The organism is Sorangium sp. So ce117, assembly GCF_051524395.1.
GTDB lineage: Bacteria > Myxococcota_A > Polyangia > Polyangiales > Polyangiaceae > Sorangium > Sorangium cellulosum_B.
In genome coordinates, this window is the sequence record NZ_CP150309.1 from 5,384,972 (window position 1) to 5,800,000 (window position 415,029).

At 71.7% G+C, this 415,029-nt stretch carries 329 protein-coding genes, 4 tRNA genes and 3 riboswitches (1 of these 336 running past the window's edge); of the genes, 177 read left to right on the top strand and 156 right to left on the bottom strand.

Annotated elements, in window-relative coordinates:
* The 10 genes from WMF46_RS20010 to WMF46_RS20055 all read left to right on the top strand — a co-directional run.
* Nucleotides 1-673 carry the 3' portion of a FecR domain-containing protein gene (locus WMF46_RS20010; RefSeq protein WP_437987065.1) on the top strand. It extends 599 nt beyond the left edge of the window, so only the last 673 of its 1,272 coding nucleotides appear in the window; its start codon lies off the left edge, out of view; the stop codon is at nucleotides 671-673.
* Between the two features lie 162 nt (nucleotides 674-835).
* Nucleotides 836-1,816, top strand: a complete 981-nt coding sequence (locus WMF46_RS20015; protein ID WP_437987066.1) for a hypothetical protein — start codon at nucleotides 836-838, stop codon at nucleotides 1,814-1,816.
* A 79-nt stretch (nucleotides 1,817-1,895) separates the two neighbouring features.
* Nucleotides 1,896-2,396: a hypothetical protein gene (locus WMF46_RS20020; RefSeq protein WP_437987067.1), complete on the top strand. Its 501-nt coding sequence runs from the start codon at nucleotides 1,896-1,898 to the stop codon at nucleotides 2,394-2,396.
* A gap of 314 nt (nucleotides 2,397-2,710) precedes the next feature.
* Entirely contained in the window at nucleotides 2,711-6,691 is a 3,981-nt protein-coding gene (locus tag WMF46_RS20025) for an EB domain-containing protein (RefSeq protein WP_437987068.1), read from the top strand.
* Nucleotides 6,692-7,091: 400 nt separating this feature from the next.
* Nucleotides 7,092-9,110, top strand: coding sequence for a potassium transporter Kup (locus WMF46_RS20030; RefSeq protein ID WP_437987069.1), 2,019 nt, complete (start codon nucleotides 7,092-7,094; stop codon nucleotides 9,108-9,110).
* 83 nt (nucleotides 9,111-9,193) lie between these two features.
* Entirely contained in the window at nucleotides 9,194-10,597 is a 1,404-nt protein-coding gene (locus tag WMF46_RS20035; RefSeq protein ID WP_437987070.1) for a hypothetical protein, read from the top strand.
* A gap of 285 nt (nucleotides 10,598-10,882) precedes the next feature.
* Nucleotides 10,883-12,541 (top strand): CotH kinase family protein, encoded by a 1,659-nt coding sequence (locus WMF46_RS20040; RefSeq protein ID WP_437987071.1) that lies wholly within the window; start codon nucleotides 10,883-10,885, stop codon nucleotides 12,539-12,541.
* A 46-nt stretch (nucleotides 12,542-12,587) separates the two neighbouring features.
* Nucleotides 12,588-13,271, top strand: a complete 684-nt coding sequence (locus WMF46_RS20045) for a DUF4956 domain-containing protein (protein ID WP_437987072.1) — start codon at nucleotides 12,588-12,590, stop codon at nucleotides 13,269-13,271.
* A gap of 156 nt (nucleotides 13,272-13,427) precedes the next feature.
* Entirely contained in the window at nucleotides 13,428-15,512 is a 2,085-nt protein-coding gene (locus tag WMF46_RS20050; RefSeq protein WP_437987073.1) for an HlyD family efflux transporter periplasmic adaptor subunit, read from the top strand.
* Nucleotides 15,500-16,906, top strand: a complete 1,407-nt coding sequence (locus WMF46_RS20055) for a TolC family protein (RefSeq protein WP_437987074.1) — start codon at nucleotides 15,500-15,502, stop codon at nucleotides 16,904-16,906. The genes WMF46_RS20050 and WMF46_RS20055 overlap by 13 nt, the downstream gene beginning before the upstream one ends.
* Nucleotides 16,907-16,931: 25 nt before the next feature.
* Here the strand turns inward: WMF46_RS20055 and WMF46_RS20060 are convergent, their stop codons facing one another.
* Nucleotides 16,932-17,705, bottom strand: a complete 774-nt coding sequence (locus WMF46_RS20060) for a polyphosphate polymerase domain-containing protein (RefSeq protein ID WP_437987075.1) — start codon at nucleotides 17,703-17,705, stop codon at nucleotides 16,932-16,934.
* A gap of 141 nt (nucleotides 17,706-17,846) precedes the next feature.
* Here WMF46_RS20060 and WMF46_RS20065 point away from each other — a divergent pair, with 141 nt between their 5' ends.
* The 3 genes from WMF46_RS20065 to WMF46_RS20075 all read left to right on the top strand — a co-directional run bounded on the left by WMF46_RS20065 (nucleotide 17,847) and on the right by WMF46_RS20075 (nucleotide 20,047).
* Nucleotides 17,847-18,485 carry a DUF47 domain-containing protein gene (locus WMF46_RS20065; protein ID WP_437987076.1) on the top strand — a complete coding sequence of 213 codons (639 nt, stop codon included), beginning with the start codon at nucleotides 17,847-17,849 and terminating at the stop codon, nucleotides 18,483-18,485.
* Complete coding sequence (locus tag WMF46_RS20070) at nucleotides 18,482-19,489, top strand: anion permease (protein ID WP_437987077.1); 1,008 nt, start codon at nucleotides 18,482-18,484, stop codon at nucleotides 19,487-19,489. Before WMF46_RS20065 ends, WMF46_RS20070 begins: the two co-directional genes overlap by 4 nt.
* A 120-nt stretch (nucleotides 19,490-19,609) precedes the next feature.
* Entirely contained in the window at nucleotides 19,610-20,047 is a 438-nt protein-coding gene (locus tag WMF46_RS20075) for a hypothetical protein (protein ID WP_437987078.1), read from the top strand.
* 79 nt (nucleotides 20,048-20,126) lie between these two features.
* Here WMF46_RS20075 and WMF46_RS20080 read toward each other — a convergent pair whose 3' ends face one another.
* Both WMF46_RS20080 and WMF46_RS20085 read right to left on the bottom strand, forming a co-directional pair.
* A complete protein-coding gene (locus WMF46_RS20080; RefSeq protein WP_437987079.1) occupies nucleotides 20,127-21,563 on the bottom strand; it encodes a HAMP domain-containing sensor histidine kinase in 1,437 nt (478 codons plus the stop codon).
* A gap of 3 nt (nucleotides 21,564-21,566) precedes the next feature.
* Nucleotides 21,567-22,274, bottom strand: coding sequence for a response regulator transcription factor (locus tag WMF46_RS20085; RefSeq protein WP_437987080.1), 708 nt, complete (start codon nucleotides 22,272-22,274; stop codon nucleotides 21,567-21,569).
* Nucleotides 22,275-22,631: 357 nt separating this feature from the next.
* On the opposite strand from WMF46_RS20085, the gene WMF46_RS20090 reads away from it, so the two are divergent.
* From WMF46_RS20090 to WMF46_RS20100, 3 genes are all read left to right on the top strand, one after another.
* Nucleotides 22,632-22,892 (top strand): putative quinol monooxygenase, encoded by a 261-nt coding sequence (locus WMF46_RS20090; RefSeq protein ID WP_437987081.1) that lies wholly within the window; start codon nucleotides 22,632-22,634, stop codon nucleotides 22,890-22,892.
* Entirely contained in the window at nucleotides 22,862-23,308 is a 447-nt protein-coding gene (locus WMF46_RS20095) for a hypothetical protein (RefSeq protein ID WP_437987082.1), read from the top strand. The genes WMF46_RS20090 and WMF46_RS20095 overlap by 31 nt, the downstream gene beginning before the upstream one ends.
* A 105-nt stretch (nucleotides 23,309-23,413) precedes the next feature.
* Nucleotides 23,414-24,802 carry an IS1380 family transposase gene (locus tag WMF46_RS20100; protein WP_437980858.1) on the top strand — a complete coding sequence of 463 codons (1,389 nt, stop codon included), beginning with the start codon at nucleotides 23,414-23,416 and terminating at the stop codon, nucleotides 24,800-24,802.
* 324 nt (nucleotides 24,803-25,126) lie between these two features.
* Here WMF46_RS20100 and WMF46_RS20105 read toward each other — a convergent pair whose 3' ends face one another.
* Nucleotides 25,127-27,574, bottom strand: coding sequence for an SUMF1/EgtB/PvdO family nonheme iron enzyme (locus tag WMF46_RS20105; RefSeq protein WP_437987083.1), 2,448 nt, complete (start codon nucleotides 27,572-27,574; stop codon nucleotides 25,127-25,129).
* 854 nt (nucleotides 27,575-28,428) lie between these two features.
* Between WMF46_RS20105 and WMF46_RS20110 the strand changes: the two genes are divergently transcribed.
* A complete protein-coding gene (locus WMF46_RS20110; RefSeq protein WP_437987084.1) occupies nucleotides 28,429-31,773 on the top strand; it encodes a DNRLRE domain-containing protein in 3,345 nt (1,114 codons plus the stop codon).
* Nucleotides 31,774-31,807: 34 nt separating this feature from the next.
* On the opposite strand, the gene WMF46_RS20115 is transcribed toward WMF46_RS20110, so the two are convergent.
* Entirely contained in the window at nucleotides 31,808-32,818 is a 1,011-nt protein-coding gene (locus WMF46_RS20115) for a helix-turn-helix transcriptional regulator (RefSeq protein ID WP_437987085.1), read from the bottom strand.
* A gap of 186 nt (nucleotides 32,819-33,004) precedes the next feature.
* Between WMF46_RS20115 and WMF46_RS20120 the strand changes: the two genes are divergently transcribed.
* Nucleotides 33,005-33,958 (top strand): SDR family oxidoreductase, encoded by a 954-nt coding sequence (locus WMF46_RS20120; RefSeq protein ID WP_437987086.1) that lies wholly within the window; start codon nucleotides 33,005-33,007, stop codon nucleotides 33,956-33,958.
* Nucleotides 33,959-33,992: 34 nt separating this feature from the next.
* Here WMF46_RS20120 and WMF46_RS20125 read toward each other — a convergent pair whose 3' ends face one another.
* The 3 genes from WMF46_RS20125 to WMF46_RS20135 are packed head-to-tail and all read right to left on the bottom strand — an operon-like array spanning nucleotide 33,993 to nucleotide 36,668.
* Complete coding sequence (locus WMF46_RS20125; protein ID WP_437987087.1) at nucleotides 33,993-34,430, bottom strand: 23S rRNA (pseudouridine(1915)-N(3))-methyltransferase RlmH; 438 nt, start codon at nucleotides 34,428-34,430, stop codon at nucleotides 33,993-33,995.
* Between the two features lie 7 nt (nucleotides 34,431-34,437).
* The gene (rsfS, locus tag WMF46_RS20130) at nucleotides 34,438-35,331 is read right to left on the bottom strand and encodes a ribosome silencing factor (protein WP_437987088.1); all 894 of its coding nucleotides are present in this window, start codon (nucleotides 35,329-35,331) and stop codon (nucleotides 34,438-34,440) included.
* A gap of 56 nt (nucleotides 35,332-35,387) precedes the next feature.
* Complete coding sequence (locus WMF46_RS20135; RefSeq protein ID WP_437987089.1) at nucleotides 35,388-36,668, bottom strand: glutamate-5-semialdehyde dehydrogenase; 1,281 nt, start codon at nucleotides 36,666-36,668, stop codon at nucleotides 35,388-35,390.
* A gap of 70 nt (nucleotides 36,669-36,738) precedes the next feature.
* On the opposite strand from WMF46_RS20135, the gene WMF46_RS20140 reads away from it, so the two are divergent.
* The 14 genes from WMF46_RS20140 to WMF46_RS20205 all read left to right on the top strand — a co-directional run bounded on the left by WMF46_RS20140 (nucleotide 36,739) and on the right by WMF46_RS20205 (nucleotide 49,138).
* On the top strand, nucleotides 36,739-37,128 hold the full coding sequence (locus WMF46_RS20140; RefSeq protein ID WP_437987090.1) for a hypothetical protein: 390 nt from the start codon (nucleotides 36,739-36,741) through the stop codon (nucleotides 37,126-37,128).
* On the top strand, nucleotides 37,125-37,433 hold the full coding sequence (locus WMF46_RS20145; protein WP_437987091.1) for a hypothetical protein: 309 nt from the start codon (nucleotides 37,125-37,127) through the stop codon (nucleotides 37,431-37,433). The genes WMF46_RS20140 and WMF46_RS20145 overlap by 4 nt, the downstream gene beginning before the upstream one ends.
* A 68-nt stretch (nucleotides 37,434-37,501) precedes the next feature.
* Nucleotides 37,502-39,076, top strand: a complete 1,575-nt coding sequence (guaA, locus tag WMF46_RS20150; RefSeq protein WP_437987092.1) for a glutamine-hydrolyzing GMP synthase — start codon at nucleotides 37,502-37,504, stop codon at nucleotides 39,074-39,076.
* Between the two features lie 2 nt (nucleotides 39,077-39,078).
* Nucleotides 39,079-39,396, top strand: a complete 318-nt coding sequence (locus tag WMF46_RS20155) for a PEGA domain-containing protein (RefSeq protein WP_437300722.1) — start codon at nucleotides 39,079-39,081, stop codon at nucleotides 39,394-39,396.
* A gap of 218 nt (nucleotides 39,397-39,614) precedes the next feature.
* Nucleotides 39,615-39,992 carry a hypothetical protein gene (locus WMF46_RS20160; protein ID WP_437987093.1) on the top strand — a complete coding sequence of 126 codons (378 nt, stop codon included), beginning with the start codon at nucleotides 39,615-39,617 and terminating at the stop codon, nucleotides 39,990-39,992.
* On the top strand, nucleotides 39,989-40,807 hold the full coding sequence (locus tag WMF46_RS20165) for an RNA polymerase sigma factor (protein WP_437987094.1): 819 nt from the start codon (nucleotides 39,989-39,991) through the stop codon (nucleotides 40,805-40,807). The genes WMF46_RS20160 and WMF46_RS20165 overlap by 4 nt, the downstream gene beginning before the upstream one ends.
* A gap of 226 nt (nucleotides 40,808-41,033) precedes the next feature.
* Nucleotides 41,034-41,204 (top strand): hypothetical protein, encoded by a 171-nt coding sequence (locus WMF46_RS20170; protein ID WP_012236312.1) that lies wholly within the window; start codon nucleotides 41,034-41,036, stop codon nucleotides 41,202-41,204.
* 317 nt (nucleotides 41,205-41,521) lie between these two features.
* Complete coding sequence (locus tag WMF46_RS20175) at nucleotides 41,522-43,207, top strand: serine/threonine-protein kinase (RefSeq protein ID WP_437987095.1); 1,686 nt, start codon at nucleotides 41,522-41,524, stop codon at nucleotides 43,205-43,207.
* A gap of 149 nt (nucleotides 43,208-43,356) precedes the next feature.
* On the top strand, nucleotides 43,357-44,259 hold the full coding sequence (locus WMF46_RS20180; protein ID WP_437987096.1) for a hypothetical protein: 903 nt from the start codon (nucleotides 43,357-43,359) through the stop codon (nucleotides 44,257-44,259).
* Nucleotides 44,260-44,411: 152 nt separating this feature from the next.
* Nucleotides 44,412-45,785: a 3-deoxy-7-phosphoheptulonate synthase class II gene (locus WMF46_RS20185; RefSeq protein WP_437987097.1), complete on the top strand. Its 1,374-nt coding sequence runs from the start codon at nucleotides 44,412-44,414 to the stop codon at nucleotides 45,783-45,785.
* A 72-nt stretch (nucleotides 45,786-45,857) separates the two neighbouring features.
* Nucleotides 45,858-46,571 carry a hypothetical protein gene (locus WMF46_RS20190; RefSeq protein WP_437987098.1) on the top strand — a complete coding sequence of 238 codons (714 nt, stop codon included), beginning with the start codon at nucleotides 45,858-45,860 and terminating at the stop codon, nucleotides 46,569-46,571.
* Between the two features lie 114 nt (nucleotides 46,572-46,685).
* Nucleotides 46,686-47,336, top strand: coding sequence for a hypothetical protein (locus WMF46_RS20195; protein ID WP_437987099.1), 651 nt, complete (start codon nucleotides 46,686-46,688; stop codon nucleotides 47,334-47,336).
* Between the two features lie 354 nt (nucleotides 47,337-47,690).
* The gene (locus tag WMF46_RS20200) at nucleotides 47,691-48,014 is read left to right on the top strand and encodes a ribosome-binding factor A (RefSeq protein WP_231864927.1); all 324 of its coding nucleotides are present in this window, start codon (nucleotides 47,691-47,693) and stop codon (nucleotides 48,012-48,014) included.
* Nucleotides 48,011-49,138, top strand: coding sequence for an RtcB family protein (locus WMF46_RS20205; protein ID WP_437987100.1), 1,128 nt, complete (start codon nucleotides 48,011-48,013; stop codon nucleotides 49,136-49,138). The genes WMF46_RS20200 and WMF46_RS20205 overlap by 4 nt, the downstream gene beginning before the upstream one ends.
* Nucleotides 49,139-49,147: 9 nt before the next feature.
* Here WMF46_RS20205 and WMF46_RS20210 read toward each other — a convergent pair whose 3' ends face one another.
* Nucleotides 49,148-51,784 (bottom strand): S8 family serine peptidase, encoded by a 2,637-nt coding sequence (locus WMF46_RS20210; RefSeq protein ID WP_437987101.1) that lies wholly within the window; start codon nucleotides 51,782-51,784, stop codon nucleotides 49,148-49,150.
* 425 nt (nucleotides 51,785-52,209) lie between these two features.
* Here WMF46_RS20210 and WMF46_RS20215 point away from each other — a divergent pair, with 425 nt between their 5' ends.
* The 4 genes from WMF46_RS20215 (at nucleotide 52,210) to WMF46_RS20230 (ending at nucleotide 56,414) form a co-directional block, all read left to right on the top strand.
* Entirely contained in the window at nucleotides 52,210-52,860 is a 651-nt protein-coding gene (locus WMF46_RS20215) for a class I SAM-dependent methyltransferase (protein WP_437987102.1), read from the top strand.
* Nucleotides 52,857-53,828 carry an NAD-dependent epimerase/dehydratase family protein gene (locus tag WMF46_RS20220; RefSeq protein WP_437987103.1) on the top strand — a complete coding sequence of 324 codons (972 nt, stop codon included), beginning with the start codon at nucleotides 52,857-52,859 and terminating at the stop codon, nucleotides 53,826-53,828. The genes WMF46_RS20215 and WMF46_RS20220 overlap by 4 nt, the downstream gene beginning before the upstream one ends.
* Before the next feature lie 57 nt (nucleotides 53,829-53,885).
* Nucleotides 53,886-54,560 (top strand): glutathione S-transferase family protein, encoded by a 675-nt coding sequence (locus tag WMF46_RS20225; RefSeq protein ID WP_437987104.1) that lies wholly within the window; start codon nucleotides 53,886-53,888, stop codon nucleotides 54,558-54,560.
* A gap of 108 nt (nucleotides 54,561-54,668) precedes the next feature.
* Nucleotides 54,669-56,414, top strand: coding sequence for a cation:proton antiporter (locus WMF46_RS20230; protein ID WP_437987105.1), 1,746 nt, complete (start codon nucleotides 54,669-54,671; stop codon nucleotides 56,412-56,414).
* Nucleotides 56,415-56,473: 59 nt separating this feature from the next.
* Here the strand turns inward: WMF46_RS20230 and WMF46_RS20235 are convergent, their stop codons facing one another.
* On the bottom strand, nucleotides 56,474-57,412 hold the full coding sequence (locus tag WMF46_RS20235) for a DMT family transporter (RefSeq protein ID WP_437987106.1): 939 nt from the start codon (nucleotides 57,410-57,412) through the stop codon (nucleotides 56,474-56,476).
* Between the two features lie 291 nt (nucleotides 57,413-57,703).
* On the opposite strand from WMF46_RS20235, the gene WMF46_RS20240 reads away from it, so the two are divergent.
* Entirely contained in the window at nucleotides 57,704-58,594 is an 891-nt protein-coding gene (locus tag WMF46_RS20240; protein WP_437910183.1) for an MlaE family ABC transporter permease, read from the top strand.
* 15 nt (nucleotides 58,595-58,609) lie between these two features.
* Complete coding sequence (locus WMF46_RS20245) at nucleotides 58,610-59,467, top strand: MlaE family ABC transporter permease (RefSeq protein ID WP_437554072.1); 858 nt, start codon at nucleotides 58,610-58,612, stop codon at nucleotides 59,465-59,467.
* A gap of 31 nt (nucleotides 59,468-59,498) precedes the next feature.
* Here WMF46_RS20245 and WMF46_RS20250 read toward each other — a convergent pair whose 3' ends face one another.
* Entirely contained in the window at nucleotides 59,499-60,239 is a 741-nt protein-coding gene (locus WMF46_RS20250; protein WP_272099386.1) for an ABC transporter ATP-binding protein, read from the bottom strand.
* Between the two features lie 173 nt (nucleotides 60,240-60,412).
* Between WMF46_RS20250 and WMF46_RS20255 the strand changes: the two genes are divergently transcribed.
* Nucleotides 60,413-61,435, top strand: a complete 1,023-nt coding sequence (locus WMF46_RS20255; RefSeq protein ID WP_437554075.1) for an MlaD family protein — start codon at nucleotides 60,413-60,415, stop codon at nucleotides 61,433-61,435.
* Nucleotides 61,436-61,556: 121 nt separating this feature from the next.
* On the opposite strand, the gene WMF46_RS20260 is transcribed toward WMF46_RS20255, so the two are convergent.
* Nucleotides 61,557-61,772 (bottom strand): acetyl-CoA carboxylase biotin carboxyl carrier protein subunit, encoded by a 216-nt coding sequence (locus WMF46_RS20260; protein WP_437987107.1) that lies wholly within the window; start codon nucleotides 61,770-61,772, stop codon nucleotides 61,557-61,559.
* Between the two features lie 498 nt (nucleotides 61,773-62,270).
* Between WMF46_RS20260 and WMF46_RS20265 the strand changes: the two genes are divergently transcribed.
* The 3 genes from WMF46_RS20265 to rlmB are packed head-to-tail and all read left to right on the top strand — an operon-like array spanning nucleotide 62,271 to nucleotide 64,580.
* Nucleotides 62,271-63,035 (top strand): hypothetical protein, encoded by a 765-nt coding sequence (locus WMF46_RS20265; RefSeq protein WP_437554078.1) that lies wholly within the window; start codon nucleotides 62,271-62,273, stop codon nucleotides 63,033-63,035.
* A 19-nt stretch (nucleotides 63,036-63,054) separates the two neighbouring features.
* Nucleotides 63,055-63,837, top strand: a complete 783-nt coding sequence (gene pyrF / locus WMF46_RS20270; RefSeq protein WP_437987108.1) for an orotidine-5'-phosphate decarboxylase — start codon at nucleotides 63,055-63,057, stop codon at nucleotides 63,835-63,837.
* Nucleotides 63,834-64,580 carry a 23S rRNA (guanosine(2251)-2'-O)-methyltransferase RlmB gene (rlmB, locus tag WMF46_RS20275; RefSeq protein WP_437554082.1) on the top strand — a complete coding sequence of 249 codons (747 nt, stop codon included), beginning with the start codon at nucleotides 63,834-63,836 and terminating at the stop codon, nucleotides 64,578-64,580. Before pyrF ends, rlmB begins: the two co-directional genes overlap by 4 nt.
* A gap of 476 nt (nucleotides 64,581-65,056) precedes the next feature.
* Here rlmB and WMF46_RS20280 read toward each other — a convergent pair whose 3' ends face one another.
* Nucleotides 65,057-66,229: a cysteine desulfurase family protein gene (locus WMF46_RS20280; RefSeq protein ID WP_437987109.1), complete on the bottom strand. Its 1,173-nt coding sequence runs from the start codon at nucleotides 66,227-66,229 to the stop codon at nucleotides 65,057-65,059.
* Nucleotides 66,229-67,500, bottom strand: coding sequence for a hybrid sensor histidine kinase/response regulator (locus WMF46_RS20285; RefSeq protein ID WP_437554086.1), 1,272 nt, complete (start codon nucleotides 67,498-67,500; stop codon nucleotides 66,229-66,231). The genes WMF46_RS20280 and WMF46_RS20285 overlap by 1 nt, the downstream gene beginning before the upstream one ends.
* Before the next feature lie 456 nt (nucleotides 67,501-67,956).
* On the opposite strand from WMF46_RS20285, the gene lnt reads away from it, so the two are divergent.
* Nucleotides 67,957-69,672, top strand: a complete 1,716-nt coding sequence (gene lnt, locus WMF46_RS20290; RefSeq protein WP_437987110.1) for an apolipoprotein N-acyltransferase — start codon at nucleotides 67,957-67,959, stop codon at nucleotides 69,670-69,672.
* Nucleotides 69,673-69,717: 45 nt separating this feature from the next.
* Here the strand turns inward: lnt and WMF46_RS20295 are convergent, their stop codons facing one another.
* The 5 genes from WMF46_RS20295 to coaE form a co-directional block, all read right to left on the bottom strand.
* Nucleotides 69,718-70,020 carry a type II toxin-antitoxin system RelE/ParE family toxin gene (locus WMF46_RS20295; RefSeq protein ID WP_437987111.1) on the bottom strand — a complete coding sequence of 101 codons (303 nt, stop codon included), beginning with the start codon at nucleotides 70,018-70,020 and terminating at the stop codon, nucleotides 69,718-69,720.
* A 1-nt stretch (nucleotide 70,021) separates the two neighbouring features.
* Complete coding sequence (locus tag WMF46_RS20300) at nucleotides 70,022-70,249, bottom strand: addiction module protein (RefSeq protein ID WP_437987112.1); 228 nt, start codon at nucleotides 70,247-70,249, stop codon at nucleotides 70,022-70,024.
* A 169-nt stretch (nucleotides 70,250-70,418) separates the two neighbouring features.
* Nucleotides 70,419-71,069 carry a DUF72 domain-containing protein gene (locus WMF46_RS20305; protein ID WP_437987113.1) on the bottom strand — a complete coding sequence of 217 codons (651 nt, stop codon included), beginning with the start codon at nucleotides 71,067-71,069 and terminating at the stop codon, nucleotides 70,419-70,421.
* Nucleotides 71,070-71,193: 124 nt separating this feature from the next.
* Complete coding sequence (locus WMF46_RS20310) at nucleotides 71,194-72,768, bottom strand: ribonuclease H-like domain-containing protein (protein WP_437987114.1); 1,575 nt, start codon at nucleotides 72,766-72,768, stop codon at nucleotides 71,194-71,196.
* Between the two features lie 41 nt (nucleotides 72,769-72,809).
* A complete protein-coding gene (coaE, locus tag WMF46_RS20315) occupies nucleotides 72,810-73,460 on the bottom strand; it encodes a dephospho-CoA kinase (RefSeq protein ID WP_437987115.1) in 651 nt (216 codons plus the stop codon).
* Between the two features lie 298 nt (nucleotides 73,461-73,758).
* Between coaE and WMF46_RS20320 the strand changes: the two genes are divergently transcribed.
* Nucleotides 73,759-75,762, top strand: coding sequence for a putative bifunctional diguanylate cyclase/phosphodiesterase (locus WMF46_RS20320; protein WP_437987116.1), 2,004 nt, complete (start codon nucleotides 73,759-73,761; stop codon nucleotides 75,760-75,762).
* A gap of 54 nt (nucleotides 75,763-75,816) precedes the next feature.
* Here WMF46_RS20320 and WMF46_RS20325 read toward each other — a convergent pair whose 3' ends face one another.
* Both WMF46_RS20325 and WMF46_RS20330 read right to left on the bottom strand, forming a co-directional pair.
* Nucleotides 75,817-76,500 carry a cysteine hydrolase family protein gene (locus WMF46_RS20325; protein WP_437987117.1) on the bottom strand — a complete coding sequence of 228 codons (684 nt, stop codon included), beginning with the start codon at nucleotides 76,498-76,500 and terminating at the stop codon, nucleotides 75,817-75,819.
* 66 nt (nucleotides 76,501-76,566) lie between these two features.
* Entirely contained in the window at nucleotides 76,567-77,949 is a 1,383-nt protein-coding gene (locus tag WMF46_RS20330; protein WP_437987118.1) for a nicotinate phosphoribosyltransferase, read from the bottom strand.
* 145 nt (nucleotides 77,950-78,094) lie between these two features.
* Here WMF46_RS20330 and folD point away from each other — a divergent pair, with 145 nt between their 5' ends.
* Both folD and WMF46_RS20340 read left to right on the top strand, forming a co-directional pair.
* Entirely contained in the window at nucleotides 78,095-78,958 is an 864-nt protein-coding gene (gene folD / locus WMF46_RS20335; RefSeq protein ID WP_437987119.1) for a bifunctional methylenetetrahydrofolate dehydrogenase/methenyltetrahydrofolate cyclohydrolase FolD, read from the top strand.
* Between the two features lie 2 nt (nucleotides 78,959-78,960).
* Nucleotides 78,961-79,713, top strand: a complete 753-nt coding sequence (locus WMF46_RS20340) for a class I SAM-dependent methyltransferase (RefSeq protein WP_437987120.1) — start codon at nucleotides 78,961-78,963, stop codon at nucleotides 79,711-79,713.
* Nucleotides 79,714-79,755: 42 nt separating this feature from the next.
* Here WMF46_RS20340 and WMF46_RS20345 read toward each other — a convergent pair whose 3' ends face one another.
* The gene (locus WMF46_RS20345; RefSeq protein WP_437987121.1) at nucleotides 79,756-80,394 is read right to left on the bottom strand and encodes an ATP-binding cassette domain-containing protein; all 639 of its coding nucleotides are present in this window, start codon (nucleotides 80,392-80,394) and stop codon (nucleotides 79,756-79,758) included.
* Complete coding sequence (locus WMF46_RS20350) at nucleotides 80,391-81,671, bottom strand: hypothetical protein (RefSeq protein WP_437987122.1); 1,281 nt, start codon at nucleotides 81,669-81,671, stop codon at nucleotides 80,391-80,393. Before WMF46_RS20350 ends, WMF46_RS20345 begins: the two co-directional genes overlap by 4 nt.
* A 123-nt stretch (nucleotides 81,672-81,794) precedes the next feature.
* Between WMF46_RS20350 and WMF46_RS20355 the strand changes: the two genes are divergently transcribed.
* From WMF46_RS20355 to WMF46_RS20365, 3 genes are all read left to right on the top strand, one after another.
* Nucleotides 81,795-82,889, top strand: a complete 1,095-nt coding sequence (locus WMF46_RS20355) for a DUF72 domain-containing protein (protein ID WP_437987123.1) — start codon at nucleotides 81,795-81,797, stop codon at nucleotides 82,887-82,889.
* 241 nt (nucleotides 82,890-83,130) lie between these two features.
* Nucleotides 83,131-84,696, top strand: a complete 1,566-nt coding sequence (locus tag WMF46_RS20360) for a phytoene desaturase family protein (protein WP_437987124.1) — start codon at nucleotides 83,131-83,133, stop codon at nucleotides 84,694-84,696.
* Entirely contained in the window at nucleotides 84,693-84,989 is a 297-nt protein-coding gene (locus WMF46_RS20365) for a hypothetical protein (RefSeq protein ID WP_437987125.1), read from the top strand. Before WMF46_RS20360 ends, WMF46_RS20365 begins: the two co-directional genes overlap by 4 nt.
* Before the next feature lie 43 nt (nucleotides 84,990-85,032).
* Here the strand turns inward: WMF46_RS20365 and WMF46_RS20370 are convergent, their stop codons facing one another.
* Nucleotides 85,033-85,923 (bottom strand): nucleotidyltransferase family protein, encoded by an 891-nt coding sequence (locus WMF46_RS20370; RefSeq protein ID WP_437987126.1) that lies wholly within the window; start codon nucleotides 85,921-85,923, stop codon nucleotides 85,033-85,035.
* A gap of 138 nt (nucleotides 85,924-86,061) precedes the next feature.
* Complete coding sequence (locus WMF46_RS20375; RefSeq protein WP_437987127.1) at nucleotides 86,062-87,612, bottom strand: protein kinase domain-containing protein; 1,551 nt, start codon at nucleotides 87,610-87,612, stop codon at nucleotides 86,062-86,064.
* Nucleotides 87,613-87,746: 134 nt separating this feature from the next.
* Here WMF46_RS20375 and WMF46_RS20380 point away from each other — a divergent pair, with 134 nt between their 5' ends.
* The 5 genes from WMF46_RS20380 (at nucleotide 87,747) to gyrA (ending at nucleotide 92,983) form a co-directional block, all read left to right on the top strand.
* Nucleotides 87,747-88,391 (top strand): hypothetical protein, encoded by a 645-nt coding sequence (locus WMF46_RS20380; protein ID WP_437987128.1) that lies wholly within the window; start codon nucleotides 87,747-87,749, stop codon nucleotides 88,389-88,391.
* Between the two features lie 79 nt (nucleotides 88,392-88,470).
* Nucleotides 88,471-88,704, top strand: a complete 234-nt coding sequence (locus tag WMF46_RS20385; protein WP_044965251.1) for a hypothetical protein — start codon at nucleotides 88,471-88,473, stop codon at nucleotides 88,702-88,704.
* On the top strand, nucleotides 88,701-89,117 hold the full coding sequence (locus WMF46_RS20390) for an HNH endonuclease (protein ID WP_437987129.1): 417 nt from the start codon (nucleotides 88,701-88,703) through the stop codon (nucleotides 89,115-89,117). Before WMF46_RS20385 ends, WMF46_RS20390 begins: the two co-directional genes overlap by 4 nt.
* Before the next feature lie 222 nt (nucleotides 89,118-89,339).
* On the top strand, nucleotides 89,340-89,915 hold the full coding sequence (locus tag WMF46_RS20395; RefSeq protein ID WP_437987130.1) for a hypothetical protein: 576 nt from the start codon (nucleotides 89,340-89,342) through the stop codon (nucleotides 89,913-89,915).
* A 437-nt stretch (nucleotides 89,916-90,352) separates the two neighbouring features.
* Complete coding sequence (gene gyrA, locus WMF46_RS20400; RefSeq protein WP_437987131.1) at nucleotides 90,353-92,983, top strand: DNA gyrase subunit A; 2,631 nt, start codon at nucleotides 90,353-90,355, stop codon at nucleotides 92,981-92,983.
* A gap of 19 nt (nucleotides 92,984-93,002) precedes the next feature.
* Here gyrA and WMF46_RS20405 read toward each other — a convergent pair whose 3' ends face one another.
* The 4 genes from WMF46_RS20405 to WMF46_RS20420 all read right to left on the bottom strand — a co-directional run bounded on the left by WMF46_RS20405 (nucleotide 93,003) and on the right by WMF46_RS20420 (nucleotide 97,489).
* On the bottom strand, nucleotides 93,003-93,587 hold the full coding sequence (locus tag WMF46_RS20405; RefSeq protein WP_437987132.1) for a gamma-glutamylcyclotransferase: 585 nt from the start codon (nucleotides 93,585-93,587) through the stop codon (nucleotides 93,003-93,005).
* A 43-nt stretch (nucleotides 93,588-93,630) separates the two neighbouring features.
* Nucleotides 93,631-94,827 carry a saccharopine dehydrogenase family protein gene (locus tag WMF46_RS20410; protein WP_437987133.1) on the bottom strand — a complete coding sequence of 399 codons (1,197 nt, stop codon included), beginning with the start codon at nucleotides 94,825-94,827 and terminating at the stop codon, nucleotides 93,631-93,633.
* 37 nt (nucleotides 94,828-94,864) lie between these two features.
* Nucleotides 94,865-96,325 carry an amidase gene (locus tag WMF46_RS20415; protein ID WP_437987134.1) on the bottom strand — a complete coding sequence of 487 codons (1,461 nt, stop codon included), beginning with the start codon at nucleotides 96,323-96,325 and terminating at the stop codon, nucleotides 94,865-94,867.
* Nucleotides 96,326-96,472: 147 nt separating this feature from the next.
* Entirely contained in the window at nucleotides 96,473-97,489 is a 1,017-nt protein-coding gene (locus WMF46_RS20420) for a hypothetical protein (protein WP_437987135.1), read from the bottom strand.
* Between the two features lie 412 nt (nucleotides 97,490-97,901).
* Here WMF46_RS20420 and WMF46_RS20425 point away from each other — a divergent pair, with 412 nt between their 5' ends.
* The 9 genes from WMF46_RS20425 to WMF46_RS20465 all read left to right on the top strand — a co-directional run bounded on the left by WMF46_RS20425 (nucleotide 97,902) and on the right by WMF46_RS20465 (nucleotide 108,238).
* Complete coding sequence (locus WMF46_RS20425; protein WP_437554133.1) at nucleotides 97,902-98,132, top strand: hypothetical protein; 231 nt, start codon at nucleotides 97,902-97,904, stop codon at nucleotides 98,130-98,132.
* A 106-nt stretch (nucleotides 98,133-98,238) separates the two neighbouring features.
* Nucleotides 98,239-98,691, top strand: a complete 453-nt coding sequence (locus tag WMF46_RS20430; protein ID WP_437987136.1) for a hypothetical protein — start codon at nucleotides 98,239-98,241, stop codon at nucleotides 98,689-98,691.
* 93 nt (nucleotides 98,692-98,784) lie between these two features.
* Nucleotides 98,785-100,494 carry a biosynthetic-type acetolactate synthase large subunit gene (gene ilvB / locus WMF46_RS20435; RefSeq protein WP_437554136.1) on the top strand — a complete coding sequence of 570 codons (1,710 nt, stop codon included), beginning with the start codon at nucleotides 98,785-98,787 and terminating at the stop codon, nucleotides 100,492-100,494.
* A gap of 137 nt (nucleotides 100,495-100,631) precedes the next feature.
* Nucleotides 100,632-101,180, top strand: coding sequence for an acetolactate synthase small subunit (gene ilvN / locus WMF46_RS20440; protein ID WP_437282635.1), 549 nt, complete (start codon nucleotides 100,632-100,634; stop codon nucleotides 101,178-101,180).
* A 93-nt stretch (nucleotides 101,181-101,273) separates the two neighbouring features.
* On the top strand, nucleotides 101,274-102,287 hold the full coding sequence (ilvC, locus tag WMF46_RS20445; RefSeq protein WP_012236362.1) for a ketol-acid reductoisomerase: 1,014 nt from the start codon (nucleotides 101,274-101,276) through the stop codon (nucleotides 102,285-102,287).
* 34 nt (nucleotides 102,288-102,321) lie between these two features.
* Nucleotides 102,322-104,016 carry a 2-isopropylmalate synthase gene (locus tag WMF46_RS20450; protein WP_437987137.1) on the top strand — a complete coding sequence of 565 codons (1,695 nt, stop codon included), beginning with the start codon at nucleotides 102,322-102,324 and terminating at the stop codon, nucleotides 104,014-104,016.
* A gap of 83 nt (nucleotides 104,017-104,099) precedes the next feature.
* On the top strand, nucleotides 104,100-105,746 hold the full coding sequence (gene cimA / locus WMF46_RS20455) for a citramalate synthase (protein WP_437987138.1): 1,647 nt from the start codon (nucleotides 104,100-104,102) through the stop codon (nucleotides 105,744-105,746).
* Nucleotides 105,743-106,807 carry a 3-isopropylmalate dehydrogenase gene (gene leuB / locus WMF46_RS20460; RefSeq protein WP_437554146.1) on the top strand — a complete coding sequence of 355 codons (1,065 nt, stop codon included), beginning with the start codon at nucleotides 105,743-105,745 and terminating at the stop codon, nucleotides 106,805-106,807. Before cimA ends, leuB begins: the two co-directional genes overlap by 4 nt.
* Nucleotides 106,808-107,731: 924 nt before the next feature.
* Nucleotides 107,732-108,238, top strand: coding sequence for a hypothetical protein (locus WMF46_RS20465; protein WP_437987139.1), 507 nt, complete (start codon nucleotides 107,732-107,734; stop codon nucleotides 108,236-108,238).
* A 448-nt stretch (nucleotides 108,239-108,686) separates the two neighbouring features.
* Here the strand turns inward: WMF46_RS20465 and WMF46_RS20470 are convergent, their stop codons facing one another.
* Nucleotides 108,687-110,342 (bottom strand): serine/threonine-protein kinase, encoded by a 1,656-nt coding sequence (locus tag WMF46_RS20470; protein ID WP_437987140.1) that lies wholly within the window; start codon nucleotides 110,340-110,342, stop codon nucleotides 108,687-108,689.
* Between the two features lie 438 nt (nucleotides 110,343-110,780).
* Here WMF46_RS20470 and dusB point away from each other — a divergent pair, with 438 nt between their 5' ends.
* Complete coding sequence (gene dusB / locus WMF46_RS20475; RefSeq protein WP_437987141.1) at nucleotides 110,781-111,767, top strand: tRNA dihydrouridine synthase DusB; 987 nt, start codon at nucleotides 110,781-110,783, stop codon at nucleotides 111,765-111,767.
* A 42-nt stretch (nucleotides 111,768-111,809) separates the two neighbouring features.
* Here the strand turns inward: dusB and WMF46_RS20480 are convergent, their stop codons facing one another.
* The 6 genes from WMF46_RS20480 to WMF46_RS20505 form a co-directional block, all read right to left on the bottom strand.
* Entirely contained in the window at nucleotides 111,810-113,315 is a 1,506-nt protein-coding gene (locus WMF46_RS20480; RefSeq protein WP_437554154.1) for an HAD-IG family 5'-nucleotidase, read from the bottom strand.
* A gap of 146 nt (nucleotides 113,316-113,461) precedes the next feature.
* A complete protein-coding gene (locus WMF46_RS20485) occupies nucleotides 113,462-114,025 on the bottom strand; it encodes an STAS domain-containing protein (RefSeq protein ID WP_437987142.1) in 564 nt (187 codons plus the stop codon).
* Nucleotides 114,026-114,032: 7 nt separating this feature from the next.
* On the bottom strand, nucleotides 114,033-114,599 hold the full coding sequence (locus WMF46_RS20490) for a SpoIIE family protein phosphatase (protein ID WP_437554158.1): 567 nt from the start codon (nucleotides 114,597-114,599) through the stop codon (nucleotides 114,033-114,035).
* Nucleotides 114,596-115,225, bottom strand: a complete 630-nt coding sequence (locus WMF46_RS20495; protein WP_437910250.1) for an ATP-binding protein — start codon at nucleotides 115,223-115,225, stop codon at nucleotides 114,596-114,598. The genes WMF46_RS20490 and WMF46_RS20495 overlap by 4 nt, the downstream gene beginning before the upstream one ends.
* Before the next feature lie 251 nt (nucleotides 115,226-115,476).
* Nucleotides 115,477-116,064 (bottom strand): hypothetical protein, encoded by a 588-nt coding sequence (locus WMF46_RS20500; protein ID WP_437987143.1) that lies wholly within the window; start codon nucleotides 116,062-116,064, stop codon nucleotides 115,477-115,479.
* Nucleotides 116,065-116,408: 344 nt separating this feature from the next.
* Complete coding sequence (locus WMF46_RS20505) at nucleotides 116,409-116,681, bottom strand: hypothetical protein (protein ID WP_437554164.1); 273 nt, start codon at nucleotides 116,679-116,681, stop codon at nucleotides 116,409-116,411.
* A gap of 124 nt (nucleotides 116,682-116,805) precedes the next feature.
* Between WMF46_RS20505 and WMF46_RS20510 the strand changes: the two genes are divergently transcribed.
* The 5 genes from WMF46_RS20510 to WMF46_RS20530 all read left to right on the top strand — a co-directional run bounded on the left by WMF46_RS20510 (nucleotide 116,806) and on the right by WMF46_RS20530 (nucleotide 120,939).
* Nucleotides 116,806-117,552 (top strand): nucleotidyltransferase family protein, encoded by a 747-nt coding sequence (locus tag WMF46_RS20510; RefSeq protein WP_437987144.1) that lies wholly within the window; start codon nucleotides 116,806-116,808, stop codon nucleotides 117,550-117,552.
* Nucleotides 117,549-118,544 carry a GHMP family kinase ATP-binding protein gene (locus tag WMF46_RS20515; RefSeq protein ID WP_437987145.1) on the top strand — a complete coding sequence of 332 codons (996 nt, stop codon included), beginning with the start codon at nucleotides 117,549-117,551 and terminating at the stop codon, nucleotides 118,542-118,544. Before WMF46_RS20510 ends, WMF46_RS20515 begins: the two co-directional genes overlap by 4 nt.
* Before the next feature lie 65 nt (nucleotides 118,545-118,609).
* The gene (locus WMF46_RS20520; protein ID WP_437987146.1) at nucleotides 118,610-119,230 is read left to right on the top strand and encodes a D-sedoheptulose-7-phosphate isomerase; all 621 of its coding nucleotides are present in this window, start codon (nucleotides 118,610-118,612) and stop codon (nucleotides 119,228-119,230) included.
* A 7-nt stretch (nucleotides 119,231-119,237) separates the two neighbouring features.
* Nucleotides 119,238-119,849 carry a D-glycero-alpha-D-manno-heptose-1,7-bisphosphate 7-phosphatase gene (locus WMF46_RS20525; RefSeq protein WP_437987147.1) on the top strand — a complete coding sequence of 204 codons (612 nt, stop codon included), beginning with the start codon at nucleotides 119,238-119,240 and terminating at the stop codon, nucleotides 119,847-119,849.
* Nucleotides 119,850-119,937: 88 nt separating this feature from the next.
* Nucleotides 119,938-120,939: an AAA family ATPase gene (locus WMF46_RS20530; RefSeq protein WP_437978691.1), complete on the top strand. Its 1,002-nt coding sequence runs from the start codon at nucleotides 119,938-119,940 to the stop codon at nucleotides 120,937-120,939.
* On the opposite strand, the gene dnaE is transcribed toward WMF46_RS20530, so the two are convergent.
* Complete coding sequence (gene dnaE, locus WMF46_RS20535; protein WP_437987148.1) at nucleotides 120,932-124,570, bottom strand: DNA polymerase III subunit alpha; 3,639 nt, start codon at nucleotides 124,568-124,570, stop codon at nucleotides 120,932-120,934. The two genes, WMF46_RS20530 and dnaE, sit on opposite strands and share 8 nt — an antisense overlap.
* 244 nt (nucleotides 124,571-124,814) lie before the next feature.
* On the opposite strand from dnaE, the gene WMF46_RS20540 reads away from it, so the two are divergent.
* From WMF46_RS20540 to WMF46_RS20565, 6 genes are all read left to right on the top strand, one after another.
* A complete protein-coding gene (locus WMF46_RS20540) occupies nucleotides 124,815-125,888 on the top strand; it encodes a hypothetical protein (RefSeq protein ID WP_437987149.1) in 1,074 nt (357 codons plus the stop codon).
* A 464-nt stretch (nucleotides 125,889-126,352) separates the two neighbouring features.
* Entirely contained in the window at nucleotides 126,353-126,976 is a 624-nt protein-coding gene (locus WMF46_RS20545; RefSeq protein WP_437554177.1) for an OmpA family protein, read from the top strand.
* A 218-nt stretch (nucleotides 126,977-127,194) separates the two neighbouring features.
* Complete coding sequence (locus WMF46_RS20550; protein WP_437987150.1) at nucleotides 127,195-127,644, top strand: c-type cytochrome; 450 nt, start codon at nucleotides 127,195-127,197, stop codon at nucleotides 127,642-127,644.
* A 6-nt stretch (nucleotides 127,645-127,650) separates the two neighbouring features.
* Nucleotides 127,651-128,094, top strand: a complete 444-nt coding sequence (locus tag WMF46_RS20555) for a hypothetical protein (RefSeq protein WP_437987151.1) — start codon at nucleotides 127,651-127,653, stop codon at nucleotides 128,092-128,094.
* Nucleotides 128,095-128,613: 519 nt separating this feature from the next.
* Nucleotides 128,614-128,793 carry a hypothetical protein gene (locus tag WMF46_RS20560; RefSeq protein WP_012236385.1) on the top strand — a complete coding sequence of 60 codons (180 nt, stop codon included), beginning with the start codon at nucleotides 128,614-128,616 and terminating at the stop codon, nucleotides 128,791-128,793.
* A 93-nt stretch (nucleotides 128,794-128,886) separates the two neighbouring features.
* Nucleotides 128,887-129,978 carry a TIGR04552 family protein gene (locus tag WMF46_RS20565; RefSeq protein WP_012236386.1) on the top strand — a complete coding sequence of 364 codons (1,092 nt, stop codon included), beginning with the start codon at nucleotides 128,887-128,889 and terminating at the stop codon, nucleotides 129,976-129,978.
* 253 nt (nucleotides 129,979-130,231) lie between these two features.
* Here the strand turns inward: WMF46_RS20565 and WMF46_RS20570 are convergent, their stop codons facing one another.
* Nucleotides 130,232-130,972 carry a Crp/Fnr family transcriptional regulator gene (locus tag WMF46_RS20570; RefSeq protein WP_437987152.1) on the bottom strand — a complete coding sequence of 247 codons (741 nt, stop codon included), beginning with the start codon at nucleotides 130,970-130,972 and terminating at the stop codon, nucleotides 130,232-130,234.
* 232 nt (nucleotides 130,973-131,204) lie between these two features.
* Here WMF46_RS20570 and WMF46_RS20575 point away from each other — a divergent pair, with 232 nt between their 5' ends.
* The 10 genes from WMF46_RS20575 (at nucleotide 131,205) to WMF46_RS20620 (ending at nucleotide 140,413) form a co-directional block, all read left to right on the top strand.
* Nucleotides 131,205-131,717 carry a DUF507 family protein gene (locus tag WMF46_RS20575; RefSeq protein WP_012236388.1) on the top strand — a complete coding sequence of 171 codons (513 nt, stop codon included), beginning with the start codon at nucleotides 131,205-131,207 and terminating at the stop codon, nucleotides 131,715-131,717.
* 208 nt (nucleotides 131,718-131,925) lie between these two features.
* Complete coding sequence (locus tag WMF46_RS20580; protein WP_437987153.1) at nucleotides 131,926-132,243, top strand: hypothetical protein; 318 nt, start codon at nucleotides 131,926-131,928, stop codon at nucleotides 132,241-132,243.
* Between the two features lie 23 nt (nucleotides 132,244-132,266).
* Nucleotides 132,267-133,313: an SDR family oxidoreductase gene (locus tag WMF46_RS20585; protein WP_437987154.1), complete on the top strand. Its 1,047-nt coding sequence runs from the start codon at nucleotides 132,267-132,269 to the stop codon at nucleotides 133,311-133,313.
* Nucleotides 133,314-133,339: 26 nt separating this feature from the next.
* Nucleotides 133,340-134,209 (top strand): YicC/YloC family endoribonuclease, encoded by an 870-nt coding sequence (locus WMF46_RS20590; protein ID WP_437555443.1) that lies wholly within the window; start codon nucleotides 133,340-133,342, stop codon nucleotides 134,207-134,209.
* Nucleotides 134,210-134,218: 9 nt separating this feature from the next.
* Nucleotides 134,219-134,857: a guanylate kinase gene (gmk, locus tag WMF46_RS20595; protein ID WP_012236392.1), complete on the top strand. Its 639-nt coding sequence runs from the start codon at nucleotides 134,219-134,221 to the stop codon at nucleotides 134,855-134,857.
* A complete protein-coding gene (gene mtnP / locus WMF46_RS20600) occupies nucleotides 134,854-135,741 on the top strand; it encodes an S-methyl-5'-thioadenosine phosphorylase (RefSeq protein WP_437554186.1) in 888 nt (295 codons plus the stop codon). The genes gmk and mtnP overlap by 4 nt, the downstream gene beginning before the upstream one ends.
* 202 nt (nucleotides 135,742-135,943) lie before the next feature.
* Entirely contained in the window at nucleotides 135,944-136,870 is a 927-nt protein-coding gene (locus WMF46_RS20605; RefSeq protein ID WP_437987155.1) for a PfkB family carbohydrate kinase, read from the top strand.
* Between the two features lie 97 nt (nucleotides 136,871-136,967).
* Nucleotides 136,968-137,615, top strand: coding sequence for a hypothetical protein (locus WMF46_RS20610; protein WP_437987156.1), 648 nt, complete (start codon nucleotides 136,968-136,970; stop codon nucleotides 137,613-137,615).
* Nucleotides 137,616-137,753: 138 nt separating this feature from the next.
* Nucleotides 137,754-139,373 (top strand): serine/threonine protein kinase, encoded by a 1,620-nt coding sequence (locus WMF46_RS20615; RefSeq protein WP_437987157.1) that lies wholly within the window; start codon nucleotides 137,754-137,756, stop codon nucleotides 139,371-139,373.
* Between the two features lie 359 nt (nucleotides 139,374-139,732).
* Nucleotides 139,733-140,413: a hypothetical protein gene (locus tag WMF46_RS20620; protein WP_437987158.1), complete on the top strand. Its 681-nt coding sequence runs from the start codon at nucleotides 139,733-139,735 to the stop codon at nucleotides 140,411-140,413.
* Between the two features lie 88 nt (nucleotides 140,414-140,501).
* Here the strand turns inward: WMF46_RS20620 and proS are convergent, their stop codons facing one another.
* Nucleotides 140,502-142,058: a proline--tRNA ligase gene (proS, locus tag WMF46_RS20625; RefSeq protein ID WP_437910279.1), complete on the bottom strand. Its 1,557-nt coding sequence runs from the start codon at nucleotides 142,056-142,058 to the stop codon at nucleotides 140,502-140,504.
* A gap of 269 nt (nucleotides 142,059-142,327) precedes the next feature.
* Here proS and WMF46_RS20630 point away from each other — a divergent pair, with 269 nt between their 5' ends.
* Nucleotides 142,328-143,224 (top strand): isoaspartyl peptidase/L-asparaginase, encoded by an 897-nt coding sequence (locus WMF46_RS20630; RefSeq protein ID WP_437987159.1) that lies wholly within the window; start codon nucleotides 142,328-142,330, stop codon nucleotides 143,222-143,224.
* A gap of 16 nt (nucleotides 143,225-143,240) precedes the next feature.
* Nucleotides 143,241-144,755, top strand: coding sequence for a phytoene desaturase family protein (locus tag WMF46_RS20635; RefSeq protein WP_437987160.1), 1,515 nt, complete (start codon nucleotides 143,241-143,243; stop codon nucleotides 144,753-144,755).
* A 9-nt stretch (nucleotides 144,756-144,764) separates the two neighbouring features.
* On the opposite strand, the gene WMF46_RS20640 is transcribed toward WMF46_RS20635, so the two are convergent.
* From WMF46_RS20640 to WMF46_RS20650, 3 genes are all read right to left on the bottom strand, one after another.
* A complete protein-coding gene (locus tag WMF46_RS20640) occupies nucleotides 144,765-146,339 on the bottom strand; it encodes a sigma 54-interacting transcriptional regulator (RefSeq protein ID WP_437987161.1) in 1,575 nt (524 codons plus the stop codon).
* 440 nt (nucleotides 146,340-146,779) lie between these two features.
* On the bottom strand, nucleotides 146,780-147,703 hold the full coding sequence (locus WMF46_RS20645; RefSeq protein WP_437987162.1) for a hypothetical protein: 924 nt from the start codon (nucleotides 147,701-147,703) through the stop codon (nucleotides 146,780-146,782).
* A gap of 123 nt (nucleotides 147,704-147,826) precedes the next feature.
* Nucleotides 147,827-148,087, bottom strand: coding sequence for a hypothetical protein (locus WMF46_RS20650; protein ID WP_437987163.1), 261 nt, complete (start codon nucleotides 148,085-148,087; stop codon nucleotides 147,827-147,829).
* Between the two features lie 78 nt (nucleotides 148,088-148,165).
* On the opposite strand from WMF46_RS20650, the gene WMF46_RS20655 reads away from it, so the two are divergent.
* Both WMF46_RS20655 and murJ read left to right on the top strand, forming a co-directional pair.
* Complete coding sequence (locus WMF46_RS20655; RefSeq protein WP_437987164.1) at nucleotides 148,166-149,680, top strand: alkaline phosphatase family protein; 1,515 nt, start codon at nucleotides 148,166-148,168, stop codon at nucleotides 149,678-149,680.
* A 60-nt stretch (nucleotides 149,681-149,740) separates the two neighbouring features.
* The gene (gene murJ, locus WMF46_RS20660) at nucleotides 149,741-151,396 is read left to right on the top strand and encodes a murein biosynthesis integral membrane protein MurJ (RefSeq protein ID WP_437987165.1); all 1,656 of its coding nucleotides are present in this window, start codon (nucleotides 149,741-149,743) and stop codon (nucleotides 151,394-151,396) included.
* On the opposite strand, the gene WMF46_RS20665 is transcribed toward murJ, so the two are convergent.
* Nucleotides 151,365-151,979 (bottom strand): protein-tyrosine phosphatase family protein, encoded by a 615-nt coding sequence (locus WMF46_RS20665; protein WP_437987166.1) that lies wholly within the window; start codon nucleotides 151,977-151,979, stop codon nucleotides 151,365-151,367. The genes murJ and WMF46_RS20665 overlap by 32 nt on opposite strands.
* 158 nt (nucleotides 151,980-152,137) lie before the next feature.
* On the opposite strand from WMF46_RS20665, the gene WMF46_RS20670 reads away from it, so the two are divergent.
* Nucleotides 152,138-153,832, top strand: a complete 1,695-nt coding sequence (locus WMF46_RS20670; RefSeq protein ID WP_437987167.1) for a L,D-transpeptidase — start codon at nucleotides 152,138-152,140, stop codon at nucleotides 153,830-153,832.
* A 59-nt stretch (nucleotides 153,833-153,891) separates the two neighbouring features.
* On the opposite strand, the gene WMF46_RS20675 is transcribed toward WMF46_RS20670, so the two are convergent.
* The 10 genes from WMF46_RS20675 to WMF46_RS20720 all read right to left on the bottom strand — a co-directional run bounded on the left by WMF46_RS20675 (nucleotide 153,892) and on the right by WMF46_RS20720 (nucleotide 163,913).
* A tRNA-Met gene (locus WMF46_RS20675) sits at nucleotides 153,892-153,968 on the bottom strand.
* 85 nt (nucleotides 153,969-154,053) lie between these two features.
* Nucleotides 154,054-155,442, bottom strand: coding sequence for a TonB family protein (locus tag WMF46_RS20680; RefSeq protein ID WP_437987168.1), 1,389 nt, complete (start codon nucleotides 155,440-155,442; stop codon nucleotides 154,054-154,056).
* Nucleotides 155,443-155,509: 67 nt separating this feature from the next.
* Complete coding sequence (locus WMF46_RS20685) at nucleotides 155,510-156,304, bottom strand: TatD family hydrolase (RefSeq protein WP_437987169.1); 795 nt, start codon at nucleotides 156,302-156,304, stop codon at nucleotides 155,510-155,512.
* Nucleotides 156,305-156,312: 8 nt separating this feature from the next.
* A complete protein-coding gene (locus WMF46_RS20690; RefSeq protein ID WP_437987170.1) occupies nucleotides 156,313-158,715 on the bottom strand; it encodes a PrkA family serine protein kinase in 2,403 nt (800 codons plus the stop codon).
* A 24-nt stretch (nucleotides 158,716-158,739) separates the two neighbouring features.
* Nucleotides 158,740-159,261: a hypothetical protein gene (locus WMF46_RS20695; RefSeq protein ID WP_437987171.1), complete on the bottom strand. Its 522-nt coding sequence runs from the start codon at nucleotides 159,259-159,261 to the stop codon at nucleotides 158,740-158,742.
* A gap of 162 nt (nucleotides 159,262-159,423) precedes the next feature.
* Nucleotides 159,424-160,695 (bottom strand): serine/threonine-protein kinase, encoded by a 1,272-nt coding sequence (locus WMF46_RS20700; RefSeq protein WP_437987172.1) that lies wholly within the window; start codon nucleotides 160,693-160,695, stop codon nucleotides 159,424-159,426.
* Nucleotides 160,696-160,708: 13 nt separating this feature from the next.
* On the bottom strand, nucleotides 160,709-161,464 hold the full coding sequence (locus WMF46_RS20705; RefSeq protein ID WP_437554222.1) for a zinc ribbon domain-containing protein: 756 nt from the start codon (nucleotides 161,462-161,464) through the stop codon (nucleotides 160,709-160,711).
* A gap of 35 nt (nucleotides 161,465-161,499) precedes the next feature.
* A tRNA-Ile gene (locus WMF46_RS20710) sits at nucleotides 161,500-161,573 on the bottom strand.
* Nucleotides 161,574-161,863: 290 nt separating this feature from the next.
* Nucleotides 161,864-162,853, bottom strand: coding sequence for a formylglycine-generating enzyme family protein (locus tag WMF46_RS20715; RefSeq protein WP_437987173.1), 990 nt, complete (start codon nucleotides 162,851-162,853; stop codon nucleotides 161,864-161,866).
* 1 nt (nucleotide 162,854) lies between these two features.
* Complete coding sequence (locus WMF46_RS20720; protein WP_437987174.1) at nucleotides 162,855-163,913, bottom strand: SUMF1/EgtB/PvdO family nonheme iron enzyme; 1,059 nt, start codon at nucleotides 163,911-163,913, stop codon at nucleotides 162,855-162,857.
* Between the two features lie 251 nt (nucleotides 163,914-164,164).
* Between WMF46_RS20720 and uvrA the strand changes: the two genes are divergently transcribed.
* Nucleotides 164,165-167,158, top strand: coding sequence for an excinuclease ABC subunit UvrA (uvrA, locus tag WMF46_RS20725; protein WP_437987175.1), 2,994 nt, complete (start codon nucleotides 164,165-164,167; stop codon nucleotides 167,156-167,158).
* A 126-nt stretch (nucleotides 167,159-167,284) separates the two neighbouring features.
* On the opposite strand, the gene WMF46_RS20730 is transcribed toward uvrA, so the two are convergent.
* A complete protein-coding gene (locus WMF46_RS20730) occupies nucleotides 167,285-167,647 on the bottom strand; it encodes a TraR/DksA family transcriptional regulator (protein WP_012236416.1) in 363 nt (120 codons plus the stop codon).
* A gap of 453 nt (nucleotides 167,648-168,100) precedes the next feature.
* Here WMF46_RS20730 and WMF46_RS20735 point away from each other — a divergent pair, with 453 nt between their 5' ends.
* Entirely contained in the window at nucleotides 168,101-169,093 is a 993-nt protein-coding gene (locus WMF46_RS20735; protein ID WP_437987176.1) for an NUDIX hydrolase, read from the top strand.
* A gap of 3 nt (nucleotides 169,094-169,096) precedes the next feature.
* Nucleotides 169,097-169,684, top strand: coding sequence for a response regulator (locus WMF46_RS20740; RefSeq protein WP_012236418.1), 588 nt, complete (start codon nucleotides 169,097-169,099; stop codon nucleotides 169,682-169,684).
* Between the two features lie 40 nt (nucleotides 169,685-169,724).
* Here the strand turns inward: WMF46_RS20740 and WMF46_RS20745 are convergent, their stop codons facing one another.
* Nucleotides 169,725-171,536 (bottom strand): N-acetylmuramoyl-L-alanine amidase, encoded by a 1,812-nt coding sequence (locus tag WMF46_RS20745; protein ID WP_437987177.1) that lies wholly within the window; start codon nucleotides 171,534-171,536, stop codon nucleotides 169,725-169,727.
* 213 nt (nucleotides 171,537-171,749) lie between these two features.
* Here WMF46_RS20745 and WMF46_RS20750 point away from each other — a divergent pair, with 213 nt between their 5' ends.
* From WMF46_RS20750 to WMF46_RS20760, 3 genes are all read left to right on the top strand, one after another.
* On the top strand, nucleotides 171,750-172,166 hold the full coding sequence (locus WMF46_RS20750) for a YbjN domain-containing protein (RefSeq protein ID WP_437987178.1): 417 nt from the start codon (nucleotides 171,750-171,752) through the stop codon (nucleotides 172,164-172,166).
* A 338-nt stretch (nucleotides 172,167-172,504) separates the two neighbouring features.
* The gene (locus tag WMF46_RS20755; protein ID WP_437987179.1) at nucleotides 172,505-173,551 is read left to right on the top strand and encodes a hypothetical protein; all 1,047 of its coding nucleotides are present in this window, start codon (nucleotides 172,505-172,507) and stop codon (nucleotides 173,549-173,551) included.
* Between the two features lie 90 nt (nucleotides 173,552-173,641).
* Nucleotides 173,642-175,009 carry a hypothetical protein gene (locus WMF46_RS20760; RefSeq protein WP_437987180.1) on the top strand — a complete coding sequence of 456 codons (1,368 nt, stop codon included), beginning with the start codon at nucleotides 173,642-173,644 and terminating at the stop codon, nucleotides 175,007-175,009.
* Nucleotides 175,010-175,045: 36 nt separating this feature from the next.
* Here WMF46_RS20760 and WMF46_RS20765 read toward each other — a convergent pair whose 3' ends face one another.
* On the bottom strand, nucleotides 175,046-176,497 hold the full coding sequence (locus tag WMF46_RS20765; RefSeq protein WP_437987181.1) for a sigma 54-interacting transcriptional regulator: 1,452 nt from the start codon (nucleotides 176,495-176,497) through the stop codon (nucleotides 175,046-175,048).
* Between the two features lie 148 nt (nucleotides 176,498-176,645).
* Between WMF46_RS20765 and WMF46_RS20770 the strand changes: the two genes are divergently transcribed.
* Both WMF46_RS20770 and WMF46_RS20775 read left to right on the top strand, forming a co-directional pair.
* The gene (locus WMF46_RS20770) at nucleotides 176,646-177,446 is read left to right on the top strand and encodes a hypothetical protein (RefSeq protein ID WP_437987182.1); all 801 of its coding nucleotides are present in this window, start codon (nucleotides 176,646-176,648) and stop codon (nucleotides 177,444-177,446) included.
* Nucleotides 177,447-177,499: 53 nt separating this feature from the next.
* Entirely contained in the window at nucleotides 177,500-178,735 is a 1,236-nt protein-coding gene (locus tag WMF46_RS20775) for a Stp1/IreP family PP2C-type Ser/Thr phosphatase (protein WP_437987183.1), read from the top strand.
* A 115-nt stretch (nucleotides 178,736-178,850) separates the two neighbouring features.
* On the opposite strand, the gene WMF46_RS20780 is transcribed toward WMF46_RS20775, so the two are convergent.
* Complete coding sequence (locus tag WMF46_RS20780) at nucleotides 178,851-179,180, bottom strand: FKBP-type peptidyl-prolyl cis-trans isomerase (RefSeq protein ID WP_012236426.1); 330 nt, start codon at nucleotides 179,178-179,180, stop codon at nucleotides 178,851-178,853.
* Between the two features lie 116 nt (nucleotides 179,181-179,296).
* Complete coding sequence (locus WMF46_RS20785) at nucleotides 179,297-180,394, bottom strand: M48 family metalloprotease (RefSeq protein ID WP_437987184.1); 1,098 nt, start codon at nucleotides 180,392-180,394, stop codon at nucleotides 179,297-179,299.
* A gap of 144 nt (nucleotides 180,395-180,538) precedes the next feature.
* On the opposite strand from WMF46_RS20785, the gene WMF46_RS20790 reads away from it, so the two are divergent.
* Nucleotides 180,539-181,111, top strand: a complete 573-nt coding sequence (locus tag WMF46_RS20790; RefSeq protein WP_437987185.1) for a hypothetical protein — start codon at nucleotides 180,539-180,541, stop codon at nucleotides 181,109-181,111.
* 117 nt (nucleotides 181,112-181,228) lie between these two features.
* Here WMF46_RS20790 and WMF46_RS20795 read toward each other — a convergent pair whose 3' ends face one another.
* Nucleotides 181,229-182,284, bottom strand: coding sequence for a hypothetical protein (locus WMF46_RS20795; RefSeq protein ID WP_437987186.1), 1,056 nt, complete (start codon nucleotides 182,282-182,284; stop codon nucleotides 181,229-181,231).
* 179 nt (nucleotides 182,285-182,463) lie between these two features.
* Here WMF46_RS20795 and WMF46_RS20800 point away from each other — a divergent pair, with 179 nt between their 5' ends.
* The 4 genes from WMF46_RS20800 (at nucleotide 182,464) to WMF46_RS20815 (ending at nucleotide 187,402) form a co-directional block, all read left to right on the top strand.
* Nucleotides 182,464-183,885, top strand: a complete 1,422-nt coding sequence (locus tag WMF46_RS20800; protein WP_437987187.1) for a protein kinase domain-containing protein — start codon at nucleotides 182,464-182,466, stop codon at nucleotides 183,883-183,885.
* A gap of 200 nt (nucleotides 183,886-184,085) precedes the next feature.
* Nucleotides 184,086-185,063 (top strand): pyruvate dehydrogenase (acetyl-transferring) E1 component subunit alpha, encoded by a 978-nt coding sequence (pdhA, locus tag WMF46_RS20805; RefSeq protein WP_437987188.1) that lies wholly within the window; start codon nucleotides 184,086-184,088, stop codon nucleotides 185,061-185,063.
* Nucleotides 185,060-186,043 carry a pyruvate dehydrogenase complex E1 component subunit beta gene (locus WMF46_RS20810; protein WP_437747272.1) on the top strand — a complete coding sequence of 328 codons (984 nt, stop codon included), beginning with the start codon at nucleotides 185,060-185,062 and terminating at the stop codon, nucleotides 186,041-186,043. The genes pdhA and WMF46_RS20810 overlap by 4 nt, the downstream gene beginning before the upstream one ends.
* Before the next feature lie 39 nt (nucleotides 186,044-186,082).
* Nucleotides 186,083-187,402 carry a pyruvate dehydrogenase complex dihydrolipoamide acetyltransferase gene (locus tag WMF46_RS20815; protein WP_437987189.1) on the top strand — a complete coding sequence of 440 codons (1,320 nt, stop codon included), beginning with the start codon at nucleotides 186,083-186,085 and terminating at the stop codon, nucleotides 187,400-187,402.
* Nucleotide 187,403: 1 nt separating this feature from the next.
* On the opposite strand, the gene fxsT is transcribed toward WMF46_RS20815, so the two are convergent.
* The 3 genes from fxsT to WMF46_RS20830 form a co-directional block, all read right to left on the bottom strand.
* Nucleotides 187,404-190,274 carry an FxSxx-COOH system tetratricopeptide repeat protein gene (gene fxsT / locus WMF46_RS20820; RefSeq protein WP_437987190.1) on the bottom strand — a complete coding sequence of 957 codons (2,871 nt, stop codon included), beginning with the start codon at nucleotides 190,272-190,274 and terminating at the stop codon, nucleotides 187,404-187,406.
* A 147-nt stretch (nucleotides 190,275-190,421) separates the two neighbouring features.
* Nucleotides 190,422-191,498 carry an ATP/GTP-binding protein gene (locus WMF46_RS20825; RefSeq protein ID WP_437987191.1) on the bottom strand — a complete coding sequence of 359 codons (1,077 nt, stop codon included), beginning with the start codon at nucleotides 191,496-191,498 and terminating at the stop codon, nucleotides 190,422-190,424.
* Between the two features lie 26 nt (nucleotides 191,499-191,524).
* The gene (locus tag WMF46_RS20830; protein ID WP_437987192.1) at nucleotides 191,525-193,024 is read right to left on the bottom strand and encodes an SIR2 family protein; all 1,500 of its coding nucleotides are present in this window, start codon (nucleotides 193,022-193,024) and stop codon (nucleotides 191,525-191,527) included.
* A 213-nt stretch (nucleotides 193,025-193,237) separates the two neighbouring features.
* Here WMF46_RS20830 and WMF46_RS20835 point away from each other — a divergent pair, with 213 nt between their 5' ends.
* Both WMF46_RS20835 and WMF46_RS20840 read left to right on the top strand, forming a co-directional pair.
* On the top strand, nucleotides 193,238-194,203 hold the full coding sequence (locus tag WMF46_RS20835; RefSeq protein WP_437987193.1) for a formylglycine-generating enzyme family protein: 966 nt from the start codon (nucleotides 193,238-193,240) through the stop codon (nucleotides 194,201-194,203).
* 117 nt (nucleotides 194,204-194,320) lie between these two features.
* Nucleotides 194,321-195,265 (top strand): metallophosphoesterase family protein, encoded by a 945-nt coding sequence (locus WMF46_RS20840; protein ID WP_437987194.1) that lies wholly within the window; start codon nucleotides 194,321-194,323, stop codon nucleotides 195,263-195,265.
* Between the two features lie 169 nt (nucleotides 195,266-195,434).
* On the opposite strand, the gene WMF46_RS20845 is transcribed toward WMF46_RS20840, so the two are convergent.
* On the bottom strand, nucleotides 195,435-195,641 hold the full coding sequence (locus WMF46_RS20845) for a cold-shock protein (protein ID WP_012236438.1): 207 nt from the start codon (nucleotides 195,639-195,641) through the stop codon (nucleotides 195,435-195,437).
* A gap of 995 nt (nucleotides 195,642-196,636) precedes the next feature.
* Between WMF46_RS20845 and WMF46_RS20850 the strand changes: the two genes are divergently transcribed.
* Entirely contained in the window at nucleotides 196,637-198,769 is a 2,133-nt protein-coding gene (locus WMF46_RS20850) for an ATPase, T2SS/T4P/T4SS family (RefSeq protein WP_437987195.1), read from the top strand.
* Between the two features lie 125 nt (nucleotides 198,770-198,894).
* Nucleotides 198,895-199,407, top strand: a complete 513-nt coding sequence (def, locus tag WMF46_RS20855) for a peptide deformylase (RefSeq protein ID WP_437300843.1) — start codon at nucleotides 198,895-198,897, stop codon at nucleotides 199,405-199,407.
* 18 nt (nucleotides 199,408-199,425) lie between these two features.
* Here def and ribD read toward each other — a convergent pair whose 3' ends face one another.
* The 9 genes from ribD to WMF46_RS20900 form a co-directional block, all read right to left on the bottom strand.
* Entirely contained in the window at nucleotides 199,426-200,571 is a 1,146-nt protein-coding gene (ribD, locus tag WMF46_RS20860; RefSeq protein ID WP_437987196.1) for a bifunctional diaminohydroxyphosphoribosylaminopyrimidine deaminase/5-amino-6-(5-phosphoribosylamino)uracil reductase RibD, read from the bottom strand.
* 16 nt (nucleotides 200,572-200,587) lie between these two features.
* A complete protein-coding gene (nrdR, locus tag WMF46_RS20865) occupies nucleotides 200,588-201,049 on the bottom strand; it encodes a transcriptional regulator NrdR (protein WP_012236442.1) in 462 nt (153 codons plus the stop codon).
* Nucleotides 201,050-201,073: 24 nt separating this feature from the next.
* Nucleotides 201,074-202,318 (bottom strand): beta-ketoacyl-ACP synthase II, encoded by a 1,245-nt coding sequence (gene fabF, locus WMF46_RS20870; protein WP_437987197.1) that lies wholly within the window; start codon nucleotides 202,316-202,318, stop codon nucleotides 201,074-201,076.
* Between the two features lie 127 nt (nucleotides 202,319-202,445).
* Nucleotides 202,446-202,700: an acyl carrier protein gene (gene acpP, locus WMF46_RS20875; protein WP_012236444.1), complete on the bottom strand. Its 255-nt coding sequence runs from the start codon at nucleotides 202,698-202,700 to the stop codon at nucleotides 202,446-202,448.
* A 146-nt stretch (nucleotides 202,701-202,846) separates the two neighbouring features.
* Nucleotides 202,847-203,593: a 3-oxoacyl-ACP reductase FabG gene (gene fabG, locus WMF46_RS20880; RefSeq protein WP_437987198.1), complete on the bottom strand. Its 747-nt coding sequence runs from the start codon at nucleotides 203,591-203,593 to the stop codon at nucleotides 202,847-202,849.
* A gap of 6 nt (nucleotides 203,594-203,599) precedes the next feature.
* On the bottom strand, nucleotides 203,600-204,541 hold the full coding sequence (gene fabD / locus WMF46_RS20885; RefSeq protein ID WP_437987199.1) for an ACP S-malonyltransferase: 942 nt from the start codon (nucleotides 204,539-204,541) through the stop codon (nucleotides 203,600-203,602).
* A gap of 159 nt (nucleotides 204,542-204,700) precedes the next feature.
* Nucleotides 204,701-205,696 carry a beta-ketoacyl-ACP synthase III gene (locus WMF46_RS20890; protein ID WP_437554284.1) on the bottom strand — a complete coding sequence of 332 codons (996 nt, stop codon included), beginning with the start codon at nucleotides 205,694-205,696 and terminating at the stop codon, nucleotides 204,701-204,703.
* A gap of 88 nt (nucleotides 205,697-205,784) precedes the next feature.
* Nucleotides 205,785-205,979 carry a 50S ribosomal protein L32 gene (gene rpmF, locus WMF46_RS20895; RefSeq protein ID WP_012236448.1) on the bottom strand — a complete coding sequence of 65 codons (195 nt, stop codon included), beginning with the start codon at nucleotides 205,977-205,979 and terminating at the stop codon, nucleotides 205,785-205,787.
* Between the two features lie 4 nt (nucleotides 205,980-205,983).
* Nucleotides 205,984-206,727, bottom strand: coding sequence for a YceD family protein (locus tag WMF46_RS20900; protein ID WP_437987200.1), 744 nt, complete (start codon nucleotides 206,725-206,727; stop codon nucleotides 205,984-205,986).
* A gap of 107 nt (nucleotides 206,728-206,834) precedes the next feature.
* Here WMF46_RS20900 and WMF46_RS20905 point away from each other — a divergent pair, with 107 nt between their 5' ends.
* The 7 genes from WMF46_RS20905 to asnB all read left to right on the top strand — a co-directional run bounded on the left by WMF46_RS20905 (nucleotide 206,835) and on the right by asnB (nucleotide 215,294).
* Entirely contained in the window at nucleotides 206,835-208,178 is a 1,344-nt protein-coding gene (locus WMF46_RS20905) for a hypothetical protein (RefSeq protein ID WP_437987201.1), read from the top strand.
* 155 nt (nucleotides 208,179-208,333) lie between these two features.
* Nucleotides 208,334-208,897: a bifunctional pyr operon transcriptional regulator/uracil phosphoribosyltransferase PyrR gene (pyrR, locus tag WMF46_RS20910; protein WP_437554289.1), complete on the top strand. Its 564-nt coding sequence runs from the start codon at nucleotides 208,334-208,336 to the stop codon at nucleotides 208,895-208,897.
* 8 nt (nucleotides 208,898-208,905) lie between these two features.
* Nucleotides 208,906-209,871, top strand: a complete 966-nt coding sequence (locus WMF46_RS20915; protein WP_272099608.1) for an aspartate carbamoyltransferase catalytic subunit — start codon at nucleotides 208,906-208,908, stop codon at nucleotides 209,869-209,871.
* 196 nt (nucleotides 209,872-210,067) lie between these two features.
* Complete coding sequence (gene nadE, locus WMF46_RS20920) at nucleotides 210,068-211,042, top strand: NAD(+) synthase (RefSeq protein ID WP_437987202.1); 975 nt, start codon at nucleotides 210,068-210,070, stop codon at nucleotides 211,040-211,042.
* A gap of 368 nt (nucleotides 211,043-211,410) precedes the next feature.
* Nucleotides 211,411-211,671 (top strand): acyl carrier protein, encoded by a 261-nt coding sequence (locus WMF46_RS20925; RefSeq protein WP_012236454.1) that lies wholly within the window; start codon nucleotides 211,411-211,413, stop codon nucleotides 211,669-211,671.
* A gap of 19 nt (nucleotides 211,672-211,690) precedes the next feature.
* Nucleotides 211,691-213,280, top strand: coding sequence for a class I adenylate-forming enzyme family protein (locus WMF46_RS20930; protein WP_437987203.1), 1,590 nt, complete (start codon nucleotides 211,691-211,693; stop codon nucleotides 213,278-213,280).
* A gap of 1 nt (nucleotide 213,281) precedes the next feature.
* Entirely contained in the window at nucleotides 213,282-215,294 is a 2,013-nt protein-coding gene (asnB, locus tag WMF46_RS20935; protein WP_437987204.1) for an asparagine synthase (glutamine-hydrolyzing), read from the top strand.
* Nucleotides 215,295-215,348: 54 nt separating this feature from the next.
* Here the strand turns inward: asnB and WMF46_RS20940 are convergent, their stop codons facing one another.
* The 11 genes from WMF46_RS20940 to WMF46_RS20990 form a co-directional block, all read right to left on the bottom strand.
* Nucleotides 215,349-216,554, bottom strand: a complete 1,206-nt coding sequence (locus WMF46_RS20940) for a lipoprotein receptor (RefSeq protein WP_437987205.1) — start codon at nucleotides 216,552-216,554, stop codon at nucleotides 215,349-215,351.
* Entirely contained in the window at nucleotides 216,554-217,543 is a 990-nt protein-coding gene (locus WMF46_RS20945; protein WP_437987206.1) for a hypothetical protein, read from the bottom strand. Before WMF46_RS20945 ends, WMF46_RS20940 begins: the two co-directional genes overlap by 1 nt.
* Nucleotides 217,544-217,579: 36 nt before the next feature.
* Nucleotides 217,580-219,115 carry a protein kinase domain-containing protein gene (locus WMF46_RS20950; RefSeq protein ID WP_437987207.1) on the bottom strand — a complete coding sequence of 512 codons (1,536 nt, stop codon included), beginning with the start codon at nucleotides 219,113-219,115 and terminating at the stop codon, nucleotides 217,580-217,582.
* A 177-nt stretch (nucleotides 219,116-219,292) separates the two neighbouring features.
* Nucleotides 219,293-220,684, bottom strand: coding sequence for a tetratricopeptide repeat protein (locus WMF46_RS20955; RefSeq protein WP_437987208.1), 1,392 nt, complete (start codon nucleotides 220,682-220,684; stop codon nucleotides 219,293-219,295).
* 100 nt (nucleotides 220,685-220,784) lie between these two features.
* Nucleotides 220,785-221,309 (bottom strand): hypothetical protein, encoded by a 525-nt coding sequence (locus WMF46_RS20960; protein WP_437987209.1) that lies wholly within the window; start codon nucleotides 221,307-221,309, stop codon nucleotides 220,785-220,787.
* Between the two features lie 65 nt (nucleotides 221,310-221,374).
* Nucleotides 221,375-222,388 (bottom strand): collagen-like protein, encoded by a 1,014-nt coding sequence (locus WMF46_RS20965; protein WP_437987210.1) that lies wholly within the window; start codon nucleotides 222,386-222,388, stop codon nucleotides 221,375-221,377.
* A 334-nt stretch (nucleotides 222,389-222,722) separates the two neighbouring features.
* A complete protein-coding gene (locus WMF46_RS20970) occupies nucleotides 222,723-224,087 on the bottom strand; it encodes a M16 family metallopeptidase (RefSeq protein ID WP_437987211.1) in 1,365 nt (454 codons plus the stop codon).
* Entirely contained in the window at nucleotides 224,084-225,526 is a 1,443-nt protein-coding gene (locus WMF46_RS20975; RefSeq protein ID WP_437987212.1) for a M16 family metallopeptidase, read from the bottom strand. Before WMF46_RS20975 ends, WMF46_RS20970 begins: the two co-directional genes overlap by 4 nt.
* 23 nt (nucleotides 225,527-225,549) lie before the next feature.
* On the bottom strand, nucleotides 225,550-226,197 hold the full coding sequence (locus WMF46_RS20980) for a hypothetical protein (RefSeq protein ID WP_437987213.1): 648 nt from the start codon (nucleotides 226,195-226,197) through the stop codon (nucleotides 225,550-225,552).
* 80 nt (nucleotides 226,198-226,277) lie between these two features.
* Complete coding sequence (gene lepA, locus WMF46_RS20985) at nucleotides 226,278-228,080, bottom strand: translation elongation factor 4 (RefSeq protein WP_437987214.1); 1,803 nt, start codon at nucleotides 228,078-228,080, stop codon at nucleotides 226,278-226,280.
* A gap of 256 nt (nucleotides 228,081-228,336) precedes the next feature.
* The gene (locus tag WMF46_RS20990) at nucleotides 228,337-228,546 is read right to left on the bottom strand and encodes a ribbon-helix-helix domain-containing protein (RefSeq protein WP_012236467.1); all 210 of its coding nucleotides are present in this window, start codon (nucleotides 228,544-228,546) and stop codon (nucleotides 228,337-228,339) included.
* A gap of 316 nt (nucleotides 228,547-228,862) precedes the next feature.
* Here WMF46_RS20990 and WMF46_RS20995 point away from each other — a divergent pair, with 316 nt between their 5' ends.
* The 3 genes from WMF46_RS20995 to WMF46_RS21005 all read left to right on the top strand — a co-directional run bounded on the left by WMF46_RS20995 (nucleotide 228,863) and on the right by WMF46_RS21005 (nucleotide 231,870).
* Nucleotides 228,863-229,723 carry a hypothetical protein gene (locus WMF46_RS20995; RefSeq protein WP_437987215.1) on the top strand — a complete coding sequence of 287 codons (861 nt, stop codon included), beginning with the start codon at nucleotides 228,863-228,865 and terminating at the stop codon, nucleotides 229,721-229,723.
* A gap of 1 nt (nucleotide 229,724) precedes the next feature.
* Complete coding sequence (locus tag WMF46_RS21000; protein WP_437554318.1) at nucleotides 229,725-230,504, top strand: hypothetical protein; 780 nt, start codon at nucleotides 229,725-229,727, stop codon at nucleotides 230,502-230,504.
* Between the two features lie 226 nt (nucleotides 230,505-230,730).
* Complete coding sequence (locus WMF46_RS21005; protein ID WP_437987216.1) at nucleotides 230,731-231,870, top strand: pseudouridine synthase; 1,140 nt, start codon at nucleotides 230,731-230,733, stop codon at nucleotides 231,868-231,870.
* Here the strand turns inward: WMF46_RS21005 and WMF46_RS21010 are convergent.
* Nucleotides 231,782-232,945 (bottom strand): AAA family ATPase, encoded by a 1,164-nt coding sequence (locus WMF46_RS21010; RefSeq protein WP_012236471.1) that lies wholly within the window; start codon nucleotides 232,943-232,945, stop codon nucleotides 231,782-231,784. The two genes, WMF46_RS21005 and WMF46_RS21010, sit on opposite strands and share 89 nt — an antisense overlap.
* A gap of 175 nt (nucleotides 232,946-233,120) precedes the next feature.
* Nucleotides 233,121-233,195, bottom strand: a tRNA-Gly gene (locus tag WMF46_RS21015).
* 387 nt (nucleotides 233,196-233,582) lie between these two features.
* On the opposite strand from WMF46_RS21015, the gene WMF46_RS21020 reads away from it, so the two are divergent.
* Nucleotides 233,583-234,836, top strand: a complete 1,254-nt coding sequence (locus tag WMF46_RS21020; RefSeq protein WP_437987217.1) for an FHA domain-containing protein — start codon at nucleotides 233,583-233,585, stop codon at nucleotides 234,834-234,836.
* 112 nt (nucleotides 234,837-234,948) lie between these two features.
* Here WMF46_RS21020 and amrB read toward each other — a convergent pair whose 3' ends face one another.
* Complete coding sequence (amrB, locus tag WMF46_RS21025) at nucleotides 234,949-236,142, bottom strand: AmmeMemoRadiSam system protein B (protein ID WP_437987218.1); 1,194 nt, start codon at nucleotides 236,140-236,142, stop codon at nucleotides 234,949-234,951.
* 389 nt (nucleotides 236,143-236,531) lie between these two features.
* Here amrB and WMF46_RS21030 point away from each other — a divergent pair, with 389 nt between their 5' ends.
* Nucleotides 236,532-237,134 carry a YkgJ family cysteine cluster protein gene (locus WMF46_RS21030; protein WP_437987219.1) on the top strand — a complete coding sequence of 201 codons (603 nt, stop codon included), beginning with the start codon at nucleotides 236,532-236,534 and terminating at the stop codon, nucleotides 237,132-237,134.
* Between the two features lie 10 nt (nucleotides 237,135-237,144).
* Here the strand turns inward: WMF46_RS21030 and WMF46_RS21035 are convergent, their stop codons facing one another.
* Nucleotides 237,145-239,319: a RelA/SpoT family protein gene (locus tag WMF46_RS21035; RefSeq protein ID WP_437554329.1), complete on the bottom strand. Its 2,175-nt coding sequence runs from the start codon at nucleotides 239,317-239,319 to the stop codon at nucleotides 237,145-237,147.
* Between the two features lie 257 nt (nucleotides 239,320-239,576).
* On the opposite strand from WMF46_RS21035, the gene hemW reads away from it, so the two are divergent.
* Both hemW and WMF46_RS21045 read left to right on the top strand, forming a co-directional pair.
* The gene (gene hemW / locus WMF46_RS21040; protein ID WP_437987220.1) at nucleotides 239,577-240,824 is read left to right on the top strand and encodes a radical SAM family heme chaperone HemW; all 1,248 of its coding nucleotides are present in this window, start codon (nucleotides 239,577-239,579) and stop codon (nucleotides 240,822-240,824) included.
* Nucleotides 240,825-240,905: 81 nt separating this feature from the next.
* A complete protein-coding gene (locus WMF46_RS21045) occupies nucleotides 240,906-241,847 on the top strand; it encodes a pyridoxal-phosphate dependent enzyme (RefSeq protein WP_437987221.1) in 942 nt (313 codons plus the stop codon).
* Nucleotides 241,848-241,906: 59 nt separating this feature from the next.
* On the opposite strand, the gene WMF46_RS21050 is transcribed toward WMF46_RS21045, so the two are convergent.
* Complete coding sequence (locus WMF46_RS21050; protein ID WP_437554334.1) at nucleotides 241,907-242,677, bottom strand: carbon-nitrogen hydrolase family protein; 771 nt, start codon at nucleotides 242,675-242,677, stop codon at nucleotides 241,907-241,909.
* 103 nt (nucleotides 242,678-242,780) lie between these two features.
* Entirely contained in the window at nucleotides 242,781-243,227 is a 447-nt protein-coding gene (locus tag WMF46_RS21055) for a response regulator (protein ID WP_012236479.1), read from the bottom strand.
* A 258-nt stretch (nucleotides 243,228-243,485) separates the two neighbouring features.
* Between WMF46_RS21055 and WMF46_RS21060 the strand changes: the two genes are divergently transcribed.
* Entirely contained in the window at nucleotides 243,486-247,913 is a 4,428-nt protein-coding gene (locus WMF46_RS21060; protein ID WP_437987222.1) for a protein kinase domain-containing protein, read from the top strand.
* Between the two features lie 110 nt (nucleotides 247,914-248,023).
* On the opposite strand, the gene WMF46_RS21065 is transcribed toward WMF46_RS21060, so the two are convergent.
* Together WMF46_RS21065 and WMF46_RS21070 are read right to left on the bottom strand one after the other, a co-directional pair.
* Nucleotides 248,024-249,394, bottom strand: coding sequence for a hypothetical protein (locus WMF46_RS21065; protein WP_437987223.1), 1,371 nt, complete (start codon nucleotides 249,392-249,394; stop codon nucleotides 248,024-248,026).
* A 177-nt stretch (nucleotides 249,395-249,571) separates the two neighbouring features.
* A complete protein-coding gene (locus WMF46_RS21070) occupies nucleotides 249,572-252,319 on the bottom strand; it encodes a transglycosylase SLT domain-containing protein (protein WP_437987224.1) in 2,748 nt (915 codons plus the stop codon).
* A 319-nt stretch (nucleotides 252,320-252,638) separates the two neighbouring features.
* Here WMF46_RS21070 and WMF46_RS21075 point away from each other — a divergent pair, with 319 nt between their 5' ends.
* The 3 genes from WMF46_RS21075 (at nucleotide 252,639) to WMF46_RS21085 (ending at nucleotide 255,617) form a co-directional block, all read left to right on the top strand.
* Nucleotides 252,639-253,055, top strand: a complete 417-nt coding sequence (locus WMF46_RS21075; protein WP_437910379.1) for a MarR family winged helix-turn-helix transcriptional regulator — start codon at nucleotides 252,639-252,641, stop codon at nucleotides 253,053-253,055.
* A 356-nt stretch (nucleotides 253,056-253,411) separates the two neighbouring features.
* Nucleotides 253,412-254,578, top strand: coding sequence for a hypothetical protein (locus tag WMF46_RS21080; protein WP_437987225.1), 1,167 nt, complete (start codon nucleotides 253,412-253,414; stop codon nucleotides 254,576-254,578).
* A 241-nt stretch (nucleotides 254,579-254,819) separates the two neighbouring features.
* Nucleotides 254,820-255,617 carry a CDP-alcohol phosphatidyltransferase family protein gene (locus WMF46_RS21085; protein WP_437987226.1) on the top strand — a complete coding sequence of 266 codons (798 nt, stop codon included), beginning with the start codon at nucleotides 254,820-254,822 and terminating at the stop codon, nucleotides 255,615-255,617.
* Between the two features lie 21 nt (nucleotides 255,618-255,638).
* Here WMF46_RS21085 and WMF46_RS21090 read toward each other — a convergent pair whose 3' ends face one another.
* Nucleotides 255,639-256,352: a cob(I)yrinic acid a,c-diamide adenosyltransferase gene (locus WMF46_RS21090; protein WP_437987227.1), complete on the bottom strand. Its 714-nt coding sequence runs from the start codon at nucleotides 256,350-256,352 to the stop codon at nucleotides 255,639-255,641.
* 97 nt (nucleotides 256,353-256,449) lie between these two features.
* On the opposite strand from WMF46_RS21090, the gene WMF46_RS21095 reads away from it, so the two are divergent.
* Nucleotides 256,450-258,000 (top strand): hypothetical protein, encoded by a 1,551-nt coding sequence (locus WMF46_RS21095; protein WP_437987228.1) that lies wholly within the window; start codon nucleotides 256,450-256,452, stop codon nucleotides 257,998-258,000.
* 219 nt (nucleotides 258,001-258,219) lie between these two features.
* Nucleotides 258,220-259,383 (top strand): molybdopterin-synthase adenylyltransferase MoeB, encoded by a 1,164-nt coding sequence (gene moeB / locus WMF46_RS21100; RefSeq protein ID WP_437987229.1) that lies wholly within the window; start codon nucleotides 258,220-258,222, stop codon nucleotides 259,381-259,383.
* Between the two features lie 124 nt (nucleotides 259,384-259,507).
* Here moeB and WMF46_RS21105 read toward each other — a convergent pair whose 3' ends face one another.
* The gene (locus WMF46_RS21105; protein WP_437747315.1) at nucleotides 259,508-259,840 is read right to left on the bottom strand and encodes a hypothetical protein; all 333 of its coding nucleotides are present in this window, start codon (nucleotides 259,838-259,840) and stop codon (nucleotides 259,508-259,510) included.
* Nucleotides 259,841-260,023: 183 nt separating this feature from the next.
* Between WMF46_RS21105 and WMF46_RS21110 the strand changes: the two genes are divergently transcribed.
* From WMF46_RS21110 to WMF46_RS21125, 4 genes are all read left to right on the top strand, one after another.
* A complete protein-coding gene (locus tag WMF46_RS21110) occupies nucleotides 260,024-260,476 on the top strand; it encodes a hypothetical protein (RefSeq protein WP_437987230.1) in 453 nt (150 codons plus the stop codon).
* A gap of 163 nt (nucleotides 260,477-260,639) precedes the next feature.
* A complete protein-coding gene (locus WMF46_RS21115) occupies nucleotides 260,640-261,656 on the top strand; it encodes a tetratricopeptide repeat protein (RefSeq protein ID WP_437554358.1) in 1,017 nt (338 codons plus the stop codon).
* Nucleotides 261,657-261,774: 118 nt separating this feature from the next.
* Nucleotides 261,775-261,990, top strand: a complete 216-nt coding sequence (locus WMF46_RS21120) for a hypothetical protein (RefSeq protein WP_272099673.1) — start codon at nucleotides 261,775-261,777, stop codon at nucleotides 261,988-261,990.
* A 64-nt stretch (nucleotides 261,991-262,054) separates the two neighbouring features.
* Nucleotides 262,055-263,527, top strand: coding sequence for a hypothetical protein (locus WMF46_RS21125; protein ID WP_437987231.1), 1,473 nt, complete (start codon nucleotides 262,055-262,057; stop codon nucleotides 263,525-263,527).
* A 6-nt stretch (nucleotides 263,528-263,533) separates the two neighbouring features.
* On the opposite strand, the gene WMF46_RS21130 is transcribed toward WMF46_RS21125, so the two are convergent.
* The 3 genes from WMF46_RS21130 to WMF46_RS21140 are packed head-to-tail and all read right to left on the bottom strand — an operon-like array spanning nucleotide 263,534 to nucleotide 266,483.
* Nucleotides 263,534-265,378: an ArnT family glycosyltransferase gene (locus WMF46_RS21130; RefSeq protein WP_437987232.1), complete on the bottom strand. Its 1,845-nt coding sequence runs from the start codon at nucleotides 265,376-265,378 to the stop codon at nucleotides 263,534-263,536.
* Nucleotides 265,375-266,361: a hypothetical protein gene (locus WMF46_RS21135; RefSeq protein ID WP_437873216.1), complete on the bottom strand. Its 987-nt coding sequence runs from the start codon at nucleotides 266,359-266,361 to the stop codon at nucleotides 265,375-265,377. Before WMF46_RS21135 ends, WMF46_RS21130 begins: the two co-directional genes overlap by 4 nt.
* The gene (locus tag WMF46_RS21140; RefSeq protein ID WP_437747321.1) at nucleotides 266,358-266,483 is read right to left on the bottom strand and encodes a hypothetical protein; all 126 of its coding nucleotides are present in this window, start codon (nucleotides 266,481-266,483) and stop codon (nucleotides 266,358-266,360) included. Before WMF46_RS21140 ends, WMF46_RS21135 begins: the two co-directional genes overlap by 4 nt.
* Before the next feature lie 14 nt (nucleotides 266,484-266,497).
* Here WMF46_RS21140 and WMF46_RS21145 point away from each other — a divergent pair, with 14 nt between their 5' ends.
* A complete protein-coding gene (locus WMF46_RS21145; RefSeq protein ID WP_437987233.1) occupies nucleotides 266,498-269,488 on the top strand; it encodes an ATP-binding protein in 2,991 nt (996 codons plus the stop codon).
* On the top strand, nucleotides 269,485-269,874 hold the full coding sequence (locus tag WMF46_RS21150; RefSeq protein WP_437987234.1) for a response regulator: 390 nt from the start codon (nucleotides 269,485-269,487) through the stop codon (nucleotides 269,872-269,874). Before WMF46_RS21145 ends, WMF46_RS21150 begins: the two co-directional genes overlap by 4 nt.
* Before the next feature lie 63 nt (nucleotides 269,875-269,937).
* Here WMF46_RS21150 and WMF46_RS21155 read toward each other — a convergent pair whose 3' ends face one another.
* From WMF46_RS21155 to WMF46_RS21180, 6 genes are all read right to left on the bottom strand, one after another.
* Nucleotides 269,938-272,022, bottom strand: coding sequence for a hypothetical protein (locus tag WMF46_RS21155; RefSeq protein WP_437987235.1), 2,085 nt, complete (start codon nucleotides 272,020-272,022; stop codon nucleotides 269,938-269,940).
* Nucleotides 272,023-272,261: 239 nt separating this feature from the next.
* Nucleotides 272,262-273,770 carry a metallophosphoesterase gene (locus WMF46_RS21160; protein WP_437987236.1) on the bottom strand — a complete coding sequence of 503 codons (1,509 nt, stop codon included), beginning with the start codon at nucleotides 273,768-273,770 and terminating at the stop codon, nucleotides 272,262-272,264.
* A 185-nt stretch (nucleotides 273,771-273,955) separates the two neighbouring features.
* The gene (locus WMF46_RS21165; RefSeq protein WP_437987237.1) at nucleotides 273,956-275,302 is read right to left on the bottom strand and encodes a serine hydrolase domain-containing protein; all 1,347 of its coding nucleotides are present in this window, start codon (nucleotides 275,300-275,302) and stop codon (nucleotides 273,956-273,958) included.
* A gap of 287 nt (nucleotides 275,303-275,589) precedes the next feature.
* Entirely contained in the window at nucleotides 275,590-276,978 is a 1,389-nt protein-coding gene (locus tag WMF46_RS21170) for a serine hydrolase domain-containing protein (RefSeq protein WP_437987238.1), read from the bottom strand.
* Between the two features lie 295 nt (nucleotides 276,979-277,273).
* A complete protein-coding gene (locus WMF46_RS21175) occupies nucleotides 277,274-277,501 on the bottom strand; it encodes a hypothetical protein (protein ID WP_437987239.1) in 228 nt (75 codons plus the stop codon).
* Between the two features lie 125 nt (nucleotides 277,502-277,626).
* Nucleotides 277,627-278,220: a Uma2 family endonuclease gene (locus WMF46_RS21180; RefSeq protein ID WP_437987240.1), complete on the bottom strand. Its 594-nt coding sequence runs from the start codon at nucleotides 278,218-278,220 to the stop codon at nucleotides 277,627-277,629.
* Nucleotides 278,221-278,269: 49 nt separating this feature from the next.
* Between WMF46_RS21180 and WMF46_RS21185 the strand changes: the two genes are divergently transcribed.
* Nucleotides 278,270-278,758: a type II toxin-antitoxin system RatA family toxin gene (locus WMF46_RS21185; RefSeq protein WP_437987241.1), complete on the top strand. Its 489-nt coding sequence runs from the start codon at nucleotides 278,270-278,272 to the stop codon at nucleotides 278,756-278,758.
* A 63-nt stretch (nucleotides 278,759-278,821) separates the two neighbouring features.
* Here the strand turns inward: WMF46_RS21185 and traA are convergent, their stop codons facing one another.
* A complete protein-coding gene (gene traA, locus WMF46_RS21190) occupies nucleotides 278,822-280,129 on the bottom strand; it encodes an outer membrane exchange protein TraA family protein (protein ID WP_437987242.1) in 1,308 nt (435 codons plus the stop codon).
* 188 nt (nucleotides 280,130-280,317) lie between these two features.
* Nucleotides 280,318-283,215, bottom strand: coding sequence for a helix-turn-helix domain-containing protein (locus WMF46_RS21195; protein WP_437987243.1), 2,898 nt, complete (start codon nucleotides 283,213-283,215; stop codon nucleotides 280,318-280,320).
* Nucleotides 283,216-283,338: 123 nt separating this feature from the next.
* Between WMF46_RS21195 and WMF46_RS21200 the strand changes: the two genes are divergently transcribed.
* Nucleotides 283,339-283,914, top strand: a complete 576-nt coding sequence (locus WMF46_RS21200; RefSeq protein ID WP_437987244.1) for a prolyl hydroxylase family protein — start codon at nucleotides 283,339-283,341, stop codon at nucleotides 283,912-283,914.
* Nucleotides 283,915-283,948: 34 nt separating this feature from the next.
* Here WMF46_RS21200 and WMF46_RS21205 read toward each other — a convergent pair whose 3' ends face one another.
* Entirely contained in the window at nucleotides 283,949-284,815 is an 867-nt protein-coding gene (locus WMF46_RS21205; protein ID WP_437987245.1) for an NAD-dependent protein deacetylase, read from the bottom strand.
* Nucleotides 284,816-284,923: 108 nt separating this feature from the next.
* Nucleotides 284,924-285,130: riboswitch (cobalamin riboswitch) on the top strand.
* A gap of 451 nt (nucleotides 285,131-285,581) precedes the next feature.
* On the opposite strand from WMF46_RS21205, the gene WMF46_RS21210 reads away from it, so the two are divergent.
* The 5 genes from WMF46_RS21210 (at nucleotide 285,582) to WMF46_RS21230 (ending at nucleotide 292,207) form a co-directional block, all read left to right on the top strand.
* Nucleotides 285,582-287,045, top strand: a complete 1,464-nt coding sequence (locus WMF46_RS21210) for a dockerin type I domain-containing protein (protein ID WP_437987246.1) — start codon at nucleotides 285,582-285,584, stop codon at nucleotides 287,043-287,045.
* Nucleotides 287,046-287,329: 284 nt separating this feature from the next.
* Entirely contained in the window at nucleotides 287,330-287,626 is a 297-nt protein-coding gene (locus WMF46_RS21215) for a hypothetical protein (RefSeq protein WP_437987247.1), read from the top strand.
* Nucleotides 287,623-288,156, top strand: a complete 534-nt coding sequence (locus WMF46_RS21220; protein WP_437987248.1) for a hypothetical protein — start codon at nucleotides 287,623-287,625, stop codon at nucleotides 288,154-288,156. Before WMF46_RS21215 ends, WMF46_RS21220 begins: the two co-directional genes overlap by 4 nt.
* A gap of 121 nt (nucleotides 288,157-288,277) precedes the next feature.
* Nucleotides 288,278-288,485, top strand: a riboswitch (cobalamin riboswitch).
* Nucleotides 288,486-288,821: 336 nt separating this feature from the next.
* Nucleotides 288,822-291,191 carry a ribonucleoside-diphosphate reductase subunit alpha gene (locus tag WMF46_RS21225; RefSeq protein WP_437987918.1) on the top strand — a complete coding sequence of 790 codons (2,370 nt, stop codon included), beginning with the start codon at nucleotides 288,822-288,824 and terminating at the stop codon, nucleotides 291,189-291,191.
* A 59-nt stretch (nucleotides 291,192-291,250) separates the two neighbouring features.
* Nucleotides 291,251-292,207, top strand: coding sequence for a ribonucleotide-diphosphate reductase subunit beta (locus WMF46_RS21230; RefSeq protein WP_437987919.1), 957 nt, complete (start codon nucleotides 291,251-291,253; stop codon nucleotides 292,205-292,207).
* A 34-nt stretch (nucleotides 292,208-292,241) separates the two neighbouring features.
* Here WMF46_RS21230 and WMF46_RS21235 read toward each other — a convergent pair whose 3' ends face one another.
* Together WMF46_RS21235 and WMF46_RS21240 are read right to left on the bottom strand one after the other, a co-directional pair.
* Nucleotides 292,242-293,474 carry a hypothetical protein gene (locus tag WMF46_RS21235; RefSeq protein WP_437987249.1) on the bottom strand — a complete coding sequence of 411 codons (1,233 nt, stop codon included), beginning with the start codon at nucleotides 293,472-293,474 and terminating at the stop codon, nucleotides 292,242-292,244.
* Entirely contained in the window at nucleotides 293,468-295,462 is a 1,995-nt protein-coding gene (locus WMF46_RS21240) for a TonB-dependent receptor domain-containing protein (RefSeq protein WP_437987250.1), read from the bottom strand. Before WMF46_RS21240 ends, WMF46_RS21235 begins: the two co-directional genes overlap by 7 nt.
* A gap of 243 nt (nucleotides 295,463-295,705) precedes the next feature.
* Nucleotides 295,706-295,932: riboswitch (cobalamin riboswitch) on the bottom strand.
* A 241-nt stretch (nucleotides 295,933-296,173) separates the two neighbouring features.
* On the opposite strand from WMF46_RS21240, the gene dhbC reads away from it, so the two are divergent.
* The 5 genes from dhbC to WMF46_RS21265 all read left to right on the top strand — a co-directional run bounded on the left by dhbC (nucleotide 296,174) and on the right by WMF46_RS21265 (nucleotide 301,885).
* Nucleotides 296,174-297,442 carry an isochorismate synthase DhbC gene (gene dhbC / locus WMF46_RS21245; RefSeq protein ID WP_437987251.1) on the top strand — a complete coding sequence of 423 codons (1,269 nt, stop codon included), beginning with the start codon at nucleotides 296,174-296,176 and terminating at the stop codon, nucleotides 297,440-297,442.
* Nucleotides 297,439-299,109, top strand: a complete 1,671-nt coding sequence (locus tag WMF46_RS21250; protein WP_437987252.1) for a (2,3-dihydroxybenzoyl)adenylate synthase — start codon at nucleotides 297,439-297,441, stop codon at nucleotides 299,107-299,109. Before dhbC ends, WMF46_RS21250 begins: the two co-directional genes overlap by 4 nt.
* A gap of 97 nt (nucleotides 299,110-299,206) precedes the next feature.
* Nucleotides 299,207-300,205, top strand: a complete 999-nt coding sequence (locus WMF46_RS21255) for an isochorismatase family protein (protein WP_437987253.1) — start codon at nucleotides 299,207-299,209, stop codon at nucleotides 300,203-300,205.
* Between the two features lie 45 nt (nucleotides 300,206-300,250).
* Complete coding sequence (locus WMF46_RS21260) at nucleotides 300,251-301,096, top strand: siderophore-interacting protein (protein ID WP_437987920.1); 846 nt, start codon at nucleotides 300,251-300,253, stop codon at nucleotides 301,094-301,096.
* Nucleotides 301,097-301,108: 12 nt separating this feature from the next.
* The gene (locus WMF46_RS21265) at nucleotides 301,109-301,885 is read left to right on the top strand and encodes a 2,3-dihydro-2,3-dihydroxybenzoate dehydrogenase (protein WP_437987254.1); all 777 of its coding nucleotides are present in this window, start codon (nucleotides 301,109-301,111) and stop codon (nucleotides 301,883-301,885) included.
* Between the two features lie 37 nt (nucleotides 301,886-301,922).
* On the opposite strand, the gene ltrA is transcribed toward WMF46_RS21265, so the two are convergent.
* The 5 genes from ltrA to WMF46_RS21290 all read right to left on the bottom strand — a co-directional run bounded on the left by ltrA (nucleotide 301,923) and on the right by WMF46_RS21290 (nucleotide 309,392).
* Nucleotides 301,923-303,461, bottom strand: coding sequence for a group II intron reverse transcriptase/maturase (ltrA, locus tag WMF46_RS21270; protein WP_437979957.1), 1,539 nt, complete (start codon nucleotides 303,459-303,461; stop codon nucleotides 301,923-301,925).
* 605 nt (nucleotides 303,462-304,066) lie between these two features.
* Complete coding sequence (locus WMF46_RS21275) at nucleotides 304,067-304,963, bottom strand: PepSY domain-containing protein (protein WP_437987255.1); 897 nt, start codon at nucleotides 304,961-304,963, stop codon at nucleotides 304,067-304,069.
* Nucleotides 304,964-305,061: 98 nt separating this feature from the next.
* Nucleotides 305,062-306,369, bottom strand: coding sequence for a hypothetical protein (locus WMF46_RS21280; protein ID WP_437987256.1), 1,308 nt, complete (start codon nucleotides 306,367-306,369; stop codon nucleotides 305,062-305,064).
* Nucleotides 306,370-306,418: 49 nt separating this feature from the next.
* Entirely contained in the window at nucleotides 306,419-309,019 is a 2,601-nt protein-coding gene (gene mxcH, locus WMF46_RS21285; protein ID WP_437987257.1) for a TonB-dependent siderophore myxochelin receptor MxcH, read from the bottom strand.
* 172 nt (nucleotides 309,020-309,191) lie between these two features.
* On the bottom strand, nucleotides 309,192-309,392 hold the full coding sequence (locus WMF46_RS21290) for a hypothetical protein (RefSeq protein WP_437987258.1): 201 nt from the start codon (nucleotides 309,390-309,392) through the stop codon (nucleotides 309,192-309,194).
* A 602-nt stretch (nucleotides 309,393-309,994) separates the two neighbouring features.
* Between WMF46_RS21290 and mxcG the strand changes: the two genes are divergently transcribed.
* The 5 genes from mxcG to WMF46_RS21315 all read left to right on the top strand — a co-directional run bounded on the left by mxcG (nucleotide 309,995) and on the right by WMF46_RS21315 (nucleotide 319,821).
* On the top strand, nucleotides 309,995-314,413 hold the full coding sequence (mxcG, locus tag WMF46_RS21295; protein ID WP_437987259.1) for a myxochelin non-ribosomal peptide synthetase MxcG: 4,419 nt from the start codon (nucleotides 309,995-309,997) through the stop codon (nucleotides 314,411-314,413).
* 45 nt (nucleotides 314,414-314,458) lie between these two features.
* On the top strand, nucleotides 314,459-315,781 hold the full coding sequence (locus WMF46_RS21300) for an aminotransferase class III-fold pyridoxal phosphate-dependent enzyme (protein WP_437987260.1): 1,323 nt from the start codon (nucleotides 314,459-314,461) through the stop codon (nucleotides 315,779-315,781).
* A gap of 10 nt (nucleotides 315,782-315,791) precedes the next feature.
* On the top strand, nucleotides 315,792-317,045 hold the full coding sequence (locus WMF46_RS21305) for an MFS transporter (RefSeq protein WP_437987261.1): 1,254 nt from the start codon (nucleotides 315,792-315,794) through the stop codon (nucleotides 317,043-317,045).
* Nucleotides 317,046-317,240: 195 nt separating this feature from the next.
* On the top strand, nucleotides 317,241-318,158 hold the full coding sequence (locus WMF46_RS21310; RefSeq protein WP_437987262.1) for a trypsin-like serine protease: 918 nt from the start codon (nucleotides 317,241-317,243) through the stop codon (nucleotides 318,156-318,158).
* A gap of 238 nt (nucleotides 318,159-318,396) precedes the next feature.
* On the top strand, nucleotides 318,397-319,821 hold the full coding sequence (locus WMF46_RS21315) for an OmpA family protein (protein ID WP_437987263.1): 1,425 nt from the start codon (nucleotides 318,397-318,399) through the stop codon (nucleotides 319,819-319,821).
* A 103-nt stretch (nucleotides 319,822-319,924) separates the two neighbouring features.
* Here the strand turns inward: WMF46_RS21315 and WMF46_RS21320 are convergent, their stop codons facing one another.
* Entirely contained in the window at nucleotides 319,925-321,388 is a 1,464-nt protein-coding gene (locus WMF46_RS21320; protein ID WP_437987264.1) for an alkaline phosphatase D family protein, read from the bottom strand.
* A 381-nt stretch (nucleotides 321,389-321,769) separates the two neighbouring features.
* Here WMF46_RS21320 and rlmN point away from each other — a divergent pair, with 381 nt between their 5' ends.
* From rlmN to tatC, 3 genes are read left to right on the top strand one after another with little or no spacing between them, the layout of a single operon-like run.
* Nucleotides 321,770-323,011, top strand: a complete 1,242-nt coding sequence (gene rlmN, locus WMF46_RS21325; protein WP_437987265.1) for a 23S rRNA (adenine(2503)-C(2))-methyltransferase RlmN — start codon at nucleotides 321,770-321,772, stop codon at nucleotides 323,009-323,011.
* A 44-nt stretch (nucleotides 323,012-323,055) separates the two neighbouring features.
* Complete coding sequence (tatB, locus tag WMF46_RS21330) at nucleotides 323,056-323,799, top strand: Sec-independent protein translocase protein TatB (protein ID WP_437987266.1); 744 nt, start codon at nucleotides 323,056-323,058, stop codon at nucleotides 323,797-323,799.
* Nucleotides 323,796-324,686, top strand: coding sequence for a twin-arginine translocase subunit TatC (tatC, locus tag WMF46_RS21335; protein ID WP_437987267.1), 891 nt, complete (start codon nucleotides 323,796-323,798; stop codon nucleotides 324,684-324,686). Before tatB ends, tatC begins: the two co-directional genes overlap by 4 nt.
* Nucleotides 324,687-324,920: 234 nt before the next feature.
* Here the strand turns inward: tatC and WMF46_RS21340 are convergent, their stop codons facing one another.
* The 5 genes from WMF46_RS21340 to WMF46_RS21360 form a co-directional block, all read right to left on the bottom strand.
* Nucleotides 324,921-325,859, bottom strand: coding sequence for a prolipoprotein diacylglyceryl transferase (locus tag WMF46_RS21340; RefSeq protein WP_437987268.1), 939 nt, complete (start codon nucleotides 325,857-325,859; stop codon nucleotides 324,921-324,923).
* A gap of 2 nt (nucleotides 325,860-325,861) precedes the next feature.
* Nucleotides 325,862-326,611 (bottom strand): signal peptidase II, encoded by a 750-nt coding sequence (gene lspA / locus WMF46_RS21345; protein WP_437987269.1) that lies wholly within the window; start codon nucleotides 326,609-326,611, stop codon nucleotides 325,862-325,864.
* A 189-nt stretch (nucleotides 326,612-326,800) separates the two neighbouring features.
* A complete protein-coding gene (gene lspA, locus WMF46_RS21350) occupies nucleotides 326,801-327,484 on the bottom strand; it encodes a signal peptidase II (RefSeq protein ID WP_437987270.1) in 684 nt (227 codons plus the stop codon).
* 191 nt (nucleotides 327,485-327,675) lie between these two features.
* Nucleotides 327,676-328,143, bottom strand: coding sequence for a DUF4398 domain-containing protein (locus WMF46_RS21355; protein ID WP_437987271.1), 468 nt, complete (start codon nucleotides 328,141-328,143; stop codon nucleotides 327,676-327,678).
* 26 nt (nucleotides 328,144-328,169) lie between these two features.
* Nucleotides 328,170-328,523 carry a DUF4398 domain-containing protein gene (locus tag WMF46_RS21360; RefSeq protein WP_437987272.1) on the bottom strand — a complete coding sequence of 118 codons (354 nt, stop codon included), beginning with the start codon at nucleotides 328,521-328,523 and terminating at the stop codon, nucleotides 328,170-328,172.
* Between the two features lie 639 nt (nucleotides 328,524-329,162).
* On the opposite strand from WMF46_RS21360, the gene WMF46_RS21365 reads away from it, so the two are divergent.
* The 3 genes from WMF46_RS21365 (at nucleotide 329,163) to WMF46_RS21375 (ending at nucleotide 334,433) form a co-directional block, all read left to right on the top strand.
* Nucleotides 329,163-331,565: a DEAD/DEAH box helicase gene (locus tag WMF46_RS21365; protein WP_437987273.1), complete on the top strand. Its 2,403-nt coding sequence runs from the start codon at nucleotides 329,163-329,165 to the stop codon at nucleotides 331,563-331,565.
* Between the two features lie 366 nt (nucleotides 331,566-331,931).
* Entirely contained in the window at nucleotides 331,932-333,509 is a 1,578-nt protein-coding gene (locus WMF46_RS21370) for a protein kinase domain-containing protein (protein ID WP_437987274.1), read from the top strand.
* Between the two features lie 45 nt (nucleotides 333,510-333,554).
* On the top strand, nucleotides 333,555-334,433 hold the full coding sequence (locus WMF46_RS21375; RefSeq protein WP_437987275.1) for a class I SAM-dependent methyltransferase: 879 nt from the start codon (nucleotides 333,555-333,557) through the stop codon (nucleotides 334,431-334,433).
* 97 nt (nucleotides 334,434-334,530) lie between these two features.
* Here the strand turns inward: WMF46_RS21375 and WMF46_RS21380 are convergent, their stop codons facing one another.
* The 4 genes from WMF46_RS21380 to WMF46_RS21395 form a co-directional block, all read right to left on the bottom strand.
* Complete coding sequence (locus WMF46_RS21380) at nucleotides 334,531-335,643, bottom strand: DUF1566 domain-containing protein (protein ID WP_437987276.1); 1,113 nt, start codon at nucleotides 335,641-335,643, stop codon at nucleotides 334,531-334,533.
* A gap of 373 nt (nucleotides 335,644-336,016) precedes the next feature.
* Complete coding sequence (locus WMF46_RS21385) at nucleotides 336,017-337,600, bottom strand: pre-peptidase C-terminal domain-containing protein (RefSeq protein ID WP_437987277.1); 1,584 nt, start codon at nucleotides 337,598-337,600, stop codon at nucleotides 336,017-336,019.
* Nucleotides 337,601-338,089: 489 nt separating this feature from the next.
* A complete protein-coding gene (locus WMF46_RS21390) occupies nucleotides 338,090-339,724 on the bottom strand; it encodes a hypothetical protein (RefSeq protein WP_437987278.1) in 1,635 nt (544 codons plus the stop codon).
* Nucleotides 339,725-340,003: 279 nt separating this feature from the next.
* On the bottom strand, nucleotides 340,004-340,303 hold the full coding sequence (locus tag WMF46_RS21395; RefSeq protein WP_437987279.1) for an FtsB family cell division protein: 300 nt from the start codon (nucleotides 340,301-340,303) through the stop codon (nucleotides 340,004-340,006).
* 311 nt (nucleotides 340,304-340,614) lie between these two features.
* Here WMF46_RS21395 and WMF46_RS21400 point away from each other — a divergent pair, with 311 nt between their 5' ends.
* The 4 genes from WMF46_RS21400 (at nucleotide 340,615) to WMF46_RS21415 (ending at nucleotide 349,438) form a co-directional block, all read left to right on the top strand.
* Nucleotides 340,615-345,909 carry a protein kinase domain-containing protein gene (locus WMF46_RS21400; protein ID WP_437987280.1) on the top strand — a complete coding sequence of 1,765 codons (5,295 nt, stop codon included), beginning with the start codon at nucleotides 340,615-340,617 and terminating at the stop codon, nucleotides 345,907-345,909.
* A gap of 816 nt (nucleotides 345,910-346,725) precedes the next feature.
* Complete coding sequence (locus tag WMF46_RS21405; RefSeq protein WP_437987281.1) at nucleotides 346,726-348,078, top strand: Fic family protein; 1,353 nt, start codon at nucleotides 346,726-346,728, stop codon at nucleotides 348,076-348,078.
* 160 nt (nucleotides 348,079-348,238) lie between these two features.
* The gene (gene nth / locus WMF46_RS21410) at nucleotides 348,239-349,000 is read left to right on the top strand and encodes an endonuclease III (protein ID WP_437987282.1); all 762 of its coding nucleotides are present in this window, start codon (nucleotides 348,239-348,241) and stop codon (nucleotides 348,998-349,000) included.
* Nucleotides 349,001-349,156: 156 nt separating this feature from the next.
* The gene (locus WMF46_RS21415) at nucleotides 349,157-349,438 is read left to right on the top strand and encodes a hypothetical protein (protein ID WP_437718824.1); all 282 of its coding nucleotides are present in this window, start codon (nucleotides 349,157-349,159) and stop codon (nucleotides 349,436-349,438) included.
* Nucleotides 349,439-349,480: 42 nt separating this feature from the next.
* Here the strand turns inward: WMF46_RS21415 and meaB are convergent, their stop codons facing one another.
* The 3 genes from meaB to WMF46_RS21430 all read right to left on the bottom strand — a co-directional run bounded on the left by meaB (nucleotide 349,481) and on the right by WMF46_RS21430 (nucleotide 351,743).
* Entirely contained in the window at nucleotides 349,481-350,557 is a 1,077-nt protein-coding gene (gene meaB, locus WMF46_RS21420) for a methylmalonyl Co-A mutase-associated GTPase MeaB (protein ID WP_437987283.1), read from the bottom strand.
* 62 nt (nucleotides 350,558-350,619) lie between these two features.
* The gene (locus WMF46_RS21425) at nucleotides 350,620-350,886 is read right to left on the bottom strand and encodes a hypothetical protein (protein ID WP_437987284.1); all 267 of its coding nucleotides are present in this window, start codon (nucleotides 350,884-350,886) and stop codon (nucleotides 350,620-350,622) included.
* A gap of 62 nt (nucleotides 350,887-350,948) precedes the next feature.
* A complete protein-coding gene (locus WMF46_RS21430) occupies nucleotides 350,949-351,743 on the bottom strand; it encodes an arginyltransferase (protein ID WP_437987285.1) in 795 nt (264 codons plus the stop codon).
* A gap of 380 nt (nucleotides 351,744-352,123) precedes the next feature.
* On the opposite strand from WMF46_RS21430, the gene yhbY reads away from it, so the two are divergent.
* Nucleotides 352,124-352,426 carry a ribosome assembly RNA-binding protein YhbY gene (yhbY, locus tag WMF46_RS21435; RefSeq protein WP_437554472.1) on the top strand — a complete coding sequence of 101 codons (303 nt, stop codon included), beginning with the start codon at nucleotides 352,124-352,126 and terminating at the stop codon, nucleotides 352,424-352,426.
* A 137-nt stretch (nucleotides 352,427-352,563) separates the two neighbouring features.
* On the opposite strand, the gene WMF46_RS21440 is transcribed toward yhbY, so the two are convergent.
* The 5 genes from WMF46_RS21440 to WMF46_RS21460 all read right to left on the bottom strand — a co-directional run bounded on the left by WMF46_RS21440 (nucleotide 352,564) and on the right by WMF46_RS21460 (nucleotide 359,339).
* Nucleotides 352,564-356,394 carry an FAD-dependent oxidoreductase gene (locus WMF46_RS21440; RefSeq protein WP_437987286.1) on the bottom strand — a complete coding sequence of 1,277 codons (3,831 nt, stop codon included), beginning with the start codon at nucleotides 356,392-356,394 and terminating at the stop codon, nucleotides 352,564-352,566.
* A gap of 207 nt (nucleotides 356,395-356,601) precedes the next feature.
* Nucleotides 356,602-357,948 carry an acetyl-CoA carboxylase biotin carboxylase subunit gene (gene accC, locus WMF46_RS21445; protein WP_437554476.1) on the bottom strand — a complete coding sequence of 449 codons (1,347 nt, stop codon included), beginning with the start codon at nucleotides 357,946-357,948 and terminating at the stop codon, nucleotides 356,602-356,604.
* A gap of 21 nt (nucleotides 357,949-357,969) precedes the next feature.
* Nucleotides 357,970-358,488, bottom strand: coding sequence for an acetyl-CoA carboxylase biotin carboxyl carrier protein (gene accB, locus WMF46_RS21450; protein WP_437987287.1), 519 nt, complete (start codon nucleotides 358,486-358,488; stop codon nucleotides 357,970-357,972).
* A gap of 39 nt (nucleotides 358,489-358,527) precedes the next feature.
* Entirely contained in the window at nucleotides 358,528-358,995 is a 468-nt protein-coding gene (locus WMF46_RS21455) for a type II 3-dehydroquinate dehydratase (RefSeq protein ID WP_437301589.1), read from the bottom strand.
* Entirely contained in the window at nucleotides 358,992-359,339 is a 348-nt protein-coding gene (locus WMF46_RS21460) for a roadblock/LC7 domain-containing protein (RefSeq protein ID WP_272099801.1), read from the bottom strand. Before WMF46_RS21460 ends, WMF46_RS21455 begins: the two co-directional genes overlap by 4 nt.
* Nucleotides 359,340-359,938: 599 nt before the next feature.
* Here WMF46_RS21460 and WMF46_RS21465 point away from each other — a divergent pair.
* On the top strand, nucleotides 359,939-361,825 hold the full coding sequence (locus WMF46_RS21465; protein WP_437987288.1) for an aconitase family protein: 1,887 nt from the start codon (nucleotides 359,939-359,941) through the stop codon (nucleotides 361,823-361,825).
* A gap of 87 nt (nucleotides 361,826-361,912) precedes the next feature.
* Here the strand turns inward: WMF46_RS21465 and WMF46_RS21470 are convergent, their stop codons facing one another.
* A complete protein-coding gene (locus tag WMF46_RS21470) occupies nucleotides 361,913-364,000 on the bottom strand; it encodes a hypothetical protein (RefSeq protein WP_437987289.1) in 2,088 nt (695 codons plus the stop codon).
* A gap of 24 nt (nucleotides 364,001-364,024) precedes the next feature.
* The gene (locus WMF46_RS21475) at nucleotides 364,025-365,122 is read right to left on the bottom strand and encodes a hypothetical protein (RefSeq protein ID WP_437987290.1); all 1,098 of its coding nucleotides are present in this window, start codon (nucleotides 365,120-365,122) and stop codon (nucleotides 364,025-364,027) included.
* A gap of 167 nt (nucleotides 365,123-365,289) precedes the next feature.
* Between WMF46_RS21475 and WMF46_RS21480 the strand changes: the two genes are divergently transcribed.
* The gene (locus tag WMF46_RS21480) at nucleotides 365,290-366,702 is read left to right on the top strand and encodes a sulfatase (RefSeq protein WP_437987291.1); all 1,413 of its coding nucleotides are present in this window, start codon (nucleotides 365,290-365,292) and stop codon (nucleotides 366,700-366,702) included.
* 37 nt (nucleotides 366,703-366,739) lie between these two features.
* On the opposite strand, the gene WMF46_RS21485 is transcribed toward WMF46_RS21480, so the two are convergent.
* From WMF46_RS21485 to WMF46_RS21495, 3 genes are read right to left on the bottom strand one after another with little or no spacing between them, the layout of a single operon-like run.
* Nucleotides 366,740-367,774, bottom strand: coding sequence for a hypothetical protein (locus WMF46_RS21485; protein WP_437987292.1), 1,035 nt, complete (start codon nucleotides 367,772-367,774; stop codon nucleotides 366,740-366,742).
* Complete coding sequence (locus WMF46_RS21490; protein ID WP_437300945.1) at nucleotides 367,771-368,181, bottom strand: hypothetical protein; 411 nt, start codon at nucleotides 368,179-368,181, stop codon at nucleotides 367,771-367,773. The genes WMF46_RS21485 and WMF46_RS21490 overlap by 4 nt, the downstream gene beginning before the upstream one ends.
* A complete protein-coding gene (locus tag WMF46_RS21495; protein ID WP_437987293.1) occupies nucleotides 368,178-368,855 on the bottom strand; it encodes a hypothetical protein in 678 nt (225 codons plus the stop codon). Before WMF46_RS21495 ends, WMF46_RS21490 begins: the two co-directional genes overlap by 4 nt.
* Before the next feature lie 378 nt (nucleotides 368,856-369,233).
* Between WMF46_RS21495 and WMF46_RS21500 the strand changes: the two genes are divergently transcribed.
* Entirely contained in the window at nucleotides 369,234-369,608 is a 375-nt protein-coding gene (locus WMF46_RS21500; RefSeq protein WP_437910448.1) for a hypothetical protein, read from the top strand.
* A 78-nt stretch (nucleotides 369,609-369,686) separates the two neighbouring features.
* On the opposite strand, the gene WMF46_RS21505 is transcribed toward WMF46_RS21500, so the two are convergent.
* A complete protein-coding gene (locus WMF46_RS21505) occupies nucleotides 369,687-369,842 on the bottom strand; it encodes a hypothetical protein (protein ID WP_020736650.1) in 156 nt (51 codons plus the stop codon).
* 381 nt (nucleotides 369,843-370,223) lie between these two features.
* On the bottom strand, nucleotides 370,224-371,534 hold the full coding sequence (mutY, locus tag WMF46_RS21510; RefSeq protein WP_437987294.1) for an A/G-specific adenine glycosylase: 1,311 nt from the start codon (nucleotides 371,532-371,534) through the stop codon (nucleotides 370,224-370,226).
* 136 nt (nucleotides 371,535-371,670) lie between these two features.
* Here mutY and WMF46_RS21515 point away from each other — a divergent pair, with 136 nt between their 5' ends.
* The 4 genes from WMF46_RS21515 (at nucleotide 371,671) to WMF46_RS21530 (ending at nucleotide 375,042) form a co-directional block, all read left to right on the top strand.
* On the top strand, nucleotides 371,671-372,453 hold the full coding sequence (locus tag WMF46_RS21515) for a hypothetical protein (RefSeq protein ID WP_437987295.1): 783 nt from the start codon (nucleotides 371,671-371,673) through the stop codon (nucleotides 372,451-372,453).
* 244 nt (nucleotides 372,454-372,697) lie between these two features.
* Nucleotides 372,698-373,204, top strand: coding sequence for a hypothetical protein (locus tag WMF46_RS21520; RefSeq protein WP_012236567.1), 507 nt, complete (start codon nucleotides 372,698-372,700; stop codon nucleotides 373,202-373,204).
* Nucleotides 373,201-373,692 (top strand): hypothetical protein, encoded by a 492-nt coding sequence (locus WMF46_RS21525; protein ID WP_437554498.1) that lies wholly within the window; start codon nucleotides 373,201-373,203, stop codon nucleotides 373,690-373,692. The genes WMF46_RS21520 and WMF46_RS21525 overlap by 4 nt, the downstream gene beginning before the upstream one ends.
* Before the next feature lie 159 nt (nucleotides 373,693-373,851).
* Entirely contained in the window at nucleotides 373,852-375,042 is a 1,191-nt protein-coding gene (locus tag WMF46_RS21530; RefSeq protein WP_437987296.1) for a phosphodiester glycosidase family protein, read from the top strand.
* A 36-nt stretch (nucleotides 375,043-375,078) separates the two neighbouring features.
* Here the strand turns inward: WMF46_RS21530 and WMF46_RS21535 are convergent, their stop codons facing one another.
* Nucleotides 375,079-377,265 (bottom strand): ATP-binding protein, encoded by a 2,187-nt coding sequence (locus WMF46_RS21535; RefSeq protein WP_437987297.1) that lies wholly within the window; start codon nucleotides 377,263-377,265, stop codon nucleotides 375,079-375,081.
* Between the two features lie 25 nt (nucleotides 377,266-377,290).
* Complete coding sequence (locus tag WMF46_RS21540) at nucleotides 377,291-379,822, bottom strand: hypothetical protein (protein ID WP_437987298.1); 2,532 nt, start codon at nucleotides 379,820-379,822, stop codon at nucleotides 377,291-377,293.
* Between the two features lie 273 nt (nucleotides 379,823-380,095).
* Here WMF46_RS21540 and WMF46_RS21545 point away from each other — a divergent pair, with 273 nt between their 5' ends.
* Nucleotides 380,096-381,589 carry a serine/threonine-protein kinase gene (locus WMF46_RS21545; RefSeq protein WP_437987299.1) on the top strand — a complete coding sequence of 498 codons (1,494 nt, stop codon included), beginning with the start codon at nucleotides 380,096-380,098 and terminating at the stop codon, nucleotides 381,587-381,589.
* Nucleotides 381,590-381,615: 26 nt separating this feature from the next.
* On the opposite strand, the gene WMF46_RS21550 is transcribed toward WMF46_RS21545, so the two are convergent.
* A complete protein-coding gene (locus WMF46_RS21550; protein ID WP_437987300.1) occupies nucleotides 381,616-382,695 on the bottom strand; it encodes a hypothetical protein in 1,080 nt (359 codons plus the stop codon).
* A gap of 252 nt (nucleotides 382,696-382,947) precedes the next feature.
* Here WMF46_RS21550 and WMF46_RS21555 point away from each other — a divergent pair, with 252 nt between their 5' ends.
* Both WMF46_RS21555 and WMF46_RS21560 read left to right on the top strand, forming a co-directional pair.
* Nucleotides 382,948-384,792 (top strand): protein kinase domain-containing protein, encoded by a 1,845-nt coding sequence (locus WMF46_RS21555; protein WP_437987301.1) that lies wholly within the window; start codon nucleotides 382,948-382,950, stop codon nucleotides 384,790-384,792.
* Nucleotides 384,793-385,281: 489 nt separating this feature from the next.
* Nucleotides 385,282-385,545, top strand: a complete 264-nt coding sequence (locus WMF46_RS21560; protein ID WP_437910459.1) for a GlsB/YeaQ/YmgE family stress response membrane protein — start codon at nucleotides 385,282-385,284, stop codon at nucleotides 385,543-385,545.
* Here WMF46_RS21560 and WMF46_RS21565 read toward each other — a convergent pair.
* From WMF46_RS21565 to WMF46_RS21585, 5 genes are all read right to left on the bottom strand, one after another.
* Entirely contained in the window at nucleotides 385,506-386,315 is an 810-nt protein-coding gene (locus WMF46_RS21565; RefSeq protein ID WP_437987302.1) for a hypothetical protein, read from the bottom strand. The two genes, WMF46_RS21560 and WMF46_RS21565, sit on opposite strands and share 40 nt — an antisense overlap.
* Before the next feature lie 146 nt (nucleotides 386,316-386,461).
* Nucleotides 386,462-387,838, bottom strand: coding sequence for a serine/threonine-protein kinase (locus WMF46_RS21570; protein ID WP_437987303.1), 1,377 nt, complete (start codon nucleotides 387,836-387,838; stop codon nucleotides 386,462-386,464).
* Nucleotides 387,839-388,224: 386 nt separating this feature from the next.
* On the bottom strand, nucleotides 388,225-389,673 hold the full coding sequence (locus WMF46_RS21575; RefSeq protein WP_437987304.1) for a flippase: 1,449 nt from the start codon (nucleotides 389,671-389,673) through the stop codon (nucleotides 388,225-388,227).
* Nucleotides 389,674-389,978: 305 nt separating this feature from the next.
* Nucleotides 389,979-390,051 (bottom strand) — tRNA-Gly (locus WMF46_RS21580).
* Nucleotides 390,052-390,253: 202 nt separating this feature from the next.
* Nucleotides 390,254-390,802, bottom strand: coding sequence for a hypothetical protein (locus WMF46_RS21585; RefSeq protein WP_437987305.1), 549 nt, complete (start codon nucleotides 390,800-390,802; stop codon nucleotides 390,254-390,256).
* A 249-nt stretch (nucleotides 390,803-391,051) separates the two neighbouring features.
* Here WMF46_RS21585 and WMF46_RS21590 point away from each other — a divergent pair, with 249 nt between their 5' ends.
* Nucleotides 391,052-391,372, top strand: a complete 321-nt coding sequence (locus WMF46_RS21590; protein WP_012236580.1) for a hypothetical protein — start codon at nucleotides 391,052-391,054, stop codon at nucleotides 391,370-391,372.
* Between the two features lie 243 nt (nucleotides 391,373-391,615).
* Here WMF46_RS21590 and WMF46_RS21595 read toward each other — a convergent pair whose 3' ends face one another.
* The 6 genes from WMF46_RS21595 to WMF46_RS21620 all read right to left on the bottom strand — a co-directional run bounded on the left by WMF46_RS21595 (nucleotide 391,616) and on the right by WMF46_RS21620 (nucleotide 397,866).
* Entirely contained in the window at nucleotides 391,616-392,254 is a 639-nt protein-coding gene (locus WMF46_RS21595) for a sterol desaturase family protein (RefSeq protein WP_437987306.1), read from the bottom strand.
* Nucleotides 392,255-392,450: 196 nt separating this feature from the next.
* A complete protein-coding gene (locus WMF46_RS21600; RefSeq protein WP_437554522.1) occupies nucleotides 392,451-393,605 on the bottom strand; it encodes an iron-containing alcohol dehydrogenase in 1,155 nt (384 codons plus the stop codon).
* Nucleotides 393,602-394,963, bottom strand: coding sequence for a glutamine synthetase family protein (locus tag WMF46_RS21605; protein WP_437987307.1), 1,362 nt, complete (start codon nucleotides 394,961-394,963; stop codon nucleotides 393,602-393,604). The genes WMF46_RS21600 and WMF46_RS21605 overlap by 4 nt, the downstream gene beginning before the upstream one ends.
* A 107-nt stretch (nucleotides 394,964-395,070) precedes the next feature.
* On the bottom strand, nucleotides 395,071-395,685 hold the full coding sequence (locus WMF46_RS21610; RefSeq protein ID WP_437987308.1) for a hypothetical protein: 615 nt from the start codon (nucleotides 395,683-395,685) through the stop codon (nucleotides 395,071-395,073).
* The gene (locus WMF46_RS21615; RefSeq protein WP_437987309.1) at nucleotides 395,678-397,438 is read right to left on the bottom strand and encodes a serine/threonine protein kinase; all 1,761 of its coding nucleotides are present in this window, start codon (nucleotides 397,436-397,438) and stop codon (nucleotides 395,678-395,680) included. Before WMF46_RS21615 ends, WMF46_RS21610 begins: the two co-directional genes overlap by 8 nt.
* Before the next feature lie 200 nt (nucleotides 397,439-397,638).
* Entirely contained in the window at nucleotides 397,639-397,866 is a 228-nt protein-coding gene (locus WMF46_RS21620) for a hypothetical protein (RefSeq protein WP_437554529.1), read from the bottom strand.
* A gap of 691 nt (nucleotides 397,867-398,557) precedes the next feature.
* Between WMF46_RS21620 and WMF46_RS21625 the strand changes: the two genes are divergently transcribed.
* The 3 genes from WMF46_RS21625 (at nucleotide 398,558) to WMF46_RS21635 (ending at nucleotide 402,480) form a co-directional block, all read left to right on the top strand.
* Complete coding sequence (locus WMF46_RS21625; RefSeq protein ID WP_437987310.1) at nucleotides 398,558-399,805, top strand: alpha/beta fold hydrolase; 1,248 nt, start codon at nucleotides 398,558-398,560, stop codon at nucleotides 399,803-399,805.
* Between the two features lie 265 nt (nucleotides 399,806-400,070).
* The gene (locus WMF46_RS21630) at nucleotides 400,071-401,666 is read left to right on the top strand and encodes a hypothetical protein (protein WP_437987311.1); all 1,596 of its coding nucleotides are present in this window, start codon (nucleotides 400,071-400,073) and stop codon (nucleotides 401,664-401,666) included.
* Between the two features lie 61 nt (nucleotides 401,667-401,727).
* Complete coding sequence (locus WMF46_RS21635) at nucleotides 401,728-402,480, top strand: ABC transporter ATP-binding protein (protein WP_437987312.1); 753 nt, start codon at nucleotides 401,728-401,730, stop codon at nucleotides 402,478-402,480.
* Between the two features lie 172 nt (nucleotides 402,481-402,652).
* On the opposite strand, the gene WMF46_RS21640 is transcribed toward WMF46_RS21635, so the two are convergent.
* Nucleotides 402,653-403,579 (bottom strand): lysophospholipid acyltransferase family protein, encoded by a 927-nt coding sequence (locus WMF46_RS21640; RefSeq protein ID WP_437910470.1) that lies wholly within the window; start codon nucleotides 403,577-403,579, stop codon nucleotides 402,653-402,655.
* 359 nt (nucleotides 403,580-403,938) lie between these two features.
* Between WMF46_RS21640 and WMF46_RS21645 the strand changes: the two genes are divergently transcribed.
* The gene (locus tag WMF46_RS21645; protein WP_437554539.1) at nucleotides 403,939-404,577 is read left to right on the top strand and encodes a response regulator; all 639 of its coding nucleotides are present in this window, start codon (nucleotides 403,939-403,941) and stop codon (nucleotides 404,575-404,577) included.
* Between the two features lie 86 nt (nucleotides 404,578-404,663).
* Here WMF46_RS21645 and WMF46_RS21650 read toward each other — a convergent pair whose 3' ends face one another.
* The 3 genes from WMF46_RS21650 to WMF46_RS21660 form a co-directional block, all read right to left on the bottom strand.
* Nucleotides 404,664-404,936, bottom strand: a complete 273-nt coding sequence (locus tag WMF46_RS21650) for a hypothetical protein (RefSeq protein WP_437330642.1) — start codon at nucleotides 404,934-404,936, stop codon at nucleotides 404,664-404,666.
* 292 nt (nucleotides 404,937-405,228) lie between these two features.
* Nucleotides 405,229-406,533, bottom strand: a complete 1,305-nt coding sequence (locus WMF46_RS21655) for a pre-peptidase C-terminal domain-containing protein (protein WP_437987313.1) — start codon at nucleotides 406,531-406,533, stop codon at nucleotides 405,229-405,231.
* A gap of 620 nt (nucleotides 406,534-407,153) precedes the next feature.
* Nucleotides 407,154-408,500: a hypothetical protein gene (locus WMF46_RS21660; RefSeq protein WP_437987314.1), complete on the bottom strand. Its 1,347-nt coding sequence runs from the start codon at nucleotides 408,498-408,500 to the stop codon at nucleotides 407,154-407,156.
* Between the two features lie 730 nt (nucleotides 408,501-409,230).
* Here WMF46_RS21660 and WMF46_RS21665 point away from each other — a divergent pair.
* On the top strand, nucleotides 409,231-409,545 hold the full coding sequence (locus WMF46_RS21665; RefSeq protein WP_437554545.1) for a KGG domain-containing protein: 315 nt from the start codon (nucleotides 409,231-409,233) through the stop codon (nucleotides 409,543-409,545).
* Nucleotides 409,546-409,794: 249 nt separating this feature from the next.
* On the opposite strand, the gene WMF46_RS21670 is transcribed toward WMF46_RS21665, so the two are convergent.
* Nucleotides 409,795-414,699 carry an Lhr family helicase gene (locus WMF46_RS21670; RefSeq protein WP_437987315.1) on the bottom strand — a complete coding sequence of 1,635 codons (4,905 nt, stop codon included), beginning with the start codon at nucleotides 414,697-414,699 and terminating at the stop codon, nucleotides 409,795-409,797.
* Nucleotides 414,700-415,029 lie beyond the last annotated feature (330 nt).

Consider the following 415,029-nt stretch of genomic DNA (forward strand, 5'->3'; position numbering starts at 1 on the left):
GCGGCGCACCGTCGCCGCGGGAGAGACGCTCGAGGTCTTCTGCAAGGAGCAGCGCTTCGAGCTCACGCGCGGGGAGCTGCGCGCCGCCGCGCCGCCTGCGCCGTCCGCCACGCCCATCGATCAGGCGGCCTTCGAGCCGGCCCCCGCAGCGACCGGCGCCAGCGAACGCGCGATGGCCGCGAAGGCCGCGGACGCCGCCCCCCGCCGGCCGAGCTGGCGCGATCTCGTGGCCAGCGACAGGTACCAGGAGGCCATGACGGCGGCCGAGGCCGAGGGCTTCGACGGGCTCGTCGCCCGCGCGAGCGCGGCGGATCTGCTGACGCTCGCGGACGTCGCGCGCTTCTCCGGGAAGGCGGATCGCGCCGCGGCGGCGCTCACCGCGGCGCGGAGCCGGTTCGCGGGCTCGGGCGAGGCGGCGAAGGCCGCCTTCCACCTCGGCCGGATGGCGTTCGACCAGCGGCGATCGTACGCCGAGGCCGAGCGCTGGTTCCTCGTGTACCTCGAAGAGCAACCGGGCGGCTCCTTTGCGCAGGAAGCGCTCGGGAGGGTCATCGAGTGCCGGGAGTCGATGGGGTCGGCCAGCGAGGCCCGCGACGCCGCGCGCCGCTACCTGGCGCGGTATCCGGCGGGTCCCCACGCCGCGCATGCCAGGGATCTCCTCGAGGGGGAGTAAATGCCGTCTCGAAGGCCGGCTCGCGCGACCCACGGCGGAGGCTGGGCGCTCGGGCTTTGCCTCCTCGTCGCACCCGAAGCGCGCGCGGCGCCGCCGGATCCGCCGCCGGAGCCTCCACGCACGAAGGTCGTCCTGATCGCCGATCGCCGGTCGGATTCCATCATGGCCCGCGTGTATGCCGAGCTCGCCACGCTCGGATTCACCGTGGTGGTCGTGAGGGGCGGCGCCGAGCCGCGCTCCCAGGGGCCGATCGAGACGAGCGCGCGCGAGGCCGGAGCGGCGGCGGAGATCCGGGTGACGGAGGTGCCGGGCGGCGTCGAGATCTCGATCGCCCGTGGCGCGACCGGTCGATCGGTCCAGAGCGCCGTGATGGCCGACGATCCAGCCACGGTCGCGGTTCGCGCGGTGGAGCTCCTGCGCGCGAGCCTCCTCGATGTGCGCTCGCCCCGTCCGTCGCAGGGCGAGGTCGAAGCCGATCCGGAGGCTCGCGCCGTCGTCGACATGCAAGAGACTCCGCCGGCCAGGCCCGCGCCCGTCGCCGCCGCGCGCCCGCGAGCCGACGGCACCTCCCGCCCGCCTCCTCCCCCAGCCTCCAGGCCAGGCGCGACCCGAAGAGCACCGATGACGTTCGGGGTCGGGGCGGCGCCGGCGATCCTGTGGAGCGCAGGCGGCGTGCCCTCCACCCCGATGCTGGACGTGTCGGCGTACGCGATGATCTGGTCCCGTCTGGGGCTCTCCACCTTCGTCCAGATCCCGCTCGCCAGCGCGAGCCGTGAGGGCAAAGAGGGCACGCGGCACGCGCGCATAGCGCTCGCCGCCCTGGGGGTGCGCGTCCCGCTCGGCCCCACCGACGCCACGTGGCTGCCATCGGCCGGCGCAGGGCTCGCCGCCGCCTGGCTGCATGTCGAGGGCGAAGGCCGCTCGCCCCGGTACGCGGGCAGATCGGAGGACGCATACGCGGTCGCGACGTACCTGCGCGCAGGGCTCTCGTTCGCGCCGACTCCACACCTGCGGATCAGCGAGCACCTGCTCGCCGGCATCGCGGCGCCGCGCATCGTGATCGACGCCGCAGGCCGCGCGACGGAGACGTGGGGTCGCCCGTTCCTGGGCGCGTCTCTCGGGGTGGAGGTCGAGCTGCCATGAGCCGAAATGGGCAGCTGCCGTGACCTCAGCACAGAACATCTGGACACCGGGCGCTTCGGCGCTCGGCGTGGAGGATCCAATGAAGATCACGGCTACGAAGCTCTGGGCTCTGGGCTCGTCGGCGGCCCTCGCGTCGGCACAGGCGGCGTGCGGCGACCGCCATGTCGATCCGATCGTGGAAGTCCACCTGGCGACGACCGTCGAGGGGGCCACCGAAGGGCCGTGGGCTGCCTGCGTTTCCTCCGGGGACGAGGGCAACTTCGCCCTCCCCCACGTCTGTCCGGATCCCGAACCGAGCGGTGAAGAGCGCATGTGCAGGGTGGCGTACGTCGCCGCGCGACAAGACGATGGATCGACGTGGTGCGATGTGGCGGCGCAATGCAACTACGAGTGCGAGACGGCGGAGGACTGCCCGCGGCCGCCGAGCGGCACCGCCACGCCGGTGTGCAACTCGGTCTGCGAGTTGCCCTGCGACGAGGACACCACGTGCCCGAGCGGGATGGAGTGCTGGCACATGTTCCACGGGCCGGGCCTCTCGGATGAACAGGGCTTCTGCATGTGGAAGTACGAATGTGACTGAGGGTCGAGGTCGGCGAACCTGGCCCCGCTGGGGAGAGCCCGCTCGTTTCTTCCGGGCGTCGCCTCCATGGCGCATTGGATGCGCTGGCCGAGTGGCGTAATTTTTCTCACAAACCGGCTTCCAACGATCCCCGAGTGAAGAGCACGCTCGAGGCGACCCAACGCCAGACGCGGCGACTTTCTCCGGGGTGGTCGGCGGCTTTCCATGGGCGAGCGAGCTCGAGCGTGAGAAATTGCGGGGACATGCCTTCTTGCGCTGGCACCGCGCACCCTACGACCAGGCCTTCGCACCCCGGGCTAGGCGCGAGCCGCTGGGTGACCAGCGCGCTGCTGCTGACGACCTTGGCGGCGCTCGGCGGGGCGGCCTGCTCCGATTCTTCCGCGCCGGAGCCGGGAGCCGAGGCGAAGGCCTCGAAGGCTGTCCAGAGCGGCGCCAGGTCGCCTCATGCCGTGCCTTTCGACCTCGAAAAGACGATGCGTCGAGCGCGCCTCGCCTTTCGCCGGACGCCCGGAAGCACCTTCAGCGGCGGCTTTGGCGCCTACCGGGCGCGTGTCTCCGAGGAGCGCGTGGAGCTGGGCCTTGCCGGCAAAGCCGCTCGAGGCGCGGCCCCGTCGGTCCAGGTCGCGTTCGAGACGTCTGGCTTCTCGTGCGGCGGAGGCGAGCTCGCGTCGCCCGAGCGGCGCGGCGCGGAGGTGGTCGCCGACGGTCACCTCGCGCTCGATCGCGGTTGGGCCGTCGAGCACCTCGCGAACACGGAAGAAGGCCTTCATCAGAGCTTCTCCTTCGCGGAGGCGCCGTGCGCGGGGGCGATCGAGGTGCGGCTCCGCGTGACGGGGGCCACGTACCGCGGGTACTCCGCGGGCTCGGGGCATTCGTTCGTGACCGAGGACGGTCGCGTGGTGAGCTACGGCGACGCGACATGGCGCGACGCGACGGGCAACGTCGTCCCGCTGGCCGTCGAGCACCTGGGCGAGGGCGCGCTGCGCATCGTGGTGCCGGAGGAGGTCGTGGCGAGCTCCATCTTCCCCGCCGAGATCGATCCGCTCCTCACGTTGCGCATCCCGCTGAACGAGCCGGTGCTCGGCTTTGCGCGCCTCGATCAGTCGATGCCGGCGATCGGCTTCGACGGCACCAACTACCTCGTGATCTGGAACGACAACCGGGCCATCGACGAGAACTACCGCAGGCTCTTTGCCACGCGCGTCACGCCGGCCGGAGAGGTCCTCGATCCGGGGGGCATCCCCGTGCTCGAGAACGGCACGGCGCAGCACCCTCCCGCCATCGCCTTCGACGGCACCAACTACCTCGTGGCGTTCGTCGACATCAGCGGCTGGGTTCGATTCAACCGCATCACGCCGGCGGGCGTCCCGCTCCACGGCCAGGGCGGCGTGGCGATCGAGCAGGCCCTCGGGCGGGACGTCGCGGTCGCCTTCGACGGCACGAACTACCTCGTGGCGTGGCCGACGCACACGGACTCGAGCTCGAACATCAAGGCGCGGCTGGTGAGCGCCAGCGGCACCTTCGTAGGCGCCTCCTTCAACGTCGCCACCCAGGTTCAGGCGCAGATCGAGCCGCGCCTCCTCTTCGACGGCACGAACTACTTCGCGACCTGGTCGGATCGTCGGGGCGGGGGCGTCGCCGGCTTCGACATCTACGGCGCGCACATCTCGCCTGCGGGCGTGGTCCTCGAGCCGAACCACATCGCGATCGCGGCCGGCGCCTACGATCAGATCAAGCCGTCCGTCGCCTTCGACGGCACGCGCTACCTGGTCGCCTACCAGAACGGGACCGATCGCCCGCAAATCGAATCCGTGCGCGTGAGCCAGGCCGGCGTGGTGGAGGACGCGGCGAGCCAGAAGCTCTCTGCTGAGCCCGGCACGCACGTCGCCCCCTCGGCGGCGTTCGACGGGACGAGCTTCGTCGTCGTCTGGAGCTCCGGCAGCGCTCAGGACGTGTTCGTGAACCGGGTGAGCCCCGACGGCGCGGTCCTGGGCGGCGCCGGGAGCGCGCTCGTCACGGCCAGCGGGAGAAAGGCGCTATCCACCGTGTTCTGCGGCGCGGCCGGGTGTCTCGCCGCGTGGGAGGATGGGCGGTTCGGCAATGGAAGCTTTGCTGGCGACGACGACGGGGAGGTCTTTGGCACCCGCATCGCGGACGGCGCCGCCCTCGACGTCGGAGGCCTGCACCTGAGCCGGGCAGCGAGCGAGCAGTCGATGCCCGCCATCGCCTACAGGGATGGAACCTATTTCGTGGTCTGGCAGGACTACCGCGAAGGGACGCGCACCGACCTCTATGGCGCGCGCGTCAGCGAGGCGGGCACCGTCCTGGATCCAGCCGGAATCCTGATCAACAGTGCGCCGTACGATCAGCGCGAGCCTCGCCTCGCGGCGAGCGAGAGCGGCTATTTCGTGGTGTGGCTCGACGGACGCAGGAGCGGCAGCAACTACACCCGCCGCGACGTGGTTGGAGCGCGCGTGACGCCGGACGGACAGGTGCTCGATCCGGACGGCATCGCGATCTCGGTGGGCGGCTCCGATAAGACTCCGGCGGTCTCCTCGGATGGCTCTGGGTACCTCGTCGCCTGGCAGGATACGGCTGGCGGTGACAACGACAAGCTCGAAGCGTCGCGTATCGGCGCGGAGGGCGCGGTGCTCGACGACCCGCCGCTGCTCGTGGCGCAGCGGACGGGCGCGAGCCACGTCACGATGGCCTATGGGGCAGGTCAATATTTCATCGTCTGGCACACGCCTGGAACGAGCCTCCTGCCGAGCGGGACGCGAGGCGCGCGCGTCCTGTCCGACGGCACGCGCCTCGATCCGAGCCCAGGTCTCAGCCTGGGTACGGGCATGTTCCCCGCGGTCGCCTACGACGGCACGTCCTTCGTGGTCGCGGCGCGACGGGTCGCCAGCAGCAGCGTCAGCTCGTCGACCTACCGGATGTGGGCGACCCGCGTGTCGCCGAGCACGGGCAACGTCCTGGATCCGAGCTGGATCCAGCTCTCCGCGACGAGCATCGCAGGGTACTCCGGCGCGTGGTATCGGCAGGGACCGGAGCTCGCCTTCGACGGCGTCGACACGCTCATCGTGTGGCCCGGAGGCATCACAGAGAAGAAGATCCACGGGGCGTGGCTCTCACCGGCGGGCGATGTGGTCCTCGGCACGACGCTCCTGTCGTCGTCGACCGGGGCGTACCACTCGCCGACCGTGGCAGCGGTCGGGGACGGACGCAGCTCGCTCGTCACGTACGTCTTCGGTGACCAGACGACTGGCGTTCAGAACTATCGCGTCAATGCCAATCAGATGGACGCCGCGTCGCAAGGACAGGAGTGCGAGATCGACATCCAGTGCAAGAGCGGGCACTGCGTCGATGGTGTCTGTTGCCGAACGACTTGCAGCGCGGCGACGGATGACTGCTCCGCGTGCAGCGTGGCGGCGGGCGCTGCCGTCGACGGGATCTGTGGTCCCACGAACGGCAACAGCTGCGGCGCAAGCGGTATCTGCATCGAGGGCTCGTGTGACGTCGCAGGGACGGGCGTCACGAGCACCGGAGGTGCAGCCGGCAGCGACGGCACGAGCGTCACGGCAGGCGCCGCGAGCAGCGGCGGCAGCGGCGGAGAGAGCGGTGCGGGCGCCGCCGGCACCGGAGGTGCGAACACCGGCGGCGCCGGCGGAGAGAACGGCGCTGGGGGCGCCAGCACAGGCGCCACGGCAGGCGCGGTGACCAGCGCAGGCGCAGGCGGAGAGAGCGGCGCCAGCGGCGCCAGCACAAGCGCCACGGCAGGCGCGGTGACCAGCGCAGGCGCAGGCGGAGAGAGCGGCGCTGGGGGCGCCAGCGGCGCCAGCACGAGCGCCACGGCAGGCGCGGTGACCAGCGGCGGCGCAGGCGGAGAGAGCGGCGCTGGGGGCGCCAGCACGAGCGCCACGGCAGGCGCGGTGACCAGCGGCGGCGCAGGTGGCGCGAGCAGCGGCGGCGGAAGCGCGGGCAGCGGCGCTGCGAGCACAGGTGGCGCTGGAACGTCTGCGGAAGGCGCCTCGACGAGCGGCAGCGCCACAACGGATGGGTCGAACAGCTCGGCTGGTGGTGGCGGAGCTTCTACAGGCGGCGCGCCCCCCGATTCGAGCGGCTCTGGCTCAGCCGACGCGGACCCGTCGGACGATGGAGGATGCTCGTGCGCTTACATCGGAACGACGGGGGCGAGCGCATCGACCTCCCTCTGGCTGCTCGCACCGCTGGCCCTCGGCGTGCTCCGAAAGCGACGCGCTCTACGCGCCGGCCATCGCCTGCCCTCTGGCTGAGCCCGCCGCCTGACCCGCACGGAGCGCGACCGTCCTGGAGGGGGCCTCTCCCGGTCCGGCGCCGGTCGATTCAATAGTTCCTGGTCTTCGTGCGCCGCGCGATGTCACCGCGCCCGGACGAAGAACGTCGAGCGCGGTGGCAGCTTCAACCACGATCGCAGCTTGAGCCAAGATGACCGGCTCCGTCTCGCGACGAGCGCTTCACCTCCTCAATGCATCATGCGCCAGCCTCCGCGAGCCGCTGTGGAGGAGACTTACACCTCCGCGGGCTCCGCCCTTTCTGCTTGTTCGCGTCGGCGCGGTTGACGAGCGCATCCATGGCCTCCAGGATCCGGGCCTGATTCGGCTCCATTTGCGCGGCGGTGGGCTTTCACGACGGCGAGCGCTATGACTCCGCCCCATGAACGACCCGGCCTCTGCCGAGCCTCCCCCCGGCGCTCTGCCGGCCCCTCCTGGAGCGACGCAGCGGGCGGTGACCCGCGCGGACGATGGTCCCACGCAGCACGGCGCTGCTCGCCGTGGCGCCGACGCTACCGCGGCGCACGGCCCTCACGGCGGCAAGGCCGCGCTCGCCCTGGCCGCGCTCGGGGTCGTCTTCGGCGACATCGGCACGAGCCCGCTCTACGCGCTCAAGGAGTGCGTGAGCGCGACGCACGGCGTCCCGCCGACGCCCGACAACGTCCTCGGGCTACTCTCGCTCCTCTTCTGGTCGCTGATGATGGTGGTCACGGTCAAGTACGTCACCTTCATCACGCGGGCCGACAACGACGGCGAGGGCGGCATCCTCGCCCTGCTCGCGCTGGTGCCGGAGCGGCTGCGCGCCAGCGGGACGCAGGGCGTCGGGTGGCTCGCCGGGCTCGTGGTGCTCGGCGCCGCGCTCCTCTACGGCGACGGGGTCATCACGCCCGCCATCTCGGTGCTGAGCGCCATGGAGGGGCTCGTGGTGGCGACGAGCGGGCTCAAGCCGTTCGTCGTGCCGCTCACCTGCGCGATCCTCGTCGGGCTCTTCAGCGTGCAGCGCTGGGGGACGGCGCGCGTCGGCAAGGTCTTCGGCCCCATCATGGTCCTCTGGTTCACCGCGCTCGCCGTGCTCGGGCTCGTGTTCATCGCCAGGAACCCGGCGGTGCTCGCCGCGCTGAACCCCGTGTACGCGGCGCGCTTCTTCGCCGCCCACGGCTTCCACGGGTTCGCGATCCTGGGGTCGGTCGTCCTCGTCATCACGGGGGGCGAGGCGCTCTACGCGGACATGGGGCACTTCGGGCGCGGCCCGATCCGGCTCGCCTGGTACGCGGCCGCGCTCCCGGCGCTCGTGCTCAACTACTTCGGCCAGGGGGCGCTCCTGCTGCAGGAGCCCGAGGCCGCCGCGAACCCGTTCTTCGCGATGGTGCCGAAGGGTCCCCTCACCTACGCGCTGGTCGCGCTCGCCGCCATGGCCACCGTGATCGCGTCGCAGGCGCTGATCTCGGGCGCCTACTCGCTCACGCACCAGGCGATCCAGCTCGGGTACCTGCCGCGGACCCAGGTGCGCCACACCTCGAGCGAGGCCGCGGGGCAGATCTACATCCCCCTGACGAACTGGGCCCTCGCGGCCGGGTGCCTCGCGCTCGTGCTGATCTTCCAGCAGTCGAGCCGGCTGGCCGCGGCGTACGGCATCGCGGTGACCGGCACGATGGGGATCACGTCGATCGTCTTCTTCGTCGTGATGCGGCACACGTGGCGCGCCCCGCTCGCGAAGGCGCTGCCGCTGCTGATCCTGTTCCTCTCGTTCGATCTGCCGTTCTTCGGGGCCAACCTGATCAAGTTCCTCGACGGCGGGTACGTGCCGGCGGTCATCGCCGCGGTCCTGTTCGCCATGATGGTGATCTGGAAGCGAGGCCGCGCGATCCTCGCCGAGCGCTTCACGCGGGCGGCCCCCTCGGTCGACACCTTCGTGCGCGATCTCGACGCGAAGTGCCGCGCGCGGGTCCCCGGCACGGCGGTCTTCCTGAGCGCACGCGTGGGCAAGACGCCTTACGCGCTGACGCACCACCTCAAGCACAACAAGGTGCTGCACGAGACGGTTGTGATCTTGACCGTCGTGACGGAGCACGTCCCGCGGGTCGCCGACAGGGAGCGCCTCGACGTGACGAGCCTCGACAAGGGGGTTCACCAGGTCGTCATCCGCTCGGGCTTCATGCAGTCGACCGACGTGCCGGCCCTCTTGCGGCGGGCCGCGGCGGCGCACGCGCTGCCCATCGATTTCGCGGACGTGGCGTATTACCTCGGCCGCGAGACGATCCTCGCCACCGACAGGGGCCGGATGGGCAGGATCACGGAGACGATCTTCGCGGTGATGGCGCGGAACGCCGGCGCCGTGCCCGACTACTTCAGGCTGCCGCCGGAGCGGGTGGTGGAGATCGGCGTGCAGGTCGACCTGTAGCGCTCGGTGAAGATCGGCGCGCAACGCGCTCGGTCCACCTCCGCTGGGCTTTCGCGCGCTCGAGGCGCTATGACTCGGCCCTCATGAAGATCCCGCTCCTGGGCCGTTTCCTCCCCGCGCTCGGCCTGTCGCTCCTGGGCTGCGCGGAAGGGCCGCGGACGCTCACGGTCGAGGTCGTGCCGGGGCACGAGGCGACCGCGTTCCAGGAAGATCCACCTGTCGCCCGGATCGAGGTGACCGCGACGGCGGCCGAGGGAGACGTCACCGTGTCGGCGGCGGCGGCGCCGGGCGGCGAGCTCGATTTCGGCGAGATCCCGGCGGAGCGGGCGTACACGTTCGATGTGCGCGGCCTCGACGCGGGCGGCGCGATCGTGGTGCGGGGGCGCTCCGCGGCGGGCATCTACCTCGCCGCGGTGACGGGCGACGTGCTGCCGCTCTTCGCCCAGCGGACCGGCCGGTGGGCGCGGCCGCCGGGCGAGCTCGCGGCGTCGCGCGTCGGCGCGCCCGGGGCGGCGCTCGCGGAGCGCTACCTGATCCTCACCGGCGGCGCCGCGGCCGAGGGCGCCGCGGCGGGTGGCGTCGACCCGGCGCGGCTCGACGCGTACGACCTCGCGGCGTGGGGCGGGAGCGCCTCCAGCGGCGCGCTCCCGCGGGCGGCGCGGTCGCTCGTGGTGCGGGGAGACCTGCTGCTCACGCTGGACGGCGAGGGCGCGAGCTGGACCGACGTCGCGGCGGGGCAGAGCGCCGAGGCGTCGCTGCCCGAGGGGCTCGGCTCGTTCGCGGAGGTGGCGGGCGGCCGGACGGTCGAGGCCTCGGACGGGCGCTCGTTCGTGGTCGGCGCGACGCGCGCGGGCGCGGCCGCGGGGGCGGCGGGCGCGCCTTCGGACAAGGTGCTCGTCGTCGGCGAGGACGGGGCGCTCTCCGTGGCGAAGCTCCGCCACGCGCGGGCCGGCGCCGCGGCCGTGTGGGTGGAAGGTCTGGGCCTTGTCGTCGCGGGCGGGAGCGCGGACGGCGAGGGGCTGGAGTTGCTCGGCGACGGCGCGACCGAATTCTCGCCGAGGCCGTTTCCGCCGGATGCCTCCGAGGGGGCGGGCGCCGCGATCACCGGTCCCGGGGAGATCGCGCTCGTCGGTGGGGTCCAGGGCGGCGCCGCGGTGCCTACGCGGCGAATCGCGCCGGGGTGCGCCGCGACCTGCGCGGCGGTCGAGGTCGAGGGCGCCGCGCTGACCGCGGCCATCGGGGGCGTCGCCGCGTTCGCGCTGCCCGGCGGGCGCATCCTCGCGGTGGGCTCCGAGGCGGGCGAGGACGGGCTGACGCGGAGCTTCATCGTCGACGTCGCGGCGGCGCAGGTCGAGGAGCTGCCGCTGAGGGAGCCGCGGCGCGGCGCGGCCGTGGTGCCCGCGCCGAACGGGACGCTCGCGGTGCTCGGCGGGGTCCACGCGGATCGGACGCCGGCGCTGACGATCGAGACGTTCTTCCCGGAGTGAGCGGGCGACAAGCGGGCTCGCCGGGCCGGCGCAGGCGCAACGGCACCTGATGCGAGGCTCGTCATCGTCACATAGATATCGCCGAACGGAACCTCGATCGCGTTCCGGCCGAAGCCCGGCGCCATGCCCGCATACCCATCCATCGTGCGCACGGCCCGGAGCTCCCGGGATACGCGCGGATCGGGTCTTTCACGGTGTCTTCACATATCCAAACAATTCCTTCGTTCGCGTGACACATTTTCACCACAGGATCTCCATCGACCACGCGAGCACGGGAGTGAACCGATGGAGATTAGATTCCTTACGACCACGGCGACGGCCGTTGTGCTGGCCACCGCGGCGCTTCAGGGTTGCGGCGACTCGACCCCTGACGCCGACGGAACCACGGGGACAACCGCCAGCACGGGGATGGGAGGTGGAGGCGCAGGGGGAGCGGGCTCGGGCGGCGAGGAGAACGACGCCAAGGAGGACCCCGATTACGATGCTGCGTTTCCGCAGGACCGCGTGCCGCGCCTCGATATCACCATCACGCGGGAGAACTGGCAGGCCATGCTCGACGACATGACCGCCCAGGTGGGCGCCTTCGGCGAGGGCGGCCTCGGCGTCCCGGGTGAGCCGGGCGGCGCGGGCGGCAGCGCCCCGGGCGGCGCGGGCGGCGCCCCGGGCGGCCCCGGCGGCGCGCCGCCGCAGGAGCTCTTCGACGCGTGCGCCGGGCTCGCGCTCGGCGACGCCTGCGCCGCCCAATTCGCAGGGAACGAGCTCGCGGGGACATGCGCCGAGCACAGCGACGGCAGCCTGTTCTGCCAGCCGAGTGGTGGGCCGGGAGGGCCGGATGGCGGCAGCATCGATCTGATCGACGACACGCCCATCTACGTCGAGTGCGACGTCGCGACCGAGGACCGGGAGTGGCATCACGTCGGCATCCGCTTCAAGGGCAACTCCAGCCTGGCCATGTCCTGGTCGCAGGGCAGCTTGAAGCTCCCGCTCCGCCTGTCGTTCGATAAGTTCGAGGACGATTACCCGGAGATCAAGGACCAGCGGTTCTACGGCTTCAAGAACCTGAGCCTGGCCAACGGCACGGGGGATCCATCGCTCGTGCGCGAGAAGATCGCGACCGAGATCTTCGCCAGAGCGGGCGTCCCGTCGCCGGCGACCGCCTTCTACCGGGTCTTCATCGACCACGGAGAGGGGCCCACCTACTTCGGGCTGTACACCGGGACCGAGCTCCCCTCGGACAAGGTGTTCCTGAAGACCCAGTTCGGCAACGACGAGGGCAACGTCTACAAGCCCGACGGCGCCGGCGCGACCTGGGCCACGTGGGATCCGGACACCCTCGGCAAGGAGAACAACAAGGACGAGGCCGACTTCTCGGACGCGAAGGCGCTCTTCGACGCGCTGCACGCGGACCGGACCGGCGCCCCGGCGTGGCGCGCCGGGCTGGAGGCTCACCTCGACGTCGAGGGCTTTCTGCGCTGGCTCGCCGTCAACACCGTGATCGAGGACTGGGACCAGTACGGCCGCATGGCCCACAACTACTTCCTGTACGCGGACGAGGACAGGGACGGCCAGTTCCGGTGGATTCCCTGGGATCACAGCTTCGCGTTCGCGACGAGCGGGGGATTCGGCCAGGGGCTGTCCCTCTCGCTGGACGAGTTGACCGACGAATGGCCGCTGATCCGCTTCCTCCTCGACGATCCGGTCTACGCCGAGATGTACCGGGATAACCTCGCCCAGACCGTGCAGGTCGATTACGAGCCGGCCGCCGCCGAGCAGCGCTTCCGCGAGGCGCACGCGCTGATCGCACCGTACGTCGTCGGCCCGGAGGGCGAGATCGAGAAACACACCTTCGTGGAATCGGAGGCCTCGTTCAACGATGCCCTGAACGAGCTGATCGCCCACGCCAGCACGCGCCAGGAGGACGTGACCACGTTCCTCGGGCAGTGACGCACAGGGATCGCTGACCGGCGAGCGCCGCGCGGAAGGGCCATATATGAACGAGCTGTTCGAGCCTGTCATCACCGGGAACGCCTTCGAGTGGCGCAGGGCCGTGGTCGCCCTCCTGCTCGCCTTCGGGCTCGGCCAGGTGATCGCCGCCGTGTACATGGCCACCTTTCGCGGCCTGTCGTACGCGCGGACCACCGTGCATGGGATGGCCATGGGCAGCATCATCACGTGCATGCTGATGCTCGCCGTGGGCGCCAATATCGCCGCGGGCATCGGCGTCGCGGGCGGCCTGAGCGTGGTCCGCTTCCGCACCACCATGCGCGATCCGCGCGACATCATCTTCGTCTTCGCGGCGCTCGGCGTGGGGATGGCGAGCGGCCTCCAGGCCTACGGCACCGCCATCTCGGGGACGCTGATCTTCGGGGGCGGGGCCGTGCTCCTCCACGTCACGGGCTACGGCGCGCGCCGGCAGCCGGATGGCCTCCTCCGCTTCGTCGCGCCGCCCGGACAGGGGGTCGAGGAGGCGATCGCCAGGATCCTCCGCGCGCACTGCCGCACGTTCTCCCTGGTGACGCTCCGCGAGGCCGCGCAGGGGACGCTCATGGAGCACGCCTACCAGATCAGCGTCCTCACCCCCGAGCTCCGCACCCCGCTCGTCACCAGCCTCCAGGCCCTCCCGGGGATGCGCGACGTCTCCCTGCTGCTGCAGGAGCCGACGCTGGATCTCTGAATCAGGGGCCTCGGATACCCACGCTCCCGCCGGTCCCTGCCGGCTGCTCCTTTGCACACCACGTGGAGCGTGGCGCCAGAGACCCAGAACGAGCTTTGAGGGCAGTGGACCAGTGCCGTTGATTCATTGCGCTGTTCAGCGCGCGAGGATCCTTCCATGATGATCACCCACCGACTCCGCGCGGCGCTCCAGGACGCCGCCCCCTGGATCTGCCTGGTCGCCACCCTCGGCGTCACCTCGTACCTCCATTTCGGCGGCGACGATCGCGGGCCCATCGTCGGCTTCGAGCAGCCGGTGCTCCAGGCGCTCGCCCCCACCGAGATCGCGCGGGTGGCGTCGATCCACGTCGGCCTCAACGACGAGGTGGCCCCGGGGCAGATCGTGGCCACGCTGGACACCTCCGCGATCGACGCGGAGATCGCCGTCGCCCAGGCGGAGGCGGCGCAGCTCGAGGCCGAAGCGCGGGCCGAGCAGTCCCTCCTCACCCACGAGCTCGACCTGACCGTCGAGGAGCTTCAGCGCGATCTGGCGCAGCAGCGCGAGGAGCAGCTCCAGGCGAGCGCGGAGGCCAAGGTGCTCGGCGACGAGGTCGCCAGGGTCAAGCAGCTCGTCGAGGACCGGCTGGCGGTCGTCGACGACCTCTCCAAGCTCACCGTGCAGCAAGCCGGCGCCGCGGCCCTCGCCGCGGAGAAGCCCCGCACGCTCGGCCTCCTCTCCCGGCAGATCCAGGTCGCCAAGCAGCGCCGGCAGGAGGCGGAGGGGCAGCCGCCCGCGGCCGCGGCCAAGCTGGAGGCCGACCTGCTCGTCGCCCGGCGCAACGTCGAGATGCTCGAGCAGCGCCGGGCGGGCTACGCGCTCCGCGCCACGAGCAGCGGGCGCGTCGCCGGCATCGACAAGCAGGTCGGCGACGTGGCCGCGCCCGGCGAACCGGTGGTGCGCGTGGTGAGCCCGCGCGGCACCGTGGTCGCCTGCGTCCCGGAGCGCTCCGCCCTCGGCCTCGCCGAGGGGGACGCCGCCCGGCTCTGGGTCCGCGGCCAGCGCGGCGAGCCGCTCCCCGGCAAGATCGCCGCGCTCGGCCCGCTCGTCGCCGAGCTGCCCATGCGCTGCTGGACGTCGCCGCGGCAGCCCATGTGGGGCCGCGAGGTCACCATCGCGCTCGAGTACCCCGTGGACGTCCCCGCCGGCCAGGCGTTCGACGTGGTGTTCAAGCCCGGCCACGCCACGCTCAGCGCCGCCCCGTCCCCCGCCGCCCCACCGCCGCCCGCCGCAGCGGTGCGCGCGCTCGCCATGCGGGTGCCGCCGGCGCTCTCGCGGCGATCGCGGTTCGAGCCCTCGGGGCTCCTCGTTCGCCCCGCCGAGGGGCGCTACCTGATCATCAGCGACGACACGGGCCATGACGGCAAGGACGACGAAGGCGCGCCGTGGCTCTTCGCGATGTCCGCGACCGGCGCCGTCGACCCGGAGCCCGTCGTGGTGCAGGGCGTCGACGAGCTCGTCGACGTCGAGGGGATCACCGCCGGCGACGCGGGCGAGATCTACCTCCTCTCCTCCCAGAGCTACAACAAGAAGGGGCGGCGCAAGCCGGGCCGCACGGCGCTCCTTCGCCTGCGCAGCGACGGGCAGGGCTTCCGCGTGGACGGCGAGGTGCACCTCGCCGAGATGCTCGACGCGAGCGCCGAGCGCGCCGCGGCGCTCGGGCTCCCGCGCGGCACGCGCGAGCTCGACATCGAGGGCATCGCCTTCCACCAGGGCTCGCTGTACCTCGGGCTGAAGGCCCCGCTCGACGCGCAGGGCAACGCGATGATCTGGCGGATCGCGTCGCCGGGCGCGCTCTTCCCGGAACGGCGGCCCGCGACGGGCAACGCTGGCAAGGGCAAAGGGAGCGAGCCCCCGGTCGACCCGAAGCTCCTCGAGGACGCCGGCCTCTCGCTCTGGGCGCGCGCGCGCGTCGACGTGGATCTCGCGGGCCGGCCCACGCCGGGCGGCATCTCCGATCTCCTGTTCTTGCCCGACGGCTCGCTCGCCATCGCGTCGACGCCCTCCACGGCGGACGGCGACGCGGGCGCGCTCTTTCGGGTCGACGGCCCGCAGCCCGGCGCCCTCGCCCCGCGCCTCGTGCAGCGCTTCCCGGGGCTGAAGCCCGAGGGGATCGCCCCCTCGCTGTCCGCGGGCAAGCTGATGGTCGTCTTCGACGCCGGCAGCAGCGCGCCGTCATTCCAGGAGCTCTCGTGGGACCGCTGAGGGTCGAGCGCGCCCTCCTCGCCGCGCTGGGCCTCGCGCTCGCGGGCTGCTACGCGCCCAGCGGCGCGCCCGGCGTCGAGCGCGCCGTCGCCCTCTACCGCCAGGACCGCGCGCGCGGCGGCGTTCCCCCCGCGCCGCGAGGAGGCCCCACGCTCCGCCCTGGCGCGCGCGCGGCCGTGGACGCGGCTCCCGGCGCGCTGACCGTGGACCAGGCGGTGGCCATGGCCAGGGACAACAGCCCGCGCCTCGCCGAGCTCACCGCCCGCGAGGCCGCCGCCGCAGCCGCGGCCGCGCCAGAGAGCCACCACGAGAACCCGGAGCTCCGCGTCTCGCAGCTGCGCCTCGACGAGGTCCTCGCCGGCGAGCCACGGCTGGCTGCCGGGGTCCGCTTCCGCCCCGCCCGCCCGGGCGAGATCGACGCCGAGGTCGCCGCGGCGCGCGCCGAGGAGGCCGCCGCGCGCGCGGAGGCCCACGCCGAGGCGCTCGCCGTCGAGGCGGACATCCGCTGGCTCTTCGACGACGCGGTCCTGCTCGAGGCGGAGATCGCGGCCGCGGACGCCCTCGTCGCGGCGCGCCGGGCCATCGCCGCGAACGCCAGGACCCGGGTCCAGGCTGCCGCGGCCACGGCGCTCGACGAGGCCAAGGCGGAGCTGTCCGCGATCGAGGCGGAGCAGGACAGCGTGGACCACCGCGCGCGCCTGCGCGCCGTGCGCGGCGAGCTCCTGGAGCGCGTCGGGCTCGACCCCGCCGCGCCCGTGCGCCTCGTCGGCGATCCGCTGGCCGCGTGGCCGCCCCCCGCGCTCCCCTCGGAGGACGCGCTGATCGAGACGGCTCTCAGAAACCGCCTCGAGGTCGCCGCCGCGGCCGCGCAGATCGACGCCGCCGACGCGCAGGCGTTCATCGAGCGCCGCAAGCGCTGGCCCTGGTTCTCGTTCCTGGAGCTCGGCTACGAGTTCTCGCCTGGCACCGAGCGCGGGCTGGGCTGGACGCTCGAGGCCGGCATCGAGCTGCCCATCTTCAACTCCAACCGCTCGGCGACCCTCGCCGCCGAGACGGCGACCCGCGCGGCGCGGAGCGGCCTCGCCGCCCAGGTGAGGCTGGTGGCGCGCGAGGTGCGCGCCCGCCTCCGGGAGGTCGAGGCCGCCGCGACGCTGGTCACCGAGCTCCGCGCCCGGGCGCTCCCCGTCGCCGAGCGCGCGGCCACGGCGGCCCGGCGCGCCCTCGAGGACCGGGCCCTCCCCGCCGTGGACGCCCTCTCCACCGACGAACAGCGCCTGGAGATGGAGATCAAGCTCCTCGATCTCCTGCGCCGCCACCGCACGGCGCTCACCGAGCTGCGCCGCGCCGTCGGCGGCCACCTCCCCGCGGCGCCGGGCGGCGCCGCGCGACGATGAAGAGGAAGGGTGGGAGATCGGCGGCTCACCCGCCGCGCCCGCCCCTGCTCGGCGATCGCTCCCCCGGCAGCGTCAGCTCCGCGTTCACGCCATAGCAGTACTTCGAGAACGAATAGCGGATGAGATCGAGGCGCTTGACCAGGGCGACCATCCACGCCGGCGGCCGCCGCTCGAACTTGAGCTCGAGCACGGTGACGGGCTCCGCCGTCCGCGTCTGCGCCGTGTGATCGATGGGCCGCCACCTCCGGGGATCTGCCTCCAGATCGAGCGAGTCCCCGCGCTGCACCGCGATCTTGCGATCGAACGTCAGCCGCGCGTACGCCTCGACGTCGCTGATGAACGCCTCCCGCTCGTACTCGACGAGCACCGCGGGGCGCAGGTGGTGGCGGTGATACGGGGCGAGGAAGCGCAGGGCCCCTGCCCGCGCCGCGGGGGGGAGCGCGGAGAGCGCCGTGTCGTGCCCTGCGAGCACCTCGCGCCACAGCTCCGCCGGCACGGCCGCGCGCGTCTTCACGATGACGTCCAGCACCCGCCGCTTGACCTCCAGGAACACGGGGCTCGCCTTGCTCCCCGGGTAGACGCGGGCGCGCAGCTTGAAGCGATCCCCCTGCTCCCGCTCGTTGGCCCAGTAGAGGTCGAAGCGATCGGTGTCGAAATAGAGCGACCGGATGCGGTACGTCCCGTCGGGCCCGGCGTATTTGTCGATGCGCGAGGTCGTCCGCGCCGTGGCGCGGATCGCCGGGATGAGCCGATCCGGGATCAGGTATTTGTACTCGTAGCGCTCGATGATGCTGTCCATGGCGGAAGGAGAGCGGCGCGCGCTCAACGTGCTTGATCGTAAAGCCGACGGTGGGACTCGCAAGAGGAGGAGTCGACTCCGATTGTTTTCATTTATGAACGAGGCGTTTGGATTCGTTTACGCGCGTTGACGGGCCCCGCGATGCCGGATTATCAACTCGGCATGGGACTGACCCAGGACGCCTTCTTCTTCGACGCCCTCGCCGAGCACGCGCAGAAGAGCGCCACGGCGAGCAAGCTCCTCCTGGAAATGCTCGACCGGCTGGAGGACGCCCCGGCCATCGCCAAGAGAATCAAGGAGATCGAGCACGAGGGGGACCGGATCACGCACAGCTGCCTTGCTGCGCTGCACAGGACCTGGATCACCCCCCTCGATCGGGAGGAGATCCACGCGCTGATCACCCGACTCGACGACGTGCTCGATTGCATCGAGGCCGCCAGCGAGCGTATCGTCCTCTTCGAGATCAAAAGCGTGCTAGCGGAGGCGCGCCTCCTCGCGGAGTCGGTGGTGGCCGCGTGCGTCACCATGAGCGCGGCGACCAGCTCGCTCCGCGACGTGAAGAACCGCGCCCGGCTGCTCGAGCTCTGCGTCGAGATCAACCGCCACGAGAACGCCGCCGACGCGCACTACCGCGTGGCCCTGGCGGCGCTCTTCAAGCAGGGCAGCGACCCGCTGCTCGTGATGAAGTGGCGTGACATCTACGATCAGCTCGAGAACGCCACGGACCGGTGCGAGGACGTCGCCAACGTCATCGAGGGCGTGGTGCTCGAGCACGCATGACGACCTACGTCATCGCCATCATCGTCGTCGCGTTGGCCTTCGATTTTATCAACGGCTTCCACGACGCCGCCAACTCCATCGCCACCGTGGTCTCCACACGGGTGCTCTCCCCGCGGAGCGCGGTGGTCTGGGCCGCGCTCTTCAACTTCATCGCGTTCGCCCTGTTCGAGCCGACGGTCGCCCGCAACATCGCCAAGGGCGTCGAGCCGGCCTTCATCACCCCCAACGTGATCCTCGCGGCGCTCACCGGCGCGATCCTCTGGAACCTGCTCACCTGGTGGTGGGGCCTGCCCTCGTCGTCCTCGCACGCGCTCATGGGCGGCTTCGCGGGCGCGGCCGTGCTCAACGCCGGCCGCGTCTCTGTGCTCGACGCGAAGATCTTCGGGACGACCGCGGCGTTCATCGTCGCCTCGCCGCTCGTGGGCTCCGCGCTCGGGTTCGTGCTGATGCACGCCATCCGGCGGCTCGGGCGGCGCTCGGCGCCCGGCACGGTGGACATGCGGTTCCGGCGTCTGCAGCTGCTCTCGGCAGCGGCCTATTCGCTCGGGCACGGCGGCAACGACGCGCAGAAGACCATGGGCATCATCACCGCGCTGCTCGTCTCGACCGGCGTCCAGGAGGGCGGCGCGAAGATGCAGCCCATGCTCTGGGTGGTGCTGGTCTGCCACGCCGCCATGGGCCTGGGCACGCTGTCGGGCGGGTGGCGGATCGTGAAGACCATGGGGATGAAGATCACCAAGCTCAAGCCGGTGGGCGGCTTCGCCGCGGAGACCGCCGGCGCGGCCACGCTCTTCAGCGCGACCGCGCTGGGGGTCCCGGTGAGCACCACCCACACGATCACCGGCGCGATCGTCGGCGTCGGCGCCGTGAGCGGCCGGCTGTCGGCGGTGCGCTGGGGCGTGGCAGGCCGCATCGTCTGGGCCTGGATCTTCACCATCCCGGCCTCGGCGCTGCTCGCTGCCCTCACCTACGCCGCGGCCCGCGCGGTGACCGGAGCGCCCTGACCGAGGCCTGCGAACGCGGGGGCCGGGGCGCCGTGCTCGCCTCGAGGCGAGCAACACAATCGCTCACAATCCGTTCACACCTCCAGAACAGGGATCCCGCAGGCTCGGGGATACAGCTCTATGAAAAAGAAAGTCTCGTCGCTGTTCGCCCTCGCACTCTTCACCACGCCGATCTCGATCACCGCGTGCTCCAGCGAGCCTCCGGCGCAGGACCCGTCCACGACGCAGGGAGGATATCCTCAGCAAGGAACCACGCAGGCATACCCGCAACAGGGGTATCCACAGCAGGGGTATCCGCAGCAAGGATACCCGCAGCAGGGGTATCCGCAGCAAGCCTACCCGCAACAGGGGACCACCGCGGCGCCCACGACGACGGCGACCGCGGCCGGAACCACGACAAACCCTCTGGCGTTGCCGTGTCAGTCCGACGCGAGCTGCGGGACGCACAGGTGCAACCTGACCGCGCAACGATGCTCGTTCCCGTGCGCCGGAGCGCAGGACTGCGCGGCCGGCAACAGCTGCATGATGGGCCTCTGCGTGCCCGGGGCGGCCCAGTGACGCCATGCGAGGCCCGCCGGCTCGGGCCTGGAACGTCGTTATCTCGCGACCGCCGGGGGCGGTGGCTTCCTCGAAACACCTAGCCTTCGCCGCGCTTGCGCGCGCGCATCTCCAGCCCATCGACGCGATCGTCGTCGCGACCAGCCGCCGGCGCGCGCGCGATGGGGAGCCGCACGCGCGCGCGCGTCCCCTTGTTCGGGGCGCTCACGAGCTCGATCTGGCCCCCGTGGGCGTCGACGATGCGCTTCGCCAACGTAAGGCCGAGCCCCAGGCCTCCAGTCGCGCGGGTGCGGCTCCTGTCGGCGCGAAAGAACGGTCGAAATACGCGCGGAAGGTCCGCGGCGGCGATGCCGACGCCTTCGTCGATCACCTCGATCGTGACCTCGCTCCCACCGCGTGCAACGAGCTCGATCGCGGCGGAGGTCCGGTCCGTGTACTTGTGGGCGTTCTCGAGCAGATTGTCGATGACGCGCCGGAGGAGCACGGCGTCGGCGTCGATCGAGGGCAGATCCTCGGGCACGTCGATCCGCAGCGTCCGCTTCGGATGCGCCGCGCAGAAGCGCGACGCCGCGTGCGCGAGCAGACCGGCGACGTCCACGTGCTCGCGCCGGAGCGGGGGGATGCCGCCTGGCGAGGCGGCGTCCTCGAGGTCGAGCCGCGCGGCAGTGAGGACGTCGGTGATGAGCCGCTCGAGCTCGTCAAGGTCGCCGCCGACGTCGGCGAGCAGCTCCCGCGCGACGGCGACGTCTCCCTCCGCCTCGGAGATGAGCGCGAGCGCCATCCGGATGCGCGACAGGGGCGTGCGCAGCTCGTGCGAGACGTTGGCGAGCAGCTCCCTCTCGGCCCGCAACAGCTCCGTCACACGGTCGGCCATCTCGTCGAAGGCGCGGGACACCTCGCCAAGCTCGTCCCGGCTCGGAAGGACGGCGCGGGCCTTCAGGTTGCCGCCGCCGAAGGCGCGCGCGGCAGCCGACAGCTGGTGCAGCGGGCGCGTGAGCGTGCGCGCCAGGAGCCACGACGAGACGCCGACCACGACGAGGACGAAGGCGATCACGCGCAGCCCGCTGAACGGCGGCGGCGGCGGGGGGGCCATCAGCTCGACCAGCCCGTCCCGGCCGTCCGGAAAGCGTATCGGAGACGTATAGCAGCGCGGTGTCTCGGAATCCGGCGGCCAGGCTGAGCCCGTCGGGGCGCAGCGCAGAGCCCCCGCGGGGGCGCCGCTCGCGAGGACCGCGCCGTCCGGATCGATCACGGTGATCGTGGCGCCCAGCTCTTCGCGCGCGCTCGCGAGGACGCCCTCGAGCGCGCGCGGGTCGTGCGGGTCGTGCGGATCGTCGATCGATCGGGCGATGACGCTCGCGATGAACCGGAGCTGTTGCCTACCGGGGCTCTGGCCGGTCCGCCGGTTCAGCTCCATGACGGCGATGAAGCCGGCCACGACGACCGCGATCTGCGCGAGCCCCACGAGGTAGATGCGGAGCGCCAGCCGCCCGCGCAGGAGATCCCGGATCGCCATGCTTCACGCGTCGTCGGCGAAGACGTAGCCGATGCCGCGGACGGTCTTGATGATCCGGGGGCTCCTCGGATCATCGCCGAGCTTCCTGCGCAAGTGGGAGATGTGCACGTCGATCGACCGATCGAACGCCTCGTCTGCGCTGCCCCGCACGAGATCGACGAGCTGCTCGCGCGTGAGCACGCGCCCTGCGCGCCCGGCCAGCGTGTAGAGCAGATCGAACTCGTAGGTCGTGAGCGACAGCTCGGCGCCGTCGAAGATCGCCCGCCGCGCGGCCGGATCGATGGTGAGCGAGCCGGTGACGAGGCGGCGCTCCGAGGTGGGGCCCGCGAGGCCGCGGGCGCGCCGCGCCTGCGCCCGGATGCGCGCCAGAAGCTCCCGCGCCGAGAACGGCTTGGCGATGTAGTCGTCCGCGCCTCCTTCGAGGCCCAGCACGCGATCCGTCTCCTCGCCGCGCGCCGTGACCATGATGATCGGCGTATCGACGCGGGCGCGGAGCTTCTGGCAGACCTCGAAGCCGTCGATCTCGGGGAGCATGAGATCGAGGAGGATGACGTCGGGGCGCTCGCGCAGGACGCAGGCGATGCCCTCGCGGGGCTCGGCCGCGACCGTGACGCGCATGTTGTGCGATTCGAGGTACCGCGCCGTGAGCCGCGCGAGCTTCTCGTCGTCCTCGATGTACACGATCGACGCTGCGCACCTCTCAACTGCCATCGTCACCGCAGCGTAACATTCGCGCGCCTGGCGGAGACGCCCGCTAACCGTTGCTTAACATGGATGCAGCGGGCATGCGGCCGCGAGCGCTGCACGAACCCTCCGGGTTGGGACGACCATCGCCCAGGGCCGGCCCGGCCGGCCCTGGGCCGCGGTGGCTGACCGTGGGCGGGCTGGCTGCCACCTCGGCGGCCCTTGTTTTTGAGGCAGCCATTTCACCCATGGGTTTCGCCGGGAGATCGGGTGCAGCCCGTCGGCCGTCCGGCGCCTCCGAGGGCAGCCACCGACCGAGCGCAAGATCCTCCAAGTCGGCCGGCCCGCCAGCGCGTAACTTCCGCGAGGTCGGAAGGAGGACTCATGATCGGTGGCATCAAGCGCGCGCAGGCCAAGGCGGGTTCCGAGGCGGAGTTCGAGGCGATCTTCAGGACCCACGCGGCTGCAGTCCGGGCCCATGAGCCGGGCACGCTCAGCTACGATCTGTTCAGGGACGGCGCGCCTGGGCGCTATGTGGTCCTGGACCGCTATCAAGACGGGAGGCGCTGGCCGCCCACTGCGGCTCGCCTCACGGAGCCGCCTTGTTTCCGCGCATGCGTGCGCTGCTGGAGCGCCTGGAGGTGAGCTACTTTCCGGGCCGCGAGCCGGGGGACACGCGATATACAGCCCTCGCCCTGACGCGCGCTCCCCTGGACACGGCGTTCCGTCTGGCCGCGGACATCCGCCTCCTGCCCCGCTGGAGCACGCGCTTCTGCCAGGGATTGCGACAGGAGGGGGAGCGCTGGATCGTGAGCTCCCCCCAGGGAGACGTGCGCTTCCGCTACGACGCAGATCCAGCCGCGGGCGTGGTCTGGCACTGCGCGGAGGCAGGCAGCGGAGAGCTGCGGATGCCCATGCGCATCGTGCGGCACGGCCCCGGGAGCCTGCTCCTCTTCACCATACAGGCGCCGCCGGGGTGCTCCGAGGCGGCTTTCGACGAGCAGAGAGAATGGGTGGATCAGGAGCTGGCTCAGCTACGAGATCTGGTCGAGGGGTCTTAGCGTGGATTTCGCGCCTACGAAACCGATCCGAGGCGTGAGAAATCCGCCGTCGTAAACGGAAGTCCTTGAAAGAAAGGCTCGGCGTGGCGACCCGTCCGGGTTGCTATGACCAAACGAAGGCACACGCCGAGCACCTCCAAGGTGCGTCGACGCGAGCTCGGGTTCAAGAGGAAAGGCGACGGACGGCACCAAGAGCGAATCCGGCGGCCAGACCCTCGCAGCATTCACGTCGAGCCCACGGAGAAGAACCTGACGGGCGTCGCAGGGCTCGCCCCGTTCGGCGCCTTCATCCGCGAGCTCGGCATCGACGCGGCCCTGAGCCGCTGGTTCTCCCGGCTGAAGACCGGCCGCACGGTCATCTACCCGATGGCTGCGCAGATGCGCCTGCTGATGGACAGCGCGCTCGCCGGCGAGGAGCGCGTCTTCGGCATCGAGGCGCTCGCCGTCGATCCGCTCTTCGTGCGTCTCGCCGGCGGCGTCGTCCCGAGCATCGACACCGTCTACCGGGACCTGTGCCGGTTCGATGAGGAGGCGCTCGAAGCGCTGCACAGCATGGTCGTCGACCACGGGCTCGCCCTCGTTGCTCGCCGAAAGCACCGTTTCGTGCACATCGACGTCGACACGACCGTGGAGCCGCTCTTCGGGATGCAAGAGGGGGCACTTCCGGGCCCGAACCCACGCTACCGTGGCCGGCCGAGCTATCATCCGATCCTGGCGCGCATCGCCGAGGTCGAGGCCATTGTCGGGGCCAAGCTGCGACCGGGCGACACGAGCTTCGGCGAAGCCGATGTGCCCTTCGTCGAGGAGTGCATCGACCGGGCGCGCGCCGCAGCGCCGAGCGCGGCCATCTACGTGCGGATCGACGGCGCGGGGGATTGCAGCGCCTTGATGCACGCCGTCGCCACGAAGGAATGCTTTTTCCTGACCAAGGCGCGGATGAGCCCTGATCTGGTCGGCAGGGTCGCGTACGCCACCGGATGGCGTACCATCGACCGGGATGCCGACGGTCGTCCTCGACGGCAGGTGACCGAGGTCCCCTTCCGGCGCAGCGGTTGGCCGAATGGAGTCCGCGTGATCGCCGTACGCACACGCGATCGGGAGAACGGCAAGCAGATCTACCTCTGGGAGGGCCTCGACTACACGGTGCAGGTCTTCTTGACCAACGAGCCGGTCGAAGCGCCGGAAGACGTCGCGGCGCGGTATGACCTGCGCGCGGGCATCGAGCCACTCATCGGCGATCTCAAGCACGGATGGGGATGCGGTCGCGTGCCGAGCCATAGCTTCAACGCCAATCATGCCGCGCTGCTGCTGAAGTTGCTGACCGCCAACCTGATGCGCCGGTATGTCCTCGACCATGTTCCGCACCTCGCGACCTGGCGAACGCCGTGGTTGCGGCGCGCGCTGATCCTCGTCCCTGGAAGGTTGGCCCGCTCGAGTCGGTGCACGAAGCTGCACGTGCCGGAGCGCTCGCAGCTCGCTCGCCGGCTCAATTGAGCCCAGAACCAGCCGAAATCATGGTGGGGGGTAAGGGGGGCGTGTGCCTTTGCGCCGCGCTGAGCGCACCCGATTGTAATCGACGTCGCATTCGTCGGCGGAACGCCACTCGCGCGTCGCCGTCGGCCCACTCGTGCCCCGTAGGCGCGAAATCCACGCTTAGTACTACAGCCAAGATTGCCACCACGCCGAAAACGGCGCGGCGACCCGGGACTTTGGAGCGTTTCGCCCCGTCGCTCGATCGCTCTGGCGCAGCTCTTCCCGGCGCGGCCCGTCGGCGCGGACAGCAACCGGCGCGAGGGGCCCTCGCGGGCTGCGCCGCCGTCACCGCCCCGGCTGCCCGGCCGGCGGCTTCGCGCTGTGGGCTTGCATCGAGCCGCGGACGCAGCGGAAGCCGACGTCGGCGTTCTTCGCGCTGGCGAACATGAAGTGGCGCGCCGCGGCCCGCAGCCGGTTCTTCGCGACCACCCGCCACGAACCGCCGCGGAGCACGCGCCCGTAGCCGATGGAAGGCCCGACCGGATTGCTCACCGGCCCCTCGACGGCCTGGTAATCGCCGTACCAGTCCCAGCACCACTCCCAGACGTTGCCCGCCATATCGAGGATCCCGAACGGCGACGCCCCCTTCGGGTAGTACCCCACGGGGCTGGGTCCGGCCCGCATGGCGAGCACCGGGCTCTTGATGCGCGCGTCGCTCCAGGCGAGCTGGTCCGACGGCGGCTCATCCCCCCACGGATACATGCGTCCGCGGGCGCCCCGCGCCGCGTACTCCCACTCTGCCTCTGTGGGGAGCCGATAGCCGTTCGCCTCGCGATTCCAGATCACGCCCTCTCCTTCGAGCTGGTATGCGGGCCCGAACCCTCGTAGCGCGGACAGACGGTTGCAGAACTCGATCGCGTCCCACCAGTTGACGTTGTTCACCGGGAGCTCGTCGCTCGCGGGAAGCCCCGGGTTCGTGCCCATCACCTCGCGGTAGAGCCGCTGCGTCGTCGGATAGACGCCCATCCTGAACGCCGCGACCAGCACCTGCCGCCGCGGGCGCTCATCGGGCTTCGCCAACACGTCTTCGTCCGCGCTGCCCATCCAGAAACGCCCGCCCACGATCACGGCCATCTCGATCTTGGGCGCGCTCGCGGCGCGGCCGGCGTCCTCCTCGGCGTCCACGGCGCGGGCCACGATCGCCCCCGGGCTCCCCGCCGGCGCGGTGAAGGCCGCGGATCCGACGGCAGGGATCCCGGTCGCCGGCGTCGCCGTGGCGGAGGGCACCACCGCCACGGGCGGCGCGGCCGGAGGGGACTCGGACGGGCCGCGCCGCGCCTGCAGCGCGCCCCGCGGCCGGCTCGCGATGCGCAGCGCCGCGCAGAGGTCGTCGATGCTGGCGTACCGCTTCTCGCGCTTCCACGCGACGGCCTGCTCCAGGACGGCCTTGACCGTGCCGTCGCATGAGAGCTCCCGCAGGAACGCCGCCCGGTCGTGCACCGCCTCGGCCGGCAGCTGGGCGCCGTGAAAGCAGAAGAGCGCGGTCATCCCGAGGCCGTACACGTCGGCCCGCGCGTCGGCGTCCTGGGGCCGGTCCATCGACTCGGGCGCGCTGTACACGTACGTGCCGAGCGCCCCCGTCCGCGTCCCGCCGGTCGTGTCCGCGGCCGCGACCAGGTCGAAGTCCGTGAGCCGCGGCTCGCCCGACGGCTCGAGCAGGATGTTCGCCGGCTTCACGTCGCGGTGCACGAGGCCCTTCGCGTGCGCCGCGCGCAGGGCCTCGCCGACGCGCAGGACGAGGGGGATCACCTGCGCTGCCGGGAGGCGCTGCTGGAGGACCGCCTGGTGCAGGTCGCCGCCGCTGACGAACTCCATGATGAAGAAGTGGAAGCCGCCGTCCTCGCCGTGCGGCTCGATCACGCGCACGACGCCGGGGTGATCGAGCCCCGCCATGCGCTGGGCCCCCCGGAAGAAGCGCTCGCGCCGGAGCGCGTCCTCCGCGAGGCTCGAGTGCAGCACCTTGATGGCGACGACCTGGCCCTGCTCGTCGTCGCGCGCGCGCCACACGTTCGCGAAGCCGCCTCGCCCGACGCGATCGAGGAGCAGGTACCTGCCGCGCTGCCCCAGCCTGTCGCCGGCGCGGAGCTGGCCTCCCTCGCGCAGCTGCCGCCGGAGCTCCAGGACCTCGCGCTGCGCCTCGGCCGTGTCGCCGCCCGCGAGCTGCAGCGCCCCGAGCCGCACGCGCGCGCGCTCCAGCTCCTGGGCGAGCCTGCGGGTCTCGGCGTCCGGGTAGGTCGGCCTGTGGCTCTGCGCGCGCGGGCGCCTCTTGTCGCTCTTGTCGCTCTTCTCGTTCTTCTCGAGCGCGGCGCGGATGCCGAGCGCCACGTCGGTCCAGGCCTCGTCGCGATCGGCCCGGCCCTGGATGGGGCGCTCGTTGTCCGGCAACGCCGCGAGGTGACCGAACGGCGCGCCCTTCCAGTCGCACGCCCTGAGCAGGATCGGGATGACCCGCGCCGAGCCGGCCGCGTGGCGGGCCATCGCGCGCTCCATCTCGACGTCCCAGCAGGACGGCGAGGCGATGAAATCCGAGCTGACGAGCAGCAAGATGAGCTGCGCCGCCTCGAGGCGCTCGCGCACCTCTTCCTCCCATCGGGCGCCGGCCTCGAGCTCCCGGTCGTGCCACGCCCGCAGGATCCCCTGTCGCTGCATGGGCGCCAGGTGGGACACGAGCTCCCGGAGAGCGGATTCATCCCTGCGCGCGTAGGAGATGAATACGTCGATGGGTTTCTGCACGGACGTCCGAGGTGCCAGCCGGGAAGGCGCGTGATGCGGCGAGTCGACCAGGGGAATCTACAGGAAGAGCAAACGACCCCTTGGAAGTCAAGCCCATCGTCGCGCCCGCGCGGTGGTCTCGCACGGCTCACACGGTTCGCACGGTTCGCACGGTTCCCGCGTCTCGCACCATCCTCGCGGGTTCATACGGCTCGCCCCGACCTGAGCCCCTGGAATTGACTCTCAACGTAACCGCCCTGGCGTGGCCGCTGGCACTCTCTGCGACCCGCCTTCTCGCGCACCGAGCGGCAGCGCCCCCACAGCTCGTGTCTCCCCGTGTTGCCCTCCAGGTTCCATGCAGTGCCTGGCGAGCGGCCAAGCCGTGAATTGCCTGTTCCAAGGACAACCGACCTTCCGGCCGGCCATCGATCGGCATTGACCGGCCGGTGAGACTCGCACGTGGCTCATCCGCCGCCGCCTTGATGACAGCTTCGCAAAATGTTGCAAGCGATGCAGATGCGATGCAGACCGCGCAAACAATTCAATTCGCAAAATCTTGCGGCCGATCCGTGTGTGACGCAGTTGTTGCGGACCACGCAAACAATTGCAAAAACCTCAACCATGAACGCGCTGCCGGCAGCCCGCATCCCATGTCCGAATCACGAAATCGTCGCCTTCACGTCTTGACACGCATGCGTGAGCGGCGGACCATGGATGGATATTTGTCTTGGGCTTTTGCAGCGACTCACGCCGCACCTCGCCTCGTACCCAGCGCTCATGACCGTGGGGCCACACGACTCTGGCCTTGCGCGCGGCGAAGCCTTGCGCGGCGAACCACAACACCTGTCACGGAGAACCTTTGCATGAGAGATAAAATGAAGATACTCAGCGCCCTGTGCGCTGGTCTGGCGGGCGCCCTCGCGGCCTCGTGCGGCGCCGAACCCGGCGGCGCGGGCGACGACGGCGACGAGAGCGTGGCGCGCGCCGCGCAGGAACTATCGACCGAAGGACAGGTGTGCACCACCGTCCAGCGCGGCGCCGGACCAGCGGGCGTGGCCGACGTCGTGCTCTGGCAGAACGCGCCGACGTGGAACGACGGCGCGAACGTGGCGCTCAGCTCGGGGACGAGCGCGAGCGGCGGGATCCGGCGCAGCTTGCTCCGGTTCGACCTCTCCAGCCTCCCATCGAACGCCGAGGTCGTGTCGGCGAACCTGTCGCTCTCGCAGATCTACAAGGCGGACACCAGCACGGTCCGCGTCCACCGCGTCACGAGCGCCTGGGCGGAGTCCACCGCGACCTGGGGGAGCTTCGGAGAGTCCTTCGATCCAGCGATCGCCGCGTCGTTCACCGGCGGCGGGGCGGCCGGCGTCCGCTCCTCCGACCTCACCGCGCTCGCGCGCGCGTGGGTGAGCGGCGAGGCCGAGAACCACGGCGTCCTCATCGAGGAAGATCCGGTCGTGAGGAGCGAGTTCAAGAGCAGCGAGCGGCCGGAGATCGCGAGCCGGCCGAAGCTCGACGTCTGCTACGTCACGTGCGACGACGGGATCCAGAACGGCAGCGAGAACGGCGTCGATTGCGGGGGCCCGTGCGCGCCCTGCGGCGGCGAGTCGTTCGAGGGGCCGCCGGGCGGGAGCCCCGTCGACCTCGAGGGGACCGGCGCGACCTACGGCTGGTCGGTCGGCGATCTCGACGAGCTGCCCGAGGCCGTCGCGCGGAAGGGCACGAACGAGCCGTGCACGACCGGCGAGGACTGCCAGTTCGACCAGCACTGCGACAACCCCGCGCAGGGCGCGTGCGCACACGATCCGTGCGCGACGGGCGACTCGCTGCTGTCGACGTGCAGCGGCTGCGTCACGAAGGTCTGCGACGCCAACCCGAACTGCTGCACGCAGACGGCCGTACCGAGCGATTGCGCGCACGACGCCTGCGTGGCGGCTCCCGGCGCCGCGACCAACATGAACACGACCTGCGGCGACGCGTGCATCGCGACCATCTGCGCGAACCATCCGCGCTGCTGCGACATCACGTGCAGCACGACGGCGCAGTGCACTGCGATGATCGGCACGGGCAGCACCTGCGTCTTCCCAGGCCGCTGCACCGCGCCCGGCGGCGTATGTCCCCCGGGAACTATCTTGCAAGGCGGCAGGTGCACGGGGATCTGGAGCGCGACCTGCGCGGGCTATGTCGACACCGAGTGCGCCCCCAAGACGTGCAGCTCGGTCGCCCCGCAATGGGACGCGAGCTGCGTCGCCCTGGCCGGGTCGTTATGCGGCTCCAGCTGCGAGACCGATCCGGACTGCGCGCACGACAAGTGTTACCCCGGCGAGCGGCTGAACGCGGGCTGCAACTCGTGCGTGGCGCAGGTCTGCGATGTGTCGCCGAGCTGCTGCGCGCCGGGCGGTGCGTGGACGCAGAGCTGCGTCGACCTCGTGGAGAGCGTTTGCGGCGAGACCTGCCCGGAGCAGGGCAGCTGCAATGCCTACCTGCCGGGCGAGACGAACCCCGAATGCTCCCTCCCGGACCTCACGATCGGCGTGCCCTGCGGCGGGACGATCCCCGTCTGCAACCGCGGCACCACGCAGGCGCCCGCGGGCATCGCCATCCACCGGTATGCTTCCACCGCAAACCAGCTGCCGTCCTCCGCCCCGAGCCGGATCCTCGACGCGTGCAACCCGACGGGCGGCACCCTCGCCTGCACGACGACAGCGCCGATCGAGCCGGGCGAGTGCATCAGCGTGGCGGGCTGCACGGGCGTGGCCGACGGCATGGAGCTCATCGTGAATCCGCCGGGCGCGGGGCAGATCGCCGAGTGCCAGTGCGGCAACAACGGGAGCGTCTATCAATCGGGTGAGTGCGGGTCGCCCGCCTGCACCGCCACGGCCAGCGCCGCGCAGGTCAGGCCGGTCACGTTGTTTGTGGCGCTCGATCGATCCACCTCGATGCGGCGGAATCTGAGCTCATCGTTTGACGACACGATCAACGATCGATGGATTCCGGCCACGAACGCCCTCAAGGCCTTCTTCCAGGATCCAGCGTCGGCGGGGCTCGGCGTCGCGTTCCGGTTCTGGCCGCACGATAACCCGGGCCCTTGCAACGACACCCCTTCCTGTCCGCCTGCCGGCGGCGGCGGCTGCGCGCTGCCGCTCGTCCCGTTCAACGGCGCCGCGGCCGACAGGTTGACCGAGGCGGCTGCGGCGATGGGGGACCAGCAAGAGATCAAGCTCCTGCAGGCCTTCATCAACTTCCCGACGCCCACCGGCGACACGCCGATGTATCCGGCGCTGGACGGCGCCACGACCTGGGCGATCAACTACAAGAACGCCCATCCCGAGGAGGAGGTCGCCGTCGTGTTCCTCACCGACGGCGTCCCGTCGAGCTGCAACACCGTCCCCAACGCCATCGGAAACCTGGCGCGAAACGCCTTCGTGAACCACGGCGTTAGAGTGCACGCGGTGGGCTTCGGCAACTCGAACACGACGCTCATCAACCTCATCGCGGATCAAGGCGGAGGACAGGCGTTCAACCTCATCGCTGGCCCGACGCTGCAAGCTAGCCTCCTCGATGCGCTGGTCTCGATCCGCGGAGAGGCGCTGCCCTGCGACGTCGCCGTCCCCATCGCGGGGGTCTTGGATCCCGCGTCGGTGTCCGTCGTCTACGAGAACGCCGCCGGCGTGGAGACGACGCTCACGCCGCGGGCCGGGGTCGGCAGCTGCGGCGCGGGGGGCTGGTACTTCGATTCCGGAAACACGAACGTGAAGCTCTGCCCGCAGACCTGCTCCACCATCCGCGAGAACCCCGGGGGCAAGGTCCAGGTGACCGTCCCGTGCGTTGCCGAGGCCCTCTCGCCCATCACCACGACCTGGGAGCGCTACCACGGCGTCTGCCCGTCGGGGACCAAGGCCCGGTGGGAATACCTCACGTACAGCACGACCACGCCGGGCGACTCGAGCGTCGAGTTCTTCGTGCGCTCGGCCGACGACACCGCCGATCTCGGCGCAGCGGCCGTGACGCTCGCCGCGACCGCCCGCGCGACGCCGGCCGATACCCAGGTGTGCAACGACACCTCGACGCCGTCGTGCGCCGTCGATCTCGGCGCGCTGCCGGGAGCGCAAGCGGATTACCTCGAGCTCCAGCTGACGCTGAATCCGACGAGCGACGGCGCAGGCGGAGTTCAGGTGCAGGACTGGGAGATCGGGTATTCGTGTCCTGACGTGGAATGAGCCTGGACACGTTCGCGACCCCTCCGGTGTCGGCTCACCTCTTCCTGCCCCCACGCTGAGGCGCGGCCGCGCGGCGCGCCCCGTAGACCGCTCGTAGATCCTCCGCGATCTCCCGGAGCCGCGCCCGCAGCGCCGCCGGATCGAGCACCTCGACGCCCCTGCCCAGCCCGACGATCTGCGAGATCGCGATCGACTCCCGCTCGAAGTCGACGGTCACGACGCTCGTCCCCTCGCGCCCGCACGTCCCCCGCCCCCACCGCTCATGCTCGCCGCCGGGCCGGACCCGCCGGAGCGCCTCTTCCCCCTCCCCGGTCACGCGCAACGTCACCACGTAGCTCGCCCTCTGCTCCGCGAACCGCCGGCTCAAGGCCTTCCAGCATGCCGCCAGCTCGAACCCCTCCGGCCTGGCAAACACCGCGTCGAGGAGCCGCGCGCCCGCCACCCGCGCTCCCCGGAAGATGCTCGGCCCCCGCTCCGTCCCGGCGACGAGGTACCAGCGGTCGGCCTTGATCACGAGGCCATACGGCTCCACCACCCGCTCGCTCGCTTCCCCGTCGAAGTCCCGGTACGCGAGCCACACCTTGCGATCCTGCCAGACCCCCTCGCGCAGGACGTCGAGGTGCGGCACCACCTCCCTGCCCTGGAACCACCCCGACGCGTCCACGTGGAGCCGCTGCCGCGCGTGCTCGGCCAGCGACCGGTGCACGGCCGGCAGCGCCGCCGACAGCTTGATCAGCCCGCTCTCCAGCGCCGCCGAGAGCCCGATGTCAGCCAGCGCCCCGGGCGCGGCGACCGCCGCGAGCGCCTGCACCTCGGGCTGCGTCAGCCCGGTCAGGCTCGTTTGCCACCCCTCCGCCAGCGAGATCCCGCCGCTCGGGCCGCGCTGCGCATAGACGGGCACGCCCGCGGACGACAGCGCGTCGAGGTCCCGGTAGATCGTCCGCGCCGAGACCTCCAGGCGGCGCGCCAGGTCCTCGGCCGTCAGCTGCCGGCTCTTCGCCCGCTGCAGGAGCAACATCAAGCTGAGCAGCCGATCCGCGCGCATGACCGTCCGTGGCTCCCGACCCCGAAATGACCTGCCCGCGAGGCTACGCGCAATTCATGACAGGAGACGTCAGGAATTGTCCCGTAGCGTCCCAGGACGACCGGAGCAGGCCGGAATGCAAGGGCGCGCGCGACGCAGGAGCCCGCGCGCCCGCCGAGCCGCCGGTCCCCAAGGAGGAGACACCATATGAGACCGCTCGAAGGACAGGTCGCCCTCGTCGCCGGAGCCACGCGCGGCGCGGGGCGCGCCATCGCATGCTCGCTCGGCGAGGCCGGCGCCACGGTCTATTGCACAGGACGCAGCGTCCGCGGCCGGCCCGCCACGGGCCAGCGCCCCGAGACCATCGAGGAGACCGCCGAGCTCGTGGGCGCGGCGGGAGGGCGCGGCGTCGCCGCGCAGGTCGACCACACCGTCGAGGAGCAGGTCGAGGCGCTCTGCGCCCGGATCCGGCAGGAGCAAGGGCGGCTCGACGTCCTTGTCAACGACGTGTGGGGCGGCGATGAGCTCACCGAGTTCGGCCAGCCGTTCTGGAAGCTCTCCCTGCCCAGCGGGAAGGTCCTGCTCGAGCGGGCCGTCACCTCGCACATCATCACGAGCCGCCACGCGGTGCCGCTCATGCTCGAGCGCGATCGCGGCCTCATCGTCGAGATCACCGACGGCGACCACTTCGGCTACCGCGGCAACCTCTTCTACGACCTGGCGAAGATGTCGGTCATCCGGCTGGCCTTCGCCATGGCCTGGGAGCTGCGACGCCACCCCGCCATGACGGCGCTCGCGGTGACGCCCGGCTTCCTGCGCTCGGAGGCCATGCTCGACCACTTCGGCGTCACGGAGGCGAACTGGCGAGACGCCGCCGAGAAGGACCCGCACTTCATCGAATCGGAGACCCCGTTCTACGTGGGCCGCGCCGTCGCGGCGCTCGCCGCCGATCCGCGCGTCGCGACGAAGTCCGGCCGCGTGTTCAGCTCGTGGGATCTCGCGAGGGAGTACGGGTTCGCCGACGCCGACGGCCGGAGGCCCCACTGGGGCGAGTACTTCGAGCGGCACCTCGGCCGGTACAACAGGGCCGGCGAGGCGGCCTATGCGAGCTGGTTCAACGGCCCGATGGAGCTCGCGTGCCCCGACTGGCCCAAGGAGTGAACGGGGCGGCGGCCGCAGGGGCGGCGCGGCCGCCTCAGTGGGCGTAGGGCTCGCCGCGAAGCAGGGTCATCGCGCGGTAGAGCTGCTCGATCAGCACGAGCCGCGCGAGGCGGTGCGGGAACGTGAGCGACGACAGGCTCCACCGGTCGTCCGCCGCGGCGGACACGTCGGGCGGCAGCCCGTCCGCGCCCCCGATCAGGAACGCGACGACCCCCTTGCCGCGCGAGCCCCAGCGCTCGACGCCGGCCGCGAACGCCTCGCTGCCGAGCGCCTTGCCGCCCACCTCCATGGCGATGACGTTCGCCCCCGCCGACGCGCGCGCAAGGAGCGGCCCGACCTTCGCCGGCGGGCCGTCCTGGATCTCGATCTCGTCGCACGCCACGTAGCGGCGGATGCGGCCGAGGTACTCGTCCATCGCCGCGCGCAGCGGCTTGTCCTTCACGCGCCCGACGGCGGCGACGACGAGTCGCACGGCGCGCTCAGCTCGGATCGAACCGCGGGGCGGGCTGCGCCCCCGGCGGCAGGATCTCCTCCGGGACCGGGACGCGCCCCGCGTCGATCCAGAGCCCTTCGATGTCGTAGAGGCGGCGCGTATCCTCCTGGAACACGTGCACGACCACGTCGCCGAAATCGATGAGCACCCAGGTCGCCGCGGCGAGGCCCTCCATCGAGAGCGGCGCGAGCTTCTGCTTGCGCACCGCCTCCTCCAGCCCCGTCGCGATCGCGTGGACGTGCCTGTCGGAGCGGCCGGTCATGATCACGAGGTAGTCCGCGTAGTCGACGCGCCCCACGACCTCGAGGATCTCGACGCCGATCGCCTTCTTGTCGAGCCCCGCCGCGGCCAGCGTCAGCGCGAGCTCACGCGCCGGGGCCGAAGGCTCGGGGACGGGCGGCGGCGTGCTCCGGCGCGAGCCGGCGCGCTTCGGGCCCGCGAGCGGCGACTTGGCGCGCGCGGGCGACCGCCCCGCGAGCGGCAGCGCCGCCTTCGCGCCGCCCTCGCCGCCGCCACGCGCGGCCCGCGGGGCCGGCGCGTCGCCGTCGTCGCGCGACGGACGCCGCGCCCTCGAGGCCGGCCGATCCGCCGGGATCGGCCGCGCCGCGCGCTCCAGCGGCTCCGCCTCGCCGCCCGCGCGGCGCGCGCGGACCACCTTCTTCGCGCCGGGCTCGCCGACGCCCGCGTGGGAGGCGCGGATCCGGGGCGACGCCGGCCGCTTCGGCTTCGCCGCGGACGACGCTCGACCGGCCGCGCCCGCCTTGGCCGTGGTCGCCTTCTTCCGCGCCGGCGCGCGCGGCTCCGCGCCCTCGCTCGCCTTCGACCCCGACTTCGCCCGCGGCTTGCCGCTCCCCGCGCCTGCGTCCTTCTTGCTCGCCAACGTTCTCTCGCTTTCTTGCGCCCGGTCGATGACCGGCGCCACTCGTCTCGCCCGCGTCAGCGGGTCTGGCCCTCGCCGTACGCGATCCACTTGAGCGTCGTCAGGCTCGCGAGCCCCATCGGCCCGTAGGCGTGGAGCTTCGTCGTGGAGATGCCGATCTCCGCGCCGAGGCCGAGCTCGCCGCCGTCGTTGAACCGGGACGACGCGTTCACGAGCACGCAGCTCGCGTCGACCTCGCGCAGGAACCGCTGCGCGTGGTCGTAGCGGGGCGTGCAGATCACCTCGGTGTGCATCGAGCCGTAGCGGCCGATGTGCTCGATCGCCTCGTCGAGCGACCTCACGACCCGGACCGCGAGGATGGGCGCGAGGAACTCCCGCCCGTAGTCGTCCTCCGCGGCCTTGCGCGCCGACGGCACGAGCGCGCAGGTGGCGGCGTCGCCGCGCAGCTCGAGCCCGCGCTCCGAGAGGGCGGCCACGCGCCCGAGCAGCGGCGCCGCGACGCTCTCGTGGACGAGCAGGCACTCCAGCGCGTTGCAGACGCCGGGGCGCTGGAGCTTGCCGTTCTCGACGAGGCGGCAGGCCATCTCGACGTCACAGCCGGCGTCGGCGTAGAGGTGGTTCACGCCCTTGTAGTGCTGGATCACGGGGACGCGCGCGTTCTCGGCCACGAACCGGATGAGCCCCTCGCCGCCGCGCGGGATGGCCAGATCGATCATGCCGGTCAGGCCGAGCAGGATCCGCGTGGCCTCGCGGTCGAGCGAGGGGACCATCTGCACGGCGTCGGCCGGCAGCCCGACCGAGCGCAGCGCGTCCGAGATCAGCTCGCCGAGGGCCGCGTTCGAGCGCGCCGCCTCCTTGCCGCCGCGGAGGATCGCGGCGTTGCCGCTCTTCAGGCAGAGCACGGCGGCGTCGACCGTCACGTTGGGGCGCGACTCGTAGATCATCGCGATCACGCCGAGCGGGACGCGCACCTGCCCGACGAGGAGCCCGTTCGGCCGCCGCTCCATCCCGACGACTTGCCCGACCGGATCGCTGGCGGCGGCGACCTCGAGCACCGCGCCGGCGATCGCCGCGAGCCGCGCCTCGTCGAGCACGAGCCGGTCGACGAGCGCCTCGGAGACGCCGGCGGCGCGCGCCGCGGCCACGTCCTCGGCGTTCGCGGCCAGCACCGCGGAGCGCTTGCCCTCGCCGGCCTCGGCGCGCAGCCGCTCGGCGATGGCGCGCAGCGCGCGATCCTTCTGGGCCCTGTCCAGCGGGGCGAGGGCGCGGGCAGCCGTCCGGGCGCGCTGGCAGAGCGCGCGAAGCGTGCCCTCTAGATCGATGTTGCTCTGTTCCACAGCGGGAACCTAGCTCGCCTCCCTGCGCGGGCCAACCGTTCTCCTGCGCGTCCATGCTAGCGTACCCGCCGTGTCCGGCGATCTCCGAAGCTCGAGCCAGGCGTCCTTCGCACCCCGCTCCCGAGACGCCCGCCGCGCCCGCACAGGGAGCGCCGCTGCCCGCCCGCCGCGCCTCGCGGCGCTCCTGGCGGGGGCGCTCCTCGCCGTGATCGCGCCGGCGTGCCGCGGCTCGGACGCAGGCGCGGACGCGCCCGCCACGGCGAGCACGGGCATCCCCCTCGCGGCGCCGGGCGCGCTGGGGGCGCCGCTCGACGCGCCGCCGGCGGCCCCCTCCGTCCCCTCCTCGCCGTTCGCCGATCCGGAGGGGCTCCAGGTCCCGCCCGATCCGGCCGGCCCTCCCGAAATACCGCCGTATCGTGCTCCTCCCGGGAACACCGGGGGGAGCGGAGTGGAGCTATGACACGCGCCCGCCACGCCTCGCCGATCGCCGCGCTCGCCGCGATCCTCGCCGCGCACCTCGCCGCGGCGTGCTCCTCCGCCGCGCCGAAGCCGCTCCCGCCCGGTCCGCCGCCCGAGTACGAGCGCCCGCGCGTGTACGACGGCGGCGTCGGCGACGCGCCGGCCGCGCCGTCGGATGAGCCGGAGGCAACGGATGCGACCGACGCGACGCCGGGCGCGCCGCTGCTCGCCCCGTCGCCGGGCGCGCCGCCCGCGTCCACGCAGCCGCCGCCCACCACGCCGCCGCCGCCGCCCACGCAGCCGTAGCGCCGTGCGCCGCGAGCGGGCGTGCGGCGAGCGCCTCGCCGCGCGACTCTGGCGGATCCAGCCCCGCCATGCTAGCGGCAGCCATGCTCTCACCCCGGCGGGACTTCGTCGTCATCCTCGATTTCGGCTCTCAGTACACGCAGCTCATCGCCCGGCGCGTGCGCGAGTCTGGCGTCTACTGCGAGATCCACCGCTTCGACGTGCCCGTCGCCGAGCTGCGCCGGCTCGCCCCGCGGGCGCTCATCCTCTCGGGCGGCCCCGCCAGCGTGTACGGAGACAACGCTCCCCGCTGTTCCCGGGAGGTGCTGGAGCTCGGCGTCCCGACGCTGGGCATCTGCTACGGGCTCCAGCTCATGGCGTATCACCTCGGCGGCAAGGTCGAGCGCGCGCACGCCGGGGGCGAGTACGGCCCCGCGGCGGTGCGCGTCGAGCGCCCGACGGGCATCTTCTCGCGCTTCGCCGAGGGCGACTCCATCGACGTCTGGATGAGCCACGGCGATCGGCTCACAGCGATGCCGGAGGGGTTCGTGTCGCTCGGCACCACGACCGGCAGCCCGCTCTGCGCCGTCGCCCGCGAGCGCGACAAGCTCTACGGCCTCCAGTTCCACCCCGAGGTCGTCCACACGCCGCGCGGCAAGGAGATCCTCCAGTCCTTCCTGTTCGACGTCGCCGGCCTGTCGCCGACCTGGACGCCCGCGTCGTTCGTGGAGGAGGCGATCGCCGCGGTCCGCGAGAAGGCCGGGCCGAGCGACCGCGTCATCCTGGGCCTCTCGGGCGGGGTCGACTCCTCGGTCGCCGCCGTGCTCTGCCAGCGCGCCCTCGGCGACCGGCTGACATGCATCTTCGTCGACAACGGCCTGCTTCGCGAGGGCGAGGCGGAGAGCGTCGAGCGGACCTTCCGCGGCCACTTCCACATGAACCTCGACGCCGTCGACGCGTCGGCGCGGTTCCTCGATGGGCTGCGCGGCGTCGTGGATCCCGAGCAGAAGCGCAAGGTGATCGGCCGCCTCTTCATCGAGGTGTTCGAGGAGGAGGCGAAGCGGGTCCAGGGCGCGAAGTGGCTCGTCCAGGGCACGCTCTACCCCGACGTGATCGAGAGCGTCTCGTTCAAGGGGCCGAGCGCCGTCATCAAGAGCCACCACAACGTCGGCGGCCTGCCCGAGCGGATGAACCTCGGCCTGATCGAGCCCCTGCGGGAGCTCTTCAAGGACGAGGTGCGGGCCGCCGGCGAGGCGATGGGCATGCCGCGGGACATCCTGTACCGCCAGCCGTTCCCCGGCCCGGGGCTCGCGGTGCGCTGCCTCGGCGAGGTGACGCCGGAGAAGCTCCGCGTGCTCAGGGCGGCCGACGTCATCTTCGACCAGGAGATCCGCGCCGCCGGGCTCTACGAGTCGCTCTGGCAGAGCTTCTGCGTGCTCCTCCCGGTGCGCTCCGTGGGCGTGATGGGCGACGAGCGCACCTACGACGAGGCGATCGCGCTCCGCGCGGTGCACTCGACCGACGGGATGACGGCCGACTGGGCGCGGCTGCCCTACGACCTCATCGCCCGGGTCAGCTCGCGCATCATCAACGAGGTGCGCGGGGTGAACCGCGTGGTGCTCGACGTGTCCTCGAAGCCGCCCTCGACGATCGAGTGGGAGTGACGATGGCCAGCGCGAGCGCGAAGCGGACGCGCGCCACGGCGGCGCTCCTGATGCTCGGGCTGTCGGCGTGCGTCGCGCGGGCTCCGGCGACGGTCTCGCTGCGGGTGAAGGGGAACGTGCCCGACGCGTCGGTGACCATCGACGACCAGTACATCGGCGCGCTCGCTTACGTCGCCGCCCACGGCGTCGCGCTGCCGCCCGGCGCGCACCGGATCACCGTGGAGAAGGCCGGCTACTTCGCCTGGGACCGCCTTGTCGAGGCCAGGAGCGGCGCCCCGCCGATCCACCTCCAGGTGCAGCTCACGCCCGTGCCGGATTGACGATCTCGCGGGGCTGGCACCGGCCGGCCCTGGCGCAGCCGCCCCCCTCACCGGGGCGCACGCGCGAGAGCACAGGACGAAATCATCTCCACGCGGTCTCCGTAATCCATGGGGTGGATGCACGCGGCATCCATCCCGATCTCCACTTTACGGGGGACCGAATCATGCCGAATCGGAGCAGTCCGAAGGCGCGCGTGACGAAGACGCGCGCGCCTTCGATGAACAAATCAGCGCGGCGCGCCCGCCGGTGCGCCATCCTCGAGGTGTGCGGCCCCGAGAGCTGTCGTCCGGGAGGCCGCCTGTTTCACGCCCTGTGCGATCTCGCCGATCGCTTCCTGCAACGCCGGGGAGATCCGCGGGCGATGCAGCTGGGCACCGTGCTGTTTTATGTCGCGTTCCACAGCGCTCGAGCCGCCGAGGACGACGACTTCCGCCTCTCCCTCCGGACCTCTCTGGACATGCTCGTGGAGCTCGAGCCGGTCGAGCGCTGGCTCCGGCCGTCGCCGGCGTTCGATGTGCCATCCGGACGGCCTGCGCCGCGCCCCTACCCCACCTGCGCCGGCGCGGAGATCCCGGCGCCACGAGGCTCCGGATGACGCCGCCGCGTTCCTCGCCGTCCGCGCCGCCGTCCGCGCCGGCGCGCCCGTCGTTCGAGACGGTCTATGCCGTGGGCTTGCCGTTCCTTCATCACGCGCTCCGCTGGCTGGGTGTCTCGGTGAACGATCTGGACGACATGCTCCAGGAGGTCTTCCTCGCGGCCTATCGTGGCCTGGCCAGCTACGAGCCATGGCGTTTCCACGCGGCCCCTGCGGGCGGGCTCGCCGCGGCAGGACCGCCGCCCCTTCGCATCACGCCCGAGGCGGCGCTGCATCGATGGCTGTTCGGCATCGCATGGAGAAAGACGAGCCACTACCACGCGCGCGCTCACCGGCGTCGCGAGATCCCCTCCGGGGCCGGCGTGTCCTGGCCGTTCGACGGGCGCGCCCCGGCGCCGACGCCCGAGCAGTCGCTCGCGGGCGCGGACCGCGCCGAGATCGTGACGGCGCTGCTGCTCAAGATCGCGCCCGAGCGGCGCGTGATCCTCGTCATGTACGATCTCCTCGGCGTCGCGGTGGCCGACATCGCCGGCGAGCTCTCGCTCAACGAGAACACGGTCCGCTCCCGCCTGCGCCTCGCCCGCGAGGACTTCCGCGCCGCCGTCGCGCGTCAGTCGGCCGAGCGCCGCAGCGCCCTGTGCGCTCTCACCGCGTCGGAGCGCCCCCTCCACACGAGCGCCGCAACCATGCTCCACACCGTGCGCGCGTTCCCTCCCGTCCCCGCGCCCGCTGCACGCGCGCTCTGGCGCCGCCTCCAGCAGCGGATCGACGAGCGCGCTGCCATTGCCAGGACCGCCCCGCCGGCGCCGTGGTAAGGACCAGCGAGCCAGCGCCACCAACGCACAGCCGATAGGGACAGAACGCAACACACACGGCGCCGCACACACCCACGCGACTACGCGACTACGCGACGGCGGACGGCACACACGGTAAACGGTAAGACGAGAGCGAAAAATACGAAGCGGGCGACCCCACTGACAGCTTGACGCCCCCGCACGTTTGTGTAGTCTCCGCCGCCCTCGCAGAGAAAGTCCTACGATCATGGCCAATACTCCGAAGTGGAATGTCCGTCTGCGTCACGAATGGCTCGCCACCCCGCTCAAGAAGAAGCGCCTGAAGCGCTGCCAGAAGGCGCGGATCGGCCTGCTCGATGCGGAGCAGCGCAAGGCTGCCAAGCAGAAGCCCGTCCAGGTCGAGCAGCCCGCGAGCTGACCGGCTGACCACCGTTACGCACCGCGCGACATTTGCCAGCCCGGCCGCGCGAACACCTCGACATCACGTGCCGATCGCGGTTCCGCAGGTCGGCGCCCTCGCGCGGCGCGATCCGTGGTAGCGTCGCCTCGCGGTGTTCGCCCGCGCGTTGGCGACGACTCGTCGATCCTCGCCTCTGGTGAGGTTCGACCCGGATCCATGGGAGCGAGGCCCTGAGCGTGTCGGATTCGAGCTTTTCGCCCGGTCGCTCGGGCACCCCTGCCGTGCCTTCGTCTCGCTCTGCAGGGGGCGAGGAGGGCGACGGACCCACCCGCGTCATGAGCGACACGGAGCGGCAGGCCGCGCTTGCCGCCGTGCGCGGAGCGCAGGCCGCGGCCGCCGCCGCTGCGGTCACCTCTACGACCGCGGAGACGGTTCGCCCTCCACCGCCCCCTCCCTCCGCGTCGGGCGCGGAGGCGCACGAGCTGGCCGCCGAGACGGTCCGCCCCGCTGCGCTCCCCAAGGGGCTCGCAGCGGCGGCTGCGCATGACGCGACCGCCGACACGGTCCGTCCACCCGCTCCTCCCACGGGGAGCACGGCGGACGGGCAGCCGGCGGAGGCGGACCCGCTCGTCGGCACCACGGTGGCAGGCGCGTACCACGTCATCCGCCTGCTCGGCGAAGGCGGCATGGGCCGCGTCTACGAGACGCTCCACACCCGCATCCCGGGCAAGCGGTTCGCGCTGAAGACGCTCCACCCCGAGCTCGCCCAGCAGCCCACCGTCCTCGCGCGGTTCCAGCGCGAGGCCGAAGCCTCAGCGTCGATCCGGAGCCCGCACGTCGTCGAGATCTTCGACGTGAACCGGCTGAGCGACGGCCGGCCGTGCATCATCGCCGAGTACCTGGATGGCAAGGGCCTCGACGGGCTCCTCGCGGGGTCGGGAGGGCGGCTGCCGGCGGGCGCCGCGGTGCGGATCGCGCGCGAGGTGTGCGACGGCATCGCGGCCGCGCACGCAGCGGGCATCGTTCACCGGGACATCAAGCCGGAGAACATCTTCCTCACGGGCGACCCTGCATGTCCGACCGTGAAGGTCCTCGATTTCGGCATCTCGAAGACCTCCGCGCCGTCCACGCTCACGAGGACGGGCATGGTGCTCGGAACGCCGGCGTACATGGCCCCGGAGCAGGCGAAGGGGGACGAGATCGACCCTCGAGCCGACATCTACGCCGTGGGCGCGGTCCTCTACCACGCGCTCACCGGGCAGCGTCCCTTCGAGCGCAGCGACCCGACGGCAGTGCTCCTCGCGGTCATGACGGAGGAGCCGCCGCCGCCGCGATCGCTGAACCCGGACATCCCGCCGGGCCTGGAGGCCGTCGTCCAGCGCGCCATGGCGAAGCAGAGAGAGGACCGCCACGCCTCGATGGGCGAGCTCGCCAGCGAGCTCGCGCCCTACGAGGAAGCGGGCGCGCCCGGGCCGCCCAGCGCTCGCGCGTCGCTCGCTCGCGCGTCCGTCGTGCTCGGGCGGCCTTACGCGCTCTCGCACGCCTTTGGCCTTCCCGGCTCGGCATCGTCGGAGGCGTACCTGACGCGGCAGATGGTCTTCCTCGCGGTGAGCCTCGGCCTCGGGTGGCTCGGCGCGGGCCTCGTCAGCTGCCTCGCCGGCTTCGCGCGCGCCGCGCGCGGCGACGCCGCCGCGCTATCGGGCCAGGGCGCCACCCTGCTCACGCTCGGGATCCTGTGCGCCCTGTTCGGCGTCGGGTTGCTCGGCGGCTTCTATGTCTTCCGGCGTGTCTGGCGGGACGACGCCCGGATGAGCGCGCTCGCGCCGCGGCTCACGACGCCCGTCGTGATCGCCCTCGTGGCCTACGGGTCGGCGTCGCTGCTCGTGCGGCTCGTCGAGGCCGTGCTCCTGCAGCGCGCCATCGGCATCGCATGGCCGGTCTGGGATGCGCTGCTCTTCCTCATCAGCGTGCTCGCCGCGGGCGCTGCCGCCCTGTTCCAGTGGCGAGGACAGCGGCGATGAGCCCGCAGCCAGGCCGCCGGACGCGAGCCACGGGCCGCTGTCCGGGCGTGTGTTAGGGGGAGCAGGCCATGCCAGCGCAGGCACCTGGGACGAGCGCCCGCCAGGCCAGCAGCCCCGACAGAGCGGGCACACAGGCGGGAACAACCACCGTGCTCGGCGCAGGCGGCAACGCCTCGGGCTCGCGCGCCTCCCTGCTGGCGCGGACGCCGCCCGCGGCGCTCTGGTTGGTCACGGGCGCGGCTGCGCTCGTGGCCGTCGTGTTCGCCGCGGCGCTGCTGCGCGACGGCGTCTCGCTCTCCCGGCTCGAGGCGGCCTCGCTCGCAGAGCGCGCGCCGCCGTCGAGCCCCGGCCTCCGGCGTCCGGTCGCGCCGCGACCCTCCGATGCTGTCCCCGCCGACGAGCTCGCCACAGCGGCCGCGGGCGGCGTGCTCGCGCTGGAGGCGCTCGCCTCGCGCTACCCGAAGGATCCGGCGATCTTCCGCGCGCTGATGCTGCGCCACGCGCTCCCGCCGCCTTACCACGCCGCCGCGCTCGCCGCGGCGAAGCGGCTGCTGGAGCTCGATCCGGGGGCGGCGGCCGACGACGACGTGAAGCGCATCGTCTCGAGCGCCGCCGGCGGACCGCCCGAGGCGGCCTCGGCCGCGCTCGACCTGATGGCGAGCGGCATGGGGAGCCACGGGGCGGATCTGCTCTACGAGCTCGCGGTGGGCAGCTCCGCGCTGAAGGAGCGCGCCGCGAAGCGGCTCGCGGAGGCCGCGGTCCTGGGGCGGGCGACGCCCGCGCTGCGCATCGCCCACGAGCTCCGGATCGCGCCCTCCTGCAAGGCGAGGCAGGCCTTGCTGGCGCGCGCGACGACCGATGGCGATCGGCGCGCCGTCGATGTCCTCGCGCCGCTCGTCACCAGCAAGGGCAAGGGGTGCGGCTTTCTGGGCATGAGCCGGTGCGCGGCGGCGTGCGCCTCGATCGCGGGAGAGATCAAGGCGGCGATCCAGGCGATCGAGGCGCGCACAGGGCCATCGCCCCGGGCGGCCGACGCGCCTGCGAGCCGATGACCGCGCCTGCGAGCCGATGACCGCGCCTGCGAGCCGATGACCGCGCCTGCGAGCCGATGACCGCGCCTGCGAGCCCATCGCCTCACGCTCGAATCGATGACGTTGACCGAGGGTTGCGCAGGTGGGAGCCTTGCCATAATAGGGCTCAACTCATGTACGTTCCTGCTCAACCCTGGTCTCCGGATTCATGGCGTGAACGGTTCAACGCTGCGCCGCTCCCCTATGACGATCCCGACGCCGTCCAGGTGGCCGTCGAGAAGCTCCGGGCGCTGCCGCCGCTCGTGACCTCGTGGGAGGTCGAGCGACTCAAAGGCTATCTGGCCGAAGCGCAGCTCGGCCGCCGGTTCGTGCTCCAGGGGGGAGACTGCGCGGAGACGCTCGACGACTGCCGCCCGAACATCGTCACGAACAAGCTCAAGATCCTGCTCCAGATGTCGCTCGTGCTGGTGCACGGCGCCCGCCGGCCGGTGGTGCGCCTCGGGCGCTTTGCCGGGCAGTACGCCAAGCCGCGCTCCAGCCCCGTCGAGACGCGCGATGGCGTGAGCTTGCCCAGCTATTTCGGGGATCTCATCAATCGCGCTCCGTTCGACGCCTCCGCCCGGCTCCCCGATCCAAACCTGATGATCGCGGGATACCAGCACGCGGCGATCACCCTGAATTTCATCCGTTCCCTGTCGGAGGGCGGCTTCGCCGATCTGCACCACCCGGAGTACTGGGACCTGAGCTTCCTCGAGCGGGCGGATCTGCCCGCGGAGCTGCGCGAGCGATACCAGCGGATGACCGAGCAGGTCGGGGAGGCCCTTCGGTTCATGGAGGCGCTCGCGGAGGTGCCGGTCGCGGAGCTCTCTCGGGTCGAGTTCTTCACGAGCCATGAAGGGCTCAACCTGCACTACGAGTCCGCGCAGACGCGGAAGGTCGCGCGCCGGCCTGGCTTCTACGACCTGACGACCCACCTGCCCTGGATCGGCGAGCGCACACGGCAGCCGGACGGCGCGCACGTCGAGTTCTTCAGCGGCGTGGAGAACCCGCTGGGCATCAAGCTCGGCCCGAAGACGCTCCGCGATGACGTCATCCGCCTCCTCGATCGGCTCAACCCGGCGGACGAGCCGGGCAAGATCGTGCTCATCGTGCGCATGGGCGCGGGCCGCGTGCGCGACGGGCTCCCGCCGCTCATCGAGGCGGTGCGGTCCGCGGGGCGCAAGGTGCTCTGGATGTCCGACCCGATGCACGGCAATACCCAGACGACGTCCAGCGGGATCAAGACACGGAATTTCGAGGATATCCTCACCGAGATCGAGGGGAGCTTCGAGGTGCACGAATCCATGGGATCTCACCTCGGCGGCGTCCACTTCGAGCTCACGGGCGACGATGTCACCGAGTGCGTCGGGGCGGGGCTCACGGAGTCCGATCTCGACCAGCGCTACGCCAGCCTGTGCGATCCGAGGCTAAACTACCGCCAGTCGCTCGAGATGGCGTTCCGCATCGCCCACCGCATGGCGGAGGCCTCCCGGCGCGCGAAGGGCTGAGTCGGGGGCAGGAGTCTCCTGCTGGCGTTCCGTCGAGACTGCTCAATGAACTATCGCAGGGGGTAGTTCGCCATGCAGACCATCTCGACGGAACAGGGTGAGAGCCGACAGGGCGGAGAGCAAGCCGCGACGGATGCCTCGCACGAGTGCCCGCAGCGCTCCGGCGCCAGCCCCACGCTGCTCGAACATTTCCTGCCTGAGGCCGATATCGTCATGAACCACGCGATCGTGGTGATGGCGCCACCGGAGGTGACGTACGCCACGCTGAAGAGGGTGGATTTCGCGAGGAGCCGCTCTCTCCTCCTGCGCGCGGTCTTCGCGCTCCGCCTGGCCGCCGTGCGGCGCGCCCGGCGCAGGCTCCGCCTCGCGCCGCTCCCGGCGCGCGTGCGGATGTCGCTCCAGAACATCGAGGATTACGGCCAGTCCAAGCTTGCCGAGAAGGAGGGCTCCGAGATCGTCATCGGCTCGATCGCGCGCCTGTTCAACGTGCAGAGCCTGTTCACGAGGCGGACCGCCGCCGAGTTCAAGTCGTTCGACTGCCCGGGTCACTTCAAGGCGGCGGCGAGCTTCATCGTGATGCCCTACGGACAGCGCCGGACGCTGCTCGCCTACGAGACGCGCATCCGCGCGACCGACACGCGGACGAGGCGGCGGCTGTTCCTCCTGGACGCGCTGACGGCGCCGCTCGGGAGGCTCGTCATGCGCCGGATGCTCCGCGTCGTCGCCAGGGTCGCCAACTACCAGTGCGCGGCGCCGGCGCATCATCATCGCCAGCAGGCCACGTAGCGCGATCACTGGCGATCCGTCGAGACTACCCCAATGGATCACCGCAGGGGGTAGTTCGCCATGCAGACCATATCGAGAGAACAGGGTGCGCTCCGGCAGGGAGCGGGACAGGCCATGACGGGCGCCTCGTCCCAGGGCCAGCAGCGCTCCGGGGCGTGCCCCACGCTGCTCGAGTACTTCCTGCCGGAGGCCGATATCGTCGCGAACCACGAGATCGTGGTGATGGCGACGCCGGAGGTGACGTACGCCGCGCTGAAGCGGCTGGATCTGGCGAGGAGCCGCTCTTTCCTGCTGCGCGCGGCCCTCGCGCTCCGCGTGGCCGAGATCCGGCGCGCCCGGCGCCGGCTCCGCCTCGCGCCGCTGCCCGCGCGCGCGCGGATGACGCTCCTGAACGTCGAGGATTACGGCGAGATCAAGCTGGCAGAGCAGGAGGGCTCCGAGATCGTCATCGGCTCGATCGGGCGTCTGAAGAACGCAGAGAGCCTGTTCACGAGGCGGACTCCCGCCGAGTTCAAGGCGTTCGATTGCCCCGGGCACATCAAGATGGTGGGGGGCTACATCGTGACGCCCTACGGCGAGCGCCGGACGATGCTCTCGTACGAGCTGCGGATCCGCGCGACCGACACGCGGACGCGGCGGGGGCTGTTCTTCTGGGACGCCCTCCTGAGGCCCCTCAACAGGTTCCTCATCCCCCAGATGCTCCGCGACATCGCGAGGGCCGCCGAGCGCCAGTGCGCCGAGCCGACGTACCGCCAGGCCACGTAGTAGTCCCCTCGGTGTGCCGGGCGCGGGCCGCAGGCCGCGCGCCGGCCACGAGCGGGCGCGCGCGGCTCGCGCCCCCGCCGGGGGCGCTGCCGGGGCGCGCCTTGCGCCGCGGCCCTCGCTCGTGCACCCTACGCGGCGAAGGAGGCCCGCCATGCACCCCATTGCATCGACGAGCCTCGGCCTGACGCGCCGCTGAGCGCGCCGGCGAGGCTCACATCCCCGAGTTCATCTCGCGTGTCGCTGGAACTGCGCGGCCGACGCGTAGGTGCGTCGCCGCGCTCTCGGGAGCATGGCATGGGCAAAGATCGATCGCGGAGCCGCGAACGCGCGCGCTCCGTCGTGGATGCAGGTTCGTTGTTCGGTGGGACGGCGGCGCGGAGCGCGCAGCGCAAGGAGCGCCAGCTCTGCCGTCAGGTGCAGGAGGCGGTGAGCGACGCGCTCGCCGCGCTGCGCGACGACGTCCTCCAGGACGTCTGGGTGATGGGTGTGGAGCCGGCGCCCGACGCCAGCCGGCTCGCGGTGGTCGTGCAGGTCAGGCCTGGCACGCCGCCGGAGGTGGCGGCGGCGCGGCTGGAGAAGGTGGCGGGCTACGTGCGCGCGGAGGTCGCGGGGGCGATCACCCGCAAGCGCGCGCCGACGCTCGCGTTTCAGGTGCTGCCGCCGGAGGGAGAGCCGTGAGCGCGCGCATCTCCGCGTGGCTCCCGGACGGCGCGAGCGCGGCGCTCAGCGCGTCGCTCTCGCGGCTCGCGCGCACCGACGACGTCGCGCACATCGCGGTCATGCCCGACGCGCACGTGGCCGACGAGGTGTGCGTCGGCACGGTGACCGCCACGACCCGTCGCCTCTTGCCGGCGGCGGTCGGCGGCGACATCGGCTGCGGCATGGTCGCGCTGCGGCTCCGCGCGGACGCCGCTCTGCTCGCGGATCGCGATCGCGCGGCGCAGCTCCTCTCCGCGCTGCGCGGCCGCGTCCCGCACCTGCTGCGCCCGGCCGCCGGCGCCCCGCCGCTGCCCGGCGATCTCGCCGAGGCGCGGCTCGGCGCGCCTCGCCTCGAGGCGATGAAGCACCGCGAGGGCCGGATGGAGCTGGGTACGCTCGGCCGGGGCAACCATTTCCTGGAGGTGCAACGCGACGAGGAGGGCGCGCTGTGGCTGCTCCTCCACAGCGGCTCGCGCGCCATGGGCCCGGCGATCCGGCAGCACCACGAGGCGCTCGCGGCGCGGGATCCGTCGGGCGTCCGCTTCCTCGACGCCGACAGCGAGGCCGGGCGCGCGTACCTCGATGATGCAGCCTGGGCAGCGAGGTACGCGCGGGCGAGCCGCGCGCGGATGGTCACCGAGGCCCTTTCGCTCTTCGCCGAGCTGTTCGGCGTCGACGCCGACGCGTCGTCGCGCATCGAGATCGATCACAACCACGTCCGGCGCGAGGAGCACGGCGGACGCGCGCTGTGGGTGCACCGCAAGGGCGCCATGGGGCTCCGCGAGGGGGAGCCCGGCGTCGTGCCCGGGTCGATGGGGAGCCCGAGCTTCCACGTCGAGGGGCGCGGCCACCCCGAGGCGCTCGGCTCGTCAGCGCACGGCGCCGGGCGCGCGCTGCCGCGGGGCGAGGCGCGCCGCCGCATCGGCGCGCGGCAGCTGCTGCGCGAGGCCGAGGGCGTGTGGTTCGATCACCGCATCGCGGACCGGCTGCGCGACGAGGCGCCCTCGGCCTACAAGGACATCGGCGCGGTCATGCGGGCGCAACGCGACCTCGTGCGCGTCGTCCGCCGGCTCTGGCCGGTGCTCGTCTACAAGGCGCCATGAGCGGACCCGTCACGGCCGGTCGAGGGTGACGACAGGCGACGTCCACGTCTCCCAGTGCGCCTCGTTGTCCGGATCGCCGAGCGCCCGGAGCGCGCGGAGCTTGATCAGGTAATCCCCGTCCGGGACGACGGTGTGCCTCCCGTCGAGCTTCGTCGTGCCCTTCCATCCATACCGCGTGACCGCCGTCGCGGACGCGCTCTGACCGACGTGGGACAGCATCAGCGCGCGCCCCCACGGCTTCGCCGTGGCGGCGTCGACGATGTCCAGCGTCAGGAGCTCCGCGCCGTGATCGAGGTGGACGACCACATACGGCGTGTCGTCCGACGCCAGCGTGTAGACCGCGCCGCGCGGCTGCTGGGTCAGGCGCGTCCCGCTCAGCTTGCCGAGCCACGGAGCCCCGAAACCCGACGGCTTGAGGAGGGGCAGGCTCTGGTAGTCGCCCTTGAAGCCCGCATACGGCACCCGCAGCAGGCCGTCGGCCGCGCCGCCCCGCGGCGTGAACACGAGGTAGCCGCCGAACAGGCCGCCTTCCGCGAGCGCGTCGCTCGCCGTGACGGTGACGGAGACGGTCGCGCTCCCGGCCGCGGGCACCGTCACGCTCGCGGCGCTGAAATCGACGCGCGCGGCGCCGGTCGTGGCGCTCGCCGGCGCCCAGTGGTCGCCCCCGGTCGCGCACGCCGCGGGCGCGTGCGACAGGTCGTAGGTGACCTCGTGCCCGCTCGAGTTCTCGAGCGTCAGCGTGCGCGCGGCAGGGCCGGCCTCGCTCTCTCCCAGCGAGAGCTTTCCGGGGCTGATCACGGTGGTCGCGCGGATCGCCCGGTCGACGCGGATCACCCCTGCGCCCTGCCGATGCGCGCTCTCCGGCACGCCGACGCCGAGATCGCCGCTCCACGGCGCGGGGACCGCGGTGTTCTGGAGGACGTCGCGCACGCGCGCCGCGGACAGCTCCGGGCGCGCGGCGAGCAGGAGCGCGACGGCCCCGGCCACGTGCGGCGCCGCCATCGACGTCCCGCTGAGCGTGTCGTACGAACCTTGCTCGATCGGCACCGTCGAGTAGATCGTGCCGCCGGGCGCGGCGAGATCAGGCTTGAAGGACAGCGCCGCGCTCAGGCCGTGCGAGCTGAAGCGGGAGACGAGGCCCGCGGTGCTGTTCCGCGCGGCCACGGCCCGGTGGGTCCAGCTGTGGGTCACGGGCCCCGCGTCGAGGCGCGCGTTGAGCAGCTCGCCGTCGGCCTGCGCGATCCCCACGACCGGGATGGTGATCGGAGGGTCGCCCTCCACGGAGGGGCTCATCGCCCCGGACCGGTCGTTGTAGAACAGGACGCCTACGGCGCCCGCGGCCTGCGCGTGCGCGGCCTTCTGGTGGAACGAGCAGCCGCCGCGCCGGACGAGCGTGATCTGGCGCGCGAGGCTGCCGGCGGGGAGCTCGGCGCACGCGTCGCGGGCGCTGGTGGTCGTCCCCGTGCGCGCGAGGGCGGCGCTCCCCGAGAGCGGCGCGGGCGGGCTCCCGGCGCCGCGGGTGTAGCCGATCACGGCGTTGCCCGGCGCGACGGTGAACGACAGGGTGGTGACGCGCGTGCTGTCGACGGACGCGGTGCCGATGACCGCCTCACCCACGCCGGGCGCGCCCGCGGCCCAGAGCCCCTTCTCGCCGCTGTTGCCGATCGACGCGACGACCACGACGCCGCGCCCGACGAGCGCGCTCGCCGCCGTCGCCGTCGGATAGTCAGGCCACTGGAACGGCGTTCCGATGCTGATGTTGATGACGTGCATGCCGTCGCTGGCAGCCCGCTCCATCGCCTTGAGGATGATGTCGGCGCGCGAGCCGCCGCGGCAGCCGAACACGCGGTAAGCGCCGAAGGTCACGTCCGGGGCCACGCCCTGCACGACCCCGTTCGCCCCGATGATGCCGGCGACGTGCGTGCCATGGCCCAGGCAATCGTCCGGCTCTCCGTCGGGCACGGGCGGCTTGGTCGCGTCACCGGCGACGAAATCGTCGCCGACGAAATCGTATCCAAACGCCACGCGGCAGCCCGGGCCGAAGCAGCCTCCGAGATCAGGGTGATGGTAGTCGACGCCGCTGTCGATCACGCCGACGCGGATGTCCTCGCCGGTCACGCCGAGCTCTCGGCGCACGACGTCCGCGCCCGACATCTCGCCTGCGACGGCGAGGTCCGGGTCGACCGTCGGCGCGGCGCGCGTGGTGTCGACCTCCACTGGCACCACCGGGTAGACGGCCTTGACCCCGGGCATGTCCACGAGCGCAGCCGAGCTCTCCTGCGCGACCCGGACGGAGAGGCCGTTCCAGAGCTCCTCGAACGAGAATCGTTGTTTGTACCGGAGCCCGCGGGCCGCGGCAGCTCGCCGGAAGAGCTCCCGCTCCTCCTCGACAAGGCCCTTGACGCGCGCGCCCCCGCTGCCCCTCGCGGCCGGCGCTCGCTCGAACTCCACGAACCAGAGCTCCGTGGCCTCCTCCGGCGCGAACGTCGCTTCGCCTGGCGCCGAGTCGTCCGGAGGGACAGTGTCCTTGCCCGCCTCCTTGTCTCCAGTCTCTCCGCTGCACCCTGAAATGGCGAACCAGAGAGATGCCAGAACGAGCCGACAACCACCGCACCTCACACGCCCCTTCCCGCGCGCTCCCATCATCGATTCAGCTATGTTCGATGACGCGAATCGGTCAAGCGCGAGCGGCGCGAGAACGGAGGGCGGCGCGCGCCACGGACCGTCATTGTCGCAGACCATGGAAGAGTGGTTGTTTCAGAGCAGCCGCCCTTTCGGGTCGGGCGTAACGAGAGCTGCGCTGTGCGGCCCTGCCACGCGCGACGGAGCGCGGAGGCGCGGTGGCGCGACGACCACGGAGCCCAGGGCGCCATGAGAGGCGCCCTCGAGAGATCGTTATCTCGCGATGTCGTCGCTGTCCTGCCATGCCGCGGCGTACGAGCTCGTCGCGCTCAGGACGCCGCCTCGGCCTCCGGCGGCGCGGGGACGGCCCCGGACGTTGCCGGTCCTCGAGCGCTCGACTAGCGTGGCGCGGCTCTCCGGCGCGGGCGGCGCCGGGGCTCGGATGCACGATGACGGTCCTCGAGCGCGCCTTGTTCTCCTTGCACCATCGCCTGGTCCACGTGCCGCGCGTGGGCCGCGTCGCGCGGGCGCTCGCCGCGCAGGTGGGCCCTGCGGCGTCGCTGCTCGACGTGGGCGCGGGCGACGGCACGGTCGCGCTGGAGGTCGCGCGCCTGGTCGGGGCGCTCCGCGTCGTCGGCGTGGACGTGAAGACGCGTCCCGGGGCGGCGCTGCCGGTCATCGGCTATGACGGCGAGCGCCTCCCCTTCCCCGACGCGGCGTTCGAGGCGGTGCTCCTCTCGGACGTGCTGCACCACGCCGCGCGCCCCGGCGCGCTGCTCGCCGAGGCGCTCCGGGTCGCGTCGCGCGTCGTCGCGCTCAAGGATCACTTCCGGTTCGGCCCGGTCTCGGAGCGCGTGCTGCTCTGGATGGATCTCGCCGGCAACGCCGCGCCCGGCGTCGAGGTGCGGGGCACGTACTTCACGCCGGGCGAGCTCGTCGCGCTCGTGCGCGGCGCGGGCGGCCGCATCACCGGCCTCGAGTGGCCGCTCCGGATCCACGACCTGCCGTTCCGCCTCGTGACCCAGGATCGGCTCCAGTTCGCGGCGCGGATCGAGCGCCTGGCCGCGGAGATCACCGGAACCGCGGGAGACGCGCGATGACGGAGCTCAGGTCGTTCGTCGTCGGCGGCGCCGGGTTCATCGGGAGCCACCTTACCGATCGCCTGGTCGAGCGCGGCCCCGTGACGATCTACGATAACCTCTCTGTCGGGCGCCGCGCGTTCGTGGCGTCGCACCTCGCCTCCGGGCGCGCGACGCTCGTCGAGGCCGACGCCCTCGATCTGGAGCGGCTCATCGAGGCCATGGCGGGCCACGACCTCGTCGTGCACCTCGCGGCGAACCCCGAGGCGCGCTGGGGGCTCGCGCGGACGCGGCTCGACCTCGATCAGGGCACCATCGCGACGTACAACGTGCTCGAGGCGATGCGGCGGACGGCCGTCAGCCGGCTGATCTTCTCGTCCTCCGGGACGGTCTACGGCGACACCGCGCGTCGGTGCGCGGAGGGCGATCTCGGCGCCTTGCCCATCTCGCTCTACGGCGCGAGCAAGCTCGCGGGCGAGGCGCTCATCAGCGCCTACGTCGAGTGCTTCGGCCTCACGGCGTGGATCTACCGCTTCGGTAACGTCGTCGGGCCGCGCGGGACGCACGGCGCGACGCTCGATTTCCTGAAGAAGCTGCGCGATCGGCGGACGGAGCTCGAGGTGCTCGGCGACGGGCGCCAGTCGAAGCCGTACCTCGATGTCCGGGACTGCGCGGAGGGGATCCTGTTCGGCTTCGACCAGGCCAGGGAGCGGCTCAACATCCACAACCTCGCGCCCGAGGACGCGACGAGCGTCTCGCGCATCGCGGAGCTGTGCGTGGCGGCGTCGCCCTATCCGGACGCGGTGATCCGGTATCAGGGAGGCGAGCGCGGCTGGCCTGGCGACGTGCCGCGATCGCGGATGGATCCTGGCAAGCTGGCGGCGCTGGGCTTCCGCGTGCGCCACACGAGCGACGAGGCGGTCCGGATGGCGGTGGAGGCGCTGGCGAGCGAGGTGTTCGGGGGCGAGCTGGCGCGACGAGCGCAGTGAGCGCGCCGTCGACGCGGCCGCCGCCGCTTGGGTCGGCCGCGGTGGTAGAGTCCGCGCATGTCTGAGCTCACCCTCTACCTCGGGAACAGGACCTATTCATCGTGGTCGCTCCGGGCCTGGCTCGTCCTGAAGCAAGCTGGCGCCGATTTCGAAGAGGTGGTGATCCCTCTCCAGGCGCCCGGCACGCGCACGCTGGAGATCCAGCGTTACTCTCCGTCGGGCAAGGTGCCGGCCTTGCAGCACGGGGCGCTCACGATCTGGGAGTCGCTCGCGATCGCCGAGTACGCGGCGGAGCTCTTCCCCGCGGCGAAGCTCTGGCCGGAGGCGCGCGACGCGCGCGCCGTCGCGCGATCCGTGAGCGCCGAGATGGCGAGCAGCTTCACCGCGCTCCGCACCGCGCTGCCGATGAACGTGCGGCGGAAGATCCAGGGCGTGGCGCTCACCGACGCGGCGTCGCAGGACATCGCGCGCGTCCAGGCGATATGGAGCGACTGCCGATCGCGCTTTGGCCAGGGAGGCGAGTTCCTGTTCGGGCGCTTCAGCGTGGCGGACGCCATGTACGCGCCGGTCGCGACGCGGTTCGACACGTACGGCGTCGAGCTCGACGCGGTCTCCCGGCGCTACGTGGCGTCGATCCTCGCGCTGCCCGCGATGCAGGCGTGGATCGCGAAGGCCAGGGAGGAGCCGCACATCATCGAGGCGTACGAGGCCATCGGCGTCGTGGGCGTGTAGCTCGTAACCAGGTAGGTAGAGGCGAGCGCGGCCCACGCCGCGCTCGGGATCACCGACGGCGCCGCACCGCGAGGCGACGGCCGGCGACGGAAAGCGCTAGACGGGGACATGCCGCACGAACTCGACCTCATCCTCACGATCACGGGCGGGCTCACCGGAGCCCTGGCGCTCGGCTTCGTCACCCAGCGCCTAAGGCTGTCCCCCATCGTGGGCTACCTGCTGGCCGGCATCCTCGTCGGCCCCTTCACCCCGGGGTTCGTGGCGGACAAGCGGCTCGCGGACCAGCTCGCGGAGATCGGGGTCATCCTGCTGATGTTCGGGGTCGGCCTGCAGTTCCACGTCCGCGAGCTGCTCGCCGTGCGCAAGGTCGCCGTGCCCGGCGCCCTCATCCAGATCGCGGTCGCCACGGCGCTCGGCGCCCTGGTCGGCCGCGCCGCGGGCTGGACGTGGGGCGCGGCGGTCGTCTTCGGCGTCGCCATCTCGGTGGCGAGCACCGTCGTGCTCACGCGGGTCCTCAGCGACAACGACGTCCTGCACACCCCCGCTGGCCACCTCGCCATCGGCTGGCTCGTGCTCGAGGACGTCTTCACCGTGCTGGTGCTCGTGCTGCTCCCCGCCGTGATGGGCGAAGCCGCGGGCGCGGGCGCGGCGGGCGTCGCCGTGTCCGTCGGGATCGCGGTCCTGAAGCTCTCCGGGCTCGTGGCGTTCATCTTCATCGTCGGACAGCGCTTCATCCCCGCGCTGCTGGGGTACGTGGCGAAGACCGGCTCGCGGGAGCTCTTCACGCTGACGGTGCTCGTCGTCGCGCTCGGCGTCGCCGTGGGCTCGGCCATGCTCTTCGGATCGTCGATGGCGCTCGGCGCCTTCCTCGGCGGCCTGGTCGTCGGCCAGTCCGACTTCAGCTCGCGCGCCGCGTCGGAGGCGCTCCCGATGCGCGACGCGTTCGCCGTGCTGTTCTTCGTCTCGGTGGGGATGCACCTCGACCCGGCGCAGCTCGCCGTGGGCTGGCAGCTGGCCGCGGCGACGCTCGCGGTGGTGCTGATCGGCAAGCCGCTCGCCGCGCTCGCGGTGACGGTGCTGCTCCGCCGCCCCCTCCCGACCGCCTTCGCCGTGGCCCTCTCGCTCGCGCAGATCGGGGAGTTCTCGTTCATCCTCGCGGCGCTCGGCAAGAAGCTCGGCGTCCTGCCGGTCGAGGCCGAGCAGACGCTCGTCGTCGCCGCCATCGTGTCGATCACGCTGAACCCGGTGCTCTTCGGCTTCCGCGATCGCCTCGCGCGATGGACGTCCGCGCTCTTCCACCAGCGCGACGCCGCCCTCGCGGAGGCCGAGGCCGCTTCGCTGGACGAGCACGCCCACCGCACCGTCGTGGTGGGCTACGGCCCTGTCGGGAAGACGCTGACGCGGCTGCTCCGTGAGAACGGCATCGCGCCGACCGTCGTCGAGCTGAACCTCGACACGGTGAAGCAGCTGCAGGACCAGGGCATCCGCGCGATCTACGGCGACGCCACGCAGCGGGAGATCCTCGAGCGGGCCGGGGTCGGGACGGCGGACAGCCTGCTGTTCACGGCGGCCGGCGCGCCCGGGGACGGGGTGATCGAGCAGGCGAAGGGCGTGAACCCGCGGCTGTTCGTCCTCGCCCGCGCCTTCTACCTGCGCGAGGTGACCGCGCTGAAGAAGGCGGGCGCGGACGTCGTGGTGACCGGCGAGGCGGAGGTCGCGTTCTCGATGACCGAGCGCCTCCTCGTGCGGCTGGGCGCGACGTCCGAGCAGCTCGAACGCGAGCGAGAGCGCGTCCGGAGCGAGCTCTTCGGCAGCGGCTCACCAGGGCCTCGCCCCGCGGTGCACGACGCCTGACCTCGCGGCGGGCATGCGCCGCGCCCCGCGGCCCCGGCGCTCCCGAGCGGGGCGCAGGTTCACTTCGACTTGCCGAGCCAGCTCACACCGCCCACGACCAGCGTGAGCCCGACGACCTGCTGCCACGTGGCCGGCTCGCCCAGGATGACCCAAGAGAAAGCGATCGTGAGCACCGGGCCCAGCGTCGAGAACGTCGCCGCGCGGCCCGCGCCGAGCCGCCGGATGGCGGCGGCGAGCAGCACGATGGGGAGCACCGTGCTGATCGTCGCCATCGCCGCCGCGTACCCCCACACCGACGCCGGGAGCTCGCCCAGCCTGACCGGGCTCCCCGCCGCCGCGTAGTGCGCGAGCACCATCAGGCAGGAGGCCGCCCCGCAGTACGCGGCGAGGCGCGTCGAGCCGACCCTGGAGGCGAGCTTGCCGACGCCGATGTAGTAGAGCGCGTAGGTCACCGAGCTCGCGAACACCCACGCTCCGCCGATGGCGACGGCCCGCACGTCCCCGGATTGCTCGAGATCGTGCCAGACGGCCGCCCCGAGCCCGAGATAACACACGGCGAGCGCTCCCCAGGCCTTCCCGTGCACTGGCTGCTTCAGCCACACCGCGCCGATCAGGAGGACGAGCGTCGGATACACGAACAGGATCAGCCGCTCGAGGCCGGTGCTGATGTACGTGAGCCCGATGAAGTCGAACAGGCTGGAGAGGTAATATCCGATGAACCCGACGATCAGCACACCTCCCCAGAGGCGAGGCGTCAGCGGCCCTTCGGCCGCGCCGCTCTCCCTCCGGGCGAGCCACAGGAAGAACGGCAGCGCGATGCCCATCCGCAGCGCGAGCAGCGTCACCGCGTCGACGGGGTGCGCGGCGTAGGCGAGCTTCACGAAGATCGCCTTGAGCGCGAATGTCGCCGCCGAGAGGATGGCGAACGTCCGGCCGTCGTCGAGGAGGCCAGCCCGGATCTCGCCCGTCAACGCGCCCACGCCCTCGTGAGGGGACATCCCATCTGCTTCTCTGCTCTTCACCAGGCTCGCTCCACCAGGGGACCGGACATCGTCGCCGACAGCCCGCCTCCGGGCCGGCGCGCTCCTCCGGCGGGAGGCGCGCCGGCATTGCGCGCAGGAGCGCGCGTTTGCCACCGCACGAGGCTGCCTCGAAGTGAGGCGGGCACATTTCAGGTAGAGGACGATCTCCCGCTTGGGTAGCGGTCTCGACCTCTCGGGCGTCGGCCTCTGGGGACGCCAGATCGCGCCGCGCTCCCCGGGAGCCTTGGGCTAAGCTCCCCGTCTCCCATGACGTCTCCTGCTGGCCCAGGCACCGCCGCGCGCGCTCACGGCGGCGGCGCGCTCGCCTCGTCCGGCGCGCCGCCCGCGCCACCCGTGAAGCGGCCGCGGGCGCCGATCCCGCAGGAGCCCTCCGGCGTCCACCAGCTAGGCGGCTCGTTCCTCCAGATCGCCGCCACGGTGGGCGGCATGGCGGTGCTCGCGGGCAAGATCGCGGCGCGCGTGGCCACGCTCCGCGTCGACGGCGCCGAGTTCATGCGCAACCTCTACAGGATGGGCGTCAAGTCGATGCCCATCGTCGTCGTGACCGCCCTCTTCACCGGCGCGATCATGGTCATCCAGGCGGCGCCGCTGGTCGAGCGCTTCGGCGCGCACGGCCTGCTCGGCTGGGGCGCCGGCTTCGGCACGCTCCGCGAGATCGCCCCGCTGCTCACGGCGCTCATGATCAACGGCCGCGTCGGCGCCAACAACACCGCCGAGCTAGGCACCATGGTCGTCACCGAGCAGATCGACGCCCTCCGCGTCCTCGCGATTGACCCGGTGAGCTTCCTCATCGCCCCGCGCTTCCTCGCGATGGTGCTGACGCTGCTCCTCTCGGTGATCTTCGCCGACGCGCTCGCCCTGCTCGGCGCCGCGCTGACCGGCGACCTCCTCCTCGGCGTCGCCCCGGCCGTCTTCTACAACGGCCTCACGAGCGGGCTCCTCGACATCGGCGACGTCATGAGCGGCCTCGTCAAGAGCGTCGTCTTCGGCGTCGTGCTCGCGCTCTCGAGCTGCCAGTACGGCCTCGGCGTGACCGGCGGCGCGCCCGGCGTCGGCCGCGCCGTCAACGCGACCGTCGTCGCCTCGGCCGCCGGCATCTTCATCCTCGACTACTTCGTCTCGTTCACGCTCGACTGATCGGCGGCGCCGCGCATGCCTTCCCCGGACAAGAGCTCCTCCGATCGCCCGAGCGCCGGCCCGCCCTCGAGCGAGCTCAGGGATGTCGCGCCGGAGGCGTCCGGCGTCGCCGCGATCGGCGCCGCCGCGCTGTCCCTCTTCCAGTCGGCGCGCGAGCTCTACTCGGTATTTGTGAGGACGCTTTACTACTGCGCGAAGGGGCGCCGCGAGCCGGGTGCGGTGCTCCAGCAGATGTACGAGATCGGCAACAAATCGCTGTTCTTCCTGACGGTCGTGATGGGCTTCATCGGGATGATCATGGTCTTCCAGGCCGGCCAGCAGGCGAAGCGGGTCATCCCGGATCTGACCATGCTCGGCGCGACGTACCTCGAGCTGCTCGTCCGCGATCTCGCCGCGTCGATCGCCGCGCTGATGCTCGCCACGCGGGTCGGCGCGGGCATCGCCGCCGAGATCGGCTCGATGGTGGTGACCGAGCAGGTCGACGCGCTCCGCATGTGCGCGGCCGATCCGATCGACTACCTCATCAAGCCGCGGTTCATCGCGAGCCTCCTCATGACCACGTGCCTCATCGTCTGGAGCGCCGCGGTCTCCTTCACCACCGGCATGGTCACCGCGTACAGCATGTTCGATGTGAGCCCCGAGACGTTCATGAACGTCAGCCTCGTCGACGCGGGTGATCTCGCGACCGGCCTCGCGAAGTGCGTGGCCTACGGCGCCGCGATCCCGGTGGTCTCGGGCCACTCCGGGCTGTCGACCTTCGGCGGCAGCGAGGGCGTGGGCTGGGCGACGACGCGCGCGGTCGTGAACTCCTCGCTCGCGGTCATCGTGCTCAACATGCTGATCTCGGCGGCCGCTTTCCTGATCTTCCGCTAGGCGGGCGGCCCCGCCGCGCCGCGCCGGCGCCTCACTCGATCGGCCCCTCGGCGCTACCGGTGATGAACTGCTGCACGACCGGATCCGGCGACCCCTGGAATGCCGCGCGATCCCCGAGCAGGCGCACCAGACCTTGATAGAGCATGACGATGCGGTCGGCGATCGTGAAGATGCTCACGAGGTCGTGGCTCACGACGATGCTCGTCACGCCAAGCGTGTCGCTGAGCTCGCGGATCAGCTTGTCGACGCGCCGCGCGCTCACCGGATCGAGGCTCGTGGTCGGCTCGTCGAAGAGCACGTAGCGCGGGTCGAGCGTGAGCGCGCGGGCGATGGCGACGCGCTTGCGCATCCCGTCGCCGAGCTCCGGCGGGAAGCGGTCCCCGAACTCGCGCATATGCACCTGCTCGAGCCGCCGCCGCGCCTCCGCGAGCGCCTCCTTCGGCCTGAGCCCCTTGTGCTTGCGGAGCGGGAGCGCGACGTTCTCGGCGCACGTCATCGAGTCGAACAGCGTCGAGTGCTGGAACACCATCGCGCACTTCATCCTCACCGGGTACATCCGGGCCTCGTCGAAGCGGCTCACCTCCTCTCCGTCCAGCCAGATCTCCCCGCCGTCCGGATAGAGCAACCCCACGAGGTGCTTGATGAGCACGCTCTTCCCGACCCCCGACTGCCCGATGATGAAGAACACCTCGCCGTCCTCGACGTCGAACGAGACATCCTTGAGGACATCTTTGGGGCCAAAGGATTTTCGGACATTTCGGAACGAAATCATCGGGACCTGGCAATTCCGGGAAGAAGCGAGAGAAGAGGCGAGAAGCGCGGTTGCGTCAAAGCAATGGCTGCGCGAAGCGTCACGCCGTCCGCTGGAATATCGCGCTGCGGCACGTGGATCCTGGCCTATTTCCCTCACCCGGCCGCCGCCAGATCGGAGAAGATAACGAACTCATGGCAAGCCCGCGATCGATCGAGGTCAAGGTCGGGATCCTCATCCTGACGGCGCTCGGGCTCCTCGCCACGTTCATCCTCGTGATGGGCGGGGTCAACTTCCAGCCGAAGTACTCGATCTACGTCGAGTTCGACAACCCGGGCGGCCTCCAGACCGGGGCGCCGGTGAAGATCGCCGGCGTGGAGGTCGGCAAGCTGAGCGAGATCCACTTCAGCGGCGGCAAGCTCGGCAAGGACGGCAAGCGCGAGCCGCTCGTGCGGATCCAGGTGCGCCTCGAGGAACGCTACCAGCAGAGCATCCACGACAACGCCACGTTCTACGTCACCACGCAGGGCGTGCTCGGCGAGCAGTTCCTCGCGATCGAGCCCGGCTCGACCGATCGGCCGGTGATCCCGCCGAACGCCGTCGTCCGGGGGCTCGATCCGCCGCGCCTCGACATGCTGCTCGCCGAGGGCTACGAGCTCCTGCACGCGACGGTCTCGGCGATGCGCGAGCACCGCGAGGAGGTCGGGGAGGCGTTCGACGGGCTCCGGAAGACGCTGAAGGGCACCGGCGACTTCATGCACCGAAACCAGGATCGGCTCGATCGCATCGCCGAGAACGTCGAGCAGATGAGCGTCGACGGCACCGATCTCGTGAAGGACGCCCGGCAGCGGTACGTGAACAACCCGCAGATCGACCGCATCCTCGCGAATACCGATCAGCTGACCGGGACGGCCGCGCGCGATCTGCCGCCGCTCATGGCGGACGCGCGCGAGACGCTGGCGAACGCGCGCCGCCTCTCGACGACCGTGGGCGGCGAGACCGAGCAGGTCAAGATCAGGAAGACGCTCGACGACATCGCCGAGATCGCGGGCAGGGCGAGGGCTGCGACCGCCGACGCCCAGGCGGTCCTCGCCCACGTGAAGCGCGGCAAGGGGACGGTCGGCGCGCTCGTGATGGATGAGCAGCTGTTCGACGACCTGCAGGAGCTCGCGCGAGACCTCAAGCACAACCCCTGGAAGTTCTTCTGGCGCGAGTGATCGGCGCCGCGCGCGTCCTGCGAGGGCGCGCGACCGCGCCCCGCGCGCCGGGCCGATGACCCGGGCGTGAGCGCGATGTACGTCCGTGGGCCGTCGGGTCCCCGCCGGCCCTGACGGCCGCTCAGGCCAGCTTGACCAGCGGGGCGCCTTCCGTGACGGCGGCCCCCTCGGTGACGAGGATCTCCTCGACCGTCCCCGCTTCCTCGGCCTCGACGGGCATCTCCATCTTCATGGACTCGAGGATGACGACGACGGTCCCCTCTTCGACCTTGTCGCCCGGCTTGACCTCGATCTTCCAGACCGTACCGGTGATGTGCGCCTTGATGACGTTCGCCATGGGCGCGCGACGCTACCGGAGAGCCACCGAGAATCCAACGGGGCCGTGGTGAGCGACGGGTGCCCGTCCTCGGGCGGTCCCTTCTCCATCATGCCCTGGGCGCCCTCCGCGACGGACCAGTTCGTCCGGCGACGGCGCAAGCGCGCGCTGACAACCGGGGGGAACGGAGGTGAACCAAGGAGGACCAAGGAGAACCGAGGGCGCGCGAGCTGACCGAGGTGACCGAGGTGACCGAGGTGAACACGTGGAGGTGAGGTGGAAGGGACGGAGCGCAACGATTTCCGCTGGTACCTGCGGTGCACCACGGCGATACTCTGGCTGGCGGCTCCGCGGCGCCTCGACATCACGAGGGTCGTGGCGTTCGCGAATAATTGCGTCAAAGCCGCTCTGCGGGTCAGAATCGTCCTGCTCGGTGGCCCTCCGAGGGCGACCTGCAGGTCCCCGCACCGCCCCTTGGTAGCCAAACCGCACGCGCTCGATTGAAGGAGCCACGAGGTCATGTCGGAACAGAAGGAAAGCTCGGTCCTGTTCTCGCTCAAGGAGCTGATGAACCTCGAGGAGGATCGCATCAAGAGCGAAGAGGCCCAGAAGGCCGCCGCCGCCGCCGCCGCCGAGAAGGCGCGCGTCGAGGCGGAGCGCGCCGCGCGCGATGCCGAGGAGCAGCGCATCCGCACCGAGGAGGAGCGCCGTCGCAACGAGGAGCGCCGGTCCCGCGAGGAGGCGGCGCGGCTCGAGGCGATCCGGCAGGCCGAGATCGAGAAGGCGCGCGTCGAGGCCGAGCAGAAGGCGCGGCTCGAGGCGATGGCCGCGCAGCAGCACCACGAGCGTTCGCTCGCGGCGCTGCAGCAGGACGAAGGAAAGAAGAAGCTGCGCAAGCTCCTCATCGGCGGCGCCATCGCCAGCGTGCTGGTGATCGGCATCGTCACGGTCGTCGCCGTCGACTCGGCGCAGAAGAACGAGGCGCGCATCCAGGCCGAGGCCGCGAGGGCCCGCGAGCTCGAGGAGGCGAACAAGCGCCTCGAGGCGCAGTTCAAGGAGTCCGAGGGCAAGATGGCCGGGCTGCGCGATCAGCTCGCGACCGCCAAGGACGAGGCGACGCGCCTCGCCCTGCAGAAGCAGCTCGAGGCCGAGCAGCAGAAGCAGGAGCAGCTGCGCCGCGGCGGCGGCGGACGCCCGGCCGCAGGCGGCGCGCCGGCGAGCGGCGGCGGCGCCAAGGCGCCCTGCAACTGCGCCCCTGGCGATCCGCTCTGCAGCTGCCTCTGACGCGGAACGGGGTCCCTGAATGGCCAACTTCAGCTCCGTCAGGCAGAGAACGAGCCTCGGCAGCGGCTCGCTCGACGAGGCGCGCCGCAGGCTCGTCTTCCCGCTCGACTACGCGAACCTCGACGACGCCAGGGCGGCGGCGACCCGCATCGCCCCCTCGATCGGCGTGCTCAAGGTCGGTCTGGAGCTGTTCGTCCGCGAGGGACCGAAGGCGGTCGAGATCGGCAAGTCGCTCGGGCTCGACGTCTTCCTCGATCTGAAGCTGCACGACATCCCCGAGACGGTGGCGCGGGCGGTGGCGGGCGCCGCCGCGCTCGGGGTCCGGTACCTGACGGTGCACGCGGCAGGCGGCGCCGAGATGCTGAGGCGCGCGGCCAACGAGGCGGCGCGCTCCCAGGACATGATCCTGCTCGCCGTCACCGTGCTCACGTCGCTCGACGACGGCGATCTCGCCGCGCAGGGCGTGCAGGGGAGCGCGTCCGAGCACGTGGTCCGGCTGGCGCAGCTCGCGCGCGGCGCGGGCGTCCACGGGTTCGTCGCCTCGCCGCACGAGGTCCCCGCGCTGCGGGAGGCGCTCGGGCGGGGCGAGCTCATCGTGACGCCGGGCATCCGCCTCGGTGCAGGCGAAGGCAGCGCACAAGGCGATGATCAGAAGCGCATCGCCACCCCCTCGGCCGCTATCTCGGCCGGCGCAGATCTCCTCGTGATCGGCCGGCCGATCCGCGACGCGGCCGATCCGCTCGCCACGGCGCGCTCGATCGTCCAGGAGATCGCGCACACGCTCCACCCTCCGCGCCCGTGAGCCGCCTCGTTTACGGTCTCCAGCCGGTTCGTGAGGCGATCCGCGCGCACGGCGCGCGCGTCGGGTGGGTCCTCGTCCAGCGCGACGGCGGCCCGAAGCTCGACGCGCTCGCGCGCCTCGCGGAGGGCCAGGGCATCCCGACCGAGCGCGCGCCTCGCAACGAGCTCGATCGCCGCAGCGCCGGCGGGCGCCACCAGGGGGCCGTGGCCTCGGCGCCCGAGCTCCAGATCGTCGGTGTCGACGAGATCCCGGTCGTCGAGGAGGGCCAGCCCGGCGCCGGCACGATCACGGTGGCGCTCGACGGCGTCATGGACCCGCAGAACTTCGGCGCGGTGATCCGCAGCGCCGTCGCCCTGGGCGCCCGGGCCATCCTGTGGCCCGAGCACAGCTCGGCGCCGCTCACCCCGGCGACCTTCCGTGCGTCCGCGGGCGCGATTGAGCACGCGAGGCTGTGCCGCGTCCCCTCCTTACCCGACGCCCTCGAGGCGCTCGCCGCCCGAGGCGTCGCCGCGATAGCGCTCGACGCCCAGGGTCCGGTGGAGCTCGGCGAGCTGCCCCTGACCGGCCCTGTCGCGATCGTCATCGGCGCCGAGGACAAAGGCACACGCCGCTCGGTCCGCCGCGCCTGCCAGCACGTCGCCCGGCTCCCCATGACCGGCCCCATCGCCTCGCTGAACGCCTCGGTCGCAGGGGCGATCGCGCTCTACGAAGTCGTCCGGCAGCGCCGCGCATCGAGCGCATAGCCGGACAGCGCGCTCGGCCTCTCGCGGCGCGCCTCCAGGTCCCGGTCACCAGCGCGCTCGCGCGCCGCGACGTGACCTGGCAGCAGCACCGCACGTCGAGCGCGAGCTCATCCGAGAGCTGGCCTGGACGGCCCTCGATCGATGCGTCCGGAGCCGGCGTGTTCGCGCGCCGCGAGGTCGCCGGGCAGCGCCGCGGGCCGACTCCTTACATCAAGAAAATTGACAACAATTTCGAATGGATACAAGCAAAACATGAAGCGAAGTCGAGCATCTCGCCGAACGCTGAACAGGCTCACAGCGAGATGACCGATTCGATCCATTCAATGGATCGACCTAAAGAATCCACAGCCCCCTCAAAAAGCTCAATCACTGCGAAGAGATACCCCTGTGGACTCACCCTTCTCTGCGCGCTAATCCCGAATGGCTCGAGGGATGGTTCAAGAATCGACGGGTTCCCGGTAAGCGACGGGATCGGCTCAGCTTCCGGCTCGAAGCGATCGCAGGCGGGAGAGCACGCGGGCCACGCGGCGCGTGGCCTCGATGAGGTCGGCCTCGGCCGTGTCCTCGCCGATCGAGAAGCGCACGGCGGACGCCGCTCGCTCTGGCCCGAGCATCGCCGTGAGGACCGGGGAAGGCTCGGCGGTCCCGGCGCTGCAGGCCGATCCGCTGGACACGGCGACCCCCTCCAGGTCGAGCGCGGCGCAGAGCTCGTCGCCGCGCCAGCCGGGCCAGGAGAGGTTCGTGATGTGGGCGGCGCGGTCGCCGTCTCCGTTGCGGATCGGCGCGGCGCCCGCCGCGCGCCCGATCTCGACGAGCTCGGCCTCGAGGCGATCGCGGAGCGGTGCGAGCGCTGCGTAGCGGGCAGGACCTCCGATTGCGCGCCGGGCGGCCACGGCGAAGCCGGCCGCGGCGAGCGGGTCCTGCGTCCCGGGCCGCAACCCGCGCTCCTGGGCGCCTCCGAGCAGGACGGGCCGGAGGCGGATACCCGGCCGGAACGCGAGGGCGCCGATCCCCTTCGGCCCGCGGATCTTGTGGGCCGCGATCGACGCGAGATCCGCCCCGGCCCACGCCTCCGGCGGGAGGCGTCCCACCGCCTGGACGGCGTCCACATGGAGGCGCGCCCCGCGGGCGTGGACGATCGCCGCCGCCTCGGCGATCGGCTGGATGATCCCCGTCTCGTGGTTCACCGCCTGGAGGCTCACGAGCCGCACGGGCGCGACGGCCGCCGCTCGATCCACGGCGGCCGCGATCGCCTCCGGCGCGACGCGGCCGGACGGCTCGGGATCGATCCACGCGACGTGCACGCCGCGGCCGGCGAGCGCCTCGGCGGCGCGGGTCACCGACGGGTGCTCGATCCGCGAGACGACGAGCGCCCCGGATCGCTCGTCGAACGCGTGGCAGAGCGCGAGGTTGTTGGCCTCGGTGCCGCCCGAGGTGAGGATCACGTCGCGCGCGTCGAAGCCCGTCAGCCGGGCGACCGCCTCCCGCGCCTGCTCGATGAACGCGCGCGCCCGACGCCCGGGTCCGTGCACGCTCGCGGGGTTGGCCCAGGCCACCTCCGCCGCGGACTGCATCGCGGCCAGGACCTCGGGGTGCGGCGGCGTCGTGGCGTTCCAGTCGAGGTAGATGGCGCGAGCGGCCGGGTGCATCAGATGGACGAGGGATCGGTGGGAGGCGACGAGGGCGGGCCGAGCCGCCCGGGGGAGCTGCCATCGTCCTGGAAGGGCGCTCGCCGGGCGACCGTCAGGTAGAACGCGGCCCCGGTCAGCGTCTCTCCCTCGATGATCTCGTTGCCGGGAGACGCGACGCGCACGTCGCCGCCGAGCCCCCGGGCGGTGCGCCGCGCGATCGCGAGCCCGACGCCGACGCCGCCGTAGGCGCGCGTGGCCGAGCCGTCGACCTGATAGAACGGCTCGAAGATGCGCGACTGGCGGTCCGCCTTGACCCCGGGCCCGCTGTCGGCGACGCAGAGCTCGTAGTGCCCCGACTGGAGCACGGTGACCCGCACGCCCGCGGTGCCGCCCGCCGGCGTGAACTTCGCCGCGTTCTCGAACAGCTGGATCATCGCCCGCTGCAGGCGGCCTGCGTCGCCCCACGCGGGGAGCGGGCCGCGCGGCAGATCCTCGACGAGCTGGACCTTCCCCTCGGCGAAGCGGTCGGCGACCTGGGCGAGGGCGCGCCGGGTGGTGTCGAGGAAATCGTACTCGGAGTGCATGAAGCGCATCCGGCCCGTCTCGATGCCGGTGACATCGAGGAGGTTGTCGATGAGCGAGCGGAGCCTGCGGACGCAGTCCTCCATCGCGAGGAGCGCCTTCTTCTGCGCCTTGTTGAGCGGGCCGAGCTCCTCGTCGGCGAGCAGCTTCACGTACCCGACGATCGGGGTCATCGGGGTCGCGAGCTCGTGGGAGATGTTGCGGTAGAACTCGGTGCGCGCAGCGTCGAGCTCGCGGAGCCGGGCGTTGGCGCGCGAGAGCTCGGCCACCTTCTGCTCCAGGTGGGCGACGATGCGCTGGCTCTGCTCGCGCAGCCGGAGCGGCCCCTGGGACGCGGGGAGCTCCTCGCGCGCGCCGCTGAGGTAGCGGGCGATGATCGACGGGAAGGAGCGCGCGTCGATCGGCTTCTGGAGGAAGCCGTCACAGCCGACGGCGAGGCTCGTGTCCCGGTCGCCCTCCGCGGTGATCGCCACGATGGGGACGCCGGCGAGCGACGCCTCGCCGCGCAGGCGCAGGGTGACCTCGAATCCATCGAGGCCGGGGATGTTCAGGTCGACGAGGACGAGGTCGGGGTGCTGCGTACAGGCGAGACGTACCCCTTCGAGCCCGTCGGCGGCCTCTAGGACTTCGTAGCCCGCGTTCTGGAGCAGCTTGCGGACGAGCAGGCGGTTCGCGGGATCGTCCTCGATGTGAAGGATCTTCGACATGGGCTCTGCGGGCGCATAGTAGTCGCGATCGTGGGGGTTCAGGCACGTTCTGCGCGAACTTCCACTGCCTGGCCAGGCTGCGCAGGCGCGTCCAGCGCCGGGGTCGTCCGCTCGGAGCGCTCGTTTGCGGTGCGGGTTGCCTGGCTCGCGCCGAGCGGGTTGCCTGGCTCGCGCCGAGCGGGTTGCCTGGCTCGCGCCGAGCGGGTTGCCTGGCTCGCGCCGAGCGGGTTGCCTGGCTCGCGCCGAGCGGGTTGCCTGGCTCGCGCCGAGCGGGTTGCCTGGCTCGCGCCGAGCGGGTTGCCTGGCTCGCGCCGAGCGGGTTGCCTGGCTCGCGCCGAGCGGGTTGACGGAGCGACAGCGTCCCTTCAATACGGGGGCCGCCATGCTCGGCCCTTCCAGGTTCCACCGCGCCGCTGTCACGACGGCGCGCTGCCTTCCCTTCCCCGGGCGCTCCCGATGACGACCGCGCACCAGCAAGAGAGCGAGGCCGCCGTCGCAGACGCCGGGGGTGGAGAGACCGCCAGCCTCCCGCTGCCGGACGCGCCGCGCAGCGCGGGCGACCCCCCGGCGAGCGCGGGAAGAGCAGCACGCGCGCTGCCCGCGCGCCTCGCCTATGCGCTCGCGGCCCTCAGCGGGCTCTTCTACTTTCTCGGGTTTCCTGGGATGGATCTCTGGCCGATCTCGTTCTTCGGCCTCGTCCCGCTGATCGTCGCGCTGCGCGGACAGACGCCCGGACGCGCGGCGCTGCTCGGCTGGATCGCCGGCTTCGTCATGACGATGACCGGCTTCTACTGGCTGCTCGAGATGCTGCGCGTGTTCAGCGGATTCCCCACGATCCTCTGCGCGCTCTTCATGGCCATCCTCTGCGGCTACCAGGCCGGGAGGATCGCCCTGTGCGGCTGGCTCTACGGGCGGGCCGAGGCGCGCGGATGGCCAGGCCCGGTGGCCTTCGCGCTCGCGTTCGTGACGAGCGAGCTCGTCTTTCCGCTGCTCTTCCCCTGGTACTACGGCGCGTCGGTCCACAACGCGCCGGTGATGGGCCAGGTCGCGGATCTCGGCGGCCCCTACCTCGTCGGCCTGGTGCTTGTCGCCGCGAACCTCGCGATCGCCGAGCTCGTGATGCTCCGGCTGGATCGCGCGAGCCCCGCGCCGGGCGAAGCCGGCCGCGACGCCGGCCCGCCGCGACGTGGTCGCCCGCTGAACCGCGCGGTCGTCGCGGTGGGGATCGCCGCCCCCGCGCTCGCCGCCGCGTATGGCGTCCTCAGGATCCGCGCCGTGGACGCGGCCGCCGCCGCGGCCGAGCCGATCAAGATCGGGATCGTCCAGCCGAATCTCGCGCTCTTCGACCGGCGCAACGCGCTCAAGATCCACGTGAGCCGGACCCGGGAGCTCGCGCAGCAGGGCGCGGAGCTCGTCGTGTGGAGCGAGGCGGGCGTGCCGCAAGCGTTCCGGGAGTCGGCCTACCAGCGCGAGGTCCAGCGGTCGCTCACGAGCCGCCTCGGCGTCCCCACGGTGGTCGGCACGGTCATCCACCGGCTACCGGCTGACCGGAACGAGCGCGGCGTGAGCTTCAACACGGCGCTCATGGCCGGCAAGGACGGCGAGATCCTCGGTCGATACGACAAGCAGTACCTGCTCGCGTTCGGCGAGTACCTCCCGTTCGGCGAGATGTTCCCGTACCTCTACAAGCTGTCGCCGAACTCGGGCCGCTTCAGCTCCGGCACGTCGCTCGCTCCGCTCGAGTGGGACGGGCACAGGCTCGCGGCGATGATCTGCTACGAGGACATCCTGCCGCACTTCGTGAACAAGCTGGTCGCCCAGGGCGACCCCGACCTCCTCGTCAACCTCACGAACGACGCCTGGTTCGGCGACTCGACGGAGCCGTGGATCCACCTCGCGCTCGCGAAGATGCGCTCGATCGAGCACCGCCGCTACCTCGTGCGCGCGACGAACAGCGGCGTCTCCGCGATCGTCGACCCGGTCGGGCGGGTCGTCACGCACAGCGACACGTTCAAGGAGCAGTCGCTCCTCGGCGAGGCCCGGTTCATGCGCGCGCAGACCGTCTACGGGACCGTGAAGGACATCCCGTGGTACGTCGCCGCGGCCGCGAGCGCCGCCATGGCGCTGTTCACGCGGCCGAAGCGCTGGCGGCTCGGGCGGGGCAAGGGCTGATCGGCGCGGCGCCGGGACGTGCTGCATCGCGGCCCTCGCCCGAGCTCACGCGCCACTGCCTCGCCAGTTCCCGGGGCGGCGACGGAGGTGCATGACTGCGAGCACGACGATGCGATCGGGCTCGACGGCGTAGAGCAGCCCGTAAGGAAATCGGTGGAGCAACATGCGCCGGATGCCGGGCTCGATCTCGAGGCCTTGCTCAGGCGCTTCGGCGATGCGGCTGAAGACCGTGAGCACCTGCGCCTCGAAGCGATCGGCGCCCCTCGGGTCGCGCGCCGCGTACCACAGGAACGCCTCATGGGCCTCGCGCTCTGCTTCGGTCGCGAGCACGACCGGACGGCGGGGCACCTCAGCCTCGCGTGAAGATGCGACCGTGGGCCTCTTCCCAGGGCACGGGCTTGGAGCGCCCCGCCCGGATGTCGTCGAGGCGCTCCCGGGCCTCCTCCGCCCATGCGCGCTCGACCTCTTCCGGTGACTCGTCGCCCACGCTCTCCAGCAGCCGCAGGGCGAGGACGCGCCGCTCGCTCTCGGGGAGCTTCATCGCCTCGTCGAGGATCTCTTCGGCCGGCAGACTCATGAGCCGCAGGGTAGCAGACCCGCCGGACGCGCAGCTCGGGCCAGATACCCGAGCAGGCGGACGCCCGAGTGCACACCCTCCAGCCATCCAATAGCTCGCGGGCATGGCAGAGACGCTGGTCCGCGCGTGGACCTGCTGGCGAGCGTCCCTTGCTCGCGGACGCGCACCCCTACAGCTTCATCGCCTTCTTGAAGCGCTTCGCGTCGGCGAACATGTCGACGTTCGTGAACACGTACGTCGCGTCGTCGTGCTTCGCGCCGCGCGCGATCTCCGCGAGCCGCTCGATCGCCGGATCCTCGTAGCGGGACTTGTGCCCCGCGGGACCGTGCAGGCGGTAGTAGGCCACCTTCAGCCGCGAGAGCCCCGCGTTCAGCGGATCGCGCGCGGCGAGCGCGCCGACCTCCTGGGTGAGCTCGTCGCACTCGTCCGGATCCCACCCGGGCGGAGGCTCGAAGACGACGCGCTCGAAGCGCTTCTTCACGTTGAGGAGGAATTCGCGCAGGATGGCCTTGTTCGCGCGCGTCGGCGTGAACTCCGGGGGGCCGACGAAGACGGCGAGCTTCGCCTCGAGCTCATCCGCGACCGCCTCGATGCTCTTGAGCGCCGTCTCGATCACCTTGCCGTCCCGAAAACCCTCCTGCCCGATCTCGCGCGGACCGAGGAGGGCGAAGCGAAAGCCGCCTGGAGCTTCGCGCCGCCAGCGCCGGATCGTTCCAGGTCCCGGGAGGGACACATGGGTCTCCTGCACCTCCACGAACATGAACTCGCGGAAATAGCGCGTCGCTGGGACGGGAAAACCGGCGCAGCCGACGGTAATCATCGCCCCCACCCTAGCCCACGCGCGCGCTGGCGAGAAGCCAGACCGATGGATTTCTCGATCGGCTCGCCTGGACGCCCAAACGACGCGGGGGCGTGAGGACGTGGTGGACGCAGTGCATGCCCGCTCACTCCTCCCTCCCCCTCGCGTCCCCCTCGCGCCGCGGCGCCGCTGGCTCAGAGCACGGGCGCGCAGGAGCGCCGTCGACCGCGCCCGCGCCAGCGGCTTGCCCGAACGGCAGCGCGAGCGCCGCGGCGCTGCGATCGACCTTGCGCTGCAGGCGGGCCCGGCGGCGGGCCTGCGCCGGCTCGGGCTCCGCGGTGCCCTGGTCGGCCAGCTCGAGGGCGCGGGCGAAGGAGCGCACGTGGTGCTCGTAGAGCTTCGCGAGCTCGAGGCGCACCGAGGGATCGTCGATCTCGGCCGCGAGGACCTCGTAGTCCGCGAGCGCCCGCGCCTTGTCCCCGCGCGCCTTCGCGATGTCGCCGCGCGCCCGCCGCGCGACCGCGCCGCCGCCGCGCTCGACGGCCGCGTCCGCGAGCTCGGCCGCGCGCTCGAGCGCGCCCGCCCGCCGCAGCGTCGCGGCCGCCCCGGCGAGATCGCCGGCGGCGAGGCTGCCGAGCGGCTCGCCGTAGAGGCCGACCAGCGCGACCATCGCGAGGACGTCGGCGGCGTTGTGCTCGACGACCCCGATCAGCGCCTCCTCGTCGCCGGTGCGCAGGAAGTGGGCGTAGCACGCGACGATCTCGCCACCGGGCACGTCCCCGACGCGCACCCGACCGAGCACGTCGTGCTCGAGGGCGATGAGGGTGCGGCTCTTCAGGCGGGCCTTGTGGATGCGGCGCGCAACGTGGACGAGATCGAGGTGCGGCAGCTCCGGCGGCGGCGGCAGGCGGTTCATCACGTAGCGCGTGCGCAGGAGCGGCATGTCGAACGCCTTGCCGTTGTACGTGACGATCATCGAGGCGCCGGCGAGGCGCTCGGCGAGGCGGCGCAGGATGGGCTCCTCCTCGCCGAGGCGGCGCAGGAGGAGCTGCTCCATGACGAAGCCGTCGGACGGAGGCTCGCCGAGCGGCCCCGCGCTGTCCGCCCCGGGGTCGAACCAGGCGAGGCCGATCAGGAACGGCACGGTGCCCGTGCCGCCCGCGAGGCCCGTGGTCTCCGTATCGAGGAACAGCGCCCGCCGCACGTCGCAGCCGGCGAGCCCCGGATCGAGCGAGAGGAGCGCGAGCATGGCCGGGTCGGCGTCGCGCGCGGCGACGAGCGGCGCGCGGCCGACGCGGGCCGCCGCGAGCGAGCGGGTGCGGCTCGCATAGAGCGGCCCCCCCGGCGTCTGCTCGACATGGAAGGGGAGCTCGCCGCGCGCGGGATCGGCCCTGGGGGTCGGCGGCGCGCCCCGGGCGACGATGCGGGAGATGCGCTCGCGCAGATCGTCGAGCGACGGTCGAGCGACGCCCGTCGAGGGCGATGCAGACGCCGCGGCCGGCGCCACCGCGGCCGGCGCCGCGTCGGTCGGAGCCGGCGCCGCGGCCGGCGGTGCGGGAGGAGCTTCGGAGGGGACGGCGCCGTCCACGGCGGGACCGCGATCGAGCGGCGCCAGCGCGGGGGCGAGCGGCGGAGCGCCGCGGCGCTCCGCCGGGAGCGGTCCGAGCCGCGCGAGCTTCGACTTGAACGACGTCATCGGCCGGTCGCGAGGTTTCCACACCGGGCACTGCGCATCAAGTCAGTGGTCCAGCGGAGGCCGCGTCAGGGATCCTGGCCCGACCCCTTCCGCGCGGCGCCGCGACCGACACCGAGCTTCGCCCGGATCGAGGCGAGCACCTCGTCGGCTTGCCGCTCGGTCGCGGCGCGATCGCCGGAGTTCTCGATGACGTAGTCGGCCACCGCGACCTTGCTGGCGAGCGGGAGCTGCGCGGCGAGCCGGGCGCGCACGTGGTGTTCGGCCGCGCCGTCCCGCGCCATCGCGCGGGCGATCTGGACCGCCTCGGGCACAGCGACCACGACGAGCGGGCGGAACGCATCGGCGACCCCGTTCTCTACGAGGAGCGCCGCCTCGTAGCAGGCCAGCGGCTCGCCCTGCGCCTGGAGCTCGGCGGCGCGCTCCAGCGTGAGCGCCGTGATGCGCGGGTGCACGATCGCGTTCAGCTGGCGGCGCTTGTCCGGATCGGCGAACACCACCGCGGCGACGCGCGCGCGATCGAGCGAGCCGTCCAGCGAGACCACCTCCGGGCCCAGGGCGCGCACCACCGCGTCGAGCCCCTCGGTGCCCTTCGCCACCACCTCGCGGGCGAGCGCGTCGGCGTCGATGACCGGAAGCCCCCGCGCGCGAAAATGAGCCGCCACCGTGCTCTTGCCGGAGCCCAGGCCGCCGGTGAGCCCGAACAGGACGATCCCCATGGCCGCCTCAACCCCCTACCTGGAGCGACCAGCACGCCTCTCCGCTGCCTGATCTCGACCCAGCATCACAACGCATTGCGTTAACACCTACCTCTGTCGACCCTGCGGCCGAGCGCGGCCGGCGCCGGATGAAGGGTGCAACCTGCGCCGGCGCCCACGTCTGCCCGGAGCGCCTGCTCGCCTCGTGACCACCACGACCCGAGCCTACCTCCAAGGGGGGTCTGCGACCGTCGAGTTTCCTCGCCGTCGGCGCTTAAGAAGTCCGCTTCTCCGGGAATGCAACTACCATAACGGGGTGGTGGCAAAGATCGATGACCGGCCGGAGTCGAGCCTGCACGCCGCGTTCGATCGCTCGGACGCGCACCGCGGCTCGCCGGACAAGCAAGTCGCCGCGTGGCTGTCCGAGCTCGACGTCGGCGTGATCGAAGTCGACGCCGAGCAGCGCGTGGTGCGCGTCAACGGTGCAGCGGAGCGGCTGACCGGCTGGTCGATCGTCGAGGCGCGCGGCGCGCTGCTCGATCGCGTGCTCCGGCTGATCCCGGCGGCGGGGACGACGAGCGGAGATCCGGACATCGACGTCGGAGAGATGACCGAGCTGTTCGACGAGGGCGCGCCGGCGAAGGCCGCTGCGCCGCCCGCGCTCACGCCGCGGCGCGAGCCGGTGGCGCCGCTCGCGCCGGTGATCATCGACGAGGGCGCGCTGCGCACGCCGGGCGCGCCGCTCGCCGCGCCCGAGGCAGCTGCGGCGAGTAGACCGACGTCCGCGCGGTACACCGCGCTGCTCGAGCGCCGCGACGGCTCGGTCATCCCCGTCGTCCACACGATCGGCACGCTCACGGGGCGGCCCACGCGCGAGAGCCAGCGCGACTCGAGGCCGCCGCCCGCCCCCGGGCAGCTCGTCCTCTTCCGCGAGCTCGGCGCGCCGGGGCCCTTGCCGATCCACCCGGCCAAGCCCCGCTACGACGCGCTGACGCGGCTCCTCGATCGGTACGCGATCATCGATCGCATCGAGGAGGCGCTGAACGACTGCAGGGCGAACAACACGCCGTACGCGCTCTGCTACATCGACCTGGATCGCTTCCGGCTCGTGAACGCCACGTGCGGGCACGAGGCGGGTGACGATCTGCTCCAGTGGGTCGCGACGCGCGTGCACGAGATCGTCGGCCCGAAGGACGCGGCCGGGCGGATCGGCGGCGACGAGTTCGTCCTCTTGCTCGCGGACAAGAACGAGCGGGAAGCGGAGCGGATCGCGCGCGACCTGCAGATCTGCCTGCTCGAGTTCCGGTTCGGGTGGGCGGAGAAGACGTTCTCGATCGGCGCGAGCATCGGGCTCGTGGTGCTGACCCCGCACTTCGAGCGGGCCGTCGACGTGCTCGGCGCCGCCGATCACGCGTGCCGCATCGCGAAGGAGAACGGGCGCGGGAGGCTGCAGGTCTACCTCGACGACCAGCAGATGACGACGAGCCGGCGCTCGATGCAGTGGGTCGCGAGCCTGCAGCGCCACCTCGCCGAGGGGCGGCTCCGGCTCTACTCGCAGGGCATCCACCCGCTCATCAAGCCGGGCGCGGCGCACACGCCCCGCGGCGCGCACTTCGAGGTGCTCGTGCGGCAGCTCGGCGAGGACGGCCGGTTCTACTCGCCGGTCGGCATCATCCAGGCGGCGGAGCAGAGCGGCCTGATCCACGTGATCGATCGCTACGTCGCGCGCCAGGCGTTCCGGCTCATCGGCGCGCTGCCGCAGCACGCGCTGAGGCGCCTCGACACGTGCTCGATCAACCTGTCGGGCGTGTCGCTGCTGCGCGAGGGCCTGCTCGACTTCATCGTCGAGCAGCTGCACCGGGCGCAGGTGCCGCCGAGCAAGATCTGCTTCGAGATCACCGAGACGGCGGCGCTCGCCAACCTCGGCGAGGTGCTGTGGTTCATGCAGGAGCTCGGCGCCATGGGGTGCCGGTTCGCGATCGACGACTTCGGCAGCGGGCACGCGTCGTACGGCTACCTGGAGAGCCTGCCTGTCGACTACGTCAAGATCGACGGCATGTTCGTGCGCGATCTGAAGGACAACTCGCTCCACCGCGCGATCGTGGAGTCGGTGCACCGCATCGGCGACACGCTCGGCATCAAGACCGTCGCCGAGCAGGTGGAGAACCAGGAGATCGCCGAGCTGCTCACGTCGATGGGCATCCACTACGCGCAGGGGTGGCACTTCGACAAGCCGCAGCCGCTCGTGGACCTGTGCGGGTCGCTGCGCGCCCAGGGCGAGCCGAGCATCCCGGACACGACAGGCTCGCAGGAAGGCCGCTGACGCGATCGCGGCGGGAGCCCGCTCGGGCTCGCCGCGCGATCCGCTGGCGCCTACCTAGGAGAGCAGCGCCGACGACGTCGTGAGCGTGACGCCGGCGGCCTGCATCTCCGCGAGCGCGGCGGCGACCCCGGCTTCGGTGATGCCGGCGACGGCGTCGGTCAGGAGCACCGTGCTGTAGCCGCGCTGGGCGAGGCCGAGGGCGGCGGCGCGGACGCAGTAGTCGGTCGCCACGCCGTAGACGACGAGCTCCGGCGCGTCGCCGAGCGCCGCGGCGAGCTCGCGCAGGAACGCCTCGGCGAGCGGGTTCGCGAAGAGGCTGTAGACCTCCTTCTCGAAGTAGACGGCGTGGCTCCTGCGCGCCGCGAGCTCGCGCACCACCGGGTCGATCGGCGCGCGCTCCACGTTGGGGAGGAAGCGGTAGCGCGGCGGCAGCGTCCCCTCGACCTTCAGCCAGCCCGGCGTCCCCTTTACGCAGTGGTCAGGGAAGCCCGGCTTGCCGCCCTCGGGGGCCGGCGTGTCGTTCGACGCGAACTCCCACGCGTCCCACGCGTGCGAGTCGACCGAGCCGACGATGGGGATCCCGTGCGCGACGGCGTGCTCGGTGAGCCTCCGAAACAGCGCGTTCGGCGAGCCCTTCACGTACAGGGCGCCGGTCTCGTCACAGAAGTCCCGCTGGACGTCGACGTCGACGAACACCCTCGGGGGCGAAGATTGTCGGGGCCATTTACCGCTCGCCATGTCGTCGTCTCCTGTCGTGGAGGGCGCGCGGCCTCTCGCGGCCGCACACGCCAGGGAACTCGCTCGCTACCGCTGGCCTGCGCCAGAGACGACGCGGGCGCGCACCGCCTCCACGAGCGCGCCGAGCCGCGGCGACACGTCAGCCGCGAAGGGCGCGCCCCGCTCGGGCCCGTCGTCGATGGAGAGGAGCACGTCCGGGAGCCCGGCGAGCTGCGCGCGCGCGCGCAGCCGGACGGCGTCGAGCCCCTCGGGCGGCGCGACCCGGGCGCCGCGCGCCATCACGGGCGCGAGCAGCGGCTCGGCGTCGGGGCTCATCGGCTCGCCCTCGAGCGCGATCACGTCGCGGGCGAGCTTCCCCGATCGATCGCGGAAGCGGTGCACCTGGTGCGCGCCGGGCAGGGTCGCCTTCCCTTCCGAGAACTTCGCGATGGGCGTGCGCTCTCCGCCCGCGCCCCGCTCGACGTCGCCGATCTCCACGAGTTTGTAGACGCCGCCCAGCGCCGGGGCGTCGATCGACGTCACGAGATCCGTCCCGACGCCGTAGAGGTCGATGGGCGCCCCGGCGCGCCGGAGCTCGGCGATGCGGTGCTCGTTCAGATCGCCCGAGGCGACGATCTTCGCCGACGTGCAGCCTGCGTCGTCGAGGATCCTGCGCACGGCCACGCTGAGCGCGGCGAGGTCGCCGGAGTCGAGCCGGACCCCCTTCAGCTTGTCGCGCGCGATCGCCGCGGCGCGCGCCGCGCCGACGAGCGTGTCGTAGGTGTCGACGAGCAGGATCGCCGCGCTCGGGAAGACGGCGACGTAGGCCTCGAACGCGGCCTGCTCCGTCGGGTGAGCCATTGTCCACATGTGCGCGGCCGTCCCGAGCACAGGGATGCCGAAGCGCATCCCGGCCTCGACGTTGGAGGTGCCGACACAGCCGACCGCGTACGCGGCCCGCGCAGCGTCGATCGCCGCCTCCGGGTGTGCCCTGCGGCTGCCGAACTCGATGACCCCCGCGTCGCCGGCGGCCAGGACGACGCGCGCGGCCTTCGACGCGATCGCGGTGGCGTGGTTGATGGCGGACAGGGCGAACGTCTCGATGAGCTGCGCCTCGATGAGCGGCGCCGTGACGCGCAGGACAGGCTCGTTCGCGAAGAACGCGGTCCCCTCGGGGATGGCCCAGACGTCGCCGTGGAAGCGGAAGTCCCGCAGGTAGCCGCAGAACGCCGGCGTCATCGCGTCCGCGAGGGCGGGAAGCGCGCTCAGGTAGGCGATCTGCTCCTCGGTGAAGCGGAGCTCCTCGAGGTAGCGCACGACCCGCTCGAGGCCCATCGCGACAAGGAAGCGCCGGTGCCGGGGCAGGCGGCGAACGAAGAGCTCGCACGTCGCGACGCGCGAGGCCATGCCGCGGTGGAAATAGCCCGCCGCCATGGTCAGCTGGTAGAGATCGGTGTGCAGCGCGTCCACAGATCATGGCTAGAGACGCTGGACGTACGGGTCAACCGGAAGATCGCGTGGCGTGAGGCGGTGCGCCGGCCATCCTCACGATCGCTCCCCGGGCCGCTGCGGGCAGCCCCCCGCGACGGCCGCGGCTGGACTAAGCTCCGCGGCCATGGCGGCGAAGATCCTGGACGGCAAGGCGATCGCGCAGAAGGTCCGCGACGAGGTGCGGGAGGGGGTGGCGCGCTTCGTGGCCGCCCACGGTCGGCCCCCCGGCCTCGAGGTGGTGCTCGTCGGTGAGGACCCGGCCAGCGTGACGCACACGCGGAGCAAGGAGCGGATGTCGAACGAGGTCGGCATTCGAGGACGGCTCCGCGCGCTCCCGGCCGCGACGACCGAGGTCGAGCTGCTCGCGTGCATCGCGGAGCTCGACGCGGACGACACCGTCGACGGGATCCTCGTCCAGCTGCCGCTGCCGGCGCACATCCGCGCGCACGCCGTGCTCGACGCCATCGATCCCGCGAAGGACGTCGACGGCCTCCACCCGGTGAACGCGGGGCTGCTCGCGATGGGCCGCCCGGGCGGCATCGCGCCGTGCACGCCGGTCGGCTGCATGCGCCTGCTCGCCGAGGCGGGCGTCGAGCTCGCCGGCGCCCGAGCGGTGGTGGTGGGGCGGAGCAACCTCGTCGGCAGGCCGATGGCGCAGCTGCTGCTCGCGCGGAACGCGACGGTCGCGATCGCCCACACGCGCACGCGCGATCTGAAGGCGCTCTGCCGCGAGGCCGACGTCCTCGTGGCGGCGGCGGGCAAGGCGAAGCTCATCGGCGGCGACTGGATCAAGGAAGGGGCCACGGTGCTCGACGTCGGCATGAACCGCGACGACGCGGGCAAGCTGGTGGGCGACGTCGATTTCGACGCCGTCAGGGAGCGGGCCGCCTGGATCACGCCGGTGCCCGGCGGCGTCGGCCCCATGACGATCGCCTCGCTGCTCGAGACGACGCTGCGCGCGGCGGAAGCGCGCGTCGCGAAGCGGTAACGATGGCCGTGACGAGCGGGCTCGCGCCCGCGCCGCAGCCCGACGCCGACGCGGAGGCCGCCTCCGCCGCCGAGCGCGCCGCGGCGTTCGTCGCGCGCGAGACGGCCGTCGCCTGCCCGCCGTTCGTGCCCGAGATCAAGCTCCACCTGGCGACCGAGGTCACGCCGCTCTGGCACGCGACCGAGGCGGCGCTCGCGCGCGCGGGCGTGCCGCCGCCGTACTGGGCGTTCGCGTGGGCGGGCGGGCAGGCGCTCGCGCGGTACCTCCTCGATCATCCCGCGACGGTCTCGGGCAAGCGCGTCCTCGACCTCGCCTCCGGCGGCGGAGTCGTCGCGATCGCCGCGGTGCTCGCCGGCGCCGCGCGCGTGAGCGCCGCCGACATCGATCCGTTCGCCGCGGCGGCGCTCCGGCTGAACGCGGCCCTGAACGGCGTCACCGTCGACGTGATCACCGAGGATCTCACGGCGAGCGCCGCGACGCCCGCGTGGGACGTCATCGTGGCGGGCGACGTCTGCTACGAGCGCGCGATGGTCGACCGCGTGCTCCCGTGGCTGCGCCAGAAGGCCGCGCGCGCCACCGCGGTGATCGTCGGCGATCCCGGGCGCGCCTATTGCCCCTCGGAGGCGGTCGAGGAGCTCGCGCGGTACCAGGTCCCCACGTCGCTCGATCTCGAAGGTCGCGAGCAGCGCGAGACGCGGGTGCTGCAGCTGCTGCCGCACCCTCCGGGCCGCGAGGAGGGGCAGCCCGGCCGGTAGGCGGCGTCCGGAGGCGCGGCGCCTCACGGGCCGAGGCGCCGCTTACTCCGCGCCGAGCCGCCCTCCGTTCAGCCGGCGCACGTGCCCCCCGATCGCCGCCGCGAAGACCGCGTCGTTCGTCGTGAGGAGCGTCGCCTTCCCCTCCGCGCGGCGCTGCTCGATGAGCTCCAGCACCGTGCGCGCCCCCTCGGCGTCCAGCCCGTTGGTCGGCTCGTCGATCACGAGCAGCCAAGGATCGCCCACCAGCGCCGCGAGAAGGAGCGCGCGCTTGCGCTGACCGAACGACAGCCCGGAGAGCCGCTGTCGGTAGAAGGCGGCCGCGCCGAGCCGCTCGATCCACGCGCGCCACGCGTCGTCGAGCGGCGGCGCCTGCTTGAGCGCGCGCACGAGGGCGCAGAGCTCCGCGACCTGGAGATCGGGCAGCGCCTCGGTCGCGTCGGGCGCGTAGCCGAGCCGGCGCCGCGCCGAGGCCGCGGCGCCGTGGACGGCCTCCCCCGAGAGCGTCACGGCGCCGCGATCGGGCTCCAGCAACCCGACGACGACCCGCAGCAAGGTCGATTTGCCGGCGCCGTTCTCGCCCATCACGACCGCCACCTCCGAAGGTCCGCAGCGGAGTTCGACGCCCGAGAGCACGTCCCTGCCCGAGAGCCGCTTGTGGATCCCCGTCGCCTCCAGCGTCACAGCGCCCTCCCCTCTCCTGCCGCCGCGCCGCGCCCGCGACCCGGCGAGAGCCAGCGCGCCCCGGCCGGCCCCGCGAGCAGCGCGGCCGCCGGAGCGAAGGCCGCGAGCGCGAGATCGCCCAGCGTCCACGCGGCCGCGATCGACGCCGCGATCGCCGCGAGCACCGAGAGCAGCACCCGGCTGCTGTCGCGGCCGTCCTGCCGCACGGACCACCGGACGCAGCCGAGCGCGATCGCGGCGAGGAGCAGCCCCGCGAGCCCCGCGCCACCGACCAGGCGCAACGTCACCGAGGGGGCCGCGCCGGTGAGCGCGCCGACCAACGCGCCGTGCCCGAGCGCGAGCGCGACGAGCGGCGCGGCCACCGCCGCGACGACGGCGCCCGCGCGGAGCCCGGCCGCCGCGCCGCACGCGTCGAGGAGCCACGCGAGCCGCCGCTCCTCGCGCAGGACCGGACCGGAGAGGCCAGCGCCCGCGCAGAGCGCGACGGGCGCGAGCGCGACGAGCGACGCCGCGGCGAGCGGCCCGCCGCCGAACCGCCCGCTGTTCCGCGCCCAGGCCACCGCGGCGAGCGCGCCGATCGCCGCGAGCGCGAGGCCCCGCACGAGCACCGCGCGGTGGCCACGGACGAGCGCCGCCAGGTAGCCGAGCGCGAGCGCGACGAGCGCGGGCGCCGCCGGTGGGATCATCGAGCGCTCGCGGCCGGCGGGGATCTCTGGCGCGCGGGCGACGGCCGCGCGCAGCCCGACGGCGAGCGCGGGCGCGGTGCACGCGAGCAGCACCGACGCCGGGGCCCCGAGCGCGATGGCGCCCGCGAGCAGCGCGAGGGCCGAGAGTTCGCGCGCGCCGCGCGGACGGGCGAGGAGCATGCAGCGCGCCGCGAGCGCCGCGGCGCCGGCGGCGCAGCCCGCGAGCGCGCCGGCGCCGATCGCCCAGAGCGCCACCCACGGGAGCTCCGCGACGGCGAGGAGCAGCGCGTGAGCCGAGAGCAGCTCCCGGCGCGGGACCGGCAGCGCGCGGAGAAAGAACGTCGCCGGAGCGCGGAGCAGCGCGCGCGCCGCCGGCGTCCCGACGAGCAACCACGCCCCCCACAGCGCGACCCGGAACAGGGGCGACTCACCCGCGATGCCCGTGAGCTGCGAGGGGTGCATCCCGTTGCCGCCGAACACGACCGCCGCGACGAGGCCCATGCCCATGTACAGTGGCATGGCGCGCGCAAAGGCGTCCTTCCCGGCCGTCGAGACCAGGACGCGCACGACGAGGGCGAAGCGGCGCAGCACGTCACGTGCTTGTACCGCACGGCCGGCCGGATGCTCCGCGGAAGCGCATGGCCAGCGCGGCGGTCGTCCCCCGCCCGCGTGGCCGGTGTCGCGGAGCGCGCCGGAAGCAGTAGACTCGACCGGGTGAGCCGCTCCCCTGGGCGCCGTGGCCCCGACCCATCGCAGCTCTCGCTGTTCGGTCCAGCGCCGGAGCCCGCCGCTGCCGAGGCGGCGCGCGAGCGCGACGCGATGGCGGCGGTCTACGACGACGCCGCCCGCCTGGCGGCGCGGCTGCCGCCGGGGCTCCACCTCGGCACGAGCTCGTGGAGCTTCCCCGGCTGGCAGGGCCTCGTCTACGCCGCGCGGCAGAGCACGGAGGAGCTCGCGCGCGACGGCCTCGCCGAGTACGCCCGGCACCCGCTGCTCACGACGGTCGGAATCGACCGCAGCTTCTACGCCCCCGTCCCCGACAGCGACTTCCGCCGTTACGCAGCGCAGCTGCCGGAGGGCTTCCGCTGCGTATCGAAGGCGCTGCACGCCGTCGTGTCCCAGACGCTCGAGCGATCGCAGACCCCGCCGACCGAGGACGAGGGGCGCAGCGCGGGCCCCGCTCGCCTCGAGCCGAACCCGGATTTCCTCTCGGTGCCGCTCTTCCTCTCGCGCGTCGCCGCGCCGCTGCTCACGGTGTTCCGGGCGCACGCGGGGCCGGTGCTGCTCGAGCTTCCCCCGGTCGGCCCGCCCCACCGGCTCCCGCCGCGCGCGTTCTTCGAGCGGCTCGACGCGTTCCTCGGCGCGCTGCCGCGCGAGCTCTCCTGCGCGGTCGAGCTCAGGGAGCGCGCCTATTTCACCGGAGAGTACCGGGAGATCCTTGGCGCTCGCGGCGTCGCCCACGCCTACAGCTACTGGCGCAACATGCCGTCTCCCGGCGCCCAGGCCGAGGTGGTGCCCGTCTCGAACGCCCCGTTCGCGGTCGTCCGGCTCTCGCTCAAGCCCGGTCGCCGCTACGAGGCGGAGAAGCGCCGGTTCCACCCGTTCAACCGGGTGGTCGAGCCGGATCCCGAGATGCGCGCGGAGGTCGCGCGGATCCTCTGCGAGGCCGCGGCGCTGCGCATCGAGAGCTTCACGCTCGTGAACAACAAGGCCGAGGGCTCGGCGCCCCTGACCGTGCGCGCCATCGCCGAGGAGGTCGCCGCGGCGTGGCGCGCGCCCGCGTCGCCCACGACGACCGCCGGCGGGTGAGCCCGACCAGGGCAGGACGGAGCGGGCCGGCGCGACGCGCGCGCCAGCGCCGCGGAGAGGACAGGCTGGAAAGGGTCGCCGTGCGGGCGGCCTCGGGGCCGGCGCGGCGCGCCCCTCCCCGCTACCGCGCGCTAAAAGGGCTCTCCTCGCCCCACCATCCGTGCAACACCTCGTGCGCCATGGCCCGAGCGCCGGCGCGCCGGCCGCGGCAGAGGACGCGCACAGCGCTTGGAGGTGCCCAGTGAAACGCAGTGAAGCTCCGGCCCGCGCCGATGTGGTCATCGTCGGCGCCGGCCACAACGGTCTCGTCGCCGCCGTCCTCCTCGCCCGCCGCGGGCTCGACGTGGTGGTGCTCGAGGAGAAGGACGCGGTCGGCGGCGCGGTGAAGACCGAGCACCCCTTCCGGAAGGCGCCGAACCTCGGCGTCTCGAGCGGCGCCTACCTGCTCGGGCTCGCCCCCCCCGAGCTGCTCCGCGAGGTCGGCGTCGCCCTCCCCCTCCGTCGGCGCGATCCGCATTATTTCCTCCCGACCACGGACCGGCGCTACCTGCTCTTCGGCTCGGACCAGGCCGCGATGAAGCGGCAGTTCCTTGAGTTCTTCTCCCAGGACGACTGGGACGCGAACAGCGCGCTCCAGGCCGAGCTCGCCGCGCTCCGGGACGACATCGCCCCGACGTGGCTCGCGGAGCCGCTCTCCATCGAGGAGACGGCGGAGCGTTACGTGCGGCCCGCCCTCCGGCAGACGTTCGTGGCGCTCTGCCGGGGCACGATCTCCGACTACCTCGCGCGGTTCGGCTGGAAGAGCGACCTTCTCAAGGCGATGTACGCCGTGACCGACGCCTTCTCGGGGCTCGCGGGCGGCTTCGAGTCGCCCGGCACCGGCATGAACTTCCTCATCCACAACATGTGCCGCCTCCCCGGCGCCGACGGGACCTGGATGATCGTCGAGGGCGGCATGGGCACGATCTCCCGCCTCTTCGCCGAGAAGGCGAGGGCCGAGGGCGCGACGATCGTCACCGGCGCCCGCGTCGCGCGGATCGAGGCGTCCGGGGGCGCCGTCTCCGGCGTGCTCCTCGAGGACGGCACGCGCATCGCCGCGAAGGTGGTCGTCTCGAACGCCGATCCGTACCGCACCCGCGCGCTCGCCGGCGAGGCGGCGATCGGGGCCTCGCTCTCGGCGCGGCTCGACGCGCTCGCGAAGGACGGCTCAACGCTCAAGGTCAACATGGCGCTGACCGGCCTGCCCACGTTCAAGTGCCTCCCGGAGGACCGCGGGCAGTTCGGGCCGACCATCCACCTCCTGCCGGACGAGGACGTCGTGATGGACACGCTGCGGCAGGCCCACCGCGACGCGATGAGCGGGCGCCTCCCGGAGTTCCCCGCGATCGAGTGGTACTTCCACACGCCGATCGACCCGAGCCTGCGCGACGCCGAGGGCCACCACAACGCGGCGCTCTTCGTGCAGTGGGTGCCCTATGCGCTCGCGGGCGGCGAGACGTGGGACCAGGCCGCGCCGCGCTACGTGAAGCACCTCCTCTCGATCTGCGATCGCTTCGCGCCCGGGATGAGCGATCTCGTGCTGGAGACGTTCACCCTCGCGCCGCCTGACATCGAGCGGCACTTCGGGATCACGAAGGGTCACATCCACCACATCGACAACAGCTTCGGCTTCGCCGATCGCGTGCCCTACCGGTTCGGGCTCGCCGGGCTCTACTCGTGCAGCGCGGGCACGCACCCGGCCGGGTCGGTCATCGGCGCGGCGGGGCACAACGCCGCGAAGGCCGCGCTCGCCGACCTCGGGAAATGAAGTTGCACCTCGCGGCCATGGGAGCGCTCGCCGTGGCGGCGGGGTGCAGCAGGGAGCCGCCTGCTCCGGACGGCTCGCAGGGCGCGCCGACGATCAGCGAGGCGGAGGTGATCCTGCGCGAGTACCTGGAGCGACATCATCCATCCATCCGACCTGGCACTCCGGAGTACGGCGTCTTCATCAAGGACGTCCTCTGGGGTGTCTACCCCGAGCTGTCCGAGCACCGGAAAGCGGATGAGATCCGCAGGTTTGCGACCGACTACGTGAATCGCCCCGACGCACCGGCGCGGTGAAGCTCGCCCCTCCCTGCTCGCAGGGACTTTTCCACCCACGTGCTCACACGGCCGCGCGCGCGACCGTCCCCTTCGTCGTCACCACCGCCCGCTCGAGCGGCGCTCGGGCCAGCGCGCCCGGCCACACCACGCACCCGCGCAGCGCGCCGGCCCCCTCGACCCGCGCCCCCGCGCCGACCACGCTGCCCGCCACGTCCACGCCCTCCGCGACGAACGCCCCCGGGCCGACGTAGCTCCGCAGCCCGCGCTGCGAGAGCCAGCGCGCGCTCGCCGCCAGGTACGCGGCCACCGTTCCGATGTCGTGCCACACGGCGGGCGCCGCGAACGTCGCGAGCGAGCGCCCCTCGCGCAGCCACGGCAGGTACACGTCGCCCACCATGCACCCGCGCGGCGGCAGCCTTCGCCGTAGCGCCTCGCCGATCACGTGCACGCCCACGAAGTCGCCGCCCGCGACCTCGTCGCCGAAGCGCTCGCCGCGGAGCCGCACCACCTCGCCCCGCGCGCCGACGCCGACCGTCCCTTCCCCGGCCGGCCGCGGCGCGACCGCGAGCGTCGCGCCCGCGCCGTGATGGCCGTGCGCCGCCGAGAGCGCCGCCACATCGAGATCGATCAGGATGTCGCCGTTCCAGAGGACCACGTCGCCCTCGCCGAGCGCGCCCGCCGCGTTCGCGAGGCCCCCGGCGGTGCCGCGGGGCTCCGGCTCGTGCAGCACCTCGACGGACATCGGGAACGCCGCGAGCAGATCGCGCGAGAATCGCTCCGCGAGGTGGGACTTGTTCACCGCGACGCGGACGACACCGCCCGCGGCGAGCCGCTCGGCGATGTGCGCGATGAGCGGCCGATCGCCGAGCCAAAGGAGCGGCTTCGGCATCTCGTCCGTGAGCGGGCGGAGCCGGGTCCCGAGCCCCGCCGCGAGGATCATGGCAGAGGCCATGGCCGCGAGGATCACCCCTTCACGGGGAACGTTCAAGAAATCGAGGTCGCTACGGCGCGACCGCGCAACTGTGCGACTGTGCGACTGTGCGACGGCGCCAGCGGAGATCTCGGCCATCGGCCCGATCCCTCGTTCAGCTCACTCCCCCCGCTCGGGCAGCCCCCGCGCCGCGCGCTCGAGCAGCTCGTGCCCCGTCGCGTCCCCCTCCTCCACGTGCGCGACGCCGATGCGGAGGGTCATCCGAAAAGGCGTCGTGGCCGCTCGCCGGAAGCGGTGCTGGCGCACCTTCTCGCCGAGCACCTTCGCGAACGCGGACGCCCGCGTCCGGCCGATCCCGGGGCAGACGATCGCGAGGGTGTCGCGGCGGTAGCGCCCGAGCAGCCCGCCTTCCGGCACGTAGATCCTGACGATGCGCGCGAGATCGCCGAGGATGCGATCGACCCCGGCTCGGCCCTGCGTCTCCTCGACGCCCTGGAGCCCCTCCACGCTGAGCAGCAGCAGCGAGAGCCTCCTCGTCCGCTGCTCCTTGGCGCGCTGCACCTCCTTCTTCAGGAAGGCCCGGAGCCGCTCCTCGTGGACGACCGCGGCGAGGTCCTCGTCGCGCTGGCGTGGCTCGCCGGCCTTGGGCCCTGGCTCCGGAGGCTTCGGCCCGGGGTCCGACGGCGAGCTGGCGCGCCGATCGTCGGCGGCGCGCCGGTCGTCCGCCTCGCCCCCGCGGCTCTCGACCCCGCGGCGGGATGACGGCGGCGGGTTCGTGGGCCGCTCGGGCGGGGGCGGCGTCGACGGGGCGGGCGCGCCGAGCGCCTCCGCCATCAGCGTGACGGCCGCCGTGGCGCGCTCGAAGCGGTCCTTCGGGTCGATCGCGGTCGCCTGCTGGAACCACGCGTCGAAGGCGGGCGGCAGCCGGATGCTGCTACGGCGCCGCGCGGCGCGGGCGCTCGGAGGCTCGGGCAACCCCGCCACCATCCGCTGGAGGAGCGCGTAGACCGACGGCAGGACGTTGGCCTCGGTCAGCCAGTACGGGCTGCCCACGAGCAGCGCGAAGGCGACATGCGCGAGCGCATGGATGTCGGTCTTCGGCCCGACGGCGACGTCGCCGCGGATCTGCTCGGGCGCCATGTAGAGGGGCGTCCCGACCATCGCCGTGCGGTCCGCCATGCTGCGATGCGCCACGACCTTCGCCAGCCCGAAATCTAGAACCTTTACGCACGGGGAGCCGTCGTCCCGCCTCGTCAGGAAGAGGTTCGCCGGCTTGAGGTCCCGGTGGATGATGGCCGCGGCGTGCATCTTGTCGAGCGCGCGCGCGACCTGGCCCAGGTAGAGCACCACCTCGGCCGGCGGCAGCGGGCCGCGGCGCGCCGACAGGCTCGCGAGCTCCTCGCCCTGGAGCAGGTCCATGACGAGGAACGGCATCCCCGAGTCGGCGTCGATGCCGGCATCGGAGATGTGAACGATGTGGTCGCTCTCGATCCCGCCCGTGATCTTGGCTTCCTGGGCGAACCGCGCGCGCTGGGCCGGGTCCTGGATGGAGCCGGGGAGCATCACCTTGAGCGCCCGGCGGCGGTCCGTGACCACGTCCACGACCTCGTACACCGCCCCCATCCCGCCCGTCTTGATGGGGCGCACGACGCGGTACCGCCCATGGAAAGGCGTGTCGGGTCGGAGCTGCGCGAGGCTCGGCGGATCCATGGGGTGATCGCGGCCCTGGGAGCATAGATCGGACCGGCCTTGTCCGGTCGCCGTTCGCGCCTCCCGAGGTGAGGCGGGCAGCTGGTGTGCCGGAAAACTCGACGCCTCCGGCGGCCGCGTGGTAGCTCCGCCGGGTGGGTTCGTCTGCGCTCGCCGTCCTCTCCGCCGCGAGGCGGAGTTCCGCGCCCTGGGCCGCGGCCGCGTTGCTCGGCCTCGGCGTGACCATCATCACAGCGCCGAGCTGCGGCAACGACGCTGTGGGCGTCGACGCCTGCCGGCGGATCGAGCAGGCCCGGTGCGAGGCGGCCGCCGTGTGCCCGGAGTGGATCGGCTCCGGGGACGCCGAAGAGCGGGTGAACACCTGCGTCGAGTTCTACTGGGACCAGTGCCTGCACGGCTTCGAGAACGGCGCCGGCGGCGGCCAGACCGTGGCAGAGCCGACGACCGTCGAGGTCGATGCCTGCGTTGCCGCCGTCGGCGAGGCGCGCGCCTGCGCCAGCGCCAAGGTCGCGTCCATGGCGGAGTGCTCTGCGGCGCCGCTCGCCGCGGGCGTGGACCGCGCGATCACCCCCTGCAAGGTGATCACCGCGCTGGCAGAGGCGCTCGAAGCCTGTGCGTTCGTCGCCCCGAACGGCGGCGGCGCCGGCAGCGGCAGCTCTGGCAACGCGGGCAGCGGCGGCTCCGGCGGCAGCAGCGCGGGCAACGGCGGCGGCAGCGATGTCTCCGGCGGCGGCTCCGGCGGTGGCAGCGCGGGCAACGGCGGCTCCGGCGGTCCCTGATACAGCTGCGGGAAGCTCCCTCGGACTGAGGGATCGCCCACCTCGCACCAACCTGCTAGGTTCAGGGAGGACTTCGACGATGGCTACGCCGGCAACAGTCCACGTTGATGTGGAGCTCCCTTCCGATCTCGCACAGCTCCGCCTCCCGGCGGGGGTCGATCGCAGGCTGCAGGCGCTCCTGGACAAGCAGGATCGCGGGGAGAAGCTATCGGCGGATGAGGCCATCGAAGCCGAGGGGCTCGTCGATCTCGCCGAGCTGCTCAGCTTGCTGCGCCTCCGCGCATCGCGGAAGGAGCCTGCGCTGACGCGATGAGCGGCGACGGCGTGCCCGCGGCGCTCCAGCGTCGCGTCCGCAGGCGTGCTGCCGATCGATGCGAGTATTGCCGGCTCTCCCAGGTCAGCCAGGAGGCCACGTTCCATGTCGATCACATCCAGCCACGGCACGCAGGTGGCCTGACCGCCCTGGAGAACCTGGCGCTCGCTTGTGTGTCGTGCTCCCTGCGCAAGGGAGCGCGGACCCATGGAGAGGACCCGACCACGGGCGACCACCCGAGCCTCTTCCACCCTCGCTGGGGTCGCTGGGAAGACCACTTCGACGTCACAGGCGAGCTGTCGATCGCCGGGAAGACACCGACAGGCCGCGCCACGGTCGCGCTGCTCCGGATGAATCGGCCTCTCGTCATCGAGATTCGACGTGAAGAGGCGTTGCGGGGTCGATTCCCGTAGAGGGCGCCCGCAGCTTCCGCGAGCTCATCACCGCCTCACGAGCGCGAGCGGCGCATCCGGCAGCTCGCCCGCGAGCGCCGCCGCCAGCGGCGTCCCCTCTGGCGGGCCTCGCTCGGCCGCGCGCCGCGCCCGCGCAGCTGGCCCGCGTTTCATGTGGCGCCGTTCCCCGGCTTGGACTAGTGCCCCCTGCCGATGGGCCGAGCTCGAGCTGGTTTCGGAACCTTGTTCGCCGCGGATCGCGCGCGCGGGCGCTCCCCGCGACCCCGGGCCGGCCGGTGCGCCCTGGCGCTCGCCGTCCTCGCGCTCACGGCCTGCGCCGACGGGTCCAACAGCGACGACGACCTGCAGCTCGGGACGTCGGTGACCATCGACCCGCTCGCCTTCCTGGGCGGCGACGTCCAGTGCTCGGGCTCGGACGAGCCGGAGGCCATCCGCAGCTATGTCGCCACGCTCACCGACAACAGCGCGGAGGGCGGGCCGTCCCCCCTCGCCTCGTCGCCGCCAATCTCCTGTGCGTGGAGCGTGTCGTTCACCTCCGTCGTCGAGGGGCACGAGTACACGGTCAGGATCGACGGCTACGGGGGGGAGCTCGCCGATCAGCTCACGCCCAAGGGTGGCGAGACCTCCGGGAACCCCGAAATGCTGCTCCCCAACGGTGACAAGGCCGACCCGACCTGGACGTGGGAGTGCCCCGGCACCGACCCCGACCCCCCGGGCGGCGCCGGCTCGATCGTGGCAGAGAAGGACGTGGAAATCGTCGTCCGGACGTGCGCCAAGCCCACCCGCGTCGAGCCCTGACCCTTCCGGCGCTCCCGTTGCGCCGCCTCACGCTCCCGCCGCGCTGTCCAGCGCCCCCGCCCAGGACGCTCCCGCGATCCCGCCCGCTGTCCGGCCCCCTGATGCGCCCTCACCGGCGCCTCGCGGCGTCCGCCGAGGAGCCAGCGGCAGGCCGCGATCCGCGCCCGCCGCACGCGGGAAGGAACGCCCTCTGAGGCCGGCAAACCCTTTGCGCCGGCCTGCCCCTTGGAGTACCTGAACGCATCCGTCGCATCCCCTGAACAGCGTGGGTCATAGGGCGGGCGGCGAAGGCCGGACTCCACCTCGTCGCTCGTCGTTCGAGGTCAGGGCCGCTTCTGCTGCTCCGCTCGACGCTCGAGCCGCGCTGGGATGGGCCTCTACGACGGGGGCCGAGCGCGCGCCGCGCCCGCCCCCCGCGCCTCGGGTGCAGGTCCCCCATGGAAGAGACGTCGAACATCCAGCAGAAGGTTCCGGTCAGCATCCAGGACGAGCTCCGGACGAGCTACCTCGACTACGCGATGAGCGTGATCATCGGCCGCGCGATCCCGGACGTGCGCGACGGCCTGAAGCCGGTGCACCGCCGGATCCTCTACTCGATGAACGAGCAGAAGATCGGCCCCTCCGGCTCGCACAAGAAGTGCGCGCGCGTCGTCGGAGACGTCCTCGGCAAGTACCACCCGCACGGCGATCTCGCGGTCTACGACGCGCTCGTCCGGATGGGGCAGACCTTCAGCCTGCGCTACCCGCTCATCGACGGGCAGGGCAACTACGGCTCGGTCGACGGCGACTCGCCCGCGGCCATGCGGTACACGGAGTCGCGCCTGTCGCGGATGGCCGTCGAGCTGCTCGCCGATCTCGACAAGGACACTGTCGACTTCGTCCCGAACTACGACGACTCGGAGCTCGAGCCGAGCGTCCTGCCGGCGAAGTTCCCGCAGCTCCTGGTGAACGGCTCCGGCGGCATCGCCGTCGGCATGGCGACGAACATCCCGCCGCACAACCTCGGCGAGATCATCGACGCGACGATCGCCATCATCCGCAACCCCGACATCACCCTGGAGGAGCTGCTCCACCTCGTCCCGGGCCCCGATTTCCCGACCGGCGGCCTCATCTACGGCAAGAGCGGGATCGTGCAGGCGTACACGACCGGCCGCGGCTCGATCACGATGCGCGGGCGCCACCAGGTCGAGAAGACGATGAAGGGCGACCGCGAGCAGATCGTCTTCACCGAGATCCCCTACCAGGTGAACAAGGCCCGGCTGGTCGCGAAGATCGCCGAGTGCATGAAGGAGAAGCGCATCGAGGGGATCAGCGAGGTGCGCGACGAGAGCGACCGCGAGGGGATGCGGATCGTCATCGAGCTGAAGAAGGACATCTTCCCGCAGGTGGTCGTCAACCAGCTCTACCGGCTGACGGACCTCCAGGCGACGTTCGGCGTCATCAACCTGTCGATCGCGAACGGCCGCCCCGCGGTGCTGAGCCTGAAGGACACGCTCTCGCACTTCATCGAGCACCGGCGCGAGGTCGTGACGCGGCGCTGTCGGTTCGAGCTCCGGCAGGCCGAGGCGCAGCGCGAGCTCGTCGAGGGGCTCGGGATGGCGACGAGCGACATCGATCGCATCGTCGCGACGATCCGGGCCTCGAACGATCCGGACGACGCGCGGGAGAACCTGCAGAAGCTGCCGCTCCGGGGGCTCGGCGAGTTCCTCCGGCGGGCCGGCCGGCCGGAGCCCGAGTGCGCCGAGGCCGACACGCGCGGCGACTACTTCCTGTCGGAGCGGCAGGCCAAGGCGATCCTCGAGATGCGGCTGTCGCGCCTGACCGGCCTCGAGCGGGAGAAGCTCGCGAAGGAGTACGGCGAGCTGTCGCAGACCATCGAGCGGCTCCGGGCGATCCTGGCCGACATGGGGCTGCTCATGAACGTGATCGTGATGGAGCTCGAGGAGATCAAGGAGCGCTTCGGCGACAAGCGGCGCACCGAGATCGTGCCGGCCGAGGCCGAGATCCAGATGGAGGACCTGATCCAGGAAGAGGACATGGTCGTGACCATCTCGCACGCCGGCTACCTGAAGCGGACGCCGACCTCGACGTACCGGGCGCAGCGCCGCGGCGGCAAGGGGATGGTCGGGATGGAGGCGCGCGAGGAGGACTGGGTGAGCCAGCTCTTCGTGGCGTCGACGCACTCGTACGTCTTCTTCTTCAGCGACAAGGGCAAGGTCTTCGTCAAGAAGGTCTACGAGATCCCGCAGGCGCCTCGGAACGCGAAGGGCCGGGCGATCGTGAACTTCGTCGGGATGGAGCCGGGGGAGAAGGTCGCGGCGATCACGCCGGTGCCTAGCTTCGACGGCGAGACGTTCGTGGTGACGCTGACCCGCCGCGGGCAGATCAAGAAGACGGCGCTCAACGAGTACGAGAACTACCGGGACAAGGGGATCATCGGCGTGCGGATCGAGGAGGGCGATCAGCTCTTCACGGCGGCGCTCACCGACGGCAAGCGCGAGCTCGTGATCGCGACGCGGAGCGGGATGAGCATCCGCTTCCCCGAGGATCAGGTGCGCCCGACGGGCCGCGCGACGATGGGCGTGAAGGGCATCGAGCTCGACGAGGGCGACGTGGTGGTGGGCCTCGGCGTGAGCGGCGACGGGCGCGACCGGGTGCTCGCGGTGTGCGAGCGCGGGTACGGCAAGCAGACGCCGCTCGAGGAGTTCCGGCTCCAGAGCCGCGGCGGCAAGGGCGTCATCCTCATCGACGCGAGCGAGCGGAACGGGCCGGTCGTGGGCGTCGCCATGGTGAGCCCGAGCGACGAGGTGCTGATCGTGACCGATCGCGGGCAGATGATCCGCACCAAGACGAGCGAGATCCGCGAGACGGGGCGCAACGCGCAGGGCGTGCGGATCATGCACGTCGGCCAGGACGAGCGGGTCGTCGCCGTCGAGGCCTTCGCGGCGGACGCGGCCGAGGCCGAGGAGGGCGGGTCGACGCCGCCGGGTGCGGGCGCGGACGGGACCAACGGGGTCGCGGATCACGCGGGCGGGAACGGGAGCAGCGAGGTCGGCGAGGTCAACTAGAGGTCGACCGGGCGCGGAGCTAGGGGCCTACGGTGGTTGTCGGCTCGACCGGACGGGGAGCTCGATGGCCGACGAGGGCCGCTAGCTCGGTCACGTGCTCGTCGTGGGCGCCCATCGCCACGAGCGCGTCGGCGAGCTGAAGGACATACTCGACGTTCGAGCCGCTCGGGCCGTGCGACGCAAGCACCTGAGCGGCAATCTCGGGGAGCGGCGCGGCGCCCAGATAATCGGGGTTATCAGGCGTGGCCAGGTACACGATGGCCGATCGGGCCGTGATCTCCGCGCGCGCCGCCGCCCCGTCCGCCAGGTGGAGCGGCACGTCGTGGCGCGCATAGCCGCCCTTCTCGCGGTGGTCCAGCGCGCGAAGCACCTCGTCGAGCTCGGCCACGCCAACGCGATAAGCCATCCCCCAGCAGCGCGCGCCAGGTGACGGAATCAACGTGACCACCCGCCCGGGCGCCCCGGGGACGCCCCGATGATCGGTGGACCCCTGCCAGAAGCGGCGGGCCCACCCCGTGATGTACCCGGGCACCATCTGCTCGAAGCGGAAGGCAGGCCGCCAGATCAACGAGCCGTAACCGAAGATCCACGTCTCGCGGTGCACGGGGCGATTGTACCAAACCGCGCCGGCCGTCAGCCGCCGCAGCTCACCCCTCGAGCAGCTCGAACCGGATCCCCGCAGCCTGAAGCCGCTCGATGAGCCGCTCCCCCATCGCGACGACCGGCGTGATGACCCCGGCGCGCGCCGGCAGCCGCTCGCGGTCGAACGCCATGCAGAGCGCCGACTCTGCCACCATCTTGGCCGTCTCCGAGTAACCGGGATCGCCGCCGCTCACCCGCGTCACCACCTTGCGCGATGCGCTCTTCCCCTGGAAGGTCACCTGGAACCAGCTGCGCGCCCGCTCCTCCGCGCTCGGCCCCTCCCCCGGACTCCGCACCTTGCGGAGCAGCTCCCGCGCCGGTCCCACCTTGGCCAGCGCCGTGACCGCGCCGAAGCCGGCGATCCCCATCACGAGCTGCAGCCCGGACTTGACCTGCACGTTGTGGCTGTACTGGAAGTCGGGGCCGTAGGCGTCGAGCTCCCGCGCGCTCCGCAGCACGACGAGCGGATCGATGCTGGGCATCGGGCAGAGCCACGCGCGCAGCCCCTTCTCATAGCGGATGCGCGTCTTGAGCCCCCGCACCCTGCGCGCGCCGTGCGCGTCGTCGCCGCGCGCGGCGCCCTTCCTGGGGCCGGGGCGCGCCATGATCTCGAGCAGCGACTGCCAGGTGCCGCCGGAGAAGCTGGCGTGCGCGCGCACGATGCCCTCCACCACGATCGGCTCGCCCGCGGGGAGCTTCGTCACCGTGAAGAGCACCCCGAGGTCGTGCGGGATGCTGTCGAAGCCGCAGCAGTTGACGATCCTCACGCCCCGCGCGCGGGCAGCCTCGTGGTGGCGCTCGATGAGGCGGTCGACGAACCCGGGCTCGCCGGTGAGATCCGCGTAGTCGGTGCCCGCGCGGATGCACGCCTCGACGAGCGGCTCGCCGAGCGCCGTGTAAGGGCCGACCGTCGTGATGACGACGCGCGCCTGCCGGGCCATGCGCTCGAGCGACGCCGCGTCGTCCGACGCCGCCTCGATGACGCCCAGCGAGGAGCACGCCGGATCGATCGCCTCCATCGCCGCCTTCACCTCGGCGAGGCGCCCCGCGTTCCGGCCAGCGATCGCCCAGCGGATGGGCCGCTCTTCTGCGCCGCGGGCAGAGGCGTCCTTGCCCTTGGTGGCGAGATACTCGGCGACGAGGCGACCGGTGAAGCCGGTCGCTCCGAAGACGATCACGTCGTACGCGCGGTCGCTGGTCATGGGGGCAGCCTTGATACCACGACCGCGGGCGGGAACGTCAGCGCCGGCACCACGAGAGCGACGGCGGCACCCAGCCGCCGAACGAGCGCTCCAGGTGCTCCGCCACGGCGATCGTCACGTGATCGTTGCCGTGGATCGCCGCCACCTGGACGCCGAGCGGCAGCCCCTCGCCGTTGAGGCCCAGCGGCACCTGCGTCGCCGGCATCTCCATGACGTTGAGCACCGCGGTGTAGGTCCACTGGAAGGGCGGCAGGAGCGGCGCGTAGTGCCGCGGCGCGGGGCTCGGATAGGACGGGTAGAGCATCACGCCCTGCTCGCCGATGCGCGACACGAGCTCGGCGCGCAGCGCCTTGCCGAGCTCCAGGGCGCGCTCGACGCGCGCCGGCAGCAGCCCGCCGACGTCCTCGAGCAACGCGAGCCCCAGCGCCGGCAGCGTGTGCGGCGAGCGGCGGACCGACCAGCGGGCGAGCTCGCGCGGCAGGCTGACCGGGCGGCCATCACCGAGCAACGCCCGGAACGTGACGCCCCCGGACGTGCCCACCATCGCCGTCCAGATGTCGAGCGCCCGCGCGAGGAGATCGACCCTCGCCTCGATCACCCTCGCCCCGCAGGCGGCGAGCGCCTCCGCCGCCCTCCGCTGCGCGGCCACGAGATCGGCGCTCACCCGGCGCACGCCGTCGTGCTCGACGGAGAGCACCGTCAGCGTGCCGAGATCGACGGAGGCCGGATCGCCGAGCGGCAGCGGCGCACAGCCCGGATCGCGCGCGTCGGGGCCGGCGAGGATGCGGAGCACCGGCATGAGATCCTCGGCGCGCCGAGCGATCGGCCCCGTCGTCATGAAGCGGAGCCCCCGCTCGCCCGGCAGCGGGAACTGGCCCGAGGTCGGCACGAGCCCCCCGGTCGGCTTGTGGCCGAAGACGCCGTTGAAGAACGCGGGCATGCGGATGGATCCGCCGATGTCCGAGCCGAGCCCGACCGGCGCGCCGCCCGCGCCGACCACCGCGGCCTCCCCGCCCGAGCTGCCGCCCGCGGTGCGCGCCGGGTCATAGGGGTTGTTCGTCCGGCCGTAGAGCCGGTTGTTCGTCTCCATCCACATGCAGAGCTCCGACACGTTGGTGACGCCGAGCGGGATGAAGCCGGCCGCGCGCAGGCGCGTGACCGTCACAGCGTCCTCCTCTGCGCGCACGCCGGCGCGGGCGACGAGCCCCGCGGAGTTCGGCATGCCGGCGACGGCGAAGCTCTCCTTGATGGAGCACGGGACGCCGAGGAACGGCGGCGCGCCCGCGGGCCCACCCTGTTCGAGGAGAGCATCGGCCGCGCGCGCCTCGGCGCGGGCGGCCTCGAACCGGTCCGCAACCATCGCGTTGAGCGTCGGGTTCACGCGCTCGATGTGCCGGATATGGGCCTCCACGACCTCGGCCGACGTCACGGCGCGTTCGCGGATCAGCGCGGCGAGCCGGGTCGCGGAGAGCAGGAGCAGCGGATCTCGTGACAGCATGCGTGCGACCGAGGATCAGGCTCGGGACGACGACCCAGGTCAAGGGTCCGCCACCCCGGATCCGTCGATCGCCCCCGCCCCATCCCGGGCGCGAGCCGCGCGCGGCCCTCGCCGGGCGTCCTTTTGGACGCCGGAGGCGCGAGCCGCCTACTCCTCCGTGGCCTGCCCCGCGCCCGCGGCCTGCTCCGTACCCGCGCGCTGCACCGGCGCGGCGGCGACCGCGCGCGCCCGCGCTCGCTGCGGGAAGGCCCACCGCACCGCCCCGGTGACAAGCCAGTCGACCGCCCCCCGGTCATCGACCTGGATGCCGGGATCCACGTACACCTGCACCCGTTCGCTGAGCTCTGCGCCGACCTCCAGCACGCTCGTCGACACGACGCGGTGCGCGCCGCGGTGGTCGATCGAGAACGCCTGGTCCGGGCTCACCCAGAACCCATGCGGCAGCTCGATGATCGCGAATTCCCTGATCGTCGACTTCTGGATGGGGTTCCGCCCCGGGTCGCCGCCGAACGACACCGCGTGCTGCAGCTGGGCCCCGAGCCGCGCGGGCCGCGCCACGCGGAAGTACGCCTGGACGAGGGGCGCCACCTGGTTCTTTCCCGCGCCGAGCGCGCGCTTCGTCGCCGAGTCGAGGACGAGATCCGTGCCGACGACCAGCGCGAACCGCGGCGTGCCCACAACGCGGACGAGCGGCCGGATCAGGATGTCGCCGAGCCCCGCGTCGCGCCGGCCCTCGATGTCGCCGGCGTACGCGAGCGGCAGGTCTGCGCGCAGCGAGAACGTCCTGGTGAAGGCGTAGTCCCCCCGGAGCACCGCTGCGTTGAAGAAGCCGTTCTTGCCGCTCGAGTAATCGTCCCGGAGCTCGAGGAACGTGCTGAAGTTGGCGGCCGCCCTCGGTTGCGTCCGGGGCGCCGCGGCGGCGGGCCGCTCCGGCGCAGCAGGTGGCTGCGCAGGCGGCGCGGGTGGAAGCGACGGCCGCGCGGGCTGTGCACCGGCGAGCGCCGTGGGATCCCCTGGCTGCGCAGGATCGGCGCGGGCCGCGGCGGCGCCGCTCAGCGCGAGGAGCCCCACCGTGCCGAGAGAGGCCACGCGGCGGCGCTTCAGACCCCAGGGCGAGACCGTCCGATCGGCAGGGCGCGCCTGCGCGACGCGATGCGCTTGCATGCCGGGTTCATGGGTGTGTCGCGCGATCTAGCGGCAGTCAGTTCAAGACAGCAGTCTGCACTTCGGGGGCGCATGAGCCGACGTCCGGTGTTTGCGCACCTCTCCCCTGGCACCCCAGCATCCTGGCCGCGCCCTCGCTTGCGCGCGCTCCACGCGACGCGCTCGGCGCGCCTCGCTCGACTCGCCCGGCGTCGCGATCGAGCGACGCATCCGTGCACATCGAGCGCAGTGCATCGCCGTTCGATCCACCGCAGACCGACCTCCCGGACAGCGCCGGTCCGTGCTGAACATCACGCGGTTCACGTGCGCGCGCTCGAACAAAAAACTGCACGAAATGCCGCAGAAACAAGCGATCTGTAAAGAAACAACTTGACGCGACGCAGCAGCTCTGTAGGGTAGAAGCATCTACGCCATGCAGAAGTCGATGTACACCGCCAGCGCCCACGCCTCCGGCGATGGGACCCTCGCTGAGAAGGTTGTGCACAATGCTTCGTTGGCGTCCTCGACGGCGCGTTCGTTCGTCGTCGTCGAAGGCGGCGTGTCCGTCGGGCTCCTAGCGGGCCTAGCCATTCCTGCGCTCATCAGCCTAGTTGACGTCGTCGGGCTGATTCGCGTCGGGAACGGTTGCGGGCCGCCGCTCTGAGCTGAGACAGCATGGAGATAGGCCCCCGCACCGAGATGGTCCGGGGGCTTTCGTTTTTTTCGGCCTGAGGGTTCACGGAGAGCAGCCGTCGTCGAAGGAGGATCAGGTGAGCAAGGAACATTCGAGGAAAAATCGGGAGGACGCCTCGATCGAGGCCGTCGGCCAGCGCATCGCAGAGCTCGCCGAGCTCGTCGCCGCGGGATGTGGGGTGCCCGTCGCGTCGAGCGCCGTGCGAGAGGAGTTCGAGGCGCTCGTCGATGAGATCCGCGCCCGAGCCAGCGGGAGCGCCGTCCGCGCGCCCCAGCGGTCCTCGACGCACCTCAAGGGCGCGCGCCCGCACGGCGACGCCGCGGAGGCCTCGTTCGAGTTCCATGCTGACCCGCCCTCCGCGCGCTCCGACGTAAACCAGCACGCGGATCAGCGCGCCAAGCCGGCGAGCGCGCCGGGCAGCTCGCGCGTCGTGTCGCTCGACGACGCGCGCAGGGTGCTCGACGCGCTCCGCCGCGAGGAGAGCAGCGGCGGCGGCCCTCGGGAGGATCTGCAGCGCGCGATCGCCTAAGTTGCTGAGCCTCTGAGAAACGGCGGAACCCCGCGGCCAAGGCGCCCCCATGGGCCCCACCTTCACCCGCGTGACTCGATGGAGTCGGGAATTATGAAACGAACCGGTGCACAGATTATCTGGGAAGTCCTCGTCCGCGAAGGCGTGGACGTGGTCTTTGGCTATCCGGGCGGCGCGATCATGCCCGCCTACGACACGATCCTCGGTTACCCGATCCGCCATGTGCTCGTCCGGCACGAGCAGGGCGCAGCGCACATGGCAGACGGGTACGCCCGCGCCTCGGGCAAGGTCGGCGTGTGCGTCGCCACCTCGGGGCCGGGCGCGACGAACCTCGTCACCGGGATCGCGACGGCGATGCTCGACTCCTCACCTATCGTCTGTATCACCGGGCAGGTGCCGTCCAAGCTGCTCGGGACCGACGCGTTCCAGGAGACGGACATCACGGGCGTCACCCTGCCCATCACCAAGCACAACTACCTCGTGACCGACGTCCGGGACATCGCCCCTGCCCTCCGCGAGGCGTTCTACATCGCACGCTCGGGCCGGCCGGGCCCTGTGCTCGTGGACATCACCAAGGACGCCCAGCAGGCGTCGATCGACTTCGAGCCGCCGAAGGGTGAGGTCCGCTTGCCCGGCTACCGCCCCTCGCACCACGCCGTCCAGACGGACATCGAGAAGGCGATCGACCTCATCGACGAGGCCGAGCGGCCGCTCATCCTGGCCGGTCAGGGCATCGTCAGGGCCGAGGCGACGCGCGAGCTCCTCGCCTTCGTGGAGAAGACGGGGATCCCCGTCGCCTCCACGCTGCTCGGCCTCGGCGGCTTCCCGGCGACACACCCCCTCAGCCTCGGCATGATGGGGATGCACGGCGAGGCGTGGGTGAACACCGCCATCCAGGAGGCCGACCTCCTCATCGCGCTCGGGATGCGCTTCGACGACCGCGTGACCGGCAACCTCAAGACCTACGCCGTGAAGGCGAAGAAGATCCACGTCGAGATCGACCGTTCCGAGATCAACAAGAATGTCAAGATCGATGTCGGCCTGATCGGCGACGTCCGGGACACGCTGCTGTCGCTCATCCCCGGGTGCAAGCAGCGCAACCGGGGCCCGTGGGTCGAGCGCATCAACCTGCTGAAGGGCGACTCGGCGGTCCGTGACATTCAACAATTGCCGTACAACGACAAATTGTACGCCGCGCACGTGATGCACGACCTCTGGCGGCTCACCGACGGCAAGGCGCTTGTGGTAACCGACGTCGGCCAGCACCAGATGTGGGAAGCGCAGTACTACAAGCACGATCACCCGCGGAAGCTCATCACCTCCGGCGGGCTCGGCACGATGGGCTTCTCCCTGCCGGCGGCGATCGGCGCGCGCTTCGCGAAGCCGGAGGACGAGATCTGGGTCGTCGTGGGCGACGGCGGCTTCCAGATGACCGCGTGCGAGCTCTCGACCTGCGCGCAGGAGGGGCTCAAGGTCCACGTGGCCGTCATCAACAACGGCTACCTCGGCATGGTGCGGCAGTGGCAGGAGTTCTTCTACAACCGGCGCTACTCGGCGACCCCGATGCGCAGCCCGGATTTCGTGAAGCTCGCCGAGGCCCACGGGCTGACCGGCATCCGCGTCACGAAGCGCGAGGAGATCGCCGCGGCCGTGGAGCGCGCCCGCGCCACGCCGGGCACCGTGGTCGTCGACTTCCGCGTGGAGCAGGAGGATAGCGTCTATCCGATGGTCCCCGCCGGCGCCGACCTGAACGACATGATCCGGCGCCCGAGCCCCATCGTGGAGACCGGGGAGGACCCGTGAACGCGCCAGCAGACCCACGCGCCCTGGGCGCGCGCTCCAGCGTGAGCGTGCGCCCGTCGGACGGGCGGGGCGCGCCCGAGCGCGCCGCGGCCGGAGCCGGGCGCACCACAGACAAGAGGGACTTTCAAGAGGCATCCATGGATCGACCCATCCTGCGCACGTTCATCGCCTACGTCGAAGACCGCCCCGGCGTGCTCAACCGCGTCGCGTCCCTCTTCCGGCGGCGCGCCTACAACATCGAGTCGCTGAGCGTCGGGCGCACCCACATCGCCGGGATCTCGCGCCTGACCCTGGTCCTCGAGGCGGACGAGGACGGGGCGCGGCGCCTGGAGGCGAACCTCTACAAGCTGGTCAACACCCTCTGGGTCCGGGACGTCACCCACACCGCCTCGGTCGCGCGTGATCTCGCGCTCATCAAGGTGAAGGCGGACGCGGCGAGCCGGGCCCAGGTGCTCCAGCTCTGCGAGGTGTTCCGCGCGCGCACCGTCGATGTCGCCCCCGAGGCGCTGACCATCGAGATCACCGGGACCGGCGACAAGATCGAGGGCCTGCTCGAGGTGCTCCGCCCGTTCGGGATCATCGAGATGGTGCGGACCGGGATGATCGTGATGACCCGCGGCGCCGAGGAGGCCGAGGCCAGGTTCGACTCGATCCCCGTGCGCACGGCCGAGAACGGCGCCTCCTGACGGCGCAAGACGGTGTAAATAGCGCGCGCGAGACGTGAACGACGTGAAGGACGGGAGCCGCGAGGTGCGGGTCCCGGTTGTAAGGAGAGAGAGATGGCTAAGATTTTTTACGATAACGACGCGGATCTTTCGCTCATCCAGAGCAAGAAGGTCGCGATCGTGGGCTATGGCTCCCAGGGGCACGCGCACGCGCTGAACCTGCGCGACAGCGGCGTCACGGTGATCGTCGCCCTGCCCGAGGGCAGCAAGAGCCGGCCCAAGGCGCAGGCCGCAGGGCTGCAGGTGGCCACGGTGTCCGAGGCCGCGAAGGCCGCCGACGTCATCATGATCCTCGCCCCCGACACGTCGCAGGCGCGCATCTACAACGAGCAGATCGCGCCGCACCTCGGCCCGGGCAAGACGCTCATGTTCGCGCACGGGTTCAACATCCGCTTCAACACGATCACGCCCCCCCCGTCGGTCGACGTGTCGATGATCGCCCCGAAGGGCCCCGGCCACCGGGTGCGCGAGACGTTCGAGGCCGGCGGCGGCGTCCCGGCCCTCCTCGCCGTCCACCAGGACGCGAGCGGCAAGGCGGAGGCCCAGGCGCTCGCCTACGCGAAGGGCATCGGCGCGACGCGCGCCGGGGTGCTCCTCACGACGTTCGCGGAGGAGACCGAGACCGACCTCTTCGGCGAGCAGGCGGTGCTCTGCGGCGGCGCGAGCGAGCTCGTGAAGGCCGGCTTCGAGACGCTCGTCAACGCCGGCTACCAGCCGGAGATCGCGTACTTCGAGTGTCTGCATGAGCTCAAGCTCATCGTCGACCTCATGTACCGCGGCGGCCTCAACTACATGCGGTACTCGATCAGCGACACCGCCGAGCACGGCGACTACGTGTCGGGCCCGCGGGTCATCACCGACAAGACGCGCGAGGAGATGAAGCGCATCCTCGCCGAGATCCAGAGCGGCGAGTTCGCGCGCAAGTGGATCGCGGAGAACGAGGCGGGCCGGCCGAAGTTCGAGGCGACGCGGGCGAAGGAGCGGGAGCAGCGGCTCGAGATCGTGGGCGCCAACCTGCGCAAGATGATGCCGTTCATCGATCCCGTCACCATCAAGCCCGGCGACTGAGCCTCTCCACTCGTGGGAGGCGGCGGAGAACACCATGCCTGAGATGATTGCGAATCAAGCGATGCCCCCGTCCGATTACGTCCGCATCTTCGACACGACGCTGCGCGACGGCGAGCAGTCGCCGGGCGCGACGATGACATCGTCGGAGAAGCTCGAGATCGCGCTCGCGCTGGCGAAGCTCGGCGTCGACGTCATCGAGACGGGCTTCCCCGCCGCTTCCCCCGACGATCTGCTCGCCGTCCAGACGATCGCCGAGCGCGTGGGCGCGGCCGCGGTCCCCGGCCGCCCCGCCGCGACCCCGCCGATCATCTGCGCCCTCGCCCGCGCCACCAAGGTCGACATCGACAAGGCGTGGGAGGGCGTCGCCCGGGCCGCGCACCCCCGGATCCACACCTTCCTCGCCACGAGCGACATCCACCTCAAGCACAAGCTCCGGATGACCCGGGCCGAGGTGCTCGACCGCGTGCGGGCCATGGTCGCCTATGCGCGCGACCTGTGCGCCGACGTGGAGTTCAGCCCCGAGGACGCCGGCCGGAGCGAGCCGGAGTTCCTCTACCAGGTGCTCGAGGCCGCGATCGCCGCCGGGGCCACCACGCTCAACATCCCGGACACCGTCGGGTACACCATCCCGAGCGAGTTCGGCGCGCTCATCGCCGGGATCCGCAAGAACGTCCCGGGGATCGACCGCGCCATCGTCTCGGTCCACTGCCACAACGACCTCGGGCTCGCGACGGCCAACGCGCTGGAGGGCATCCGCGCGGGCGCGCGCCAGGCCGAGGTGACCATCAACGGCATCGGCGAGCGCGCCGGCAACACCGCGCTCGAGGAGATCGTCATGGCGCTCGCCACGCGCCGGGCCGTCTTCGGGCTGCGCACCGGGATCGACACGACCCAGATCGCCACCGTGAGCCGCCTCGTCAGCGCGGCCACGGGCTTCAACGTCCAGCCGAACAAGGCGATCGTCGGCGCCAACGCCTTCGCGCACGAGTCCGGCATCCACCAGGACGGGATGCTGAAGCACCAGGAGACGTACGAGATCATGCGGCCGGAGATGGTCGGGGTGACGCAGACCCGGCTCGTCCTCGGCAAGCACTCGGGCAGGCACGCGCTCCGCAACCGGCTGGAGGAGCTCGGCTATCACCTCGACGAGGCCCAGCTCGCGGCGGCGTTCGCCAGCTTCAAGGCGCTCGCGGACAAGAGGAAGCACGTCACCGATCCCGACATCGAGGCGATCGTCTCGACCACGCGGGCGCAGGCCGACGATCTCTACACGCTCGACGCGCTCCAGGTCGCCTGCGGGACCACGGGCATGCCCACCGCCACCGTCCGCCTCCGCGGGCCGGACGGGGCGCTGCACGTCCGCGCCGCGATCGGCACCGGACCGGTGGACGCCGCCTACCGGGCGATCGACGAGATCGTCCGCGTGCCGAGCAGCCTCCTCGAGTTCTCGGTGCACGCGGTGACCGAGGGCATCGACGCGCTCGGCGAGGTGAGCGTCCGCGTCCGGGCGGACGCGACGCCGAGCAAGCGGCACCCGCAGCACGACGCCGCGGCGCGCGTCTTCCACGGCCACGGCGCTGACACCGACATCCTGGTGGCCAGCGCGAAGGCGTACCTCACCGCCCTGAACCGGCTCCTCGCGACCTACGGCGTCGAGCCCAAGGACGACGCGGCGGCGTCAGAGAGCAACCAGAGCGGCCACGGCGCCGCCGTCGAGACCGCGAGGTAGGGCCGTGCGCCGAGCGCAGGAGGCCCCCCAGGGGGGCGATGAGCTCGGCGACCCGATCTCGCTGCACAAGGAAGTCGAACCTTATGAATCCGCCTCATAACGGCGCGGAGCAGGGCGCCCGCCCCTCGGACCGCGTCGACGTCTACGACACCACGCTACGGGACGGCACCCAGCGCGAGGGCATCTCGCTCGCGTGCGAGGACAAGCTGAGCATCGCGCGCCACCTCGACGCGTTCGGACTGACCTTCATCGAGGGCGGGTGGCCCGGCTCAAACCCGAAGGACGCGCAGTTCTTCGAGCGGGCGAAGGACATCGAGTGGAAGCACGCGAAGATCGCCGCGTTCGGCTCGACGCGCCGGGCCTCGCTGGCCCCCGAGGACGACCCCGGGCTGCGCGCGCTGCTCGCCGCCGGGACGAGCGTCTGCACGATCTTCGGCAAGAGCTCGGTCCAGCACGTGACGGCGGTGCTTCGCACGACGCTCGACGAGAACCTCCGGATGATCGAGGAGACCATCGCCTTCCTGCGCGCGCACGGCCGCCGCGTGATCTACGACGCCGAGCACTTCTTCGACGGGTTCGCGCTCGACCGGTCGTACGCGACCGAGACGCTTCGCGCCGCCGTGCGCGGCGGGGCGGAGGTGGTCACGCTCTGCGACACGAACGGCGGGTCGATGCCCTGGCAGATCGAGGCGGTCGTGGCCGAGATGAAGGCGGCGCTGGGCCACCCGCTCGGCATCCACGCCCACAACGACGGCGAGTGCGCGGTCGCCAACTCGATCGCCGCCGTGCGCGCGGGCGCCCGCCACGTCCAGGGCACCATCAACGGCTACGGCGAGCGCTGCGGGAACGCGAACCTCTGCGCGATCATCCCGAACCTGGAGCTGAAGCTCGACCTCCGGGCGCTCCCGGAGGGGGCGCTCCGCGGGCTCACCGAGCTCTCGCACTACGTCGCCGAGGTGGCGAACCTCTCCCCCGACGATCACATGGCCTACGTCGGGCGGAGCGCCTTCGCGCACAAGGGCGGCGTGCACGTCGCGGCGATGCGGCGCGAGCCTGCGTCCTACCAGCACATCGATCCCGCGCTCGTCGGCAACGCGATGCGGACCGTGGTCAGCGAGCTGTCGGGCCGCGGCAACCTCCTCAGCAAGGCCGAGGAGTTCGGGCTCGAGGTGCCGACGGGCGCCGAGGTCGAGGTGCTGGAGCAGATCAAGGAGCGCGAGGCGCGCGGCTCGTCGTTCGAGGCGGCCGAGGCGTCCGTCGCGCTGCTGCTCCGCCGGAGCGCGCCGGGCTACAAGCCGCCGTTCCGGCTGCTCGACTTCAAGGTCATCGCGGGCCAGCGCGAGGGCGTCGGCACCTTCGCCGAGGCGATGATCAAGATCGCGGTCGACGACGAGGTGGTGATCACGGCAGCCGAGGGGTCCGGCCCCGTCAACGCGCTCGACGGCGCGCTCCGCAAGGCGCTCGCGCCCGTGTTCCCGGCCGTGCGTGACATCCAGCTCGTCGACTACAAGGTGCGTATCCTCGACGGGCGCGACGGCACCTCGGCGACGACGCGCGTGCTCATCAACAGCCGCGACGCGCACCGCCAGTGGAGCACCGTCGGCGCGTCGACGAACATCATCGATGCGTCGTGGCATGCGCTCGCGGACGGGATCGAGTATGGGCTCACGTTCGCAGCGAGAGAGCCACAGCAGTACACATCCACGTTGCCTGCCAGCGAGGTCGCATGAAGGCCAATATCGTTCTTTTGCCCGGCGACGGCATCGGCGTCGAAGTGGTCGCCGAAACCCGCGCCACCCTCGACGCTGTCGCCGCCCAGTTCGGCCACAGCTTCAGCTACTCGGAGCACCTCATCGGCGGGTGCGCCATCGACGCGACCGGCACGGCGCTGACGCAGGAGACGCTCGACGCGTGCCGCGCGGCGGACGCCGTCCTGCTCGGCGCCGTCGGCGGCCCCAAGTGGGACAACCCGAGCGCGAGCGTCCGCCCCGAGCAGGGGCTGCTCGCGCTGCGCCAGGGGCTCGGCCTGTACGCCAACCTGCGGCCGATCCGCCTGTTCCCCGAGCTCATCCAGGCCTCTCCCCTCAAGGCAGAGCGGCTCGCGGACGTCGACATCCTGGTCGTCCGTGAGCTGACGGGCGGGCTCTACTTCGGCAAGCCGCGCCTCCGTGAGGAGGTGAACGGGCGCCGGCGCGCGGTCGACACGCTCGAGTACACGGACGAGGAGATCCAGCGCGTCGTCGAGCTCGCGTTCCGCCTCGCGTCGTCGCGCAGACGCCTCGTCACGTCCGTCGACAAGGCGAACGTCCTCGAGTCGTCGCGGCTCTGGCGCACGGTGGCGACCGAGGTCGCCGCCCGCCACCCGGAGATCCGCATCGAGCACCAGCTCGTCGACTCGTGCGCGATGCGGCTCATCACCGCGGCCGCGGCGTTCGACGTCATCGTCACCGAGAACATGTTCGGCGACATCCTGACCGACGAGGCCGCCGTGCTCGCCGGCTCGCTGGGGCTCTGCCCGAGCGCGTCGCTGGGCGATGGGACGCGCGGGGTCTACGAGCCGATCCATGGCTCGGCGCCCGACATCGCCGGCAAGGGGCTCGCCAACCCGATCGGGACGATCTTGAGCGCCGCGATGCTGCTCCGGCACTCGCTGCGGCTCGACAAGGAGGCAGCCGTGCTCGAGCGCGCGGTGGCGCAGGCCATCGCCGGCGGCGCACGGACGGCGGACCTCGGCGGCAAGCTGTCGACCCAGGGGATGGGCGAGGCGGTCCGCGCGAAGCTCGCGGGCTGAGCGCTCCCTCCAGGCGGCCCCGGACGAGCCCCTCACCGGGGCTCGCAGCCCGCATTCGACGGCGCGATCGCGCTCTTCTCGCCCCCTTCCCTGCACGGCCATCGACGCGTGGACACAAGGCCCCTTCGCGGGCCGCTCCTGCGCATTGCTCCCAGGCTGTCCAGTCCACCGCTTTCCTCGCTCGAATCCATCGCTCTTCGCACCCGGCCATCGACCAGGACGGGACGGAATGCGTCGTGGACGGGTCCGATGGTGGCCCTGACGATCTCCTGTGCGAACCGCGGGAGCATGTGCTCCGGAGACGCAGTCGCGCGGATCTCTCCCATCACCCTTCACGCTGGAGATCCTGGCGGACGACACGATCGCGCGAGCCGTCATGAAGCATCCTTCGCCGCGCGACGCCACGCTCGCGGCCGACGCCTGGGTGCTCCGCGCCATCCGATTCATCTCCGTTGATCGAGCTGTTCGCATTCTAGGCACCACTCCCGGAGCCTCATAAGGGCAGGCCCTCCCGCGCCCGGTCCTCGCCAGCATCGCAGTCCGGCGCGCTTGCGCCCCTCTGCGCTGGCCAACCAGAGCGACGGCGCTGCGTCCGGCGCCCTGCATCTGCGAAGAGCGCGCGCGGCCCCCGGAGCACGTGGGAGGCCGGCGAGCGCCGCGCAGCCGAGGCTTGCGCTCTCCCGGGCGGCCGCGGCTCGCTCTCTCCCGGAAGGAGCGCGTGACGCTTCCCTCGCGGCGCGCACGGCCCCGCAGAAAGCGTCCATGGTGTCTCAGGTGTCCTTTCTGCGGTAATCGACATCACCTCCCGAACACCACACATGATCGTGCGGCGGGGGATCTCAGGTCCCCGCGTGTCAAAGCTCGTCGCCATGACGGGCGATGACTCCATTCGACATGGATTGATGTGCACAGGAGAACGGGAACATGAGCCAATTGACGAAGTTCGCATCGCTCATCGCCCTCTCGACGGCCCTCTCCGCGGCCGGTTGCATGGCCGAGGCGACGACGTCGGACGCGCCCACCGACGACGTGATGAGCGAGACCGACGAGGCGAAGCAGGCGTTCCAGGCCGAAGAGACGGACTCCGCTGATCAGGAGTCGAGCGCGAATCCGGCGATGGACGAGAGTGCCACGGACCCCAGCGCAGCAAGCGCCAGCGCGCCGGCCCCCGGCGCGCCCGATGTCGGCGCCGTGGACCCCGGCTCGGCGACCCCGACTGGCGAGGAGGGCGTCGGCGAGAAGCCCGATGCGGCGCGCTGGTGGGGCGGCGGCTGGGGCTTCCGGCCCTGGGGCTGGGGTGGCGGCTGGGGCTTCCGGCCTTGGTGGGGCGGCGGCTGGGGCTTCCGGCCCTGGTGGGGCGGCTGGGGCGGTGGCTGCGGCGGCTGGGGCGGCGGCTGGGGCGGCGGCTGGGGCGGCGGCTGCGGCTGGTAGGACGCCGCGCTAGCACGGTTCGCGTGAGAAGGCCCTGTTGACGCCCGCTCCGCGCCCCTGGCGCGGCGCCGCCGCGGCTCGGTCCTCGCCACGGCGGGACGCTGGCAAGGGGTCATGAGCGGGCGATGAAGCTTCGGGCGCTCTGACCAGGTCGAGGGTCCCTCACGCGGCCGCGGAGGGAGCCTCGACCGCCACCACGGTGCCCCCGGATCGCCCGCACGGGTCTGCGAGCGGTCCGGGGTACCCCGAGGTCAGGCGTCGGCCTCGGCGAGGCTCGGGACGCGGCTTACGAGGAAGCGAGTCCTCATGTAGCACCATCACGTGACGCCCTAGAGGATGATCCTGAACCGGAGCTTCTCTTGTGTTTCCGATCCGTTTCGATGTGCTGCCACCATGCGGCGTCGATATCGCGCGCGGTGGCCGGCAGCGGCGCGACGGCGCGCTGGCTCTATCGAGCGGAGGCCGTCCGCGTCGAGCCCCCGCGCGCCCCGGTGGGGCGCTCGGGCGGCGCTTCCGGGCGGCCGAGCTTCTCCGCGCGCTCGGTCACCCAGAAGCGCTCCGCGTCGGCCGCGGTCCAGGCAGACTCGTCGAGCAGCGGGAGGAGCGCATCGGACAGCGCCCGCGCGCTCTGGAAACGGTGGCGCGGGTCCTTGGCGAGGCACCGCAGGACGAGGCGGTCGACCGCGCGAGGGACGGTCGGGCCGCGCCGCACCGACGGCGCGAGGGGCGCCTTCGTCATGTGGGCGACGAAGAGCTGCCCCGACGACGAGCCCTCGAACGGCAGCTCCCCGGTGAGCAGGAAGTAGAGCGTGCCCCCGAGCGAGTAGATGTCGCTGCGCGCATCCGCGCGATCGCCGCGACACACCTCCGGTGCCATGTAGGCGGGCGTCCCGCAGAGCATGCCGCTGTTCGTGAGCTCGGCGTCGCGGCCGCCCTCGACCATCCGCGCGACGCCGAAGTCGAGCAGCTTGAGGAAGTCGTGATCGTCGCCAACGCGGGTGACGAAGAGGTTCTGCGGCTTGATGTCCCGGTGGATGATCCCAGCCTCGTGCGCCTCGATGAGCGAGCGGCAGGCCTGCAGGGCGAAGCGTAGGGCGCGCGCCACGGGCATGGGGCCGTAGCTGCGCACGATCGCGGCGAGATCGGCCCCGCGCAGGTGCTCCATGGCGATGTAGTAGATGCCGTCGTCGCTCGCTCCGAAGTCGAAGATCCGGATGGTGTGCGGATCGCTGAGCTTGCTCGCCGCGTGCGCCTCTTGCTCGAAGCGCTTCGGCACCGCCGGGTCCGGCGCGTCCCGCGTCCTCAGGAGCTTGAGGGCGACGTCGCGGTGGAGCGTCTCGTCCCACGCGAGCCAGACCTCGCTCATCCCCCCTTTGCCGATCGGCGCCTCGAGCCGGTACCTGCCCAGCTTGCGCGCCTGATAAACCTGCTGCTGCGCGGCCCACACGACGTGGCTCGACAGCGCCCCGATCACCCCCGAGGCAGGGACGAAGATGTAATGGCTCGCGGCCGTGAGCAGCGTCGTCGGATCGAGCCACGCCGCCTGGATGGACGGGGAGAAGATCGCGGCGATGCCCATCGTCGCCGGGAAGGCGAGGAACATCGCCGCGGAGGCGAGGAGGGCCTTGCTGAACGGCGCGGGCACGAGCGCCGTGCGGAGCAGCACGACGATGGAGAGCCCGTGCATGTACGCGCTCGTCAAGCCGCCGAAATCGAGCGCCATCAGCGAGATGAAGATCGCGGCGGTGAGGAACGCGGCCTCGTACCCGAGGAGCACGACGCGCCCCGAGAGCGTCGGGCGCCCCGAGAGCCGGTACACGGCGAGGGAGAGCGCCTGCTCGACGACGCGCAGGACGATGCAGCGCCATACCGGCGCCGCGGGGTACAGCACGGTCGCCATGAACACGTCGACAAGCGTGAACGCCGGCCATATCCAGAGCGCGACCCGGAAAGCGCGGCGGACCGCGCGACGGACGCCCTCCGTGTCGTGGGCGCCCGGCGCGCTGCGCCGCGTGCCGAGCGGGCGAGTCTCGCGCTCTCTGAGCGTGCGCGCCGCGGCCGAGCGCTCAGCGCGGAGAGCCTCTCGGAGCAGCGCACGCTTCATGGCAATCTCGAGGGTCGCCAGAGCCACGCCGAACGTCAAGCGAGCGTTGTTGGCTTCTCGTGCGGCAGGTTTCCTCGGCCACGATGCCGGGCTGCGCTGCCCGCCGTCTCCCACCCCGGATGTCGTACCAACATGACCGTTCGCCGCCCCACATGCCGTGTTCGTCCGCCGTGCACACACATGCCCGTGAGGTCATGAATCCTGTCAGCGCCTCGGGGGAGCGCCGTGGCGGGACGCCGAGGCGCGGCGAGGTGACCGGGGCGGCTGGGGGCTGGGGTCCCGCTCGTCGCCTTGGCCGCCGGCCCGCGGCGCCGGTCAGGCGAAAGGCGCCGCTCGCGCCTCGGCGCCGCGGGCTCGAGCTCAGCGGGCCCCTTACGCCTCGGGCCGCGGCGGTCGCCCTGGTCAACCGGCCGGATCCATGCTTGAAAGCTCGCCACTGTGCCGCTCTCGCCCGAAAGCTTTCGCCGGCTGTTCGCAAGCCGCCCCGTCGTCCTCGCGCCCATGGAGGACGTGACGGACGCGGTGTTCCGCCGCATCGGCCGGGAGCTCGGCGCCGAGCTGTGCGTGACGGAGTTCGTCAACGTCGAGGGGCTGCTGCGCGGGTGCAAGACCGCGCGGCGCAAGCTCGACCTAGCCGACGGCGATCAGCCGACGGCGATCCAGATCTACGGCGCCAACCCGGAGCGCCTCGCCGAGGCCGCGCGCGTCGCCGAGCAGGCCGGACCGGCGTTCCTGGACATCAACTGCGGCTGCTGGGTGCCGAAGATCGCCGGACGAGGCGCGGGCGCCGGCTGGCTCCGCGATCCGGAGGCGATGGTGGCGATGGCCCGGCTCGTGACGCGCTCGGTCGCGCTCCCGGTCACCGTGAAGACGCGTATCGGCTGGGGGCCGGAGTCCCATATGCCGATCGTCGACCTCGCGCGCCGCCTCGAGGACACCGGCGTCGCCGCGCTCACGATCCACTGCCGCACGGCCCAGATGGGGCACAGCGGCGCGGCCGACTGGAGCTGGGCCGCCCGGGCGCGCGAGGTCGTGTCCATCCCTGTCGTGGTGAACGGCGACATCAAGACCGCCGACGACGCGGCCCGCGCCCTCCGCGAGACGGGCTGCGCCGGCGTGATGGTCGGCCGCGCCGCCATCGACCACCCCTGGATCTTCCGCGAGGCCCGGGCCCTCCTCGACGACGGCGTGCACCTCGCGCCGCCGACGGCCGAGGAGCGGCTCGCCCTGTGCCGCGCGCACCTCATCGCGAACACCGAGGCGCGCGGCGAGCCGCACGGCGTGCGCGTGACCCGGCGCCACCTGACCGGCTATCTCCGCGGCCTCCCCGGCGCGTCGGCCCTCCGGCGCGAGCTGCTCTTCTGCGACAGCCTGTCGGGGTGCCTCGACATCCTCGACAGCGCCGCGCAGCGGCTCGCGGCCTGAGGCGCGGCAGCCTGAGGCGCGGCAGGCCGGCGGCGACGCCGCCTACATGCCCACGGGCGTCGCGTCGTCGACCGGCGCGGGCTCGCCGTTCTGCCGCTCGGCGCCCGGCGGCGCGCCCATGGGATCGTGCGGCAGGCTCCCGCGGTGCGAGCGGAGCAGCACGTGAGGCGTCGCCAGGAGGAAATTGGAGACGCGGGACGTGTAGATGTCCGCCGAACGCTCGATCTGCCGGGCCAGGTGGCTCTTGTCGTTGCCCGTGCGGAGGAGCAGCCCCCACCTCGGGTTCAACGTCTCGGCCGACGCCTTCGCGAGCGGCGCGATCCGCGCGTCGAGCGCCGCGAGGCTCGCCTTGAGCTCGTTCATCTTCGCCTGGATCTCGCCCTCCGTCGCCCCAGCCACCGGCCCGTAGCCGGCGCGCATCCGCTGGAGCTCCAGGCGCAGCCTGGCATAGACGCGCTCCGCATCCTCCTTCTCCCGCATCCAGAGATCGAGGCGCGCCTCGGCCCCGCGCGCCTCCTCGATCGCGAGGATCTCGTCCTCGAGCTCCCGGATGATGAGCGCCGTACGCCACCGCAAGGCGCTCTTCGACACATGCACGTCCCCATAGATGTGATCGCCGATGTAGAGGATCTCGTCGCCGGACAGCCCCAGGTGGTGCTCGACGAGCCCCGCGTTGCCGCCCAGGTAGTGCCCGCCCACGCGCAACCGGCCGGCCGGGCGCAGGAGGCCATCCTCCGTGACCACCTCGAAGAGCGGGCTGCGGCTCGAGAAGAACTCCGGCTTCCGCGCGGAGACGATGACCACGTCGAACAGGTCGCGCCACGTCATGCCCCCCGGCAGGAAGCGGTCGAACGCGTAGCTCATCATCGCGCGCGTGTAGACCCACTCCGAGTTCGTGATCAGGACGAGCTTCTTGCCCGCCTCCCGCTGGTCGAGCAGCGTGAGCGGGATCTCCGGATCGAGCAGCACGAACCGCTCCGGATCCCCGATGATCTCGGCCTTCAGCTGCCCCTCCATGTGCGTCGCGTCGAGGCGATCCTTCACGCGGCGATAGAGGTCGCTGTAGCCGAGCACCTCGGGCAGCCGGCGCTGATCGAGCAGATCGACCAGCTTCGCGTACATGCACCCCTCCGACAGCGAGAAGAGCGTGTTCAGGAAGACGTAGCGCCCGTCCGCGAGGTCGACGATCGTCCGCGCGTAGGTCGCGCGCTGGGTCTCGAAGTCGATCGGCTTCGTTCCGTGGAAGGCTCGCTTCACGTAGCCGAACCGATTCACCTTGAGCAGATTGCCGAGCTCGGTGTCCAGGATGAGCCCTCGGATCACGAGGTCCGGCTCGAACGTCAGGTCCCCGACCGGCCAGCCCTCGCTCTCCAGAAGATGCCGGAGGTGCTCATAGGCCCGACGCTCCCACGCCTCCACACGGTAGTGGATCAGCGTGTAATCCATGTCGTATCCGATCGCCTTGATCGAACGGAGATTCAGCGTCCGGTTGCAGAAGATCCCCCGCTGCTTGGGCGGCGGGGCGGCGAGGCAATCCAGCTTGTCCATGGTGATCGCCCGGAGAGCGGTCGTGAGGCATACCAGGGACCCACGGCGTTGCCCACCCGGACAATCACCGTCACCCCGCCGTCAGGAGGGCGCGTTCGGCGTGTCGATGTCGTCGTAGACGTAGACGCGCACGCGCACGCGCGTCCTCAGCGGCGCCTGAGCCGGCTCTTCGCGCTCTGCCGCCGATCGATGCTCGTCGTGGGCCGCGCGGACCGCCCGTTCGTCGGCGCTCGGCGGGAGTCGCCGCGGTCGTCCGCCTCCCACCCGTCGTCGTCCTCGTCTTCCTCGTCCTCGTCGTCGAACAGGTCGTCGTCGTCCTCGTCGTCGTCCTCGTCGCGCGCCTCGGCCCGGCGCACCTCGAGCCCGAGCATCGTGAGCGCCTGCTCGAGCGTCAGCGCCGTCTTCACGGCCTCGAGCTCGACCCCCATGGCCTGGAGCGTCATCGCTATCTCGGGGCTCAGCCCGGACAGGATGGTCGGTGTGCCCATGAGCCGCGCGGCGGAGGCCAGGTTCGAGAGCACCGCGCACAGGTGGCTATCCATGATCCAGACGGCCGTGAGATCGATGACCAGCCCCTTCGCGCCGCTCTCGTGGATGGCCCGCAGCACCTCGGTGTTCAGCTGCTCCGCGAGGTCATCGGTCACGTCCCCCTGGATGGGCACCAGGATCCGGTCCCACAGGTTGATGATGGGAAGGCGCTTGAGCTCCATGGTCATCCTAAGGTTCGATGTCGGCGATCAAGACCGTTGAGTCATCGTGCGAGCGCCGGTGTCGGCTCATGAGGGCGCGGCAGGCATCCGCGGCCTTCATTCCACGAAACAGCGATAGATCGAAGCGAGGGGAGACCCCGTCGGTGAACACGACGAGCCGGTCGCCTCGCGCGAGCTGCGCATCGAAGATCCGGACCTTGCTGAGCGATGCGCCGAGGATGCCCGGGCTCTGGAGCCACTGCACGCGCGTGCCGTACGACATCAGCTCGACGTTGCCGATGCCGCAGCCCTGGAGCCGCCCCTCCCGGAAGCGGCAGATCATGCCGGCGGCGCCGCGGGTGCCGCGGAGCCGCACGTGGAGACGATCGATGAGGGCGCGGACGTCCTCGCCGCTCGGCGCGTCGGCGAGCGTCTTGAGCGCGACGTTCGCCGCGGCCGCCGCGTGCTCGCCGTGGCCGAGGGCGTCGATGACCGCGAAGAGGACGCCGTCTTCCCCGGCTCGCACGAACGCGGCGTCGCCGCTCACGAGCTCTCCGTCCTTGGGGAGGATCGCATACTCCACGGAGAGCTTCACAGGTGGACCTCGATCTCCACCCGCGTGCCCTTCGGCCCCGAGTCGATATGAAAGCGATCGGCCAGCCGCTTGACCCCGATGATGCCGCGCCCCATACCGGTCTTGCTCTTGTAGCGCCCGGCGAGGATCTCCTGCAGGTTCTGGATGCCTGCGCCCTCATCCACGGCGACGATGAGGAAGCGGACCGGGCTGTCGCGCTGCACCGCGAGCTCGATCGTCCCGCCAGGGGTATAATGGACGATATTTCGCGCGAGCTCGCTGACGATGGTCGCGACCTTGTGCGACGTGAAGCTCTTTGCGCCGGCCGCATCGCAAACGGCCTTCGCGCTCAGACGCGCCTCGCTGATGTCGGCCTCCACGTTGATGACCATGACCTTCGAGCGCCGCGAAGGTCGTTCGCCGCCAATCGCCGAAATTTCCGACCTGAGCCGACCGAGTCGCGTCGGATCCACATAGAGGCGGGCTCGGCGCTCGATGCTCGGAAGGATGTCGGGGAGGTCGTCGAGCGAGAACGCCTCGGGCTGGATCTCCGCCTCCCGCATGGCCCGGAGCAGGACTCCCTCTGCGTTCATCGCCGAGAGATAGCCGAGCAGGACGTTGAGAATCTGTTCGTGCGCGGGAGTCATCCGGAAAGCGCCTGGACCGGCAGGGTACCGGGGCCCCGGGTCCGCGTCGAGTGCGCGGCGACGGCATCGCCGGGTTCGCCAGCTGTGAGGCGGAAACCGCCGAGCTCCGGCCGGACGGCGCCAGCAGGGCTCGCTCGGTCCATCACTCGCATCGCGCAGGGCGTCGAGCGGCCCGTGCCCGCGCCGACCGGACGGCCTACGGCCGGCTCCAAGCAACGCTCGTGCCTGGCTGACCGGCCCACCGAGGTCGCTCAGGCCGGGTAGTACGACGCCTGGCCTTGACGCAGCTCCTCGGTGATCTTGTTCTCCGCAAGGAGCTTCTTGAGCGGCTCCTGGAGCTCCGCCGCAGGGGTCCCCATCGCCAGCGCAAGGTCGTCGATCCCTTGCCCAGGCTCGATCTCCACATGGGCGAGCAGGGCCTCGGCGATCTCGTCCCCGGAGCTCCCGGACGACAGGCTCGCCGGGTTCGCTGGGTTCACCGGAGCGGCCTGTTCGGCGGCTTTCACGGGGGCCGTGACGGCGGGCGCCGGGGTGCGCGCGGCGCGCGACTTCGGCGCTGCGACGGCCGGACGCGCGCCGCCTCCGCTCGTCCGCGACGCGGCCGCCTTCTTGCGCGGCGCAGCGCGCGTCGGCGTCTTGGCCGACGGGGCCTTGCGAGGAGGCGCGGCCGGACGGCTCGGCGCCGGAGCGCGCTCGCCCTTCCGGACCGGCTTGGCGGGAGTCGCGGCCGGCCCGGTCGATATCCCAGCGGCGCTGATGTCGACTTGCAGGTACCGCCCAGCGGTCCGGAGAACGTCCTTACGGACCAGCGCTCTCAGGCCCTCCAGGAACTCGGCCACGGAAGCACGAATCTCATTCTCGATCTCGACATCGGATATCACGCTGCCGCCGTCTCATGAATCCCTCGGAATGTCAACGTCTTCCACGCACAGTGGCCCGCACGGGCCGTAGAAACCAGGTGTTCCTGCGCCGGTCGGCGCTCGCGACCGGGCGCCGGATCCCTGGCTGGGGCCGCGCGCGTCCAGTGTGAATTTGCCGTTTTATCAAATGAAATGCTGGCAAGATCTGAAACGCATCGAGAGATCATGTCGGGCCCCTCCGTCTGCACGCATGGGCCTCGCGCTCGGGCAGAGGTCGACTCGCCGCTCACGGCCGCGCCAGGGTGGCGGCCCTGTGGGTGTGCTCAAGCAGCCTTGACGGCGCGGAGCGACGCGCGGCGCAACGGGCGGAGCTGCGACGCCGCAAAGGCCGCGCCGAGGGCGAGCCCGCGGAGCGTCAGCCGCATGCAGAGGACGTCGAGATACCCCTCGCGGTGCAGGGCGGTGATCGCCCGGCGAACGTCGGTCCGACGCACCTGAAGGGCCGTGGTCAATGTGTCGAGGTTCACCGTCTTGCCCTCGCTCTGGAGGGCAACCAGCGTCCGGAGAAGATGCGGAGCGAGGTCCTTGTTGGTCATGGCGCGCACCGTAACCGTCCCCCTGAACGGCCGTACAGTTTGTGGCGACGTTTTTCTCCGAGTCGCCAGCGGGGAGCGCTGGAGACGCCCCGAAGGCGACCGTCGTCTATGGTAGGTCCTCCCCGTGCGCGCCGACGCCTCACCTCCTCAAGCCGTGATCCTCGCCGGCGGACTCGGCACCCGGATGCGCCCCTGGACGGAGCGCACCCCCAAATTCCTGCTGCCCGTGGCCGGGCGGCCGTTCGGGGCGTGGCTCCTCGATCGGCTCGCCGCAGCGGGCTTTGGTGAGGTGGTCCTCTGCGTGGGTCACCTCGGCGACGCCGTTCGACGGGCGATGGGCGATCGGTTCGCGGGCCTGCCGCTCCATTATGCCGACGACGGCCCCGATCTCCTGGGCACGGCCGGCGCGCTGCGCCGCGCGCTGCCCCAGCTGGCTCCTGTGTTCCTCATGACCTACGGCGACTCCTACCTCCCCTTCGACTACCTGGCCCCGCTCCGGGACCTCTGCACACACCCCAGCGCGCTCGGCACGATGGCCGTGTACCGGAACGAGGGTCGGTTCGACGCGTCGAACGCCGCGGTCTCGGGCGACCTGGTGGTGCGTTACGAGAAGCGGCGCGCGGGCGCGCCGCCCGACCCTGCGCTCGACCACATCGATTACGGCGCCACCGCGCTCCGCCGTGAGGTCGTCGAGGCGCTGCCGGCCGACGCGCCGCTCGGCTTCGAGGTGGTGCAGCGCGACCTCGCGGCGCGCGGCCTCCTCCGGGCCTTCGCGGTCGCGGAGCGCTTCCACGAGATCGGCTCGGAGCAGGGCCTCCGCGATCTCGAGGCCGCCCTCACGACCGCGGCCGCGACGGAGGAGCGGGGATGATCGTCTCTCGCGCCCCGGTCCGCTTCTCCCTCGGCGGCGGCGGGACCGATCTGCCCGCGTACTCCGGCCGCTTCGGCGGCTACCTCGTGTCGGCCGCCATCGACAAGTACATCTATGTGACGGCCAACAAGCGTTTCCACCGGGACATCCGCCTCGCGTACTCCAAGACCGAGATCGTCCCCTCGGTCGACGCGATCGAGCACCCGATCTTCCGGGAAGCGCTCCGGATGATGGGAATCGAGCACTCGATCGAGCTCACGAGCGTCGCGGATCTCCCCGCGAACTCGGGCCTCGGCTCGTCGAGCTCGTTCACGGTCGCCCTCCTCAACGCCCTGCACACGTACAAGCGCGACTTCGTGTCGTCCGAGCAGCTCGCTCGCGAGGCCTGCTCCATCGAGATCGAGCGCCTCGGAGAGCCGATCGGCAAGCAGGACCAGTACATCGCCGCCTACGGCAACGTCACGGCGTTCACGTTCTCTCCGGACGGCTCGGTGCACGTCGAGCCCGTCCCGGTCCGCGACGAGGTGCTGGACGAGCTCGAGAGCAACCTGCTCATCGTGTGGAGCGGCGTCGAAAGGCCGGCCAGGATCGTGCTCTCGGAGCAGGGCCGGCGGCTGCAAGACCTGGAGCCCGCGGTGGTCGAGCGGATGCACCGCATCAAGGAGATCGGCCGCGACGTGCACCGCATCCTCGTCACCGGCAGGCTCGACGATTACGGCGAGCTCCTCCACGCCCACTGGACCCAGAAGCGTAAGCTCGCGTCCAAGATGACCGATGAGGTCCTCGACGAGATCTACGAGCTCGCTCGAGGCGCGGGGGCGCTCGGCGGCAAGCTGATGGGGGCCGGCGGCGGGGGCTTCTTCATGTTCTACGTCCGGCCGGCGGAGCGGCGCCGGGTGCTGGAGGCGCTCGCCGCGAAGGGCCTGCGCGTCCTGCGCTTCCGCTTCGATCTCGACGGCGCGCGCATCGTCGCGAACCTGCACCGATCGTGAGCGGGCGCGCCGGCGCACCCCTCCTGCTGGGCATTTCAGCGGGACTCTGGCTATAGATCGCCCATATGCCTCAGAGCACGCACGACTTCGTCGAAAAGTACCTCCGCGAGACGTCCGAGATCGCCCTCGCGACGAGCCCCGACGACATGGCTCGCGTCATCGAGATCCTCTTCGATGCGTACCGGAGCGATCGCACCATCTACACGTGCGGCAACGGCGGCTCGGCGGCCAACGCGAGCCACCTCGCCTGCGACATCGCCAAGTTCACGTGGGTCGACGGCAAGCGGCGCTTCAAGTGCACCTCGCTCTGCGACAACGCAGCGCTCCTCAGCGCCCTCACCAACGACGTCGGCTTCAACCGCATCTTCCTCGAGCAGCTCGACGGCCGCATGGTCGCGGGCGACGTGCTCGTGTGCCTGAGCGTGCACGGCGGCTCGGGCGCCGATCGCGCCGGCCCATGGTCGCAGAACCTCGTCGCCGCCGCGGATTTCGCGAAGAAGACGGGGGCCAAGGTGCTCGCGCTCGTCGGCTACGACGGCGGCGCCCTGCGCCAGATGGCCGACGCCAGCGTGATCGTGCCGAGGACGCGGGCGGGCTACACGTCGACGCCGCACGTGGAGGGCTTCCACGAGGTCTACCACCACCTCATCTGCGAGCGGCTCCTCCAGCTCGTGGCCGAGAGCTGAGCCCCGCGTGGCGAGGCGCGGGATCCTGCTCGACCGCGACGGCACGCTCATCGACGTGGTGCGCGATCACGAGCTCGGCGTCGTCGTCACGGCGTTTCATCCGGATCAGATCCGCCTCCTCCCCGGCGCGATCGAGGGCCTGCGGCGCCTGGCGGACGCGGGGTTCCTGCTGGCGATCGCGACCAACCAGCCGGGCGCGGCGAAGGGCCAGGTCCCGTGGGGGGCGATCGAGCGCACGAACCGCGCGCTCGTCGATCGCCTCCGCGAGGCCGGCGTCGCGATCGCGGCGCTCGCGGTGTGCCCGCACCACCCCGAGGGCGGGCCGGGCGGCGATCCGGCGCTCATCGGCCCGTGCGATTGCAGGAAGCCCAAGCCGGGCATGCTCACGGCGCTCGCGCGCGATCTCGAGCTCGTCGTCGAGGAGAGCTGGATGATCGGCGACGCGCCGAGCGACGTGGCGGCCGCGCGCGCGGCGGGCATGCGGGCGGGCCTCGTCATGGATGGACGCCGCTGCGAGCTGTGCCCGCTCCGCGGCGAGGCCGCTCTCCCCTGCCCCGATCGCGCGGCGCCGCGCCTCGATCTCCTCGCCGCCGAGATCCTCGCCGAGCCGCGCGGCTAGCGGACTCTGGCGCGCCACGCCGTGCCGTGCCGCGCCGCGCCGCGCCGCGACGCCCGATAGCCCGCGCGCGGCGTGCTACCGTCCCGCCGTGACGCCTCCTCCGGATCACGACGGCGGCGCGCTCGACGATGGGGGCGCCCGCGACGACACCCCGGCCACCGCGGCCGAGCTCGACGCCCGCCTCTCGGCGGCCCGCTACATCTCCGATCCGGCGACCTCGCTCGCGCTCTGGCTCGCCCTCCGGATGGCGCGGCCGCTGCTGCTCGAGGGGCCGGCCGGCGTCGGCAAGACCGATCTCGCCCGCGCCGCCGCCGAGGCGCTCGGCCGAGGGCTCATCCGGCTCCAGTGCTACGAGGGCCTCGACGAGGCGAAGGCGCTCTACGAGTGGGACTACGCGAAGCAGATGCTCTACACGCAGCTGCTGCGCGACGCCGTCGCGAAGGAGATCGCCGGCGCGGCGAGCCTCGCCGCGGCCGCGCGCGCGATCGCGGGGAGCGAGGCGTCGTTCTTCAGCGAGCATTTCTTGATCGCGCGCCCGCTCCTCGCGGCGCTGCGGAGCGCCGCGCCGGTCGTCCTGCTCATCGACGAGGTCGATCGCGCGGACCCTGAGTTCGAGGCGTTCCTGCTCGAGGTGCTCTCCGACATGCAGGTCACGATCCCCGAGCTCGGCACGATCCGCGCCGCGCACCCGCCGCTCGTCCTGCTGACGACGAACGCGACGCGCGAGATGACCGAGGCGCTGCGCCGCCGGTGCCTGCACGCGTTCCTGGACTACCCGCCTCCGTCGCGCGAGCTCGCCATCCTGAGGGTCGCCCTCCCGGGGATCGAGCCCCGCCTCGCGGCGCAGATCGTGGCGTTCGTCGGCGCCCTGCGGGCCATGGATCTGCGGAAATCTCCCGCGATCAGCGAGACGATCGACTGGGCCCGCGCGCTGCTCCTGCTCGGCAAGCGCGCGGTGACGCCGGAGCTCGCGCGCGACACGCTCGGCGTCCTGCTCAAGCACCAGAGCGACCGCGGCGACGCGGAGGCGAAGCTCGGCACCCTCGTGCGTGCCGCCGAGCACGCGGGCGCGGACGAGCCGGTTACCTGAGCTCGGCCACCTTCTCGCCGAACAGCTTCTCGAGCCGCCCGAGCATGGCGTCGTTCGGCTCGACGCGCAGATCACGCCCCAGCGACAGCACCGCCTCTGCACCATCATCGAGCTGGATCACGAGCTGCACCGGGCACACCCCGGGGCTCGCCCGCAGGAGCGCCCCGAGCCGATCGATGTGCTCGCGCCTGGCGCTGCGCGACTTCAGCGTGATCGCCACGCTCCGGGTCTGCGCGAGGATGGCGTCGGCGAGCGGCTGCACCTCGTCGAGCAGCAGGGTCGGCTCGCGCGGCGCGGCCTCGGCCTCCTCGGCCCCCTCGTCCACCATCGGGAAGCTGATCTTCCCCGAGATCAGGACCGGCTCCCCCCGGTTCAAGAGGTCCGCGTAGCTCTCGATCTGCTTCTCGCGCACCTTGACCTCGACCCGGCCCGTCGTGTCCTCGAGCACGAAGAACGCGATCTTGCCGCCGCCCCCCTTGAAGATGCGCTCTCGGTAGCCCTCGACCATCCCGCCTACGCGCACCCTGGCCCAGGCATCCATGCCGGCCAGCGCGCTCACCGCGGTCACGTCGAAGCGGTTCAGATCCACGCCGTACCGATCCAGCGGGTGCCCCGAGACGTAGAACCCGAGCGACTGCTTCTCCCGCGAGAGCGTCTCGCGCAGATCCCAGTCCTCGGCCATCGGGTAATCGTCCAGCCTCACCTCGCTCTTGGACGCCACCGCCGCGAACAGGCCGATCTGCGCGCTGTTCCGATCCTTGCTCGCGGAGCGCGAGCGCTCGAGCGCCCTGTCGATGCCGGCGAACGCCCGCGCCCGCGAGATGCCCCGCGCATTGAGGCTCGCGTCGAACGCGCCGCACTGCACGAGCGCCTCGAACACGCCCTTGTTGACCCGCCGCGGATCGACCCGCTCGGCGAAGTCGAACAGATCCGCGAACGCGCCGCCCGCGTCCCGCGCCTCGAGGATCGCCTCGAGCGCCGACTCGCCGACGCCGCGGATCGCGCCCATTCCGAAGCGGATCTTCGGATCGTACGGGTCCCTCACCCGCGAGCCTCCGCGCCGGGTGCCGGTCACGCGCTTGCCGTTCGTCGCCGGCTTCGCGCTGTAGACGACGGTGAAGTCGGTCTTGGACTCGTTGATCTCGGGCGGGAGGATCTCGACCCCCCACGCGCGCCCCTCCGCGATGATCCGCACGACCTTCTCTATCTTGTCGCGGTCGGCCGTCATCAGCGCGCAGAGGAACTCGACCGGGTAGTGCGCCTTGAGGTAGGCCGTCTGGTAGGTCAGCAGCGCGTACGCCGCCGAGTGGCTCTTGTTGAAGCCATAGCCCGCGAAGTACTCGAGGAGCGCGAAGATGCGCTCGGCGTCCTCGGCCTTCACCCCGTTGTTGAGCGAGCCGTCGACGAACGTCGCCTTCTGCTTCGCCATCTCCTCGGGCTTCTTCTTGCCCATGGCGCGCCGGAGCAGATCGGCGCCGCCGAGCGTGTAGCCCGCGAGCTTCTGCGCGATCTGCATGACCTGCTCCTGGTAGACGATGACGCCGTACGTCGGCTGGAGGAGCTCGTCGACGAGCGGGTGCATCTTCTCGATCGGCTTGCGGCCGTGCTTGCAGTCGACGAAGTCCTTCACCATGCCGGTGCCGAGCGGCCCGGGCCGGTAGAGCGCCACGGCGGCGACGATGTCCTCGAAGGCGTCCGGCTTGAGGTCCTTGAAGAGCTGCTGCATGCCGCTCGACTCGAGCTGGAACACCCCGGTGGTCTCGCCCGACTGGAGGAGCGCGTAGGTGGCAGTGTCGTCGAGCGGCACCGTGTTCACGTCGAAGCGATTGCCCTCCTTGCCCGCGAGGTCGGGCCGCGCGTTCACGAGCCGCACCGCGATATCGATGACGGTGAGCGTCTTCAGCCCGAGGAAGTCGAACTTCACGAGCCCGGCCAGCTCGGCGTCGTCCTTGTAGTACTGCGTGACGAGCTGCTCGCCGTTCTTGAAGCAGGGGACGTGGTCCCAGAGCGGCCCCTCGCTGATCACGACGCCGGCGGCGTGCATGCCCGCGTGCCGCGTCAGGCCCTCGAGCTTCTGCGCCTGCTTCAGGAGCTCCGCGACCGTGGGGTCGCTCTCCTTGAGGGCCTTGAGCTTCGGCTCGATCTCGAGCGCCTCGGGGATCGTGTACATGATCCCCGGGCTCTTCTGCGGGATGAGGCTCGCGATCTTCTGCGCCTCGTTCGCGGGGAACGCCATCGCCCGCGCGACGTCCTTGATCACGCTCCGCGCCTTGAGCTCGTGGAACGTCGCGATCTGCCCCACGGAGGGTTTGTCGGCCTCCTTGCTGTACTTCTTGGTGACGTAGGAGATGACCTCGTCGCGCCGGTCCATGCAGAAGTCGACGTCGAAGTCGGGCATGCTCACGCGCTCCGGGTTCAGGAAGCGCTCGAACAGCAGGTTGTACGGGAGCGGATCGAGATCGGTGATATCCATCGCATAGGCGACGAGCGAGCCCGCGCCCGATCCGCGGCCCGGCCCGACCGGGATGCCGTGGTCCTTGGCGTACTTGATGAAGTCCCAGACGATGAGGAAGTAGCCCGGGAAGTCCATCTGGACGATGACGTTGAGCTCGACGTCGAGCCGCGCGCGGTAGGTCGCCTCGTCCACTCTCCTGCCCGTCTGCGCGATCTGGGCGAGCCGCTTCGTGAGGCCGTCGTGCGCCACGTGCCGGAAGTACGACGCCGAGTCCGAGAACCCGCTCGGCAGCGGGAACGTCGGGAGCATCGGCTTGCCGAGCTTGAGCTTCAGCGTCGAGCACCGCTCGGCGATCTCGAGCGTCGACCGCACCGCCTGCGGGTGGTCGCGGAACAGGTGCATCATCTCGTCGGCGGGCTTGAGGAACATCTCGAAGCTGCCGTGGTGCGCGGCGCTCGCCTCCGCGAACGTGCGGTTGGCCGCGATGCACGACAGGTAGAGCTGCCCCTCGCCGTCCTCGCGCGCGCCGAAGTGCGCGTCGTTGGTCGCGACGAGCGGGAGCCCCAGATCGCCCGCCGCCCGCGCCAGGATGCCGTTGAGCACCGACTGCTCGACGAGCCCGTGGTCCTGCAGCTCGACGTAGAGGCTCCCGGGCTGGAAGCAGTCCCTGAGCCGGCTGAGCGCCTCGCGCCCCTCCCCCTCGCCCTGCTCGAGGATCCGCTGGGCGACGACGCCGCCCATGCAGCCGGTCAAGCCGATGAGCCCCGCGCTGTGCTGCGCCACCGTGTCGAGCCGCACGCTCGGCGCGAGCCCGCTCACGGGATCGACATGCCCCTGGGAGACGATGCGGACGAGGTTCTTGTAGCCCTCCTCGGAGGCGGCGAGCAGCACGAGGTGATCGACGGGCGTCTCGTCCACGCCCGAGCGCGACACCTGCCCCGCGGCCGCGCCCCAGCCGCGGGCGACGTTGACCTCGCAGCCGATGATCGCGCCGATGCCCTGGTCCTTGCAGGCCTTGTAGTGCTGAATCGCCCCGAACATGTTCCCGTGGTCGGTCAGGGCGACGGCGCGCATCCCCAGCGATTTGGCGCGCGCGGCGAGGTCCTTGACGCGCAGCGAGCCGTCGAGGAGCGAGTACTGCGAATGCACGTGGAGGTGGATGAACTCAGCGGTCACAGCAGGCTTCCAGGGGGCTTCTCATCGTGGTGGTAGTCGGGAAAGACCGGTAATCGGGGAGAGGGCGCGGAGAGCAAGATCGGGAGGCGTCGGGACAATCCACCAGCGCTCGCCGGCGGGCTCACATATAGCGCATTGCGCAGCGGGGATCGCCCTTGATGAGCCGCGCAGGCCGGCGCTAGCATGTGCGCCCGTCCGAGAGTACTTGCCTGATCCGGGGTGGGGTTTCCAGAAAGTGAGGTCGATGATGCGTCAATCCCGTATCGCCGTCGCGGTGTATTTGGCGACCGCGCTCGTGTCCGCTGCCGGTTGTGGCTCCGAGGCCACGGCGCCTGTTGTTCAAGACGTCGACCTCGGTCAGCCGCCCGCGCCGGGGCCGGAGCAGGCAGCGGATGGCGAGGGCGTCGCGTTCGCGATCGACCGGCTCTTCCTCGGCGATACGGATCGCGACGGGAAGAAGGTGGCCGGCAGCTGGAAGCAGTACGGATTCAACCTCGACGGCAAGGTGTCCAGCACCGTATCACAGGACCTGTGCAAGCCGGTGGATGACACCGCCCCTTCGGAGGTCTATCCGGACGGCGCCGATGGGATCGACAACGCATTTGGCAGCAAGCTCGTCGGCCTCATCTCCAACCTCCTGACCGACCCGTCGACCCGGGTCAGCGACGCCATCGGCAAGGGCGATTTCACGGTGATCTTCAAGGTCGACGGGCTCGGCGAGCGGTCGTCCTACAACCCCCTCACCGCGAAGCTCTACGGCGGCGCCACGCTGGGCGAGGCGCCCACCTGGGATGGCGCCGACCGGTGGCCTGTCGTACCGGAGCTCCTCGACGACGCTCAGGACGTCGAGAGCTCCAAGGTGGTGTTCCCGGCCAGCTACGTCGTCGACGACACATGGGTTTCGGGCCCGGATTCACAGGTCACGTTCCAGCTGAACCTGACGGTCTCGGACACCATCATCGGTCTCACGATCCGCAACGTGAGGATCGCGATGGATCTCGCGCCCGATCACAAATCGGTGGTCAAAGGGACCATTGCGGGCGTGCTCGAGACGGCTGTCCTCGTCGAGGAGCTCCGCGGCGTCATCGGCGCCGTACAGCCGAATTTCTGCGAAGGCTCCGCGCTGGAGACGATCCTCGACCAGGTCCGCCGCGCCTCGGACATCATGAAGGATGGCAGCCAGGACCCGAGCAAGGAATGCGACGCCATCTCCATCGGCATCGGGTTCACAGCGAAAGCGGTCCAGCTGGGCGAGATCGCGCCGCCTGCCGAGACGACCGGCGTGCCGTGCCAGCCGGCGCCCGCAGACGAAGGCTGATCGCCGCGCGACTCGCATCCACCGGCGGCCACCGCGTCGCGCACGCCTCCTGGACTCCCTGGGCACCTCCCGGGTGCCCGCGCCCGCCGCAATCCCCACAGCCTGCGACGTGCAACCTGCTCCGCTGGGTCCGGCCACCCGCGAAGATCGTGCTCGTGCTTGAGCCGTCGCGCCCCCCGCGAGCGTCTCAAGGAGCGACCCCACCCGTCCAGGGTACGCGCTGAGGCAAGGGAGGTCTTGCCAGCGCGCTCTCGGTCCGCCCGCTGGTGGGCGGGCCGCGAGGCGCCCTCTTCCTGGTTTCGTTCGTCCTGACTTTTCGCTAGAAGTCGGCATCGCTTCGAGCGTCCACCACGCAAGTACCCGATGGCGGTGAAGATTCATGGCGAGCTGCCGTCCAAGGGCGTCAGCCCGGCGGGTCGCCGATGCGAGCTCTGGCTCGTGCCCCTCAGAGGAGAACAAGGTCCATGCGTAGATACGTCGCTTCCGTTCTGTGCGCCGTGATGATGATTGGCGCTGCCGCCGCGACGGCGGGTTGCACGGCCAGCGCCTCGTTCAACGCCGGCAAGGAGCCGGTGGCCGAGCCCCCGCCCCCGCCCCCGCCGGAGCCGAAGCCCGAGCCGAAGGAGGAGAAGAAGCCCCGCCCGCGCTTCAAGCTGACGTTCAAGCTCAAGGGCAACGAGGTCTCTCTCCCCGGCCCGGTGGTCTTCGAGACGAACAGCGACAAGCTCCTGCCCGAGAGCGACGAGGTCCTCAACCTCGTCGACGACTTCCTGAAGCAGCGGGAGGATGTCAGCCTGCTCCGCGTCGAGGGCCATACCGACTCGGACGGTGAGGACGCCGCGAACCAGACGCTGTCCGAGAAGCGCGCGATGGCGGTCGCTCGCTGGCTCGTCGCGAAGGGGAACGACTGCAAGCGCTTCATCGCCGTCGGGTTCGGCGAGACCAAGCCGGTCGCCGACAACAACACGCCCGAGGGCAAGGCCCAGAACCGCCGCACCGGGTTCTTCATCGCGGCCATCAAGGGCAAGGCGGTCGACAAGCAGCCCGTGGACGGCGGCGGCAAGGTCGCCGGCGACGCCTGCAAGTGACGCCGCTGCGCCCGGGCGCGCTTCGTGCTGCGCGCCGCGATCACCGCGGGCCCGGGCACGTCGGGGCGCTCCCCTTCTGCTGACGGCGGAGCTCAGTGGCCGGCGCACGCCGGCCACCGGAACCGCTGCGTTCTCCGCGCGCCGGCGGCCGACGCCGCCCTGCGATCCTTCTTTTCTTGCCTCCCCCACCAGCTTCACTATCGGTACGTCTCCACGACATGCGGACACGTCACGACAGGTCCCTGGGTCGCCTCCTTTCCATCGCCCTCCTCTCGGTCGGCCTCTTCGGCTGCAACTCCGGGGCGGGCGACGTCCGCCCGTGGACGCGGGACGACCACGATCCGCCGAACCCCGGCGAGGGGCAGGGCCAGGGCGGCAAGGTAGCCGCTCGGCCGGTCGCGTCCGATGAGACCGATCCAGGGCTGATCGAGCTCGCCTGGCAGCGAAACTGCTCCACCTGCCACGGCAGGGCCGGGCGAGGCGACGGTCCGCAAGGCCCGATGGTCCGCGCCCCGGACCTCACCGACGGGGCATGGCAGGATCGGGTGACCGACGCCCAGATGGCCGACACGATCAGGAAGGGCAAGAACAAGATGCCCGCGTTCGACCTGCCGCAGCCGGTGATCGAGGGCCTCGTGAAGCGCGTCCGCACCAACCGAGCGCGCTGAAGCCTGATGAGCTCGACCTCGCAGCACGATCTCGATGAGGTGCCGGAGGAGAGGCCGGCGGAGCCGGAGGCCCGGCCGCCGTGGCTCCGGCGTCTGGCGCCAGCGATCCTCCTGCTGGGTGCGCTGGTTGCGGGGAGCATCCTCGTCAAGCGCCTGCCCGAAGAGCGGGAGATCGAGCTGCGGCTCGACGATGCAGCGACGGTCGTGCAGCTCGACGTGACGTGGACGGATTCTTCTTCGAGCGACCGTGCGGACGACACGGCGACGGTCATCGACAGCTCATGGCGCTTCGCCGAGGGCACGGCCCCGCGGGCTGTCCTCACGAAGGTCTCGCTCCCGGATGGCCTCTACCAGGTGGAGATCAAGGTCGGCAGGAAGGGCGGGCACGACGTGACGAGCCGGGCCATCACGCTCGCGGACGAGTCCCGGATCACGCTGTTCGTGCACTGAACGGCGCCCCGCGCGTTCCCGCCGGCCTCGCGGAGCGCACTTCGGCCCGCGCTTCGGCCGGCGCTCCTGGAGCGAGCCCAACAGCAGCCGGATGCGCCAGAGACCTGCTGGTGCTCGATGCGGTCGCCCGGCGCACGAGACCGTTGACGCCCGCAAACCGACAAGCAAGGCAGCGCCACGAGTTGGACGCGTGTCTCTGAGGTACCACCTCGCGTCCAGCGAGCCGCACGCAGCCCTTGATGAAAAACCTTCACACTTAAATATAAGACATCGTTATTGTTGATATTTTTCTGCTTCCAGTGACAGCGTTTCGGGTGGGAATGGAATGTGAGAACGAATTCCCTTGATGCGTTCCCCCCGAAACCGCTACTTCTTGGCCCGCGGAAGCAGGGCGTGGCACCTTATCCTACAACCACTTACACGCTCTGACTGGGACGACCGTGGTGCATCGTGGTGCCCCCCCGGAGGGAGCGACCATGCGGCCTTTACAGTGCCGCTGGAGGCGGAGAAGGAGAACCGATGAGGATCACCCCGTGGTATCTGGCTGCGCTCGCCCCGTTCGCCGCCATTGGTTGCAGTGGCGCGTACCTCGGTCACGCCGCTGTCGTCGCATTGACGATCGGCATCTTCCTCGGGACCCTTTCGCTCGGCCGCACCCCGAGCTCGAGCCCCGCCCCGCCGAACGCCCCTGTCTCCTGACTTTCTCGCCCAGCTGCCGCCTGCTGCACCTCGACGCGAGGGTTTCCCGGGCGCGCGACAGCGCTGGAGCTTACGCTCGGGGAGCGTGAGGTCATGACGCAAGACGCCTCGGTCGGCCGGCTCAAGCGGCTCGAAGAGTTCACGCTCATGGACCTCGAGTCCGTGCACCTCATCCTGCGCGGCGACTCGGTCATCGACTGGAGGAGGCTCAACCTGCAGGGCGAGCAGGCGGCGCGGGACCTCTTGCTGGCGCAGGAGTTCCGCCCGGACGAGCCGGGGGATCGCGCCCACCTCGAGAGCGTCAAGAACGAAGCGATCGCGTACCTGCGCCGCCATTTCGAGTTCCCGATCCCGAGCCCGGTCGCTCGCGCCTCGGTCGAGGAGATCCTGCTGCTCGCCTCGGGCAAGGGCCACCGCCAGCTCTGCGCCTGCACGATCCTCAAGGCGATGCACATCATCCATCACCTGGCCGGGCGCGAGCTCCTCTTCTCGATCCCCATGTCGGACCAGGACGTCTTCCACCTCGTCGAGGAGAAGGTGTACCGGGTGATCGGCGGCATGCTCGCGGCGGGCTTCCCGATCACCGAGTTCATCGGCGGGCGGAAGAACAAGGACTCGCTCTACACGAAGCTCCTGTCGAAGACCGACACGACCGCGGCGGCCATCTACGACAAGCTCCGCTTCCGCATCGTCTGCCGCACCGTGGACGATCTGCTGCCGGTGCTCCTGTACCTGTCCGAGCGGCTGTTTCCGTTCAATTACGTCGTGCCAGGCGAGAGCACCAACACGATCCTGCGGTTCCGGAGCTACTGCGAGACGCGGCCCTTCCTTCAGCCGATGCTCGACGCGTTGCAGACCGACGTCGACGACGGGCTCACGGCAGGCGACAACAGCTTCAGTGATCGGAGCTACCGCGTGATCCACTTCGTCGTCGATCTGCCGGTGCGGCTCCCCGCCGAGATCCTCGACATGGCGCCGCCCGCGGCCTGGGCGCTCGGGCCGATCATCTTCGTCCTGTGCGAGTTCCAGCTGATCGACCGCGAGACCGAGGCGGCGAACGAGGTCGGCGAGGCGAGCCACGCCAGGTACAAGGAACGGCAGAAGCAGGCCGTCATGCGCAGGCTCAAGCTCGGGGTCCGCTCCACCCGTGATCCGGCGAGCGGCGGGCCCAAGCGAGACCGCTAGGCGCCGCGGTCGGCGCGGGTCGCCTTCCAGACGCCGTAACCGAGCGGGCAGGCCGGCGAGATCCGCGGGATATCTTGGGGGGTGGGTCCCCGGAGAGCGGCACGCGTGAGCAAGGCGGCGAACGCCGCTGCGACGCCGGGAGCAGTCGGGCTATCGGAGCAGAGGCCGCCGAGCGAACAGCCTGGACGGTGACCGACGGCGCTCGATCGAGGAGGCCTGCCGGCCCCTCAACGACACCGCCGGACGAGCGGGCTCAGATGCGGCCCTTCAGCGCGTCGCGATCGAGGACGACGATCCGGCGGCGATCGATCTCGATCACCCCCTTGCGACGGAGATCGCCCAGGGTGAGCGTGACGGTCTCGCGGGTGGAGCCGATCATGCTCGCCATCTCCTGATGGGTGAACGGCGCGGAGATGAGCACCCCGCGCGGATCGGGGATGCCCCAGCGCGTCGCGGCCTTGAGCAGGAACTCACAGAGGCGGGCCTCCACATTGCGGAAGAGCATGGACGCCAGGCGCTCCTCGGTGTCCGTGTGCCGCTCGACCAGCGTGGTCACGATGGCGGCGGCGAAGTTCGCGTCGCTCGCCATCAGGTTGCGCACCGTCGCGAGGGGGACGAGGAGCGCCTCGACGTCCTCCGTGGCGATCGCGCTCTCCCGGTGGGCCGTGACACCCCCGAGCGCAGCCTCGCCTAGCACGTCGCCGGCCCCTCTGTAGCCGAGCGACAGGCTGCGCCCGTCGCTCATCCCACGCACCAGCCGGACTCGGCCAAGGCTGAGCATGGCGAGCGCGGTCGTTGCGTCGCCCTGCGTCACCAGGTGACGCCCTTTCGCGACGCGTTGGATCGTCCCTCCGTCCGCCAGCGCCGACTGCGTGGCCGGAGAGGCCGCGTTGCCGATCGCGCCGCGCCGGACAACCCGCCGTTTGCGGGAGTCCAGGTCGAGTCCACCGTCGTTCCCGAGCGCGCCAGGCTGGACCCTGACGCTCCGTGCCATCGCATCCTTACCCATCATCATCGCGGCTGCTCCTGCGGTTTGCGGTGTCGCGGTCCTACTGTTCCGGGGGGCCCCACCGGCTGGGGGGGGCCCGACTTGTGCCGGAACCTCCCACTTGCGTTGACATCCTGGATACCCGGCCCGTACCTTTCGGTTCGAGCCGGGCACGCCCCGTGAATGAACCCCTGCACGGGGGAGCCAGTTCGACCGCTCCTCCAGCTACGGACGTTGGATGCGCCTCTTTAGCGGCAAAATTACTCCCCTCACAGAAGAACTCGTCCGCGCGCTCGTGGACAACCGCGATATCGAGTGCGAATCGAAGAAAGAGGTCGCGCTCGACGTCGAGTCGGTCTTCACGAGCTACCTGCACGCAGAGCGGGAAGCGACCGAGCGGGCGAAAGAGATCCTCCAGGCACGCGGACTGCCTCAAGGCGAGTTCAACCGGGTCAAGCGCCTGGCCGCGGAGCAGAAAGGGATCAAGACCGGTGAGGAAACCATGGATTATCTCCTCGACCAGCTGCTCGAGATGCTGATGCACTCGAACAACGTCGAGGAGGTGTTCGTCGAGGACCACGACCTGCGCCGCCGGATAAGGCCCATCCTTCGGAAGTACCTCGAGATGGACGAGGCGCTCGACACCGAGGTGCGCGGCAAGCTCCGCCACGTTCAGGAAGGCTCCCGCACCTGGGAAATCGAATACCAGCGGGTCATGGGCGAGATCCAGCGACGCAAGGGGCTGCTGTAATCGCCGCCGCCAGGCAGGCGAGCTCTCAGCCGAGCAAGCGAACCGTCTGCGGCGTTTGCCGGTCCAGCGAGACGCCGTCCGCCCAGGGCCTCGGCGCCCGGTCCGCAGGGATATCGCTTGTGGGATAAGCGCACACCATCTGCGACCATGCCCGCGGCGGAGCGTTCCTTCTGCCAGATCGGGCGTCGTCGTGGTACCGGAGGACATCATGAGCTGGATTCCGAAGGTCGAGGCGAAGCGCCACTTCTGTCATAAATGCAAGAACGAGCTCATCTTCGAGGTGAAGCTCCAGCGCGCGGACACTTGTCCCCACTGCGGTGTCGACCTCCACTGCTGCAGGAACTGCGAGAACTGGGACCCGGCCGCGCACAACCAGTGCAAGGAGCACATCGCCGAGTACATCCCGGATCGGGAGAGTGCGAATTATTGTACTTTCTTCACGTTCAAGAACGGCGTACCGGAAGACAACTCGAAGCGCATCGCGGATTCTCGCTCCAAGCTCGACAACCTTTTCAAGAAGAAGTAGGCGCCCGCTGGGGGAGCACGCACATGTCCACGCCTCGCTACTTGATCACCGGCGGTGCCGGGTTCATCGGAAGCAACCTCGTCGCGGCGCTGACCGCCGCCGGCGAGCGGGTCCGCGTCCTCGATAACCTCGCGACTGGGCGATGGGAGAACCTCGACGGGCTCCCCCACCAGTCGCTGATCGAGCGCATCACGGGGGACATCCGGGACGCGGCGGCGGTCGCGACGGCGGCCAAGGGGGTCGAGGTCATCCTCCACCAGGCCGCGCTCGGCTCGGTCCCGCGCAGCGTCGAGTCGCCGATCGAGTCGAACTCCGTCAACGTCGGCGGCACGGTCACGGTGCTCGACGTGGCGCGCCGCCAGGGCGTGCGCCGGGTGCTCTTCGCCGCGTCGTCCAGCGCGTACGGCGAGACGCCCGTCCTCCCGAAGCACGAGGGCATGGAGCCGATGCCGCTGTCGCCGTACGCGGTCACGAAGCTCGCCTGCGAGCACTACATGAAGGTCTTCGCGGGCATCTACGGCATCGAGACCCTGAGCCTGCGTTACTTCAACGTCTTCGGGCCGAACCAGACGCCGGACGGCGCCTACGCCGCGGCGATCCCGCGGTTCGTCGACGCCGCCCTGCAGAACCGGCCGATCCCGATCTTCGGTGACGGCGAGCAGACGCGCGACTTCTGCTTCATCGAGAACACCGTGCTCGCGAACCTCCTCGGCGCGACGTCGCCGAAGAAGTTCAAGGGTGAGGTCATCAACATCGCCGGCGGACGCAGGATCGGGCTGAATGAGCTCTGCAAGGAGATCTCGCGGGCCCTCGGGCGGGACGTCGCGGTCGAGCACCTCCCCGCCCGCGCCGGGGACATCCGACACTCGCTCGCCGACATCTCGCGCGCGGCCGAGCTCATCGGGTACGAGCCCCGCGTACGCTGGGAGGACGGCATCGTCCCCACGGTCACGTACCTGCGGACGCTCCGTGAGAAGGGCACCGCGGCCGCGTCGGCCACGGTGACCTGTGGCAAGGTTCCGCTCCCCAAGGCCCAAGAGGCCTCGGACAGCGGACCAAAGGCGAGCTAGGTAGAGCGGGGCGGCTCGTGCGGAGCATGACCGGCTTCGGGCTCGGTGACGCTTCGCTCACCGATGGGCGCGTCGTCGCCGAGATCCGCTCGGTGAACCAGCGCTTCCTCGACGTGCGCGCGCGACTCCCGCGCGAGCTCGTCGATCTGACGATGTTCGCCGAGCAGGTGGCGCGCGAGCGCCTGCGGCGTGGGCGCATCGAGATCATCGTGCGCACCGAGGGCGCGGTGCTGGCCCCGAGCACGCTCGACAAATCGAAGGCGCGCGCGGCGTTCCGCGCCTTGGCGGAGCTCCGCGACGAGCTCGCTCCGGGCGCCGACGTGCCGCTCTCGCTGCTCTGCGCCGTGCCGGACCTCTTCGCGCCCGCCGGCGGCCACGAGATCGCGGCCGTCCGCGCGGCGCTCAAGCTGGCCATCGAGCGCGCGATCGACGCGATGGAGGGCATGTGCCTGCGCGAAGGCGAGGCGCTCGCCAGCGACATGCGCGGGCGGGTGGCCACGTTGCGCGCGCTGTCGTCCGAGGTCGTGGCGCGCGCGGACGAGGCGCGCGAGGCGCTCAGGCGCCGCCTGCGCGAGCGGGTCGAGCGCCTGCTCCAGGGGGTCGAGGCCGGCTTCGAGGCGACGCGGATCGAGGCGGAGGTGATGCTGCTCGCCGAGCGCAGCGATATCACCGAGGAGGTCACCCGCCTCCGGAGCCACCTCGACCAGTTCGGCGGCGCGCTCGCGGCCCCGAGCGGCGACCCTTGCGGAAGGAGGCTCGACTTTCTGCTTCAGGAGATGGTACGCGAGGCGAACACGCTGGGCTCCAAGGCGCAGGACGCCGCCATCTCCCATCACGTCGTGGCGATGAAGGTGGAGCTCGAACGCCTGCGGGAGCAGGTACAGAACATCGAGTGACAGGAGAGCATGTCGACCGAAGCACTCAGTGACGACTTCCTCCTCCTCATCGTGTCGTCCCCGTCCGGCGCGGGGAAGACGACGCTCTGCGGGAGGCTGCGCAGCGAGTTCCCCGACCTGCGCTTCTCGGTCTCCCACACGACCCGGCGCCCGCGCCCGAACGAGGTCGACGGCCGGGAGTACCACTTCGTCGACCCGAACACGTTCGAGCAGATGATCCGCATCGGCGCGTTCGCCGAGTGGGCCAGGGTGCACGATCACCTCTACGGCACGAGCCTGAAGGAGATCGAGATCGCCCGCGCCACCGCGCGCGGCGTGCTCTTCGACATCGACCACCAGGGCGCGCGGCAGATCAAGGCGAGCCTGCCCGAGGCGGTCGCCGTGTTCATCCTTCCCCCGTCGCTCGCCGAGCTCGAGCGGCGCCTGCGCGGGCGCGGCACCGAGGACGAGCCCACGACGCTCCGCCGCCTCCGCAACGCGAAGGGCGAGATCGAGCATTACGGCTTCTTCGACTACGTGATCGTGAACGACGAGATCAACCGCGCCTACGAGCAGCTGCGGTCGCTCGTCTTCGCCGAGCGGTGCCGCCGCCAGCGGCGCGCGGCCCTCTGCGAGCGGCTGCTCTCGGAGCGGAGGTTCGAGCGATGAGCGCCGGCGCGACGCGCGACGTACTCGCCATCATCGGCGGCAGCGGCGTCTACGAGATGGGGTGGCTGGAGGACGTCGAGGAGGTCTCGGTCTCCACCCCCTTCGGGCTGCCGAGCGACGTGGTGCTGCGCGGGCAGGTCAAGGGCGGCGACGCGACGGTGCTCTTCCTGCCGCGCCACGGCCGCGGGCATCGCTTCTCGCCGTCGACGATCAACTACCGCGCGAACATCTGCGCGCTGAAGATGCTCGGCGCCACGCACGTGCTCAGCGTGAGCGCCGTCGGCTCCCTGCGCGAGGACATCGTGCCTGGCGACCTCGTCGTCGTCGACCAGTTCATCGATTTCACGAAGCGGCGGATCTCGACGTTCTTCGACGAAGGCCTCGTCGCCCATGTGCCGTTCGCCGATCCGGTGTGCCCGATCCTGGCGAGCGCGGTCCACGACGCGGCGCTCGCCACCGGCGCGCGCGTCCACCGCGGCGGCACCTATGTCTGCATCGAGGGCCCTCAGTTTTCGACGCGGGCCGAAAGCCGCATGTTCCGTACGTTCGGCGCGCATGTCATCGGGATGACCAACTTGCCCGAGGCGAAGCTCGCCCGCGAAGCGGAGCTCCCTTACGCCACGCTCGCGCTCACCACCGACTTCGATTGCTGGCACGTCAGCGAGGAGGCGGTGAGCGTCGAGGCGGTCATCGCCGTACTCAACCGCAATATCGGGTATGCGCGGGACGTCGCGAAATCCCTCGCCCGCAATCTCCCCGACGTGTCTCAGAGCCCGGCCCGTCATGCGCTGGAGAAGTGCATCATGACCACGGCCGGCGCGTCATCGCCCGACGCAGAGGCGCGGCTCGAGTGGCTCATCGGCCCTCGGCGCAAGGCCGACTGAGCTGACCTCAGGCCCCTCGGCGGCGCGCCCGCTCCTCCGCGCAGCGGGCGCGAGGGGGCGCAGCGGGCGCGAGGGGGCGCAGCGGGCGCGAGGAGCAAGGCGGGCTCTGCTGGCGTCGGGGGCGACCGCGGCGCAGCGGCGCTGTCGCAGAAACGAAACGCGCGGCTAGCGGCTACGCACAAACCTGGCTAAGAGGCGTCGTGTGACGACCTCATCCGCGATCCTCATCATCGGCTCGATGGCGTTCGACGACCTCGAGCTCCCCTCCGGCAACGAAAGAGACGTCGTCGGTGGCTCGGCCACCTACTCGGCGTTCGCTGCCTCGTGCTTCGCTCCGGTGCGCACCGTGGCCGTGGTGGGCGATGATTTCCCCGAAGAGACCCTCACGGCGATGCGATCCCGAGGGATCTCGATCGAGGGCGTCGAGCGCGCACCCGGGAAGACGTTCCGCTGGGCCGGGCGCTACGACGTGGATCTCATCCATCGCACGACGCTGGACACGCAGCTCAACGTGTTCGCGTCGTTCGCGCCGAAGCTGCCGGACACCTACCGCGACACGCCCTTCCTCCTGCTCGGCAACATCCATCCCGCGCTCCAGCTCGACGTCCTCGAGCAGGTCCGCGCGCCGCGCTTCGTCCTCGCCGACACGATGAATTTCTGGATCGAGGGGGAGCCGAAGGCGGTCGCGGCGATGCTGCGCCGCATCGACACGCTCGTGGTCAACGACGAGGAGGCGCGCCAGCTCTCGGGCAAGTACAACATCCGCCGCGCGGCGAAGGAGATCCTGTCCCGTGGTCCGCGCCGGCTGATCATCAAGCGCGGAGAGCACGGCGCGCTGCTCTTCGACGAGGAGGGCGTGTTCGCCGCGCCCGGCTTCCCGCTCGAGGACGTCATCGACCCCACGGGCGCGGGCGACGCCTTCGCCGGCGGGCTCATCGGTTACCTGGCGTGCCAGCCGGAGATCACGCCGCTCGCGATCCGGCGCGGCATGCTCCACGCGACGGCGACGGCCTCGTTCTGCGTCGAAGCGGTTGGCACGCGGCGGATCGCGACGGTCACTCGAGCCGACATCGCGGCGCGGCTGACCGAGATCCGGGCGCTGTACGAGTTCGGCGCAAGCACCATGTGATGCCCCCTTGGGGGTGGCGCTGGCCCGAGCGCCTGCCGTGTGCGGTCGCTGTTCACCTTCCGGCGCATAGCCGTGCTAGACGACCGTCAAAGTGAACATGAACCTCACCACCCGAACATTCGCAGGCATCGCCTTGCTGGCCCCCCTCGTCTTCGGTTGCGCGGCCCGTACGGCGCCGTTCGACGAGATGGACAAGGCGCAGATCACGGTCCTCCGCCTCCAGGGGCAGGAGCTGGCCCCGACGCCCGTAGCGACAACCGGGGCCCCCACCCTCATCCCGGGCATCCCGCCCGAGCTCCAGCAGATGGGGCAGGCCGCCCTGCAGGGGCTGCAGCAGGCGCTGCCCGGGCTCATCCCGCCCAACCTCATCCCGGGGCAGACCGCCAGCACGCCGGTCCTGCCCGCGCAGCCGCGCTTCAAGAACTTCGTCATCCTCCAGCAGCGTCAGCTCACGACCAGCGACGCCGACGCGGAGCTCACGGACCAGATCCTCGACGTCTTCGGCGACGAGGACAGCTTCACCGCGGACCGCGGCAACTGCTTTTATCCCGGCCTGGGCATCTCGATGGTGCGGCCGAACAACCCCACGCCTGTCGACCTGCTCGTCTCCTTCTCGTGCAACCAGGCCATGGGAGACGGCTTCCGCTGGCCTTACGCGACCAACGGCTTCTCGGCCGAGACCCACAAGAAGCTGAGCGAGATCTACCAGCAGCTCTGGGGACAGGCGGTCCCGCCCGGCGCCTGATCCCCTGCCGCGGGCAAGGAGCTCCGCGGTCGAATTTGTAATCAACACCACATATCGTGACCGCAGGGTCCGGATGGCTAGACTTGATCGAGCTTCCGAGGTCCACGCGTATCGGTCAGGAGCGCGCCGCACGACGTCATGATCCCCCAACCCCAGCTGTTGCCGGGAAAGGAGCTCGGGCACTACGAGCTCCTCCTGCCCATCGCGCAGGGGGGAATGGCCACGGTGTGGGCCGCGCGCCACAAGGGTCGTCGTGGCTTCCAGAAGACGGTCGCCATCAAAACGATGCTGCCGTCGCTCTCGGATGATCCCCAGTTCGAGAAGATGTTCCTTGAGGAGGCGAGGCTCGCCTCGGGGATCCATCACCCGAACGTCGCCGAGATCCTCGACCTCGGCGAGCAGGACGACGTCCTCTACATCGTGATGGAGTGGGTCGACGGCGAGGCGCTGTCGGTCATCGCGAAGGCGGCGAACAAGAGCGGCGTGGCCATCCCGCTGCGCATCGCGCTCCGCGTCCTCGGCCGCGCTTGCCTCGGCTTGCACGCCGCGCACGAGCTCCGGGACCCGCAGAACGACGACCAGCTGCTCGGGCTCGTGCATCGCGACGTGTCGCCCCAGAACATCCTCGTGACGTACGACGGCCACGTGAAGCTCGTGGACTTCGGGGTCGCCAAGGCCACCAACCGCACGCACAACGACACGACCGCGGGACAGATCAAGGGCAAGGTGCCGTACATGTCCCCGGAGCAGGCGCGAGGCGAGCGGGTCGATCGACGCACCGACGTCTTCGCGATGGGGATCGTGCTCTACAAGTTGACGACGGGAGAGCACCCCTTCGCCGCAGAGAACGACCTCCTCACGCTCAAGTACATCACCTCGCGACCGGCGCTCTCGCCTCGCCTGAAGAACCCGGATTTCCCGCCCGAGCTGGACCAGGTCCTGATGAAGTGCCTGCAAAAGGAGCCGGAGCGCCGATACCAGACGATGCTCGAGCTGGAGAGCGCCCTGGAGGCCGTGCTGGCCAAGGAGCCGACGGTGACGGACCACGACGTCGGGGCGTTCGTGCGCGGGCTCCTGGGAGAGCGCAACCAGCGCCGGCGCGCAGCGCTGCGCGACACGGTCCGCATGCTCGACGAGCGCGCCTCCCACCCGCCCGAGGTGATGCTCGTTCGCGACAGCATCAGCGAGCTCTTCTTCACGCAGCTCCCTCCTGGTCACCCGAGCGCCCAGCTCCCCGCGCCCCGCCGGAGCACCCCCGCGCCCTCGCGACCGGCGCTGCCATCGCTGCCATCCGAGTCGCTGATCCCGAGCTCGCCTGGCCAGGACACTCAGCTGGGCCCGATCGAGGTCCCGGCGGCGCGCCGCCGCGCGGGGACGCGGGTGGCAGCCGCTGCGCTCGCGCTCATCACGTTACTGGGCGCCGGGGTGATGTGGATCCGGCGGCCCGCGCCGCAGCAGGGCATGTCCGAGGAGCTCACGGTGCACGCCCACGGCGCTGGCCCGGCGGCGACCGAAGCCACGACGGGCGCAACGCCAAGGCCGGACGGCGCGCCCTCGCTCCTGGCCGACCACGGCGGCGTGGGCGCTCGGTCCGCCCCCGAGGCGAGCGCTCCGGACCCGACGGCGAAAGGCGCAACGGGCGCCGCGACGGCGAGCGCGACGGCTGCTGGACCGAGCGCCACCAGCGCGCGCAGAACAACCCCGGGCAAGCGTCCCTCGACGAAGTGGGTACCGACCGTGACCAACCCCGGGTTCTGAGCGGCCGCAGGGCGCGGCAGCTCCGCGACGCGCTCCTCCTGGCGGCAAGCCTGGGCGTCGTAGGCGGCGCCCTGCTGTTGCGGCGGAGCCGAGCGTCCAGCGCCTCGCCAACCCCGGCGCAGGCGAGCGCGCCCGCGGAACCGTCGCCCCTGCCCAGGGGCGGTGAGCCCGAGCGCGCGGCGCTTGATCAGCACGAAGCGCAAGCGGGGTGCGGCTTTGCCGACCAAGGGTTCGGCGTCTACGAGCGATGGCGCCCGCTTCCGCTGGGAAAGCTCCTCGTCCCGCCGGCGCACGCGATTCGGTCGGATGGCGGCTACGATCTTCTGATCCACTTCCACGGCGCCGAGCCTGTCCGGAAGGTGCTGGCTCCCAGGGGCATGGATCTGGTCATCGCCGGGGTCGACGTGGGGACCCGCTCGAGCGAATACGCGCGCACGATCGAGGGCGGCAGCTGGGACGCGCTGCTCCAGGCGATCGACCGCGAGGTCGAGAGCACATCCGGGAGCGCGGGCGCGCGCGTGCGCCGCCTGGTGCTGTCGTCCTGGAGCGCTGGGTCCGGCGCGATCGGCAGGATCATCGAGCGCGGGAGCAGCCACGTGGATGCGCTGATCCTGCTCGACTCCCTCTATGGCTCCTACATGCCCGGGCAGACGTCGCTCGCGCAGGGGCAGCTCGCCCCTTACGTCGCGCTGGCCAACGCCGCCGCGCGCGGCGCGCCGGTCTTCTACCTGACGCACACCGACATCCCGACCAGCGGCTACGCGTCCACGAAAGAGGCGGCCACGTTCCTTCTTCGCGAGCTCGGAGCCACCCCCATCGCGGTGACCTCGAGCGGGGACGAGGCCCCCTCCGCCGCGCCCGGCGCGCCGGGCGACCGCGCTGCGGAGGCAGGAGGCGCGCTGCGGCTCACCCGGATGTACGACGGCGGCAGCCTCTACGTGCGCGGCTACGCCGGAGCGGGCCCCGGGGAGCACTGCGCGCAGCTGCGGCTGCTCCCCGCGATCCTGGCGGAGCACGTGCTCCCGGCGCTTCGCCGTTGAGGCGACGCTGCTGCGAGGAAGCGCGCGGCGCCTTTTCGGTGAGGGAACGCGCCGACGCGTCGGCGCGCGCCCTGTGAACCGCCGCGGCTCAGTACGACTTCGCGAACACCACGCGCCGCGGGCTGGGCTTGCCGGTGAAGATGCACTGCCCTTCACCCGTCAGCGCGTCGGCCCACGGCGCCCCTTCGAACCCCCCGGTCGGGATGCAGCGGATGGTCACCTTGTGCGCATCCTTCACCGCCGTCTCGATCTCGGGATCGCCGGACCAGTGCGCCAGCGCGAACCCGCCTTGCGCCTCCTTGCCCCCGGTCGACGCGAAGAACGCGTCGAAATCTGCGCGGCTGTTGATCACGTGCGTGTTGCCGTCGCGCACGGCGAGCGCGCGCGCGTAGAGGGTCGCCTGAATGTCGCCAAGGATCTCCGTGATGCGGCCCACGAGCTCCCCGCGCGCCATGCTCGACTTGTCCTTCGGCGAGCGGTCCCTGCGCATCACCATGGCCACGCCGGCGTCGACGTCGCGCGGCCCGATCTCGATGCGCAGGGGGACGCCCTTCTTCACCCACTCCCACTGCTTGTCGCCGCCGCGGATGTCCCGCCGATCGATCTCGACCTCGACGCGGCGCTCGCCGAAGCGCTGCGCCCGGAGCTCCTTCGCGAGCCCGTCGATGTACTCGTCGATCTTGGCGCGCGTGTCGTCGCCCCGGTAAACGGGCAGGATCACGACGTGCGCGGGCGCGAGGCGCGGCGGGAGCACCAGGCCGTCGTCGTCGCTGTGGGTCATGATCAGCCCGCCGACGAGGCGCGTCGATACGCCCCAGGACGTCGTCCAGGCGTGCTCTTCGGTCTCCTCCTTGGTCTGGAACTTGATGCCGCTCGCCTTTGCGAAGTTCTGCCCCAGGAAGTGGCTCGTCCCGGCCTGCAGGGCCTTCCGGTCCTGCATCATCGCCTCGATCGCATAGGTGTCGACCGCCCCGGGGAAGCGCTCGCTCGCCGTCTTCGGCCCCTCGAGGACGGGCATCGCCATGAAGTCGCGCGCAAACGTCGCGTAGACCCCGAGCATGCGCAGCGTCTCCTCGCGCGCCTCGGCCTCGCTCGCGTGCGCCGTGTGCCCCTCCTGCCACAGGAACTCCGCCGTCCTCAGGAACAGGCGCGTCCGGAGCTCCCAGCGCACGACGTTCGCCCACTGGTTGATCAGCAAGGGGAGATCCCGGTAGCTCTGCACCCAGCTCGCGAAGGCCGCGCCGATGATCGTCTCGGACGTGGGGCGCACGATGAGCGGCTCCTCCAGCCGGGCCTGAGGGTCGGGAATGAGCCCGCCGCCAGGGCCGGGGACGAGCCGGTGGTGGGTGACCACGGCGCACTCTTTCGCGAACCCCTCGACGTGCTCCGCTTCCTTTTCAAGGAACGACTTCGGGATGAACAGCGGGAAGTAGGCGTTCTTGTGCCCGGTCGCCTTGAACATGCTGTCGAGCTCGCGCTGGATGTTCTCCCAGATCGCGTAGCCCCACGGCTTGATGACCATGCAGCCGCGGACCGGGGAGCTCTCCGCGAGGTCGGCCGCGCGCACGACCTGCTGGTACCACTCCGGGTAGTCCTCGTTGCGGGTGGGCGTAATGGCGGTCTTCTGCGCTTCGTTCTTGGCCACGGTCTCTGCTCTCCTCGATGGGCGGCTTGGCCGGCGGCCTTCGACCGGGCCGCCTTCGTCCCGCTGCGGACGGTCGGCTGGCGCCGGCCCCGCTCCGGGCTGAGCGCGCGACGTATCAGGAGCGCGGCAGGGTGTCGAGCGCAGCGGTCCCAGCGCCGGAGCCGCGCCGCCCTCCCGCTGGTTGGAGCGATGCCGCTCGCCTCGCCTGCCGCCGCGCGCCAGGCTGCCTTCGCGGCGGCGCGCCGTCGTGGTACGCGCAGGAGAACGACGTGAACTACGTCATCCTCACGCACGGCGGGGTGACCGCGCCGCAGAGCGGCTCGGAGAGCTGCGCCAGGGCCGCCGACGAGGCGCGCCGCGCGCTCGACGGGGGCGGAGAGGCGCTCGCGGCGGCGATCGGGGCGACCGTGCGCCTCGAGGACGACCCGCGCTTCAACGCCGGGACGGGCTCGAACCTCCGCGTCGACGGGCAGACGGTCGAGATGGATGCGGCCGTGATGGCCAGCGATGGACGGTTCGGCGCGGTGGCGTGCATCGAGCGGGTGAAGAACCCCGTCCTGGTCGCCGCGAAGGTGACGGAGACGTCGCACCTGCTCCTCGCCGGCGCCGGCGCGACGGCGTTCGCTCGCCGGCTGGGGTTCGCCGACCATGATCCGGTCACCGAGGAGGCCCGCCGGAAGCACGCCCGCGCCCTCGCCGCGCTGCGCGGCGAGGGCGGAGATGACGAGACCACGAACGACGCGGCGCGCTTCCATGCGCTCACGGCGACGCGGTTCTGGAACTTCGACGCCGAGCCGATCGAGTGCGACACCGTCGGGGCCGTCGTGCGCGACACGCACGGCCGGTTCGCCGCCGCGGCGTCGACGGGCGGATCGACCTACTCGCTCCGCGGCCGCGTCGGGGACGTGCCGCTCCTGGGCGCAGGGATCTACGCCGGCCCGCACGGCGCCGTGGCGGCGACCGGCGTCGGCGAGGAGATCGCGCGCCGCTTCCTCGCGCGGACCGTCTATGACTGGCTCGCCGATGGCGTCGCGCCCGCGCGGGCCGCGCAGCGCGGCGTCGCGATGTTCCCCGACGTGCTCGCCGTCGGCGTGCTCGTGGTGGGGCGGAGCGGCCAGGCGATCGCCTCGAACCGCACCATGGCAAGCGCGCAGCTGGTGGGCTGAGGAGCCGCAGACGACGATGCAAAGTGGAGACCCTGATGCGATCGTGGTGGGCGCGGGACCGAACGGCCTCACGGCGGCGGCGTACCTCGCCCGCGCGGGCTTCTCGGTGCTCGTGCTGGAAGCCGAGCGAGAGCCGGGCGGCGCGGTCCGCACGCGGGAGGTGACCCTCCCGGGGTTCCGCCACGATCTCGGCGCGGCGTTCTTCCCCTTCGGGCAGACGAGCCCGGCGCTGGTGCCGCTCGATTTGCCGGGGGCCGGCCTCGTGTGGCGGCACGCGCCGATCGACAGCGCTCACCCGGCGCCCGACGGGACGTGCGCCTCGATCGCGCGGGACGTCGAGGCGACGGCGCGGTCGCTCGGCGAAGATGGCCCCGCGTGGCGCCGGATCGCCGGCTGGCACGCGGCCACCCGCGAGCGGCTGCTGAACGCGCTCCTGTCCACGCCGCCCGCCCTCGGGCCGCTGCTCCGGCTCGGGCCCCTCAACCTGCTCCGCCTCGCGCAGGTGGCCCTCTCAAGCGGACGTGGCTTCGCGACGCGCACCTTCCGGACAGAGGCGGCCCGGCGCGTTGTCCCCGGGCTCGCGCTCCACACCGACGTGGGCCCGGACGATCCCTGCGGAGCGATCGTCGGCTTCATGCTCACCGTGCTCGCCTCGAGCGGCGGCTTCGCGGTGCCCGAGGGCGGCGCCGGCGCGATCACGAGCGCCTTGCTCAGGCGCGTCGAGGAGCGCGGGGGCGCCCTCCGCTGCGGCGCCCGCGTCGACCAGATCATCGCCAGGGAGGGACGGGCGGTCGCGGTCCGGCTCGAGGACGGCCAGGAGCTCCGCGCCCGCCGCGCGATCGTCGCCGACCTCGCCGCGCCGACGCTCTACCTCCGCCTGCTCGCGTCGGAGCTGGTTCCCGAGCGGGTGCAGCGCGCCATGCGCCGGTTTCGCCAGGGGTTCGGCACCTTCAAGATGGACTGGGCGCTCGACGGTCCGACGCCGTGGTCCCACGAGGACCCCGCGCGCGCGGCGGTCGTGCACGCGGGCGACAGCCTCGACGACCTCTCGGCCTTCACGCGGCAGGTGCGCGCCGGGGCGCTCCCCGAGCACCCCTATCTCGTGATCGGGCAGCAGTCGCTGGTCGATCCGACGCGCGCGCCGGCCGGCCGCCACACCCTGTGGGCCTACTCCCGCGTCCCCTCCACCATCGAGGGCGGCTGGGCGGAGTCGCGCGAGCGCTTCGCCGATCGCATCGAGGCGCGGATCGAGGAGCTCGCCCCTGGCTTCCGGCAGAGGATCATCGCCCGCACGATCTGGGCGCCGGACGATCTCGAGGCGATGGATGCAAACCTCATCGGCGGCGATCTCGGCGGAGGCTCGGCCGACATCCGGCACCAGCTCATCTTCCGGCCGGTGTTCCCCTATTTCCGCTACCGCACGCCGCTCCGCGGCCTGTATCTGGGCTCGTCCTATGCGCACCCCGGCGCCGGCGTCCACGGCGCGTGCGGGCGCAATGCAGCCCTGGCGGTGCTGGAGGACGAAGGCTAGCGCGCTTCGCTACTTCGACCGCGACGACGGGCCGTCCCGGTAGTCGGAGCGCTTCAGGCCGTGGCTCGCGATCTTCTCCTGGAGCGTGCGCAGCGGCATCCTGAGCCGTCGAGCGGCCATCGCCAGGTTGCCGTTGGTGCCGCGGAGGGCATCGAGGATGATCTCCGTCTCCAGACGGTCCATCTGCGCCTTGAGCCCGATCGTCGGCGCGGAGCTGGGCGGCCCTGCGAGCTCGACGGGGGTCCTATCGGGCGGCGGCGTGGAGCGTTTGGGCGCCGAGAGCGAGTGGATGCTCTCCGGCAGGTCGAGCGGGGTAATGACATGCCCCCGAGCGATGACGACGGCGCGCTCGATGGCGCTGCGCAGCTCGCGTACGTTGCCCGGCCAGGGGTACTGCTCCAGGAGCGCGAGCGTCTCCGGATCGAGCGAGCGCACGTTCCGGCGGTGCAGCTCGCTCGCCTGCCGGAGGAAGCGCTGCGCCAGCGGTCCGATGTCCTCCCGTCGCTCGCAGAGCGGCGGGATGCGCAGCGGCGCCGCGTTGAGCCGGTAGAGCAGATCTGAACGGAACGTGCCCGCCTCGCACATCGCCTCGAGATCGCGGTACGTGGTCGCGACGATCCGCACGTCCACCTCGGTCTCCTTGGTCGAGCCGACGGGGACCATACGACCGGTGTCGAGGACGTGCAGCAGCGCGGCCTGGCAGGAGGGCGGGAGGTCGCCGACCTCATCGAGCACCAGGGTGCCGCCCGCGCACGTCTCGAAGACGCCCTCTTGCGCGTGGACCGCGCCGGGGAAGGCGTCGACCTCGTGACCGAAGAGCGTGCTCTCGAGGAGCTGGGCGGGCACGCCGCTGCATCCGACGCGGATCATCTGCATCTTGTGGCGAGGGCCAGCCTCGTGGATCAGCCGCGCGAGCACGTCCTTGCCGGTCCCCGTCTCGCCCTGGAGCAGCACGGGCGCGGACGAGCGCGCGAGGCGCATCGCGGTCTCGAGCACCGGGCGCATAGCGGGGCTGCGCATCACGAGCCCCTCGTCGCCGACCGTGCGCAGCCCACCCACCGGCGTGGGTCCGCCCACCAGGTTCTCGATGCTCGGCATCTTTCTCCGCTCCGAGGCGCCGCGACGCCCGTCGAGCGCGTCGAGGTTCAGCACCGGCAGCTCGGCGCTCGCGATCACGCGCAGCGACGCCGTGATCTCGCCGAGCATCACCTCGTCGCCGGGCTTCAAGACGCCGTGCTCGACGCGCTGCCCGCTCAGGAAGGTGCCGTTCGTGGAGCCGAGATCCTGGATGAGCACGTCGCCGCGCTGGAACGTGAAGCGCGCGTGGCGTCGCGACAGGCTGCGCTCGGGGATCGCGACATCGGCGCTCGGATCGCGGCCGATGACGACGCCGACCCCCTCGATCAGCCGCACCGTCTCGGCGCCTTGCCGGTGGTAGATGATGAGCAGCACGTTCGGCTGCGTCCCGCGCTCGCGGCTCAGCTGCGTCAACGCATCACGGACCTGCGACATGGCGATCGGGTCCGTCACGCCCAGCTGCGACTCAACCTGGACCTCCTGCGCTCCGAGGTCGTCGTGCGGCATGGATGGCCGTACGCCCTTGGGCTCCACAGGCAAGTCGACGCCAGCGTGGCCTTCCTCAGACGCGCCCGGCGCGCGGACGTCCGGCGAAGCTAGACTCGTCGGAGCGGCCGGACGCGAGTGATTCATGCGTTCTCTCTCATGCGTGCCCGAGGAGCCTCCGGCTCCAAATGTTGGCCCGCGAGCCCTGCTCGCGCTCGTCCCGTAATCCTATGACCATAAGCCAGAGGTTGCCCGGCGCGCAAGGCGCGAGCAGCACTTCGTCGGCACTGCGGCGGTAAGCTTTGTTATCTCCGCTTCCTCCGCTTCCTCCGCTTCCCCTTCCTCTTCCTCCTCTCCCTCGCTGCCTTTGCCTTTGCTGCCTCTACATCCCAGTCCTTTCTCTTTCGTTTTTGCAGTGTAGCCCTCGGACGCACCCTCTGCAGGCTGCCTCGGCGCTTTGCTCAGAGCTCGCGCACAACGCGCTCGTCAGAGGCGAGCGATCGCGCGGATGGCTCGGCGCTGCAGTGCGCGCTGAAGCGAGAGCACGGGAGGTCCTCGAGCGACGGGAGCTCCGCATAGCCGCGGGGACCGGCGATCTCGTTGAAGCAGCGCCCGAGCCAGCCCGGAATGACGAGCGCGTAGGTGCGCGCAAGCCGTCGAGGATCGTCCAGTGTGCGCAGCATCGCAAGGTAGGTCACTTCTCCATAGGTCGCCTTGAAGGCAGCCGCTTGCTCAGGGCGCGCCAACCAGCTCATGACGCCGGCGCGATCCGCCTCGGGGTGGAACTGGACCGCCTCGACGCCGGGTGCGACCTGCAACCCGAGGATCGCCCGCCCCTTGGAGATGCCGTCACGGCTCTCGCGGGCGAGGAGCTGGCCGCCGAGGGAGCTCAGCTGGCGCTCGTCGAGGTTCACCGCCTCCCAGTTGCGGTGCTCGAACGCGAAGAGACGGTCCCCAAACGGCGCCAGCAGCGGGTGTTGCTGGCCGACGGGCGTCGTGTAGATCGGCATGACGCCGAACTTGCGATCGGCGCGGGGCACGACGTCGGCCAGCTTGTAGTGATGGACGACGAGCTCGAACGAGTAGCAGATCGCGAAGAGAGCACGCCGGTGCGCGCCCCCCTGGATCGCCGACTCGACCACGCCGTCCACGAAGCGCGCAAAATCCCGCGTCCAGGGCTCGCCCTCCCCATCAAAGGGAGAGCCGGGCCCCCCTGACGCGAGGTACAGATCGCAGTCCGTAGGGATGGGTGCGTTGGTGTCTCTGGGGGACACCTCGACGACCTCGCAGGAGAGGCCCGGATTGCGCGCCTGAACGCGTTCGAAGAACCCCGCGGCGAGCCCGCGTAGACAGCGCATCGCCTGGTTCACGTGGCCATTGTTCATGTCCACGATGCACAACCGCAGCGGCCGGCCGTTCGCGACGGTAGCTTGCCGGCCGGGAGTAGGTGGAAGTGGATTGGAGCTCATCGGAAGGTGGCAGTTTGCAGACGTAGACCCCCGCGTTTTTTACCCATACCACCCCGCTGACCTCGCGAAAAGAATGGTCTTCTCCGTTACGCCGGTTACGCCGGTTACGCCGGTTACGCCGGTTACGCCCGCTACTTCAACTTCATCGGCTGATCCCTTTACGTTCACGTCAGCCACATCCCTCACATCCGTCATGTCTGTCACATCCGTTGCGCTTGTTATGTCCATCACACCAGGTATGTCCATTACAGCGGTTACATCGGCTTCAGTTACGTCCGCTACGTCCGCTTCATCGATCACGCAGCGGACGATTCGTCACCTTCTGGAGGAGACCAAAACTCCTTCCTCGGACCCGCGTTCGTGGGAATCCTGTGCGTGATGAACAAACGGAATGGTTCGACCCGTAATCCTCTGACCCGCCGCCATGTGCTGACCGGGCTCGGCGCTGCGCTCGGCACCTCGGCCTTCGGATGCAGCACCCCAGAGGGCGCGATGCTGCTCGGCAACGCCCCGCCGAGCGCGGGCAGCGCGGACGAGAGCGACGGAGCAGGCGGTGCGGGTGGCTCAGAAGGAGCGGTCGGCTCAGGACGGCCGGAAGGCGGCGAGGCCGGCGGCGCTCCGGATCGCTGCGCGGAGACGGGAGGTCTGAGCCCGGCGGAGCTGCTGGCGCCCATCAACACCATCGTCGTTCTCTGTATGGAGAACCGCTCCTTCGACCACTATCTCGGCTCGCTGCTACTGAAAGAAGGCCGGCAGATCGACGGTCTGACAGGCACAGAGTCGAACCGAGCGCTCGATGGGACGCGGATCTCGCCCTTCCAGCTCGAAAACTTCACGCCGGCCGACCCGCCGCACACCTGGGACGCTGCCCACACGCAGTGGAATCAAGGGATGAACGACGGGTTCGTCATCGCGCACGCAGGGCCGCACCAGCGCGACGTCATGGGCTATCACGTGCGGGAGCATCTGCCGGTCCTCTACGCGCTCGCAGACGCGTCGACGATCTGCGAGCGCTGGTTCTCCTCGGTGCTCGGCCCGACCTGGCCGAACCGGTTCTACCTGCACGGCGCCACGTCGAGGGGCGTCTCGAGGAACGTGCCGGTCACCGGCTTCACGAGCGTGTTCGAGCTGCTGAGCGACGCAGGGATCTCGAGCAGGAACTACTTCCACGACGTCCCGTGGTGCTCGGGTGCGTACTTCAAGTTCAAGGGCGTCTCCGGGATCGAGCGCTTCTTCGAGGACGCGGCCGCGGGGATCCTCCCCTCGTTCTCCGTCATCGATCCCCAGTTCTTCGGCGCCACCGCGAACGACGATCACCCGGACCACGACGTGCAGCTCGGGCAGGTGCTCATCGCCAGCATCTACAACGCGCTGGCGAAGAGCCCCCAGTGGGGCCAGTGCCTCCTCGTGATCACCTACGACGAGCACGGGGGCTTCTTCGACCACGTCGCGCCGCCGTCGACCACGGACGACGATCCCCTGTTCACCCAGCTCGGGTTCCGGGTGCCGTCGATCGTGGCAGGCCCCTTCGTCCGGAGGGGCTGCGCGGTGAGCACCGTGCTCGACCACGCGTCGGTGATCCGCACGCTGGAAGCGCGCTTCGATATCCCCTCGCTGAACGCGCGCTCCGCCGGCGCGAACGATCTCTCATGCTGCATCGATCCGGCGCTCCTCCGCGATCCTCAGGAGCCGGTCCTGCTGCCCGAGATGGACATCTCCCTGTCGCGGCTGCGCTCGCGCACCGAGTCCGGGATCTCTCAGCCGGAGCTGTGGGAGGCCGCGGAGCGCGGGCTCATCCCGCGGCACCTCGATCGCCGGGACGAGGGTCCGGCCATCGCCCGGCGGGTGCTGGCGCACGCGGAGCGGCTCGGCTCGGCGAGGCTCAGGGACTGAGGCGCCGGCCAGCCGGCGCCGAGGTCGCCCGGGGGCGGGAGGTCTGATAGAAGCGCCGCCGTGCCGCCCGATCTCCATCCGCCCGCCGCCCTACAGGCGGGGACCACGCCGGCGAGCGCAGCCCCGGGCGCGTCCCCGGCGACCAGCGCAGGCCCGCCGGCGGCCGGGCAGGAGAAGGCGACCAGCGCGGCGCGCTCGTCGGCGATGGTCACCGCTGGGATCATCCTCTCGCGGCTCGTCGGGCTGCTCCGCCAGCGGGTGACGGCGCACTTCTTCGGGACATCCGAGCTCGCCGACGTGCTCGCCGCGGCGTTCCGCGCGGGGAACATCACCCAGAACCTGCTCGGCGAGGGGACGCTCTCCGCGACCTTCATCCCCGTCTACGCGCGCCTCCGCGCGGCCGGCGACGCGCGACGCGCGGCGCACTTCGCGCTCTCCGCCCTCGGGATCCTGCTCGTCGCCGCCGCGGCCGCGTCGCTCGCCGGCGTGCTCGCGGCGCCGTGGCTGTCCTTTCTGGTCGCGGCGGGCTTCGACGACGACAAGCTCGCCAGCACGACCCGGATCGTCCGGATCATCTTCCCGATGACCGGCCTGCTCGTGCTGTCCGCGTGGGGGCTCGGCGTGCTCAACGCGCACCGGCGGTTCTTCCTCCCGTACGCCGCGCCCGTCGCGTGGAGCGCCGCCCAGATCGCGGGGCTGCTCGCGTGCGGCGCGTGGCTCGGCATGCGCGGGGAGCCGCTCGCCGAGGCGCTCGCGTGGAGCGCGCTCGCGGGCGCGGCGCTGCAGCTCTCGCTGTTGCTCCCCTCGGCGCGCTCGCTGCTCGGCGGGCTCAGGCCGCGCCTTGACGCGCGCGACCCGAGCGTCCGAGAGGCCGGCAGCAAGCTGCCCGCCGCGCTGCTCGGCCGCGGGATCATCCAGGTGTCCGGGCTCGTCGACACGCTCCTCGTGAGCTTCCTCGGCGCCGGCGCGAACGCGGCCTTCAGCTACGCGCAGACGGTCTACCTCCTGCCGATGAGCATCCTCGGGGCCGGCGAGGCCGCGGTCGCGCTGCCCGAGATGGCGCGCGACACGGCCGAGGCCGACGTCGCGCGGCGCAACGAGGCGCTGTCGCGCCGACTCGGGGCGTCGCTCGCGCGGATCACGGTCCTGACCGTGCCGACCACGGCCGTGTTCATGGTGCTCGGGCGGGAGCTCATCACGCTGCTGCTGCAGACCGGGACGTTCGACCAGGAATCGACGACGAGGGTCGAGCCGCTCGTGTGCGCCTACGGCCTCGCGCTGCTCGGGAACGCCGCCGGGCGCGTGCTGATCACCGCGTCGTTCGCGCTGGGGGACACGAGGACCCCGGCCCGCTACGCGCTCTATCGCGTGGTCGTCAGCACCGCCGTCGCCCTCGTCCTGATGCAGTGGCTCGACGTGCTCGGCGTGGTGCTCGGCGCCGTCATCGCAGGATGGGTCGAGGCGATCGCCCTCGGGCGCCGTGTGCGGCGCGAGATCGGCGGGCTCGGGCTGGATCAGATCCGGATCGGCCGCGTGGCCTTGCTCGCGGCGATATCGGTCGGCTGCGGCGCCGCGTTGAAGGCGGCGCTGCCCGACGCGGTGGCCGCGGCGCCGTGGGGTGCCGCGCTCATCCTCGCTGCGTGCGGCGGCGCCTTCGCCGTCGCGGCGCCGGCGCTCGGGCTCTTCAACCTGAAGTCCCTCCTCCGCCGGAGGTGATCACGGCCGGCGCCGCGCGCGCACGGCGCTCGGCGTGCGCACGATGCCACGCGACGTAGCGCTCGACGAACGCGCGCTGCACGGGGCGCAGCGCGACGCGCGGGCGCCGTCGCTCGATCAGGGCGAGCGCCTCGCCCACCTCGATGCCGCCGCGGGTGGCGAGGTAGCAGAGCGCGAGCGTGACGCTCCTGCCCACGCCGCTCGCGCAATGGACGTGGACACGGTGGCCAGCGACGATATGCCGCTCGAGGAACGCCACGCCGCGCGCGGCCTCCTCGAGCGTGGGAGCGCACATGTCCCAGCAGGGGATGCGCAGGTACTCGACCCCTGCCGCGCGCAGCGCGAGCACCGGATCGTACAGCTCGCGCGACACGTTGATCACGGCGCGGACGCCGAGGCGACGAAGCTCGACCACGTCGCCTGGAAGAAGGAACCCCCCGATCAGGAGGTTCGGGCTCACCCACGTGCGCCACGGGTGCCGCGCCCGGAGCGACGCGGAGGCGCGGCGCAACGCCAGGAATGCATAGAAAACCAGGGCATACGGCGCGAGCAGGAGGAACACCACCGCAGGGCGAAAGCGCACGCGCACCTCATGGCGTCGACGCTCTCGTCGCGCCAGCGGCCGGGCGGCACGCGCGCCGATGACACGCGCCCACGACCCGCGCCCCGAGCGCACCGACGATGCGCAGGCGACGCCACGGAACTTGGCCCAGCGCGCGCGAGCCGGGCATGCATCGGCAGATGCCGCTCGCTTCCTTGCCGACGGATCTCTCCCGCTCGGTCTCGCCTCCGCGCCTCCAGACGCCGCTGCCCTGCGCGCCGCGGCGCCCCGACCGCGGCCCCCGCTCGCCACGCGTCGATGGGCGGCTCGCAACCTTGCTCGTCGCGCTGACCGTGTGCGGATGCAAGCCGGCAGGCGCGGCGCTAGAGCTGTCGAAGGAGGGGGCGAGCGACGACGCGCTCGAGGTCGCCGCGCTGCCAGCGGACGGCCCCAAGCTGGTCGCGCTTCGCGCAGGGACGCCGGTGCTCGCGCGTCCACAGGCGGGCGCACGCAAGCTCGGCGAGCTCTATCCTGGCGCCGCCGTCGTGAGGTCCTCGGAGCCGTACGGACGCGCGGGGTGCAGCGGCGGTTGGTATGCGATCCGCCCTCGCGGGTTCGTCTGCGCAGGCGACGGCGCGACGCTGAACACCGACGTGCTCGCGCTCCTGCCGGCTCTGTCCGACACGTCGCGGCCCCTCCCCTACCGCTATGGCCGCGCGCGAACCCAGGGCGCCCCGGTGTATTTCGGGGTGCCCAGCCGCGAGGAGCTGCAGCACGCCGAGCCGGATCTCGATCGCCATCTCGAGCGTGTGCAGCGCAGCGACGCGCAGCTCGGCGCGTCAGCCAACGACGTCCCGCTGGACGCGCGCGGCGTCTCCTCCGGGCCCCCGGTGCTGCTGCCGAGAGGCGACGGCATCGGCGAGGACGGGCGCAGGACCGAGGCCGGATACTTCGTCTTCCCGATCGCCGACGTGATCGCGCCGCTCCCGCCCATCGCCGCGCTCGGCATCGACATCGGCGGAAAGGACGGCGCCCGCGTCGATCTGCGCGCGGCGCTGAAGACGGTGGCGCTGCGCAAAGGCAGCGGGGTCGCGATCACCCGCACGTTCACGTCGGGAGCGACCGACGGACGCAGGTTCGGCGTGACGCCGGAGGGACGGCTCATCCCGACCGACCGGCTCCAGGCCGCGCTCGGATCGCCGTGGCACGGCCTCGATGTCGAGAAGCTCGGGCTGCCTGTGGCGTTCGTCCATCGCCACGACGTTCACACGTGGTCGCTCGGCCGCGGTAAGGCGAATGAGAACGACGAGGAGCTCGAGCGCCACACGGGCGTGCCGCTCACGGGCAGGTTCAGGACGGTGGACGGCGTCCGCTTCGAGGAGGCGCGCGACGGCTTCTGGCTGCGCGCGCAGGACCTTGTCGTCGTCGTGCGTCGCACCAAGCTCCCCGACTTCGCCAAGGGCGCGCAGCGCTGGCTCGACGTCAGCCTGGTGAACCAGACCCTGACGGCCTACGAGGGGCAGAAGCCCATCTACGCCACGCTGATCTCGTCCGGACGCGACCAGCTGCGCGACCCTGAATCGACCGCGTCCACCGCGCGCGGCACCTTCCGCGTGCGGAGCAAGCACGTCACGCGCAACATCGATCCGCGCGAGGTCGCCGACAGCTTCGACGTCACCGACGCCCCGTGGGTGATGGACCTCGCGCCGGGCCAGGCGATCACCGGCATGTACTGGGGCGCCGGGGTCGGCGAAGCGCAAGGCTTCCACGACATCGCGCTGACGCCCATCGATGCGCGGCGCATCTTCCTGTGGGCCGAGCCGGAGCTCCCCGAAGGGTGGCACGCTGTGTACAGCAACGACGAGGAAGGAACCCTCGTCCACGTGCGGCCTTGATGTTCACGCAGCCACCGCTGGCCCTCCGAGGGAGGCCAGCGGCCGACTGTCACCATTGCTGGTGCCGAAGGAGGGAATCGAACCCCCGACCCGGCGCGTATGAAACGCCTGCTCTAGCCAGCTGAGCTACTTCGGCAAAAGTGAGGGCGGACTAGTACCGCCCCGTCTCCGCTCTGTCAAGCGAGGTCGTGCGCGTTACGACGCGTGATCGTCGCTCGGGATCACCGTTCGCGCTCTCGGTGCTTCGGCAGGACCGCGGGGTTCCTCGCCTCGAACGGCATCGACCAACGGAAGCTCTCGCCGAGCTCGGGCGGCACCGGGGGGTACGGCGAACCGCGCAGCACCGCGCGCCGGCAGTTCTCATCGAACTCGGGGATGCCGCTCGGCCGCGTCACCGACGCGCTCCCCACGGTCCCATCCGCGTGGATCACGAAGGTCACGATCACTGTCCCCTGAAGCCCCTCGCCTGCGGCCCACTTGGGAAACGCGTCGGCCCACAGCGGGTGCAGCTTGGCCATGACCTGCCTCATGTAGTGGCTGCGCCTGCGATCGAGCGGATCGTTGTCGAGCAGCCGGCCGCGCCCTGAACCGAGCGCGCTGGAGCGCGCACCGCGGCCCGCCACGCCACCCGCGCCGGTCGCGCCCGGTCCTGCCTGTCCGCCTGGCCCGAGCCCACGCGCCCCTCCGGCCGAGCTGGCGTGAACGAGCGACTGGATCGCCGTCGCCACCTCCTGCTCGCTGTCCACCGTGTCGTTCGGGTGCCCCACGGCGTCCGCGGGGACGGATGGCGTGCCCACCGCGACCATCGGCCGCGCCAGCGGAACCGCCGCGCTCTCGCGGTGATCCTCGCCGGGCCGCCCGTCGCGAACGCCCAGCCCCGCCGACGCGCGCTCGCCTCCCTCCACGGCGCCGCCGGCGGCGCGCGGGCTCGCCCCCAGCGAAAGCGTCGCGTCGCGCGCAGCGGACACGTCGGTCGCGCCGTCGATGCCTGCAGGCTGGGCCGCAGCGCCGAGCACACCGCCGCGACGCTCGGGCGCGCCGCCATCGCGCGCCCCGAGCGACGGATCGCGCTCGGCCGACGTGCGTCGCTCGGCCCGACGGCCGATCCGCCCCCCCGCGAGGAACGTGAGCTCCATGGGCTCCCGGCTGGCGCGCCAGTCCTCGCGCGATGCGCGCTGGGACGACGAGCGGATGCGCTGGATCTGGCTCCTGTCGAGGCGCGAGCGGATCTCTGGAGACAGAAAGGTCGCGTCGTCCCTGTCGGCGAGGTTCAACGCAGGCAGCTCCGCCGCGTCGGTACCTCCACGCCCGCTCGTCCCCGTGTCCGGCCGCGGTGCGTCTTCCCCTCCGCCCCGCGAAACGCGTACGGCCAGCTCGGACGCGGTCGCCGCCGCGCGGTCGAGCGTGCCGTCCGTGACGACGGGCAGCTCGATCTCGATCGGCGCGCGCATCGCGGCTGGCGACCCGACCGTCCGCGCGCGCGCTACCTCCGGTGCCGAGAACGAGCCTGCGACGACCAGCGCGCCTGCGCCCACCAGCCCTGCGTGGGCTGCGACGGAGAGGGCCCACGCGGATGCGATCCGGCGGCCGTCGCGAGACCTCTGCGCCATCGTGCTGTCACTATGCCTCGAAACGTGCCTGGGGCGAGCCCGCAGGCGCGAACCGCGCGCGCTCGTCTCAGCCGGCGAGCGCGCCGTCCTGCGGAAGCCGCAGCCGCCTGCGGGTGTTCTCCGCGGTGCGCGCGGCCAGCGCCTCGAAGGGCTCGCCCCGGAGCTCCGCGACGAAGCGCGCCGTGTGCAGCACGTGCCCTGGCTCGCACCGTTTCCCCCGGAACGGCACCGGCGCGAGGTAAGGGCTGTCCGTCTCGACCAGGATCCGATCCCCCGGAGCCCAGGCGGCGACCTCCTGGATCGCGCGCGCAGCCTTGAAGGTCACGATGCCCGAGAACGAGAGGTCGAAATCGAGCGCGAGCGCTCGCTCGGCGAACACGCGATCCTCGGAGAAGCAATGGATGATGCCGCCCACGTCGCTCGCCTGGGCGCGCTCCAGGATCGCGAGCGTGTCTTCCGGCGCCTCGCGCGTGTGGATGACGATGGGCTTCTCCACCCTCCGAGCGAGGGCGACGAGGTCGGCGAAGACGCGCTGCTGTGTGTCCTTCGGCGAGTGCATGTAGTGGTAGTCGAGGCCGATCTCGCCGACGGCCACGACCTCGGGCCGGCGCGCGAGGACCTCGAGCTCCGCGAGCATCCGGTCGTCCAAGGCGGAGGCATCGTGCGGATGGACGCCGACCGCGGCGTGCACGTCAGCGCGCCGCGCCGCGAGATCCGCGGCGAAGCGCGCCGCGGAGAGATCCGCGTCGACGCCGACGACCACGAACGCGTCCACGCCGGCGGCCCGCGCGCGGTCCAGGACGGCGTCGGCTCCCTCGCGGAAATGACGCGGATCGACGTGGCAGTGCGAGTCGATGATCATGCTTCGCTTCAGGTGACGAGCTCCGCGAAGCGCGCGCGGAGCAGCGCGCTCGCGGCGTCGAGCGCGCAGCGGTCGCAGTAGCCCATCCCGCGCAGCCGCTCGAGCGCGCGCGTCGCGTTCCTGCGCTCCTCCTCGCGCAGCTCGCCCCAGCCCTTCTCGGACTTGCCGTCGCTCTGCGCGTCGCGGAGGAGCGCGACAAGATCGCGAACCAGGAGCGCCACGCCCTTGCGCCGCTCCGTGAACACCGCCTCCCGCAGCTTGCGGATCTGCTGCGGGAACACGACCGCGTTGACGATCTTCTGGCCAGGGTGGTCGATGGCCCACGCCGCGATGGCAGAGATCAGGCCGCGCCGGTGATCGTCGTGCTTCGTGCGGACCCCGAGGAGCGCCTCCACCTCGCGCATCATGCGCTCGTCCGGGTTCTCGAAGTCGCCGGTGTGCGGGTTCCTGATCTTCTCCCCCTTCACCCAGACGCCGACGTGGGAGACGTACCGATCGAACAGCTCGGCGTAGCGCGTCTCGTCGACGAGGCCGCTGGCCGTCCGCATCTCCTCCTCGGTCGTGTCGAGCAGCCGCGTGCGCACGACCTCGCGGAAGAGCCGGTGATCGTGGTAGCCGCCCGCGAGCTGCTTCTCCTTGAGCCAGTCGTACTCCGCCTGCCGCTTGCAGAGCGCGTCGAGCTCCGAGAGCACCGCGAACGGGGAGAGGCACGCGTGATCCTCGCTCTGCGCCGCGTCGAGCAGGAGCGTCCGCACCTCACGCGGCGAGACGCCGAGGCGCCCCTCGAAGTCCACGGACGCGTCGCTCTCGTGGTAGATCGCCTCGATGCCAGCGCGCAGGACCTTCTGCGCCTCGGCGTCGAACCGCTCCGGCGCCGTGCCCGTCGCGAACAGCTCCATCTTCTCGACGGCGGTGAGGCTCGATACGAGCGGCGCGAGCGCGTCGGGGTACCGCTTCGCCTCCGGCTGCCGCATGCGGGTGAGCACGGCGAACTGCGCGGCGACGCGCGTCGCGTGCGGGGCGACGTGGCGGGTCACGAACGGGACGATCTGCGTGTCGTAGATCGCCTGCTCGTCGGGGTAGCTCCGGAGGTAGGGCGCGCGCAGGAGCTCGAAGCGCCCGCGGAAGCTCGGGAACTCCGGGTGCTCCCGGAAGGCGTTGAGGTGCACGTCGTTGGCGCTGCCGATCATCACGACGTTCGTCTGCACCGTCTGCTGCGGCAGGCTGACCTCCCCCGTCTCCAGCGTGAGCTGGAGGTAGCGGAAGGCGTCGAGCGGTCGCTTGAGGAGATCGCTGAACTCGAGCACGCCCCCGGCGGCATCGATCAGCTCACCGTGCGCCTCGAAGAGCGTCGTCGCCTGAAGCGAGGTCGGGAGCGAGGCGAGCGAGCGATCTGCCGTGATCTGCCGCTCGCCGGCGTCGACCGAGAGCTCCGGGCCGATCGTGACGGCGCCGACGCGGTAGCGGCGGGAGATGAAGTACCGCTCGACCTGGACATGCCGCAACGTCTCGACGAGCGAGCCGCCGCTCGCCACGAGGAGCGCCTCGAACACCTGCTGGTTCTTGTGGGACAGCTTGCCGCTCATCAGCCACTCGGGCGGCGGCTCCGTCGCGCCGGCGTCCTCGTAGAGCTTCAGGATGAGCGCCCGCCGCTCTCGCACCGGGAGCAGGAACAGCGGGTGATCCCTGAGCTCGATCACGAGCCGGGCGTCGATCTGATCGTCCTCGAGGTGGGCGTAGCTCGTGCCGTCCGCGGCGCTCGCCTTCACGTCGCCGCCGAAGCCGATCGAGCCGCGCATCGTCTTGCGGCTCGGGAACACCCAGTGGAAGCGGTACACGGCCCCCTCATCGAGGGTCGAGTAGTGCTCCAGGGCGCGCAGGATGCAGGCGGCGAGCGTGCTCTTCGCCGAGCCGTTCGGCCCGTGCATCAGGACGAGCCTGTTGGCCCTGCCCTCGCGCACGAAGTTGCAGAGCACCCGGTAGACCTCGGCCTGCAGCTCTTCGTGGCCGATCAGCGCGAAGTCCCGCCCGTGATAGGAGGCCGCGGCCGGCGCGCCCTGCTGCGCGGGCTCGGCTGCGGGTAGCTCCCACGGCAGATCGAAGAGCTGGAACCGGGTCAGCTCCCCCCAGGGCTTCTTGATCGTCCGCGTGCCGAAATGGTCGAACATGTCGCGGACGTAGCGAGCCGCGTCGCGTCCGAAGCGGACCGGATTGGAAGCGAAGAGCTCCAGGTACTGCTGGAACGAGAGGACCCGCTGCTCTTCGTTGAACCGCCTGGCCATCGAGGAGGCGATGGCATCGAGCTCGGAGAGGGCCTTTCGAGCCCGCTCAGCCGCACTGCCTTGGACCGTCTGGCTGGGGCCGACCTCGCTGGGCTGGCCCCCCCGGTAACCGGAGGTGTCGTTGTTCACGTGAGGCTGAGTTTACCGTTCCGCCTACTGCACGTCGACGACCGCCTCGAGCTCCTGCTTCTGCATCAGGCAATTCGCGGCGCTGCAGATGCTGAAGGAGAGCACGCCCGCCACCTTGGTCTTGCCCTTCTTGGCCGCCACGAACGGGACCTTGAGGAGGCCCTTGGTCTCCTCGAACGCGCCGTCCTCGCGCTTGAGCAAGGGCTTCGGGTACGAAACGCCCTCGGCGGCCGCCTCGGCGACCTTGAACTTGATCGGGTATTTGTCGTTGATGTGGTAGTCGCCCTTGGACAGGAGCGACACCTCCACGAGCCCCTCCTGGCCGGCCTTGTACGTCCCCGTCGGCTTCATTTCGAGGGTATAGACCGCATCCTCGACCTTCGATTTTCCGCCCTGGGGTGGGGCCGCAGGTGCTGCCTCGGTGGCGCCGCGAGAGGTCGCCGCTTCGCTCTGGCTACAGCCGAGGACGGGGAGCCCGGAGAGCGCGATCAGGCACATCGCGGCGGAGAGGGGCTTGCCGGTCCGAGTTGAAGGATGAGTGCTCATGGTCAACACAAATAACACAGCGGCGGCGCCAGCGCGAACACGGGGCCCCGGCGCCCAGGACGATGGCGCACTGAACCGGAGCGCACGCGCCTTACGCCGCCGCCTCCGCCGCTGCGGCGCGTAAGGCGCAACGTCGCACGAGCGCACGGCCCGGCGCCGCCGTCAGCGCGAAATCAGCAGCGCAACGAGCGCACAGAGCAGCACTGCCGCGCCGGCCACCGCGGGGATGACCCACCGCGGCACGCGCTGTGGCACGCCCATCACGATGTCCTCGGCGAACGCCTCGGAAGCGTTCGGCGAGGGCGCGATGACCGCGGCGGCGCTCGACCCGCGGCTCGCGCCGGCGGGGACCGCGCCCACGCTCGCCGAGGCATGCGGCTGGCGGGCCAGGACCGACGGCAGCGCGGCGCGGATCCGGGCCGCGAGCTCCTTCTGCGGTAGGTGCGCCCAGTCGCGGTGCGACCCCGCGAGGCCGTACGCCTGGCCCACGCGATCGGCGAGCAGGCCGACGGAGGGCAGGCGCGCCTCCGGGCTCTTCATGAAGGCCTCCTCCATCACCGGATCGAGCGAGGCCGGCGCCCCGTACGCCTTGCCCGCCACGCTCGGAGGCAGCGGATTGTTGCCCATGATGGCCACGAGGATCATCGGACCGGTCGGCGCGTGGAACGGGACCTGCCCCGTGACGCACTCGAACACGATCGCCGCGACCGACCAGACGTCGGCGCGATGGTCGAGCGCGAGCAGCCCCTGCGCCTGCTCGGGGGACATGTAGAAAGGCGACCCGATCGTCGTGCCGACGACGGTCAGCTTCTTCGCGCCCTCGCTGTTGTCGCGCACGCTGCCGAAGTCGAGGATCTTCACCATGTCGCCGTCGTGCGTGCCGACCAGGAAGATGTTGTCCGGCTTGAGATCGCGGTGCACGACCTTGCGCTTGTGCGCCTCCTCGAGGCCGAGCGCGATCTGCGACAGCATCCGCACCAGGCGCTCGGGGGGCAGCACCTTGTCGCGCTTGAGGACCGTCCGCAGCTCCTCGCCCTCGAGGTACTCCATGACCAGCGCGAAGCTGTGGTCCTCGGTCTTCTCGAAGGCGAGCACGTCGACGATCTGTTCGTGGGGCAGCGACGCGCTGACCTCGAACTCGCGGTGAAAGCGCTCGACGCTCACCTCGTCGAGCGCGACCTCGGGGTGGAGGATCTTCAGGGCGACGCTGCGGCCGGTCCGAAGATCGAGCGCCTGGTAGACGCGCCCCATGCCCCCGTCGGCGACGATCCGCCAGACCTGGTAGCGCCCGCCGCAGAGGGTCGCGCCGACGCGCCTGTCCTCCGGGTGGACCGGCGGCGCTACCTCAGCGACCGGGATGAGGCGCTGCCCGTCGACCGGACAGAAGCCGCTGTCGTGCGAGAAGAGCCTGAAGCAGGCGGAGCACGTCTTCAAGCCGCACCCGGGATCAGGCGCGGGAGGGGTCCGCGGCCGGCGTGCTGCCCGACGCGGGCTCCGGCGGCATGTAGTAGAGGATCCGGTTGCAGTTCGGGCACCGCTCGAACTCATCCTGGCGGCGCATCTTCTGGAACATCATCGGCGGCACGGACAGGTGGCAGCCGAGGCATGTGCCGTCGTAGGTGCGGGCGATCGCGACGGGCCTGCGCGTCCGGATCGACTCGTAGCGGCGGTACAGGACGACCGGCAGCTTGCCGACCACCTGCTCGCGCGCCTCGGCGCGCTGGGCGCGCTCGGCCTCGAGCGCGGCCAGCGACGCCTGCGTCCCCGGCGCGCTGCCGTCGATCGCCCCCGCCAGCTCGACGCGCTTCGCCTCCGCCACGTCGATCGCCGAGCGAGCCCCCTCGGAGGCCGAGTTCAGCCGCTCGATCTCTTCCTCGCGATCGCGGTGCAGCTTGCGCAGCTCCTCGATCTCGCGCTGCGCCGCGTTGGACTCGCGCTCGTTCCGGGAGCGCTGCAGCTTCTCCCGCGAGCGCTCGATCTGGCTCGACATCTGGCGGAGCTCGACGACGAGCTCGGAGCGCGTCTTCTCCATCGCCGCCAGGGTCTCCCGATCGCCCTTCAGCCGCTCCTCCAGCCGCTTCAGGTCGGACCGCATCCCTTCCAGGCTGCCGCGCTGCTTGTCGAGCTGCTCATCGATGCGGCGGATCTCGCTGTCGATGGCCGACAGCTCTTCGAGGAATGCGATCTGCTCGCGGATGCTCACGTGCTTCCTTGTCTCCTTCTGTTTCGTGGCTTTCGTGGGCCCACCTGGACTCGAACCAGGAACAGCCCGGTTATGAGCCGGGGGCTCTGACCGATTGAGCTATAGGCCCTGGAACAAGGGCGAACCCCCGATCGGGGCCGCCCACTTTCGCACCGGCGGACAACGTAGTCCAAGCGGCGCGCAGTTGGAAGGGGAGCGGTTCGGTCGGACCGGGTTCCACGATCGCGCCACGGCGGTCGGGGGTGGCTCGGCCGTGAGGGAAGCCCGTCCGCAGACGGGGCGCAACGCGAGGGAGGCCTCGCCGGGCATGGCGCACGGACATTGCGCCGGCGTGCGCGGTTAGGCCACGCCAGAGGCCGCGCCAGAGCCGCGCCACAGACCCGCTCGGGCTGCGGCCCCTCACGGCCCCTGCCGCCCGCCCGGATCGACCATCGGGCTGCGGCGCGGGATGCGCGCTGTCTTGGCCGCCGGGGTCACGGCCTTGCCCCCGTCGAGGGCGTCGGAGCAGCACCGGAACCCGACCTGATAGAAGCGGAACCACCGGTTGTGCGTCGACGTGACCGGGCGGCATCGCGAGCGGATCGGCCCCCAGTAGCCCCCTTTCAGCGTCGATCGAAACGGCTTCTCGTCCAGCGTGCCGAGCTCATTGTTCACCCACTCGTCGACGTTGCCGGTCAGGTCGCGCACTCCGAAGGGGCTGACGCACCGGTGCATCTCCCCGGACGCAACCCGGCGATCGAGCCGCTCGACCTCCGCCGAGATCTTCCATGGGTCAGCGAACGTCTCGAGCACCGGCATCGAGATCTTCTTGTCGATGTTGCAGGCGTCGGGATCGCGAGCGATCCCGTAAGGATAGGGCCACATCTGCGGCCCCTCGCACGCGAACTCCCACTCCTCGCCGGAGCAGAGCCGCTTGCCCTCGATCTCGCAGGCGCGCTTCGCCTCCAGCCAGTTGACCATCACCACCGGGCGGACGCCCTCGATGTTCGGGTACTCGAAGACGTCGATGCAGAAGCGCCGGTGCTGAAGGCGCCCCTCGCAGAGGACCTCCGGCTCGAACCGCGCGCAGATGTCCTTCTCCTCGTCGATGTAAGCGGCGCAGTGGTGCCCGACGTACGGGCAATAGATGCCGTCGACGAGCACCATCCCGCCGAGGCACGCCGCGCGGCTCTCCGGGTCGACGCGCACGTACGCAGGCAGCGGCGGTGGCGCCGGAGGCGCCAGCGCGGGCGCGGGCGGGGCCGGCTCCGGCGGGGCGATGCTCGCAGCCGGGGCCGCGCTCGCCGCGTCGAGCGGCCCAGGCGGCCTCTGGAAGCGGGGGGCAAAGAGGAGCGCGCTCACCAGGGCGGCGACGACGAGGGCGGCGATGAAGGCGATGCGCTCGCGCATGTCAGTCGTACACGCCGTCCTTCTCGCGGTCGCGCTCGATGAAGGGCCGCGGCGGCGGCGTGACGACGCCGTCGACCGTGTCCGCGCAGCAGCGGAAGCCGACCTGGTAAAACTTGAACGTCGGCCCGTGCCCTCCGGTCGTGAGGCGGCAGGTGTTCCGAACAGGACCCCAGTAGCCGCCGTTGAGCGTGGCCGGGCGCGACGTGCCCGGATCGTCGGCGAGGTTGTCGGTCCACTCGTCGACGTTGCCGGAGAGGTCGTACGCCCCGTAGGCGCTGATGCAGTTCGGGTGCGATCCGATGGGATCGGCCTGCCACAGCCGGGCGATCTCGCCCTCGCGGGTCGCCTCGTCCACCATGGCGTCGATGTCGAACTCGATCGCGGCGCGGTCGATGTTGCAAGGGCTGGGCGTGCGCACGAAGCCCCAAGGATACGGCAGGCGCTTCGGTCCTTCGCAAGCGAGCATCCACTCGGAGCGCCGGCACAGCCGCCTGCCGATCGAGGCGCAGAGCGACTTCGCCTCGTACCAGTCGACGTAGACGCGCGGGAGCTCGCCCACCCGGTTCGGCCACTCGTGGCGGTCGATGCAGAAGCGCCGGTGATCCACCGGAGCCCGGCAGCGGGCGCCGCGCCCGTACTCGGGGCAGCCATGGCCGGCTCCATCGCCGCTGCGGGTGCAGACATACGGGAGGGATGGACAGAAATCGCCCTCCACGAGGCTCATGTCGGCGGGACACGCAGCGCGCGCCGCCGGATCCGCCGCGAAGGGATCGACCAGCGGGGCCGCCGCGGCGGCCTGCTGGCTCGCGCTTCGCCGAGCCGGGGCCGCACCGGGAGGCGAGCCCGGAGCGGGCGCTGCTGCCTCCCCCTGACCAGCGGCCGTGGCGGGAGCAGGCGTGGACGATGCTGGTGCCGCGGGCCCGACAGAACGCGCCGCAGCGGGGCCGGGCTCGGAGCGCCCGGACGGAGAGGGCGGCTCGAGCAGCAGCGCGTCGAGCTCAGGGGCGTACCGCGCAAGGAGCGCGACCACGCCGAGCGCAGCGCCGGCGCCGACCGCCATCAGGACACTCCTTGCACGCGCTTCCACCTGCGCGCCCTCTCATAGTCCAGCTCGCAGCGCAGCGACGTGAGAAGAATTGCAAGACAACCGGAAGACCTGGCGCGCGCCGTGCGCTGCGCGTCGCGGCGCGCGGCACGCGACGGGGCGGGGCCACCAGGGCGACAGGGGCAACAGAGCCAACAGAGCAGCGAGCGGCGAGCAGGAGCGGCGCCACGCCCGCTTCCGTGTGTGATAGCTCTCCGGTTCCCCCTATGGATCGACTGGTCGTTCGAGGCGCCCGGCAGCACAACCTCAAGAACGTCAGCGTGTCGCTTCCGCGCGACCGCCTGGTGGTGATCACCGGCCCGAGCGGCTCGGGCAAGTCGTCCCTGGCGTTCGACACCATCTACGCGGAAGGGCAGCGCCGCTACGTCGAGTCGCTCTCCGCCTACGCGCGGCAGTTCCTCGAGCAGCTGTCCAAGCCGGACGTCGAGTCGATCGAGGGCCTCTCGCCCGCCATCGCCATCGAGCAGCGCGCGCTGGCGAAGAGCCCGCGCTCGACCGTCGGCACGGTGACCGAGATCTCGGACTACCTCCGCCTGCTCTTCGCGCGGGTCGGAACCCCGCACTGCCCCGCGTGCGGCAAGCGGATCGAGGCCCAGACGGTGCAGCAGATCGTCGACCGCATCCTCGATTTCGGCGACAAGACGCGGGTCACGATCATGGCGCCCATCGCGCGAGGCCGCCGCGGAGAGCTGAAGCTCGACATCGAGCGGCTGCGCCGGGAGGGCTTCGTGCGAGCGCGCATCGACGGCGAGATCGTCGATCTCGGCGACGAGCTCGTCCTCGACCGGACGCGCGCGCACGACCTCGACGTGGTCGTGGACCGGATCGTGGTCAAGGACGGCATCAAGGGCCGGCTCACCGACTCCGTCGAGCTCGCGCTCAAGCTGGGCGAGGGCAGGCTGCTCGTCGACATCTCCAGCGACGGCATGAAGATCGAGCCGCTCTGGATGAGCGAGCGCTTCGCGTGCATCGACTGCGGCATCTCGCTGCCGCCCATCGAGCCGCGGATGTTCTCCTTCAACGGCCCGCACGGCGCGTGCCCCGCCTGCGACGGCATCGGCGCGAGGACCCGCATCGATCCGGACCGCGTGGTCCCCGATCCTCGGCGCACGCTCCGCGAAGGCGCGGTGGTGGCCTGGGGGCGCCGCGGCTCGCTCTCGCTCGCCACGGAGACGGAGCGGGCCGTCAGCGCGCTCGGCTGCGATCCGGACGTCCCGTGGGCGAAGCTGCCGGCGGCGGCGCGGCAGGCGATCCTCGAAGGGAGCGACGCCCAGGGCGCCGGCGGCCGGGGGAAGAAGAGGGCCGCCTACGAGGGGATCATCCCGCGGCTCGAGCGCCTGCTGAGCAGCGGCGAGCCCGCCCTCGCCGATGAGGAGGAGGCCGATCCCGACGAGGACAGCGCCGCGCTCTCCGACGAGATCGGCCGCTTCGTCATCACGCGCGTGTGCGACGCCTGCGACGGCAGGCGCCTGCGTCCGGAGGCGCTCGCCGTGCGCCTCGGGGATCGCAACATCGCGGACGTCGGCACCCTGCCGCTGCGCACGCTGCGCGTCTTCCTCGAGGGCCTCATGCCGCCGAAGGAAGGCGCGCCGCAGGCCGCAAAGGGAAGCGCGCCGCGGGCCCCCGCCGATGGGCAGGCCGCGGGCGAGGCCCACGTCGACGGGGCGCTCGCGCCGCGCGAGCGCGCGATCGCGGAGCCGCTGCTCCGGGCGGTGATCGCCCGCCTCGGGTTCCTCATCGACGTCGGGCTCGACTACCTCACCCTCGACCGCTCCGCGCAGACCCTCTCCGGCGGCGAGGGCCAGCGCATCCGCCTCGCGACGCAGATCGGGGCCGCGCTCGTCGGCGTGCTCTACGTGCTCGACGAGCCCTCGGTGGGCCTGCACGCGCGCGACAACACGCGCCTGCTCGAGGCGCTCAGGCGGCTCGTGGACCTCGGCAACACCGTGGTCGTCGTCGAGCACGACCGCGACGCCATCCTCGCGGCCGACCACATCGTGGACATGGGCCCGGGCGCGGGCGTGCACGGCGGCAACGTGGTGGCGCAGGGCACGCCGGAGGAGCTGAGCGCCGATCCGGCGTCGATCACCGGCCCGTACCTCAGCGGCAAGAAGCAGCTGGCGATCCCCACGAAGCGCCAGCGCCCCGACGGGCGCTTCATCCGCGTGAGCGGCGCGCGGGCCCACAACCTCCTCAACGTCACGGCCGAGATCCCCGTCGGCCTCTTCTGCACGGTCACCGGCGTGTCGGGCTCGGGCAAGTCGAGCCTCATCGTCGACACGCTGCTGCCGGCCGCGAAGAACGAGCTGTACAGGAGCTCCGCCCCGATCGGCGCGTGCGACGGCATCGAGGGCCTCTCGCACATCGACAAGGTCATCTCGATCGATCAAGCCCCGATCGGCCGCACGCCGCGCTCGAACCCGGCGACGTACACGGGGGTCTTCGGGCTCCTCCGCGAGCTCTACGCGGGCCTCCCGGAGGCGAGGACGCGCGGGTACAAGGCGGGCCGCTTCTCGTTCAACGTGAAGGGCGGCCGGTGCGAGGCCTGCCAGGGCGACGGCGTGCTCCGGATCGAGATGCACTTCCTGCCCGACATCTTCGTGACGTGCGAGACGTGCGGCGGCCGCCGGTACAACCGCGAGACGCTCGAGGTGCTCTACCGCGGGATGTCGATCGCCGACGCGCTCGACCTGACGGTCGAGCAGGCGATCGACCAGTTCGAGGCGCTCCCCCGCGTCCGGGAGCGGCTCGCCGCGCTCGCGCGGGTCGGGCTCGGCTACATCACGCTGGGGCAGCCCGCGACGACGCTCTCGGGCGGCGAGGCGCAGCGGGTGAAGCTCGCGCGCGAGCTCGCGCGGAAGGCCACCGGCCGCACGCTCTACGTGCTCGACGAGCCGACGACGGGCCTGCACTTCTCCGACATCGAGGTGCTCACCGCGAGCCTGATGAGCCTGCGCGACGCCGGGAACACCGTGCTCGTGATCGAGCACAACCTCGACGTGATCGCCTGCAGCGACTGGGTGATCGACCTCGGCCCCGAGGGCGGCGAGCGCGGCGGGACGATCGTCGCCGCTGGCACCCCGGAGGACATCGCGCAGGAGGAGGCGTCCTACACCGGCGCGTACCTGCGCGAGGTGCTCGTGGCGTCGAAGCGTCGCACCCCGCAGCAGCCGCGCAGCCGCGCGGCCGCCCGCAAATAGCAGAACGGGCGTGGCCCCTCCCGGTCCGCGCGAGGTGGACCGGGAGCAGGAGCGCACGCCCGACGGCGCCGAGGCACCCTCGCGCAAGGAGGCGACCGGCGGCCGGCCTCCTCGCGCGGCGCAGCGTCAGCCGTAGTCCTTCTCGACCCGCTCCTGATCCTCTTTGCAGCGGATGCACAGGGTCGTCTCGGGGCGCGCCTCGAGGCGCTTCGCCGAGATCTCCTCCTCACACTCCTCGCACTTGCCGAACGAGCCGTCCTCGATCTTCACGAGCGCCTTCTGGATCTTGTCGAGGAACGACTTCTCGCGGCCACGGAGCCGGAAGGTGAACGACTGCAGGTACTCGCTCGACGCGAGGTCCATCTCGTCAGGGAGATCGTTCGCGTCGAGCATCATGTCCTCGGTCAGCGTTTGCTTGGCCTTCTTGACGATCTCGTCGCGCTTCGTCTCAAGCAGGGTCTTGAACTTTTTCAGCTGGGCCTTGTTCATAGGTCCTCTCGCGTCGAATGCGCCGTTCGGCGCTGCCGTCTGAGCTCCCTGGCGCATGCAAGCCGCGGGGCGCTGACCCCGGCTGCCGGGACTAACGGCTCCGCGACATGTCCGGAGAGGCCAGATAGCCCCCCGAAATTGCGAGGCGCGGGATTCTAAGCGTGGGAGCCGAGCCCGTCAACGACGCCTCCGTCGCAGGCAGAGATCGCCCGAATTCACTGCGGCCGATGCCTCTCGATTCGCCATCGCCATCCCATCAAGCGCCATCACGCCCGCGACCGACCGGACGCTGCGGCATCAATCGGCATCGGTTGTCGGGACAGCGTGGAAAGCATCTGCGGGAAGTCCCCGAGCCGCCGGAAAAGGCGGCGGACTTGGCCTCAAATCCGCATGCTCACGCCAGAGCACGCCGGAAATGAGACGCAGCGGACGGTTTGACGAAAGGCAGCTCACGTGGAACAAATTTATCCCATATTGCTGGATTTCGATCAGAACCGAACCCCGGTCCGTCCCCGCGATGCCTCCACGGTGATCGTCCTCCGTGACGGTCGCGCTGGAATCGAGGTGTTCTGCGTTCGCCGCCACGCGAGCTCGAGCTTCATGGGGGGCGCCGTGGTGTTCCCTGGTGGGAAAGTGGACGCGCAGGACGGCGCGGAAGTCTGGAGGGATCGGGCGACCGAGCCACCGGCGCGCGCCGCTGCGTTCGCGACGGGCGAGACGCCGGCGCGAGCGCTGTGCGTGGCCGCGTGCCGCGAGACGCTGGAGGAAGGGGGCATCCTGCCGACCGATCTTCCGCTGTCCGGCGACGAGGTCGACGCGGTGGGGCGGGAGCTCGCCGGCGGGGCGCCGCTCGATGCGGTCCTCGCGCGGCGCGGCCTGAAGCTCGCGCTCGCGGCGCTCGTCCCGTGGGCGCGGTGGATCACGCCCCTCGCCGAGGCGCGGCGCTTCGACGCGCGCTTCTTCCTGCTACCGCTACCGCCAGGCCAGATCGGGCGGCACGACGGGCACGAGACGACGATGAGCTTCTGGGCAGCGCCGTCCGAGGTCCTGGAGCGCGCCGCGCGTGGGGAGATCCTTCTCGCTCCGCCGACTTCACGCACGCTCGAGCTCCTCACCGCGGTCGCGGACGTGCGCAGCGCCGTGGCGCTCGCGGAACGCCAGTCGCTCTTGCCGATCTGTCCGCGCTTCGTCCCGGGCGATGGGGCCGAGCCGCCCTTCCTGGCGCTGCCAGGCGACCCTTCGCACGAGACGCGCGATCGGCGCGCCGAGGGTCCGACCCGTTATGTCCTGCGCAACGGGCGCTTCGTCGCCGAAGAATGCTGCGCACATGGATCCCTGATCCACATCAAACAGGAACGAGAGCCAGATCCACCCGTGCCGACCAGCTTCGACGCCCCCCAGACGAATGCCCCCTCCGTGCCGGCGACGCCTGATCTCGAGGAGTGAGCCATGGAAACGAACCCGAAAGAGAACACGACGCAGCCCGAGCTGTTCACCGCGAGCGACGTCGCGCGCTTCTGTCAGGTGGACCTCAAGACCATCCACAATTGGGCGGACAAGGGGGAGATCCGCCACTTCCGCACGCCCGGACGGCACCTCCGTTTCCGGCGGCTGGACGTGCTCGATTTCCTCCGAAAGTACGGCTACCCGATCCCGGAGATCCTCCGGATGGGCAAGCCGAAGGTCGTCGTGGTCGACGACGACCCCTCCGTCCTCGCCGCGCTCCGCAAGACGCTGTCGCGGAGGTTCGACCTGACGACGTTCCAGGATCCGTTCGACGCGCTCGTCGCGGTGGGCAACCTCCAGCCCGACGCGCTCATCCTGGACATCATGATGCCGGGCCTCGACGGCGTGCGCTGCCTGGAGCGACTCCGCTCCATCGACGCGACCTCGCACATCCGCTGCATCGTGTACTCGAACCACGAGGACATGAAGAAGAACGCGACCGAGGCCGGCGCCTACGACTTCATCAAGAAGGGCGAGGCCGGCGAGCTGCGCGACTCGCTCGAGCGGCTCATGGGCCTCGAGCGAGGCTGACGCCTGCGCGGGCGACGCCCGCGCAGGCCAGCGGCGCCCCTCACTTGCCCTCGCGGTAGGCGCGGATCGCGTTCACGATGGCGTCCGCCATCTTCTGCCGGAAGTCGGCGGTCGCGAGGCGAGCCTCGTCCTCGGGGTTCGAGATGAACGCGGTCTCGAACAGCGCGGCCGGCATGTCGGCGCCCGCGAGGACGAAGAAGCCCGCGCCCCTGACGCCCTGATCCTTCGTGTCGGGGTAGCGGGGCGAGAGCGAGGCCAGCGAGGACCGCTGGAGGAGCTCGGCGAAGTGGCGCGAGCGGGCCGCCATGTCGCCGACGTTGAGGTTCGACAGGATCGCCGCCACCTCGAGGCGGGCGCCGGGATCACCTGGGTCCACGCCCTGCCCTCCCCGCCCGGCGCGGGCGGCGTTCTCGCGCGCCGCGAGCTGCGCCGACGTCGCCTCGCCGTCGTGAGGGGCCGCGAGCGAGAACGTCTGGACCCCACGAGCGCGGCCGTTCTCGCTCGCGTTGCAGTGGATCGAGACGAACAGGTCGGCGTGGAACGCGTTCGCGCGCGCGGTGCGGAGCTCCAGCGGGACGTAGGTGTCGCTGTCCCGCGTGAGGAGCGTCTCGATCTTGAGCTCGCGCGCGAGGAGCGGGGCGACGCGGTGTGCGACGTCCAGCGTCACGTCCTTCTCCTTCAGCCCGGTGGGGCCGACGGCGCCGGTGTCGTTGCCGCCGTGCCCCGGGTCGATCGCGACGCGCCGGACCTCTCGCGCGCCGCCGGGGCTGTCCTTGTCATCGCGCAACGGAGGGCGGGTGCTCACGTCGACGACGATCCGGAACGGATCGGGGAGGTAGAAGATCCGGCGGTGCAGGTTGGCGGCGAGATCGAGGACGACGCGCGTTCCATCCGGCTGGACGCCGACGCGCACCCGCCGCAGGACGCCGCCGACCTCGATCTCCCTCGCGATGCCGCGCGACGTCGCCCTCGCGATGTCGACGAACACGCGCGCGTCCTTGCCGGCGCTCTCGTCCGCCGCGAGCGTGCCGACGTCGAACGTCGTCGGCGCGGAGAGCTCGACAACGACGCGCGCCCCTTTGTCCGAGCCGTGCCGCTCGATCGAGGTGATCTTCACCGGGCCGGTGGGCGCGGCCGGCGCCCGGGGGGCGACGACGACATCGCCGGTGGCTTCGGCGGTCGTCACCTGCACCGGCGCCGCGCCCGCGGAGCTGGCGGGCGCGGCGGAGGAGCCCGGCGCCGGGCTCGATGCGAGCGCGAGCGCGACGCCCTCGACGCGGTGGCCCTCCTGCTCCAGCGCGCGCAGCGCATCCCCGCTCGGCCGGTAGGCAGCGGCCTGCGCGAGCGCGAGCGCGAGCGCGCCCAGGCACTGCGAGCGCGGCGCGCCGCCGGACGGCGCGGGCGGGGCGAGGGCGGCGTAGCGCCGCGAGACCAGGTAGAGCTCGCGGTACGCCACGGCCGCGTCGTGAGCGAGCTCGCCGGCGAGCAGCGCGCGGCGGCGCTCGGCCTGGCACGCGCGCTCGACGTTGGCCGGATCGGCCGAGGCGCGGAAGGCCGTCGCCGCCGCGCTGTAGAGCTCCATCGCCTCGCGCGCGTCGGTGACCGCCTGATCGAGGCGGAAGAGCCGCACGCGAAGATCGCCGGCCAGCTCCGCGAGCGAGGCCGCCTGCGCCGGCGCCCCGGCGCGCGATGACGCGATGGCGACGGCATCGGCGAGGGCGACCGTCTCGGCGCGGGGGGGGAGGAGCGCAGCCGGATCGAGCAGCGCGGCGGCGCGCTCCTCGTCGGAGATGCCGGCGGGCGCAGCCGGCGCGCTGCCCTCCGCGCTGCACCCGAGGGTGGCGTGCGCCACCACTGCAAAAAGCGCGATCACCGCGAACGCCGGAGCGCTACGATGCAACCACGCCGGGCTGGTGTGCTGTCGGTTCGCCAGTTCAGCCCCGCGCGCCGAGCGACTGGCGATGCGTCCAGGAGGTTTCACGTGCCCGACCTCACGCCCACTTCATCCACAGGACCCCTCTACGCGGACCGCGCGTCGGGGGAGAGGTTTGCCGACGCGACGAGCATGGTCAACGCGTATCTCGCCCGGTACAACGCGAGCTCTCAAGGCGGGACCAGATCGCCGAGCAGCGCTGGCGACAGCACGCTCGACGAGACGGGGTACGCGCAGCTTCAGCACGGGAGCGCGACGATCGGCGTCAACGTGCTGGAGGCTCAAGGCGTCCTGATGGTCTTCTCTCCCATCATGGCCGTCCCCCTGAGCGGGCGCGAGGCCTTCTACAGGCGTCTCCTGGAGCTCAGTTTCGTCATCACCTCCGACGCGGCCTTCGCGATCGACAAGTCGCGCAACGAGGTGGTGGTGCGCTGCCTGCGGCGCCTCAGCGCGCTCGATTACGAAGAGTTCGAGGATATCGTCACGACGGTGAGCCAGGTCGCGGACACCTGGGATGACGCGCTGCTGCGCGAGGTGCGCGGCGGGTGAGCCGTTCGCGGTGGTTTCCGTGGGCGCCGGGGGGCGTGCGCGGCAGCCCGTGATGCGACGATCCGTCGCGAGATTGCGGTGCAGCAGACGCGGGTGGTAAGTTCCTCACCGCGATGACTGCGGGGGAGCAACCGACGACCGCGGAACCTGGTGAGCGCTCCCTCTCTGCTGAGGAGGCGGAACGGATCGCGTCGTCGATCCGGCCATCCTGGGAGGGGTTCGACGAGCTGTCGGGCGCCCGAGGCGACCCGCGCGGCGGCGCCGTTGCTCAGGAGCCCGGCGCATCCGCTGCGAAGTCGTCGGAAGCCCAGGCGGCCTCCCCCGCCGAAGCGCCGGCGGTGAAGCCTGGACCCGCGGTGGCGCCTTCTCCTGCTGCACCTGCGGCGCCCACGACGCGCGTCATCGAGGCCCCACCAGCCGGCGCGTCCGGCGTGTCCGACACCGTGATCGAGGGGGTCCCGACCATCGCGATCGGCGAGGACCCGCCGGGGCCGCCCGCGGCGGGGGCCGGTGAGCAGGCCAGCCCCTCGCCTCAGCCGCTCATCGACGCCCGGACGGCCGGTGGCGCCGCGGACGCGAGCGCCCCGATTGCCCAGGAGAGCGGCGCGGTGACGCGGAACCAGCCGCCCGCGCCGGCAGGGAAAACACAGGTAGGAATGGGTGAGCCGGCGGCCGCGGCCGGCGCGCACGCCGCTGAGCCGCAGCCGCAGCCGCGGGTGGACCGGTCCCCCTCCCCGCCCCCGGAGAACGAACCGCCGTCGGCACGGCCGGCGCGCAGAGGCTCCCGCGCGGCGCAGCCGGCGAGGGAGAGCGCTGATTCCGTGGCCGCGTCAGGCGTCCGCACGGAAGACCACGATCCGATCGAGATCCCCGTGTCTACGCCGAACAAGACGGCGCTGCGGGTCGTGCTCGCCCTCGCGGGCGTGGCCTTGCTGCTCGTCGTCGTTCGGACGTTGCGTCAAGACGACGCCGGAGAGGATCCCGTGCCCCCGGCGGCATCGTCGATGGCGGAGACACCCGCCGCAGCGACCACGCCCCCCGCCGCCTCGCAGGCGCCCCCCGCCGCAGCGACCGCCGCCACCGCTAAGGACGACGGCGCCTCGCTGGCGCCGAGCGCCTCAGCGTCGCCTCCGGCTCCCACGGCGACAGCATCTGCCGCCGCGGCGGCGCCTCCCTCTGTCACGACGCCTCCTGCGGCCACGGCGCCTGCATCGGCCACGGCGCCCGCTTCCGCCGGGAGCGCAGCGACGCCCGCGGTGCCAGCGACCAGCCCGAAGGCAGCCCCCCCTGCACAGAGGCCCGCGCCTCCAGCACCCGCGCAGCGTGGCACGAGCTCGACCGGAGGCAGCAAGGGCGGCGGCATCATCCGCGATGCGCCGTTCTGAAGCGCACCTCTCTCTCGCCTCGGCAGCGAGGCCTGCTGCAATCGTATCCTTTCGCGGACGCCGACGAGGCGAAGCCCGATCTGAGGAGCCATGAAAACACGCGCCTGCGCCCCAGTCCTCCTGCTCTCGCTGATCGCTCCCGCCGTGCTCACGGAGGCCGGGCTCCCCCCTTCTCTCTTCAGCGAGCCGCTGAGCTTCGCGCAACCGTCCGATCCCGTGACCGAGGTCGCGCGCCAGCGCTACGAGGAAGGGGTCAAGGCGTACGACGCTGGTCGGTTCGAGGAGGCACGCACCGCGTTCCTTCAGGTCTACGCGCTCAAGCGACACCCGGCAGTGCTGCTCAACCTCGGCCAGAGCGAGCTTCGCTCCAATCACCTCCAAGACGCCGGCAAGCACCTGCAGCAGTTCCTGCGCGAGCACGCCGCGGCGACGCCGGAGCAGCGCGCCGCAGCAGAGAAGGCGATCGCCGATGTGAAACGGAAGACCGGCTTCCTCGTCGTGACAGCCGACGCGAATGGCGCGGACATCAGCGTTGACGGCGTCCTCATCGGCAAGGCGCCGCTGCTCGATCCGGTGTTCGTGACGCCCGGCAAGCACACCTTGTTCGCGACCTACCTGGACCGATCAGCGACCACGCAGGTGGACGCGAAGATCGGCACAGCCACGCCCGCGACGCTCACCCTGGGCACGAGCGGTGCGACGCCCGCGACGCCGCCTGTCGGCGCGCCCACCCCGGCGACGCCGACCGCCGCGCCCACCCCGACCCCCCCGGGCGCCGTGCCGACAACGCCGGCACAGCCTCCGGCGACGAACATCGCGCCGCCAGTGCCGGGCGCGACCGCTCCCGGCACGATGGCTCCGGGCGCAGCCGCGCCAAGCCCCTCACCGTCACCAGCAGCGCCGACGAGCTCGGGCGCCGTCAGCGTCTCGACGAGCAGCACGATGGGCTCGATGAGCTCGGCGCAGGCCTCCGGCGGACGCGAGCCGTTCTTCCACTGGTACGCTCGCAAGCCGCTCGCCTGGGCAGGGACCGGCGTCGCCGGGGTCGGCCTGGTCATGGGGATCGTCGGCTCGGCCATCACGGTGGACGCGCGCAGCAGCGCCGACGACATCGGGCAGCAGATCGAGACGTACGTCGCGGGTCACCAGAGCGCGATCCCCGCGAACCGCAGGTCTCAGCCCTGTGGCGCGCGCGAAGATCCGTCGGGCGACCTCCCCGACTTCAGGAACGCGTGCGGAAAGCTCCGCGAGAAGCTCGACCGCTTTGACGGCGCGGTCCCTTTGGCGATCACAGGGTGGGTCCTCTTCGGCGTCGGGGTCGTCGGCACCGCGACCTACGCCATGATCGATTGGTACCCGCAGAAGCAGCAGACCGCGGCCGACGGGCCGCGCATCACCGCGATCGCGCCGTTCGTGGCGCCAGGTCAGGCCACGCTCAGCGTCGCAGGCGCCTTCTAGCGCTGCGGTCCGGTGCGCGCGCGCCGCGGATCGAGCTCACGTATCCCTCGCGACACGAAGCAGATCCCGCATCGTCGACCGCGGGACATCCGCGAGCCGCGCCGCGGCGCTGACGTTACCGCCCACCTCCTCGAAGGCGCGGAGCGCATCGGCGGGCGTGATCTTCCGGCGGACCGGGGGCTCCCGATCGGCGATGACCGCCGTGATGTGCTCGGGCAGCACACGGCCATGCGCGCGCAGCGCGGCTTGAATGAGCACGTTCCGCAGCTCCCGGACGTTGCCTTGCCAGCGGTGCGCCCTCAGCGCGGCGAGCGCCCCGGGGGACAGCTGGCGCCGGCCAATCTCGGAGCTCGCCAGGAGGTGCTCGGCCAGGAGCGGGATGTCGTCGGGCCGATCGCGCAGCGCGGGGAGCTGAAGACGGCACACCGCCAGGCGCTCGTAGAGATCCGCGCGGAAGCGACGCTCACTGACGAGGGTCTCCAGCGGCTCGCAGGTGGCGACGACGAGCCGCACGTTGACCTGCGTCGCCCTCTCCGCGCCGAGCGGGCGGACCATCCCCTCCTCCACGACGCGCAGCAGCTTCGCCTGGACCTCCAGCGAGAGCGCGGCGATCTCGTCGAGAAAGAGCGTCCCATGGCTGGCCTCGACAAACGCCCCCTGGCGCTCCCGAACCGCGCCGGTGAACGCACCCCGACGATGGCCGAACAGCTCGGACTCGGCGAGCTCCCGCAGGATCGTGGCGGCGTTCAGGACCACGAACGGCCGGTCGGCCCGGGGGCTCTCCGCGTGGATCGCCCGGGCCACGAGGTCCTTGCCCGTGCCCGACTCGCCGCGCAGCAGCACGGGGAGCTGGAGCGGCGCCACCCGCCGCACCGCCGCGGCGAGCTGCCGCATGGGCCGCGAGCGGCCGATGAGCCCGGGGAGCGGCGGCCCATCCTCCTCGATCACCGGGACTTTTCGGGCCGCCTCGACGCACATCGCCGTGCGACCGATCTCGAAGCAGCCGCCAGGAACGAGCATCGCCTGCCGCACGCGGACGCCGCCCACGCGAACGCCGTTGCGAGAGCCGAGGTCCGTCACCTCGATCGATGCGCCGCGGTGCGCGACGCGGCAGTGCCGGGCGCTCACCGCGGCATCGTCAAGCCTCACGTCCGCAGCCGGAGCGCTGCCCAGGATGAGCTCGGCCCCCGGCGCGACGGCGATGCGCACTGGAGCGCCTCCGCCGGGATGCTCGCAGCGGAGCCACACCGTGGCGAGCGCGTCGCTATCGTCCACGATCTCCACGGTGACGTCCCGGATCGAGAGGGGCTCACCGCCGCGCGCGCCCGGGTCCGATCGACCGCCGGGCGCTCCGACGAGCGCTCCCGGCAGCGCCACGAGGGGCGCGGCCGGCGCCGCAGGCGGCGCGGACGCCGCCCTATCGCCGTGAGCCGAGGTGAGGGGTCTGGAAGGGCTGTCGTGGTCGCTGCGGATCTGTGCGTCGTCCATGTCCAGGAGGTTTGTCGTCGGCACGCGAGGCGCAGTTGCGTCGCCCGGACGACATTCCTGCTCGTCGGCACGCGCCCCCTTTGCGCTCTGGACCGCGCTGTTCTAGAGGCCGTTCGTGAGATCGCGCTCGACAAGGTGGACCGCGCCGATGCTCGGCGTGGCGGCAGCGGGCTGGGTGCTCTCGGCCAACCAGGCCCTCGCCCAGCCCGCAGATCAGACGACGGCCGCAGCCGAGGAGACGGCCGCAGCCGAGGAAGAAGAAGAGGAGGCCGGGCCGGAAGCCGGGGTGAAGCGCCCCGCCGGGCCCGACGAGCGAAGCGGACACCTCCTGCTCCAGGGACGGGCCGGGTACAGCCAGCCCTTCGGTGGCATGGCCGCCGGCCAACCGGTCGCCGACACGGTCTCGGGCGGGTTCGCCTTCGGGACCAACCTCGGCATCGGCTTGAGCCGCGTGACCGTCCTGGAAGCAAGCGGCTCCTACACCCTGCTCTCGGCAGCAGCAGGCTGCAGCGACTGCTCCGGCCGAAGCCTCGATCTGGGTCTGGGGTTCGTCTACCACGTCGCCCAGGGGATCGCGGTCGACCCCTGGATCAGCTACGGCGTGGGGTACCGGCGAACGGTCTTCACATCGCCGGAGGCCTCGGCGGCCGGCTCGACAGCGACCGATCGTGTGTTCCACGGTCTCGATGTCGCCCGCATCGCGCTGGGCGCCGACTTCTACCCGGCCCCGATCCTTGGCGTCGGCGTGTTCGCCGAGCTCGACGCCGGCACCTACCTCTCCCGCCCTGACGAGGGTTCCGACCCCACGGCTTACGGATTCTTCCAGTTCGGTGTGCGCCTCGCGCTGGATCCCCTACCCCGGGGCACGCGACCACCGGCAGCCTCGGCCGGTACGTCACCGAGGATCGCCGCTCAAGCGACCGGCTCCCAGGGAGCAGCCCGCCGCTAAAGCAGCCGGAATGTGGGCGGTCCAGAGCGAGGGGCAGGTATAATCTGCCGCGAATGGGCGAGTTCAGGACGAGCAGCCGCACCCGACCCGTCGCGGCTGCCGTGACCGACGTAGGTCGCCAGCGAAAGCACAACGAGGACAACGTCCTCGTGAAGTCCGATCTCGGCCTCTTCGTCGTGGCGGACGGCATGGGCGGGCACAACGCGGGCAACGTCGCCAGCGCGCTCGCGACCAAATCGCTCGACAACTTCTTCGAGGCGACCCGCGCCGGCAGCTTGCCAGGCCCCGTCCCGACCGACGAACAGGAGCTCGATCCGGAAGCACGGCGCGTCGTCGCGGCGATCCGCAAGGCGAACCACGATGTGTTCGTCATCTCGAACACGTACACCCAGCACCAGGGCATGGGCTCGACGGTGGTCGCCGCCTACGTGTCGTGCGAAACGGAGCAGATCCATGTCGGGCACGTCGGCGACAGCCGCTGCTACCGGATCCGACACGGCGAGATCGAGCAGCTCACGAAGGACCACTCGCTCATCAACGACGCCCTCGCGCTCAAGCCGGACCTGAGCCAGGACGAGCTGGCGAGGCTCCCGAAGAACATCATCACGCGCGCGCTCGGCATGAAGGACGCCGTGAAGGTCGACATCCGCTCGGAGCAAACCCAGCCCGGCGACGTCTTCTTGCTCTGCTCGGACGGGTTGAGCGGGATGATCTCGGAGCAGCAGATGCTCGATGTGTTCGACGTCACCCAGGATCCGCACGAGGCCTGCGAGCTCCTCATCGAGATGGCCAACGAGGCGGGCGGGACCGACAACATCTCGGCGCTGATCGTCCGCATCCAGCTCGACGCGCAGGACGAGCGGCAACCGAACAGCGCCGAGCTCGACGACACCCGGCCCCTCCACGTCGATGAGTTCGGCGAGACGGTTCCGCCCGCGGCGGTCCACGAGGGGCAGCTCCAGGTCGACGAGGTCGATCTCGACGTCGCGGCGCAGCAGGTCCACTCCATCGCGGACAGCAGCCTGCGGAGCCAGGCCCACAGCGCGCCAGGCACGGTGGCGCGCATGGCCGCCGCGCCGTTCACCGATCGGCGCTCGCGGGCCGCCGCTGGCTCCGGTCGCTACACCGCGGTGACGACGGCGGCGAGGCCTCCCGCGAAGGAAGCGCCGCCATCGAAGCCCGCAAAGCGCGCGACCGAGGTGCGGGTCGCGAGGTGCGCGCACTGCAAGCACGAGCTCTTCATCGGCAACCGGTTCTGCGTCGAGTGTGGCGCCCCCATCAAGCCGTGAGCCGCGCCGCGGGCGCGCTCGGGGCGGCTGCATCGGCGTCGACCTGCGCGCCGGCGGCGTCGGCCTGCGCGCCGGTCGCAAGCAGCGACCGACGCCGCGGGGCCGACGCGGCAGATCACTTGACCGCGAGCAGCTCGACCTCGAAGACGAGGGTCGAGTTCGGCGGGATCACGGGCGGGAAGCCGCGAGCGCCGTAGCCGAGCTCCGGCGGGATCGTCAGCTTGCGGAGGCCGCCGATCTTCATGCCGGCGACCCCCTGATCCCATCCCTTGATCACCTGCCCGGCCCCCAGCTTGAACGAGAATCCCTGGCCGCGATCGCGCGAGCTGTCGAACTTGTCGCCGTTGGTCAGCGTGCCGACGTAGTGCACCGTCACGAGCTGGCCGTGCTTCGCCTCCGCGCCTGTGCCTTCCTTGAGGTCCTCGATCCCGAGCTCTGCTTGCATGGTCGACTCCTTTCGGCGCGATGGGAGGAGCGCTGCACGGTCGCGTCAAGCCGAAGCAGCAGATGAGCCCTCCGGACGAGCGCCCGCGAGCGCAAAGACGCCCGGGGAATCGTGGCTCAGCCGCCGAAACCAGGGAACGTGAACACGGGCGCGCCTCCGGTCATCCGCCAGGTGTTGGCGGTCTGCTGGACGACGGGCTGCCGCAGCAGCGGGTGCGGATGCGTCTGCTCGAAGGCAAACAGGATCGTGGCGGGCGTGAGCTGATCGAGCGACGCGAAGAAGCCGAGCGTGAGCATCGCGCCGCCCTCGGTCCATCGGTACCCCTGCTGCCGCGCGCCGGCGGCGAGCAGGTTGTTCACGCCCGCCACGTCCGCCGCGATCTCGTTCGGCTGGTTGAAGATGGGGAGCGTGCGCGACAGCATCCGCCCGAGATCCGCGGGCGTGACGCCCCGGCTCCCCCCCTGTCCGTTCGCGCAGCCCGTGTGCCCGAGGTGATGGTGGCCGAGCTCGTGGCCGAGAACGAACGCGAGCTGCTCGTGGTAGAGCTGGCGCTGCCGCTCGACCTTGCGCGCGTCCGTGTGCTGCACCGGATCGACGAAGCCCACCGGCGGCCGGACGATCGGCTGCCCAGGCCGCTGCCGCTGCGCGAGCATCCGCAGGAACTCGTCGAGCTTCCTCGTCCCGAAGACCTCGTCGGTCGCCTTGAACTGCGCGATCTGCGCCTCGACCTCGAGCAGCCCGTCGGTGATCGCCATGAACGGCATCCGCTGGTCGTCACAGCCGGCGAACGCGTTCACCTCGCCCACCGTCGGATCGGCGATGAAGGGGATGCCCCTCACCTTCTGCTGCGAGGCCGCCGGCAGCGCGCCGATCAACGCGCCCATGACGACGCCGGCCTCGGACTGGAGCCAGCTGACGTTGATGTCGTTGATGGGATCGCCGAGCACAGGCAGCCCCGGCATCGTGGGCACGTTGAAGGTAGGCGCCGGCACAGGCCCGGTCTGCGCCGGCGGGTACCCGGGCTGCTGCGGGTACCCGGGCTGCTGCGGGTACCCGGGCTGCTGTGGAGGAGCACCCTGCTGGGGCGCGCCGTACGGAGGATAGGCCTGGCCGTACGACGGCTGAGACGCAGGCCGGCGCGAGCTGCCTCGCTGACAGCCTGCGACCAGTCCGAGAGCCAGAACGAGGGCGCCGATCGGTCGAAGCAGATTCATCGCCGCGAGCATAGCGCACGGCGAGGGGGTCAACCTCGCCGCGCCGCACGCAAGATCTCGGCGCGCGGTCGCGGTCCGTGGCGCACGCCGCGGCGCAGCGATGAGCCGAAAGCCGGGCGCCGGGCGTCAGGCGCAGGAGGACCGATGAACAGACACCGTGCCTGGTCTGCCGCAGCCGCCACCCTGTGGATCAGCGCCGCCGCGCTCTCTGGCTGCGGCGGCGCCTCCGTCGCGCAAGCCCCGGTGGCGCCGGAGCCCGCCGGCGCGACCTCGATGTCGCCGCACAAGGGAAGCGCCGTCGAGACGGCCGATGATGCGCTCGCGGAGCTCGAGCGCGCGGAGGACGAGCTCGATCAGGCGATCGGCGCGCCCGCACAGCGCGACGAAGGCCGGGCCGTGGCGGAAGCGGCGCAGCCGGGAGCGCCGCCGCCGGCGGCTTCACCGCCGAGTCCGAGCGTACCCGACAGCCGCGCCGCGCCGTCACCGCGGGCGACGGCCGCCGGCGGCGAGCCCCCGGCCAAGAAGATCGAGGCCGAGCCGACGTCCGCGCCGCCGTGCGAAACCGCGTGCCGCGCGCTCGCGTCCATGAGCCGCGCGGCGCAGCACCTCTGCGGGCTCGCCGGCGATGCGGACCAGCGGTGCGATTCCGCTCGCGCCCGGGTCAAGAGCGCGACAGACCGGGTCGAGGCGCGGTGCCCGCGCTGCGCCGAGCCCTGAGCCTCGACGAGGGACGCACCGCCGGCCGCTCCAGCTCGACATGAGCGGCGCTGCCGTCGCGCACAGCTGTGCCCACCTCGATGCGGGCCGAGCGCGCCTTCCGCTCAGACGACGGCCTCACGGGCCCGGCGCGAGGAGCTGAAGCAGCCGCACATTTTTGTACATATCCCCGAGCGAGCCTGCCGCCGCATGGCCGGCCTTCGCGAGCAGCTCGAGCTCCTCGGGGCGCACCTCCACCTGCACCGTCAGCCGGCCGGCGCCCGGCTCCACGGCGAGGGTGGCGCGCTTCGCGATCTCGACGAGCGCCGCCCCGGACTCCGGGCCAACGAGCGCCTTCAGCGCATCGACGTTCGTGCGCTTCTCCTCGAGGAGCTTCCGGAGCTCTTCGGCCGCCTCGGCTGACGCGGCGTCGATCGCGACGGTCGCCGAGAGCCCGCCCTTCGTCGAGACGCCGACGGTGACGGCGCGCGGGCCCGTGGAGCCGGTGAGGATCGCGCGGAGGCTCGGCTTGCTCTCGGAAAGGAGGGCGACGCCCAGGAGGGGACGATCCCACCCGATGTGCGCGAGGCGCGACGTCGCCTCGTCCCGGCTCGCCAGCGACGTCCCGGCCTCCTCGGCGTCGATGCTCGCGCGGATGTCCGGCTCGGCGCCATACAGCAGGATCGACCCGTCGCGCACGGCGATCGCGTCCTCGCCGGCGCGGAGCAGGTACTTCACGCCTTTGTACTCTGCCTGGACGTAGCTGTGCGTCGCCAGGCGCTCCGCGAGCTTCTGCTCGTTGAAACGCCCGCGCGCGACCACGAGCGACGGGGCGACGACCAGCTTGTCGACGTCGAACCCGAGATCGATGCCCGTCGCCTTCTTGATGTCGTCACGGGTGCGCTCGATGTGCAGCCGCACCGCGCCCCCCTCCGCGCCGAGCGCCTGCAGGTCGATCTGGTGAGGGTCGACGATCACCACGCCGGGGACGTTGCCTTGGACATATTCGAGCAGCGACTCGTCTCTCGGGAAGGTCGCGGCGCGGAGGTGCGCCACGCCGAAGCCGAGGAGCCCCGTCTGCTGGGCGAGGACGATGATGAGAACGAGGCCGACGAGCACGATGTACTTGGCCTTGCCTCGCTTCTTCGTAGCTCCGGCGACCTGGACCGGCTTCGACGCGCTCTCGGTGCTCATCTGTGCTCGCTGCGCCCTCTCTGGGATGCCGCGCGCCGCCAGGCCCCTGCGGGAACCGCCGCCGCAGAACCGCAAGCGCCGCTCGTGGACCCGGGGCGCGCTGCGGCAGAGCATAACCGGAAGCGAGACGCCGGCCAGGCCTTCCGCCGGGGCCGCCGGCCGGATAGAACCGACGCGACGTGCCTCGATCCTCGTCCTCCGATGGCGGCGGCGCGCTCGCACAGCCGAGCGATAGCTCCGTGCTGCCCGCCGCCCTCGGCCGCTACCACGTGCAGCGCCTCCTCGGCGAGGGCGCGATGGGGCGCGTGCTGCTCGCGCACGATCCGCTGCTCGATCGCGACGTCGCGCTGAAGCACCTGCGCGACGACCTGCGCATCCCGCGCGACGTCCGCGAGCAGCTCATCGTGAGGATGCGCCACGAAGCGCGCGCCGCCGCACGGGTGACCCACCCGAACCTCGTCACGCTCCACGACGTCGGCGAGGACCCGGACTTCGGGCTCTACCTCGTCTTCGAGTACGTCGAGGGGCCGACGCTCAAGCAGCACCTCCTCGAGCGGCCCCTCTCGGCGTCCCAGGCGGCGCGCCTCGCATGCGAGCTCGGCGAGGCCCTCACGATCGCGCACCGGGCAGGCATCGTCCACCGCGACATCAAGCCGGAAAACATCATCCTCTCCGCGAACGGCGGCAAGATCGCCGACTTCGGCATCGCGCGGATCCCGGACTCGACGCTGACGCACCAGGGAGGGCTCATGGGGACGCCCGCGTACAGCGCGCCGGAGACGTTCCGCGTCGGGAAGTTCTCGCCCGAGAGCGATCAGTTCTCGCTCGCCGCCGTCATGTACGAGGCGATCTCCGGGAGCCGCGCGTTCCCGGGCGACGACGCTGTCTCGGTCGCCTCGAAGATCGCGAGCGACGAGCCGCCGCCGATCGCGAAGGAGCTCGGCCTCCCGCCGTCGCTCGATCAGGTGCTCGCGCGCGGGCTGTCGAAGCGACCCGAGGACAGGTACCCGAGCTGCGACGAGTTCGGCGCCGCGTTCGCGAACAGCCTCGAGTGGGCCGCCTCCAGCCAGATGCCGAGGCGGATGCTGGACAGCGCCGTCACGGCGACGCCGGCGCTGCCCGCCGAGCCAGCGGCGGTGCGCGCAGATCCGCTCGGCGCCGACTTCCCTCCCCGCGAGCGGAAGGCGGGGCAGATCGCCGTGGGCGCGGCCGTGGTCGTGGCCACGGCCGCGCTGCTCCTCCACACCGCGCTGCGATCTGCAGACGCGCCCGCCGAGGAGCCCGCCGTCGGAGCAGCGCCGATCGCCTCGTCGGCCGCCACGGCGCCCCGACCGCGCCCTGTGCCGTCGACGCGGCCTGCGCGCCCGAAGCACGACCCCGCCGACACCACGGCGCGCGCGACGGTCAGCGCGGAGCCCAGCGCCGCGGAGCCCAGCGCGAGCGCGCCGGGCAGCGCCACGACCTCGCCCGCGCCGACCGCGCTTCCCGAGGACGAGCAAGGGGCGGACGCCGGAACACCGGAGACCGACGACCTCGGCGTGCCAGAGACCACAGAGCCGGGCACGCAGGACGCCGGTGATGCCGATGCTGCTGCGCGTTGAACGGGTGACATCGCGGATGCGTTGTCACGCGGAAAAAACTCCCGTAAAGGAGCCCGAGTAAGCACCGTCGCTGTCCTGCACGGCCGACGTCAAGCGCCTCGCTGGGTCCGTCGCAGGCCCCGGAGAGGCACCCTGGAATCACGCCGATCGCTGCGCTAGCGACTGTCTGAATTGCTGTTCTGCCCCGTGAGATCTCCGCGATGACTACCCTGACAAACGGCGACGATCTCCATCTGTCGCTCTACCGAAAGATGTTTCAGATACGCCGCTTCGAGGAAGAAGCGGCCCGCGCGTACGCGCAGAGCAAGATCGGCGGGTTCCTTCACCTGTACATCGGTCAGGAGCCCATCGCCGTCGGTGCTTCCGCGGCGCTCCGCCCCGACGACTACGTGATGACCACCTACCGCGATCACGGCCTCGCGCTCGCCCGCGGGATGAGCTCGCGCGCCGCGATGGCCGAGCTGTACGGCAAGGTCACCGGGTGCTCGAAGGGGCTCGGCGGCTCGATGCACTTCTTCGACAAAGAGCACAACATGCTCGGCGGCTACGGCATCGTCGGCGGGCACATCCCCATCGCCGTCGGGACCGCGTTCGCGTCGAAGTACCGCGGCGAGGACCGGGTCTCGATGGTGTTCTTCGGCGAGGGCGCGGTGAGCATCGGCGACTTCCACGAAGGGATGTCGCTCGCGGCGCTGTGGAAGCTGCCGATCGTGTTCGTCTGCGAGAACAACGAGTACGCGATGGGGACGCCGCTCTCCCGGACGCTCTCGGTCGAGGACGTCTCGCTGAAGGCGCTCGCCTACGGGATGGAGCGCGATCGCTTCAACTCCGAGCACGTCCTCCAGGTGCGTGATCGCCTCGCCGAGGCCGTCGCGCGGGCGCGCACGCAGTCGGAGCCGACGCTGGTCGAGATCAGGACGTACCGCTTCCGGGGCCACTCGATGAGCGATCCCGGCAAGTACCGGACGAAGGAGGAGCTCGAGGAGCGCAAGAAGAAGGACGTGCTCCTTCGCTCTCGCATCGAGCTCGAGGAGAAGGGCCACAAGGCCGCCATCGAGGCGATCGAGAAAGAGGTAGAAGACGAGATCACCGACGCGATCCGCTTCGCCGAGGAGAGCCCCGAACCCGGGCCCGAGGTGCTCGAGCCCACAACCTATGCAGGACCTTTTGCGCGATGACCGTCCTAAGATTCCGTGAGGCGGTTCGCGCCGCCATGATCGAGGAAATGGAGCGCGACGAGCGGGTGTACCTCGTCGGCGAGGAGGTCGGGCACTACCAGGGCGCCTACAAGGTGACCGAGGGGATGCTCGACAAGTTCGGGAGCAAGCGCGTGATCGACGCGCCCATCACCGAGAGCGGGTTCACGGGCATCTCGATCGGCGCGGCGATGGTCGGGCTCCGGCCGATCGTCGAGTACATGACGTGGAACTTCTCCGCCGTGGCGTTCGACCAGATCCTCAACAACGCGGCGAAGCTCCGGCAGATGTCCGGCGGGCAGCTCACCATCCCGCTCGTGCTGCGGGCGCCGAACGGCTCGGCGAAGCAGGTCGGCTCGCAGCACTCACACTCGATGGAGCACTTCTACGCGCACGTCCCCGGCCTCAAGGTCCTCGCGCCCGCGATGCCGGCGGACGCCAAGGGGCTCCTCAAGTCGGCGATCCGGGACGACAACCCGGTGCTCTTCATGGAGAGCGAGACGCTCTACGGCGTGAAGGGCGAGGTGCCCGACGACCCCGATTTCATCGTGCCGCTCGGGGTCGCCTCGATCGTGCGCGAGGGGACCGACGTCTCGATCATCGCGTGGAGCCGGATGGTGCACGTCGCGCTCGAGGCGGCGGCGGAGCTGGAGAAGGAGGGCATCAGCGCGGAGATCGTGGACCTGCGATCGCTGCGCCCGCTCGACGAGGAGACGATCGTGCAGAGCGTCACGAAGACGCACCGCGCGGTCGTGGCGCATGAAGGCTGGCCGTACGGCGGCGTCGGCGCGGAGATCGCCGATCGCATCCAGCGGCTCGCGTTCGACGAGCTGGACGCGCCCGTGCTGCGCGCGACGACGCTCGACGTCCCGATGCCCTACAACGCGCGGCTGGAGCAGTACGTGATCCCGCAGGCATCGCGGATCATCGAAAATGTTCACCGCGTTCTCTACAAAAGCTGACTGAGCGGACCCACATCCCCGATCAAGGTTGATAGACCCATGGCGAAGGTTCTGGAACTTCCGAAGCTGTCCCCGACCATGGAGGAGGGGCAGATCAGTGCCTGGCACAAGAAGGAAGGCGATGCGATCGACATCGACGATCTGCTCGCAGACGTCGAGACCGACAAGGCGACCATGGAGTACAAGTCCTTCGATCGAGGGACGTTGCTCAAGATCCTCGTGCCTGCGGGCAGCGTGGTTCAGCTCGGCCAGCCTGTCGCGATCATCGGCACCCCGGGCGAGGACGTAAGCGCCCTCGCCGGCGGGAGCGGCGGCGCTGCCGCGGCGAAGCCGAGCGCGGCGGAGGCTCAGTCCAAGGGAGAGCGCCCCGCGCCGCCGGCCGGCGGCGACGCGCCCGTGACGAGCCCGCCGCCCGCGGCGCGCGGTGAGGCGGTCTCGCCGCCCACGCAGCCGGCCGCGCCGCAGCCGTCGTCGAACGGACGCGTGAAGGCGTCGCCCTACGTGCGGAAGCTCGGCCGAGAGCGCGGGCTCGACCTCAGCAGCGTCGCCGGCAGCGGTCCGCGCGGGCGCATCGTCGCGCGCGATCTCGATGAGCTGAAGCCGGCGCCGGCCGCCGGGGCGGCCAAGGCGACCGCCCCCGGCGAGCTCGCTGCGCCGGAGGTGAGGCCGCTCAGCATGATGCGCAAGGCGATCGCCCGGCGCCTCACCGAGTCCAAGCAGACGGTCCCGCACTTCTATCTCTCGATCGACGTCGACGCCGATCCGCTGAACGCGCTTCGCGAGCAGATCAACGCGGATCTCGCGGCGACCGCCACCGAGGGGGAGAAGCCGGCCAAGGTCAGCTTCAACGATCTCCTCGTCAAGGCGTGCGCCATCGCGCTCGTGCGCGTCCCGGAGTGCAACGCGCAGTTCACCCCGGACGCCATCCTCATTCACCAGCGCGTCGACATCTCGGTCGCTGTCGCCGTCCCCGAGGGCCTCGTCACGCCGGTGGTGCGCGACGTCGATCGCAAGCAGGTGCTCGACATCGCGGCCGAGGTGCGCGAGCTCGCCGGGCGAGCCAAGGCGAAGAAGCTGCGGCCCGAGGAGATGGCGAACGGCACGTTCTCGATCTCGAACCTCGGCATGTACGGGATCGACAACTTCGGCGCCGTCATCAACCCGCCCGAGGGAGCGATCCTCGCCGTGGGCCAGGTCCGTCGTGAACCCGTCGTGCGCGGCGAGCAGATCGTGCCGGGCCGCCGCCTGAGCATGACGCTCTCCTGCGATCATCGCGTCGTCGACGGCGCGGTCGGCGCGACCTTCCTCAAGGTCCTGCGCCAGCTCCTGGAGCACCCGACGCAGATCCTGATCGGCTAGCTCAGGTCGCCTCGGCGCTGCTCCCCAGGGCGTCGCCGAGGCGCGCCAGGTTCCGCGAGAAGATCTGCACGGACGGGTGCGACGGCCCGAGCGCCTTCGTGGCGATCGCCACGGCGCGCTCGATCTGCTGCCACGCGCCCGGCAGATCGCCGAGCGCCTGCAAGACGCGCCCGAGGTTGTTCACGATGCTCGCCACGACCGGGTGATCCGGACCGTACGTGGTTTGCGCGATGCCGAGCGCGCGCTCCAGCTGCTCGCGCGCCCCGGGCAGCTCGCCGAGCGCTTGCAGCACGCTGCCGAGGTTGTTGCAGCCGATCGCCACCGCCGGGTGGTCCGGGCCGTAGGTCGCCTCGGCGATCTTCAGCACGCGCGCGAAGTTCGCGCGCGCGCCCTCGAGATCGCCGAGGTCGCGCAGCACGCTGCCGAGGTTGTTGATGTCCCGCGCAACGTCCGGGTGATCCGGCCCGTAGGTGTCCTCGACGATCGCGAGCGCCCGCTCGAAGTCGGCGCGCGCCCCGGCCAGGTCTCCGAGATCGCGCAGCACGCGCCCGCGGTTGTTCAGCGCGAGCGCGAAGCGCGGGTGGTAGAGGCCGTAGCTGTGCTCATCGATCTTGAGCGCCTCTTCGAACTGCTCGCGCGCTCCCTTGAGGTCGCCGAGATCGTGGAGCAGCCGACCGAGGTTCGTGCGCCCGATCGCGACCGTCGGGTGGTCCGGACCGTAGGCGCGGATGTCGATCGCGAGCGCCCGCTCGAGGTGCACGCGCGCGCCCGCGAAGTCGCCGAGGTCGCGGAAGAGGGCGCCCAGGTTGTTGAGCCGTATCGCGACGCTCGGATCGTCGGGGCCGTACGTCGCCTCGTCGATGGCCAGGGCGCGCTCCAGGTGCTTGCGGGCGCCCGGCAGATCCCCCTGATCCATGAGCACGCTGCCGAGGTCGTTCACGTCGCGCGCGACGTCCGGGTGATCGGGGCCGAAGCTCGCGATGTCGATGGCCAGCGCGCGCTCCAGGTGTGCCCGCGCGCCGCCGAGATCGCCGAGGTCGTGGAGGACGCTGCCGAGGCTGCGCAGCACGGCCGCGACCTTCGGATCGTCGTGGCCGAACACGGCCTCGTGGAGCGCGAGCGCCCGCTCCAGGTACCCCTTCGCCTCCGCGAACGCGGCGCGCCCCTGCAGGTAGACGGCGAACCGGGCGAGGAGCCGCCCGCGCACCTCCCGCGCGACGTCGTGCGCTTCGGCCTGGCTCGCCGCGGCGAGCGCGTGCGGCAGCCATCGGGCGCAGAAGGGCCACGTCTCCACCTCGTCGCTGCTCTCCGGGAACGCGTGGTCGACGAGCCGGACCGCCGCCTCGACCCACACCTTCCGGTCCTCGGGCGAGAGGCGATCGCGGACCACCGCCTGGACGAGCCGGTGCACGGAGAGCGCGCCTTCGTGCACGTCGATGAGCGAGTAGCGGCGGAGCGCGGCGACCGCCTCGTCGAGCATCAGCGGATCGCTCAGCGCCTCCGCGAGCGCCGCCGGCAGGTGCGGCGCGGCGTCGGCGAGGCCCTCGCGCGGGATGTCATCGGGCGCCAGGTACGCGCACAGGCTCAAGAGGTCGACCGCGACGGGCGAGAAGCGCTGCGCCTCCTGAAACGCGAGGCCCCAGGTCGTGGCGATCGGCGTCGGGTAGTCCATCGGCATGCCGCGGAGCAGGAGCCCGCGCTGGTGATCACCGAAGGCGGCGTGGTAGGTCGCGATGGACGAGCCCGTCTCCTTGATGGTCGCCGCCGCCTGCACCAGCGCGAGGGGGAGATCCCCGAGCGTCTCGGCGAGCTTCTCCGCGGCGCGCGCGTCGCTCTGCCCGGTCCGATCGAGCAGGAACTTCACCGAGTCGGCGCGATCGAGCGCCGGCACGGTGAGCGGGGTGGCGATGCCGCGGAAGCTCGGGTTGCGCGAGGTGATGAGGATGTGCCCGGTGCGCGGGTGCGGGAGGTACGGGGCGACGTCCTGCGGGTCGTTCACGTTGTCGAAGATGAGGAGCCACCTGTCGTTGCGCGACAGCCACGACCGGGCCGCCTCGATCGCGATCCGCTGGTCGGCCTCGTTCTGCTCTGGCAGGTCGAGGGCCGCGGCGAGGCGCGCGAAGTCCTCGGCCGCCGTGGCCGGCTCCTCGGCGCGGATCCACCAGACGACGCTGTACTGGCTCGCGTACCGGTGCGCGTACTCGGCGACGAGCTGCGTCTTGCCGACGCCGCCGAGGCCGCTGATGGACTGCGTGAGCGCAGCGGGCCCCCCCGTGGTGAGCGTGCTCCGCAGCTCGCTCAGGAGCTGGTCGCGCCCGGTGAAGCCCGGGTTGCGCGGCGGCAGCTTCTTGATGTGAGGCTCCGCGTCGGGCGAGCTCGACGGCCTTCGAGCGGTTGGCCGCTGCGTCGGCGGCTCCGTCTCGCGCACGGCGCTCCGGATCCCCTTCGCGATCTCCGTGAACGCCTCGCTCTGGTTGGGGTAGCTCGTCACGGGCCGCGCGCGGCTCGGCAGCGGCTGCAGCTCGCCGAGCAGCGTCTTCTCCCAGGCGCAGGGCCGCAGGATCACGGGGATGACCCGACACTCGCCGGACTCGTGGCGAGCGATCGCCTCTCGCATCTCCGGAGAGAGCCACGCGTCGGTGGAGAGGAAATCCGCGCTCACGAGCAGCAGCACGACCCGCGCCTCGCGCAGCCTCGCCGCGGTCGCGTCTCGCCGCTCCCTCCCTCCGCCGAGCGCGAAGCCCTGGTAATTCCGGATGACCCCCTGCCGTTTCAGCGCGTCGAGGTGGGTCTCGATCTTGGGCCGCAGGTCCTCGTCCCTCGGTGAGTAGGAGAAGAACACATCGGCGGGGCTCGTCGCCAAGGCAACCATAGTTCCTCTCGCGGGCCTTAAAGTCTCACGACGGACCTGACGCGCAACGAGAATACGCGGTCGGAAAAGACCCAGGAAGAGACGGTAGTTGTCGCTCTCGGCGGATACATGCGGGTCGAACCTCCATCGTCTCGTGAGGGGCTTGCCTTACCCCGACTCCGGCTCCGTCCTACCTTCGCGCTCCTCTTCCGTGCTCGGGGAGATCCGGCCGGAAGCCTGAACGATGCGGCGCGCCGCTTCCATCCATCGCCGCCGATCGTCCCGCCGCAGCTGGTTGCGGACGACGATCTTCACGAGGCGGTGGACGCTGAGCGCGTGCGGCCGCACCTCGATCAGCGAGTGCAGCCGCAGCATCGCGATGGCGTCGTCGAGCGCGAGCGGATCGTATTCGCCGAGCGACCGCCGAGGGATCGCGTCCATCGGCAGGAACGAGCACAAGCTGAGGAGCTCCGCCGCTGCCTGGTGGCTGAACACGGCCGCGAGCGAGCTCTCCCAGGCGGTCGCGACCGTCACCGGGAAGCTGACGGGGCGCTCCAGGAGCGCGGCCGGCCGCTGCCGGAACAGGGCGAGGTACTCCGCGAGCGGGCGTCCGGTCTCCTCGATGTAAGCGCCGGCCTGCGCCAGGGCGAGCGGCAAATCGCCGAGCTCCTCAGCGAGCGCGTCGGCCGACTCCGCGTCGGTCTCGCCCGTGCGCTGGAGCAGGAAGCGCACCGACTCGGCGCGCTCGATGCCGCGGACGTTCACCGTCGTGAGACCGCGCCAGATAGGGTTCTGCGACGTCGTGAGGATGTGGCCGCCGTGGGAGACGCTCGGGATGTAGGGCTCGACCTCGCTCGGGTCGCGCACGCCATCGAAGAGGAGGAGCCAGCGACCGCGGCGCCCGAGCTTGCTGCGCACCACGCCGACCGCGCGAGCGGGATCCAGCTGCTCGTGCTCGGGCAACCTCATCTCCGCGGCGAGCGTGACGAAGGAGGCGTCCATCGTCGCCTGGCTCTGACCGTCGATCAGGAAGACGGTGTCGTAGGCGCCAGCGTTGCGGTACGCGTACTCGATCGCGAGCTTGGTCTTGCCGGTACCGCCGAGCCCGCAGAGCGGCGCCACGCCGCGCCTGGCGAGCGCGGCGCCGATCTCGGCGAGCAGATCGTCGCGCGCGGCCAGGTTCCGACTGGTCGACGCGGGGACGCTCCAGATCTCGGGCGGCGGTGGCACCTCTGAATGGCTCACCGGCTGGGCGCCGGCGCTCGGTGAGCTCAGGAGGGGTTTTGGGTGAGCTGCTCGACCTGCTTTCGGATGCCCTTTGCGATGTCCGTGAACGCCTCGCTCTGGTTGACCCAGCTCGTCACCGGGCGCCCGCCCCGCGGCAAGCTGCCCAGCCTGCCGAAGGGCGCGCCCTCCCAGTCGCAGGCGTCGAGGATGACGGGGATGACGCGCGCCTCACCCCGTTCGTGGCGCTCGATCGCCTTCTGCATCTCGACGTCGTAGCAGAAGTCCGACGCGAGGAAGTCCGCGCTGATGAGCAGGAGGATGACCTTCGCGGTCTCGAGGTGCTCGGCCAGCGCCGTGTCGCGCTCCTCGCCAGCGCCGATCTCGCCGTCGTGCCAGCCGCGGATGACGCCCTTCCGCTTGAGGATGGCGAGGTGCGTCTCGAGCTTGTCGCGCAGCTCGCGGTTGCTCTCCGAGTACGAGAAGAAGACCTCGATCGGGCTCGCCGGAGGCTCGGAGACGCGCTCGCGCCGCGACGCTTCGAGCGCCCCCGTCATCGTGACCGTGTCGTCGTACGCGGCCGAGTCCGGCGGGAGGTCGTACGGCGCGCCGAGCGCCGACGACGAGGGCGGGAGCTCGAGATCGGGGATCGGGGGCGGAAGGATCGAGCGGCCGCGCGACGTGATCGCGCGCGGCCGGGGCGCGCACGTGCGCTCCAGGATCGCGAGCACCCGGTCGTGGCTGCCGTCGGGGGTGTCGTAAGGCAGGAGCAGGAACCCCATGTCCGCGAGCGTCTTGCGGCGGAGCGGCGTCAGGCTCGAGCCCGGGGCGATGACGAAGCGGGGCGGCGGCGAGGCGCCCGAGAGCGCGTGGATGTCCGCCAGCATCTCGTCGAAGTTCCCGTCGGCGCGCCCGAAGCCGATGAAGAGCACGGGGCACCGCGAGAGCACGGTCGTGAGCGACTTGCGCACGTCGGGCGGCGCGATCGACGCGAGGAAGCGCTCGCGCGCGAACACCCAGCTGTGCGGCTCCTTCAGCGTGCCGTGCAGCTTGAGGATGAACCGCCGCCGCCACGCGACCTCGTCGGTGACGCGCCACATGGTGTCCCACTCGAAGCCGAAGGCGCGCTCGAGCAGGTGGTTCAGGTTCGTGGTGAGCACGGCGCGCAGCTTGTCTCGCAGCGCGGCGATCGCGATCGCGATCCGCGGCGGATCGAGCCCCTCGTCGTCGAGCGCATCCTCGACGAACGCGTTGAACTCCGCTGGGCCGAGCGCCTGCTCCGCCGCGCCCAGCGCCTCGCTGTAGCGCTGCGATCGCGCGAGGGACGCGACCTCGGCGATCGCGACCTCGTCGCTGGTCTGCTCGCGCACCCTCTCGACGAGCAGGTCGACGAGCTGACGCCACGTCGGCAGCCCGGCCGCGGCCGAGATGCCTCCCCCCACGAAGAGCACGAGCTCTCCGCTCTCGAGCGCCTCATGCAGCGCTTCGATCACCGCGGCGTCGACCTCCGCGCTCACCGTGTTCGCGTTGTCCATAAGGGTTGACATCGAGCCCCTCGAGTCTATCGCTCCTCGGCGCGCAGCGCACTTTTGCGGCGCGTCGCGCGGCGCGCCGCAAAAGTGCGCCGCGCGGCGCAGGGTCGAACGCTCGACCAGGCGGCCCGCTGTGGTCATGACGTCCGAGACGACTGACCGCCGCATCGAGCGAAGTCGGAAGAGGCGGAAACAGTCCGCGAGGTTGGAGCATGCTACGTCTCCGACATGCGTCCGGCGGCCCTCTTCACGCTGGCCACGGTGGCCTCGCTCGTCGCGTTCTCCCTGGCCGGCGTGGCCGCTCCACCCCCCCGCGCGCGGCGCGCCCCGCGCCTCCCGGCGCGGGCGGAGGCCGCGCTCTCGGCGGCCGCCGCGGGCCAGCCCCCGCGCTCGCCCGCGAGCGTCGTCGCGCTGCGCGCGCCCGGTCCGCCTGCCGTCCTCGTGCGCGCGGGGAGCTTCATGATGGGATCGAGCGAGGTCGAGATCGCGCACGCGGTGACGCTCTGCAAGCTCGAGCCGGCCGGTGAGCTGTGCGTCGACGAGACCGAGGCGAGCTTCGCGAACGAGCTCGTGCCCCACGAGGTGTACCTGTCGGATTTCTGGATCGACCGAACCGAGGTGACCGTCGCGAGCTACCGCCGGTGCGTCTCGGCCGGCGTCTGCGCCGAACCTCCGTATGCCTCCGGCGGGCAGCGGTTCGATCGGCCCGAGGTTCCGGTGGTGCTCGTCTCGTGGAGCGACGCGCAGCGCTACTGCGTCTGGGCCGGCGGTCGCCTGCCGACCGAGGCCGAATGGGAGCGGGCGGCGCGTGGCGTGGCCGGGCGCCGCTACCCCTGGGGCCATGTCTACAACCCATTCCACGCGAACCACGGGAGGCTGTCGTTCGACGAGCTCGACGACGGCGACGGCTTCCTCGAGCTCGCGCCCGTCGGCTCGCTCGTGGCCGGCCGCACGCCCGACGGCATCGACGACCTCGCCGGCAACGTCGAGGAGTGGGTCGCTGACTACTACCATCCCGAGTATCCAAGCGGCAGCGCGAAGAACCCACGGGGGCCCGACATGGGAGAGGAGCGCGTGCTGCGCGGCGGCAGCTACATCCTGGGTCGGCCCTGGCTGCGTGGCGCCGCGCGGGGGCACGACTCGCCGACCAGCCGCCGCGCGTGGCGCGGCTTCCGCTGCGCGCGCGACGCCTGAGCCGCGGCGGGCGACGCTCGATCCGAGGAGCGCTCCGAGGAGCGCGGCGGTTGGCCGCTGCGCTGGCCGAGGCGCGCGGCGGTTGGCCGCCGCGCCGGAAGAGCCCATACTGCGCCCGTGAGGATCGCGCACCTCTCTGACCTGCACCTCCTCTCCCTCGAGGGGGCCATCCCGTTCCGGCTCCTGAACAAGCGTCTGACGGGCTACCTCAACCTCCGCTTCCGGCGCCACGCCATCCACAAGCCGCACGCGGTGCACGCGGCGGCGCGGGAGATACGGCGGCTCGGCGTGGACCACGTCGTCATCACCGGCGATGTCTCGAACCTCGCGCTCGAACGAGAGTTCGTCCTGGTCCGCGACTTCTTGCAGAGCGGTCTCGGTCTTCCGCCCGAGCGGGTGAGCATCGTCCCGGGGAACCACGACGCGTACACGAAGGGCGCGCACCGCTCGCAGCGCTTCTCTCAGTACTTCGCGCCGTACCTGCGCTCCGACCTCGTCCTCGACGCGCCTGGGAAGAGCGACGACGGTGGGGCCACCCGCGATGGCGGAGGCTCGGCGTTCCCCTTCGTGCACCTGCGCGGGCCCGTCGCGATCATCGGCCTCTCGACCGCCTGGCCGCGTCCCCCGCTGGTGGCATCGGGGCGGCTCGGCCCGGTCCAGCTGCGCGCGCTCGAGCGAGCGCTAGAACACCCGGAGGTGCGACGGCGAACGCTGGTCGTGCTTCAGCACCACCCCTTCCATAACCCGGCGAGCCGGGCGAAGACGTTGCTGGAAGGCCTGGGTGATGCCGCGGCAGAGGGGCGGCTGCTGCGGCAGGTGCGCCGCGGCTTGCTGCTGCATGGGCACCTGCACCGGCGCATTCACCGCAAGCTGCACACCGAGCGGGGTCACATCGACGCCGTGGGCGCCACCAGCGCTTCGCTCCTTCACGACAGCGACGAACGGATGGCCGGTTTCAATGTCTACGAGATCGACGACGCGGGGACGATCGGGGGCATCACGTCGCACCGCTTCGTCCCAGGTCAAGACGCGTTCCGCGAGGTCCCGGTCCCCGAGCGATGAGCCGGCCGCGCGCTCGGCCGAGCGCCCCACCGGAGCCGCGCGCAATCCATCCGCCGCACGCAGGACCGTCCAGGCGGGCGCGCGGTGTTCGGGGCTCGGCAATGCCGTGACTCGAGCGCAGCGGGGGCGCAGCGCGGGCAGTCCGGTGGGGCTCTGGTCAGGAGGAAAGTCAGGCGGTGGCGCGGATCACGTTGACCGCCTGCAGACCTTTGGGACCTTCTTTGATCTCAAATTCAACGGTCTCGTCCTCGAACAGACGACGGCGCCCCTCCCCGTTGATCTGCGAATAGTGAACGAAGACGTCGGGGCCAGTCTCTTGCTTGATGAAGCCCCAACCCTTCTCGTCGTTGAACCACTTAACCTTGCCAACTGCCATATTTCCTCCACTTCAGAGCTCGTTGATACCCGAGGCGCGCAAGCTGGCAGTCGGGAGGTGACCACGGCTGCGGTCCCTGATTCCGATGCGGGCTTGGCTGCATGCAGCAAACCCCCCTCGTAGACAGATCCAGCTTGCGCAGGGCGGCTGCCCAGCCGCTGGTTGATGTGCATGCGCGGCGACTTCGACGATTCTCCCCGGTCCGAGCGGGCGCCAACGTAAACGGCTCGATGCGCCAAGGTCAAGCAGCGATGATGGTTCGGCGAGCGCTTGCGCGAGGCAGTACCGCTTCACCGGCAGTCTCCGGTTGCAGCACCCGCCGATGAGAATTTCGCGCCGTACAGCGGATCCTGACGGCGAGTACACGATCACGCGCGGTGACGGCGCGCCGTAGGGTGCGAAGCAGAATTCGCGCAGCCGTCAAGATTTGCGCTCTTATCGAAGAACCTTGTCCTTCGGCCCGCGCGGGGCGTCGCGGTCCGTGAGGGCTTCGCCATGTCACGCAACGAGCCTCGCACGTCGGGCAGCGTTCTCCTGGCCTCCGCCGCAATGGCGCGGCGACTCGGGCGCGCTCCTCGTGCTGCGCTCGTCGTGGGAGCGAGCGACGCAGCGCGCTCCGGGCGCTTTCCGAGCGCAGGCCAGGCGCTTGCGGAGCTTTTGCCGAGAACATCGATCGAGCGTCGCAGCGGAGCACGCGACCTGCTCGGAGGACATCACGCACCTGGCGGCACCGGCTCAGCCTGTTCGCCGACGTTCCCCTGCGCGCGCTGGCGCGACAGCTCGGCGGATCGATCCCCGGACCGGCATCGCGCGCTCGACCTGCACCGCGCCCCGTGCGTTCAGGGGCGCAGGCGACGCAGTCCCGGGCTCGAGGCCGCTCGCCGCCCGGGAGCAGGAATCGAAGGCATCTCGTTGACATGTCTGTTCGAGCTTGCTCGTATGGCGTGGCGAGGGCATCGGGTCTCACCTCCGCCCTGGCCCCGCGAGGCGACGAGATGTTCTCGGTGATCATCAGCGAGAAAGGGGGCGCGGAGCGCCGCGAAACCTTCGACCGGACAGAGATCAACGTCGGCCGCGTGCAGGGCAACGACCTGATGCTGCCGAAGGGCAACGTGTCGAAGCGACACGCTCGGCTGCTCTTCCGCGACGGGCGCTTCATCGTCACCGATCTCAAGAGCACGAACGGCACGTACGTCAACGGCCGGAAGATCGCTCAGGCGACGATCGTTCGCGAAGGCGACAAGATCTACATCGGCGACTTCGTGCTGCGGATCGAGACGGCGGCGGTCGGGACGGCCCCTCCGGACAGCACGGCGCCTCCGCGCGCGCCGGAAGAGATGTCCGGCGAGCCGGGACCTCTGCCCGATCGCGGGCCGCCGCCGTCCGCCGAGAAGGGGCTGCACCGGTCGGCGCCGTTGCCGCTGATCAACGAGCGGGGCGAGCCGTCGCGCACCAGCCAGGGCGTGATCAGCCACTTCCCCCTCGAGAACGATCCGGACGAGTCGGTCGACGCGGCCGCGGCCATCCCCGTCCCCGGTCCGCCGCGCATCCCCTCACCTCGTCCGCCCCTCACGCCGGGCTCGCAGGGCGGTGCGTCCGTGCCGCCGCTGCCTGCGCACCCGGCGATGACCACCGCACCGCCGGCGCGCGACGGCCGCGCCGTCAACGCCGCCACCCCGCCCCCCCAGGCGCCGCGCCCGTACGCGACCGCGACCCCGCTGCCGGCACAGAGCGCGACGAGCACCGCCGCGGTGTCGCCGCAGGGCGCCTCGAACGTCGCCGTCCATCCGAGCGTGGTCCCCATCCCGAGCCGGCGCGCCATCCCACCCGTCTCGGATCGGGTCGACCGGGGACAGGGCGACTCGACGCAAGCCGTGGCGCACCGCCGGGCGCTCGGGCGCCTGATGGACCGGCTCGCCGACGTGGTCGACCTCACGCCGCTCGACAGCGGCGCGCCGCCGGACAGCGCGCTCGCCCAGCGCATCGCGCAGGCGACCTCCGCGGGCGCGGAGGCGCTCCGCGCGGCGGGCGAGCTCCCCCCCGAGATCGACGTCGAGGCGCTCGTGGCCGACGCGCAGCGGGAGCTCCTCTCGCTCGGCCCGCTCGACCGCTTGCTCGAAGACGCCGAGGTGAGCGAGATCCAGGTGTTCCGGTACGACCACGTGATCGCGATGCACGGGCGCAGGCGCGTCATCGCGGAGGTCGGGTTCAGCAGCGAGCGCGCGGTCGGCCGGGCCATCCGCCGGCTCTGCATGGCGGCCGGCCAGCCGATCGAGGCGGGCGCGAGCTTCGTCGAGCGGACCCTGCCGAAGGGGCGCCGCCTGTTCGCGGTGCTGCCGCCGGCCGCGACGTCCACCCTGGTGATCCGGAAGCCGCAGCGCCCCGACGTCACGCTGGACGACCTGGTGCGCAACGGGACGATCTCGCGCGCGATGGCCGGGCTGCTCGCCCAGTGCGTGCTCGGTCGCGGCAACCTCCTCGTCACCGGGACGCGGGACGCCGGGACGGGCTGGCTGCTCGGCGCGCTCGCTGCCGCGGCGCAGCCCGACGACCGGTTCGTGGTGCTCCAGGAGGAGGACGAGCTGGCCCTCGATCAGCCGAACACGCTGTCCATCGCGCTCGGGGCCACGACAGACGAACGCACCCGGGCCGTGCGGGCGGCCGTACGCATCCGGCCGGAGCGGGTCGTGGTGAGCTCGTTCTCGGGCCACGTCGCGGCCGAAATCGTGGACGCCATCGGCGGCGGCATGGACGGCGTGCTCGCGGCCTCCCGGGCGCCGACGCTGCGGCAGGCAGTGACGAGGCTCCCCGCCGACATCGCCGCGACCCGCCCCGGAATCACGCCGGAGACGGCGCGCGAGTGGCTCGCCTCGTCCTTCGACCTCGCGATCGAGATCGCGCTGCTCCGCGACGGTCGCCACCGGGTGCTCCGCATCGCGGAGCTCGCGGTGGAGGGCGGGCAGATCGCCATTCGCGACGTCTTCACGTTCGTGGTCGAGCGGACGGCCGCCGGCGGCGCGCTCGAGGGGACATTTCACCCCTCCGGGCTGGTGCCGGACATCGTGGAAGATCTTCAGTCGCGCGGGGTCAGCGTCGATACGTCGACCTCGTTCCGGCGAAATCGCTAGCGGTTGGCCGCACGAAGGCTGGCCAGCGTGGCCAAGCGGGAAGCACGCGGAGCCCACGCAACACGCGAGATGAGAGCGTCTTGACGGGCGCCAGCTAGGAACGGAGGTTATGATGCTCAGTAGCCATGGCCATCCGCACCATCCTCCACTATCCCGACCCGCGCCTGCGTCAGAAGGCACAGCCGGTCGGGGACATCACGCCCGAAATCACGAAGCTTATCGACGACATGGCCGAGACCATGTACGCGGCGCCCGGCGTCGGCCTTGCGGCCACGCAGATCGGGGAGCCACACCGCGTCTTCCTCGTTGACATCGCCGCAGACAACGAGCCGAGCAACCTCCTCGTGTTCATCAACCCGGAGATCGTGCGGCAAGAGGGGCAGCTGACCGGCCCCGAAGGGTGCCTCTCGTTCCCTGGAATCAGCGAGGACATCAAGCGGGCCGAGCGCGTCACCGTCCGCGCCCGCGGGCGCGACGGCGCGACGTTCGAGATCGCGGCCGACGGCCTGCTCGCCGTGGCCATACAGCATGAGCTCGATCACCTCGACGGCGTGCTGATGATCGACCGGATGGGCACGCTCAAGAAGCGCATCGTCCAGCGGAAGATGCAGAAGCGCGGCGCAGAAGCCGCGAGCTGACCTGCCCGGGCGCGCCGATCAGCTGCGCGCCGGGAAGGCGAGAGGGCCGCTGACGTACGCGTCGCGGCCGCAGAGCTCCCAGCGTGGATCGACGATCCGGGGCGCGTCGCCTGGCGTGTCCGGGCCCGCCCAGTCGACCGCGCCCGGCCGGCCGCGGGGGCCGAGCAGGATCGGGGCGACGAAGGCGTGCAGCTCGTCGGGCAGGCGCGACGCGAGCAGGCTGCCGGCGAGCTCGGCGCCTCCTTCGACCAGGATGGAGACGATCCCCTGTGAGGCGCAGAGGCGCATCGCGGCGGTCACGTCGACCCGGCCCTCGGCCGAGGTTGGGGCGCGCAGGACGACGCAGCCAGCGTCGACGAGCACCTGCTCCGCCTCCTCGGGCGCGTCGGCGCCCGTGAGCACCCAGGTCGGCACCTCCCGCGCCGTCTGGGCGAGGCGCGTGTGGAGCGGCAGCCTGAGCCGCGTGTCGAAGACGAGCCGGATGGGGCTCCGCCCCCCGGGCGCGAGCGCAGGCTCGCGCAGGGTGAGCCGAGGGTCGTCGGCGAGCGCCGTGCCGATCCCGATCGCCACCGCGTCGTGCCGCGAGCGGAGCTCCTGGACCTTGGCGCGCGCCTCGGGGCCTGTGACCCACTTCGAGGCGCCCGTGCGGGTCGCGATGCGGCCGTCCAGCGACAGGGCGAGCTTGAGCGCGATGTGGGGGATGCCCGTCGTGATGAACTTGGTCCAGGGCGCGATCAGCGCGCGAGCCTCGGCGCCGGCGACGCCGAGCTCCACGGCGAGCCCGGCGTCGCTGAGCCGCTGCGCCCCGCCGCCGACCACCGCGGGGTTCGGATCGGGCGCGCCGACGACGACGCGCTTGATGCCGGCGCTCAGAATCGCGTCCACGCAGGGCGGCGTACGCCCCTCATGGTTGCAGGGCTCCAGCGTCACGTAGAGCGTCCCTCCGCGCGCCGCGTCGCCGGCGGCCGCGAGCGCCAGCCCCTCGGCGTGCTCCTCACCAGCGCGCGCGTGGTGCGCGACGGCGACGACCTCCCCCGCGGCGTTCAGCACCACCGCGCCGACCGGGGGGTTCGGCGACGGCATCGCCTTGTGCGCCTCCTCGATGGCGAGGCGCATCATCGCGACGTCGAGCTCGGGATCGGGGCTGGGGGGCTTCGCAGACATCGAAGTGCCGGATCTACTAGGGCGCCTTGGCCTTCACAAGCTTGCCAAGCTCGACCATGAACTGGTCAATGTCCCGAAAGGAACGATAAACGCTTGCGAACCGGACATAGGCGACCTCATCGAGGGTACGCAGGTGGTTCATCACCCGCTCGCCCAGCTCGGTCGACAAGATCTCCCGCCGCTCGGACTCCTGCGCCTCGCGCTCGATCGCGTCGGCGATGGCCTCGATCTGGTCGGTGGACACGGGCCGCTTGTTGCATGCGATCCGGAGCCCTCGCACGAGCTTCTGCCGGTCGAACGACTCGCGCCGACCGTCCTTCTTGACGACCGTCGGCAGGATGTCCTCGACGCGCTCGTACGTCGTGAACCGGCGCTCGCACGAGGCGCACTCGCGCCGGCGCCGGATCACCTCACCCGCGCCGCCAGCGCGGGAGTCGATGACCCGGTCCTCGAGATGGCCGCAAAATGGGCACTTCATCGAGCCATCCAGCGCGGCGCGCGATCAGCCGTCGAACTGGGAGAACACGAGCGACACGTTGGTGCCGCCGAAGCCGAAGGAGTTCGACATCACGTGCTTCATGCGGCGCTCGCGAGAGGTGAACGGGACGTAGTCGAGGGTGCACTCGGGGTCGGGATCGTCCAGGTTGAGCGTCGGCGGCACCGCGCCGTGTCGCAGCGCGAGGGCGCAGACCGCCGCCTCGACCCCACCTGCGCCCCCGAGCAGGTGGCCCATCGCGGACTTCGTCGAGCTCACCCAGAGGCGCTTCGACGCCGCGTGATCGCCGAAGGTCTTGAGGATCGCCCGGGTCTCCTCGATGTCCCCCTGCGGGGTCGAGGTGCCGTGAGCGTTGATGTAGTCGATCGCGTCCGGCGCGAGCTTGGCGTCTTCGAGCGCCATCTTCATCGCTCGCTGCGCCCCAGCGCCGTCGGGCGCCGGCTTCGTGATGTGGTACGCGTCGCACGAGGCGCCGTACCCGACGACCTCTGCGTAGATCTTCGCGCCGCGCTTCTTCGCGTGGGAGAGCGACTCGAGCAGGAGCGACCCGGCGCCCTCGGCGCAGACGAAGCCGTCGCGTCCCTTGTCCCAGGGGCGGCTCGCCCGCTGCGGCTCTTCGTTGCGCCTCGAGAGGGCGAACATCGCGCAGAAGCCGCCGATGCCGAGGCCGGTGATCGTCGCCTCCGCGCCGCCCGTGAGCATGATGTGCGAGCGACCTCGGCGGATCCACTCGAACGCCTCGCCGAGCGAGTGCGCGCTCGACGAGCACGCGCTCGTGTTGCAGTAGCTCGCGCCCCGCAGGTCGAGCGCCATCGCCACCTGCCCTGCGGCGAGGTTGGCGATGACCGTCGGGATGAAGTAGGGGCTGACCTTGTGGGGGCCCTTCTCGTGCAGCGTGATCGAGTGCTGGAACAGGTACTCGAGGCCCCCGAGGCCGACACCGATGAACGTGCCGCACTGATCGCGGTCCTCGTCGGTGAGCTCGATCCCCGCGTCCTGCATGCACATCTGCGATGCGGCGACGGAGAGCTGGGCGAAGCGGCCCATCTCCTTCACCTTCTTCTTGGGGATGTACTCTTCCGGCACGAAGCCCTTCACCTCGCCGGCGAAGCGCGTAGGAAACGTGCTCGCGTCGAAGAGGGTGATGGGTGCGATACCAGACTGACCAGCTAGCAAAGATTGCCAGGTGGCCTGCGTCCCGAGGCCGTTGGGCGTGACGAGCCCGATACCGGTGATGACAACGCGTTCCATGGCTCTTCTTGCCCTAGCGCCACCACAGAGGTGAGAGCACGTGCATCGGCGAAGAGCAGACCCTTCGCTGGCTCACGCGCCAACCCACCTCCATGGTGACGCCGCGTCCGGTAGGGCGGTGGGGACGCTACTTCTTGTCCTTGGCATTCCTTTCGATGTAGTCAATCGCGTCCTGGACAGTCCGGATCTTCTCCGTGTCCTCGTCCGGAATGTCGATCTCGAACGCCTCCTCAAACGCGAGGACAAGCTCCACCAGGCCCAGCGAATCGGCGCCCAGATCGTCGATGAAACTCGCCTCAGGCTTGATGTCCTTCTCGTCGACGTCGAGCTGTTCCTTGATGATCCGCTTTACTTCGGCCGTGATGTCGCGACCTTCAGCCATGGTATTCCTCCCGGGAAAACGGAACCCCTAGTAGCCCATCGCCATCAGCGTTGCACCATCGAATTACCTGCGACCGCTTTTTTCGTGTGCGCCTGGTTTGCCGCTGTGCGTGACGCCTGGCAGCCGGGGTCCTCAAGCCAACGTTCTCACACGTACATCCCACCGTTGACGCGCAGCGTCTCGCCCGTCACGTAGCTCGCCTCGTCGGAGCATAGGAATGCGATCGCCGCGGCGACCTCCTCTGCTCGGCCCGTGCGCCCGAGCGGGACCATCTTCGTCAGCCCCTCTTTCATCTCCGCGCTGATCGTCGTCGTCATGTCGGTGTCGATGAACCCGGGCGCCACGGCGTTGACGGTGATGCCGCGCCCCGCGTACTCGCGGGCGAGCGACTTCGTCACGCCGAGCAGGGCCGCCTTCGTCGCGGCATAGGCCGTCTGGCCGACGTTGCCCATCTCCGCCACAACGCTGGAGAGGAAGACGATGCGGCCCGTGCGCGCGCGCATCATGACCTTGGTCGCCGCGCGCGCGGACGCGATCGAGCCCTTCACGTTCACGGCGAAGAGGCGATCGAGGTCTTCCTCCTTGATCCGCAGGAGCAGGCCGTCGATCGCAATCCCCGCGTTCGCGACGAGGATGTCCAGCCGGCCAAGGCGCTTCGCCGCCTCGGCGATAGCGGCCTCGGTCGCCGGCAGGTCCGCGACGTCGAACCCGAGCGCCTCGGCCTTCCCGCCGCGCGCGGTGATCGCTTCGACGACCGCGCGCGCCTCGGCCTCTCCGCGCACGTAGTTGACGATCACGTGCGCGCCCTGCGCCGCGAGCGCCTCCGACGCGGCACGCCCGATCCCCCGCGATCCACCCGTGACGATCGCAACTTTGCCCGTAAGGTCGAACATCGATGCCTATGCCTCCGAAAGGAACGCGCTCACGCGCTCAATCCCCGCCATGTCGCTCACGCTGAGCACCTTGATCTGCTTCGTGATCCGCTTCACCAGCCCGGCCAGCACCTTGCCAGGGCCGATCTCGAGGGCGTGCGTCACGCCATCCTCTGCCATGCGCTCGATCGTCCGCATCCACTGCACGGTGCCATCGATCTGGCGCAGGAGGAGCGACCGCACCCGGTCCGGATCGGCGTTCGGCGCGGCGTCGACGTTCGCGATCACGGGGAAGGCGAGCGGCATCAGCTGCGTGCGCTCCAGCTCGGGACGCAAGCGTTCGGCCGCAGGCCGCATCAGCGCGCAGTGGAAGGGAGCGCTCACCTTGAGCGGGATGGCCTTGCCGCCGCGGGCGACGGCGAGCTCGCCCGCGCGCGCGACCGCGCCGGCATGCCCGGCGATCACGATCTGCCCCGGCCCGTTGTAGTTCGCCGGAGCGACCACCTCGCCTTGTGCCGCCTCGGCGCAGATCGCGAGCACCACCTCCTGGTCGAGCGCGATGAGCGCCGCCATGGCCCCCTCGCCCGCCGGTACGGCCTCCTGCATGGCGCTGCCCCGGATCCGGCAGAGCCTCACCGCATCCTCGATCTCGAGCGCGCCGGCAGCGACCAGCGCGCTGTACTCGCCGAGCGAGTGGCCGGCCGCGTACAACGGCGGATCGAGGTTGGGCAGGTGCTCGATGAGGGCCGCGGCCACGGCGCAGCTCGTCGCGACGATGGCGGGCTGGGTGTTGCTCGTCTGCGTCAGCGCCTCCATCGGCCCCTCGAAGCAAAGCCGCGAGATCGGCTCGCCGAGCGCCGCGTCCGCTCGCGCGAACGCGCCGCGCGCGGCCGCCGAGACCTCCGCGAGGGCCTTGCCCATCCCCACCTCTTGCGCGCCTTGCCCTGGAAACAGCCAAGCGATTTTCACGTTTGCCCTCAATTCCAAGCCAGGGAGGCGGACGTCGTCCGTCCCCCGAACCACGTCATGCGGCCGGCGCGCGCGAGACTACCTCAGGCCGGATCGCCCGGCGAGCTCAAGCGAACGCGCAGACCTCGACCTCAACGCGGGCACACGCGCATGGCCCGCTCACATCCGGATGACGGACGCGCCCCAGGAGATGCCGGCGCCGAGCGCGCAGAACAGGACGTTTTGCCCCGGCTTGATGCGCCCGTCGCGCACCGCCTCGTCGAGGGCGATGGGGATCGATGCGCTCGAGGTGTTGCCGTACTCCTCGATGTTGAGCACGAACCTCTCCAGAGGGAGGCTGAGCCGCGCGGCGACCTGGCTGATGATCCGCAGGTTCGCCTGATGGGCGACGACCCAGTCCAGGTCGCCGGCCGCCATGCCCGCCGTATCGAGCGCGATCAGCGAGGCGCTGGAGAGGTTCTTCACGGCGACCTTGAAGATGTCCTGCCCCACCATGTGGACCTTGTTGCGGCTCTGCTCGATGCCCTCGGGCGTCAGCGGCTCGGCTGTGCCGCCGCCCGGGATGACCAGCGAGTTCGCGAGCGTGCCGTCGCTGAAGATCCGCGTCGAGATGATGCCCCTGCCGTCGCCCGACGCAGGCCCGAGCACGACCGCGCCCGCGCCGTCGCCGAACAGGACGCACGTCGTGCGATCCTTCCAGTTCAGGATGCGCGAGAGCAGCTCGACGCCGATCACGAGGACGTGCCGGGCCACTCCGTTCGCGATGAACTGATCGGCGATCGTGAGGCCGTAGACGAAGCCCGCGCAGGCCGCCGAGATGTCGAACGCGGGGATCTCCTGAGCGCCGAGCTTCTGCTGCACGTACACGGCGCAGGAGGGCATCGGGGTGTCGCCGCTGATCGTCCCGACGATGATCATGTCGAGGTCAGCCGCCGAGAGCCCGGCGGCCTCCAGCGCAGAGCGGCCGGCCGCGGCGGCCATGTCGCTCGTGAGCTCTCCCTCGGCAGCGATATGACGTCGACGGATCCCCGTTCGCTCGCTGATCCAGCTGTCGGAGGTGTCGACGATCTTCTCGAGATCGGTGTTGTGCACGACTCGGGCGGGCGCGTAGCTACCCGTCCCGAGGATGCGGCTCCTCGGCTGCGGGGAGCTCATGCGACGGCCCCTCGCGCGTCCGCGCGAGCCGGCGCCGCGCCCAGGTGCGCGGGCGCAGCGTTCGCGCGCGCCGGCGCACCCGCGCCCGTCATGAGGCCGCGGTCGCCTTGGTCGCCTTCGCCTTGCGCCCGTTGTAGTGCCCGCATGCGCCACAGGCGCGGTGCGGGAGCCGGGCTTCCCCGCAGTTCTCGCAAGAGACGAGCTGGACGGGGGTCACCTTGTCGTGGTTGGCGCGCCGCATGTCGCGCTTGCTGGGGGTGGTTTTCCTCTTGGGGACGGCCACGGAACTACTCCTTCTTGGTCTTCTTCTTCGGTGTCCCGGCCTTGGCCGGGGGGGGCGATGCAGGTTGCGCGCGCCTGTCAGAGCCGCTGGGCTTCTGTCCAAGCTTCTCTCGGAGCGCGCTGAGCGGCGCGAGCCGCGGGTCGAGGCCTGGAGTGGCCTCATCCTCCTCCGCCGCCCCGCGGACGAGGGACGAGGAGCCGCCTTCGCGGTCCTCTCGGGACGCGGCAGGACCGATACCCGGGCAAGCCTCCGAGCACAAGGGGAAGTTCGGCATCTCGAGGAGAATGGCCTCGCGGATGAACGAATCGAGCTCGACCGTCTCGCCGTCATACGTGTCGACGTCGGCCTCGTCCGCCGTGAACTCGTACTCCGGCTCCTTCACCTTGCTGGCCCCAGGCTTCGCCGCGCCGTTGCGGGCAGCGTCGTCCCGCCGGTGGCCGTGACCGTGGCCGTGGCCGTGGCCGTCCGCCTTCGGGGCAGGACGCAAGAGGAGCGAGAGCTCGGCGTCGATGTCCAGCGCGGTAGGGGCAAGGCACCGCGCGCAGGGCGTGGCGACGGGCGCCTTGACGCGGCCGCGCACGACGATCTCGTTCCCCGTCCGCGAGAGGCGGGCCGAGAGGTGACCTGGCGCGCGCCCGGTGACGTCGGCGTCAGCGAGCGCCGTGTTCATCCAGTCGAGCGGCAGCGGCATGTCCAGCGAAATACCGGAGATGTCGATGTCATTGGCAGAGACGGCAAACTGGGACATGGGGTTCCGGGCCAGTGAAAGCGGAGCGTTTAGCGCGGGGTGCGTTGGCTCGCAAGAACGACCGGCGGCCGCCGTCACATCAGGCTGCATGGTAGCGTCGCCCGCGCATGGACCGTAGCGCCACGCCCGAGGCCCGGCCCCCGCTGCCGCCGGGCTCCGCCGATCGGCGGCCGGAACCTTCAGGGGAAGCACGGCGCGCAGGCCGCCGCGCAGCGGTCGCGATCGCCCTCTACGCGCTCGTGACGCTCGCGTACGCCGCGAGCTCCTCCCGCGAGATCTTCGCGGCCCACACGCCCTACAACCACTACGCGCTGCTCGCGGAGGCGTGGCTCCACGGCCGCCTCGATCTCGGCGGACCGCCTCCGGCGCACGCGGGCGGCAACGACTTCGCCGTATTCGACGACCGCTACTACGTCAGCTTCCCCCCCTTCCCCGCGGTCCTCATCGCGCCGCTCGTCAAGCTCGCCGGCGGCGCGGAGCGCGTGCGCGACGGGCAGTTCTTCCTGGCCTTCGCCGGCGTCGGGCCCGCTGTCCTCTTCCTCGCGCTGGAGAAGCTCTCGGCCTCGCGCCGCAGCCACCGCACGCAGGCCGAGAACGTGGCGCTCTCGCTGCTCTTCGCGCTCGGGAGCGTCTACTGGTTCAGCGCGGTGCAAGGGACGGTATGGTTCGCGGCGCACGTCGTCGGCGTCGCGCTGGCGTGCGTCTATCTCTACTGCGCGCTCGAGGCCGCCCATCCGCTCGCCGCGGGCCTCGCCCTGGGCCTCGGCTTCGCGACCCGCACGCCGCTCGGCTTCGCCCTGCCGCTGTTCTTGTTCGAGGCGCTCCGCGTGGACCGCTCGGACCCGCGCGCCCTCGTGCGCCGGCTCGCCCTGTTCGCCGCGCCGGCGGCGCTCGTGCTCTCGGCGCTGCTCTGGCACAACCACGCGCGCTTCGGCGACGCGGCCGAGTTCGGCCACCGGTACCTCCACATCGCGTGGCGCGCGCGGATCGAGAAGTGGGGGCTCTTCTCGTACCACTACCTGCCGCGCAACCTCGCGGTGGTGCTCACCGGCCTGCCGTACACCCACGTGCAGGGCGCCCCCTTCCAGATCAACGCGCACGGGCTCGCGCTCTGGGTGACCACGCCGATCTACGCGTGGGCCCTCTGGCCCCGACGCACGCCGCCCCCGTTCTGGGCGCTCGCCGCCACGGTGTCCGCGGTCGCGCTGCCGAGCCTCCTCTACCAGAACACCGGCTGGCTCCAGTTCGGCTACCGCTTTTCCAACGATTTCGCCCCGTTTCTCTTCGCGATGATCGCCGTCTCCGGACGCCGCTTCAGCGCGCCGTTCTACGCCCTCGGCGCGGCCGCGATCGCCGTCAACGGGTTCGGCGCGCTCACGTTCCAGCGCGCGGGCTTCGAGCGGTTCTACTTCGTCGAGCGCACCCAGCGGGTCCTGCACCAGCCCGACTGAGGCCGCTCGCGCCTCCGCGCCGCCGCGACAAGCACGCTCCTCCTCCTCAGGACGGCCGGAGGGGGGCGCGCTCCCTCGGGCGCGCGGGCGATCCGGCGGGCGGCGCACGCGGGCCTTGGGTGCAGGGCGCTCGCCGTGCTAGCCCTCGCCGCGCCATGGAAGCTCTGCTCGACCCGGCCGCCATCGGGCGCGGCCTGCGGCGTATCGCGCTCCAGATCGCCGAGCGCGGCCGCGGCGTGGAAGATCTGGCGCTCATCGGGATCCGACGGGGCGGTGAGCCGCTGGCCAAGCGGCTGGCCGCGCTGCTCCTCGAGATCGAGGGGCACGCGCCGCCGGTCGGCGCCGTCGACATCACGCTCTACCGCGACGACGCCGCGACCGCCCTGCCGAACCCGCGCATCGGGCCCAGTCACATCTCCTTCCCCGTCGACGGCCGGCGCATCGTGCTGATCGACGACGTGGTCTACACCGGTCGCACCATCCGCGCGGCGCTCGACGCGGTGCTCGACTACGGGCGACCGCAGCGGATCGAGCTCGTCGCGCTCGTCGATCGCGGCGGAAGGGAGTTGCCGATTCACCCCGACTACATCGTCCGCGCGGTCGAGCTCGCCCCCGGGCAGCGCATCGACGTCGTGGAGCGCGCGGGCGAGCTCTGGGCTCTCGTCACCGCCGCCGGCACAAAGCTCTCGGAGCCCCCCCCGCCACCGGAAGGAACGTAAGCCAGCGCATGAGGAGGATCTACCCGCACCGACACCTGCTCGGCATCGAGGGTCTCTCGCGTACCGAGATCGTGGCCCTCCTGGACGCCGCCGAGTCGCTCTTCGACGTCTCCCGGCGGAGCGTGCGCAAGGTGCCCACGCTCCGCGGCAAGACGGTCGTGAACCTCTTCTACGAGCCGTCGACGCGCACGCGGACGTCGTTCGAGCTCGCGGGCAAGCGGCTCAGCGCCGACGTCATCAACATCAGCGTCTCCACCTCGAGCGCGGTCAAGGGGGAGTCGCTGCTCGACACGGTGCAGAACCTCCAGGCGATGCAGCCGGACGTGCTGGTCATCCGGCACGCCGCGTCGGGCGCGCCGCACCACGTCGCCGCGCACACGCGCGCCGCGGTCGTCAACGCGGGGGACGGCACGCACGAGCACCCGACGCAGGCGCTGCTCGACGCGTTCACGATCCGGCGCGCCAAAGGTCGACTCGAAGGGCTGGAGGTCGCCATCTGCGGCGACATCGTCCATAGCCGCGTGGCCCGGTCGAACGCGCACCTGCTCACGACGATGGGCGCGCGGGTCCGCTTCGCGGGCCCGCGCACGCTCCTGCCGATCGCGGGCGAGTCGCTCGGTGCGACGGTCTACGATCGGATCGAGCCCGCCCTCGAAGGGGCCGACGTGGTCATGATGCTGCGCGTGCAGCGCGAGCGGCTGAGCGGCAGCTTCCTGCCCAGCACGCGCGAGTACAGCCGCACGTTCGGGCTGAACCCGGCCCGGCTCGCGCTCGCCAAGCCAGACGCGATCGTGATGCACCCGGGGCCGATGAACCGCGGCGTGGAGATCGATCCGCGCGTCGCGGACGGCGCACAGAGCGTGATCCTCGACCAGGTCGAGGCCGGCGTCGCGGTCAGGATGGCCGTGCTCTGGATCCTGGCCGCGGAGGCCAACGAGTTCTCCGCGACCGGCGAGCCACGGCCCGCGCCCTGACAACCGCCCCAGCCGTCCGGGCGCGGCGGCGCAGCCGGGGCAGACGGACGCCCTGGCCCATGGGACCCACGGAACCATGAAAGACGCGGCCCCGCGCGCGGCTCCCCCGGCATACGCCTGCTCGCAGCGAACAGGGTTCCCTGTTGCGTCTCGTTTTAATAGGCTGGTCCATCTTTTTGAAAGGGTGGAGCCAACCATGTTTTCGCGAGACGTCCTCAGGATCGATGCCCCGGCAATAGCGCAAGAGATCGAGCAGGCCATCCGGGATCAGGTGTTCGGTACGCTGCGGCGGCGCGGGGCCGTGGTCGGGATCTCGGGCGGGATCGACAGCTCCGTCGTCTCGACGCTGTGCGTCCGCGCGCTCGGCAAGGACAAGGTGCTGGGCATCTTCATGCCCGAGCGCGACACCTCCGATGACGCGCTCCGCCTCGGCAAGTTGCTCGCCGAGGGGCTCGGCATCGAGGCGGTCATCGAGAACATCAAGCCCGCGTTGACCGGCCTCCGCTGCTACGAGCGGCAGGACGAGGCGATCCGGATGGTCTACCCGGACTACAATGAGAGCTGGAAGTTCAAGATCACGCTTCCCTCGATCCTCGAGAGCGACAGGCTGAACGTCTCGCAGCTGACGGCGCAGCCGCCCGGCGAGGAGCCGCGCGTGAAGCGGATGCCCCTGAACGCGTACCTGCAGCTCGTCGCCGCGACGAACTTCAAGCAGCGCATCCGCAAGATGATGGAGTACTACCACGCGGACAGGCTCAATTACGCCGTCGCCGGCACGCCGAACCTGCTCGAGTACGATCAGGGCTTCTTCGTCAAGCAGGGCGACGGCGCCGCGGACTTCAAGCCGATCGCGCACCTGTACAAGAGCCAGGTCTACGCGCTCGCCGAGTACATCGGCGTCCCTGCCGACATCCGCAGGCGCGCGCCGACGACGGACACGTTCTCGATGCCGCAGGGGCAGGACGAGTTCTACTTCGCGCTCCCCTACGACAAGATGGACCTCTGCCTGTACGCCTACAACAACAACGTCCCGGCCGCGGACGCGGCGTCTGCCGTCGGCATCACGCCGCAGCAGGTCGAGCGCGTGTTCAAGGACATCGAAGCCAAGCGCCGGGTGGCGCAGTACCTCCACGCGCAGCCGCTGCTCGTCCGCGATCAGGGCCACGCCTGACGAGCCGCGCCGTCGGACGACGCGCGCCGCTGTCAACGGCATTCTCAGCTTGGTACGCCGTTCCCCGGTCGTGAAACCCGCCGGAAACAGCGCGGAGCCTCGCTGACATCCACTCACGTTGACGACGGCGACGGACGGGCTCGCAGCGAGATCGTCAGTCGCCAATCTCACCTCCGCGGCGCGCCCTGGCGGCGGCTTTCGAACGCGGACGGCACGGGGAACACCGCACGCCAACGAGCACGCACGCGTGCGTGAACGATGAACCGCGACCGCAACCGCGTCCTGCCGCGATCCGCGCGCTGGCCGTCGCTCCGCGGAGTGTTCTCGACAGGAAAGCCGGGGGGGTGATAGACGTGGAGACTACCTCCATGAGCACTTCCAGCATCGAATCGACGATTCGCAACTTCCTGGTCACCTCGTTCGGATACCGGGGCGCTACCGCCGATCTCGGGTCCGAGGTCGCTTTGCTCGATCAAGGGATCCTGGACTCGACGGCCGTCCTCGAGATCGTTCAGTTCCTCGAGCAGGATCTCGGCATCCAGGTCGCCGACGAGGAGATGGTGCCGGAGAATTTCGGCTCGATCGCCAGGCTCGTCACCTACGTGAGCGGGAAGAAGAGCAGCAACTAGCCCGAACCCCGGGGGGCGCATGAGCACGCAGCACACCGCTCGTCGCGATCCGCGCTCGGATCGCTTCCTCATCGACTCCGCGCTGCGATCGTTCGCCGCCGCTCGCCCCGACCACGTCGCGCTGGTCTGCGAGGGACGGCGGATCACGTACCGGGAGCTGGACGCGCTGGCCGATCGCTGCGCCGCCCTGTTCCGCGAGGCGGGCGTACAGCGCGGCGATCGCGTCATGGTCGCGCTCGACAACGGCGTGGACGCGGTCGTCGCGTACTACGGAGCGCTCCGGGCCGACGGCGTGCCGTCGCTGCTCGGCACCGCGATGCGACCGCGGCGCCTCGGCCAGGTGATGGAGCTCGCGGGCCCCCGCGTGCTCGTGGCGGCGCGCGGCATGCGCGAGAGCCTCGCCGCCGTGGCCGAGCTCCCGCCCGGCGCGAGGCCGGCGGCGACGTTCCTGAGCGGCGCGGCTCCCCCGGCCGCGGCCGGGCCCCCGCCCGACGGGCGCGACTTCCAGGAGGCCCTGGCCGGCGCGCCCGGCGAGCCCCCTGCGCGCCGCGCGATCGAGCTCGATCTGGCGACGCTCTGCTGGACGAGCGGCAGCACGGGCGAGTCGAAGGGGGTCATGCTGACGCACCAGAACCTCCGCAACAGCACCGCGGCCATCGGCGCGTACCTCGAGCACACGGCGGACGACGTGATCCTCTGCGTGCTGCCGCTGTCGCACACCTACGGGCTCTTCCAGCTGCTCGTGACCCACGCGTTCGGCGGGACCGTCGTGCTCGAGAAGGGCTTCTCCATGCCGTGGCCCATCGTCCAGCGGATGGCCGAGGAGCGGGCGACCGGCTTCGCGGGCGTGCCGACGATCTTCGCGTCGATGCTCTCGCTCAAGAACTTCGCGAAGGCCGATCTCTCGGCGCTCCGGTACATGACGAACGCCGCGTACGGGCTCCCGGCGCCGCAGCTCCTTCGCCTCCGCGAGTTCCTGCCCAACGTCTCCTTCTTCGCGATGTACGGCCAGACCGAGTGCACGCGCGTCTGCTACCTGCCGCCCTCCCTGGCGCTCGAGCGGCCGTCCTCCGTGGGTATCGCGATGCCGAACGAGGAGCTCTGGATCGAGCGAGAGGACGGCACGCACGCGGAGCCGGGCGAGGTGGGCGAGCTCGTCGTGCGCGGGCCGAACGTGATGCGCGGCTACTGGAGGAACCCCGACGCGACCGCACGCGCGCTCCGGCCGGGGCCCCTCCCGGGCGAGGTCGTGCTCCACACCGGCGACCTCTTCAAGATGGACGAGGACCGGTACCTCTACTTCGTCGCGCGCAAGGACGACATCATCAAGACCCGCGGCGAGAAGGTGAGCCCCCTCGAGGTCGAGTCGGTGATCTGCAAGGTCCCGGGCGTCGTCGAGGCGGCGGTCGTCGGCGTGCCGGATCAGGTGCTCGGGGTCGCGGTGAAGGCCGCCGTGGTGAAGGCCCCTGACGCCGCGGTGACCGCCGACGACGTCCGCAAGAAGGTGCGGTCCGAGCTCGACGAGGTCGCCGTGCCCAAGTTCGTCGAGTTCATGGATTCGCTCCCCAAGACGGCGAGCGGCAAAGTCAAGAAGAGCGAGCTCATCTGATATGTGCGGTATCGCCGGCCTCATCAACCTACGCACCGACGCGCCGAACCCCGACCGCGAGCTCGCCCTCAAGATGGCGCGGGCGCTCCGCCACCGCGGCCCTGACGGCTTCGGCATCTACCGCGATCGCCACGTCGCGCTCGCCCACTCGCGCCTGTCGATCATCGACCTCGACGGCGGCTGGCAGCCGATGGCCAACGCCGAGGAGACGCTCTGGGTCTGCTTCAACGGCGAGATCTTCAACTACATCGAGCTCCGCGAGGAGCTCACGGCGAAGGGCCACCACTTCCGGACCAAGAGCGACACCGAGGCGCTGATCCACGCCTACGCCGAGTACGGCGAGGCCATGGTCGATCGGCTGAACGGCCAGTGGGCGTTCGTCATCTGGGACGTCCAGCGGAGGCGCGCGTTCTTCTCGCGCGACCGCGTCGGCATCAACCCGCTCTTCTGGACGGTCCACCGCGGCGTCCTCCGGTTCGCCAGCGAGGTGAAGTCGCTCTTCCAGGACCCCACCATCCCCCGCGCGATCTCCCGCGAGGGCCTCGACGAGGCGCTGACGTTCTGGGCGCCGACCGCCCCGCTCACGCCGTACGAGGGCATCCAGCAGATCCCGCCGGGCGCGGTGGCGACGCTCGACCTCGATCGCGACGTGGCGCCGCGCGTCTCGGTCCGCTTCCGCCCCGAGTTCCCCGTCGGGCGCGCGCCCGGCGGTGACGAGGCGGGGCTCGTGTCCAGCGTGCGCGAGGCGGTCCGCGGCGGCTCGACGATCCGCCTTCGCGCCGACGTCCCCGTCGGCAGCTACCTGAGCGGCGGGCTCGACTCCACGATCGTCGCGGCGCTCATCGCCTCGAACCGCGAGGTGCCGCTGCGCACGTTCTCGGTCGAGTTCGCCGAGCGCGAGTTCGACGAGGCCGAGTACCAGCGCACCGCCGTGGCGCACCTCGGCACGTCGCACGCGTCGATCCAGTGCGGTGACGCCGACATCGCCAGCGTCTTCCCGGAGGTCGTCTACCACGCCGAGGCCCCGCTCCTGCGCACCGCCCCGGCGCCGCTGTTCATCCTGGCGCGCCTCGTCCGGCAGAGCGGCTACCGCGTGGTGCTGACGGGCGAGGGCGCCGACGAGTTCTTCGCCGGGTACGACATCTTCCGCGAGGACCGGGTACGCCGCTTCTGGGCGCGCCACCCGGACAGCAAGCTCAGGCCGCAGCTCCTCCTCCGGCTCTACCCCTACCTGCAGCGGTCGCCTGTCGCGCAGGTCGAGATGGCCAAGGCCTTCTTCGGGAGGAACCTCGCGCAGACGGACGACCCGTTCTACTCCCACCGCCCGCGCTGGGACGCCACGAGCCGCATCAAGCTGATGCTCGATCCCGCGATGCGCGAGGGCATCGGCGACACCGCCGCGGCCGATCGCCTGAGGGAGCAGCTGCCGCGCGACTTCATGCGCTGGACGCCGCTCGCGCGCGCGCAGTACCTGGAGATCACGACGCTGCTCTCCGGCTACCTGCTCTCCTCCCAGGGCGAGCGCATGATGATGGCGAACTCGGTCGAGGGGCGCTTCCCGTTCCTCGATCCCAACGTGATGGACGTGGCGGACGCGCTGCCGGACGCGCTCAAGCTCCGCACCCTCGACGAGAAGCACGTGCTGAAGCGCGCGATGGGCGATCTCCTGCCGCCCGGCGTCCTCGCGCGGAAGAAGCAGCCGTACCGCGCGCCCGTGGTGCAGCCTTTCTTCGGGAGCGGGACGCCGGACTATGTCGAGGCGTGCCTGTCGCCGGATGCCATCAAGGACGCCGGCATCTGGCAGGCGCAGCCCGTCGCGGCGCTCGTCGCGAAGTGCCGCAAGACCGGCGGCAAATCGATGAGCAACACCGACGACATGGCGTTCTGCGCGATCCTCTCCACGCAGCTCATGGCGCGCGACATCCTCCAGGGCGCGCGCGTCGTCTCGGCCGCCGACGACACGTCAGGCCGGCTGGGCGTCGACGTCGATCGGGTGCGCGACGCCGCAGGCTGAGCGGGCGCGCTCGGCCCCGCGCTGAGCAGGCGCGGGGCGCATGCGGGCCGCCCCTCAGCGGGGGAGCTTGCGTATCGTGCCGCTGCTCTCGTCTGCCCAGTACACGAACCCGCCAGCGACCGCGATCCCGCGCGGGGTGCCGCCCTCGTACAGCGGCCGCGCCCTTGCCATGCCGTCCTTGCGCTTCCGCATCACGCGGGGCGACCCCTGATCGGTCCAGTAGACGAACTCATCGAGCCCATCCACGGCGATGCAGTCGGGGGACGCATGCGCCACGTCATCATCCTCGACGGCCGTCCAGACAGCCACCGCGTCCTCCGAGCCGTCCTTTGGCGCCCTCATGACGGCAGACAGCTCGCTGGCGTGATCCCCGCGCGGGCTGCTGGTCCAGTAGACGTGGTCGTCGTCCACGGCGATGGCGTACGGAAACAGCTGCTCGTCAGCCAGCCGCTTCGTGTCGCCGGTCTGCCGATGCGTCTGGTTCACCGTGCCGCGCAGGCTCCTGTCGACCCAGTACACGTGCTCTTGGTCGAGCGCGATGAGGTGCGGCGAAGCATTGCTGACCTCGAGGAACTCGTCGTCCGCCCATTCGCCGGGCATCAGGATCTGGCCGATGAGGCTCCCGTCGCCCGGCGTGCCGATGCCAGCCGCGCGCTGCGCCCAGAACACCGCGTTGTCGTCCGCAGCCACGCCGAGGGTCGCGAAGTCCGAGTCGAAGAGGACCTCTGGCGCGCGTGCTCCGTTGCGGTCCACCATCAAGACGTCCTTGTCGTTGAGGTTGGACCAGAAGACGCCGTGCTGGTTGACGGCGATCCCGTACGGAGCGTTCTGGCCGACGGCGAGCGTCGTGACGGCTCCGCCGAGGACCGACACCTTTTGCACGCTGCCGTCCGTGCCTTCGCCGGCGGTCCAGTAGACCTCGCCCTGGTAGACGGTGAGGAGGTTCGCGTTCGGAGCCTCGATGGTGGGAAACCCGCGCGCGATCTCGGTGGCCCCGCTGCAGCCGGTCGCGCTGCACGTCCCGCCGTCCAGGCACACCGCGCCGCAAGCGCCGCAGTTCTGGGGGTCGTCGAGCAGGTTCACCTCGCAGTCGTCGGGGTTGCCGTCGCAGTCCGCCGTGCCGGTCGCGCACGCATCGGATCCACCGGCCGAGCTCGCGCTGGCTTCGCTCACCGTGAAGTCCCCGAGCACGCTGGTGCATGCCGCGGCGGTCATGATGGCAACGCAGACCATCGAGCCGATTCCGAACGCCTGGCGCATCAGAAACTCCCCTTCGCTCCCGCGGAGCCGAGCCCGATCATGGGCGTGATCGATATCCCGGCGCGCTGCGGCGATCTCGGCGCTGTGAGCAGCAGGAACGCCCCCGCGCCGACGCCCACCGCGCCGATCGCGAACCCGATCGTCGAGAGGGTGCCCATCGCGTGGTAGCTGTCGATATCGCCCTTGAGCGACGGGTCGCACCGGCCGCCGGGGCAGCGCCCCGAGAGATCGCCGTGCTTGCCGAGCGCGAGCACGCCGCCGACGGCGCCGGCCGCGAGCCCGGCGCCGCCGAGCCCGAACGCGGCGATCGCCAGCACCGTGCGGCTGCTGCCGCCGGAACCGGAAGCAGGAGCGCCCTGGTCTGGCCGCGGCGCCACCGGTGGACTCGGCTTGACCGGAGGCGGCGGCGCGACCGGCTTGAGCTCGAGCGCGACGGTCTCGCTGGCGCCCTCGGCGAGCGTCACCTTCACCTCGATCGGAGCGAACCCCGCGGCCGCCGCCCGGACGACGTGGTCGCCTGGATCGACCGGCCGCCGGACCCCGAGCGCGGCGCGCGGCACCGGCGCATCGTCGATCGTGACGGCGGCGGTGTCCGGCCCGATCACCGAGATGAGCACCTGCGGGATCCGGGGCGTGAGCGCGTCGAGCTCGCGTTGAGCGGCCGCGATCGCCTCGAAGAACTGCTCGGGCGATTTCTCCGGCACCCCCTCGCGGAGGATGCGGCTGTACGACTCCTGGGCCGCGATCCACTGGCCCACGCCGACCTGGGCGCGGGCTACGCCGAGCAGCAGGGTCGGCGCGTGGATGATGGCGTCGGCGCGGCTGAACCGATCGAGCGCGGCCGCGAAGTCCCTTCGTTCGAGGGCCTCCTGCCCCTCCACGGCGAGCGAGCGCGCGGTCGCGCGATCAGCGTCCGAGACCTGCGCCAGCGCGGCGGGCGTGAAGGTCAGGGCGAGCAGCAAGGAGGCGATCCCTAGTCGACGAGCCATACGAAGGAGGTCCGTGCGAAGTGCTGCAGGTGAACGTCAGATGCCGAAATCCGTCGGCTTCGGCTTGCGGCGGACGCTCCCCGGCGGCGCGGGGGAACGCGGCTTCGCCTGAGCGGGCTGAGCCGATGGCACACGCGGGCCGCTCGCCGGCGTCGCAGACGCCGTCGCCGAGGCCACGACCGCCGGGGCCACAGAGGGGGGCGGCTCAGGCGCCTGCGCGGAGGCGGTGGCCGGCGGCACGACGTCGGGCCCCCGCGGCGCATCGGACACCGAATCCGTGGGAGCCGGCTGCGCGAGCGGTTGCCCCGTCGCGTCAGGGCTCCCGCCGCGCAGGGCGAAGAACGCGACGGCCACGAGAACGACCGCGCCCGCCGCCACGGCGGCGAGCGCGCGTCCGACGACAGGCCGTCGCGCCGGGGGAGACACCACCGAGACCAGCGCGCTGGTGGTCTGCGGCCGCATCTGGCGGCCGGCCATCGCAGACGCGGCCTCCGCGGCTCCTGGCGAGGCCACCGTCGCGCCGGGCCCAGCCGAGGTCCGCGCAGCCTCGCCGTCCGCCGAGGCGATCAGCGTGACCGCGTCCCCGAACGAAGGCGCCGCGCTGTCGGGCCCCGCGTCGGGGAGCGCCGCGCTCTCCCTCGATCGTGGCGCGAACCCGAGCTCCACCGAGATGCGCTCGCCGGACACGCGGAACGGGCCGACGATGCTCGTCCTGGACTCGAAGCTCTCGCTCGCGATGTCGAGCGCGAGCGCGAGCGCGTCGCAGAACTCCTTCGCGCTCTGGAACCGCGCGTCGGGCTCGCGCGACGCCGCGCGGGCCCACCAGGCGTCGAAGCCAGGCGGCACGGGCGCGAATTGCGACGGCACGGGCAGCGGCTTGACCATGATCTTGAGGAGCAGATCGCCGAACGCCTCGCTGTTGAACGGGAGCTTGCCGGTGAGGCACTCGAACACGACGACGGCCAGCGACCAGAGATCCGAGCGGTGATCGATGCGCTTGGTGCCCTGCGCCTGCTCCGGGCTCATGTACGCGGGCGTCCCGAGCAGCGAGCCGGTCTTCGTGGTGGAGGTGACCTGCGGCGTGCTGTCCTTCGCGATGCCGAAATCGAGCACCTTGGCGATCTCCCTGTCGTCGTCCCGGACGAGGAAGATGTTGGCCGGCTTGAGATCGCGATGGACCAGGCCGCTCGCGTGAGCCTTGGTGAGGGCGCGCGCCACCTGCGCCGTGATCGCCATGGTGTCATGCGGATCGAGCCGCCCCACGCGCTGGATGCGGGTGTCGAGGTCCTCCCCATCGAGGTACTCCATCGCGATGTACGGCGTCCCCTGCCAGACGCCGTGGTCGAGGATCTGCACGACGTGCGGGCTGCGGATCTGCGCGGCGACCTTCGCCTCGCGCTCGAACCGGTGCCGCACCTCCTTGGAGACGCCCTGCGCGTTCATGAACTTGATCGCGCACGGGATGTCGAGGCCGAGGTGCTGGGCAAGCCACACCGAGCCCATCCCGCCTTGCCTGAGCGGACGCACCAGGCGGAAGCGATCGGCAACGGTGTTCCCCGCGGCGGGTGTCACGCAGCCTCCCAGACCTTCTGGAATAACACAGGTCGTCGTCCAGGGTCACGTTCGCGCCATGCAAAAGGTGAACTGGGACCGACGGCATGAAATGGCGTAGACGCCCCGCCATCCCCCGCGCCCTGCATTTGCGACGTTTGCGTCGTTTGCGACGTTTACGACGCTTCGCGGCGGAAGTTAGCGAGGACCCGAGCTCGCGGCGGCGGGCTCCTGCAGAGACCGCCGCTCGGCGGGCCGGCCCGGAAGCGCGCCGCCGTCGGCCTTGTCGGTCGCGTACGTCTTGCCGAGCGGCGTGTCCGTCGCCTGCGCGAGCTGGCTGCCCCGCGGATCGTCCGGGAACGCATCGAGGAACTTGCGGACGTGGTGGCGCGACTCCTCGGCGATGCCCGCACGGAACGTCAGGAGCGCGAGGTTGTAGCGCGCATCGGCGCTCCTGGGCTCGGCCTTCAGGGCGGCGAGGTAGCCTTGACGTGCGCCGTTGTAGTCGCCGCGCTTGTCGGCGATGAGCGCGAGGTTGTAGAGCACCTCGGCGTCCGAGTGATCCTGCTCGGCGAGCGGCGTGAGGCGCGCCTTCGCCCCGTCGAGATCTCCGGCCAGGATCGCGAGCGCCCCCGCGAGGAGCTGCGCCTTCCGGCCGGCGCCGGCGTCGATCGCGCGATCCGCCTCGGCCCTGGCCTCGGCCTGGCGACCCGCGCGATCGAGCGCGAGCGCGAGCGCATAGCGGAGCCGCGACGGGTCGCCGCCCTCCTCCAGCGCGGCCCGCGCCTCGGCCTCGGCACGCTCGGGGCGGCCGGCGACGGCGAGCGCCTCGGCCAGGACCGCGCGCGTGCCGCTCTGCTCCGGGCACCGCTCGCGCGCGGACTCCGCGTCGCGGAGGGCGGCGCCAGCGTTGCGGGCGTGCAGCCTCGCCTCGGCGCGCAGCGCGAGGCAGGCGCACGTGGCAGGCGCGGCGGGCGCGGCGGCGGCGGGGTGCATCCTCAGGCAGCGCGCCGCGACGCCGTCGAGCTCGTCGAGCTTGCGCCGCTCGCGGAGCGGCCTCGTGAGCTCGTCGATCGCGCGCAGGTGTGCGCCGTCGCGGCGCAGCGCCGCCCACCACATCCGCTCGCGCGACCCGAGCAGGGGCGCTGCCCCGTTCAGCTGGACGACGCCGAGGCCGATCACGGCGATCGCGGCCCCCATGCGCCGGTGCTTGAAGCTCGATCCGAGCCAGCGCTCCGCGGCGGCGGCGGCGAGGGTCGCGAGCGCCGCCCACAGGGGAACGGCGACGAACACGACCCCCTGCGCGAGCGGCGCGCGAGGCCCGCGGTAGTAGAGCGTGGCCGCGAGCGCTGCGGCGAGCGCGATCCACAGCAGCGCCGCGCCGTTCCTGGCGAGCCGGGTATCGAGCCGCGCGGCGAACCACGCCGACAGGCCGAGCGCCGCGGCGAGCGCGGCCGCCGAGAGCGATCCCGAGAGGGCGAGCGCGCCGGCCGGGAGCGGCTCAGGCGAGAGCCACGTGGGCGCGATCGCCAGGACCACGAGGTGCAGCGCGCGGGAGAGGTGCAGGGCGAGCTCGGCAAGCCAAGGCACGGCGTGACCTTAGCCCACCGCCCATCGCGGACCAAACGGCGGAGAGGCATCGTTGCATCACGGCCTCCGTGGCGAGGGCGCGCTCACAGCCACGGCGCGCTCACGGCAGGGTCATCTCGATCTCGACGGAGACGCGCGTTCCGGGCGGCGGCACGACGAGCTCGAGCGGCATCATCCGGAGGCATTGCGCCGCGTCGGGACGATCCATCCCTCGCACTTCGCTGATGCCGCGGGCGATCTCGTTCCCGGACGCATCGAAGGTCATGTTGAAGATGTACCTGGCGCGCGCTGGAGCCGGGTTCTTCCTGAGCGAAGGCTCCCAGCACTGCTTCACGAAGAGCGATCGGCGCGCTTCGAGCCCCTTGGCGGCATCCCCCTCGACACGCTTGTAGAGCTCGCTCGTCAGAGGCGAGGCCCCTGCCGACGCGGGGTGAGGCACAGGCAGCGAAGGAGCGGGCGCGCCCGCGGTCGCAGGCAGCGCGCCCGCGTGTGCTGTCGAGGCCTCCACGCTGGCCGACGGAAGCGCAGGTGGCGGCGGCGGACGCTGCAGCCCGAGGTAGAGCCCTGCTGCGATGAAGAGGCTGCCGAGCAGGATCGCCGCGGGGGTCATCAGCTCCTTCTGCATGATGGCGATCGGAGGGCAGGCGCCGCGCGCCTCGCGGCGCGCGAGGCTGGCCGCCCAGCCCGACCTTACTGCATCGAGACGACAGCGGAGGTGTACGAATAGTCGTTGTTGGTCCAGAAGGGGCTATCGGACTTCCCGCAGAGGCCGACGCTGTACTGGCCTGGGGGCGGCGACAGCACTGCGCTCAGCCCCATGGCGATGCGGGTGTGCGCCGGGACCTGGACCGCATAGACGCCCGTCCCCTCCGGGCTGAGTTCCCCGAGAGGCGAGAGCTGCTGAGAGCAGATCCAGAGGTGGAGCTGGTCCGCGGGGGTCGACGCGGCGCCGAGCGCCTTGTTGGAGACGACGACGACGCGCTGCCCCGAGGCGGTCACGCTCACGGTCGCGGGCGCAGCCAGGAACTGCAGCGATTTCTGAGGGGCGGCACCGGCGCCGGAAACGTAGGTGCTCGAGATGACACCAGGAGGTCCCTGCGGCCCCTCCGCCCCCGGCGCCCCCGCGGGCCCGGCAGCGCCAGGCGGCCCAGCCGGACCGCTCGGACCGACCGGGCCGGCCGCGCCGGCCGCGCCGGCCACGCCGGGCGGGCCCGCCGGCCCCGGCGCGCCCTGCAGGCCGATCGGATCGCCGACCCACACGCCGCTGCTGTCGATGACGAGGCGACCGCCGATGGAGATCGAGTTCGGCGTGATGTCCCCCGCGACGTTGCTGGCCTGGAGCGCATACGGAACGCTCGCGATCTTGGCGCGGGGCACCATCTCGGGATCGTCCCCCACGGTGATCCCCAGGTAGCGCGCCGCGCCGTCGAAGACCGGCTTGTCGACGGGCGCGACCTCGCCGAGGTCGACCGAGAAATAACCTTGGTCGAACGTGATGGTGTGGAGCTCGCTCCAGACGGGCACGGGCGCGTCGGGCGCGTCGTAGAACGCGAACACCACGTCGAGCGTGTCGTCGATGGGCTGGCCCACCGAATCGAAGAGGCGTCCCTGGTGGGTGATCGTGACGGGGACCGCCGCGGCAGCGGGCCCGGACAGCGCGGTCACCGCCGCAAGGACCGGCGCGTGGATGGTTCGTGCCTTCATCGCGAGCTCCCCTCGTTCGCCCTCGCGAGCCGGCGCAAGGTGCGCCGTGGCAGGCATCGCGCGGCGCGCGCTGAGCGATCGCGGCCGGAGGCGCCGGTGATCCTGGAGCGGGCCGCAAGCCCTGCCACGATCTCGCGAAGGAGCAGCGCCTTGGATGCCAGCGGCCGACGGGCGGTTCCGATCACGCTCCCGGTCGTCCGACGCCGCTCGGACAGGCCGCCGGCGTCGCCAGCGCCGAGGCCTCGCCGCCGCGGGGTGAGACCGCCCGAGACGGCGCGCGCCCGGGTCCCGCGGCCTGCGCGCCGCGACGTGATCGCCCTCGGCGCGGCGCCGGCTACTCGAGATCGTACGGCTCGACCTTCACCTCGGCCAGCTTCGGGACGGCCGCGGCGATCGCCTCGCCGATCTCTTCGTGCGTGCCGACGACGCCAATCACCAGATCGTCCTCCGAGATCCGGCGCCGCACGGCGGCGTTCGCCTCCTCGAGCGTGACGTCCTCGATCCGCTTCAGGTAGGTCTCGTGGTACCCCTCCGGCAGATCGTACAGGAGCTCGTCGAGCTTCTGGTGCACGCGCTTCCTCGCGGTGTCGATCTCGAACGCGTGCGAGCGGACGAGGTAGCGCTTCACGAACGTGAGCTCGTCCTCGGTGATCCCATCGCGCCGCAGCGCCTCGAGCAGCCCGAGCTGCAGGGAAAGGCAGGCGGCGGCGTCCTGCGCCGCGGGCGCGGTCCACATGGTGAACGCGTCGCGGTGCCGATCGAAGCCCGCGCGCGACGAGGCCCCGTAGGACCAGCCACGCTTCGCGCGTACCTCCTGCATCAGCCGCGACGAGAAGGTGCCTCCGAAGGCGGTGTTCGCGACCAGGAGCGCCATGTGATCGGGGTCGTGGGCGTCGGTGCCGAGCCCGCCGATGACCATCTGCGTCTGCGTCCGCTCGGGTTTGTCGACGAACACCAGGCAACGCCCCGGCCTCGCCCAGGGATCCGTCACCGGATCCGGGATCGCCTCGCCCTCGGGCAGGCCGGACAGGAGGCGCTCGGCGACCGCGTGCGCCTCGCCGGGCTCGATGTCGCCCGAGATGGCGACGATCGCGTTGCGCCGGGTGTAGTGCCGCGCATAGAACGCGGCGACGTCGTCGCGCGTGATCTCCCGCAGCGTTGGGATGGTCCCCGCGATGCGGCGGCCGTAGGCGTGCCCGGCGAACAGGGTCCGCCGGAAGGCGCGGCTGCAGAGCGAGCGATCGCTGTCGCGCGCCTCGATGAGCTCGGCCTCGGCCTCCCGCAGGAGCCGCGCGAGCTCGGGCGGCGAGAACGTGGGGCGCGCGAGGAGCGTGGCCCCGAGCTCGACGAACCGATCGAGCGAGCGCTTGATCACCTCGAAATGCACCGTCGTCGCGCTCGTCGCCACGTCGGTGCCGAACTCCCCGCCGAGCGCGTCGATCGTCTCCTCGATCTCGTTCGCGCTGTAGCCCTCCGCGCCGCGGCGGAGCATGCGCGCCGTGATGCGCGCGAGCCCCTCGCGCCCGGCCGGATCGTGCGCCGAGCCGGAGGAGAACGCGACCACGATGCTGACGATGGGGAGCGCGTGGCTCGTCTCCACGAGCACCGCGCCGTCGCGGGGCGCCACGCGACCGCCCGTCGCTCCCCTGCCCTGCCCCTCGGCGCCCCAGGCGAGGCTGCTCTTCACGCTCTGGCTCACGATGCCTCCTCGCTCTCCGCGCCCGTCCCGTCCTCGTCGTCCTCGTCGCTCGTCCCGTCCGGGATCACGTGGATCACCGTCCGCGCCGAGCTCACCAGGTAGCGCCGCGCCACACGCAGCAGATCCCCCACGGTCGCCCGCCGGTAGGCGGCGAGCCGCTCGAACAGGGCGGCGGGATCGCCGAGCACCGTCTCGTAGAAGCCGATCTGCTCTGCCTTGCCGGCGACGGTCTCGAGCCCTTGCAGGACCGAGAGCTCGATGCGCGCCTTCGCGCGATCGAGCTCCGCCTCGGTAACGGGGGCGCGGCGCACCGCCTCCAGGAGCGGATCGAGGGCCGCGAGCAGCGCCTCACCGGTGTGCTCGCCGCGGGCCGAGAGATAGATGTCGTAGAGCGCAGGATCGCGGAACGAGCCGACCCAGCCCCGGACCTCGCTCGCGATCTCCTGCTCCTGAACGAGCGCCCGGTGCACGCGCGACGACCGCCCGGAGAAGAGGATCTCGTTCAGCAGGGCGAGGGGCGCGTGGTCGAAATCGCCGAGCGCCGGCGAGTGATAGCCGATCGCGACCTTGTGCGTGGCGGTCGGCTTCACCACCTCGGCGCGGCGCTCCGCGATCTGCGGCGGCTCGGGGCACACCTCTTCGACCGGAATCTTCGAGGGCTCCTGCGCGCCGTAGTGGTCCTGCACCCCGCGCAGCGCCTCGTCGAGCGCGACGTCGCCGACGATGACCAGCGCCGCGTTGTTGGGGGCGTAGTACGTCCGGTAGAACTCGACGCAGTCCTCGGTCGTGAAGCCCTTGATGTCCTCCATCCAGCCGATGGTCGGCCACCCGTAGGCGTGCTTGGTGAACGCCTCCTTGTAGAGCAGCTCGCTCACCGCCCCGTCGACGTCGTCGTCGACCCGCTGCCTCCGCTCGTTGGCGACGACCTCCTTCTCGCTCGACACCTGCGGATCGCGGAGGACGAGCCGCGCCATGCGCTCCGCCTCGAGGCGGAGGGTGAGCGCGAGCGCGTCCTTCGGCAGGTTCGTGTGGTAGTAGGTCCAGTCGAGGAACGTCGCCGCGTTCGTCTCGGCGCCGGCCTCCTCGAGCATCCGGTCGAACGCGCCGTGGGCGACGCTCTCCGTCTCGCCGAACATGAGGTGCTCGAAGAGGTGGGCGATGCCGGTCTTGCCCACGCGCTCATGGCGCGAGCCGACGCCGAACCAGGTCTGCAGGCAGACCACGGGCGCCGAGGGGTCGACGAGCACGAGCACCTTGAGCCCGTTCCCGAGGGCGAAGCGCTCGACGCGCATCGTCGGACCGAACGCGACGGTGGCGTCGTGGTGAAGCCGGGCGAGCGGCGGGCGTTCGCGGTTCAGCTCGACGAGCATCTCGGCGAGCGGACCCATTCGAGGGAGGGCGTTGGCGTCGGGGACCGAGTAGGCAAGCGTCTCCTGCATGGCAGGCGCAGCCCATACCACGCTCAGCGCCGCGGCGCTGCGTGGCACAGGACGTCGCTCGGATCCCGCGTCGACTGGTGGCACTCCCATCGGTCGTCGTGGCAGGAGACGACGAGGATCCCCGCGTCGTACGCCTCCTTCAGAGAGGAGCCTGCCCGCTGCGCGAGCAGGTTGGACGGGGTGCGCTCGGTGCACCCCTTGCCCATGTCGACCTCGATCTTCCTGTTCCCCTTGGTCGCCTTGGCGGGGTTCGGCGGGGTCTTGCCCTTGTCGGCGGTGCGCACCGCCGCGGCGAGCTTCGGCAGGATGCCCTCGAGGTAGGGCTTGTCGACGAGCGGGTCGGTCGACCGCGGCGACACCATGGCGAGCGTGTACTGGATCGCCATCATCTGCTGCTCCGCCGGCGCGCTCGGCTGGATCGGCCCGCTCGACCCGATCGGGATCGGCCGCGGCGGCAAATCCCGCTTCGCGGCCTCCATGGCCGCGGGGGCCGCCGCGGCGCTCGGGGCCGGCGCCGCGCTGTCCGCGCCCGGCGGCGCGGAGGCTGAGGCGGACGCTTGAGGCGCCGTGGCGCGCTGATCGTCGCACGCGAGGACGGCGAGGCCGAGGGCGAGGGCGAAGGCAGGGGACGCCGCGCGGAGCTCGCGCGGCCGGACGGGGGCGGGCTGCATGGGCGGCTTATACGAGCGCGCGCCGCGCGCCGCCACGCTCGCGTGGCCGCGCGGCGCGCGGTGACCAGCGCCCGCGCGCGTCAGTCGATCTTCAGGATGGCGAGGAACGCCTCCTGCGGGATCTCGACGCTCCCGACCATCTTCATCCGCTTCTTGCCCTCCTTCTGCTTCTCGAGGAGCTTGCGCTTGCGGCTGATGTCGCCGCCATAGCACTTGGCGGTCACGTCCTTGCGCATCGCCTTCACGGTCGTCCGCGCGATGACCTTCGACCCGATCGCCGCCTGGATCGCGACCTCGTACTGCTGGCGCGGCACGATGTCCTTGAGCTTCACCGCGAGGTCCCGGCCCCGGGCGTACGCCTTGTCCCGGTGCACGATGACGCTGAGGGCGTCGAGCGGGTCGCCGTTCACCAGCATGTCCAGCTTGATGAGATCGTCGGCGCGATACCCGACGAGCTCGTAGTCCATCGACGCGTAGCCGCGCGACACGCTCTTCAGCTTGTCGTGGAAGTCGAAGAGCACCTCGCTGAGGGGCATGTCGTAGGTGATGATCACGCGGTCGGACGAGGCGTACTGGATCGACTTCTGCTCCCCGCGCCGCTCCTGGCACAGGGCGAGGACCGCGCCGACGTACGTCGACGGCACGTGGACGGTCATCCGGAAGATCGGCTCCTCGATGCGATCGGTGAGGTTCGGCGGCGGGAGCTTCGCGGGGTTCTCGATCGACTTCATCGAGCCGTCGTTCAGGTAGCAGTGGTAGACGACGCTCGGCGCGGTCGTGATGAGGTCGAGGTTGTACTCGCGCTCCAGCCGCTCCTGGATGATCTCCATGTGGAGCAGGCCGAGGAAGCCGCACCGGAAGCCGAACCCGAGCGCCTCGGAGGTGTCGGGCTCGAAGACGAACGCGGCGTCGTTCATGTGGAGCTTCGACAGGGCGTCGCGGAGGTCCTCGTACTGGGCCGAGTCCGTCGGGAAGATCCCGGCGAAGACCATCGGCTTGACCTCCTTGAAGCCGGGAAGCGGCGTCGTCGCGGGGTGGACGGCGTCGGTCACCGTGTCGCCGATCTTCGTGTCGACGACGCTCTTGATGTTGCCGACGAGGAAGCCGACCTCCCCTGGCCCGAGCTCGGTGATGGCGGCCGCGTGGGGCGTGAACACGCCCATCTCCGTGACCTCGTAGTCGCGGCCGGTCACCATGAAGCGGACCTTCTGGCCCTTCCGGATGATGCCGTCGACGACGCGCACCATGACGACCGCGCCGCGGTAGCTGTCGTACCAGCTGTCGAAGATGAGGGCGCGGGGCGCCGCGTTCAGGTCGCCCTTCGGCGCCGGGATACGCGCGACCACCGCCTCGAGGATCTCCGCGATGCCGATCCCCGTCTTGGCGCTGGCGGGGATGGCGCCGGAGCAGTCGAGGCCGATGACGTCCTCGATCTCGCGGGTCGTCCGCTCGACGTCGGCCGAGGGGAGGTCGATCTTGTTGAGGACCGGGAGGATCGCGAGGTTGTTGTCCAGGGCGAGGAAGACGTTCGCGAGGGTCTGCGCCTCGACGCCCTGGGTGGCATCGACGACGAGCAGCGCGCCCTCGCACGCCTGGAGGCTGCGCGAGACCTCGTAATTGAAGTCGACGTGCCCGGGCGTATCGATGAGGTGCAGCCGGTACGTCTGGCCGTCCTTCGCGGTGTAATCCAGGCGAACGGTCTGGGCCTTGATCGTGATCCCCCGCTCGCGCTCGATGTCCATCTTGTCGAGGAACTGCTCCTTCTGCTCGCGGGCGGTGAGCGCCCCGGTCGCGTCGAGGATGCGGTCGGCGAGCGTGGACTTGCCGTGGTCGATGTGGGCGATGATCGAGAAGTTGCGGATGAGCTTGGAATCAACAGGCATAGCGAGCTTCAGGGCGCGGCGACCTGACCAGCGTTAGCGGCCGCAGCGCGCGGCCTCGACCGAAATGCGAGGGAGCGGACGGGAACGTCCGGGCCCCTCCGGGGGGGAGCGAGCCGCGGCGCGCGGCTCTACGAGCGCCGCGGGAAATGGTGGACCGCGGCGTGCCTGCTCCTAGCGCGACCCGCGCCGCGAAGCTATCCACGAGCGACCGGCGCCCAGCATCCCAGGCCCAGAGCCTTGCGGCCCCCGGCGCCGGTCATTTCTTCGGGATCGGCGGCGCGGCGACCGGCGGGCTCTCCAGGGACATCTGCCCTGGCAGCACGTGCTCGTAGTGCTTGAGGACCATATCTATCCCTTCGCGGATGTAGACGGCGATCGGGACCTTGGTGCGTTCGTGCAGGATCTTCAGCCGCTCGGCCTGCTCGGGCGTGATGTAGATGGTCGTCGAGACTTTCTTCCGCGACATGTCACGCCCGGGTGGGTAACCCGCCAGTCTCGAAGGGTACGACTGACAAGACGTTACCCTAGATGCCGGTACGTATGATGTCAATCGGAATGGCGCCACCCCACTCGCCGGGGTTCGGGGATCGGCCGGGCTGGGCCGCAGGTCGCGTCCGTCGCGTCCGTCGCGTCCGTCGCGTCCGTCGCGTCTAGTGGGCTTCTTGATGTGCGCGCGGGCCGCGGTCTAGACTGCGGCTTGAAGCTGGTCCGCGTCGGGACGGCTCGCCCGACGCGTCGAGCTTCTGTCCCGAGGGTTCCGGGCTGGCCGGAGGAATCTCTTGATGACGCGATTCCCGCTCACCTGGCGGTCGTCCAGGTGCTCGCTTGTGGCCCTGATCACCATTTCGGTCGCCTCCTGCGCGTCCTCGACGCCGGACCCCTCGAGCGCGAAGGGCTCCACCAGCGAACGGGACACGGCGGTCGTCCACGAGCCCTGCGACAAGGACTCCGCCTCTGCGGAGAAGGTCGATGTGAACGGCGACCGGATACCCGACATCATCCACGTGAAGCAAGACGGCCGGGAGGTCTGTCGGGTCGTCGACCTGAACCTGGACGGCGCGATCGACGCCTTCATCTACTACGACGGCAAGGGGGTGGAACGGCGGCGCGAATCGGACTTCGACCGCGACGGGCGGGCCGACGAGATCGCTCACTACGAGCGCGGCGCCGTCGTGTTGAAGGAGCGTGAGACCAACTTCGACGACAAGCTCGACACCTGGGACTACTACGAGGGTCCGCGCCTCGCGCGCCGCGAGCGCGACTCCGACGGCGATGGGATCGTCGACCAGTGGTGGCAGTTCAACAACCCGAACGACGCGAAGTGCGCGGTCGTGGCGAGCGATCAGAACGCCGACGGCAAGGCCGATCCCGGAAGCGTGGTGGATCTCTGCGCCGAGTCGTACGGCGCGCCGAGAGCGCCCGTGCCCCCGCCGAGCGGCGCCACGCCCCCGGAGGGTGGGGCGGGCGCAGGGCAGCCTGCGGCCGCCGGGGCGCCGAACGCCGCAGCTGCCGCCGCTCCGGGCGCGGCTGCATCGACGACCGCCGCGCCCACATCGGCGCCCGTCGCGGGCGCAGCCACGGCGGCGAGCGCCGCGCCCGCGGGCTCCGTGCCCGGCCAGCCGGCCGCCAAGAAGGGACCGTGACATGAGGAGACAAGCGCTCATCGCGCTGGCCACGCTCAGCCTGCTTGGCGCGGCGTGCGGCTCGGATCCAGGGTTCGAAGGCGCGAAGGCGCCGAGGGTCGAGGCGGCTCGCAACGCCGACGGCAGCATCGACGATCGCTCGATGTGCGACTGGAAGGGCAAAGAAGATCGCGAGACGAGCGAGACCGCCGGGCCAGGCGCGATCCAGCCCAACGTGAGGCGCGTCTGGCAGATCGTGGGCACCGGCGAAGACCGCCAGAGGGCGCTCGTCTGCCGCGAGATCGACACCAACTTCGACGGGGTGAAGGACGTCGTCCGCAAGTACAACGACAAGGGCGAGAGCCTTCACGAGGAGTCCGACTCGAACTACGACGGCCGGATCGACACATGGCTCACGTTCGCCGGCGGAAGGCTGGCCGAGGTGAAGGTCGACTCCGATCGCGACGGCAACCCCGACGAGTGGAAGTACTACAGCGGCGGCAAGCTCGCGCGCATCAAGCGCGACACCAACCGCGACGGCAAGCCGGACGTCTGGGAGATCTACCGCATGGGGCGGCTCGAGCGGATGGGCGTGGACATCGACGCCGACGAGCGGGTCGATCGGTGGGATCACGACAACGAGCTGAAGCGCCGCTTCGAGGACGACGAGCGCAAGAAAGAAGAGGAGGCCACCGCTGCAGCCGCGAAGAAGGCTGCGGAAGATCAAGCGGCCGCGGACAAGGCAAACGAGGCCGTGGGCGAGAGCGGAAGCGCGGCGCCCCCCAGCGACAAGAAGAAATAGAGCGCGCCTCCTTCGAGCCGAGGTGGGGTCAACCTCGCCCCCTGCCCTGACCGCGCAGGCGCGCACAGGTGCTCCTGCCGCCGCCGGCGTTCGCCAGCGCAGGCGCGCTGGCGCCGGCCTCGGATCCCAGCTGCGTACCGCCCAGGTCGGTCGACGCGGCGCGAGGAGCGTGCTTATCAGTGCCGTCGGCCGACACCATCGCGTCGGCGTAGGGCCCGAGCACACCATGGAAGAACGTCTGCAGAAGATCATCGCGCGCGCCGGCGTCGCCTCGCGTCGCGCATCGGAGGAGCTCATCCTCGCCGGGCGGGTGCGCGTGAACGGGCGCGTCGTGACCGAGCTCGGCTTGAAGGCCGACCGGCAAAAGGACCGCATCGAGGTCGACGGCAAGCGCCTCGTCTCCGAGGCGCCGGTCTATGTCGCGCTGCACAAGCCGCGGAACGTCGTCTCGACGCTGCGCGATCCCGAGGGGCGCCCGACGGTCGCCGACCACGTGCGCGGCACGGGCGCGCGGCTCTACCCCGTGGGTCGGCTCGACTTCGCGACGAGCGGCATCCTCCTCATGACGAACGACGGCGACTTCGCCAACGCGCTGCTCCATCCGCGCGGCGGCGTGCCGAAGACCTACGTCCTGAAGGTCCAGGGCGTCATGAGCGAGGACGATCTCACGCCGTGGCGCGAGGGGATCCGCCTCGAGGATGGCGTCACGCTGCCGGCCGAGGCGCGGCTGCTCCGCCGCGAGGGCGACAAGACGTGGCTCGAGGTGACCCTCCGCGAGGGCCGCAACCAGCAGATCCGGCGCATGGGCGAGGCGACCGGCTGGCCCGTGATGCGCCTGGCCCGGACGACGTTCGCCGGCGTGAGCTCGGAAGGCCTCAGGCCGGGAGAGTGGCGCGCCTTGACGGTGGATGAGCTCCTCCACATCCGCGAGGCGTTCGGCGTGCCCAAGCGGATCCGCGGCGCGATGATGGGCGCGTCGTCGGGTCCGGTCGACCACCGCCGCACGGCCAGCTCGGCCCGGTCAGGCGCGAAGGCGTCACCTCGGCCTACACAGGAAGGCGCTGGTGCCGCCGCGCGGAGCCGGGGACCGGCACAGCCGAGGGTTCGCTCCAGAGCCAACGCCGACGCCCCGAGCGCACCTGGTCAGGGCTCGGCCGGGCGGATGGCTCGCTCCAGGACCGACACCGCTCCGAGCACGCCCGCCCGGAGCCCGGCCGGGAGGACGGCTCGCTCCAGGACGGACGTCGCCGCGCCGGCGACGCCCGGACCGGGCGCCGCTAGATCTGCGCGAAGCGTCCGCTCCGAAACGAAGCCTCGAGCAGCTGAGACACGCGCGCCTCGAGCTCGCGGGCGCGAGCGTCGTTGATGCCGGCGAGCGCCTGTTTGATCTCGCCGAGCGCCTTCAGCTGACTGAACAGCTGGACGTCGCCGAGCGAGGCGCCGCCCGTGAGGATCTGCCGGATCCGATCGATCTCCGCGGCGAGCGCCTCCACGCCGACGCCGAGCGCGCCGACGCGGCGGCGATCCGGGTGCTCGCGAAAGAAGGCCTCGAGCACCGGCTGCACGATGCCCTCGAGGATCGCCGCCTGATCCTGGTTGTTCCAGATGTGCTTGAGCACGAAGAAGTCGCTCGCGTCGGTCGTCTGGCGGCCATCGAGGTAGGCGCTCGCCGCGAAGAGCTTGAGCATCTTCACGACACGACGATCCGAGAGCGATATCCCTTCGGCGCGGATCTGGAACACCAGCCCCTTGTAGGCCGATAGGAACGCATCGCCGAAGTTCATCCGCGCGCCGAACCCTCGGCCGAGCTCGGCGAGCTCGCGCGCCGCGACGAGCGGGCGAAGCGGCTCGCCGGCCATGTGCCGGATCTCCTGCTGGATCCCGCGCTGGAGCAGCTCGCTGAAGTGGTAGGCGTCGAGGTTGTCGGACTGCACCCGCAGGAGGAAGCGGTCGAAGATCGCGGTCAGCGTCTCGTCGCCGGGCACCTCGTTCGAGGCAGCGAAGACGCTGATGAGCGGGCAGCGGAGCACCTGGCCGCCGCTCGCGAACTTGCGCTCGTTCAGCAGCGTGAGCAGCGCGTTCAGGATGGCGCTGTTCGACTTGAAGACCTCGTCGAGGAAGACGATCTCCGCCTCGGGGAGCATCCCCGAGGTGTTCCGGCGGTAGACGCCCTCGCGAAAAGCACCGATGTCGACCGGGCCGAAGATCTCGTTCGGCTCGGTGAAGCGCGTGAGCAGGTACTCGAAGTACCGCGCCTGCATCAGCTCTGCGAGCGTGCGGATGAGCGCGCTCTTCGCGGTCCCCGGCGGGCCGAGGAGCACGCAGTGCTCGCCCGCGACGACCGCGATCATGAGCAGGCGGATGATCTCGTCCTTGCCCAGGAACTGCCGCTCGAGGCTATGGGCAAGCAGGCGCAGGCGCTCGTGGAGCGGAGCGGACATGAGGCGAATCCTCGTATCACAGGCCCGCCGCCTGGCGCACCGTTCGGCGCATCGCCCCGTGCGTTCCCACGACGCCAGCGCGCCGAGCGGTTGAGCAAATCGTTGAACAAAACACAGAGGCCGGTGGGTCACACCGGCCTCGCAGGGTCTGCTCGCTGTCGCAGAGCCTATGTCGTGGAGCGGGAGACGGGATTTGAACCCGCGACGTCAACCTTGGCAAGGTTGCACTCTACCACTGAGTTACTCCCGCAGATGTCAATCACTTAATTCAGAAACCACATCTGAAGGCGTTTGTCAGAAAAATCCTGATTCGCGCCGGGTCATCACCGGAGGTTCGCTCCGTCGATGCGTGGCGGATGAGTACCAATCGGCGTGGTGGGAGTCAAGCTCTCAACAACAAAACCTCAAAACTTCCGTCGCCGGCAGGTTGCACGGCCGCTCTGGTCGAGTATTGTGTGGCCATTGCGAGCGAGGGGGCTCGCCAAGCAGCACCGCGCACGGTGCCGCTCACAAAAGCCTTCGCGTTCGCGACAGCGGCACCGTGTGGGGGGCTCTTACATCATAAGGGTGCCCGCCACTCGGCGCGCTCTTGGTTGGCCTGGGTCGACCAGGCAGGTCCTTTGGACTTGGGGGGAGCATGAACGAACAGACTGCTTTGCGAGTGGACGTTGCGGAGACAACGGCGCCGGTCCTTCAGAAAGAGTACCGGTCCGGAGTCCACGCCAAACGACAGGATGACGACGGCGGGTGGGGGCTCGTCCTGATCGGGCTCGACGCTCCGCCGCGGATCGTGAGCCTCATGGACGGCGCCGTGATCGGCAGCGCCGCGCGCGACGGGCGCATCGAGGGTGAAGGGATCGCGCCGGAGCACGCCAAGATCAGCGTCCGTTCGGACGGTTGCTACATCGAAGACATGGACACCCACGACGGCACGTGGGTGAACGGCGTCCGCGCCCGGCGCATCGGCGTGATGCACGGCGACGTGGTTCGCCTCGGGCATCAGCTCGGGGTCTTCGTCGAGCGGCACCTCGCGCTGTACGACGGCGCGCCGTCTCGGCTCGGCCCGCTGGTGTTCGGCTCGAAGCAGCGCAAGGACTGGATCGACCCGGTGATGAAGCTCGTGCAGTCGGGCTCCAGCGTCTGCATCGAGGGCGCGCCCGGGGTCGGGAAGCGGACGCTGGCTCGCCTCGCCGCAGCGGTGCGCGAGGGCCTGGGTGAGACGCTGGTCATCGACGGCAGCGCCGAGACGAAGCCGGCCATTCCGCCGGGCGCGCGACCGATGACATGGCTCGTCCTCGACGCCGATCGCCTGCCGCGCCCGCAGCAGCTGGAGATCGCGCACTCGGTCGGTCGCTCGAACGGCGTCAGCATCATCGCGACGACCGGACAGCCGCTCGACCGTGCCGCCGGCGACGGGCGCGTCGCGCCGTGGTTCGCTTCGCTCTTCTCTGGCAAGCGGATCACGATCCCGACGCTCGAGATGCGGCGCGAGGACGTGCCGCTCATCGTGCGCGACATCGCGGAGCGCAACGCGATCGGCCTCGACCGCTTCACCCCGCAGCTCCTGGAGGCGCTCGTCCGCGCCGGCTGGCCGGGCGGCGTGCCGCAGCTCGAGTCCGCCATCGTGACCGCAGCCCAGGCTGCGCCGGACGGTCCGCTCTCCGTCACGCCGATCGCGGGATCGCTCGCGCGCGGCCCGCGGGTGAAGCCGAACCTCCCGCCCGCGACGGATCCTTCGCTCGCGCGCGCCCGCCTCGAGGACGCCCTCGCCCGGGCCAACGGCTCCGTCGCGTCGGCTGCGCGTGCCCTGGGCATGTCGCGGCAGGCGATCTACCGCGAGGCCGACCGGCTCGGCCTCGACATCGCGCGCCGCAGGGTCCCGCGCGGCTGAGTGACGCCCGTTTCACGGCCGGGAGCCTCGCGTCGCGCCAGCGCGGGGGGCTCTCGGCGCGCTCGACGACGAAGCGCCAGCGCGCGCCAGGCGGACATCCAGGCGCGGATCTTCAACCGTAAAATCCGAGAGACGTATGGCTGACGATCGATCCCTCCTCGGGGTCGACGCACTGCTCGTAGTGCAGCATCTCGCCGCGCGACGACGGCGGGAGCGCGCGCAGCAACGTGTAGATGGGGCCGAGGCCGCAGACGCGACGGCTGGCGAGGTCCCGAGCAACGTCGACGAAGAAGCCCGGCGCGTCGATCGACGTCGCGCGCTCGATCGAGGCGAGATCGCGGTCGCGCAGCGCCGTCCGCTGCCGCTCGTCCAGGGGCGCGGGATCACCGAAGCGCGGGCCGACGTGGGCGAGGTCCGCTCCTGCGATGACGAGGACGCGACCGGGGCGCTTCGCCAGGGCGTCGCGGAGCGCCCTCAGGAACGACTCGGCGCCATCGTCTTGCGCGGGGTCGCGACGCCGCGCCTGACACTCCGAGAGGCCGCAGAGGATGGGTACGATCGACGCCGCGCGGCCGCCAAGGAGGTGCCGCACAAACACGGCCTGAAACTCGATCGAGTGCTCGTTCTTGTGCAGGTACTGGTCCTCGCGCACGTCGAAGCGGCTCGCCGCCGCGAGCTCCGCGATCATCTCTCGATCCGGATCGAGAGGACCGAGCGGCGTCGCGAACGTCTTCTCGCAGACGGCGTACGGACGGCGCATCGCGGCGTGCGACGTCCCGAGCAGAACGAACGTGTCGACCTGCTCGAGCCCTGGACCCGTCAGCGCCTGCTCCAGCGCAGCATAGGCATGCCCGTAGCCCGCCGCGGCGCGCCAGAGATCCATGTGCGGCGCGCAGAGCCCGACCATGCGTGTTGGCGCGCTTTGCGACGCTACAGCGCGCGGCGCTCCGCCCTGCGGCCGCGCGACCTGGAGGCACTTTCGCTCGATGAAGTCGGCGAGCTTCCGTCGATCGCCGTGGTACGCGCCGCCCGCGTGCGCGGCCACCCGGATCGGCGCCGCGTCGAACGATTGCACGACGCTCCGCCGGCGCGCGTGGAATCGCGGGCTGTCGAGCATCCACGCGCGTTCCAGCTCGTCGGCCAGCTGCGACACGTGGGCGGCGTCCACGTGCTGGCCCGTCGACCGGGCGACGTCACGCGCGATCTCGTCGATCGATCGCCTCCCGTCGAAGCGCGCGAGCACGGCAGCGCTCGCGGCGGGAACGACGACCGGAGACGGCGCGATGCCCTCGGTGTCGCGCAACATCAACGCGCGGCCATGGCGCTCATCCTGGATGACGACGATCTCAAGGGCTCGAAGCTTCGGGCACAGCACCGGCATCCAGCGCGAGAATAGCGCGTGCGCGCTCGCCGCCCAGCGCGCGGCCTCGCGCATCCGAGAACAGCGCCGACGCCCCCCGCGGTCGCAGCGGCAGCTCGCTCCAGAACGGACGGCGCTGGTGCCCTGCGTCAGAGCGCCCGTCAGGAGGTGCGTCAGAGCGCCCGTCAGGATGGCGGATTGCTGCTTCGCAGCGGCGCCGCGTGGCACTAGGGTCGCTGCTTGAAGCTCCGCCCTGCTCCGCACCCCTCCCCACCCCTCCCCTGGCATCGCGGCCGGGCAGTACGTCCGATCACCACGAGAGCGCCTCCGAACGAATGCGTCGAACCACGCCCCTCGATCCACCCGTCCGTGAAGCCGATCTGCTCATCGAGCTCTCGGCCGTGTACCGCGAGGCGGAAGAGGTCTTCAGTGGCTGGACGTGCGAGGCCTCGACCGAGTGCTGTCGGTTCGGCATCACGGGCCGCGAACCGTACGTGACGTCCGTCGAGCTCGCTGCCGTCCGGCGCGCGATCGCGGCTCGCGGGGGCCGCCGAGCGCTCGAGGGGATCGTGCGAGCGGACGGGGCTGGAGCGCCCGAGCCGGGGGCGTTCGCCAGCGGCCCGAGCCAGCGACGCGCGCTGCCGCAGGCGTCGGAGCGGCGGTGCCCGATGCTCACCGACGCCGGCCGCTGCGCGATCTACGCCGCGAGGCCCCTCGGGTGTCGCACGTTCTTCTGTGATCGCGCCTCCGCTGGATCCCCGGTCCGCCACCACGACGTGACCCGGCTCGTCCGCAAGGTGCAGGAGATCGCCGCGCGGCACGAGCCGGGCGGCGATCTCGGCCGTCCGTTCACCCGCGCCCTGGCGGAGGCTGGACCGAGCGCCGCGGGCGCGCCGCCCAGGACGAGCAGCGCGGCGCGCGCTCGCCGTGGCCGCTGAGGCCCGCCGCTCAGGTCCGCTCGACGGCCATCACGCCGGGGATCCGCTGCAGCCGCCGGATCACGCTCTTCAGCTGCGCGAGGTCGGAGCACAAGAACGTGAACGTGTTCATCGCCCGACCGTCGTCGCCCGCGCGACAGGTCGCCTCGCTGATGTTGATGCCCTGCTCGTGGAACGTGTGGCCGACCGTCGCGAGGATGCCCGGCCGGTTCGCCGTCATCACCTTGATCTGCACGGGGCGGTTGATCTTCGCGCGCGCGTCCCAGGAGATCTCCACGCGGCGCTCCGGGTCCGTGTCGAACGCCTTGGCGCAGTTGCGGCGGTGGACGGTGATGCCGCGGCCGCGCGTGATGAAGCCGACGATCTCGTCGCCTGGGAGCGGGTTACAGCACTTCGTGTAGCGGACGAGGACGTCGTCAATGCCGTTCAGCCGGATGCCGTGGCTGTCGCGCCCGGTGACCTTGCGGACGAGCGACTCGATGCGCCCCTCCTTGATCGACTCGGGCGGCGGGGTCGGCGTGCCCTTCTCGTTCTCCTTGGGCGTGGGCGCGAGGAACTCGCACACCGCGCGGACGCTCACCTTGCCGTAGCCGACCGAGATGAAGAGCTCGTCGGCCGAGGTGACCCCGAAGCGCTCCATGACCTTGCGCAGCTCGCCCTCGTGCTTCGTGAGGCGACTCAGGCTCATGCTCCGCTGGTGCATCTCCTTCTCCAGGAGCTCACGGCCGAGCTTGAGCGACTTCTCCCGCTGCTCCGTGCGCAGGTAGTTGCGGATCTTCGAGCGCGCGCGGCTGGACGTGACGTAATCGAGCCAGTCCTTCGAAGGGTGCTGGCTCGGGTTGGTCATCACCTCCACCACGTCGCCGTTCCGGAGCTTCGATCGGAGCGGGACGATGGCACCGTTGACCCGCGCCCCCGAGCAGTGCTCGCCGACCTGCGTGTGGATCGCGTACGCGAAGTCGATGGGCGTCGAGCCGCGGGGGAAGACGCGCACGTCGCCCTTCGGCGTGAAGACGTACACCTCGTCCTGGAACAGGTCGACCTTGACGCTCTCCAGGAACTCGGCCGGATCCTTGAGCTCCTTCTGGAACTCCATCAGCTGGCGGAGCCAGCCGAACCGCGCGGCGTCCTTCGGGTCGATGCCGCCGGAGTTGTTCTCCTTGTACTTCCAGTGCGCCGCGATGCCCTGCTCCGCGACGCGGTGCATCTCGTGGGTGCGGATCTGGATCTCGATCCGCTCGCGCCCGGGCCCGATGACCGTCGTGTGCAGCGACTGGTACATGTTCGGCTTGGGCAGCGCGACGTAATCCTTGAAGCGGCCGGGTACCGGGGTCCACTGCGAGTGGATCACGCCGAGCGTCGCGTAGCAGTCCGCCACCGACTCGACGAGCACGCGAAACGCGATGACGTCGTAGACCTGATCGAAATCGCACTGCTGCGCCTGCATCTTGCGCCAGATCGAGTAGAGGTGCTTCGCGCGGCCGGTGACGTCGACCGCGAAACCCTGCTCCGCGAGCTTGCCCGCAAGCACCTTCGAGACCTCGTGGATGTACTTGTCCCGCTCCTTCGCTGTCGTCTTGACCTTCTGCGAGAGGTCCGACCAGGCTTCCGGCTCGATGTACCTGAACGACAGGTCCTCGAGCTCGCTCTTGAAGCGCGCGATGCCGAGGCGGTTCGCGAGCGGCGCGTAGATATCCATCGTCTCCCGGGCGATCCGGTCCTGCGCCTCGGGCTTCATGAACTCGAGCGTCCGCATGTTGTCGAGGCGGTCGCACAGCTTCACGAGGAGCACGCGGATGTCCCGCGCCATCGCCACCAGCATCTTGCGGAAGTTCTCGGCTTGCCGATCTTCCTTGGAAGCGAAGTTGATCTTCGAGAGCTTCGTCACGCCGTCGACGAGGAACGCCACCTCCTGGCCGAAGCTGTTCTCGATGTCGGTGGTCGTCGCGAGCGTGTCCTCGACGACATCGTGCAAGAGCCCGGCGCAGACGCTCGCCGTGTCCAGCTTGAGCTCGGTGATGATCGCGGCGACGCTGGCCGGGTGGGAAAAGTAAGGGTCACCGCTCTTGCGGGTCTGCCCCTTGTGAGCGTCAGAGCTGTAGGCGTAGGCCCGGGCGATGAGATCGACGTCTGCAGCCGGCTGATAGGTCCGGACGCGATCGACAAGCTCCGTCAACGTCAGCATGAAGAGTTCGGTGGGCGCAATGCGCCCCCTCCCTTTCGCACGCTAACACCGCGATCTAGACCCCGCAATTGTGTCACCATGCGCGACGCGCGCGCAGAGTAAGGTGCCCAGGCGCGTTGCCCGGCGCAGGGCACGCGCGCTCCGCCGCGCGTCCTCGTCGTCATCAACGTCGTCCACGTCGTCCTCGCCCTCATCTCGGTTCATCTCGGAGTTTCCGCTTCGCCCGCTTGCGTCGGGTCGAATGTTGCTGCGGATTCATGAAAACCATGGAGCCGATCACCGTCTACGTCCACTTCCCCTGGTGCCTCAAGAAGTGTCCCTACTGCGACTTCGTGTCTTTCGCGAAGGCGCGGGAGGCGATCGACCACCGCGGCTATGCCGACGCCGTGCTGGCCGAGCTCCGGAAGCGGGAGGATGTGCTGGGCGAGCGCGAGCTCCGGAGCATCTTCTTCGGCGGCGGGACGCCGTCCCTGTGGGAGCCAGACGAGATGGGCAGGGTGCTGTCGGCCATCACCGCGGCCGCCGGCCGGCTGTCGCCCGACCTCGAGGTGACCGTCGAGTGCAACCCGACCTCGCTCGATGAGCAGCGGGCCCGAGCGTTCCGAGCGATCGGAGTGAACCGGCTGAGCGTCGGAGTTCAGGGCCTCGACGTCGAGCGCCTCCGGTTCCTCGGGCGCCTGCACGACCCCGACGGCGGGCTCGGCGCGCTCTCGGCGGCGATCCGGTCAGGGATGCCGCGCGTGAGCGGCGATCTCATCTACGGTGTCGCGGTCGGAACGGTCGAGGCGGCGCGGGAGCAACGCCCCGAGCACGCCGCCGCCGAGGCGCGCGCCGTGGCCTCGACAGGAGTGACCCATATCTCGGCGTACAGCCTGACGGTCGAGCCCGGCACCTCGTTCGGAGAGCTCGCGCGGCGCGGTCGCCTGCCGCTCGCCGGAGACGATGGCGTTGCGGACACGTTCTTCGCCATCGACGAGGCCCTCGAGGCCGAGGGGCTCGCCCATTACGAGGTGTCGAACTACGCGAGGCCGGGTCACGAGGCGCGCCACAACCTGGGTTACTGGCAAGGCGTCGATTACGTCGGTCTCGGGTGCGCAGCCTACGGGACGCTGTCGCGCCCGGATCCGCGCTGGGGCCTGCGCTCGGCCGGCGCGGAGGGCCACGATGGAGAAGCGTTCGCGGTCCGGTACCGGAACATCGTGAGTCCAGAACGGTACATGGCTGCGACGGCCGAAGGCGGCGAGGCGATCGCCGTGGAGAGCGAGGAGCGGCTCGAGCCGGAGACGCGGCTGTCCGAGCGGATCATGCTCGGGCTGCGGCTGCGCGAGGGGCTCGATCTCGAGGCCGCCGCGGCGGCGCTCGGGGTGCCGGCGTGGCCGCCCTCGCGGCGGAGGGCCGCGGAGCGGCTCGAGCGCGCCGGCCGCCTGGAGGTGGCGGGCGGGCGGATCCGCGTCCCGCGAGCCGCCTGGGTCTTCGCCGACGGCATCGCGGCCGACCTGTTCTGAAGCAGCGCCGCGAGGGCGTCGCATGGACGCGCGGCGCTCGCGGTGGACGCCGGGCCGGGGCCGCGCTCCGATGAGCGTCCCATGAGCCGTCTGCCTACCGTCGAGGACATCCGCGGCGCCGCCGTGCGCATCGCGCCCCACGCCCACGTGACGCCCGTCATGACCAGCCGGACGATCGACGGCATCGCAGGGGCGCGCGTCTTCTTCAAGTGCGAGAACCTGCAGCGGGTCGGGGCGTTCAAATTCCGCGGCGCGTGCAACGCGGTCCTGTCCCTCTCGGACGAGGAGGCGCGGCGCGGCGTCGCGACCCACTCCTCGGGCAACCACGCCGCCGCGCTCGCGCTCGCGGCCCGCATCCGCGGCGTCGCCGCGTACATCGTCATGCCCGAGAACGCGCCCACCGTGAAGCGCGCCGCCGTGGAGGGCTACGGCGCCCGGGTCGTGAGCTGCGCCCCCACGCTCCGCTCGCGTGAGGAGACGATCGCCCGCGTGATCGCCGAGACGGGCGCGATCTTCGTCCCTCCTTACAATGACCCGCGCATCATCGCCGGCCAGGGCACGGCCGCGCTGGAGCTCGCGGCCCAGGTGGACGATCTCGACGCCGTGGTCGCGCCCGTGGGCGGCGGCGGGCTGCTCTCCGGGACCGCCATCGCCACCGGCTCGCTGTCGCGCGCGCGCACGATCGGCGCCGAGCCCGAGGCCGCGGACGACGCGGCGCGATCGATGCGCGAAGGGAGGATCGTCCCCTCGAACGACCCGGTCACGATCGCCGACGGCCTCCGCACTTCGCTCGGCGAGCTCACCTTCGCGGTCCTGCGCGAGCGCGGGGTCGAGATCGTCACCGTGAGCGAAGAGGACATCGTCAAGGCGATGCGCGTGGTCTGGGAGCGGATGAAGCTCGTCATCGAGCCGAGCGCGGCCGTCCCGGTGGCGGCGGTCCTGCGGCGCTTGGTCCAAGGGGCGCGGATCGGCGTCATCGTGAGCGGAGGCAACGTCGATTTGACCCGGCTCCCGTTCACCTGAGCGCGCTCGGGCGTCCGAGCCTACCCGCGAGGGCGCGCCGGCGCTCCCCGCGCCCACGCTCACGTGGCGCGCCGCTCTCGCGCGAAGCGCAACGTGGCGCGTACAGCGCTCGGCCCTGGGCCGGGCGGCGCCGCCGCGATCGACCGCCCTTGCGCGTCGAGGATGCGCGAGCCGCCCTGGCCGTCGAGCGCAGGGCGGGAGGGCCCCCAGTTGGCGTTCACGATCGAGATGTGATGGCGCCGGGCCAGCACGGGCAGGAGATCGGCGCGCATGTCCCCTTCCCCGGGCGAGTCGACCCACGCCGTAGGGAAGAGCAGCAGATCGGCCTCATCGAGCGCGTCGCCCGCGTCGTCGGAGACGAAGTGAACATCGAAGCAGATGGCGACGGTGAGCTTGACGCCGCGCAGCTCGAGGACCGGCGTCCCGAGATCCCCCGGCGCCGCCCAGCGCTCCGGGAACCACGGATGACGCTTGCGGTAATGGCCCACGCGCCGTCCCTCGCCGTCGAAGACGAGCAAGCTGTTGTAAAAGCGGCCCCCGCTCGCCTCGACGAGGGGGCCGGCCAGCGCGATCCCGTGCCTTCGCGCGAGCTCGGCGAGCCGCTCCGCCGACTCCCCGTCGATCGGCTCCGCGAAGCGGCGCAGATCGCTGTCGCCCCGCGGCGAGACATAGCCCGTGAGGATGAGCTCGGACAGCAGCACCAGGTCTGCCCCCGCAAGCGCTGGCGATCCGAGGAGACCGTCGATCTCGGCAAGCGCGCCCCCTCGGTCGCCGAAGCGCTGCGGCAGCTCGAGCGCGACCACGTCGAGGGAGCGATCGCTCAAGGGCACCACCGGACGCCGCCGCGGCGCGGGCACGCTCGCGCGCCGCCCGCCGGCGATCCGATCGCATCGCCCCGGACAGCGCACGGCACGGCCACGGCGCGCCCTCGGCTCAGCGGTGGTTCCGCGCGACCTGGAGCTGGTGGAGGCTCACCGCCAGGTCGACCTGGCGGCGAAGATCCGAGGCGATCCAGGGCTTCGTGATGATCCGGAACGCCGCGCTCTCCCGGGAGATCTTCTGGATCTGCTCGACGTCGGTCGGGGCGCAGACCAGCACCGGGACGTAGCTCAGCCCCTGCCGGCGCAGCTCGCGCAGCAGCGCGAGCCCGCTGAAATGAGGCATCCGGTAGTCGGCGACGACCACGGCGGGCGGCTCTTTCACCGCGGCCGCCAGCGCGCGGCGAGGGTCCCCGAAGGTGCGGACCTGGTAGCCGGAGCGGAGCGCCCGATCCATGAGGTCCAGGTTGAGCTCCTCATCGTCGACGGCGTAGAGGAGGGCTCCTTGCCCCCGACCACTCGAAGGTGGCGGCATGCTGCCGGAGTGCGGGGCATTGCCCATCAAGCGCGAGGGTATCAGACCTCGTCCTCCTGCACCACGCGCTCAAGCCGAGGTGATCTGGTTGCCTGCATCACGCCCAGCGACGGGCAGCCAGGCGCGCGACACAGCGGGAAGGCCGGCAGATGTGGGCGCCGCTTCGCCCCGGCGCCCAGTCTCGCGTCGCTTCAGCGGACCTCGAGGCGCCGCGAGCGATCAACCTGGACCGGCAGCGGCGTTCACGATCCACTCCGGCGGCGTTCGGCGGTAAGAGATCAGGGGATGCCCGCTCGCGATGGATTGCTCGAGGTCGGCGCGCTCGTGGACGGCCGGTATCAGGTGCTCGGCCACCTCGGGAGCGGCGGCCATAGCGTCGTCTACGATGCGCGCCAGATCGTGACCACCCAGCGCGTGGCGCTCAAGCTGCTTCGGCCCGAGGTGCTGCGGCGCTCGCGCGAGTCGAGCTCCCAGGAAGCGCGCTTCGAGCGGGAGATGCAGGTCATCGCCCAGCTGAGCCACCCGAACATCGTTCGCCTGCTCGACGCCGGGCGCCTGCCCGAGGGCGAGCTCTACCTGGCGCTCGAGTACGTCGACGGCGAGACGCTGACCGCGCGCTGCCAGCGCACGAGGGGGGTCGAGCCGAACGAGGCGAAGCGGCTGATGCTGCAGGTGCTCGACGCCATCGGCTTCGCCCACGAGCGCGGCGTCGTTCACCGCGACCTCAAGCCGCACAACATCATGGTCGCCGGGTCGGGCAAGCGGACGCACGCCAAGGTGCTGGATTTCGGCATCGCCGCGCTCATCGGCGAGGCCCGCTCCGCCGACTACCGCGCGCTCACCCCCACCGGGGAGTTCAACGGGACCCCTGCCTACATGGCCCCGGAGCAGCTCGTGCAGTCCACCCCGACCACAGCGGCGGACATCTATGCATGGGGGCTCACCTTTCTCGAGTGCCTGATCGGCGCGCCTGTGATGCACGAGGCGACGATCGCCGAGGTCATCTTCCGCCAGCTGAGCCCCGAGCCGGTGCCGATCCCCCGCGCCCTCCGCGGCCACCCCCTCGGCGCGCTGCTCGAGCAGGCGACCGCCAAGTCGCCGGCGCACCGCTTCCGGTCCGCCCGCGACGCCTACGAGCTGCTGGAGGAGTGCGACGTGTCGGAGATCCCGTGGCCGCTGCCGCCCGATCCCGGTCACGCCGCATCGGTGAAAGAGCGCGGCGGCGCGCTGGAGCAGCGGGCGATCGCGACGCGACCGGCGCGGCAGGTCGAGGCCGAGCAGGAGACCCAGCTCGTGCCCTCCGGGCAGCCCGAGCCGCCGCCGAGCACGGTGCGCAAATCCCCCGAGCAGCAGCGGCAGGACGAGCGGCTCGGCGCCGCGCCGACGCTCGCGATCCCAGGCCGCAATGTCGCGCCCGCCGCGGCGCCGGCGAGGCCGATCCGCAACGCGTCGATCCACCTCGGCGCCTCGGGGAGCCCGCCGACGGCGCCGGCGACGACCTTCACGTCCCGCCCCAGCGTCGCGCCCGGGACGCGGCCCATGTCCACCACCGGCCGCGGCGAGCGCCGCCAGCTCACCGTGCTGGTCTGCGGGCTCGCCGGCGCCGAGCGCATCGCGGATACGATCGACAGCGAGGCGTTCCACGAGCTCGTCCAGATGTACCAGGCGGTGTGCGCCCAGGTGATCGGGGCGCAGGAGGGGGTGTTCCTCCGCTCCCCGGGCGAGGAGACGATCGCGTATTTCGGCCACCCCGTCGCGCGGGAGGACGACGCTCTCCGCGCCGTGCAGGCGGCGCTCGATCTGGTCGAGCACATGTCCAGCCTGAACACGCGCGAGCTCGTGTCCGTGCCGCTGTCCGTGCAGGTCGGCGTGCACACCGGGATCGTCGTCGTGGCGGACAGCGACGCCGCGCCCTCGCTCGCAGGCCCGACCTTGAACGCCGCGACGCAGCTGAAGGCCCACGCGGAGCCCGGCACGGTGCTCGTGAGCCGCGCGACGCTGAAGCTCGTCGAGGGCTATTACCACGTGGACGCGCTCGGCGAGATCAGCCCGAAGGAGGGGCGCCAGCCGCTCGAGGTCTTCGCGGTGCACGGGCGCACGACCGCGCGGGACCGGCTGGACGCGAGGATGCAGCACGGGCTCACGCCGCTCGTCGGGAGAGACAGCGAGCTCGACGAGATCGCGGCCCGGTGGACGCGGGCCGCGGGCGGCGCGGGGCAGGTCGTGCTGATGACGGGCGAGGCGGGGATCGGCAAGTCGCGGAGCGTGCGCGCCTTCCGCGATCGGCTGGCCGGGACGCCCCACCTGTGGCTCGAGGCGCGCTGCTCGCCGCAGCTCCAGAACAGCGCCTTCTATCCGGTGATCGAGCTGCTCAACGCGCTGCTCGCGGGCGACCGCGAGCGCGCGAGCACGCTGAGCGGCGCCGCGCCGTCGACGGAGCGCGGCGCAGGGCTCGGGCCGCGCGAGGACCGGCTCGCGCGGCTCGAGGAGCTGCTCGTCGAGGCGGAGGCGGGGCCGCTCGCCGTGCCGCTGCTCGCCGCGCTGCTGTCGATCCCGACCGAGGGACGCCACCCCGTGCCGGCGCTCACCCCGCAGCGCCAGCGGCAGGAGACCATCTCCTCGCTCCTGCAGCTCTTCCTCGGGCTCGCCGATCGGCAGCCGCTCGTGCTCACGGCCGAGGACCTGCACTGGGCCGACCCGTCGACCCTGGAGCTGCTCGGCCGGCTCATCGACGAGGGGCGGCCGTCTCCGCTGCTGCTGCTCCTGACCGCGCGCCCGACGTTCGCGCCGCCGTGGCCGGTGCGTTCGCACTTCACGCAGATCTACCTCGCCCCGCTCAGCGCCGAGCGAATGCGGGCGCTCGTCCAGCAGCTGGCCGGCGCGTACGCGACGAGCGGCGCGCCGGGCATGAAGGCGTCGCTGCCAGACGAGGTGATCCGGACGCTCGCGGAGCGCAGCGATGGCGTCCCGCTGTTCGCCGAGGAGCTCACGCGCATGGTGGTCGAGTCGGCCGCCGCGCAAGCCGCCGCAGGGGAGTCGACCGGCGCGCCGAGCGCCGCGCGCCAGGGGGTGGGCGCGCTCGAGATCCCGACCACCCTCCAGCACTCGCTGACGTCGCGCCTCGATCGCCTGGGCCCTGCCAAGGAGGTCGCGCAGCTCGCCGCGGTGTTCGGCCGATCGTTCGGCTACGAGGCGCTCGAGCTGTGCGCGGCGGGCAGCGCGGGCGCGGAGCCGCTGCTCATGGCGTCGAGCCCCGAGGCGCTGCGCGAGGCGCTCGCGCAGCTCGTCGACGCCGAGCTGCTCTTCCAGCGGGGGCGCCCCCCGCGCTCGACGTACACGTTCAAGCACGCGCTGGTGCAGGACGCCGCCTACCAGTCGCTGCTCCGCGGCACCCGGCAGGTGTACCACGCGCGCATCGCCGCCGTCCTCGCCGAGCGCACCACGAATACGCCGCCCGAGCTGCTCGCGCGGCACTACACCGAGGCCGCGCTGATCGGCCCCGCCGTCGCCGCGTGGCAGCGCGCGGGCGAGGCCTCGCTGTTCTCGTCCGCGCACGCCGAGGCGATCAGCCAGCTCAGCCGCGGGCTAGAGCTCCTCAAGCAGCTCCCGGAGACCAAAGAGCGGGCGCGCGACGAGATCACGCTGCAGACCACGCTCGGCGTCCCGCTGATGATCACGCGCGGCTACGCCGCCCCGGAGGTCGAGGCGACGTATGCGCGCGCGCACGCGCTCTGCCGCGAGGTGGGCTCCTCGCCGCAGCTCTTCCCCGCGCTGTGGGGGCTCTGGATCTTCTTCCACGTCCGCGGCGACTACGCGCTGGCGGAGCAGCACGGCGAGCAGCTGCTCGCGCTCGCCGAGAGCACGGGTGACGCCGGCATCACGCTGGGCGCCCACCAGGCGCTCGGCGCGACGCGCTTCCTCCGAGGGCACCTCCGCGAGGCCCGCGAGCACTTCAACAAGGTGCTCGCGCTCTACGATCCCGCGCGTCACCTCCCGCTCGCCTTCCTCTTCGGCCAGGACGCCGCGGCGTTCTCCCTGTCTCACCTCGCCTGGATCGCGTTCCACCTCGGCGAGCCGGAGCGCGCCAGGGCCTCGGTCGACGAGGCGATCGCGCTGTGCGAGGAGCTGAACCAGCCCGTGAGCCGCGGCTTCGTCGAGCACTTCGCGGCCGTGCTGTGCTGCCTGCTCGGCGATCTCGCGGGCGCCGAGGCGCACGCGCACGCGCTCAGCAAGCTCTCCGAGGAGGTGGGCATGCCCCACTGGGCGGCGCTCAGCCAGATCGACCTCGGCTGGGCGACGGCGGCGCGCGCGGCCGAAGGGCCGGCCGGCGAGGCGGCGCGCGCGCGGTACGCCGAGGGCGCCGCGCGCATCCGCGGAGGCCTGGCGATGCTGACGGGCATCGGCAGCCGCGTGTCGCTCACCTACTGGCGGTCAGCGCTCATCGAGGCGGAGCTCGGCGCGGGCAACGTCGACGAGGCGAGCGCGCTGCTCGCCGACACGCTGGCCTTCGTCGAGAAGAGCGACGAACGCTACTTCGAGCCAGAGCTCTACCGTCTCGAGGGCGAGATCGCCCTCGTGCGCGGCGCGCCGACGGCCGCGGAGGCGCGGGATCGGGCCGAGGCGGCATTCCGGCGCGGGCGCGAGATCGCGGAGGGTCAGGGCGCGCTCGGCCTCCTGGCGCAGCTCTCCGAGCGCCGCGCGGCCCGCCCCTGAGCGGGGGCGGCGCGCTGGAAGAGAAGAAGCGGCGCGCCTCGGCGGCGCGTGAGGCGCGTCCGGCCGCGAGGCGGCCGCGGGAGACGCCGCAGGAGCTCCGGAGCGCGGCGCTAGAGCTCGCCGTGGGTGCGCATCGGCACCCGCCAGGCGACGATCTCGGCGTGCTGCTCGCGGCTGAAGGGCCGCTCGAGGAGCCGCGTGCAGGACTGCCGTGAGCGGAACAGCTCGAGGATGTAGCCCATGCGCTCGGGCAGCGACGCCCAGTCCTCTGCGCCGCAGCCGTGCGTCGTCTGATCGTGCGCGTTGTACTCGCTCAGGAGGTCGAAGAGCTCGCGATCCTCGATGGTCGCGAGCTCCGCGCAGTGGAGCGGCAAGCCGGGCGGCGCGGGCAGGTCGTAGCCGAGATCGAGGAGCTCGTCCGGCAGGCGCATGGTCATCATTTCCTTCGTGGCCATCAGGCGCCAGACCGCCTGCACCTTCTCGGCCTGCTCGCGGATCACGGACCTGAGCGCCTCGGGCAGGTGCCGTCCGGGAACGCCGATCGAGTCGCGCAGGCAGCGGACGGGCGCGTTGAGCGCCCTCGCGATGTACGGCTGGAGCCGCACCTGCTCGTGCAGCCCGACGAGCGCGTTGGCGAGGAGGACCAGCTCCGCTTTCCTGTCCTTCTCCTCCGTGATCATCGCCTCGTGGTAGCGCGCCACGGCGCTGCGGAGCAGCCCCTGTCCCCCCTCCCGAGACTGCCCTGTCTGCAGCCCGTCGAGCAGCGCGGCGAGCTGCGCGTCGCTGGGCCGCGGGCACTCTCGATAGAGGTGGATCATGCGGACGAACAGGGGTCCGAGCTCCTCGAAGACCTTGAGATTGCCGAGGGCGATGTCCGAGCTCAGCTCGCGCAAGATCCGCTCTGGGATCTCCATCAGATCGAGTCCATGACCCCACCAGGGCGTGAGCAGGTTGACGCCGCTGACGAGCGGCGAGCGCTCGGGCTCGCCCTTGCCGCGCCCCGTCGCGATGCCGGCGCGCTGCGAGATCACCTCCCGTTCGTCCTCGTCCGAGAGGATCAGCTGCCGGAGCACCGCCGGCACCTCCTCGTTGCGGATGAACCGCCCCGCGGTCTTCGAGGCCCACGTGGCGAAGGTGCACCAGTGGGCGTTGCGTCCGCCGAGCAGCTTCACGAGCTCCGCGGAGATCTCGTAGTAGCACTGGGTGATGAGCAGGTTGCGCAGCACCGGCTGCCGCTCCAGCGCGATGACCGCGGGAACGTGGTCGAGCAGCGAAGGCAGCTCGGACGCCTCCGAGAACCGCACGCCGGAGTGCGTCCTCGCGGTGGTCCGCGTCGCGCGCTCCACGACGCCGCTCCGCGTCCGGAGCGCCTGCGCCTCCGCGGGCGACGAGAGGGAGGGCCGATAGACACCATCCTGGAAATGGCCGGAGTGCTCGCTCGCCGGTACCGCAGCCATCAGCGGCTTCACAGGGGTCGTCATTCTCCCGTGCTATCTCCGATCGCTACCAGCTGTCCATACCTGTCCATAAGTTCATGTTGAAAAAGGCCGGCTGGCACGCGGGGTGCTGAACATGTGACGCCGGTTACACGCGGGCATGTTCAGCGGCGCTTGGCCACGCTCGGGCACGCTCGGCCGATTGAACGAGCGCCAGCGGCCTCACGGCTGCTGCGGCGGAGCGAGCGGCGGGAGCGTCGGGGGGGCCGCGGTCGCCACGGCGCTTCCGCCGCTTCCGCCGCGCGGCCAGGTCGTGACGCTCACCCGACGCTCTCGGCCGAAGGTCCGCGCGACCACGGCGCGCACGTCGGCCGGCTCGACCTCCTCGAGCGCGCGGAGCAGCCTCGGCAAGCTGCCCGGGTCGAGCGCAGCGCGCAGCCGCAGATCGGTGATCGGCCGAGGAGACGCGGGCGGCGGCGCGATCGTCGCGCGCCGGGTGAGCTCTCTCTCGAGATCCAGCTTGAGCAAGGCCTTCGCGAGGGCCAGCTCCTTCCAGGTGGGCCCGGACGTCGCGAGCGACGCGAGCTCGACGTCGAGGCGCTGCTCCAGCTCGGCGGCGCTGCGCGACGGCGCGGGCGTGAGCTCCACCGCCGCGACGCTCGCCTGCGCGCCGAGCGACAGGCGCCCCGTCACCTCCGACGCGAGCTGCCCCTCGGCGACGAGGGCCTTCGCGAGCCGCGCGACGCGCGGGCTGACGAGGATCTCCATCGCCACCCGGAGCGGCGCCTCGTCCGCGCCTCCCTCCGGCGGCGCGATCCAGCCATAGAGCAGCCGCGGCGCCGGCACCGCGTCCTCGATGACGATCCGCTCCTCGCGCGGATGCGGCCCGATGGGCCGCTCCGGCTCCTCGACGGCGCGCTGGAGCGAGCGCGCGAGCGCCTGCTCGACCGCCGCGCGGGAGACGTCGCCCGAGAGCGCGATCGTCGCCTGCGCCGCGGCGCGCTCGCGCCGGAGCGACTCGGCGAGCAGGAGCTCGCTCGCCGCGCCTGCGTCGCCGCGCGCCCCTATCAAGGTGCCCTCCAGCGGGTGGCCGGCGGGGAACAGCGCGTCCCCGAGCGCCAGCCACGAGGGGCCGTACGGCGCCCGCTCGAGCGCGCGCCGCGAGGCCGCGCTGGCCTGCCGCCTGAGCTCGGCCACGCGCGCGTCGCTCGCCTCGCCGAGCAGCATCCTGAGCCGCGCGGCGACCAGGTCGATGCCGACGTCGAGATCCCGCGGAGGCACGGTGATCGCGACGCGCGCCTCGCTGGCGAGCGCGGGCCCCGCCGCGCCGGCGTCGCCCGCGGGCCGCGCCGGGACGGCGACGGCCGCGCTGATCGAGACGAGCGGCGCCGCGGGATCTTCCCGGAAGTCGACCGCGATGCCGTTCGGGAGGCGGAAGCGCTGCACCTGCTCCTGGCCGAGGCCCGCGAGGAGCCCGATCTGCTTCTCGATCGCCGCCTCGCGCCCCTTGAGGGCGCGGCGCGCGCTCGGGCCTCCGACGTCGTCGAGAGGCGACGCCGGGACGAGGCGCCCGCTCCGGATGCCGAGCGGGTCGTCCTCGAAGGCAGGGCGAAAGCCGACGCCGCCGCCGATCATCACGATCGGGAGCCTCGCATCGAGCGCCTCCGGGTTGCCGAGGAGCGGCATGGGCGCCGGCGCCTGGCCGGGCGGGGTGAAGAGGGGGAGCCGGTTCCGACCGAGCGACACGGGGCGGGGCGGCAGCGACGCGCCGTCCAGCGCGAGCTCGCCGATCGCGGCGCGCCGCGGCAGCCCAGCGCTCGCGCCGTCGCCCTCGTCCTCGTCGAGCTCCTCGTGGTCGAGGTAGGCGGGAAAGAGGGCCATGGCGCGCGCGACGCGATCGGCGGGCAGCGAGATCAGGTGGTCGACACGGCCGGGCGGGACACGGTCGCGCAGGAGCTCGGGGTTGTGCTCGCGCAGCACGGCCGTCGAGATGCCCGCGGCGCGCGCGATCGTGCGGAGCCGCGTCCCCGGCGGCACCGCGACCTCGCCGAGGTCGAGCGGCGGGAGCGGCGCGACGTCGGGCAGGTCCAGCCCGAAGCGCCCGCGGTTCGCCGCGACGATCGCGAAGGCGATGATCTGCGGCACGTAGTCCGCGGTCTCCTTGGGGATGGCGCCGGCCTGCGAGAGCTCCGCGAGCCCGACGGGCCCGCGGGCCTCGGGCTCGCGCGCCGCAGCGACCTTCGACAGCGCGCGGAGGACGCCCTCGTGGCCGAGGTTGTACGCCGCCAGCGCGAGGTCCCACCGGCCGAAGCGCTCGTACAGGTCGCGCAGGTGCGCGGTCGCGGCGTCCGTGGCCCGCGTGATGCCCATGCGGGCGTCGATCCACTCGGACTGCTCCAGGCCGTAGGCCTCGCCCGTCCTCGGCATGAACTGCCAGAGCCCCGCCGCGCCGGCCGGCGAGACCGCCCGCGGGTCGAAGCCGCTCTCGATCGCCGCGACCCAGAGCAGATCCTCCGGGAGGCCCGCCTCGCGGAGCGAGCGCTCGATGATCTCGCGGTACGCGCCGGCGCGCCGGAAGCGCCGCTGGAAGAGGGCGCGCCCCTCGTCGGACTGGGCGAAGAAGCGGACGAACCGCATCGTGCGGCGCGTGAGGGGCACGTCGAGGTCCGGCATCGCCAGCGTGGCCAGCACCGCCCCGTCGGGGTCCTCGAGATCCTCGTCCGCCGCGGGCTGGAACTCATGCACGAGGAGCGCCGTGAGGGCGGGCGGCGCGTCGCCAGCGGGCGGAGGGCAGGCGTCGGCCGTCGACGCGAGGGCGGGCGCGCGATCGAGCAGGCCGGGATCACGGAAGGCGCGGTACGCCGCCGAGAAGGACGCACGCACCGACGGCGCCTGGCCGACGGCCGCGCCCGAGATGCAGAGCAGCGCGCCGAGCCCGGTCCACAGAGCGGCTCGCCGTGCCCAGCTCATCGACGTGGATCTTGCTCCGAAACCGCCCGCGAGCGCTACGGCAAAGCGCGGAGACAACGGCGGCGCCGTGCGTTGCTCGACATCGCCACGCTTCCCGGTGCGTCCCGGCGCGCCCGCGGCTCCCCGCGATGTTCCCGCCCGAATTCCTCGGCGATCTGCCCCGGCGCCGCGCCCCGCGCCTGCGCGGGGCCGACGGCCCTCGCCGCGACCAGCACTAGCCGCCCGCGTCCGGGCGAGCTAGCAAGCGTCGGCGATGCGCTCGTCTCCAGCTGGACCCCCTTCAGAGAAGAGCTCTCGGCTGGGCGAGGTGCTCGACTTCATGAAGCTCCTGTGGGCCGTCGATCACGGCCTGCAGTCGACGTCGAAGCGCATGGAGGCGAAGATGGGCGTGACGGGCCCGCAGCGGCTCGTCATCCGCATCGTCGGGCGCTACCCGGGGATCTCCGCCGGGCAGCTCGCCGAGATCATGCAGCTGCACCCGAGCACCCTCACGGGGGTGCTGAAGCGGCTGCAAGAGCGCGGGATCATCGAGCGCCGGGTCGACCCGAAGGACGGGCGCCGCGCGCTCCTGGGCCTCACCGCGCGCGGACGCGAGCTCGACAGCCTCCGCACCGGCACGGTGGAAGCGGCCGTACGGCAGGCGCTGAAGTCGGTGCCGCGACGCAAGCTCGACGCCGCGCAGGACGTGCTCGCGGCCGTCGCCGAGGCGCTGCAACCGCAGCAGGGCGACGAGTAGCGCCGCCGGTCGGATCCGCGCGCGCGGCGCGCGATCCAGTCAGGGCAGCGCCGATCGGAGAATGCCTGCAGGCGCGCACGGCGCTGGCGCCGCGGCGCGCTGAGCGAACGGCGCTTCGCGGCCCGAAGCGCGGCGCGCGCTGCGTGATCTGCGTGAAGCGCAGGGCTGGGCCGCGACCCGCGGCCCCTCCGGACATCGAACAGAGAAACGGCGGTCGTCCCGCACGGCGATCCGCGCCTCGCCGTCTCCGAGACGGAGGACGTCGCCGCGCCGGACCCGTGAATCGAGGCACTCGGTGCGATCTCCGCGCGGCGCGCGCCGCGCCGAGCGCCTCCCATCAGCACGACGGGGGAACCATGAGGCACTGGGTTCTTGGCTCGATCAGCGCGGCGATCATCGCGGCGTCATGGGGCTGCGGCTCCGGAGAGCGAGGCGGGCAAGCAGACACGGGAGGCGGAGGGCACGCGGCGGGAGGCGGAGGGCACGCGGCGGGAGGCGGAGGGACCGGGAGCCATGCCGCGGCCTGCACGATCGCGGCCGAGGGCCTGAAGGTGAGCAGCGGCCGCGGGATCACGCCGTCGATCGCGTGGACCGGAGCGGGCTTCGCCATCGCGTGGCACGAGCGCGCGGCCGACGAGGGCGACATCCTCCTCGCCACGGTCGACGCGGAGGGCAACAAGCTGCGGGAGGAGGTGATCGATGACGGGCCGGGCGTCTCCAGCCACCCGAGCGTTCACCGCGACGGGCAGGGCCTGCTCGTCCTCTGGCAGGATCAGGACGGCGCGGGCAGCGTCGTACGCGGCCGCCGCGCGACGCTGGAAGGCGTCGCCGAGGGCGCGGCCTTCGATCTGGCCAGGAGCGGAGCGGCCGAGTCCTGGCCCACCGCGGCGGCGAGCCAGGACGGGACGCTCGTCGCGTGGATGGACGCGGGCGGGTCGCAGCTCGGCCACCTCGACGGCGGCGCGCTGAGCAGCTCGATGCCGCTGGATCAGGCGCAATTTCCGGCCGTCGCCTCGGACGGGGAGAAGACCGCGGTGGTCTGGACCCAGGGCGACGCGCTCGACTTCGCCAGGCCGGGCCAGGAGAGCGCTCCGCTCGATCCGATCGCGCACCCGGGCGTCACGGCGAAGCTGCCGCGCGTCGTGCTCGGCGGAGACGACGCCTTCCTCGTCTGGGAGGACACCCGCAGCGGCGCGGAGCAGATCCGCGCGCTCCGGATCTCCGCGCAGGACGAGGTGTCGCCCGAGGCCATCGCCTCGCGCGGCGAAGGCAGCGCCAACTGGCCGGCGCTCGCGTGGACAGGGCACGGCCTTGCCGTCGCGTACTACCAGTTCCGCGACGGTCCCCCGGGGGTCTTCGTCACGCTGCTGAGCCGGGACCTCGAGCCCATGGGCGACGAGATCGAGGCGAGCGGCGGCGCGACCGCCCGGTACCCGGCGCTGGCCTGGACAGGCCAGGAGCTCGGTATCGCCTACACGGAGCAAGACCAGGGCATCCGGCTCTCGCGCGCCAGTTGCCCCTAGCTCCGCCCGCCCACGCGGCGCGATCCTCCGCGACCGTTCACCACATCCCGCCCGCGCGGCCGGCGCGCGGGGACGCGGCCTGGCCGCCCCCGACGGCGCGAGATCATCGCTCGCAGCGGCGCAGCCCGATCGCCCGCGGCGATGCGCCCGCGTCGCCTGACGCGGCCCCGGATCGAACCCTGCAACCGCCCTCGGCGTGGCCGTCCTCCCCTGCGCCTTTGCGATCCTAATCTGCACAGCCGTGCTCGGCGCCTACGCCGTGCGCGTCGCGCGCCGCGGCCGACCCGCGATGCCGCGGCTCGGCGCCTCTCCTGGGAGCGCACTGCTCCCCAGGCCGGTGGTCGAGGCCTTCTACTGGTCGTTCCACGCCCCCGCGCGCGCGCTCGCGCGCCTCGGCGTCTCGCCGGACGCGCTCACCTACCTCTCGCTCGGCCTGTCGCTCGCCTGCACGCCGCTGCTCGCGGCCGGCCGCTTCCGGTCCGGCGCCGCGCTGCTCATCGCCGGCGCCGTCCTCGACGCGCTCGACGGCATGGTGGCGCGCGAAGGCGGCAAAGCGTCGCGCGCCGGCGCGGTGCTCGACTCGTGTCTCGACCGCCTGTCCGACGCCGCGCCGCTCATCGGCCTCGCCGTCTTCTACCGAGAGCACCCCGCGGCGCTCGCGATCCCGCTCGTCGCGATGGTCGCCTCGTCGCTCGTGAGCTACGCGCGCGCCAAGGCCGACGCTTACCAGATCTCGCTGCCCGACGGGCTGATGCGCCGGCACGAGCGGCTCGCCTACCTCGTCGCGGCGCTCGTCTTCGGTCCGGCCGTGCCGACCACGCGGCTGACCGGCGCCCTCCCCTTCCCGATCACGATTGCCTGCCTCGCCCTCGTGGCAGGCGTCGGCCTCGCCGCGGGCCTGCGGCTGGTGCAGCGCACGCGCGCCGCCCTCACGGCGGCCGACGCCGCGGCGCCGCGCGAGCCGAGGACGACCGCGCGCTCCGGTGGAGAGCACCCGCGCCTGCTCCGCGGCGGCAAGGCCACGAGCGCGCCGCTGTGACGCCGGCCAGGGCGGCGCGGCTCAGGCGGGCGGCGCCTTGCCGCCGCTCGCCGAGGCGTCGGGCTCCCAGAGGAGCTCCGGCGTGCCGAGGAGCGCGGCCGCCCAGCGGCTCCAGACGAAGAGCGCGTCGCTCAGGCGGTTCAGGTAGCGGACCGCGTGCGGATCGGCGTGGCCGGCCTGGGCGAGGCGCACGCAGCAGCGCTCCGCCCGGCGGCACACCGTCCGCGCCACGTGGAGGTCCGTGTTGAGCCGCGAGCCGCCGGGGAGGACGAACGAGCGCAGCGGCGGCAGATCGGCCTGGCAGCGGTCCATCTCGGCCTCGAGGAGATCGATCTCGGCCTGCGTCACGCGCGGCTGCTTCGGGTGGACGTCCTCCGGGAGCGTCGCGAGGATCGACCCGAGGTTGAAGAGCTCGTGCTGGACGCGGAGCAGCGTGCGCCCGAGCTCCGCGAGGCGCTGGGCGCCCTGGCTCGGCGCCCCCGGGAGCAGCTCGATCAACGTCTGCCGCGCGGCCCCGACGAGCGAGTTGAGCTCGTCGACGGTGCCGTAGGTCTCGATCCGCGCGTCGTCCTTCGGGACGAGCTGCCCGCCGACGAGCCGGGTCAGCCCGCCGTCCCCCTGCCGCGTGTAGACGCGGTTGATCGTGATCTTCGGCGCCTTGAAGACGCGCGCGCCGCCGCTCTCCCCGCCGTCCGGCTCGTGGTCGCCCGTCCCGCGCGTATCGTCGTCGCTCACGGGGAGCTCACGTAAGGCCTCGGCGCACGAGGGTCAAGAAACGCCGCCGGAGGCGGTGTTGACGATCCTCCAGGGGAAGTGGAACAGTCCTGTCCCTATGCGCTCAGCAGGGTCGCTGCTCCGTCATCCCGTCTCCATCGCCCTCGTCCTCGCCGCGATCCCCGTCGCCGCGGGCTGCGCCGCCGAGCCGGCCGCGCGACCGGCGCCGAAGCCCGCCGTCACGGCGGAGATGGCGCGCATCGCGGAGAGCCAGCGCCGCGTCGACGAGGCGAGCCGCGCGCTGTCCGACAAGCGGTACGCCGACGCCCGCGGGCTGCTCGATAAGGCGAGCGGGCTCGGCGTCGACTCGCACCGGTACCAGATCGGCGAGCTGCGCGAGAAGGTCGACAGGCGCGAGGCGAAGGTCTGGGCCGACGACGCCGCCGAGCTGCTCGACAAGAAGGAGTGCGAGGCCGCGTTCCACAAGCTGTCGGCGCGGATCGACGAGCTGAAGAGCGAGGCGTTCACCCACGAGGTCCGGCGGCTCGTGGCGTCGCAGGCAGCGGCGTGCGCGAGCAGGAAGGTCGACGACGCGACCATCGCCGGCAAGCTCGCGGAGGCGCGCGCGTTCCTCGCGGCCCCGCCGACGAGGGCGGTCCTCGGCGACGCCGCCACGGACCGGCTCACCGCGGAGCTCGACGCCACCGTCGCCGAGGTCCTGTATGGCCAGGTCGAGGCGGACGTCTCGGCCGGACGCTGGGCGAGCGCGGTCGAGAAGCTCGACGCCGCCGTGAAGCGGGGAGACACCTCCGAGGAGCAAGGGCGCGCGATCCTCGGGCGGGTCCGTGCGGCCGCGGCGCCACGGCTGGCCGAGCTCGCCGGCAGGGCGCTCGGCACCCAGGACGCGGCAGCCACGCTCGAACAGCTCGACGCCACCATCGCGCTCCTGCGCTGGGAGGCGCTCGCGCCCGACGGGGCCGAGCTGCCAGGGAGCGGGGCGCTGCCCGAGCTGCTCGCGCGGAAGCGCGCCGCCCTCGCGGCGTGGGTCGAGGCGCGGACGGTCCGGATGAAGCCCATGAAGAAGCCGGAAAAGCGCTGGTCTCACGGCACCGTCGCGGTCTCGCCCGCGTCGGACAGCGACGGCGAGCCGACGCGCAGCCTCCTGCCCTCGACGCCCGTGTGGGTCATCGGCCAGACCAAGGATCGCGCGCTGGTGACCGAGGTCGACCCCGGCACGGCCGTGGTCACCGCGGCGTTCGACGTCGCGATCGGGTGGGTGCCGCTGGCGCGCCTCGCCCAGGAGCCGACCGTCGACTGGTTGCCGCCGAACGACCAGCTGAAGGGCGAGCGCGTATGGGGCCCGCTCCGGGAGAAGCAGCCGACGCTCGAGCTCGGCGTGGTGAGCGACGTCCAGGGAGCCGACATCACCGTCCGGCGGCTCGCCGACGACGCCGAGATCAAGCTGCCGCGCAAGCAGCTCCGCAGCGGGCGCCTCGCCCCGGGCACCAAGGTGCTCGCGCTCTGCAAGTCGGAGAACGAGCCGGCGACGATCATCGACGTGCCGCCCGCAGGCCGCGTCGCGCGCATCCAGTGCGAGGGGGGCATGCAGAAGGAGGAGCCCCTCGCCTCGCTCCGATCGCGGCCCGATCTCTTGCCCCGCAGCCGCTAGCGCCGCCCTGGCGGAGCCCAGCCCTCCGGCCGCCGCCGAGCGGCTGGCTGCGCCGCGCGGCTGGCTGCGCCGCGCCGGCAGGCCGAGCCGACGCGCCTCGCCCCTGCCGACGGGCGCGGCGCTCGCTCTGCTCGCGTGGCCACAATTCTCGACCGCCGGCCGTCCGTCGTTGACTCGTAGCGCCGGGCACCTAAGTCTCTCCATCCCTGAGGAGCCACGATGCCTACGACCTATAGCGACCTCATCTCCGACGTCCGCAAGTCCATCCGCGAGCTCTCGCTGACTGAGCTCAAGCGCCGCCTCGACGACAAGGTCCCGCTGGTGCTCCTGGATGTGCGTGAGAAGGAGGAGTACCGCGCCGGCTTCATCCCGGGCGCGATCTCGATCCCGCGAGGCTTTCTGGAGATCCAAGTCGAGCAGAAGCTGCCGGACAAGTCGGCCCACATCGTGGCCTATTGCGCCGGCGGCACGCGCTCGGCGCTCGCCGCGAAGACGCTCCAGGAGCTCGGCTACACCAACGTGGAGAGCGCCAACCCGGGCTTCTCCCGCTGGAAGGACATGGCCTACCCGGTCGAGATGCCGCCCAACCTCACAGACGCGCAGCGGGATCGGTACTCCCGGCACCTGCTCCTGCCCGAGGTCGGCGAGGCGGGGCAGGCCAAGCTGCTCGCCTCCAAGGTGCTCCTGCTGGGCGCCGGCGGCCTCGGCAGCCCGGCGGCCCTCTACCTGGCCGCCGCCGGCGTGGGGACGCTCGGCCTCGTCGACGCCGACGTCGTCGACAACTCGAACCTCCAGCGGCAGATCCTCCACGCGACCTCGCGCGTGGGCAAGCCCAAGGTCGACAGCGCCGAGATCGCGATCCGCGACCTGAACCCCGACGTGAAGGTCGTGAAGTTCCAGGAGCGCGTCGACAGCGGCAACGTCGACCGCATCTTCGACCAGTTCGACATCATCGTCGACGGGTGCGACAATTTCCCGACGCGCTACCTCGTGAACGACGCCTCGGTCTTCAAGAAGAAGCCGGTCGTGCACGGCTCGATCTTCCGCTTCGAGGGCCAGGTGACGACGTTCATGCCGGGCGTCGGCCCCTGCTACCGGTGCCTCTATCCCGAGCCGCCGCCCGCCCACCTCGCGCCGAGCTGCCAGGAGGCAGGCGTGCTCGGGATCCTGCCGGGGACCATCGGGATGATCCAGGCGACCGAGGCGGTCAAGCTGATCCTCGGCAAGGGGGCGCCCCTCATCGGCCGGCTCCTCACCTACGACTCGCTGCGCATGAAGTTCGGCGAGCTCAAGCTGCGCCGTGACAAGAACTGCCCCGTCTGCGGCGAGTCGCCGACCATCACGAGCTACATCGACTACGAAGGCTTCTGCACGCTCGGCTGAGCGGACACGCCACGCGCGGCGCGCTCGACGACGAGCGCCCGCGCGGCGGGGCGCGCACGACGGCGACCAGGACCACGTCCACGACGACGAGCGCCCGCGCCGCGCGGCCGGGCGCTCCGCTGTGTCATGAGGGGTACTGGAGCACCGTGGCCTTCTCGGGCCGCTCGATCGCCTCCACGCGGCTCGTCACGATCTGCCGCTCCATCCCGTCGTGATCCATCTGGGTGAAATAGATGGGGCTGCCGACGCGCGCGTTCTGCGGCTCCGGGATCACGACGCCGTTCGGGTTGATCCGAACCGCGCCCTGGAGCTTCAGGTGCAGCGCGAGGTGGGCTGGCCTGAACTTGCGCGCGGCCCGATCGCGGACCGCGACGCAGATGTCGTCGCGGACGTGATACTCCGTGTTGCGGGTGATGAAGACCCGGTGCTTGCGGCGGTCCGTGCCGGTGTAGTCCATGCTCGCTCCTTCGCGCCCTTCGGCGCGGCACGCATCGTGGCAAGGCGCGCCGCGCGTGGCCAAATTCGTCGCGGCCGCGCGGCCCCCGGCGTCCCGCACGAAATCAGGTGCCGCAGCAACTTTGTGCGAATCTCCGCGCGCTTTTGGGACGCAGCGCGCAGCGGTGCCACGATCGCGATCGCCATGTCGCGCAGCGAGCGTCTACCCGGTCCCGGTCTGGCGAAGGTCCAGCGTCCACCGCTCCTCCAGCGGAGGCACATCGAGCTCGTGAGCTGCTCGACGGGGCGCCTCCACGCGCTGTTCGACAGCGCCGACGTGCTGAGCGAGGGCAGCACCCGCGACGAGGGGGGCGCGCTCGTCTACTACGGGTCGACCAGCGTGCACGTCGCGCTGCCGCCGGACGCGCCGCTGGCGGCGCTGCTCGATCGGGCGCTCGCGCTCGACCCTCACCTCAGGCTGCGGGCGCTCCGCGTGGCGCACCGAGAAGCCGCCGCGCGCGCGGGGGGCCCGCTCGGGCCGATGCAGGCCGAGATCCGCTGCGGCTTCGCGCCGCGCGCCGCGGCGGTCTCGTTCGCGCTGACCGTGGACGTCACGGCGCGCGTGCTGATAACGACGGACAGGACGGCGCGCGCGTGATGGCGATGCAAGGACCTTCCCGACGAGACCGCGACCGCGGGCCGTGCCCCCTTGACGCGCGTGTCCACGTGGAGAACGGGAGCACTCCGGCGCGAGGCGGGGTACGCTCCCCACGACGCGCTCTGCCTCCGCCGATCGTCGGCGCGGAGCCGGTGACGCTGCGATGAGCAACAAGGACCGTTCCGCCTCCGGAAATTCCGACAAGGTGATCCACGTCGTGTTCGGCCCTGGTGGCGGGCGGGTGTCGCAGCCCCCGCCCGCGCCGCAGGCGGGCGCGACGGAGGCGCCGCTCCCTGCGCCGGGCGCCCGCGAGCCGGTCACCGACATGTTCACCGGCACCGAGGTCGCGCGTTTGCTCGGCATCTCGCCCGGGCGACTGCGCTCGCTCGATCGCGCCGGCATCGCGGCGCCGAGCGGCCGGCGGCGGGGGCGGCGCGCGTACACGTTCTCGGACCTGATCGCGCTGCGCGCCGCGCGCGACCTGATCGCCCGCAAGGTGCGCCTGCGCGACGTCGCGCGGGCGATCGACAACATCCGGACCGCGCTCCCCAAGGTGACGCGCCCCCTCGCCGAGCTCCGCGTCGCCTTCGACGGCAAGGCGGTCGTGGTCCGGGGCGCGTCGGGCGCGTTCGAGCCGCTCACGGGGCAGATGGTGCTCGACTTCGAGGTGAAGGAGCTGCGCGACGACGTCGTGCGGGTGCTCCGCCCGAAGGTGGGTCGGGAGCGCGCGCGCACGGCCTACGAGCTCTACATGCAGGCCAGCCAGCTCGATGAGGATCCGGCGACGATGGACGAGGCCGAGGCGCTCTACCGTCGCGCGCTCGAGATCGACCCGTGGCTGGCCATCGCCTACACGAACCTCGGCAACATCTGCTTCCGGCGCAACGCCGAGGAGCAGGCGGAGGCGCTCTACATGAAGGCGCTCGATCTCGACGCGGCCCAGCCGGAGGCGCAGTACAACCTCGGCTACGTGATGCTCGAGCGCGGCCAGGCGGCCGACGCCATCCGCTATTTCCAGGGCGCGATCGCGAGCGATCCGCGCTTCGCGGACGCCTATTACAACCTCGCGATGGCCTACGAGCAGATCGGCGATCCGACGAAGGCGCGACCGTGCTGGCGCAGGTACCTCGAGATCGAGCCGACCGGCACGTGGGCCGAGATCGCGCGCAGGCACCTCTGAGGCGGGCACCGCGGGCGTCGCCGACGCGCCCGCGACGTGGCAGGTCTTGGCGGTCGGAACCAGCGAGTGAGCGCGAGAGGTTGCTAGACCGCGCTCCCATTCAGGAGAGGTGAACGAGATGAGCGACGTGGGATCGGCCCGGCGGGCCAAGGACGAGCTCAAGGCCAAGATCAGCGGCGAGCCGTGGTGTGTCGGCATCGGGGTCGAGCGGGAGGACGGGGTCGGCTTCATCGTCCGCGTCAGCATCCGGTCCGGAGGAGCCGACGCAGCGCGCGCGGTCATCCCGGAGCGCATCGGCGGCGTGCTGATCAAGGTGATCGAGAACGACCCCTGAGTACGGCCGATCCGCGGTCTTCAAATATCGCCAGGCCGCGCAAACCGTGTAAGCTGCGCGCCTCGTGAACGAGCGCAATCTCTCCCGCCGACTTTCCACGAGCATCGTTGACGCGTTGAAGGCGCACGGGCACATCCTCGTGGCCAGGGGCGGCGCGACGGCGCTCGCGCGCGAGCTGGAGGACAAGATGGCTGCGGACATCGCGGCCATCACGCCTCGGCTCGAGCCATGGGTCCTCGTCGACGGAGAGCCCACGACCACGTTCGGCACCGACGAGATCGACGACCAGGTCGAGGAGCTCGTGGCGAGCCTCACGAGCACGTTGATGGAGTCCGAGCACGTCGAGGACATCTTCACCGAGGACAACGTGATCAAGCGGGATGTCTTCCGCGTGATGCGCGACGCGCTGCTGGGGCCGCGGCCCGAGCTCGGCCTCGAGGACGACGGCCCTGTGCACGTACGCCTGGACACGCTCGGGTACGTCGCCTCGACGGTCGGCAAGCGCGCGCCGGCGCAGGTGCTGCACGAGTCGCTGACGCGCGCGGCCCAGAGCGCCGGCGGCAAGCTGACGGGCTACGATCCCGAGCTCCGCGAGGCGATATTCTCGCTCGAGAGCAGCGACCCCGACGCGCGGCTCGAGATCGAGGAGGCGGTGGCCGACGAGCTCTCCGATCTCGTCGAGGCGAAGGTCGTGACGCTCCCGATGATGGAGCGCCGCTTCGAGCTGCAGCGCAAGATCGAGGCCGGGGCGCGCGGCGGTCTGCGCCAGCGGATCGACTCCATCGCCTCGAGGATGCTGCGCGAGGGCGGCTGTGCCGCGTCGTGGGAGCTCGCGGGCGATCGGGTCCTCAAGCTCAAGCTCACGCCGCTGTCCGAGCAGGATGCGCTCGAGGTCGACAGCCACATGACCGACTTCAAGCGTGAGATCGCGGTGGTGCTCGGCGACCCGCTCGACGAGCTCGACGTTGCCCGGAAGCCGGCCGCCGCCCCCCTGCACAACGACGCCCCGCCGTCACGACGCCGCGAGCCTGCTCCGGTGGCGGTAGCGGTGGCGGACGAAGACCTCGACGAGGAGGACGAGGGCGAGGACCTCGACGAGGGGGACGAAGACCTCGACGAAGAGCAGGACGAGGACCTCGACGAGGGCGAGGACCTCGACGAGGAGGACGAGGACCTCGATGAGGAGGAGGACGAGGACTTCGACGAAGAGGAGGACGAGGACCTCGAGGAGGCGCCCTCCAAGAAGGCCGCTCCGCGTGAGAAGCCCCGCAAGCCGGCCGAGCCGGCGACGGAGCAGCCCGCGGCGAGCAAGCCCAGGGCCGTGGCGGTCCGAGGCGCGAAGAAGGAGCCGGCGAAGAAGCCGGCGGCCGCGACCAAGAAGGCGAGCGCGCCGGCGGAGAAGGCGGTGACCGGGAAGGCCGCGGCGCCGGCCTCCGTGAAGAAGGCGGCGAAGGCCCCCGCCAAGAAGGCGGCGAAGGCGCCCGCCAAGAAGGCGGCGAAGGCGCCCGCCAAGAAGGCGGCGGCGAAGAAGCGCTGATCGCGCTCAGCGGGCGCGGTTGCGGTAGACCAGGATCACCGGGACGCCATCGGGTCCGGCGATGTGATCCGGGCTCGTGGTCCCGAACGCGACCCACGCCTGGTACGCCTGCCCCAGCATGTGCTTCTCGTGGTGGTAGAGGGCGAAGTCCGCGCCCGCGACCGCCCCCACGCCCCGGATGTCCTCTCGCAGGCGCCCGTCGCGCAGCAACATCTCCCACGCCGGGCCGGCGGTGTCGTGGATGTACACCGTCCCTCGGGGTGGGACGTGCTCGTTGAGGTACGCGACGACCGCGCCCGTGGTGTACCCCCAGAACGTGCGGTTCAGCCCGAGGTTCGCCGCGCCGGGCGCGCCGCCGACCAGCGGCGTGTAGCTCGAGAGCGCCCACGGGTGCGCGTGCAGCGTCTCGGCGATGGGCGCCGCGACCACCGCCGCCCCGAGCAGCGCCGGGACCAGCGGGCCGCGTGGGAGCGCGGCCGCGCGCGCGGTGTTCGCGCCGGCCCGCGCGCGGGATCCGCGCGCGCGCCGGGAAAGCAGCAGCGCGCGTAGACGGGCGCGCGCGCGCCGCACGGCGCCGGAGAACGCGGCGCCGGCGAACAGGGCGATGAACGGGTAGGCCGTCATCCAGTGCTTCGTGCCGCCGAAGATCGGCGTGCTCGGGGAGAGCCAGGCGCCGTACACCGCGGCGATGGCGAGGAACCAGAGGAGCGCCGTGCCGCCAGGGTCGTCCGCGGGCGGACGGAGCCGCGCGGCGAGCGCCCGCTCCGCGGCGACCGCGAGCCGCCCGCCTCCCGGGGCGAGCCGCGCCGCCGCGCACGCGAGCGGATAGAGGAGGCGCTCGCGCGCTGCCGCGCAGAGCCCGGCGACGAAGAGGACCAGCGTCACGACGGGGACCGTCGCCGCCGTCATCACGGGCGCGTAGGCCCTCGGCATCGGAGGCGTCCAGTAGTTCCGGCCGAGGAACTCCATGTTGTAGTACTCGTGGTTCAGGTGAAACGACGCGTACTCGCGGAGGCGCGGGAGCGTGTCGCGCCAGATCCACGGCCAGAGCGCGTAGAAGACGAGAGGGCCGATCGTCGCCATCGCGGCGAGCGCGGCCAGAGGTCGCCGGGCGCCTCCGGGCCGCGCAGGCGACGCCGCGGCGGCGGCCGCGGGCGCCGCCCTCGCCGCGATCGCGCGCGCGACGATCCGGTCCCTGAGCTCGAGGCCGACGGCGTGCGAGACGCAGACGATCGGCAAGAACCAGGAGTTGTGCTTCGTGTCGAGCGCGAGGCCGAAGGCGACCCCGGTGAGCACGGGCCACAGCGCCCCGCCGTCCCGCAGCGAGCGCCAGTAGGCGTAGGCGCACAGCGCCCAGACGGTCACGATCGGCGCGTCGAAGCACGCGAGGTGCGCCTGGTAGAAGTACCGCGGCAGCATCGCGAAGAGCGCGGCCGCGGACGCGCCGGCGAGCCGATCGCGCGCCTGCGTGCCCCAGAGGTACACGAGCGCCACCCCCACGCCCGACAGGACCATCGCGGGGAACCTGTAGCTCGTGCCCTCCATGGCGAAGAGCCCGAGCCGCTTGTGCAGGACGAGGTTGGAGAGCGCGAAGAGCGACTTGATGAGGCCGGGGTGCTCGTGGTTCACCGACCAGGCGGCGTCGACGCTCCGCGGATCGAGCGCCGCGCGCGGCGCCTCGAGGAGCGCCTGGAACCACGCGCCGTAGCGGTCCGCGGCGAAGAAATAGAAGCCCTCGTCGCGCGCGTAGCCGAGATCGCCCGCGGTCGCGAGCAGCAGGGCGACGTACGCCGCCGCGAACGCGAGCGCGATCAGGCCGTCGGCGGGCGCGAGGGGCGCCGATCGCTTCATCGGGTGTCCGCCTCGAAGCAGTAGTGGCGGTGCGTATAGTCGGCGGATCTCACGGCGAACTCCACCTCGGCCTCGGCCGCGCCCGCGTGGGCGGCGAGCGGGAACTCGAACGCCGCCCACCCGTCGCCGTCGGCGTGCGTCGCCTCGCCCACGGTCTCGCCGTTCACGCGCACGGACAGCGTGACCGGCGCGCCCCGCCGCTCCCGCTCGATGATCCAGTACATGCCGGCGTGCCCTCGGATCACCGAGCCGAGCGGGACGCCGCGGAAGCGCGTGACGATCTCGCCGTCCCTCGGCGGGTGGGACCAGATGCATCGGCGAGGGCGGAACTCTTCGTCCGCGATCACCGTGACGCCCACGTTGAAGAACGGGCCGCCTGGGCACTCGAAGCGCTCGGCGGGGAACGTCGGGTTCCCGCCGAGCCCGCCGGCGGCGATCCGCGCGCGCGGGTTCCAGCGGCACGCGGCCGGAGGATCCGTGACGCGCACGTCGGCCGACGCCGGCGCGACGTTGTCGACGAAGTCGTAGACGACGCGCGCGGGCGACGGGTTCACGAGGCGCCGGAGCACGAAGGGGCCGCGCTCCTGCCGCGCCTCCTCGCGGAAGCCCGCGAGCTCCTCGGCGCGCTGGCCGAGGACGCTGATCTCGACCGCGGCCGCGTAGCGGCTCTCGTCGGGCCGGGCGGCGTCGCGCAAAGGCATCAGCTCGTCCCCGAGCGCGCGGCGCGCGGCCGGATCGGCCCATCCAGGCGCGACGACCACGAGGTCCCCCGGCTGCTTCATCGCCGCGAGGGGCGCCCCCACCTCGCGCCAGGCGTCGAAATCCGGAGCGCTTTCGCTGAAGTACACGTGCGCCACGAGCTCTCCGAGGCCGAGCGCCGGCAGGCCGAGGAGGGCGAGCAGGCCGAGGGCGCGGCGCCGGCCGCGCGCGCTCGCCGCTTCGCCCGCGGGCGAGGCCGTCTCATGGAGCTGCGCCGAGGTCACGCCGTCCTCCGGGCGAGCCGATCGGCGCGTGCCGCCGGCAAGAGCAGCGCGGAGACGGCGATCACCGGCTCGGGCCTGTAGCACGACGGTGCGAGCGCGGCGCGGCGGATGAGATCCATCACGTCGGTAGCCCTACATGGTGGAAATCATGGAGGAAACGCGACGGATGGCTCCTGCCCCGCGGCCGGTTTTCTGGCGGTGTGGAGCTTCAACGTCCGTGGCGCCGGTCTTATGTTGCTTGCCCCACAAAACCATGTCGTACCGTTCCCGCCAACCCGTCGAGGTCGGCCATGTCGACCTCCCCCGAACGCGCGCAGCCCGTGGATCGGATTCCCGGGCCCCGACGCCGGTGGATGCCCAGACGCGGCTGCGCACGGTGCTCACCCATGCGCCGCTCGCGCTCTTCTCCTTCGACGAGCGCGGGATCATCACCCTCTTCGAGGGGCGCGGGCTCGAGGCCCTGGGGCTGAAGCCTGGCGAGCGCGTGGGCCGCTCCGTGTTCCACGTGTTCGCCGCCTACCCGTGCGTCACCGAGAACGCGCGCCATGCCCTCGAGGGACGAGCGGTGACGACCGTCGGGCAGATGCCGGAAGGCTGGTTGGAGGCTCGCTACATCCCGCTGCGGGACCCGGCCGGCAAGGTCACTGGCGCCCTCGCCACGTGCATCGATATCACCGCACGACAGCGGGCGCTGGATGCGCTCGACCAGCAACAAGCGGTGCTGAAATACGTCATTGCCAATGTCCCGCACGCGATCTTCTGGAAAGATCGCCAGGGCCGGTTTCTCGGAGGGAACCAGAACTTCCTCAACGACACCCACACAAGGGTCCTGGAGAACCTGGTGGGCAAGACCGATTTCGACGTCTGGGGCATGGGGGAGGACGCGGCCGCTTTCGTGAAGATCGACCGCGAGGTCATGGAGCGGGGCGTCCCGATGCTCGACATCGAGGAGCCCCTGCTCCGCCCGGACGGCCAGCGGCGGGTCCTGCTCACCAGCAAGGTGCCCATCCGCGACGAGAGCGGCGAGGTGACGGGGCTGCTCGGGATCTACGCCGACATCACCGAGCGCAAGCAGATGGAGCTCGACCTGCACAAGGCCAAGGAGGCCGCGGACACCGCTGCCCGCGCCAAGGGAGAGTTCCTCACGATGATGAGCCACGAGCTGCGGACGCCGCTGTCGCTGATCCTCGGGCCGCTCGAGTCGCTGCTGTCGAGCCCGGACGAGCCGCTGTCGCCCAAGGTGCGGACGCACCTGGAGCGCATTCAGCGCAGCGGGCGGCGGCTACACCGGCTTGTCGACGACGTGCTCGACTACCAGAAGATCGAGGCCGGCAAGATGCTGCTCGACTGGGAGGCGGTCGACGTGACGACGCTCGTCGCCGACCTGGTGGAAGAAGCTCGGCCAGCGGCGGAGCGGGGCCGCCTGCAGCTCGCGCTGGAGGTCGACCCCGCGCTGGATACGGTCCCCCTCGATCGGCGCAAATTCGAGAAGATCGCGCTCAACCTGCTGGGCAACGCGCTCAAGTTCACCCCGCCGGGGGGTCGGATCGCGGTCGGGTTGCGGCCGCGCGACGGCGTAGTCGAGCTCTGCGTCGAGGACACAGGTCCGGGCATCCCGTCGGACAAGATGCACCTCTTGTTCCAGAGATTTCAGCAGATCGACGCGTCGATGACGCGCAAGCACGAAGGGACCGGGATCGGGCTGTCGCTGGTCAAAGAGCTCACGGAGCTGATGGGCGGCACCCTCGGCGTGGAGAGCGAGCCCGGCGTTGGCTCTCGCTTCTTCGTGCGGCTGCCGCGCGCTGCGGCCCCTCGGATCGCGCCGCCCCTCCGCTCGCCGGTGCGGACGAGCGCGAATGGAACGCGCGCCGGCGCGGGCGATTTCGCCCAGTCCGAGCTGCGCGCCGCGGGCGCGAGCGGCGCCGGGGTGCGGCGGACCGAGCCCGCGCCGCGCCTGCTCGTGGTGGAAGACAACCCGGACATGCGGTCCTACATCGAGGACATCTTGCTGGCCGAGTACGAGATCGCGCTGTCGACCAACGGCCGCGAGGCGCTCGAAGCGGTCAAAGCGAGCCGGCCCGACGTCATCGTATCGGACGTGATGATGCCGGAAATGGACGGCTTCGAGCTGGTCCGGCAGCTCAAGCGGGAGCCCGACCTCCGCTCTATCCCGATCATTCTCCTGACGGCCAAGGCGAGCCGCGCCGAAACGGTGGGGGGGCTGGAGGTCGGCGCCGATGACTACCTGGTCAAGCCGTTCGATCCGCTGGAGCTCAAGGCGCGGGTCCGCGCGGCCGAGCGCCTGCACAGCGCCTACCAGGAGCTCGAGGCGAAGAACACCGAGCTCGCGACGGCCCTGAAGAGGCTCTCGGAGACGCAGGAAGAGCTCGTCCAGGCCGGCAAGATGGCGGCGATCGGGACCCTGGTCGCGGGGCTGTCGCACGAGCTGAACAACCCTGTCGCCATCATCCTGATGAACGCCCAGCTCGTCCTCAAGCGGCAGCGCGACGGCCACGGGATGCCCGATGAGCGCCTGCTGCTCAAGGTCCTGCGCACCATCGAGCAGCAGGCCCACCGCTGCTCCGACCTCACGCGAGCGCTGCTCGATTACTCGCGCGGCAAGACGATCGGCCGGGAGACGTGCGACATGTGCACCGCGCTCCGCCGCGCGTACGAGCTCTCCACGCCGCGGGCGCGCGGGCGCGCCGTCCACCTCAAGGTGAACAGCTCCACCGCGGCGCCGCTGCCCACCGTGCTCGTGAATCCGGCGCAGCTGGACTCCGCCTTGCTCAACGTGATCGGCAATGCGATCGACGCGACCCCGCGCGGCGGCACCGTCGAGGTCGAGGCTCACCCCCTCCGCTACAGGGACATCGAGGGCGTGCAGATCGAGGTGCACGACACCGGCTCTGGTATCCGCCCCGAACACCTGGACCGCCTCTTCGAGCCCTTCTTCACCACCAAGCCGCCGGGAAAGGGGACCGGCCTCGGGCTCTCGCTGACGCATCGGTTCATCCAGGAAAACGGCGGCGACATCCGCGTCGAGAGCGAGCTCGGCGCGGGGACGACGATCCGCATGTGGCTGCCCGCATCTCACGTGCAAGGCCGCGACGGGGACACGCCGTGAACAACCAGCTGAGCGAGCCCCCGGGCAACAGGCCGCGGGTCCTGGTGATCGACGATGAGCCAGACATCCGGGAGACGCTGGATACGTTCCTGTCCTTCGAAGGGTACGAGGTCGCCACCGCAGCGACCGGCGAAGCGGCGGTCGAGCAGGTCCAGGGCGAGCCGTTCGATCTGGTGATCACCGACCTGCGGATGCCAGGCATGGGCGGCGATGAGACCCTGGCCGCCCTGAAGCGGCTCCACCCGAACCTGCCGGTCATCGTGGTGACGGCGCACGCTTCCGACACGGCCGCCGCGCGCTGCATGAAGGAGGGAGCGCTCTGGATCGTCCGTAAGCCCGTCGATCTCGACGATCTGCTACGGCTGGTCAGGGCTGCGGTCCGCTGAGCACGCCGCAGGCACCGCGCGGCTCGGCATGGATGCCAGCGCGGAGCCCAGGGGGACGAGCCGCTACAGCTCGATCGCGTAGACGACGCTGCCGAGCGGCATGCGCTGCATGCGCTCCTCGATCACGCCGCGGAGCGCCTTCCAGGCGCCGGCCTTCTCGACGTACGTCTCGCGGAGGCGCAGCGCGCCGGCCTTGTCGCCGCGCGCCTTGATCCCGAGCACCGTCCTCGCGAGCGCCTCCGCCGCGGCGGGCATCTTGTCCGACTGGATCGAGAAGCACCCCTTGTCCGCGCCGTTCGCCGCGGTCTCGCCGCGGTAGAAGCCGATCGCTCCTGCGTCGAGCAGGCTGCCGAGCTGGATCGCGGCGAGGTGACCATAGGGCCGCGGCTCGCCGCCCGCTGTGTACATGCCCTGCCCCGCCTGCCCGAGCGCCCAGATCACGTCCCTCACCTCGGACATGCGGGCGAGCGCCGGGTCGAGGACGCCCTTCTGCGCGAGCCAGCCGGTGAAGAAGAGCGCGCCGGTCTGGGCCTTGAGCTCCTCGAGCATCACGGCGAGCGGCCCGCCGAAGAGCTCGTCGTCGGTCTTGCCCTGCACCTTGTAGCCCTGCGCCGGGCCCAGGTTGTGGGCCGCCTCGTGCAGCACCGTCCCGAGCGCGGCCACGGGGCGCTCGAGGGAGACGCTCTCCATCGTGGTCTTGCAGAGGAGCGACGCGGCGGCCTCCCGGAGCGCGGCGCGGCTGTCGTCGTCCTGCAGGAGGTTCACCATGACCACGGTGCGGCCGCGGCCTTCGGTCGCGACAGGCCCCCAGTTCGGCAGGCTCTGCCCTGACGTCCCGCCGGTCGCGGCGCGCGACTCGCCGGCGTTCAGGAGGACGTCGATGAAATCGGGCAGGTGGAAAGCGACCCTGCGCGCCCTGTACGGCGCGCCCGCGAGGCCCGCGAAGGCCGTCTCCATGTCGGACTTCACCGGATCGAGCTTCTTCTGCCAGGTCAGCGACTCCTGGTTGATCCGCGCGAAGCTCACGTGGAAGCCCGCCTTGCGGCTGCACGGCTCCCAGTAGGTCTCGTCCGGCCCCACGCGCAGGTACCACGCGGAGTTCTCGGCGTTCATCTTCGCCCAGGGCTCGTCCGCGGCCTCCCAGCGGTTGTCGAGGAACGCCTGCGACGCCGCGAGCAGGTAGGCCTTGAAGGCGGCCTCGCTCGGGCTCTGGATCGCCTCGGCCGCCGCCTTGAGCTCCCGGCTCACCGCCTCCATCTCGGGCTTGTAGGCCTCGCTGTAAGGCACGGCCTTGAGGGCGCCGCGCTCCTCGACCACCACGGTGAAGGGAGAGAGGAGCGCCTTCTGATCCGGGCGCGCCTCGAGCGCGGCGCAGAACTTCTTGTCCTGCTGGAGGCGCGCCGGATAGACGCCCGTGACGCGGGGCGGCCTGCTCGGCAGCGCGCTGCAGCTCGGATCGTCGCGCGTCCTGGGTTGCTGGCACCAGGGCCCCTGGTTGCGCCAGAACAACGCCCGGCTGGCGGGGTCGTCGGCCGGGATCTTGTCGGCCATGCCGCCGGAGCCGAGCTGCTTCGCGTGGATCTGCTCGATGAGCTCGGCCACCTTGAGCAGGTGGCCGACGATGGCGCGATCCTCGGCCGGCGCGCCGCGGAAGTCGGACCGGAGGAGCGAGGGGCGGCCGGCCGCGAGCTCCGCGAGGACGGCATCGCGGCGGCGCACCTCGGCCTCGTCGAGGCCAGCGCGCAGGTGGCCCTCGGCCTTGACCTTGGTCATCGCGGCATACGCCGACGTGAACGCCGGGGTGAAGGCCCCGGAGGCGACCCAGGTCGGCGCCGGGGTGTGGCGCCAGAGGGCGGAGACCTCGTCGGGGTCGACGGCGCCCGAGCCGTTGCGATCGGCGATCCAGAACAGCGGGAGATCGAGCTCCACGGCGATGCGGTTGAGCTCGAGCCGGGGGATCTGATCGAAGCGCGGGGCCTGGGGCGCGGCCTGGGTGGGCGTGGGCGCAGGCGGCGCGACCGGCGGCGGCTCGGCCGGCAGAGGCGGGTGCGGCGCCGAGCAGGCGGCGCCCGCGGCGAGGGCGGCGAGCCCTGCGAGGGCGGCGAGCGGGGCGCGGCGGGACGGCGGGATCGGAAGGGAGATCTTCATGGCTTGAGCTCCGAGGGGCCCTTGACCTGCGAGGCGCGTGGGACGGCCGGGAGGCCAGCGAGAGCGAGGCGGCGCGCCGCGAGAGCGCCCGGCGCCCTGGTCGCGCCGCGAGAACGCCTCCCCGCGCGATCGGCCGCCGGACTGCCAGACGCGCAGGAGCGTAGATCAATGGCGCCCGGAGAGGGGGTGTTTCTACGCGCGCATAGGAAGGAGCGTTGTCCGGCGGCGCGGGAGCGGCCTCATGAGGAGGGACGGACGCCCGCCGCCCTGGGCAGCCGCTGCCCGAAGACGCCTGCCAGGAGCTCCCCTGCCCCGTAGTAACAGAGATAGCCGGCCAGCACGAACTTGAGAGGCACCGCCGACACGGGCAAGAACAGCAGGACGAGGCCGGCGAGCGTCGAGCCAGCGCCCACGACGAAGAGCCACCTCGACTCGACCATTCCCTTGAGCACGATCGACGCCGCGACGCGCAGCGCGCCGGAGATGAACGCAGAGAACCCCACGAGGACCACGAACATCTCGACCACGTAACCGCGACGAAGCACGACGAGGCCCAGAAGGAGGCTCGCCACGCCGCGCACGCGGGAGAGGAGGCGTCGGATGGGCGGCTCCCGCAACGCACCGACGAGCGACAGGGCGCCATCGATGAGCGCGTAGGCTGCGAAGGCCAGGACGAGCAGGCGCCACCCCGCGGAGGAGCCCTGACCGACGGAGATCGTCAGCGCGCCGGCGCCCACGGAGAGCGCGAGGGCGCCTTGCGCGATGAGGATCCATCGGGAGCGCTCCGGGCGCGTCGGCTTCGGGAAGATCGTCCTCGCGGCGGAGAGGGCCGCGGCGACCGGGCTCTTCGTCGCCGAACGTGCGCGATCGGGCTTCGCATCCGGGAGCACGAGGGGCATCCCGCGCTCGGTGGCGCGACCGTCTTTCCACTCCAGATAGCGGACATGTCCGTCCGGAGAGATGCGGAGGAACGAGTTGAGAGGCCCGGCCCATGAACCGCTGTTGAAATACCAGTCACCGATGGAGCCTGCCTTGTGGGTGTGCCCGAGGACGGCCACGTCGTAGGCGCCCGTGTCGAGCTCCGCGCGGACCCCGACCACGTGCTCGCCGAGCCGGTCCGGGTTCTGCGCCGGCGTCAATGCCCCGGGGGGGGACGGGTCCCCCTCGGTTGCGCGCTGGCTCATCGTCGCCAGGGTGCGTTTCCAGATCGTCAGTATCGAGTCGCCGAACTTCTCGAGGACGTCCTCCACGCTCTCGCCGCCCTTGAGGAGAGGAGAGCCGTTCTCGTCCTCTGCGACGCCGGCCAGGATGGAGAACATGCGGCCGAAGCCAGGCTCGTCCCCGGCGTTGAACGGATCGGTCTCGTGCCCGTGGCAGAAGTGGAACCGCTTGCCGCCGAGCTCTCGGGTGAACGGCGCGCGCATGCACGCGAAGAAGGGGTGCTTGAGGAGGTCCGTCTCGATGAAGTGCACGAGATCGACGTCATGGTTGCCGGGCACGTAGACGAGCCTCAGCGCGGCGAGCTGGTCGAGGAGCGCCCGCCGCTTCACGAACAGGAGGCTGAGGTTCATCTGCCAGAGCTCGAAGAGGTCGCCGAGGATGAAGAGCTCGCCTCCTTCGCTGCCCACGTGGTCGAGGAATGCACGCAGCTGCGACGTCTTCCTGCCTGCCTCGAAGTTGTCGCGCGCGCCGCCGTCACCGATGTGCAGATCGCTGATGACGAAGATATCCCTGGCTGCGACATCCATTGCCTTGCTCCAGGGTCGAGCGATCCCGCCATGAGGCGGCCGCGTCCCCCACCCCGCGTGCGTCGCAAGCCGCGTGCCGCGACGGTTCGCAGGCGGGCGAGCGCCGGTCGAGCGGACGGCTCGGCCGGCAGCGGCTCGCCCGCCGGCTCGCCTCCGGCTCGGCGTGCGCGAGCGCCCCCGGACGGTCACTCGCAGAGGGCGGTATCGACGAGGTCGAGGACGTCCATGTACGCCTGCTCGGCGCCCTCTTCGCCGAACACGAAGTACGGGAGAACGGTGATCGCCACGGTGACGACGCGGCCGTCCTCGGTGACGCCGCCGCGGGTGTGGTAGCCGGGGATGTCGCCGCCGTGGCCCCAGACGAGGCCGCCGCAGCTCAGCGGGGTGCTGACCACGCCGAGCCCGTACCGGGCGCCGGGCCACATGGCGGGGGCGTCGACCGTGGTGCGGAGCGCCTCGAGCTGCGCCGGCTCGAGGAGCTCGCCGCCGAAGAGGGCGGTGTAGAAGCGGTTGAGGTCGCTCGGGGTCGCGATCACCTGGCCGGCGGCCCATCCCCATCCCGGGTCGAGCTCGGTGATGTCTTGCAGCGGCTCGCCGGGCACGTCCGTGTGGTAGCCCTTGGGATGGCACCCGCGGATGCCCTGCTCGCCGACGCCGGGGAGGTAGGTGTTGCGCAGCCCGATTCGCTCGATGATCCGGCGCGTGATCTCCTCGTTCAGAGGGCGGCCGGTGACCTTCTCGATGATCATGCCGGCAAGGACGTAGTTGGTGTTGCTGTACGCCCATTCGCTGCCGGGCGTCTTCCCCGGCTGCGCCAGCCCCATGTCGAGCAGCGCGTGGGGATCGAGGTAGGTGTGCTGGAGCTTGAAGACGCCCTCGGCCAGGAGCACATCGTCGTAGTCGGGCAGCCCGCTCGTGTGCTGCAGCAGCTGCCGCACGGTGATCTCGCGGCCGTCGATGCCGTCGCCACGCACGAGGCCCGGCAGGTAGGTCTCGATCGGCGCGTCGAGATCGACATCGCCCTCGCCGACGAGCTGGAGGACGACCACCGCTGTGAAGGTCTTGCTGCTGCTGCCGATGCGCACTTGCCCGTCGACAGGCACCTTCGCCTCGGTCTCGAGGTCGCCGACACCGGCGGTGTAGTGACGGGTCTGCCCGTCGCCATCACCGACGGCGACCAGGACGGCGGGGAACTTGAGGTCGCCCACAAGACGATCGGCGCCTTGCTGCACCGGGTCGTCGGGATCGGTGTTGGCGCCGTTCGCGGGATCGCCGGTGCACTCGTCCGACGGGTCGCCCCCGCCGCCGCCGCCGGCGTCCTCGCCGCCGCTGCCGGCGTCTTGACCGCCGCTGCCGGCGTCCTGGCCGCCGCTGCCGGCGTCCTGACCGCCGCTGCCGGCGTCTCCGCCCACGCCGGCACCGCCGCCCGTGTTCTCCGGCGTCCCACCGGCGTCGGAGCAGCCCGCGAGCAGGGCCGAGGACCCGAGCAGCGCCGATACGAGGACCATCGAGAAGACGTTTCGCAAGCTCATCGCTGCTGCGCTGGCAGCCCGGGTTCTCGGAGAAGTGAAATGACGGTGCAGAGATCTCATGATCGGCTCCTGGTCGCGTGCGGGCGCCCTCGGTTCACCGCCGCGAGCTGGCGGCTTGCGCCGCCGGGCATCGCCGCGTTCATCGGAGAGCGCCGCTCTTTTTCGTAACGCTGTTCCCGGACTCGTGAGGTTCGTTCATGCCTCCTACGAGTCTGTCGTAAGAACTCATCCTCTGGATCGTGCCGACGCGGCGATCGTGACCACCGGCGCGGGGGCGCGCCCGGGGCTCACTCGCACAGCGCGGCATCGGCGAGCGCGAGGACGTTGGCGTACGCGGCGTAGGCCTCCTCGCGGGTGTGGACGCTCGGCACGGCCGAGGGGAGCGCCGTGACGGCGACGGTGATGGCGCGGCCGTCCTCGGTGACGCCGCCGCTGGTCTCGTAGCCGAAGATGTCGCCGCCGTGGCCCCAGAGGACGCCGCCGCAGCGCAGCGGGCTGCTGCTCAGGCCGAGCCCGTACCGGTAGCCGGGCCACATGCTGGAAGCGTCGACGGTCGCGCGCATCTCCTCGAGCTGCGCCGGGTCGAGGAGCTCGCCGCCGAGCAAGGCGGAGAAGAAGCGGTTCACGTCGCCCGGCGTGGAGACGATGTTTCCGGCGGCGCCCGCCTGGGACGGGTCGAGCTCCGTGACGTCGCGCAGCGGCTCACCGAGCGCCGCGTGATAGCCCTTTGGGTGGCACCCCCGGATGCCCTGCTCGCCGACGTCGGGGATATACGTGTTGCGCAGCCCGATGCGCTCGATGACCCGGCGCGAGATCTCCTCGGCCAGAGGGCGGCCGGTGACCTTCTCGACGATCAAGCCGGCGACGATGTAGTTGGTGTTGCTGTACGCCCATTCGGCGCCAGGGGCCTTCCCCGGCTGCGTCAGCGCCAGGTCGAGCAGGGCGCGGGGCTGGAAGTAGGTGTGCAGGACCTCGAAGACGTCGTCGCCCAGGGCCAGCCCGACGTAGTCGGGCAGGCCGCTCGTGTGCTGCAGCAGCTGCCGCACCGTGATCTCGCGGCCGTCGATGCCGTCGCCGCGGAGGAGATCCGGCAGGTACGTCTCGATCGGCGCGTCGAGGTCGACCTTGCCCTCGCCGACGAGCTGCAGGACGACCACCGCGGTGAAGGGCTTGCTGTTGCTGCCGATGCGCACCTGCCCGTCGACAGGCACGCTCGCACCGGTCTCCAGGTCGCCGACACCGGCGGTGTAGTGACGGGTCTGCCCGTCGCGGTCACCGACGGCGACCAGGACGGCAGGGAACTTGTCGTCGCGCACCAGGCGGTCCGCGCCCTGCTGCACGACGTCGTCGGGATCGGTGTTGGCGTGGAGGGTGGGATCGCCGGTGCACTCACCTGACGGGTTTCCTCCGCCTTCGCCTCCGCCGGTGCCGGCGTCTTCGCCGCCACCGCCGCTCTCGTCTCCACCTGCACCGCTCTCGGCGCCACTGCCGCCCGCGCCGCTCGCGGCGTCCGGCGTCGCCGGCGCCCCGCTGCCGTCGGAGCAGCCCGCGAGCAGGGCTGAAGACCCGAGCAGCGTCGAGACGAGCACCGTCGAGAGCACGCTTCGCAGGCGCATGGATGCTGCGCGGGCGATCGACGTTGTCGGGGAAGCGAAGCGAGGGTGTGGAAAGTTCATGATCGGCTCCTGGTCGTGTGCCGGCTCCCTCGAATCACCGTCGCGAGCCGGCGGTTCACGCCCCCGGGCGTCGCCACGTTGCTCGAAGAGCGCCGCTCGATTTCGGAGCTCTGTTCCCGGACTCGTGAGGTTCGTTCACGTCCGGAGACGAAATTTCTCTTCAGGACGCCGCCGATGGCGGGTGATGGACGTTCGAACGCCCTCTGCGCCATTGCGGATCACCACGGCAGGCTCCCCATCGACCTCGCCGCAGCGCAAGGACTTCGGCCGCGCGGCGCGGTAGGCTGCGCGCCGCTTACGGCGACGACGCGACGGCGGGTTGCGCGACGGCGCCGTGGTTGCCGTCCTCGCCGCCGCCCGCTTCTGCCTCGACCTCTTCGCTCACGTCGTCGACGGCGGTGCTCGACGCGCGCGACAGGAGCTTCGGGGTCACCTCCTCGAACGCGTCGCCGTGGAAGTAGTACCCGATCTTCCGGAGGTCTGCGTAGCGACGGACCAGGAAGGTCCAGAGCCGGTCACGCATCGTCTCGGCCTCGCCGCACTGCTTTGCCGCGGGCCGGCGAGCCCCCTCGCGGGTGAGTGTCGCGCAACCACGCGCTCAAGCCGCTCATCCAGCCGATGTGGCGAGGCTCATCACGACTACTGGAGTCACCCCTCTGCCTCCGCCGCGACCTGAGCGAACGGGTCTCGGTAAACCTCGTCGACCGACAGCACGCACCCGATCGCCTCGAGGTGCGCGCCCTCTCCAGCGCGGGCCTCCCGGAGCGTCCACGAGTCGTCCTCGTTGCGGTGAAACACCTCGATGCGCTGCTCGTGCCGCGTGACGAGCACGTACTCCCGGAGCGAGGGGATCCGCCGGTAGTTCGCGAACTTCTGCCCACGGTCGTAGGCCTCCGAGCTCTCGGTGAGGACCTCGACCAGGACGATCGGGTTGAGCGCTGCGTCCTTGTCCTCGATATCGCACTCGAGCCTCCCGCAAACGACGCTGACGTCAGCGTACGTGGAGAGTCCGGTCGCCTGGACCCGGACGCGCAGATCGGAGGAGTAGACCGCGCAGGGCCGCCCGCGGAGCTGCGCCCGGAGCTCGGCGCCGACGCTCGCGCACAGGCGCGCATGCTCCGGCGTCCCGCCGACCATCGCGAAGATCTCGCCGTTCAGGAACTCGTGCTTCGTCGGGCTCGCCCGCTCCTGCTCGAGATACTCGGCGTATGTCCCGACGATCCTCCGCGCCGGCTCGTTCATGGTCCCGCAATATGCCACGCCAGCGCGTCGCGACCCTATCCTCGGCGCCATGCCCACCATCCAGAGCACCGCCGAGATCGACGCAGCCTCCGACGAGCTCTTCGCGCTGTCCCAGGACTACGCTCTCCGGCTCGAGTGGGACCCGTTCCTCCGCGAGATGCGCTACCGCGACGGCGCGACCGAGCCAGCCGTCGGCGTGCGGGTGTGGGTGCGGGCGAAGAACGGGCTGTCCATGGAGGCCCGTTACATCACCCTGAACCCGCCGGAGCAGGTGGCCATCACCATGATCGAGGGGCCACGGATCTTCCGCCAGTTCTCGGGCGCATGGCTCTTCAAGGCGCTGTCGCCGCGACGGACCCGCGTCACGTTCCGCTACAACTTCACCGCGCGCCCGCAAGCCCTCGCCCCGGTGCTGGAGCCGATGATGGCGGCCGTGCTGAGGCGCGACATCGTGCAGCGCCTCGCCGGGCTCAAGCAGAGCGCCGAGACGACCGATATCTTGCAGCGGCTGCCGAGGCGCGGCCCGGCAGCCGTCTGACGCGCGGCAAGGCCGCGCGCGGCAGGAGCTGAGCTCAGCGCGAGCCGCGCTCCGTGGACCCGCTCACCGCGAGGCCGCGCGCGTCCGGCGACGAGCGCCCGCGAGCGCGAGCCCGAGCCCCGCGAGCGCGAAGGCGAGCCCGCCGCCCTGCCGCCCCTCGCCGCCGACCCGGCACCCGCAGCCGCCGTCGTCCTCCGCGTCCGGCTCCGACGCCGCGCCGCCGCTGCCCGCATCCGCGCCGCCACCGCCGCCCCCACCCCCGCCGGTCCCGCCGGCGCCCGCGTTTGGGCCGGGCGGCACCGCGCAGGCGTGCGCCTCGAGGTCGCAGGCCTCGCCGTCATCGCAGTCGGCATCGCTCACGCAGGCGACGCACGCCGGCGTCCCCTCCACGAGGGCGCAGCGCGGCGCCTGCGCGCTGCACGGGTTGCACGAAGGCCCGCAGAAAGCATCGACGACGCACGGCGCGCACAGCGCGGCGTCGTTGCAGTAGGAGCCCGCCGCACAGCCGGTGTTTCCGGTCTGGCCGGCGAACTCGCGGCCGCACTGCGCACAGGCGTCCTCGTCCGACGCGGAGGCGTCGCCCGCCACGCTCCGATGGAACGCCGCAGGCTCGAGGAGCGTGAAGCCGGCCCCGGCGAGGTTCGTGCTGGCGGCCTCGCCGGCGCTGAGCTGAAAATCCGCGAACTCGCCGACCAGAAGCGACACCTCGAGCGCTGAATGCTCGACGATCGCGGCATAGAGGATCTCGACGGGGTACAGGCCCTCCTCGGCGAACGTGACGGTATTCGTCATTCGCCAGCTGGGTGCGCCGAGCGCGGGTGGTTGCACAAGCACCGGATAGGCGGCCTGCGCCGAGTCGTAGATCACGAGGGCCACGGCGTCGTCGGCGTAAATGCCAAAGTGGACAGGCTGCTCGACGTAGTCGGACGGCACGGCCAGGTACCCGCGCAGGCGCATGCCGAACGCCACGTCGGGTTCGTTGGCGACGAAGTCGCACCCTCCTGCCGGGCAGTCGGAGACAGCGTCCAGAAAATCGCCGAAGCTCGCCCCGCTCCCGGCCTCGTACTTGTTCGAGAGATCGAGCGGTGTGCGCACCACGGAGCTCACGAGTTCTTCCTGCCCCGCGTCGAAGAACGTGCTCATCTTCTCGATGAAGTCCGCGCTGTCGCCCGATGAAACCCAGAAGTCGACATCTGGCTCGGACGATAACCTTTGCGCGCCGCACAGGCCCGTTCCTCCCTCGGCGGGGAGCGGAGCCACAGGACCGCCTTCGATGATCACTGGCTCGGCGTTCGCGGATACCGGTGCTCCCAGCGCCGTGGAGAGGGCGAGCACGAAAGAGATCGTCAGCTTGGGACGTCGGTGGAACATGGTCGCTCCTGGCAAGGAAAACAGCGCAACTACGCGGCCGCTCGCATGCGACCCGCGACGCACGGCACGTTATCCCGCGCTCGTCACGCGGAGCCCAGAAATCCCCTTCACGGCACGATCCCGACGGCGAGCAGCGGAGTGTCCGCCCTCGCCGTTCCACTCGCCGCCGCGCGCCGCGCGCCCGGCCCTCATCCGCCTGGCCGCGCCCGCGCGAGCGCCTCCCGCGACGCTCCGGCCCCGGGGTGGCGCAGGCGCGCCCGCAGCGCCGCCGCCTCGGCGAGCAGCTCCCGCCCTCGCGCGCGGTCCTCGCCGCGCGCCGCCGCCGCCGCGCGCGCGACGCCCGCCCAGTGCAGCGCGTCCGCCCTCGCCCACGCGTCCTCGCCCGCCCACACAACAGCCGAGTCGGCGAGCGCCGTCGCGGACGCCGCCGCCCCCGCGCCGCGGGCCAGCGCGCACCGCGCGGCGACCACCGCGAGCCGCGCGCGGAACGGACCGAACCCGCACGCTTCCGCGACATGCAACCCCTCGAGCGCCTGCCGCGCGCCGTCGTCGAGCCGGCCAGCGGCGAGCGCGATCCGCGCCGCGAGCTCGTGGCACCGCAGCGCGACCTCCACCTCGCCCGTCGCGGCAGCCCAGCGGCGCGCCTCGACGAGGTGCGCCTCGGCCGACGCGACGTCGCCGCCGCCGCCTCCGTCCAGCAGCGCGAGGCCGAGCAGCGTGTGGCCGTGCGCGACGTGCCCCTCCCAGCCCCTCCGCCTGCACTCGGCGATGTTCCGCTCCGTGGCCTCGCGCGCCTCGTCGCGGCGCCCGAGCGCGAGCGCGTGCTCCGCCTCCCAGAGCGCGCGGCGCGCCACCGGCGCGTCGCCCAGCGCCCGCAGGCGCGCGAAGCGCTCGCCCGCCGCGTCGACCTCGCCGAGGTCGTGCAGCACCGCGGCGAGCAGCGCCAGCGCGCGCACGGCGTGGACCTGGTCCGCGGCGCGACGGGCGCTCCCCCCGGCGCCGCCGGCGATCTCGGCCGACCGCTCGAGCAGGCGGCGCGCGCCGGTCAGGTCGCCCCGCAGCCGCTCCGTGTACGCCAGCGTGCGCAGGCCGGTCGCGATCGGGGCCGGGTCGGCGAGCGCCCCGGCGATCTCGTTGTGCGCCTCGTAGCAGGCGCAGGCGAACGCGAGATCCCCGAGCGCGCCGGCGTAGAGCCCCGCGTCGTACGCGAGCGACGCGCGCACCCGCGCGGGCAGCGAGGCCGGCATGCCGCGGGGGTCGTCGCCGCCGGCGAACGCGCGCAGGATGCGGGCGCCGCGGGCCATGTCGCCGAGCTTGAGCCCGAGGTGCGCGAAGCCGCCGAGGGCGAGCGCGTAGATGTCGTACGCCTCGCCCGCCCGTCCGGCGCCGAGCAGCTCGGTGAGGATGGCCTCGTACGCGTCGACGGCCTCGCGTTCCCGCGGCGCCCGGCGCGGCGCCTCGTCGAGACGCGGCGGCGGCGCGGCGCTCCCCGCGGCGTGGACGCGCTCCGGCGGCACGCCGAGCAGCGACTTGAAGTGCTGCCGCACGAAGGGGTGCGTCGAGTAGCAGCGCTCGCCCGGGCGCGCCGCGAACACGAGCCCCAGCCGCTCCAGCCGGGCGAGCCCGCGCGCGAGCTCCGCGGCGCCCCACCCCGCCATGGCGCCCGCGATCTCGCCGCCGGCCCGGATCAGCTGGAGCAGCGCCTCCTCGCCGGCGCCGCCGGGGAACACCGAGAGGCGCGCGAGCAGGTCCCGCTCGCCCGGCGGCAGCGCGCGCGCGTAGGCCGACAGCACCGAGCTCAGGCGGCGGGCGAGGACGTCGTCCTGCTCGGCCTCGGCGAGGTGCGCCGCCTGCGCCGCGGAGAGCCGCCCCGCGTCGCCGCCGAGGAACGCGCCCACGTAGGAGCCGACGACGGCGACCGAGAGCGCGTGGCCTCCCGTCGTCTCGAACAGCGCGCCGAGGGCGCCGTCGTCGCCGCGGATGCCCCAGCGGCGCAGGAGCGACGCGGCGTCGCCCTCGCAGAGCGGCTCGGGCCGGATCGTCGCGAGCCCGCCCTCGGCCCAGGCGGACAGATCCGCGAGCTCGAAGCGCGACGTGACGAGCGCCCGCGCGCCGCCGAGCCCGGACGCGATCGCGCAGAGCAGCCGCCGGAGGAGCGCGTCGTGGAGCTCGCCGTGCGCGCGCCCTGCGCCCCCCTCGGCCTGCACGGTCTCGATCCCGTCGAGCACGAGCAGGTGCGGCGGCCCCTGCCCCAGCGCCTCCTTCAGCCGCGCGAGCTGCTCTCCGGGCGCCGCCTGAGGCCGCGGCGCCGCCGGGCCCGAGGCGCCCGCGCCCGGCGCGAAGTAGGCCGCCGCCTGGTCGAGGAACGCCTCGGTCCTGGGGTCGTCGTAGAAGCTCCAGACGAGCACCCCGCCGGGCCGCGGGGCGTCGCCGAGCCCCTGGAGGAAGCGCTCGACGATCGCGGTCTTGCCCGCCCCGCCGACGCCGAGGAGCGCGATCACCCGGGGGCACGGCGGCGAGCCGTCGGCCCACGCGGCGAGCCGATCGACGATCTCGGCGCGCCCGACGAAGTGCCGCGCTCGCTGGAGCGTATGCGCGTGCAGCGGGCGCCACGCCGGGGCGGCTCCCTGCGACGGCGCGGGCGCGCCGGCCGGCGCCTTCTCCGCTGCCTCCTCGTCGAGCGCCTCCCTCGCCCCCGCGAGCGCCTTCTCCGCCCCCGCGAGCGCCCTCCCCGCCCTGGCGGGCGCCTCCGCGGCCTGGCTCGCCGCACCTGCTTCCTCTGCGGCGGGATCCTCCGCCGGCGCGGCCTCGGCCTCGACGACGAGCAGCTCCGCCTCGGCGAGGCCGAGCTCGGCGCCGAGCCGCTCGAGGATGCGCCGCCGGGACGGGCTCCGGACCGAGAAGCCGAGCCGCGGATCGTTGACGGCGCCCGACTCGTAGCGGCGGTAGGTCCGCACGTCGACGCCGATCGACGCGGCGACCTGCTCCTGCGTCAGGTCGAGATCGAGCCGCGCCCGCTGGAGGAGCGTGTGGTTGAAGCGGACCGCGGGCTCCGCGCTGCGGCCCGCCCTGGAGACCCGTGCCATCGGTGCGAGCGCTCGATCATCGGCGATGCGGCGCTCTCCTGTCCACCGCGCTGCCCGGTCCTGCCCGGTCCTGCCCGGGTCCCGCCCTTCCGGATCCGGTCCGCCCGGACCCACGCTTCACGCATGAGCACCCTGCACGCCGAACGGACCGCCCAGTGCACCGACTACACCGACGATCTCCGCATCTTCACGGTGACGAACGTCCTGTCGCCCGAGGAGTGCGAGGGCTTCATCGCGCTCGCCGAGGCGCGAGGCTTCGAGCAGGCGCCGATCGGAGGCAGCGAGGTGATCAACCTCGAGGTGCGCAAGAACGGCCGCGTCATGATCGACGATCCGGACCTCGCCGCGAGCCTCTGGGAGCGGCTCGCGCCCTGGACGCCGCCGAGCTTCGGCCTCCACCGCGCCGTCGGGCTGAACGAGCGCTTCCGCTACTATCGCTACACCGAGGGCGAATATTTCAACTGGCACGGCGACGGCTCGTTCGTGCGATCCGGCGGCGAGCGGAGCCTGTTCACCGCGATGATCTACCTGAACGACGATTTCGAGGGCGGCACGACCGATTTCTGGGGCGGCCGGAGCATCGCCCCGCGGCGCGGGATGGCGCTCCTGTTCGAGCACCGCCGGCTCCACCGCGGCGCCGCCGTGACACGGGGGAGCAAGTACGTCCTCCGCAGCGACGTGATGTACCAGCGCGGGTGATGCCAGCGCCGCGCGTGCGCCGGCGCTCGGCGCCTCAGCGGGGCGCCGCGGTGGCGCCGGCGCCGAGCGCCTCGGCGAGGCGCGGCAGCACCTCGCCGGCGCGGGCCTCGATCTTCAGCGCGCCGAGCTCCTCGCCGCGCGCGGAGCCGAGGTTGATCATGGCGATCGGGGTGCCTCGCTGCGCGGCGCGCAGCACGAAGCGGTAGCCCGAGAAGACCGCCAGCGACGAGCCGACGACGAGGAGCGCGTCCGCCGCGTCCACGAGCGCGAACGCCGCGTCGACGATCGGCCTGGCCACGTTCTCGCCGAAGAAGACGACGCGCGGCTTGAGCGGCCCATCGCAGCGGAGGCACGGCGGCGCACGGAAGCCCGCCACGCGCTCGGCGGGCAGGTCGGCGTCGCCGTCGGGGGCGAGGTCGGCCGCGAGGCGCAGCCAGCCGGGGTTCTGGGCGAGGAGCCGCTCCTGGAGGGCGGCGCGCCGCTCCATCGCGCCGCACGCGAGGCAGGCGACCTCGGAGAGCGTCCCGTGCAGCTCGATGACGCGGCGGCTGCCCGCGGCCTGGTGGAGGCCGTCGACGTTCTGCGTGATGAGGCCATCGAGCTGCCCCGCCTGCTCGAGCCGCGCGAGGGCGCGGTGGGCGGGGTTGGGCTCGGCCCTGGAGAACCGCTCCCAGCCGATCACGGCGCGCGCCCAGTAGCGCTGCCGGATCTCGGCCGAGCGGGAGAACTCCCGCCCCTGGATCGGGTTCCGCGCGCGGCGCCGCGTCTCGGGCCCTCGATAATCGGGGATGCCGGACTCGGTGCTGCACCCCGCGCCCGTCAGCGCCACGATCCGCTTGCCGCGCAGGAGCGCGACGAGGTCGTCGAGCGGATCGGCCGGACGCGCTTCGCTGAGCGGCATATGCCCGGGTTGTGGCCCGCCACGACGCGCACCGCCAGGCCAGCGTGTGTCGACCGCGCGGTCCGAGCTCCGCGGAACATCTCGCTTGACCGGTCGGCCGCGCGGCCATATGTAAGCACCCGTGTTGGTGCCCCTGGCTTCGCCCGGGGCTCAAAAGGGAACCCGGTGTGAGTCCGGGGCTGCCCCGCAGCGGTAAGCGAGAACGATCTCCACGACGAGCACTGGCCCTCGGGCTGGGAAGCGGTGGACCGTAGGAACCCGGCGAGAGCCGGAGCGCTCGTGAGCCCGAAGACCTGCCAACATCCTGCGCAGGGGAGACATCCAGCGCCGGTTTGACCTGGAAGCCTCGAGGGAGGCGGGTAGGTCCGAGCTGGCGCAGACTCTCGCGCCTGTCCCGGTTCCGACCCGTCCCCCGCGTCTTCCTTACACAGTCGCCCGCGGGGGCGAGGGGTCGGTCCGATGGCTCTTTATCGAAGGTTCAGCGCGTCCGCGCCTCTTCTTGGCCGGCTCCTCCGTACCTCGCGAACTCGCGCCGAGCGGGCTCGCGCCGCTCCGGACGACGCGGGCAAGGAGTGGTGTTGTGCTGAGCGTTTCCGGTAGAGGGTCGGCACGACGCGCTCTCCCCATCCGCGGTCGCGACCAGGCTTGACCACGCGCGCTCCCCCGCTCTCCACCGAGGGTTCAGCCCTCGAGCGAGGCGTGGGGTGGGGTGCGCCGGCTCGCGACCCCTCCTGTTGGTAGTAGAGGTGGAAAGGGAATAGGCCTTATGCGCATTTCTGCATCTTTGGTTGCCGCGACGCTCCTCCTGCTCTCGCCGTCGGCGTTCGCAGACGCCTTCGACGAGTACGGGGGCAACACGTCGTATACATTCAATCTGCCCAGCATCGCCGACGGGTGGTTCACAGCGCTGGACGGGTTCCCCACGACGGCCCAGGAGATCGATGGCTACGAGCTGGCCGGACGGCTCCTCGTCGCCAACGATCAGACCCTGTATCTGCAGAAGAACTATGGATCGAGCGTCTACGTGCCCGTCGCCACCCTGAGCGACGGGCCGATGGACCCGAGCTTCCTCGCCATCTCGCCGGACGGCAGCACGATCGCGCTCGGCGTCGGCTACGGGGCGCCGCTGCTCGTGTTCCCGAGCTCGATCCTCAGCATCACCTCGCCGCCTGACCTGCTCAGCCACGGGCAGGTGATCGAGCTCGACGTCGACTACTACGACGGGGCCTGGTACGGGAACGACGCGCTCGTCATCAACGGCGGCTATAGCGTCCAGGGTGTCTACACGAGCGGCGTCTATGCCCTCGACCTGACCGCGTCGCCCATCGTGGAGATCCCGCTGATCACGAGCATCCCGGGCGCATCCGGGGGGATCGCCGTGGACTCCGGGGGCAACCTCGTCACCGGGATCGGCTATCAGCCGTCGCCCAACCGGACCGGTGAAATCCGCATCTGGGCGGCGGCCGACATCGAGGACGCCATCGACGGCACGTCGGGCCCGTATGCGTTCGGCGGCAGCGAGGGCTCGCTCCTGGCGAGCAACGTGCTGAACGCGGCGGCGCTCGGCTTCGACGAGGACGACACGCTGCACGTGGGCGGCGGAGACGCGTTCGGCGTCGGCGGCGCGAGCGAGAACGGATACGCGGCGCTCGTCCGCGCCAGCGTGGTCACGGCCGTCCTCGGGGGCAGCCAGACGCCGGTCAACGAGGCGAGCTCGTCGCAGTACCTCGAGTTCACGCCGGACCCCTGCGAGGATGACAGCTCGACGTCGCCCATCGCGTTCGTAAGCCACACGAGCGCCCTGGCGATCGTGTGGAACCCATCGGGCGACGAGTACTCCTCCCCCGCCGGGCAGTGCTACTCGGCCGGGAGCGCCTGGGATTACTGGGAGGTCGGCGTGACGCCGAAGGTGACGCTGTACTTCCCCGACGGCGCGCCGGACTCGGACAGCGACGGCGTGCCCGACGGCGCGGACAACGCCTACCTCACGGCGAACGTGAACCAGCGCGACACCGACGGCGACGGCTTCGGGAACATCGCGGACGCGGATCTCGACAACGACGGCGACGTGGACACGGGCGACTACACCATCCTCAGCGCCGCGATGAACACCCAGCTGGGCAACCCAGGGTACAACCAGCACGCCGACTTCAACGGCGATGGGTACGTCAACACGGCCGATTACAACATCTACCTCGCGCGAAACAACACGTCGGCGCCGTTCTATTGATGTTTGGGCGCGGGCAGCGCCGCGTCGGGATGCTCCGATGGATCGCGCCCCCGCCCTCGGAGGTCTCATGGTGTCTCGTATGGCGCGCGCGAGCGCGCTCCTTTCGATATTCGCGCTCATCGCCTGCGGATCCGAGAGCTCCCCGTCCGGGAGCGGGACCGGCGGCACGGGTGGTGGAGCCGCGCAGGGGTCCGGCGGCGCTGGCGGTGAAGGCGGAGCGGGCGGAACAAGCTCCACCTCCGGAGCTGGAGAGGTCGGCGGCGCTGGGGGTGCCGGAGGCGCCGATGGTGCTGGCGGTGCCGGCAGCACCGGAGGCGCCGACGGCTCTGGCGGCGCTGGCGGCGCTGGCGGCACCGGAGGCGCTGGCAGCACCGGAGGCGCTGGCAGCACCGGAGGCGTCGGTGGCGCCGCCAGCACCGGAGGCGCCGATGGCTCTGGCGGCGCTGGTGGCTCCGGAGGTGCAGATGGCGCTGGCGGCGCCGGCAGCACCGGCGGCGCAGATGGCGCTGGCGGCTCCGGAGCCGCCGGCGGCGCAGGAGAAGGCTGCACCGGCACGGAAACGGTGTTTGCTTCCGAGGTGATCAGTTTTCGCTTCGGGCCAGGCCAACCATTCGGACAGGACAAGTTCCCGGACATCGCCTTCGGTCCTCCCAAGGGTGGGGGTTGTTGCGGCGGCTCGGCCGACGTGGTGTCCCTCGGCAACGGCGGCACCGTCACCTTCGGTTTCTCTGGCAACCTCATCGTCGATGGCCCGGGGCCGGATTTCATCGTCTTCGAGAACGCGTTCCAGAGCACCCCAACCACCGTGTTCGCCGAGCTCGCGACCGTCGAGGTCAGCCAGGACGGCGTCGACTGGAAAGCTTACTCGTGCAAGGCCACGGCGGCCCCCTATGACCACTGCGCCGGCTGGCACCCTGTGCTGGCGAACCCCGAAACGAACTCCATCGATCCCACAGATCCCGCCGTCGCGGGCGGCGATGCCTTCGACCTCACCGACGTCGGCCTCGATTTCGTCCGCTATGTGCGGATCACGGATCGCGTGGACATGGCCGGCCCGAACGGCACCTTCGATCTCGACGCCGTGGCGATCGTGAACGCATCCTGCCAATGACCATCCACGGCAAATACGCCAATGGTACGCCGATGGTACGCCGATGGAATGACAGCAGGTCGATCACCCCGCTCGTCCGGCCACCCCCAACATATCGCTTGACCTGCGCTCGGCACCGCAATATGTAGTGCCTCATGTTGGTGCCTCGGGCTTCGGCCCGGGGCTCAAAAGGGAACCCGGTGTGAATCCGGGGCTGCCCCGCAGCGGTAAGCGAGAACGATCTCCACGACGCGCACTGGCCCTCGGGCTGGGAAGCGGTGGACCGTAGGAACCCGGCGAGAGCCGGAGCGCTCGTGAGCCCGAAGACCTGCCAACATCCTGCGCTGGGGAGACATCCGGCGCCGGTTTGACCTGGAAGCCTCGAGGGAGGCGGGTAGGTCCGAGCTGGCGCAGACTCTCGCGCTTGTCCCGGTTCCGACCCCCTCCCGCGCTGTCTTCCTTTCGCCCGCGGGGGCGAGCGGTCGGTCCGAGGGCTCCTCAAAAGAGCCTGGCGCACCCGTGCGCATCGGCTGGCCTCTTCGCTCTCGCGGCATCGACGCGAGCGGTCCGGGACCGCTCGGAACGAGCACGAGGAGGATGCCATGCTGAACGAACCGTTGGTGAAGAGCAACGGCGCGGCGCCGTTGCGCGCGCTCCACGCACCCCACGCACCTCATGCGCCCGCCATGACGAGCGCCGGCGCGGAGGAGACGCCCCCGCACACGACGATGCGGGTGAAGAAGAGGAACGGGTCGAGCGAGCCCGTGGACGTCAACAAGATCGTCCGGGCGGTGAGCCGCTCTTGCGCGGCCCTGTCCGACGTGGACGCGCTCCGCGTCGCGACGAAGACCATCAGCGGCCTCTACGACGGCGCGACGACGCGCGAGCTCGATCAGCTCTCCATCCAGACGGCGGCGTCGCTCATCGCGGATGAGCCCCAGTACGCGAAGCTCGCGGCGCGCCTGCTCGCCACGACCATCGACAAGGAAGTCCGCAATCAGGAGATCCACGCCTTCTCGCAGTCCATCGCCGTGGGGCGGCGGCTGGGCCTCATCAACGATCGGCTCCACGGCTTCGTGGCGCAGAACGCCCGCAAGCTGAACGACGCCATCGAGCCGAGGCGCGATCACGAGCTCGAGTACTTCGGCCTGCGGACCCTCTACGACCGCTACCTGCTGAAGCACCCCGAGACGCGCCTCGTCATCGAGACGCCGCAGCAGTTCTTCCTGCGCATCGCGTGCGCGCTCTCCGAGACGGCGGCGCAGGCCATCGAGCTCTACCGGCTCTTCTCGTCGCTCGATTACCTGCCGAGCTCACCGACGATGTTCAACTCCGGGACGAGCCACGAGCAGCTCTCGAGCTGCTTTCTGCTCGACTCGCCGGACGATCACCTAGAGACCATCTACCAGCGCTACACCGACGTCGCGATGCTCTCGAAGTTCTCGGGCGGCATCGGGCTCGCCTACCACCGGGTGCGCTCGCGCGGCTCGCTCATCGAGAGCACCAACGGGCACTCCAGCGGGATCGTGCCGTGGCTCAAGACGCTCGACGCGTCCGTCGCGGCCGTGAACCAGGGCGGCAAGCGCAAGGGCGCCTGCTGCGTCTACCTCGAGCCGTGGCACGCCGACGTCGAGGAGTTCCTCTCGCTGCGCGACAACACCGGCGACGAGGCCGCGCGCACCCACAACCTGAACCTCGCGAGCTGGGTCCCGGACCTCTTCATGAAGCGGGTCGAGGCCGACGGCGAATGGAGCCTGTTCGACCCGAAGGACGTGCGCGATCTCCCCGATCTCTACGGTGAGGAGTTCGATCGTCGGTACGTCGAGGCCGAGCGGGCGGGCCTCGCCAAGAAGACGATGAAGGCCCGCGAGCTCTACGCGCGGATGATGCGCACGCTCGCGCAGACCGGCAACGGCTGGATGACGTTCAAGGACAAGTCGAACCGCGCCTGCAACCAGACGGCGCTGCCGGGCCGGGTAGTCCACCTCTCGAACCTCTGCACCGAGATCCTGGAGGTGACCTCGAACGAGGAGTCGGCCGTCTGCAACCTGGGCTCGATCAACCTCGCTCGCCACACGGTCACGCTGGCGGACGGCGCGGTCGCGTTCGACTTCGAGAAGCTCGCGCGCACGGTGGGGACCGCGGTCCGCCAGCTCGACCGCGTCATCGACCTCAACTACTACCCCATCCCCTCGACGAGGCGATCGAACCTCCGCTGGCGGCCCGTCGGGCTCGGGCTCATGGGCCTGCAGGACGTGTTCTTCCAGATGCGCCTGCCCTTCGACGCCCCGGCGGCGCGGGAGCTCTCCAGGCGGATCTCGGAGGAGGTGTATTACCACGCGCTCTCGACGTCCGCGGACCTCGCGGCGGAGAAGGGGCGGCACCCGGCGTTCGACGAGACGCGCGCCGCGCGCGGAGAGCTCCAGTTCGACGCGTGGGGCGCCGTCCCGGAGGACGCGGCGCGCTGGGAGGCGCTCCGCGCGCGCGTCCGCGCCGAGGGGCTCAGGAACTCGCTGCTCGTCGCCATCGCGCCGACGGCCACCATCGCGTCGATCGCGGGCTGCTACGAGTGCATCGAGCCGCAGGTGTCCAACCTCTTCAAGCGCGAGACGCTCTCGGGGGACTTCCTGCAGATGAACCGCTACCTGGTCGCGGAGCTCAAGCGGCTCGGCGCCTGGAACGACGCGGTGCGCGCCCGGCTCAAGCTCGCGGAGGGCTCGGTCCAGGGCATGGACGAGCTGCCCGAGGAGCTCCGCGCCGTGTTCCGGACGGCGTGGGAGATCCCGATGCGCTCGCTGATCGACATGGCCGCGGATCGCGGGGCCTTCATCGATCAGAGCCAGTCGCTGAACCTCTTCATCGAGAACCCCACCATCGGTCAGCTCTCGAGCATGTACTTCCACGCATGGAAGAAGGGGCTCAAGACGACCTACTACCTGCGATCGCGCCCCGCGACGCGCATCACCAAGGCGACCGTGGAGGCGGCGCCGGCGAAGGCGGCCGCGGACGTGGCCTGCGCGCTCGAGAACCCCGAAGCCTGCGAGGCCTGCCAGTGAGCCGCGTCAGCCGCCCCGCGCGCCTCCTCGATCCGGGCCAGTGCCTCACGCTGCGCCCGATGGCCTATCCGGCCTTCTTCGAGATGTACCGCTCCGCCATCAAGAACACGTGGACCGTGGAGGAGGTCGACTTCTCCACGGACGTGGGCGACCTGCGGAAGATGACCGACGCGGAGCGGCACCTCGTGCAGCGCCTCGTCGCGTTCTTCGCCACGGGGGACTCCATCGTGGCGAACAACCTCGTCCTCAACCTGTACAGGCACATCAACGCCCCGGAGGCGCGGATGTACCTGTCCCGGCAGCTCTACGAAGAGGCGCTCCACGTCCAGTTCTATCTGACGCTCCTCGACACGTACATCCCCGATCCCGAGGACCGTCACCGCGCCTTCGCGGCCGTGGAGAACATCCCCTCGATCCGCCAGAAGGCCGATTTCTGCATGCGGTGGATCGATTCCGTCGAGTCGCTCGGGCGGCTGGACTCGCGCGCCGAGCGGCGGCGGTTCCTCCTGAACCTCATCTGCTTCGCCGCGTGCGTCGAGGGCCTCTTCTTCTTCGGCGCGTTCGCGTACGTGTACTTCCTGCGCTCGCGCGGCCTGCTCCACGGGCTCGCCGCGGGGACGAGCTGGGTCTTCCGCGACGAGAGCGCGCACATGCGCTTCGCCTTCGAGGTCGTGAGCACGGCGCGGCGCGAGGAGCCCGAGCTCTTCGACGCCGGGCTCTCGCGGTCGATCCTCGACATGATGGATGAGGCGATCGCCTGCGAGGCCCGGTTCGCCGAGGATCTCCTCGGCGCCGGCGTGGCGGGCATGTCGGCGCGCGACGTGCGCAGCTACCTCGAGTTCTGCGCCGACCAGCGGCTCGCCACGCTCGGCATGCCGAAGCGCTACGGGGCGAAGAACCCGTTCTCGTTCATGGATCTTCAAGACGTCCAGGAGGTCACGAACTTCTTCGAGCGCCGCGTCTCCGCGTACCAGGTCGGCGTCTCCGGGGAGGTCGTCCTCGACGCCGCGTTCTGACGCCCATCAACCGACGTACCGCCCGCGGGGCCGATCAGAGCCCGCCGATCCCTCGCGGCGGGAGCCCGATCTCGGTGTCGACGGTCGCGTCCTCCAGCGGCTCGAGCGCGCCGTTCGCCGCCACCTTCCAGCGGCGGAGCTTGCTCCTCTCCGCGTCGCTCAGCAGGCAGACATCGCCGCAGCCGGGCGAGCAGTGGACGCCGCCGAAGGCGTAGGGCTGGGTCGCCAGGGCGAGCGTCGTGACCTCGCCCGTGGTGATGCTCACGGAGAAGGCGCGGTCCCCGGCGGACGCGCTGCCCGCGTAGGCCGTCCCGAGAAGCACGTCCTCGGAGGCGAAGGCGAGCGTGGGCTGGACCGCGGCGCCGAGCGCCCTCGCCACGCCGAGCCGCTTGATCTCCTCCGGGGGCGAGGTGCGAGCGTCGTAGATCACGACGTCGCTCGTCGCCGGGTCGTACTCCATCGCCTCGGCGTCGAAGCGGCTCGAGCAGGCGACCGCCAGCCGCTCTCCCGAGGGCGACACGGCGAGACGCCCGCAGCCGTAGAGCCCCTGCACGTCGACCGTCCATGTGACAGCGCCCTGCTCCGGCGAGACGCCCACGAAGCGCCCTTCGCCCACGGTCGAGAGGTCCGCGGCGAGCCGGCCGAGGGCCACGACCACCTCGTCACCGACGCGCGCCATCCCCGACGGGCGCGGCAGGAGCCCCTCTTCCTCCTCCGGCAGGGCGATGCGCCCCGCGATGGAGTACTCCTTCGTGTCGACGATCAGGAGATCGCCGCCCTCGTCGAACGGCTCCACGCCCGGGCTCGGGTTGCTCCCGTAGCGCGACACGAGCGCGCGGTCCGCGCCCACCTCGATGTAGTCCTGAGGGTTCGACTCGAACCCCTGCCCGACCGGGAGCTGCGCGAGGACCTCGGCGGTCTCGAGATCCATCCAGGTGATCACGTTCGTGCCGAACCGATCGAGCAGGACCACCCGGCCGGACGGCGACGCCGCCCTCGGGACGTCGACGTCGCCGGACAGCGCGAGGCTGAGCCCCGGCTTCGCCGCGCCGCTCGACACGAAGGAGGGCGACAGGGTGGTCCCGTCGAGGTCCGACACAGCGATGTTCGTCGACTGGTAGTCGCTCGTCACGATGACGACGCCGCTCTCACACGCGTCGCCGTCGCCGCCGCCGTGGACGCCGCCCGTCGACGGCGGCGGCGAATCCACGTTGCACCCGAGGAGCGGAATCGAGATCGCGAACGCAAATAGACTGATCTTCACCATGTTGACTCCAGTGTGAAAAACACGCTCCGTCCCGGGAGCGGAAACCCGACGACATCCGTGCGCCGCGCGTCCAGGAGGTCCGCGACGCGACCTCTCACCGCGAGGTGCCCGCCGAGCCACCTCGCCTCCGCGTCGAGGTCGAGGGTCGCTTGCTCCGCGATCACGCCGAGCCCGGCGGGATCGGCGTACCGGCTCGACTGGTACACGGCCCGGATCTCGCCCGACGCGCCCGAGAACACGGCGCCGCCCGGGCGCTTCCACTCGGCGTGCAGGCGCGGCGCGACGACGAGGCGCGAGCGGAACGGGAGGAGGTCGTTCCTCGTCGTCCGCCCCGGCGTCGTGTCCCGCGGATCGAGCAGCGTCGCTGCGATCTCGGCGCGGAGGAACGGGGTCACCTCGACCCCGGCCAGCAGCTCCGCGCCCACGACGCGGGCGCGGCCGACGTTGTACGGGCTCACGTAGCCCTGACCGGACTTCTCGTACGCGACGAGCCCGGAGACCGCGCTCCCGAACGCGAACACGTCGAGGAAGGCGCCGCGCAGCACGGCGCCGCGCCCCGTCTGCGCCCGGATCCCGGCCTCGATCGTGGCGCCCGACTCCGGCTCGAGCTCCGCGTTGCCATGGACGACGCCGGAGACGCCGTACACCTCGCCGAGCGTCGGGACGCGGACGTAGCGGCCCACGGTCGCGAGGAACCGGAGCCTGTCGCTCCCCGCCTCCACGCCGACCCGCCCGGTCGGGACGAGCACGTCGCAAGGGCGCCCCCGGTCCGCGCCGGTGGCGTGGCACTCCCCGCTCGCGAGGGCGTGCAGCGCGAGCCCCTCGCCGAGGCGCGCCTCCGCGCTGACGGCGCCGCGCGCGAACGAGCGCCGCGACCGCGCGAGCGGGACGTCGTCCGGCGCGCGTGAGATGCCCTCGCGCGCGACCGAGAGCACGGGCCGCACCCGGAGCCGGTCGGCGAAGGAGAGCGTCGCCCCGAGCGTCTGCTCCAGGCGGCGGCCGGCGAGCCGGAGCTCCGGCGTCTGCAGCGCGAGCTCGAAGAGAGGATCATGGACCTCCGACCGCGCCTCGATGAACGAGGTGCGCGCCTCGAGCGTGTGCTGCGCCTCTCCGCCGAACGGCACCCGCGCCGCGACGGACGCCAGCGCGCGCCGCGACTCCCCCCGCGCTTCTCGGGACGGCAGGAGCGCGAGCCTCGGCACGCCCTGCTCGCGGCCGGTGCCGTTCGCGATCACGTCGACGATCGCGCCGCCCCCGAGCTCGACGCGCGCGAGCGCCCACGCGTCGATCGTGCGCACGTCGGCGTTCTGCCGGCGCTCCAGGGTGTCGTCGCTCTCGTCGAAGAGCGTCCCGCCATCGTTGACGAACGCGTAGCGGTTCTCCGCGGCCTCCGCGCTCACCCCGACGATCGCGCTCACCGGGCCCGCGCTGGCGCCGGCGAACCCCCACCCGCGCCGCGCGCCGAGCGAGCCCGCCATGGCACCCACGCCGGCCGTCGTCCGCGAAGGCCGCCGCGGCTCGAAGAAGATCGCGCCGCCGGGGCCGAGGCGGTCGGCCTCGATGGGCGCGTGGCCGCGGTAGATCTCGATGCGCTCGATGAGCCAGAGGGGCACGAGGGAGAGGTCCGCCGTCCCCACGACGTCGTCGTTCAGGCGGACGCCGGCGAGGTACACCGGCGTCTGCGTGGCGGTCGCTCCCCGGAGGGCCGCGGTCGCCGGCCCGCCGAAGCCGCCCGACTCGATGATGAGGACGCCCGGCTGCGTGCGGAGCACGTCCGCCGCCCCGAGCCCCGCGCCGATGAGGCGCTCGCGGCCCAGCACCGACCCCGCGACGGACCTGTCCTTGGGCGGCGCGGGCGCGCGCAGGCGATCCCCCTCGACGCGCACCTCCAGCGGGGCTGTCTCCGGCGGAGCGGCAGCGCGATCGCCCTCCTGCTCGGCCTCCGGCCTGCGCCGATCGTCCGCGCGGGCGGCAGGCGAGGCTGTCACGGCGCTTCCGACCGCGAGCGCGAGCCAGCACGCCGCGCCGGCGCTCCGGCGCCGCCGCGACCGACGATCAGAGGAATCAACCATTCACGCGCCGCCTGCCCGCGTCGACCCAGCGCTGCTCCGGGTGAGCTGAGAGCCGAAGCGAGGGGGCTGCGTGACGGGCCACGGCACCGCGCGCGAGCGAGGTGGTCGAGAGCCTGGACGCCTTCCCCTCGAAGGCTCAGGTCAGCGCGCGCCAGAGCACCGGCGCGCGCACCTTCGGCAGGTCTTCGGACTCACGGGCGCTGCGGCCGTCGCCGGTCGCTCTCCTACACATCACCGCTTCCCAGGCTGCTCTGGTGCATGCCCAGTGCTTCTTGGTGATGGTCGTTCCCGTTCACCGCTGCGGGGGCAGTCCCGGATTCTCACCGGGTTCCCTTTTCAGCTCGCCAGGGGTTGGCCGGACGAGCACCGATGGCGGGGCGACTCGTCGCACCCGTCACGCAGGATGTCAACGCAGAAGCGAAGGCCCGGAGCGCCCCGTCCACGGGCCACCGGCGACGCACACCCGAGACAGAATCGGGAGTCCCTTGACAGTCTTGCACGCGCGTGCCATGAGTTACTTGAAACTGATTTTCTTTATCAGTTATTAGAGACGAGCGGCCCGAGACCTGACGTCCAGCGCCCGATGACCTGAGCCCACGTGGCTCTCGACGCCCATCGGAGCTGAATGTGACGAGTTCCATCTCGATACCGGCCTCTGTCGCGCTGCCCGCGGTGAACGCAGGGCAGCTGTTGAAGCAATACACCCCTGAGTCGGCGTTCTTCTTCGCGTCGCCGACACGCACGCTCCTCGCGCAGGGCGTACACGACATGATCCTCGAGCCGAACGGCGCGGATCAGGGCGATCGCCTCGCGGACCGCGTCACGAGGGTGCTCGCGTCGGCGTCGAGGGCCGGCGCCGGCCAGAGCCTCCCCATGGTGGTCGGCGCGGTGCCGTTCAACAGCACGTCGCCGGCGCACCTCATCGTGCCGAGGGCGATCCAGAGCGCGGGCCCGCTCAACCCCACGTCGGAATCGCCGCGGTCGCACCTGCCGATCACCGTCCAGGAGCTGCGCCAGGTCCCCGAGCCCCGCGACTACGTGCGCGGCGTCGAGACGGCGGTGGGCCTGATGCGGTCCGAGGCGCTGAGCAAGGTGGTCCTCTCCAGGATGCTGGAGATGGTCCTGCGAGAGCCGGTCGATCTCCGCCTCGTCCTCCAGCGCCTCTCGCAGCAGAACCGGAACGGCTACACCTTCGCCGCCAACCTCTCGGATCCCACGGCGGGGCTCTCCAGCGTGGAGCGCGGCGTCGCGACCTCGCGCGCGCGGACGCTCATCGGCGCGAGCCCGGAGCTGCTCCTGTCCCGCTCCGGGCTCCGGGTGATCGCCAATCCGCTCGCCGGCTCTGCGGTCCGCAGCCCCGACCCCGACGAGGACCGCCGGCGGGCGATCGCCCTGCTCGCGTCCGAGAAAGACCGGCATGAGCACGCGATCGTCGTCGACGCCGTCGCCGCCGCGCTCCGGCCGTTCTGCCGGCGCCTGAGCGTCCCCGACGAGCCCTCGCTCACGCAGACCCCGACGCTGTGGCACCTGTCGAGCCGGCTCACCGGGGAGCTGCGCGATCTCTCGATCTCCTCGATGAAGCTGGCCACCGCGCTGCACCCGACCCCCGCCGTGTGCGGGTACCCCACGGACCGCGCCCGCGACGCCATCGAGGCGATCGAGCGGTTCGATCGCGGGTTCTTCACGGGGCTCGTGGGCTGGTCCGACGCGAGCGGCGACGGCGAGTGGGCGGTCGTCATCCGCTGCGCCGACGTCGCCGGCCGGGCGCTCCGCCTCTATGCCGGGGCCGGGATCGTCATCGGATCGAACGGCGAGCACGAGCTCGCCGAGACCACCGCCAAGCTCGGGACCATGCTCAACGCGCTCGGCCTCAACCAGGCGTCGGAGAGGGCATGAGCGCTCCGGAGGAGAGCCGGCAGGCGCCCGCGGAGGCGCGACCGCAGGCGCTCGACGGCTGGACTCCGTGGCCGGCCGAGATGGCCGATCTCTACCGGCGCGCCGGCTACTGGCGCGGCGAGACCTTCGGGCGCCTGCTCCGCGAGCGGGCCACGCGGCACTCGGATCGGATCGCGCTCGTCAGCGGCGATCGCCGGCTGAGCTACGGGGAGCTCGATCGGCGCGCCCATCGCCTCGCCGCGGGCCTGCTGCACCTCGGGCTCCGGCCGGGGGATCGCGTCGTGGTCCAGCTCCCGAACATCGCGGAGTTCTTCGAGGTGTGCTTCGCGCTGTTCCGGCTCGGGGCGCTCCCGGTGCTGGCCCTGCCCGCGCACCGGCGCGCCGAGATCGCGTATTTCTGCGAGCACACCGAGGCGGTCGCGTACGTCATCGCCGACCGGGACGGCGGGTTCGATTACCGCGGGCTCGCGAGCCAGATCCGGCGCGACGTCAGGACCTTGCGGCACGTGCTCGTGGCCGGCGAGCCGGGCGAGCACACAGCGCTCTCCAGCCTGGACCGGGAGCCCGTCGAGCTCCCGGAGCCCGCCGCGGGGGACGTCGCCTTCTTCCAGCTGTCCGGCGGGAGCACCGGCGTACCGAAGCTCATCCCGCGGACGCACGACGACTACCTCTACAGCGTGCGGGCCAGCGCGGAGATCTGCGGGCTCGACGAGGGCAGCGTCTACCTCGCCGTCCTCCCCGTCGCGCACAACTTCACGCTCAGCTCGCCCGGGAGCCTGGGCGTGCTCCACGCCGGCGGCCGCGTTGTGCTCTGCCGCCGCCCCAGCCCGGACGAGGCGTTCCCGTGGATCGAGCGGGAGCGGGTCACGCTGACCGCGCTCGTGCCGCCGCTGGCCTCGGTCTGGGTGGAGTCGGCCCGGACGGCGCGGCACGACCTGTCGAGCTTGAAGGTGCTCCAGGTGGGCGGCGCCAGGCTCCCCGCGGAGGTCGCGCGCCGCGTGGGGCCGACCCTGGGCTGCAAGGTGCAGCAGGTGTTCGGGATGGCGGAGGGGCTCGTGAACTACACCCGCCTCGACGACCCCGACGCGATCGCGCTCGAGACGCAGGGGCGGCCCATCTCGCCCCACGACGAGGTCCGCGTCGTGGACGACGACGACCGCGACGTCGAGCCCGGGCAGGTCGGTCACCTGCTCACGCGAGGGCCCTACACGATCCGCGGCTATTACAGGGCCGACGCGCACAACGAGAAGGCGTTCACGCGCGACGGCTTCTACCGCGCGGGCGATCTCGTGCGGCGGACCCGAGAGGGCAACCTCGTCGTGGAGGGCCGCGCCAAGGATCAGATCAACCGCGGCGGCGAGAAGATCGCGGCCGAGGAGGTCGAGAACCACGTCCTCGCGCATCCGGCGGTGCGCGACGCGGCGCTCGTCGCCATGCCGGACTCGCACCTCGGCGAGCGATCGTGCGCGTTCCTCGTGGCCCGCGGGCAACCGCCGCCGGCGAGGGAGATCAACGCCTTCCTGCGCGAGCGCGGCGTCGCCCAGTTCAAGGTGCCCGATCGCATCGAGTGGCTCGACGCCCTCCCGACGACGAGCGTCGGCAAGGTGGACAAGAAGGCGCTCCGCCGGTGGATCGCCGACAGGCTCACGCAGGGCGCGCGCGCCTGAGAGGACAGCGCGGGCCCAGGCGGCGCAGCGACGCCCGCGGTCCGTTCCATCGACAGGAGCGCTGCGATCACGAGAGAGAGAGAAGAGAGGAACGACCATGGCCATCCCCCGCATCCAGACCTATCGAATGCCACGAGCCGACGAGCTCCCGGAGAGCCGGGTGTCATGGCGGCCGGACCCGGGGCGCTCCGTCCTCTTGATCCACGATATGCAGGAGTATTTCCTCGGCTTCTACGACGCGAGCGCGTCCCCGATGGTCGAGCTGATCGCCCATGCCCGCCTGCTCCGGGAGCGGTGCGCGGCGAGCGGGATCCCGGTCGTCTACACGAAGCAGCCCGCCGAGCAGACGAGGGCCCAGCGCGGCTTGCTGACGGATCTCTGGGGGCCCGGGCTGACGCAGCAGCCCGACAAACACGAGATCGTGCGCGAGCTCGCGCCGGGAAGCGCCGACACCGTGCTCACCAAGTGGCGGTACAGCGCCTTCCAGCGCACCGAGCTCCTGGATCTCATGCGCCGGTGGGGCCGCGATCAGCTGATCGTGTGCGGCGTGTACGCGCACATCGGGTGCCTGCTGACCGCGTGCGAGGCGTTCATGAACGACGTCCAGCCGTTCCTCGTGACCGACGGGACCGCCGATTTTTCCCGGCAGCAGCACGACATGGCCATCGCCTACGTGGCGCAGCGGTGCGGCGTCGCGCTGCCGACGAGCGACGTCCTGGCCGCGCTCGCGCCCCGCGAGCGGACGAGCGCCCCGCAGCGCGACGCGGCGGCGCCGGCGCAGGCGCCGCTCAGCGCGACGCAGGACCGGGCGCCGTGGGTCGAGCGCCTGCGCGGCGACGTCGCCGAGGTCCTCGACCAGCTCCCCTCGGCGATCTCCGATCGCGATGGCATCCTCGATCTGGGGCTCGACTCGATACGGCTCATGACGCTCGTCGAGCAGTGGCGCGCCGCGGGGATCGACGTCGCGTTCGTGGATCTCGCCGAGCTGCCGACGCTCGGGCACTGGTGGGATCTCCTGTCGACCCGGCTGCCGCGCGAGGCGAGGCCAGCGCCCCGGCACCGCGCGGAGGCGCCCCTCCAGGAAGCCGCCCGCTGACCGGCCGAGCTGCCCCACGACGGCTTCCCCATGGCACAGGTCACAATGAATCAGGTCGCGACATCCCCACCCAGGACGGTGGCGCGCACCCCGCCGCGCCTCCTCGAGGTGCTGCGCACGACCGCGATCTCCCCCCGCATGCGGCGGATCACGCTGGGCGGCGAGGCGATCGCGGGGTTCCCCGCGCGCTCCGGCGGCGCGCACATCAAGGTCTTCTTCCCGCGCGGCGACCAGGCGGCGCCGGAGCTGCCCACGCTGGGCCCGGACGGCCCCGTCTGGCCTCCGGTGCCGCAGCGGCCGATCACGCGCACGTACTCGGTGCGCAGGTACGACGCGCAGGCCGGCGAGCTGGACGTGGACTTCGTCCTGCACGGGGACGACGGCCCCGCGTCGCGGTGGGCGCACCACGCCAGGCCGGGCGATCGCATCGGCATCGCCGGGCCGGGCGGCCCCGATCCGATGCTCGGCCCCGCGGACTGGTACCTCCTGGCCGGCGACCTCTCCGCGCTGCCGGCCATCGGCGCGCTGCTCGAGGCCCTGCCGAAGACGGCGCGCGGCCACGCCATCGTCGCGGTCCCCGACGCGGCGGACGTGCAGGAGATCGATCGCCCGCCGCACGTCGCGCTGACCTGGATCTACCTGCAGGGCGAGCACGCCCCGGGCCCCCGGCTCGAGGCGGCAGTCCGCGCCCTGGCGTGGCCAGAGGGCCGCGTCTTCGCCTGGGTCGCGGGCGAGTCGTCGTCCGTCGTCGCGATCCGCGATCACCTGCTCGACGAGCGCGGGCTCGGGCGCGAGGCGCTGTATGCGATCCCCTACTGGAAGGCCAGCCAGTCCGAGGAGGCGTACCACGCGGAGCGGCACCGGATCATGGACGGGCTCGACAGGGCCTGACGGGAGCGATCGATGGAGTTCAAGCACAAGGCGGCGCTCGTCACGGGCGCGGCCCAGGGGATCGGCGAGGCCGTCGCCCGGAGGCTCGCCGCGCGGGGCGCCGCGGTGGCGGCGGTGGACGCGAACCGGGAGCGCCTGGGCGCCGTCGTCGCCGATCTCCAGGCGAGCGGCCATCGCGCCGCGGCGTTCGCGGTGGACGTGGCCGACGGCGAGGCGGTCGAGGGCGCCGTGGAGCGGATCGAGCGCGAGCTCGGCCCCCTCGAGATGCTTGTCAACGTGGCCGGCGTGCTGCGCGTGGGCGGCGCCCTCTCGCTGACGAGCGACGACTGGGAGCGCACCTTCGCGGTCAACACCCGGGGGGTTTTCAACGTGAGCCGGGCCGTGGCGCGCCGCATGGTGCCGCGCCGCTCGGGGTCGATCGTGACGGTCGGGTCCAACGCCGCGCGCACGCCGCGGATGAACATGGGCGCTTACGCGGCCTCGAAGGCCGCCGCGGCCCAGTGGACGAAGTGCCTCGGCCTGGAGCTCGCGCAGCACGACATCCGGTGCAACGTGGTGTCCCCCGGCTCGACGGACACGCCGATGCAGCGCGCGCTCTGGGCGGACGATCGCGGCGCTCAGGCGGTCATCGCCGGCGCCCCCGAGGCGTTCCGGCTGGGCATCCCGCTGAACCGGATCGCCACGACGGACGACGTCGCCAGCGCGGTGCTGTTCCTGCTCTCGGACGAGGCGCGGCACATCACGATGCACGACCTCTGCATCGACGGAGGCGCCACGCTGGGCGCCTGATCCTCGTCTGGCTTCGTTCGAGCGAGGAATGAGCCGGTCACGGTAGGGACGGCCCTTTCGGGCCGCCCCCCGTACAGAACCCGGCGTGCGGTTTTCCCGCACCGGGCTCCCACCTCCGGTCTACGGATGAGAAGCGCACGGTGGGATAGGGGTGTGTGATGCGCGGCGGAGGAAGCGGGAAACGCTCGTCGAAACGGGTCCGTTGGTCGTTCGTCCAACGAGCCCGCTGGCTGCGACGTTGCATGCCCCTGTGCCACGCCTCGCGCACTTGGTGGCGAAACGAGCCCAGGGCTCGCGCGTTTCCAGGTACCCCGTAGTAGTTGTAGTGCCCTCGGAGCACGGCGCTCAGCCATCGGTGTTGCTCCCTGGCTGGGTCGTGCGCCTTGCGCCTCATTTTCCTACGGAGATCCCGCAGCTTTGCTGCCCTCTTCTTCCGGGAGGTCCGGCGCACGAGCGCGAAACGTCCATCCACGCGCTTCGCGCTGATGTGCGTAAAGCCGAGGAAATCAAACGTCTCTGGCCGCTCGTGTCCTTCCTTGCCGCAGTGCTCCGATGCGTACCGCCCAAACCGGAGCACCCGCGTCTTCTCAGAATGCAACTCCAGTCCGAACTGAGCGAGGCGCTCCGCAAGCGCTTCCTGCATCGCCCGTGCGTCCCGCTCGTACTGGAAGGTCATCACGACATCGTCGGCGTAGCGCACGATGTACATCTCCCCGCGCGCGTGCCGCTTCCGCCATCGATGCGCCCACAGATCGAGCACGAAGTGGAGGTAGATGTTTGCCAGCAGGGGGCTGATGATCCCCCCCTGCGGCGTTCCCTCCTCCACGTCGTGGAGCTGGCCGTCCTCCATGACGCCCGCGTGCAGCCACTTCATCAGCAGCCGCACCATGCGTCGATCCACGATCCGGTGCTCGACGAACTTCTGCATCCACCCGTGATCGATGGTGTCGAAGAACGCCCGGATGTCTGCGTCGAGCACCCAGTTCGTCTTTCTGCTGACGATCGCTACGCTCAGCGCGTCCAGAGCCCCGTGCGCCGACCGGCCTGGCCGATAGCCGTACGAGAACCCCAGGAACTCGCTTCGCTCGTAGATCGGTTCCAGGAGCATCCGCGCCGCCAGCTGGACGATCTTGTCTTCCAGCGCGGGGATCCCGAGCGGCCTCGTGCGGCCATCGCCTTTCGGGATGTGCACGCGCCGTACCGGTTGCGGATGGTAGCTTCCGCGTTGTACGCGGTCCTGAAGGTCGAGCAGCCGTGCGTCCAGCCTCTCGCCGTAGCTGCTCCACGTCTCACCGTCGACGCCAGGTGCCGCGTCTTTCCGCAGGCGCTCGTACGCCTCCTTCAGCAGCGGCGCCTTGATGTAGCTCAGCAGGTTATCGAACCGCGTCCCTTTCTCCTTCGTCGCTCGCTTTCCGACTCGATCCAGGTGCGTGAGCGCGTCTTGCCGATCCTGAGCCCGGGACGCGTTTCGCTGGTCGAGATTCCCGTTGGCCTCGCCCCTTCCCTCCATCGACTCCTCGGGCGTTACCCGCGAGTTCGCCGACTTCTTCGGTACTATGGGCTCGTCCGACTCCATCGGGGCATGCGGCTCCGGGGCTTTCGCCCTTGCGGCTTGCGGCTTGTCGCCTTCCCGCGCCTGCCTCCCGCCCACCACTGGCGAAGAGGCGCCTCCGAGGCCTCCCGGTTCCCGTTCATCAGGCAAGTGCTGACGTGCCGAACTCTCCGACCCCGAGGGGAGTGCAGTGCCATCGCCCACCGCTGTCTTTGCGGCCGCTGCACCGTGGCCTTCCGCGGTCTTGGAACGCGTCGGCTCCCACTGACTGACTTGTTTTCGAGGCTCCATCGCCCGGCCCGTCCGCTCGTCTTCCTACGCTTCGCCGTCGTGGTCGCCCACGCCGCCGCAAGGTTGACTTCCCGGGGGTGGGCACCTCCCGGGGTAGGACTTGCTTCTGTACTGCTGCATGCTCACCTACTTCCTGATGCCGGTTTTACCGGCGCACCCAAGGCGCCAAGATTTCAAATTCATTATCTTCTTGAGGTCTGGTACGAGCGTCGCCGAGCGGCGGTCACCCGCACAGGAGACGGGTCCAGATCGGCGTTTTCGGCGCGGAAGCGCACTCCAGTGCGCTGAGCACCGAAAACGTCGAGATGGGCCCGTATCCGAAGCGGGTGACCGCCGCTCTAGGGGCCTTCCTTGCCCACGTGTCCGAACAGCGCGTCCGACGCCGCGCCGACCATCACCACCGCGGCGAGCGCCACGGCGGCGGCGATCGCGAGGGCGCCGAGGACCCGCGAGGGCTTCATCTGCCACCACATGGCGAGGCCGCTGAGCGCCCACACGACCAGCGCGATCCCGGTGATGTCCGCGAAGAGCGCCCAGAGCCACGCCACGCCGCCGTGCACGGGGAAGTGATGCGTCTTGTGGAGCGTCTCGAGCACCTCGACGAAGCGAGGCCACCCCCGCGCGCCGGCTGGGCGCCCGTCGAGCCGCCCCGTGCCCAGGTTGTACGTGACGTTCCAGGCGCGGCCGTCCGCGTCCCGCATGCCAAAGCGCAGCTCGGGGCTGATCTTCGGGTGGGCGCGCAGCGGCCCCGCGGCGTCGACGCCGATCTTGGGCAGGAGATCCTTTATCTGCTCCTGCACGGCCGCCATCCTGTATCCAGGCAGGTCGATCGCGACGCCGGCGAACGGGGGCGCGGGGGCCTCGGGCTCGGGAGGGTGGCTGGAGACCGTCGCGCTGCCGTCGTCGAGGCGCAGGATCACCACCTCGCGCCCCCCGTCGGCGCGCGGCGCCGCGAGCAGGGGCCACCCGGAGAACGCGCCCTGGGTCCCCGGATCGAGCGTGTAGCGCGAGGGCGAGCCGGCGTTGAGCTGCTCGACGACCTGGCGCGCGAGCTCGCCGGGATCCCAGGGCTGGAACCCGGTGAGCGCCGACAGCCGCTCTCCCGAGAGCGACCGGCTGTCGATGTCTCGCCCGATCTGCGGGTGATTGAACAGCGTGCCGCTGATCCCGAAGAGCAGTATCCAGGGGAACAGCAGCAAGCCCAGGTACATGTGCACGCGCCGCACGACCTTCATGATCGCGCCGTAACGCGGCCGCCCGCGGGGGCCCCGCGGCGAACGGGGCCCTCGCGCGGCGTCGTCCCTCATCGCTCCTTCGTGATCGGGCGCGAGCATCATCGGATCTTCGCGACGGAGAAGGTGAGCCCAGGCGCGCTCACGCCCGCCTCGCCGGGCCCGTCCTCGCCGATCTCGCGGAGCGTCGTCGACTCCTGTCCCTCGAACTCCAGCAGGAAGGTGCGGTCGCCGAGCGCGACGCTCAGGACGCTGCCGCCGCCGGGCGCCGCGTCGAGCACCGTGGCGGTCGGCGTATCGCCGAGCGTCACGCTGGCCCACCGCCACGCCGCGGCGCTCGCCAGCACGCGCGGGTGGGTGTCGTCCGCGATCGCGAAGAGGCTCTCGTCGAGCACCCGCAGGAACGCCTTGCCGTCCGGGCCGCCGAAGAGCGAGCCGGCGGCGTCGCCGTCGAACAGCGTGCTCAGCTCGACGTGGAACTCGGTGTCGAACTGCCTCGTCTCCGGATCGAAGCGCAGCATGCACGGGGCGGCCGCGTTCTCGGCGTTGAGCCGGTGCACCGCCGCGCCGTACGCCTCGGTGGCCACGTAGATCATGCCGTCGGGCCCCTCGACCCCATCGCGCACGTAACCGCAGCGTTCGTCGGTGACGACCGTCGCCTCGTCCGTCGCGCTGTCCACGACGACGACCGCGGCCACGCTCGGGACCTCCGCGCCGATCCGCCACCCGCCGAAGGTGATCACGTCGTCGCCCTGGACCAGCGGCGACGACGACGAGTACGTGAGGATGGCGTCCGGGATCACGAGCTCCTCGAGCGGGATGTCGCCGGTGACCGTCATTTCCTGAGGGTTCCAGACGACCACCTGGGCGGTGGGACCATCGAAGAAGTACGCCTTGGTCTCCGAGACGAAGTGGAACTGGGTGCCGTACTCGCCGAGCTTCGCGAGGCCCTTGCCCTGGAAGCTCACTGTGTCGCCTTCCTCGAGGCTGCCGTCGTCCTGCAGATCGTAGCGGGTCACGGTCGCCGCGGCGTCGCTCGCCACGAACACCGCGCCTCCGCCGTCCAGCCCGACGCCGAGGGCGCGCCCCTGCACCTCGATGGCGTCGTCCAGCGACAGCGCCTCATCGGAGTCGATGCTGTCCGTCACGATGACGTAGCTCTGGGTGTCGCCGCCGTCCGGCCCGAACACCTGGACCGTGAGTGCGTACGCCGGCCCAACGTTGGGCGTCCCCCCCGTGCCGCTGGTGGCACCGCCGGCGCCTTCACCGCCGGCGCCCCCCGCGCCGCCGGTTCCGCCGCTCGTCGCGCCGCTGCTCGTGGCATCGCTCGTGTCGTCGCCGCACGCGACGAAGCACGGGAGGAGCAGGGTCAAGAAAAGGGCATTCGCGTAGCGCGCACGAAATAACATGAAGGATCTCCTTGTGTCGGGTTTCAACCGCTGTCGCACGAACATCGGCTCACAGGCTCAAGGCGAGCTTGGCGTACGCCGCTCGCCCCGGGCGCTGGACGCCGTAGAAGCTGAAGGCCTTCTCGTCGGTGAGGTTCTGCACCTCGACGGTCGAGCTCACCGTCCATCCGCCGCGCTCGACCAGGTACGTGAGCGCGAGCGTGTGCACGAGCTGCGACGGGATCTCCGCCTTGGAGTCGGCCGCGCCGCGGCCTTCCGGGCCGACGAAGAAGGCGTGTACGTAATCGGCGTGCCAGGTCAGCGACAGGGCATCACGCCGCGCCGCGATCTCGGGCCACCGCGCGCGCGCCGCGACCCCGCCGAACAGGTACGGCTGGTTCTGGATGCGAACGCCGGTCGAGCCGTCCCGGAAGTCCTGCCATGTGACGTGACCGTCGACCGACAGCCAGTCGCCCGGAGAGGTCCACCCGGCTGTCGACTCGATACCGACGGATCGCGCCGACAGCGTGTTTCCGTACTCCGAGTAGCCCAGGTGCCTTCGCAGCGTGATCAGATCCTCGGTGAAGCGACCGAAGCCGTTGGCGCTGAACCGGAGCTGTCCCGCGCCGGTCTCCGCGCGCTCCAGCGTCACGCCGAGGTTGACGTTGTGGCTCGCCTCCGGCTCCAGGTGGACATTCCAGACGATGAGCCCTCCGTCGCCGAACAGCTCCTCCGGCGTCGGCAGGCGGGTGGCGAACTCATACGAGGCCTTGGCGTAGAGGGCGTCGGTGAAGCGGAAGCGCAGGCTGTCCCCTGCCCCCACCCGGTGGGTCGCGCGATCGACGTCGCCGATCCGGCCGCTCGGCAGGTGCTCCCGGGTGCGGACGCCGTGCAGGTAGAGCTTGGCAAAGGCGATGTTCGCGAGCCGGCCCTCGAGCGGCCTGACCTCGTACTCGACGCCTGCCACGCCGCTCCACAGCGCCCGCTCCGCGGTCAGCGGGTCCTTCTCGGGCTCGGCCACGACAAGGTTCCTCCCTGTGCGGGTCACGTGGCTCGGCGAGAGCCCGAAGCGCAGGAGGTGCTCGGTCGCGGGGTGCCAGGCCAGGTTGACGCGAGCGAAGGCGGTGTGCTGGCGGACTTGCTGGTCGTTCGCGTCTTCCCCGACCTCGCCCCGATACGGGCGCTCCACGCAGCCGCCCGACCAGTCGTAGGTGCAGTTGGCCATGTCGAGGAAGGTCGTGCGCGCGTACGAGTAGCCCGCGAGGGCGTCGAGCCGCGCCCTCCCGGAGAACGGCTGCGCATACCGCAGCAGCGCGCCGCCGGTCTGCCTGCCGAAGGTGACCTCTCCGAAGGGCGGCGACTTGACCCTGCCGTCGAGCATGTCGACGAGCAGGCCGTGCTGCACCTCCTTGTCGTGCGAGGTGAAGAAGGCGCGAAGGAGCAGGCGGTCGGCCCACGGCCGCCGGGCGACCCCCACCTCGGCCGCGCCGCCGGCCGCGACATAGCCGTCGTGGAACCGCCGGGCGCGCGCGGGCGAGAGGCGCCCGCGCTCGTCGTACGCCATGACGTCGATCGGGGTGTCGTTCCGCGCGCGATCGACGAACCCGCTCGCGCGGGCGAAGAGGCCGCTCGGCCCGTGCGCGTGGCGCGCGCTAAGGGTCAGCCGGTACGTGCCGAAGGAGCCGACCTGGTAGGACGCCGACGCGGCCGTGCCGCGTGTGTCTTGATCGGTCACCAGGTTCACCGCGCCGCCGAGCGCGTCCGTGCCGAAGCGCAGCGGGACGACGCCGCGGTAGATCTCGGCGCGCTCGACGAGGTTGACCGGCACGTTGGCGACCCCGAAGGAGTGCCCGGCGAGGTCGAGCGGCACGCCGTCGAGGAAGAAGCGGATCCGGTCGTCGGTGAGGCCGTTCAGCGAGAAGCGCGCGTCGGAGCCGAGCCCGCCGAGGCGGCGCACGCTCACGCCCTCGGCGCGCGCCAGCACCTGGCCGAGATCCGCGGCCTGCCGCCTGGCCTCGACGGTCTCGATCACCTGGACCGCCTGCGCGGAGGTCCGGAGCCGCTCGGCCTCGGAGGCCCCCCGCACGCTCACCGCGATCGCGGGCAGCGCTGGCCCTGCGGCGCCAGCGACCGGCGCGGCGCCGGCGGGTCCTGTGGCGGGCGCGGCACCGGCGACGCCCGCGACCGGCGCGGCCGCGGGGGGCGGCGCAGGCAGCCGGAAGTCGTGGCGGTAGAGGATGCGCGACGCGACGCTCCGGTCGCCTCGCCGGGCCGGCGTGAAGCGGAAGCGCAGCGCCGCTTGCCGCGCGGCCTCGTCGAACCCGTGGCCCGCGGGCTCGGCGATCTCTGCGCTGGTGACACGCCCTTCCGCGTCGATCGTCAACCGCAGCACGACGCTCCCCTCCAACCCCGCCTCGCGCGCCGCCTGGGGATACGCCGCCTCGACCGCGCCCGTGAGCTCGGGCGGGCGCACCGCGAGCGCGGCGCCATCGCCCGGGGCGCGCGCCGCCGGCGCTGCCTCGGCCCCTGGTACCGCTCCCTCGCCGACCTCTCCGGCAGGGGCCTCTTCGCTCGCCCGCGCGTCCGCCGCGAAGGCCAACAGGGCACCGCAGGGGGCGAGGAGCAGAGTCCCGGCCAGCGCGGCGCAACGCAAGGGCTGTAATCGAATCATGAGATCACCGGGCATGCTCACCGGAGCGTGACGAAGCGGCGCTCTGGCCGGCTCTGCGCAAGCTGGTTGTCGTGGCGTCTCGCTCTCCGGCTCTTCAGGCCTCTTCGGGTGGCGCAGACCGCGCTGGCCAGGGGCCGCCGCCGCGAGCTGTCATGTCAGCGCTCTGGGAGCTTCAACCGCTCACGTCCTCCGCCGCCGCCGGGACCGGGACGACGACGACGCGCTTGCACCGCCGGCACTTCAGCTCGACGCCGCCGGGCACATACCGGGCGAGCAGGCTGCCGCAGCCGCAGCGCACGGAGTTGGGCTCGGCACGTCCAGCAACGCCGCAGTGATCACACTGGCTGTCGAGCGGAGCAGTCGCCTTCGACATCAGGTTGTCCATCGTGGAACCCCACTTTCAATAATGAAAGTCACTTTCACTTTCAATCCGGAACCTGCCATGCTACCAACAGCGTTGTCAAGCGAAAGCGGTCGGAGAGCGTCCACGGCGTCCATGAGGCGTCGCGACATCCGGAGGTCCGAGCAGCGCGAGATCGCGGCCGAAACCGGCGCGATCTCGCGCTCGCCCGGGTCGCCGGCGCCATGCCTCGCCGACGCGGACAGGCCACCACGGGACGGTGGCCCGCCGCGGGGGTCCCAACGAATTCGCTTGACAATGCCCACCCTACCTCACCATAAACGAACTTGAAAGTAGTTTTCATTTTCATTCGCTCGTCGACGCCAAGATGGCCACGCCCACCGCGGCGTCATCGAGCTGGGTCCGCCGCCGGGGCGATGTCCGGCGCCCCTGCCCTGCGTGCTCTCGGGGCTCGGGCCCCGCTGCGCCGGCGGGCTCCGCTTTCGTTCCAACAGCGCTGGCTCGGGCGTCACGGCCGTCTCTGCGCCGTCGTCGCGGGCCGCGGATCGCCTGCCGCGAGCGTGCCTCTGGCGGCTGTCCCGTCGAGCGCCGGTTGAACCAGGAGGGTTGTCGTCATGGTCGCTCCTCAGGACGCGCGCTGGCTGCTGTCGGCCGCGCAGCACGGTATCTGGCTAGGCCAGCAGCTCGACCCCGCGAGCCCCGTGTACAACGCGGGCGAGTGCGTCGAGATCTGCGGGGCCATCGATCTCGCGATCCTCGAGGCCGCGATACGCCAGGCCGTCTCGGAGGCAGAGACGCTGCACGTGCGCTTCACGAGCGATGCGGATGGGCCGCGCCAGCGCCTCGACCCGTCCCCTGACTTCCCTGTCCACCGCGTCGACGTCAGCGCGGCGCTGGACGCGTTCGCCGCGGCCGAGGCGTGGATGCGCGACGATCTCGCGAGGCCGGTGGATCTCGCGCGCGGGCCCCTCTTCACGGAGGCGCTGTTCACGGCGGGGCCCGATCGGCTCTTCTGGTACCAGCGCGCGCACCACATCGCGCTGGACGGCTATGGCTTCTCGCTGATCGCGCGACGCGTGGCCGAGATCTACACAGCGCGCGTCGAGGGCCGTTCGAGCGAAGGCGGCGCCTTCGGGTCGCTGCGCCGGGTCGTCGACGAGGATCTGGCCTACCGCGCCTCCCCCGATCTGGAGCGCGATCGCGCCTTCTGGACGCAGCGCTTCGCCGACCGGCCCGAGCCGGTGAGCCTCGGCGACGAGCCGGCGCCCGCGTCGCGCGCCTGCCTGCGCCGGACGGCGTCGCTCGCGCCGTCCACCGTCGACCGGCTGAAGGACGTGGCGCGCCAGGCGAAGGCCACCTGGCCTGACGTCGTGATCGCCGCGACCGCGGCGTACGCGCACCGGCTCACCGGCGCGCCCGAGATCGTCCTGGGGCTGCCCGTGATGGGGCGCCTCGGCTCGGTGTCGCTGCGCATCCCGGGCATGGTCATGAACATCGTCCCGCTCCGGGTGCCGGTCGCGGAGGGCGCGAGCCTCGTCGACGTCGCCCGGCAGGTGGCGGCGGAGCTCGCGGCCATCCGGCCGCACCTGCGGTATCGCTACGAGCAGCTCCGCCGAGATCTCAAGCTGATCGGCGGCGGCCGCCGGCTGTTCGGCCCGGTGGTCAACATCATGCCGTTCGATTACGACCTGCGCTTCGCGGGGCATCGCGGCGTCGCGCACAACATCTCCGCCGGCCCGGTCGAGGATCTGTCGTTCGGCATCTACGCGAGGTCGGACGGGCGCGGGCCGCGGCTCGACCTCGACGCCAACCCGGCCTGCTACGGCGACGACGATCTCTCGGCGCACCAGCAGCGCTTCCTCGCGTTCCTGGAGGCGGTCGCCGCCGCCCCCGAGCAGGCCCTCGATCACGCCGAGATCGACCTCCCCCGGGCCGCGGCGCGCGCGCCCGGCGCGCAGGCGGCCGGGCAGCCCGGCGCGCTGCTCGACGGGGGCCCCCTGCCCGCGCCGGCGCGCCCCGTCGTCGAGCAGATCGTCCTGCGCGCGCGCGAGCGGCCGGACGCGACCGCCGTCCACCACGGCCTCGAGCGCGTGACCTACGGCGAGCTCGACCTCGCCGCCCGGCGGCTCGCCGCCCGGCTCGCCGCGCTCGGCGCCGGCCCGGACACGCTGGTCGCGGTGCTCCTGCCGCGCAGCGTCGGCGCCATCACCGCGATCCTCGGCGCGCTCTACGCTGGCGCAGGCTACCTCCCCCTCGATCCGGACGGGCCGCAATCGAGGACCACGGCGATCCTCGACGACGCCAGGCCGGCGATCGTCGTCACGACGTCCCAGCACGCCGCGAAGGTGGAGAGCGATCGCGCGGCGCGCCTCGTGCTCCTGGACGAGGCGATGCATGGCGCGCCGGCGCCGGCGCGGGCGCCGGTCCAGGGCGCGGAGGAGCACCTGGCGTACGTCATCTACACGTCCGGCTCCACCGGCCGCCCGAACGGCGTCATGATCGAGCGCGGCGCGCTGGCCCACTTCGTGGCGGCCGCGACCCACCGCTACGATCTGCGCCGCGACGACCGGGTGCTGCAGTTCGCGCCGCTGCACTTCGACGCCAGCGTCGAGGAGATCTTCCTGACCCTCTGCGCGGGCGCCGCCCTGGTGCTGCGCACGGACGAGATGCTGCAATCCGTGCCGCGGCTGCTCGACGCCTGCGAAAGGCACCGGATCACCGTCCTGGATCTGCCGACCGCGTTCTGGCACGAGCTCGCCTACGGCCTCTCGACCGGCGCGGCGTCGCTCCCCGAGGGCATCCGCACCGTCATCATCGGCGGCGAGGCGGCGCTGCCCGAGCGCGTCGAGCGCTTCCGCCGCGCCGTCGGTCGGCGCGCGCGGCTGCTCAACACCTACGGCCCCACCGAGGCGACCGTCGTCGCCTCGGCCGCCACGCTGAGCGGCGGCGACGCGCCGGACGAGGCGCCAGACGACAGACACGAAGCGCCGATCGGCACGCCGCTGCCCGGGGTCCGCGCGGCCATCGTCGACACGCAGCGCCGGCTGGTCCCGCAGGGCGCCGTGGGCGAGCTCCACCTCATCGGGCCCGGGCTGGCGAGGGGGTACCTCGGGCGGCCGGACCTCGACGCCGCGCGCTTCGTCGTGCTCGACCAGCTGGAGGGCCGCCCGCGCGCGTACCGCACCGGCGACCTGGTCCTCCAGCGGGCCGATGGGCAGATGGTCTTCGTCGGGCGCGTCGACGACGAGCTCAAGATCAGCGGCCATCGCGTCGATCCGCTCGAGATCGAGGCCGCGCTCCTGCGCCACCCTTCCGTGCGGGAGGCGGCCGTCATCGGGCACGCCTCGGCCGGCGGCGGCAAGCGCCTGTCCGCGTTCCTCGTCGCCGGGGACCCCGCTCCGTCGCCGGCCGAGCTCCGCCGGCACGCGCGCTCGCTGCTCCCCGCGGCCGCCGTCCCCTCGGCCTTCGTGCTCACCGATCGGCTGCCGAGGACGAGCTCCGGCAAGATCGACCGCAAGGCGCTGCGGGAGGCGCCGATCGCCGCGGCGGCGGAGCCGCCTGCCGCCGCGACGGCGCTCGAGCGGCAGCTGCTGCAGGTCTGGGAGCAGGTGCTCGGCGTGAGCGGCCTGTCGGCGCACGACGATTTCTTCGAGCGCGGCGGCCAGTCGCTGCAGACGATCCAGGTCGCCAACCGGCTCAGCGTCGATCTCGGGCGGGAGATCCCCGTCGCGATGGTCTTCCGCCACCCGACCGTCGCGGCGCTCGCGCGCGCCCTCGACGAGGCGCAGGGCGCGGCGGCGGCGGCGGCGCCGACGAGCGGCGAGACCCCCGGCGCCATGCTGGCCGACGCCGAGCTCCCCGAGGACGTCGTCCCCCGATCGCTCGCGGGGTCCGGCGGCGGCGGTCGCCCGCGGCAGGTCGTGCTCACCGGCGCGAGCGGCTTCGTCGGCGCGCACCTGCTCCACGAGCTCCTGACGCAGACCGACGCGACAGTTGTCTGCCTGGTGCGCGCCGAGAGCGAGGCGCACGCAGCGGAGCGGATCCGGCGGGCGCTCTCGAAGCAGCGCCTGCCGGTGGGCGGCATCGACGCGCGGGTGCTCGCCGTGCCCGCCGACCTGACGCAGCCCCGCCTCGGCCTGAGCGCCGCGCGGTTCGGCCAGCTCGCCGCGGAGTGCGACGCCATCTACCACAACGCCGCGGTGGTGAGCCTCGTGCGCGACTACCGCAGCCTGCGCGCCGCCAACGTGATCGGCACGCGCGAGGCGCTGCGCCTGGCCGCGTCGGTGCGCCCCAAGCCGCTGCACCACGTGTCGACGCTCGCCGTGGCCCCGGGCATCGCGGCGAGCCCCGAGGTCGCGGAGGCGTTCGTGCCGCCGCACCCCGGCCTGCGCGACGGCTACCAGCAGAGCAAGTGGGCGGCCGAGCGCCTTGTGCAGCAGGCCGCGGAGCGCGGGCTGCCGGTCGCCGTGTACCGCCTGGGCCGCGTCGTCGGCGCGCCCGACACCGGCGTCGTCAACGAGCAGGATCTGGTCTTCCGGCTGCTGCGGGCCGGCATCCCCGCCGGCGTCCTGCCCGATCTCGACGTGAGGGAGGTGTGGACGCCCGTCGACTACGTGGGGCGCGCGATCGTGCATCTCTCCCTCACCGCGCAGGCCACGGGCGCCGTGGTCAACGTCGCCCCTGCGCCCGAGGTCCGGCTGACGGAGCTCTTCGACTGGGCGCGCGACTACGGCTACCCGGTCGAGCGGCGCCCTGTCGCGGCGTGGCGCGCGCGGCTGAAGGACGGCGCCGACGCCGCGGACAGCGCCACGCTCGCGTTCTTCGATCTCCAGTCGGCCCCGGCCGACGGAGAGGCGACCTTCGGCATCGGGCGCGTGCGCTGCGACAACCTGGAGCGCGGCCTGGCCGGCACCGGCATCACGTGCCCGCCGATCGATCGCGCGCTCTTCTACCGCTACCTCGATCGCTGCGTCGAGGAAGGCCTCCTGCCGCCCCCTTCCGGCGCGGCGCGGCGAGCGCCGCGCCCCTCATGACACCGGCTCACGGACGAGAACCTCCAGCCAGAGAGAACGACCACGATGACCACACAGACGATCGACCCACGGGACAGGAAGCAGGGAGGCGGCGCGCCGCAAGGCGCCGCGGAGGGGCTCCGGCTCGACCGCTCGAACGCGCTGCTCGCCGAGGCGCGCCGGCTCATCCCCGGCGTCACGCAGTCGCTCATGAAGCGGCCGGAGATGTTCGCGCTCGGCTCGTTCCCCGTGTACCTCGAGGGCGGCGAGGGCGCGCTGGTGCGCGACGTCGATGGCAACCAGTACATCGACTTCATCTGCGGGCTCGGGGCGAACACGCTGGGGCACAACCACCCTGCGGTCGTCGACGCCATCCGGCGGCGGCTCGACAGGGGCATCCTTCACTCGCTGCCGACGGAGGTCGAGGTCACCGCCACGCAGGACCTCGTCGCGCTGACCCCGGGCGCCGAGATGGCCCGGTTCTTCAAGACCGGCGCGGACGCGACGTCCGCGGCCATCCGGCTCGCCCGCCACGTGACCGGCAGGGAGAAGGTCGTCACCATCGGCTACAACGGCTGGCACGACCACTTCATGTTCGACACCCCCGGCGTCCCGGCGGTGCTGCGCGAGTACACCCACCGCATGCCGCTCATGGCCGAGGCCGACGAGCAGCCGCTGCTCGATCTCATCGCCAGCAAGGGCCCGGAGCTCGCCCTCGTGCTGCTCTCGCTGCCGTACAAGCGGTGCGTCTCGGCGGAGTACCTGCGCGAGGTGCGCGAGGCGTGCCGCGCCCACGGCGTGCTGTTCGTCCTCGACGAGGTCGTCACCGGCTTCCGGCTCGCGCGCGGCGGCGCGCAGGAGTACTACCAGATCGAGGCCGATTTCGTGTGCCTCTCGAAGGGCATCGCCGCGGGCATGCCGCTGTCGGCGATCGCCGGGCCGCGCCAGGTGATGAGCCGGCTCTCGGAGCTCCAGGTGTCGACGACGTTCGGCGGCGAGATGCTCTCGCTCGAGGTCTGCAGGGCGGCGCTGCGCGAGTACCGCGAGACCGACTATATCGCGAAGGTCGCCGCGCTCGGGAAGCGGCTCCGCGAGGGCATCAACCGGCGCGCGGAGCAGGGCGGCTTCCCGCTGCGCGTCGTAGGGTACGACGCGATCCCCTTCTTCCTCATGGCCGAGGATCTGGCCGTCCACACGAAGCGCATGGAGCCGTTCGTCGGCGCGATGGCGAGGCGCGGCGTCCTGCTGCGGCGCGACGTCAACTTCCTCTGCGGCGCGCACACCGAGGCGCAGATCGATCACACGATCGACGCGGCGCACGACGCGCTGATCGAGCTGGCGAGCCGCGGCGTGATCGAGCGCGGCGCGGGCGCGAAGGCCCAGAGCTGAGCCCACGGTCGTGCAGAACGCTCGCTCCGAACGGACGCTCCTGTTCCTCATCGCCGCGGTCCAGTTCGTCAACCTGCTCGACTTCATGGTCGTCATGCCGCTCGGGCCGGACTTCGCTGTCGCGCTCGGCATCCCGATGTCCGACATCGGCCTGATCGGCGGCAGCTACACCGCGGCGGCGGCGGTCTCGGGGGTCGCCGGCGCGTTCTTCCTGGACCGCTTCGACCGGCGCAGCGCGCTCGCCGTCGCGATGCTCGGCCTCGTCCTCGGCACGGCCGCTGGCGGCCTCGCCACCGGCCTGCCGAGCCTCCTCGCGGCGCGCGTGCTCGCCGGGGCCTTCGGGGGGCCCGCGACCTCGATCGCGTTCTCCATCGTCGCGGACGCGATCCCGCCGGAGCGGCGCGGCAAGGCAATGGGCGTCGTGATGGGCGCCTACTCCCTGGCCGCGGTGCTCGGGGTGCCGGCCGGCCTCGAGCTCGCGCGGCGCGGCGGCTTCCAGGCGCCGTTCTTCGCCGTCGCGGCGCTCGGGCTCACCGTCGCGGGGCTCGCGCTGCTGCTGCTCCCCTCGATGCGCGGCCACCTCGCCGGGGCGCGGGCGCGCGCCGAGGAGGACGCCCTGCGCGAGCTCCGCGCGCTCGTCGGCCGCCCGCTCGTGCTGCTCTCGTACGCGACGACGGCGGTCATGACGATGGCGTCGTTCCTCGTCATCCCGAACATCTCGGCCTACGTGCAGAATAACCTCGGCTATCCGCGCGAGCGGCTCGGCCTGCTCTACCTCGTGGGCGGCGCGCTCACCTTCGTCGTGATGCGCACCGCGGGCGCGCTGATCGATCGCGTCGGCGCGTTCCGCACGAGCCTGGTCGGGGCGGCGATGCTCGTGGCCGTCCTCTATGGCGGGTTCCACTCGTACGTGCCGGGGCTGCCCGTGCTCGTCGTCTTCGTCGCCTTCATGACCGGGACGGCGATCCGCAACATCTCCCACGGCACGCTCGCCTCGAAGGTGCCGCTCCCCTCCGAGCGGGCGCGCTTCGGCTCCATCCAGTCGGCCGTAGATCACCTCTCGTCGGCGCTCGCCGCGTTCCTCGCGGCCAGGATGCTGCACGAGCTCCCCGACCAGCGCCTCGACGGCATGGGCGCCGTGGCCGCGCTGGCGATCGCCTTCACGCTCGCGTCGTCGTGCTTGATCTTCGTGATCGAGCGACACGTGACCCTCGGCGCGTCGAGCGGCGCCGGCGCCGCGCGCGCGCTGGAGGGCCGGGGCTAGTCGACGAGCGCGGGAGTCCAGAGAGCGCGCCTCCAGCCGGGCGCCGCTCACCTGACTGACCTGGTTTCCATCTCTGATTCTCCTCTGTGGGAACAACACCCCATCGGGGGCACCTCCCCTTCTGATGCTGGAGAAAAGCTCCAGGGTCGGCTTGCACGGCCGCTCCTCGCGTGCTCTTTGTCGGTGACCTCATCCATGGCGTTTCCGTCTCTCGTCCCGCGCCTCGCGGGATGCCTTGGCTGCCTTGTCGCGGCCCTCGTCCCACGCATCGTCGTCGCCGTCATCCCGGCCGAAGCCTCGCCTCCTCCGGCGGCGGTGGTCGCGCCGATCACCGAGGTTTCGCCCCGCGCGAAGGGCGCGCCTGAGCGCCTCATCGACGGCGCCGCGCGCTCCGTCGTCGCCGTGGCCGTATCGCATCGCGATCCCCGGGGCGGTGAGCGACGCGTGAGCCTGTGCAGCGGCGCGCTCGTCGAGCCGAACCTCGTCTTGACGGCGCGTCACTGCATCTCGCGCAACCTGACGGCGGCCCCTCGCTGCGATCGCTCGGGCAAGTCGCACAACGGCGATCACATCGGCGGAGACATCGATCCTTCCGAGATCGGCATTTACACCGGGGACCATATCGATGTCTCCCGCGACGCCGCGCGGGCGCGCGCCGTGGCCACGCTGCACGGGAAAGAGCGCGTCCTCTGCGACGCCGACATCGCCTATCTGGTGCTCGATCGGCCCCTCACCGACGTGGCGCCCCTGCGGATGCGCGAGGTCGGGGCGCTCGATCCAGGCGACAGCGTGGTCGCCGTCGGGTACGGCGGCGGAGCGGTAAGCCGGCTCGGCGTCCGCGCCGCGCGCGGTCCGCGCCTCGTCGCCGCCGTCGGGCCCCGCGCCGATCCGGCGACCGGCAAGGTCCTCGGTCCGCGCGAGTTCGAGATCGAGGGGGCGACCTGCGCCGGCGACTCGGGAGGTCCGGTGATCGACGCCGACCGCGGCGACGTGGTGGGCATCACGTCGCGAGGCGCGGGGTGCACCGCGGCTGGCAACCACGTTTATACGCGCACGGACGCCTTCGCCGCGCTGACGGCCGAGGCCCGCACGGCCGCGCTCGCACGACGCTGAGCGCCGCGCGCCATCGCCGCCGGCTCGCCTCGCCGAGCGCGAGGGGCAGGACGCGGCAGGTGCAGGTCGTGTGCACCCGCGGCACAGCGCGCGACGCGCGGGCGTGCCGGCACGTCGCTCGCATCGCGCGGAGTCAACGGAAGACAGACACGGGATCGACGCTCATGCGGGCAGGGTCGCATGCGCGATGACGCTGCCTCGCCCGCGCCGATGACCACTTCCCGGAGGGATCGGAACCATGTCGTTGCTGGACACCACCAGGGGCTTCTTGACGCCCGAGCTCATCTCGGCCGCAACGAAGGGGCTGGGCCTGAGCGATGAATCGCCGACGAACGTGCGCGGCGCCGCGGAGAGCTCGGTGCCGACGCTGCTCGCCGGAATGGCTCAGGTCGCCTCTTCGGAGAGCGGCGCAGCGCAGCTGTTCAGGATGATCACCGAGCGGGACTACGAAGGTCTGCTCGGGAGAGCAGGGCCCCTCCGCGCCGAGCAGGCCGAGGAGCTCTCGCGCCATGGGCAGTCGATGATCGCCCGCCTGTTCGGCGACCGCGCGAGCGGGATGATCGATCTCATCTCCCGCTCCTCCGGCGCAGAGCAGCGGTGCTCGACCGCGATGCTCGGCCTGATCGCTCCGATCGTCGCGTGCGTGCTCGGCCGCGAGGTGAGGTTGAGAGGGCTTACCGCGCGAGGGCTCGCCGATCTGCTCTCCCATCACAAGCAAGCCTTCAAGGACGATCCGCGCGCCCCGGCGGGCCTCGCTGGATTCCTCGCCCCCTCCATGGCGGCGAGCGCTCCTTTCGTCGCGGCGGCGGCGCGCGAACGGCCGCACGATGCGGTATCGCCCGTCCCGTCCCGAACGACGGAGTCGTCAACCCCGCTCCCCTCGCGTGAAGGGCCTGCCCGTCAGCGTCAGACGCGAGAATGGCTGCTCCCGACCTTGCTGGCAGCGGCGGTGCTCGGAGGCCTCTGGGCGTTCGTCCGCGAACGCAGGACGGAGCGCACCGCCGCCGAGCCCACGCACGAAGCCCCGATCGCGGCTGCTCCGAGGGACGAGCTCGCCCAGCCCGCCGCGCCTCCGCAGGCCGAACCGCCTCCGCAGGTCGAGGCGCCGCGCGCCGAGGCGCCCGCGGCCGCCGCGCCCGGCGAAGCGCCCACGGCCGCCGCGCCCAGCGAAACACCCCCCAACGCGCCGGAGATCGTCGAGCAGCTCAGGATCACGGCCGGAGAGATGACGCTCCCGGGCGGCAAGGTCCTCTCCGTCGACGAGCACGGCTCCGAGGCGGAGATCGCGCGGTACCTCGACGCCGGAGCCGCGGATGGCCCCAAGCGTTTCTCGATGGAAGGCGTGAGCTTCCGCTTCGGGACCACGGAGTTGACCGAAGCTTCGCGGCCGAAGCTCGAAGCGCTGGCCGTCATCCTCGACGCCTATCCCTCCGCGCGGGTGCGCATCGAAGGGCACACCGACGCCGTGGGCGGCGCCGAGGGGAACAGATCGCTGTCGCTGGCGCGAGCCCAGGCGGTGCGCAACGAGCTCACCGCGCGACAGATCGCTCCCCATCGCATCGAGGTGGCCGGGATGGGCGCCGAGCAACCGGTGGCGTCGAACGACACCGCCGGCGGACGCGCGCAGAACCGCCGGATCGACGTCATGGTCCTGAGCCTCTGAAGCGGCGACTCACCCCCTCCACGGAAGGAGCGAGGTACCGGCGCCGGCCTGCGATAGCAGGGTACCGGCGCCGGCAAAAGGCCGGCGCATGCCCGGCCGGCGCCTAGGTGTGCACTCTCGGGAGGACTTGCTCGAGGACGCCGACGGCGCCGCTCTCCTTCTCCACATGGAAGCGGACCACCAGGTTGTTGTTCTTGTCCCAGTCGTCTGCGCCGTCGCTCGGGTCGAGGATCGCAAAGTTGCGATGCGTGACGCAGTACCTGTGATCGGACCCCGAGATCTCCCGGAGGAATCCCTTGATGTCGCCGTTGAACAGGTTCTGACTACCGCCGTTCGTCAGCAGCGAGAGGATGATGCGGGACATCCCCTTGGGGGCAGGGCGCGCGATGCCGGATGCGGTCACCTGATAGAGACGCGGTCGCGAGCGCGGCTGCCCGAATCCGAGGACCGTGTCGATGTGCGCCATCGTGCCCACGTGGATGTCGCCGCCCATGAGCGTCACCTGGGTGCGAGGGCTGAAGCCGGCGAAATTCATGAGAGACATGAGAAAACGCCTGCATTCGTTCTGGTTGTTGGAGGCAGCCCAGCCGTCCCGGATGTCGTCGATGGAGGCCATGTTGAACGTGTTCGTGAGCGCCTCGGCGGCCGCGAGCGGCAGGTAGACGAGGGGCGTGCCGACCACGACGAAGAGGTGCCTGAGATCGAGCGCCGCGAGCTCGTTGAGCCTGAGCTCGAGGTCGTCGAGCTGTTGCTTGCCGAGGATCGCCCCGTTCTTCCACGAGCGATGCGACCGCCCATCGACCGCGAGGATCGCGATGTCGCCGTGCTTCGCGATCCAGCCGAACCCCGCGCTGCTCAAGCGGTCCCTCGGGCTCAGCGCCGCCTGAAACTCCTTGAACGCCTGCTCCGCGGCCCTGTAGCGCTCCACGGCCTGCGGGGTGCCGTCGTTGTTGTTCGACCCCCAGCCATCGTAGATCTCGTGGTCGTCCCACATCATGACGTTCGGGCAGCTCCCGAGGACCGCCGCCACGTCAGGGTGCGACCACGTCTGCACGTAGTGCCTGCGGTACGCGGCAGTGCGCCCCTCCGAGGCCGACCAGCCCGTGGGATCACCGTCGCCGTAGATCTGGTCACCGGCGTGAACCAGGAGGTTCACCCTGCCTTCGTCCACGAGGGCCTTGAGCGCCCGCCACATCGCCCCGCGCCGCTCCTTGGGAAACTCGTGGTTGTCGATGTCGTTGCAGCTCACGAGGCCGATTCGAATCGGCCCGTTCGTGACGGTGCGGAAGGCGGAGCCGTTGATGCTCAGGTTGTCCGTGGGTGTGGGGAGCGGATCTCCTGCGTCGTGCTCCACGATGCCATAACGAACCCTCTCGCCGCTCAGCCCGCTCAGCTCGAACGTGGCGAGCCCGAAGGGCGGCGCGCTGTTGATCGGCACGTCGAGCGTGCGAACGCCGTTGTCGTCCGCGAACGCCAGCCTCGCCCTCGCCTTGGGCCTCTCGAAGACGGCCAAGATCCTGCTGGTTGTCTGCGTCGTGTGTCCGATGACTGCGCTTTTGAACGCCATGGTCCGCCTCTCTGGCGAGAGCTCGTCAGGCTGAGGGAAGAGGCGCCGTGGTCCTGGCGGGCACTCTCCCCTATGTTTCGTCGCGGGCGGCAGGACGCAAGTTTTTCGGCTCGCTCGAGGCGCTCGCCAGAGGGGCAGGGCGTCGGGCCATAGGCGCTCTCCGCTCGAGCTCACCGCGTGGGGGGCGGGAGCGCGGCATCGGCGGACGCGACGCCGGCGGCGACCACGGCGTCGCATCGCCGCCTCAGAACGCCGTGTCGCATCGCCGCCTCAGAACGCCGTAAGGAGCGGCGCGACCCCGCGCCCCCTCCGGCGGATCCGCCGAAACATGCGCGCGCGGCCGTAGACTGGGCCGCCCTGGCGCGCTAGTCGGTATCCGCCGTGGATCCCAGCCCTCGAAGCAGCCCGGACGAACGCCGCCCCCGCCTCGCGCTCCAGGCCGTGCTGCCGGAGGAGCTCGCCGGCGCCTGCGGCATCGACCTCACCGACGCGCGCCGCATCGTCTCCCTGGCGCACCGCCTCGGCGAGCTGCCCGCCCGCGCGCCCGCGACCGTCCGGCGCGCCGCGCTCGACGCGGCGCGCTCGGCGGGCGAGATCAGGACGCTCGCGCTCGTCGAGCGGCGCGCGAGCGCCGAGGATCCGTTCGTGAAGTACGCCTTCCGCCTCGAGGACGGCGCGACGGTCGAGTCGGTGCGCATCCCGCTCGAGCGGCCGGGCCGGTACTCGGCGTGCGTGAGCTCGCAGGTCGGCTGCGCGCTCGCGTGCGCCTTCTGCGCCACAGGGCGCATGGGCCTCACGCGCAACCTGGAGGCCTGGGAGCTCGTCGAGCAGGTGCGGCTCATCCGCCGCGATCTCGACGCCACCGTGGGCGGCGGCGCGCGCGTCCATGGCGTGCTGTTCCAGGGCATGGGCGAGCCGCTCGCCAACGCCGACCGGGTCATCCAGGCGATCCGGGTGCTCTCCGAGCCGAGCGCGCAGGCCATCGACATGCGCAACATCACCGTCTGTACGGCGGGGCTCCCGTCCGGCATCCGGCGGCTCGCGGCCGAGGTCCCCGCGGTCCGGCTCGGCCTGTCGCTCGGCTCGGTGCGCCCCGGCAAGCGGCGCCTGCTCATGCCGATCGACGGCGCGCACCCGCTCGAGGAGGTCCTCGCGGCCGTGGGCGAGCACGCGCGCGCGAGCGGGCACGCGCCGATGTGGGCGTACACGCTCCTCGCGGACCAGAACGACACGGACGAGGACGCCGCGTGCCTGGCCGCGCTCGCCCGCGGCTTCGCGGCGCAGCACGGCATCTCTCCCCGGCTCAGCCTCATCCCCTACAACGCGATCGGCGCGCCCGACGATCCCCTGCCCTCGCCGGACGGCGGCGATGAACGCGGCGCGTCGGCCGATCCGTTCGTGCGCTCGGCGCGGCTCGACGCCTTCCGCGCGGTCCTCTCCGCCGCCGGCGTCGGCTCGATCGTGCGCTACTCGGGCGGGGGCGACGTCGGCGCGGCGTGCGGGCAGCTCGCGCGGCCTTCGGCGGAGGCGCGGCGACCGGGCGGCCGCCGGGCGCCGCCCCGCGCCGGGGCGACCGCCGGCGCAGCCGACGTCGGGCCGAGCGCGCCGCCCAGGCCAGCGTGAGCGTCGCTATGGATCCCTGCTCCCACGCGCGCTAGCTTGCGCGCGTGTTCGGCTTCAGCTTCGGCGAAATCATGGTGCTCGCCATCGTGGGCATCATCGTGGTCGGTCCCCGGCGGTTGCCTGCGATGATGCGGTCGGCGGGGAGCTGGATCGCCAAGCTCCGCCGCTTGAGCACGGATCTCCGGACGCAGAGCGGCATCGACGATCTGATCCGCCAGGAGGGGCTCGAGCGTGAGCTCCGCGAGCTCCGCGCCCTGTCGCGGGTCAACGTGCTCGAGACGCTTGTGAACCCCGTCGTCGGCGCCGTGACCGCCGGTGCGATCGCCTCGTCCACGCCACGCGTGAGGCCGCCGGATCCCGAGCCGCCGCCGCCCGTCGTGAACCCGCCCCGCGAGCGCGAGTACCCCGTCCTCGGCTGCGACGCCTACGGAGTGACGCTGGACGCGGCCCCGGACGGCGCCGCCGGCCTGCCGGTCGCACCGGAAAGCGCGTCCCCCACGGAGACCGCGAAGGCGGCGGACGCCACGGTCGACGTCGAGTCCACCGCGGCGACAGCGCCCGCGGCCGCAGAGGCCGTCGCGGCGATAGCGCCCGCGGCCGCAGAGACCACCGCGGCGACAGCGACCGCGGCCGCAGAGACCACCGCGGCGACAGCGCCCGCGACCGCAGAGACCACCGCGGCGACGACGCCCGCGACCGCAGAGACCACCGCGGCGACAGCGCCCGTGGCCGCAGAGACCACCGCGGCGTCGCAGGGCGTCGTGACCGGAAACGGAGCGACGTCATGAGCCAGGAGCAGGCGGCGGCGGTGAAGAGCGGCTCCCCGGGGGCGGAGGGCGCGCCGAGCGACGCCGCGGAGGATCCGGGCGAAGACAAGCCGATGTCGTTCTGGGAGCACCTCGACGAGCTGAGAAAGCGGCTCGTCCGGAGCATCCTTGTCTTCTTCGCGGCCTGCGTCGTGGGGTGGGAGGTGCGCGAGCAGCTCTTGCACTTCCTGACCGTCCCGTTCGTGCAGGCGTGGCGAGAGCAGAACTTGGCGGGCAACCCCTCGCTCCACTTCGGCGCGCCCGCGGCCGCGTTCGTCGCTTACTTCAAGCTGTCGATGATCGGCGGCGCGGCGATGGCCTCGCCGTTCATCTTCTACCAGCTGTGGTCGTTCGTCGCGCCCGGCCTCTACGCCAAAGAGAAGCGCTACGTCATCCCGTTCGTCCTGTTCTCGACGATCCTGTTCGTCGGCGGCGGCTGGTTCGGCTGGCGAGCGGCCTTCCCGATCTCGTTCGGTTACTTCCTCAGCCTGGCCGGCACGGTCGGCGGCGACGGGGTGACGATCACGCCGACCGTGATGATGGGCGACTACCTCGACTTCGTCGCCCAGCTCCTGCTCGGCTTCGGGATCATCTTCGAGATCCCGCTCATCGTGCTCTTTCTCTCCATCGCCGGCATCGTCAACTACATCCAGCTCATCCTGTTCGGCCGCTGGTTCGTGTTCGGCGCCTTCGTCTTGGCGGCCGTCCTGACGCCGCCGGACATCACGAGCCAGCTCGTCATGGCCGTGCCGATGTGCCTGCTCTACGTGCTCTCGATCGGCCTCGCGTACCTCTTCGGCAAGCCGCCGACCGACGCCCAGCGCGCGGCGTACAAGGCGCGCAAGGAGAAGGAAGTCACCAAGGGCTGACGGGCGGCGCGGCGCCGGCCGGGCCGCCTGCGCGGCGTCGTCCGTGCGCCGTCCTCCGCGGCGGCGCGGCGCATCGCAGACCGCTGCGCTGCTCCTTCGCGCGCCGTCCTCCGCGCGGCGTGGCGCATCGCAGACCGCTGCGCTGCTCCTTCGCGCGCCGTCCTCCGCGCGGCGTGGCGCACGGCAGACCGCTGCGCTGCTCCTTCCGCGCGCCGTCCTCCGCGGCGGCGCAGGTCAGGCGGCGGGCGCGGCCGCCGCGGGCGCTGCCTTCCGGCTCCGCGCCACGTGGATCGCGACCGCAGCGCCGGCCATCGCGAGCCCGATGAGCTGCGACGTGGACAGGCCGACGAAGCCCCCGCGGTCGTCGGCCCGCGCGAACTCGAGAACGAAGCGCCCGAGCGCGTAGAGGCCGAGGAACGTCGCGAAGACCTGCCCGTCGTACCGCTTCCGCCCGTGCACGTAGAGCAGGCAGATCGCCGCGATGGCGAACGACATCGCCGACTCGTAGATCTGCGTCGGGTGCACCGGGTGCGACGGCAGGCGCGGGCTCGTGAGCTCGAGCAGCTTGAACTGCGCGTCGCTCGCGGGGCTGTTCGGCGGGAACGAGAGCCCGAACGCCCCGTCGGTGCGCAGGCCGAAGCAGCAGCCGGCGAGCAGGCAGCCCATCCGGCCGAACCCGAGGCCGAGCGGGACGGCGAAGCCCGCCATGTCCGCCGCCTTCCAGAACGGGAACCGATCGCGCTTGAGCAGCCAGTACGCCATCGCCGACGCGCCAACGAAGCCGCCGTAGTACGTCAGGCCGCCGGCCCAGAACTTCGCCCACGCCAGGCAATCGCGCTCGATCGGGTGGCATACCCCCTTCGCCGCGTCCCACACGCCGTGGTACCGCGACGCGCAGAGCGCCTGCTCGACCTTCCAGTCGACAAGCGACGGGTCGGTGCAGAGGTGCACGTAATCCCAGAAGTATCCGTCGGCGACGACGTGGAGGAGCCTGCCGCCGACGACGCCCGCGAGCAGGCAGGCGAGCCCCAGGTCGACGATCACATCCGGGTTCTCGCCGATCCGCCTCGCCCACAGCGCGCCGATGGCCGTCGCGAAGAGGAAGCCGGTCAGCAGCAGAAGGAAGTAGGCAGGGAACGCAACGTCGAGCAGGCGGAACAGCTCGGGCCGCATGATCAGCCCGCGGACGCCTTCGCGCCGGACGCCTTGGGCTCGGGGCGGTGGGGGGAGAACATGTCGATCGCCATCAGCCCGACGCCGACGACGATCGCGATGTCGGCCACGTTGAACGTCGGCCACACGAACGTCGAGGTGAGCCGGACCTGGATGAAGTCGATGACGTACCCGTAACGGATGCGGTCGACCAGGTTCCCGAGCGCACCGCCGAGCACGAGCGGCAGCCCCCACCTGAGCGCGATCTGGGAGGGGTGGAGCTTGCGGTACAGCGAGACGATGAAGACGATCGCCGCGAGCGAGACCACCAGGAAGAACGGGCGGCGGATCGCCTCGCTCTCGTCGCCCAGGATGCCCCACGCTCCGCCGTGGTTCTTCGCGAAGATCATGTTCAGGTGATCCTTGATCACCTCGATCTTCCGGAACGAGAGCGGCCGCGCGGCGGTGAGGTCCGTGAGCGCCTGCGGCTCCAGCCGGTCCTTGGCCCACCACTTCGTGCCGAGATCGGCGGCCAGGGTGATGGCCGAGACGACGATCAGGAACACGTACGACGGCCGGTAGGCGGGCTTCGTCGGCGCGACCACGTCGTCGGCGTCCCCCTCCTGCGAGGAGCCGCGCCCCTCGTGGTCGCGTTCGCCGGCGGAGGCCGGCGGCTCGCCGGCCGGCGCGTTCACGGGCGCGGAGCGATGCGACTCGGCGTGGGCACCTTCGGTCTCAACGGGAGCGTCTCGCGGCGTCGCGTCTTCAGTCATGCGGAGCGCGTTCCTCTACGACAAACCGAGCGCTCCGGCAAAGGCTTCCCTCCGCAGGCGCCGCCGCGCGCGTCTTTCACGCCTTGCGCGTGTCACGTGACGTGCGTGACTTGCGCGCGCCGCGCCGCGCCACACCCGGGCGCCGCGCCGCGCGCCGTCTGCTCCGGCCGAGCCGCCCGCTCGCGTCCTTCAGCTGGCCGGCGGCACAGGCGGAGGCGCTTCCGTCGATAGCGGAGGTGTGGGGTCGCCGCCCGCCGGGCCCTCCGAGGCGCCGCGAGCGTCTGGAGACGGCGCGCTCGCGCTGCGGGTCGCGACGATCATGTCCTTGGACATCAGGATGACCCCCGCGACGATCGCGATGTCGGCCACGTTGAACGTCGGCCAGTGAAACTCCCGGCCGCCGCGGATCACGTACACGTCGATGAAGTCGATGACCCAGCCGTAGCGGATCCGGTCGACCAGATTGCCCATCGCGCCGCCGAGCGCCAGCGCGAGCCCCCACTTCATCCCCGTCTGGTCCCTGTGGACGCGCCGGTAGATCGAGAAGATGAAGACCATCGCCGCGGCGGAGACGAACAGGAAGAACGGCCGCCGCAGGCCGTCCGGGAGGCCGCGCAGGAAGCTCCAGGCGCCGCCGGGGTTCTGCGCGAAGATGAAATCGAGGTGGTCCGGGATGATCGTGAGGACCTTCGCGCCCGACCGCTTCGGGTCGAACCCGGCGAGGCGCGCGTGCGCCCACCCCTTCGTCACCAGGTCGGCGGCGCACGAGACGAGCGCCACGACGGCCAAGAAGCGGAGCGAGGCGCGCTCCTCGCTGGGGAGATCGTCGGGAAGGTGCGCGACGGGCGACGCTTGCGGTGCGTCCGAGGACATCGTCTTCGCTTCTACGCGATGGCGTGGCACGGAGCAAACAGCCTCGAGCAGGGCGATGCCCGGCGGCGGTCGTCTTTTGCTCTTCCGTTCGTCCGTTCGTCCGTTCGTCTGCTCGTCCGTTTTCCCCCTCGCGCCTTCCGGTTCCGTCTTCCGCCCTCGCCCGCGTCTCCTCCGCCGATCGCCGCGCCGGTTCACCGCTGGTTCAGGATCACCACCGGACGCTCCGGGGCGCGCGGCCGCACCGGCGCCTTTTCCCGTCCGGGAGGATCGGTGGGACCGGCCGGGTCGACCGCCGGCGCCCCCCTCCTTCGCAGCGCGAGGTGCACCTCGCCGTACGCCTGGAGGGCCGCGCCGCGCTGCCGCTCCGTGGCCGCCGCGCGCCCCAGCGACTCGGCCAGCTGCGCCCGGCGCCCCGCGAGGTACGCGAGATCCCTCGCCTCGGCGAGCTCGCTCCCCCCGGCGAACGCCTGCTCCGCGCGCTCCATCGCCTCGGTGGCGCCGCGCAGGTCCGCGGGCGCGAGCTCTGCCGCCGCGCTCGCCCGGGCGCGCTCGTAGCTCTTCCTCGCCTCGATGAGCTCCTTCGGCGGGAGCGGGGCGCTCGCGCACCCCAGGAGACCGCCGACGAGCAGAATGGCCACTGTCCCGTGATTGGTTCGCATGATTCTGCGCCTCCTCTCGGCGAGCCCTAGCGGAGCTGCCGCTGGATGGATCCGACCTCCTCGAGCGCCTCGTGCGTGCGGGCCTGAGCCTGCGCCTCGCGCGTGAGGGCGAGCGCGAGCTCCGCGTCCGCCTGCGCGCGCAGGAGCATGCGTTGCGCCCGATCGGGCACGCCGCCTTCCGACAGCCGCGTCGCCCGCTGCACCTGCTCCCGGGCGAGGCGGAGGTGGGCTTCCGCCCGCGGATCCTCGTCGGCTCCGACCTCCTCGGCGGCTCGAATCATCGCCTCCGACGCGCCGAGCCGCTCGCCGAAGCTTGGAGCGTACGCGGCGCACCCCGCCAGCGACGCGCCGAAGAGCGTCAAGACCACTGCGTTTTTCATGTGCGACACCTCGTTGCCAGCCCCGGACGAGAGGTCGCCCGGAGAAGGCGGGTGAGAGAGCGGATGGGATCATCGACTCCGGATCTCCGTCGTCGATCGGCTCGTCCTCAGGCAACCAGCACACCAGGGCCGACGGTCTCGGGGCGGCGCCTGAGCGCGCACGCGAGAGGCACCGCCCTGCGTCCGTCGGTGCAGAAGGAATCACGACGACACTGAGACATCGCCTCACGCGCCGTATCCGCGCTTCCCATCCGTTGCGCGCAAACGAGCCATTCGCCGGAGCCCCCATGTGCGTCGCGTGCGGCAACTGGACCACAGGAGAGCCCAAGACACCGGATCTCGTTCGAGGACGGGAGATGCCCCCTCTTCGCTGTACGCCCGCCTGCCGCGGCAGCCCGCCGCGACCGCGTTCCGCGCCGGCCCGCCACGCCCGCCTGCCGCGCCGATCCGCCGCGCCTGCCGCGCCGGCCCCTCACCCGCGCGCCGTCCTCCCCTCACCCGCGCGCCGCCCTCCCCTCACCCGCGCGCCGCCTCCGAGATCCCGGCCGCGCAGGCCAGCGCCGCGCCACGGCGGCCGACGTGTGCGTCGCGCCCGATCCGGTTGAGTGACACGGCGCATCTGTTTAGTATACCTGCGTCATGCCGTCGCCCCCCTGGAAGATCGAGACCGGCGTCGAGACCGTCATCTCGTCGTGGCTTGCCTCCGGCTATGTCCGCCCTTGTTTCACCGCGGATCGCGAGCTTCCGCCGGCCGACGCGCGCACCGCCCCGATGCCCGACGCGCTCGCGCCGGCGCTCCGCGGCGCCCTGGAGCGGCGCGGCATCGATCGGCTCTACGACCACCAGGCGCGGGCCTTCGCGGCGGCCCGCGCGAAGCCGGCAGGCCCGAGCGCCGCGGCGGAGCCGGCGCGGGCGGGGAGGCACGTGGTCGTCGCGACGCCCACCGCCAGCGGCAAGAGCCTCTGCTTCCATCTCCCGGTGCTCGACGCGCTCGCCGAGGGCGCCGCGTCGGGCCAGGGCGGCAGCGCGATCTACCTGTACCCCACCAAGGCGCTCGCCCGGGATCAGGAGGCCGGCCTGCACGCGCTCATCCGCGAGGCGGGGCTCACGATCCCGGCGATCGTGTACGACGGTGACACGCCGGGCGACGCCCGGCGGGCGGCGCGCGAGCGCAGCCCCATCGTGATGACCAACCCCGACATGCTCCACGCGGGGATCCTGCCGCACCACGCGCACTGGGCGCGGACGTTCCAGCGCCTGCGCTACGTCGTGCTGGACGAGCTCCATACCTACCGCGGCGTGTTCGGGTCGCACGTCGCCCACGTCCTCGCCCGGCTGCGCCGGGTCGCCGCGTTCCACGGGTCGAGCCCGACCTTCCTCTGCGCGACGGCGACGATCGGCAACCCGCGGGCGCACGCCGCGCGCCTGCTGGGCATCGCCGAGGACGAGCTCGAGCTCATCGACGAGTCAGGCGCCCCGCGGGGGCCGCGGCGCTTCTTCCTGTACAACCCGCCGGTGGTGAACGCGGAGCTCGGGGTGCGCGCCAGCACCCTGAAGAGCGCGGTGCGCCTCGCCGGGGATCTCGCCCGCGCCCGCGTGCCGACGCTGGTGTTCGGCCAGTCGCGCAACTCGGTCGAGATCATGCTGAAGTACCTGCGCGATGGCGTCGGCAAGGAGATCGGGGCGGAGGACGCGATCATGGCGTACCGCGGCGGCTACCTCCCGGAGACGCGCCGGCGGGTCGAGCGGGGGCTGCGCGAGGGCGAGATCCTGTGCGTCGTGGCCACGAACGCCCTCGAGCTCGGCATCGACATCGGCGAGCTCGACGCGGTGATCTGCGCCGGCTACCCCGGGTCGGTCGCCGAGACGTGGCAGCGCTTCGGCCGGGCGGGCCGGCGCGGCAAGACGAGCATCGCGGTCCTGTGCGCCACCAGCGCGGCGCTCGACCAGTACCTCGCGAGGAACCCGGGGTACCTGCTGGAGCGCGGGGCCGAGTCGGCCCGGATCGATCCGCAGAACACCGAGATCCTCGTGCAGCACCTCAAGTGCGCGGCGTTCGAGCTGCCGTTCCTCAAGGGGGAGCCCTACGCGGCGATGCCGCCGGACGACACCGTGGCGGCGCTCCGCTTCCTGCAGGACAACGGGGTCGTGCACGAGTCGAACGATCGCTTCCACTGGGCGAGCGACGCGTATCCGGCGAACCACGTGAGCCTGCGCTCGGTGGGCTGGGACAACTTCGTCATCATCGACAAGGCCCATGGCAAGACGCTGGCGGAGCTCGACTGGCGCGCGGCGCCGACGATGCTCCACGAACAGGCCATCTACCAGCACGACGGCGAGCAGTACCAGGTCGAGCGGCTCGATTACGAGAACCACAAGGCCTTCGTGACGAAGGTCGTCCCCGACTATTTCACGACCGCGCTCACCCACCGGAAGGTGAGCATCCTCGACGAGAGCGCGGCCGCCCCGCTCGGCCGGGCGACCGCCGCCTTCGGCGAGGTGAGCATCGTGGAGAAGGTGGTCGGGTACAAGAAGATCAAGTTCTACACGCACGAGAACACGGGATACGGCGACGTGCGGTTGCCCGACATCCAGATGCACACGACCTCGTTCTGGCTCACCGTGCCCGAGCCGCTCTGCGAGGAGCTCGGCCTCGGCCGCGCGACCGCCATCGACGGCCTGCGCGGGATCGCGCGGGCGCTGGAGACGGTCGCGACGCTCTCGCTCATGTGCGATCCGCGCGACATCGGCCAGACGCTCGAGGACGGGAGCGAGGCGCGGGAGGTCCCGGCCGGCGGAGAGGCCGCCGGGGTCTTCGATCCGACGCTGTTCCTGTTCGACAACGTGCCAGGCGGCGTCGGGCTCTCCGAGCGCATCTACGAGCAGCGCGACGAGCTCCTCGCGCGCACGCGGCAGCTCATCGCCGGCTGCCGCTGCGACGAGGCCGGCTGTCCGCTCTGCGTCGGCGCCACGGAGACCATCGACGCGAAGCGCAAGCGCGCGTCGCTCGGGCTCCTCGCGATCTTGCTCCACCAGGCGTGAGCCCGGCGCCGAGCGCCTCCGGGCGCTCGCAGCGGCGCGCCGCGCATCATGTCCTGAGCGGACGGGTACCCGGCCCACGCAGATCCAGCGACATCCACCTCGCTCTGCGCCCCTGAGCCCCTGCCACGCTCGCGATGGGCGCTCGTCGTGGACGTGTCGCCGCCGTCCGCCCTGGCGATGTGACAGCCATGTTTCGGCGCAGAGGGGAACACCACGAGTCGATTTCTGCAATCGACCGCAGCGTCTCTGGAGATCGAGCGCTGTCGCCCCTTTACCCCGCCCCTCGGTGCAATCTAGAGTCGGGGCACCGTGGAGAGCGCGCCATCGAGGGGGGTTGTTCTGGGGCGTTACGCCATTGGACCGCGGATGGCGCGCGGCGGGATGGGCGAGGTGTTTCGCGCGGTCGCGCTCGGGCCGGACGGCGAGGAGGTCCCGGTCGCCATCAAGCGAATCGTCCCGATGCACGCTGGCAGCGACGATCTCAGGCAGCTCTTCATCGCCGAGGCGAGCATGATGACCCGCCTCAAGCACCCGAATATCGATGAGGTGCTCGACTTCGGCGTCGATGATGCGGGCGACTTCTACCTCGTGCTCGAGCTCGTGTCCGGGACGGATCTCGGGCGACTCTGCAAGGGGCTCTGGGCGCGCGGGGAGTCCGTCCCGGTGCCGATCGCGCTCTTCGTCGCCGCCCAGGTACTCGAGGGGCTGGGCTACGCGCACGAGCGCTCGGCCGCCGAGGGGCGGCTGATGGTGCACCGCGACGTGAGCCCTGGAAACGTGCTCATCTCGCTGAGCGGCGTCGTGAAGATCGCGGACTTCGGCGTGGCGATCGCCACGCGGGGCGACGTGGGGGACACCGCCCGGCGCGACCTGGTCGGGAAGCCGAGCTACATGCCGCCCGAGCAGTTCGACGGCGAGCGCGTCGACGCGCGCGCCGACGTGTTCGCCCTCGGGGTGGTCCTGTTCCAGATGCTCACCGGGACGCGGCCCTTCCCCGGGAGCAGCGCCGCCTCGCGGATGGCGGCGGCGCGCGAGGGGCAGATGTTGCGGGCGAGCGAGCTGCGCCCCGAGGTGAGCCCCGCGCTGGAGGCGATCCTCGCGCGCGCGCTCGCGCCGCGCCGGGACGACCGCTTCCCCGACGCGCGCGCGATGCTGGAGGCGATCGAGGCGCTGCGCGAGGCAGGCCACGAGATCGGCACGCCGGAGGACCTCGGGGCGCTCGTGAGCGCCGCGCTGAAGGAGTCGCCGGAGTCGCGTCCGCCGGGCCCCCACACGCCCGAGCTCCCCGAGGACGAAGACGATCTGGAGGGGGGCGAGCTGACGCGCGCCGACGCGGACAGCCCCTTCACCCTGCGCGCAACGCGACGCCCCGGCCCATCGTCGCAGGTGCTCGGTGGTGAGGCCGAGGCGCTCGATGCCCTCGATGCGCTCGATGGCATCGACGCGGCGCTCCCGGCGCCGTCGAGCGCCCCGGTGAGCGGCGGGTTCCACGCCGTGGCGCCGGCGTCCGGCGAGGAGAGCTCGCTCGAGCCGCTCCAGGCGTCGAGCCTGAGGGGGGCGGTCTCCTTGACGCCGAGGCCGCGCGACGAGGCGCGGCCGCCGTCCTCGGCGCCGGGCGCGGTCCTGCCGCCGGCCGGGGCGACGCGGCAGCGCCTGCTCGCGGCGGCGATCGCCTGCGCAGCGCTGGCGGGGATCGCGGTCGCCAGCGTGCGCGTCGGCCGCGGCGGACCGAGCGCAGCCTCCCCCGCGGCCGTGCAGCGCGCCGTTCGGGCAGTGCAGCCGCAGATCACCGCCGCCGTGCAGGCCGCGCTGTTGCCCCTGCGAAGAGCTCCTTCCCCTGCGAGCCCCGCCGAGGGCGCTGCGCCGGCCGCGGGCTCTACCGCGGGTGCCGCGCCGGCCGCGGGCACCGCCCCCGCCACCGCGCCGGCCGCGGGCACCCCGTGAGCCGCATCGCTTGCGGCGCTCGGTCCGCTCGGTTAGCAGCGCGGCATGCGACGCCCTCACGTTCTCCTCGTCCTCGCCCTGACCGCGCTCGCCGGGTGTAGCGCCTCGCCGCCCGCAGCTCCGCCGCCTCCGACGGCTGCGCCCCCGGCTCAGCCCGATGCGCCGCCCGCTGCGGCGGCCCCCGCCCCGGGCGACGCGGTCGCCCCGGCGCCGCTATCGGTCGCCTCGGTCGAGGTGCCTGCTGCCCTGCGCGCCGTCGTCGACGCCGCCGATCGCGCGGACGCCGACCGGGCGCTCGACGCCGGCCGTAAGCCTGCGGAGACGCTCGCGTTCTTCGGCATTCAGCCGGGGATGAAGGTCGCGGAGCTCGCGGCGGGGGGCGGCTACTCGGCCGAGCTCCTGGCGCGGGCGGTCGGGCCGGGAGGGGTCGTCTATGCGCAGAACAACCGCTTCGTCCTCGAGCGCTTCGCCGAGAAGCCGTGGAGCGAGCGGCTCAAGAAGCCCGTGATGAAGTCGGTGGTCCGGGTCGATCGCGAGCTCGACGACCCGTTGCCGCCCGAGGCGCGGGATCTCGACGCCGTGTTCTTCGTGCTCTTCTACCACGACACGGTGTGGATGGAGGCGGACCGGGCCGCGATGAACCGCGCGGTCTTCCGCGCGCTCAAGCCCGGCGGCGTGTTCGCGATCGTCGATCATGCCGGGCGCGCCGGGACGGGCGTCACCGAGGTGAAGACGCTCCACCGCATCGAGGAGAAGATCGTGCGCGAGGAGATCGAGCGGGCCGGCTTCCGGCTCGCGGCCGAGGCGACCTTCCTCCGGAGCCCCGCGGACACGCGCGACTGGAACGCCTCGCCGATGGTGGCGGGCGACAAGCGGGGCACGAGCGACCGCTTCGTCCTGAAGTTCGTCAAGCCCGGGGGCTGAGCGGCCGCCGCGGCGTGGGCTCATCGCTGGCAGCGGGGGGGCGGCGGCGGCGCATGCCATGCGCCATCGGACCCGCCCTTCGGCGCATGAGCGGCGCTCACCCGTCGGAGCGAACGCAGCGCACGAGCCGCCGATCGCGGACCGTGTGGTCCTGCGATGCGCCGTTCGTGAAGTTGACGAGGACGGCCTTCTCCGCGCTGCCGATGGCGGGCGTCGACGACCAGAAGACGTCGGACGGCGTCCCCGGGAAGGCCGCCAGGTCGATCGCCGGCCCGGACCGCCGATCATCGACGATCGAGAGCAGCTCCTTCGCGCTCGGCAGCCGCCAGTCGCTCTTCGCGGCGAGGCCGAGGTCCTGGCAGTGCGCGAGCGCGTCGCTCCAGATGAACCGGGTCTGGGAGGCGTGGCGCTGCCAGACGAGCCCCGTCGAGCGATCGAGCACCCAGTCCTCGCCGGGCGAGAGATCGGCCGGCGCGATCCCCTTCACACCTCCGACGCACAGCGCCCGCGCGCCGGCCGTGTCGTCCTTCGGGAAGAAGCCGAGGGACGCATCGCTGGCCAGCACACCCCAGGCGAACGAGCTGTCCGCGGCGACGTCGGTCGCGGACCAGTAGAAGCTGTCCTGGGTGGACGTGAAGAAGATATCGGGAAACGCCGTGGCATGGCCGAAATCCAGGATGGAGACGAGCTCGATCCGCGTCGGCAGGCGCCAGTCCGAGAGGCCGCCGATGCCCTGGGCGCTGAGCGCCGCGCAGTGCTCCTGCGCGCCGACCAGCGTGAACATCCCGTTCTCCACCACCTTTTCCCAGGTGAGCCCGGTCACCGAGTCTTCCACCGCGCCGTCGGCTTCTGTGTAGGAGGGGACGGCGATCTCGTAGTTCCCGTCCTGTCCGAAGAAGGGCGCCGAGGGCCCTGGGCACGCCTCCAGCACGGTGGTCCCGTTCGAGCAGCGCGTGGTCGGCGAGTCCGGCCATGTCACCGGCACGGGCTGCGGCCCTCCGCCGCCGGTCCCTCCCCCGGCGCCCCCGCCGCCGATCGGCTCGCCGCCACCGCCGCCGATCGGTTCGCTGCCGCCACCGCCGATCGGTTCGCCGCCGCCGCTGCCGAACTGAAAGGGCTCTCCGATGCATCCGGCGAGCGTGACGGACTCCACGAGCAGCGCGGCCAACAGCCAGGTGAAGCGAAGGGCGTGAGGGGTCTCGTTCGGCATGGGCAAGCGGCGGCGCCAGGAGAGGATCCGGGCCAGCAGCCTATCATTCACCGGGGCGCGGGGGTCGACTTCCTCGCAGGCGCCTCGCGCTGCAGGCTCGCATCACCACCGCCCGCCGCCCGCCGGCCGCCGCCCGCCGCTTCGTTCCCCCCCGCGCGCGTTTGCCCGCGCCCGCGCCCGCGTCGGCGGCGTTCGCGCCGCCCGCGCGGGCCGGTCAGTCCATGAGAGGCGAAGCGAGCATGATGGAAGAACGACGCGCGGCGGAGAGTGGGGTTGATCCCGTGCACCTCGGTGCCTCTCCGCCGCGTCGCCCTCTTCTACGCAGGTTGCGTCTGGCGCCCTCTCCGCCTTTGCGGGCCGAGGGTCCGCCGCGTCACGGCGTCGTGTAGTCGACCTTCACCGTGTAGGTGCTCTCCGCGTACCCCTGCACGAGGAGGAAGGCCTCCGACTGCCCTTCCGGGACCGTCAGCTCGCACGTCTCGTCCGCGCCGTCGAGGTAAGGCCGGCAGTCGAAGGCGCTCAGGGTGGGCTGCTCGCCGAACCGCACGTAGAGATCGGGATCCCCGGTGCCGCTCATCACGGCCCGGAAGGTCGTGCCCGGGACCACCGAGATTGGCCCGTGGGACGCCGTCTCGCGCCGCGAGACGCTGCCGTCGAAGCTCGTCGACGTCTCGGTGCCGCCGCCTCCGGGCTCACCTCCGGGCTCGCCTCCGGGCGCCTTCGGCGCGGAGTAGCGCACCTCGATGTCGTAGGTCGAGGCCGTGAAGCCGTGCACCTTGACGAAGGCCCTCGTCTGGCCCTGGGGCACATCGAGCGTGCAGGTCTCGTTGGCGTCGCTGAGGTAGGGCCGGCAATCGAACGCTCTCGCCGTCGGCGCATCACCGAACTTCACGAAGAGATCGGGGTCTCCGGTCCCGGTCATGACGACGGTGAGGGTCGTCCCGGCCACGACCTCGAACCCCTCGGCGGGCCCGACCGCATCGAAGGCTCCCCGGGCGACGCGACCGCTGAAGTTCTCGGTGGTCGGCTCCCCGGCCGGCGGCTCCCCGGTCGGCGGCTCCCCGGTCGGCGGCTCCCCGCCGCCTCCATCACCTCCGCCGTCACCGCCGTCTCCGCTCGACGTGCCATAGAGCGACCGGACGCCCGCGATGTCCTTCTCCGTGAGGACGAGCGTGCTGTCGCCTGTGCCGTTGCACTGGGGATAGTGCATGACGGACGCGCCGTCGTACTCGGTGAGGGAACGCCAGTTGTCGTCCTCGAAGCAGGTGCCCGACTCAGGACGGGTGTGCTCGTGACGGAAGCCAAGGGTGTGGCCGAGCTCGTGGCGGAGAATGCCCGTGATCGTGGGCCGCGTGCTGTCGAAAGCGGTCCTGTCGATCAGCACGTTCCGCGAGTACCTCGACTGGCCGGGGAAGAAGGCGCGCGCCAGGTACTGGCCGCCGGCGCTGACGGGGTTCACGTCGAACAGGACCTCGCTGGTGCTCGACGTGCAGCGCGAGTCGGCAGATTCGACATGGATGAAGTCGACGTCCGTGACGTCCTCCCATGCCTTGACGGCATCCGCCATCGCCGTGACGACCTCCTCGTACTTGTCCCCGAATCTCGTGCTCACGCAGTACGAGAGGTTGTGCCGCTGCTCCGCCGTCCAGATGACGTCTTCCCCGCCTTCCTGGTTGACGATCAGCGCACCACCGCGCACATGCGCCTCCCAGAACTCGCGCAGATGCTTGATATCTACGACCGGCGTGTCCCCGTTAACAATGTAGATGCCGGTGTCAGGCTCCCGGAACACCGTCCGCTCGAATCGCTCAAATCCCAGCTGATTCGTGCCAACTTCCTCGGTGTCGGCGCCGCCGACGTCTGCCGAGCAACCAGCCGCGGCAGCGGTCAAACCAGCGATCACCAGAACGAGCTTACGGGCGATCACATTGCTCTCGTGCGTCTTTGCAGGATGCATTTGGAGCTCCTTTCGGGGGAGGCGAATCACGCTGTCCACGCGAACTCGATGAGACCCAAATGCCTTAACCCGATTTGACCCTCAGTCGGATAGCCAAATCTGACCGCCGTTCATAAAAAGGGTTCAGGATTGTAAAAAATTTCGAAGAGAGCGGACGCGGTTCCCTTGTCACAGGAAAATTCCTGTAATACGCGAAGCGAACAGATCGTGTCGGACAGACACACTGGAAAACAACACATCTTGAGATCGGGCGACGCGTACTTGCACCAGGGCGGCATCAGGATCCTCCTGCCTCTGTTGCGCCGATGAAAGGCGCGGAACGCACGCATGCAACGCGACGGCTGCAACGCGACGCGCGCGGGCGCAGCTGCGAGCGCCGCGGCAGCCGACAGCGCGCGGACACCTCCGCGGGCGCCGAGCGCGGCGCGATCCTTCAGGGCAGCGTCGGGGCGGCGCGCAGCGCTCGTCGCGCGGGACGACGGCGGGCGCTCACCCGCGCGCCGACAGGATCCGGCTGAAGGCCTCGCCGACGGCGCGCGCGAGCTCGACCATCCGGCGCGAGCCGCTCGAGGTGTCGAGGATCCGATCGGCGACCAGGATCATCGCGGGCCGGCCGACGACCTGCACGGCGACGGCGGCGACGTCGAGGCTCGGGTTGACCATGACGTCGAGCAGCGGCGCGTGGGTGGGGGTGCCGGGGATCGGGCCGACGTAGAGGTGGGTCGCCACGGCCGTGGCGAGCACGCTCGGCTGATCCATCGGGAGGGAGAGCTTGCGCAGCGCCTCCTGGTCGCCGAACTCCGCGTTGCACGCGAACCCACGAAAGACCCCGCGGTGCGCGGCGAAGATGGCGACACGCCCGGCGAACAGCCGCAGCCCCCGGAGCGCGAGCCGGATGACGTCGTCGCGCGTGCGCGCGAGGTACAGCGCGTCGATGACGTCGCTCAGATCGACGAAGGGCTGCGGCGGCGGATCGTCGTCGAGAGGATCGCCGAGCTCCGGCTCGGGCGCGGGGGGCAGCGCCGGGAGCCGCCCGGAGCGCCTGCTCGACGGCGGCGCCGCGCTCTCCGGGCGAGCCCTGCCGCTTCCAGGCGACGGGGCCTCCGCATCGACGGAGCGGCGGCGCGAGCGCGGCGCGAGGCCGGAGGGCGCGTCGAGCGGCAGCCGGCCGAGGCGCCGCGTCGAGGGGGCCGGCTCCCGCCCGGCGCTGTCCGGCGCGCGGTCGGGGCCAGGCGAGGCCTGGGGCAGGATCGAGGCGAGCAGCTTGAAGGGCGGCGAGATCTCCACGGGCGGCGGCGGAAAGGAGACGGCCGGCGGCTCGACCGCCGGCGCGCGCAGGGCCGCCTGACGCCCGGTCGCCCTCCTGCCGGCGCCGCGTTCGGCGTCCGCTGAGCGGCGAGCGCTCGAGGGAGAGCCGCGCGCGCCGGGGGCCGCCTTGGCGTGGCGGAGCGGCAGGATCGCGTCCTCGTGCGCCGCCGGCGTGTCCGCGCGCTGAGCGTGACCGTTGTGCGCCGCTCCGCGGTGGCCATGCTTGCCGCTCGGCGCATCGACCAGGCTCGCCTCGTCGAACGACGGTACCGAGGAGCGACGGATCAGCGGGATGGGCACCTCGGACGACGGCGGCGGCGGGATGGTCGACTGGGGCGCGCCGTGCGGAAACGCCGGGGTCGCGCGCCGCGCGCGGGAGGGGACCTGCTCCCGCTCGTCGAGATCGAGAGCGCGGATGGCCTCCTCGATCGCCGTGATCGGCGCGCGGAAGATGCGCACCGGCGCGCCGAGGTGGAAGCTGAACTCGTCGGCGATGTGGCGATCGAGCGGATCGGCCGCCGCGACGTCGATGGTGCCGACGCCGGGATCGACGCGGATCGGGACGGCGCCGAGGCGGCGGCACATGGCGCGCGGCAAGCGCGCGACGAGATCGCGGGCGCCGACGACCTGCCGGAGCGCGAGGCCGCCGTTGCGATCGAGCTCCTCCTCCAAGGCGCGCTCGCTGAGGGCGGCGCGGTCGATGAGGGCGCGAGGGAACGGGATGCCCCGCAGGACCGCCACGAAGAGGGCGGCTTCGACCTCAGCCTTGGAGACGGCGCCGGCGGCGATGAGGAGGCGGCCCAGGTCTAGCGACACTCGCTGCACAATACCAGAAAGGACGCTGCCAGCGTGCAGCGCCCCGCATCCGGTCACGACGGACGCTGCTCCTTCTGGACGGGCGGCGAGCGGCCAGCGGGCCCGCTCCCTCACCACCCCAGGCGGCGGGGTGGCGCGCGCTGGGCGAGGGAGAGAGCCAGGCGAGCTCATGGGCTCGCACCGAGCGCTGGCTCACGTCCTGGCGCGGAGCGCTTCCGCGGCGGAGCCATGTGGCCGATATGACAACAGGCCAGGGGAGGACCGAGAGACCCGGAGTCCTCACCGGGAGAACTGAAAGACCACCTCGCTCTGCCGCACGAGACCCAGGTTGTCGCGCGCGATCCTCTCCACGGCGGTCGGGTCGTCGCGCAGGCGCGCCACCTTGCCGCGGAGCGCCTCGATTTGCCGCCCGAGCTCGGCATTCTCCTCCTCGACGTCGGCGAGCTCTCTCTCGAGCTCCCTCAGGCGGGGCAGCCCCTGCGGCGAGAAGATCATGATCGGTGCGCCCACGACGGCGACGATGAGCACCGCGATGGGGAGGGTCCGCTCCAGGAACTGCACTATTCGACGCACAGACATCCGCTCGCACGTCCTCCGCGCTCCTGTCAACTTTCCTCCAGGGTTCCTGCAACTCCGCGTTACCTGTTACCCGGCCTCTCGGCGGGGCAGGCGCGGTGAGCACGACCCCGCACGCCGCGTCGATCGACGTCGATTGCGCCCACGTCGAGCGCCGCCGTCGCGCCGCGCGCCGCCGAATCCCCCTGCAAAACAGGCGTTCGTCGGATGTCGCATGGAGCCCCAAGCTTCGCTAGCATGACCCACGTCCCCCGCCGTCCGGCAGGTCCGCTGCGCGCGCAACGCCGGCACGAGGGCTCGGCCCGAGGAGTCCCATGTCGATTGATATCGTCCGAGGCGAGCTCGAGCGCCTCTTTTCGCTCGATGAACTGATGGCCCTGTCGTCCGACCTCCTCGGCTTCAGCCCGGCCGAGATCGGGGGCAGCGCCTCCAAGGCCTCCTTCGCGCGCGCCCTCACGGATCATTGCGTCGAGCGCGACGCCATCGATGCGTTGATCGATGCCGTCATCGCCTCACGCGCAGAGGTCGACGCGCGCGTCCGCGCCCTCGGCGTCCATGGGCTCGGCCTGCCCGAGGAGATCGGGCCCGGCGAGGCGTTCGGCGACTACATCGTCACGAGAAAAATCGGCGAGGGCCCCCGGGGCCTTGTCTACGCGGCGACCCGGGGGACCGAGCCGCGGACGCTCAAGGTGCTCCGGCGCGAGGCGACCCGGGACAGCCGGGCGGTGCGCAGGTACCTCACCCACGTCCGCCTGGCCGCGCAGGTGCACCACGAGAGCCTGGCGAGCGGCGTCGACGCGGGGATCGTGGGCGGCCGGGCGTTCGTGGCGTACACGCACGTCGACGGGCTGCCGCTCTCGGCGCGCCTCGCGCGCTCGGGGCCGCTCCACATCAACGAGGCGAAGCCGCTGCTCCGCGGGATCCTCGGCGGGCTCGCCGCGCTCCACGAGCAGCGCCTCGTCCACGGCGCGCTCAAGCTCGAGAACGTCGTCGTGGCCCGCGGCGAGGACGGGGAGCCGATCCCGATCCTCGTCGACGTCGGCGGCGATCGGCTCGGCGCCGGGTGGTCCAGCCCGGAGCTCGTCGAGGCGGCCAGCCCCGAGCAGCTGCGCGGCGAGAGCGTCGGCCCCGCGAGCGATCTCTACGCCTTCGGCGCGCTGCTCTTCGAGCTCCTCACGGGCAAGCCCGTGTTCTCGGGCGCCGCCGCGGTCGACATCGCCGTCGCCCACCTCATCGAGCCGCCGCCGCCGCCGAGCGCGGTCGCGCCGCGCGGCTGGGTGAGCAAGGACATCGACGAGCTCTCGGGGCGCCTGCTCGCGAAAGCGCAGGACGCCCGGCCGAGGGGGACGCGCGCGGTGCTCGACGCGATCGAGCCGCTGGGCAAGCCGCAGCAGCAGGAGTCGGCGATCGAGGGCGCGCAGCTGAACGACCTCATCGATCGGCTCGTCGCGAGCCCCACGGACACGGAGCTCGCGCTCGCCGTAGAGGCGGCCGTCGATCGGGGAGCGGACCCGGGGCGCGTGGCCGAGGCGCTCGTGATGGCCTCGGAGCAGATCGACGCGGGCTCGGCGCCAGGGCAGGGCGACGACCAGGCCGTCGCGGCGAGGAAGCTCCTGCACTTCCGGGCGGCCAGGATCTACGAGAAGGGGCGGCTGCACGACAAGGCGGAGGCGGTCTACCTGCGCCTCCTCGAGCTCGCCCCGGGCGACGACATCGCCTTCAGCGCGCTCGAGGAGCTCCGCAAGGCGCTGGGCAAGCACGAGGAGCTCGTGGAGATGCTCCTCCAGCGGAGCGAGCGCGCCGAGACCGCCGGCGAGCGCGCCCGGGCGCTCAACGAGATCGGGCACCTCTACGTGCGGGAGCTCGACGACAAGGACCAGGGGGTGTTCGCCTTCGCCCAGGCGCTCGCCCAGGATCCGGAGCAGGACGCGTACGCCGTCGACCTGGAGCGCGCGGCCGGCAACGACATGAAGGTCTGGTCCGAGGCGCTCCAGATCCTGAGCCAGGCGAGCACCGACGAGGCGATGCCGGCCGAGGCGAAGCTCGCGCTCTTCAACCGGCTCGGGCCCTGGTATGCGGAGAAGGTCGCGCGGGCGGACCTCGGGATCCCGTGCTTCCAGTTCGTGCTCGGGCTCGACCCCGCGAACGAGGAGGCGCTGGAGGGGCTCTCGCAGGTCTACCGCCGCGCCCAGCAGTGGCAGGAGCTCGTCCAGGTGCTGCTCTCGCGGGCCGATCGCGCAGCGACCCCGGGGGAGGCGCGCGACCTCCGCGCCGCGGCGGCCGAGCTCCTCGAGACGAAGCTGAGCGACGCGGGCCGCGCGCGCGACCTCTACGAGCAGATCTTCACCGAGGACCCCGGGCACACGAGGACGTGCGAGGCGCTGCTCAGGATCTACCGGCGCGCCGAGGATCACGCGGGCTACGCCAGGATCCTCGAGCGGCGCGCGGAGGCGCTGCGGGGCGAGGAGCGCGTCGACACGATGTGCAAGCTCGCCGAGCTCTACGAGGATCGGCTCGGCGACCTGGGCGAGGCGACGCGCCGCTACGAGGCGGCGCTCGAGCTCGATCCGGCCAGCCTGACCGCCCTGCGCGGCCTCGATCGCATCCACAGCCGCGCCGGCAGCTACGTGGCGCTCCTCCAGAACCTGGCGCGACAGATCGACGTCAGCGCGACGCCGCGCCAGAAGATCAACCTCTACGAGCGGATCGCCGGCATCCACGACGAGGAGTTCCTCGATCACGCGAAGGCGGCCGAGGCCCTCGAGGCGATCCTCGGGATCGACAGCGCGCACGAGGGCTCGCTCGCCGCGCTCGGGCGGCACTACCGCGCCCTCGAGCGTTGGGAGGACGTGGTGTCGCTCTACGAGCGGCAGCTCGGCATCGTGCCCGACGACAAGCGCCGGGAGGAGCTGCTGCTCGCGATGGGGCGCGTGCTCCTCGATCAGGTCGGCTCGCCCGAGCGCGCGCGCAAGGCCTATGAGCGGGTGCTCGCGATCGATCCCCACCACGCCGGGGCCCTGGAGTCGCTCGCGCACGTGCGGGCCGCGACGGGCGACGCCGCGGCGGCGCTGAGCGCGATCGAGTCGCTCGCGGCGACGGCGAAGACCGCGGAGAGCAGGGCCGATCTCTGGATCCGCGCGGCGAAGCTGCTCGAGGAGAAGGGCGATCGGGACGGGGCGATCGAGCGCTACAAGATGGCCCTCGAAGCGCAGCCGCAGAACGCGGGCGCGTCCTCGGCGCTGCGCGCGGCCTACCTCGCCCGGGGCGACGCGACGAGCGCCGTCGAGCTCATCGCGCGCGAGGCCGAGGTCGCGGAGGGCAACCTCGCCAAGGGCCGCCTGTACGGCGAGATGGCGCTGCTCCTCCGCGAGCGCCTCAAGGACGACGGGCGCGCCGCGGAGGCGGCGACGAGGGCGGTCGACCTCGATCCGACGGGCGTGCTCGGGCTCATGATCTCGGGCGATCTCGCGTTCGAGGCGGGCCGCTTCCTCGAGGCGGCGCGGCACTACGAGCTCCTGGCGAGCCGGGTCGACCTCCTGCCGAAGGAGCAAGGGCTCAAGCTGCTGCTCCGCTATGTCGACGCGCTCGGCAAGAGCGGCTCGAGCGGCAAGGCGATCGGCACGGTGAAGGCGCTGCTCGCGCTCGCGCCGGACGATCCGGCGGCGCTCTCGCGGGCCGCCAGGGTCAACCTCGACGCGGGCAGGGAGAAGGAGGCCGCGGAGCTCTACGGCCGCCTCGTGGACCGGTTCGGCGCCGGCCTGCCGGAGCGCGATCGGGCGGAGGCGCTCCTCGGGCTCGGCGAGGCGAGGCTCGCGGCCGGCGACCCGGACGGCGCGGTGTCCGCGCTGAACGGCGCCGCCGATCTCCTCCCGGAGTCCCCTGCCCCGCTCGCCCTGCTCTCCAGGGTCTTCGAGGCCAAGGGGGACTGGGAGGAGGTCGTGCGCGTCAAGCACCGGCGGCTCGACGTGGTGACCGGCGAGGAGCGGAGCGCGCTCCTGCTCGAGATCGGCGACCTGCTCGCGGCGCACCTCCACGACCGGGCGCGCGCCGCGAAGAGCTACGTGGCGGCGCTGGACGAGCGCCCGGAAGACCGGAAGATCCTCACCAAGCTGATGCAGCTCTACAGCGAGGAGAAGGACTGGTCGAAGCTCGTCGACATCGTCCTCAAGCTCGCCGCCAAGATCGACGACAGCCGGCAGAAGGCGAAGTACCTGCACACGGCGGCGATCGTGAGCGCGCGGCAGCTCGGCGATCTCGACCGGGCCGCCACGTTCTACGACGAGGTGCTGGCGCTCGACCCGTCCCTCACCCGGGCGCTCGCGGAGGCGATCGACCTCCGCGGCGAGAAGGGCGACCACGAGGAGGTGGAGCGCCTGCTCAAGGTCGAGCTCGACAGGGCGACCGAGGAGAACGACACGGCGAAGATGCTCGAGACGTTCGACCGGCTGGGCGCCGTCTACAAGGACAAGCTCGGCTGGATCAGCGAGGCGATCGACGCCTACGAGGCGGCGCAGACGCTCGATCCGGACAGCGAGGAGCGGAACGAGCTCCTGGCGAACCTCTACGCGAGCAACCCGGCGGAGTACCTGGACAAGGCGGTGGCCGCGCAGGCCCCGATCCTGCGGCGCAACCCGTACAAGCCGGACGCGTACCGGCTGCTCCGGAAGATGTACACCGAGGCGAAGCGCGCCGACGCGGCCTTCTGTCTGTGCCAGGTGCTCTGCTGCCTCAGCGCCGCCGAGCCGGACGAGGAGCGCTTCTTCCGGCGCCTGCGCCCCGACACGGCCGCGGCGGCGCAGCAGCCGCTCGACGACCACGCGTGGGCGACCGCGCTCGTCCACCCCGACGCGGATCCGCTCCTGACCGCGGTCTTCGGCGTCATCGAGCCGGCCGTGCTCAGGAAGAACGGGCAGCCGCTGGAGGAGCTCGGTTACCAGCTCGCCTACCAGCTCGATCTCTCGCGCCACCCCTACCCGATGTCGCAGACGCTCTACTACGCGGCGGGTGTGCTGGGCCTCGCGCCGCCGCTCACGTTCCAGGATCCGAACGACGGCGGCGGCGTCTCGTTCCTCCACGCGCACGTCCCGGCGATCGTGCTCGGCGCCGCGGCGCTCCAGATGGACCTGCCCACGCAGGCCGCCGCGTTCATCGCGGCCCGCCACCTCACCTACTACCGCCCGGGCATGTACCTCCGGCACCTGGTGCCGACGGGCACCGGCCTTCGCGCCTGGCTGTTCGCGGCGATCAAGCTCATCTCGCCCACGTTCCCGATCACGAAGGAGCTGGAGGGGCCGGTGATGGACGACCTGGCGGTCCTGGAGCCCATCCTCGTCGGGCCTGCGCGCGATCAGCTCGCGAGCGCCGTGACGAAGCTGCTCCAGGCCGGCGCCATCGACCTGAAGCGCTGGGTGTCCGGCGTCGACCTGACGGCCGACCGCGCGGGCTTCCTCCTCGCCAACGACCTCGAGCTGGCGCAAGAGATGATCAAGGCGACCGACGAGGCGAGCGCCCTCCCCCACAAGGAGAGGCTCAAGGAGCTCACGCTCTTCGCGGCCAGCGAGGAGTATTTCGCCATCCGGCAGCGGCTCGGCATCAACATCGACAGCTGAGGGCCGGCCCCTCGGTCGCGGAGCGCTCGCGCCCGGCCTCGAGCTACGCCTGGCAGGACCGCGGGCGCAATCTGGCAGGGCCGGTCAACTGGATCATCGACGATCCAGCTGCGGGATGTCGCTTCCTGCCCACTTCCGCACCGGACTGGTTGACGGATAAATCCCCAAATTGCTAGGCTGCTGGCCGGCATTAGGCCTTTTCGATCGTATGTTAGCTCGCCGCAGCGTGGCAGCGGGCAGCCTGAGCGATTGTGTGAAAGCACGCCCATGGCGGCAAAGAAGACCCGAAAAACTTCGAAAAAAGACCGGAAGAGAGCGACCAAGGCCAGCGCGGCAAGCTCGAGGCGAGCAGCCTCGACAGCGCGGACGCGGAAGGCAAAGCCTGCCGCCCGCTCAGCCGCGCGCAAGCCGAAGCGGAAGGCCGCGTCCTCTCGTCCTGCTGCGCGACGCACCGCTGCCGTAAAGGCGGCAAAGCGCCGGAAAACCACGACAAAACGGGCGACCGCCCGCAAGTCGGCGGCCCCGGCGCGGCGCAAGGCGGCGCGCGCACCGGCGCGGGCAACCCGTACGGGCACGAGGAAGAAAGCGGCGGCCGGGAGGGCGAAGAAGTCCACCCGCGCGGCCGCGAAGCGAACGAGCGCTTCCAAGACGAAGAAGGCCGCGGCCAGGACGAAGGCCAGGTCGACGCGCGCCGCCGCCAAGCTCAGGACCACCAAGGCCAGGGCGAAGGCGAGGGCGACGAAGGTCAAGGCGAGGGCGGCGAAGGCCAAGGCGACGCGGGCGAAGACGGCGAGGGCCAAGGCCACGAAGGCCAGGGTGACCCGCGCCAGGGTCGCGAAGCCGAGGGCCACGAAGGCCAGGGCCGCGAAGACCAGGGCGGTCGCCGGGCGGGCGCGGAAGGCGAAGGCCGCGAAGACGAAGGTCGCGCGGGTCAAGGCCACCAAGCCGAGGCTCGTGCGGGTCAAGGCCGCCAAGCCGAGGCTCGTCAGGAGAAAGATCGCGGCGCGCTCCGAGCGGGCGCTCGCGGCGCCGGCGGCGGAGCCGACGAAGCTCCGCAAGAAGCTGAAGCTGAGGCTCGACGACCAGCCGAAGCCCAAGGAGAAGCTGAAGCTCAAGGAGAAGCTGAAGCTCAAGGACGTGAGGGAGCAGGCCGAGCCGGGCGAGGCCGAGCGACCGCGCCGGGCGAGCGACAGGCCGTCACGCACGAGCGACAGGCCGTCGCGCACGAGCGACAGGCCGTCACGCACGAGCGACAAGCCGGTCGTCGACAAGAAGAGCGCGCGGCCGGGCGTGGCGAAGGGGAAGAGCGCCGGGGCGTCGATCGAACGCCGTCCGGGTCGCGCCCCGCTCCGGGAGGCGCCGCGGGTGGTCACCCTGCCGCTGCCGATGCTGCCGCCGCCTCGGCGCGCCACCATCGAGGAGCGCAGCGCGATCATCGAGCAGCGGTTGAGCGCGCAGTCGGAGGACTTCCGGCGGCGCTACATCGACAGCCTCGATATGTCGTGGATTTACCACGACAGCGCGCTCGAAGGGGTGGTCTACACGTTCGACGAACTGCGCGCGGCCCTCGCCGGCCCGGCGCCGCTCGTGACGGACTCGAGCCTTCAGCCGACGTACGATGACATCCGGCGGCACAAGGAGGCCATCGCGTACGTGCGCGAGCAGGGCGAGAACAAGCGGGCCCCGCTCACGCTCGACTGCATGAAGAAGCTGTACCTGATCCTCCATCCGGAGGAGGGGGACCTCAAGACGGTGAAATACCGCAAGGATATCCCCCAGCACCGGCTCTACTTCCACGAGTACGCTCCGCCGGACAAGATCGCCTACAAGGTGCGTCAGATCATCGACTGGCTGAACGACCCCGAGACGCGGAAGACGCGGAACGGCATCCGGATCGCTGCGCGCGCGCACTACGATCTGCTGCGGGTCTACCCGTTCCCGAACGACAGCGGCAAGGTCTCGAGGCTGTTCATGAACATGCTGCTGCTCCGCACGGGCCTGCCTCCGTCGATCATCCACTCGACCGAGCGGCAGCGCTACTACGAGGCGCTGAAGGGCTCGGCGACGACGGTGCTGCAGATGGTGCAAGAGTCGGTGGAAAACGCGCTCGCGAGCGTCGAGAAGCTCCTCGATGAGCATGAGACGCGGAAGCGCGCCTTCGTCAGCTGAAACGGCAGAGGGCGGTCGCGCGCGAGACCTCGTCCTGACTGGGCGAGGCGCGCGCCGACCGCCCGCGTCCGTCGCTGTCGATCCCGCAGACAAACATCGAGACGAGGGCGTCGCACCCCCGGTGAAGCGGCCGGACAAGGCGGCTCGCGGGGGTGCTTCGATGGCGGCGAAGACGCGCGCGTCGAGGTCCAAGAAGGCGACAGCGCTCGCCGACGCGGCTCGGCCGAGGCCGGCACGCGCAGCGCCGAGCACGCCTCCGGCCACCTTCGCGCGGCTGCGCGCGCTGCACCCGGACGCCCACTGCGAGCTGGATCATCGATCCTCGTTCGAGCTTCTCGTCGCGACGGTGCTCAGCGCCCAGACGACGGACGTGCTGGTCAACAAGGTGACCCCCCACCTGTTCGGCGCGTATCCCGACGCCCGCGCCCTCGCCAGCGCCGACGCCTCCGAGGTGGGCGCGCTCCTCAAGCGGCTCGGGATGGGCATGTTCAACCAGAAGGGGAAGAACATCGTGGGGCTCGCGCGAGGCCTCATCGAGCGGCACGCCGGCGAGGTGCCGAGGACGCTCGCCGAGCTCGTGAAGCTGCCTGGTGTCGGGCGCAAGACGGCGAATGTGGTGCTCGGCGTCGCCTTCGGAGCGCCGGAGGGCGTCGTGGTCGATACCCACGTGCAGCGCCTGTCGCAGCGGCTCGGGTGGACGACCAGCGACAAGCCAGAGCAGATCGAGCGCGACCTCGTGGCGCTCTTCCCGCGGCGCGACTGGGATATGCTGTCCCACACGCTGATCTTCCACGGCCGCCGGATCTGCTTCGCGAGGAAGCCAGCGTGCGGAGGCTGCGGGATCAGCGACGCGTGCCCGAGCGCGTTCCGCGCAGAGAACGTGGGGCGCAAGGCGCCACGGCGCCGCGGCGCCGCGCCGTGAGCGCCAGCCGCGCTGCGCGCAAAGTGGGTGTCGAGCGCACCGGCGGAAGGTGGGAAGCAGGCGAGCGCGGCTCATCGTCGCTCGGCGCCCAGCGAGCTGTTTATCGCGCTGGAGCCGAGGACGCGGGATAACCTTGGGCCGATGAAGGCTTCGCACATGATCCTCACCCTTGCCTGCCTCTTCACCGCGGCGTGCAGCCCTCTGGAGGACGATCTCTGCGACTACAAGTGCGACTGCGAGGGGTGCAGCGACCGCGAGTACGGCGACTGCCTCGATCGCTACGATGACAGGTACGTGGACGCCGACCGCCGCGGCTGCGTCGACCAGTACGACGCACTCCTGGAGTGCGAGGACGACACCGGGATCTGCAACCGCGACGACAAGTGGAGTACGTCCTGTAAACCCGAGAAAGACGCGCTGGATCGCTGCATCGACTAGCGCTGCCGCGCGGTCGACCTGAGCCGGCCTCCTGGCCGCCGCTCAGGTCCCGCCGCCGGGCGCGACGGCGGCGCCAGCCGTGACGGCGCCTGCGCTGCGGAAGGCCGCGACGAGCCGCTCCGACGCCGTGTAGGGGTCGACCTCGCGCCGCGCGACGGCATGCACCGCGGCCTCGAGCGCGGGACCGAGCGCGGCGACCGCGGCGTCGGTGAGCGCGTCGCGGAGCTGCACGTGCATCGCCTCTCGCAGGCGCTCCTCTCGGCGCGCAGCGCCGGCCTCGGTCCCGAACAGCCACGCCCGGTGCCCCTCCAGCTTGTCCACGAGCGCCGCCACGCCCTCGTTACGTGTGGCCACGGTCCGCGCGATCACGGGCTCCCACGGACCTTCGACGGGCTCGCCACCTGAAGAGGGCGCCCTCTGCGCGCGGGCGTGGAGCGCCGCGGCGCTGTGCCCGCGCGCCCGCCCGGAGGCCGCGGCCACCTCGCCGCCGAGCGCGATCATGAGCTCCAGATCGCGCACCGCAGCGTCGGCCCCGTCCCGGTCGGCCTTGTTCACGGCGAAGACGTCGGCGCACTCCAGGATGCCCGCCTTGATCGCCTGCACCTCGTCGCCCATCCCCGGCGCGGCGACGACCAGGGTGGTGTGCGCCATCCGGGTGACCTCGAGCTCATCCTGCCCGACGCCGACGGTCTCGACCACCACGACGTCGGCGCCCCAGGCGTCGAGCACCCGCACGACGTCCACCACCGAGCGCGACAGCCCGCCGAGCGCGCCCCGGGTCGCCAGCGACCGGATGAACACGTCGGGATCGTCGAAATGGGCCTGCATGCGGATGCGGTCGCCGAGGATCGCGCCGCCGGTGAACGGGCTCGTGGGATCGACCGCCACCACGGCGACCCGGCGACCCTGCCCCCGGAACACGCCGATCAGCCGATCGGTGAGCGTGCTCTTGCCTGCCCCCGGGTTGCCCGTCACGCCGAGGACCCAGGCGCGGCCGGTATGGGGGAAGAGATCCTTCAGGATCGCGGCATAGTCGCCGACGCGGTCGTCGACGAGCCGGCAGGCCCGCGCCGTCGCGCGCATGTCGCGGGCGAGGACCCTGTCTGCGATCGGATGCACGCGAGCGGCTTAGGCCCGGCGATGCCGGAACACAACCGGCCCGCGGGCAACACGGCGCCGGGCTACCCTGCCCCGCCGCCCGCGGTGCCGCCACCGCCACCGGTGCCGCCGCCGCCGGCCGTACCGTCGCCGCCGGCCGTGCCATCGCCGCCGGCCGCGCCGCCGCCGGCCTCACCGCCGCCTGCTCCGCCCTCCCCGCCTGCCGACGAGCCGGCGCCCCCGGCGCCGCCGGCGGCGGTGTCGAAGATCGGCCTCGTGTCGCCGCACGCGACGACGAAGAGAGCCCAGAGCACAGCGCACGAGGTGAAAACGAGAGCGCGATTCCACATGGGTACGTCCTTGCCACGAGACGCCGAGCGGCGCGCTCGCGAAATCCAGCGGCGTGCCCCTGTCATGGCGCCGCAGGCGGCTGCCGCTCGAAGCGCCGCCAGCGGCCATCGATGAGCCGCTCGTGCGGCAGGTACTGGGCCTTGTAGACCAGCCGCGAGCAGCGCTCGACGTAAAGGCCGAGGTACAGGTACCGGAGGCCCCAGGAACGGCACAGCTCGAGCTGCTTCAGGATCGAGAAGACACCGGGGCTCAGCGGCTCCAGCTCGGGCTCGTAGAACGAGTAGACCGCGGACAGCGAATCCTGCCCCCGATCCACGACGGCGACCCCGACGAGACGGCCGCCGACGCGATAGCGCATCTCGAACGTCTCGCAGCAGCTGTCCACGAGGAACGCCTCGTACCCCTCGGCGCCGAGCGGACCGTCATCGCGCATCAACCCCCGGCCGTGCTTGTGCCGGTTGTACAGGATGATCTTCTCCCGCGTGGTCACGGGCGGGCCGATCTCGACGTCCACCACCAGCTCTCCACGGCGGAGCACCCGGCGCTGCGTGCGGCCGGGGACGAAGTCACGAACGACGATCCGGATCGGCTCGCACGCGCGGCAGGAGGGGCACTGGGTGCGGTAGAGCAGCTTGCCATGGCGCCGGTTGCCCGCGACGAGCCGCTGGTCGAACTCCGCGCGCGTGAGCGGACGGATGGGCACGCGCAGCGGCATCCGCGCCTCGGCCTCAGGCAGGTACGGACAGGGGCTCACCTCGTCATGGACCGTGAGCTCGATCGGGTCCGCTCCCTCATCCAGCCGAGGGAGCTCGGCGTCCTGCCCCGCTACCGCATCTCGCTCGCTCGATGAGCCCATGTCGGTGTCGATCCGAGCGCTCGAGCCCCCCGTCGAGCTGCCGGCCACTAGATCAAGGGGATGCCTGTTGCATGGCCACGTCAAGCAAAACCCAGAGCGCCCGGGTCCCCTGTAAGCTCCGCAGCTCCGCCCGCTTGCGCCGCGCTGGCCCTTATCGCACATCTACCCATGCAAACCCACGTGCACCCCACGCATGCTGCATGCTCCGGTTTACCGGCGCTGGCGCATGAGCGATTCACGCGTCGTGCGAAGAGCCCGCGCGGCGCGCCCTTTTCGCTTGGCCCGGAGGCCAGTATGACCGCGCGCGCGACCGCGACAGGGACGTCCCTCGACCATCGAGCGCCCGAATCGCGCGACCGCCTCAAGAAAGGCCGAACGCTTTGGATCTGACAGGAAAGCAGCGCCGCCACCTCCGCGCGCTGGGGCATCACCTCGAACCGGTCGTGCAGCTCGGCAAGGCCGGCCTGACCGACGGCGTCGTCGCGGCCGTCGACGCCGCCCTGGAGCGTCACGAGCTCGTGAAGGTACGCCTGGGCACCGAGTGCCCGGACGAGCTGGACGACGTCGCCGACACCCTCTCCGGGCGGCTCCGAGCCGCCGTGGCGCAGACGCTGGGGCGGACGATCCTGCTGTACCGGCGCCACCCCAAGGAGCCGAAGATCAAGCTGCCCGCGGGCAGCTGACCGCGAACGGCCGCGCGCGGCCGCGCACCCCCACCCTGCGCGGCCTCGGGCGCCTCGAGTCCACGAGACGCTGCCGAGGCCGCCTTCCGACGTTCCGCGGCGGCGAGGCCTCGGATCGCCGAGGCCCCGAGCCTGCGTCACACGTGCCGGAGCGTGGGGCGCTCGGCCAGCAGGTGATCGAGCCAGGCGTTCGACAGCTTCTCCTGCACCGTGTTGGCCCGGAGCCTCGCGGCGAGGTTCTTGAAGTCGACGTGGTCGATGAGCTGGTCCTGGTTGAAGCACGAGAAGACCAGCGTCTCCTTGCCCGTCTCCGGGTCCACGTGCCGCTGGAGGCACTGCGCGCAGACCTCCTTCATCATGCACTGCATCGGCGAGTTGATGCTCGCGATGCCCACGTGCTTCGGATCCAGGTGCGGCGCCAGCACGCCGTGCCGCGCCTCGCGCACGGCGTTCATCATCTTGTCCGAGCCGATCGCGATGATGCGACGGACCTCCGAGAGGGCCGCCAGCTCGCCGCCGAGCTGGCGCTCGGCGTAGGCCCTCATCGCCTGGACGATGTTGCCGCGGAAGTGGTGGTCGGTCGCGCGCCGCGGCGGGATCTCGGCGCCGCCGTCCGTGCACCAGACGACCTGGTCGGTCGCCACCTCGATCTCGTCCTGCTTGAAGAGATCCTCGCCGCGCCGGTAGCCGGCGAAGTAGATCACGCGGTCGCCGCGCGCCTTCAGCGCCTTCGCGATCGAGAACAGGACGGCGTTGCCGAGCCCGCCGCCGGCGAGCAGCACGGTCTCCCCCTCGGGGATGTCCGTGGGCGTCCCGGTCGGCCCCATCACGACGACCTCCTCGCCCGGGCGCAGCGCGGCGAGCAGGCGGGAGGACGCGCCCATCTCGAGCGCGATGAGCGACAGCAGCCCCTTCTCCTTGTCGACCCACGCGCCCGTGAGCGCGAGGCCCTCCATCGCGAGCCGCGTGCCGCGGATCACGGGCGAGCGCACCTCGTAGTTCTGCAGCCGGTAGAACTGCCCGGGCTCGAACTTCCGCGCCGCCGCGGGCGCGCGCACGACCACCTCGACGATCGTCGGCGTGAGCCGCTCGACCCGCTCGACCACCGCGCCGAGGTCGTGATCGAGGCGGGCGAAGAGGTCGCGCCGCCGCGCGTCGCGCGCGGCCTGCGGCTCCTCGCCGAGCCGGGCGATGTCGTGGCGGAAGAGCGCGACGACGGACGGGTACGCGTCCTTGGCGCTCGCCATCGCCTTCACGACGCTCCCCGCGTAGTGGGGGTGGTTGTCGCCGTAGAAGCTCACCGCGTGCTCGCCGTCGTTGTAGCTCGTGAAGAAGCCCTCCCGCGGCTTGGCCGGCTCCACCTTGAGCGCGCCGCCCTCATCGACGTAGGCGCGGTGCGGCTGGAAGAACTGCCGCCACTTGTCGAACACGAACGAGCCCGGGCGCTCCTTCTCGTACGTGACGTTGGGGCTCGTCCCGGCCGCGACGCACACGGTGCGGGCAGGGATCGAGACCGCCTGCCCCGCGCTCCGCCACTTGCCGTCGACGATCTCCTGCCGATCGAAGACGAGCGAGGAGACGCACCCGCGCTCGTCGAGCACCGCCTCGATCGGGGCGAGGTTCTCGACGTAGCGGATCCCTTCCTCGAGCGACTTGGCGACCTCTTCGTGGTTCAGCCGGTACGCCGGCGAGTCGATGAGCCGCTTCCGGTAGACCAGCGAGACGCCTCCCCACGCGTCGATCAGGCCCTGGAAGCGCGGCGGGCGCCCCTCGCGCGCGGCGCGCGCGCGCTCGTCGCGGATCTCCTCCGCGTGGCGCCGCTGCTCGGCCAAAAACTCCCGCTCCTCCTCGTCGAACATCGCGAGGACGGCGGCCTCTCCGCGCTCCGCGATCAGAGCGTCGAGCCGGTCGGCCGTCTTCTCGGCCTGCACGACGTAGTACGCGGCGAGCTCCGTCGCGGTGTCGATCGCCGTGAGTCCGCCGCCGATCACCACCGCCGGCAGGCGCACCTGGAGGTTCGCGAGCGCCGAGCGCTTGTAGGCCCCGGCGAGCTGGAGCGCCATCAGGAAGTCCGACGCCTTGCGGATGCCGCGCGCGAGGTTGTTCTTGAGCGGGATGATCGTCGGGCGCCCCGCGCCCGCCGCGATCGCGACGTGGTGGAACCCGAGCCGGAAGGCGTCGTCGAGATCGATCGTCCCGCCGAACCGCACGCCGCCGTAGATCCGGAGCAGCCGCTGCCGGGCCAGCGTGACGTACAGGACGGTGAGGAAGTTCTTGTCCCATCGCACCGTGATCCCGTACTCGCTCACCCCGCCGAAGCCGAGGAGGACGCGCTCGTCGAGCTCTGTGTAGAGCCGCTTGAAATCCTTGACCGGACGCGGCGGGCGCGATTCGTCGCCCGTGAGCTCGACCGGCAGCGGCTCGATCTTCAGCCCGTCGATCGCCACGCACGCGAAGCCCTGCCGCGTGAGGTGGTGCGAAAGCGTGTAGCCGGCCGGGCCGAGGCCGACGACGAGCACGTTCTTGCCGTTGTACGGGAGCGCGTGCGGCCGCAGCGCGTCGAGCGGGTTCCAGCGCGTGAGGAACCCGTAGATCTCGAGGCCCCACGGGAGCGACAGCACGTCCGTGAGCGCCGCGGTCTCGATCTGCGGGATGTCCACCGGCTCCTGCTTCTGGAAGACGCACGCCTTCATGCAGTCGTTGCAGATGCGGTGGCCGGTGCCGGGGCACATCGGGTTGTCGAGGCAGACGAGCGCGAGCGCGGCGATCGACTCGCCCCGCCCCCGCATGGTGTGCATCTCGCTGATCTTCTCGTCGAGCGGGCAACCGTTCAGCTCGACGCCGAGCGGGTTCGCCTTGATCGCCCCGGTCTTGTTGTCGCGCAGGCCCTTCGAGCACGAGTCCTTGTCGCGATCGTGGCAGAAGAGGCAGTAGTCGACCTGGCTCTCGACCTCGCGGGGCGGCGCGCGACGGTCCGTCAGCGCGAAGCCGTCCCGGTCCCTCCGCTCGTGCTCGGGGCCGACGAGGAGCTCGGCGGAGCCCGGGCTGCCGTTCGCGCCCTTCCTCTGCAGCTGCACGAGCTCCTGGTAGTCGAGCGTGCGCGGCGCCTTCAGCGTCGGCCACCGCCGCGCCGGATCGTGCTCGTCCGCGCGGCGCGCCGCGAGCCACGCCTCGACGGCGTCGAGCGCGAGCGCCACGACCGCCCCGTCCTCGGCCTCGGTCGGCTCCGCGCCAGCGACGGCCGCCGCCGGCGCCACCCCCTCGGCGAGCGCCGGGTCCTCCCGCAGCGCCGCGCGCACCTTCGCCGCCCGCGCGCGGAGCTCGTCCGTCCACTTCGCGCCGCCGGCCTTCGCGGCCTTGCGGGCGATCTCGTCGACCTCGATCAGGGCGAGCGTCGCGCGGGCGATCGCGAGCTCCTCCGCGGCGGAGCCGCCGTCGAGCGCGCTCGCAGGCGCGCCCATGGCCGCGAGCGACCGCCGCGCCGCGTGCGCCGCCTCGACGTGCGTGCCCCGCCACGCCTTCCCCGGGTTCGGCTTGAACAGGCGCTTCTTCGAGAACTCGCGCTTGAAGTCCCAGAGCGCGCTCCGCTCGAGGGTCGCGTCAATCTGCGCCTGCGTCTCCCGCTCGACCCGGAAGAGCGTCGCCACGAAGCGGCCGACGTGGGGCGCCGCCGCGAGGAGCGCCTCGGAGACCTGCTCCGGCGTGAGCGCAGGCCGGCCCGCGCCGGCGACGGAGGCGTCCGCCTGCGCCGCGCGCAGCGAGGCCCGATAAGCGTCGAAGCGCGCGTAGGCGCCTTCGTCTGCTGCGTGGAAATACTCCTCGAACCGCTCCGTCAGCTCGGCGAGCTTCGCAGGGTCGAAGAGATCGGCGTAGCCGAAGCCAGGGAGCCCGAGCTCGAGCTCGGAGGCATCGGAGGTCGCCTGCACCCACGAAGAGAAGTCAGCCTGCACTCCAGCGTTCGCTTCCATACCCGCGGCAAATGCTTTCTAGTTCAAGGGGTTCGCTCACCCGACGAGGGCTTGCCCGCGCAGCCTCGAGAGCGACGTAAAGTAGCACCAGGTCGCACTTTCGACCTGTTGCTCGGGCAACATTCAATCGAGCTCGCCCTGCGCTGGTCAGCGCGTCGAGCAAGCAACGGCTGCACGCTCACACGTCAACCGCGTCGGTGCGCCGCGTCAGAATCCCTGCGAGACGACGCGCTCGATCGTATGCGTGGAGATGTTGCCGGCGACGACCTCTGGATCTCGCAGCAGCGCCTGGTGCAGCGGGATGTTCGTGCGGATGCCGCCGATGATGAACTCGTCGAGCGCGCACCGGAGCCTGGCGATCGCCTCGGCCCGGTTCGCGCCGTGCGCGATCACCTTCGCCACCAGCGAATCGTAGGAGCTGGGAACGCGGAACCCCCCGTACACGCCGGAATCGACGCGGATCCCGACGCCGCCGGGCGAGTGGTACTCCGTGATGAGGCCCGGCCACGGCACGAACGAGCGCGCGTCCTCGGCGTTGATCCGGCACTCGATGGCGTGGCCCCGGAAGCTCCAGGGCCGCGTGTCGGGGAGCGAGAGGCGCTCGCCCGCAGCGGCGAGGATCTGCTGCGCGACGAGATCGACGCCGGTCACCATCTCGGTGACCGGGTGCTCGACCTGGACGCGGGTGTTCATCTCCATGAAGAAGAGCTCGCCTCGCTCATCCATCAGGAACTCGAGCGTGCCCAGGCCGGTGTAGCCGGTCTCGAGGATCGCACCCCGGAGGATGTCGCCCATCCGGGAGCGCTTCTCGTTGTCCATCGCCGGGCTGGGCGACTCCTCCATCACCTTCTGGTGCCGGCGCTGGAGCGAGCACTCACGCTCGCCGAGCGTCCACACGCCCCCGTGCTGATCCGCGAGCACCTGGAACTCGATGTGGCGCGGCGCCTCGACGTAGCGCTCGAGGTAGACGTCCGGGTTCTTGAAGCCGCTCAGGGCCTCCTGCGTCGCGATCTCGAACGAGCGCTGCACCTCGCCGGCCTCGCGGACGATGCGCATGCCCCTGCCGCCGCCGCCGCCGGAGGCCTTCAGGATCACCGGATAGCCGACGCGCTCGGCCTGCTCGGCCGCGTCCGCCGCGCTCTTGAGCACGCCCGTGCCGCTGAGCATGGGGATGCCGAAGCGCTTGGCGACCTCGCGCGCGGACACCTTGTCACCCCAGGTCCGCATCGCCTCCGCGGTCGGCCCGATGAAGGTGAGGCGGCACTTCTTGCAAAGCTCGGCGAACTTCGCGTTCTCCGAGAGGAACCCGTAGCCTGGATGGATCGCGTCGGCGCCCGTGACCTCCGCCGCCGCGATGATCTGCGGGATGTTGAGGTAGCTCTTCGACGCCTCGGCCGGACCGACGCACACGGCCTCGTCCGCGAACCGGACGTGCAGCGCCGCGGCGTCCGCCTCGGAGTGGATGGCTACCGTGCGGATGCCGAGCAGGCGGCAGGCGCGGATGACACGCATCGCGATCTCGCCGCGATTGGCGATCAGGATCTTCTGGAACACGGCACCCTCGCCCGGGCAGCTCTAGCTGCCCCGCACCTTGAAGAGACGCTGCCCGAACTCGACCGGCTTGCCGTTGTCGACGAGGATCTCGACGATCGTGCCCGGAGAGTCCGCCTCGATCTCGTTCATCAGCTTCATCGCCTCGATGATGCAGAGCGCCTGCCCCACGCGGATCGCGCTGCCCACATCGACGAACGGGGGCGCATCGGGCGACGGCGATCGGTAGAACGTGCCGACGAACGGCGACGTCACATAGGAGATCCCCTCGTCGCTCGCCGCCGCCGCAGGGGCCGCTGGCGCGGCGGCCGGCGCAGGTGCCGCCGCTGGCGCCGGCGGCGGCGCGACCGGCGCGCTGTGGAGCTGGAAGGCGGCGGGCGCGAGATGCGGCGCCGCGCCCTGCGGGATGACTCCTCCGCGCGTGAGGCGAATGCGAACGTGTTCGTCCTCGAACTCGAAGTCGTTCACGTTGCGCTTCTCTAAGATGCGTACCAGCGCCCGCAACTGCTTGAGGTTGATGTTCATGGAAGGACGTTCGGCCATCGATGTTTGCCGCCTTTCAACCAGAGTGACGGCGCATGTTCAACCTCTTTCGTCGGATCGCAGCTTCTCCAGATGCCCGATCAGCCCGATCAGCCCAAGGACATACGAGCTCGGACCGAAACCCGCGACGCGCGCCATGCACGCAGGCGCGATGCGGGAGCGACGGCGGAACGGCTCACGGCCGTCCGGGTTGGAGATGTGCACCTCGACGGTAGGAAGCGCGCTCGCGCGGATCGCGTCATAGAGCGCGATGGAGGTGTGCGTGTAGGCACCGGCGTTGAGGAGGATGCCGTGAAAGCCGCGATCGCCAGCGTGGCTGATCGCGGTCACGAGCTCTCCCTCGCAGTTCGATTGCATGCACGACACCGAGGCGCCGCGGGCCTTCGCGGCCTCCTCGACGGCGCGGTGAACGTCATCCAGCGTGGCCGTGCCGTAGATCGCTGGCTCGCGCTTGCCCAGTCGATCGAGGTTCGGCCCGGAGATGACCGAGATGCTGAAGCCGCTCAGGCGAGCTCCTTCAGCAGCACCGGCACCTTGGTGCGCAGGAGGTACCGGGCCTTGCCGATGTTCGCGTCGGGCGTCATCGAGAAGGCCACGAAGTACGAGTTGTTCACGACGCGGATCAGGGTGGTGACCTTCTCCGCCTGGATCGCGATCTCGGCGGCGTTGCCCGCGTCGAGCATCTCGGCGGCGCGCTGGATCGACTTCAACACGACGCTGAACTCCGCGCCGATGGTGGTGATGTCGAACGCGGCCCCCGGCTTGGAGTAGCTGTCGACCGGGATCCCCTCGAAATCCATGAGAAGGGTCGCGATGCCGCCCTCGGTGTTCTCTACGACTTCCTTCAGCACGGCCTGGAACATGCGCCGAGATTACCCAAGCGCGGCACGATCGGGAAAACAAACGAACCTGGCCCGGCATCTCGCGCCGCAGCCCGGGAGAGCCGGCGCTCCTCTTCGTCGCCCGACCCGCTCGGCCTCGCGCGCCCGAGCCGATGACAGCCGGCCGCACGCGGCCTGCCCGGTGGCGACCGGGCGCGCGCGGCAGCTCCTCGAAAGCTCGTGCCGGCCGCCTGCCATCGTGGACCAGCGCGGCAGATGCAACGGACGCAACGGGCGCAACGGGCACAACGACGCGACAGACGAAGCGCGGCGAAACGTTGGACCGGGCGGGCGCTTTGCCTCTTGCATCCTGGTCCCAGCCGGGCGATTCCCGCCCCTGGGGGCCCGCTCCAAAGCACGCCTTGACCCTCGTCCAGGCGAGCGGCTAACGTGCGGCCGTTCTTTCGCCTCGCGGCAAGGTCCGGAGGCGGATCCCACCGGCGCGTCTCGCCGGGGGGCCGACGTCAAACGTGGTCGGGAGCGGCGTGCGCCGCATCCGCCATCTCATCAAGAAAAACAAGGACGGCCCAACATCTATGCGTGCTCGAGCCGGGGATCCCCCCCGCACGATGCCCCAGAAGATCCTCGCCGGGCGGGCGACGGATCCTCAGCTGCGCGGTGATCTCGTCCAGGTCAAGGTCGACCAGGTGATCCTCTCCAGGGCGCCGTCGCGCGCGCTGGCCGAGGCCATCGCCACGGGCATGAAGAAGACGCCGGTCGAGGTCGCCGTCGCCTACGACGGCACCTGCGTGGCCGACGCGAGCTCGCTCGCGGATATCGACGAGGGCAGCCCGCACTCGGTGTCGCCCGAGTTCCCGACCTACAACATCCCGATCGCGCGGCCCGGCATCGGGTTCCCTGCGCCCGTTCACCTGGAGCGCTTCGCGGCGCCGGCGCGGCTCGCGCTCACGGACGACCCGCGCCTCACGACCGTCGGCGGCATCGGCATGCTGTCGCTCGTCGTCTCGCCGAGCCAGCTCGGGCAGGCGCTCGCCACGGGCTCGGTCTGGCTCCGGCCGCCGCGCAGCGTGCAGATCCACCTCTCGGGCAGGGTCCGGCCCTTCGTCTGCGCGCGGGACGTCGCCCTCGAGCTGCTCCGCAGGAACCTCGACGAGGTGGTGCGCCGCATCGAGGGCGAGCACCACGCGCCGGTGATCCTCGAGTTCGCCGGGCCGAGCGCGCGGCTCCTCTCCGTGGGCGACCGCGCGGTGCTCTGCGGCATCGCGCCCCAGGTCGGCGCGGCGGCGGCGCTGTTCGTGAGCGACGAGAAGACGGAGGTCTTCCTCCGCGATCAGCGCAGGTCGAAGGCCCACCGCGCGCTCGTGCCGGACCCGGGCGCGCCGTGCGAGGAGGTCGTCTCGATCGATCTCGGCACGGTCGATCCGCTCCTCATGGACGAGGAGGGCGTGGTCCGGCCCGTCCGCGATCTCGCCGGCAAGCCCGTGGCGCAGGTCGTCCTCGGGGGCGACTCCGGCGTGACGTTGCGCGACATGCTCGCGGCGGCGCTGCTGCTCAAGTCGAAGCGCGTCCCGTCGCGGCTCGACCTGCTCGTCGCGCCGCCGTCGCGGCAGGTGCTCGAGGTGCTCGCGCAGTCGGGCGCGCTCGTCGATCTCGTCGCGACGGGCGCGCGCATCGTCGAGCCGGACAGGCGCGTCGTCACGTCGGAGATCTACCCGCCGCCGCCCGGCAGCCTGTCGCTGCGCACCGCGGATCCGGAGCCGCGCATCGCCGGGGCGCCGTCGTTCGTCGTGGCCTCGGCGGAGACCCTGGCCTACGCGGTGGCCACGGGCGCGGTCGGCGATCCGCGGTCGTTCAAGCGGCCGGTGCGGGTGACCGTGCCGCGGGCGCTGCCGACCGACGACGTGCTGATCCTCCGCGACAAGAAGGGGGAGCAGGTGAGCACGAAGAAGCCGCCGCCGGCGCCCGCGGCGGTGCCGTGGAAGGGGCCGCTGACGCTCGACGTGCTCGCCGGCGTGCCGAAGGTGAACGGGCACGCCGCGGTCGGGGCGCGCGGGCGCGCCGCCCCTGCGCCGGTCGAGGCGCCCGCGGCGGCCGCCGCGGACCCGCAGGGGCAGGCAGCGCCGGCCGAGGGCAAGGCGGCCGGCGGCGTGGCGCTCGTCCTGTCGACGCTCGACGAGGTGCGGGCGGTCGCGGAGCGCGCGACCGATCTCTCGACGGTGCGCGCGGTGGTCGCGCCCTTCGTCCCGAGCACCGCGGTGTCGGCGTTCGCGAGCGAGGGGATCGCCACGTTCCTCGTCGGCACGGAGGCCCTCGGCAGCATCAAGGACCAGAAGAGCGTGGAGCTCCCCGCCCCCGCGCAGTGGGGCGATCGCGTCGCGGCGATCTTCGGGAGCGAGCGCGTCGAGATCGCCTGGCTCGCGACCGGTATGGAGCGGAGCTGGACGCACGCAGGCACCTTGCGGCAGCCGCCCAGCGCGGGCAAACCAGCGAGGTAGCCGGGCCGGGATCCCGGTGGCGAGGCAGCCTCCCGCAGGAGCGGGGAGCCGCCTTCCACCGGGAACCGGGGAGCCGGACAGCAGCGCTCAGGGAGCCGCGCGCACCGGGGCCAGCGGGGCGAGTAGCTTGATCTCGTTCGTGAGATCGCGGAAGCGGATCTGCTGCTCGTTGATCTGCATCTCGAGGACGATGACGCGCTTCGTGATCTCGTCGAGGCGCGCCGACGCCTTCGCGAGCCGATCGGTGAGGTCGCGGCGGAGCTCGTCGGCGGTCTTGTTCTTCTCGATGGCCCTGAGGTTCTGGCGGAGCTCGTGGCTCTGCTGCTCGAGGCGCTGCTGCTCGGCGAGGATCCTGTCGCGCTCGTCGATCGCCGGGCGGAGCTTGCCCCGGATGTCCCAGGCCTGACCGAGCTGCTTGGCCACGGCCGCGTCGGCGCGCGGGTCCTTCAGGTAGCCTTGAACCGCGTCGTCGGCGAGCTGGTCGAGCCAGTCGATCTGCTGCCGGAAGAGCCGTCGCTCGTCCACGTCGAGCACCGCCGTCCCCCGCCGCGGCACGTCGATCGGCACGAGCGCGCTGCCCGTGCCGACGTTGTCCTCCGTGCCCTTCGGGGGCGCGTGCAGGCGCGTCCCGTGCAAGCGGGGGTGCTTCACGAGCGTCCTCGCCGCGAGGTCGCCGCCGTTGCGGACGGCGTACTTCGTGTGCGTGACCCAGTCGCGCTCGATCTCGAGCGCGCCGCCCTCGATCTTCGCGAGGCGCGCGCCCTCCGCGTTCTCCTCGCGCGTCGTGTCGACGGCGAGGCCCCGCTCCAGCGCGAACGGCACCGTCGTCGTGGCCCCCGGCGGCAGCGGCTCGACCATGCCCTGGCCCAGGAACGCGCCGTTCTCGAAGACGGCGATGGGTCCGCGCTCCAGCAGCCCCTTCGTGTCGTTCGTGAAGCGCGCCACCCGGAACGGGTGGGAGCTCGACGCGGGCACGCCGCCGTCGGGCGCGAACAGGAAGATCGACTCGCCGGGCACCTGCCTGGCCAGGAGCAGGACCATCGTCGCGCTCTTGTCGGGGATGTCGACAGGGAACGGGATGTCGTAGCGGGTCGTGCCCGCCTCCATCGCGACCGCGGCAAGCGCGCTCATGTTGCGCGGCGGAGAGGGGTTCATCACCATGGGCGGCGGCGCCTGCGCCCCCGCCGGCGCTGACCGCTTCAACTGCGGCCCCGCGTGCTGCCCGACGGCGCGCGCCTCGTCGCGGTCGCTCAGCCTCGGCATCGGCTTCGCGGCGGGCGCCGTGGCAGCCGCGCTCGGCCTCGTGGACCGCAGCTTGCCGCCGCCCTTCTCCATTTCGGCCTGGACCTCGTCGGCGAACGCGTACCCCTCGCCGTCGTCGCCCGGCGCCGCGGGCGCCGGCGCGACGGGCGGCGGCGGCGGCGCGGCCTCGGCGGCCAGCGTCGTCTCGCTCGTCGGCACGGACGCGATCACCTCGCCCTGATCGCTGACGACAGGGCGCGGCGGGATCGCCGCCTGGTCGAGCGTCGCCTGGAACGCGAGCGGCGCGCCCGCCACGAGCGACAGCTTCACCCCCTTCCAGTCCTCGCCAGAGAGGTTCTGCACGATGCCCCACGCCTGGAGGTGCGCCTGCTTCGAGTCCGCGCGCGGCGCTGCGCCCTGCGCCCCGCCCGCCCCCATCACGAGCCGGTACGACGGCCTCCACACCGGCGTCTCCGCCACGTAGCCGACCACGAGATCGTGCTCCCGCCCGTCGAGGGTGAGCTTCACCTTCTCGTGCTCGTCGTCGCGCTGCTTCTCCCTCGCCGCCGCGCCCTTGTGCTTCGGCGGCGGCGGCGTCACCTCGGGCCCGAGCTCATCCGGCGCCTCGTCCTCGCCGGATCCGTCGTCGACCTCGACCGGGAACGACGCGCTCCGGACGCTGCTGCCGCCGGCCTCGATGACGGCGAGCGTCGCGAGGAAGTCGCCGACCTTCTCCTTGCGGACCCGGAAGGTCACCTGATCGGCGTCGATGAGCCCTCGGCGCTCGAAATACGCGACGCCGTTCCTGTAGATGACCACGCGCCGCAGCGCGAGCCCCGAGGCGTCCACATCGGGGCCGCGCGCGCAACCGGCGAGCAGCGTGAGAGCGAGGAGCAGGCCGGAGCCCGCCCGCGCGACGTCGTTCCGTCTCATGAATGTCCCTGGGTTTCGCTTGCGTCAGCTGTCGGAGGGCGCCGCCGAGGCGCGGCGCCAGTCGGGCGGCAGGTCGAGAAAGCCCTCGTTGCAGAGGAACTCGTAGAGCCCCTCGCAGACCTCGCCGCAGATCATGCTGAAGAGGTGGGGATCGGTGATGAAGAGGATCGTCTCGTCGCGCTCGGCGCCCGCGGTGTCGGCGAGCTGGGCGACCAGCTCGTCCTCGGCGAAGCCGACGAGCATCACCATGAGGTGGCGCTCGAACGCGGCGCGGAAGCGAGGGAACGCCTCGCTCGTCAGCTTGTACGCGTATGCCCTGCCCTCGAACGTCCGCGCGTCCTGCACGACCCGCGCGGAGATCTCGCCGAGGCTCTGGGCGAGCTGCACGCTGAAGAAGTCGACGAGCACGGCGTGGACCACCGAGACGATGCGCCTGAGCTCGCTGGATCGGCGCGCGAGGAAGGCGTCCTGCATGTCCTTCGTCAGCTTCGCGAGCAGCTCGAACGACTGCTCCCGCGCGTCCTCGGACGCGAACTCGAAGCCGTCGAGCTCGACCTCGATCCGGTTCTTGTAGCGGGTCAGCACGTAGAAGAGCGCCTGCTCGCCGTGGTGGATCACCTTCGGCGCGCCGTCGCGGCCGCGCGTCTTCTCGTGGAGCTCGGACTGGAAGAACAGGCGGGCGAGGTTCCTGTGGATCTTCTTGAGCCGCCGCTCGACGAGCAGCGAGATGCCGTCCTCGCGGATGACCCGCTCGAGCAGGGCGCAGAGGGTCTTCTCGTGCGCGTCGCGGATCGCGTCGCGGTTCTTCGCCCCGCGATCCGCGGCGCCCGCCGACGCCTGGATCACCTTCAGCTGGGCGACGACCTGCGCGGTGACCGCGTCGAGCTCGGGGTTGGTCTCGAGATCGGCGCGGTAGTGGACGATGCGCGCCTGCATCTGCTCCTCGAGCAGGCCGAGCGCCATCTCGGTGATGTGGTCCTTCAGCGCCTGGCTGACGTGCTCGCCGACGCGCCGCGGCGCGTCGGGCGGGAGCGGCCTCGGCGGCTCGTGCGCCGGCCTCCCCCCCGGTTGCGATCGGCCCGAGGGCGGCAGCGGCGGAGGGTTCCGAGGGACCGGGGCCATGACCCGACAGCATAGCGGAACTCGCCCGTGGTGTGCGCTTTTGGCGGAGCGGCGCGAGTCGGAGTAAGACGGCGGCCATGCACGCGGCCATGCACACGCTCGCTTCACCCATGTGCGCCTTGGGACCGGAAGGCCCTCGGGCGCCCTCCTCGCCGGCCCTCTCGTCCATGGCGCCCCCGCGCCTGGCCCGCCGGCGCCTCGCGGCGGCGCTCGCGCTCGCGCTCGCCAGCGCCGGAGCGGGATGCTCTCGCGACGGCGACGGCCAGCCGCCGCCCGCGCGCACGCCGGAGCCCGCGGCACGGCAGGAGCCCGCGGCGGCGGCGCCGGCCGCCACGACAGAGACCGCCGGGACGACCGCCGCGACGGACAGGAAGGACGGCGCCGCCGGGGCGCCGGCAGGGCAGCGCGAGAGGTTGAACGTCCTCGTTGTCTCGATCGACAGCCTGCGCGCGGACATGCCGTGGAACGGCTACGAGCGCGACATCGCGCCCGTGCTCACCGCGTTCGAGAAGAAGTCGGTCAGCTACACCCGCCACTACGCGATCTCGTCGTACACCTCGATGAGCGTCGGCGGCTTCCTCGCCGGGCGGTACCCGAGCGAGGTCGATCGCAGCGGCTACTTCTTCGGCAACTACCCCGACAGCGTCCTCATGTTCCCGGAGCTCCTGCAGAAGGCCGGGGTGCGGACGATGAGCGCGCACGCGCACTTCTACTTCGACCAGAAGGCGGGCTTCCGTCAGGGCTTCGACGTGTACGAGATCGTGCCAGGGCTCTCGGCCGACAACACGACCGACCGGAACGTCACGAGCCCTGGGCACCTCGAGCTCGCGATGAAGATGCTCTCCGACAAGGCGAACACCTCGGGCACCTTCTTCGCGTACTTCCATTTCCTCGATCCGCACGACGTGTACATGACGCACGAGGGGATCCCGACGTTCGGCAAGCGCGCCCGCGACAAGTACGACGGGGAGGTCAGGTTCACCGACATGCACGTCGGCAAGCTGCTCGACTTCGTCGCGCAGCAGCCGTGGGGCAAGGACACGGCGATCATCGTGACCGCGGACCACGGCGAGGCGTTCGGCGAGCACAAGATGTTCCGCCACGGCTTCGAGGTGTGGGACGTGCTCACCCACGTGCCGCTGATGATCCAGGCGCCCGGGATCACCCCGCGCCGGATCGACGTGCCTCGCAGCTCGATCGACCTGGCGCCGACGATCCTGGAGCTGACCGGCGCGCCGGCGGAGCCGTCCTTCCCGGGCAAGAGCCTGGTGCCCGAGCTCCACGGCGCGACGCCGGAGCCGCGCGACGTCATCGTCGACCTTCCGCGCACGAGCGACAACGACCGGCGCAGGGCGCTCATCCACGGGCAGTACAAGCTCATCGCGTACGGCGACGACGACGCGTTCGACCTCTTCGACCTCGTCGCGGATCCCGGGGAGACGAAGGATCTCAAGCGAACGCAGGCGCCGGTCTTCGAGGAGATGAAGGCGCTCTACAAGGAGCGCTCCGCGGCCATCAAGGACGTGTGCCCGAAGAACACGGCGAAGCTCAAGGGGAAGAAGAGCAACAAGCGGTGCTAGCGCGCGGAGCGGAGCGCCGCGCTGCAGAGGAGCAGCGCTAGCGCGCCGGCGGGGCGACGGTGAGCGTCACGACATCGTCCTCACCCTCCTCGATCCCGGCGCGCGCCACGAGGCGGGCGCCTTCGCACTCGAGGTGGAGCACGACGGGCGCCACCGCCTGGCGGCCGCACGACGGATCGCCCGAGACGCGCGCCGCGAAGGCGCTGCGCGCGAGCTCGACCCCCAGGGCGATGCCTCCGATGCGGCCCATCGCGTCGTCCGGGGCGACCTCGCGCGCCGAGCGAGCCTCCTCGAGGCGCGTGAAGAGCGCAGGCCCGCGGATCGCGACCTCGATCGGGCGGCCCGCCGCGTCCTCGAGGACGGCGACCTCGATCTCCGCCTGACGGGGCGCGCTCTCGCCCTCGGCCGTCACGACGAACCAGAGCGGGATCCGCTTCGCGCAGACCGCTGCGCCCGGGCCCGCGCGCTCGTCGGCGGGCGCGCAGCGGGGAGGCGGAAGCGCCAGGCTGAACGGGACGATCACCTCCGCCGGCGCCTCTGCGAGGGGCCGCCCCCAGGCCCCCCTGTCCAGGAACCGGCGCAGCCACGCGGTGACCTCCTCGCCGACCCGCGCGCGATCCGCGCGCTGCGTCGCGAGCTGCGCCTCCGTCTCCTGAGCGGCGCGCGAGAGGACGTCGCCGGCGCTGCGCTCGCGGACGAGCTCGCGCAGCCGGTGGGTCGTCTCATCGCGGAACGCGCCCCTGGGCAGCGTCGCGAGGTACGCGGTGAGGCCCGCGACCGTCCTGCGCTTCGCTGCGTAATAGATCGGCTCGGCCCGCGTGAGGTACGCGCGCACCTCGCCGGCGAAGGCCCCGCGCGGATGGCGCTCCAGGTAGGCCGACGCCGCCGAGAGCCGCCCCTCGAGGGTCCTCGACACGCGCGTCGCCCGGTACGCCGCGTAGTCGTCGTAGCTCGCCAGGAGCGCCGGCTTCGAGGCGCACCCGGACACGACCGCGACGAGCGCCGCGAACGAGAAGCTCCGAGCGGCAGTCGCAAGGCACCGGCGGGAAGCGACTGCGCCACGCCCGCTCATGGCGCCTCTTCCAGTGGGCAAAAATTGCACTCAGTCGGGGTCGACGCGCCTTCGTCGGCCATGTGGCCGCGGTACTCGTCGCAGCTCGCGAACTTGAGCTTGTGCAGGCACACCTCGCCGTCGTGGACCAGCGGATAGCAGCCGGCCGGGAGCTCCGGCGCAGCCTCGAAGGCGCAGGCGGCGTCGCAGGCGCGCGTGCGCAGGCCGCACTCGTCGCACCGGGCGCAGTCGATCTGCGCCTTCAGGGCGAAGAACTTGTACGGGTCGAGCTCCTCCGGCGCCTGCCCGCAGCTGCCGATGTCGCCGACCACCGGCGCGATGCCCACGAAGAGCAGCAGCGCCGCCACGCCGGCGATCTCCTTCGCCCGGGGGCGCCCGCCTCGACGCTCGCGCTCCGGCAAGCTCATGGCAGGAGCTCGTGATCGATCATGAGCCCGAGCTGCGCCGAGACGACGGGATAGACGGTGTACGCCGCGTCGTACGTCGCGGCGCCATAGAAGAGATCCCCGACGACCTCGCCCGAAAGCGCGACGCCCGCGAGCAGGGAATACCCGAGCCCCAGGGCGAGCTCGCCTCCGACGTTCACGTCGGGCTCGATCAGGATCGCCGCGCCGAGCCGCCCGTACCCGAGCACGCGCGAGAGGCCGCGGTAAGCGACGAAGTAGCTCGGCGTGAGCGACTCCTGCGGGACGCCGCCGACGGCGACCGAGAAGCGCAGCGCCCCGCCGTGCTGAACGCCGTCGGCCGGCCCCAGCGCGAGCGCGACCCCGAGATCGAGGTACCCCGCGGTGAGCGAGAGCGACTCCGCCGTCTCGCCGAGCTGCGTCTGAAGGCGGTAGGGGTTGTTGAACCGGATCCCCTTCCCCATCGCGACGGTCGACACGACCCGCCACGCCGTCCCCGGTGGCCGCGCGAGCGCGCGGTACGCATCGAGCTCGGCGCCGCCGCGATCCTCGACGGGCAGCGGCGCCGCAGCCCCCTCGGCGCCGCGGTCTGCGGCGGGCTGGGCCGCGGCGGCGCGCCCCGAGGATGCCCCGAGCAGAACCGCCACCAGCGCGAGCCCGGTCCGGAGTTCCAGCATGGCCACGAGCCTTCTACCCCGAGGCAGCGGCCGCTGGCACGCTCAATTGCGTCCCGGCCGCGCGCCGCGCGAGCCTCTCCGCAGCATCGCCGCCCGGCGACGGCGCCGCGCGCCCCCGGCACGGCGCTCGCCACCGCTGCGTATCCGCCCGCTTCACCTGCGGACCGGACCCTGCATGGTGAGACCACCGTGAGCAATTCAAGCACCCGAGGCAGGCAAGGCACCGCCGCACAGCCGTCGGCGTTGCGCGCGCCGCGCGCCAGCACGACGCGGCGTCGAGAACGAGAAGATCGCAGCGAACCGGGAAGGCCGCGCAATCCGGCCCATGAAGCCGCGACGTGGGCCGGCGCGAGCGAGCTGGACGATCCGTTCGTCGACATGCTCGACGCAGCGGCGGCGCCGCCGCTGCGGGGCAAGGTGAACCCGCGCAGCGAGATCAGCGACGTGATCCCGACGCTCGACGACGAGGTCCGCGGCTACCACCACCACCCCAACGACGCCGGCAGCACCGAGTTCGAGGTGAACCCCGACGCCGCCGACGCCGCCGCCGATCTGGCGAGCGACCTCGGGGCTGAGTTCCTGGAAGGCGCGACGAGGGGCCAGGACATCAGCGACGTCGTGATGTCGCACGACGACGACGACGGAGATCTGCCCTATCTCCTGGAAGACGAGGACGTCGAGTCCGTGGAACCGGACGCCGAAGCAGAGGACGAGCAACCGGTGACCCAGCGGATGCGGCGGCACGCGGGCTGACAGGCAGCGCGCGCCGTGCGTGACCGCGCGAGGTCGCGGCGCGCCGTCACGCGCGGCGCGCGACGAGGTCCGGCCCGGTCACGCCTGACCGAGCACGGGCAGCTCCGCCACCACCTCTCCGTCGATGCGGATGAAGGCCAGCAGGCCTTCGTCCTCGTAGGCCAGCACATCGAGCACGATCCGCTCGCACAGCGGCAGCACGTACAGCGCTCCGTCGTCCGCCATCACCGTCATGGATCGCACAGGTGCGCTCGCCGTGGGCAGCGTCTCTGTGGTCCGTCGTCGCGCATCCATGTCGCTTGAGCTCCCAGGCTTGAATCGAGCTCCGGCCACCGCCGGCGCCGCGAGGCTAGAGGGCCTGCCCGTCATCTCACCAAGCGCCTTCCATGCCACGACGTTGGCGCAGCAGCGCCCGGGCCCGCGGCGTTCCACGGCGACATATGGCTTTCGCCCTGGCCCGCGCCGCTGCGTCGCTGCGGCTCAGCCGCAAGCGGCGCCGCTCCCCGCCCGCAGCGGAGCGCGGCGCGCCCGGAGCGCCGCAACACCGCGATTTCGAGCCGTCTCCGGCCTCGCCGACGGGCGAGGCGCGCAGGAGTTCAGCCCGCCCGCGCGCGGTCATCGCGGTCTTCGCGCCGCTCCGGCGTCCGGCGCCGATGCCGCGGACAGGACCTTTCGCGCGAGCTTGGAAACGCCGATATCCAGCGCGCCCGGATCGAGCCACGCCGCCTTCTCGTAGGGGGAGGCAAGCTTTGCCCGGAGGCGCCAGGGGGCCGCCACCTCGGCGCGCGCCACCGTCACGTCGAGGCGCCGGTGCGTGAGGATGTGGCGCACGCGGCCGACCTCGCGGAGCGCCGCGTCACGCGTGACGCCCACCAGCTCCAGGAGCGCGCGGGCGTCCGCGAGCGAGCGCGCCTCGACCATGGGCGGCTCCCAGAGCCCGCCGAAGAGACCTCCCTCGACGCGCCGGACGAAGAGCACGCGATCGCCTGACCGCACCACCGCGGCGACCATCGCGACCGCCGGGACGTCGCGTTTCGGGGCGATCACCGGCAGCTCCGCCTGCCGCCCCGTGGCGCGCGCGACGCACGCGCCGTCGACGGGACAGGCATCGCAGCGGGGATTCCGGGGCGTGCACACGGTGGCGCCGAGCTCCATCAAGGCCTGGTTGAAGCGTCCGGGATGGACGCTGTCCGCCGAGCCCCGCACGAGGCGTTCGGCCGTGGACCAGAGCTTGCGCGTGCCCGAGGCGCTGCGGATGTCGTCGTCGATGCCCTCGATGCGGGAGAGCACCCGGGCGACGTTGCCGTCGACGAGCGGCACCGGCTGATCGTACGCGATGCTCGCGATCGCGCCCGCGGTGTACGCGCCGACGCCGGGCAGGGCGAGCAGCGCGGAGACGTCGCGAGGGAGCGCGCCGTCGTGGCGCGCGGTCACCTCGCGCGCGGCGAGGTGGAGCACGCGGGCGCGGCGGTAGTAACCGAGGCCGCTCCAGAGCGAGAGCACGTCGTCGATCTCGGCGGAGGCCAGGGCGAAGACCGTGGGGTAGCGGGCGAGGAAGCGCTCGTAGTACGGGATCACCGTCTCGACGCGGGTCTGCTGGAGCATCACCTCGCTCAGCCAGATCGCGTAGGGGTCGCGCGTCCTCCGCCACGGCAGGTCGCGCGCGACGCGGCTGAACCAGGCCTCCAGGGCGGCCGCGATCTCCCGGTCGCGCTCGCCCGGGTCCGGCGCTGCGGGCGGCGGGGCGCCAGCGCCCTGCTCACCGGACGAGGCGCGGCGGCGCGGGGAGCGCTGCGGCGCCTGATCATCCTCGCCCCCGCTCGCACGGCTGCGCGCGGGCTGCTGGTCTGCGCTCGCACGGCTGCGCGCGGGTCGCTGGTCTGCGCCCGCGCGCTTGCGCGCGGGCGGCCGGGACGTCGTGCTCACGCGCGAAAGGCCCTGCCTCTGCGCCGTCGACGCGGATCGCCGAGGTCGCACGGATCGCTGAGGTTGCGCGGCTGCCGCTCGCGGTGCTCAGAAAACGCTTCCATCGCGCGGGACTCTAGCGCAAGAGCCGACCGCGGTGTCGTCCCGGCGCCCCTGCCCACCCCAGCTGCTCCCTCGGGCAGCGCGCCTCTGCGCCGCGCTGTTCCTCTGGCTCGTCGCGCCTGGGTGCCGCGACGAGCCGCGCCCCTGGGAGGGCAAGCCAGGCCCGGCGGTCGTGCTCTCGGCAGCGCCGCCGCACCCAGCCGCGACGATCGGGACCGGCGGGCTCGCGGACGCCGACGCGGGACAGGGCGAGGGCGACGCCGGAGCGCGCACGGATCTCGATCTGCCGGTCCTCCCGGTGCGCGTCGGAGGTCCCTGGGTACGCTGCTATGGGAACTTCAGGATCAGCGGCGATCCGCTGAAGGACGTGACGCGCCTGTCGCTGCTCTGCGGCCCGGAGAACGGCATGCGCCGGATCTCGCCGAAGCCGATCGAAGGGCAGGTGGCCGAAGGCGGCGCGATCGTCACGGAGAAGCTGCAGGCGGTCCGGGGCGCGTGTTACCGGGTGTTCGCCGTCGGCGGACCGGGGGTCCTCAACCTGGACGTCGCCGTGCGGAGCAGCCGCGGGGCGATGATCGCGAGCGACGGCACCGAGGACGCATGGCCGATCGTCCAGCCGGATCGGCCCTTCTGCCCGCTCGAGGACGACAACGCCACCGTGGAGATCAGCGCCCGCCGCGGCAGTGGCCGGTTCGCAGCGGAGGTCTGGATGCTGAAATCCTACAAACGAGCGCGCCAAGGCGATGCCGGCACGGAAGCGGGAGAGGACGAGACGTACGAAATGAACAGCGAGACGGACGCCTACGAGGAGCTCTGAGCTGGCGCCGCCTCGACCATCGCCCGATCCACGGACATCGCGGGCGCCACGTTTCCGTCCGGGTCACTGCGGTGTCCGCTGCCGAGCGATCAAAGGCAGAGCTTTCTCGTCTGCCGGACGCGCGCGAAAGGCTCCCCATCGTCATCAAAATCCGGCAGATCCATGGACCATGGCGCGACGCCGGCACCCTGCACGCACCCCTGCATTGACGTGGCCGCCCCGTCCCGCTAGGGGAGCCCGAGCCATGGCCGACGACACCGAGCCGCTCCGCGAGGACGAAGGGGACAAGGTGGAAGGCGAAGGCGAGAAGAAACGCCTCTTCGAGCGCGCTATCCCCGAGATCTTCAAGCGCGTGGTCGAGCGCGCCGTCGAGAGCGGCATCGACAAGCTCAGCGAGGGGCCCGAGAACCTCCGACACTTCGTGGGCGACCTCAAGCTGCCCAAAGAGGTCCTCCACTACCTCTACACCCAGATCGACGAGACCAAGAACGGTCTCTACCGGGTCGTCGCGAAGGAGATCCGGGACGTGCTCGAGCACACCCAGTTTGCGGACGAGATCACGAAGGTGCTGACGAAGCTCTCCTTCGAGATCAAGACCGAGATCCGCTTCATTCCCAACGAAGCGGCCAAGAGAGACGACAGCCAGGACGAGCCGAGGACCGGGTTGCCGAAGCCGGAGGTCACCGCTCAGGTGAACGTCAAAGACCGAAGCAAAGAGACCGGGCGAGACCGGCGCCGTGAGGAGAAGTGACGACGAAAAAGCTTAGGACGGGCGGCGAAGTCGACGCCTGGTGCACCAAGTGCCGCCTCGATCTCACCCATCGCATCATCGCGATGGTCGGCGACGTGGTGAAGAAGGTCGAGTGCAAGACGTGCATGTCGCACCACCTCTACCGCCAGCCGAAGAGCGAGCGGGAGAACCGCGCGGCGGCGCGCGCCTCCGCTCGGAGCAGCAGCGAGCCACGGGCGGCGTCGAGCTCGCCGCGCGGCGGCGGCGCGGAGCGCCTCACGGCCGCACAGCGCGCCGAGCGCGATCAGACGCTCGCGTGGGAGCGCGCCATCGCGGGACAGCCGTCCGGGGCGTTCAAGCCGTACCGCATCACGCTGACCTTCGGCGAGGGCGAGCTGATCCACCACAGCAAGTTCGGCGACGGCGTGGTCGCGAAGGTCATCGATCGGGGCAAGATCGAGATCCTGTTCAAGGATGGCCCTCGGACGATGGCGCACGGGCAACCGTAACGAGCGCCGCCGCGCTCGCTCGAAGCCCGAAACTTGGGGCTGCCCGCGCGATCGGGTAACCTCGGTATCGCCTTGGACAACCCTTCGCCCCCTTCTGCGAGCGGGTCCCTGCGCAGGCGGCGATCCCGCGCTCGCTGGCCCGAGCGCGCGCTGCGTTGCGTGGCGATCTGCGCGATCGCCGTCGAGGCGCTCTGGTACGGCATCCACGAGGTCCGCGGCTTCGGCCCGGCCCTCGCCGACGGCGTGCGCGCCGTGGTCGGCCCTGCGCCTGTCGCGTGGGCCGAGGACGTGGCCTACGGCGTCGCCGATCGGCTGAACCGGGCCGTCTACCGCGACGCGGCCCCGAAGACCTTCTGGGAGCCCCCGCCCGCCGCCGCCGCGGAGGCTGTGAAGAGCGCCGAGGGCCCGGAGGCGGAGACGGTCACGTCGCCCGCCTCGTTCCAGCCGCCCTTCCCCGAGGTCGCGGCCACCGGTGACGGCGTCTGGACGCCGATCGCCGACAGCGCCGCCCGGCCCGGCGAGGCGCAGGTGCTCTGGAAGAGCGTCGTGCACCCCGACCCGAAGCGCGTGTTCGCGGCCATCGCGGTGGTGGCGATCGATCTCGGGCGCGTCGACCTCCGGCTGGTCGCGGGCACGAAGGAGCCGTTCTCGCCGGACATCCCGGCAGAGCGGCGCCCTGGCCTCGTGCCAGGAGGCCACGCCGCGGAGCTCGTCGCCGCCTTCAACGGGGGCTTCAAGGCGATGCACGGCCACTACGGGATGATGCTCGACGGCGACGCGTTCCTGCCGCCGCGCGACAGGGCGTGCACGATCGCGCTCTACCGCAGCGGCGCGGTGCGGATCCGAACCTGGCCCGAGCTGCGCGACGGGGAGGCCCGCATGGCCGCGTACCGGCAGACGCCGCCTTGCCTTGTCGAGCAGGGCGAGCTCCACCACGCGCTGTACGACTCGAACCGGGACTGGGGCGCGACGGTGAGCGGCGAGACGGTGATCCGGCGCTCGGCGCTTGGCGTGGACGCGACGGGCAAGCTGCTCTTCTACGGGCTCGGCGAGGCCGTCACGGCCCGCAGCCTCGCCCGCGGGATGAAGGCCGCGGGCGCGCACGACGTGGCGGAGCTCGACGTCAACCACGCCTACCCGCGCTTCCTCCTGTACGCTCGCGGCGCGGACGGCGCGGGTCCGCGCGCCAGCTCGGCGCTGATCCCGGACGTGCAGTTCAAGCCCGAGGAGTACGTCGCGGAGCCGGCGCAGCGCGACTTCTTCTACCTGCGACGCCGTCGGTCGTCGGCGCCGCTCGGGATCGCCGATCCGGCGCCCGAAAGCGACGCCCTCGAGCGCGGCGAGCGGTGACCACCGGCCCTCGCCGCGCCGGAAGAGCGTGCACTGCTAACGGCGATCGAGCAGGTCGCGCAGCCGCTGCGCGAGGGTCTCCGGGGTGAACGGCTTCTGCAGCAGCGCGAGCTCGCGATCGGGCTCTGCGCCCGCGAGGACGTCCTCGGCGTAGCCGGAGATGTACAGCACACGCGCGCGCGGGTGGATCGCGACGGCGCGCTCGGCGAGCTCGCGGCCGTTCATGCCCGGCATCACGAGATCGGTGAGCAGGAGGTCCACCGCGTCTTCCCCCTCCCGCGCGAGCATCGCCAGCGCTTCCTCGCCGCTCGCGGCCGAGAGCACGCCGTAGCCGCGCCGCTCGAGCACATCGACGATGAGCTTGCGGACGGCGTCGTCGTCCTCGACGACGAGCACCGTCTCGTCGCCGCCCGCCGGCGACGGCCCCGCGCGAGCGGGCGCCACCTCGGCGCGCTCCTCGACGCGCGGGAGGTAGACGCGGAACGTCGTGCCGCGCCCGAGCTCGCTCTCGACCTCGATGAGCCCGCCGCTCTGGCTCACGATCCCGTACACCGTGGCGAGGCCCAGCCCCGTGCCCTTGCCTCGCGCCTTCGTCGTGAAGAACGGCTCGAACAGGTGCGAGAGCGTGTCGTGATCCATCCCGTTGCCGCTGTCGGTCACCGAGAGCACGACGTAGGGGGGGCCTCCAGCGGCGGGCGCGTCGTCGTCGTCGCGCTCCGCTGGCGCGAAGGACCTCGCCGCTGGGCTCTCGCCAGGCTCGCCCAGGGAGGTCTCGACGACGAGCTTGCCGCCCCTCGGCATCGCGTCGCGCGCGTTCACGACGAGGTTCAGGACGACCTGCTCCAGCTGGCTCTTGTCGACCTTGATCGAGCCGAGATCCCGGCCGACGTTCGTCTGCAGATCGATGTCCTCGCCGATGAGGCGCTGCAGCATCGTCTGCATGTCGAGCACGACCGCGTTGACGTCGAGCACCTCGCGCTGCAGGGCCTTGCGGCGGCTCATCGCGAGGAGCTGCCGCGTGAGCGCCGCGGCGCGCTCCCCGGCCTTCGTGACCTGGAGGGCGTCGCGCCGCAGCGCGCTGTCGGGCCCGAGGCGGCGGATGAGGAGCTCGCCGTAGCCGAGCATCACCATGAGCATGTTGTTGAAGTCGTGGGCGATGCCGCCGGCCAGCCGGCCGAGCGCCTCCATCTTCTGCGACTCGCGCGAGCGCTCCTCGCGCTGCCGGAGCGCCTCCTCGGTGCGCCGCCGCTCGGTGATGTCGCGGACGAGGACGAGGACGTGCCCCTCGAGGAACGGCATCACCCGCGCCTCGACGTGCCGCTCTCCGCCGGCGCTCGCGACGGCGTGCTCGAGCGCGACCACGGCGCCCGCCTCATGAGCCTCCTGGCTCGCGCGCTCGAGCCGTTCCCCGAGCTCCAGGGGGAGCACCTCGGTCATGCGCTTGCCCGACAGCGCCTCCGCCGCGACGTGGAGCTCGGAGAGCCGCGGCTGGTTGTAGTCGACGATCTGCAGCTCGGCGTCGAGGCGGAAGCAGAGATCGGGGATGGCCTGAAATAGCGCGCGGAGCTCGCCCGCGGCGCGCGCGCCCTCCCGCTCGGCGCGCCACCGCTCGATGCTCTGCCCGATCTGGCTGCCCACGGACGCAAGGACGCGGAGCAGCTGCTCGTCGCCGCGGTGCGGGGCGCGGCTCTTCAGCTCGATCACCCCGGCGACGCGAGGGCCGCACGGGATCGGGACGGCGCACGCCGCGCGCTCCCAGCCCGGCGCGCGCGCGGCATGCTCGACGACGTCGACGACGCCGCCCACGCTGGCGCGGAACACCGGGGCGCCGCGCCGGAAGGCCTCGCCGACGAGATCGGACTCGGCGGCGAGGGTCGACCCCTCGCGGAGCACCTCCGCGAGCGCCTCGCGATCGCCGTGCGCCGCCGATCGGGCCGCGACGCAGCGGAGCGCGCTCGCCCTCGCCGCGGACCGCGGCGCGTCGCCCGCGGCGCTCGGCTCCGGCTCCGCGAGCCAGAGCGCGGCGACGTCCCAGCCGAGGTGATCGAGCAGCGCGGCGAGCACGCGCGGAGCAGCCTCCGCGAGCGAGGCCGCCTCGCACAGCGCGCTCGTCGTCGCGAGGTGCGCGGCCAGCCTGGCCTCGGCCTGATGGACCTCGGCCAGGCCGCCTGGCGCTGCGCCGGCGTGGACCTGTCCCTCGGGATCGAGATCGTCGTGTGGCACGTGAAGCCGCGGAGCCCCCATGCGCTCAGCCGCCGGTCTTCTCTGCGGCGCCGCTCTCGAGGTGGACCGTCCAGCAGACGGCGCCGGAGGCCGGCTCACCGCCGGGCGGCCCCACGCTGATCTCCGCGCGGGCCGGCCCGACGGCCCGGACATAGAGCCGCTGTCCTACGGCGCCGCGCCCCAGCGCGCAGACCGCGCGGCGCACGCGCGGATCGTCCGCCGCGACCTCCCCCTCGTCGTCGGCGGCCATGAACAGGAGCTCGACCTCGGGCTTCAAGCAAGCGCCGACCTCCCGCCAGACGTCGTAGTCGACGGACGGATCCAGGACGTCGGCGAGCTGCCCGTGGCGGGCGCGCCCGACGCGGTAGCGGAACGCGTCGCGCTTCTCCGCGCGGAGCGTGGCCCCGATCCGATCGAACCGGAGCGACAGCGCGCCGAGCGCGGCCGCCATCTTCACGGTGGGGGCGCCCAGGTTGGCCTTGTCCGGCTCCTTGAAGCGGTGCACCTGCACGCCCGCCGGCAGCACGCCTGCGAGCAGCTCCGCGAAGCGCTGGTTCATCCCGAGGCGCCCACCGAGCAGGATCCGGAGCCCCTGGTAAGGATCCGGCTCGCGCCCGATCTTCGCCACCGCGCCCTCGAGGTGCCGGCGGACCACCTCGACCCCGTCCCGGAACCACGCATCGAGCGCGCCGCCCAGCGCGCCGCGGTCGATCGAGAGCGGCACGACGACCGGCTCCCCGTCGAGCCCGACCAGCGAGAGCCGCTCCGCGACCTGCGCGCTCGGCCCCCCCTCGAGGAGAGGCCGCAGCAGCTCCTTGAGCGCCCACGCATTGGCGCGCCCATCGGGGGACGGAGCGAGCAGATCTTCCGCGCCGTCGATCGGCTCCTCCTCGGGCGGGCGCTCGAAGGGGATCCGGCGATCGCGCATCGCGGCCTGGCTGGACGAGTACACCCTGTAGGCGATCCGGTGGAGGAGCCGCTCGCCCCCGAGCCAGGGGATCGCCGTCGGCTCGAGGTACTCGACCATCCGCTCCAGCCCCTGCGCGGCCTCGTGCGCCTTCGCGCTCCGCAGGAGGCCGAAGGCGAGCCCCGCCTCGCTGGCCCCGGCGTCGATGACGCAGAACGGGACGCCGCCTTCCCGCAGCTGGATCCCGAACATCCGGAACGCCTGGACCGCATAGGCGATCGCGGACGGCCCCCCGTCGACGACCTGCAGGCCGTCGAGGTCGTGGTACTCGCAGAGGCCCGCGGGCAGGCTCCGGAACATGCCGCGGCGGAAGGCGACGAGAACGCTCTCGCGGCGCTCGGGCGACCAGCCCGTCGGCATCGTGATCGCGTAGCGCGTGGAGAGCCCCCGCGAGCGCTGGTTCAGGTGCAGGCCGACGTAGTACGCGTAGAGCTCCAGCGGATCGAACGGGTCGTGCGCGCCGATCCCTTCCTCGTCGATGATGGGCGGCGCCGGCTTCTTCAGCGCCTCGGTCGTGTCGGGGTCGCTCCTGCCCCGGAGGCGGAACGGCTCGCCGCGCTCGGTCCGCTCGCGCAGGAGCGGGAGGGCCGGCAGGGAGGCCGCGGCGCGCTCGTGGACGTCGGCGCCCGGCCGGACGCGCATGTCGCGCGCTGCGTGCCCCACGAGCACGTCGCCCCAGCGCGTCATGGGCAGGATCACCCGATCGCGCCAGGCCTTCGTCGTCCGGGCCAGCGCCTCGAACGCCACCTCGCTCGGGTTCTCGTTGTCGGCAGACACCCGGATCGGCGCGTCGGCGCCGATCCGGACGAACTCGGCGCCCCCGCGCTCACCCCGGACGGCGACGACCGTCGACGCCGCGCCGACGTCCACGGCGACCCAGTCGGCGCGCACGTCGAGCCGCGGATCGCGCCGCTTCACCTCGGGTGGGATCGGATCCTTGTCGGTCTTTCCAGTGCGGCGGTGCAGCCCGACCACGCGGCCCTGTCGGAGGATGGCGATGGACGTCGCGCCGAGGAAGCGCGCGCCGGTCCAGAAGCCCTGCGCGGGATCGACCAGCGTCGTCCCCTTCACCGGATCGAGGTTCGCGACGACCTTCGGGAAGAAGTCCGCGATCTGCTCCGGCGAGGCCACGCCGTCGTAGCGCTCGACCTTGATCGGCGGCGAGTAGTAGTTCTGGAGCCCTTCACCGTAGATGCGCGGACTGACCTGGATCAGCTTCAGATAGGGGATCGGGCAAGTCTGCTCGTCCAGGCGGAACTCCTGGTAGAGCGCGGTCGGGGCGATCGTGTTCTCCATCTCGGGCGCGATGCGAGGCACGCTCGCGCTCATCTCGGTGCCGAAGTACATGAACTTCGTGCCGGCGCCCCCGGTGAAGGCGGCAATCCTGACCTCGTTGAACGTCGCCTGCCCGACGATGAGCGGCGGTAACGCGATCACGTAATCGAGCACCAGCGTCGTGAGCCAAGGTTGGTCGAAGAGGCGCGATTCCCAGCGCATGACGAGCGTCGGGAACGCGCGGCCCTCGAGGGAGACGATCTTCTCCGCCTCGCGGACCAGCGCACCATCGACGGACAGCTCGTAAACCGGCATACGTGGGCGACGTTATCACGAAGATCCCCTGCGCCGGCCCGGGGATCGCGGCAGCGGGGCGTTCGTTGTCAGGCGCTCAGGCGCTCAGGCGCTCAGGCGCTCAGGCGGCCGCGCGCCGACGCCATCGATCCTCGTTCCTCGTGTGGGGCGTCCACGCCGCACGGCGGCGGTTGAAGGCGACGCCCGTCGCCGCCCTGCGAGGGCGTAGGCCGGCCTCGGGCGACCGTGCTAGCCTGGCGGCGTGATTTGCTTCTCCGGACCGGGAACGCTGTCATGAATCCGTTGGTCGGCGAGATCATCGACGGCAAGTACCGGATCGTCCGGCTGCTCGGCCAGGGGGGCATGGGCGCGGTCTTCGAAGGCGAGAACCTGCGCATCCGGCGCCGCGTCGCCATCAAGCTGCTGCACGCGAACATCTCGAGCCAGGCCGAGTCCGTCGCGCGCTTCGAGCGCGAGGCCCAGGCCGCGGCGCGCATCGGCTCCGATCACATCTGCGAGGTGCTCGACCTCGGCGTGCTGCCGGACGGCACGCGGTACATGGTCATGGAGTACCTCGAGGGAGAGACCCTCGGGGCGAAGATCGAGCGGATGGGGCGGCTCGGGCCCGAGCTCACCGTGCCGATCATGGTGCAGGTGCTCGAGGCGCTCGGCGCCGCGCACGCCGCGGGGATCATCCACCGCGATCTCAAGCCCGACAACATCTTCGTCATCCCGTCGAAGGCCGGCCTCAGCAACTTCGTGAAGGTGCTCGATTTCGGCGTCTCGAAGTTCTCGCCGCTCGCCGGCGCGGAGATGAGCATGACGCGCACGGGCGCGGTGGTCGGGACGCCGTACTACATGTCGCCGGAGCAGGCGCGCGGCTCCAGCCCCGTCGATCAGCGGACCGACATCTACGCCATGGGCGTTCTGCTCTTTCAGGCGACGACCGGTCAGGTGCCGTTCGATGCGGCGACCTTCAACGAGCTGCTCTTCAAGATCGTGCTCGAGCCCGCCCCCCTGCCCCAGCAGCTCGTGCCCGACCTCGACGCCGAGTTCTCCGGGATCATCCAGAGGGCGATGGCGCGCGAGCCGGGGAGCCGCTTCCAGAGCTGCGCGGAGTTCAAGAACGCGCTCCTCGGCTGGGCCGCAGCGCGGCCCAGCCTGGCCTTGCTGACCACGGGGCGGACGTCCTTCCCCCGGCTGTCGCTGCCGTCCCAGCCCGAGACGGCCACCCCTCCGCCCACCCGCACCGAGACGCCGTGGGGTGGCCAGAATGCGCCGGCCATGCCCGGCATGGGCCAGACGCCGCAGCTGACCGCGAATTCGTGGGGCGCCTCGTCAGGGGTCACGGGCCGCTCGACGCGCCCGCCGTCCAGGATGCCGCTCCTCGCCGCGATCGCCGGGGCGGTCAGCTTGCTGGGCGCGGGCGTCGCCGTCTGGCTCGCCTTCGGACACAGCGGGACGACGGGCGCGGCGACCGCGGATCCGAGCGCGGTCGCCGCGACGGCCATCCCGGCGCCCACGCCCACGCCGCCCACGCCGCCGACCGCCCCGCCGACCGAGCCGATCGTCACCGCGAGCGCCACGGCCACAGGGCCCGCTCCGCCCGCCACCGCCGAGCCCGTCGCGGCGCCGACGGCCTCCTCGGCCCAGGTAAAGCCGCTCCCGCCGCGCCCACAGCCTCCTCAGACGAAGCCGTTGCCCGTCACGAAGCCGCCGCAGACGAAGCCGAGCACGTCGCCCCAGAAGCCGCAAAAGCCGGGGGTACCGGGCGACTTCGGCTACTGACGCCGGCGCCACGCAGAGCGCTCGGATCAGAACGCGCCGCGCACCCCGAGACCGGTCGGCGTTACGTAGGGGGCGATCCAGGCGGAGCTCGAGGGCTCCGGCTTGGACGTCAGCTCCAGTACGAGCAGCGTCACGCCGCCGGCGAGCAGCACGCCGCCCCCGATGAGACCGACCGCACCGATCGTCTGCTGTGACGCAGCATCGGCGTCGAGCGACTTGATCTGGGCCTGGATCGCCGGGCTGCACTCCCCGCCGGCAATGCTCTGCGATTCGCACCCACGCGCGGCGCTGAGGTCGTTCGCTTCTTTCTGCGTCCCGCTGCTCTTGGCCAGGAACACCGAGCCCACCACGACACCGCCGAGCCCGAGCGCCGTGGCCGCGATGCCTCCGCCCAGCATCGCCGCGTTCGTCTTTCGCTCCGGCGTGCCAGGCGGGGCGACAGGGGGGACCTCGGTCTGCCCACCGCCCCAGGTGCCCTGCCCTTCGACCGAGCCTCCCGGCGGGGGGACCACGGCCGGGCCTTCCGGGACCGGGATCTTCAGCTCCTTCCGCTCGCCGTCGCCAACGGTGACCCCCTGCTCGATCGGCGCGAGGCCCGGCGGAACCACGGTGACCACGTGATTCCCCGGATCGATCGGGCGATGCACGCCGAGCAGCGCGTCCGCGACCGGCTGGCCGTCCAGCTTCACGCCGATCTTCCGGCCGGCGGCGCCCTCCAGCGCGATGCGCAGCGATGCGATCCTGGGATCGATCGCGGCGAGCTCCTCCCTCGCGTCCTGCTGCGCCCTCTTGAAGGGAGACGGCGCGGTGGGCGGGAGCTCCTCACGGACGATCCTCAGGTAGGTCTCCTTCGCAGCGACGAGCCGACCGAGGCGCACCTGTGCGCGCGCCGTCAGCAGGAGGTGCGTCGGAGCGTGCACGAGCGCCTCGGCGCGACCCAACAGATCGATCGCCTCCTCGAAGCGGCCGGACGTGAACGCTTCGGCGCCCTGCGTGGCCAGCGACCGGGCCGCTGCTCTGTCCTGGTCCGACTGCGCAAGTACCTCGCCTGTCGGGAGCAGCAGGAACAGCGCCGCAGCGAACGGAACGCATCGTCTCAAGAGCACTCAGGCCTCCTCGCGCGCCACGCTATCACACGCCGTCGACAACGGAACAAATCAGCCCTCGCGGCGCCGCTGCCCGGGCGGAGGCGGGGTTTTCCCGGGCGAAATGCGCGCGGCGCGCGGGCCGCTCGGAGCCGCGCCGCGAGCGCCGGCGCAGGGCGCCCGCGGCGCGGCCGCGCCCGACGCTCCGTGTCGCGGCCGCTGTGAACCGTCCGCACAGCGCGATGGCACCCATTCTGCTGCGTGGAACGCGCCATGGATTGCCTCCGCGCCTCCGCGCCCCTCGACGCGGGACTCCCGTCCTCGGAGCGATTCCTCAGGGGACGCCTTCTCGGGGGGCGGTACCTCGTCGAGCAGATGATCGGCGCCGGCGCGATGGGGCGCGTCTACCGCGCGCGGCACCTCGGGCTCGGGCGCGCGTGCGCGGTGAAGGTCATCCACGAGCGCGTCGCCGCGCCGCGCGTGGGCGGCAGAGCGAGCCACCGCGTCTGCACGACGCGCGTCGCGGCGTCGCCGCGCGGAGAGGGCGCCGGCCACCGAGGATCGAGCGGCGTGAGCGAGAGGTCGCGCTCCGACGAGAGGTCGCGCTCCGGCGGCGTCCGCGCCGGAGACGCGGTGCTGAGGTTCCACGTCGAAGCGCTGGCGGCGAGCCGGCTCGATCACCCGAACATCGTGCGCGTCCTCGATTTCGGCTGCGAGCCGGTGAGTCTGCACGGCGCGCTCGGCGCGACCTCTGGCGGACACGAGGCGGCCCCGCCCAGCCTCTGGTACCTGGTCACCGAGCACCTCGACGGCGAGGACCTCATCGACCTCCTGAACGCCACGCCGATCCTGCCCCCGGAGCGCATCGTCTCGATCATGCGCCAGCTGTGCTCCGCGCTGCAGCACGCGCACGACGCGGGCGTCATCCACCGCGACGTCAAGCCCGAGAACATCCGCCTTGTGCCCCGCATCGACGACGACGGGGCGCCGTTCGAGCAGGTGAAGCTCCTCGACTTCGGGACGGCAAAGCTGCTCCACGACGACCGGTCCGGCGCGTTCGGCGGCTCGCCCCTGCTCCCGGTACCCGACGAGGACGGCGGCAGGCTCGTCATCGGGACCCCCGCCTACATGAGCCCGGAGCAGGCCGCAGGGCAGCGTGTCGATGCGCGGAGCGACGTCTACGCGTGCGGCGTGCTGCTCTTCGAGATGGCGACAGGGCGGCTCCCCTTCGAGCGCCCGACGCCCGTCGCGCTCGCCGCCGCGCACGTCGAGTCCCCGCCGCCCCGACCGAGCGCGCTCCATCCGGCGTTCGATCCGGATCTGGAGGCGCTGATCCTCCAGTGCCTGCGCAAAAATCCAGACGATCGCCCGCAGAGCGCGCGCGCGCTGCGCGAGGCGCTCGGGTACATCGCGCTTCGTCGGGCGCGCTCCGCCGGCGACGAGCACGCCGCGCTCAGCCGCCCTCCGCGCCCCTCGGAGGGCGCGCGCGCAGCGACGGCGTCCCCGTCGCGCTGGAGGTCCTCCGCGGAGGACGCCGCCACGGCGCGCTCCGCGGGAGCCTCGACATGGGTGGGCCATCGCTCGCCGTCTCTGCCAGAGAGCGCGCACCTCGATCGGCCCTGCTCTCCGCCGACCACGCGGCGAGACGACTCGCCCGCTCCAACGTGGGTCGGCCATCGCTCCACGCCTTGCCCCCCGGCTGCGCTCGTCGAGGCGGCCTCGCCCCCGGCGCCGGATGGCGCGCCGCCGGTGGACGCGGCACCCCCGCCCGCCGAGGCGTCGCCTCCCGCGCACGCTCCGGCCGGCGCCCAGCGCACTCCGACGCTCGAGCCGCTTTTCTTGCTTCGAGCGCACCGATCCAGCGGATCGCGGAACCTGGTCGCGCTGCGCCGACGTCGGCGCGGGCGTCTCGCTCCGGTCGTGATCGGCACCGTCGCTGCCACGGTGCTCGGCGGATCGCTGTGCCTGCTCTTCAACGCTGCAAGCGCCGCGCTCGCCACGCTCACCTCGTCATCGCCAGAGCGCGGCGGCGAGGCGCCCCCGACCGCCGAGGGGCGCGCATCGCCGGTGCGCGCCCCGGAGCCGGACCCCACCTGCCCTGCGGGACCGCCACGGTGAACGCCCCAGCCGGGCCGCACGCCGGGCCCGCGGCGCTGCTCGTGTGCGCGCGTCGCGGGCGCGGGTACGCACCGGGACACGGCGGGCCAACGGGCCCGGGCGACGCGCCAGCGCCTGCCCACGCGACGCCCGGATCGAGCCCGGAGCGATCGAGGAACGACAACAAGCAGACCGACGGCGAGGGCTGAGGCGCGCGCGGTGCGAACGAAGCGCTCACCCCGCGCCCCGAGCGCGCCGAGCGCGCCGCGATCCTCGATCTCGCGCGCGCCGCTGCGCGCCGATGTACAGCCGATGCCCAGCGCAGCGCGCCCGATGGCGACGCAGTTCACGCTGGCCACCGGGTCTCCGCTTCATGGCGGTGCGAACGGAGCTCACCGCGCGCGGCACGTCGTCTGCAGACGCTGAGCCGGACGAAACGCTGGACGCTGGCCTCCACGTCGACGCGGGAGGACGGGCCTCGGCGTCACGCGGTGTCGAGAGGAGCGAACCATGTCCGTGCTGTTGTGGATCCTGTTTGGCCTCATCGTCGGCGTCATCGCCAAGCTGCTGACCCCTGGCCGCGACCCGGCTGGCTTTGTGGTCACAGCGCTGCTGGGCGTGGCCGGCTCCTTGCTCGGCGGCTTCGTCGGCCGGGCGCTGGGGCTCTATCCGTCGTATCAGTCGAGCGGCGGCTTCTTCACGTCGATCCTGGGCGCCGTCGTCATCCTCGCCATCTACAACGCGACGATCGGCCGGCGAGCGACGAGGCCCTGAGCGCTCCCGCCCTCGACGGGCTCGCCCCGCCGCGAGGCAGAGAGCTGCCCGAGCAGCGCGGCGGCAGGCACCACGCGGGCCGGCGCGGCGCGGCGATCCAGGCGGAAATCGATCGCGACCTCCGGCGGCAGCGGCCGGATGGCGCCCGCGCCAAAGCAGCGGTGATAGACGAGATCGCCCGGCCCCGCGCCCCGCCCGCCGAGCTGGTGGCTCCACCACCGCGAATAGACGGTAGGGCGTTCGGGATCGATCGAGAGCAGATCCGAGCGCTCGAGCTGCACCTCGCCGTGATCACCGCGGTCCGCTGCGCCGTGCTTGGCAGTGAGCTGCCCCCCCTCGCCGACGCTGTAGACGATCCTGAACCCCTCGACATCGCCCTTGCCGTAGACGGCGCGCTGGACTCCCGGAGCAAAGAGCAGCGCGTGCGTGTAGACGAGGTCCACCGCGAGCGCGGGCAGCACGGTCCAGGTCAGCCAGTTGTTGCCCCACGGCCGTTCCTCCGAGAAGAACGCGTAATACCCGACGGAGACCTCGCCGTGCTCTCCGACCGAGCTGCGGTAGTACAGGACGTCGCCGAGCTCGCCCGCGCTCGCGACCGTCGATCCGACACAGATCGGCTGCTGCTCGATGGCCGCGCCGAGCTCCGTCGGCTCCGCCGGCGCACCGGCGACCGGGCACGGCAGCGCGCTCCTGCTCGTGAAGCTCGCGAGGAGCGAGACAGCCAGCGCAGCGATCGGGAGGGAAAGACTCAGGAGATTCCGGACGGGCATCAGGCCGGACAAGGCTAGCGAGCCCGTCGCTATCCGCGCCAACACCAACGGCCGTTCGCGTTCGACGCCTCACGACGTCGGCGCCGAATGGAGATCTCCCAGATCTCGCGGCTCTCCGCGCCGCGGCGCGCGCGTCGGAGCGCTCGTCAGTCGCGGGGCGCACCGCGGCTCGCCGGCGCGACGCCGCCGTCGAAGGCGCCGATCGCCCTGCCCGCGAGCGCCCCTGCGGCGAAGGTCACCGCCGCGATCACGAGCCAGGGCAGGAGCCGAACGCGCCGCAGCGGGCGCGCGTCCCTCCAGTGGGGCGTGACGGCGCTCCTGGCCTCGCTGCGCTCGCTCCCTCCTTCCGGCGCAGAGGGGTGAGCGTCTGTCCCGCGCAGCGTTGGCGTCACCTCGCCGCGATCGTCCCCTGAGCGGCCCGCGGCGATCCGCCGCGCGCCCGTGCGCCCGCGAGACCCGGCGGCTCTCCGGCAGCCCCGCACGAGCAGCGACCGGTGCCGATCGCGCCCGCTCGCGACCTCACGCACGAGCGCGGCGATCTCCTGACCCGCGAGCAGCCCGCGCTCGCTCGAGCTCGGCTCGTCGCCGCCGCTCGGCGCTCGGCGCAGCGAGGTGAGCACCTCGGCGAGCGCCTCTTCCATCTGCGCCGCGGTCTCGAAGCGGCCCTCGGGATCGCGCGCGAGCGCGCGCCGGATCGCTTCCTCGAGCAGCGCCGGGCACGCAGGGCGGAGCGGCGCGATCGCCGGCACCTCGCCGGAGAGCACCGCGCCCATCGTCGCGCCGTCGTCCTTGCGGTGGAAGAGGCGACGCGCCGTCAGCAGCTCGAAGAGGATCACGCCGACCGCGAAGAGATCGGCCCGCCCGTCGACCCTCTGCCCGCGCAGCTGCTCGGGCGCCACATAGCCGAGCTTTCCCTTCACCGTGCCGCCGCCGCTCGACGGGGCCGCGTCGTCGGACGAGCCCGGGGAGCCGAAGGGGCCGGCCTCCTCCATGCCGCTCGTCGCCGTCATCTGCGCGACGCCGAAGTCGATGAGCTTGATCTCTCCCTCGAGCGAGAGGAGCACGTTCTGCGGGCTCACGTCGCGGTGCACGAGGCCGACGAGCTTCCCGCCGTCGTCGCGGAGCCCGTGCGCGTGCCCGAGCGCCCGCAGCACGCCCAGGCCGATCTCGATCGCCGCCTCGAGCGGGAACGACCGCCCCTCCGCGAAGAGAGAGCGCGCGGCGGCGGCCAGATCGCAGCCCGGGACGTACTCGATCACGAGGTGATGGCGTCCTTCGTGAACGACGAAGTCGTGGAACCGGATCACGTTGGGGTGCTGGAGCCGGGCGCTGATCCAGGCCTCCCAGAGGAACATCCGCACGATCGACGGATCTCGCCTCGCCTCGGGGCGAAGACGCTTCACGACGACGGGGTGGGCGATACCTGCCGGCCCGCGCCGGCACGCGAGGAACAGCTCCGCCATGCCGCCTGCCGATAGGCGCGCGAGCAACGCATAGCCGCCGTCGCCCATGGGCAGGTCCATCTCTCGATACCTCCACGGCAGCCCTGCCGCGCCCCCCTCGCTTCGCGCCGGCATCCCGAACGCACGAAGCGAGGACGGCCGCCGCGCCATCCACTGCCGGAGTCGCCCCACCCCGGCCAGCCCCCGGACTTGCCCGCGCCGCCACATCGCGCCTTCGCTATTCACGCTGCATGCCACGGAAAGTGCCGCGGCAGCGTCACCTCCGAGCCATGGGCATCGCGCGGTTCTGCGTGGATCCCGCCGGATGAGAGCGCATGTCGGCAGCCTTAGAGACCCACGGCGAGCGCTGCTCCCGGCGGAAAATGCGGAAAACTCGATGGCCCCGTGTTCCACACAGCGGCGCAGAAGAGCGCGCAGCGTCGGGCCCGCCCGCGATGGAACGCGGGTCAGGCCACGGTGGCGGGTGAGGCGCGGACGCGGCGCGCGAGGAGCGCGCGCAGCTCGCGGAAGGAGACGACGCGCAACGCGAGGAGGAGGACGGCGTAGACAGCGACGCCCACCGCGATCGACGCCCACATGCCGGCGAGGACGCGCGCGACGTAGGCCGCGGTGACCATGACCGCCGTCGCGGCGAGGACCGCGAGGATGCGGCCGAGCTCCACGACGTGGGCCCAGCGCGCGGAGATCCCCCACGACGCGATCAGCGCTCCGGCGCTCACGGCCAGCGTCGCGCACGCGGCGCCCATGGCGCGGTAGCGCGGCAGGAGGAGCAGGTTCAGCGCGACGTCGGCGACGAGCGCCAGCGCGAGCAGCTTCACCATCGCGACCTCGCGCTTCGCCGCGAGCAGCGGCAGCGTCACGACCTGGAACGCGAACGTCACGGGGACGCCGCACGCGAGGATCCGGAGGACGTCGGCCGCCGGGGCGTAGTCGCCCGCCCCTCCGTAGACGAGCTGGATGACGTCTGGCGCGAGCAGGAAGATGCCGGCGGCGACGGGCAGCCCGAAGAGCGCGGCGACGAGCATGCAACCGCCGTAGAGGCGCCCGAACGCGTCGCGATCCTGGGCGTAGAGGCGCATGCCCGCCGCGAAGGCGGCGCCGAGCAGGACGTCGGGGAGCATCCTGAAGTTCTCGCTCAGCACCAAGGCGGCGCTGTAGACCCCGACGGCTTGCTCGTCGCAGAGGGCGCGGAGCATGACGCGGTCGATCTGGAGCAGCGCGCTCGAGAGCGCCCCGAGCGCGCCGATCGGCAGGCTGCGCTTCGCGATCTGCCAGAGCTCGGCGCGCGGCGTCGTGAGCTCGGGCCGGTAGAGGCGGGCGCGGAGATAATGCGAGGTGATGGCGAGCTCCAGCACGTTGCCGAGCAGGAACGCCACGGCCGCTGCGACGACGCCGAAGCCGAGCGCGAGCAAGGCCGCCGAGAGCGCGATGACGAACAGCCGCGCGCCGAGCTCCGCGTACAGGATGTACTGGAACCGCTCGTGGGCCTCGAACGAGAGCCACATGGTCGAGTAGAGCAGCGTCGCCAGCTGGGAAGCCGCGGCGAGCACGATGAGCTGCGCGCCGAGCCCCGAGCGCGTCGCCAGCACGACGGCCACGGTCGCGCCGAGCACCACCGTCCCGGTCACGCCCCGGATGGCGAGCGCTGCGCCGAGGTGACGCGGCCCGAGCTCGGGCTTCACGGCGACCTCCCGGGCCAGGTATCCCCTCACCCCGACGCCGGCGGCGATCGTCACGATCCCCGCGATCGCGAGCGACGCCTGGAACTCCCCCCAGGCGGCGACCCCCACCTTCCGCGCGAGATAGCCGACGAACACGACGCCAAGGACGGCCATGATCGCCTGCTTCAGGAGCATCAGCGCCGCGTTCAGCGCGATGCGCCGGCCATCCTTCATGAACACCTCCCGGTGTCCCCATGCTGTCGGGCACCGCTGTCCGCGCAGCGGGACCGGCCCCGATTCGAGCGTCGTGCGCCCCCAGAGCGCGTCCGTCTCGCGCAGCCAGCGCTGCCCGGCGGCGCGAGCGCAGGCGCTCGCTCAGCGAGCGCCGTCGCCCGAGTTCGGCACGAAGCGCCGTCCGATAGGCCGTTCGCTCACGAAGTGCCGTTTGAAACAGCGCTCCAACACGAGACGTCCTTGAACCTCGAAGCACCCTAGGTGCAGGAGGATCGCCAGCGCAAAAGGGGGTCGGCGATCCTCGGAGCGGGACACGGGATTCGAACCCGCGACCCTCAGCTTGGGAAGCTGATGCTCTACCAACTGAGCTAGTCCCGCGCGAGGTGGAGGAAGCTTCTACCGAATCCTGGGCCGCTTCGCAACCCCTTCATTTCGTTTTCGATCCCGACGTCTTCACGTCTTCACATCTTCGCGTTTTCGCCCGGTTCGACCGGAGGCGGGGCTCGGCGCCCTCTCCAAGCAGCGCCCGGCCCAGCCGCGACGCTACCGGCCCAGCCGCGCCGGTAGCGGGCGCGCCGAGCTACCGGCGCGCGCGCGCGCGGAGCGCGGGCTCGGGCGCGCCCAGCGTCTCGCCCGGCAGCGGCGAGCGCACGCGGATGGCGCTGTCGCAGTCGCTGGTCGCCGCCGCGATCGCGCTGGAGATCTCGATCGTGCCCGCGTCCGGCGGGATCCAGGGCAGCTGGTGCAGGACGGGCCTGTCCGGCGGCAGCCAGCGCAGGCTCCGCGTGACGAGCACGACCGGGTGGTTGCTGTCCATGAGCTCGCTCGCGAGGCGCGCGCCGCCGAGCGGGGCCGGCGGAAGATCCAGGCAGACGAGGCATGCGTCGAACCGTTCGGTCGCCGACGCGAGCAGGGCGTCGTCGATCGACGAAGCGTCCACGATCTCGACGTTCGTCAGCGCCCCCTCGATCGCGCGGGCGAGCGCGTCGCAGGTCGCGGTGCGGGCGTCGTGCGCAAGCAGGATCCTGAAGCCGCGCACCGAGCGCGGCCCAGGCCGGCGGGCCTCGACGACCTGCAACCTGCCCGAGGGCGGCGTCTCGCGCTCACGAGGTGCACGTCGAACGGTCATGGACTCCCCTTCCTCAGCTACATCAGGGCAACCGTGCCCCAGACTAACACCCCTTGAGCTCAAACTGATCAACCTTTATATGAGGGCGCGCTTCTTTCCTCGTCGCCGGTTCTCGGTTCTCGTTCGTCTCGGTTCTCGGTCGTCTCGTCTCGTTCGCGTTTCGCGGTTCGCAGCCGCGACGCCCGCAAGCACGCCGCGATGCGGCATGCCAGCAAGGTCTACGGAAACATCTACGAAGGACGGTCACGCATGAGTCGGTTTCTCATCTCCACTCCTTGCGAGTGCCAGGCAAGCCTGTCAGCCACCCTGGACGAGCACCGGCACGTCACCGCCGGGTGGGCCACCCGGAGTCCCCGCGGCCGGTCGGCCGCCGGTGAAGCCGACAAGGAGCTCGCGCCGGCGCACAGCATCAACGCTCACCTCGACCGGTTCGACGTGGCGTGGTTGTGCCCCTACTGCGGGCGCAACACGCTCCGCACCTTCGATGCGGGCGCCATGAGGCGGCTGCCTGCGGCGAGCGCCTCGCCTGCGGCAGGGCTCGTTCCTCCCGGAACCACCTCCTCGCCGTGAGGCCCCCGACGCGCCGCGACCTCCTCGGTCCGCGCGTCGAGCAGATCCATCCGCCGCGCGCCTGAGCCTGGGCAGGCGCCGTGCGATCGCGGCCGCGCGGCCCCTGCTGCGCAGCATCTCCCGCGCAAGCACGAGCGTCCGGGCGCGACCGCTTCATGGCCCCTCAACCCGCCGCGCTCCGGGCCCATTCCCACCCTGTCGACGATCAGCGCCGGCGCGCTCCGGAGCGCGCCGCTGTCCCGCTCAGCTGCCTTTTCCCGCCTGCGACGTGCCCATTGTGCCGAAGACCCAGTCCCAGAGCGGCGACGACACGCCCCACCGGGCATTTTCTCCCGTGTGGTGATGGACCATGTGATGGCGCTTGATCCACTTCCCCCAGCGCGAGCTCATCCGGAAGTGATGAATGGCATAGTGCGTACCGTCGTATGCCAGGTATCCGAGGCCGAAGCCCATGAACAGCGGATCCGCCGGAACAGGGCCAAAGATGACGCGAAACAGCGTGTAGAACGCGATGCCGAGGGGGATGCTCGCGCCGAGCGGCATCACCAGCCGGTCCGCATCTTGCGGGAAATCATGGTGCACCCCGTGGAGAACGAAATGCATCCGGCGCTGCCATAGGCGCGGCCCGACGTAGTGAAACACGTATCGGTGCAGGACATACTCGGCGAACGTCCATAGAAACAGGCCGACCAGCACGAGCCCGAGCCCGGTCAGGAGGCCGACACCATGCCGAGCGGCGCGCACGCCCAGATAGCCGTAGACCGGCAGCCAGAAGACGAACGGTGTGATCGGATGGATCCGCGAAAACCGCTCGATGAGCGGCGTCTCGAACATTTGGCATGTCGCTGGACGCGCGGTGCGCTCGGTGGAGGTGACGGTCATCGTGCACCCCTGGTACCGCATTTATCCATTGTCGGCCAGCGGTAGGCCGGCGCCCAACGGCCCGCTGGACACCGGGAAATGACCATGATCCGTCACGGCAGGCGCTCGCCGGCGCGATCTTTCCGTGGCGGCGACGCGTTCGCGTCAGCCCGGCGTCCGCCGCGAGCCGCGCCCGGCCCGGGGCAGGCGCGCGCGATCAGCTCGCGAAGGACGCCTCGTAGAGATGGCGGAGATCGTCGCGCGAGCAGGGGCGCGGGTTGCTCGTGTGGCACGCGTCCTGGGCGGCGAGGTCGGCCAGCGCGTCGAGTTTGTCGCGGGGAACGCCTGCCTTCTCGAGGCCGGCCGCGAGCCCGATCCGGGCGCGCAGGGCGCGGATGGCGTCGGCGCACGCGGCGGCGTCCTCGGGAGCGCCGAGCAGAGCCGCGACGCGCGCGAGGCGCGGCGCGGCCGCGGCGACGTTGAACTCGACGACCGGCGGGAGGCAGAGGGCGTTCGCGAGGCCGTGGTGCAGGCCGCACTCGCTCGAGAGCGGGTGCGCGAGCGAGTGGCACGCGCCGAGCCCCTTCTGGAACGCGACCGCGCCCATCATCGCCGCCTTCATCATGCCGCCGCGCGCCTCGAGATCGTCGCCGTGCGTGACCGCCCGCGAGAGGTGCGCGGCGGCGAGGCGGATCCCCTCGAGCGCGATGCCGTCGGCCATCGGGTGATCGCCCTTCGCGACGTACGCCTCGATACAGTGGGTGAGCGCGTCGAAGCCCGTCGCCGCCGTGAGGAAGGCCGGCATCGACCGCGTCATCACCGGATCGAGCAGCGCGGCGTTCGCGAGCAGGTGCGGCGAGAAGATCACCGTCTTCCGGTGGTTCACGTCGAGCGTCACGACGCCCGAGCGGCCGACCTCGCTGCCGGTCCCGGCCGTCGTGGGGATCGCGAGCATCGGCGGGACGTTGGGCGTGATGAAGCGATCGCCGCCCGTGGCGTCGTCGTAGTCGACGAGCGGCCGATCATGGTTCACGCCGAGGCGCACGAGCTTGCCGACGTCGAGCGGCGAGCCGCCCCCGAGGGCGACGACGAGATCGGCGCGGGCCGCGCGGAACGCGGCGACGCCGTCGTGCACGTTCTTCTCGATGGGGTTGCCGAGCACGTCGTCGAAGACGGCCACCTCGAGGCCCTCCTTCCGCAGCGACGCGGCGACGGGCTCGAGCAGCCCCGAGCGGACGACGCCCTTGTCCGTGACGACGAGCGCCCTCGCCGCGCCGAGCCGACGCGCCTCGGCGCCTGTCTGCTCGACGACGCCGGCGCCGAAGAGGATGCGTGTGGGAAAGCTCCAAACCGTGAACTGGCTCATGATCACACCGCCTCGAAGTAACGCTTCAGCTCCCAATCCGTGACCGCGCGCTCGTACTGCCGCACCTCCCAGTCGCGCGTCAGGACATAGTGTTCGACGAACCTCTCGCCGAGGATCTCGCGGGCCATCTTGCTGCCCGCGAGCATCCGGGTCGCGTCGGCGAGCGTACGGGGCAGCGACAGGCGCGAGGACTCGGCGGACGACGCGTCCCCTGCGGCCTGCGCCGGCGGTTCGACGCCGTTCTCGATGCCGTAGAGCCCCGCGCCGAGGCACGCGGCCATGGCGGTGTACGGGTTGATGTCCGCCGCCGTCTGCCGGTACTCGACGCGCGCGCCGGGCGTGCCGAGGCCGATGAGGCGGATCGCGGCCGTGCGGTTCTCGACGCCCCAGCTGGCGGTGAGCGGGGCCCAGACGCCGGGCACGTACCGCTTGTAGGCGTTGATCGTCGGCGAGTAGATCGCCGTGAGCTCCGGCATCAGCGCGATCTGGCCGCCGACGTAGTGGCGCAGCGCCGCCGGGATCCGATCGGGCGACGACGCCTCCTCGAAGACGTTGCGGCCGTCCTTCCAGAGGCTCTGGTGCAGGTGGCCGCTCGAGCCGGGGAGATCGGCGTTCCACTTCGCCATGAACGTGACCGACAGGCCGTGCTCGTGGGCGATCTGCTTCATGGCGACCTTGAAGAGCGCGGCCTTGTCCGCGGCGCGGAGCACGTCGTCGTAGCGGATCGCCGCCTCGTACACGCCCGGGCCGGTCTCGGTGTGCAGGCCCTCGATCTCGACGTCGAAGGCCTGCATCTGATCGAGGATGGCGGCCATGAGCTTCTTGTTCTGCCCCTCGCGGACCCACGAGTAGCCGAACATGCCGGGGCTGAGCGGCGTCAGGCCGGCGAACCGCTTCTCGTGCAGCGAGCGCGGCGTCTCCTCGAAGAGGAAGAACTCGAACTCGCACGAGAACTTCGCCGAGAACCCCATCCGCTCGCCCTTCGCGATGACGCTCCGGAGGAGCGAGCGCGGGCACGCGGGGTGCGGGCCGCCGCGCTCATCGCGGAAGTCGGCGAGCATCGCGACGGTCCCCGGCTCCCACGGGATGTCGCGCAGCGTGCTCGGATCCAGGACGGCGTGCGCGTCCGGGTAGCCGGTGTGCCAGCCGGTCACCTTGGCGTTGTCGTAGAGGACGTCGGCGATGTCCCAGCCGAAGATGACGTCGCAGAAGCCGAAGCCGCTCTTGAGCGCGCTCTTCAGCTTCTCGATGGAGACGTACTTCCCGCGCAGGATGCCGTCGATGTCAAAGCCGCCGATCTTGGCGCGGGTGATGCCCCGCGCTTCCAGATCGGAGAGGAGCTTCTCGGAGGTCGAGGCGGTCATGGGCCGCGACGATAGCAGGGGAACGGGGCGACATGGCAAGCGCCCGCGCGAGGCGCGCGACGACCGCATGGCGCCCCGCCGTCTGGATGCGCGCGTCCGGCGCGCGCTCACTTCACCCGGACGACCTGGATCGGATAGCGCTCCGCGAGCGGCACGAGCACGCGCTCGACGAGCTCGCGGACGCGCGCGTAGCGCTGGTGGTTCGTCGCGGCCGGATTGCGCTTCGAGTCGACGACGCCGATGCGGATGTCCAGCGTGCGCGCGTCCTCGACGCCCCCCGTCACGAACGCGTCCGGGTGCACCTTGTCGAGCTCGACGTTGAGCTCCGCCGCCTCTGGTGCCGCGCCGACGAAGGTGACCTCCAGCGCCTCGCCCAGGCCGTTCAGCACGGCGTTCAGGTTCTCCACCGGGAACGGCTGGCGCGCGAGCCACGCGACGACGGCGCGGCGCGCGCCGCGCAGCGCCACGCTGACGGTGAGCGCGACCGAGATCGGCGCGAACACGAGGACCCCGAGCGCGCGCGCGACCTCGGGGCCCGCGTCGCGGCCGAGCGCCCCGAGGAAGACGAGCAGGAAGACGCCGGAGGCGAGCGCCACGAGCGGGGGATCGGTGAGCACGCCCCACCGCGAGGTCGACGCGTTCATCAGCCGCGTGAAGCGGGCCGACACGCTCTGATCGGCGCGCTCGCCCGCGGCGGCGCTCCCGTGCGTCAGATCAGGCATCTCCAGCATCTCCGAGCATGCGCCAGAAGAACAGCCCGACGCCGAACAGGAGCAGCACGCCGGCGACCCAGAACGAGCGCACCGGGCCGAAGCTCAGCGCCTCGCCCGATTGCTTCATGATGAGGTCGGCCACCGTGACCACGCACGCGAACACGATGCAGGCCACGGGCAGCCCGAGCTGCTGGAGGAGCGTCGGCCCGCCGAGCGGCTTCGGGTCCGGCGGGCGCGGCCGCACGTCCGCCGGCGGACGCGCCGTCGGCCGGTACCTGCTCGACGGCATGTCCGACAGCGCGCGCACCGCGGCCGGCGCGACCGACGTCGTGCGCGGCGCGACGCTGAGCGCCATCTCGAGCGGCGGCGTGCTCTCGATCATCCCGCCCCCGCGCGCGAGCATGCTCGGCGGGGCGCTCTCCATCCCGCCGCCGCGCGGGAGCGCGCCCACGGGCGTCGCCTCCGCGAAGCCGGCGCGGCCTCGCGCGCTCGTCGGCATGCTCTCCGGGACGATCACGCCCATGCCTCTGCCCAGCGCGCTCTGCGGCGCCTCGGGGAGGTCCATCTCGAGACCGGCCGAATCCGAGGGCGGCGGCGGGCGCACGCTGCTCGCAGGGCCGTCCCGGCGCCCTCCCCTCGGCGAGCGCATCGAGGCCGGAGCCACGTCGAGATCGAGCTCGAGCGACCCGGCGTCGCTGGGCGTGTCGAGCCACACGTGCGCGGCGCGCTTGACCTGCGGGGCCGCGCGCATCGACGACGACGGAGGCGGCGGAACGGAGTACGCGTCGTCCTGCGCGGAGGTCCGCCCGAAGGTCGCCGGGAGCCCCATCGCCGCCTCCAGCTCCGTCCAGAAGGCCTCGATGTCGCGCGTGCGGTCGCGCGGGCTCACCGCGAGCGCGCGCTCGAACACCGCGTCGACCTCCGGCGGGATGTTGGCGCCCTCGGCCCGGGGCGTGGGCCGGCGCTTCACGTCGAGCGCCGTCCCCATCATCGCCTGCGCCTCGCCGTCGATCACCTGCCGCCCTACGAGCGCCTCGACCATGGTGAGCGCCAGACCCCAGACGTCGGTCCAAGTTCCCGCCTGCCCGAACCGCTTCGGCGCCCACTGCTCCGGGGCGCCGTACGCCGGGGAGAACGCGTTCAGCGGGTCGCCGTTCGTCACCCGTCCGACCGCCTGCTCGGCCAGCGTCTTCGCCTGCGCGATGCCGTAGTCGAGGATCTTGAGGCGCTCCGTCCCCTCCTGCGTCGTGATGAAGATGTTCTCGGGCTTGAGGTCGCGGTGGATGATCGACACCGTGCCGTTCGGGCTCGGGAAGCGGTGCGCGCGCGCGATCGCCTGCGCGATGGGGCGCATCATCTTCATCAGCCTGTGCAGCGGGATGGGCGGCTCTCCCTTGAGCCTCCGTCGATCGATGACCTTGTCGAGCGACTCGCCCTCCAGCCACTCGAGGGCCAGGAAGGGGACGAACTCCCCTCGCTTCAGGTGCAGCACGTCGACGTGGAGCGGGCGGACGACCTCCGGGATCGAGGCCGAGAGCCGGAAGAGCAGCTGGGCCTCCTCGCGGAACTTCTCGAGGAAGAGCTGCCGCTCGCGCGGGGTCTTCGCCTCGGACACCTTCAGGCATTTCAAGGCGACAGGCGCGCGGAAGCCGGCGTGGAGCGCGCGGTACACCACGCCGAACCCTCCCTCCGCGACCACCTGCTCGACGTGGAAATTACCCGCCTGCGTGGTCCCGACGATGCCGAAGACGTCGTCCGCCATGCTCCCTGAGCCATAGCGCACGGGGCCGCTGGACCGAAGGGTGAAACCTAATTTTCCTGTTCGATCGTCCCAGGTCTGCCGGCCATCGGGAGGGGCCGGGGTGACCAGATGGGCGTAGAGGACGGAGAAGGGAGCGAGGTCGACGGTTCAGCATGACCGCACGTGGCCGCAAGGCGGCCGCGCGGCCGGGAGGCGTCGGCTCAGCTCCGGAGGTGCGAGGAGGCGTCGCGGTGGGCCCGGTCCTCCTCCTGGAGGATCGTGAACACAAGCCCGGCGCCGATGATCGGCAGGAGCCAGACGAGCTGCGCTTGCCAGACCTTCTGCTTGGGCTCGTAGACGCGGCTCCGGAAGACGCGCACGGTGACGTAGACCTGGAAAGCAAGGACCGCCGCGAGCGCGGCGCCGACGAGGATATCGAAGAGCGTCATGGGTGGGCCGCGGACAGCCTAGCCATGAAGGGCCTCCCCGCAAGGCAGCGGCGTCCGCCGTCGCGTTTTCGTCCCCGGCGGGCACGGAGCCGACGCACCGGAGGGCGGGGGCGACTCGCCGCACTCCAGCTCGCTCCGATCGCCTCCCGGTGGCGCTCGATAGGTAAGACATCTTACTTCAATGGCCGCACGGGGGGCACCGTGCCGTATTCCAACTCGCTCCGATCGCCTTCAGTGGCACTTCCTGCCTCCGCTGCGACCCGCGGCCAGCTCCTTCTGACCGTATCCAGACAACGGGCCAGGAACCTCGATGATCTCGCGAAGGATGGGATACCCATCGATCTCGTCTGCTTCACGGGTGATGTGGCCGACCGCGGGACCCCGGAGGAGTACGGGCCAGCGACGGAGTTCGTGGAAGCGGCACACGCGCGGCGCCACGTGCCGAAAGGGCGGTTCTTCGTGGTGCCAGGGAAGCACGACATCGCTTGTTTTGCAGGCGCGAGGCCAGCTCGCCCAGGCGCTCGATGCCCGCGACACCGGTCTTCGGGATGGAAGCGGCTCTACCGAACCCAGCTGAGCCGCGGGATGCGCCGTTGAGGTGTCCGGTGTACCTCCGCTCGCGCCCCGGTTCGACCCGTCGAGCCATGCCGGGCTGGTTCAGCGCGACAGCTGCACGTACTACAGTGCGCGCGTGCCTCAACCCCAGCCCCGGCGCCGCCCGCACCGAACCTCGACGCTGGACCTTCCCGGCCTCCGGCGCGGCCGCGCCCTGCTCGCCGCCGCGCTCGCCGGCGCCGCGGCGTGGATCGCGGCGGCGTGCTCCACGCCGTCGTCGGGGGTCGACGGCGGCGACCTGCTCGGCGTCTTCGAGCAGGACGCCGGCGCAGCCGTGGCCGACGGCGGGCCGCCGCGGCCCTCGGCGGCCCGGCAGGACGCAGGCGCCCGCGCGGCCGGTCCGGCCAGCGCGGCCGCGCCGCCGACGAAGCCGCCCGAGGCCAGGCTTCCAAGCGAAGGGAGCTGCGTCGCCGAGCAGGGGCGCCCCGGGCGAGAGCTCCGCAAGACGCTCGGCAGGCCGCCGTGCCGCGGCGCCCAGGTGCTGGAGACGCGCGACGCCGAGGGGTCGCCCCGCTACGCCTGCGTGATCGCGCCGAGCGGCGTGGAGACGCGCGCGCCGCTGCCGCTCATCGTCTTCTTCCACGCCGACGGCGACAACCCGACGAGCGTCGACAAGGAGACGGGCCTGCGCAAGCTCGGCGCCACGTGGAACCTGACCGGCGACCCGGCCCACGCGGGCTTCATCGTCCTCGCGCCCCAGGGCCGCGCCTTCAAGACGCCGAGCCAGGCCGAGCGCGAGCGCGGCACGAAGATGTACACGCCGACCGCGCCGTTCGACGTCGAGTTCACCGGCGAGGGCAACGTCGACGTCGCGACCGCCGACGCCTTCGTCGACCAGCTGCTCGAGAAGAAGCTCGTCGACCGGCGGCGCATCTACGCGCTCGGCGGCTCCTACGGCGGCCACATGGCGGCGACGTACGCCATGATGCGCGCGGACCGCGTCGCGGCGTTCGCCACGTTCGGCAGCAACGCGCCGCCCGCCGAGTGGGCGTGCCCCGGCCCTCCCCCGCCCGCGATGGCGGTCTACCGCGCGTGCGACGACACGTTCCCGTGTGAGTCGGTCGAGCGATGGCTGCGCGCGCGCGACGCGCTCTCCGCGCACACCTCGTTCCTGCGCCTCGACGAGGCCGGCAGGGACGAGCCCCACTGCGCGCTCCGGAACCGCTGCTCCGCCAAGAAGGGCGCCATCAACCACGCCCGCTGGCCGAAGTCGCGCGAGACCGACCTGCTCCGCTTCTTCGCAGGGCACGTCCTGGCGCTCGGCGCGGACGCCGCCGCGGCCGAGGCCGCCGAGCGCCCGCGGACGCAGACCAGCACGCGCTGACCGACGCCGGCCGACGCACCCGGACGTAGACCAACGCAAACGCGCGCTGACCGACGCGCACGGACGCTGATCGACACCGGCGGACGCAAGCCAACGCAAACACGCGCTGACGAGCGCTGAAGGCGCGCTGACGAACGCTGACGCCGCAAGCGCACGCCCGCACTGCTCGTCCCACGTGTGCACCTGGCTTCGCCGCACGTCGACACTGCAACGTTGCGGTGCGGCGTTGAGCGGACCCGGCGTGTTGTCGTAGTGTTCGTCCCCGATGTCCGCTCAGGTCCAGCCCCTGCTCACCCCCTTGCCGGCCGGCATGTCCATCCCCGCCGGCACGCTCCGCGCCGAGATGGAGTCGCGCCGCGCGACCGGTCGCCGCTTCGACATCCGTGAGGCCATCGGCCTCGCCGTGCCGCTCTGCACCCAGCTGCACGAGCTGCACGCGCAGGGGCGGACCATGTTCGTGCACCCCTCGTGCCTCGGTCACGGCGCGAACGGCACGATCCAGCTGATCGAGGAGCTCGCCCACACCCCTCCTCTGCTACCGCGCGACCGCGCCTGCCTGGCGCCCGAGGAGCGCAAGGGCAACGAAGGCGACGCGCGCGCGAGCGTCTTCGCGGTCGGGGCCATCCTCTACGAGATGCTCACGAACAGCAGCGTCGGCCCCGGGATGCGGCGTCCGGCGGACGTGATCCCGGACCTGCCGCCCGCGCTGGAAACGGTGATCGGGAAGTCGCTCGTGGCCGATCCGAAGCACCGCCCGGCAGATCTCGCCGCCCTCGCGCAGGCGCTCTACCAGATCGTCCCGAGCGCCTCGTCGATGCCCCCGAGCGCCGACACGTCGCACCTCGATGCCGACGGCGAGTTCGAGGTCGACGTCAACCTCTCGATGATGCCGCCGACCGGGCACCAGGAGGAAGCGCGCGTCCCGTCGGCGCCGTCCGTGCCGAGGATCCAGGCGGTCTCCGGGGACGGACCGTTCGCGGTCGCCATCCCGGTCAACCAGCCGCAGCGCCTGCACGGCAACGATCCGACCCGCAAGCTCGCGGATCTCAAGGCCGCGCTCGAGTCCGATCCCCGGCCGCGGTACGTCGTCATCAAGGACGGCATGGACCATGGGCCGTTCTCGTCCGTGGAGCTGCTCCAGCAGATCGCGTCCGGCTCCTTCACAGGGGATCAGGTGCTGCGCGACACGTTCTCCGCGGAGGAGCGCGCGATCCAGGACTGGGAGGAGTTCGCCCCGTTCGCCGAGCAGGCGAAGCTGAACCGGGACATCGTGCAGGAGAAGCGCGCGCTCGACGCCGTCGTGTCGGCCGAGAAGCAGGGCACGCAGTACAAGGCGCTGCTCGGTCTCGCCCTGATGGGCGTCATCCTCGCCGCGGGCGCGGGCTGGTGGTACCGCGAACGCAGCCACAAGGAGCAGGAGCTCGCGGTGCAGGGCGCCACCGACCGCGTCGCGATCGAGGTCGACGCCGGCCTCGGCAGCGGCAAGACCGGGCGCGCCGGGGGCGGGGCGCGGCCGAGCGGCGGCGGCAGCTACCCGACGCTCGGCACTGGCCTGAGCTGTGAGGCGGCTCAGGCGCGTTATGTCGAGGAGTACAAGATGGGCAACAACGGCCCGGCCGACCTCACGGCGGGCGCCTACGGCAACGTGCTGAACCGCGGCACGTACCTGAATGCGTGCAACGTGCCCTCGAGCATGGAGGTGAACGTCTGCGCCGCGGTGCAGAACGGCCGCGCCGTGGGGGTCACCGTCACGACGAGCCCGTCGAACCCGAGCGTCGCCTCGTGCATCTCCGGGCAAATCCGCGGGATGTCGTTCCCGTCCCACCCGCGGCTCGACGTCGCCCGGACGACGTTCAAGTAAAGGAGGCCGGCGCGCCCCTCCCCGCCGAGCAACGAGGCCGGCGCGCCCCTCCCCGCCGACCGTGTCCACGCGACCGATGATCCAGATCGAGCAGCTGACGAAGAGCTTCGGGGGCATGCCGGTGCTCCGGGGCGTCGACCTCGACGTGCCTGCCGGCTGCCTCTACGGGCTCATCGGGCCGGGCGCCTCGGGCAAGAGCGTGCTGCTCAAGATGATCACCGGGCTCCTGCGGCCGGATCGCGGGCGCGTGCTCGTCGACGGGAAGGACGTCCACGCGCTCAGCGACCTCGAGCTCCAGACGTTCCGTCTCAAGTTCGGGATGCTGTTCCAGAACAACGCGCTGTTCGACTACATGACCGTCGGGGAGAACATCGCGTTCCCTCTGCGCCGGCTCTACGATCTCAGCGAGGACGAGATCGAGGAGCGGGTCGCGGAGCGGCTCCGCGCGGTGTCTCTCGCGGGCTTCGAGGGACGGACGCCGGCAGGGCTGTCCGGCGGCCAGAAGAAGCGCGTTGGCGTCGCCCGCGCCACGATCGCGCGCGGCGAGATCGTCCTCTACGACGAGCCCGCGGCCGGCCTCGACCCGGTCACGTCGCAGCGCATCTTCGACCTGCTCCGCGCCGAGCAGAGGGCGATGAACGCGACCGTGGTGATGGTCTCGAGCGATCTCGACCGGCTGCTCACGGTCACCGACCGGGTGGGGATGCTCTACCGCGGGCGGCTCATCTTCGACGGCACCACCGCAGAAGCGAAGGCGAGCGACGACCCGCGCGTGAAGCAATTCGTCCACGGGCTGACCGAAGGGCCGCTGTAGAGCGGCGCCGCGCCGCGCAAGGCGCCCTGGAACAAGAAACAAAGACGCCAAGCGGACACGGAGAGAAATCTCTTCTCTCGATGTCTCTGGCGTTCTTTCGGCTCGCCTCCGCCTCTCCGCCTCTCCGCCTTTGCGCTTATCGCTCCACTTGCGGTCTTCTCCGCTGTTCGGCTCAACCCGTCCCGTCCTCCGCCGGCGCGACCGGGCCGTCGCCGGTGAAGTGGAACCACTGTGTCGGGTGAGCCCGGACGAAGCGCTCCAGGGCGCCCATCATCTCGGCCGCGGCCGCGTCCCGCTCCTCCTCGGTCGCCCGGCGGGCGAGCCGGATCGGCGGCGCCACGACCGCCTCGTAGTCGAGGAAGCCCAGGCGGTGCGTGAACACGGGCAAGATCGGCGCGCCGCTCATCGCGGCGAGCGCGATCGGCCCCTCGGGCGCCCGCCAGCGGCCGCCGAGGAAGGTGACCTCCCGGCTGCGCATCCCGGGCGGCGCGCGATCGATCTGCATCGCGACCACGCCGCCTCGCTGCAGGTGCTTGAGGAGCGGCAGGGCGTCCAGCGGTCCATCGCCGATGTGCACCACCTGGACACCAGCGCGCTGCCGGGCCGCATCCTGGATCGCGCGCGCCTCGGCGTCCCGTTCCCGCTGCATCGCCAGCATGACGCCCGCCGGATGCACCGCGCCGAGGATCTGGCCGGCGATGTCCCAGCCCCCGGTGTGCGCGGTGACGATGATGACCCCCCGGCCCGCTGCAGCGCACGCGTGGTAGTGCTCGACGCCCCGGGAGCGCCGCGCCACCGTGTACCCGCGATCGCTCGCGAGCAGCAGCGCCTCGGCGATGCAGCATCCATAGGCGGCGAACACCGCGCTGCTGTCGAGCAGGTCGACGAGGCGCGACCGCGGCCCGCGGACGCGGCGGAGGTTCTGCTCGACGCGCCGGCGCAGCTCGGGGAGCGCGGCCGCGAAGAGCACGCCGAAGACCGGAGGGCTATGGCGCACCAAGGGCTCCGGCCCGCGCCTGACGCCCGCGGCGAGGGCGCGGCGCCAGAAGGCCGAGTCATGGCGTAGACCGGAGAAGAGCGCTCCGCGCGGGCGAGGCATGCGGCAGCCTATCTACCGCAAACATAACGGCCGAGGGAGAGGCATCGGGCGCGGGCCCCGCGCCGCCTTGGCGAGCCTGCCGAGGGCTCGTCACGAGACGCGCGAGCTGCGGGCTGCGGGCTGCTGGAGCGCATGCGCCCCCACCGAGGCACAACGCCCCGCTCGGATGAAACGACGTTCCAGGGCCATCGGCCCGACGTCGATTTCTCTCCTGCGCTCGTCCAAGGCGCTCTGCGAGGAGCCCAGTCCAGCATCACAGGAACCGAATCGCCGTCGCCAGGCGAATCCTTACCGATAAAACAGGTTCATGGAGCTCAAAGTAGTCTGTTACAAGGCCCTTTGATAGGGGGGCCTTCGACATGAATATCCTGCTCGTCGATGACCAGAACGTCGTCCGGGAAGCGCTGGCGTACGCGCTGACGTCGCAGCCGGGGGTGAGCGAGGTCGTTCAGGCTGGAAGCGGACAGGAGGCGCTCCGAGCGCAGGAGATCCACCGCTGTCAGGTGGCGGTGATCGAGCTCGGCCTCGCTGACCGCAGCGGAGTCGACCTCATCCGGGAGCTCAAGGGCGTCGCGGAGCTCCGCGTCATCGTGCTCTCGATGCACCGCGACGAGTTCCGGGTAGCCGAGGCGATGCGGGCCGGCGCCGATGGATACCTGTCGAAGCAGAGCCGGCTCGCCGATCTCGTGGAGGCGCTGCGCACCGTCGTCCGGGGGCGCACGGCCGTATCGCCGGACGTGAGCGCCGCGATGGTGCGCGCGCTCCAGCGGCGCGACGCCGCCGCCAGGGGCGACATGGTGGCCGCGCTGAGCGACCGGGAGCGGCAGGTGCTCCGGCTGCTCGCGATGGGTCTCTCGGCCAAGGAGGTCGCCGCCCAGCTCTCGATCAGCGTGAAGACGGTCGAGACGCACCGGGCGCGCCTCTGCGCGAAGGTGGCGACGCACAGCGTGGCCGACCTGACCCGCCTCGCGGTGCGAGCGGGCCTCGTCGAGGCCTAGGCGGCGCCGTCGCGCGGGAGCGCCCGGCGAGCGCTGGAAGCTCGCGCGCCGCCCTCACCGCGCGCGGCGTGCAGCGCTGCGCTGGCTCACGCCGCCGCGGTCGAAGCCCGCGGAGCGGCCCGGAGCGCCGGCAGCGTCTTTCCGATGAGCGCCGAGCCGATGGCGAACCCGGAGAGCGTGAGTCGCATGTGGAGCACGTCCAGCATGCCTTGGCGGTGGAGCAGGGTCAGCGTGCCGCGGACATCCCGGCGGCGAACGCGCAGCTTCTCGACAAGCGAGTCGAGTGTCTCGGAGCGTCCTTCGCGTTGAGCCATGGCCAGAGCCTGCAGGAGAGTTGCGGCTAAAATTTTCTTGTCCATGAGAGCACCCTAGGAAGGGTTCCCTTGAGGTGCCCAATTTTCGGCGACGATTTTTGTGCGAGATGTCGCTCGCAGATTGGACGATGGGCTCTCCGTACTCTGCTGATCCTGCGCCTGATACCCACCTCCCCGTATCGAGGGTTCGTCAACGGTGGTGTCCAGGTCGCCGCCAGCAGAGGCGCGTCGCGTCACGTCGAAATGACGCCCTCGATGGGTGCGAACACACCCGGTTGGGCGACCATTCGGCCAATCCATTCCATCGGATGGCTCGGCGCGTCAGCGGGGCCCCGCTCTAAGGAGCCGTGTAGGTCGCGCTCAGCTGATATGTGCTGGCCGCGAAGCCCTTCACCGAGAGGAAGGCCTGCGTCTGCCCCGCCGGGACCGTCAGATTGCAGGTCTCCGCGGCGCCGTCCAGATACGGACGGCAGTCGTATGAGGTCAGGGTCGGCGCGGCGCCGAACCTCACGTAGAGATCAGGGTCGCCGGTGCCGGTCATCACAAGCCGGAGGCTCGTGCCAGGAATCACCGAGAGGGGCCCGTGCGACGCCGATGCGCCCGCCGCGAGGCTGCCGCTGAAGGTGGCCGACGTGGCCGCGCCGCCGCCGCTGCTGGTGCCGCTCGGTCGGGTATAGGTCACCGCCACGTTGCAGGTGGCCGCGGTGTACCCTCTGACCTTGACGTACGCCTTGGTTTGCCCTGTCGGCACGGTCAACGTGCACGTCTCGGATGCCCCGGAGAGGTACGGGCGGCAGTTGTGCGAGGCCGTCGTCGGCGCCGATCCGAACTTCACGTAGAGGTCGGGATCGCCGGTGCCGGTCATCACCACCGTGAGGCCCGTCCCCGGCGTGACAGCGAAACCGGCGCTCGATCCGATGTCCACGAACGCACCTGCGTTGACGCTGCTGCTGAAGTTCTCGGTCACCGTGGTGCTGCCGCCGCTGCCGCCACCAGCGCCGCCGCTGCCGCCACCAGCGCCGCCGCTGCCGCCACTACCACCACTGCCGCCACCAGCGCCGCCGCTACCGCCGGCGCCGCCAGGCGGGCCGTAGAGCGCCTGGGCGCCCTGGATGTCTCTTGCGGTCAGCACAAAGTTCCAGTCGCCGGTGCCGTTGCACTGGGGATAGTGCATGACGGAATCCGAGTCATAGGTGGTCAGCGCGCGCCACGCGTTGTCCTCGAAGCAGACCCCCGCCTCGGGGCGCGTGTGCTCGTGCCGAAAGCCGAGCGTGTGGCCAAGCTCGTGCCGCAGGGCTGCCTCGAGCTCGACGCCGGAGACCTCGAGCTCGTTGAAGTCGATCAGCACGTTCCGCACCGATCGCGTATCGTTGGGGAAGAACGCCCGCGCGATGTACTGGCCGCCGGAGTTCGTCGGCCTCACGTCGAAGACGACGTTGCTGTTGCCGGCAGTGCAGGTCGCGTCCTGGGCGCTCTGGTAGATGTAATCGACATCCGCGGCGCTCTCCCAGGATGCCGTGGCGGCAGCCATGGCCGCCACGACGGCGGCATGGCGCGCGCCGAAGGTCGTGCTCACGCAGTAGGTGATGCTCTTCTTCTGGACCGCCGACCAGACGACATCGCTGCCGCCGCTCCGTTGCACGATGAGGGCGCCATCTCGTACGTACGTCTCCCAGAACTCTCGGAGATGCTTGATGTCGGCGACGGGCGTGTCCCCATCGACAATGTAGACACCAGAGCCAGGCTCGCGGAACGCGGCCCTCTCGAACGCCTCGAAGCTTTCCTGACTACTGCCAACGTCCTCGACCGGCTCGTCCCCGAGATCCGACACGCAGGCCGTAAGCGCGAATACACCCGCGGTCATTACGCCAAGCTTGAAGCTGGCCGAGCCGCAGACACGCGATCTACGCGATCTCACAGAGCGCATTGAGAGCTCCTTCCGCTCGAAAAAATGATTCTTTGTTCCAGCGAAGAGTCGTTCGGCCGACCGGGGATTTATATAACCTGATCCGAGCGGGGCAGGATCACCAAATCGTCATGAATCAATAAAAATGACGACGATACTCAAGCGCTGCAGCCATCCAGCGCAACCGACAACATTTCGTCGACACGGAAATTTTCCAATTCCATAGAAAGCCCCCCCCGACGGCGCCGGCTGGCGATTGCGCTCGATGGTGTCCGACCAGCAAGGCCCGCCGCGCATGGCCGTCGGCGAGCGCCTTGGCGCTCCCGGACAGGCCGGGAGCGCATCCGCGGGCGGTTTTACAGCTTGCCCCTGACGTAGGCTCGCTGGATCGTCAGCTTGGGAGGACCGGCGGAGATCTCGAACGCTTCCGGACGGCCGTCCGGAGCGAGGCTGCCCACGAGGCGCATCGTCTTCAGAGAGACCGTGACGGCGCCCGAGGCGTCGCGGAGGTACTGGACGTCGACGGGCTTCGTCGGATCGACGCTGGGCATGTACTCCTGCTGCTTCAGGTCGAAGGAGCCTTTCTTCTTGAGGAGCCGGGCGAGCGCCGAGGCGGTGGCGACGGGCGAGGCGAGCCACGCCTTGGCCGCCGGCGTGAACGTCCCTTGGACCTTCTTGCCCTCGACCTCTCCCGAGTACTCGTATTCGAAGTTCTTCTTCTGGGACAGCTCGATACGGTGGTTCGCCTTGCCTCCCGACGTCTCGATCCAGACGCCTTCCTTGATCTGCCCCCGAGGATCGATGAGCACGTTCGACGCCTCATCCTCGATGTGCAGAGATTTGGGGTCACGCGGCAGGAAGGTGGCCGAGCGGGAGAACCATCGCCGCTGGCCGCCCTCGTCCTTGAGCAGATCGCTCGTCTCGAAGCCGACAGGGACCTTGTCGAGGCGCAGGATGACGGTGTCCGTGTACTCGGGCTTCGGCGCGGCGCTCTTCGACTCGAACGAGTCGAAGAGCGCCTTGGCGAGCCGCTCGAACGTGCGGACATACCCGACCTCGTCATGCAGGCAGGCGATGGGGCGCGCCCTGTCCGCGTGCAGCGCGATCTTGAGCAGGCCGGCCGCCTTCCCGCCGGGGGTCGGGACGAGGTAGAGGGCCTGCACGAACACCGCGGGGCTCTCCCGGTGCACGCTCACCTCCCAGGGAACGACGCGAGCGACCTCCACCTTCGCAGGGTCGAGCAGCTCGATGAAGTTCCTTATCACCTCGCCCGAGTCGAGCATCGTATTGTAGACGAAGCACTCGACATGGGTGTCCGTGCCGAGGGGGATGGAGATCGCGACGAGCTTCTCCTTCGGCTCGATCTTCGCCTCCCCTGCCCCGAACGCGCGCGCCGACCAGTCCGCGGCGCGGAGCTCCCGGGCGGGCAGCTCGCCTGTCTCGCGGGCGAGCGCCTCCTCGATGTTGAAAGGCTCCTTCGATGCGGACGCGGACGCGGGCGCGGGGCCCGGCTCAGGGCTCTCCGCGGACGCCGCGCCGCCGGTGCCGCCGCAGCCGGCGAGGAGCGCCAGCGAGAGCGCGACCAGGCCCGCGCCACGCGGGTAGCCCGGAGCCCGGCCGCGCGCGCGGCGCGGCCATGATGTCATGTTCGGTGAGCAGAGCTGGCCCCCATCGAGACGAGCCCCCTGGATCGCAAGCGCCATGTGAATCTCCTGCAATGTCGTCACCCCGGCCGCCCGGAAGCCTCGTCGTCGGGCCGGGCGCTGAAGGTGATGATGCAGTGCAACGAGAGCGGCAGCGGCATCGTGTTGTCAAGACGCGATGCGCCAGCGCCGCAGCCCTTCGACGCCCCGCCAGAAGGCTGCCGTCACAAGACCGTCAAGGTGGCCCCTGGGTCATCCAGATTCAACCATGTCACAGCAAAATAGCAACCACACGGGAATCAAAGGCCCGCCTGAGTGGACAGAGCGCAAAGGAGCCATCGGAGATGCCGGACGCTCGATCGTGAGCAGCGGCAGCCGCGCAGGTGACCCCTGAAACGGCCACCGTGAGCTCTTGTGTTGCGCAATGATGGCAGTGGTCTCGCTGGTTCGTTCGATCAGAGGATAGCGACAGAAGACGATCCGGACGACCGGCCGCTTCCAGTGAGCCTGTCACGACGGAGCCCGCAGACTGGGGCGACCAGACACGGCGGAGCGCACAGTGAGGCAATTTGCCACAGCGAGCCCCCGAGACGACACCCTGGCGACCCGATGGTCATCAATTGTCCGGCCTCGACGCATCGGCAGATTCGTCCGAGCTCCCCGACCTGGCACCCGCGTTGCAGCATGGCCCCGGCGTCGCCGGCACCGCCGGCCTGATGTGGCCAAGCAGCAGCAGGTAGCCACGGTCGTCGAGTGGCGTTCACGAGGCAATCCATCCGAGGAGTGATTCATGGGACAGACCAGCGAGAGCAAGCGAGGCTTCGCAGCGATGAACGCGGATCAGCAGCGCCAGATCGCGAGTCAGGGCGGCAAGGCAGCTCATGAGAAGGGCACGGCGCACGAGTTCACGTCCGAGGAGGCGCGCGCAGCGGGCCGCAAGGGCGGCGAGGCTGTCAGTCAGAACCGCGAACACATGGCCGAGATCGGGCGCAAGGGCGCCGAGGCGCGGAGTCTGGCGACGAACGGCGAGGGCCGGAGCCGGAAGGGCCGCGGCGGAAGCCATGAGCAACAGGTGAAGGCGGACGAACAACCCCAACAGAACTAGAGCGTCCCGGCGCGCCGCTCGGGATCGCCCGAGGGCGCGAGGACCACGAAGAGCCGCCGAGGAACCACGAAAGGTATTCCCCTTTCACGGTTGCTCGGCGGTCCTTCTTGGCGCTGTCGACACACGCGACGCCGCAGCGCTCCCTCCGCCGCGCCCGCCCCCCGCTCGACGGTGGGTGATGGCTGGAACCCAGACGCCAGTACCCGGAATCACTGGTTCGGAGAGGGCCACTCCAGCCCCTGACGATGGCTACTCCGAGCCGTCGTCGATCCCCGCACCGTCCTCGAACATCGCCGGGTCGTCGTCGTCGAGGTCGCTCTCGTCCGGCGCGCCGCCGTCCGCCGCCGGCGCGCCGCCCTCCGTCGCGCTGGCGGGCGACATCCGCCATCCACCGGTCGGAGGGCCGGAGGGCCACGAGCGGAGCCCGGGCGGCGGCCTGAAGCCGTCGACCTCGTCCGCCGGCGCATCGAGGCCCGCCGCCGCCGCGCGGCGAGCCCAGTCGGGCGCGTTCGCGGGCGGCGCGTGCCGCGGCCGCCACCCGCCCCCCTCGGGCGTGATGGCCCGCTTGAGGTAGCCGTGCGCTCCGGAGGTGAAGCCCACGTCCGAAAGCGCGCGCGCGAGGGGGGAGCTGTGCGCAGGCTCGCCGTCGATCGTGGCCACGAGCACGGCGCGCCGCCGCCCCTCGTCGACGAGCGCCCCGAGCGCCGAGGCGATGGCCCGGATCGCGTCGCCGCGCTCCGGCTCGGCCTCCGGCAGGAACGTGGTGAGGCTCCGCTCGGTGCGGCCCATCCAGGCGAGCAGCCGGCCGTCGTGCAGGATCACCAGGGCGCCCGCGGCCCGTTGCGGCCGGACCGGGCCGCGGACGGCGCCTTCGGTGCCGCCGTCGGCAGGCGCGGGGAGCTCGGGCCAGCGGACGGCGGCGCCCCAGGGGCTCGCCGGATCCGTGGCCGCGAGGACGAGCGTCCGGGGATCGTCGGACGGCTCGCGGCAGGCCCGGAGGCGATCGTCGGCGCCGGGCACCGCGAACTGCGCGGCGCCCAGCCCGGCGACGAAATAGCCGCGCCGCGCCTGACCGGCCTCCTCCATGGCGCGGAGCACGTCGTAGACGGCGGAGAAGCCGCCAGCGAGCCCCTCGACCGCCGCCGCCTCGCGCGTGAGCACCCCGTGGCGCTCGAGCAGCGCGCGGGCGAGCGCCGCGCGTCGCTCGGTCTCGCCAGGCGCGCCGGAGGACGCGCCGCCAGCAGCGCTGGACGCGCCGGGAGACGACAGCAGCGACCAGCGCCCTTCGCTCCCCGGCGGGCCGATCCGGCGCGCCCGCAGCGCCGCGAGGCCGCGGCTGGACGCAGCGCGGTCGCGGTCGCGCCGCCGGCCGCTCGAGCCGGACGCGCGGCCGAGGGCGCGCAGCGGGGCGAGCGTGTCGTTCGTGACCTCGCCGGCCCACACGAGATCCCAGAGCGCGGCGAGCAGGTCGGCGCCGAAGGCGCCCGTCTCGCGCGACAGGTCGGAGAAGAAGAGCGCGCCGCGGCGCGCAAGCGCGGCGCGGATGCCCTCGGCGAGCGCCCCCTCGGCGCGGCCAGGCGGCGGGGCGAGGTACGGAAAGGCCTCGGCGAGGTAAAGCGCGACGCGGCCATCGCCGTCGCCGACCGGCTCGACGCCGCGCCAGAGGACCTCGCCGGCCGCGCAGAGCGCGTCGAGATCGCCCGGCCGGTAGCCCTCGACGCGGGCGGGCAGGATCTCGGCCTCCAGGGCGGAGGCCGAGAGGGGCGCGCCCTGGAGCTGCTCGAGCGCCGCGAGCAAGCCGTCGAGGCCGCGCCGGCGGCGGTGCAGGCCGTGCCAGTCGGCGAGGAAGCGGGCATAGGCCTCCGGCGGGACCGGCTCGACCTCGGCGCGCAGCCGGGCCAGCGAGCGACGCTTCAGCGAGCGCAGCACCTCGGCGTCGCAGAACTCCTGGCCGCGGCCGCCGGGGAGGAACTCGCCCTCGACCACGCGGCCTCGCTCGGCGAGGCGCGCGAGCGCGGCCAGCACCGGCGCAGGGCCGAGGCCGAAGCGCCGGGCCACGTCGTCGGCGCGGAAGGGCCCGTGCGTGCGCGCGTAGCGGGCAACCAGCTCGCCGAGCGGGTCCGCGACGGGCTCGAGGAACGCGATCGGGAGGCCGAGCGGCGGCACCACGCCGAGGGCGTCGCGCAACCGGCCCGCGTCCTCGGCGGCGGCGACGCGGCGCTCGCCGCCGATCTGGACCTCGATGGCGCGCCGGTCCCGGACGAGCTCGTCGATCCACGCGGCGGCGCGCTCGCGGGCCGCGTCGGGCGGGGCGTCGTGAGCGACCGCGCGCCGGGCGATCTCGTCGCGCGTGAGATCGCCGAGCGAGAGCAGGAGATCGTGCGCCTGGTCCTCGTGCTTGAGCGGCGCTCGGCCGTCGAGGCGCTGGAGCGACGCCTCGAGGGCCAGCACGGCGTCCGCGTCGAACAGCTCGCGCAGCTCGGCCTCGCCGAGCAGCTCGCGCAGGCGGCTGTGATCGATGGTGAGCACCTGCGCCCTTCGCTCGGCGAGCGGCAGATCGCCCTCGTAGATGAAATTGCCGGCGTAGGTGAAGAGCAGCGTGGCCGCGAACGGAGACGGCGCGCGGACGTCGACCGTGACCACGCGGACCTTTCGGGCGGCGATCTGCCGGAGGAGATCCTCGAGCGCCGTGAGGTCGAAGACGTCGCGCAGGCACTCGCGGTAGGTCTCGAGCAGGATGGGGAACGAGCCGTAGCGCGACGCGACGGCGAGCAGGTCGGCGGCGCGCTTGCGCTGGGCCCAGAGCGGCGAGCGCTTGCCGGGGAATTTGCGCGGCAGGAGCAGCGCCCGGCCCGCGCACTCGCGGAAGCGCGAGGCGAAGAGGGCGGTGTCGCCGAGGCCGCGGACGAGCAGCTCCTCCACCTGGTCGGCCTGCGGCAGGAGCTGCTTCGCGTCGGGGGGCGACTCCGACTCGGGCAGCCGCAGGACGATGCCGTCGTCGGTCCACACGGTGTCGACAGCGAGGCCGAGCTCGAGGCGGCACCGCTCGGAGATGCAGGTCGCGAGCGGCGCGTGGACGCGGCCGCCGAACGGCGAGAGGAGGCAGATGCGATGGTCGCCGACCTCGTCGATGAACCGCTCGATCACGAGGGTGCGGTCGCTCGGGACGTCGCCCGTGGCCGCGGCCTGGTCGCGCACGTACCGGACGAGGTTCGAGGCCGCGCGCTCGTCGAGGCCGTGCTCGTCCGCGAGCGTGCGCTCGGCCTCGCCGTCGGGCAGCGCGGCGAGGCGCCGCGCGAGGGCGCCGATGGAGGCGCCCAGCTCGGCGTTGCGCCCGGCCTGGTCGCCGCGCCAGAACGGCATCTTGCCCGGCTCGCCCGGGGCGGGGACGACGAGGACGCGGTCATGGGTGATGTCGGTGATCCGCCACGAGGAGGCGCCGAGGAGGAAGACCTCGCCCTCGCGGGCCTCGAAGACCATCTCCTCGTCGAGCTCCCCGACGCGCCGGCCGGGGCGTGCGGCGTCGCCGCCGGTGTCCAGGAAGACGCCGTAGAGGCCGCGGTCGGGGATGGTGCCGGCGTTGACGACGGCGAGGCGCTTCGCGCCCTTCCTGGCGCGCACGGCGCCGCCGACCCGGTCCCAGACGATGCGGGGCCGGAGCTCGGCGAACTCGTCGGACGGGTAGCGGCCGGAGAGCATGTCGAGCACGCCCTCGAAGCTCGCGCGGGGCAGCTCGGCGAAGGGCGCCGCCCGGCGAACGAGCGAGAAGAGCGCGTCGACGTGGAGGGTGTCCATCGAGGCGATGGCGACGATCTGCTGGGCGAGGACGTCGAGCGGGTTCCTCGGGTACAGGGTCGCCTCGACCTTGCCTTCGCGCATGCGGGACGCGGCCGCGGCGCAGGCGAGCAGATCGCCGCGGTGCTTCGGGAAGACGACGCCGCGCGACGTGCCGGAGACCTCGTGCCCCGCGCGCCCGACGCGCTGGAGCCCGGCGGCGACCGAGGGCGGCGCCTCGATCTGGATCACGAGGTCGACCGAGCCGAGGTCGAGGCCGAGCTCCAGCGACGAGGTCGCGACGATGCACGGCAGGAGGCCCGCCTTGAGCCGCTCCTCGATCTGCTGCCGCTGCTCGCGGGCGATCGATCCGTGGTGCGCGAGCGCGATCTCGGCGCCGGCGGTGTCGTTGAGCGCCGCGGCGAGGCGCTCGGCGAGGCGCCGGCTGTTCACGAAGATCATCGTTGTGCGGTGGGCGCGGACGAGCTCGACGAGGCGCGGGTGGATGCTCGGCCAGATCGAGCGCTGCGCCGGCTCGGCGGGCGCCCCCCTCGGACCTTCGCCCGCGCGGGCGGCCTCGCCGAGCTTGGTCATGTCCTCGACGGGCACCTCGATGCGGAGCTCCAGGGCCTTCGGAGCGCTCGCGTCGACGAGGGTCACCGGCCGCGGCGCGAAGCGCCCGCCGGCACCGTCGGTCTCGCCGCCGCCGAGCAGCCGCGCGACCTCGTCGAGCGGCCGCTGCGTGGCGGACAGGCCGATGCGCTGCATCGGCCGCGGCGCGGATCGGAGCGCCTCGAGCCGCTCGAGGGACAGGGCCAGGTGCGCCCCGCGCTTCGTCGCGACGAGCGCGTGGATCTCGTCGATGATGACGGTCTCGACGGCGCGCAGCCGATCGCGCGCGGCCGCGGTGAGCAGGAGGTAGAGCGACTCCGGGGTGGTGATGAGGATGTCCGGCGGCTTCTTGGCGAGCCGGACGCGGTCCTCGGGCGCGGTATCGCCGGAGCGCACGCCGACCTGGGGGACGCGGTAGGGCAGGCCGAGGCGCTCGGCGGCGGCGGCGATGCCGGCGAGCGGCGCGCGCAGGTTGCGCTCGACGTCGATCGCCAGCGCCTTGAGGGGCGATACGTAGACGACGCGGCAGCGCTCGGCGGCCTCGGGCTCGGGCGACGCCATGAGCCGATCGATGGCCGCAAGGAAGGCGGCGAGCGTCTTGCCCGAGCCGGTGGGCGCGAGCAGCAGGGTGGACGCGCCGTCGAGGATCGGCGGGAAGCCCTGCACCTGGGCGGGGGTGGGCGCGGCGAAAGCCGCGCGGAACCACGCCTGGGTGGCGGGGTGGAAGCGGGCGAGCGGATCGGGTGCGGGGGGGCGTCTCTTTGCCATCGGCGGCGGTCCCGTGGCCTGTGGAGCCGGTGCGCGGCGCTTCTTCCCGTGCGCCTGTCGCCGCACGGCCTCTCCTTGCGGGGGCCGCCGACGATGCAAGAGCCATCCCTCACGGGGGAACCTGACGCAACCGCTCGTTCCGAACGGGGTCATCGAGACGGGACCACACGGCGAGCGCATCCGTCTGGGGGGATGGCCACCCCCTGCGAGCGCCGCCCGCTCGCGGCCGGCTCAGCAGGGGTTCACGCCTCCCTCGTCGCTTCGACGGATGTCAGGCTGCCCGGCTGCTCGGAGCATCCGCTCTCGGGCGCAGCTGGGAGCGGCCTCTCC

Coding starts and splice junctions, on each gene's coding strand:
- WMF46_RS20015 (WP_437987066.1), top strand. CDS start 836: ATGGCCCGCGTGTATGCCGAGCTCGCCACGCTCGGATTCACCGTGGTG.
- WMF46_RS20020 (WP_437987067.1), top strand. CDS start 1,896: ATGAAGATCACGGCTACGAAGCTCTGGGCTCTGGGCTCGTCGGCGGCC.
- WMF46_RS20030 (WP_437987069.1), top strand. CDS start 7,092: ATGAACGACCCGGCCTCTGCCGAGCCTCCCCCCGGCGCTCTGCCGGCC.
- WMF46_RS20035 (WP_437987070.1), top strand. CDS start 9,194: ATGAAGATCCCGCTCCTGGGCCGTTTCCTCCCCGCGCTCGGCCTGTCG.
- WMF46_RS20040 (WP_437987071.1), top strand. CDS start 10,883: ATGGAGATTAGATTCCTTACGACCACGGCGACGGCCGTTGTGCTGGCC.
- WMF46_RS20045 (WP_437987072.1), top strand. CDS start 12,588: ATGAACGAGCTGTTCGAGCCTGTCATCACCGGGAACGCCTTCGAGTGG.
- WMF46_RS20050 (WP_437987073.1), top strand. CDS start 13,428: ATGATGATCACCCACCGACTCCGCGCGGCGCTCCAGGACGCCGCCCCC.
- WMF46_RS20060 (WP_437987075.1), bottom strand. CDS start 17,705: ATGGACAGCATCATCGAGCGCTACGAGTACAAATACCTGATCCCGGAT.
- WMF46_RS20065 (WP_437987076.1), top strand. CDS start 17,847: ATGCCGGATTATCAACTCGGCATGGGACTGACCCAGGACGCCTTCTTC.
- WMF46_RS20070 (WP_437987077.1), top strand. CDS start 18,482: ATGACGACCTACGTCATCGCCATCATCGTCGTCGCGTTGGCCTTCGAT.
- WMF46_RS20075 (WP_437987078.1), top strand. CDS start 19,610: ATGAAAAAGAAAGTCTCGTCGCTGTTCGCCCTCGCACTCTTCACCACG.
- WMF46_RS20080 (WP_437987079.1), bottom strand. CDS start 21,563: ATGGCGATCCGGGATCTCCTGCGCGGGCGGCTGGCGCTCCGCATCTAC.
- WMF46_RS20085 (WP_437987080.1), bottom strand. CDS start 22,274: ATGGCAGTTGAGAGGTGCGCAGCGTCGATCGTGTACATCGAGGACGAC.
- WMF46_RS20090 (WP_437987081.1), top strand. CDS start 22,632: ATGATCGGTGGCATCAAGCGCGCGCAGGCCAAGGCGGGTTCCGAGGCG.
- WMF46_RS20095 (WP_437987082.1), top strand. CDS start 22,862: ATGCGTGCGCTGCTGGAGCGCCTGGAGGTGAGCTACTTTCCGGGCCGC.
- WMF46_RS20100 (WP_437980858.1), top strand. CDS start 23,414: ATGACCAAACGAAGGCACACGCCGAGCACCTCCAAGGTGCGTCGACGC.
- WMF46_RS20110 (WP_437987084.1), top strand. CDS start 28,429: ATGAAGATACTCAGCGCCCTGTGCGCTGGTCTGGCGGGCGCCCTCGCG.
- WMF46_RS20115 (WP_437987085.1), bottom strand. CDS start 32,818: ATGCGCGCGGATCGGCTGCTCAGCTTGATGTTGCTCCTGCAGCGGGCG.
- WMF46_RS20120 (WP_437987086.1), top strand. CDS start 33,005: ATGAGACCGCTCGAAGGACAGGTCGCCCTCGTCGCCGGAGCCACGCGC.
- WMF46_RS20145 (WP_437987091.1), top strand. CDS start 37,125: ATGACACGCGCCCGCCACGCCTCGCCGATCGCCGCGCTCGCCGCGATC.
- guaA (WP_437987092.1), top strand. CDS start 37,502: ATGCTAGCGGCAGCCATGCTCTCACCCCGGCGGGACTTCGTCGTCATC.
- WMF46_RS20155 (WP_437300722.1), top strand. CDS start 39,079: ATGGCCAGCGCGAGCGCGAAGCGGACGCGCGCCACGGCGGCGCTCCTG.
- WMF46_RS20160 (WP_437987093.1), top strand. CDS start 39,615: ATGAACAAATCAGCGCGGCGCGCCCGCCGGTGCGCCATCCTCGAGGTG.
- WMF46_RS20165 (WP_437987094.1), top strand. CDS start 39,989: ATGACGCCGCCGCGTTCCTCGCCGTCCGCGCCGCCGTCCGCGCCGGCG.
- WMF46_RS20170 (WP_012236312.1), top strand. CDS start 41,034: ATGGCCAATACTCCGAAGTGGAATGTCCGTCTGCGTCACGAATGGCTC.
- WMF46_RS20175 (WP_437987095.1), top strand. CDS start 41,522: ATGAGCGACACGGAGCGGCAGGCCGCGCTTGCCGCCGTGCGCGGAGCG.
- WMF46_RS20185 (WP_437987097.1), top strand. CDS start 44,412: ATGTACGTTCCTGCTCAACCCTGGTCTCCGGATTCATGGCGTGAACGG.
- WMF46_RS20190 (WP_437987098.1), top strand. CDS start 45,858: ATGCAGACCATCTCGACGGAACAGGGTGAGAGCCGACAGGGCGGAGAG.
- WMF46_RS20195 (WP_437987099.1), top strand. CDS start 46,686: ATGACGGGCGCCTCGTCCCAGGGCCAGCAGCGCTCCGGGGCGTGCCCC.
- WMF46_RS20210 (WP_437987101.1), bottom strand. CDS start 51,784: ATGATGGGAGCGCGCGGGAAGGGGCGTGTGAGGTGCGGTGGTTGTCGG.
- WMF46_RS20215 (WP_437987102.1), top strand. CDS start 52,210: ATGACGGTCCTCGAGCGCGCCTTGTTCTCCTTGCACCATCGCCTGGTC.
- WMF46_RS20220 (WP_437987103.1), top strand. CDS start 52,857: ATGACGGAGCTCAGGTCGTTCGTCGTCGGCGGCGCCGGGTTCATCGGG.
- WMF46_RS20225 (WP_437987104.1), top strand. CDS start 53,886: ATGTCTGAGCTCACCCTCTACCTCGGGAACAGGACCTATTCATCGTGG.
- WMF46_RS20230 (WP_437987105.1), top strand. CDS start 54,669: ATGCCGCACGAACTCGACCTCATCCTCACGATCACGGGCGGGCTCACC.
- WMF46_RS20235 (WP_437987106.1), bottom strand. CDS start 57,412: ATGTCCCCTCACGAGGGCGTGGGCGCGTTGACGGGCGAGATCCGGGCT.
- WMF46_RS20240 (WP_437910183.1), top strand. CDS start 57,704: ATGACGTCTCCTGCTGGCCCAGGCACCGCCGCGCGCGCTCACGGCGGC.
- WMF46_RS20245 (WP_437554072.1), top strand. CDS start 58,610: ATGCCTTCCCCGGACAAGAGCTCCTCCGATCGCCCGAGCGCCGGCCCG.
- WMF46_RS20250 (WP_272099386.1), bottom strand. CDS start 60,239: ATGATTTCGTTCCGAAATGTCCGAAAATCCTTTGGCCCCAAAGATGTC.
- WMF46_RS20255 (WP_437554075.1), top strand. CDS start 60,413: ATGGCAAGCCCGCGATCGATCGAGGTCAAGGTCGGGATCCTCATCCTG.
- WMF46_RS20260 (WP_437987107.1), bottom strand. CDS start 61,772: ATGGCGAACGTCATCAAGGCGCACATCACCGGTACGGTCTGGAAGATC.
- WMF46_RS20265 (WP_437554078.1), top strand. CDS start 62,271: ATGTCGGAACAGAAGGAAAGCTCGGTCCTGTTCTCGCTCAAGGAGCTG.
- pyrF (WP_437987108.1), top strand. CDS start 63,055: ATGGCCAACTTCAGCTCCGTCAGGCAGAGAACGAGCCTCGGCAGCGGC.
- WMF46_RS20280 (WP_437987109.1), bottom strand. CDS start 66,229: ATGCACCCGGCCGCTCGCGCCATCTACCTCGACTGGAACGCCACGACG.
- WMF46_RS20285 (WP_437554086.1), bottom strand. CDS start 67,500: ATGTCGAAGATCCTTCACATCGAGGACGATCCCGCGAACCGCCTGCTC.
- lnt (WP_437987110.1), top strand. CDS start 67,957: ATGACGACCGCGCACCAGCAAGAGAGCGAGGCCGCCGTCGCAGACGCC.
- WMF46_RS20300 (WP_437987112.1), bottom strand. CDS start 70,249: ATGAGTCTGCCGGCCGAAGAGATCCTCGACGAGGCGATGAAGCTCCCC.
- WMF46_RS20305 (WP_437987113.1), bottom strand. CDS start 71,069: ATGATTACCGTCGGCTGCGCCGGTTTTCCCGTCCCAGCGACGCGCTAT.
- coaE (WP_437987115.1), bottom strand. CDS start 73,460: ATGGGGATCGTCCTGTTCGGGCTCACCGGCGGCCTGGGCTCCGGCAAG.
- WMF46_RS20325 (WP_437987117.1), bottom strand. CDS start 76,500: ATGGCGAGCGGTAAATGGCCCCGACAATCTTCGCCCCCGAGGGTGTTC.
- folD (WP_437987119.1), top strand. CDS start 78,095: ATGGCGGCGAAGATCCTGGACGGCAAGGCGATCGCGCAGAAGGTCCGC.
- WMF46_RS20340 (WP_437987120.1), top strand. CDS start 78,961: ATGGCCGTGACGAGCGGGCTCGCGCCCGCGCCGCAGCCCGACGCCGAC.
- WMF46_RS20365 (WP_437987125.1), top strand. CDS start 84,693: ATGAAGTTGCACCTCGCGGCCATGGGAGCGCTCGCCGTGGCGGCGGGG.
- WMF46_RS20370 (WP_437987126.1), bottom strand. CDS start 85,923: ATGGCCTCTGCCATGATCCTCGCGGCGGGGCTCGGGACCCGGCTCCGC.
- WMF46_RS20375 (WP_437987127.1), bottom strand. CDS start 87,612: ATGGATCCGCCGAGCCTCGCGCAGCTCCGACCCGACACGCCTTTCCAT.
- WMF46_RS20385 (WP_044965251.1), top strand. CDS start 88,471: ATGGCTACGCCGGCAACAGTCCACGTTGATGTGGAGCTCCCTTCCGAT.
- WMF46_RS20390 (WP_437987129.1), top strand. CDS start 88,701: ATGAGCGGCGACGGCGTGCCCGCGGCGCTCCAGCGTCGCGTCCGCAGG.
- gyrA (WP_437987131.1), top strand. CDS start 90,353: ATGGAAGAGACGTCGAACATCCAGCAGAAGGTTCCGGTCAGCATCCAG.
- WMF46_RS20410 (WP_437987133.1), bottom strand. CDS start 94,827: ATGACCAGCGACCGCGCGTACGACGTGATCGTCTTCGGAGCGACCGGC.
- WMF46_RS20415 (WP_437987134.1), bottom strand. CDS start 96,325: ATGCTGTCACGAGATCCGCTGCTCCTGCTCTCCGCGACCCGGCTCGCC.
- WMF46_RS20420 (WP_437987135.1), bottom strand. CDS start 97,489: ATGCAAGCGCATCGCGTCGCGCAGGCGCGCCCTGCCGATCGGACGGTC.
- WMF46_RS20425 (WP_437554133.1), top strand. CDS start 97,902: ATGCAGAAGTCGATGTACACCGCCAGCGCCCACGCCTCCGGCGATGGG.
- ilvB (WP_437554136.1), top strand. CDS start 98,785: ATGAAACGAACCGGTGCACAGATTATCTGGGAAGTCCTCGTCCGCGAA.
- ilvN (WP_437282635.1), top strand. CDS start 100,632: ATGGATCGACCCATCCTGCGCACGTTCATCGCCTACGTCGAAGACCGC.
- ilvC (WP_012236362.1), top strand. CDS start 101,274: ATGGCTAAGATTTTTTACGATAACGACGCGGATCTTTCGCTCATCCAG.
- WMF46_RS20450 (WP_437987137.1), top strand. CDS start 102,322: ATGCCTGAGATGATTGCGAATCAAGCGATGCCCCCGTCCGATTACGTC.
- cimA (WP_437987138.1), top strand. CDS start 104,100: ATGAATCCGCCTCATAACGGCGCGGAGCAGGGCGCCCGCCCCTCGGAC.
- leuB (WP_437554146.1), top strand. CDS start 105,743: ATGAAGGCCAATATCGTTCTTTTGCCCGGCGACGGCATCGGCGTCGAA.
- WMF46_RS20465 (WP_437987139.1), top strand. CDS start 107,732: ATGAGCCAATTGACGAAGTTCGCATCGCTCATCGCCCTCTCGACGGCC.
- WMF46_RS20470 (WP_437987140.1), bottom strand. CDS start 110,342: ATGAAGCGTGCGCTGCTCCGAGAGGCTCTCCGCGCTGAGCGCTCGGCC.
- WMF46_RS20480 (WP_437554154.1), bottom strand. CDS start 113,315: ATGGACAAGCTGGATTGCCTCGCCGCCCCGCCGCCCAAGCAGCGGGGG.
- WMF46_RS20485 (WP_437987142.1), bottom strand. CDS start 114,025: ATGGAGCTCAAGCGCCTTCCCATCATCAACCTGTGGGACCGGATCCTG.
- WMF46_RS20495 (WP_437910250.1), bottom strand. CDS start 115,225: ATGACTCCCGCGCACGAACAGATTCTCAACGTCCTGCTCGGCTATCTC.
- WMF46_RS20505 (WP_437554164.1), bottom strand. CDS start 116,681: ATGACCAACAAGGACCTCGCTCCGCATCTTCTCCGGACGCTGGTTGCC.
- WMF46_RS20515 (WP_437987145.1), top strand. CDS start 117,549: ATGATCGTCTCTCGCGCCCCGGTCCGCTTCTCCCTCGGCGGCGGCGGG.
- WMF46_RS20520 (WP_437987146.1), top strand. CDS start 118,610: ATGCCTCAGAGCACGCACGACTTCGTCGAAAAGTACCTCCGCGAGACG.
- WMF46_RS20540 (WP_437987149.1), top strand. CDS start 124,815: ATGATGCGTCAATCCCGTATCGCCGTCGCGGTGTATTTGGCGACCGCG.
- WMF46_RS20545 (WP_437554177.1), top strand. CDS start 126,353: ATGCGTAGATACGTCGCTTCCGTTCTGTGCGCCGTGATGATGATTGGC.
- WMF46_RS20550 (WP_437987150.1), top strand. CDS start 127,195: ATGCGGACACGTCACGACAGGTCCCTGGGTCGCCTCCTTTCCATCGCC.
- WMF46_RS20555 (WP_437987151.1), top strand. CDS start 127,651: ATGAGCTCGACCTCGCAGCACGATCTCGATGAGGTGCCGGAGGAGAGG.
- WMF46_RS20560 (WP_012236385.1), top strand. CDS start 128,614: ATGAGGATCACCCCGTGGTATCTGGCTGCGCTCGCCCCGTTCGCCGCC.
- WMF46_RS20565 (WP_012236386.1), top strand. CDS start 128,887: ATGACGCAAGACGCCTCGGTCGGCCGGCTCAAGCGGCTCGAAGAGTTC.
- WMF46_RS20570 (WP_437987152.1), bottom strand. CDS start 130,972: ATGGCACGGAGCGTCAGGGTCCAGCCTGGCGCGCTCGGGAACGACGGT.
- WMF46_RS20575 (WP_012236388.1), top strand. CDS start 131,205: ATGCGCCTCTTTAGCGGCAAAATTACTCCCCTCACAGAAGAACTCGTC.
- WMF46_RS20580 (WP_437987153.1), top strand. CDS start 131,926: ATGAGCTGGATTCCGAAGGTCGAGGCGAAGCGCCACTTCTGTCATAAA.
- WMF46_RS20585 (WP_437987154.1), top strand. CDS start 132,267: ATGTCCACGCCTCGCTACTTGATCACCGGCGGTGCCGGGTTCATCGGA.
- WMF46_RS20590 (WP_437555443.1), top strand. CDS start 133,340: ATGACCGGCTTCGGGCTCGGTGACGCTTCGCTCACCGATGGGCGCGTC.
- gmk (WP_012236392.1), top strand. CDS start 134,219: ATGTCGACCGAAGCACTCAGTGACGACTTCCTCCTCCTCATCGTGTCG.
- mtnP (WP_437554186.1), top strand. CDS start 134,854: ATGAGCGCCGGCGCGACGCGCGACGTACTCGCCATCATCGGCGGCAGC.
- WMF46_RS20610 (WP_437987156.1), top strand. CDS start 136,968: ATGAACCTCACCACCCGAACATTCGCAGGCATCGCCTTGCTGGCCCCC.
- WMF46_RS20615 (WP_437987157.1), top strand. CDS start 137,754: ATGATCCCCCAACCCCAGCTGTTGCCGGGAAAGGAGCTCGGGCACTAC.
- WMF46_RS20635 (WP_437987160.1), top strand. CDS start 143,241: ATGCAAAGTGGAGACCCTGATGCGATCGTGGTGGGCGCGGGACCGAAC.
- WMF46_RS20640 (WP_437987161.1), bottom strand. CDS start 146,339: ATGCCGCACGACGACCTCGGAGCGCAGGAGGTCCAGGTTGAGTCGCAG.
- WMF46_RS20645 (WP_437987162.1), bottom strand. CDS start 147,703: ATGAACAATGGCCACGTGAACCAGGCGATGCGCTGTCTACGCGGGCTC.
- WMF46_RS20655 (WP_437987164.1), top strand. CDS start 148,166: ATGAACAAACGGAATGGTTCGACCCGTAATCCTCTGACCCGCCGCCAT.
- WMF46_RS20670 (WP_437987167.1), top strand. CDS start 152,138: ATGCCGCTCGCTTCCTTGCCGACGGATCTCTCCCGCTCGGTCTCGCCT.
- WMF46_RS20680 (WP_437987168.1), bottom strand. CDS start 155,442: ATGGCGCAGAGGTCTCGCGACGGCCGCCGGATCGCATCCGCGTGGGCC.
- WMF46_RS20685 (WP_437987169.1), bottom strand. CDS start 156,304: ATGATCATCGACTCGCACTGCCACGTCGATCCGCGTCATTTCCGCGAG.
- WMF46_RS20695 (WP_437987171.1), bottom strand. CDS start 159,261: ATGAGCACTCATCCTTCAACTCGGACCGGCAAGCCCCTCTCCGCCGCG.
- WMF46_RS20715 (WP_437987173.1), bottom strand. CDS start 162,853: ATGCGCGAGCGCATCGCCTTCATCGCCGCCCTCGTCGTCGCCGCCCTG.
- WMF46_RS20720 (WP_437987174.1), bottom strand. CDS start 163,913: ATGGCGGTCGGCGCCGGCGCTGCGCTCGGCGTGGTCGCGCTCCTTGCG.
- uvrA (WP_437987175.1), top strand. CDS start 164,165: ATGGATCGACTGGTCGTTCGAGGCGCCCGGCAGCACAACCTCAAGAAC.
- WMF46_RS20730 (WP_012236416.1), bottom strand. CDS start 167,647: ATGAACAAGGCCCAGCTGAAAAAGTTCAAGACCCTGCTTGAGACGAAG.
- WMF46_RS20740 (WP_012236418.1), top strand. CDS start 169,097: ATGGAAACGAACCCGAAAGAGAACACGACGCAGCCCGAGCTGTTCACC.
- WMF46_RS20750 (WP_437987178.1), top strand. CDS start 171,750: ATGGTCAACGCGTATCTCGCCCGGTACAACGCGAGCTCTCAAGGCGGG.
- WMF46_RS20760 (WP_437987180.1), top strand. CDS start 173,642: ATGAAAACACGCGCCTGCGCCCCAGTCCTCCTGCTCTCGCTGATCGCT.
- WMF46_RS20765 (WP_437987181.1), bottom strand. CDS start 176,497: ATGGACGACGCACAGATCCGCAGCGACCACGACAGCCCTTCCAGACCC.
- WMF46_RS20770 (WP_437987182.1), top strand. CDS start 176,646: ATGCTCGGCGTGGCGGCAGCGGGCTGGGTGCTCTCGGCCAACCAGGCC.
- WMF46_RS20775 (WP_437987183.1), top strand. CDS start 177,500: ATGGGCGAGTTCAGGACGAGCAGCCGCACCCGACCCGTCGCGGCTGCC.
- WMF46_RS20780 (WP_012236426.1), bottom strand. CDS start 179,180: ATGCAAGCAGAGCTCGGGATCGAGGACCTCAAGGAAGGCACAGGCGCG.
- WMF46_RS20785 (WP_437987184.1), bottom strand. CDS start 180,394: ATGAATCTGCTTCGACCGATCGGCGCCCTCGTTCTGGCTCTCGGACTG.
- WMF46_RS20790 (WP_437987185.1), top strand. CDS start 180,539: ATGAACAGACACCGTGCCTGGTCTGCCGCAGCCGCCACCCTGTGGATC.
- WMF46_RS20795 (WP_437987186.1), bottom strand. CDS start 182,284: ATGAGCACCGAGAGCGCGTCGAAGCCGGTCCAGGTCGCCGGAGCTACG.
- pdhA (WP_437987188.1), top strand. CDS start 184,086: ATGACTACCCTGACAAACGGCGACGATCTCCATCTGTCGCTCTACCGA.
- WMF46_RS20810 (WP_437747272.1), top strand. CDS start 185,060: ATGACCGTCCTAAGATTCCGTGAGGCGGTTCGCGCCGCCATGATCGAG.
- WMF46_RS20815 (WP_437987189.1), top strand. CDS start 186,083: ATGGCGAAGGTTCTGGAACTTCCGAAGCTGTCCCCGACCATGGAGGAG.
- fxsT (WP_437987190.1), bottom strand. CDS start 190,274: ATGGTTGCCTTGGCGACGAGCCCCGCCGATGTGTTCTTCTCCTACTCA.
- WMF46_RS20830 (WP_437987192.1), bottom strand. CDS start 193,024: ATGTCAACCCTTATGGACAACGCGAACACGGTGAGCGCGGAGGTCGAC.
- WMF46_RS20835 (WP_437987193.1), top strand. CDS start 193,238: ATGCGTCCGGCGGCCCTCTTCACGCTGGCCACGGTGGCCTCGCTCGTC.
- WMF46_RS20845 (WP_012236438.1), bottom strand. CDS start 195,641: ATGGCAGTTGGCAAGGTTAAGTGGTTCAACGACGAGAAGGGTTGGGGC.
- WMF46_RS20850 (WP_437987195.1), top strand. CDS start 196,637: ATGTTCTCGGTGATCATCAGCGAGAAAGGGGGCGCGGAGCGCCGCGAA.
- def (WP_437300843.1), top strand. CDS start 198,895: ATGGCCATCCGCACCATCCTCCACTATCCCGACCCGCGCCTGCGTCAG.
- ribD (WP_437987196.1), bottom strand. CDS start 200,571: ATGTCTGCGAAGCCCCCCAGCCCCGATCCCGAGCTCGACGTCGCGATG.
- nrdR (WP_012236442.1), bottom strand. CDS start 201,049: ATGAAGTGCCCATTTTGCGGCCATCTCGAGGACCGGGTCATCGACTCC.
- fabF (WP_437987197.1), bottom strand. CDS start 202,318: ATGGAACGCGTTGTCATCACCGGTATCGGGCTCGTCACGCCCAACGGC.
- acpP (WP_012236444.1), bottom strand. CDS start 202,700: ATGGCTGAAGGTCGCGACATCACGGCCGAAGTAAAGCGGATCATCAAG.
- fabG (WP_437987198.1), bottom strand. CDS start 203,593: ATGTTCGACCTTACGGGCAAAGTTGCGATCGTCACGGGTGGATCGCGG.
- WMF46_RS20890 (WP_437554284.1), bottom strand. CDS start 205,696: ATGAGCTCCCCGCAGCCGAGGAGCCGCATCCTCGGGACGGGTAGCTAC.
- WMF46_RS20900 (WP_437987200.1), bottom strand. CDS start 206,727: ATGTCCCAGTTTGCCGTCTCTGCCAATGACATCGACATCTCCGGTATT.
- WMF46_RS20905 (WP_437987201.1), top strand. CDS start 206,835: ATGGACCGTAGCGCCACGCCCGAGGCCCGGCCCCCGCTGCCGCCGGGC.
- pyrR (WP_437554289.1), top strand. CDS start 208,334: ATGGAAGCTCTGCTCGACCCGGCCGCCATCGGGCGCGGCCTGCGGCGT.
- WMF46_RS20915 (WP_272099608.1), top strand. CDS start 208,906: ATGAGGAGGATCTACCCGCACCGACACCTGCTCGGCATCGAGGGTCTC.
- nadE (WP_437987202.1), top strand. CDS start 210,068: ATGTTTTCGCGAGACGTCCTCAGGATCGATGCCCCGGCAATAGCGCAA.
- WMF46_RS20925 (WP_012236454.1), top strand. CDS start 211,411: ATGAGCACTTCCAGCATCGAATCGACGATTCGCAACTTCCTGGTCACC.
- WMF46_RS20930 (WP_437987203.1), top strand. CDS start 211,691: ATGAGCACGCAGCACACCGCTCGTCGCGATCCGCGCTCGGATCGCTTC.
- asnB (WP_437987204.1), top strand. CDS start 213,282: ATGTGCGGTATCGCCGGCCTCATCAACCTACGCACCGACGCGCCGAAC.
- WMF46_RS20940 (WP_437987205.1), bottom strand. CDS start 216,554: ATGCGCCAGGCGTTCGGAATCGGCTCGATGGTCTGCGTTGCCATCATG.
- WMF46_RS20945 (WP_437987206.1), bottom strand. CDS start 217,543: ATGGCTCGTCGACTAGGGATCGCCTCCTTGCTGCTCGCCCTGACCTTC.
- WMF46_RS20960 (WP_437987209.1), bottom strand. CDS start 221,309: ATGCAGAAGGAGCTGATGACCCCCGCGGCGATCCTGCTCGGCAGCCTC.
- WMF46_RS20965 (WP_437987210.1), bottom strand. CDS start 222,388: ATGAAGGCACGAACCATCCACGCGCCGGTCCTTGCGGCGGTGACCGCG.
- WMF46_RS20975 (WP_437987212.1), bottom strand. CDS start 225,526: ATGCAGGAGACGCTTGCCTACTCGGTCCCCGACGCCAACGCCCTCCCT.
- WMF46_RS20980 (WP_437987213.1), bottom strand. CDS start 226,197: ATGCAGCCCGCCCCCGTCCGGCCGCGCGAGCTCCGCGCGGCGTCCCCT.
- lepA (WP_437987214.1), bottom strand. CDS start 228,080: ATGCCTGTTGATTCCAAGCTCATCCGCAACTTCTCGATCATCGCCCAC.
- WMF46_RS20990 (WP_012236467.1), bottom strand. CDS start 228,546: ATGTCGCGGAAGAAAGTCTCGACGACCATCTACATCACGCCCGAGCAG.
- WMF46_RS20995 (WP_437987215.1), top strand. CDS start 228,863: ATGACGCGATTCCCGCTCACCTGGCGGTCGTCCAGGTGCTCGCTTGTG.
- WMF46_RS21000 (WP_437554318.1), top strand. CDS start 229,725: ATGAGGAGACAAGCGCTCATCGCGCTGGCCACGCTCAGCCTGCTTGGC.
- WMF46_RS21005 (WP_437987216.1), top strand. CDS start 230,731: ATGGAAGAACGTCTGCAGAAGATCATCGCGCGCGCCGGCGTCGCCTCG.
- WMF46_RS21010 (WP_012236471.1), bottom strand. CDS start 232,945: ATGTCCGCTCCGCTCCACGAGCGCCTGCGCCTGCTTGCCCATAGCCTC.
- WMF46_RS21020 (WP_437987217.1), top strand. CDS start 233,583: ATGAACGAACAGACTGCTTTGCGAGTGGACGTTGCGGAGACAACGGCG.
- amrB (WP_437987218.1), bottom strand. CDS start 236,142: ATGTTGCGCGACACCGAGGGCATCGCGCCGTCTCCGGTCGTCGTTCCC.
- WMF46_RS21030 (WP_437987219.1), top strand. CDS start 236,532: ATGCGTCGAACCACGCCCCTCGATCCACCCGTCCGTGAAGCCGATCTG.
- WMF46_RS21035 (WP_437554329.1), bottom strand. CDS start 239,319: ATGCTGACGTTGACGGAGCTTGTCGATCGCGTCCGGACCTATCAGCCG.
- hemW (WP_437987220.1), top strand. CDS start 239,577: ATGAAAACCATGGAGCCGATCACCGTCTACGTCCACTTCCCCTGGTGC.
- WMF46_RS21045 (WP_437987221.1), top strand. CDS start 240,906: ATGAGCCGTCTGCCTACCGTCGAGGACATCCGCGGCGCCGCCGTGCGC.
- WMF46_RS21055 (WP_012236479.1), bottom strand. CDS start 243,227: ATGGGCAATGCCCCGCACTCCGGCAGCATGCCGCCACCTTCGAGTGGT.
- WMF46_RS21060 (WP_437987222.1), top strand. CDS start 243,486: ATGCCCGCTCGCGATGGATTGCTCGAGGTCGGCGCGCTCGTGGACGGC.
- WMF46_RS21065 (WP_437987223.1), bottom strand. CDS start 249,394: ATGACGACCCCTGTGAAGCCGCTGATGGCTGCGGTACCGGCGAGCGAG.
- WMF46_RS21070 (WP_437987224.1), bottom strand. CDS start 252,319: ATGAGCTGGGCACGGCGAGCCGCTCTGTGGACCGGGCTCGGCGCGCTG.
- WMF46_RS21075 (WP_437910379.1), top strand. CDS start 252,639: ATGAAGCTCCTGTGGGCCGTCGATCACGGCCTGCAGTCGACGTCGAAG.
- WMF46_RS21080 (WP_437987225.1), top strand. CDS start 253,412: ATGAGGCACTGGGTTCTTGGCTCGATCAGCGCGGCGATCATCGCGGCG.
- WMF46_RS21095 (WP_437987228.1), top strand. CDS start 256,450: ATGCGCTCAGCAGGGTCGCTGCTCCGTCATCCCGTCTCCATCGCCCTC.
- moeB (WP_437987229.1), top strand. CDS start 258,220: ATGCCTACGACCTATAGCGACCTCATCTCCGACGTCCGCAAGTCCATC.
- WMF46_RS21105 (WP_437747315.1), bottom strand. CDS start 259,840: ATGGACTACACCGGCACGGACCGCCGCAAGCACCGGGTCTTCATCACC.
- WMF46_RS21110 (WP_437987230.1), top strand. CDS start 260,024: ATGTCGCGCAGCGAGCGTCTACCCGGTCCCGGTCTGGCGAAGGTCCAG.
- WMF46_RS21115 (WP_437554358.1), top strand. CDS start 260,640: ATGAGCAACAAGGACCGTTCCGCCTCCGGAAATTCCGACAAGGTGATC.
- WMF46_RS21120 (WP_272099673.1), top strand. CDS start 261,775: ATGAGCGACGTGGGATCGGCCCGGCGGGCCAAGGACGAGCTCAAGGCC.
- WMF46_RS21130 (WP_437987232.1), bottom strand. CDS start 265,378: ATGAAGCGATCGGCGCCCCTCGCGCCCGCCGACGGCCTGATCGCGCTC.
- WMF46_RS21145 (WP_437987233.1), top strand. CDS start 266,498: ATGGTGGAAATCATGGAGGAAACGCGACGGATGGCTCCTGCCCCGCGG.
- WMF46_RS21155 (WP_437987235.1), bottom strand. CDS start 272,022: ATGAAGATCTCCCTTCCGATCCCGCCGTCCCGCCGCGCCCCGCTCGCC.
- WMF46_RS21160 (WP_437987236.1), bottom strand. CDS start 273,770: ATGGATGTCGCAGCCAGGGATATCTTCGTCATCAGCGATCTGCACATC.
- WMF46_RS21165 (WP_437987237.1), bottom strand. CDS start 275,302: ATGAGCTTGCGAAACGTCTTCTCGATGGTCCTCGTATCGGCGCTGCTC.
- WMF46_RS21170 (WP_437987238.1), bottom strand. CDS start 276,978: ATGAACTTTCCACACCCTCGCTTCGCTTCCCCGACAACGTCGATCGCC.
- WMF46_RS21175 (WP_437987239.1), bottom strand. CDS start 277,501: ATGCGTGACCGGCTCTGGACCTTCCTGGTCCGTCGCTACGCAGACCTC.
- WMF46_RS21180 (WP_437987240.1), bottom strand. CDS start 278,220: ATGAACGAGCCGGCGCGGAGGATCGTCGGGACATACGCCGAGTATCTC.
- WMF46_RS21185 (WP_437987241.1), top strand. CDS start 278,270: ATGCCCACCATCCAGAGCACCGCCGAGATCGACGCAGCCTCCGACGAG.
- traA (WP_437987242.1), bottom strand. CDS start 280,129: ATGTTCCACCGACGTCCCAAGCTGACGATCTCTTTCGTGCTCGCCCTC.
- WMF46_RS21195 (WP_437987243.1), bottom strand. CDS start 283,215: ATGGCACGGGTCTCCAGGGCGGGCCGCAGCGCGGAGCCCGCGGTCCGC.
- WMF46_RS21200 (WP_437987244.1), top strand. CDS start 283,339: ATGAGCACCCTGCACGCCGAACGGACCGCCCAGTGCACCGACTACACC.
- WMF46_RS21205 (WP_437987245.1), bottom strand. CDS start 284,815: ATGCCGCTCAGCGAAGCGCGTCCGGCCGATCCGCTCGACGACCTCGTC.
- WMF46_RS21210 (WP_437987246.1), top strand. CDS start 285,582: ATGCGCATTTCTGCATCTTTGGTTGCCGCGACGCTCCTCCTGCTCTCG.
- WMF46_RS21215 (WP_437987247.1), top strand. CDS start 287,330: ATGGTGCTGGCGGTGCCGGCAGCACCGGAGGCGCCGACGGCTCTGGCG.
- WMF46_RS21225 (WP_437987918.1), top strand. CDS start 288,822: ATGACGAGCGCCGGCGCGGAGGAGACGCCCCCGCACACGACGATGCGG.
- WMF46_RS21230 (WP_437987919.1), top strand. CDS start 291,251: ATGGCCTATCCGGCCTTCTTCGAGATGTACCGCTCCGCCATCAAGAAC.
- WMF46_RS21235 (WP_437987249.1), bottom strand. CDS start 293,474: ATGGTGAAGATCAGTCTATTTGCGTTCGCGATCTCGATTCCGCTCCTC.
- WMF46_RS21250 (WP_437987252.1), top strand. CDS start 297,439: ATGAGCGCTCCGGAGGAGAGCCGGCAGGCGCCCGCGGAGGCGCGACCG.
- WMF46_RS21255 (WP_437987253.1), top strand. CDS start 299,207: ATGGCCATCCCCCGCATCCAGACCTATCGAATGCCACGAGCCGACGAG.
- WMF46_RS21260 (WP_437987920.1), top strand. CDS start 300,251: ATGAATCAGGTCGCGACATCCCCACCCAGGACGGTGGCGCGCACCCCG.
- WMF46_RS21265 (WP_437987254.1), top strand. CDS start 301,109: ATGGAGTTCAAGCACAAGGCGGCGCTCGTCACGGGCGCGGCCCAGGGG.
- ltrA (WP_437979957.1), bottom strand. CDS start 303,461: ATGGAGTCGGACGAGCCCATAGTACCGAAGAAGTCGGCGAACTCGCGG.
- WMF46_RS21275 (WP_437987255.1), bottom strand. CDS start 304,963: ATGAAGGTCGTGCGGCGCGTGCACATGTACCTGGGCTTGCTGCTGTTC.
- WMF46_RS21280 (WP_437987256.1), bottom strand. CDS start 306,369: ATGTTATTTCGTGCGCGCTACGCGAATGCCCTTTTCTTGACCCTGCTC.
- mxcH (WP_437987257.1), bottom strand. CDS start 309,019: ATGATTCGATTACAGCCCTTGCGTTGCGCCGCGCTGGCCGGGACTCTG.
- WMF46_RS21290 (WP_437987258.1), bottom strand. CDS start 309,392: ATGTCGAAGGCGACTGCTCCGCTCGACAGCCAGTGTGATCACTGCGGC.
- mxcG (WP_437987259.1), top strand. CDS start 309,995: ATGGTCGCTCCTCAGGACGCGCGCTGGCTGCTGTCGGCCGCGCAGCAC.
- WMF46_RS21300 (WP_437987260.1), top strand. CDS start 314,459: ATGACCACACAGACGATCGACCCACGGGACAGGAAGCAGGGAGGCGGC.
- WMF46_RS21310 (WP_437987262.1), top strand. CDS start 317,241: ATGGCGTTTCCGTCTCTCGTCCCGCGCCTCGCGGGATGCCTTGGCTGC.
- WMF46_RS21315 (WP_437987263.1), top strand. CDS start 318,397: ATGTCGTTGCTGGACACCACCAGGGGCTTCTTGACGCCCGAGCTCATC.
- WMF46_RS21320 (WP_437987264.1), bottom strand. CDS start 321,388: ATGGCGTTCAAAAGCGCAGTCATCGGACACACGACGCAGACAACCAGC.
- tatC (WP_437987267.1), top strand. CDS start 323,796: ATGAGCCAGGAGCAGGCGGCGGCGGTGAAGAGCGGCTCCCCGGGGGCG.
- WMF46_RS21340 (WP_437987268.1), bottom strand. CDS start 325,859: ATGCGGCCCGAGCTGTTCCGCCTGCTCGACGTTGCGTTCCCTGCCTAC.
- lspA (WP_437987269.1), bottom strand. CDS start 326,611: ATGACTGAAGACGCGACGCCGCGAGACGCTCCCGTTGAGACCGAAGGT.
- lspA (WP_437987270.1), bottom strand. CDS start 327,484: ATGTCCTCGGACGCACCGCAAGCGTCGCCCGTCGCGCACCTTCCCGAC.
- WMF46_RS21355 (WP_437987271.1), bottom strand. CDS start 328,143: ATGCGAACCAATCACGGGACAGTGGCCATTCTGCTCGTCGGCGGTCTC.
- WMF46_RS21360 (WP_437987272.1), bottom strand. CDS start 328,523: ATGAAAAACGCAGTGGTCTTGACGCTCTTCGGCGCGTCGCTGGCGGGG.
- WMF46_RS21365 (WP_437987273.1), top strand. CDS start 329,163: ATGCCGTCGCCCCCCTGGAAGATCGAGACCGGCGTCGAGACCGTCATC.
- WMF46_RS21370 (WP_437987274.1), top strand. CDS start 331,932: ATGGCGCGCGGCGGGATGGGCGAGGTGTTTCGCGCGGTCGCGCTCGGG.
- WMF46_RS21375 (WP_437987275.1), top strand. CDS start 333,555: ATGCGACGCCCTCACGTTCTCCTCGTCCTCGCCCTGACCGCGCTCGCC.
- WMF46_RS21380 (WP_437987276.1), bottom strand. CDS start 335,643: ATGCCGAACGAGACCCCTCACGCCCTTCGCTTCACCTGGCTGTTGGCC.
- WMF46_RS21385 (WP_437987277.1), bottom strand. CDS start 337,600: ATGCATCCTGCAAAGACGCACGAGAGCAATGTGATCGCCCGTAAGCTC.
- WMF46_RS21395 (WP_437987279.1), bottom strand. CDS start 340,303: ATGTCTGTGCGTCGAATAGTGCAGTTCCTGGAGCGGACCCTCCCCATC.
- WMF46_RS21400 (WP_437987280.1), top strand. CDS start 340,615: ATGTCGATTGATATCGTCCGAGGCGAGCTCGAGCGCCTCTTTTCGCTC.
- nth (WP_437987282.1), top strand. CDS start 348,239: ATGGCGGCGAAGACGCGCGCGTCGAGGTCCAAGAAGGCGACAGCGCTC.
- WMF46_RS21415 (WP_437718824.1), top strand. CDS start 349,157: ATGATCCTCACCCTTGCCTGCCTCTTCACCGCGGCGTGCAGCCCTCTG.
- WMF46_RS21425 (WP_437987284.1), bottom strand. CDS start 350,886: ATGTGGAATCGCGCTCTCGTTTTCACCTCGTGCGCTGTGCTCTGGGCT.
- WMF46_RS21430 (WP_437987285.1), bottom strand. CDS start 351,743: ATGGGCTCATCGAGCGAGCGAGATGCGGTAGCGGGGCAGGACGCCGAG.
- WMF46_RS21440 (WP_437987286.1), bottom strand. CDS start 356,394: ATGGAAGCGAACGCTGGAGTGCAGGCTGACTTCTCTTCGTGGGTGCAG.
- accB (WP_437987287.1), bottom strand. CDS start 358,488: ATGGCCGAACGTCCTTCCATGAACATCAACCTCAAGCAGTTGCGGGCG.
- WMF46_RS21465 (WP_437987288.1), top strand. CDS start 359,939: ATGCCCCAGAAGATCCTCGCCGGGCGGGCGACGGATCCTCAGCTGCGC.
- WMF46_RS21470 (WP_437987289.1), bottom strand. CDS start 364,000: ATGAGACGGAACGACGTCGCGCGGGCGGGCTCCGGCCTGCTCCTCGCT.
- WMF46_RS21475 (WP_437987290.1), bottom strand. CDS start 365,122: ATGGCCCCGGTCCCTCGGAACCCTCCGCCGCTGCCGCCCTCGGGCCGA.
- WMF46_RS21480 (WP_437987291.1), top strand. CDS start 365,290: ATGGCGCCCCCGCGCCTGGCCCGCCGGCGCCTCGCGGCGGCGCTCGCG.
- WMF46_RS21485 (WP_437987292.1), bottom strand. CDS start 367,774: ATGAGCGGGCGTGGCGCAGTCGCTTCCCGCCGGTGCCTTGCGACTGCC.
- WMF46_RS21490 (WP_437300945.1), bottom strand. CDS start 368,181: ATGAGCTTGCCGGAGCGCGAGCGTCGAGGCGGGCGCCCCCGGGCGAAG.
- WMF46_RS21495 (WP_437987293.1), bottom strand. CDS start 368,855: ATGCTGGAACTCCGGACCGGGCTCGCGCTGGTGGCGGTTCTGCTCGGG.
- WMF46_RS21500 (WP_437910448.1), top strand. CDS start 369,234: ATGCTCGACGCAGCGGCGGCGCCGCCGCTGCGGGGCAAGGTGAACCCG.
- WMF46_RS21505 (WP_020736650.1), bottom strand. CDS start 369,842: ATGACGGTGATGGCGGACGACGGAGCGCTGTACGTGCTGCCGCTGTGC.
- WMF46_RS21520 (WP_012236567.1), top strand. CDS start 372,698: ATGGCCGACGACACCGAGCCGCTCCGCGAGGACGAAGGGGACAAGGTG.
- WMF46_RS21540 (WP_437987298.1), bottom strand. CDS start 379,822: ATGCCGGTTTACGAGCTGTCCGTCGATGGTGCGCTGGTCCGCGAGGCG.
- WMF46_RS21545 (WP_437987299.1), top strand. CDS start 380,096: ATGAATCCGTTGGTCGGCGAGATCATCGACGGCAAGTACCGGATCGTC.
- WMF46_RS21555 (WP_437987301.1), top strand. CDS start 382,948: ATGGATTGCCTCCGCGCCTCCGCGCCCCTCGACGCGGGACTCCCGTCC.
- WMF46_RS21560 (WP_437910459.1), top strand. CDS start 385,282: ATGTCCGTGCTGTTGTGGATCCTGTTTGGCCTCATCGTCGGCGTCATC.
- WMF46_RS21565 (WP_437987302.1), bottom strand. CDS start 386,315: ATGCCCGTCCGGAATCTCCTGAGTCTTTCCCTCCCGATCGCTGCGCTG.
- WMF46_RS21570 (WP_437987303.1), bottom strand. CDS start 387,838: ATGGACCTGCCCATGGGCGACGGCGGCTATGCGTTGCTCGCGCGCCTA.
- WMF46_RS21575 (WP_437987304.1), bottom strand. CDS start 389,673: ATGAAGGATGGCCGGCGCATCGCGCTGAACGCGGCGCTGATGCTCCTG.
- WMF46_RS21585 (WP_437987305.1), bottom strand. CDS start 390,802: ATGACCGTTCGACGTGCACCTCGTGAGCGCGAGACGCCGCCCTCGGGC.
- WMF46_RS21590 (WP_012236580.1), top strand. CDS start 391,052: ATGAGTCGGTTTCTCATCTCCACTCCTTGCGAGTGCCAGGCAAGCCTG.
- WMF46_RS21595 (WP_437987306.1), bottom strand. CDS start 392,254: ATGACCGTCACCTCCACCGAGCGCACCGCGCGTCCAGCGACATGCCAA.
- WMF46_RS21605 (WP_437987307.1), bottom strand. CDS start 394,963: ATGACCGCCTCGACCTCCGAGAAGCTCCTCTCCGATCTGGAAGCGCGG.
- WMF46_RS21610 (WP_437987308.1), bottom strand. CDS start 395,685: ATGCCTGATCTGACGCACGGGAGCGCCGCCGCGGGCGAGCGCGCCGAT.
- WMF46_RS21615 (WP_437987309.1), bottom strand. CDS start 397,438: ATGGCGGACGACGTCTTCGGCATCGTCGGGACCACGCAGGCGGGTAAT.
- WMF46_RS21620 (WP_437554529.1), bottom strand. CDS start 397,866: ATGACGCTCTTCGATATCCTCGTCGGCGCCGCGCTCGCGGCGGTCCTT.
- WMF46_RS21630 (WP_437987311.1), top strand. CDS start 400,071: ATGTCCGCTCAGGTCCAGCCCCTGCTCACCCCCTTGCCGGCCGGCATG.
- WMF46_RS21640 (WP_437910470.1), bottom strand. CDS start 403,579: ATGCCTCGCCCGCGCGGAGCGCTCTTCTCCGGTCTACGCCATGACTCG.
- WMF46_RS21645 (WP_437554539.1), top strand. CDS start 403,939: ATGAATATCCTGCTCGTCGATGACCAGAACGTCGTCCGGGAAGCGCTG.
- WMF46_RS21650 (WP_437330642.1), bottom strand. CDS start 404,936: ATGGACAAGAAAATTTTAGCCGCAACTCTCCTGCAGGCTCTGGCCATG.
- WMF46_RS21660 (WP_437987314.1), bottom strand. CDS start 408,500: ATGGCGCTTGCGATCCAGGGGGCTCGTCTCGATGGGGGCCAGCTCTGC.
- WMF46_RS21665 (WP_437554545.1), top strand. CDS start 409,231: ATGGGACAGACCAGCGAGAGCAAGCGAGGCTTCGCAGCGATGAACGCG.
- WMF46_RS21670 (WP_437987315.1), bottom strand. CDS start 414,699: ATGGCAAAGAGACGCCCCCCCGCACCCGATCCGCTCGCCCGCTTCCAC.